The following is a 447291-nucleotide window of genomic DNA, read 5'->3' as shown; positions in this document are numbered from 1 at the left end:
CTCGCTGTAGGAGCGTGTAATGTCGCCGATAATGGCCCCGTTGCCGCCGGTCACGACCATTGCGGATCGGCGGGTGTAATCGGGGTTCTGAGCATTAGCGATGTTCTTCGCCGATACAGCCGACTGCGTGCCGGAGTTGGTGAAGATCGACTGTGCCGTAGACAATGCTGATGCGAGCGACATTTTTTACTAACCTCTTGAGACTTATTCTCTCGATCGTCGGTCCGATTATCTCTTCAGATTGATCAGGACGTCCATCAGGTCGGAACCGGTCTGGAAGACCTTGGAGTTCGCGGTGTAGACACGCTGCGATTCGATCATTTCCGTCAGTTCGCTGGCGATATCGACGTTGGAGCTTTCAAGCGCGCCCGAGTAGATCTGGCCGAAGGCGCCAGCCTGCGGGAAACCGATGGTGACGACGCCCGAGTCGTTGGTCGGCAGGTAGACGTTGCCGTTCTGCGGAAGCAGCTTGTCGATGCTCGGAACCGTTGCCAGCGCGACCTGGTAGATCGGACGGCGACCGCCATCCTGATAGACCGCCGTGACCAGGCCATCGCCGCCGATTTCGACGTCGGTGATCGGGCTCGGCGCATTGCCGTCGATGATGCCCTTGCCCGGGGTAAAGGCGGTCGCGAACTGCGTCATATCCGAGAGGTCGATGGCGATCGCCTGTGCAGGGGTAGCGCCGTCGTTCGGGTCGGTGAAGGTGATCGCCTTCGGCGAGGCCGCCGTCAGCTTGTTGGTGTTCGGGTCAAAAGCAAGCGTTACCGTCTGCTGCACAAGAACCTTAGGCGCCGTCGCAGTGTAAGGAAAACCGCCATTGGTAGCCTGGTCCTGGCGATAGACCGAGACTTCCCAGGTATCAGGGCTGGCAGTTGCCTTGGTATAGTAGAAATCATAGAGCACCTTGGCACCGGCGTGGTCGTAAGCGGTCAACGAGCTCTTGTTGGTGATGACAGCAGTTGCCGCGTTAGCACCCGGACGGTTAGCAAGCGGAACCACAGCCGCTCCCTTGTCCAGGTTGGCCGGGAAGCTGCCTTTGGTCGAAGGCGAGGACACCATGCCGAAGTCGTTGATGTTGATTTCCTCGAGGCCGTTGAAGCCGTTGACGACGGCGGCCGGCGGGTTGGTGCCGTAGGGATAACCCATCAGGTTGAAACCGGCGGTGTTCTTGAGGAAGCCCGTCGCGTCCTTCACGAAGGCACCGGCGCGGGTCAGGTAGGGAGTACCGTTCGGATCGCTGACGATGAAGAAGCCTTCGCCCTGGATGGCAAGGTCCGTCGACGACGTCGTGTACTGGATGCCACCCTGTTCCGCGATGCTGTAGCGGACGTTGGTTTCGACACCGCCGGAAGAATACGAACCCTGGGTCGAGGGCAGAACCAGCGTGGAGAACGCCGTGGAAGAACGCTTGTAACCGACGGTGCTCGAATTCGCGATGTTATCGCCAACGGTGCCGAGACGGTTTGCCTGAGCGTTCATGCCCGAGACGGCCGTTTTCATCGTGCCGAAAATACTCATAGGAAATCTCCGTTTTGTCTGATGGAGAGAGTAAGTGGTGGGCCTTGCGTGAAGCTGTCTGCTTACGTTCCCCGCCGAAAATATGCGGCAAGGCCCTCTTAAAAAAATCAGCTCCAGTCGATGCAATAGCCAAGGAAACGCTTGGAATCGACCGGATCGAAGCCGAGCTTCTTGCGCAGCTTCTTGCGCAGCTTGCTGATGTGGCTTTCGACGACGTTCTCTTCGACTTCCTCGTCGAAGATGCCGTAGATCGCGTTGAAGATCTGGGTCTTAGAAACGCGGCGACCGCGATTGGAGACCAGGTATTCGAGGATGCGGCGCTCGCGGCGCGGCAGGGCAAAGACGTCGCCGTCGATTTCCGGGTCGCGACCGTCGGAGAATACCCGGATCGAACCGATGTCGGTGAAATTCGAGATCGCCTTCAGCCGGCGACGGATCGCAGCGGCACGCGCCAGGATCTCGCGGGGATGGATGGGCTTGCGCACCACGTCGTCCACGCCGCTGTCGAAGAAGGCAAGGGTCGCCTCCAGGGATGGCTGATCGCTGACTGCGATCACCGGTGCCATGGACCGGTCCCGGATGGCCCGCGGCAGTTCGAGCGTACGCTCGCCCTGGCCGATCAGGAAGGCTTCGACCGCGGCAATATCCGAGTCAGCCGCCGTACTCACCCATTCGCCGAATTCTTTTGGATCGAACCCCTGGGAAGGAATTCCTTCACGTCCAAAAAGAGATGTGTAACCGTCTTTCACGAGCTCACGCTCATCAACCACTACGATCATTCGTCCGCCTCCGAATCACTTGTGGTGTTTCAATATGTCTATGGGTACGAATCGGCGGAATCCGAGACAAGCTGTGTGAAGTTAACCAAACAAATTAATAGTTGATTAATAACTGCACCGCGATTTGCACTAGATGTAGTGGGTGCACCAAATTCGGACACAAACTTTCAGTGGAAAAATTAACGCATCGTAAAAGAAGACTTGCGTGGCCATTTTCGCCATAAACGCAAATCGCTGCAATTTTGCGATTCTTTATTTCAGTGATTCAACTGGGGATTGTCTAACTGGCGCAGAACTGGGAAGCGTTGGAGGTCCACTCTCCGTAGCCTGTGGCAACGAGATTGCTGATCACCCGGCAGACATATTGCTTCTGAGCGGGATTATTGTTCGGTCCGGCGTGGTATCGTGCCACCGCCATCGTCCAGGTCTCGTGTTTGTCGTGCAGGTTCCGGAGGAACTTTGCCGCGTATTCCACATTGCGTTTCGGGTCGAACATCTCTTCCGGCGAAGAGAAATTTTCGCCGTGAAAATGGTGATTGATCTGCATGCAGCCTATATCGATGAGCTTCCTGCCCTGCCGTTTGGCGTCGTAAAAGGTCGTCATCGCCGCCTGCTGCGAGGAAGCGAAATAAGCCTTGCCCTCGACATTCATGGCATAGGCGCTGAGGCTGCCCTTGCGGCCGGTCTCGGTGAGACCGACCGAATAGAGAATGCCTTCCGGTACGCCGTATTTCGCCGCAGCAGCCTGTATTTCCCGCTCGCAGACGCCTGAACTCAAAGGCGCACTGGTATTCGGTGCGCTGTAGGCGGGCGCTCTGACAGGCGTGCGCGGTGTCGCTGGAGCCCTGCTGGGCGGCGTGGCGGGCGCAGCTGCGCCCTCCTGCCCTCCCCAACCTCCGGAACTGAAGAGCGATCCGGCGTCGGCGTCAGAGGTAGAGCTGACCAGGACGAGCGCCACCAGGAGCGGTACCAGCCACATTGTCCGATGCCGCGTCATTTGCGTTCCTCGTTCCCTGATCTGCGGCCTGGCGCTCCCCATTCTGCTGCTGGCCGCGGCCGGCAGCCTGGCCCTGACGATCGCCTTCAGCCATGGCCTGCTGGCCGCTCTGGCCGGGCTGCCCCGGCTGGCTGCTGGTACCATCGGAATCCGCCGTCGGCGCGATGCTGATGGTCACCTGGTCGACCGCGAAGCCCTGGGCACGCAGCGCATCCAGGATGCCGCCGCTGTCTTCGCTGAGCTGGCGATAGGCCGCTCGGGTCTCGACGGTCAGATGAACATTGAGTTCTTCGCCATGAAGCCGCAGCGTGGCTGTCACCGCGCCGAGATCGTGCGGGTTCAACTGCAGCTTCAGCGTATTCACCACAGTGCCGGTGCTGCTCTGTGCCGCTGCATTCGAAAGCGCCGAACTCGGGCTCATGGCGCCCGCCCAATCGGCATCTCCCGACAGCATCGCGCTGAGATTGGCGCCGTTCGAATTCGGTGCGAGCCCGAGGAAGCGGCGTGCGTCGAGCACGGTGATGTTTTCGGCGGCACCGCCCGACGGCGATCTGAATTCCGCCGTGCTGCGCTCGCCCCGGCCACCGACAGCCATATCGACATGCTGGTCGGTACGCGCATTGCTGAAACGGAAGACACGCGTGCCGGGAACACTCCGGTCCGCATCCACCGGCGTCGAAAGCGGGTCCCCTTCCGCGCCGCCGGCGCCTGCGTGCTTGGCATCCTTCAGGTCGAGGGCATCGACTTCGCGTCCACCGTCATCCTGACCCCTGGTCCGCTTGTTCTGCTGCCCGGACGCATTTTTGGATACCATCGCATTGATAGCGCCGGTCGCCTCACCGCTCGTCAAAAGCGACAGCATGTCGGTGATCTTAGCATCGTCTGCGGCCAGCATGGAGACATCGAGCTCTTCGCTGCCCTCCGTCTCGGCCTGCGCGTCCTTTTCGGATCTGCCGGGACGCTTGCCTTGAACCTCGTCCGATTTCCGCGCGACAGCTTTTGCGGCCTCCAGGGCTTCGCGAAGCTTCCTTTCGGCGGTGGTCATCTGCTTTTCTTTGGGCTCGTTCACCGGCGCCTGCTTCAGGGCGCCGGCGGAATCTTCCGCCTCCTCGATCGGGCGGCGGAGGGATTGCGGCTTGATGTCGATGATCGGCTTAGGCTTGCCCTGCTTCACGTCGCCAGCCATGCGTTCTTCCGCAGAAGACGCACGGGCGTCCTCGTCCGGCACGTCGCCGGCACTCGAAGGCGCATCGCGGTCAAAATCGGAAAGAGCATCGGAGAAGCCGCCGGCTGAACCGTCGGCACCTTTGCGACCGGCAACGCCCTGCTTCGTGGACGAAGCCGCGTCGGCTGGGCCAGTCTTACCACCACCAAGAATGTCAGTAATCATTTGGAAGGGTTCTCCTCCTTCAGCATTTCGTCGATAGCACTCAATTTCGAACGACCGCTATCGACGAATGTCTGGAAGGCCGGATCGAATTTGGCAGCGGTGCCGGCCATCGGACTTTCCGTGGCGGAGGCAGGCCCAGCGATCTCATTCCTGGGCAACGCGACTGGAGATTTCGCGTCTTCTGTATTGGTCACTTTGATAGCTTTATCTTGTGCGAGGCTGTCGACCGTAGGCCGGGTAACAACTTGCTCCGCCACCACTTTTGCGGCCTGCCGCAAAGCACGGTCACGCGGTGAAAGCGCTTCCTCGGGAACGTCGGCTATCGCCTGAATGGCCTGCCCGATGTCCTTCGTCGGGATATTGGCGAACCCGCCATAAAGCTTCGCGAGCGCCTCGGGCGTCGGAGTTTTGGCAAGCGATTCGGCCTTTGCGGAGGCGAGACGCGCAAGATCGTTCTTGCCGGCGATCGCAGCCGAACGCGCAATGCGCAGGAAAATCTCACGGCGCCGGTCGGCGTCCATGAATTCCAGCGCTCCGTCGATATCGTCCTCCGTGATCTCGCCGAAATGGCCGACGGCCAGCTGCACGAAGAAATCGGCGAACTGGCTGGCGTAGGGCGAATGGATGAAACGCCGCGCGTATTTCCGCGAATAGGAGAGCGCCGGCGCCACCATATTGGCATCGACGGTAATCGCCACCGATCGACGCAGCGCGGCCTCCTCGATGATCGTGCCGGGCGCCGTCAAGCGTGCCCAGTCGTAAAAAACCAAGGCGCCCTTCGTATCCTTGGCGACCATCACGTTTCCGCTGACGAGCGAAAGGTAGGGACCGATCTTCTCGTCCCGATATTCCTTGGCCATTTCGCTGAGGCTTTTTTCGATCAAAGTCCCGCGGCCGCCGAGGTATTTTCTCAACCCGTCGGCAACGCGGTTATCGAAATTGCCCGCGACGTCGCGCGAGGCCAGGTATTCGAGCGTAGCGGGATTGCCGCCGCTCATGGCGTAGATCAGCGCCGCGTCGACATTGCGCGGATCCTCGAAGATAGACGGGGGCGCCGTCCGCAGGCGCTGGTCGATCGTCCCCAGCATGAAGCGCTGCATTTCCGCGGCCGAGTGATCGCCGAGCACGACGGAATCCTGCACGAATTGCAAGGACCGAAGCATCGCATAGGGCGCAAGGTCCGTACGATCCTGAGCCGATGCCGCAGGCGCGAATGCGACCCCGAAAACGAGGCCGGCCGCAACCAAGGACTTTATGCCCACAGCCATCACTATCCCTCGTCCGCCTCGAGCAGGATTTCGATACGCCTGTTTGCGGCGGCAAGCGGATCGGCCGGCACCTGGAGGCGCCTGTCGGCGAAGCCGGAAACCTGTTTGATGCGATCTTCCGCCAAGCCGCCATGCACCAGCATGTAATAGGCGCTGTGAGCACGGGACATGGAAAGGCGCCAATTGTCGTTCTCGGTACCCTTGAACTGACGACCGTCCGTATGTCCGCGCAGGACGATGCTGCCCTTTCGATCCTTGAGGATCTGGCCGATCTTCTCCATCGCCAGCACCATTTCGCGGCGCGGCACAGCCGAACCGATGTTGAACATCGGATCATCCGCCTGGTCGGAGATCGACACCAGCAGGCCGCCTTCGGCAGGCGTAACGACAAGACCTTCCGCGAGCTTGCCGGCGATACCGGAAATCTGCTGCTGGATTTCCTTCTTAAGCTCGTCCGCAGCCTTCAGTTCCGCCTGCTCTTCCGCTTTCGCGCCGTCTTCCGGCTTTTGTCCGTTGAGGTTGGCAGGCTTGGCCGCGTGCGCCCCCGGGGCCGTCTGCGGCTTATCCATCTGCGTCGGGTCGGGACGCGGGGTGGGAATGGCAACAGCCATTTGGGTCTGTTGCAGTTGTGTGTTGGCTTCAGTGGATTGCGGCGCCTGCTGGTATTGCGGCGCCTGCCCCATCTGGGCGAGCGGATCGTCACTCGCCGTGGTCTTCACAGCCTGCTCGGGCCCTTCGGCGCGCGACATCTGCATCTGCTTGGTCCAGAAGTCCGGATCGAAGGGGTCGCGGTAGGCCTGGCCGCCATCGGCACCGGTCGCGGGGCCTGAATCACTGGCACCGCCCTCGCCCTTGGCGCTGACATTCGCCTGCTGGCCCACTTGCTGAGCGATCTCGGCAAGAACGGAATAGGGGTTTTCGAAGAAGTCCGCCTCGGAATAATTGGGTTCATCACCTGACGTCGAGGTCATGTCCTCCCCGGTCGCCGCCGCGGAGCCCTGAACGTTGCCCTCGGCCTTGACCTTCGACTTCTCGCCGTTTTCCTGGCCCTCGGCCGCATCGACCGGCTTTTCCAACCCCTTCGAGGCCGGAGTCTCGTCGGAAAGCTTGATCGGGTTGAAATAACTCGCCATCGAGGCTTTCGTCTCCTCGTTGGCGGCATTGACCAGCCACATGACGAGGAAGAACGCCATCATCGCGGTCATGAAGTCGGCATAAGCGATCTTCCAGGCGCCGCCATGGGCGCCGTCGTCGTGTCCGCCGCCATGTCGCTTGACGATGACGACCTCGTTCTTGCCGTGGTGATGGTTTTCGCCTTCGCTCATCCCAATACCTTCTTCAGACTCGCCAGCCATGCGGACATCCGGGTCACAAGGGCGCTCTCGCCGATGTCGACCGCAATATCGAGGTCAGGCGCTTCGATGTGGCGCAGGAGTGGGGTGGGCTCTCCAAGCGCAGTTTTCAGTTTTTCGAACAGATGCAGCGGACCGCGGACGGTCAACGTGCCGACGTCGCCCTCGAGTATTGCGCTGCGGATGATATCCGCCATGTCGGATATCGCCTTGGCGACGAGCGCTTCGTCGAGGAGAGGTGACAGGATCCTTGCCGTCTGATCGCTGACCACCTGCGCCGTCAATCCGGCAATGCCCTGAAGTCCGGTCGCGATCATCGCAGCCGCTTCGGTTTCATATTTTTCGCGCAGCGCCGCCATCTCTTCGGCATGCGCGGTCAGAAGCGCCTGCCGCTCCTCATCAAAACGTTGTTGAAGCTCCCCGGACGCCGCGTCATGGCCCTTCGCATAGGCTTCGGCGCGTTCGGCTTCGATATCGACAGGCTCCTCAACGACAGTGGGAAAAGCCGAATCGTCTTCGAAGCCATCGCCGAAACCATCGGCCAGCAAGGGCAACGGTGGGGCCTGCGGCTCGCTGAAATCCTTCAGGTAGCGGGCGAGCGAAGCACTCATCGAGCGCCCCCCTGCCCTGCCGTCGGCTTTCGTTCGAGGCTCGTCATGAGCCTCCCGAAAGCGCAAATCGTCACCGCTGCAATCATCGTATCATCCCGACAAGGTTGCCATTCGTTTGTCCCCGGCGACACAAGACACTTCGCCGGACCTTAGCGGAACGGTAGGAAGTTAAACTTGCGCGAGGATGAAGATACCGCATTGCATCGAACCTCGCGGACAGGTTCGACCGAGCATCAGGCGGCGGCCGGGTGACCGGCGCCGCGCAGTCTTAACCCTGCCGGAACAACTGCAGGATGTTTTCGGCGTTGGTGTTGGCGATCTGGAGCGACTGGATGCCGAGCTGCTGCTGAGTCTGCAACGCCTTCAACCGCGTCGATTCTTCGTTCATGTCCGCATCGACCAGTCGGCCGACACCCTTGTCGATCACGTCGGTCAGGGAGGCGACGAAGCTTTCCTGCAGATCGATGCGCTTCTGGATCGAGCCCAGGCTCGAAGCGGCGCTCGTCATCGCCAGAAGCTGTTTGTCGAGGAAACGCTCCATCATATCAAGCACAGCGTCAGTGTTCGGCGCCGAGCCCGGGACCATCGTGTTCATCTTTACGACGAGGTCGTTCAGCTTGTTGATGTCGACCGTGGTGACCGACATCCCAAGTTTTCGGTTGTTGAGATTGTTCGCAGCAGTCACAACGAAATAATATTTTGTCGTGCCGTCGTCGTGAGCCGGGGTCGTTACCGCCGGTGCCGTAGCCGGATCGGTCGTCGTCACCTGAGCCCACTTGCCTTCCGCGACCTTCAGATAAAAATTGCCGCCGACTGCGTAGATGCTCGTGTCGATTGTATTCGTATCCGCGCCCAGCGCCATCAATTGGCTTTCGGCGAGAACCGAGACGGCGTAGGACGCGTTCGTCGAACCCATCGTGCCGTTGGAAGTGGTCATGTCCACGGCGACTTCGGTCTCGGCAACGAACTTCACGGACGAGTCCAAGATGCCGAGATTGCCGCCGTTGAGGTCGAAAAGGACCGTCTTGGAATCAAGCGTATAGTCGACGGTCTTGACCGCGACGTCACCGGAGGCGGTGCGGGTGAACGACGCAACCACCTGTTTGACGACCGGCTTTTCCTGAGCGTTGGTACCGCCGTCGCTGATATAGTCCTGAAGCCAGTTCTCGCCGGAGAAGGTCGCCGAGTCCGAGATGCTCCTCAGCTGTTCCTGGAGCTGGGCGATTTCTTCCTGGATCTTGCCGCGATTGGAGCCGACGCCGTAAGCCGCAACGATCTTGGATTTGATTTCGACGACGGTGTCGATCGCACTTTCCATCGCCGTGTAGGCGGTGTCCACCTTGGCGGCGCCGAGGCCCAGCGCGTCCTGGATGGTCGAGAGCGCATGATTGTCGGAACGCATCGTGGTTGCGATCGACCAGTAGGCGGCATTGTCCGCGGCCGTCTGGACACGCATGCCCGAGGAAACCCGCGCCTGAGTAATTTCCATGTTGCGGTCGATCGAGCGCAACGTCTGCAGGGCAGCCATAGCGGCGGGATTGGTCAGGATACTGGTCATCGGCCGTGCCTCGGTCAAATGGTCTGGAAATCCGGAGTACTTCACCGGAAACGACGAGAGGCATCATGCGTACCGCTACTCAGCATCACAGATGCGGGCGGTCTGTCGTTCTTAACAAATCGTTAAATCGACAGTTATCAAACCCGGTTGAGGATTGGCAAGAAGTTAATGAAGTCTTAACGGCCTATCCGACAACCGTGCAGGTTTCGCGCAAGCCACGCGCCAAACGCGAAAAACCGCGCCTCTTTCGAGACGCGGTCTTCTTTCCGGAATATTTGCTATCACGCCAGCAGAGCAGGACGAAACCGCTCCTAGCCTAGAGCGCCGCTTACTGACGGAAGAGCGACAGAATATTCTCGGAACTGGTATTGGCGATCGAGAGCGACTGGATCGCAAGTTGCTGCTGGGTCTGCAGGGCCTTGAGCCTGGTCGACTCTTCGCTCATGTCCGCATCCACCAGTCGGCCGATGCCGCTGTCGATGGAGTCGGTCAGCTTGGAGACGAAAGCTTCCTGCATGTCGATGCGCTTGTTGATCGACCCGAGTTTTGCCGTTGCGCTGATGAGCTTTTCGAGCTGACCATCGACGAACGAGTTGAGAGCGGCCATGAGATCGGCGTCATTGGCCTTGGTTCCCATCCCGAGATAGCTGACACCGTTCGAATTGCGATAGTCGTCGAGCTTGGTGATATCCAGTTCGGAGATGGAGATGTTGGCGGCGTACTTGATGCCTGCGGTTGCCGTTGCACCGGCCGAGAAATCGTATCCCTTGGTGGTGTAGACAGCGTCGATGTAGGCGCCGCCGACCTTGATGAGATAGGTGCCGCTGGTGCCGGACGTATAGATGCCGGTGGTGTCGCCCTTCATGTAGACGCCGCCGCCGACATCCTTCCAGAGCGCGTCCGTTGCGTAAAACGCGGCAGTGTTGATCTTGCCGAAGTAGTCCTTGTGGTTGGTCGTGCCATCGTCAAAGTTGATCGCCCGGAAGCCATTGAAGGAATTGCCGTCGAGCAGGCCGCCGTGACCGCCGCTCAAGTCGAACAGGACGTTCGTTTCGTTCAGAATGACATCCACCGATTTGACAGCGACGTTGCCATCGGGATCGCGGATGAACGAGCTCACAACCTGCTTGACGACCGGGCTGGCCGCGTAGATCACGCCCGTGGTGGGGTTGGAGGCACCGCCGACTTCGGCCTGCAGCCAGTTTTCACCGGAGAACGAAGCAGAAGAAGTGATGCTCTTCAACTGATCCTGCAGCTGCGAGATTTCTGCCTGGATCTTCGCCTTGTCGACGCCGGCTTCCGAGGCGGTAACGAGCTTGTTCTTGATTTCCTTTACGACGTCGACAACGCTTTCCATTGCGGAATAGGCGGTATCAACCTTTGCGGCGCCGAGACCGAGGGCGTCTTGAACCGCGGAGAGAGCGCCGTTGTCGGAGCGCATGGTGGTCGCGATCGACCAGTAGGCGGCGTTGTCGGAAGCAGTACCGACGCGCAGACCGGAGGAAACCCGGTCCTGAGTGGTCTGCATCTGGCTATCGATGTTACGGAGAGTCTGGAGAGCAGACATAGCTGCAATGTTGGTAAGAATGCTGGTCATTTTGGTTTGCCCCTTGATTGGCTAGATGGAAGGGACATTTCCGGGATTACACCGGTGAACGTTGGCTTGGCCTGATGCCTGTTAACCTTTTCTTCGTCTTGGTTAACCCATCGTTTCGATGAGCCCATTTAGGGAGGAAATGGTTAACAAAGGTTAAATGGAATTTAGGAAAGTTAACAAAAACTACCGGGACATAAAAAAAGCCGCGCCCCAAAAGGGCGCGGCTTCTTTGTGCGGAATGACGCGTCTTGTTAACGGAAGAGCGACAGGATGTTCTGCGAGTCGGAGTTGGCAATCGAGAGCGACTGGATCGCCAGCTGCTGCTGGGTCTGCAGTGCCTTGAGCCTGGTCGACTCCTCGTTCATGTCCGCATCCACCAGTCGGCCGACACCCTTGTCGATCGAGTCGGTGAGCTTGGAGACGAAGTCCGACTGCATCTCGAGCCGCTTCGCAACGGCGCCGAGCTTGGCCGCCCCACTGTTCATCGCTTCCAGCTGACCGTCGACGAACGAGGTCAATGCCGCCATGATATCTTCATCGCTGGCTCTGGTGCCGAGGCCGAGATAGCTGACACCGCTGGAGTCGCGATAGTCTTCGAGCTTGGTGATGTCGAGGTCGGAAACCGAGATGTCCGTCCCGTACTTGATGCCGCCCGTCGCCGTCGCGCCGGCCGAGAAGTCGTAACCCTTGGTCGTGTAGATCGCGTCGATGTAGGCGCCGCCAACCTTGATCATGTAGGTGCCGTTGGAGCCCGAAGAGTAGACGCCGTTGGTATCGCCCTTCATGAACACGCCGCCACCGATGTCCTTCCAGACAGCGTTGGTCGCATAATACGCCGACGTGTTGATCTTGCCGAAGTATTCCTTCTGGTTCGTCGTGCCGTCGTCGTACTTGATGGCGCGGAAACCGTTGAGGGCGTTGCTGTCGAGAAGACCGCCGCGGCCGCCGCTCAAGTCGAACAGGACGTTGGTTTCGTCGAGGACGACGTTGATGGACTTGACCGTGACATTGCCCTCGGCATCACGGATGAACGAACCGACGAGCTGCTTGGTGAGTTCGCTGGAGGCGTAGATGATGCCGGTGGTCGCGCTCTGCGAGCCGCCGATTTCGGCCTGGAGCCAGTTTTCGCCGGAGAACGAAGCGGAGGAAGCGATGCTCTTCAGCTGGCTCTGCAGCTGGGTGATTTCTTCCTGGACCTTGGACTTATCGACGCCCGGTTCGGAAGCGGCAACCAGCTTGTTCTTGATTTCGGTGACGACGTCGATAGCCGATTCCATGGCGGAATAGGCAGTGTCGACCTTGGCGGCGCCGAGGCCGAGAGCGTCCTGAACTGCGGAAAGAGCGCCGTTGTCGGAACGCATGGTGGTCGCGATCGACCAGTAGGCAGCGTTGTCGGAAGCAGTCCCGACGCGCAGACCCGACGAAACTCGGCTCTGCGTGGATTCCATATCGGTTGCGATGCCGCGCAGCGTCTGCAGAGCAGACATAGCTGCAATGTTGGTAAGAATGCTTGTCATTTTAGGTGCCCCTTGAGTGGCTGATTACGAAAAGGGACATTCCGGATTTCACCGGGAACAGCGGGCAGCATCATGCTTGTTAACCATTTAATTTTCTTGGTTAACTCACTGTTTCGATGCTGTTAGGTAACCGCAATATGGTTAATGAATATTGAAGCTGATCGGGAAATTGAGAAAAGCGATTAGGAAATTGAAAAAGCCGCGCCCGAATTCGGACGCGGCCCTTTTTTAAGTCCATGGCGTGGTCAGCCTCCGCGCCATTTTCCCTGTGTCGATTAACGGAACAGCGACAGGATGTTCTGCGAGTCGGAGTTGGCAATCGAGAGCGACTGGATCGCCAGCTGCTGCTGGGTCTGCAGTGCCTTGAGCCTGGTCGACTCCTCGTTCATGTCCGCATCCACCAGTCGGCCGACACCCTTGTCGAAGGAGTCCGTCAGCTTGGAGATGAAGTCCGTCTGCATGTCGAGGCGCTTCGATACGGCGCCGAGCTTGGAGGCAGCGCTGTTCATCGATTCCAGCTGACCGTCGACGAACGAGGTCAGTGCCGCCATGAGGTCTTCGTCACTGGCCTTGGTGCCTAGGCCGAGATAGCTGACACCGCTGGAGTCGCGGTAGTCTTCGAGCTTGGTGATGTCGAGGTCGGAAACCGAGACGTCCGTGCCGTACTTGATACCGGTCGTTGCGGTCGCACCAGCCGAGAAGTCGTAACCCTTGGTGGTGTAGACAGCGTCGATGTAGGCGCCGCCAACCTTGATCATGTAGGTACCGTTGGAGCCCGAAGAGTAGACGCCGTTGGTATCGCCCTTCATGAACACGCCGCCGCCGATGTCCTTCCACTGGGCAGTGGTCGAGTAGATCGCCGACGTGTTGATCTTGCCGAAATATTCCTTGTGGTTGGTCGTGCCGTCGTCGAAGCTGATGGCGCGGAAACCGTTGAGGGCGTTGCTGTCGAGAAGACCGCCGTGGCCACCGCTCAGGTCGAACAGGACGTTCTGTTCGTCGAGGAGGACGTTGATGGTCTTGACAGCTACATTGCCGTCGCTATCGCGGATGAACGAACCGACGAGCTGCTTGGTGATCTCAGTGCCGGCCTGGATGATGCCGGTGGTGGCGTTCTGAGTGCCGCCGATTTCGGCCTGGAGCCAGTTTTCGCCGGAGAACGAAGCAGAAGAAGCGATGCTCTTCAGCTGGCTCTGCAGCTGGGTGATTTCTTCCTGGACCTTGGACTTGTCGACGCCCGGTTCGGAAGCTGCAACCAGCTTGTTCTTGATTTCGGTGACGACGTCGATAGCCGATTCCATGGCGGAATAGGCAGTGTCGACCTTGGCGGCGCCGAGGCCGAGAGCGTCCTGAACCGTCGAGAGCGAACCCTTGTCGGAACGCATGGTGGTCGCGATCGACCAATAGGCAGCGTTGTCGGAAGCAGAACCGACGCGCAGACCGGAAGAAACGCGGCTCTGCGTGGATTCCATGTCGTTGCTGATGCCGCGCAGCGTCTGCAGAGCAGACATAGCTGCAACGTTGGTGAGAATGCTAGTCATATTGATTGCCCCTTGAATGGCTAATTGTAGGAAGGGACATTCCGGACATCACCGGGAACAGCGGTCAGCATCATGCTTGTTAACCATTTAATTTTCTTGATTAACTCACCGTTTCGATGGTCCAAGAATGCAGCAATATGATTAAGGAACATTGAAGTGATCCAGAGAATAAAAAAGGCCGCGTCCGAATTCGGACGCGGCCTTTTTTGAAGGTCGATGGCGCGGTCAGCCGCCGCGCCATTTTCCCTGTGTCGATTAACGGAACAGCGACAGGATGTTCTGCGAGTCGGAGTTGGCAATCGAGAGCGACTGGATCGCCAGCTGCTGCTGGGTCTGCAGTGCCTTGAGCTTGGTCGACTCCTCGTTCATGTCCGCATCCACCAGTCGGCCGACACCCTTGTCGATCGAGTCGGTGAGCTTGGAGACGAAGTCGGACTGCATGTCGATGCGCTTCGAGACCGCACCGAGCTTGGCCGCAGCACTGCCCATCGCTTCCAGCTGACCGTCGACGAACGAGGTCAGTGCCTGCATGAGATCCTCATCGCTGGCTTTGGTACCCAGACCGAGGTAGCTGACACCGCTGGAGTCGCGATAGTCTTCAAGCTTGGTGATGTCGAGGTCGGAAACCGAGATATCCGCTCCGTACTTGACGCCGGACGTTGCAGTCGCACCAGCCGAGAAGTCGTAACCCTTGGTCGTGTAGACTGCGTCGATGTAGGCGCCGCCGACCTTGATCATGTAGGTACCGTTGGAGCCCGAAGAGTAGACGCCGTTGGTGTCGCCCTTCATGAACACGCCGCCGCCGATGTCCTTCCACTGGGCAGTGGTCGAGTAGATCGCCGAGGTGTTGATCTTGCCGAAGTATTCCTTCTGGTTCGTCGTGCCGTCGTCGTACTTGATGGCGCGGAAACCGTTGAGGGCGTTCTGGTCGAGAAGGCCGCCGCGGCCACCGCTCAAGTCGAACAGGACGTTGGTTTCGTCGAGGACAACGTTGATGGACTTGACCGAGACGTTGCCGTCGCTATCACGAACGAACGAACCGATGAGCTGTTTGGTGATCTCAGTGCCGGCCTGCATGATGCCGGTGGTGGCGTTCTGAGTGCCGCCGACTTCGGCCTGGAGCCAGTTTTCGCCGGAGAACGAAGCAGAAGAAGCGATGCTCTTCAGCTGGCTCTGCAGCTGGGTGATTTCTTCCTGGACCTTGGACTTGTCGACGCCCGGTTCGGAAGCGGCAACCAGCTTGTTCTTGATTTCGGTGACGACGTCGATAGCCGATTCCATGGCGGAATAGGCAGTGTCGACCTTGGCGGCGCCGAGGCCGAGAGCGTCCTGAACCGTCGAGAGCGAGCCCTTGTCGGAACGCATGGTGGTCGCGATCGACCAATAGGCAGCGTTGTCGGAAGCAGAACCGACGCGCAGACCGGAAGAAACGCGGCTCTGCGTGGATTCCATGTCGTTGCTGATGCCGCGCAGCGTCTGGAGCGCGGCCATCGCCGACACGTTGGTGAGAATGCTAGCCATAGTTGATTGTCCCTTTGAACGAAATACATGGAGGGGGACATACCGGACTGTATATTTTACCGGCACTTCGGTCCGGCATCATGCCAACTCGGTCTCTTCAATCTGAAGGAACACCAAACCCGTCGTGTGAGTCAAATCTCGCAGCAAATCCTTGCTAAGTTCTTTAAACAGCACGAGGACCTGAAAGCCGTTCGACCAGCATAATTAACGAAAGGTGTACGACGTGCCCGGCTTCCGGGAAGTCGGCTTCATGCAAGGTTGGCTTGTCACGATGCGCGGTGAAGCCGATTTGCCGGGACGCCGGCACAACTTTACTGGAGCGGGAAGCCTTGAAACCCCTGAAGATACAACGGCAATACGTCGCAGCACAAAATCACTTCGACAAAAAAGAATATCACGATGTATTGGGCATCCTGAACAAGCTGCTGGATGTTCACAAGGATCCGAGGCACTACGCACTCCTGGGCGCAACTCTGTTGAAGCTCAAGATGAAGACCGAAGCCGCCCAGGCGTTCCAGCTTGCGGGGGGCATGGAATCTCCCCACAAGATCAAATACATGCGCGAAGCCATGCGGCTTCACTTCTCCAACAACGACGATATCAACGTCCTTCGTCTCGGTGCGCGCATCCTCAAGGAGGCAATCGCCGATCCGGATATGGCCGTTCTGATGTCGGGCGCCCTGATGCGCCAGGAACTGGACGGCGCCGAGGCCTTTCGCAACACCCTGGCCAGAAGCGACGAGCCGACACACCGCCAGCTTGCAGCGCGTTCGATCCGGCTCCAGGATCGAAGCGACGAAGAGAACAAATGCATCCTCGAGATCTTTGAGAAAGACCCCGAGGATCGGATCGTGCGCAATTTCTATCTCTCAGCCATGAGAGACGCCCTCGATTACGATATCATCCGCAAATACGAGCCTATCCAATTCGAGGAAATCGCCAGGGGTGAATTCGAAGCGATCGCCGACGAGGTGTCGCTCTTCAATCTACGCTGGTGCGACGACGAAAAGACGAACGCCATCGCGGGCTCCAGAATGGGCGAGAGAAAGCCCAAAAACGCCGCCTCGAAAAGGCACAACATGCCGCATCGCTGGGGCAGCAAGCTGCGCATAGGCTATCTCTCTGCCGACCTTTGGACGGAACACGCCGTCATGAAGGCGCTTCGCGGCATATTGGAATCGCACGACAAGAGCCGTTTCGACATCACGCTCTTCTGCAACGCTCCTGCCGAACGGCTGCGCAACGACAACAACGCCATCCGCGAGGAATGGGGTAGGGTTGTCCGGATCCGGGGCATGACGGATGACGAGGCGGCCGAAGCCATCAAGGCCGAGAATATCGACATCCTGGTCGACCTGCAGGGGCATACTGCGGAAAACCGGGTATTCGTGATGAACCGGCAGACCGCGCCCGTGCATGCGACCTGGCTCGGTTACCCGGGCACTGTGGTCAACGTCGACATCGACTACCTCATCGCGGACAAAACGGTGGTGCCGGAAAGCTCCTTCCCGAACTATTACGAGAAGATCTGCTGGATGCCCGAGACGTTCTTCCCGAACGAAGCGGTTCACCGCCCGATGCCGCAGCCGATCGATCGGGCGCTCTGCGACATGCCGCAGGACGCCTTCATCTTCTCGTGCTTCCACAGCCACTGGAAATTCACGCCTGCAACCATCGACCTCTGGGTCCGCGTCCTCAAGGAAACGCCGGAAAGCTATCTGTTCCTGATCTGCCGCGAACGGTTCGGTGCTCGAAAGAACCTGATCAAGGCCTTTGCGGAAGCGGGAATCCCCGAGAGCCGCCTGATGTTCGGCGATCGCGTCAACAACTATGCAGCCTATATCAACCGTATCGGCCTGACGGATCTCGGTCTCGACACCTATCCATATAACGGCCACACGACGACTTCCGAAAAGCTGTGGGCCGGACTTCCGATGCTGACCCACAAGGGCAAGAACTTTGCCTCCCGGGTCAGCGAAAGCCTGCTGAACGCGCTCGGCCTGCCGGAAATGGTCGCCGAGGATCAGGATGATTTCGTTCGCCGGGCGGTCCATTACTACAACAACCGCGAGGAGCTCAAAGAGGTCCGCAAACGGCTCGAGGCAAACCGCTTCACGCACCCGCTGTTCGACGCCGAACGGTATTGCCGGCATCTTGAAACCGCCTACACGATGATGGCCGACAAGGCCAAGGCCAAGATCAAGCCCGACCACTTCAGCGTTCCGGCCCTCCCGCCGCGGGAAGGCCCCTTCAGCTCACGCAATAGCTGATATGCGAATGGAAACGGCGGGAATCCCCCGCCGTTTCCATTTCAGCAGCTCTGCTGCCAGTTAATTGAAAGAACGAACCAGGCTCCCGACCAGCAGGTTCCAGCCGTCGATCAGGACAAAGAAAAGGATCTTGAAGGGCAGCGAGATCGATGTCGGCGGCAGCATCATCATACCCATTGCCATGGTGATTGCAGCGACGATCATGTCGATGACCAGGAACGGCAGGATGATCAGGAAGCCGATTTCGAAACCGCGCCGTATTTCCGAAAGCATGAAGGCGGGGACCAGGACGCGGTAGTCTACGGCCTGCGGCGTGCCGACGGACTGGTTTCGCTCCCGGGCGATTTCGACGAAGAGTTCAAGATCCTTGTCGCGCGTATTGGCTGACATGAACACCCTGAACGGCTCCGCGATCCGTTGAACCGCCTCCGCCTCGGTGACCCGGTTCTGAAGAAGCGGCTGGACGCCCTCGTTCCACGCCCTGTCGAAGGTGGGCGACATGACATAAAACGTCATGAACAGCGCCATCGAGACCAATATCATGTTCGACGGCGCGGTCGACAGGCCCATGCCCGAGCGCAGGATCGAGAAGGCGATCACGATCCGTGGAAAGCTCGTGACCATGATCAGGATGCCGGGGGCGACGGAGAGAACCGTCAACAGCCCGAAAGTCCGGATGATCCACGCAGCTGCGGAACCATCGACCGGCAGATTGAGAAGATCCGCCGGCGATTGCTGGGCGAGCGCGAGCCCGGGTGCCGCCATCAGAGCGACGAACAGGTAGATCAGCCGAATCATGCGATCACGAAGGTCCTTTGCGTCATCTTCGATAGTCACCCTGACCAATGCAGGTCAACACCTGCGGGCCGGATGCGGGGGCTCGTACACAGAAAGCACGCTGCCCTGATCAAACCACAATGGCTGGGCTGCCGACGCGATCTTCATTCAGCTTGGCGCAAGTCTGGTCGAATAGCCTCAATCCAGGAATAGCTAATGGACGTACAGAGCCTGGAAAAGCCCCGTGCTGGCTCTCACGTCGATCGGAAGCGCCTCGGAACCCTGCCGCTGAGCGTCCCTTGCTTGCGGCGAACCCGCTGCGCTTTCGAACAAATCAGATCGAGGAAATTCGGTGTCTTCCATCAAACTCAGCATATGCATCCCCACTTACAACCGTGAGAAACACCTGCACGATTGCCTGGAACGGTGCCATCGCGATTTCCGCTTCGATTTCCCCTATGAAATCGTCATTTCCGACAACGCCTCGACGGACAATACCGGCGCGGTCGCCAAGGAATTCATCGAACGGGGAATGCCGATCCGGTACGTCAGGGGCGCGGAGAATGTGGGGATGATCCCCAACATGAGCAGCTCCCTGCGGCTGGGACGCGGCGAATACCTCCTCTACCTCGCCGACGACGATCGCCTGATCCCGCAGGAAGTCGCCAATATCGTTGCCTACCTCGATGAGAATCCGAACATCACGGTCTGCCATGCGCCGTGGGCAATGTATGACGGCATCAACGAAGTTGAGGGCGGACTGTTCTACACGGTCAACGAAGACAAGGTTTTTCCGCAAAAAAGCTTCGCCGAAGTTTTCAACTATATGTTCCGGGGCCACATCTTCCCTGAAATCGGCATCTATCGCGCCAGCGCTTTCCGGTCCTCATGGGTTCCCAGGGATATCTGCTTCTACCCCTTCCCCATGCTTGCCCACTTCCTGGACCAGGGCGACATCGCCTTCCGCAAGACGCCCTTCTATCGCCAGGTCATCGCATCCAACGTCGAACGCGATCGTGTTCAGGGGGGCGCTCAGATCGCGGCAACCGGATGGGACCAGTACCGCGGCGGCCTGGAATACTTCCTCTACTTCGCATCCAAACGCGGCAAGGTCGGTACCTCGCCCGACGAACGCGCGACCCAGGAGCATCTCTGCAGAAACTTCACGCTGCAGCGGATGGCCGTCTCGATGCGACTGCTCGTCGGCATGCGCGAATACGTGAAGGCGTACGAGGTCTATACCAGAATGGTCTTCGGAGGCTTCGACGAGCATCCGGAAGTCATGTCCTTCAAGGAAGGCGGATTGCTCGCAACGGCACTGCAGACCCTTTCCTGGCAGCTGGGGGTGACCGCGGGTATCGACAATCTCGTCATCTCCGGATACCCGGACATGGTAACCCTCAAGGAACGGCTCCAAAGGGTGAGGCTCCCTTCGCGACTGGAGATCATCGACGAGCCGGCGGAACCTACGCCCGCGCAACTCGAGAACACGGCGATCCTGGTGCATCTGCCGGAAGAGCGGGCCCGTTTCGTTGAGATGGGTTATCTGCCCAACCTCGTGTTCGCCCAGGACGATCTGATCAGGACTATTTTGCTTTAGCCCACGAAGGCGTTTAGCCTGATCGCCGGAGAAGCCCCATTCACATGGTTTGCTGACGGTCGTCGTTCAATGGATAGGCCGTCAGTTACGGAGAGACGGAATTGAAAGCTGTAATTCTCGCCGGTGGGTTGGGAACCCGCATCTCTGAGGAGACGCATCTCAAGCCCAAGCCGATGATCGAAATCGGCGGACGGCCGATCCTCTGGCACATCATGAAGCTCTACTCCGCCCATGGCGTGAACGAGTTCATCATCTGCTGCGGATACAAGGGCTACGTCATCAAGGAGTATTTCGCGAACTACTTCCTGCACATGTCGGACGTCACCTTCGACATGGCCTATAACGAAAAGCAGGTCCATCGCCGCAGCGCCGAGCCTTGGAAAGTCACGCTGATCGATACCGGCGAAGCGACGATGACCGGCGGTCGCCTGAAGCGGGTTGCCGAATATCTGCGCAACGAGGAAAGCTTCTGCTTCACCTATGGCGACGGCTTGAGCGACGTGAACATCACCGAGCTCGTCAAGTTCCATCGTTCGCACGGCAGGAATGCGACGGTTACCGCCGTGCATCCGCCTGGTCGTTACGGCGCGCTCGAACGCTCCGGCAACCAGGTCACCGGCTTCGTGGAAAAGCCGCGCGGCGACGGCGGGATGATCAATGGCGGTTTCTTCGTGCTTTCGCCGAAATGCATCGACCTCATCGAGGGCGACAACATTCCGTGGGAGTCTGCGCCGATGGCGGACCTTGCCACGATGGGCGAACTGATGGCTTACGAGCATGAAGGTTTCTGGCAGCCGATGGACACGCTGCGGGAAAAGAACCTTCTCGAAGATCTCTGGGCCTCCGGAAAAGCGCCATGGAAAATCTGGCCGTGACCGGCGGGGCTCGTCCGGACCGCGGTTTCTGGGCGGGTAAACGCGTTGTTCTGACAGGGCATACCGGCTTCAAGGGAGCGTGGCTTTCCATCTGGCTCGGACGTCTCGGCGCCGAGGTCACCGGCATTGCCCTGCCACCCGAAACGCAGCCCAGTCTCTTTGCACTTGCGCGGCCTGACCTCAAGGAAAGTCATTTCCAGGATATCCGCGACGCCGCCAAGCTTGCCGAACTGGTACGTTCCGCCTCGCCCGAGATCGTGATGCATCTCGGCGCCCAGGCCCTGGTGCGCCCGAGCTACCAGGATCCGCTCGGCACCTTTGCGACCAACGTGCTCGGAACGGCCAACCTGCTCGAGGCGGTCCGTTCGGTCCCGCCGGCGCGCGTGATCGTCGCGATCACCACCGACAAGGTCTACCGCAACCTCGAACATGCCTTCCCTTACCGGGAGACGGACCATCTCGGCGGGCACGATCCCTACAGTGCCAGCAAGGCCGCGTCCGAGATCGTCATTGCGAGCTATCGCGATTCGTTTCTGCGCGAAAAAGGCGTGGCGGTCGCCAGCGCCCGGGCCGGCAATGTGATCGGCGGCGGCGACTGGTCGGCCGACCGTCTGCTGCCGGATGCGGTCCGCGCCTGGCAGTCCGGCAATACGCTCAGCGTCCGGCGGCCGGAGGCGAAGCGCCCCTGGCAGCACGTGCTCGAACCGCTCTCTGCCTATCTCGTGCTTGCCGAACGGCTGTGGAGCGACCCTTCGATTGGGGATGCCTTCAATTTCGGCCCGATCAGCCACGAGGCCGCGCCGGTGCGCCAGGTGATCGAGATCGCCCGCACATCCTTCGGCCGCGGCGAGGTCCAATATGGCGATGGCACCGAGGGACCGCACGAAGCGGGCTGGCTTGCCTTGGAAACTGCCAAGGCGCGGCATATGCTGGGTATCGAGCCGCGCTGGTGGCTGACGGAAGCTGTCGACCGGACGATGAAATGGTATCGTGCGCAGAACGACGGCGCTGACGTCCGTGCGCTTTGCGAGGCTGAAATCGCCGAATACGAGGCATGCCCTTGAGCCGCTTCACCGTCACCGATCTGCCGCTTGCCGGCCTGAAACTCGTCGAACGCCAGAACCTCGGTGATTCGCGGGGCTTCCTGTCGCGCATGTTCTGCGCCGAGGAACTCGCGTCAGCGGGCTGGGCAAAGCCGGTTGCCCAGATCAACCTGACGATGACGGCGCGGCAAGGCACCGTGCGCGGCATGCATTTCCAGCATCCGCCGCATGCCGAGATGAAACTGGTCAACTGCCTGCGCGGCGCGGTCCTCGACGTCGCGGTGGATCTGAGACGAGATTCTCCGACCTTCCTGAAATGGCATGCCCAGGAACTCTCCGCTGAGAACCGCCGCTCGCTGCTGATCCCGGAAGGGTTCGCGCATGGCTTCCAGGCGCTGACCGACGACTGCGAACTCCTCTATTTCCATTCGATGCCCTACGCATCCGGTTCGGAAGGTGCGCTGAACGCGCAGGATCCGGTTCTCAACCTAAGCTGGCCGCTGGAGATTACCGAAATGTCGGATCGGGATCGTGGCCACTCCACCCTGACATCACAATTCACGGGACTGACGCCATGAACTGCCGCCACTGCGGTACCGCACTTCGCTGCGATTTCCTGGACCTCGGCTTCGCGCCGCCGTCCAACGCCTATCTTACCGCCGAGGATCTCTCCAAGCCGGAAGTCTATTTTCCCTTGAGGCTGCAGGTCTGCGAGGAATGCTGGCTGGTTCAGACCGAGGACTATGCCTCGGCCGAATCACTCTTCAGCGCCGAATACGCCTATTTCTCCAGCGCCTCGACGAGCTGGCTCGCGCATGCCGCCCGTTATGTCGAAATGATCACCTCCCGCCTCGGCCTCGGCAAGGACAGCATGGTCATCGAGGTCGCCTCGAACGACGGTTATCTCCTGAAGAACTTCGTCAAGGCCGGCATTCCCTGCCTCGGCGTCGAGCCGACGGCGAGCACCGCCGAAGCCGCCGAGACGCTCGGCATCCCGGTCCGCCGGGAGTTCTTCGGTGAGGCACTCGGCAAGCAGCTGGCCGGTGACGGCAAGAGTGCCGATCTCATCCTCGGCAACAACGTCTATGCGCACGTGCCTGACATCAACGATTTCACGCGCGGCATCAAGGCGGCGTTGAAGGCCGGCGGCACCGTCACGCTCGAATTTCCGCATGTGATGCGGCTCATCGAGCACAACCAGTTCGATACGGTCTATCACGAGCACTTCTCCTATCTCTCCCTCTTCACGGTCGGAAAGATCTTCGAAGCGGCGGGCCTGCGCATCTTCGACGTCGAGGAATTGACTACCCATGGCGGCAGCCTGCGCGTCTATGGTTGCCATCAAGGTGATTCGCGCCAGACGACCGATGCCGTCACCGCACTGCTCGGCGAAGAACAGCGCCGCGGCCTTCAGACGCCGGCGATCTATGCCGACTTCCAGGCCAAGGCCGAAAAGGTCAAGAACGATGCCCTGGCCTTTCTGCTGGACGCAAAGCGCGAGGGCAAGACGGTCGCAGCCTATGGCGCCGCAGCCAAGGGCAACACGCTTCTGAATTTTGCCGGCGTCAAACCGGACCTGCTGCCCTATGTCTGCGATGCCGCAGCGGCCAAGCAGAACAAGTTCATGCCGGGCAGCCATATCCCCATCCTGCATCCGGACGAGATCGTCGCGCGCCGGCCGGACTATGTGATGATCCTGCCCTGGAATATCGCGACCGAAGTCCGTCAGCAGCTTGCTTCACTTGCCGATCAGGGCACCAGGTTCGTAACGGCCGTGCCGGAATTGAAGATCATATGACGCCACTCGTCCTGCTCACCGGGGGAACAGGTTTTGTCGGCCGGCAGGTGCTGCGGGCGCTGACCGAATCCGGTGCGCGCGTGCGGGTGATCTTACGTGAAGGATCGGCGGAAAGCCGGCTTGGCGATCTTTCTGCTGTCGAGACCATCGTGCGGACGCCGGACCTGTTCCGCGAGCCGGTCGAATGGTGGGCGAAGGCGCTGGAAGGTGTCGATACGGTCGCGCATGTCGCGTGGTATGCCGAACCCGGCAAATATCTGCAGTCGCCGGAAAACATCGTCTGCCTCGAAGGCACGTTGCGGATGGCGCAGGGCGCAGCGCTTGCCGGCGTCAAACGGTTCGTCGGCGTCGGCACGTGTTTCGAATACGACGTCTCGGTCGGCATGCTGGCCACCGATACCCCGCTACGTCCGATCAGCCCCTACGCCGGCGCAAAAGCCGCGGTGTTTCTGGCCCTGTCGCAATGGCTGCCGCTGCACCGGATCAGCTTTGCCTGGTGCAGGCTCTTTTATCTTTTCGGCGAAGGCGAGGATGAGCGACGGCTGTTTCCCTATCTTCGGACACAGCTTGCCGCCGGCAAACCGGTGGATTTGACCAGCGGCAACCAGATCCGTGACTTCCTGGACGTTCGGGAAGCAGGAAGGCAGATCGCTGATATCGGACTTGGCGACAAAACGGGAGCAGCCAACATCTGTTCCGGAATTCCGGTCACGGTGCGGCAGATAGCCGAGCGGTTGGCTGACGAGTATGGTCGACGCGATCTCCTGCGATTCGGCGCTCGTCCCGACAATCTGGTGGATCCTCCCTGCGTTGTAGGATTAACGAGGTGATGACATGACGACGAAAGATACCCTGCTGCTTTACGAACAGCCGCAGTTGCCGACCTTCCAGAACCGCGTTTATCCCACGGCGGCGGAAGCTAGAAGCTGCGCCAAGGGCGATATTCGGCTGGTGCAGGACATGAAGACGGGCCTCGTCTACAACGATGCGTTCGACCCCAAGCTGATGGATTACGACGGCAACTACAATAACGAACAGGGTGTCAGCCGGCACTTCCACCAGCATCTGGAAATGGTGGCTGGCATCGTCGAGCGGACGATGGGCCGTGAGAACCTGGTCGAGGTCGGCTGCGGCAAGGGCCTCTTCCTCGAAATGCTGCTTGAAAAGGGTTTCGACCTAACGGGCTTCGACCCCACATATGAGGGCACGAATCCGCGCGTAAAACGGCATTATTTCGAGGCCGGCGTCGATGTTCAGGGCGAGGGGCTGATCCTTCGCCACGTGCTGGAGCATATCCAGAACCCGTATGACTTCCTCGTCGAGCTCTGCAAGGCGAACGGCGGCAAGGGCCGCATCTATATCGAAGTGCCCTGCTTCGACTGGATCATGGAACACCGCGCCTGGTTCGACGTGTTCTACGAGCACGTCAATTATTTCCGCCTGTCCGACTTTCATCGGATCTTCGGCAATGTCATCGAAAGCGGTCGCGTTTTCGGCGGGCAGTACCTTTATGTGGTGGCCGAGCTGGACTCGCTGCGGTCACCAGTGCGCGAAGAAACCGATCGCGTCGCGTTTCCGGCCGATTTCACCCGCACGCTGGGCGACCGAATCGCCGCCGGCGACAGTTCGGCGATCTGGGGCGGCGCATCGAAGGGCGTGACTTTCTCCTTGCTGAAATCCCGTCAGGGGCAGCCGGTCGACATGGTCATCGACATCAATCCCGCCAAGCAGGGCAAGTTCCTGCCGGCAACCGGCCTGATGGTGCAATCGCCGGAACATGCACTGGCGAAGCTTCCCCACGGCTCGACCATCTACGTCATGAACTCCAATTATCTCGAGGAAATTCGAATGCTGTCTCACAACGCTTACACCTATGTGGGGATCGACAATGAGTGATTTCACCAAGGAAGTTGAAGCCCGCGTCGCGGCCGTCCCTGGAAACAAGGAGCTGAACGACAGCGCCGCGCAGTTCATGCGCACGTCGATCGCCTCGCAATATTCCTACAACTATTTCTGGCTCGGCCGGCCGATCATCCAGTATCCGCAGGATATGGTCGCCATGCAGGAGTTGATCTGGACGGTAAAACCCGACCTGATCATCGAGACCGGCATCGCCCATGGCGGCTCCCTCATCCTCAGCGCCTCGATGCTGGCGTTGTTGGAACTCTCAGAAGCCGCGGAAAAGGGCGACGTCGTCGATCCGGCCAAGCCGAAGCGCAAGGTTCTCGGCATCGACATCGACATCCGACCGCATAACAAGGAGGCGATCGAGGCTCACCCGATGGCGTCCCGGATCGAAATGATTCAGGGCTCCAGCATCGCGCCCGAGATCATGGACCAGGTCCGCAAGATCGCTGCCGGCTATTCGCGCATCCTGATCAGCCTCGACAGCAACCACACGCACGAGCACGTTCTCGAGGAACTCAAGCTCTATGCCCCGCTCACCAGCGTCGGCAGCTATTGCGTCGTGTTCGACACCGTCGTCGAGGATCTGCCGAAGGAACTGGCGGGCGATCGTCCGTGGGGACCAGGTGACAATCCGAAAACGGCCGTCTTCGAATATCTGAAGACGCATCCGGAATTCGAGATCGACAAGTCGGTCGAGAACAAGCTGCTGATCACTGTTGCACCGGACGGCTTCCTGAAGCGGCTGCGCTGAACGAACGGATGCTCCTTCCGGCAAAACCGGAAGGAGCGCCCCGGCTGGATAGAGATTCAATCAAACAAAAAAAGCGGCCATTTGCGGCCGCTTTTTTTGTGCGTTGTCTTCGAAACCCGCCTCTATTCGATCACGAAGGTCCGGAACATCACTTTGGCGACCTTGCCCTGCGAGCGAAGATCGACGCGTTCCTTGATGTCGTCCTTGAGATACTGGAAGCCCCGCGGGCCTTCGATCTGCTGCAGCGAGACGGTGCGCATATAGGCGAGGATATCCTGGTGGATATTTTCCGCGAGGGCCAGTTCCGGCGGCCCCTTGAACGCAAGCGCGACTTCGAGCCTGATCCAGTTCTCGGACGGATAGGCGAGATTGGTGGTGATCGGCTCGAGGAGAACGACGCCGTTGGCCTCGGTGGAAATATGGGGAAGCCCCTCTTCCTTCTTGCCGGCCTCGCCGTGTTCGCCGCCGGCTGCCGCCGTCTCGTGATTCTGCGCCGCGTTCGGATCCTTCGGCGCGATCATGCCGCCGACGACCCAGCCGCCACCGGCACCGATCACGGTCAGGATCGCAACGCCCGCGATGACCATGATGGTGCCGTTCTTCTTTTTCTTAGCGGCGTCGGCCGCCTGTGCTTCATCCGCCATGGTCTTCAAACCTTCACATCAAGAGACCTTCGCCCAGGTCCGTCAGAAGGGCGAGAACATATCGACGACCTGCTGACCGACCGGCGGCTGCTGGACTTCCGTCAGGCGGCCGCGGCCGCCGTAGGAGATGCGGGCCTCGGCGATCTTGTCATAGGAAATCATATTGGTGGAATCGACATCCTGCGGCCGGACGATACCGGCAACGTTCAGAATGCGGATTTCGTGGTTGACGCGCACTTCCTGCGAGCCGCTGATCAGGAGATTGCCGTTTTCGAGAATACCGGTCACGACGGCAGCCACGAGCAGCTTGAGGCTTTCGGCACGCTTGGTCGTTCCCTTGCCCTGCGAATCCGTGCTCGAATCCGTACCGAGATCGCCGGTCGTGCCCGCCTTCGGAGTCCAGCCGAACAGGTTGCTGAGGTTGGCACCCCAGGTCAGGCTGGTCGAGTTCGTGCGGTTGCGTTCCGTCTCGTTGTCGAACGACGCCTTGTCGTTGATCTTGATATCGACCGTCAGGATGTCGCCGACATTCAAAGCACGCGAATCCTTGAAAAGCGCAGCCTGATTATCGCTCCAGAGCGAATAGCCGCTGGCCATCTGCCGCGGCTGCTTCGGATAGGACGACATCTGCGGCGCCTGCGCATATTGCAGACCGCTGCCGATCGGGCTCATCGCCGGCGCATTGCCGATCTCCTTGATCGTCTGGCTCGAACAACCAGCCAGGAACAGAACGGCCATGATGGCGGGAATGCGTTTCGTCATGAGGGCACTTTCGGAACATTGGGAGCGCGTGCTTTCGACGTGTTGGGGTCGGAAGCGCTTGAGATGATCGTCGAGATCATGCCGGCCTTCTGCGGGTCCATTTCCGCGAGGAAAAGGGCCGACTGGCGGGCCGGAAGCTGCATGATGATCGCGGCTGCGACCTCCATGTTCATTTCTCCGAGCTGCGGTGCTGCCGCATCCGGTTTCATGGTCTTGAAGATGTCGACCAGGCCGGCCTGAGCCCGCGCCAGGAAGTCGTTGCGGCGCTTCAGCCAGTCCTGGTATTCGGCGGTACGGTCCTGAAGGGCCTTGATGCGGTCGTCGACATCGGCCTGCAGCTTTTCAAGCTCCTGCTTCTGCAGGAGATAACGCTGATCGCGCGCGGCGTCGGCGATATTGGTGCAGAATTTCTGGATCTCGTCGCTGGTCGACGCTTCGGTGACCGGCGGCGGCTGCTGTGCTCCCACCTGGGAAACCAGCGTCAGGACAGCGGCAGCGGTGAGGACGCGGCGCGCCAGCGTTTTGGATACGGAAATGGTGAATAGCGTCTCGGTCATTGCAGGACGAGCTCCGCTTGAAGGGCGCCGGCGGACTTGATGCCTTGCAGGATGGCGATGATGCCGTCCGGCTTGACGCCGATGCTGTTGAGACCGGCGACCAGGGTCCTGAGATCCGGACCGTTGAGGAGCGCGACCTGGCCGCCGTCCTTCATCGCCATGATATCCGTCTGGGGCTGAACCGCCGTCTCGCCACGCGAGAAAGGTTTGGGCTGGATCACCTGCGGGGTCTCCGTGACCTGCACCGTCAGCGTCCCGTAGCTCACGGCAACGCGCGAGATCTTCACATCCGCGCCGATGACGATCGTGCCGGTCCGCTCATTGACGACGACCTTGGCCGGCGTATCGGTTTCGACCACAAGGTTCTCGATCTCGGCCATCAGGCGCGTCAGATCGGCGGACTTCGGCTTTTGAACGATCACTTCCTGGCTGTCGCGGGGTTCTGCGATCGGACCGCCGTACCGGCGGGCCGCGAAGCTGTTGACGATGTCGGAGACGCGCACCGCGGTCGAGAAGTCCGGATTGCGGAGCTGCAGGACGAGGTTTACCGAGTCCTTGAATTTCGACGGCAATTCACGCTCGACGATCGCGCCGTTGGGAACGCGGGCCGCCGTCGTCACACCCTCGGTCAATGTGGCCGCCTGGCCCTGGGCCGAGAAGCCGGACACGACCAGCGCCCCCTGGGCGACGGCGTAGATCTGGCCGTCGGCGCCGGAAAGCGAGGTCATGACCAGCGTGCCGCCGCGCAACGAAGTTGCGTCGCCGAGCGAACTGACCGTGACGTCGATGCGGCTGCCGGGGCTGGCGAAGGGAGGAAGGTTGGCCGTGACCATGACGGCCGCGACGTTCTTGGCATTGGACTGGCTGCCCTGGGTCGAAATGCCGAGGTTCTGCAGCATCGCCTTCATCGACTGGTCGGTGAAGGGAGACGAACGCAGGCTGTCGCCGGAGCCCTGAAGACCGACGACAAGGCCGTAGCCGATCAGCTGGTTGTCGCGGCCGGCCTGCAGGGACGCGATGTCCTTGATGCGGGCGGTGACGACATAGGGACCGTCTGCGGACGCCGGTGCGCTGCCCAGGAGGGAACCGATCACGGCAAGAGTGAGGAAGAGACGGGTTCTCATTTCGCCATCACCTGGATCGTCCCATCAGCCATGACGGTACCGCTGACCGTGACACCCGAATCGATGTTGCGCACACGAATGACATCCCCGACAGCCGCATTCTCAAGCGGCGCGCCGGAGGCCGAAATCGTCATGGCACCGATGGTGAAGGTCAGGCGAACCGACTTGCCGCGAGTGACCGCGAAGGCTTCGCGAAGCGCCGAAACCGGAACGGTGCGCCCGGCCAACAGCGTGCGCTTTGCCACCATGCCCACGACTTCCTCGGTCCTGCGGGCATAGTCGCCGCCCAGATTCGGATTGGTGACCTGCACCTCCTCGACCCTGCCCTCGGTGATCTCTTCGCCGGGATAAATGGTCTGGACCGGCACAACGGCCGTTCCCATACCGGCGAGGACCGGCGAGCCCGTTGCGGCAAGAAGAGCTGCCAGGAGCCGCAAGGCCAGCCTGGCGTCAATCGCATTTTTCCGGCGAAACTTCATGTCTGCCCGTCTCCTGGTTATTATTTCAGGTTCTTGCTGACGATCGTAGCCATCTCATCGGCGGTGGTGATGACCTTGGAGTTCATTTCGTAGGCGCGCTGCGCGGAGATCAGGTCGGTGATCTCTCTGACGGCGTCGACGTTCGAACTCTCCAGATAACCCTGCTTCAGATAACCGAAGCCTGGATCCTCCGGGGCTGCCACGATCGGTTCGCCGGATGCGGCGGTCTGCGCAAACAGGTTGTCGCCGAGCGGCTGCAGGCCGGCCTCGTTGACGAAGTTAGCGGTGGTGAGCTGGCCGATCTCGGTGAAATCCGGGGAATTGCCGATGCGGACCATGACCTGACCCGTGCGGCTGATCTTGGTTTCGCTGACGTCTGCCGGGAAAGTGATGTTCGGCACGACCGCATAACCGTCGATCGTGACCAGCTGGCCATCGGCGTTCTTGTTGAAGGCACCGGCGCGGCTGTAGAGCGTCTGGCCATCCGGGGTCTGGATCTGATACCAGCCTCGGCCGACGATCGCCACGTCGAGGTCGTTCTCTGTGTGGGTCAGTTCACCCTGGGTGTGGATGTTGCGGACAGCCGAGGTCTGCACGCCGAGACCGATGTTCGCACCTTCCGGCACGATCGCCTGGTTGGCGCGGTTCGGCACGCCCTGGGCACGCTCGCTTTGATAGAGAAGATCGGAAAACTCGGCGCGGGCGCGCTTGTAACCGGTCGTGTTGATGTTCGCGATATTGTTCGCGATGACTTCGAGATTGGTCTGTTGGGCATCCATGCCCGTTGCTGCGACGGAAAGCGCTCTCATGTCTTCGTCCTCAAACTCTAGATCTGCATTTTCGTGACTTCGAGATAGGCGGACACGATCTTGTCGCGCAGCGCCATGGCGGTCTGGAGCGACTGCTGCGCTTCAAGAACCGCATCGACGACTTCACGGGTATTCGCCTTGCCCTGGATGGCCTTGAAGGACATCGATTCCGCGCCCTTCAGGCTGTTCATCGTGTCCGTCGCCATGTTGGCCATGATGCTGCCGAAATCCATGCCGGTGTTCTGGCCGGGCGTCGTCGCGATGCCGCCGGCGAGCGTGGAGCTGCTTGCGGAACCGACCTCGTCGAGGCCGTTGGTCAGCGAGAGAGAGCTAAGGTTTTGAATCTTGTCGATCATTGTCCGGCCTTCAGAAGGTCAATCGTCGCTGCGATCAGTTCGCGCGTCTGCTTGATGGTCTGGATGTTTGCGTCATAGGAACGATTGGCTTCGCGCATGTCGCCCATCTCGATCAGCATGTTGACGTTGGGCATCTTGACCATGCCCTTCGCATCGGCGGCCGGGTGGTCCGGATCATATTCCTCGATGAACTTGGAGCTGTCGTTGCCGAGCTTCTTGATCTCGACCACGTCCACGCCGCTTGCCTTGTCCAACTCGGAGCCGAAGGTGATCGTCTTGCGGCGGTAGGGGTCGGCACCGGGCGTGTCGCCGGTGGAGCGGGCGTTGGCGATGTTTTCGGAAACGATGCGCAGACGTGTCGACTGCGCCTCCATTCCCGATCCAGCGATCTTCAGGGAGGCTGAAAGCGGATCCATTTGCTTACCTCTTAACTAACGTCAGCATCATGCTGTGAAACGATTTCACTAGTCCTGTGCTCAATTCGTATTGGCGTTTGATTTCACCCGTCTTCGTCAGCTCATCGGCCAGCGAGACGGTATTTCCGGATTCCTGGACGCCGATTTCGTCGTTCAGCTCCGATGCCTTGATGTCGATCTCATCGCTGAGGTCGTTGCTGGCGAAATGGCCCGGATTGGTGCGGGCCATCGGAACATGCGTGCGGTCCAGCACCGAATCAAAAGGCGTGATGTCTTTCGCCTTGAACTTCGGCGTGTTGGCATTCGCGATGTTGCCCGCAACAACTTCCTGGCGCACCGAAAGCCAATCGGCCTGACGGGATGCCATTTCGAACAATTGAATCGGTTGCATAGGCTTGTCTCCATCTTCTGTCCGGAAACTATGCCAGTAACCTTGCGTCGGACTTACGGGCGAGCACTCCCGCCCGTGTCCTGATAAACTTCTCCGCTGGAAGTAATGATCACCCACTTGCCGCCACGTTGTTCGAGCGTGGCGAGCTTGCTGTTGTCGGGCAGAACCGAGCCGACCCGGACCATGTACATGCCGGAGCCGTCCTCGATGAGCGCGCGGCCGTTGGCGACGTGAAGCAGCCGGAAATTGCCGCGGCCCGGAAAGGGCTGCTCTTCCTGCAGATTGCCGTCCTTGCGCGTTTCGCCGAGGGACGACGTGGTGGCCGTGGTCAGCGCATCCATCGGCTCGACAGGCTTCGGCCAATCGTCCTTGGAACTGTCGGTCATGGCGAGAGGCGACACGGTCACGACCGAGCGGGCGGCCCCGGGGGGCAGATCGCGCGTGCGGCCGAGCGCTTCCGTCCGGATGCCGAACTTGTCGGCATTGAGGAAGACGTACCATGGAAAGAAGGCGGAGGCTGCGGCCAGGGTGATGCCCGTCGCGACCAGGATCTTGTCGCCCAATCGCGAGCGAGCCTCTTCCGATTGAGCTGCCGCTTCCTGGTTGTTCTTGTCGCTCATCGAATAATCACCTTCTGGCTATGGCCGACTGCGGATTGGCCTGCCCTGCCGCCGCCCGCAGCGCATTGGCCAGATCCGCGTAAGCGTCGAGCGTCGGCTTTTCCCCCGGCGTCTGCTTCAAGACTTCATAGATGACCGGCACCTGCTTGATCGCCATGTCGAGGTCCGGATCGCTGCCGGCGCGATAACCGCCGATCAGGCGCAGGTCACGGGTCTCCTCGTAGCGGTGCACCAGCGATTTCAGGCGCGACACCAGCTTTTCCTGATCCTCGGTCCAGGCCTTGCGGGCAAGACGCGAGATCGAGGAGAGCGGGTTGATCGGCGGGTAGCGGCCTTCCTCGGCAAGCGAACGCTCGAGAACGATGTGACCGTCGAGAATGCCGCGGGTCGAGTCGGCGATCGGGTCGTTGTGGTTGTCGCCATCGACGAGGATCGAGATGATCGCGGTGATCGTGCCCGTTCCTTCGACGCCCGGGCCGGCGCGCTCAAGCAGACGCGGCAGCTCGGTGAAGACCGACGCCGGGTAACCGCGGGCGATCGGCGGTTCGCCGGCCGCAACGGCGACTTCGCGGATCGCATGGGCAAAACGAGTGACGCTGTCGGCGATGAACAGGACGTTGTCGCCCTGGTCGCGGAAATGTTCGGCGATGGTGATCGCCACCAGCGGGGCCATCTTGCGCAGCATCGGGCTTTCGTCGCTGGTCGCGACGACGGCGATCGATTTCGACATGTGCTCGCCAAGCGTATCCTCGATGAATTCGCGCACTTCGCGGCCGCGCTCGCCGACCAGCGCGATCACCACCTTGTCGAAGGAGTCGGCTCTGGCGAGCATCGAGAGAAGCGTCGACTTGCCGACGCCCGAGCCGGCGAAAATGCCGAGGCGCTGGCCGAGGCAGAGCGGCGAGAAGATGTCGATCGCCCGGACCCCTGTCCTGAAACCCTTTTCGACGCGGCTGCGTGTCATCGAAGGCGGAGCGGTATTGGCGATCGAACGCGGATGAAGGCCGCGCCCGACCGGACCCTTGCCGTCGATCGGTTCTCCGAGCGAATTGATCGTGCGTCCACACCAGCTATTGTCCGGCGCGACACGGAAGGCGCCCTTGCGGATCACCGTATCGCCGATGCCGATCGGCTCGCCGGGTTCGATGGGGCAGACGTAGATGATGTCCGGCTCGACGCGGACCACTTCGCCGAGATGGATGCCGGTCGCGCTGCGATGGGCGACGAATTCGCCAAGCCGCACGTGTTTCGACAAGCCCGCGACGGTATAATGTCCTGCAGCGATGGTCCTGACATGACCACCGTGGGCGACCGAGAAGGCCGGGTCGGAATAACGTGCCGAAAGGCCGGCAAGCTGGGCCAGCTTGCCGCCGTTGACTGCATCGAGGATAGCCGCTTCCATCATGGTGGGCCCTCTTTCCTATCGTTTAAGCGTTGGAGCCGCCGAGTGTCTTGATCGCATCGTCCAGCGAGGTCTCGCTGTCGCGCATCAGCGACGAGATGCTTTCGAAAGCGCGATTGACCTGGATCAGCTGGGTCATTTCGCGGATGCCGTTGACGTTCGCCCCTTCGAGGTAACCCTGAACGACGGAGTTCTCGATGCCCTCGAGCACCGGCTGCGGGTTATCGACGGTGATGACGCCGGAGTTGTCGTGGCGGACGAAGCCCTTCGTGACGTCAGCCGTGAACAGACCGAGGCTGGCGACCGGCTGCTCGTTCTGCCGGATGATACCGTCGGAGCCGACAGTCGGAGGGCCGCCGTCGCGGTTGAGCTGGATCGGAGCACCACCGGCATCGAGAACCGCATAACCGCGGATCGAACGGAGCTGGCCGAGCTCGTCCATCGTGAAACGGCCGTCGCGGGTCAGCACCTGGCCGGCCGGCGTATCGATCGCGAACCAGGCATTGCCCTTGATTGCGAAGTCCAGCGGGTTGCCCGTGCGCTGCATTTCGCCGGTACGGGTCGACAGATAGTCGTTGCCCTGGGTGACGAACGCGACCTTCGCACCGATATCGTTCTGGGTCTTGCTCAAGACCTCGTCGAACTTGACCTCCGTGGAACGGAAGCCGACGGTGTTCATGTTGGCCATATTGTCGGCGATCGTGTTCAAGCGGCGCTCGAGCGCGATCTGGGAAGAGATGCCGACGTAAAGTCCGGACTGCATATCATTTGCCTCCGAGTTTCAGGTTATTGATCGAGATCAGAAGATCCGTGGAAATTCCGCTCGACGATGGGGAATTGAAGACGGCGAGCGGATCGTAGCTCTCGGTGGGATTGCTGATCTCCCACATCGCCGTGAACCGCTCGAGAAATTTGTTGACCTTGGCCGGGTCCTGGAAATCCGCGATCTTGACCGTGTCTTCGATGTATTTGGCCTGGCGGTCGAGGTCGGCCCCGATCATGTCGGCCGACATTCCAAGCGCGGTGCGCATGACTTCCGAAAGCGCGTCGTCGGCAAGAACTTCCATGCCGGATTTGATCGTTGGGGCGGTGCGCTCGAAATAGAGCGCCAGCCGGACACCCATGTTGTCGACGCCCGCATCCTCTTCCAGCGTCTGGCGCTGGAACTTGTCAACGACGCCCTTCTGGGCCTTGTCGAAGGAGGTGGCGGTGGTGCCAAAGGCGGCAAAATTCAGGGATTCCGCGAGCTGCGAATAGCGACTGTCGGAGAGCTGGTTGGCGAAATCCGCCTTGTTGTCGGTACCCTCGGTCAGGACCTTGCGGATGAACGCCTTGGCATACGCCATATCCTCGAGACCGTGAGCCTTCAGCGCGTAATTATAGATGCGCGTATCGGCCATGAAGTCGTCGATGGTTTTGATGCTGCCGATCTTGGAGAGGTAATATTCGCTCTCGCGCGCAACTTCCGGCTTTTCGGCGACGCGTTCCAGCGACTTCGACATGTCGCGGCTGATCATTGCGTAGCTGGTATAGGTCGTGATCACGATATCTCTACCTAAGTCCGCGGAAGCGGCGGACGTCGCTGCGGAGCGGGCAATCCGGTCCGATCGTCGGCAGAACTAGGCTCGAAGACTTGTGCGAGGCTGTTCCGGACCTGCTTTCAATGGCGTCTCCACAGCCAGCCTCACGCAAGCCAGACGCCTTATCCCCAAGACAAACGAAAACAATCGGGCACAGGTACGCGATGAATATTATTATCGGCTTTGTCATCACCGTTGGCTGTATTCTCGGTGGCTTCATGGCCATGGGTGGCCACATCGACGTCCTCATCCAGCCTTACGAGCTTCTGATCATCGGTGGCGCCGGTCTCGGCGGCTTCATCATGGCCAACCCGATGAAAGTCGTGAAGGATAGCGGCAAGGCGCTCGGAGAGGCCTTCAAGAACGCCGTACCGAAAGAGCGGAACTATCTAGACGTTCTCGGCGTGCTTTATTCGCTGATGCGCGACCTTAGAACCAAGTCGCGCAACGAAATCGAGGCGCATATCGACAATCCGGAGGAATCGCCGATCTTCCAGACCGCTCCGACGGTCCTGAAGAACAAGGAACTGACTGCCTTCATCTGCGACTACGTGCGCCTCATCATCATCGGCAATGCCCGCTCCCATGAGATCGAGGCCCTGATGGATGAAGAAATCAGCACCATGTTCTCCGACAAGATGAAGCCCTATCACGCGATCACCGCGATGGGTGACTCGTTCCCGGCCATCGGTATCGTCGCCGCCGTTCTCGGGGTTATCAAGGCGATGGGCAAGATCAACGAATCGCCGGAAGTTCTCGGCGGTCTCATCGGTGCAGCTCTCGTCGGCACCATGCTCGGCATCTTCCTGTCCTATTCGGTCTGCAACCCGCTGACCTCCCAGATCAAGATCGTCCGCACCAAGCAGCATCGCCTGTACATCATCGTCAAGCAGACCCTGCTTGCCTACATGAACGGCTCCGTGCCGCAGGTCGCGCTCGAATACGGACGCAAGACGATTTCCAACAAAGAACGGCCCTCGATCGACTCGGTCGAGCAGGAAATGATGAATCCTGGTGGAGAAAAGGCGGCATGATGACGTCGAACCAAGCAAACCAATCACCGGCGTCGGGCATGGACCTGGCGCTCCTGGCAAAACTGACCGGAGGCCTCGGCGACAAGAAGACCGTCGAGAAGATCAGCAGCGAATTCGCCCAACTCTACGCGGAATTCCTGCCGGACGTCTTTCACAGCGAAACCGGCATCCGGATCGGCGTCTCCTATGTGAGCTGCACGTCCGGCCTGATGACCGATCTCATCGCCGACCTCGGCGATGGGTTTGCCCTTTCCGACGGAGCCCTGCGCAACTGGTCCCCGAATTTCGTGCTCGGTTGCGGCAACAGCTTCGTGATTGCACTCATGGAACTGATGCTGGGCTCCGCCCCCAACACGATCGAACAGCCGATCGAACGTCCGCTTTCTGATATCGAACTCGACCTCGCCGTGATGGTTTTCGAGCGGATCGCCGACGTGCTGCGCTCCGGCGTCAACGCGCAGGGGAGCTTCGAAGCAAGCCTTGAACGGCCTCATAACGCCGAAGACCGCCCAAAGTCGGACGATCTGGCGCGCCCGGAATTCGGCGTCTCCATCCGCATGGCGTTCGAGCTCGGTTCGGTGATCTCCGAATTCGCTCTCGTCATCCCTCAACGTGCCTTCCTGAAGACCAAGGTCACCGCGCCGAAGTCGAAGGCTCAGGCTTCCAAGGCCAAGCAGGAATGGACGGACCGCATGAAAGACCAGGTCCGCCGCTCGCATGTCACCCTGGAGGCCCGTATTCGCCTGCAGAAGCTGACGCTCGGTACGATCTCGCGGCTCGCAGCCGGCGACGTGATCGCTTTCCAGGACAAGCGCGATGTCCAGGTTCAGGTCAGTGCAAACGGCCGGGATATGTATTCGTGCGAATTCGGGCGGTCCGGCGAGCGGTATACAGTCCGCGTAAAGGATAACATCAGCACGGACGACGAGATTCTCCAACACCTGATAGGCTAGACCCGCGGCCAGCCTGTTATCGGCTTTTTCGCCAAGGCAGGCTGACGCAAGTTTCAACAGGAATAATCACCGCATGGCTACGAAGAAGACACCTCTCACCGACGACGACTCGCTGATGCCGATCGGCAATGATGCCGATCTGGATCAGGCCATCGACGATTTGCGCGGCGTCTTGAAGACGGATGCCGATGGCGGCGCGCCTGATTTCGATGCCGATTTCGGTTCGTCCGCAACCTCGGATTTTTCGGCCGACGCTCCGTCCTTCGGCGGCGGCTTCGAAGCACAGGCTGATACATTCGGTGGCGCTGCCTCGGGTCTCGGCGGAGCAAAAAGCTTCGGCGGCAACGATTTCGGCAGCTCGACATCCAGCAGCGCCGCCTACCAGGAACCGGGCAGCGCGCTCAACGCCAATCTCGACCTGATCATGGATATCCCGATCGACGTCGAGATCGTGCTCGGTACGAGCCGCATGCAGGTGTCGGGCCTGATGACCCTCGAGGAGGGTGCGACGATCGCACTCGACAAGAAGATCGGCGAGCCGGTTGAAATCGTGGTCAACGGACGCCGCATCGGCAAGGGTGAAATCACCGTGCTGGAAAATGACGACACGCGTTTCGGTGTGCGACTGACGGAAGTACTGAGCACGAGAAGAACCTGATCCCTGTTTGGGACAGAGAAGGAAGACCATGATGGACTTTGAGGATTTCGGTGGCAGCGCCCTCTCTACGAAACCGTTGTCCAAGGCCGAAAAGGCCGCGGCAGTGCTCCTGGCTATGGGCAAGGGCGTCGCTGGCAAGCTTCTCAAGTATTTCACCCAGGCCGAGCTGCAGAATATCATAGCCTGTGCCCAGAGCCTGCGCGCCATCCCCCCGGACGAACTCCTCGAACTCGTCAACGAGTTTGAGGACCTGTTCACCGAGGGCACCGGTCTCATGGACAATGCCGCAGCGATCGAGGGCATTCTCGAAGCGGGCCTCACGCCGGAAGAGGTCGACGGGCTGCTCGGCCGCCGCGCCGCGTTCGACGACTACCAGGCCAATATCTGGGACCGCCTGCAGGATGCCGATCCGGCATTCGTGGGCAAATTCCTGTCGCGCGAACATCCTCAGACGGTCGCCTACATTCTTTCGCAGATGCCGTCGATCTTTGGCGCCAAGGTCCTTCTCCAGCTTCCCGACAGCCGCCGCGCCGATATCATGAACCGCGCCGTCAACATGAAGGAAGTCAGTCCCAAGGCCGCGCAGATCATCGAGAACCGGGTGATGGAACTGATCGCGGCAATCGAAGCCGAACGCAACTCGAATGGCTCGAACAAGGTCGCCGAGCTAATGAACGAGCTCGAAAAGAGCCAGGTCGATACCCTGCTCAGCTCACTCGAGACGATCAGCAAAGACTCCGTCAACAAGGTCCGCCCGAAGATCTTCCTCTTCGAAGACCTGCTCTACATGCCGCAGCGCAGCCGCGTCATGCTGCTCAACGACGTCGCAGGGGACATTCTCACGATGGCGCTGCGCGGCGCGACCAACGAGATCAAGGAATGTGTTCTCGCGGCGATCAGCCCGCGCCAACGCCGCATGATCGAAAGCGATCTCGCGGTTCAGAACATGAACCTCAATCCGCGCGAAGTGGCGATTGCCCGTCGCGCGATCGCACAGGAAGCGATCCGGCTCGCCAATTCGGGCCAGATCATGCTCAAGGAAGAAAAGAAGGAAGGCGACAAGCCGGCCGAAGCCGCCTGACCTGCCGATTAAGGCGCCACGAAGGAAGCGGAGCGGGAAATTTCCCGCTCCGTTTTCGTTTCGGCCAGCCTTTCGCCGATATTTTCCGGCCACCCACAGTCTTTTTCTTGACTCGATTAGCGGCTAGCAGGCGATGCGGTAACATCGCGGGCGGCGGCGGCCGATTCGTTTGAGCCACGTCCTCGCAACCGGAAGACCGATTGGTTCAAAGCCGTGTCCGACGACGATAAAGACAGTAAAACAGAAAACCCGACCGCCAAACGAATGTCGGAAGCGGCAGACAAGGGTAACGTCCCGGTCTCCCGAGAGGTACCGCTTTTCGCCTCCATGCTGGCATTCTATGTCTTTCTCGTCTTCTTCCTGCCCTCGAACATCGCAAAAATGGCCGAGACGCTGAAGGACCTTTTCGAACAGCCGGATCAGTGGCGGCTCGAAAATTCGACGGACGTCGTTTCGCTGAGCGTCCATCTCGGCTGGGCGATCGCTGCGTTCCTCGTTCCGGTGATGCTGCTCTTCATCATTTTCGGGCTTGGCTCGTCGTTCGCGCAGAACATGCCGTCACTGGTCCTCGAGCGCGTGCGGCCGCAGATTTCCCGCGTTTCACCCACCAAGGGTTTCGGGCGGATCTACAGCGTTCCGGGTTTCGTCGAATTCGGAAAGTCGATCTTCAAGATCCTGATCGTGGCAGTGATCATGTATTTCGCATTGCGCGGCGAATATCTCTCCTCGCTGGACGCGATGTTCTCGGATCCGCAGGTCATCCTCGTGAAACTGGATGCAATTATCCGCCGAATGGTGGTCGTTGTTGTCCTGTCGGCGGGGATACTTGCCGTGGTCGACGTCCTGTGGACGCGCTACCACTGGTACAACGAACTCAAGATGACCAAGCAGGAGGTCAAGGACGAATACAAGCAGGCGCAGGGCGACCCAATCGTCAAGCAGCGCCAGAAATCGGTCGCGCGCGACCGTGCCCGCCGGCGGATGATCAACAACGTGCCGCGCGCCACCCTGGTGATCGCCAACCCGACTCACTTTGCGGTAGCGCTGCGTTACGTGCGCGAGGAGAACGACGCGCCGGTCGTCGTCGCCAAGGGCCAGGACCTGATTGCCCTCAAGATTCGCGAAATCGCCAAGCAAAACGATATCCCCATTTTCGAGGATCCGCCCCTGGCGCGCTCCATGTTTGCGCAAGTCTCGGCGGATAGTGTCATTCCGCCAGTCTTCTACAAGGCTGTGGCAGAACTCGTGCACCGGGTCTACGCTTCCCGGTCGCAAAAAAAACGGACACGCTGAGCGTCATGAAGAAATGCACCTACTCCACCGAACGGGAAGAAATCGTTGCACAAGCAATCAGCCCGGTGGCTTCGGAACTTCGCCTGCTCGATGCCGGTGATCTCATCTCACTTCTACGTCTAGAGTGCCACGGCAGCCTTGCCGATCTCGTGTCTTCAGCAGCCGAGCTCTATTTCCATCCCGGGACCGTCAGTTTCGGCTCCGGCGGCGACTACAAGCTCGAATGGAACGGCAAGCCGGAAGTCGTCCTCGACCTCGAAATCAAGCCGCGCGGTGTTTCGGTTTATGCGCGTCTGACGCTGGCTGACCAGCTGGCAGCCCTCGAGATCGACCACATTGCGTTCCAGGCGCCCTTCGAGGATCCCCACGACAACACAGCTTTCCTGGCAAAGAGCCTCCAGGAAGCCAAGTTCGTGAAGACCAGCAACTCGCAGATGTGAGCCGCCCTACCCCGAGACGAAAAAAGACGGGCTCTTATCCGAACGGATCAGTGGATATAACCGAGCCTGATCGCCTTGGCGATCGCCTGGATACGGTTGACCGAATCGAGCTTGATGGTGGCCGAGCCAAGATAGGCGTTGACGGTGTGGACGGAGAGGCCGAGCTTTTCGGCAATCTCTTCGCTGATGCGACCGTCGCCGGCCAGTTGAAGGCAGGCAATCTCACGTTCGCTCAGCGATTCCGCCGGAACGCTGCGACGTTCGTCCAGTGCCAGAAGGTCCATGACCACCTGGCAGCTCCTGACATGCTGATCGATGATGACATCGCTCACCAAATCCATCGATGTCCCGAAGAAAGCGACGTAGCCGTTGCCGAGGGCGCCGAGGCGCACGGGAAAGGCGATACCCGAAAAGGGAACGACGCCGGAATCCAGGCGATGCGTCAATGGCGAAAACTCGCCCGCATCGGCAAAACTGGTATTCTCCGATCCGTTCCAGATCAGCGGCAGGAGCGACGTTTCGATATGGTCCAGCAACGCCTCGCCATAAACACCGATGAGCTGGTTGCTGCTCTCGAGCGCGCCGGCTCCCCAGTTTTCGAGCTCGCATACAAGCTTACGCTTGTTGGGCAGCCCGGCGCCGGCAATCCGGAAAACCGCAAAATTCCGCGCCTTCAGGTTCTTCTGCATGGCGACGAGCTTCGGAAAGATGTCTGACCGGCTCGATGCGCGCTGGAGGCGCAGATACTGGATGCTTCCAGGTCCGTCTGCCGTGCCGCTGCGCGAATAACCCATTGAAATTATTTTCCTAAACTAAATTGTTGCGAACCGCGTAGGCAATCGCCTCGGAGCGGGTCTTGGTTGCCGTCTTGCGCATCACGCTGGTAATGTAATTGTTGATCGTATTACGGGATATGCCGAGGATCACGGCGATCTCGTCACTGGTCTTGCCCTCCGCAATCCAGAAGAGACATTCCAGCTCGCGTTCCGTCAGTTCGAAATCACGCTCCGTCCTGGCATCGGCGTTCTCTCCAAAACTGGCGCCGTAGGCGGCGAACAAGCCCACCTCCCTCAGTCGTTCCTGCGACAGGATGATGCCGTCCAGGAACAGCAGCATCAGGGAGAAACGCGTCCTGCCGACGCAAAAGGTCAGCGCGCAATACTGCCGGCTGATGTCGTCAGGCGGCACGATGTCGTCAGGCAACAAGGCAAAGCTGGGTGTCAGCAGCGAAAGGCATTTTTCCAGTTCGGTGGAACGCGCGTAACCGCTTGCGAGCTCCGAGCCCAAGCGCCGGACGAGATCAAAGGGCCAGTTGGAGGTAACGATGAAATCGAGGCCCTGTTCCTGGATGAGGTCGTAGCGGGCCAGCAGAAAATGAGAAGCGCCGACGTAATCTGCGAGCAGGCGCATGACCGCCTGAATGTTGTTGGAGCCCGCCAAAACCGAAAGACGGCGAACCAATTGCTCACGCGAGAGTCCTCTGGAGCCGGCAGACTCCGCATAGGAGCGCCCCTCCGTCATCATTTCTACCCCCGACAACTCCATTCGGTACCTGCTCCCCGCCTCGTGGCGCATTCATCATGAATGCCCGCATCGCGGCATGTTGTGATTTCCATACAACCCCTCCAGCGCCGAAACGATCCCGGATTAAGCAAATACATCAAGAATATTGGCGGTAGCCGCTTTCCCTCGTCGTAGACACCGGGAGTTTCAGTAGTTCCACCTCTTTGGGACCTCTGGAAGTGATTGTACGAATCAAGGTCATTGTAGGAGACGCGTTACGAATTACCATCGCCTCGACATCGGATTTCCCCAGTTGCGCCATATTCATGCTGATTCGCCATATAGATAAATTAGCCAAGTGTGCGGCGGGGCTGAAAAGAAATGGGCCGGACAAGGTCCGGCCCATAGCGATCATATTTTCGTGATACCCCGTCAGGCTGCCTTCTCGAGCGCCCACTTGCGAAGAATCTTGGCGGCGCGCTCTTCGGAGATTTCGACCATGCGGGCCAGGCGCTTTTCGGGACCTTCCTTGACGCGGCGGTTGAAGCCCTCGTCGTCGCCACCGCCCAGCATGTCGTTCGAGCTGTCGAAACCGAAGTCGGAGCCAAACCCGTCCATGAGTGCCGGGCTGCCGGTCGTCGGCGAGAAATCCGGAAGTTCGAGACCCGCACCGTCCGCTGCGTCGCCGGCGACGCTGTTGCCGCTGACGGTGCGGATGAGCGGGCGAAGACCGAGCCAGACCACCAGGAAAGCAACCAGGACGAAGGCGAGCGAGTTGATGATGCCCGCGACGTTCCGGCTCAGCATGTCCATCACGCCCGGGCCGCTGGAGGCTTCGCTGAGCAGCTGGTTCTCCAGGAAGTCCATGGCCGTCAACGTGACTATGTCGCCGCGGTTGGCATTAATGCCGGCTGCGGATGCCACGATCTTCTGCATCTCAGCGAGATAGGCATCGACCTTGGCCTGGTCAGCCGGCTCGCCGACCATTTTCGCGATACGACCCTTGTTGACGACGACTGCGACCGAAACCTTCTCGATCTGGTAGCTGTTGCGCGTCGTGGCGACGGTCTTCTGGTTGATTTCGTAGTTGGTCTGCTCTTCCTTTTTGTCGGACTGATCAGACGATTTCGGACCGTTCGCCCCACCCGGAGGCGGAGCGGCCTGCGGCACGTTCTGCTCCACGGTCGTGGCGTTGTCGTCCTGGGTCTGCTGCGATTTCGACGCTTCCTTGGTGGTGCGGACCGAACGTTCGACGCGGGAATTCGGATCGAACACCGTCTCGTTGATCTGCTGGCTATCCGTGTTAAGGGCCGCCGTGACGCTGGAACGGAAATTGTCCATGCCGAGGAAAGGCGCCAGCGCCTTGTCGATATTGTTTTCGATTTCCTGCTGAACGTTCTGGACGATGCTCAGCGACTTGTTCATTTCGCTGCCGCCGTATTCGTCGCCTGATGCGAGCAGCTGACCGGCGGAATCCAGAATGGTCACGTCGTCCACGTCGAGGCCGGGGACTGCGGAGGCGACAAGGTGGCGAATGGACGAAGCAGCCTTGCGCCCGGTCGTCGAACTGGCCCGGATCATCACCGATGCCGTCGGTTTCTGCTCACCCCTACGGAAGTTGCCGACATCCGGCATGACGATATGAACGCGGGCGGCGTTGACGCCGTTAATCTGCTGGATCGACCGGCCGATCTCACCTTCAAGGGCGCGAACGCGGGTGACTTCCTGCATGAAGGAGGTCAGCCCGAGCGAACCGACATTGTCGAAGAGTTCGTAACCGGCGTTGGTGCTGTTCGGCAGGCCCCGCTCGGCCAGCAGAAGCCGGGCCTTGCTCGTCGTACCGGCCGGAACCTGAAGGCTCGTGCCGTCCGTACCGACCTGGAAGGACATGTTGGCCTCGGCCAGCGCGATGCTTACCTGGTTGAGGTCGGCCGTATCAAGACCGACATAGAGCGTCTCGTAAGCCGGCTTGTTAACGAAGAGGGCCGCCGCAATAACGATCGCAATTGAAACGACGCCGACAGCGCCTAAAGCAATAAGTCGCGTCTGGCCTAAACCGGCCAGATTTTTAAAGACTTGTGAAAATTGAGCCAACAGATTCATTCTGTTCCCACATCGCCAACTAGGTATTCGAGCCTATGCTCAATCGCACCTTAGGAAGCGAAGCTTGTGCGAGCGTTTCGCGGGCGCATGGTTTTGGCGATTGTGGATGGGATCGTGAGACTGGCGAGTGTCCCGGCCGTCATGGCCGAAGCATGCATGTCAGGGCTGGCGATCAGAAAAAATCGAAATCGCCGGCTGCCTTGCTCAAAGGCTGGGAATGGCCGTGGCGCATGCCGTTGGTGAGCGCCTTCTGCATGTCGGCGAGCTTGACGAGATTGAGGGCGGTCGAGACATCGACCATCCATTCGCTGGGAATGCCACCGGTGATCGTATCGACGAATTCCGCAAGGCCGCGCGTCTTCTGGACGGCAAGGTCGATGCCCTGCAGGACTTTCAAGCTGTCCGGCGACTGCAGGATCGTTTCGCCGCCGAGCTCCAGAAGCTGCGGCTCGACCCGTTCGATCAGGTAGGCGACGTCATGAAGCTCCGAGACCAGACGCATCAGGACTTCTGGAAGAGATTCCTCAAAGGGAGCGATTGGCGTCTTGACGATGTCGTTCATGGCTTCTTTCGCCCCGAGAAATGACTTCTTTAAAAGAACTCGATTGAGCTCTCGACCGGCTTCGGCGGCGTGCGTACCGGACGCTCCTCCATAGCCACCGTCCGTTGAGTTTCGGCACCGGTCAGCGGATACTGACGAGCCCGGCCGCTCACCGGCCAGAACTCGAGCTTGCGCCCGTGTTCCCCGCCCGTTGAGGAACCGACCACCGGAATGCCTTCGTCCTTTAGAAATTGCATCGCGAATGCGGCATTCTGTTCGCCGACATTCGAAAAGCTGGCAATCGTCTTGGCGCCGCCGAAAATCTTCGCTTCCAACCGGTCTCGCCGGGCACCCTGCTTCAAAAGTCCGTTGATCAGCAACTCCATCAGATGCACGCCATAACGCGTTGCATCGCCGCCCGAGGTCATGGAGCCGCCGGATCCCGGAAGCAGGAAGTGGTTCATACCGCCGATACCGGCGACAGGATCGCGAAGACAAGCAGCCACGCATGAGCCCAGAATCGTCGAGAGAACGGCATTCGGGTCGTTCAGGACCTTAAATTCCCCCTGGATGATATGGACACGCCTGACTGCAGCGGCGTCATTCATTTCAATGCTCCAAACACCGCTTCGATAGCGGCCTTCATCTTTTCGATCGTGAACGGCTTGGCGAGTACGTTGTTGGCGCCGAGCGACGCAGCCTTTTGAACCAGGGCACGGTCGCCCTGCGCCGTCAGGATGATGAATGCGGCTTTCTTCGTGTTCGGATTGGCGCGAACGGCCTGAAGGAAACCGATACCGTCCATTTTCGGCATGTTGAAATCCGAAATGACGAGATGGTGCGGCTGCTCGGCCATGATCTTCATGCCCTGCTCGCCATCGCCGGCAGACGTGATCTGTTTGAAGCCGAGCTGTGTCAGGGCGTCGCTGAGCAGCAGGCGGCTGGTGACCTGATCATCAACGATCAGAACTTTGATTTTTTCAGCGATAGACATTTATTCGGTACCTTCTTTTCGGGCGGCAGTTAACTTCAACACTTCTTCTCCAATGGAGCCTAGCGGCAGCTGCTGCTCGACGGCTCCCATTTCATGGGCAACCCTCGGCATGCCGTAGACCACACACGTCTTTTCGTTCTGCCCGATCGTGCGTGCGCCCGCGCTACGCATTCTGAGCAAACCTGCAGCTCCGTCGCGGCCCATGCCCGTCAGGATGACCCCGACCGCATTACGACCCGCCAGATCGGCGACCGAGTCGAAAAGGACGTCCACCGAGGGCCTGTGGCCGTTTACCGGCTCCCTTTCGATCAGCCGGCAACATGGCGCCGACGGATTGACCACCTGCAAGTGCCGTTCGCCACCAGGCGCGAGGTAGATCTTGCCGATCTCCAGCCGCGCGCCGTCGGTAGCTTCCTGCACCACAGGAGCGCAGATACGATTAAGCCGTTCAGCAAAACTTTTGGTAAACGTGGAAGGCATATGTTGAGTAATTACAGTCGGCGGGCAGTTTTGCGGGAACTTTTGCAGCACCGCGATAAGGGCTTCGACACCGCCGGTTGACGACCCTATGGCCACAACCTTCCTGCCCACCCGGTACTCCGCAGCAGGAGAGGCGGCGACGAACGGAGCCGGTCCGTTGCGGCGGGGTCCCGACCGGGCTGCAGCCTTCACCTTTTCGGCAAGATCCATGAAGGGGCGAATATCGCCGGGGGCTGGCTTGCCGACGCAATCGAAGGCGCCGATCTCCAGAGCGGCCAGCGTCGCATTGGCACCCTGATGGGTCATGGCCGAGACCATGATTACCGGCATAGGACGCAGGCGCATGATCTTTTCGAGGAATTCCAGCCCGTTCATATTGGGCATCTCGATATCGAGGGTAACGACATCGGGGTTGAGTTGCTTGATCGCGACGCGCGCTTCCAGCGCATCGCCGGCCTGGCCGACGACATTCACCTCCGGATCGGAATTCAGGATGGCCGTGATCAGGCCGCGCATGGTCGGGGAATCATCGACGACCAGGACCCGTGCCGGAGCGCTCATGCCTTCCTCCCTGCATTCTTACCGGTATGACGATAGGTCGTGATGCCGATGTTATCGAACAGGTTCTTCGCGTCGCCGGAGACACGTTCGGAATGGCCGATATAAAGATGTCCGCCTTCAGGCAGGAGCGAGGCAAAGCGGGACCAGATTTTCATCTGCGTCGGCTCGTCGAAATAAATGACGACGTTGCGACAGAAGATGACATCGAAATTGCCCTTGAAGGGCCATTGCGCCATCAGGTTCAACTCGTTGAAGGTGATCAGCTTCTTGACGCGTTCATCGATCTGGAACCTGCGGCGTCCGCCGGCATCGACCTCCCGGAACCACTGCTTGCGCATGGCGGGCGTCATGGTCTCGAGCGCGTTTTCGTCGTAGACGCCGGCGCGGGCCGCGGCCAGGATCTTCGGATCGATATCGGTCGCCAGGATGCGGAAGTCGAGATCGGCCGCATTGGGAAGCAGCGACAGTACGGTCAGCGCAATCGAATACGGCTCCTGCCCGTCCGAACAGGCGGCCGACCAGATGCGCACGCGACCGCCGCTCTTGGCGCGGTTGATCAGACCCGGCAGAACCTCGTCGCGCAGGTGCTCGAAGTGATGGTTCTCGCGGAAGAAACGGGTGAAGTTGGTCGTCAGATGCGACAGCATCTCCCGGCGGGCGGCGGCACCTTCGGGCGACGCCACCAGAACGCAATAATCCTTGAACCCGCGCAACCCCAAAGCCCGGATATGCTTGGAAAGGCGGGAATAGACGAGCGAGGCCTTGGAATCGTTGAGATAGATCCCGGCATCCGCGTAGATCATCGCCGAAATGTCGGTGAGGTCACGACGCGTCAGCGGATATTCGCCGCTTGCGAGGACTTCATCCGGTGACTGCCGGCTTTCGATGGCGCCCAAGGGCTTCATGCAACTTCGCTTTCCGTGTCGGGGAAGAGGGCATCCAACTCGATCATGCAGATCATCCGCTTATCGATGGCGAGAATCCCCCGGGCGTATTGTCTCTCCAGATCGGAAGAGACTTCCGGTACTGGCTGGATATTCTCGTCGGTAATCGTAAGGATATCGGAAACGGCTTCGACGAGGAGACCAACAACTTTGGTCTTCATCTGCGCCACGATGATCACATGGCGCGCCGTCGGCTCGGCATCCTTCATGCCAAGCCGGGCCGAAAGGTCGACGATCGGCAGAACCGCGCCGCGCAGATTGATGAGACCCATGACATAGGCGGGCGCATGCGGTAGCGGCGTTGCCTGGGTCCATCCGCGAATTTCGCGGACGGACATGATGTTCACGCAAAATTCCTGATCGCTGATGCGAAAAGCGATCAGCTCCTTGCTTCCCGGGACCAGATTTTTCACGGCATACGACATATTAAACTCAACCCGTGGCGGCTAACGACATTTCAGGTTTCATGGACTGGCCTCGCGACGCCGCGACAACCGCATCGACGTCGAGGATGAGAGCGACGCGGCCGTCACCGAGAATGGTGGCTGCGGCGATGCCCGGGACGTGGGTGTAGTTCGCCTCGAGCGACTTGATGACGACCTGGCGCTGGCCCTGGATGGCATCGACCATCAGAGCACGCTGTCCGCCGCCTTCCGATTCCACCAGCAGCGCGACACCTTCGACCGGATTGGCCTGGGTTGCGCGGTAGTTGAGGACCCTACCGACATCGACCAGCGGGCAGAACGAGTTGCGGATCGAGATCAGCCGCTGATTGGCGCCGAAGGAATGGATGGCGGAAGCCTCCGGCTGCAGCGTCTCGACGATCGCGGTGAGCGGCACCACCAGCGTCTGGCCGGCAACCGTGACCACCATGCCGTCGAGAACGGCAAGCGTCAGCGGCAGGCTCATGGTGAAGGTCGAGCCGTAACCCGGCCGCGACGAGATCGAGATACGGCCGCCGAGCGCCTGGATCGACCGCTTGACCACGTCCATGCCGACGCCGCGGCCGGAAATGTCGGAGATCTTGTCGGCGGTGGAGAAGCCGGCCATGAAGATCAGGTTGTCGATCTCGTCGTCCGACAGGTTGGCGTCGGCCGCGATGATGTCGTTGTCGATCGCCTTCTGGCGGACGCGCTCGCGGTTGATGCCGGCGCCGTCGTCGGCAAGCTCGATCAGGATGCGGCCCGAACGATGTTTCGCGGTCAGCTTGATCGTGCCTTCCGGGTCCTTGCCGGCGGCTTCGCGCTTTTCGGGCGATTCGATGCCGTGGTCGACGGCATTGCGGATCATGTGGGTCAGCGGTTCGGCGATCTTGTCGATGACCGTCTTGTCGACTTCGGTGTTTTCACCTTCGGTGACCAGGCGGATCGACTTGCCGACCATGTCGGCCACTTCGCGAACGATACGCGACATGCGCTGGAAGACCGGCTTCACCGGCTGCGCGCGGATCGCCATGACCGAGTCCTGGATCTCGCGGGTGAGCTGCTGCAGCTCTTCGAGACCCATGTTGACGGCCGATGTACCGGTCGCGTCGTTCTCGACGACGCTCTGGGATAGCATCGCCTGGTTGATGACAAGCTCGCCCACGAGGTTGATGAGACGGTCGACGCGGTCGAGATCAACGCGGATCGTCTGGCCCGCGCCAGCAGCTGCGGCTGCGGCATTGTTCTGGGCGGCGGCACTGGCGGCGGCCGACTCCTTCTTCTCGGCGACACGGGCGGCCCTGGAGACGTTGCTCGCGGTCTCGGCAGCGGATAGGGCCGCGGCGACGGTTTCTTCCGAAGCGCCCCGTTCGCTGGTCCTTTCGTCTTCGCCGGCCGAAGAGTCATCGAGGATCGAGAGATCGAACGGAACCGGGACCATCGGCAGTTCCTCGTTGGAAGAAGCCTCTTCGGCAAACTTCACTTCGAGGTCGCAATCCCATTCAGCGAATTCGAAGACGGCGCGGATGTCGTCTTCGCTCCGGGTGGTCCGGATCGAGATCTTCCAGCTGAAGTAGGATGCTTCCGGATCCATCTTGTCGAGGGTCGGCAGAGCATCCGTATCGCAATTGATGCTCATCTCTCCCAGACGGGACAGGTCGCGCAGCAGGAGCGCCGCCTCGTTGCCCTTGGAATAGAGTTCGCGGCGCGGCTTGAAGGTCACCTCGTAGAGCGAACCTTCGACTGCCGGCTCATCGTCCTCGCCAAAACCGTCGAACGAGAAGGGGATCGGCTGGAAACCGCTGTCGTCGCTCGGCTTGAGAAGCTCCGCTTTCGCCGCAGGAGCCGCGGCGGGAGCAGCCTTTGCGGCCGGTTTCGGGGCGTCGTGGCCGGAGGAAGACGGCAACTCGCCATGGGCAAGCGCCTCGAGTTCCTTGACGAGGCCGCGGCTTCTCGACGCATCGACGCCGCCGCCGTCACGCGACGCGGTGACGAGGTCGGCGAGCACGTCGGCCGATTTCAGCATGACCTTCAGGACGTCCTGCGTCGGCTCCAGCTTGTTGGAGCGCACGCAATCGAGCGTCGTCTCGAAGACGTGGGCGAAGGAGACCAGGTCGTCCAGACCGAAGGCACCGGCGCCCCCCTTGATGGAATGAACGGCACGGAAAACGGCGTTCACCGTTTCGGGGTCGCGATCCCCGTCGTTCAGCTTGAGAAGACCCGACTCCAGTTCAGCGAGCTGCTCTTCGCATTCCTGAAAGAAGATCTCTTTGATTTCGTTCATATCCATCGGGGGAATTCCTGGCTCAGGCGGTTACACGCTCGATCGCATCAATCAGTTTGGCAGGATCGAAAGGCTTGACGATCCAGCCCGTCGCGCCGGCCTGCCGGGCCCGGTTCTTCTTCTCGGCATCGCTTTCCGTCGTCAGGACGAGGATCGGGACGGCGCGAAATTTTTCGTTGCGGCGAACGCCTTCGATGAAACCGAAGCCGTCGAGGCGCGGCATGTTGATATCCGTGACGATGACGTCCGGATTGCAGCCCTCGAGGACTTCGAGGCCTTCAACGCCGTCTTCCGCCTGAATTGTTTCAAAACCTGCGTTATTCAGGGTCACCAGAAGCATGTTCCGGATCGTCCGTGAGTCATCCACGGTCAGTACTTTTTTCTTCATTGCTAGATCTCCTTAGCAACCAAATTCTGGTTATTGATGCCGATGAGTTGCATCGTCTTCTGAAATGCATCCGAAGCCTTCTCCACGAGGAGGGACTTCTTGTCTTCTTCCCAAGCCTTGACGCCGGCGAGCAGAACCTGGGCGCACTGGACACCAACGCGCTCGACGCCCGACGCATCGATCCTGAGATCGCTGCCGCGCATGGAGACCAGCTTGCCATGCAGGTTCGAGGCCTCGTTGAGGTCCAGCACCGCGGGCAGCTTCAAACTTGCAGGTCCGGCCTTCTTTGCTGCCATCAGCTTATTCCTTGTCGTTTCTGAAAGATGTATTCGCCGTCATCCGCACGCTCGGAAGCCATCGGCGCGATCGGGACGAGAGTCGGCTGGGGTCTTGGCGCAGCCGGACGGCGCGCATCCGCATAACGGTTCTGTCGTTCGATCCGGAACTCGCGGACCGTCCGTCCGAGTTCCAGGATGACGGTATGGAGTTCGTCGGCGCCTTCGCCCGCGCGGGACGCAAGGCCTGCATTCGAGGCGACGTGTTCGCTGACCGAACCGATCTCGACGGTCAACCGGTCGAGACCCACGGCCTGCTCGCCGGTGTCGCGGGCGATGCCGGCGATCGCGTCATTGATATCGGAAACCTGGCGGACGATGCCGCCGATCGCCTCCTGGGTGCGGTGAACCATCTCGACACCCGCATCCACCTGGGACTTGGTGCCGTTGACGAGCGTCTTGATCTCGCGGGCCGCATCGGCGGAGCGCTGGGCAAGCGCGCGCACTTCCTGGGCGACGACCGCAAACCCGCGGCCCGTCTCGCCGGCGCGAGCCGCCTCGATGCCGGCGTTCAGCGCCAGCAGATTCGTCTGAAACGCGATATCGTCGATAACGCCGATGATCTCGCCGATCTTTTCGGCCGAAGATTCGATATCCGCCATGGCGTTGATCGCCCGGCCGACGACCTCGCCGCTTGCCTCGACCGAACGGCGGGTCTCGGCGGCGGCTTTTTCGGCAGCGGCAGTCTCGGCGGCACTTCCCTTGACCCTGGCGGTGACGTCGAGCAGCACGCGTGCCGCCTCCCTGAGGCGGGCCGACTGTTCTTCGGAAGCGGAGGCGAACGAGCGGGCACCTTCGGCAAGCGATTGAGTGAGCGCGCCAGCCTTCCGGCCGTGTCCATCGGCTGTCTCGACCGAGGAGCGCATGCCGGCGACCGCCTGGTTGAGAAGATCGGCGAGCTCGCGATAGACATCCGGCACATCGGCGGGCAGAGAGGCCGTCAGGTCGCGGTCGGCAAGCGCTGCGATGACGTCGGTAAAGGTTTCGATCGCCTGGGCGTGATCGGCTTCGCGCTGTTCGGCGAGCGCACGCTGGTGCTTCTGGCGCTGTTCGTTGAAGCGGAGCGAGACGGCAATCTCGACATCGACCATCACCAGACGGGTAATCGCGCCGACGAGGTCGAGCAGTTCCTGCTCACGCTTGCGGCCGCCCGGCAGCAGCGATTTCGGAGCGAGATCGACGATTGCACCGGCGATCAGATGTTCGAGCATCACGGCGTGACCGGCGACGTGCCAGCGCGGATCGAGGCCCATGCGGCTCTCGGCGTCGGAGAGAACCTTCACCCGCTCGGCGTAGAGCGCATCGAAGCGGGCATCGGTCAACACGCCCCAATGGGAGGCCTGCAGGTCGTGCAGCCGTTCGATCTGCTGCTCGCTTTCGAAATTGCGGGCGGCTTCCGGAAAGGATTGAAAGCGGTGGAAGAGGTCGCGCAGGCCGGTCTTCAGATGCCGGTCGAGCTGTGGGCGGCAGCGGCGCAGCAGATCACGCAGTTCGCCGTCGAGGCCGGCAAATGCCAGTCTCTCGCCTAGGCTGCCTGCCTGGCCACGTCGCGCCTGATCCGATGGCATTTCCTGCACCAAAACCGTCCCCAAAATTAATTAAGCCAATCCCCGGAGAGGATCAGCGGCATGCAAGCTGCTGTCAGCCAGCGCCTGGATGAACGGGGGATGCTCGCCAGACCGGATCAATATCCGTCAGGCATGGGCAACGCGGTCACCACGGGCTTTCCTGGATTTTCATGAGCGGATACCGGATTGGACCGGTACGGCTTTGCGGCTTCATGCCTGGTGGGAGACCGCAGTCATCCCATTTCGCCGTGGTCTCTAATATGTATGGTTAATTCCTTGCCCGAAGGTTAATGGAAGGTGCAAGGATGCCTGTTTTGCTTCAATCGGGCGCATATTACCCGCTATGGGCGCATTTGTTTCGGCACTACGCGGAGCTGCGGTTTTCTCAGTTCATCGCCTGAACGTCGGCGAGCCCGCGCAAGCCCGCCTTGTCGCCCATATCGGCGAGTGCCTGGAAGATGCGGGTGGCATCGGCAAGCCGGCCGAGGTTGAGATGGGCATAACCGCGCAACGACATGAGATCGGACTGTTCGGGCGCGATCTGCGCCCGCTGGTCGAGCGCCAGCAACGTCTCGCGATAGCGTCCGGCCTTGAAGGCATTGACCGCGCGGTCGGAGAGGATGGCGGTCTGCAGCTCGACCGCACGCTGGTTGGTCTGCGCCGAGTCGGCCGCAGCGACAGAGGCCTTGTCGGTCAAACCGGCGCGCAGATAGGCGAGGCTCTTGCCGTAAGCTGCATCGGAGCGAGCAGCGACCGAGCTGCTCGCATAGGCGGCGTCGAATGATTGTGCTGCCTCCAAGGGGCGGTTGAGATCCATCAGGCACCAGCCCCTGGCCAGCGCCGCTTCCGGCGGAATCCGGCGAGGATCGAGCGTAGTCGAGCATTGCCCGCGTCGGACAGCAGCTTGGCCGGGTATCCTCACGGTCCTGTGGATCGGCTGGGGCGCAGCCCGCGTCACGTCGGTCCGGGCGACCGGCCTGGCCTCTTCCGCAGGCGGCCCGGCAGCCGGCGCATTCGCTCTCGAGCCATCGGCGTTCGGTCTGGAAGCGACCGCGGGCTGCCGGCGCGGCACCTCCCGCTCGATCACCGGTTCACCCAGCCGTGTGATGCGTTCGGACCGGTCATTCCAGGCTCTCTGGATCTGGGCGACGCCCGCCTTGTCGCCGAGGTCGTTGCGCGTCAAGGCGAGGCCATAGGCGGACGGTTCGTCGTCCGGCTTCCAGGCGAGCGCCGCCTGAAACCATTCGGCCGCCGTTTGCGGCTGCTGCATGGCGCGGGCGTACCAGCCGAATTGCTGGGCCGCATCCGCGTTGCGGGCGGTTATCACCATCGGTGCCATGCGGCGCAGGACATCGTCCTGCAGCACCGGCGGGGGATCGAGCGCCAGCAGATTGGCGACGGCGGCCAGATAGGCTTCCTTGGCACTGTCGGAGGTTTCGCGCCAACGATAGAGCACGGTTTCCGCTTCCACCGGCGATTTCTGCGCGACCAGCGTCAGTGCCAGCCCTTCGGCGGCCGAAGCGGTCTCCTCCTTGTTGAAGGCGCGGCGGAACCAGCGCTCGGCCCCACCGAGATTGTCGCGGCGATAAAAATACCAGCCGAGCATCAGTGCATCGGAAGCTTTCCCGTCCGCCTCGGCGAGCCGCTCCAACCGGGTCAGGTATTTTTCAGGCACCACGAGCTTCGCATCGATATTGCCAGCTGCTACCAGCCGTCGCGCGATGTCGTCGCGCAGTGGCTCGAATTCCGGTTGGCTGCCCGCCGGCGTCCGCTCCTTGGCAAGCAGGTCCTCCAGCATATCGGGCGGCAACAGCCCGCTCGCCTTCTGTGCGGTAGCGAAACGCTCCGAGGAATCGTCGCAGTTGTCGAGGATATAGGTGTAGGCGTCGCGGGCGCGGCCCTGTCTGTCGGTCAGGGCGAAGGCTTCCGCCACCCGCCACAGGATATCGACTTCGCTGCAGGTGAGCAGGCTGGGATTGTCGGCCGCCATACGGATCACGGCGTCATGATTTTCAGCGTCGGAAGCCGTGACCAGACCCGCGCGCGCTTCGGCAAGCTTCAGACGGTCGAGAAGATCCGCCGGCGGCTGCCAGCCGGGTTCCGTCGCCTGGCGGTCGGCGACCGCCTTGCGGACATCCGCATAACGGGATTGGGCATAGAGGGCCCACATGTTTTCGAGCTGGCGGTCGGTATTGATCTGGACCGCCAAAGGATCGGCCGGCGGGGTCCAGTTCGGATAGAGCGCCCTGAGACGGGAAATCTCCGCCTGCAGGCGGGCGGTATCGCCCCTCGCCGCGAAATAGCGCAACGCGCTTTCGTCGACCGGCGGCTGCTGGCCCGGCGGCACGGCGGCGGCTGAAATGACCTGCTGCGGGTTGGCAGGCGGGACCGGTGGGACGGGCTGGGCTACTGCCGGCGCCTGAGCGATCACCAGCGACGAAGAGCCGGGTCTGGCAGGCGTCGCGGTATTCTGGTTCGGATAGAGGAGTTGAGCGACGACGCGTTCGGTCTTTTCGGCGGGCGGTGCCGGCGGACGCGGTCCCTTGGGCGGAGAAGGAAGCGAATTGACGGAGCTCGTCAGCAGGCCAAGATCCACCGTCGGCTGACGGCTCAAACCATACAACCCCACGGCGCCAATGCCCAGAACCGTCAATGAGATCAGCGAGAACCGCATACTCACTCCGCTATCGTCCTTACTCCCCGTCTACGCCTCATGCTGCGGGCTTCTGCTCTTTAAGCTTTCTATTTCTAAAGAATGAACTGATATGGTTAACGAACAATTTAGACTTACCTCATCAAATGGCCGAGTCGGTCCAGGCAATCGGTTCTGCTGCAGCTCGCTCTGCAACGAACGGTCGCCAGGGACCTCCGACGGACATGAATGTCCGCGACCTATCGGTATTGCTCGGCATGGCGGAAAAGCATCTGGTTCGTAAACAGGAAATGAGCGGCCTCGGCCTTCTGGGTGCAGCGGTTCTGTTTTGCGGGCTGCCTCTTCTGGCTGCCGGCTGTGCCGGTCAGCCCGTGCAGATGGGTACCTTTGCCAAGAACGTACCCGCCGAACAGGCCATGGTCCTGCCGCCGCCGGCCGGCCCCGGGATCGTCAGCGTCATTGAACGGCGCTACGACAACGCCGTCGATCAGGACATCTTTCTCTATACCTCAGCCCTGACCCCAGGGCAGAACCTGCTGAAAGCCCAGTTCTTCGGCACCGTCAGCCCTTTCAAGCTCAGCGACAACAAGCTTACCTCGACACCGGTCACGGAAGCCGGGATCGCCTCCGAGATGCGGCGGGCGCTGCCGGGCGTCCGGATGGTGCGTTCGTCCTTCTTCGTCCAGAACAATTACGGTCCGTTCGGCTACGCCTTCGGGCGCGGCGCCGGCAACGACCTTTGCATGTATGGCTGGCAGCAGGTCCGTAGCCCGTCCGGGACGATCTCGCCGCTCGCGAACCACGGCTCGATCCAGATCCGCGCAAGAATCTGCGAGGCGAACGCCACGGAACAGAAGCTGCTGGCTTTCATGTACAATTACACGATCACCGGTGCGGTGGATAACGGCAGCTGGAACCCCTATGGGGAACCACAGCCGGTCTCCCCGAGCCTCGGCGGCGTCGGTGCACCGATCTATCCGCGACCGACTTCAGCCGAGCCGATCGTCCCGGTATTGCCGCAACGAGCCAGTGCGGTTTATACGCGTTCCGCGCCGGCCCCTGTCGTCCAGTCGACGCCGCCGGCTGCCGCTGCTACGGCAGCAAGCGTGTCCTCGGCGGCGGTGCCCGTGGTTTCGGTGCCGAGGCCGGTCATGACGCAGAGCGCAACGGGCACGTCACCGGTCACGGCAGAACCGTCCGTCTCGCGCGCGCCGCTCGTTCCCTCGCCGTCGGGCCTTGCGCAACAAACCCGGCGCATGAGTGTTCCCTCGCCTTCCTGCACGGATGTGACCAGCGGGGCCGCCAATGCGTGCCGATAAGCCGAACAATTCCGATCGATCGATGCCCGGATCTTCCGGCTGCTGGAGATAGCCCAGGATGCGGACATTCCTTGCTGCGGTCATCTGGGCACTCGCGAGCGCGTTGATCGTCGCGCTCGTGACGCTGCCGATCAACACCCGCACCCAGCTCATCGCCAGCATTCTCGTCGTCAGCGTGATGGGCGTCATCCGGCTGCTCAAGGCAGGAGGAAAATGGCGTCTCGTGGCGCTCGCCTTCGGCACCGCCATGGTGATGCGCTACGTCTACTGGCGCACGACAAGCACGCTGCCGCCAGTCAACCAGCTCGAGAACTTCATTCCGGGGCTGCTGGTCTATCTCGCGGAAATGTACAGCGTGCTGATGTTGGCGCTCAGCCTGTTCGTGGTTTCCATGCCCCTGCCGTCGCGCGCTCCCTATGGACGACGCGATCGGGAGCTGCCGACCGTCGACGTCTTCGTGCCGAGCTACAACGAGGACGAGGTACTGCTTGCCAATACGCTCGCCGCCGCCCGCAACATGGATTACCCGCCGGAAAAGCTGACCGTCTGGCTGCTCGACGACGGCAGCACGCTTCAGAAGCGCAAATCCGCCAACGTCGCCGACGCCCGCGCTGCAGAAAGCCGGCACAAATTGCTGCAGCAACTTTGCGACGATCTTGGCGTGCGTTACCTCACTCGCGAGCGCAACGAGCATGCCAAGGCCGGCAACCTCAACAACGGGCTCAAGCATTCGACCGGATCGCTGATCGCGGTCTTCGACGCGGACCATGCGCCGGCCCGGGATTTCCTGCTGGAGACCGTCGGTTATTTCGACGAGGACCCGAAACTCTTTCTCGTCCAGACGCCGCATTTCTTCCTGAACCCGGACCCGGTCGAGCGTAACCTGCGCACCTTCGAAAAGATGCCGAGCGAGAACGAGATGTTCTACGGCATCATCCAGCGCGGCCTCGACAAGTGGGACGCCGCCTTCTTCTGCGGATCGGCGGCTGTTCTGAACCGCAAGGCGCTCGAAGTGTCGAACGGCTTCTCGGGCGTCAGCATCACCGAGGACTGCGAGACCGCGCTCGACCTGCACAGCCGCGGCTGGCACAGCCTCTATCTCGACCGGCCGCTGATCGCCGGTCTGCAGCCTGCCACCTTCGCAAGCTTCATCGGCCAACGCAGCCGCTGGGCCCAGGGCATGATGCAGATTCTGCGCTTCCGCTTTCCGCCGCTCAAGCGAGGCCTCTCCCTGCCGCAGCGGTTCTGCTACATGTCGTCGACGCTGTTCTGGCTGTTTCCCTTCCCGCGCACGATCTTTCTCTTCGCGCCGCTCTTCTACCTGTTTTTCGATCTGGAGATTTTCACCTCGTCCGGCGGCGAGTTCATGGTCTATTCGTTGACCTATATGGTCGTGAACCTGATGATGCAGAACTATCTCTACGGGGCGTTCCGTTGGCCCTGGATTTCCGAACTCTACGAATATGTGCAGACGGTTCACCTCCTGCCTGCCGTCGTCTCGGTAATGCTCAACCCGCGCAAGCCGACCTTCAAGGTGACCGCCAAGGACGAATCCGTCTCCGTCAGCCGACTTTCGGAAATCAGCCGGCCATTCTTCGTGATCTTCTTCGTGCTGCTCGTCGCATTTGCGATCAGCGTCTACCGGGTCTACGCCGAGCCCTACAAGGCCGACGTGACCCTGGTGGTCGGCGGCTGGAACCTGCTCAACATCATCCTCGCCGGTTGCGCGCTTGGGGTCGTGTCTGAACGGGGCGAACGGCAGGCTTCGCGGCGCGTCAAGGTCAGCCGCCGCTGCGAGTTCGGCGTCGGCGACCGCTGGTTCACCGCCACGATCGAGGACGTCTCCGTGCATGGCGCCGGCGTGCAGGTCTATACGGAAGGGTTCAAGGATATCGCGGTCGGAAAGAGATGCATTCTCCGATTCCAGCCCTATAGCGACCTGCCCATCAGCGACCTGCCGATCGAGGTGCGCAACGTGGAGACGATCGGTGACGTCTCCACGATCGGCTGCCGCTACCTGCCGGAACGGGCGACCGACCACCGGCTGATCGCCGACCTGATCTTTGCCAATTCCGCTCAATGGAGCCAGTTCCAGGTCTCGCGCCGGCACAATCCCGGCCTGGTTGCCGGTACATTGTGGTTTCTCGGCCTCGCGATCTACCAGACGGCCCGCGGGCTTTCCTATCTCGTCCGCAACACCGGACGTGATAACACTGCCGGCGGACAGAAATAGGAGGGCATGATGAAAAAGGCTCTCGCAATCGCAGTTCTTCTTTTCTCCGCAGGCATCGCGCCGGCCCAGACGCCCGCGCCGTTCAACATGGGCCCGGAGCGGCCCCAGGCCATGCCGCCCACGGCTCCTCCGGGCCAGCAGGCGCCCGTATCCCGGCCGGCACCGCCCGCTCCCGGCCCGGTGCAGACGCAGATCCCGCTGCCGCCGCCTCGCGCTTCCGGCCAGACCGCGCCGACCCCTGCTCCGCCAAGGGCAACGGCACCCTCTCCGGCGACGCCCGCGCCAGCCGCACAGCCAGCAACGCCGGCGCGGCAGCCCGCAGCCCTTCCCGCGGAGCTTGCCGGGCGGCATTATCTGGTGCCCGAGAAGAGCCTGCGGCTGAACGGTGAGGCCGATCAGCGTTCATGGTCGATTTACCTGACACCCGAACAGGCGGCAGCTCCGGCAAAGCTCAATCTCGGCTACCAGAATTCCATCGTTGTCGCGCCGGAGGCCTCCGAACTGGCGGTCACCATCAACGACGTGCCGGTCTATGCCAATCCGATCGCCTCGCCCGATCAGATCAGCGACCGCATCCTCGACATTCCGGCGGGCGTTCTGAAAGCCGGCATCAATCTCATCCGCTTTCGCGCCGACCAGCGGCACCGCACCGACTGCACGATCGAATCGACCTTCGAACTGTGGACGGATATCGACCCGCAGCGGACGTTCCTGACGTTCGGCGCCAGCGGAACGAACCGGCTTTCGCGGCTCGACGACATCCGCGCCGTCGGCGTCAATGACAAGGGGGGCACCCGCTTCCGGCTGATCGTGCCGGCTCTCGACCAGCTCGGCGCAACCGACATGCTGATGCGGCTGACCCAAGGGTTGGCGCTTATGGGCGGCATGCCCAACCAGTCCTTTGCGTTCGAGAAAACCCCGAGCGCATTGCCGAAATCCGGCGAGCTCGCGATCTTCGTCGGTACCCGCGACGAACTGCGGCCACTGCTGCCGGCTCTGCCGCCCGCCGCCGCCAACGCCGCCGTAGCGAGTTTTCTCGACTATCCCGGCGCCCACGGCGCCTCGGCCCTCGTCCTATCCGGTCCAAGCTGGCCGGCATTGGAAGGACTGATCGAAAGTTTCGTCGCTGCCACCGACGGTTCGGCCACGCAACGGCGTGAGACGTTGTCTACTCAAGCCTGGCACGGCCTCGATACGCCGTTCCTGTTTTCGAATGCGGCGATCGATTTCGCGCAGCTCGGGATCGAAAGCCAGGAATTTGCCGGCCGGCTGTTCCGCACCCGCTTCACGATCGGCGTACCGGCCGACTTTTATGCCAACGCCTACGGGGAAGCGCGCATCCTGCTCGATGCCGCCTATACGGCAGACGTTCAACCCGGCAGCCACATCGACATCTTCGTCAACGGCGATATAGCCTCGACCGTGCCGATCACCTCCTCAGGCGGCGCGATCCTGCGCCATCTGCCGATCAAGCTCACGCTGCAGCATTTCAAGCCGGGCGTGAACACGATCACCGTGGAAGCAGCGCTCCTGACGCGCCAGGATATCGCCTGCGCTCCGGGCAGCACCGCCGACAGCAAGGCAAGGTTCGCGCTCTTCGGCAGCTCCCAGTTCCAGATGCCCGATTTCGCCCGCATCGCCCAGGTGCCCAATCTCGCCGCCACGGCGGGAACCGGTTTTCCATACCGGATAGGCACCGAGCCCGTTTCACTGTTCCTCGGCCGGATCGACGAACAAACCCTGTCAGCGGCGGCGACTTTTCTCGGAAAGATGTCGATCGCCTCGCACCACGTGATACCGGTCGATGTCACCATATCGGCGGCGCGGGTCGCCGGAGCGAACGCGCTCTTCATCGGCTCCATCTCGGAATTCCCGGCTAATATCCTCACGCAGCTGAAGATCGACCATGAGAGCCGCAACAGCTGGAACCCGGCGGGCGTGTCATCGAACACGTCGGCCAGAAGCTCGCTGACCCTGCAGGACTGGCAGCAGCGCGCCGGCAACAACTTCTTTTCGCAGCAGTTCAGGGCGCTCGGCGACTGGGCGAAGGAGAATTTCGACCTCAGCATGGCGATGCTGCGTTTTGCCCCGGCCACCGACGAACTCTACAAGCCGCCGCAAACGGCGAAGCTGATCATCGCCCAGGAAAGTGACCCGACCGAGCTCGGCACCTGGACCGCGATCATCTCCCCCGATTCCGCGTCGCTTGCAGAAGGCATGCAGGCTTTTTCAGCGCGGGAGGAATGGGACCGGCTGAAGGGCCGCATCATCGTTTATGAAAGCGGTGACAAGGAACCGCACGACGTGCCGGTGAGCTGGTTCCGGTTCATGCCGACGCAGCCCTTCTCGCCCGGAAACGCGCGGCTGATCGCGGCAAACTGGCTGTCGGACAATATCATGTCCTATGCCCTGCTGCTGGCCGCGGGCGGCGTGCTGCTCGGGCTCGCGACCGGCGGACTGCTGTCGCTGCTCGGCCGCAACAGATAATCCTTCGCTCAGGGCGCAAGACCGCCCTTGCCGGTGAATTTCCTGCTGATATGCAGCGAGCCGGAAAGACCGAAACGCCAGGGCAGATCGACAGCCTGGGAGATGCCGATCCGCCGACCGGCGACGATCAATGGCGGTGTTTGCGGCAAAGTGAGCTCGAACGGAGGCGCGAACAGCGGCAGGCCGTTGTGCTCAATGGTGATGCCGAGCGCCTGGCAGAGGCGGCCCGGACCGGAACACAGGAGCAGCGGATCGGCAAGGCGGCGCCTCTTCTCCATCTCCTCAAGGCCTCTGACCGGCTGCAGCGCCCTGATCAGCACGGCGCTGCCGGGCCGGCAGACGAAATTCAGGCACCAGTGAATGCCGTAGGAACGATAGACATAGGCATGCCCGGGTGGGCCGAACATCACCGCGTTCCTCTGCGTGGGCCCGCGAAAACTGTGGGATGCCGGCTCGTCCGGCTCATAGGCTTCCGTCTCGACGATCACGCCGCCCGCGCCGGAGACATCGAGCTCGACGCCGATCAGATCACGCGCCACCTCCACGGAGCCTCTATCGAAAAACTGCTGGTCCATAAGAAACGCCGTCTCGCTGCCGGTTGCATCCATAGACGGCGAAGCACGGCTTGTCTTCCCCGCCGACGACGCGACATCCTGGATGGCCCGAAGCGCTACGCTGACGTTGTGGCGGGGATGCAACAGGCCCTCACTTGCTGTTTGCCAAGTCAGCACGGATTTGTGGACGCACATTTTTGTGCATTGCCATGAAAACGCTCCGGGTGTCGTATTAGGTTTAGAAACATCTTGATTCTCAATAGATTGCCGCAGGGTTTTCAATCTTTGCGGCAGTCGAGCAGTAGCGCAACCCTGACTGGAGTAGCCTATGCCGAGTGAATCCTTGTTCGATGCCTTCACCAGGAACTACGAAGCGCGGCGCGAGACAGACATGTCGATCGCCGACTATCTGGCGCTTTGTAAAAAAGATCCGATGGCCTATGCCAACGCCGCCGAGCGGCTGCTGGCGGCGATCGGCGAACCGCAGATGGTCGATACATCGCGGGATGCCCGGCTCGGCCGGATCTTCATGAACCGCACCATCCGGGCCTATCCGGCCTTTGCCGGTTTCTACGGCATGGAAGAGACGATCGAGCGAATCGTCTCCTTCTTCCGGCATGCCGCCCAGGGCCTCGAGGAGCGCAAGCAGATTCTTTATCTGCTCGGCCCGGTCGGGGGCGGCAAGTCTTCGCTTGCCGAGCGGCTCAAACTGTTGATGGAGGCCAATCCGGTCTATGTGCTGAAGGCCGGCGACGAGGTGAGCCCCGTCTTCGAAAGTCCGCTCAATCTCTTCGACCCGGTCACCATGGGGGCCATGCTGCTGCAACAGTACGGCGTCCCGACACGACGGCTCAGCGGGTTGATGAGCCCGTGGTGCCTGAAGCGGCTCGATGAATTCGGAGGCGACATATCCCGCTTTCGGGTGGTGAGGCTGCAGCCCTCGCGCCTTCGCCAGATCGCAGTCGCCAAGACCGAGCCGGGCGACGAGAACAATCAGGACGTCTCCTCGCTGGTCGGCAAGGTCGATATCCGCAAGCTCGAAAACTATTCCCAGAACGACTCGGATGCCTACAGCTATTCCGGCGGGCTCAACCGGGCCAACCAGGGCGTGCTCGAATTCGTCGAGATGTTCAAGGCGCCGATCAAGATGCTGCATCCGCTGCTCACGGCGACGCAGGAAGGCAATTACATGGGCACCGAGAATATCGGCGCCATCCCCTTCTCCGGCGTCATCCTCGCCCATTCGAACGAGGCGGAATGGCAGAGCTTCAAGGCGAACAAGAACAACGAGGCCTTCATCGACCGCATCTGCGTCATCAAAGTTCCTTATTGCCTGCGGGTGGACGAAGAGCAGAAGATCTATGAGAAGCTGATCGAGGGTTCGGAGCTGGCGGACGCCTCCTGCGCGCCGGCGACGCTTGAAATGCTGGCCCGGTTTTCGGTGCTCTCGCGGCTGCGCAAGCACGAGAACTCGACGTTTTTCTCCAAGATGCGCGCCTATAACGGCGAAAGCCTCAAGGAAACCGATCCTCGCGCCCGAAGCGTTCTGGAATACCGGGATGCGGCCGGCGTCGATGAAGGCATGGACGGAATATCGACACGTTTTGCCTTCAAGGTGCTCGCCTCGACCTTCAACCACGACACGACGGATATCGGTGCCGATCCGGTCCATCTGATGTACGTGCTGGAGCAGGCCATCCGCCGCGAGCAGTTTCAGGAGGAAACCGAAAAGCGGTATATCGAGTTCATCAAGGCAGACCTTGCCCCGCGTTATGCGGAGTTCATCGGCAACGAGATCCAGAAGGCCTATCTGGAATCCTATTCGGATTACGGACAGAACCTCTTCGATCGTTACGTCGATTATGCCGACGCCTGGATCGAGGACGTCGATTTCAAGGATCCGGACACCGGGCAGCTTCTCGATCGCGAACTCCTGAACCAGGAACTGACCAAGATCGAAAAACCGGCGGGGATCGCCAATCCCAAGGATTTCCGCAACGAGATCGTCAAATTCTGCCTGCGCTCTCGCGCCAACAATGGCGGCAAGAACCCGTCATGGGGGAGCTACGAGAAGATCAGGGAAGTGATCGAGAAACGGATGTTCTCGCAGGTGGAGGATCTTCTGCCGGTGATTTCCTTCGGATCGAAGAAGGACGGCGAAACAGAGAAGAAACACAGCGAGTTCGTGTCGCGCATGACGGCGCGCGGCTACACCGAAAGACAGGTTCGCCGTCTGGTGGAGTGGTACATGCGGGTCAAACAGGCAGGTTAGTGTCTGTACTCAATTAGGATTTGGAACGCAGCATGCAAGAAAACCGTTCAGTTCCTTAAACACACAAAGGTGGATTTGATCTCCATCATTGTGTGTGACGACAGGACGTAGAATTGTGGCATACTGGGTTGTGCGGCGTCCGAAACCTAGTTGAGTACAGACCCTAATGCTCATGCAGGAGCCAACATGCACATCATCGACCGGCGGCTGAACCCGCGCGGTAAAAGTTTGGAAAATCGGCAGCGGTTTCTGCGGCGCGCAAAGGACGCCGTGCAGCAAGCAGTCAGGCGATCCCTGCAAAGCCGCAGTATCCGTGATGTACTGGATGGCGGCGAAGTCAGCCTCCCGATCGGCGGCATGGGCGAGCCGAGCTTTCGCCGGGCCGAAGGCGGGATTACGGATCATGTCCTGCCCGGCAACCGGGCCTTCGTCGAAGGCGACATCATTCCCCGCCCCCCGGCCAGGGTGCCGGCAGGCCCAAGGAGGCCGGACAGGGCGATGGTGAAGACGGCTTCCGCTTCGTGCTGACCCGCGAGGAATTCCTCTCGGTGTTTCTGGATGACCTCGAACTGCCGGAACTCGCCAAGCGGCGGCTCAGCGAGACCGAGGAGATGAGCCCGGTTCGCGCCGGCTACTCCATTTCCGGCTCTCCTTCCAATCTCTCCATCGACCGGACGACGCGGCTCGCCATGATGCGGCGCATCGCCCTCAAGCGCCCCAAGCCCGCCGAGATCGAGGCGCTGCAACGCCAGATCGACGAATGCGAGAACGAAGAGGCCCGCCTGTTGCTGGAGGCGGAACTCAAGTCGCTGACCCACCGGATCCGGCGCGTCCCCTATATCGATCCGCTCGACGTGCGCTACCGCCGCTTCGACAACGAACCAAAACCGGTGGCGAAGGCCGTGATGTTCTGCCTGATGGACGTGTCCGGATCGATGTCGGAGCATATGAAGGATCTGGCCAAGCGCTTCTATCTGCTGCTCTATCTGTTTCTTTCGCAGCGTTACGAGAAGGTGGAAATCGTCTTCATCCGCCACACCGAGAAGGCCGAGGAGGTCGACGAGGAGACCTTCTTCTACGGCCAGGCGACCGGCGGTACGCTGGTATCGAGCGCACTTGCGGCCATGCGCGCCATCATCGCCGCACGCTTCGACCCGACGGAATGGAACATCTATGCGGCGCAGGCCTCGGACGGCGACAATTCCTACCGGGACGAGGGTCCGGCCGGCCATCTGTTGAAACACGATATCCTGCCGCTCTGCCAGTATTTCGCCTATATCGAAGTCGATGAGGAAGGCGGCGATTCCTCGATCTCCAACTCGCCTCTCTGGCGCCTCTATGAAGGCATCCGGTCCGGCTCGGCCACCCTTGCGATGCGCAAGGTCTGCCGCAAGAACGAGATTTTCCCGGTCTTCCACGATCTCTTCCAGAAGCGTTCGACACAGACGAAGGCGGTGCCATGACCCAAGCGGCTATGCAGAAGGATCGATTGCTCTTCGAGGGCGCCGACTGGGATTTTTCGACCCTTCAGCGCATCCACGACGCGTGCGAGGAGATCGCGATCGGCGAACTGGGGCTCGACGTCTACCCGAACCAGATCGAGGTGATCACCGCCGAACAGATGCTGGATGCCTATTCATCGACGGGCATGCCGCTGTTCTATCGCCACTGGTCGTTCGGCAAACATTTCGCCCATCACGAAGCCTTCTATCGCCGTGGCATGCGGGATCTCGCCTACGAGATCGTCATCAACAGTTCGCCCTGCATCTCCTACCTGATGGAGGAGAACACGGCGACGATGCAGACCCTGGTCATCGCCCATGCGGCCTTCGGCCATAACCATTTCTTCAAGAACAACTATCTGTTCAAGCTGTGGACCGATGCCGAGGGTATTCTCGACTATCTCGATTTCGCCAAGGGTTATATTGCCCGCTGCGAGGAGCGTTACGGCGAAACAGCCGTCGAGCGGACCCTCGACGCCGCCCATGCGCTGATGTCGCATGGCGTGCACCGTTATGCCGGCAAGACGAGACTCGACCTGCGCCAGGAAGAAAAACGCCTGCAGGAACGGCGCGCCCACGAAGAGCAGATGTTTAACGATCTCTGGCGCACGGTGCCGGCGGGCCGCAAGCGCGACGCGGCCGACGTCGATCTCGAAAGGCGGCGCGCCGCCCTCGGCCTGCCGCAGGACAATCTGCTCTATTTCCTCGAAAAGTCCTCACCCCGGCTGCAACCGTGGCAACGGGAAATCCTGCGCATCGTCCGCCACGTGGCGCAATACTTCCACCCGCAGCGCCAGACCAAGGTGATGAACGAGGGGACCGCGACCTATGTCCATTACCAGATCATGGAAAGGCTCCACGACCGTGGGCAGATCAGCGACGGAAACTATTTCGAATTCCTGAAATCCCATACCAATGTCGTGTTCCAGCCAACCTTCGACGACCGGCGCTTCTCCGGCTTCAACCCCTATGCGCTCGGCTTTGCGATGATGCAGGATATCGAGCGGATCGTCACCGAGCCAACCGACGAGGATCGCGAGTGGTTCCCGGATATTGCCGGCCGCGGAGACCCGATGCAGGTTCTGCGCGGCATCTGGGCCGACTACCGCGACGAGAGCTTCATCAGCCAGTTCCTGAGCCCGCACCTGATCCGCAAATGGCGCCTTTTCCAACTCTACGACGATCCGCAGATGAGCGAAGGGATTCTGGTCTCGGCGATCCACGACGAGCGGGGCTACAAGCGGGTCCGCCGCCAGCTGGCGCGCGAATACGATATCGGCTGGACCGATCCGAGGATCGACATCATCGATGTCGACCTCGCCGGCGACCGCCGCCTTCTTCTGCAGCATCGGGCGCCGAACGACTGGGTTCTCGAGGACAGCGAGACCCGGCAGGTTCTGCAACATCTGGCGGATCTATGGGGATACGATGTCATGCTGCAGGAAATAGACAGCGCCGAGAAGGTGGTGAAGGAACATGCCGCGCATCCCCGCGAGATCCTGCAAAAGGGTGACCTCTTCTCCTGACGACGGTGCATAAGCAAGTCTCTGTCGATCCCGCGGCCCTGGCCCGGCAACACGCTATCGGCGTCGCCCTACCCGCTTATCAATTTTGATTGAAGGAAAGGCTGGAGCTCCTGCCGGGGCCAATCGTGATTGGACATCAAAAGCGGTCTGGATCAAATTGCAGATTGGGCGACGGGCATCTATTTTGTTCAAATAGGAGGCCGTAATGGAGCAACGTGCAGTCGATCAGCTGAGGACTATCGCCAGGATAAACCGCAGCTATCCCGACTTCCAGATGTCCAGCAGCGAACGGCTCGAACGGTGGGCCGAGATTCTTGAGCTCAACCCCGACCGATCCCTTTCGACATTTCGGGAAACCGAATACCAGCCGGATGAAATAAGGGCCGCCATGCGCGGCGACGGGACGGCGATTGCCGTCGCCTTCGGTGATCCGGTCCTGCGCGCAGCGGGGATGCGGGACGACACCTATGGGGAAGCCAGACGGTTTTTTGAATTGTCCAACCGACAGCTCCACAAACTGGTCTGCTTCTGCCACTTCGGAGCCCATGTGAGCGCAGGTACAGTCGCCCATCAGGTGCGTTCGATAGCCACCCGCAGATCCAGTGGCACCCTTGCATACCTGGCTTCCTTCCTCAGAAGGTAGCCCGTATCGGTTGGTGGAACGCAATCAGCGTGTCCCCTGCCGGAGCAGTTGCCCGATGTCTCGGCGTTGCCGCTTGCCATTGCGGGAGGCGGTCGTGAACTGAGCCGCGTTCTGAAGGTCGAGGCGGGGCCAGGCCCCTCCTTCGGCGGAGTGCGCATGCCGTCGATTTCGGATGGCTCCGATCCAAGGGTCTTTATGCACGGTCACGGGACAGCATGTCTCAACGCCGGTGGTGACCTTGTGGGCACTATGGTATCTGGACGAAAGGATCTCTATACGGAGTTCCGGGTTTTCCGGAGATATGCCGCGTGGCGAATTTTAGTATGGATCTGTGTATAGTTGCCGGCAGAAGGCCGGGCTTGCTTGAGCAGACATTGGAAAGTTTCTCAAAGCGCTGCTTTGCTCATTTTTCCTTCTCGAACGTTCTCGTCAACATAGATCCGATCTTCGGCACGGAAGAGGATGAAGCCGAGTGCCTGCGCGTGGTCGGCAACTATCTGCCGTCAGCCTCCTTCTTCAGACCGAGCGAGCCGGGTTTTGGCGCTGCGGTCAAGCGTCTCTGGGCCAATACGCGTTCCGACTATGTGTTCCACCTCGAGGATGACTGGATCGCGCTCACCGACCTCGGCGAAGAGATTCTCGGCCCGTTTTCAGATCCGGGCGTGATGCAGGTATCCTTTCACACGGCCGATCAGAACTGGAATATCGCAAAGGACGGCCATCTTCACGAGAGGAACGAATATGCGCGGTTCCTCGGCATAAAAATCCCGCTGTTCAAGACTTTTCCGAAATTCACCACCTCCCCCTCCATTCTTCGGGGCTCGTTCGCCCGACAGGCTTCAAGCCTGATGGACCCTTCTCGAGATCCGGAAAAACAATTCTATTCGGGCGTCAACGCAGAGCTTGAACAGTTGGCGGCGCCTCACAGGAACTACATTTTCTCTCCCCAACAGAAACCGGTCATCCGTGACACCGGACGAGAGTGGAGAGACAATCGCAAAATCAAAAAGGTGATCGAGAATACGACCTCCTATTGGGTCGAGGAATAGCCGCCCGGCGTGTCCACAGCGGTCACCGGGCATGCGTTGAATAGCAGTGCATACCGTGATGCGGCCTCGAAATTTCCGTCAGGCGCGCTGGAGAAATGGCCCTCGCTGGCCTGCTGATAAAAGCGCCTTGCCGCGTAAGGCAGCGCCGTCCGGTTTCAGCATTCGGTAACGCTCTGAATGTATATTAGGCATCGATCAATTTGCGCGAGCACACTGGACGCCTGCCAATGAACCACTGCTCCGCCATCGGACCTGATCTGCAAACACCTCACCGCGAACTTCTGGAAGACCTGTTCGAGGACGCTCCAGGACCTACGATCATCAAGGACGGAGAGTCGCGTTTCCTGTTCCTCAACAGCAAAGCATGCGAGATGTTCGGCGTGAACCTCGATGACGTGCTTGGCCGCACAGACCACGACTTCTTGCCTGCGGACGAAGCCGATCGAATCCAGAAGGTGGATGCGGGAGTGTTGGCCACCGGCGAGGAACGGCGGTGCGAGGAGGAGGTCACCGGGCCGGATGGTTCGACCCGGACGCTTTTCACGCACAAACGGCGGTCTTTCGTACCAGTGCCCGGCGGAAAGAAACCGGTCGTCGTTGTCGTCATTTCCGACATCACCAAACTCCGTCACGCTGAGCAGGTCCTGCGGGCCAGCGAGGAACGCTATCGCTCCCTTGTCGAACTGCATCCCCAAACACCGTGGTTGGCCGACGCAGAAGGGAACGTCATCGAAGTCGGCCCGGGGTGGCAGAATGCTTCCGGACGGGAGGTCGGCGAAGCGCTGGGACGCGGGTGGGAGAAGACCCTGCACCCGGCGGACCTGCCTGAAGTGATTGCCAAATGGGAAACCGCGGTCCACACCGGCGTGCCGTTCGACATGATCTACAGGATCGGGACAACGAAAGGGCGGTATCGGTGGTATAGGAACCGTGCTGCACCCCGGCTCGACGGCAACGGCAGGGTCGTCCGCTGGTATGGCCTCCTCGAGGACGTGCACGACCGCCAGCTTGCCCTCAAAGCCCTGCAGTCCAGCGAGCGAAGATTGCGCGAGCATCGGGACGAGCTCGAAAAGATCGTTCTGGAGAGGACGGCGGAAGTGCAGGAGAAGAACGTCGAGCTGGATCGCCTTCTCCAGCATGAACGGGGTATCAATGCGCTGCAGCGCCGCTTTGTCGGGATGATCTCGCACGAGTTCAGGACACCTCTGGCCGTGATCGACGGAGCGGCTCAGCGGCTCACGCGCACGAAGACGGCTGCGACCCCCCAGTTCCTGGAGGGCAAGGCTCTGCAGATCAAGGGCGCAGTCGCCCGCATGGTCGAGTTGATGGAAAGCATCCTTGCCGCCGGGCGGCTGGAGACAGGGACCATTGCAATCAACAAGGAAGCCGGTTCGCTCAGCTCGATTCTCCGCCATTGCATCGCAAGCCGGGCGGAGATCAGCAAGAGCCACACGATCAGCCATGATCTGGAAGCGCTTCCAGCCCTGCAGATGATCGATGGGGCCGCAATAGAGCGGGTCTTTTCCAATCTGTTGTCAAACGCAGTGAAATATTCGCCCGCCGGTTCCAAGATCCGTGTCAACGGATGGAAGGACGGTCGACGGGTTCTGGTCAGCGTCAGCGATTCCGGCATCGGCATGGATGCAGACGACCTGCCGAAGCTGTTCGAGCCCTACTTTCGCGCCCGCAGCGCCACCGGCATCGCGGGAACGGGGATCGGTCTCAATATCGTCAAGGAAATTGTGGAGTTGCATGGCGGCTCGATCTCGGTCCAGAGCCTCCTGGGCCAGGGCACGACCTTCACGGTGGAGCTGCCGTTCGACGAGGTCAGACAACAGCATTCGGCTTAGCCCGACGCTGTCACAAGAAGAACCCTCACGCTGCGATCGATGAAGCCAGCCAGGACGCAAGCTCATCCCGCCCCATGGGTCTGCCCACCAGAAAGCCTTGCAGCTGATCGCAACCGGCAATTCGGAGGACGTCCGCTTGATCGGCGGATTCAATGCCTTCGGCCGTGACTGGGATCCCGAGGGCTTGAGCCAAGGAGATCGTGGCCGTCAGGACGTTCCGGCCGGTGCTGCCGTCATTTATGGCTTGAACCAGGGAGCGATCGATCTTCATCCGGTCGAAGCCGAACTCACGAAGCGTGCCGATACTGGCATAACCGGCGCCAAAATCATCAAGAGCAAAACGGATGCCTGCCAATTTCAGGGCGGTGATGGAGCGCCTCGCCTGTTCAGGGTTCGACATCAGCGCCGCTTCGGTGATCTCCAGTGTCAGCCGCGAAGGATCAAAACCGTCCTCTTTCAGGACAGCGAGCACATCCCCGGCGAAATTGGGGTTGCATAGCTGGATCGGAGAAACATTGACCGACAAAGAGAGCGGAGACCATGCCCGGGACGCCACGATGGACTTCCGAAGCATCTGAAGGCCCAGGATATCGATCAATCCACATTTCTCGGCCAGAGGTATGAAGGCGTCCGGGCCGATTGCTTCTTCGGCGCGTCTCCACCTTGCCAGTGCCTCCACGCCCATGATGTCGCCCGAGACCGCCGAAGCCAGAGGCTGGAAGACCGGCTGGATCTCGTCATTCTGGAGGGCGCGCCGAAGGTCGCTTTCCAAGGCCGCAATCTTCTCGCGCCGGCGGTCAAGATCCGGATGATAGGTGACGGCGCATCCCCGGCCCATTTCCTTCGCTTCATAAAGGGCCATATCCGCCCGACGGAGAAGCTCGTGCGCATTCCCTGCGTCGTCACGGCAGGCAACGCCGATGCTTGCGCCAATTTCGATCGTGCGGCCTTCGATGAGAAACGGCCTTTTGAGACGTTCGAGAACCTGATTGTCAAATTCGGCGAGGTCCGCGGAGCCGCGCTGAACCAGAGCGAATTCATCACCGCCCAACCGGGCGACACCGAATACCTCTCCATCGATCTCGCGCAGGGCTTCCGCCACCAGCCTGATCAGATGATCCCCAATCGCATGCCCCCAGGCATCGTTGACTGCCTTGAACCCGTCGAGATCGATAAGGTGCAAAACCAGCACCTGGCTCTTGTCGGCCTGCATCAACCGGTCCAGTCCTTCGATCAGGCCGAGCCTGTTCAAGAGACCGCTGAGGCTGTCATGCGTGGCTTCGTGTTGGGCGCGATCCGCCAGGCTCTTCAAGCGCCGCGTTTCTGACCAGCCTGCAAACAGCACACCAACCAGATAAACGCCGAGGATTGCGATCGCCGCGGCGATAAATGGACGCGCCTCGTCAAAAATCGTGTTTCCCGGAGCGGCACTCGGCCAAGCCAAACGCGCGACTTCAAGTCCATACACATCCATGAGCGGCGAATTCAGAAGATCGCCCGCCGGTCGGTCGGTTATGTGGAGTTCCGGGAGTTGATGTTCCTTGGCCATCTGGGCCACGACCTCAGACGTCAGGGTCTTGAAGAAGCTGAGGACATAGTAGGTCGGATCCGGCACCTGTGACCCAAACGGCTGGACCGCTTCCGACGCCACCGCAATGATGTCATCGCCGTTTTTGAAAAAATTGACGATGGGGTCGATGCCAGGCCGAGCGGCGGCTTCCGTTTGTACGGGAAATTTCTCACCGAGATATTCGACCGGGTCTATCATATCGGATTTGAGATAGGCGATGCTCTTGCCGCCTTCCGGGGCGGTCAGCACGATCCCGTCATAGAGCGCGTAGTCCTCGCTGGTCTTGCCCCAATTCTCATAGACCCAACCCTCGCGATCCCCTTGCGTAATCGCCGCGTGGGCCTCATCCCAGACGGCATTGTCGCGCACGGTCGCTGCAAGTTTCTCCTTGAACGAGGAGACGGCCGCCTCTGCCGCCAGAGTGGCTCTGTTGTCGTCGAGCGCATTCGCGGAACTGCGCATGCGGCCGACCACATGAGCACCTATCCCACCCAGGATCATGGCAACAAGAAGGAGCAGCGAGGTGGCGATGAAAACGGAGTAGCCTTCACGGCTTTCCTTTGGTCGGCGTGCGAGCATGACAGATCCCAGCGTTATTGTTTTGCCCCAAGGCTGCAGAAGACGTCATGTCCGCATTGCGCTGCTCGCATCCACTAGCATGTGCGAATATTAAAAATCGCTAAAACACGTAGTCAACGACTCGTTAATATGTCGACGGGGACCTCGAAACCCGGAGCAGCAAAATGGAGCAGGGGCGTGCGGAGTGCGTTATTTCGCAACGTCAAACCGGGCTTTTAACCCGGAAATCGGGCGGGCCGATGGATCCGCCGAGCGGGCGGGCTTTCTAGAGTCTTCGCAGGAATTCTTCGGTAGTTGCGAGGCGGAGCTGAACCGAGAAGCGGTCTCCCAGAAGTTCGAGCGACGCGTCATGCGTGTCATCGGCTCCGCTGCATGTCGATGCAAAGATGAATCCGGTTGCCAGCCATGTCATTCTCCGCGCTGCTCCTGAGCGGCCCCATCCGGAACGTGGTTCCGGTCGGGACCGGCGGAAGGCCGGCTGCACTATCGGACATCCGACATGGAGGGACGCTCCTCGATCGAACACAAGACCGGCGTCACGCTTTCACGACTGGTTGGACGCCTTGACGAAATCGATGAAGGCCCGCAGCGGCGCCGGCACGAGCCGCCGGCCGGGATAATAGAGAAATGGGCCGGAAAATTGCTGCCACCACGGCTCGAGCACAGGTTCGAGAGAGCCATTGTCGAGATGGGGCCGCAACCAGTCCTCGAACAGCAACATGATGCCGGTGCCGGCAATCGCTGCATCGACGGCAAGATCGGTTGCTGCACCTATCTGTACGATCAGCGGACCGGTCGGATCGATCCGCACCACCTCGCCGTCCCGTTCGAATTCCCAGAGCATCATCGCGCCGCTTGTGAAACGCCCGCGAATGCAGGCGTGGCCAAGCAGGTCGCGCGGATGATCGGGGCGGCCATGGCGATCGAGGTATGCGGGGGATGCCGCGGCCGCGAAGCGCTGCAGGCGCGGACCGATCGGAACCGCGATCATGTCCTGTTCCAGCCGCTCGTCATAGCGGATGCCGGCATCGCATCCCGCAGCCAGCACGTCGACGAAGCTGTCATCGGCGACGATTTCGAGCCGGATGTCGGGATAGGTCGCGAGGAACGGCGGGACGATCGCCGGGAGCACCAGCCGCGCGGCGCTGACCGGTACATTGAGACGGAGAACGCCCGCAGGTTTGTCGCGAAACCTGTTGACCACGTCGAGGGCCGCGTCGACCTCGGTGAGCGCAGGGGTCAACCGAGCCAGCAGACCGGCGCCTGCTTCCGTCGGCACCACGCTGCGTGTCGTACGATTGAGAAGCCTGACCCCGAGTTGCGCCTCGACACGCCGTACCGCCTCGCTCAGTCCCGATGCGCTGCCGCCCGTGCTCCGCGCACCCTCGCGGAACCCGCCGGCGCGCGCCACTGCCACAAAGGCATTCAGATCACCCAGATCGATCTTCATTGTTCGAAATTCCGCACAGCCCGTGCCGACTGTACCCGATTTTCGTGCGGCCTCTCAAGTTCTATATCCACGTCATCTTGAAAAGGAGATATCCATGTCGAACATAGACCAGGCCGGTACATTTATCCTCGGCGACCGCAACGTCAAACGGCTCGGTTACGGCGCCATGCAGCTTGCGGGCAAGGGTGTCTTCGGCCCGCCGAAAGACCGCGATGCGGCAATCGCGGTGCTGCGCGAGGCGGTTGAGGCTGGCGTCAATCATATCGACACCAGCGATTTTTACGGTCCGCACGTGACCAACCAGATCATCCGCGAAGCGCTTCACCCGTACCCTGACGACCTGGTGATCGTGACCAAGATCGGCGCCATGCGCGGGACCGACGGTTCATGGAACCCGGCGTTCTCCGCCGAGCAGCTGACACAGGCCGTCCACGACAACCTGCGCAATCTTGGTCTCGACACCATGGACGTCGTCAATCTGCGCATCATGTTCGATGTCCACGGCCCGGCCGAAGGCTCGATCGAAGAGCCCCTGACCGTTCTGGCGGAGCTGCAGCGCAAGGGCCTAGTCCGCCACATCGGGCTCAGCAACGTCACGCCGGCACAGGTTGCCGAGGGTCAGGACATCGCCAAGATCGCCTGCGTGCAGAACCAGTACAATCTCGCTCACCGGCAAGACGACGCCATGATCGACGATCTCGCCCGCGATGGCATAGCCTATGTGCCGTTCTTCCCGCTCGGCGGCTTCAGTCCACTGCAGTCGTCGACCCTGTCGGACGTTGCCCAGCGCCTGGACGCCACGCCGATGCAGGTTGCACTTGCCTGGCTGCTGCGTCGCGCGCCGAACATTCTCCTCATTCCGGGAACCTCGTCCGTGGGCCACCTGCGTGAAAACCTCGCCGCAGCGGAACTGCAGCTGTCGGACGCGGTGATGGCCGAACTGGAGGGTGTTGCCGGCATCCGCCCCGCCTGAGCACTCCGAACTTGATCGCCACCGTGCGTCGAAAAATCGACGCACGGCATTTGCCTTTACGCGCGCTTTCGCTAAAAGTGAAAGAAAAGCGAACGGAGGGGTGAGGTGTTCATCACAGACCGCCAGACGAAGATCGTCGAACTTGCGAAGTCGGCGGGGCGAGTGCTCGTCGACGACCTGGCGGCGAAGTTCTCGGTAACCTCGCAAACGATCCGCAAGGATCTGAATGATCTGTGCGACAAGCAAATTCTCACGCGGATCCATGGCGGCGCCACTCTTCCCCGCAGCAACGAGAATGTCCGGTATGATGCGCGCAGGCAGATCGCCGCCGCGGAAAAACAGGCGATCGGCGTCGCCGCTGCCAACCTCATTCCGGACAACGCCTCGCTTCTCATCAACATCGGCACCACCACCGAAGCCGTCAGCGAGGCGCTGGTCAATCACCGAGAACTCATGGTGATTACCAATAATATCAACGTTGCCAATAGGTTGCGTCTTCTCGACGAAATCGAGGTGGTCATTGCCGGTGGCGTCGTTCGCCAATCGGACGGTGGTATTGTCGGTGAAGCCGCGGTCGATTTCATCCGCCAGTTCAAGGTCGACTACGCGATCATCGGCGTTTCGGCGATCGACCCGGATGGGGCTCTTCTCGATTATGACTTTCGCGAAGTGAAAGTTGCCCAGGCGATCATCGCCAATGCCAGGCACGTGATCCTGGTTGCCGACTCGACGAAATTCGAGCGCACCGCCCCCGTGCGTATCGGCCAGATCTCCCAGGTCCAGACCTTTATCACCGACCACTGCACGTCTCCTTCGATCCGGGAAATCTGTCTGCAGAACGGCGTTGCGCTGGTGGAGACTTCGGAGACGAACGCTGAGTTTCATTAGCCCTTCAGTTTCGTTTGACATTCGGAATATTTTCGATTTAATCCATTTTAAGTTCACAATGCCTAGGGGCTTGCTGCCGTTTCGGATCAGCGAGGGAAATGATGGGTCAAAAAAATCCACGATATCTTCGTGATCGGCGGCGGCATCAACGGCTGCGGCATCGCACGCGATGCGGCCGGCCGGGGTTATTCGGTCGCACTCGCGGAGATGGACGATTTTGCCTCGGGCACCTCCTCCGGCGCCACGAAACTCATCCACGGCGGCCTGCGCTATCTCGAGCATTACGAATTCAGGCTCGTGCGGGAATCGCTGATGGAGCGCGAAACCCTCTGGGCCATGGCGCCGCACATCATCTGGCCGATGCGTTTCGTCCTGCCCTACCACAAGGGAGGCGTTCGCCCCGCATGGCTGATCCGCCTCGGCCTGTTTCTCTACGATCATCTCGGTGGTCGAAAACTGCTTCCGCCGACCGCGGTGCTCGACATGCGCACCGACCCGGCAGGAAAGCCTCTGAAGCCTCTTTTTACCAAGGCATTCGAATATTCCGACGGCTGGGTCGACGACGCGCGGATGGTCGTGCTGAACGCTCGGGATGCCGCCGATCGCGGCGCCCTGATCCTGCCGCGTACCCGGGTGGTTGCCGCTCGTCGGGAAGGCGGTCTCTGGACTATCGAGACCGTCGGCGCCAGCACCGGCAGGACCGAGACCTATCAGGCCCGCATGCTTGTGAATGCCGCCGGCCCCTGGGTGGATCAGGTGATCCGCGAGGCGCTCGGCAACAATGACGCCCGCCATGTGCGCCTCGTCCAGGGCAGCCATATCGTCGTGAAGAGGAAATTCGAAGGATCCCGCGCCTATTTCTTTCAGAACCGGGACAATCGCATCATTTTCGCAATTCCTTACGAGAACGACTTCACGCTTATCGGCACGACCGACCGGGATTATTCCGGCAATCCGAAGGATGTGAAAATCTCCGAAGAGGAGACGACCTATCTCTGCAATGCAGCAAGTGAGTATTTTCGCGAGCCGGTGCGACCGGCCGACATCGTCTGGACCTATTCGGCAGTTCGCCCGCTTTTTGACGACGGCGCTTCAAAGGCGCAGGAAGCAACGCGCGATTATGTGCTGAAGGTCGACGTCACTCAGGGCGCACCTCTGCTCAACGTCTTCGGCGGCAAGCTGACTACCTATCGCCGTCTTTCGGAACATGCGCTGGAGAAGATCGCCGAAGCGATCGGAGCAAAAGGACATTCGTGGACGGCGAAAAGCCATCTGCCCGGCGGTGATTTTCCTGCCCAGGGTTACGAGGAAGAAGTGGTAAAGCTGAAAGTCCGCTATCCGTTTCTGGAGGAAAGGCATGCGCGGCGCCTGGTGCGCCGGTACGGAACCCGCGCAGCGATGATCCTGGACGGCGCGACCAAGACGCAGGACCTTGGCCACCATTTCGGCGGCGATCTCTATGAGGTTGAAGTGAAATATCTTGTCGACCGTGAATGGGCCATGAGCGCGGAGGACGTGTTGTGGCGGAGAACCAAGGACGGTCTGCGGTTGAGTGAGACGGAAAAACAATATCTGGAGGAGTACATGGCCGCTATACCGGCAAAAATGGCCGGATAAGCGACATGTGTTCCCGATGTGAGGAGGCACGGGAACTCGAATGCTGGAAATGCGCAACGTCGCCAAGATGGTGGGGGGTGAGTATCATATTCATCCGACCAATCTTGCACTGGATCGCGGCTCGCTGAACGTATTGCTCGGCCCGACGCTCTCGGGCAAGACTTCGTTCATGCGACTGATGGCCGGACTTGACCGTCCCACCAGCGGCTCCGTGTATTTCGACGGCGCCGACGTCACCGGCGTCGCGGTGCAAAAACGCAACGTCGCGATGGTCTACCAGCAGTTCATCAACTATCCGGCCCTGACCGTCTACGAAAACATCGCTTCGCCGATGCGGATCGCCGGCAAGGACGCAAAGACAATTGATCGAGAAGTCCGCAAGGCTGCGGAACTGTTGAGATTGACGCCTTATCTCGATCGGACGCCTCTCAACCTTTCCGGCGGGCAGCAGCAGCGTACGGCGCTCGCCCGCGCACTCGTGAAGAATGCGAGCCTGGTGCTGATGGACGAGCCGCTCGCCAATCTCGACTACAAGCTTCGCGAGGAACTGCGCGAGGAATTGCCGAAGATCTTCGCGCAATCCGGCGCCATCTTCGTTTATGCGACGACCGAACCATCCGAGGCCTTGTTGCTCGGCGGCAATACTGCAACGCTCTCGGAAGGGCGGATCACGCAATTCGGGCCGACGATCGAGGTCTACCGTCGCCCGGCGGATCTAGTGACGGCCAAGACATTTGCCGATCCCCCACTCAACTTCATCGATGTGGTCAAGTCCGGCGACTCGTTCCGATACCGGGAAGCAGACAGTCTCGCGGTGCCGCCGCATCTGTCCGGCGTGCCGGACGGCCCGGTGACCATCGCCTTCCACCCCCATCACCTGGGGCTCGCGGCACAGACCGGTAGTGCTGCGAGGGTGAAGGCCCAGACGCAGATTTCGGAAATCACGGGCTCCGAAAGCTTCGTGCATATGCACTACAACGGTGTGCGCTGGGTCATGCTGGCACCCGGCATCCACGACATCGATCCGGATACCGAAATCGAGCTCTTCCTGGATACCCGCCATCTGATGGCTTTTGGAACAGACGGCCGCGCTATCGCGGCGGCGGCTTGAGGACGGCGAACATGGCACGCATCACGCTCGATCACATCCGCCACGCCTACGGCCCCAACCCGAAATCCGACGCCGCCTATGCGCTGCGTGAGGTGGACCACGAATGGGCCGATGGCGGCGCCTATGCCCTGCTCGGCCCTTCCGGCTGCGGCAAGACCACGTTGCTGAACATCATTTCCGGCCTGCTGCAGCCGTCCCACGGGCGTATCCTCTTCGATGGAAAAGACGTCACCAATCTTTCCACGCAGGAACGCAACATTGCCCAGGTTTTCCAGTTTCCGGTCATCTACGACACGATGACGGTCTACGACAATCTGGCATTTCCCTTGCGCAACAGAGGCATCGCGGAACCGGATGTGGATCGCCGCGTCCGCGAGATGCTGGAGATCATCGACCTCTCCGACTGGTCGAACCGCAAGGCCCAGCGCCTCACGGCCGATCAGAAGCAGAAAATCTCGCTCGGGAGAGGTCTCGTCCGCAACGACGTCAACGCGATCCTCTTCGATGAGCCTCTGACGGTCATCGATCCGCATATGAAATGGGTGCTCCGCTCCCAGCTGAAGCGCTTCCACAAGCAATTCGGCTTCACCATGGTCTACGTGACCCATGACCAGACGGAGGCGCTCACCTTCGCCGACAAGGTGGTCGTCATGTACGATGGGGAGATCGTCCAGATCGGAACGCCGGCCGAACTCTTCGAGAGGCCCAGCCATACATTCGTCGGTTATTTCATCGGCTCCCCCGGCATGAACGTGATACCCGCCGAAATTCATGGGAGTACGATCAAGCTCGGAGCCGAGACGATCGCCCTCGATTATGCGCCGAAGCTCGATGCGGGTGGCAGGATCGAACTGGGCATCCGGCCGGAATTCATCCGCATCGGCCGGGAGGGCATGCCTGTCACGGTGACGCGCATCGAGGACATCGGCCGGCGCAGGATCGTTCGCGCAAGCCTTGGAGGGCAATCGATTGCGATTGTCGTTTCCGAGGATGCGGAGGTTCCGGCAGAGCCTCGCGTCACCTTCGATCCCGTTGCGCTGAATATCTATGCCAATTCATGGCGCGTTGGCAGGGAGGCCTGAACCATGGAAAAGACGTGGAACAACAAAGCCTGGTTTCTGGTGCTTCCCGTGCTCCTGCTGGTGGCCTTCTCGGCGGCCATTCCGCTGATGACCGTGGTGAACTATTCGGTCCAGGATACGTTCGGCAACAACGCCTTCTTCTGGGCCGGCACCGACTGGTTCGACGATATCCTGCATTCTGCCCGCTTCTGGGAAGCCCTGCAGCGCAATCTGCTTTTCTCCTTCATCATCCTTGCGCTCGAGATTCCGCTCGGCATCTTCATCGCGCTGAACATGCCGAAGAAGGGGATCGGCGTGCCGGTCTGCCTGGTGCTGATGGCCCTTCCGCTTCTTATCCCGTGGAATGTCGTCGGCACGATCTGGCAGGTCTTCGGGCGGGTCGATATCGGCCTGCTCGGCCACACGCTGGCGGCGCTCGGCATCGACTACAACTATGTGCGCGATCCTCTGGACGCCTGGATCACAGTCGTCGTCATGGATGTGTGGCACTGGACGAGCCTCGTCGTGCTGCTGTGCTACGCCGGCCTCGTCTCCATTCCGGACGCCTATTATCAGGCGGCGAAGATCGACGGGGCATCAAGGTGGTCGGTGTTCCGCTACATCCAGCTACCGAAGATGAAGCGGGTGCTGCTTATCGCCGTCCTGCTGCGCTTCATGGATAGTTTCATGATCTATACGGAGCCCTTCGTGGTCACGGGTGGGGGGCCGGGAAACTCCACGACCTTCCTGTCGATCGACCTCGTCAAGACGGCGGTCGGCCAGTTCGACCTCGGTCCGGCCGCCGCCATGTCGATCGTCTACTTCCTGATCATCCTGCTGCTGTCATGGATCTTCTACACCGTGATGACCAGCAGCGATGCAGACAATTGAAGGAGGGAGAAGAACAATGGCGCGCGCAATCAAATACAAGCCCGCAGGCAATTTCTCCTGGCTGGTCTCGACGATCTACATCATCTTCCTGCTGCTTCCGATCTACTGGCTGGTCAACATGAGCTTCAAGGAGAACGCCGAGATCACCGGAGCCTTCTCGCTCTGGCCGCAGAACCCGACGCTCAGGAACTACATGGTCATCTTCACCGACCCTTCCTGGTACAACGGCTATATCAATTCGATCATCTATGTGGCCCTGAACACCGCGATCTCGGTTCTGGCGGCATTACCGGCTGCCTATGCCTTTTCGCGCTATCGGTTCCTCGGCGATAAACATCTGTTCTTCTGGCTGCTCACCAACCGCATGGCGCCGCCCGCCGTCTTCGCCCTGCCCTTCTTCCAGCTCTATTCCGCCTTCGGTCTCATCGACACCCATATCGCGGTCGCCCTCGCCCATTGCCTGTTCAACGTGCCGCTTGCTGTCTGGATCCTGGAAGGCTTCATGTCGGGCGTACCGAAGGAAATCGACGAGACCGCCTATATCGACGGCTATTCCTTCCCGCGGTTCTTCGTGAAGATCTTCATGCCGCTGATCGCCTCGGGCATCGGGGTCGCGGCCTTCTTCTGCTTCATGTTTTCCTGGGTGGAACTGCTGCTCGCCCGGACGCTGACGACTACGGCCGCCAAGCCCATTTCCGCCATCATGACGCGCACCGTTTCGGCGTCGGGCATGGACTGGGGCGTGCTGGCAGCCGCCGGCGTGCTGACCATCGTTCCCGGCGCACTCGTCATCTATTTCGTTCGAAACTACATCGCCAAGGGCTTTGCCCTCGGTCGGGTCTGACAAGGAGGAACCACGCATGAGCTTTTCATGGATGGCCTGGACACTGCCGACGGCCCTGTTCTTTCTGACGATCCTCGCCCTGCTCATCGGCATGAGCATCTGGGAATATTTCGTGCCGGGCGGTTCGCCCAGGGTCGGCATCCTGCGTTTCGAGACGACGCGGGGAGATCGGCTCTTCATCTCGCTGCTCGGCGCGGCATTCATTCATCTCGCATGGCTGGGGCTTATCGGCCCCAACCTGTGGTGGGCTCTTGCCCTGGCAGTGGTCTACGCAATCGGCGTCTTCCGCTTCGTCTGAAAGGCAAGCTGAAAAGGTGGCGGGAGAACCGCCACTCGGTACGAAATGGCAATCGCAAAACTCTGGGAGGATAAAATGCGACGGCATCTTATGACAACGACGGCAGCGGTGCTGCTGGCTCTGACCGGTTCCGCCTATGCCGGCATGGATGAGGCAAAGCAATTCCTGGACAAGGAAGTCGGCGAACTCTCGACGCTTTCCCGTGCCGAGCAGGAAAAGGAGATGCAATGGTTCATCGATGCGGCAAAACCGCTTGCCGGCCTGGATATCAAGGTCGTCTCCGAAACAATCACCACGCATGAATACGAATCGAAGGTCCTGGCGCCGGCCTTTGCCGCCATCACCGGCATCAAGGTCAGCCATGACCTGATCGGCGAAGGCGACGTGGTTGAAAAGCTGCAGACCCAGATGCAATCCGGCGAGAACATCTATGACGGTTACGTCAACGATTCCGACCTGATCGGCACGCATTGGCGTTACCAGCAGGCCCGCTCGCTCACCGACTGGATGGCGGGCGAAGGCAAGGACGTGACGAACCCCGGCCTCGACCTCCAGGACTTCATCGGCCTGAAGTTCACGACCGCACCGGACAAGAAGCTCTACCAGCTGCCGGACCAGCAGTTCGCCAACCTCTACTGGTTCCGCTACGACTGGTTCAACGACGCCAAGAACAAGGCCGACTTCAAGGCCAAGTATGGCTACGAGCTTGGCGTGCCGGTCAACTGGTCGGCCTATGAGGATATTGCCGAGTTCTTCACCGGCCGCGACGTGGGCGGCAAGAAGGTCTATGGCCACATGGATTACGGCAAGAAGGACCCGTCGCTGGGCTGGCGCTTCACCGACGCCTGGCTCTCCATGGCCGGCAACGGCGACAAGGGCCTTCCGAACGGCCTGCCGGTCGACGAATGGGGCATCAAGGTCAACGAAAAATCGCAGCCGGTCGGCTCCTGCGTCGCACGCGGCGGCGACACGAACGGCCCGGCGGCCGTCTACTCCATCCAGAAATATCTCGACTGGATGAAGGCCTATGCGCCGGCCGCCGCCCAGGGCATGACCTTCTCGGAATCCGGGCCGGTACCGGCCCAGGGCGAAATCGCCCAGCAGATGTTCATGTACACGGCTTTCACCGCCGACATGGTGAAGGCAGGCCTGCCTGTCATGAACCAGGACGGCACGCCGAAATGGCGTTTCGCTCCGTCTCCGCATGGGGTCTACTGGAAGGACGGCATGAAGCTCGGCTATCAGGACGTCGGCTCCTGGACGCTGATGAAATCCACGCCCACCAACCGCGCCAAGGCGGCCTGGCTCTATGCCCAGTTCGTCACCTCGAAGACGGTGGACGTCAAGAAGAGCCATGTCGGTCTCACCTTGATCCGCGAGAGCACCATCCGGCACAAGAGCTTCACGGACCGCGCGCCGAAACTCGGCGGCCTGATCGAGTTCTATCGTTCACCGGCCCGCGTCCAGTGGTCGCCGACCGGCACCAACGTGCCTGACTATCCGAAGCTTGCACAGCTGTGGTGGCAGGCGATCGGTGATGCGTCCTCGGGTGCCAAGACTGCCCAGGCGGCCATGGACTCGCTTTGCTCAGAGCAGGAAAAGGTCCTGCAGCGCCTGGAGCGTGCCAAGGTCCAGGGTGACATGGGACCGGCGCTCGCCGAGGAACGCGATCTTGCATACTGGAACAAGGATGCCGTCGCGAAAGGCAACCTCGCTCCCCAGCTCAAGGTCGCCAACGAGAAGGAAAAGCCCGTCACCATCAACTACGACGAGCTCGTGAAGAGCTGGGCTGACGCCAAGAAGTAAAGCCGGTTCGCCGGGCGCTCAACGCGCCCGGCGGCCACCGACTGCAAAAGTCTCCATTCGCCAGCGCTCCTGGGGCCAAGGCGGGGTGCCTGCCGCAGCTTAGTTGCCCAACCGCTCCTTCCGGAACGCTGCCGACACAGCCTTCGCGGCCAGCATCGCCGTATTCGCGTCAGTCTGATAGTTGCATACAGAAATCCGCATAACGTCGAGCCCTCTCCACCTCGCTCCAGTCACGAAGATCGTTCCTTCGCGCTGCAGCCGAGTAATGGTTCGTCTCGTGACGTCGTCGGCGTCGGTTGTCGGGAGATCCGAGCCGAAGCGACAGATCAGCTGATTGAGGTCAACCTCGTTCAGGATTTCGACGCCTGGCTCGCGTGACAGATGCTCGGCAATGATCCGCGCGGAGGAGCAGCAGCCTTCCACGAGACCGGCAATGCCGTTTCGGCCGAGATGCTTCATCATTGCCCAGGTTGCAAAACCACGCGCTCGCCGCGAAAGCTCCGGCACATAATGTGACGGGTCTCGCTCCCCCTCTGCCGCAATGGGGAGGTAACTGGCAGCGATCGTCATGGCGCGACGGTGGGCCACTTCGTCCCTCACAATCGCGTAGCCGCTGTCATAGGGTGTCTGGAGCCACTTGTGGCCGTCGGTGGCCCAACTATCCGCCAGCTCCACTCCGGGACAAAGGTGCCGCGTCGACGGTGAAGCCTTTGCCCACAGGCCAAATGCACCATCCACATGCACCCAGGCATCCCTGCTCCTGGCGACCGGGACAAGCTCGGTGAACGGATCGAAGGCCCCTGTATTGAGTTGCCCAGCCTGAAGGATAGCGATCATGGGCCCATCGGCTTTGTTGACCGCTTCTTCGAAATGCCTGGCAAGAATACGCCCCTGCGGATCGGTCGCCACCCTGACGACGCGGTCATGCCCAAGCCCCAGGAACTGCAAGGCTGAGAAAACGGTGGTGTGGGCATCGTCACCAATGACAACCGTAATCGGCGGCGCACCGAAAAGCCCGTCTGCGTCGACATTCCAGTCGGCCCGGCGAAGCACTTCGCCTCTCGCGGCGGCCAGACAGCTGAAGTTGGCGACAGTCGCCCCTGTCACAAAGCCCACGGAAGATTGCGCAGGCAGGCCGAGAACGTCCAGAAGCCACGTGGCTGCGACCTTCTCGAAGGACGCCGCGGCGGGAGACGCGGTATGATTGCCGGCATTCTGCCCCCAGGAGCTCGTGAGGAAATCGGCCGCCACTCCCATCGGATGTGAGCCGCCGATCACCCAGCCGAAGAAACTCGGCCCGGTCATTCGGTGGAGCCCCGGCTCTGCCTTTTCCACGAGATGCCGAAGGACGTCCTCCATCGCGAGAGTTTCCGCCTGGAGATCTTCGGCGAGTGTGGCCAGGCATTCCTGGTACTGCAATTGCGGGCGGTGGAGCCGAGGCTCGGTCTGGCGGAAGCCGGCGGCCAGGCGTGCAGCCTCTGCAAAAAGCGTGTCTATGCCCTCAGCCATGGACGGTGCCTCCCTGTCATCGCGACTGCGATGGCGGCTCGTGGTGCATGCCGGTTCTAATTATTGGAATTCTCAGCGGCAGCTTACCATAATATGGGCAGTTCCCTAACCCCACGCTCCATCATCAAGTGATGGAGGCGATGACTGTCGCATTCCGGCAGACGGGGCAGCTGGAGCGGGTGAAGGGAATCGAACCCTCGTATTCAGCTTGGGAAGCTGCTGCTCTACCATTGAGCTACACCCGCGTCGGTTCGCAGATTTCCAACAGACGGCATCGGCTGTCAAGCCGGAGGTGGCGTCAGACGCGAAAATGCTTGGACAGCTTCAGGCCCTGGGCCTGGTAGTTGGAGCCGAGGCCGGCGCCGTACATGCCTTCGGGTTTTTCCATCATGTGTTCGTAGACCAGGCGGCCGACGATCTGGCCGTCTTCGAGGATGAAGGGGACCTCGTGACTGCGCACTTCGAGCACGGCACGGCTGCCACGTCCGCCGGCCGCCTCGTGGCCGAAGCCCGGATCGAAGAAACCGGCATAATGGACGCGGAATTCGCCGACCAGCGGATCGAAGGGTGTCATCTCAGCCGCATAGAGCGGCGGCACGTGCACCGCCTCGCGCGAGACGAGGATATAGAATTCGTCCGGATCGAGGATCAGTTCGTTGCGGCCGCGGCTGTAAAGCGGTTCCCAGAAATCGAAGATGTCGTGCTGGGCCTTCTTGTCGACATCGACGACGGCCGTGTGGTGTTTGCCGCGATAACCGATCAGGCCGACGCTGTCGCCGGAAAGATCGATCGACAGGGCGATGCCGCCACCGGAGACATTCGGCCTGGCGGACGCCACCAGGGTTTCGTCGTTGTGGAGCCGCAGGAGATCCGGCTCGCCAAGCAGCGCGTTGCCGACACGGAAACGGATCTGCGACAGGCGCGAACCGCGGCGCACCACGATCGGGAAAGTACGCGGCGAGATTTCAAGATAGAGCGGACCGGAATATCCGGCGGGGATCTTGTCGAATTCCTGTGCGTAATCGGTGATGACCCGGGTAAAAATATCGAGCCGGCCGGTAGAGCTTTTCGGATTGGCGGAGGCGGACATGTTGGCCGGCAGGTCGAGCCGTTCCATCAGCGGCACGATGTAGACGCAGCCGGTCTCGAGCACAGCGGCTTCGGAGAGGTCGATCACGTGCAGCTTGAGGCGATCGAGCTTGTCGGAGACGAGGCTCGTCGGGCCCGGCATGAAGCTCGCGCGGACGCGAAACGCCTTGGCGCCGAGGCGCAGGTCGAGGCTTGCAGGCTGGATCTGGTCCAGATCGAGCTCGCGCTCGGAGATCAGCCGTCCACTGTCGAAAAGCGCCGCGATTGCGCGGTCCGCCAAAATTCCTGTTTCGCGAGCCATCATGTCTCTCTCAAGTTTTCGAGGCGACAAAACCAAATGCGAGCCATTGACGCAAGCGGGGCGCGGCGCTATGCCACTCTTATCCCGTGGTGATTTGGCCGGTCGGCTTGCAGCCACGTTAAATAAGTGGCTAAAAAGACCGGGTGCGAAACCGGTCTGCTTATGCGACCGGTTTTTTTGTTCTGAATGGGGAACACGCATGACTAACAAATGGCGCCCGGCAACTCAGCTCGTACACGGCGGCACGTTGCGCTCGCAATATGGCGAAACCTCGGAAGCGATCTTCCTGACGCAAGGGTTCGTCTATGACACGTCGGAAGCGGCGGAAGCGCGCTTCAAGGGCGAGACAGACGGCTTCATCTACGCGCGTTACGGCAGCCCGACCAACGACATGTTCGAAAAGCGCATGTGCATGCTGGAAGGCGCCGAAGATGCGCGCGCCACCGCCTCGGGCATGGCTGCCGTCACCGCCGCGATCCTCTGCCAGCTGAAGGCCGGCGACCATATCGTCGCCGCACGCGCCCTGTTCGGCTCCTGCCGCTGGGTGGTCGAGACGCTCGCTCCGAAATACGGCATCGAATGCACGCTGGTCGACGGGCGCTTCCTGGAAAACTGGGAAAAGGCGATCACCCCGAAGACCAAGGTGTTCTTCCTGGAAAGCCCGACCAACCCGACGCTCGAAGTGGTCGACATTGCCGGCGTTGCCAAGCTCGCCAACCAGATCGGCGCCAAGGTCGTCGTCGACAACGTGTTTGCGACCCCGCTCTTCCAGAAGCCGCTGGAACTCGGCGCCCATATCGTCGTCTACTCCGCGACCAAGCACATCGACGGCCAGGGCCGCTGCCTCGGTGGCGTCGTGCTTTCCGACAAAGCCTGGATCGACGAGAACCTGCACGACTATTTCCGCCACACCGGCCCGGCCATGTCGCCGTTCAATGCCTGGACGCTGCTGAAGGGCATCGAGACCTTGCCGCTGCGCGTCAAGCAGCAGACGGAGAGCGCCTCGAAGATCGCCGACTTCCTCGCCGACCAGAACCAGGTCGCAAAGGTCATCTATCCGGGCCGCAAGGACCATCCGCAGGCGGATATCATCGCCCGGCAGATGACGGGCGGCTCCACGCTTGTGTGCTTCGAGCTGAAGGGCGGCAAGGACGCGGCCTTCAAGCTGCAGAACGCGCTGGAGATCGTGCAGATTTCCAACAATCTCGGCGACGCCAAGAGCCTGATCACCCATCCGGCGACAACGACGCACAAGAACCTGACGGATGAGGCCCGTGCCGAACTCGGCATTTCGCCCGGCACCGTGCGCCTGTCTGCCGGCATCGAGGATACTGATGACCTGATCGAGGATTTCGCCCAGGCGCTGTCCAAGGCCGGCATGTAAGTCTTCGCTTTCCGGGATGGTGGATCGACCACGAGATTCACCATCCCGGTTATCCTTAACTTCAACAAATGCTCACACTCGGTTGTTCGAACCGCGAGAATTCTTGACCTTGCGGCCCCCCTGTACAATATCGAACCAGTAAGAGTTGTTGAGGTGTCGCATGTATCGCGCCCGGACACGAGATATCGATGTCGCCGTTGAGCCATACTATCTGGAGGAGCAATCCAATCCGGAAGAGAGCCGCTATGTCTGGGGATATCGCATCGTCATAGAGAACCATTCGACGCTTACCGTGCAGCTCGTGCATCGCTACTGGCACATTACCGACCAGAACGGTATCGTCGATGAAGTGGACGGGCCGGGGGTCGTCGGCGAGCAGCCGCGGCTGAAGCCCGGCGACAGTTACGAATATTCCTCGGGCTGTCCTCTCGACACGCCATCCGGGCTGATGTTCGGTCATTACGATATGCAGACCGATGAAGGCGAGACCTTCGAGGTGACGATTCCGGCCTTCTCGCTGGATTCACCGGGCCTGATGCGCGTCCTCAACTAGACCGCGCCCCCGACGACAACCTACAGGTTATGGGTGGCGGCGGTTTTTCTATTTGTTGCCCCCTCCCTCCTGCGGCATCCTGTCGTCGTCAAACAGTCTTTGGGAGGAGAACTTGATGACACGACCCGTTCTGCTGGCGCCCTGCGCGTTAGTGACGCTTGCGGCCTTCACTCCGGCGCTCGCGCAAAACAGAAGCAGTTTCATCGACCAGAAGGACAGGCCGGATTTCGCATCCGCCACCGTCTCGCCGCAGATCGCCTGCGGCATGCTGAACAGCCAATCCTTCGCCGACGTCACCACCCTGAAAGCCACGCACGTCGCCGGCGTGGGAACGGTCCCCGGCCATTGCCAGGTGACCGGCTATATCCGGCCGCAGGTGCGCTTCGAGATCACCCTGCCCGACAATTGGAACCGGCGGCTGTACATGTTCGGCAATGGCGGTTTTGCCGGGGAGGATCTTGCCGCGGCGTCGCGGATCGCGACTCGCAACGCGGCGCTTTCGAAGGGTTTCCTCACCGTCCAGCAGAATACCGGCCATGATGCGGTCAGCTACAAGCTCGGGGATTTCGCGCAGGATCTCGGCCTCTTGATCGACTACGGCTCGCGCGCCGTGCATGTCACCGTCGATACGGCCAAGGCGATCGCCGCACGCTATTACGACCGGCATCCGTCGTTCTCCTACTGGGATGGCTGCTCGACGGGTGGGCGCCAGGGGCTGATGGCGGCACAGCGCTACCCCGGCGACTTCGACGGCATTCTCGCCGGAGCGCCTGTCCTCGATCTCACCAATACGCAGATCTGGGGTGTCTGGAATGCGCGGGCGCTGCTCAAGGCGCCGATCAGCCGGGCGCAGCTTCCAGTTCTCGCCAAGGCGGTGATGGACAAGTGCGATGCGATCGACGGCGCCAAGGACGGGCTGATTGCCGATCCGCGCCAGTGCAATTTCGATCCGGCCAAGGACCTGAAGATCTGCGAGGCGGGCGGTTCCGACTGCTTCACGCCGGCGCAGGCGGACACGCTGAAGACGCTGGCGGGCGGCGTGAAGATCAAGGGCGAGACTATTTTCCCCGGTGTGCAGTTGGGGACCGAAGGCGTTGATCCGACCGGCGTGAGCGGCTGGGACATGTGGATGGTGTCCGATCCGGGGCCAAGCCGGCAACTCGCTTATGGCGAGACCTTCGTCAAGAACATGGCGATGCTGCCCGCCTCCGGAAAAGCGATCGACTGGAAGACATTCGACTTCGACACGGAATATCCGAAGATCGGGGCGATCCGCGAGATCGTCGACGCGACCAATCCGGACCTCAGCGAATTCCAGAAGCGCGGCGGTCGGATGATCACCTATTTCGGCTGGTCCGACCCGGCGCTCAACCCGATGATGGGCGTCAACTATTATGAAGCCGTCCGCAAACAGATGGGCGCAGAGCGGACGGCGGAGTTCTATCGCCTGTTCATGGTGCCCGGCATGTTCCACTGCACCGCGGGTTACGGCACGGATGTCTTCGATGCCTTCACGCCACTGATGGACTGGGTGGAAAACGGCAAGGCGCCGACGGTGATCCAGGCAAGCCAGATCAAGGACGGCAAGCCGGCGATGACCCGGCCGCTCTGCCCCTACCCGCAATCGGCCAAATATTCCGGCAACGGCGATGTGAAGGATGGTGCGAACTTCGAATGCAAGATGCCTTGAAACGAAACCGGCGGGAGGAAACTCCCGCCGTTCGATAATCAGGCTGCGGCGAATTCGTCGGCCGTGTAGCGATAGGTGGTCGAGCAGAACTCGCAGGTGACGGCGATCTCGCCGTCTTCCTCGCTCGCCTCGATCTCCTCGGCGGAAAACCCCGAGAGAACGCCCTTGATCTTGTCGCGCGAGCAGCTGCAGCGGTCGAACACCGGGTGCGGCGCGTAGACCCGCACCCCGCGCTCATGGAACAGGCGAAACAGCAGCCGTTCGATTGCGACCCGTGGGTCTGTCAGTTCGTCGGTGTCGATGGTTTCCACCAGCGTGCGGGCTTCGGCCCAGGAATCGTCCTCGGTGAACTCGAAATCGCGCTCGTCACCATCGCCGCCATGCAGGTCCGGCTGGCGCATGCGCTCAGGCGCGTGCGGCAGGAACTGCGCGACAAGCCCGCCTGCCCGCCAGTTGTGACGCGGCTTGCCATCGGCATCGCGGTCGAAGAGCTCGGCGACGCCCAGGCGGACCTTGGTCGGGATCTGCTCCGACTGACGGAAATAGACGCCGGCGATCTCCTCGAGTGATGAGCCGTCCATCGGCACGATGCCTTGATACGGCTGCATGCCGCGGCCCTGGTCGATGGTGAAGGCAAGTACTCCGTGTCCGAGGAGATCGGGCGGCGAGGTTTTGCCTTCCTCGACGGCAGCGGCCAAGGCTTCTTCATCGTAACGGGCATAGGCACGAAGGCTGTCGGGCGTCGAGAAATCCGCGACCAGCAGATCGACCGGGCCGTCGCCCTTGGTCTGCACCGTGAACTTGCCATCGAATTTCAGCGAGGTGCCGAGCAGGGCCGTCAGCACGATCGCCTCGGCAAGCAGCCGCGCGACCGGGCCTGGATATTCGTGACGGCTGAGGATGGTGTTCAAAAGCGGTCCGAGCTGGACCGCACGGCCGCGCACGTCGAGACCCTCCACCTGGAAGGGAACGACCCGATCGTCTCCGGCAAAGTCGAGTTCGTTGAGTTCCACAGTCGCTTCCGCCATGACATCACTCCTTCGCGCCGACCCAAACCTTTACACAAGCGCCAGCCCGAGCGGAACCGCTGGCCGGAGGAAAAGACGTCGACGATGTGTGTTGAAACGCCAGTCCAGAAGACGGCGTATTGTTGAAAGCCGACAAATGGGGGATTGCGGGGCGAAAATCAAGGTTGATTGCCGCCGCCAGCTCTCCGCGTCCTCCATCCGGGACGTTGAACTCAGACGGCGCCGAAGCACCAGGCGAGAATGGACTTCTGTGCGTGCAGGCGGTTTTCAGCCTCGTCGAAGACGACCGACTGCGGACCGTCGATCACCTCGTCGGTGACTTCCTCGCCGCGGTGGGCCGGCAGGCAGTGCATGAACAGCGCATCCTTGTCGGCACGCTTCATCAGCTCGGCATTGACCTGGAACGGCTGAAAGACGTTGTGGCCGCGTGCCTTGTGCTCCTGGTTCATCGACACCCAGGTGTCGGTGACGATGCAATCAGCGCCGGCGACCGCCTTTTCGGCATCATGGCAAAGCATGATGTTGCCGCCGTTGTTGCGCGCCCAGTTGAGGAACTTGTCGGCGGGTTCCGAGCCCATCGGCACAGCCATGTTCATGCGGTAGCCGAAACGGGCGGCACCTTCCACGAAGGAATGCAGCACGTTGTTGCCGTCGCCGGTCCAGGCGACCGTCTTGCCGGCGATCGGCCCGCGATGCTCCTCGAAGGTCATGATATCGGCCATGATCTGGCAGGGATGCGTATCGTCGGTCAGGGCGTTAATGACCGGCACGGTCGCGTGTTCGGCAAGCTCCAGCATACGGGCGTGATCCGTGGTGCGGATCATGATCGCATCGACGTAACGCGACAGGACCTTGGCCGTGTCGCCGATCGTCTCGGCGCGACCGAGCTGCATCTCGGTACCCGACAGAAACAGCGTTTCGCCGCCGAGCTGGCGCATGCCGACATCGAAGGAGACGCGGGTGCGGGTGGAGGGCTTTTCGAAGATCATCGCCAGCATCTTGCCGGCGAGCGGCTTTTCCGCCGTACCGGCCTTGGTCGCCTGTTTGCGGACCTTCGCGTCGTCGAGGATAGCCCTGAGATCAGCCGGGGAAACGGCAGAAAGATCGAGGAAATGCTTGGGAGATGCCATGTGATGTTCCCTGTGAAGCGGGAAACCAGCAACGGCGTCCCGCTTTTGCCCGCTCAGGCCGTTTTTTTCATCTCGGAGGTGGAAAGCTTTTCCGCCGCCCTCTCGATGCGGGCAAGCCCCTCTCGGGCCTCTTCCGCTGTGACTGTGAGCGGTGGCAGGAGACGCACCACATTGTCGCCGGCCGGAATGGTCAGCATGTATTCGCCGCGTATGGCGGCAACCAGATCACCCGCGGGCACCTTCGCCTTCACGCCGAGCAGCAGGCCTTCACCACGAATGTCCTCGATGACGTCGGGGAAGCGGTCCTTGAGGCTCGCGAGCCCCTGCCGCAACACCAAGGCGACATCGCGGACGTTTTCCAGGAAGCCGTCGCCCAGGATCACGTCGAGCACGGCATTGCCGACCGCCGTGGCGAGCGGATTGCCCCCGTAGGTCGTGCCATGGGTGCCAGCGGTCATGCCGGACGCGGCGTCCGCCGTGGCAAGGCAGGCGCCGAGCGGGAAGCCGCCGCCGATGCCCTTGGCAAGCGCCATGATGTCGGGCGCGACGCCCGCCCATTCATAGGCGAACAGCCTGCCGGAACGGCCGACGCCGGTCTGCACTTCGTCGAAGATCAGCAGCAGACCGTTGTCGTCGCAGACCTGGCGCAACGCCTGGAGGAATTCCTTCGGGACCGGCCGGACACCGCCCTCTCCCTGGATCGGCTCGATCAGAATAGCCGCGGTTGCATCGGTGATCGCAGCCTTCAGGGCGTCCATGTCGCCAAACGGCACCTGATCGAAGCCTTCGACCTTCGGGCCGAAACCTTCGAGATACTTTGCCTGGCCGCCGGCGGCGATGGTCGCCAGCGTGCGGCCGTGGAAGGCGCCTTCGAAGGTAATGATATGGAAGCGCTCCGGATGGCCCTTCACGAACTGATAGCGGCGCGCGGTCTTGATGGCACATTCCAGCGCCTCGGCGCCGGAATTGGTGAAGAACACCTTGTCCGCGAAAGAATTGTCGGCGAGACGACGCGACAGCGTCTCCTGGCCCGGCTGTTCGAAGATGTTGGACGTGTGCCAGACCTTGTCGGCCTGCGCCTTCAGCGCGCCGACGAGGTGCGGATGGCCGTGACCAAGCGAATTGACGGCGACGCCGGAGCCGAAATCGAGATATCGCTCCCCACTTTCCGTCACAAGCCATACGCCCTCGCCGCGCTCGAAACGCAGCGGAGCCCGGGCAAACGTGTCGAAAAGCGCGGCTTCAGCCATGGCGACATCACTCCTCTAGGCAGTCCAGAAAGGCCCATGGAAGGGGCCGAAAAAATCAAAAATGCCGCCCACTGGGCGGCGGGGGCACTATCGGGGTTTAGGCCATCAATGTCAACAAAGCTCGGCGTTTTGGGCAGGCCCGGGCCGGAAAGCGCCAGGCGCCAGCCAATGTGACAAAAATGACTCTCCCCGACAGCAAGTTGGGGAAAACCACGAAATCGATTCCCGCAGATTCCCCCGACTCTTGCCACGGAGTCAGCCTCACACTAGGTTAAAGATCAATTACTAGACTGCATGCGGCGGAACTAGTCACCTCAAGCATAGATATAGTGGGTGCTGCGAAATGATTTTCGCAGTAAAGGTGGAAGGATTCTGCATGCCAGCGGCGTTCAAAGGCGGAGAACGGGCATGAACTGGACAGACGAGCGTGTCGAGAAGCTCAAAAGATTGTGGTCGGAGGGCCTGAGTGCCAGCCAGATCGCAGCACAACTCGGAGGCGTAAGCCGAAATGCCGTGATCGGCAAGGTGCATCGTCTCTGCCTGCCGGGCCGGGCGAAAGCCGGCGGCACGGTCGCGACGGGCCGCTCATCGGCTGCCAAGCGTACGACATCGGCGCCGAGGGCTCCGAACTATGCATCGCGCGTCACCACCCGGACCGTTACTCGCGCCGTCGGCGCGACGATGGTCAAGGAAGAGATTGAAATCGAACCCTATCAGGAGATGGAATATCGTCCCGCCTCCAACGTGGTGGTGCCGATCTCCCGTCGCCTCGCATTGACCGAACTCACCGAGCGCACCTGCAAGTGGCCGGTCGGCGATCCGCTCAAGGACGACTTCCACTTCTGTGGCTGCGAATCCCCGGATGCCTCGCCCTATTGCGGCTATCACGCAAAGCTCGCCTACCAGCCGGTCAACGAGCGCCGCAAGGTTGCTGCTCGGGTCTGAGCGGCGGCGCGACACGAGGGCAAGATCGAAAGCGGGCTCCGGCCCGCTTTTTTGTTGCGCATGGCAGATATGCCGGCCAAGCCTTGCTCCGGAGCCATGACCCGCCTATTTTAAAGACAGTGAGGACGACCTCCCCCATTCGGGCAGAAACTCCGGGACGGCCCGGAAAGCACCCAGGAGGTCATCATGCGTTCGACACGCGACCGTATCCGCCATGCCATCAGCTTCGAGCTGATCGGGCTCGCTCTCATCATACCGCTCGGCTCCTTCGCCTTCGGCGTGCCGCCCACCGATATCGGCGTGGTGGGCATCGGCAGCGCGACGATCGCCACCGGCTGGAACTATCTCTACAATCTCGGCTTCGACCATCTGATGCAGCGCTTTACCGGCGGCACGCAGAAGAACACCGCAATACGCGTGGCGCATGCGGTGCTGTTCGAACTTGGTCTGCTGATCGCGCTTCTGCCGCTGATCGCCTGGTATCTCGGTGTCAGCCTCATGCATGCGCTGACGATGGACGTGTCGTTCGCGGTCTTCTACGTGGTCTATGCCTTCGTGTTCAACTGGGCCTATGACCGCATCTTTCCGTTGCCGGAATGGCAACGGCAGACCGAGGCGGCCTGACGCCGCCTCCTCGAGGTTTCTATCGAATAATCCGCGCCGCGGACGGTGCGGATGTCATCCTGCCTGCTTCAGAACCTGACGGTGAACTCGCTTCCCTTGCCGACTTCCGATTTCACGATCAGGCGGGCTCTGTGGCGGGTCAGGATGTGCTTGACGATTGCAAGGCCGAGGCCCGTCCCTTTCTTGGAACGGCTGTCGGCCACGCTGACCCGGTAGAAGCGCTCCGTCAGCCTCGGAACGTGCTCGGCCGGAATGCCCGGTCCCTGGTCGACAACGGTCACTTCCACCGGATCGGAAGCGCCGTTGCGCAGATAAACGTCCACGAATTTGCCTTCTTGGCCATATTTGCAGGCATTCTCGATCAGGTTCTCGAAAACCTGAACAAGCTCGTCGCGGTCGCCCAGCACCTCCACCTTGCCTTCCGGCAGATGCGTGCGGATTTCCACCCCGAGGTCGTCGGCGAGCGGCACCAGCGCATCCCGCACATGGCCGATCAGCGGCTTCAGGTCGATCGTCTGATCCGGAGCGATATGGGATTTGAGCTCCAGGCGCGACAGCGACATGAGGTCGTCGACGAGACGGCTCATGCGCGTTGCCTGGTCGAACATGATGGCCAGGAACCGCTCGTGCGCGGCGGGATCGGAGCGCGCCGGCCCCTGCAGGGTCTCGATGAAGCCTCTCAGCGACGCAAGCGGGGTGCGCAGCTCATGGCTGGCATTGGCGACGAAATCCGAGCGCATCCGGTCGATGCGGCGCAGTTCCGAAATGTCCCGGAAGGAAAGGAGATAGAGCTTCTGCGCTACGCCTTCCGAGCTTTGCTGGATCGGCTGGCCCAGATCGATGGGGGCGATGCGCAGGGTATAGACGCGCTCCGAGGGCAGCCGCTCGGAGTGCTCGATCTGGTTCGGCTCGTCGGTCGCGATGGTTTCCCGCACCATGTCGAGAATGCCGGGGGACCGCAGTCGGGCCGAAAGGTGCGAACCGGGAGAAAGAATTCCAAAGGCCCTTTCGGCAGCCTTGTTCTGATAGAGGACCGTGACGTCCTCGCCGAGCACGAAAGCCGGAATATCCAAGGCACCGAGCGTTGCCGCCACCTTGGGTAACGGCTGAAAGCCCGGCTGCTCTTTCTCGGCGACCTCGAGCACCGGCGGCGGAAGAGCGGCAGGCTTGCGGCCGACGACGACCAGCACCAGGAGCAGCCAACCCACCAGGACGCCCACCCAGTCCATGCCGATCAGGAATGCTATCATCGCCAAGAGGGTCAGAAGCAGCAACAGGGCTCGTTCCTGGCGGCCCCTCGCAACGAGCGTGCCCAGACCCCGACGCCATTTCTCCAGTACCGACTCCACAGACAGACTCGCAGCTTTCACAGGTTGAACACGCGCTCATATATCCCTTGCATGACAGATATACATCGCTTCCGTTGGGATATTGGAAAATTGGCGCCATCCGGAGAGTAGCGGAATTTCGAACTTGCGTTACATATCGGCTACCGCCTCGTACGGCGGATCGATCGGAGGAAGCACCATCATGGCGGATAAAACCGAAAGCCGGGCAGTCAGCATCGACATCAACGGCAAGCTCAAGCAGTTCGATATCGACGATCCGGTACTGCCGGCCTGGATCGAGGAACATGCGCTTAGCTCCGGCGGATATCCCCATGACGACAAGCTGGACAAGGACAAATACGCAAAGCAGCTCGAAAAGCTGCAGGTCGAACTCGTCAAGGTGCAGTTCTGGCTGAAGGCGACCGGCAAGCGGATGATGGCGCTTTTCGAGGGCCGCGATGCGGCCGGCAAGGGCGGCACGATCTTTTCGATCAATGCCTATCTCAATCCGCGTTCGGCCCGCGTGGTGGCGCTCAACAAACCGACGGAGACCGAGGCCGGTCAGTGGTATTTCCAGCGCTACATCTCACATTTCCCGACCTCGGGGGAGATCGTACTGTTCGACCGCTCCTGGTACAACCGGGCCGGGGTCGAGCCGGTGATGGGTTTCTGCACGCCGGAACAGTACAAGGACTTCATGAAGGCAGTTCCTCGCTTCGAGGACACGATTTCCGACGAAGGCATCATCTTCTTCAAGTTCTGGCTGGATATCGGCCGCGAGATGCAGCTCAAGCGTTTCCATGACCGGCGGCACGATCCGCTCAAGATCTGGAAACTGTCGCCGATGGATATCGCCGCGTTCAACAAATGGGACGACTACACCGAGAAACGCGACGCGATGCTTGAAAAGACCCACAACAAGGAGACGCCCTGGGCGGTCGTGCGGGCCAACGACAAGCGCCGCGCCCGCCTCAACGTCATTCGCCACATCCTGTCGCTCGACTATGAGGGGAAGGACAAGGACGCTATCGGCGAGATCGACGACAAGATCTTCGGTTTCGGCCCGAAGTTCCTCAGATAAAGGTCATTGGCCGGGCAGGATGCGCACCGAATAGAGCAGCACCGCCCGGTCGGCGCCGTCGATGCCGCTGTTGAAGATCAGGCGGCCGGGCCGGTTGGGGGCAAGCGACCGCTCGAAGGTCACCCGGAAGAGCGCCTCCAGCTTCTCCTGCGTTGCCGTGAAGCGATGACGGCTGCAGTTGCCGAGGCTTCCGAAATCGCAGCGGACCGACAGCTGCACGGAACTGTTCTGCCCCGACTGCAGGGTCAGGGCTACCGTCGAGCTCTTGCCGGCCATTTCGCGCAGCACTTCCGGCGGCACTTCGACCGAGACATCGCCGCCGTCGCCTGACGTCGCCGATGCGATGCGGACGGCCTGCCCTTCCGATGCGGCCACCGCCTCGACTTTCGCCTGGCCGCCGGCTTTCATTTCCGCCGCCTTGGAGGGCACGAAGATTTCCACCCACTCGTCGGAAAAACCGCGGCGCGGATCGAAGGCGACCGGGCCTCCCGCCCCCTGACCGGCGACCGAGCGGTCGGCCGACTTCATCGCCTCTTCGACGATCGACTGCACCAGGCCGGATTGATAGAACCACCAGCAGGCGCCGCCGACCACGCCGAGGGTGATGACCCAGGTCAGGAGATGCGACAGGAAACCCCGACGCTTTCGCGGTTTGGCGGCCCGTTCCGGGGGAACGTCCAGTCCACTATCGGAGGACCGGCGGGCGTTCCTGTTCGGCTTGCCCGGCTTTGCCGCTTTCGCCGGCGGTTCCGGCTGGAATGGCTCGGCTTCGATCCGCGCGCCGCGCGCGGGGCTGACGCCGCCGAGATCGCCGGAGGACATCGCAGTAGCGGATGGAGCGCGCGTCTCTCCCGAAACGGTATCGATGGATGGCGCGACAGGCGAAGGTGCCGCCGGCCGTTGCGGCGCATCCGGTCGCGGGCGAGCCTCCATGACCGGAGACTCCACGGCCATAGATTCCGCGGCATATGGCAGCTCCGGGTCGAGCTCAACGACGGGTTCCTGCGCCGGTTCGGCCAAGCGCTGCACTTCCGCCATTTCGATTTCGTGGATCTTCCGCTCCAGGAGTTCATGCTGCTGCATGATGATCAGCCGGTCGCTGACGCCCTGCTTGCGAAGGCCGGCATCCAGTGCCTGGCGCGCCGACTGATAAATACGCGCCCTGATCTCCCGGTCCGCCCGGTTCGAGCGATCCAGTGCGTTTCTGATGGCCGTTTCCAAACCGCTCACTGCCGGTCCTTCTTCATACTCAATCCCACTGCGCGGGAGTTTACGTTTCGGTAACCTCTCCGCCGCGGAACTGCAAGCACCGCCTTCGACTGCACCATGGCCAAAAATAAGGACAGGATATGTCGGGGCCTTTGCCGGACGTCGCGGAGATCTGCTGCGAAAATCTTTCCACCGGCTTTTCGAGGCTGCCGCGATCTGGTAGACGGATTTACGTTTGCGTAAAGGTCAATCGGGAGGTTTTTGATCCATGCTTCCAGCAGTCCTCAAGGACAGGCTCCGCCTGCCCGTGGTCGCGTCGCCGCTGTTCATCATTTCCCATCCGGAGCTGACGCTGGCGCAATGCAAGGCCGGCGTCGTCGGCGCCTTCCCGGCGCTCAATGCGCGGCCGGAAAGCCAGCTCGACGAATGGCTGGCCATGATCACGGAGGATCTCGCCACCTATAACGCCGCCAATCCCGACAGGCCTGCCGCTCCCTTTGCCGTCAACCAGATCGTCCATACCTCCAACAAGCGCCTGGAGCACGACCTGATGATGTGCGTGAAATACAAGGTGCCGATCGTCATTTCCTCGCTCGGCGCCGTGCCGGAGGTGAATGCCGCCGTGCATTCCTATGGCGGCATCGTGTTGCACGACATCATCAACAACCGCCACGCCAATTCGGCGATCCGCAAGGGCGCCGACGGGCTGATCGCGGTCGCTGCCGGCGCCGGCGGGCATGCCGGCACGCTGTCGCCTTTCGCGCTGGTGCAGGAAATCCGGGAATGGTTCGACGGGCCGTTGCTGCTCGCCGGGGCGATCGCCACCGGCGGCGGCATCCTTGCCGCCCAAGCCATGGGCGCCGACATGGCCTATATCGGCTCGCCCTTCATCGCCACGAAGGAGGCGCGCGCCGTCGAGGGCTACAAGCAGATGATCGTCGATTCGAACGCCGCCGACGTCGTCTATTCCAACTATTTCACCGGCATCCACGGCAACTACCTCAAGGGATCGATCACCGCTACCGGCATGGACCCGGATGCGCTTCCGGTCGCAGATCCGTCCAAGATGGATTTCGATCAGGCAGTCAGCGGGCCGAAGGCCTGGAAGGAGATCTGGGGCGCGGGTCAGGGGGTCGGCGCGGTCAAGGCGGTGGTTCCGGTCGCCGAACTCGTCGACCGGCTGGAAAACGAATACCGGGCGGCGCGCGAGCGCCTCGCGGTTTGAACTAGCGGCCGGATAATAACCGTCTTTCCAGGAAAATCGTCGAGAAGCCCAAAACCCGGCTTGAAATCGCAGGTCATTGCCTGTATCAGCCGCATCACTCGCAGCCCCGGCTAAGCCGGTCGCTGCCCGTGCCGCTTTAGCTCAGGTGGTAGAGCACATCATTCGTAATGATGGGGTCGCAGGTTCGAGTCCTGCAAGCGGCACCACTTATCATCAGCATTTGAACAGGTCATGCGCCGCCGACATTCGCTGGGTCAGCGGCCGGAGCAGGATCAACCTGCCACCGCGCTCGTCCCGTCGTCGATGCAAATGCCCTGCAGCTGCATCTGGACTGCATGCATGAACAGACCTGCCTGACGGGAGATTTCATCCTCCGCTACGCCCTGGGCTCTGAGAGCCTGCGCAAAGCCAGCCATCTCCGATCGCCAGAAGTGGTTCGCTTGTTCGCCGTGAAGCCGCAGAAGCGCCTCGGCGCAGCGTTTAACGTCAGCGGTGCGCCGATCGGCGGGGAATTGCAGCAGCGTCATGCCATCTCCATATTGTCGGGCGAATCGCCCAGGGATCGCAGCACATTGGCCGCCAGTCCTTCACAAAGGCTGAACGACTGGAGGTATCTGGTGCAGGGAAGGTGGATGTCGAGGCCATCGTTGCGAAGGCGACTGCCTTGACGACAGCCGTTTGCAGTTTTTCAACTGGCAAAATTCTGGAGTTGGCGCTCGCCAATCCTTGCCGGCGGGGCTTTGCCCGCCTAACTAGAGTTCACACTGCGAGTGCCACAAGGCTTCGCACGTAAGCGTTAACGTCACTCAACGCGCTGATCGACCGGGCATTGCCGGTTTCGGTCTGCGCGGCTGTGTCCGGCAGGTCGATATCCCGTGAAAGGACACAGATGAACGACCTTGCCACCCAGGACCAGACTTCCTCCGCCCCCAAGATCGAGCGCATCCGTCACGAACTCAAGCGTCGTGTGCTGACGGTCGAAACCGTCGAACGTATCACGCCGCAGATGCTGCGCATCACGCTCGGCGGCGGGGATCTTTCGGATTTCGTCAGCGCTGCGCCGGACGACCACATCAAGATATTCCTGCCGACCGAAGCCGGTGAACCCGAGCGCCGTGATTATACGCCCCGGCGGTACGATCAGAACGCCCGATCCCTGGCGCTCGATTTCGCCGTCCATGACGCCGGTCCCGCCACGCGATGGGCGCTGGATGCCGTGCCGGGCAGCACGCTATCGATCGGCGGCCCGCGAGGTTCGGCCGTCATCTCGGGCGTGAAGCGTTGGCTGCTTATCGGCGACGAGACTGCGCTTCCTGCCATAGGCCGCCGTATCGAAGAAGCCGGCGGCGATGCCGTCATCACGAGTATCGGGCTGGTAGCCGGGCCTGAAGAGGAACAGGTCTTCGAGACGCGGGCTTCGCTCAAGACACTCTGGGTGCACCGCCCTCTTTCCCGCGCCACGGACGCCTCCGGGGTGATCTCCCTACTCGATGCGATTGCGCTTGAGCCCGAGACCTTCATCTGGGTCGCCGCCGAAGCCTCGGTCGCCCGGGCCATTCGCGCCTATCTGGTCGAAAAACGCGGATATCCGCTCGCCTGGGTCAAGGCTGCCGGATATTGGGCCCAGGGCAAGGCGGATGCCCACGAAACGATCGGGGACTGAACCAGATGACAAAAGGCCGCGCCATCCCCGGCTTGGATGGCGCAGCCTATTTCAATGCCCGAAATGGAATCAGCTGTTCTTTCGCGGGGTCATCGGATCGCTGATCCGGGCTGCCTGGAATGTGTCCGGCAGCTGCGTCAGTTCGATCGCCGCGACGATGCCGGCGCGATTGAAGGGATCGCCTTCGGCAAAGGCCTGCGCCTCCACAAGGCTCGTGGCCTCGAGAATACCGAAATTGCCGATCGACGAACCGCTTTCGTCAACCAGGGCGGAGCCGATCAGGACGGCGGCAAGGCCCTCTCCGCCCGACTGGACCCAGGCCCGGTGTGACGGGCGGTGGGTATCGCGGGCGGCGTCCTGGCCTTCATGGTGCAGGCAGCGCATCAGGAAGAACATCGGATCAGGCCGCATTTTCCAGCACGACCATGCCGGCGCCGGTCATCGAAGCCGGGGCATGGTAGTGTTTGTGGATGAGGTTGACGTCGCTGTTCATCGCGGCACGCATGACGAGCCACATGATCAGTTCGGCGCCTTCGGAGCCGAACTGTTCGACATAGTCCTCGCGGCTCATGGTGCGATAGGGTTCCGGATTGCTGGCGATGCCGTCCAGCCAGGCGCGGTCGGCCGGCTGGTTGATAAAGCCGGCACGGGCGCCCTGCAGCTGGTGCGACAGGCCGCCGGTGCCGAGAATGACGACGCGCTCGTCGCCCGGCCAGCTTTCGATCGCTTCGCGCAGGACCGTGCCCATATCCCAGCAGCGCTGCGGCGTCGGGATCGGATACTGGATGGTATTGACCCAGATCGGCAGGACCTTCACCGGCCAGGCGTCCGGCCGGCCGAAGAACAGTTCCATCGGCACCTGCAGGCCGTGATCCACCTCGATCTCACGGCAGACCATCGGGTCGAAATGGCGCTCGACCAGCTTGTCGACGAAATGCCAGGAGAAATCCACAGCGCCTTCGAACGCCGGGATAGCGCGCGGCCCCCAGCCTTCGTCGACCGGATTGTAGGTTTCGGCGACGCCGACGGCAAAGGTCGGCACGCGGTCGAGGAAGAAGGTATTGCCGTGATCGTTGAAGACGACGACGGCGATATCGGGCTTGGCGTCCCGCATCCACTGCTTACCGACTTCATATCCGTCGAAGAACGGCTTCCAGTCCGGCGTGTCGCGCAGCCCCTTGTCGAGCGCAGCACCTATCGAGGGAACGTGGCTCGTTCCAAGCCCACCGATGATCTTAGCCATTGCGCTTTTTTCCCAGTCTCAGATGCAGGAAGTCTTCGTGTTCCATGCTGGCCTGGGCCGCGCCGATCCTGGTGATCGGGGTCGGATCCACCGCGGAGATCTTGAGGATGAAGAAGAGATTGCCGCCGAGGCGCACCATCTCGTGCCAGTCACGGGCCATGACCGCCGACTTTTCGTGGGCGCTCAGGCCGAAACCGTCGAGATAGGCCTCTTCATCGGCTTTGAAGGCGGCGCGGTTGGCGGGCTGGCCGAGCGCCATCGCCATCTTGTTGATCCGGTAGCCGCGGATCGAGCCCGCCCGGTCGAAGAGCGGGGTATCCGGTATCGTAGCTGCTGCTTCACTCATAGGGATTCTCCAAATCTGCGCGCCAGCCATTCGGTGATGGCAGCGGTGGTTTCCGCGGGTCGCTCGAGGGGAGCGAAATGCCCGGCATTTTCGATGATGACGAGCTCCGTATCCGGCGCTGCGTCGGCGATTTCCTGATGCTGGGCGATCGGGCTCCAGCCATCCTGGCGAGCGGCGACAAGCAGGATGGGACAACGAAGATCGGCGATATAGGCGCTGGCGTCCGGCCGGCCGATGAGGGCGTGAATATGGCGCTCATGGACCTGCGAGCCTGCCCTGAGGACCATTGCGTGGAGGCGTCCGATCAGATCCTTGTCACCAACCCGGGCTGGGTCGAGCATCGGCGGCAGCCATTGCTGCGCCAGTTCATCGATGCTGCGGTTGCCGAGATCTATCATCTGCTGACGCTTGATTTCCTCGCCTTCGCGCTTGGGATGATGCCCGGTGTTGGCCAGCACGAGACCGCGAACCCGGTCCGGCGCCATGCGAGCCATTTCCAGAGCGACGCGTCCGCCCATCGAGTGGCCGACAGCAACGATATCGCCAGCCGTCTCGTCGAGAAGCGTTCGGGCCATTCCGGTGATCGATGTGCCGTCGGAGAGATCGGCGTGATGAACCGGCATGAAGCCACACGCCGCTTCGGCCAAGGGCGCCCAGACGATCACGTCCGATACAAGCCCGGGTATGAGAACAAGGGTCGTCATGATCTTCCTATCGGACCAGCATTGCCGTGTGGAGCAGATCGCCCGAACCGCAAGCCGAAAATCCTCTGGCGCAATGTATACATCGATTTCGGTTAGGATACAATAGTCCGATTTGTAAGCTATTTATCGTCGTAATATACATATTTGGGATACAAATATTCGAATCGTGCGGCCGCCGACCGCAAAACAAAAGGGCGATTGCCGCAGCAATCGCCCCTGTTATCCAGGCACTCGAATGGAAGTCAGGCAGCCTCGCCGAATTCCCGGCGCATGATCTTGGCACCCTCGACCATCGCCTTCATCTTGCCGAAGGCGACGTCACGCGGCAGATATTTCATGCCGCAATCCGGCGCGACGATGATGTTCTTCGCCTCCACATAGGGCAGCGCCCGGCGGATGCGGTCGGCGACGGTTTCCGGAGTCTCGATAGTCATGTCCGACAGGTCGATGACGCCGAGCATCAGCGTCTTGCCGGAAAGGCCGGTCAGCGTCGAGCAATCGAGGCTCGATTGCGCGGTTTCGAGCGACACCTGATGGCAGGAGCAGCCCGAAAGCTGGGTCAGGAAGGAATAGCCTGACGGCCGCTCGTGGATGATGGCCGCGTAACCGAAGCAGATATGCACGGCGGTCGTGCCCTGGACGCCGTCGAGCGCGCGGTTGAGCGCCGCGAGACCATACTGTTCCGCCTTCTGCGGCCGGGCCTGCATGTAGGGTTCGTCGATCTGCACCACGTCGGCCCCGGCGGCGAAGAGATCTCGAATCTCGGCGTTTACCGCGTCGGCATAGTCGTAGGCGGCCTCTTCTTCCGACTTGTAGAAATCGTTCTGGGCCTGCTGCGACATGGTGAAGGGGCCGGGAACGGTGATCTTGATCTTGCGGTCCGTATGGCTGCGCAGGAATTTCACGTCCTCGGCCTCGACCGCGTGCTTGCGGCGAATCTTGCCGGTAATGCGCGGAACGGGGTTCGGGTGGCCGGAACGATCGAGCGCCGAGCCCGGATTGTCGAGATCGACGCCTTCGAGCGCGGTCGCAAAGCGGTTCGAATAGCTCTCGCGGCGGATTTCGCCATCGGTGATGATGTCGAGGCCGGCTTCCTCCTGCGCCTTGATCGCCATGATCGTCGCGTCGTTCTGGGCTTCGGCGAGGTATTCCTGAGGGATGCGCCAGAGCTCTCTGGCGCGGACGCGCGGCGGGAAACGACCCGCAAGCTTGGCCCGGTCGATCAGCCATTCCGGCTGCGGATAACTGCCGACGAGTGTCGTTGGAAAAAGCACTGTCTCATCCTCCCATGTGTCAGTGTTGAAAGACGTTATACCTCGACAGACGGCTGTCGTGTCAATAACGACAGGGGCGTTAGTTCCTTGACGAACGAGAAGTCGCGAACGAATATCGCGCGCCGCCCGCCAAGGCGGCACTTCAGATTCCCAAGGAGAATTCATGCCGCTGGACCCCAAGATCATCGAGACGCTGAAGGGTGTCTCCACCGCCACGCTGACCACGGTGCTTTTGAAGAAGGGCCTGCGCAATGTCTGGATGCGCGGCACCAGGCCGCTGAAGCCGGGCCAGGGCCGCGTCGTCGGGCCGGCCTTCACGCTGCGTTTCGTGCCTGCCCGCGAGGATCTCGCGACACCGGAAAGCTGGGCCTCGCCGATCTCCACCCGCGCCGCGATCGAGGCGATGCCTGAAGGCTGCGTGGCGGTGGCTGACGCGCTCGGCGTCACCGATGCCGGCATTTTTGGCGATATTCTCTGCTCGCGGATGGCGAAGCGTGGCGTGGCAGGGCTTGTGACCGATGGCGTGATGCGTGATGCCGAAGGCGTGCTCGGCAGCGGCATGAAGGTCTGGTGCGACGGCATCGCCGCCCCGCCTTCCGTCGCCGGCCTCACCTTCGTCGGCTGGCAGGAGCCGATCTCCTGCGGTGGCGTTGCCGTTTTCCCGGATGATATCGTCGTCGTGGATGATGATGGCGCGGTGCTGATCCCTGCCAAGCTGCTCGACGCGGTCGTCGCCGAAGCGCCGGAACAGGAACGCATGGAGGGCTGGATCATGACCGAAGTGGACCGCGGCGTGCCGTTGCCCGGCCTCTACCCGATGAATGCAGAAACGAAAGCCCGCTACCAGGCCTGGAAGGACGCCCAATAATGACGTTCGGAATCGAATCCAAAGGCGTCTACGCCATCGCCACTACGCCATTCTTCGAAGACGGCTCGATCGATTTTGCCTCGATCGACCGGCTGACGGATTTTTATGAAGAGAGCGGCTGCACCGGCATCACCATTCTCGGGATCATGGGCGAAGCGCCGAAGATGGAGCCGGACGAGAGCCGCGCCATCATCAAGCGCGTGGTCTCTCGCGCCAAAGTTCCGATCATCGTCGGCGTCTCGGCGCCAGGCTTTGCCGGCATGCGTTCACTGGCTCGCGACGCGATGGACATGGGGGCGGGCGGCGTGATGATTGCGCCGACGCCGGCGCTGCGCACCGACGACCAGATCGTCAGCTATTTCGCCGGCGCCGTCGAAGCGGTCGGCGAGGATGTGCCGTGGGTGCTGCAGGACTATCCGCTGACGCTGACCGTCGTCATGTCGCCGGGCGTGATCGCCAGGATCATCACCAACCACCCGTCCTGCCTGATGCTGAAGCATGAGGACTGGCCGGGGCTGGAAAAGGTCTCGAAGCTGCGTGCCATGCAGAAGGCCGGCGAACTGCGTCCCTTCTCGATCCTCTGCGGCAATGGCGGCATGTTCCTCGATTTCGAACCGGAACGCGGCGCGGACGGCGCGATGACCGGTTACGGCTTCCCGGACATGCTGACGGAACTGGTCGGCCTCTTCGCTGCCGGCAAGCGCGACGAGGCGCATGACCTGTTCGACGCGCATCTGCCGCTGATCCGTTACGAGCAGCAGGCCGGCGTGGGCCTCGCGATCCGCAAGCACGTGCTGAAACGGCGTGGCGTCATCACCTCGGATGCGCAGCGCAAGCCGGCGCAGATGCTGAGCCCCGCCGCCAAGGCGGAAGTTGACTATCTGCTCACTCGTCTCGCAAAGCACGACAAGCGCGCGGCGTTTTGAGAAGCCCTCATCAGTGAGGTCGAGCCCGTGGCTCCCCCTCACCCCGCCTCCGCTTCGCTCGGCGACCCTCTCCCCGCTGGGGAGAGGAGGAACGGAGCCGGCGCGGCATACCTCTTCTCCCCAGCGGGGAGAAGGTGCCGGCAGGCGGATGAGGGGGGCTTCCGACTCCGGCCTCAACCCAAGCTCAAGCTCTTAACTCTCTCCGCGATCGCCATGGAGGCGGTCAAGCCAGGGCTTTCGATACCGTAAAGCGCGGCATAGGCCGGATGGCCGGTCGTTTCAGGCCCCTGAATGATGAAGTCGCCGGCCCCTCCGCCGTTCGGACCGGCTACCTTCGGCCGCATGCCGGCATAAGCCGGCTGCAGGGCGCCATCCGGCAGGTCTGGCCAGTAGCGGCGGATGGCTCCGTAAAACTTGTCGGCGCGACGCGGGTCGATATCGTAGTCGATCCTCTCCACCCATTCGACATCCGGGCCGAAACGGGCCTGGCCGGCGAGATCGAGTGTCAGGTGGACGCCAAGCCCGCCGGGCTCCGGTACCGGGTAGATCAGCCGCTCTGCCGGCGCGCGGCCGGCCAGAGAAAAATAGCAGCCTTTCGCATAGTGACGATGGGGCAGGGTTTTCCGGTCGAGGCCGATCATGCCCTCGGAGATCGTCCAGGCACTCAACCCGGCTGCATTCACCACCAGTTTCGCCTCGATCTCCACGGGATCGCGGCCGCCGATCGAAAGCCGCACGGCATCGGCCAGAAGCTCTCCGCCAAGGACGGGCGAATTCAGCACGACGCCGCCGCCATGGGCCTCGATATCGGCAATATAGGCTTCCATGAGCCGGTGGCTGTCGATGATGCCGGTCGAAGGGGAGACGAGCGCGGTAAAGCCTACGACCCGTGGTTCGAGGCGGGCAAGTTCGGCGCTGTCGATCAGCCGGCAATCGTCGACACCGTTGGCTTCCGCCTGTTTCAGCAATTTTTCGAGATAGGCGACTTCGGCCTCGTTCGAGGCAACGACCAGCTTGCCGCATCGCTTGTGCGGGATGTGCCGCTCGCGGCAGTAGTCGTAAAGCTTCCGCTTGCCGGAAACGCAGAGTTCCGCCTTGAGGCTGCCGGTCGGGTAATAAAGCCCGGCATGGATGACCTCGCTGTTGCGGGAAGACGTGATGCTGCCGGTCAGCGGCTCGGCTTCCAGGAGCACGACCTCGCGGCCGGCAATCGCCAGTTCGCGGGCGACCGCAAGCCCTACCACGCCGCCGCCGATGACGACGCAGTCGAGCGCCAGCACCTCACTCATGACATTCTCCGCACTTTGGCCTTCCGGATGACAGGCGGGATGATATACGAGAAATCCATCGCGGCCAGAGCTTCGGCCGCCTTGGATTCGATTGGGGAGGATTTGAATCATGCAGGAATTTTCGCGATGAAGATCGTATTTCTGGACCGCGACACGATCGGCCCTTCGGTGACGATCACCCGGCCCGCGTTCGCTCATGAATGGGTAGAGTACGGCAAGACGGCGCTGGAGGACGTGGCTTCCCGTATCGCGGATGCTGATATCGTCCTCACCAACAAGGCGCCGGTGCGCGAGCAATCGATCGCCCTTGCGCCGAAGCTGAAGATGATCGCAGTCGCCGCAACCGGTTACGACGTGATCGATCTCGCCTTTGCCAAGGAGCGCGGCATCACGGTCTCCAACGTGCGCGGTTATGCGGTCAATACCGTGCCGGAGCATACGTTCGGCCTGATCTTCGCGCTGCGCCGTTCGATCGTCGGCTTCCGCCAGGACGTGATCGCCGGCGAATGGCAGCGCGCCAACCAGTTCTGCTTCTTCAACCACCCGATCAAGGATCTGGCCGGTTCGACGCTCGGCATTTTCGGGCGCGGTACACTCGGCAAGTCGGTGGCGAAGATCGCCGAAACTTTCGGCATGAAGGTCATCTTCGCGGCCCGGAAAGATGCGGAAAAGGTCGAGCCCGGCTACACCGCCTTCGACGAGGTGCTGGAAACGTCGGACATCATCACCTTCCACATGCCGCTGACGCCAGCCACCCGCAACCTCATCGGCCTGCCCGAGTTCCGAAAGATGAAGCGACATCCGCTGATCATCAACACCGCCCGCGGCGGGCTGGTGAACGAGGCGGATCTGGTGACCGCGCTTGACGAAGGCCTGATCGGCGGCGCCGGTTTCGACGTGCTGACCAAGGAACCGCCGGCACCGGACAATCCGCTGCTGACGATCCTGGAACGGCCGAACTTCATCCTCACCCCGCATGTGGCCTGGGCCAGCGACGAGGCAATGCAGACGCTCTGGGCGCAGGTCATCACCCATGTCGAGAACTTCGAAAAAGGCTCGCCGTCCAACGTGCTCTGAAAGAGCAAACTCGGGAGACAGGTCATGACATCCGCCATTTCCCATCGCCGCCTGTCGGAATGCAGCCTGGAAGATGCGGCCGAAGGCTTCACCACCGGCTTTTCCGGCTATGTGGTGCCCATGAACGTGACGGTCCCCTCGCTGCAGTTGCGCATCGAGCGAGATCATGTCGACCTGGATGAGAGTCTTGTCTATTTCGACGGCGAAAAGCCGGCAGGCATTCTGCTGATCGGCCGGCGGGGTGATCTTTCGCGGGTCGGCGCGATCGGCATGGGGCCGACGATCCGCGGCCGCGGTTTCGGGCGCAGCGTGATGCTCAATGCCATCGAGGCGGCGAAGGCGCGCGGCGACCGGAAACTCATCCTCGAGGTGATCAACACCAATGAGCGGGCGCGCGATCTCTATCTGTCGCTCGGCTTTGTCATCACGCGAAAACTGGTCGGCTTCGGGCGCAGCCGCAAGCTTGCCGCGCCGGATGTGGCGCCGGCCGAGAATGCGACCTCGGGACGGCTGCCGGGATGCTCGCACGGTTCGCCGATGCCGATCTCACCTGGCAGACGGATCCCCGCAGTTTCCAGAGGGCCGGGCCTCCGCTGAAAGGGTTCGCGCTCGACGGCAAGGCTGCCGTGCTTCTGGACGATACGGGCAGGCATGTCCGGCTTTACGGTCTCGCCGTCGATCCCGCCCATCGCCGGCAGGGGCTTGGCCGGGCCCTGACCGATGCGCTTGCCGCTCGTTATCAGGGCCGCAGGCTTTTCATCATCGAGAATGTGCCGGATGGCCTGATCGACCGCTTCATGCGGCGGATCGGCTGGCGGAAAAGCGCGCTGACCCAGTCCGAAATGGTGATCGATCTGGCCTAGTCGCCGAGTTCTATCCAGGCCGGAGCATGATCGCTGGTATGTTCGCGGCCGCGGACGTGGCGGTCGACGCCGGTCGCCTGCAACCGGTCCGCGATCGAGGGGCTGAGAAACAGGTGGTCGAGCCGCAGGCCGGCGTCTCGGCCCCAGGCATTCCTGAAATAATCCCAGAACGTATAGATGCGCTCGCCCGGGTGCAGTTTGCGGATCGCGTCGGTCCAGCCTTGTTCCTGCAGCCGGGAAAAAGACTCTCGTACCTCCGGCCGGAACAGCGCGTCATCCCGCCAGCGTTCCGGTTTGTAGACATCGAGATCGGTCGGCATGACGTTGTAGTCTCCGGCAAGGACGACGGGCGCACCGGTATCCAGAAGAGCCTCGGCATGGGTCAGAAACCGCTCGTACCAAGCAAGCTTGTAGGAGAATTTCGGGCCGGGGGCAGGATTGCCGTTCGGGGCATAGAGGCATGCAATGAGTACTCCCCGCACCGCGGCTTCTATATAGCGGCTGTGAATATCGTCCGGATCGCCCGGCAGGCCGCGGCGTGTTTCGATCGGGTCGGCACCGCGGGCAAGGATGGCGACGCCGTTCCAGCTTTTCTGGCCGTGCCAGACTGCGCCGTAACCCGCCTTCTCGATCGCCTTGGCCGGAAACTTCTCCTGCGGCGCCTTCAACTCCTGCAGACAGACCACGTCCGGCGTCGCCTCCTCAAGCCATTCGAGGAGCAGGCCCAGGCGACCGTTGACGCCGTTCACATTGAAGGTCGCGATCTTCATGGATGCATCAACGTCGAGGCCGGAATTTGGATGCAGTTAAGCTTGTGAACAAAAGCGTTTTACAAATTAGCAAAACGTTCAGGGATAGTCTGGAAGATGCCTTTCAACCGACCGCGCCTCATCCGCGCGGCAAATCTGTTTGTGGAGAGGGCCGGCGATGGCGGGAGCATTCGAAAATAGCGTGCGCGAGTTTATTGCGGAGAATTTCCTGTTCCGCGCCGACGCAGAGGTTTCGAACAACCAGTCGCTGCTCGAAAGCGGCGTGATCGATTCCACCGGCGTGCTCGAACTGATCGCCTTCCTGGAACAGACCTACGGCATCACCGTCGCCGACGAGGAAATCGTTCCGGAAAACCTCGATAGCATCGACAACATGACCAGCTACCTCACGACCAAGCTGGCAGCGGCCTGAGGCTGCGCCGATGCGCATAGAGGCCAGGCTCCGCGACAGTGCCAGACGTTTCGGGACGAAGCTCGCGCTCATCGCGGGCGACGTCCGGCTGACCTATGCAGAACTCGATGCGTTGTCCGATCGCCTCGCCGCAAGCCTTGCCCACAGAGGCATCAAGCCCGGTGACCGGGTGCTGATGGTGCTGGACAACGGCCATGAGGCGGTGGTCAGCTTCTTTGGCCTCTGGAAGGCGGGCGCCGTGCCCTGCCCGCTTTATTCGTCGATCAGGGCCGAAAAGCTTTCTCTCATTCTAAACAGTACCGAGGCTTCGGCGATCATTACCCAGGCCCGCCAATGGGCAACCGTGAATACGGCCATTTCCATGACGAAGATGCAGCCGATGACAATCGCTGCGCAGGCGGATGCCGGCGAAGGTCTCGGGCATGGATTACGGTTCGAAGATCTGGTCAGCGGTGAGGTTTCCGTTCCGCTGAGGGAATTCGAAAACACCGAGGCGCTGGCGCTGCTGCTCCACACCTCGGGCTCCACCGGCCAGCCGAAGGGCGTGATGCTCACCCATGCCAATGTCGAGGCGGCCTGCGAAGCAATCGTTACCTATCTGGGCAACACGGCCGAGGACGTCGTGCTCAGCGTCCTGCCACTGTCCTTCGGCTACGGCATCACCCAGGTGGTGACGATGGTGATGGCCGGGGGTACGCTGGTTCTCGAGAAGAGTTTCGCCTTTCCGCGGAAGATCCTCGAACGGCTGGCGGAGGTGAAGGCGACGGGTTTCCCGCTCGTGCCGCCGATGGCCGCCCTGATTACCGGCATGAAGGATCTGGAACCAGGTTTCCTGCCGCACCTGCGTACCATCACCAGCGCCGCCGCGGCCATGCCGCCGGCTCTTGCCGAGCGGTTGCAGCAGCTTTTCCCGGATATCCGGCTTTTCCTGATGTACGGCCAGACGGAATGCCTGCGCGCAACCTACCTGCCGCCTGAAGAGGTTTCCCGAAGGCCGCTTTCGGTCGGCCGCGCCATTCCCGGCACCAGCGCTTTCGTGATCGACGAGGACGGACGCCCGGCACCTGCGGGCACGATCGGTGAACTTGTCGTCGAGGGACCGCACGTGATGTCCGGTTACTGGGGCAACGGCCTGACCTCTGTGCGTGCGCTTTCGCCCGTCGCAGACGGCAGGCGCCTGCACACCGGCGACCTCTTTCGCGCCGATGCGGACGGTTTTCTCTATTTCATCAGCCGGCGCGACGACATCATCAAGACACGCGGCGAAAAGGTCAGCCCGCAGGAAGTCGAGCGTGCGCTCTATGCGCTGCCTGGCATCAAGGAAGCGGCAGTCGGCGGCATCGACGACCCGATCTTCGGCCAGGTCGTCCGCGCCTACGTGGCGGTGGAGGACGGCGCGGCGCTTACCGAGCGGGAAATCATCCGCCACTGCGCCCGGTTGCTTGAAGATTACATGGTGCCGAAAAGCATCGAGTTCCGCGACGCGCTGCCGCGCACGACGACCGGCAAGATCCGGCTCGGAGCGGACGAAACAAACACAGTCACACGGGGGAATGTCGCATGATCCAGAGCCTGAAGCAGGCCCAAAGGGCGGGGAAATTCTCGGCCGAGACGCTGAAGCTCGATGCGGAGGCCGAGATCGAGCGCATCGGCGGCTGGCTGCGCGAGACGGTGCTGAAGGACTTGCGCAAGCGTGGCGCGGTACTGGGCTTGTCCGGTGGCATCGATTCCAGCGTCACCGCGGCCCTCTGCGCCCGCGCGCTAGGTCCGGGCAAGGTGACGGGCATCTTCATGCCGGAACATGATTCCGACCCGGACAGCCTGAAGCTCGGCAAAGCGCTTGCAGAAGCGGTCGGCGTCGAGACCGTGCTCGAAGATATCGGGCCGGCGCTTGCCGCGGCCGGCTGCTATACCCGCCGCGACGGCTTCATCCGCCAGATCGTGCCGGAGTTTTCCGACGGCTGGGGCTGCAAGGTGGTGCTGGAAAATGCGCTGACCGGCCGCGGCTACAACATTTCCTGGCTGGTGGTCGCCAATCCGGCCGGCGAGCAGAGCCGCCACCGCATGCCCCTCGAAGTCTATCTCGGCATGATCGCGGCCGCCAACATGAAGCAGCGCACCCGCAAGCAGATCGAATATTACCACGCCGACCGGCTGAACTTTGCTGTCGCCGGCACACCGAACCGGCTCGAATACGATCAGGGCTTCTTCGTCAAGAACGGCGACGGCGCCGCGGACTTCAAGCCGATCGCGCATCTCTACAAGAGCCAGGTCTACCAGCTTGCCGAAGCGCTCGGCGTGCCCGCCGATATTCGTCGACGCCCCCCAACGACGGACACATGGTCGCTGCCGCAGGGCCAGGACGAGTATTATTTCTCGCTGCCCTATGACCGGATGGATCTCTGCCTCTACGGTCTCGACAACGGCATAGCGCGGGAAGAGGTCGGCGACGCCGCCGGGCTGACGCCGGACGAGATCGATGCCGTCTGGCGCAATATCGCCTCGAAGCGCAAGGTGGCGGAATATCTGCATGCCGAGCCGGTGACGATGCTCGGCTGAGAAGTCTCAATCGAACCGGTCGCCGATCAGGCGCGTCCAGCTTTCTCCGGCAAGGCCGCTGATCAGCGCCTGGCCGGACCTGATCGGCTCCAGCCGGCTCTTGTCGCGCGCCTGCGCAACAAAGAACGAGCGGCCGTAAAATATCGTCTTGCGGCTCATCAGCGCCGGGACCAGCCATGGATGCGCGCCGCCACGTATGCCGGAACATCCCATCTCGTAAGCGTGGGCAAACAGGTCGTCGACCATTTCCGCTGCCGCGGTCGGCGCCGATAATGCCTGCAGCAGCCAGCCGATCTCGCCGGGACCGGCGAAATAGACGTAGGCCGCAACCGGTCGCCCGTCGGGAGCAAAGCCGACGCGCCATTCCGGATAGCCGAAACTCCGCTTGCTTTCCGCCTGATCCAGGAACCACCCCAACGAACGATCATCCCAGCGCGGGCGAAGGGGATAGTGCGCGGCAAGCGTCAGAAGCGCCGTGCCGAACTGCTCGCGGGTGACATCACGGAACGTGATCTTCGACGCGCTGCGTTCGGCCGGCCGAAGAGGCGTCATACGGACCAGAGCCGAGCCACGGTCGGCGATCCGGCCGAAGGGACGCAGGAGGGCCGCGGGACGCAACCGCCTGGCCAGGACCTCGACCGCCGCGGAAGCCGGACGCAGGATGCGCAGCCAGTTCATGCTGTAGCCGGGATCGAGCGGATGGCCGGCCTTCTGCCACATGCCGAGCGCCGTGGAATTGGCGGTCTCTGTCAGCGAGATATCTTGCGGGCCGGCGAGGAAGGAGCGCAGCAGCCGTGCGCCGGCGAGTGGATTTTCCTTCGGGTTCTGGACCATCATCGAGCCGGCAAAGGCGGCGCGGAGCGGGCGGCCATCCAGTTCCAGCCGCGACGGAAAGACGCCGATGAAACCGGAGACCCTTCCATCAGCCTTCGCAAAGACCTTGGACCGGATATCCGGCTCAGCCCAGGGATGATCGAAAAAGGCTTCTTCCAGATAGGCGATCAATGAGGGCGACGGCGCATTCGATTTGCGGAACGTCTCCTGGAAAAGCTGCGCTACAGCCTCGATATCATCGCGCTCGAAATCGCGGATCGTACCCGCTTCCGTCTTTCCGGTCATCGCCGTCCCCTTGTCGCGAGGACCTTGCATCAGGAGAATTAAATAAACGAAAAGAGGCCCCGCAACGCGGAGCCTCCGAAATCCTTTTGGCGGAATGCTTACATCCAGTACGGCGGAATGCCATAATAGTCGTAGATCGTCCGGCCCTTGTCGTTGTACCAGGTATCGTCATCCAGATCGCGGTAACGCGGGGCGCCGGTGATCTGGTCCTTGGTCAGGTCGATACGGTAGCCATCGAGCTGTTCGTCGTAACGAAGCTTTTCCCAGGGCAGCGGGTAATAATCGTCGCCGATACCCAGAAAGCCGCCGAAGCTGAGGACCGCATAACCGACGCGGCCGCCGCGCTTTTCGAGAAGCACGCGGACGATGGAGCCGATATGCTTGCCGTCGGCGCCATAAACCTTTGTCCCTTCGACCTTGTCGCTGGCGATCAGCGATGGGCTGTCCTTGACATAGGGGTCCTGTCCGGCTCGTGGTTCTTGATGCAACATTGCGCACCTCCTTTTCGTGATTCCTCGTGCATTTTGCAACGCATGGAAAACGCCCGATCCTTTAGGATGTTCCGCTGTGGTTCAATTACATCTCGATAGGAATGTCAGGCCTCGTTGACGTTTACGTCAAAGGCGGATAGCTGTTTAAATCTGTGCGGATGGCTTGATGCTGTCGCGGCATGGCATAATCTGTTGTTCGCGGGAAGGTGGAGGACCTGACCTGCACGCGCCGGGAAAGCGCGGGACAACAACAAGAACGATAGAGGAGGTCGGCATGAACGAAGTCACCGCACGTACCGGTGCCAATCCACCTAAGATCTGGCTCGCCTCCTATCCGCCCACGGTGCCGGCCGAGATCCCGCCGCTGCAACATCATTCACTCGGAGACCTCTTCGAGGACAGCTGCGCTCGGTATGCGGACCGCCCCGCCTTTTCGAGCATGGGCAAGTCGCTGACATTCCGTCAGCTCGAAGCGGAAAGCCGCAAGATCGGCGCCTGGCTGCAGGCCCAGGGCCTGGTCAAGGGCGACCGCGTGGCGGTGATGCTGCCCAACATTCTCCAGAACCCGGTGATCGTATACGGCATCCTTCGCGTCGGCATGGTGGTGGTCAACGTCAACCCGCTCTACACCCCGCGCGAACTGGCCTACCAGCTGAAAGATGCCGGCGCCAAGGCGATCTTCGTTCTCGAAAATTTTGCCCATACCGTGCAGCAGGCTTTGCCCCAGACGGAGATCAAGCAGGTGGTCGTCGCCACGATGGGCGACATGCTCGGCCTGAAGGGCCATATCGTCAATCTGGTCGTGCGCAAGGTCAAGAAGCTGGTGCCGGAATGGTCTCTGCCATCGACCCGAAGCTTCAAGCAGGTGATTGCCGAAGGCGCCCGGCAGACGATGAATACGGTCGAGGTCTCGCCTCGCGATATCGCCTTCCTGCAATATACCGGCGGCACGACCGGCGTTTCCAAGGGCGCGATCCTCACCCATGCCAACCTGCTCGCCAACAAGGAGCAGATGGGCCTGTGGCTGGAAACCGCCTTCCTCGACAAACCGCGCCCGGAGCAGATCCAGTTCGTCTGTGCCCTGCCGCTCTATCATATCTTTGCGCTGACGGTGAATTCGCTGATGGGGGTTGCGACCGGCAGCCACAATATCCTGATCGCCAACCCGCGCGACATTCCGGCCTTCGTCAAGGAACTGCAGAAATACAAGATCCACGTCTTCCCCGGGCTCAACACGCTGTTCAATGCGCTGATGAACAATCCGGACTTCCAGAAGCTGGACTTCTCCTCGATGATCCTCGTTTTCGGCGGCGGCATGTCGGTGCAGCGGCCGGTCGCCGAGCGCTGGCTGAAGATGACCCATTGCCAGATCACCGAGGGTTACGGCCTGTCGGAGACCTCGCCGGTCGCCACCGCCAACCGGCTCGACGCCACCGAATTCAGCGGCATGATCGGGCTTCCCATCTCATCGACGGAAATCTCGATCCGTAACGACGACGATTCCGAGGTGGAACTCGGCGATGTCGGCGAGATCTGCATCCGCGGCCCGCAGGTGATGGCCGGTTACTGGAACCGGCCGGACGAAACCGCCAAGGTGATGACGACAGACGGTTATTTCCGGACCGGCGACATGGGCTACATGGACCGCCAGGGCTACACGAAGATCGTCGACCGCAAGAAGGACATGATCCTCGTCTCCGGCTTCAACGTCTATCCGAACGAGGTCGAGGAGGTCGTCGCAACCCATCCCGGCGTGCTCGAATGCGCGGCGATCGGCGTGCCGGACGAACATTCCGGCGAGGCGGTGAAGCTTTTCGTGGTCAAGAAGGATCCCAACCTGACGGAGGCGGACGTCAAGGCCCATTGCGTGACCAACCTGACCGGCTACAAACGACCGCGTTTCATCGAATTCCGCACCGAACTGCCGAAATCCAATGTCGGCAAGATCCTGCGGCGGGAGCTGCGCGGCTAACCTACCGTTGCAACGCTGCGACAGATGACGACCAAGCGTGTGTCGTAAAGCCGAAATCCTTCCGTTAACGGTGGACGATGCGGCAGTCCTTGATTAGCCCTCTCTGCGGGGGCTGGTCAAAGCATGTTGGAGTTCGCTTGGAAAGCCGCGCCGGATTTTCGTTTCGTGTAATTGCCGTCGTCACGGTGCTGAGCGTCCTTGCAGGCTGTGCGGGGCGCCCCGAAGGCGTGCTCATTCCGACCCAGACGCAGGCAGCCGGGACCTCGAAGGTCGACGTGCTGGTGGCAACCACGCGACGCCCGACCGAGACACCCGGCGTGCTGTTTTCCGGCGAGCGCGGCAAGGAACCCGTGGTTACCGAGATTGCCGTCTCCATCCCGCCGGACAAGGCCCGCGAAATCGGGCAGGTGCAGTGGCCGTCGAAGCTGCCCGCCAATCCTGCAAAGGAGTTCGCGACGGTTTCTGTGACGCCGCTTGCCACCCCAGCGGCTGAATCCTGGCTCAAGGGCCACCTGGGCAAGAGCAGGCGGGTGTTTGTCTTTGTGCACGGGTTCAACAACCGCTACGAGGACGCCGTCTATCGCTTTGCCCAGATCGTCCATGACTCCAACGCCGACGTGGCTCCGGTCCTGTTCACCTGGCCGTCGCGCGGCAGCGTCTTCGCCTATAACTATGACAAGGAAAGCACCAACTATTCCCGCGATGCGCTGGAGGAGATGCTGCGCCGGCTGGCGAAAGAGCCGAACGTCGGGGAAATCACCGTCATGGCCCATTCGATGGGATCATGGCTGACCGTCGAGGCGCTCCGCCAGATGGCAATCCGCGACGGCCGCGTGGCGCCGAAGATCCAGAACGTCATCCTCGCCTCCCCCGACCTCGATGTCGACGTGTTCGGCCAGCAGCTTGCCGAGATCGGCGAGAAGCGGCCGCATTTCACGCTGTTCGTCTCCCGCGACGACCGGGCGCTCAGCCTGTCGCGACGGATTTCCGGCAATATCGACCGGCTCGGCCAGGTGGATCCGACCGTCGAGCCCTATCGCAGCGAATTCGAGAAGGCCGGCATCGTCGTGCTCGACCTCACCGCGCTCAAGACCGGCGACCGGCTGAACCACGGCAAGTTCGCCGAAAGCCCGGAAGTGGTGAAGCTGATCGGCAACCGGCTGATCGCCGGCCAGGCGGTGACCGACTCGGACGTCGGGCTCGGCGAGACGCTCGGCGCCGTGGCCCTCGGGACGGCTCAGACCGTCGGCAGCGCCGCGAGCGTAGCGGTCAGCACGCCGATCGCGATCTTCGATCCAACCACCCGCCGGAACTACAAGGACCAGGTCGACCGCTTTGGCAACTCGATCGGCAACGCCGTCGAAACGGCGGTTGGACAATAAACGCATCGTCGGCACGGCCGTGCTTGATTTGACATGGAAACGGAATAGGTTCCCGATCATCCCATTTCGAGTGCCGAGGAATCACCCATGCAGGCCATCGTCCAAGACCTGAAGTCCACCGTTGCAAAAGCCAATGCCACGGATATCCGCGCCGCCTTCGCAGCCGATTCCGGCCGCTTCGCAAAGTTCAGCGCCACTTTCGACGACCTTCTCATGGACTATTCCAAGACGGCGGTGAACGACGAGATCATGGTGCTGCTCGAAAAGCTGGCGGATGCCGGCGGCGTGGCGGCCAAGCGCGAGGAGATGTTCTCGGGCGTTGCGATCAACTTCACGGAAGGCCGCGCTGTCCTGCATACGGCACTGCGCAACCGCTCCAATACGCCTGTGCTGGTCGACGGCAAGGACGTGATGCCGGATGTGAACGGCGTGCTCGCCGCAATGGGCAAGTTCGCCGACGGCATCCGCTCGGGCGCGCTGAAGGGCGCGACCGGCAAGAAGATCACCGATATCGTCAATATCGGCATCGGCGGCTCCGACCTCGGCCCGGTCATGGTCACCCTGGCGCTGGCGCCCTTCCATGACGGTCCGCGGGCGCATTTCGTCTCCAATGTCGACGGCGCGCATATCGCCGACACGCTGAAGCTGCTCGACGCGGAAACGACGCTGTTCATCGTCGCTTCCAAGACTTTCACTACCATCGAGACAATGACCAATGCGGCCTCCGCGCGTGCCTTCATCGCGGACAAGCTCGGGGAAGCAGCGGTCGGGCATCACTTCTGCGCCGTCTCCACCGCGCTCGACAAGGTCGCCGCCTTCGGCATCGAGAGCGACCGCATCTTCGGTTTCTGGGATTGGGTCGGCGGACGCTATTCCATCTGGTCGGCGATCGGCCTGCCTTTGATGATCGCTGTCGGGCGTGAGAATTTCGGCAAGTTCCTGGATGGCGCGCATGCGATGGACACCCATTTCCGCACCGCGCCGGTGCGCCAGAACCTGCCGATGCTGCTCGGCCTGATCGGCTTCTATCACCGCAACGTTCTCGGATATCCGTCGCGCGCCATCCTGCCCTACGACCAGCGGCTGCTGCGCTTCCCGGCCTATCTGCAGCAACTCGACATGGAATCGAACGGCAAGGGCGTGACGATCGATGGCACGCCGGTCGAGGGCAATTCCGGCCCGGTGGTCTGGGGCGAACCCGGCACCAACGGCCAGCACGCCTTCTATCAGCTCATCCACCAGGGCACGACCGTCATCCCGGCCGAGTTCATGATCGCTGCCAACAGTTTCGAGCCGCATCTGCGCCACCAGCACGAGTTGCTGATCGCCAATTGCCTGGCTCAGTCGGAAGCGCTGATGAAGGGCCGTACGTTGGCTGAGGCTAAGACCCAGCTGACCTCGAAGGGAATGGACGACAAACAGGCCGACTTCATCGCGCCGCACCGCGTCTTCACCGGCAACCGCCCCTCGATCACCTTCGTCTACGACAAGCTGACGCCATTTGCGCTCGGCCGGCTGATCGCGCTCTACGAACATCGGGTGTTTGTCGAAGGCGTGCTCTTCCGCATCAATTCTTTCGACCAGTGGGGTGTCGAGCTCGGCAAGGAACTGGCGACCGGCCTGCTGCCCGTCGTGGAAGGCAAGGAAAGCGCCGGCGGCCACGATGCCTCGACGCAAGGGCTGGTGAAGGCTCTGCTCGCTGCCCGGAAATAACGCTTCGGCCCTCATCAGGGGGCCGAACTATTTCCCTTTGCAGACCGAGGATAGGACCTCAGAGACCGATCTCATGGGCGAAAGGCGGGTTGGCGCCCGCCCGCGACACCGTGACGGCAGCGGCCTTTGCGCCGAGTGCGAGAGCCTTGCTCACGGCATCCTCGGTCAAGCCCGCGACCTTTTCCTTGGTCAGCAGGTCCTGCATCTTCAGCGAGGCCAGAATGCCGGCATCGAACGTATCGCCGGCGCCGACTGTATCGACCACCGTCACGCGCTCGCTCGGCACCGAAACCTTGAAGTTTTTGGTATAGCCGGTGGCGCCATCCGCACCACGAGTGAGGACCACCAGCCTGGCGCCCTGCTCCAGCCAATGCCCGGCCAGCGTATCATGGTCGCCCTGCATGCCGAACCAATCAAGATCTTCGTCTGAGAACTTGATGATGTCGGACATGGCGGCCATCCGGCGGACGCGGTCCACGTGTTTCGGCTTGTCCTTGATGAAGCCGGGGCGAATGTTCGGATCGAAGGAGATCACCCGCTTGCGGTATTCGCGAGCCATCAGCGCCTCGTAGGTCGCGCCGCAGGGTTCCGGGATCAGGCTGATCGCGCCGAAATGCATGGCCTCGCAGTCATCGCCGAGCGCCGGCAAGTCGGCCTCGGTGATCATCCGGCCGGCGGTGCCTTCGTCGTAGAAAGCATAGGTCGCCTGGCCGTTGACGAGTTTCACGAAGGCAATCGTGGTCGGACGGGAAGAGACAGCCGCAAGGCTGTAATCCACCCCGCTCTTTGCCAGCGTGTCCCGCAGGACGTCACCCATCAGGTCATCGGAAATGCCGGTGAAAAACGCGGTCGGCTGCCCGAGCCGGCCAAGCGCGATTGCGGTGTTGAAGATCGCGCCGCCGGCGTAAGGCGCAAAGCCTTTTTCACCGAGCGTGGTGTCACGCGGAAGCATATCGATCAGGGCTTCGCCGCAGCACAAAATCATAAAAATCCTCCCGCGCGCTTTCTCAGCAGTTTTTCAATCGATTAAGCGAGCTTTTGCCAAAAGGCCAGAACAAAAAATCAGAGCGCGATCTCGCTGACGCCGCCATTGCGTCCCGACCAGGCCAACGGTGCATCGAGAAAGGCCTCGACTTCCGAGAGCGTGTTTTCATCGAAAAGCTTGCCGTCCCTGGCTGCCGCCAGAACGTTACGCCAGGTGGCGATGTGATGAAGCTTCACCTGGCCGTTCGAGAAACGCTCATAGGCTTCCGGAAAGATATCATAGAAGAAGAGCGCGATGCCGTGATCGACAGTAGCCCCGGCTGCGCGGATCGCATCGATGAACTTGAACATGCTGCCGCCGGCAGTCGTCAGGTCCTCGATGACCAGGACGCGCGCGCCTTCCGGCAGATGGCCCTCGATCTGCGCATTGCGCCCGTGGCCCTTCGGCGCCTTGCGTACGTAGATCATCGGCAGGCCCAAACGTTCGGCGAGGAAAGCCGCGAAGGGGATGCCTGCGGTCTCGCCGCCGGCAACGCAGTCGAACTTCTCGAAACCGGCGTCGCGCATGACGGTCGCGGCCGCGAAATCCATGATCGCCGAGCGGATGCGCGGATAGGAAATCAGCTTGCGGCAGTCGATATAGACCGGGCTCATCAGGCCGGAGGCAAATTTGTAGGGCTTGTCGGCGCTGAAATGGACCGCTCCGATCTCCCAGAGCATCTTCGCCATCAGTTCGGCCATTACGCCGCGGTCCGGAAATGTGGTTTGAATCATGCGCCCGCTCCTTTTGTCAAAACCACGCGCCGCAATAGCAGCATGCGGCGGAGTATGCCAGACGATGCGAAAAATAAGGAGGGATCAGGCGGTGGTACGCGTCTCGTTCAAGTCCACCGGGCGAAGATAGCCTGATACATGCACGCGATCGCGACCGGCCCTCTTTGCTTCGTAGAGCGCGTTATCGGCGAGGCTGAGCACGGTCTCGAAAGGTTGGCCGGTCGGGGCACCGACCGCGACTCCGGCGCTGACCGTGCACTTGAGCACCGCGTCGCCAATGATGATCTCGCGGGCGGCGAAGCGACGGGAGATGTCATTGGCGATCCGTTCGGCCCGTCCGGGAAGGGCATTGACGAGGATCATCACGAACTCCTCGCCGCCGAGCCGAGCCACGGTGTAGCGAGTCTTAGTGCCGCTTCTGAGATCGTCGGCAAACAGCCTCAGCACTTCATCGCCGGCAGCATGGCCGTGCTGGTCGTTGATGGCCTTGAACCGATCGATATCGAAAACGACGACGGCGGTCGACGGACCGAGAGTGCGATGGCCATGCTGCTCGAAGAGAGCACGGCGGTTGAGAAGCCCCGTCAGCGCATCGGTGATCGCCTCGTGGCGATGGTGGGCCGCCATGCGCCACTGATGCAGCGCCAGCGACAGTGCACCGATGCCGGTCATGCCGGCGATGCAGACAGCGATATTGAGGTTTTCGGCCCAGTTGTCGGGTGCGTGGCCCAGCACCCATTGTTGCCCGTCGATCAGGACGACAGCACATAGGGCGAAAGATACCGCGGTGGCGGCGTAGAGCACCGCCATTCCGATGAGCGGTCCCGGTGCCTCCCGGCGTGCGCGCCAATATTGCCTGGCGGTTTCAAGGAGCAGCCCGGCCGTGGCAAGGTTCATGACGATGAACCCGAGGCCGTCGAGGCCGGCAATCATCAGCGGCAGGCCGAAAGTCACGGAAGCGGCGGTAATGGCACCGGCCATTACCCAGGGCCGCGTCCCGCTGCGAAACTGCACCGATGCCGCATAGATCGTGCCGAACCCCGCCATCAGGAACGTATAGGCGATCGAGGCACCCACAACGTCGGCTTCGACGGTATAGGAACTATAGGCGAAAATGCCTGAAACCGTGAGGCAGAGCGCTATGACAAGGGTGAGAAGGAAGGAATCGGTGCGGCGCGAATACCATGTCCCGAACAGCGTCACCATCAGGCACGCCGCTGAGACGCCCAGCGCGAGCAGAAGAGATTGGTAGTCGAGCATCATGCCTAGCTTTCTCTTCGGGTACATCCCCGCCGGAAAATCTTGGGCGCCAAGCTAAGCCCGGATTCTATCCAAAAGGTTACCGGATCGATCTGAACACCATCAATCCGGATATCATTAGTATTTACTTATCAAGCACATGCCAGTGCAGCGGGAACATCGGATCGAAGACCGTGATCGGCCCGGCGCCGCTAGCGCGCTTGTCCGGAAACTTCACCGCATCGTCGCGCTTTTCAAGCGTGATCGTTTCTTCGTTCGGCTTCAGCCCATACCAGGCAGGGCCGTTCAGCGAGGTGAAAGCCTCCAGCCTGTCGAGCGCATTGTCGTCCTCGAACACATGCGCAAGGCAGCTCATGGTGTTGACCGACGTGTAGATGCCGGCGCAACCGCAGCCGCATTCCTTCAGCGGGTCGACATGGGGTGCGGAATCGGTGCCGAGGAAGAAGCGCGGATCGCCGGATGTCGCCGCCGCGCGTAGCGCGAGGCGATGGTTCTCGCGCTTGGCGACCGGCAGGCAGTAATAATGGGGGCGAATGCCGCCGACCAGGATGGCGTTGCGATTGATGATCAGGTGGTGGGTGGTGATCGAGCCGGCGAGATTGCCCTTCGACGACTTGATGTAGTCGATGCCGTCGGCGGTCGTCACGTGCTCCATCGTGACTTTCAGTTCCGGCAGGCGCTGGCGCAGCGGATCGAGCACCGTTTCGATGAAGACGGCTTCGCGGTCGAAGATGTCCACTTCCGGGGTGGTCACCTCGCCGTGCACGCAGAGCGGCAGGCCGATCTTCGCCATTCGCTCCAGAACCGGCATCGCCTTGTTGAAGTCGCGCACGCCGCCATGGGAATTGGTCGTGGCTCCGGCGGGATAAAGCTTCACGGCGGAGATCAGGCCGCTCCTCTTGCCCTCTTCCACATCGTCCGGATCGGTATGCTCCGTCAGGTAGAGCGTCATCAGCGGCTCGAAGCGGTCGCCTGCCGGAAGGGCGGCGAGAATGCGCTCGCGGTAGGCCTTGGCGTCCGTCGTTGTCACCACCGGCGGTACAAGGTTGGGCATGATGATGGCGCGAGCGAAATGCCGGCTCGTATCGCCGATCACCGCTTGCAGGACGTCGCCGTCGCGAAGGTGCAGGTGCCAGTCGTCAGGGCGGCGGAGCGTGAGCGTTTTCATGGGAGAACTTCCGGAGGTGGTCGATCAGTCCGCCATAACATCAATGGTTCGGACAAAACAATCCGATGATGCGAGGAACCTGCAATCCAGCAGGCCAGATGCAGGTTACTTCTCACGCGAAAGTGCGGGATGCAAAGGCTTCTCACGCACGAAACCTGAAAGGCACACGGAACCGGTGCCTGCTTCCGGCGTTCGTTAAGCAATCTGAATGATAAGTTAAATCGGAGCGCAAGATGAAATCCCGCCTCTCGAAAGTCAACAGGGGTTTTGCAATTGCCACAGGTACCGCCGTCGCGCTCTGCGCCCTGACGGTTTCGCCGGGCGCAGAGGAACGCGCCAGCCTGCAGCTCACCTCTGCGGTGCAGACGGAATGTGACCGGCTGGCCGGCAGCCCCTACGATCAGCAGCGCAACGGAGAATTTGCGCCTGTCGGCATTTCGGATATCGACGGCACCGCGGTAGACGCCTGCCGCATGGCCTATGACGCGACCGGCAACCCGCGCTTCGCCTATCAGCTCGGCCGGGCTTTCAACAAGACCCAGCAGGCCGACCAGGCCATGAACGCCTACGATGTTGCAGTCCAGGCGGGATATGCCGCCGCCAAGGTGAATTTCGGCATGCTGATGGGCCGGCTCGGCGACGAACGATCGGAGTTCCAGCTCTATACCGAGGCTGCCAATGGCGGCAACGTGCTGGCCGCCTACAATCTCGGCGTCGCCTACCGCGATGGCCTCGGCACCCAGCCGGATGTCAAGCGGGCGCTTACGTGGTTCGAAAAGGCGGCGGCGGAAGGCGACGACACGGCTGCCTTCAATATCGGCGCGATCTATGACGAAGGCCACCTCGTGGAGCAGGACGACCAGACGGCGATCGCCTGGTACGACCTTGCGGCCCAGCGCGGCAATGCCGATGCGATGATCAATCTCGGGCTGATGTACGAAGCCGGCGAAGGCATCCAAGCGAATGCTCTCAAGGCTGCCGAAATGTACGGCAAAGCTGCCGAGAAAGGCGATGTCTTCGGCGCCTACAAATTTATGCAGATGCAGGAACTGGGCATTGTCCCGGGGCCGAGCGACCCCGCGACGACCGAAGGCGTCAATTCGCTGGTGCTGAAGCCGGGCGACATGGAACAGTCGGCCGGCAACGGCAAGGAAATCTGAAACTCAGATTTCCCCAGCGGATGGTCCCCATACGTCGGTCATCGCAAATCCGTCCGACAGCGGGTCGAACGGATCAAGGGCAATCTGATGCAGACCGAAGGTAAACCCCCGGCCGGTGATCGTCGGAATGATCGCCGGCTTTCCGGCGACCTCAGTTTCGGCCGCCAGTCCCACCTCGAACTCAGAACCGATGATCGAGCGCGACTTGAAGACGTCCCCCACCTTTACCCTGCCGCGCGCATGGAGCGCTGCCAGATTGGCGGAATTGCCGGTGCCGCAGGGCGAACGGTCCGCCCTCCCCGGCCACATCGTCGTGCAGGTCCGCACCGTGCCGTTGGCTTCCGTGTCCCGGAACATCACGTAAGCGACGCCGGAGATCGCGGGGATTTCCGGGTGTACGACCTCGATCTGCCTGTTGATCAGGTCCTTCAGCACCATGCCTGCCTGGACGAGTGCTGCCGCATTGCCCTTCTCGATGGTCAGGCCGATCTGGCCGACATCCACCAGCCCGTAAAAGATCCCGCCATAACAAAGGTCGAGCGTGATCTCGCCCCATGACGGGGTCTGAACCGTGACATCAAGCTGATGCACGAAAGACGGCACCATGGTGAGCTTCACCTTTTCGCAGCGCCCATCGCGGCAGGTGGCGGTCGCGCGCACGAGGCCGGCTGCGGTTTCCAGAACAACGACGGTTTCAGGCTCCTGCATTTCGACAATGCCTGATTCCAGAAGCGCCGTTGTCACGCAGATCGAGTTCGAACCGGAACTCGCATGCGCCTGGTCCGGCTGCAGGATGATGAAGGCGGCGTCCGCATCGGGATGTTTCGCCGGCAGCAGCAGGTTGACCGAGCCGATCGGCGCTCCGCGCGGTTCGAGGCAGAGGAAGCGGCGAAGCTCGTTGCCCTTCGGATCGGTGTTCAGCCAGTGAAGCTGGGCGGCAACCGTTTCGCCCGGGATCTTCGGCACGCCGCCGATTGCGACCTTGCCGATCTCACCCTCGCAATGAACGTCCAGCAGCTGGATCGTGCGCTTCCATCTCATCTCAGGTACTCCGATCAGACGTGACGGGTGATGCCGCCATCGACACGGATGTTCTGGCCGGTGATGTAGCCGGCACCATCCGACAAGAGGAAGGAGGCCGTCTTTGCGATTTCTTCTACCTGGCCGACACGCTTCATCGGTACCTTTTCCGCCGTTCCGGGCTTGTGATCGAGACTGTCGATGAACCCCGGCAGGATGCAGTTCATGCGGATATTGTCGGCCGCATAGCGATCCGAGTAGAGCTTTGTGAAGGCACCTGCCGCTGCACGATAGGTGCACGAAACCGGGAAGACGAGCGAGGGCTCGTAGGCGGCGAAGGTGGTGATGTTGACGTAGGCGCCCTTGCCTTGTTTCAGCATGACCGGCGTCACCAGGCGCGCCATGCGCACCAGCGACAGGATCATCATGTCCGAACCGAGTGTCCAGTCCTCATCGCTGATGTCGAGCAGGTCGCCCTTCGGCGGATGGCCGGTATGATTGACCACGGCATCGATGCGGCCGTAGGTCTTCATGGTGAGGTCGAAAATCGCCTGGATGTCCTCGGCCTTTTCCGCGACGCCTCGCGAGGCGACGCCGCCGAGTTCGGCTGCCAGCTTCTCGCAGCTTTCCGAGGGCGACATCAGCGCGAGCTTGTAACCCTGGGCGTACAATTCGCGGGCGATCGCCTCGCCCATGCCACGTCCACCGCCGGTAATCAGCGCGACCTTTTCCGTCTCAGCCATCGGAATCTCCTTGGGGGTCTTTATCCGCCTGCGAGCAGGCTTCCCGAACAGATATATCAGCCTCGCCGGTTTGCCTACCGTCTTCAGCGAAGCCAGAGATAACCGAGGTTGAGCTGCATTTTGCCGTCGCCGTAATAGTAGGGCAGCGAGAGAGATTTTGCAGGCGATGCGGTTAATCCGAGGGTATCGACGGAAGAAAGATCGATCGGCAGCGGGCCCGCCGCGCGCCCGCTATCCGCCCAGATCGCCAGAACCGGCCCCTTCATGGCGTTTGGAGCCGGGAAGCCGGCGATCGGCTGCTCGGAATTGACGACCGGCACATCGGGGAACTGCAGCCGCATGTTGCCGGCAAGATGCATACCGGCCGCAACGATCACCGCCGGCCGGCCTTCCGCTTTCAGCGCTTCCGCGACGGAGGCGAGCGGATAGTTGATCCGGGTATAGGCGCCGGTGAGCCCACCCGTGAAAGTCTTGCCCGCCAGCGGGACCGATGTCACAGCCATGATGACGATGAAGACGGGGACGAGGCGCTTGAGATGGAGCGTGGTATCGATGCCCGCTCGTTCCAGCTTCAGCAGCAGATAGAGTGGCAGAGGCAGCAGATAGGGATCCAGCCAGCGCTCGGTGATCTTGGTCGTGCCCGTGAAAAGGATCACCAATAAGACACCCAACAGGCACACCGCCATCATCAGGCCCAGCAGGCGCGTCCAGCGGTCGCCGGCGGTCAGCGATCGCCTGAAGTCCTTTTTGAAGGCGACTGCGAAGATGATGACGGTCAGGGCGCCGAACGCCAGGCAGGCGAGCACCAGCGAGCCTAGGGCGCGTGCGATACGGGCAACGCCATGCGGCGCGTTCGCCTCGACCATCTTGCCGATCGTGCCGGATGTCGCGAGATCGAGATTGCCGAGAAGCCAAAGCGCATGCGGGAGGACGATTGCCAGGCTGATGATGGCAGTCAGCAGGGCCCGCAGGTCAAAAAGCCGGGCACGCCATTCCCTGTCGCAGCATACGGCAATGAGGGCGGAGGCAGGCAGCAGCCCGAAATTGTATTTCGAGATCATGCCGATGCCGATCGCTACTCCGATGATCAGGTAGCCCTGCCAATCCGCCCTGACAAGGGTTCGCAAGAGCCCGTAGAGGAACAGCGACGTCGCCATCAGCACCGCGACGGTGTGCGTCAGATCCTGCTGCGGCATGTAGGAAAGCTGCGGCAGGGTGAGCAGGCTCAGCATCGCCATTGCCGCAAAGGCGGGTCGGGCGTCGACCTCACGCGCCGCCATGCCAAAGAATACGTAGCACAACAGCAGCATCAGGAATTTCGGCAAGGTCAGCGAAAAGAGCGAGATGCCGATCACGCTGACAAAGGCATTCTGAACCCAGTTGTAGAAAGGCGGCTGCGGCCCGTACCCGGCAAACCAGTATTGTGAAAACAGCGCCTGCTCGGCCTCGTCCAGCGTCAGTGCGTTGGGCAGCATCAGGCGGACAGCGATGCTCAGCAGGAAATAAGCGCCCAGAAAAAGCGCCGCGGGCCGAAGGCCGCCAGCCAGAAACCCTGCCAGCCGACCGGGTTTGTTCAACTCTTCGGAACGCACCGCGCCCACGCTCTCGCGATTCATTTTTGCCTTATGAGAAAGTTATCATTCGAAGCGGATGGCACAGCCTGCGACGCGGATCAATAGAAACCGCGCTCGCTGATTTGATAACTTGCCCGAAATTGAACGCGTGAGGATTTCCTCCCAGTGCCCTTACAGGTCAAAAGCCGATAGCGCTGAGGCTTGGATGATCGTCGGGCCTCCGTCCGAGCGGCCAATGAAAACGCCGCTCCGCCTCGCGAATGGGCGCGTCGTTGACGGAAGCGAGCCTTCGGCGCATCAGGCCGTGTTCGTCAAACTCCCAATTCTCGTTGCCGTAGGAGCGGAACCAGTTGCCGCCATCGTCGTGCCATTCATAAGCGAAGCGGACCGCTATGCGGTTCTCCCGGAAACTCCACAGCTCCTTGACGAGACGGTAATCCAGCTCGCGCTGCCATTTGCGGGTGAGGAAGCCGACGATCGCTTCACGCCCTTCGACGAATTCGGCCCGGTTGCGCCAGTAGCTATCGACCGTGTAGGCGAGCGCCACGCGGGCCGGGTCCCGGCTGTTCCAGCCATCCTCCGCAAGACGAACTTTCTCGACTGCCATTTCCGGTGTGAACGGCGGCAGGGGTGGACGTTGATTGCTCATTGGGCATCTCCCTGGATGGCAAGGCGGGCGCGCAGTTCAGCGTTTTCGGATTCGAGCTCGGCTAGTCGGGCCCGAAGGGGACGGACCGCCTCCCCGACTTGTTCCTCGCTGAAGCGGGGAGTGATGTGCTGCGGACAGTTCCAGTCGAAGCTCTCAAGCCGCAGCCGGAAAATGCGTTCGAGCTTCGCCCGATAGCCCGCATCGATGACAAGCGCGGCCAGGGCAGGATCCGCGTCGAGCGCCACCTCCTCCACATGCACATAGATCTTCAGTCGGGCACGACGGGCGTAGTCCATCAGGAAGAGGCATGCCCTGTCGTTCGCCGCAACATTGCCGGTGCTGATATACTGGCGATTGCCGCGATAATCCGCGAGGGCCAATGTCCGGTCGTCGATCACCTTCAGAAAGCCGCGCGGGCCGCCCCGGTGCTGGACATAGGGCCAACCCGTCTCCGAGACCGTCGCCATGTAGAAGCTGTCCCGGTCGGCGATGAAGGCCGCTTCATTTTCCGTCAGGCGATCGAAGTCACGATCACCAGCAAAATTCTGCCAGATGTGATCGGCGCCCATAGCCTTCTGCGCGGCCCGAACGCTGGGTGTGATGGCGATGTCTAGAAAGCCATAGGACATGAGGGAGCTCCTTCCCGGCAGAGCCGCTATCGGCGCCGTTGAAGAGGATGCATAGCTCTTTCCATAATCCGGCATAATATAGTATTGTTGTAACTCATCCTTTCAAAAAATGGAAAAACGGATGGATCGCTTCGAAGCCATGTCGATGCTGCTGGAGGTGGTGGACAAGGGTAGTCTGTCTGCCGCGGGTCGGGCCCTCCGGGTGCCCGTACCGACGCTCAGCCGGAAAATCTCGGAGCTCGAGGCATCGCTCGGCACGCGTCTGTTGATCCGCACGACCCGCAAACTCACCCTGACCGATGTCGGCGCCACCTATGTAGCGGCGGCGCGACGCATTCTCGAACAGGTCGAGGATGCGGAACGGGAGGCCGCCGGTGAGTTCACAACGCCAAAGGGTGAATTGGTCATCACAGCGCCGATCATGTTCGGCCGGCTCCATGTCCTGCCCATCGTCATCGATTTCCTGGCCCTGTTTCGCGAAATCAACATCCGCTTGCAGTTGGCCGACCGCAACGTTCATCTCGTGGACGATCATGTCGATATGGCAGTCCGGATCGGACAATTGCCGGACAGCGCGATGGTTGCGACGCGGGTCGGATCGATGCGGATGGTGACCTGCGCCAGCCCGGCCCTGCTTACGGCTCATGGTGTTCCGCAGATACCGGAGGATCTTCGAAGAATGCCGTGGGTGACGTTCGAAGGGCCGGCTCCATCATCAATTCGGCAAATGCTGCCGGCAGGATTGAGTGCGACCGCGGCTGCATCGCGCCTTTCCGTCTCGACCGCCGAGGCCGCTGCGGAGGCCGCGATCTGCAATGTCGGGGTCACGCGGCTGCTCCATTACCAGGCGGCGGAGGCCATCAAAACCGGAGCGCTCCGGATCATCCTGGAATCCTTCGAGCCGGAGCCCGCACCCATCCATCTCGTTCACGCCGCGCGTGGCCAGATGCCGCTCAAGATGCGCAGCTTCCTGGATTTTGCCGCGCCGAGGCTGCGGCAGGCACTCGGCAGGATCGGCTCCGCCGCCTGACTTCGCCGCGGCACGCCAGATGAGATGGACCCGGGAACTGCTTGTTATTGTGACATCCACCCTATCTTAGAATGGATGTTCGGCCGCAGCACATTTGCACGGGAGCTTCAAAATGACAGTTATTCAGGAAGAACCTCCGACCGCACTCCCCTCACATCCTGAGGAAATCAAATCCACTTTTGATCTGCGCGTGGGGAAGAACATTACCTTGCAAGGCAGCGCCAGAATAACGCCTGTGGGCGTGATCAGCACCGGAATCGCGGTTGCCGCAATGACGTTTGCACTGGGGTACCTCATATCATCAATGCGGCGTCGCGGGAGTTAGGCGGGCGCCAGTTGCCACCGGCAGCCGATCAGCTCGCAACAATGTTCAGAGATGATTGGAGAAAATGGCGCACCCGAAGAGATTCGAACTCCTGACCCCCAGATTCGTAGTCTGGTGCTCTATCCAGCTGAGCTACGGGTGCGTCTGCAAGCAGTGCGTCACCGCTTGCGTGGCGATCCTCTAAAACGTCCGCATTCCGATTGCAAGCGATTTTACCGAAGGCAACGTCATTTTGCTGTCACTTCTCGCTCAAACCGTTGAGAAGCAACATTTATTTGCGTCAAGCCCGAACCCGGTAGTCCTCCAGAGAGACCGGACGGTCGGGAATTTCAATTCTAAACTGGGTGCCGGGGCCTGGTTTTTCCACAAGCGCGATGGTTCCGCCATGGGCCAGGACAAGCTCACGGGCGATGACCAGGCCGAGGCCGGTGCCGCCCGACCGCGCTGAGCCGCGGAAAGCGGAGAACAGGTTCTCACGGGCCTTTCGCGGCATGCCGGGGCCGGTGTCGTCGATGGTGATGCTGACGACGCTGCCCACCCGGTGCGCGGAGACCGTGACCCGGCGAACCATGGACGCATCCTGCGGATCGAAATTCAGCAGCGCCTGGACGGCATTCCGGCAGAGATTGTGGATGACACGGAAAATCTGCTCGCTGTCGCAATCCACTTCGAGATCGACGGCGATCTGATCCAGGAATTCGATGCCGATCTCCGGATCGATCGCCAACATGTCGCGCACCTCCTGGGCGAGCGCTGCAAAGCGGATGCGGCGGCGCCGGGGCGCTGCCTCGGAGGCCTGACCGTAAGCCAGCACCTCGTTGGTGTAACCCACCGCGCGGTCGATCGTGCGCAACAGTTTCGGTGCGAAACTCCTCACCATCGGATCGTCGACATCCGTCAGGCGGTCCGACATCAGCTGCGCTGACGCGAGGATGTTGCGCATGTCGTGGTTGATCTTCGAAACGGCGAGGCCAAGATCGACCAAGTTCTTCTGCTGCTTCAGCGTTCGCTGCAATTGCGCCTGCATGGCTGTGAGGTGCCGGCCGGCGACTGCAAGTTCGCCCCGGGAACGATCGGCGCTAAAGACGCGGGCGGGGTCGTCCGGCTGCTCCGAGAAAAACTGCATGCTATGGGTGAGCCGCCGGATCGGCATGATCATCATCCGGTTGATGGCGAGGAAGATCAGTACGGCGGTGATCAGGGAGATCAGCAGCGACAGGAGAAACATCGTCTTCGAATATTTCAGCATGTCCTTGCGCAATGCGTCGTCGGTCATGACCAGTTCGATGACCATGTCGCTGTCGCCGATCGGGCCATAGACGCGCATCACGCGGCCGCCGCCAAAGACGAGCGTGTCGAGTGCGTCGCGCATCGAAGATGCTATCGGGACATTGGCAAGATCGAACACTTCGTCGATCTGCGGCTGCGTGTCCGTTGCAGCCAGCAGCCGCGAGGTGCCGTCCTTGCGCAGGGCGATCACCTTGGTGCCGGTCGCAAGCAGCGTATCGTCCTGCACGGCGCGGGGAAGCTCGGCGGGCTGCAGCCCGTCGATGACGATGCCGGCGGCGGCGGCCGTATCCAGCCGATCGCGCAGCCAGTTCATCCGCATGGTGGCGACGGAGGGGACGAAGATCAGCACTTCGGCCATCATCACGAAAATGACGGTAAGCCAGAGAAGCCTGCCGGAAAGGCCGCGGAAAAGGCGCGGCATGGTTTCCGGGCCTACGCCTTCCGGCGAGGACCCCGAGCGCCCCGAGGTATGAACCTCGTCGTCCATGCGGATCTCCATTTCCGAATACCCGGCCCGCCGGATTGATGCGAGCCCACGGATGATCGCTTATTTTAGAGGTTCGGCGTTTTTTTACCAGTCCCCTTTGCCGCAGTGCAAAAAAGAAAGCGGAAAGGGTTGCCCCTCTCCGCTTCCTTATTCGACTGACATGCGAACTTGGATCAGAATTCTTCCCATTCTCCGGCAACCGCTGTCGTTGCGACGGCAGCTCCGCCGAAAGCCCGCGAGAGCGCACCCGTCATCGCCTTTACCGGAGAGACGCGCGGCCGATGGACGGCAGCTGCCGCAACCGGCCGCGAAGTCTTGACCGGCTCGGCAACGCGCTCGCCCTCCTGACCGATGTCGAAATTGGAGACGAGTGCAAACAGGCTGTCGGCCTCGGAAGACAATGTCTGCGTCGCCGCGGACGTCTCCTCGACCATGGCGGCATTCTGCTGCGTCACCTGGTCCATCTGGTTGACGGCGGTATTGACCTCGGCGAGCCCCGTCGCCTGCTCGCGGGAAGCGACGGCGATCGAATGGATATGATCGTTGATGCGCAGCACGCGGGTTTCGATTTCCGACAGTGCCTCGCCGGTCTTCTGAACCAGCATCACGCCTCCGGCGACTTCCTCGCCGGACTTGCTGATCAACGCCTTGATGCCCTTTGCCGCACTTGCCGAGCGCTGGGCGAGTTCGCGCACTTCCTGAGCGACGACGGCAAAACCCTTGCCGGCTTCGCCTGCACGGGCGGCCTCGACGCCGGCATTGAGAGCCAGAAGATTGGTCTGGAAGGCGATTTCGTCGATGACATTGGTGATCTGGGCGATCTCGCGGGAGGCCTGCTCTATCCGGCCCATCGCATCGACGGCGCTACGCACCACCTCGCCCGACTGGACCGCGCTCTGCTTGGCCTCGCCGACCATCACGGTTGCTTCATGCGCCCGCTCGGTCGACGTCTTGACGACGGCGGTGATCTCTTCGAGCGCAGCGGACGTTTCTTCCAGCGCGGCAGCCTGCTGTTCGGTGCGGCGGGACAGATCATTGGTCGCCCGGCTCAGCTCGGCGGCGCTACCGTTGATAGAGCCGGTGGCGGTACGGACATTCCGCATCGTGCCGCGCAGCGTGTCCATGGTCCCGTTGACATTGTGTTGCAGCTCGGCGAAGGCGCCCTTGAAATTGCCCTGCATGCTGTCGGTGAGGTCACCCTCGGCAAGGCTCTTCACGACGCGGCGCGTTTCGGAAATGCCAGCATCGACGCTGGCGACGAGCAGATCCACCTCGCGGGCAAAACGGTCGAGGCTTTCCTCGCCCCACTGCTTGTCGATGCGGCGATTGAAGTCGCCTTCCGAAGCGGCGGCGACCACGACCGCCATGCGGGCCTGGAGATCGTCGCTCTTGGCACGCAGTGCCGCTTCGGACGCATTCATGCGGGCGACTTCGATACCGTTCTTCTTGAAGACTTCGACGGCGGCAGCCATGTCGCCGATCTCGTCCCGGCGTCCGGCGAAAGATACGGCGGCATCATAGTCGCCGTCGGCAATCAGCTTCATCGAGGACGTCAGGCCAAGGATGGGCTGGCTCAGTTCCTTGCGGCCGAGATAAAGGCCGAAGGCCATGCCGCCGGCAACACCGATCAGCGTTGCGGCCAAGACGGAATAGAAGACCATGTTGCCGAACGCGTCCATGCCGGCACTCAGCTTGTCGAGTTCGGTCTGGTCCATCTTGACGACCGAGTCGATTTCCGCCTGATAGGCCTTGCGGTTGGCGCGGTTCGCCTCGTTATTGCCCTGAACGTTGGCTGCCTGAGGGCCTTCCGTCTGGCTGAGGCGGACAGTCTCGGCGCGGAATGTCTTGAATTCAGCGGACCGCGCGATCAGCTTGTCGAACGCCTCCCTCTGCGCGGCGGGAACCATCGGCCGCCAGGTGGCGATCAGTTTTTCCATGTCACCGAGGGACTTCAGAACCCCATCGCCGAACTGCTTGGCCGTTGCGCTGTCCTTCGACGCGTAGATGCCCCGCGCGTCCATCACCACAGCGGTGACCAGGCGGTTGAGATGTTCGCCCTTGTAGGCACGATCCGCGACGTCGGCATATTGCTGCGTCTGGGCGCGATACTCTTCGACCGCGAAGAGCGACAGGCCGCCGATAATGCAGGCAACGAGGCTCATGAGGCCGACGAGGAGGTTGATTTTCCCTCGAATTTTCATTTCATTCCCTTCCAGACGGGACTTATCGTGCGAGGAAGGCAGGCCCGTAACCCAGATGCTCTTCCATTCGGTGCTAAAATTAGCCATTAGAAATTAAAGAAAAGCTTAGAGAAAAACGGGGCTCGCAGCCTCGGCGGGCGCGCTCTTTCTAGCTGCTCGCCTCGGTTGAGATATTTGACGTTTGGCAGGGGGAGAGGCCTCGCACCTACTATTTCTTACCCCTCAATTTAGGGGGATATATCGATACGACCGCGCCTGCCGGCCTCGCCAGAGGCGCCAGTGATCAAGATTGGCCGGCGCTCGGCCTACAGCCCAAAAATCCCGGCAGCGATTGACTTTTGCGGCGGAGTCCTCTTATAAGCCGCCCACGTTCAGCTCCGGCGGGCTTGCACGCATGCAGCCGCTTGCGCAGATCGTTTTTCCGAAGCGCTCTTGCCGTCGTGATGACGGCAAACTCCAAGAAGGGCCGCACACCGCGGTATTAAAATAAATGAAGCGTACCTATCAACCGTCCAAGCTTGTTCGCAAGCGCCGCCACGGATTCCGTACCCGTATGGCCACCAAAGGTGGTCGTCTGGTTCTCTCCGCACGTCGCGCCCGTGGCCGCAAGCGTCTCTCGGCCTAAGGCCTGAGATGCCCGAGACGACCGGGCGATGACGACTGAGACAAAGAACGAGAAAACTGTCGGGCGGCTTAAAAGCCGGCCGCAGTTCCTTGCCGTCCGGGGAGGCGAATCCCGCCGAGGCCGGAACTTCCTTCTGGAAGTCCTTGATCGAAACCAACCGGACGAAGCGCCGCGCGTCGGTTTCACCGTTACCAAGAAACATGGCAACGCGGTCGAACGCAACCGCATGCGCCGCCGTCTCCGCGAGGCGGTGAGGCAATCTGCCGGATTTGCAATGAAGAACGGACACGACTATGTGATTGTCGCGCGGCGGGAGGTGCTTACGGCCCCCTTTGCGGATATGACGGCCCAGCTTATCGAGCGTATCGAAAGCAAGCCGAGACCAAAGCGGTCCGAGGAGACCCGTTCCAGGAAAGCATGATGGAAAAGAACCGCAATTACTTCATCGCGATCGCGCTCTCGGTGCTGATCGTTCTTGCCTGGCAATTCCTCTATATGAACCCGAGGATGGAAGCCCAGCAGCGTGCCGAAGAAGCCAGCCGTGCGCTTCAGGGCGAAAGCGCTCAGCCTGTTTCCCCCGAGAGCCCCGGCGCTCAGAGCGGCTCCGGCGTACTCGGCAACCTGCCCGGCGCCAACCCGGCAGCTGCCGCGCTCTCCCGCGACCAGGCGCTCGCACGGTCGCGGCGCGTGCAGATCGAGACGCCGGCCCTGATCGGCTCCATCAACCTGACCGGCGCCCGTTTCGACGACCTGAAGCTGCGCGAATATCACGAGACCGTGGACGACAAGAGCCCGATCATCACGCTGTTCTCGCCGTCCGATACGACAGACGGCTATTTCACGGAAATCGGCTATATCCCCAATGAATCGATCGGCGCCGCCCCCGGCACCGGCACGCAATGGACGCTCGCAGGCGGCGACAAGCTGACCCAGCAGACGCCGGTGACGCTGACCTTCACCAACGAGAAGGGCGTGACCTTCACGCGCACGATTTCGATCGACGACCACTACATGCTGACCGTCGCCGACAAGATCGACAACAAGACGGCCGCCCCGGTGACGCTGACGCCCTATGGCCGCGTGCTGCGCAACAACAAGCCGGCGACGCCGTCCGTCTGGGTCATCCACGAAGGCTTCATCGGCGTGATGGGCGAGAGCGGCAGCCTCGACGAACACACCTACGCCAATATTGAAAAAGAGCAGTTCACCAACGAGAAATCCACGACCGGCTGGATGGGCATCACCGACAAGTACTGGGCTGCCACCATCGTGCCGCCGCAGACGCTGCCCTATGTTGCACGTTTCTCGCATTTCGCCGGTGCTCAGGCGAGCTACCAGGCGGACTACAAGGGCGACGACCTGACGGTTCAGCCGGGTCAATCCACCGAACTCAAGAACCTCGTCTTCGCCGGCGCCAAGGAAGTGCCGTTGATCTCGCGCTACGAGACGGAATTCGGCGTCCCGCAGTTCAACCGTCTGATCGACTGGGGATGGTTCTACTTCATCACCAAGCCGATGTTCCAGCTGATGGACTTCTTCTTCCGTCACGTGGGCAATTTCGGCGTCGCGATCCTGCTCACCACCATCGTCGTCAAGGCGCTGTTCTTCCCGCTCGCCAGCAAGCAATACGCTTCCATGGCCAACATGAAGCGCATGCAGCCGAAGATGGAAGAGCTGAAGGCCAAGTTCGGCGACGACCGGATGGGCCTGCAGCAGGCAATGATGGCGCTCTACAAGGAAGAAAAGATCAATCCGATCGCCGGCTGCTGGCCGGTCCTGTTGCAGATCCCGGTCTTCTTCGCGCTCTACAAGGTCATCTATGTCACCATCGAAATGCGGCATGCGCCGTTCTTCGGCTGGATCCAGGATCTGTCCGCTCCCGACCCGACGTCGCTCTTCAACCTCTTCGGCCTGCTGCCCTTCGACGTGCCGCACGCGCTGATGATCGGCGTCTGGCCGCTGGTGATGGGCGTCACCATGTTCGTGCAGATGCGCATGAACCCGACGCCGCCGGATCCGACCCAGGCGATGATCTTCACCTGGATGCCGCTGGTGTTCACCTTCATGCTGGCGTCCTTCCCGGCCGGCCTCGTCATCTACTGGGCCTGGAACAACACCCTGTCGGTGACGCAGCAGGCGATCATCATGAAGCGTCATGGCGCCAAGATCGAACTCTTCGACAATCTGAAGGGCTTCTTCCGACGAAAAGAGGCGCCGACAAAATAGCGTCTGCCAAGACACCGATGAGGAACCCCGGCTGGTCCGGGGTTTTTCTTTTGGAATAGGGCTGTAACGCCCGAAAGCTTGACATTGCCGGCCAAAACCTTGAAGCCGTGCCCTTCGACAGAACAGGACGACCAGAACCGATGCCCGCAGACATGAGCACGGACGACAAGCCGCTTTTCGGCCGCCCCTGGATTTTCATCCGCGGCGTGCCCTCGATGAAGTTCCTGCCACCGGAAGGTCCGCTCGAAGTCGCCTTTGCCGGCCGCTCAAACGTCGGCAAGTCGTCGCTGATCAACGCGATCGTCGGCCAGAAGGGATTGGCGCGCACCTCCAATACGCCCGGCCGCACCCAGGAGCTCAACTATTTCGTGCCGGACGGCTATTCGGGCGCAGGTACCGACCTGCCGCCGATGGCGCTGGTCGACATGCCGGGCTACGGTTACGCCAAGGCGCCGAAGGAAACCGTCGATGCCTGGACCAGGCTGGTCTTCGACTACCTGCGCGGCCGCGCGACGCTGAAACGCGTCTATGTGCTGATCGACAGCCGCCACGGCATCAAGAAGAATGACGAGGAGGTACTGGACCTGCTCGACAAAGCCGCCGTCTCCTACCAGATCGTGCTGACCAAGACCGACAAGATCAAGGAACCGGCCGTGGTGAAGCTGCTGGCCGAGACGCAGGAAAAGATCCGCAAGCACCCCGCGGCCTTTCCGTTCGTGCTCTCCACCTCGTCCGAAAAAGGCAAGGGGATCGAGGAACTGCGCCAGGCGATCGCCGAAACCGTAGGCCGGGCGCTCTGACGCTGCCCTAACAGAAACGGCAGATCCGGCCGCCCCGAGAGAGGCGACCGGATCCTGATGTAAAAGCCCCAGCGGGTGCGACCAGCGTTTACATTTTCGGCAGCAGAACCTTGTCGACCACGTGGATGACGCCGTTCGACTGCTTGACGTCGGCGATCGTGACATGCGACACGCCGCCCATTTCGTCGGTCAGCGTGATCTTGCCCATGCTTTCCTTGGCTTTCAGGATGCAGCCGCCGACGGTCTTGACGTCATGCGTGCCCTTGTCGTCCTTGATCATCTTATCGATGGCCGTGGACAGGGCGTTGGCCGCGACCACGTGGCAGGTCAGCACCTTGGTGAGCTGAGCCTTGTTTTCCGGCTTCAGCAGCGTTTCGACGGTGCCCTTGGGCAGGGCGGCGAAGGCTTCGTTGGTCGGGGCAAAAACCGTGAACGGACCCTTGCCCTGGAGCGTCTCCACCAGGCCGGCAGCCTTGACGGCCGCGACGAGCGTCGTGTGGTCCTTGGAGTTCACGGCATTTTCGATGATGTTCTTCTCTTCGTACATCGCGGCGCCGCCGACCTTCGGATTTGCGGCAAAAACGGTCACGGCGGTGGCGGACAGAACGGTGGCGACAGCGAGCGTGCGGAATGCGGTCTTGAACATGATGGCTTCCTCTCAACGAAACAAATTGCCCCGGCGCGGATGCGCGCCTCCCAAGGCATGGCGTCCCGACATCGGCGGAGACATCGCAAGAGACGGAAGGCGTGGGAGAAGAGTTTCAAGGCTGGCGACGAAACCGCCGTTAAACTTTTAAGCTGCTGTTTTTATTGATTTATATCTTTCGCACCGTTTGCAAACTGTCATGTCTGGAGCTTCCCGCGAAGGGTATTTGCCGGAATACGGCCACCATTTATCCGGCGTCAACACGTCGATTGGGCGACAATCTCGCGGACTGATTATTTCCTATGTCAAAAACATGCGCTAAAAGGCCCCACTTAATATTCAGGGGTATCCGATGACGGCTTCCGAAAGCGAACTTCAGGCCAAGCTTCTGGCACAGGCGCTGCCCTATATGCAGCGTTACGAAAACAAGACGATCGTCGTGAAATACGGCGGCCATGCCATGGGCGATACGGAACTCGGCAAGGCGTTCGCGGCGGATATCGCGCTTCTCAAGCAGTCGGGCGTCAACCCGATCGTCGTTCATGGCGGCGGCCCACAGATCGGCGCGATGCTGACGAAGATGGGCATCGAATCCAAGTTCGAAGCCGGCCTGCGCGTCACCGACCAGAAGACGGTCGAGATCGTCGAAATGGTCCTCGCCGGCTCGATCAACAAGGAGATCGTCGCGCTGATCAACCAGACCGGCGAATGGGCGATCGGCCTTTGCGGCAAGGACGGCAACATGGTCTTCGCCGAAAAGGCAAAGAAGACCATCATCGATCCCGACAGCAATATCGAGCGGGTCCTCGACCTCGGCTTCGTCGGCGAAGTGGTGGAAGTCGACCGCACGCTGCTCGACCTGCTCGCCAAGTCGGAAATGATCCCTGTCATCGCCCCGGTCGCGCCTGGCCGCGACGGTGCGACCTATAACATCAATGCCGATACGTTCGCGGGCGCCATCGCCGGCGCGCTCAGCGCCACCCGCCTGCTCTTCCTCACCGACGTTCCGGGCGTTCTGGACAAGGACAAGCAGCTGATCAAGGAACTCACGGTCGCCCAGGCCCAGGCCCTCATCAAGGACGGCACGATCTCCGGCGGCATGATACCCAAGGTCGAGACCTGCATCGAGGCGATCAAGGCGGGCGTGCAGGGCGTCGTCATCCTGAACGGCAAGACGGCCCATTCGGTGCTACTCGAAATCTTCACCGAGCACGGCGCCGGCACGCTGATCGTTCCCTGATCGCGAACGGCCTCAAGGCTCAGCCAGCGGCGGTGAAAACCGCCGCGGCGTCTTCCTTCAGCTTCGCCATCATCGCCCGATACGGCCCCGGCCCGTAACTGACCCGGGCAACCCCGAGTTCACCGAGGCGTTTTGGCGACGGTACGCCACCGAACATCATGATGTTGACCGGAAGCGGCGAGGCCTTGCATAACGTCTCGATCAACCCCTCATCAGCTAGTCCCGGTGCGAAGAACCCGTTGCCTCCAGCCTCGGCATAGGCTTTGGCACGTTCGATCGCCTGATCGAGAAGCGCAGCATGCTTCGTCCGGTCGCCTTCCTGCAGGAAGAGATCGGTACGGGCGTTGATGAACAAGGCCATGTCCCGAGTGTCTGCCAAAGCCCGGATGGCACGGATGCGCTCGGCCTGCTGCTCCACCGGATAGATGCCGCTGCCGCCAACAACCTGATCCTCGAAATTGACGCCTATAGCGCCGGCGTCGATGACCTTAGCGACATTTGCCGCCAATTCGGCCAGATCTTCGGCATAACCACCCTCGAAATCCACCGACAACGGCAGGTCGATCGCTGCGGTGATCGATTTCGCCGTGGCGAGCAATGCATCGAGCGGCAGGTTCTCACCGTCGGCATAGCCTTGCGCTGCAGCGACCGACCAGCTTCCGGTGCCGAGCGCTTTCGCCCCCGCATCCGCAACCGCCTTGGCGGTGCCTGCATCCCAGATGTTATAGATGATGACCGGATTGCCCTTCCGGTGAAGCGCGGCGAACGCGACGGCCTTGTCGCTCTGAGACATCAATGATCCTCCCGTTGATGGACTACCCTAACCGGTTTCGGTAACAGATGCCGCCGCGAATCGGGCGTCGATCAGGAAAAGATCAATCCCAGGATGCCGCAGACGATCAAGAGGCAGCCGAACACTTCCATGCGGTTCACCCGTTCATGGAAAAGGAAATAGGACGCCATGAAGGTGAAGACGAGTTCGATCTGCCCGAGTGCGCGGACATAGGCCACCTGCTGCAGGGTCATGGCGGTGAACCAGCCGGCCGAGCCGACAACGCCTGCCAGGCCCACGAGAGAGGATGAACGCCACGAGAGAACGACCTGGACGATCTCGCGCTTGTCCTTCCAGAACATCCAGATCAGCATGAAGGCCGTCTGGAAGGTCGTGACGCAGGCGAGCGTCATGGCCGCTTCCATGACCGGCCCTGGGCCGCCGAGCGACAACGAAGCCGTGCGATAGGAAACGGCCGAAATACCAAAGACGGCGCCTGACGCGATACCGATCATGGCGGTGCGGCTGGTCATGGCGACGAGCATGTTGCGCCAGGAAAGCGGCATGCGCGCCATCGAGATCGTCATCACGCCGATGACGCCGACAATGATCGCCGCGACCGAGCCGGGCGTCAGCTTTTCGCCGAGCAGGATGAAGCCGAATATCGCAGCCTGCACCGGCTCGGTCTTGGAATAGGCCGTCCCGACCGCAAAGTTCCTGAGCGAAAAGAGATGCACCAGCATCATGGTCGCAAAGATCTGCGCCAGGCCGCCGATCACGGCCCATAAAGCGAAGGTCCAGTTCAATGCCGGGAACGGATAACCGACGAAATAGTGGAGGCTCAGGACATAAAGGATCGCGATCGGAAAACCGTAGCCGAAGCGCACGAAGCTCGCTCCGCGCGTGCCAAGCGAACCCTGCAGATGCTTCTGCAGGGCAGAGCGCAGGTTCTGCAGAAAGGCAGCGGCGATGGTGATGGGGATCCAGAGTTCCATATGCTGGCGGTATCACGCGTTCCGGCAGATCGCCAAGGCTGGCCCTGGTCGAAAGCGTTCGTCTTTTTCGTTTTCTTTGCCGCCGAGCCGGTGCATAAAGCGGCCATGGAAAAAAAGCCGCAGACCTCGCCCGATCCCGCCGATTTCGCCCATGTCCGCGACTGGGTGTTCGATCTCGACAACACGCTTTATCCGCATCACATCAATCTGTTCGCGCAGATCGACAAGAACATGACGGCCTATGTGCAGGAACTGCTGCAGCTCGAGCCGGCGGAAGCGAAAGCGCTGCAGAAGCAATATTACCATGAGCACGGCACGACGCTGCAGGGCCTGATGCTGAACCATGGCATCGATCCGGACGGGTTTCTCGAACAGGCGCATGCGATCGACTATTCGGCACTCCTGCCGCACCCGGAGCTCGGCGAGGCGATCAAGGCGCTTCCCGGCCGCAAGTTCATCTTTACCAATGGCAGCGTGCCGCATGCGGAGGCCGCAGCCCGGGCGCTCGGCATCCTCGATAATTTCGACGACATATTCGACATCGTCGCGGCCGACTACGTGCCGAAGCCGGCAGGCGCGACTTACGACAAGTTCGCCAGTCTTCATCGGGTCGATACGAAAAGCGCCGCGATGTTCGAGGACCTGCCGCGCAATCTGCAGGTGCCGAAGGCACTCGGCATGCGCACGATCCTCCTCGTGCCGCGCAACCTCGACACGGTGCTGATGGAACGGTGGGAAAAGCTCGGCGACGAAGACGATCACATCGACTACGTGACCGACGATCTGACGGGTTTCCTCGCCGGCCTCAATATCGGCTAAGGTTTTATCGGCATTACTAAAAGTTCATCCACATTACGGATGTTTAAGTGGTTTTGACGGGTTGCGAGCCCTACCTTCAGGCTATCGAAACAACCTGAAGGACCACCACAATGACCGCAAAAAAGATCGTTCTGGCGACCCTTGGAGCCGCGCTGATCGCCGGCGCAGCCGTTCCTGCCTTTGCAGCCCCGGGGCGTGATGGTCCAGGTCGCCATGATGGTCCCGGCCGCGCCATGATGCAGGACGTGATGTTCGTCCGCCTTCTGAAGAACGCCGATGCCGACAAGGACGGCAAGGTCTCCAAGGACGAGACGACCGCCTTCCAGGACAAGCTCTTCACCGCAGTCGACGCCAACAAGGATGGTTCGCTGACGCGCGGCGAAATGTTCGACTATCGCCAGGCGAAGATGGAAGAGTTCCGCAAGAACAACCCGCCGGAAGTCGCCGATACCGCGGACAAGAAGGACGACCAGTCCGACCACATGGCAGATCGGCGCGACGACCATCGCCGCGACCGCGATCATTCCGCCTGGAACCGTGATGGCCAGGGCCGCCATGGCCAGGGCCGCGAGGATGCCCGCTGGGAACGCCCGCATGGCCGCCAGATGATGGGCCAGGGCATGTTCCGCATGGTCGATGAAGACAAGGACGGCAAGGTCACCAAGGCGGAAGCCTCCGCCGCATCCGACAAGCTGTTCGCCCGCATGGACACCAACAAGGATGGAACCATTTCCATCGACGACCTGCCGGACCGCCCCCTCTAGTTCTCCGCCCCCTTGGAACTAGCTCCGACAGTCGTCCAAAGGACCCGCCCCTTCCCCCAAGGGGCGGGTTCTTTTATTTTTCGATATCGTAGAAATCCGAGATGATCTTCCACGCCTCTTCCGCGGTCTCCACGAAATTGATGAGATTGAGGTCGTCCGGAGCGATCGTCCCGAATTCCGCGAGCGCGCCAAAATTGATGATGCCGCGCCAGAAGGCCTCGCTGAACAGGATCAGCGGCATGCGCTCCATGCGCTTGGTCTGAATGAGGGTCAGCGCCTCGAACATTTCGTCCAGCGTGCCGAACCCGCCGGGGAAAACGACGACCGCCTTGGCCCGCATCATGAAATGCATCTTGCGGATGGCGAAATAATGGAAGTTGAAGCTGAGTTCCGGCGTTACGTAGCGGTTCGGGGCCTGCTCGTGGGGCAGCATGATGTTGAGGCCGATGCTCGGCGCGCCGGCGTCAGCCGCACCACGGTTGCCGGCCTCCATGACGCCCGGCCCGCCGCCGGTCACGACAACATATTCCTGATGATTGTAGCTTGCGGAATGTCTTCCGCAGAGGGCGGCGAACCTGCGCGCTTCCTCGTAATAGACGGAAGCCGCTTCGAGGTTCTGGCGCTGCGTATCGTTGCGGGCGGCCCAGGCGCTCTGGCCGGGCGCCGGGATGCGCGCGCCGCCGAACAGGACCACGGTCGATCTGATGCCGCGCTCGGCGAGCGCCATTTCCGTCTTCATCAGCTCGAGTTGGAGACGGACAGGGCGGAGCTCTTCGCGGCTGAGAAACTCGTCATCCGCATAGGCGAGGCGATAGGAGTGCGATTCCGTCTGCGGCGTCCTCGGCTGGACTGCGGCGTCGTTTTTGTCCGCCTTGTTGTCCTTGAGCGGATCCCAGGCCCCGTCCTTGCCTCGCGGGCCATCCTTCTTCGCCTTTGCCATTCGCATGATCCTTCCGGCGTCAAATGCATTGACGCCAATTCACATTGACGCTTGAGTGGCGGTCGCTTAGATCAAAAGACACCAAATGGCCACCTCTCCCACCATCACGATACAGAGTGACGTTTAAGGATTTCCCATGAGCAGCCCCGACTACTCTTCCCTCGAAAAGACCATCGAGACCGCCTTCGACAACCGCGACACCGTAACGGTTTCGACCAAGGGAGAGATTCGCGGCGCGGTCGAAGAGGCGCTCAACCTGCTGGACAGCGGTAAGGCGCGGGTTGCAAGCCGGGGCGAAGACGGAACCTGGACCGTGCACCAGTGGCTGAAGAAGGCCGTTCTGCTGTCCTTCCGCCTCAACGACATGGAAGTAGTCAAGAACGGTCCCGGCGCCTCCACCTGGTGGGACAAGGTGCCCTCCAAGTTCGAGAACTGGGGGGAGAGCGAGTTCCGTGCTGCCGGATTCCGTGCCGTGCCGAACGCGGTCGCGCGTCGCTCGGCCTATATCGCCAAAAACGTCGTCCTGATGCCCTCCTTCGTCAACCTCGGCGCCTATGTCGATGAAGGCACCATGGTCGACACCTGGGCGACTGTCGGTTCCTGCGCCCAGATCGGCAAGCACGTGCATCTTTCCGGCGGCGTCGGCATCGGCGGCGTGCTTGAGCCGATGCAGGCCGGCCCGACCATCATCGAAGACAATTGCTTCATCGGCGCCCGCTCGGAAGTGGTCGAAGGCTGCATCGTCCGCCAGGGTTCAGTGCTCGGCATGGGCGTGTTCATCGGCAAATCGACCAAGATCGTCGACCGCGCGACAGGTGAGATCAGCTATGGCGAAGTGCCGCCCTACTCGGTGGTCGTCGCCGGCACGCTGCCGGGCAAACCGTTCCCGAACGGCGAGCCGGGCCCCGGCCTCTATTGCGCCGTGATCGTCAAGCGCGTCGATGAAAAGACCCGTTCCAAGACCGGCATCAACGAACTGCTGCGCGACTGATCCCATCCAATGTCCAGTGCCGATCCCATCGCCAATCTCCAGACGCTCATCCGCTGCCCTTCGGTGACACCCGCCGAGGGCGGCGCGCTGGCAGCGCTGGAGGCCATGCTGCTTCCGCTCGGTTTCAAGGTCGAGCGCATGGTGGCGACGGAGCCCGGCATGCCGGACATCGAGAACCTCTATGCCCGGCTTGGCACCGATGCGCCGCATCTGATGTTCGCCGGCCATACGGACGTGGTGCCGCCGGGAGATGAAACGTCATGGAGCCGGCCGCCGTTTGCCGGCGAGATTGTCGGCAATGAATTGTTCGGCCGCGGCGCGGTGGACATGAAGGGCGGTATCGCCTGTTTCGTCGCCGCCGTCGCCCGCCACATCGAGCAACACGGCGCGCCAAAAGGTTCTATTTCGTTCCTGATCACAGGCGACGAGGAAGGCCCTGCCGTCAACGGGACCGAGAAGCTGCTGAAATGGGCCGCTGAACGGGGCGAGGCCTGGGATGCCTGCCTGGTCGGCGAGCCGACCAATCCCGATGTGCTCGGCGACATGATTAAGATCGGCCGTCGCGGTTCGGTCTCCGGCAAGGTCACTGTCTTCGGCGTCCAGGGCCACGCGGCCTATCCGCATCTGGCCGACAATCCGGTGCGCGGCCTGCTGCCGCTCGCGTCAGTGCTGATGAACCCATCCTTCGACGGCGGCACGGCGGAATTCCCGGCCTCCAACCTGGAAGTGACGTCCATCGATGTCGGCAATCCGGCGACCAACGTCATTCCGGCAAAAGCTACCTTCGCTTTCAACATCCGTTTCAACGACACCTGGACGGCCGATACCGTCAAGGCTGAGATCGTCCGACGGCTGGATGCGGCGGCGATCGGCAGCCCGCTTCGCCCGGATCGGGAACCGGCGCGTTACGAGATCATCTGGGCGGAACGCCCAAGCCACGTGTTCCTGACACGCAACAACGCTCTGATCGCGTCGCTTTCCGGCGCAGTCGAGAGCGTGACCGGCAAGGTGCCGAAGCTTTCCACCACCGGCGGCACGTCGGATGCCCGATTCATCAAGGATTATTGCCCCGTCGTCGAATTCGGTCTGGTCGGCCAGACCATGCACATGATCGACGAGCGCGTGGCCCTTGCCGATCTGGAAACGCTTACCCAAATCTATGGGACCTTCATCTCCCGCTGGTTCGATAATGCCCTCCTATCATGAAGTCAGGCTCTACCTCGGCGGCCTCTGGCTGCTGATCCGCGGCGATGCGCGCGGTTTGCGGCCGTTCGACATTTCGGACGAGGGCGTGTTGCGTTCGTTCTGGGCAGTCGCCTGGTGCGCGCCGGCACTCGTTGTCGGCTGGATCTTCCAGCGGATGGAGTACCTTCGCCATTTCCCTCAACGAGAGGACTATTCCTTTATCTTTTTCCTGAAGATGCTGGTCCTCGAAGCGGCCCAATGGATCGTGCCGACCGTGGCGCTCATCGTCCTCGGCTTCATTCTGCGCTTCATGCCGCTCGTGCGGATTCTGATCGTGGTGCGCAACTGGTTTACCGTTCCGCTCGCCTATGCGACCTATGTCGTTCTGGCGCCTGTCGCCTTCCTTTCCGATCAGCATGGCGCCCTTGCCAGCTATGGCGTGATCGCGCTGGCAGCAACCCTTCTGATCGCCGCCCTTCTTCTTATGTGGTGCATTCTGAGAACCGTCATGGGTGGCCCGGTGATAATTCGAATTGCGACCCTGGGGCTCGTGGCTCTGGCGGAGGTCATTGTCGTGCGCGAACTGGAGAATATCATGGGGGTTTCGTTAACCTGATGCGTGATTTCGCCGTTTTGCGGGGAGGCAACCTTGCCCTCCTATCCTGAAGTCCGACTTTACCTGAGCGGTCTCTGGCTGCTGATCCGCGGCGATGCGCAAGGTTTTCGCCTGCTCGACATTTCCGATCGCGGCATGATGCGCTCGTTCTGGGCGTTCGTCTGGTGCCTGCCGGGTGCGTTCATCTCGTGGCTGTGGTGGCGCGACTATCTGCTCGAAGGCATGCCGCCGGGCGCCCGGATCGGCGGGATTTTCTTCGTTCGCATGGCGATGCTGGAAATCTTCAACTGGCTGGTGCCGCTGATCCTTGCCGGCGTGCTCTGCTCGCTTCTCGGCATTGCCCGAAAGTTTCCGGCGGTCGTCGTCAGCGTCAACTGGCTCTCGGTTCCGTTTGCCTATCTCTACGGCCTGCTGAGCCTGCGCTTCCTGTTGCCATCCAGCCTCGACACCATCCTTGCGCTTGTCCATTTCGCACTGCTGATCGTCATGATCGTCGCTGTATCGCGGGTGATGCGGATGATCTGCGGGCCGCAGCCGCTGATGATCACCACGCTGGTGCTGGTGCTGATCGTGCCGAGCATGCTGCTGACCGAAGCTCTGCAGCGCTTCCTCGGCATTTACCCGCTCTGACGAAGCCAGCCCTTCAGGGCTCTACGGGGTCGCCTGGATAATCGACACGCATGAAATAAAGTCCCTCCGGCGGCGCCACCGGCCCGCAGGCTTTGCGGTCCCGGGCGTCCAGTGCTGCGCGGACATCCGCCGGCGTCATGCGGCCTTCGCCGGCGAGTTTCAGCGTGCCGGCGAGCGAACGTATCTGATTGTGCAGGAAACTCTGTGCCGTCGCGCGGATTTCGATCAGATCGCCGCTGCGCGTGACATCCAGCATGTCCAGCGTGCGGACGGGGCTTTTCGCCTGGCAATGAACCGAACGAAAGGTCGTGAAATCGTGCTTCCCGACCAGCGTCTGGGCGGCGGCATGCATGACCTCATGATCCAGATCCTTGGTGACCCACCAGGCGCGCTTCGCATCCAGCGCCAGCGGGCCGGCCCGTGAAATGATACGGTAGAGATAATATCGCCGGACAGCCGAAAAGCGGGCGTCGAACGTATCATCGACGAGCTGCACGCTCACGATGGCGACTTTCTCCCTGGCCATGCCCAGATAGGCGTTCAGCGCGTCGCGCAGCCGGTGTGGCTGCCACGACCGCGTGAGATCGACATGCACCACCTGCCCGCGCGCATGAACGCCGGAATCGGTGCGGCCGGCGCCCTTGACCACGACGCTCTCCTTGGTCAACGACAGGATGGCATTTTCAAGCGCCGACTGTACCGAGTGGCCATTCTTCTGCTTCTGCCAGCCGACATAGGGCGTGCCGTCATATTCGACGGCCATGCGGAATCGCGGCATCAGGAGAGCCTCATGCCAGGCCCAAGCGGCGTGCCGCGCAGGAACTCTGCCGCCGCCAGAGGCTTCGCCCCGGCCTTCTGCAGTTTGAGGAGCCGCACCGCACCCGCGCCGCAGGCAATGGTCAGTGCGTCGTCCAGAACCGTTCCGGGTTCGCCCTGCCCTTCGCCGATTTCCGACAGAAGAACCTTCACACGCTCCAGCCTGCCGTTGATTTCCGCCTCGAACCATGCGCCCGGGAAAGGCGACAGACCGCGGATGTGGTTATGCACATCATCTGCGGGTTTTGAAAAATCGATGCGCGTCTCGCCCTTGTCGATCTTGGCGGCATAAAGCACGCCTTCCGGCGATTGCGGCGTCAGCGGCAGGTCATTGGCTTCGAGTTTTTCCATCGCCTCGACCATGGCACGGGCACCGACCAGCATCAGCTTGTCGTGCAGTTCGCCCGCCGTCATGTCCTCGCCGATTTCCACTTCTCTCGTCAGCGCAACGGGGCCGGTATCGAGGCCCTTTTCCATCTGCATGACCATCATGCCGGTCTTCTTGTCCCCTGCCATGATCGCTCGCTGGATAGGCGCGGCACCGCGCCAGCGCGGGAGGAGCGAGGCGTGGCCGTTGTAGCAGCCGAGATGCGTTCCGGTCAGGATCGCTTCCGGCAGCAGCAGGCCGTAGGCGACGACGACGGCAACATCCGCCTTGAGCTCGCGGAATTTTTCGCGCTCCTCGGGATCCTTGAAATTCACCGGCGTCAAAACGGGAATGCCCAGCAGTTCGGCGGCCTGATGCACCGGCGACTTCACCAGATCGAGCCCGCGGCGGCCACCCGGGCGCGGCGGCTGGGTGTAGACCGCGACGATCTCGTGGCCCCCATGCTTAAGGCTCTGGAGCGTCGGCACGGAAAATTCCGGGGTTCCCATGAAGATGATGCGAAGAGACATGGACGTTCCGCGTCTCAAGAGACCGCGCCTTCTTAACCCGGATCGCCTGAGCGACGGTTCAGACCACCTTGGACTTGGCAGCCTTGGTGAATTTCTTGATCACCATCTCACGCTTCAGGCGGGAGATATGGTCGATGAAAAGCACGCCATTCAGGTGATCGATCTCATGCTGCAGGCAGGTGGCCAGCAGACCATCGGCCTCTACCACATATTCCTTGCCGTCGCGGCCGAGATGCTTGACGCTGACGGTCGCCGGCCGTTCCACCTCGGCATAATATTCCGGAATGGAAAGGCAGCCCTCTTCGTATAGGGAGCTCTCGTCGGAGGATTTGACGATCTCCGGATTGATGAAGACCTGCGGCTGCTTTTCCTCACCCTCACGTGCGATGTCGACGACGAGCAAGCGGCGCGGCACGCCGATCTGGATCGCAGCAAGGCCGATGCCCGGCGCGTCATACATGGTCTCCAGCATGTCGTCGGCGAGCGTCAGAAGCTCGGCGTCAACACGCTCTATCGGCTTGGAAAGCTGACGCAGGATCGGGTCAGGCAGAATAATCAGAGGCTTGATCGTCATGGCTTCCCATAACCCATCTTTTTTTCCGAAGGAATAGAAATTACGACCGGAGGAAGCGAAATGTTCACGTTTTGATCTTTTCAAGCGGCAAAATTCTGTTAGTTTCCCGCCATGAATAATCTCGTTGCCAGCCTTTCCCGTTTCTTCGACGATCCGCGCCCTGTCGTGTTGGCGGGAATGTGTGGAGCGGCATTGCTGCTGTTATGGCTGTTTCTGGTCCGCCGGGCATCGCTTCGGCGGCAGGAAGATGCGACGTTGCGGGCGATGGAAGGCGAGGCCCGGCTTTCCGAACTTCTGAGAGCGCAAAGCGAGATGCAGGGACGGCTGTCAGCAATGGCGGAGACTCTTTCGACGCGGCAATCGGAACTGAACCAGTCGGTCAGCCAGCGGCTCGACGGCATGACGCACCGGATCGGCGCGACGATCACCGAACAGACCAAGTCGACGCACGAGAACCTGCAGCGGCTGCAGGAACGGCTGGCAGTGATCGACGCCGCCCAGAACAATATTCAAACCCTGGCAAAGGACGTCGTCGGCCTGCAGGCGATCCTGTCGAACAAGCAGACACGCGGCGCCTTCGGCCAGGGCCGAATGGAAGCGATCATTGCCGACGGATTGCCGATGGGGGCCTACGGCTTCCAGACCACGCTTTCGAACGGGACCCGGCCGGACTGCACGATCAGGATGCCGAACGGCGCTCCGCCTTTGGTGATCGATGCCAAATTTCCGCTGGAAGCCTGGAACGCATTTCGCGAGGCCGCGGCACCCGAGGCCAGACGGGCCGCCGCCCAGGCCTTCAAGCGCGACCTCGAGGTTCACATCCGCGCTGTCTCGGAAAAGTACCTGATCCCGGGCGAAACGCAGGAAATGGCTTTCCTTTTCGTGCCGTCGGAATCGATCTTCGCGGAGATCCACGAGCATTTCGAAAGCACTGTCCAGAAAGCGCAACGTTCCCGGATCGTCATTGTCTCGCCTTCTCTCCTGATGCTGTCCATCCAGGTCATCCAGGCCGTGCTGAAGGACCAGCGCATGCGCGAGCAGGCACATCTCATCCAGGGCGAAGTGGCTCTGCTGATCGAGGATCTTTCCCGCCTCGACGACCGCACCCGCAAACTTCAAGCGCATTTCTTCGCGGCGCAGAAGGATGTCGAACAGATCCTCACCTCCACCGACAAACTCAACCGCCGCGGCGCCAAGATAGAGGCTCTCGAGCTGGAGGCGCCCCACGCAGCCGAGGTGGCTCGTGATCCGCCCCAGGCCAAGGCGGTCGAAAGCCGCACCGGCCTTCTCAAACTGCGGGTGGTTGACGAGGAGTGATCCTCTCGGGCAGTGTCGCGCGACTTTAATTTACGCAAGCAGGCCTGCCCATGATCACCGTCCTCGGCTCCATCAACATGGACCTCATCGCCACGACCGAACGTCTGCCCCAGCCGGGCGAGACGGTTGCGGGATCAAGCTTTGCGACGGCCGCCGGCGGCAAGGGCGCCAACCAGGCGCTTGCAGCACGCCGTGCCGGAAGCGCCGTGCATATGGTCGGAGCCGTTGGGGAAGATGGTTTTGCTGCGCCGGCACTGGCACTTCTCGATGACGCCAATGTCGACCTCTCAGCGGTCGCGCGCGTAACCGATCCAACCGGCACGGCCTTGATCCTGGTGGGCGGCACGGGCGAAAACATGATCGCGGTGGTGGCCGGCGCCAACGGTACAGTGAGCGCGGCGCAGGCCGAGGCGGCGGTCGACGCCATGAAGACCGGCGATATCCTGATGCTGCAGCTCGAAATCCCGGCCGAGGCGGTAGAAGCAGCGCTCAACGCGGCGCGTGCCAAAAGCGTGCTGACGGTGATCAACACGGCGCCGCTGACCGGCGATGCGGCCCGGCTTGCCCGCCTCGGGGATATCGTCGTCGCCAATGAAACGGAATTCGAACTGCTGGCCGGAAGCCCTATCCCGGACGCTGCGGCGCGCCAGGAGATGTTGAAAAAACTGCACGCGGAAACCGGCCAGATATTTGTCGTCACGCTCGGTGGCGACGGCGTGGTCGCGATCCGCGACGGAGAGATCGTGACGGCCGAGGGATTGAAGATCGAACCGGTCGACACGGTCGGCGCCGGCGACACGCTTTGCGGTTACCTGGCCGCAAGCCTCGAACAGGGGCTCGATTTTGCGAAAGCGCTCCGCCGCGCCGCGGTGGCCGGTTCGCTCGCCTGCCTCCTCAGCCGCGGCGCCCAGCCGTCGATACCGCCTGCCGAGGCGGTCGACGCCAGGGTCTAAGCTGCTCCGATCGAGTACCCCCGCTACTTTCGCTGCGCCGCGAGAGAACGTATTTACAATGAAGCGGAAACGCTGACGTCGCTGGTCGCCCGGTTCCGCGTTTCGGCACATGCGGCAGGCCACATCCAAAGCGCACCGCAGGCGCTGCGTCAGGTCGCCCAGACCATGCGGGAAACGCGGCCAGGCCAGCCCGTACCGGCACCACGTGCCAAGCCGGCGCCAAAGGCTGCGATCTCACGCGGTTCGGCCGCCGTCGCATCGGACGACTGGCAGGAATTTTGATCGCAGGCTCAGTTGAAAACGCGGAAAAGCCGCCGTGCGACTGGCGGCCTTTTCTTTGCCGGCTTGTTCCGTTTCTTTGCCGGCTTGTTCCGTCTCAGAGCCGGGCGACCCGTTCCGTCAGCAATTCAAAAAAGCCGCCGGCATCGACATCACGCATCACCTTGGCATTCGGCTTGCGGCCGGAGACGTGCCACCAGTCTACTACAGTCATGCCGACCGTCAGTTCCGATTGCGTTTCGATCTCGACATTGCAGTCCCGGCCCGAAAAGAGTTCGGGCTTGATGAGGTAGGCGATGACCGTCGGATCATGCAGCGGGCCGCCATCAGAGCCGTATTTTTCAATGTCGAATCGCTCGAAAAAGGCGAGCCACGCGACCAGGACCTCCGCCGGATGGGTGCCGAGCGCGGCGATCTTTTCGACACGGGCCTTGGTCGTCAGCAATTGGTGGGTGACGTCGAGTGGCATCATGACGATCGGCATGCCCGAGGCGAACACGGTCTTTGCCGCTTCGGGATCGACATAGATGTTGAATTCGGCAGCCGGCGTGATGTTGCCGCCCTCGAAAAAGCCGCCGCCCATCATCACCAGTTCCTTCGCGCGCGCCGCGATGTCCGGCGCTTTCTCAAGAGCGAGCGCAACATTGGTGAGTGGCCCGAGCGTGCAGAGCGTTACCGTTCCGGCAGGCTCAGTACGCAACGTGTCGATGATGAAATCGACCGCATGGATATCTTTCACCGGCATTGTCGGTTCGGGCAGTTCGATACCGTCGAGGCCGGTCCTGCCGTGCACGTGCTCGGCGGTCACCTGCGGGCGCATGGTTGGCTTCAGCGCGCCCTCGTAAACCGGCGCATCCGGCCTGCCGCAGAGCTCGCAGACGATCCGGAGGTTGCGGCTGGTGTAGGAAAGCGGCACGTTTCCGGCGACCGCGCAGAGGCCAAGCACATCGATCTCGTCCGGACTCGCAAACGCAAGCATGATCGCTGCGGCGTCGTCCTGACCCGGGTCGGTATCGATGATAATCTTCCTGCGCTGCATGAATGCTCCCTTTTTCCGGGGGTAGTCGTCCACAACCCGACATTCTGTCAAGTGCCGCATGATCGGCATCGGGCAGCCGTGGCCATCGGCCCCGGCGCTCATCCTTGCGGTCGCTGCCGTAACCTCCCATATAACGGACGAGTTGGCGGGCCGCCCGGCGGGCGCCAACGTGGTCGCTTGTTGCAAGGACTGTACGATGAGCCGAATGACGCCGTTTGCGAGCCCCCTGCTTCTGGGCTTCGACGCCATGGAAAAGACACTCGAACGCCTTGCGAAGGCGAACGACGGTTATCCTCCCTATAATATCGAACGCGTCCGCGCCGATGCTTCCGGTGCCCCAGAGCGGCTGCGAATCACGCTGGCCGTCGCAGGCTTTTCCGAAGCCGAGCTCGAGGTGACGACGGAAGAAAACCACCTCGTCATCCGCGGACGCCAGACGGAGCAGGGTGAGCGCGACTATCTTTACCGCGGCATTGCCGCCCGCCAGTTCCAGCGTATGTTCGTGCTGGCCGACGGAATGCAGGTCTCCAGCGCTTCGCTCAAGAACGGTTTGCTCTCTGTCGACCTTATCCGCCCCGAGCCCGCACGCATGGTGCGAAAAATTAACATTTCCGTCTCAGAGTAGGTCAATGGCGCTAATGCCGTTGCCCCTCAATGCTGGAGGCTGGAATGCTCCTGAAAGAAGCGAATACGCGTTTGACGCAATCCGAACTTGCTCATCTAGGTGCTGGAGAGGTCGGATATATTCGCAAGATGCGGTCGGACGAAGTGTCCCGCTGCTTCCCTGAAGCCCCGGATATCGATCCCAGTCTCGATCTTTGGGCCCTGTTCGGCGCAGATGGCACGCCGATTCTTCTGACCGACAATCGCTCCAGCACCTTCTTCAAGGCCGCTGAAGACGACCTGAAGACCGTCAGCCTGCACTGACCTTTCAGGCTTTCCTGAACGTCAGATAGGCCGAGGAACGACCTTCTCGGCGGGCCTTGTTCTCGTATCGCGTACCTGGCCAGCCGGCGAAGGGCGTCAGCCAATCGGAAGATTGCTCCGCCTGCCATTGAAAACCGCCATGGTCGCGGCAATGGATCAGCGTCCAGTTGACATAGGTGTCGATGTCGGATGCGAACAGGAACAGACCGCCCGGCTTCAGCACGCGGTGGAATCGGTCGAGATTGACCGCAGATACAAACCGCCTTTTCCAATGTTTCCGCTTCGGCCATGGGTCCGGATAGAGCAGGTCGATGCGATCGAGCGAGGCATCCGGCAGCCAGTCCAGCACCTGCGTGGCGTCGTCGTCATAGACCCGGATATTCTTGAGCCCCAGTTCGTCGACGCGCGACAAAAGCTTCGCCATGGAATTGACGAAAGGCTCGACGCCGATGAACCCGGTTTTCAAATTCTCCTGCGCGCGGTGGACCAGGTGTTCGCCGCCGCCGAAGCCGATCTCCAGCCGCAACTCCTCCACCGGAATGGGAAACATCTCTGAAAGCACGGCGGGCGCTGGCGCCGCAAGATCGAGCTTCAGCGCAGGCAGCAATGTCGCAATCCCCTCCGCCTGGCGTTCGCGGAGTTGCTTGCCCTTGCGGCGCCCGAAGAAGGCTTCGGTGCTGCGGCTTGGGTGCTGCGGTTCGGTCATGGGCTGGTCTCTCACGATAAAAGCGGGCGTCTCCGTCAGGAGGCACCCGCTTTACAGTTTTATGGAGCTATCCGTAAAGGCCGATCAGGCAGCCTTGAGGGTCTCTTCCTTCAGCGCATCCTTGAGCGGCTTTGCCAGATCGGTCTTCTCCCAGGAGAAGGAACCGTCGCGGCCGGCCTTGCGGCCGAAGTGGCCGTAAGCGGAAGTCTTGGCATAGATCGGCTTGTTGAGGTCGAGATGGCGGCGGATGCCGGTCGGCGAGAGGTCCATGACCTTGCGGATGGCGGCTTCCACCTGGTCTTCCGTCACACCCTTGCCCGTGCCGTGCAGGTCGACATAGATCGACAGCGGCTGGGCAATGCCGATGGCGTATGCGATTTGAATCGTGCAACGATCGGCAATACCGGCAGCAACGACGTTCTTTGCCAGATAGCGAGCTGCGTAAGCGGCCGAACGGTCGACCTTGGTCGTGTCCTTGCCGGAAAATGCGCCGCCGCCGTGGGGGGCTGCGCCACCGTAGGTGTCGACGATGATCTTGCGGCCGGTAAGGCCTGCGTCGCCATCCGGGCCGCCGATGACGAACTTGCCGGTCGGATTGATGTACCACTTGCAATCCTTGGCGATCGGCAGATCGCCGAGCGCTTCGCGGATATAAGGTTCGACGACCTCGCGAACCTTCTTGGAATCCCAGCTCTCGTCGAGGTGCTGGGTGGAAAGAACGATCGAGTCGACCGCGGCCGGCTTGCCGTTTTCGTAACGCACGGTCACCTGGCTCTTGGCGTCCGGGCCGAGCTTGCCGGCATCGCCTTCGCCCTTCTTGCGGGCGGTGGCGAGCAGCTGCAGGATCTTGTGGGAATAATAGATCGGCGCCGGCATGAGGTCCGGCGTTTCCTTGCAGGCGTAACCGAACATGATGCCCTGGTCGCCGGCACCTTCATCGCCCTGCTTGTCGGCAGCGCTGTCAACACCCTGCGCGATATCAGCAGACTGGGAATGCAGCAGCACGTCGATCTTGGCGGTCTTCCAATGGAAGCCTTCCTGCTCGTAACCGATGTCGCGGATCGCCTTGCGGGCGGCGGACTTGAACTTCGAGGGATTGATGACGTCCTTGCCGTCCTTGTCCTTCTTCATCAGGCTCGGCGGCAGGCGGACTTCGCCGGCAATGACGACACGGTTCGTGGTCGCCAGCGTTTCGCAGGCAATGCGCACGGTCCAGGGATCGACGCCGGTCTTGGCCGCCTCGCGGTACACAAGATCTACAATTTCATCGGAGATACGATCACAAACCTTGTCCGGATGGCCCTCGGCAACGGACTCGCTGGTGAACAGATAACTTGCGCGCATTACGGGATTCCCCTCAAAGAAACGAACGCACCTGTGTTAGTGATTTCCATCGACAAACACAAGCGTACAACGACATAAATATATCTTTATGTGTACAAGTTAGACATTCCCGCAACACCCCGACGTTCCGGAGCGGGCAACAAAAAAGCGGCCCGGAAGCCGCTTCTGTGTTGATATCAATGAGCCTTATTCGACCTCGGCATCCGCAGCCAGTGCCTTTACGAGATCTACCACACGCCGGCGAACTTTCGGGTCCGAAATCTTCACGAAAGCCCGGTTCAGTTGCAGACCTTCGGAGGAGGAGAGGAAATCGACCACGTAGTTGGAGCTTGAGGCTTCCGCCATGCCGCCCTGACCGCCTTGATCGCCCGGCGCATCTTCGAAGAAGAAGGAAACCGGCACGTTGAGAATGCTGGAGATGTTCTGCAGGCGGCTCGCGCCGACGCGATTCGTGCCTTTTTCGTATTTCTGAATCTGCTGGAACGTAATGCCAAGGCTTTCACCGAGCTTTTCCTGGCTCATTCCGAGCATGGTCCGGCGAAGGCGAATTCGGCTCCCGACGTGAATATCGATCGGGTTCGGCTTCTTTTTGTTTTCAATCATAACGATGTCCTGACGACGTTAGTTGTTCAATCCTCACAACCCGGTCTGCGTGTGGAGATACACTTCGTGCGGCTGGTCACAACAGGCTCAACGTTTGAAGCATATGGCGAGACGAAAGGCTGCGACCACTATGCAATTTTAGGGGTTTTTGGTCAATTCGTCCGAAAATTAAAACCAGCGCGCGAGATAGCTGCAATCAATAACATCAGTGCAAGAACCAACCAGAAGTGCTGTTCCCGAGCACTCACACCCCAATGCGGGATTGAAATACTGCCCAAGGTTGCGTCCATCACGCCTTTTTGATTATAGTCCAAACCCCGGATCAGCCTTCCGAACGGGTCGACAACCGCCGAAACGCCGGTATTCGCCCCGCGAATCAGCGGCAGGCCGTTTTCGACTGCGCGGATTCGAGCCTGTTGGAAGTGCTGATATGGACCCGGCGTCGCTCCAAACCAGCCGTCATTGGTGACATTCAGAAGCGCGCTCGCCCGCTCTACACCCGGCCCAATCTCGTCCGGGAAGATCGCCTCGTAACAGATCAGCGGATAGAAGGTCCTGCCCCCCGGCAAGGTCAGCATGGCCCGTACCGGCGCGGCACTGAAGCCGCCCGGCATGGCGATGGCATCGGGGATGCCGAGGTTGCGCAGCAGATCCTCGTAAGGGACATATTCCCCGAACGGGACGAGATGCACCTTGTCGGACGCCGAAACGATCTGGCCTTCGCTGTCGATCACATAGATGGAATTGTAGAAACGCGGCGCAATGCCCGCGCCTGCATCTTCCGAACGGACCGCGCCGGTGATGAGGACCTGGCCATCCTGCAGCACCTCGGCGATGCGGGTCAGCGCATCCGGGTTCTGGGTCAGAATGAAGGGCACGGATGTCTCCGGCCAGACGATGATGTCCGCCCGCTTGCCGCCGTTCTCGGGCGGCAAGGCCGACAACGCAAGATGCTCCTCGAAGATCGCCGCTCGTTCGGCATCGTCCAGTTTTCGTGCCTGGTCGATTACCGGCTGAACGATGCGGACGACAGGCTGGTTGTCGGCGGCCGGAACCGGCGCGGCGTCAGCGATGTGCAGACGATAGGCGCCGTAACCGAGATGGGCGGCAAACAGCAGGACGGCGAGCGTCAGTCCGGTCCGCATGCCCTTTTTGGTGCCGATCAGGGCAGGTGCCGAAAACACGAAGACGGCGAGCACCGTCACGCCGAAAATGCCGAGCACGGCTGCGGACTGCATCATCAGCGGCATGGGCATCGCGCCATATCCGACCGCATTCCAGGGGAAGCCCGTGGCGACGAAGCCGCGAAGCCATTCGGCAAGACCGAAGCCGAAGGCGAGCGAGGCCATCCGCCCGAAACCATCCGACCAGAAGATGCGGGCGATCGCCGTCGCAAGACCGTAAAAGAGGGCGAGATAAGCCGGCAGGCCAAGAACCGCGAGCGGCAGCGCCCAGGCAAATTCATCCGCCTCCACCAGCAGCGCATTGCCAAGCCACCAGAGGCCGGCGACAAAATAGCCGAAGCCAAAAACCCAGCCGATCCAGAAGGCCGAACGAAACCGCGCGAACCATCCGCCATCTGGATTGCCGGTGGAACCGTCCATCAGCCAGACGAGCAGCGTGAAGGAGATGAAGAACGCCGCGAAGAAGCCGAAGGGCGGCAGCGCGAGCGCACCGATCGCTCCTGCGAGAAAAGCGACGACGACGCGCGGGAAGCCCCAGAGAAGCATGATCCTGCCCGCCAGCCGCTCCATCTATGTTCCCTTCCGCCCCCGAATCAGCGGCTGCAGTCTTTCAAAAAATGGCGGGCTTGTCGTGAGCTCAAAGAGGCGCGGACACTTCAGGGATCACTCAGGCCTGTTGGTTGCGTCCGTCGGCGTCCTGAGCGGATGGCGCCGGCAGCAGCGCAGTCGGCGTCTGATCGGTGAGCAGCATCTCGCCCTCGCCTTTCTGCCGGCGGCGCGCGAGCGTGCGCCTGCGCAGGATCCGTACGCGCTTGATGCGGCGAGGATCGGCCTCCAGGATCTGGAATTCGAAGCCGGGCACCGCCTGCACCACCTCGCCGCGCACGGGAATGCGGCCAAGCGCGGAGAAGATCAGGCCGCCCAGCGTATCGACGTCTTCAAGGCGGTCACGAATGTCGAAATCGGAACCGATCGCCTTGGCTATCTCTTCCAGTTCGATACGCGCATCAGCGACGAAGACATCTTCGCTGGTGCGGGAGAACATGACCTCTTCATTGTCATGTTCGTCCTCGACATCGCCGATCACCATTTCGACGATATCCTCATGGGTGACGAGACCGTCGGTGCCGCCGTATTCGTCGATGACGAGCGCCAACTGGGTGCGGGCCGCCTGCATGCTCTGCATCAGGTCGGAAGCGAGCATCGAGGGTGGCACGAACAGGATCTTGCGGATCAGCCCGGCTTCGGCAACCGTCTGCTCGAGATCGACACGGCCGAGGTCGAAGGCAGGCCGCGGGGTGCGCACCGTCTTTTCAGCCTTTTCCGGCTTGTCGGTGGCAAGCGGCATCGGCTGGGTGGGTGCAGCACGCGCACTGGTGCGGCGTTTGTTGCGAGCCTGCTTGGCGAGATAGGAGAGGAGGTCGCGGATATGGACCATGCCGCGCGGGTCGTCGAGCGTGTCGTTGTAGACCGGCATGCGCGAGCGGCCGGTTTCCTCGAAATGGATCATCAGTTCGCCGATGGTCATGGTCATGTCGACCGCCTCGATATCGGCACGCGGAACCATGATGTCTTCGACGCGTATCTCGCGGAACCGAAGAATATTGTGCAGCATCGCCCGTTCCTCGGGCGAGAAGGCATTGCTGATATTGGTGTCGGTCATCAGCGCGTCGGCGAGGTCCTCGCGGAGCTTCTCGCCCTGCGACGGCCTGAGTAGCCTCACGGCGCGCGACCAGAAAGAGCTTTGGTGTTTTTGGGCTTCCGCTCGAGACGGACTACTGCCCTCTTCCGAGGAACTGGAGTCGGCGTCCTTGCCCTCACGGGTCGGGTTTGTCGAAAAGTCGTTCATTGGTCCAGACTATACTATCGGGTCTTGCCCCGCATAGGGGTCAGATAGGCCAAGAGTGGCCAAAATGCGAGTCTCCAACGCTTCCATTCTTTCCGCTTCGTCCGTCTGCAGATGGTCGTAGCCGAACAGATGCAGGAAACCGTGGACGAGCAGATGGGTCAGATGATCCTCGAAACTTTTGTCAAGATCAACCGCTTCCCGCTCAACCGTCTCGCGAGCGATGACGATATCGCCCAGCATCGGACCCGGCATCTTGCCTGGTTCGAGCGGAAAAGCCGGGAAAGACAACACGTTGGTCGGCTTGTCCTTGCCGCGCCATTCGGCGTTAATCTCCTTGATCGCCGCGTCGTCGGTAAAGACCAGCGACAGTTCGGGGGCGATTTTCGGGAATGGCTGCTTTTCCAGCTTCGCTAGGAATTCGGCAGCGGCGCCGAGCGTCTTTTCGCTCAAGGCCAAAAGGGCCGGCTCTTCGGGCCAGCCCTCGTCTTCAATGCTGATCTGTATGTCGAGTTGGGGCATGAGGTTTGGAGCCGACGTTACCGGTCGACTTCCTCGCTCTCCTCGTGGACCGCATATTGCGCGTCATAGGCCCGGACGATGCGGCCGACCAGCGGATGGCGGACCACGTCCGTATCCTTGAAGCGGATCACCGAAATGCCTTCGACGCCCTTCAGGATCTGTAGCGCCTCCACCAAACCGGATTTCACGCCGCGCGGAAGATCGACCTGACTCGGGTCGCCGGTGATGATCATCCGGGCATTTTCGCCGAGACGGGTCAGGAACATCTTCATCTGCATCGACGTGGTGTTCTGCGCCTCGTCGAGGATGACGGCGGCATTAGCGAGCGTGCGGCCGCGCATGAAAGCGAGCGGCGCGATTTCGATGACGCCGGCGGTGATCGCCCGTTCCACCTTGTCGCCCGGCATCATGTCGTAGAGAGCGTCATAGAGCGGCCGCAGATAGGGATCGACCTTGTCCTTCATGTCGCCCGGCAAAAAGCCCAGGCGCTCGCCGGCTTCGACGGCCGGACGCGACAGGATGATGCGATCGACAGCCCCGCGCTCCAGAAGCTGGGCGGCATGGGCGACGGCGAGATAGGTCTTGCCGGTACCGGCCGGTCCGACGCCGAACACGAGTTCCGACCGGTCCAGCGCCCGCATATAGGCGTCCTGGGTCGGGGTGCGCGCGACGACCGTCTTCTTCTTGGTGGAAATCTGGCTCATGGAGAGCTTGGCTTTTTTCTCCAGCGTCGGCAGCTGCAGCTGATCGTCGGCCGCCTGCGCCATGCGGATCGCGCCGTCGACGTCGGAGGTATCGACCGAGCCACCCTTCTGGATGCGTTCATAGAGGAAATCGAGCGCCCGGCGCGCCTGGTTGGTGGCGATCAGATCGCCGGAGATGGCCACCGAATTGCCGCGTGCCCTGGCATCGATGTGAAGCCGTTCTTCGAGAAGTTTGAGATTCTGATCGAACTGACCGAAAAGCTCGCTGGCGAACCTATTGTTCTCGAACGTCAGGACAAAGTGATTGGCGTCGGTAGCGGCGGTGCGGGGGTGGCGCGCGGATGAAGAAACCAATTCATGTCCGTTCAAGTAGGCAAGCTCCTCGATATTAGCTCAGGCTCCTATTAAACTCCCTGCCGGGTCGGCAAACAAGCTGTTCGGGCCGGTTCCACTGATTCGTACCTGGATAATGTCACCGATTTGCGATGTTTTTGCATCAACATTCACAGATTGAAGCCAGGGAGAGCGTCCGATTATCTGTCCCGGCATACGACCGGGCTTTTCGAGCAACAGGTCGATGACTTTTCCAACACAGGATTTGGCGAATTCGGCCTGCTGTTTCAAGAGCAGGGCCTGCAATCTTTCCAACCGCTCCGCCTTCACCTCCTCCGGCACCTGATCGCCGAGGTCGGCGCCGGGCGTGCCCGGACGGGTCGAATATTTGAAGGAATAGGCCTGGGCGTAGTTCACGTCCTCGACGAGGCGCAGCGTATCTTCGAAGTCCCGATCCGTCTCGCCGGGGAAACCGACGATGAAATCGCCGGCGATGGCGATGTCTGGCCGGGCATCGCGGATGCGCTCGATCAGGCGCAGATATTCTGCACCCGTGTGGCGACGATTCATGGCTTTCAGGATACGGTCCGAACCGGCCTGGACCGGCAGATGCAGGTAGGGCATCAGGGTGCGCAGGTTGCGATGGGCCTCGATCAGCCGGTCATCCATGTCGCGCGGGTGGCTGGTCGTGTAACGCAGACGCGCGAGACCCGGAATTTCCGCCAGGCGATAAAGCAGGTCACCGAGGCTCCATTCGCCGCCTTTCGGGCCTTCCGCACGCCAGGCGTTGACGTTCTGGCCGAGCAGGGTGATCTCGCGCACGCCGCCGTCGACGAGCCGCCAGGCTTCGTCAACGATTTGCTGAACGGGGCGGGAGACTTCCGAACCGCGCGTATAGGGCACGACGCAGAAGGTGCAGAACTTGTCGCAGCCTTCCTGGACGGTGAGAAAGGCTGTGACGCCGCGAGCGCGGATCTTCGCCTTCTCGGTAACCGGCAGGTGCTCGAACTTGTCCTCGACCGCATATTCGGTATCGACGACAGGCTTTCCGCCGCGAGCGCGCCTCAGCGCTTCCGGCAGACGGTGATAGGTCTGCGGGCCGATCACCACGTCGACGGCCGGCGCCCGGCGGATGATTTCCTCGCCTTCGGCCTGGGCGACGCAGCCGGCGACGCCGATCATCAACTCCCGGCCTTCGGCAGCGCGTGCCTTCTTCATGTCGCGAAGACGCCCGAGCGCCGAATAGACCTTGTCGGCCGCCTTCTCGCGGATATGACAGGTATTGAGGAGGATGAGGTCGGCCTCGCCCATCTCTTCGGTCTGCACGTAACCTTCGCCCGCCAGCGCATCGCTCATGCGGCCTGAATCATAGACATTCATCTGGCAGCCATAGGTCTTGATGAAGACCTTGCGGGAATTCGAGCGCTGGACCGGCTCGTCGGCGGGCGCGGAAAGGGAGACGTGTTCGTTCATGGCTCGCTCCATACCGCAAGAAGACCCGGAAATGAAGCGTTTCCTAAAGCGCTTCGTAGTCACGACCCCGCAGATGGCGGATCAGCATGCGCCGAAGCCGGCTCGTCACGGCCATGCTCAGATGCTTGCGGTTGTCACCGGCGCGGAATTCGATCGTCTCGCCGAAAGCCACGTCCACGTCGAGCGCCCCTTCCTTCAGGACGCCGAGCAGATGCGGCACGAGTTCGATATCGCCGGGCCACGCCGCGATCGGCCGATGATAACGGCCCATGGCCATGCCGTGGACGCGGGTATAGGCGATCGCTACCGGCTGGACGTGCACGACCCCCTCCGGCGTGTGCTGGATCGCGGCGGCGGCGGCCCCGAACAGCGACGACTTGACCTCCAGAAGCCGGTTTCCGTCGGAGGTGGTGCCCTCGGGAAAGAGCACGACGATTTCGCCGGCTGCCATGCGCTCGGCAATTTCGTTCACCTGATCACCGGTGCGGCGCTTCTGTTCACGGACGACGAAGATGCTCTTCTGCAGCTTGGCGAGCGTGCCGAAGACCGGCCATTCCGACACTTCCATCTTGGCAATGAAGACCACGTCGGCGATTGCGCCGAGCACCAGGATATCCTTCCACGACGCATGATTGCAGGCAAGCATCAGCGGCCGGCGGCGATCCAGCGTTCCGTGAACATGAATGCGGATGCCAAGCAGAAAACAGGCGGTCTTATGCCAGTAGCGCGGGATATAGCGGCGGATCTTGAGGTCGAAGGCGAGGCCGAGGAGCTGAAACGGCAACAGGGCCAGCGTAACTGCGAAAAGAGCGACGAAAACGAAGCCGATCCGCGCCCAAGTAATCACTTATCGTCCTTGTCCAGCGGAATGCCGTAAAGCTCCAGCCGGTGGCCGACGAGACGGAACCCGTGCTCCCGGGCGATGCGTTCCTGCAGCGCCTCGATTTCCGCCGAGCGGAACTCGATGACATTGCCGGTGTTGAGATCGATCATATGGTCGTGATGTTCCTCAGGCACGGTCTCGTAACGCGAGCGGCCGTCGCGGAAATCGTGACGCTCGATGATCCCTTCGTCCTCGAACAATTTTACCGTGCGGTAGACTGTGGAGATGGAGATACGCGGATCGACCTTGGAGGACCGGCGATAGAGTTCCTCGACATCCGGATGGTCAACGGACTCCTGCAGGATACGCGCGATCACGCGGCGTTGATCCGTCATTCGCATGCCTTTCTCGGCACACAGCTCCTCCAGGGTCTTGGAAAGGTCTGTCATGTCGTTTTGGCCTTCGAAACGTTCCCGTAGAAACTAACGGACTAACGAAGAACGCGGCTCATGACAAGCGCCGTGGATCGCCTCCCGTCCGGCCCGGCATAATAGGCGGGGCGCTCGCCCACTTTCTGGAAACCGAGCTTGCGATAAAGCTCGACGGCAGGGCGATTCGCCGCCTCCACTTCGAGGAACATGCTCTCTCCGCCGCGCGCCGCCGCCTCGCGCAGGGCGGCCTGCATCAGACGCCAGCCGAGCCCCACCCGGCCGAATTTCTCGTTGACGGCGACCGTCAGGATCTCCGCCTCGCCGGCCGCTTCCCGCGACAGAACGAACCCACCGAGCGGCTTGGAGAAAAACGCATTGGTCTGACGGGCGATAAAACCGAAGACATTATGCTGCAGGAGCAGGTTCTGGAATTCGCCGTCACTCCACTGACGCGGAAATCGTTGGCCATGCAGCTCGGAGATCTCCAGGCAGTCGCTCGCCTCCATCGGCACGACTTCGAAATACGGCTTCCAGGTCAGGTAATCGTCGAGCATCGGCGCAGTCTGTACATTCACGAACGGGCAAGGGCAAAACCGGTCTGCGGTTTCGCATCTGGTCCACGAAGATACAATGGTTTGGGACGTTGCGCATCCACAGGTTTTTCGGCGGCGATCCGGGCGACCACGGCAATATCGAAACGATCCCGTCCGTCATGTTCTGCAACTCCCTTGCCAAGGGAGTGTTCGGCCCAGGAGCCGGTCATTGGTGCCGAAAGAGACCTGGCGAGTTCCGAAGCATCCTCTGGCGAAAGTGCTGCGGGTTGGCTCAACGCCTCCCCATTGGCGGAAAACGCTTGGGTGTAGACCTCGTTGCGCTTGGCATCCATGGCAACAACGACCGGCTGGCCTTTATGTTCGCCAAGAAACTTGGCTGCGAGGGCCTCAAGCGTGGTCACTCCGACCGTTTCCAAGCCGAGGGCAAGCCCCAGGCCACGGGCGGCGGCAACCCCGACGCGAATGCCGGTGAAAGAGCCGGGGCCTATAACGACCGCGACGCGTTCGACGGCTTTGAGAGGAAGACCGGCTGCAGCGAGCGCTTCGTCGATGACCGACATCAGCCTTTCGGCATGGCCCTTGCCGATCGTCTCGGTGACCTCAGACAGCACTTTGCCCGCGGCGCTGTCATAGAGCGCTGCGGAGCAATCCACCCCGGCGGTATCGATGGCGAGAACAATCATTCAACGGTGCCGGCGGGCTCAGAGCGCTTCGACGGCCTGCACTTCCGGAACGAAATGCTTGAGCAGGTTCTGCACGCCGTGCTTCAGCGTCGCCGTGGAAGACGGGCAGCCGGAGCATGCACCCTTCATGTTGAGGTAGACCGTGCCGTCTCGGAAACCCTTGAAGGTAATGTCGCCGCCATCCTGGGCGACGGCCGGGCGGACGCGGGTTTCGAGCAGTTCCTTGATCGTCGCGACGATGGTTTCGTCGTCCTCGTCGAAGAACTCACCTTCCTCGTCAGAAGCTTCCGCAAGCGTGGACGTACCACCCATGACCGGCGCGCCGGACATGAAATGCTCCATGATCGAGCCGAGGATCGCCGGCTTCAGGTGCTGCCATTCGGCGCTTTCCTTGGTGACGGTGATGAAGTCGTAACCGAAATAGACGCCGGTGACGCCGGAGATGCCGAACAGGCGCTCGGCCAACGGAGATGCTTCCGCCTCGCCGGCGTTGCGGAAATCGGCGGTGCCTTTATCCATGACGACTTTGCCAGGCAGGAACTTCAGGGTCGCCGGATTGGGGGTGGCTTCCGTCTGAATGAACATCTCGTCTCTCCTGGGGCACGGCGCCCCTCGCAAATTTAGAACTCTTCAAAAGAAGATAAGCCGTATCAGCTTTTCGTTCAAGTGCTCCTTTGCCTGCGCAAGATCAAGTCCGCAATCATGCCAGCGCGTCAATTTCCTCGGCCGTCAGCGTGTCGGGCAGCACGGTGACGGGAATCGGGAAGGCGGCAACGGCGGACACCAGGGGTCCCGGCCCTTCCTTAGTGGAGCCGGCCGCCAGGACGAGGACCGCGATATCGCGGTCTTCCTCGACCAGCTGGATGATCTGTTCGCTGGCGTTACCTTCGCGGATGACGATTTCCGGATCGATACCGATCGTCTCGCGCACCTTCTGGGCGGCCTTGGCCATCACCGCATCCGCCTCTTCGCGGGCCTCAGCACGCATGATCTGCTCGACGCCCAGCCATTGCTGGAAATCGCCCTCGGGAATGACGAAAAGCAGGACGAGACCGCCGTTGGAGTTCTTGGCGCGGCGCCCCGCGTAATGAACCGCCTTTTCACATTCCGGCGTGCCGTCGATGACCGCCATGAACTTGCGCCGGTGCCCTTCAAGTCGCGAAAGCCGTTTCGATACCATGCCGCCCCTCCTTCGCACGTAGACGACCCAAGCAGTCGTGATGCGGAACTTATACCAACCGAAAAAAATGAAAACCCGCCACGAATGTCGTGACGGGTATGCAATCTTTGCGTGACTCGAAAGGCGCCGATGATCTCAGCGCAGGAAACCGACGATGTCGAAGACGTCTCCCATGACCTTTTGAGCACGGGCGCGGGCGCGCTCGCCACCATCCTTGAGGATGGCATCGATATGGGTCGTGTCGTCCATCAGGCGGCGCATTTCGGACGTGATCGGCGAAAGCACGTGCACGGCGAGGTCGGCGAGAGCGGGTTTGAAGACCGAGAACTGCTGGCCGCCATATTCGGCGAGAACGTCGGCCTTGCTCCTGTCGGCAAGGGCTGCATAGATGCCGACCAGGTTGTCGGCTTCCGGACGGCCCTTGAGGCCTTCGAGTTCGCTCGGCAGGCCCTCCGGATCGGTCTTGGCCTTGCGGATCTTCTTGGCGATCTCTTCCGGCTCGTCCATCAGGTTGATGCGCGACAGATCCGACGGGTCGGATTTCGACATCTTCTTGGTGCCGTCACGCAACGACATGACGCGCGGCGCCGGCCCCTCGATCAGCGGCTCGACCAGCGGGAAGAAGCCATGGATCGGCTCCTCTCCGACGACCATATCGACGCCGGTGCCGGCGGCGCGGATCTTCTCCTGGAAGTCGATGTTGAACTTCTGGGCGATATCGCGGGCGAGTTCCAGGTGCTGCTTCTGGTCGTCGCCGACCGGCACGTGGGTGGCGCGATAGACGAGAATGTCGGCAGCCATCAGGCTCGGATAGGCGAGCAGGCCGAGCGAGGCGTTCTCGCGGTCCTTGCCGGCCTTGTCCTTGAACTGGGTCATGCGGTTCATCCAGCCGATGCGGGCGACGCAATTGAAGATCCAGGCGAGTTCCGCATGCTGCGGCACGGCCGACTGGTTGAAAACGATATGTTTCTTCGGATCGATACCCGAAGCGATGAAGGCGGCGGCGATCGAGCGGATCTGCCCCTGCAGGTCGTCATGGACAAGCTGGGCGGTGATCGCATGCAGGTCGACGACGCAATAGATGCAGTCGTTGTTTTCCTGCAGCGCCACGAATTTGCGGATCGCGCCGAGGTAGTTGCCGAGATGGAGATTGCCGGTCGGCTGGACGCCGGAAAAGACAAGCGGCTTGAAGGTGTTCATATCGTCCTCAATTAGGCTGGTGGAGGGCCCCAGACCCGAAGGGTCATGTTGCTAACGCGCGGGCTTATGCACGGCGAAGCGCGGAGGATCAAGAGGCCGCGGAAACCGCGTGTTCAATCAGATCCCAGGTGTTGCCGTAAGGATCGGCAAACACCGCCACCGAGCCGTAAACTTCGTGCCGCGGCTCTTCGAGGAACCGGACGCCCTTGGCGCTCATGGCGGCGTGGTCGCGGGCAAAATCGTCCGTCTTCAGGAAAAAGCCAACCCGGCCGCCGGTCTGGTTGCCGATCGCAGCCTTCTGCGTGTCGGTGGCGGCCGTAGCCAGCAACAGGGCCGCGCCCTCGCCGCCCTTCGGCTTCACAACGACCCAGCGCTTGCCCTCCGGCTGCACGCTGTCCTCCAGGCATTCGAAGCCGAGCACGCCGCAATAAAAATCCTTCGCTCGATCGTAGTCGTCGACGATCAGGGCCACGAGAAACAGCGATTGGACGGGCATGCGGAAACTCCGGATTCGAGTGATTTAGCCGTCCGCAGATTGTCGGCCGGGGTGGTTTTGGCGGAGCGAGGAGCTCCATTTCAAGAGGCCTCGCGAAGCACTACAGCGACAAAAGAGCGGTCCACATATCATTCGAGGTAGGGCCACGAAACGCCTACCTCATTAGGCGTACAAGTCCTAAGTCAATACGCCTAAAGGCAAAATTTTTCTCTATGCCTCTCCGAATAGATTAATGAATGTTAGTCTTTTAGGCAGCTATAATCCCATTTCCGAGCAAAAATCTCCTTATTCATGCCCTTTTTGAAAAGGAAATACCCAGGCGTACCACGGTTAACCGGTCATGAACGACACGGTCTGTCCTCGGGGGATATCATGCGCAACATATTTCGCATCGCGCTTACCTGCCTTCTGACGCTGGGGCTCAATGTCACCGCCGAAGCCGGCGAAAACCACAAACGCCGAAGCACGTCCTTCAAGCACGATTACTCGGCCTTCTTCACCGTGCAGCGGATCAGCGTTCGTACGAGCTGTTTCCCAGAAAAGCTGGGAGCCATCCTTGCGCATATCGCGCAGAAGACCGGCCACAAGCCGATGGTCACGTCAGGGCACCGGCCGCATTCCGGAAGATCGCAGCACAGTCATTGTTATGCGGCGGATATCCGGGTGCCGGGCGTGTCGGAGCGAACCATCCTCGCAGCAGCAGCCAGCGCGCCGGGCATTGGCGGCATCGGCCGGTATTGCAACGGCATCGTGCATGTGGATGTCGGGCCAAAACGCCAATGGGCCTATTGCGGGCGACGCAAGCGAGGCTAGGCCTTCGGTTTCCGCTTGATGTTCCGGCGTATCATGCCGATGTCGGCGCCGCCGATCAGGAAGGCGCAGGCGAAATAGATGGCCATCGCCAGGACGAGCAGGCAGGCGAGCGCTGCGACCTGATGGATCAGCAAGGCATCCGGGGTCAGCCACGGCCCAGCATACCGGAGCGCATAGATGAGCGCTGCGGACATGATGCCGGTCGAGACGAGCAGCAGAGCCGTGCGTTTCGCAAGCGCCCATTCCCAGGTCAGATGACCGCGCCAGACCAGCGTCGTGAACAACAGCACCGTATTGGTCCAGCCGGCCGCAGCTTCCGCCGTCGCGATGCCACGCTCGGCGATCAGCGGGAAAAGCGAGATCGCCAGGCCCGAATTGATGACGACCGAGAGCATGGTGAAGCGCATCGGCGTCTTGGTGTCCTCGCGGGCGTAGAAACCGGGTTGCAGCGCCTTGATCAACACGAAGCCCGGCAGGCCGATGCCGTAGATCGCGAGGATGGCGGCGACGATCGAGGTATTTTCAGCCGAGAAGGCGCCACGCTCATAGAGCACGCGGATGATCGCGTCGGACAGGATCCAGAGACCGGCGGCGGCCGGCAGGGTCAGGAACAGCACGAATTCGATCGAGCGGTTCTGGGTATTGGCGGCTTCCTTGAGGTGCCCACCTTTCAAGGCGCGGGCAAGCTCCGGCAGGAGCACGACGCCGACGGCGACGCCGACCACCCCAAGGGGAAGCTGGTAGATGCGGTCGGCATATTGGAGGGCGGCGATCGCGCCTTCCTTGCCGGACGCGATCGCCTGGCCGATGATCTGGTTGATCTGGGTGATGCCGCCGGTGACGGCCGCAGGCACTGCAAGCACGAGGAGGCGCTTGACGTTCGGCGTCATCCTGGGGCGGCGGAAGCCGATGTTGATGCCGGCATGGCGCACACCGGCATAGACCACCGCAAGCTGCAGGATGCCGGCGGCTAGAACGCTCCAGGAGAGATACCAGGCGATGGTCAACGGATCGGCATGGATCCAGAGGCCATAGAGCAGCGCCCCGATCATCACCACGTTCAGGAAGACCGGGGCGATTGCGGCCGCGAAGAAGTGATGCAGCGAGTTGAGCATGCCGCTCATCATCGCCGTCAGCGACATGCACATCAGATAGGGGAACATCACCACTGCCAAACGGACGGTGATGGAGGTCTTTTCGGGATCGTCGGCGAAACCCGGTGCGATGATCCATTCCACCAGCCATGGCATCATCAGTTCCATTATGATGGTGATGATCATCAAGGCAGAGAAGAGAACGCCGAAAACCTCTTCCGAAAAGCGCTTGGCGCCCTCGACGCCGTTCGCCTCGATCTCTTTCGAAAACAATGGCACGAAGGCGGCGTTGAAGGCGCCCTCGGCAAACAGCCGACGAAACAGGTTCGGAAAGCGGAAGGCTGCGTAAAAGACGTCGGCCATCGGGCCGGTGCCGAGTGCCGCGGCCATGAAGGTCTCGCGCGCAAAACCGAAAATCCGGCTGCCGAGGGTCGCTCCGCCGACTGTCGCGAATTTCCGGACTAGGCTCATCGGGAAAGGCTCATCAGACGCGCCTCATACGCTGGCCTTGGACTTGCGCGGCTGGGACGCCTGGTCCGGGTTGGGGGCCGGCGCGATCATGCCCATCGGCATGCCGCTCCTCAGTTCGTCCTCCTGCTCGGACATCACAGCCTTCAGCCGCGCCGCGATATTACCCTGGCGGTTCTCGTTCACGACCTTCTGGCCGACGAGATCGGTGACATAGAAGGTATCGATGACCTTTTCGCCGAAGGTGGTGATGCGCGCCGAATGAATGTCGAGCGAGAGATCGGCGAGCACGGCGGTGATGTCCGCAAGCAGGCCGGTGCGGTCGAGGCATTCCACCTCGATGACCGTGAACTTGTTCGACAGGCCGTTCGAGAGAATGACCGACGGCGGAATGGTGAAAGTCTTGTTACGCTTGCGAGACTTGGCGCGCGTCGCAATGACTTCCGGCAGGCGCTTCTTGCCCGACAGCACGTCCTCGATCATCCGGCTGATCGTGCCGGCGCGGCGCAATTCGTCCTCGTCCACCGGGAATTCCCGGTTGATCAGAATGGTGTCGAGCGCCCGGCCGTCGGAGGTCGTGAAGATCTGGGCATCGGCAATGTTGGCGCCCGCTGCGGCGCAGGCGCCGGCGATGATCGACAACAGGCGCGGATGGTCCGGCGCGAGGACCGTGATCTCGGTAATGGCGTGAAAACTGTCCGTCCGCACCATCGTGGCGAGCGCCTGGCCTGCCTTATCGGTATCGCGGATGAACTTCGTGTGACGGACCTGATCTTCCAGCGAGACCGACAGGAGGTAAGGCTGGTAGTGCAGTTTCGAATAGGTACGGCGGTCCTTGGCGCTCCACTCGGCCAATGCCTTGAAGAGCTCCTCTTCGGCGACCTTGGCGCGCTCCTTGCGCGATACCTCGGAGAAACCGCCCGAGAGCAGCAGTTCGGTCTCGTAATAGAGCGTGCGCAGCAGCTGGCCCTTCCAACCGTTCCACACACCCGGGCCGACGGCGCGGATATCGCATATCGTCAGGATCAGCAGCATCTTCAGCCGGTCCATCGACTGCACCTTCTCGGCGAAATCGGTGATCGTCTTGCGGTCGTGCAGGTCGCGGGTCTGGGCGGTCATCGACATCAGGAGATGCACTTCGATCAACCAGACGACGAGTTCGGTCTGCTTGGCGTTGAGGCCGAGACGCGGGCAGAGCTTGCGGGCGATGCGGGCGCCGGCGATCGAATGATCCTCCTGGCGACCCTTGGCAACATCGTGCAGGAGCACGGCGACGTAAAGCGCCTCGCGCTCTTCGACGCTCGGCATCACCTTGTTGGCGAGCGGGTGGATGTCGGCGGCCTTGCCCTTGTCCACTTCCGACAGCGCGTCGACCGAGCGGATCAGATGCTCGTCGACGGTATAATGATGATACATGTTGAACTGCATCATCGCGACGACCTTGCCGAATTCCGGAATGAAGCGGCCGAGCACGCCCGCCTCGTTCATCCGGCGCAGCATCAGCGCAGGGTCACGCCTCGAGGTCAGCATGGAGAGGAAAAGCCGGTTGGCCTCCTCGTTCTCGCGCACATCGTTGTCGATCAGCGCAAGCGAGCGGGTCATGCGCTTCAGCGCATCGGGATGGAGCTCCAGCCCGTTGATATCGGCCACGTGGAAGAAGCGGATGATATTGACCGGATCGCGCTTGAAGACGTTCGGATCGGCAAGCGTGATGCGGCCGCGGTCCACGACGAATTCCACGGTGCCGGGGATCTTGTGGAGACGCTTGGTGAAGCGCGAGATGACGCGGTTGGTGAGGCCGGGGGCGGCCTTCGCCTGCTGCTCCTCCAGCGCGGCGCAGAGAATGCGGGTCAGATCGCCGACATTCTTCGAGACGAGAAAGTAGTGCTTCATGAAGCGTTCGACGGCGGAAAGGCCGGGGCGCGAGTGGTAACCGAGGCTTTCGGCAATCTCGCGCTGGATGTCGAAGGACAGACGCTCCTCGGCCTTGCCGGTGAGGAAATGCATCTGGCAGCGCACCGCCCAGAGGAAATCATCGGCCTTCTCGAACGAGCGTGCTTCCTCGCGGGAGAGAACGCCGAGCTTCACCAGTTCGGTCGTCTCGCGGACCCGGTAGTAATATTTGGCGATCCAGAAGAGCGTATGGAGGTCGCGCAGGCCGCCCTTGCCTTCCTTGACGTTCGGCTCGACCAGATAGCGCGTATCGCCGGCCTTCTCGTGGCGGTTGTCGCGCTCCGCAAGCTTGGCGGCGATGAATTCCGGCCCGGTATCGGCGACGATTTCCTTGTCGAAACGGCTCTCGAGGTCGTTCACCAGCGCCTCGCTGCCGCAGATGTAGCGGCTTTCGAGAATGGCGGTGCGGATCGTCATGTCCGTCTTGGAGAGACGGATGCATTCTTCAACGGTACGGGTCGCATGGCCGACCTTGAAACCCATGTCCCACAGCACATAGAGCAGGAACTCGACGGCCTTGCGCATGGTCTCGGTATTTCGGGGGGGCAGCAGGAACAGGAGATCGATGTCCGAACCGGGCGCCAGCGTATCGCGGCCGTAACCGCCGACGGCCGCCACGGCGATATCCGTGCCCTCGCTATAGAGACCTTCGGCAATCGTCTCGTAGAGAACGCGGATCAGCTGGTCCTGGAGCCAGGAGATGCGGCGGGCGCAATTCAGCCCGCTACCGTCTTTGGAGAGAAGCTGGCGGGCCTTTTCGCGGCCCTCGACGCTTGCACGGCGCAGCAGCGGCAGAAGCGCCGCCCGCAATTCCAGCTGGGGGCGATCCTTGTCCTTGACGATCGTCCGGCAATCGGCCCGAAGACGGGCCACGTCGAGAAGTTCAGAAAAATCGATGTCGTGTCTGGCCATGTTATCCTGCCGGTGCCCGGCCTGCGGAGGGAGGCTATAATCTTTTTGAGGCACCTTGACCAACGATTATCATCATCGGACGTTTCAAAGTTGTTGCTTCCCGCTTTGAAGTTCAAGGCCGTGTTTTTATCGCACCGCCGTCTTGTGCGGCCCTTGCCCCGGCTCTCCATTGCTTGGGGCTCATGCCCGTCACGCGGCGGAATTCACGGTTGAAGTTCGACTTCGTCGAGAAGCCGACATCCAGCATGACCTGGATCACCGTCCGTTCGGTCTCCCCCAGAAGACGGCAGGCTTCGGCGATACGGCGATCGTTGACGAATTGCGAGACATTCAGCCCCGTCGCGCGATTGATGAGGACAGAGACATCGCGAACAGGCAATCTTGCTCTGCGCGCAAGCTTTGCGAGGCTCAGATCCTCGCTCCTGTAAAGCTCGCCGTCTTCCAGAGCCGCCTCGATACGGGATAGCGTGGCCTTGTCCTCTTCCGTTGGCTCGAGGGAAGGCGAAGCCGCAGTCGGTTTGGCCGACGAAAAATCCGGTGAGAAATAGTAGGCGATCACCGCGGCGATCACCGCCAGGTTCATGATCGCGACGGCCAACGGCACATCACCTGGGCCGTAGATATCGGTGTAGACCGACAGTGCAGCGTCGCTGACGGCGAAGAACAGCATCAGGCCCGCAGTCAATCGGGCCGCGCGCAACGCCGGTCTCATTTGCGGAAGCGAAGCTTCCGCCATCGCGTCGGCGCCACCTAAGAGCGTCAGGCGCCAGAGTGCGATGCCGTAGCCGAAGAAGATCACCAGCAATAAGGGGTCGACGAGAACGCGCAGGAAGCCGACTGCGGCGGCAACGGCCAGAGGCGGCAGGATGTGCAGCCAGGACTGACCGAGGCGCTCGTCCATCAACGCTCGGAAGGCCAGGAAGGCAAGCGGCGGCATGATTGCGGCGGTGATCGGCTGGACCGGTGCGAGCGCCTTGATGCCGTAGCCAAAATGCAGGCCGACGATCACGCCCTGCAGGGCATAGAGAATAAGGAAAGCGAAAAAATAACGACGCGAGCCGGGCGCGTCGACACCCTTCAGGCTGCGGTAGAGCGTCAGCGCGAAAACAAGGCCGGCAAGAAAAGGCAGGGGAACGGACAGCACTGGGAGCCCCGGTGAAAACGGCCTGAATGATGACCTGAAGGCATTAACATGTTCCGGGCCGAAATGGCCATGCGGATCAAGGGTTCCCAAAGGGTGATCCGGCACGATCCCTCACCGGTGGATAACGCAGGATCGCGTACCTTCAGATGGTTGCCGGAAGGTTAGGCCTTGAGCTGCTTTTTCAGCGCATAAAGCGCGTCCAGAGCCTCGCGGGGGGTCATGTCGTCCGGGTTGATGGCCCTCAGTGCGTCCTCGACCTTGGACGGCCCGGCGCGCTTGGATTCTTCACGCCGGACGGCGACCTGGAAGAGCGGCAGGTCGTCGATCAGCTGGCTTGCCGGGTTCTTGCGGTCGGAATCCTCAAGCTTGGTCAGCACGTCGCGGGCACGGGCGACCACCGAGTCGGGCAGGCCTGCAAGCCGCGCGACCTGGATGCCGTAGGAGCGATCGGCAGCACCGGGGCCGACTTCATGCAGGAAGATCACCTCGCCATCCCATTCCTTCACCCGCATCGTGGCGTTGGAAAGCCGGTTCAGTTTTTCCGAAAGCACGGTCAGCTCATGGAAATGGGTGGCGAAGAGGCCGCGGCATCTGTTCGCCTCGTGCAGGTGCTCGACCGCCGCCCAGGCGATCGACAGGCCGTCGAAGGTCGCGGTGCCGCGGCCGATCTCATCGAGGATGACCAGCGAACGATCACTCGCCTGGTTAAGGATCGCGGCCGTTTCGACCATCTCCACCATGAAAGTGGAGCGGCCACGGGCCAGATCGTCCGAAGCGCCGACGCGCGAAAAAAGGCGGTCTACGATACCGATATGGGCGGTAGTCGCCGGCACGAAGGAGCCCATCTGCGCAAGGATGGCGATCAGCGCGTTCTGGCGCAGGAAGGTCGACTTACCGCCCATGTTCGGGCCGGTGAGCAGCCAGAGCGCGCCGAACTCGCCGCCATTATGCGGCGAGAGATCGCAATCATTGGCGATGAACGGGCCGACGGACTGTCTGCGCAGCGCCTGCTCGACCACGGGGTGGCGGCCGCCCTCGATCGCGAACATGCGGGAGGCATCCACTGTCGGACGGCGATAACTCCACTCATCGGCGAGCATGGCAAGGCCTGCCGCGACGTCGACCACCGCCAGCGCCCGGGCGCCGGCCTTGATCGCCTCTGCCTCGGAGGTCACGGCTGCAACCATCTTGTCGAAGGCTTCGAGCTCGATGGTCAGGGCCTTGTCGGCGGCGTTGGCGATGCGGCTTTCGAGATCGGCAAGTTCCGTCGTCGTGAACCGCATGGCGCTCGCCATGGTCTGGCGGTGGATGAAGCGCGCCTTGCCTTCCGGCGTATCGGTCATCGTGCCGGAATTTCCGGCCGTCACCTCGATGAAATAACCGAGCACATTGTTGTGCTTGATCTTCAGCGACTTGATCCCGGTCTCCTCGGCATATTGGAGCTGGAGCGCGGCGATGACCCGGCGCGACTGGTCGCGCAACGCCCGCACCTCGTCCAGTTCCGAATGAGCGCCATCGGCGAGGAACCCACCATCACGCTTCAGGAGCGGCAGTTCCTGCGCCAGCATGTTGCCGAGCATGGATTCCAGATGAAGCGGCAAGGCCTTCAGGTCGTCGAGCGCCTGCCCCAATTCCTCGGGCAGCATGGCCCTGTCGAGAAAGGCCGCGACACCGCGGGCCGCTTCCAGCCCCTGCAGGATACTGCCGAGATCACGCGGGCCGCCGCGGTCGAGCACCAGGCGCGACAGGGCGCGCGGCATGTCCGGCACGTGCTTCAGCCCGGAGCGCAGCTCGCTGCAGAGCGAGGGTTCTTCCAGCAGGAAGGAGATGGAATCGAGACGCCGGTTGATGCGGTCGGGATCCGTCAACGGCGACATCAGCCGTTCAGCGAGCAAACGAGCACCGCCGCCGGTCACCGTGCGGTCGATCGCCTTCAGGAGCGTGCCTTCACGCTCTCCGGACAAGGTCTTGGTCAGTTCCAGGTTGCCGCGGGTCGCCGGGTCGATGAACAGCGTCGAAGCGCCGCTTTCGCGTTCGGGGCGTCCGAGCGGCGGCCGTTCGGCGATCTGGGTCTTTTCCACATAGGCGACGGCGGCCGCGGCGGCAGCCAGCTCAGCGCGGGAAAAATTGCCGAAACCTTCGAGCGTGCCGACACCGAAATAACGGGTAATGCGGCCCTCGGCGCTGGCGCTGTCGAAGAGTACGGACGGCTGCGGCACCGCGACCTTGCCGAGTACGTCGAAGACCGGCTTCAGCTCGGCGTCGTGAAACATCGTATCCGGCAGGATCAGTTCGCGCGGCTCGATGCGCAGGATATCGGCGAGCAGCCGCGACTGATCGGTCTCGGCGAGCCGGAAGACGCCGGTCGAGATATCGATCCAGGCGAGCGCCAGAAGCGGTTCGGCGGCACCCTTGATGCGGGCAAGCGCCATCAGGTAGTTCGACTCGGAGGGCGAGAGGAGTTTTTCCTCGGTAATCGTGCCCGGCGTCACCAGCCGCACGACATCGCGTTTCACCACCGATTTCGAGCCGCGCTTCTTGGCCTCCGCCGGGTCTTCCAGCTGTTCGCAGACGGCGACGCGGAAACCGAGCGAGATCAGCTTCTGCAGATAGTCGTCGGCAGCGTGCACAGGCACGCCGCACATCGGGATTTCGCGGCCGAGATGCTGGCCACGCTTGGTGAGCGTGATGCCGAGCGCGCGGGACGCATCGACCGCATCCTCGAAGAACAGTTCGTAGAAATCGCCCATGCGGTAGAAGAGCAGCGAACCGGGATTGTTCGCCTTGATCTCGATATATTGCTCCATCATCGGCGTTGCCGACGCGCGACTTTCCTCCGAGGCAAGCTCGGCAGTATTCAGGGCTTCGATGGGGAATCTTTCAAACTGGGTCACGGAACCGATTTTTTGTTGCGCGCTGGAACTTGCGACACTATCGATGAAGACACCTGAAAGACAACATCTGCCGCGGCCTAGAGGACGGCTGCCCACAAAAAGCTGGAGGAGACATGCCTGCTAAGGACAAGGCCACGGAGAAGGCCGCACGTTCGCGCGCTTCCGTAACCGAACAGGAAGCACTCGATTTCCACTCGGAAGGCCGCCCCGGTAAACTCGAAGTGGTTCCCACCAAGCCGATGGCGACCCAGCGCGACCTGTCGCTCGCCTATTCGCCGGGCGTCGCGGTGCCGGTCTTGGCAATCGCCGCAAACCCGGCAACCGCCTATGACTACACGACGCGCGGCAACATGGTGGCCGTCATCTCCAACGGTACGGCGATCCTCGGCCTCGGCAATCTCGGCGCGCTCGCCTCGAAACCGGTGATGGAAGGCAAGGCCGTCCTGTTCAAGCGCTTCGCCGACGTCGACTCGATCGACCTCGAGGTCGATACCGAAAACGTCGACGAATTCATCAACTGCGTGCGCTTCCTCGGCCCCTCCTTTGGCGGCATCAATCTCGAGGATATCAAGGCGCCGGAATGCTTTATCATCGAGAGTCGCCTGCGCGAGCTGATGGATATCCCGGTCTTTCATGACGACCAGCACGGCACTGCGATCATCGCCGCCGCCGGCCTGATCAATGCGTTGGAGCTGACCGGCCGGGACCTCAAGACCACCAAGCTGGTCTGCAACGGCGCCGGTGCCGCGGCGATCGCCTGCGTCGAACTCATCAAGGCGATGGGCTTCAATTCGGAAAATGTCATTCTCTGCGACACCAAGGGCGTCATCTATCAGGGCCGTAGCGAAGGCATGAACCAGTGGAAGTCCGCCCACGCGGTGAAAACCACCAAGCGGACCCTGGAAGAGGCCATGAAGGACGCGGATGTCGTGTTCGGTCTCTCCCAGAAGGGCGCCTTTACCGAAGAGATGATCCGCTCCATGGCCGACAGGCCGATCATTTTCGCGATGGCCAACCCCGATCCGGAAATCACGCCGGAAGAGGTCGCCCGCATCCGCGACGACGCAATCATGGCGACCGGCCGTTCGGACTATCCGAATCAGGTCAACAACGTGCTCGGCTTCCCCTATATCTTCCGTGGCGCACTCGACGTGCGGGCCAGCCAGATCAACGACGCGATGAAGATCGCCGCCGTCAACGCGCTCGCCAATCTCGCCCGCGAAGACGTGCCTGACGATGTCGCCGCCGCCTACCAGGGCAACCGCCCCCGCTTCGGCGCGCAATACATCATCCCGGTCCCGTTCGATCCGCGCCTCATCTCGGCGATCCCGGTCGCCGTTGCCGAAGCGGCAATGGAAAGCGGCGTCGCCCGCAAGAACATCACCGATCTTGCCGCCTACGCCTCGGAACTCTCCGCCCGCCGCGATCCGATCGCCGCGACGACACAAGGCATCTACGAGCGTGTCCGCCGCTTTCCGAAACGGGTCGTCTTTGCCGAGGCCGAAGAAGAACAGGTCATGCGCGCGGCGATTTCCTTCACCAGCCAGAAGCTCGGCACTGCCATCCTTCTCGGCCGTGACGATGTCATCCGCGCGACGGCGGAAAAGGCCGGCATCGATCTTGACCGCCCAGGCATCGAGGTCGTCAACGCACGCCTCTCCAATCGTGTCGATGCCTATATCGACCACCTCTATGCGCGGCTGCAGCGCGAGGGGCTCCTCTATCGCGACGTCCAGCGCCTGATCCATAACGACCGTAACCATTTCGCGGCCACCATGGTGGCGATCGGCGATGCGGATGCGATGGTGACGGGCACGACCCGAAACTATGCGACGGCCTTGCAGGACGTCCGCCGCTGCATCGATCCAAAGCCGGGACACAAGGTGATCGGCGTATCGCTGGTGATCTCGCGCGGCCGGACGATCTTCGTCGCCGACACCGCCGTCCACGACATGCCGAATGCGGAAGATCTTGCGGATATCGCCGTAGAAGCCGCCCGCGTCGCAAAGCGGATGGGTTACGAACCACGTGTCGCACTCGTTGCCTATTCGACGTTCGGGCAGCCGATCGGCGAACGGTCGGAACGGGTTCGCGAAGCCGTCAAGATCCTCGACCAGCGTCGCGTGGATTTCGAATACGACGGCGAAATGGGCGCAGACGTGGCGCTCAATTCGCACCGGATGGAGCAATATCCGTTCTGCCGGCTCTCGGGCACAGCCAACGTGCTGGTCATGCCGGCGATCCATTCCGCCTCGATCTCGACCCGCATGCTGCAGGAACTCGGCGCTTCGACGGTGATCGGCCCGCTGCTTGTCGGTCTCGACAAGTCGGTGCAGATCACTTCGATGGGTGCGAAGGACAGCGACATCGTCAACATGGCGGCGATCGCGGCCTACAACGCCGGGACGTGAGTTTCTTGTAAATGAAGCCCAAGTGGACTAAGTTCAGTGAACTAAGTCCACTTGGAGACTTGCTCCGTGAAAACCGTCAACATCCATGAAGCCAAGACGCATTTGTCGCGCCTCGTCGAAGAGGCGGCAAACGGCGAGGCGTTCGTCATCGCCAAGGCCGGCAAGCCGATGGTGAAGGTCGTGCCGTTGGAGGAAGCGCCGAAGAAGAAGCGAAAAATCGGCGTTCTCGATGGTCAATTTTTCATTCCCGACGATCTGGACAAGGGAATGGACAAAGAGATCGAGGACCTGTTTTACGGCAACCACGAATGAAAATACTGCTGGATTCGCATCTTCTGGTGTGGCTTGTCGGGGCATCCCATCGGTTGCCTTTGATAGCGCGGGAAATCATTGAGAACCCCGATCACGAAATTTTCTTCAGTTCGGCCAGTATCTGGGAACTTTCGATCAAATACTCATCCGGAAAAATCGGGCTCGAGCTTCCGCCCCGCATGCTCTATCGGGTCCTAATCGAAAGTGGTTTCGGTGAATTGGCGGTGACAGCCTCCCATGCGCTGGAGGTTGACTCGCTTCAACAGATTCATAAGGACCCGTTCGACCGCATCCTTATCGCGCAAAGCATGAGCGAAGGCATGTTATTGCTGACTTCGGACGAAACCATAGCCAAATACAGCGGCCCGATCCGGTTCGTCCGCTAGACTAGGAGCGTTTCGAGAAACGCCGCCTAGCTCGCAAACCGCCCAGCATCAGCGCCGAAATGGGTGATGTAGCGGTCCGAGATCGAGGCGATCGGCAGGACGATCAGCACGTCGGTGGTATTGAAGGCGTGGTCGATGACCGCACCGTCGCCCACCATGGCACCGAGGCGCAGGTAACCCTTGATCAGCGGCGGCAACAGGGAGAGTGCCTTGCGGGCGTTGACCCCTTCCATCGGCATCAGGTCCATCGAGCGATAGAGTTCCGGCAGTGCCGAAACCGCCCAATCGCCCTTGGTCGAGACCGTATGGTGCAGGAAGGACAGCGCCATGGCGTGCTCTTCGGGCGAAACGCCCGGGAAGGATGCGCAGCCGAACATCGCGTTCATGCCGTGCTTCAGCGAATAGGCCCAATTGCCCTGCCAGAGCAGTTCGACGGTGCGCTTGGTGCGGTAGTCCGGCAGCACGCAGGAGCGGCCGAGCTCCATGAACTGTTTGTCGGGATGACGCGCAAGCAGCGGTTCGATGTCGAATTCCGACGCCGAATAGAAGCCGTTATTGGCCAGTGCCACTTCCTGGCGCAGCAGGCGGTAGGTGCCGACGATCTGATCTTCGATATCACCTTCGATTGCGTTGTCGACGACCAGAAGATGGTCGCAGATCGCATCAAAGGCATCGACGTCGCGTCGGCGGCGCATGGCCTCCGGGCTCAAGGTCGCGTGCATTTCTTCGACGAAGACGCGGTAGCGAACCGCCTGCGCGGCATCGATTTCACGCTCGCTGCGGGCCAGCCGCGTTTCGAGCGTGCCAATGCGGCCGAAGACATCGCCGCTTACCGGAGCAGAGGCCGGCGCCTGGGTTGTTTCAGGTATCACTTCACGGTTCAGGAGTTCGATTGCCAAGGTGATTCTCCCCGTCCCGGTTTGATCACCGCCTTAAATCACTTCTCTGCGACAAGAACGTGACATTCGCTGTCACAATAGGTTCCAGCGATGGTCGCGTCAACGCGCCTGCTGGCGCTCGGTAGAGAGAACTCCCAAAATTCGAACCTCCTCCAGAAGCGTCAGCGGATCGACCGGCTTTGCGAAGACGCGGCTGGCCCCATTCAGAAGCACCTCGCGATGCGTCGCTTCGCGGCTCTCGCCTGTCAGCACGATCACCGGGACCAGAGGCCGAACGCCCTCCTGCTCCTCGGCACGCAGCGCCGCCAGGAGATTGAAAACATCTCCTCCAGGCATGTACATGTCGGAAATGATGAGATCGAGCGGCGTGACCCGGTTGAGTACCGTCTCGATCAGCGTGGGGAAATCGTCGACCAGACGGACCCGATGACCGGCCTTTGTAAGAACCGAGCGGATGATCAGCGCGTTGACAGGATCGTCCTCACCGAGCAGCACGTCGAGCCCTTCGCCATGTTTTTCGATGACGGGCGGTGGCGGCATAGCCTGATTGTCATTCAGCGCGTCGCGTGTGCCGAAGCCGCGCAGGCGGCCGCTTAAGACATCGATCAGGGATTTTTCCCGGAGCGGCCGGATAAGCCAGGCGTCGAAGAAATCCTGCGGCTGGGAGGCGCGTTCCTCGGGGTTGACGAGCAAGATGCGGTGGAGCGGCGCATGCGCCTTTTCATTGGCATAATCGGAGGCCAGCCGGTGATCGACGATCAGGTCGGTATAGGGCAGCGGCCCCGTCTCGGCGCGGTCGATCAGCATCTGAGCGTCGGCCGTGTTGGCGGCGTGCCGGCAGCGGCCGCCAAGCGTTTCGATCGTCGCGACCGTCGCCTTGGCGGCAGGTCCTTCCGGCGCCAGAAGCAGAACCCGGGAAATGGCCAGCAACTGGTTGCGTTCGCCGGTACCCGATTGCGCCGTTTCCGCAAAATGCAAGGGGAAGCGGATGGTGAACGTGCTGCCGGCCCCCTTCTCGCTGGCGACGGAAAGCGACCCGCCGAACTCCGTCAGAATGCGAGAGGCGATGCCGAGACCGAGACCAGTGCCGCCGCTGCGCGCCTCGGCGGAACCCGCCTGCTCGAATTCACCGAAAACCTGGGTCAGTTCATCGGCCGCCATTCCGGGACCGGTATCGATGACGGCAATGGCGACGTTGCCTTCTTCGACCGCCGCCCGCACCAGCACGCCGCCATGGGCGGTGAATTTCACCGCATTGCCGATAACATTGAAAAGCACTTGCCGGATGCGGCCCGGATCGAGATCGAGAAGATCGGGGAGATCGGCAGTCATCGTCGCGGCGATCTCGATGCGTTTCTCGTGGGCGCGCGGCGCCAGCATCTCGACGACGTTTTCGATGAGGTGGCGGAGATTTTCCGCCCGGTTGTTGAGCCGGAAGCGGCCGGCTTCCAGCGTCGAATAATCGAGCAGGTCTTCGACCAGTTGTGCCAGCGCATAACCGGACTGGCGAATGCCGCTCAGATAGTTCTGCTGTTCCGCCGTCAGCTTGGTCTGACCGAGAAGATGCGTCATCCCGAGAATGCCGTTGAGCGGCGTGCGGATTTCATGGACGACGGTGGCGATCTGCCGGGATTTCGCAGCGCTGGCCGCCTCGGCATTCTTCAATGCATGCCGGAGCCGGGGAACCGTGCGCTGGCGGCGCCACTCGGATATCCGGGAAAAGAGCGCGGCAAAGACGCTGCGCGGCGCCCTCTTTTCTTCATCCTGCCGCAATCCCAATGCGGGCACGATCTTTTCCGGCACCGGTTCGGCCATATCGGCCGCGGCGGGAGACGCGAACGCCTTCGAGATCCGTTCATGTATGTCGGCGATATCTCGCATTGGGAAAGACTAACCGGGTTTCTTTCCCAATCCTTAGAGCAATCAGGTAAAATTTTACTGATCGGCCTTTTTCGGGCCGAACAGCTCGTCGAGGATGACCAGGCCCGCCCCGATGGTGATGAAACTGTCCGCCAGATTGAAGACCGCGAAGGACCACGTCTCGGTGTGGAACAGGATGTAGTCGATCACATGGCCATAGGCGAAACCGTCGATCAGGTTGCCGATCGCGCCGGCGATGATCAACGCGAAGCCGCTGTGGGCGAAAGGACGATCCTTCGGCGTACGGCGCCAGAGCCAGAGCACGAAGGCGACGATCAGCACCCGCATGCCGACAATGAATTCCCGCTCCATGCCGGACAGCAGCGAGAAGGCGACGCCGAGGTTATAGGTGCGGTAGAGCGCCAGCACCGGCAGAAGCGGCACCGCCTCCTGCATCGGAAGATAATTCTCGACGGCGATCTTCACCACCTGATCGAGGGCGACCGCGATGACGATGACGATCAGAGCCATCAGAGGCCGAGAAAGCAGGGCTATGCGTCCGGTCATTTCTTGTCGTCCAGGGTCAGCAGATGGCGGCGGGCTTCGAAGAGCATCACGGCGGACGCGACGGCGAGGTTGAGCGAATCTGCCCTGCCCTGCTGAGGAATGCGAACGGTGCGATCGGCAGCCCTGGCGAGATTATCCGGCAGCCCGGACTGCTCGTTGCCCATCAGCAGCACGACCGGCTTTTTCGAATAATCCACGGTGCGATAGTCGACGGCGCCGGCGAGATGGGTCGCCACGACCTGGGTGCCGGAGCGCTTCTGCCAGATCAGAAATTCTTCCGCCGAGCATTTGACGACCGGTACCGCGAAGACCGAGCCCATGGTGGCGCGCACGGTTTCCAGCGAAAACGGGTCGGTGCATTCGCCGACCAGGATTACCCCGGTAGCGCCTGCCGCATCGGCGGTGCGGATGATGGTGCCGAGATTGCCGGGGTCGCGCACCCGGTCGAGCGCCACCAGCGTCTCGTCCCTGCCCGGCCGCAGATCATCGAGCCTTTTCCAACGCTGCTCGAAAATGCCGACGACCATCTGCGGATTGTCGCGGCGGGTGACCGACGAGAGCACCTTCTCGCTGACCTCCAGCACCAGCCCGCCATGAGCGACGGTCCTTGCCGCCACCTGCTCGACAAGCGCCTTGCCCTTGGCCGCCTTCGCATAGACCAGCGTGCGGATTTCCCAGCCGAGCTCCAGTGCATCGATGACGAGCTTCAGGCCTTCGGCCATGAAGGTGCCGCTCTCTTCGCGGTCCCTCTTGTTGGTGAGCGCCTTGATGTCCTTGATGATCGGATTGGAAAGCGAGGTGACTTCCTTCACCTGGCCGACCCGCCGTGGTCCGGACTTCTGAAAATCGTCGTTCATGCCGGCACCCAGCGACTGAAAAGGGAAGTGGAAAGCGCGCGACCCGGCGTCTTGCCGTCCAGCCCCGCCTCACGGATGACGAGCTCGCCCGATTCCACGGCGCCGCCAGCGCCGCGCATCGTCTCGCGCATCAGCTCATGGATCGAATAGAAGCTGGCGCGGATGGAATAGGCGGTCAGCACCAGCCCTATCGCCTTCGGCGACAGCAGTTCGCGGCAGATATCGAGCATCAGCGGCAGGTGATCGAAAAGCTGCCAGACTTCGCCGTTCGGACCACGGCCGAATTTCGGCGGGTCGGTGAGGATGATGTCGTAGCGGTTGCCGCGACGCTCCTCGCGCAGGATGAACTTCATCGCATCCTCGCAGATCCAGCGGATCGGCGCCTTGTCGAGACGGGCGAGCGACTGGTTTTCACGAGCCCAGCCGATCGCTTTCTTGGAAGCGTCGACATGGGTAACTTCCGCCCCGGCGGCCGCCGCGACCAGCGATGCGACGCCTGTGTAGCCGAACAGGTTCAGCACCTTCACCGGCCGCTTCGCCTCCTCGATGCGGTTCTTCATCCACTCCCAGTGAACGATCTGCTCCGGGAAGACGCCGACATGGCGGAAGGACGTGAAGCGGCCGAGAAAGTCGGTGCCGAGCAGCGACAGCGGCCAGGTTTCGCCAAGTGCTTCCTTGGTGAAGCGCCAGCGGCCCATGCCGTCCTCGTCCGTGTCTCCGGTGAAGAGCGCGTCCGCCTTTTCCCATAGATGGGCGGGAAGAGACGGTTGCCAGAGCGCCTGAGCTTCCGGCCGGACGATGCGATAAGGGCCGTATTGCTCGAATTTGAGCCCGTTGCCGCTATCGATCAGGTGAAAATCCCCGGCACCGGACGATTCGAGAATGATCGGCACGCGCTCTGGCGGCCGCTCGCCGCTGCGCGGCAAAAGCGGACGGGTTTCCGCCGGCGCTGCGGCCGGCGCGGGTTTGGCGGCCCTTTCCTGCGGCCGCGGGGCCTGTCTGACTGCCGCTGGTTTTGCGGTGGCGTGCCCGCGGGAGGACCGGTTACCCGCCTCGCTCCGGTTTTTTTCACCCGGCCGCCTTTCCTTGTTCTTCAATACGTTTATCCGCTTGGATTTTGAGACTTGCGGCAGCAGATAGCATTTGCTCGTCATTCTTCAAAGCCGGGGAGCCGACGGCTGCGTGTTTTATTGATGACCCGGCCTGTCCGCCTTTTGTCCCCCTTGGCAAAGATCACCACCCTTGCAATAAGGCTAGCAACGGTGGATGGAGGATCATCACATGGATATGGGCGGCGAAGAACGTATTGCAGCACCTCGCGAAGTGGTCTGGGCGGCGTTGAACGATCCGGAAATCCTTCGCCAGTGCATCCCCGGTTGCCAGACGCTCGAACAGAAGTCTCCGACCGAACTCTCTGCGACCGTCAAACTGAAGGTCGGTCCGGTTTCCGCGAACTTTTCCGGCGAAGTGACGCTCTCCGACATCAACCCGCCGGAAAGCTACACGATATCGGGCGAGGGCAAGGGCGGTATCGCAGGTTTTGCCAAGGGCTCCGCGACCGTTACGCTGGTCGAAGACGGCAGCGATACGCTGCTGCGCTACTCCACCAAGGCTCAGGTGGGAGGCAAGATCGCGCAGCTCGGCTCGCGGCTGATCGATTCCACGTCGCAGAAACTCGCGGGCCAGTTCTTCTCGGATTTCAACAAGGCCGTGGTCGCCAAGGCCGCGCAAGCCTAATTTACTTCGCCTGAATTTACTTCGAAGGAAGTTGCGCCGAGGCCGGCCGTCCAGCGACGGCCGACTTGTGTTCGTTCTGCCATCGGACCGCTTCGCGTGCTTCGACGCGGGCCTGCTTGCGGTGCTTGCCCTGGCTCCACCAGGTCACGAACGAGCCGATGAACATCCCGATCAGCAAGGCCAGGAACAGGAACAGGAAGAAGGGTGCGCTAACCGCCAGCATGCCGTCTTCCGGCCGGAAGGGATTGAGCGCCAGGGTCACCATCTGGCGGTTCGCGACGGCGAGCACGATCAACACGATGCCGAGCGGTACGAAGACCACGAGCGAGACGATCTTTTTGAACTTATCCATGTGAATCTCCGGCAGCAGACTGTCCGCTGTTTTACCAGCGTCTGTTGCAGAATAGGCGCGCTTTGTGGGGTTTCAAGGGCGACGGAAAGCCGCGCCGAAGGGATCAATCTTCTTCGTCATCGAGGCCCGGGTTCAGGCGCTCACGCAGTTCCTTGCCTGTCTTGAAGAAAGGAACCCATTTCTCCTCGACGAAAACGCTCTCGCCGGTGCGCGGGTTGCGGCCCGACCGGGAGGGGCGATTCTTCACCGAAAACGCGCCGAAGCCGCGCAGTTCGACACGATTTCCGCCTGCCAGGGCATCTGTGATCTCGTCGAGCACGGCATTGACAATGTTCTCGACGTCGCGGTGGTAGAGATGCGGGTTGCGAGCCGCAACGATCTGCACCAGTTCTGACTTGATCACGGTTGCCCCCTGAAAAGTTTAGATATTTAACCGCGCCCAACCTGCCAAACGGAGACAAGACCGTCAAGAAACAACTTGTCTGCGCCGAAGGTGCGAAGGGCGTCGGGAGTGATTGTCTGGCCGAAACCGGAGAGCTTGAACAACTCGCTGACGGCGCTCGCGAACCAGAAGGACGAGGAGGAATTATGCTCCTTCCAATCAACGACCGGCAGGTCCTTGGAAACGCCACGCGATTCAAAGTAGGCGCGGATGTCCTCCTCGCCGCCCAGCTTGTCGACAAGCTTGGCGTTGAGCGCCTGGCGGCCGGTGAAGATCGTGCCGTCCGCGAGCTTCAGAACCTCGTCGCGCGGCAGCTTGCGGCGATCGGCAACGAGATCGACGAACCAGGCGTAGCTGTCCATGACCATGTTGCGGATCATCGTCTTGGCTTCCTCGCTTGCCGGATGGAAGGGCGACGGCTCGGCCTTCAGCGGCGCGGACTTGATCTCCTGCAGCGAGACGCCGATCTTCTTCATCACCTCGTCGATCTGCGGGTATTGGAAGATCACCCCGATCGATCCGGTGATCGAGCTTTCGCCCGCGACGATCTGATCGCCGGCCGTGGCGATCATGTAGCCGGCAGAGGCGGCCAATGTGCGGATATCGGAAACGACGGGCTTCTTTTCGGAAACCTTTCGGATCGCCTTGAAGATGCGCTCGCCGCCATAGGTCGTCCCGCCCGGCGAAGAGATCGAGACGATCAGCGCCTTGGCCTGGCTGCTTTGGGCGATCTTGTCGAGGCGCTCCAGTAGGTCCTTGTCATCCGTGATCATACCGGAGATTTCGATGCGGGCGACATGCGGCACCGCAGATCCGACGCCCTCGCCGGCAACGACACGGTAAAGCGCGAATCCGATGCCGACGAGGAAAACAAGTGCGACGACCCGCCAGAAACTCAGCTTGCGGCGCAGGGAACGCCGGTCCGCAATTGCCATTTGATCCATAAAAACCACCTTCGAGATGAACCGCCGTTGCTAAATAGGCTCTCTAGCGTGTTTTGCAGCGGGCCACATCACGTTTTTATGTTGTCCATTATTGTTTGTTGATTGAATCAAAACCATATTGGCGGACAAAGCAAAGCTCGCAACCGCTCCATCCGGCACAACCGGGATGAGAACGGAGACGGGCTAAAAAGGAACTGTCCGGCACTCATGCTGCAGCATATTCGAAAAACGGCAGGCTTTGCGGCGGCGCTGGAGCCGCGCGCGGATGCCTATCAGGCGGCGCTGGCGCATTCCGCGATCGTGCGCAGGCTCAAGATACTGCTGCCGATCCTGGCCGGCGTGATTTCGGCCGCCTTCATCGGGGTCTCGATCATCCGCGCCTATCTGCCGGAGAACCTCTCGATTGAAAACGCCCGGATCGAAAACGGCAAGATCGTCATGGAGCGGCCGGCGATCTCTGGCCGCAACAAGGACGGCATCAGCTATTCGATGACCGCCAACCGCGCGCTGCAGGATATCCAGAACTCGAACATGATCACGCTCGAGGACGTCAAGGCCGCCGTACCGGTCAACGACGACGTGATCGCCCGGGTGACCGCGACAGCCGCCGACTTCGACCGCGGCACCGACATGCTCGATCTCAACTCCCCGTTCGACGTCAATCTGAGCAACGGGATCACCGCCCGCTTCAAGTCCGCGCATCTCGATATCAACGCAGGTGTGATGGAATCACCCGAGCACGTCGATATCTCCATGAAAGAAGGCTCTATTGTTGCAGAGTCTTTAAAGATAACGGATAAGGGGCGTACCATCACCTTCAAGGGCCAGGTTCGCGTCCATCTCGATCCAGCCACCATCCGCAACCAAGGCAAGTAGAGCCCGGCCGTCATGATCAATCGCCGCCTTCTTACACGCAATACCGCAGTTCTGATCGCGGCAGGATTCATCTCCTGTCTGGCAGCGACCGCACATGCCCAGACCACCACCAGCCAGATGGAAGGCCTGAAGCTTTCCGGCGACCAGCCGATCCAGATCCAGAGCGACCAGCTCGAGATCAAGGAGCAGGAAAAGAAGGCCTATTTTACCGGCAACGTCCAGGTCGTGCAGGGCACGACCACGATGAAGGCCGGCAAGATGACGGTCCTTTATACCGGTGAAGGTGGCTCGGTGACCTCAGGCAGCGCCGATATCGACAAGATCTTTCTTGACGATACGGTATTCCTGACCTCGGGAACGCAGCAGGCGACCGCCGAGAAGGGCGAGTTCGACATGAAATCCCAGACCTTCGTGCTTTCTGGCAAGCAGGTCGTGCTCTCCGAGGGGCCCAACGTCTTCAAGGGTTGCAAACTCACCGTACTGATGGAAACCGGCCAGGCCAAGCTCGACGCCTGTGGCGGGCGCGTCGAAATCCTGCTCGACCCGAAATCGCGACCAAAGCAATAATAGACATTTGACGTGAAAATACCGTTCCTCCCCAGTCTGTCGGCAAGGAAGCCGTCCGCGCCCGAACCCTTCGTCGTACGCGATAAAGCGCGCTACGAGGGTACGCTGGTCGCGCATGGTCTTTCGAAGACCTACGATACCCGTCGCGTCGTCAACGGCGTGTCACTGGTCGTGCGCCGTGGCGAGGCCGTCGGGCTGCTCGGGCCGAACGGTGCGGGCAAGACGACCTGTTTCTACATGATCACCGGCCTGGTGCCGGTGGACGAAGGCATGATCGCGATCAACGGCAACGAAGTCACCCACATGCCGATGTATCGCCGCGCCCGCCTGGGCGTGGGTTATCTGCCGCAGGAAGCCTCGATCTTCCGCGGCCTGACCGTCGAGGAGAACATCCGCGCGGTGCTGGAAGTGCACGAGCGGGACAGGGACAAGCGGGAGACCAAGCTCGACGAGCTGCTGGAAGAGTTCCATATCAGCCAGCTGCGGAAATCGGCGGCCGTGGCGCTTTCCGGCGGCGAACGCCGGCGCCTCGAAATTGCCCGGGCGCTTGCGACCGACCCGGCCTTCATGCTGCTCGACGAACCTTTTGCCGGCGTCGATCCCATTTCGGTCTCCGACATTCAGAACCTCGTACGCCACTTGACGGCGCGCGGGATCGGCGTTCTGATAACGGATCACAACGTCCGCGAGACGCTGGGCCTGATCGACCGGGCCTACATCATCCACGCGGGCGAAGTGCTGACGCATGGCCGGGCAGACGATATCGTCAACAACCCGGATGTTCGCCGTCTTTATCTCGGTGACAAATTCAGCCTCTAGGCGCGAATTGGTCGTTGCAGCGCGACAAAGAAATTTACTTTCCCGCACTGCAGCGCTTGACCAAATCTTTCAAAAAAGCAATTCTTGTGCCAGATGCAAATTTGGCCTTGTGGGGCTCGGCGAAGTCGAGCGTCCACCACTCCATGACCGGGTGGTTCAAGGGGATTGCAGGGGAGTTTCGCGTCCGCCATGGGTTTATCCGCTAATCTTTTCCTACGCCAAACCCAATCGCTGGTGATGACGCCGCAGCTGATGCAATCCATCCAGCTGCTGCAGATGACGCATTTCGAACTCAACCAGTTCATCGCCCAGGAAGTCGAAAAGAACCCGCTGCTTGAAATTACGTCAAGCGAGAGCGAAAACGACGCGGAAACAGGCTTCGAAACCGCCGACGACTTTGCCCCGATCGAAGACCGCGAGAGTTCGGCGGCCGCCGAAGTCGATAGCGACTGGTATGAGGGCTCCTCCTCCATCAGCGCCGAAAGGCTCGGCGAAGGGCTCGATACGGGCTTCGAAAACGTCTTCCCGGACGACGGCCCGGTGCGGCGCGCCGATGCGCCGGAACTGCTCAGCCAATGGAAATCGATGCCGGGCGGCGAGTCCGGCGAAGACTACGACCTGGATGATTTCGTCGCCGGCCAGGTGACGCTGCGCGACCACCTGAACCAGCAGATCCCCTTCCTGATCGTCGATGCGGCCAGCCGCCTGATTGCTCAGCATCTCGTCGATCAGCTCGACGAGGCCGGTTACATGCTGGGCGACATCGAGGAGATCGCCGCCCGCCTCGGCAGAAGCTCCGAGAATGTGGAGGCCATCCTGCACTCGCTGCAGACGCTCGATCCGCCGGGCGTCTTTGCCCGATCACTCAGCGAGTGTCTGGCAATCCAGCTTCGGGAAAAGGACCGGCTCGACCCGGCCATGGAAGCACTGATCAGACATCTGGATCTGCTCGGCAAACGCGATTTCGCCTCGCTTCGAAAGATCTGCGGTGTCGACGACGAAGACCTGATCGACATGCTGGCGGAAATCCGCGGCCTCAACCCGAAGCCCGGCGCGGGTTTCGAGCGCGGCATGTCAGAGACGATTTCGCCGGATATCGTCGTGCGCGCAGCGCCCGACGGCGGCTGGATGGTGGAACTCAATCCGGACACCCTGCCGCGCGTTCTGGTCAACCATACCTATTTCCAGACGGTGTCGAAGAATTGCCCGAAGAACGGCGACGATCATAATTTCCTGTCCGACTGCATGCAGAACGCCAACTGGCTGACGCGCAGCCTCGACCAGCGGGCCAAGACGATCATGAAGGTGACGACCGAAATCGTCCGCCAGCAGGATGCCTTCCTGATGCACGGCGTCGATCACCTGCGGCCGCTCAACCTCAAGACCGTTGCCGAAGCGATCAAGATGCATGAATCCACGGTCAGCCGCGTCACCTCCAACAAATACATGCTGACACCGCGGGGCCTGTTCGAACTCAAATATTTCTTCACGGTGTCGATCGGCTCGGCAGAAGAAGGTGGCGACAGCCATTCGGCCGAGGCCGTGCGCCACCGGATTCGCCTGCTCATCGCGCAGGAGACGCCGGATGCGGTGCTTTCGGACGACGATATCGTGATCAGCCTGAAACGCGGCGGCGTCGAACTTGCGCGCCGGACCGTCGCTAAATACCGCGAGGCGATGAACATCCCCTCCTCCGTTCAGCGCCGCCGCGAAAAGCGTGCGATCGCCGGGGTCGCGGCATACTGAAACGCGGCCGAAACAGGCGGTTTTCCACAGGCCTACGTAGAAATCCCGAGACCGGCCACCGTTGACATTTAAAACATCGGGCGCTAGAAGCCCGCCGCAACTGCACGGGACATGGCACGAAACGTATCCCATCATCCAGACAGACACCGATTGCAGCAATTTAGCGCGGTGACGTGTGAACGACTTGGATGAGGGGACGGCTTGGCGTAGACTGGAACACGCAAGTCACGACAAGAAGGAAGAACTCCATGAGTGTGCGTGTATCCGGTAAGCATATGGAAATTGGCGATTCGTTCCGTCAAAGGATCGAGGACCAAATCGGAGAAGCGGTTACAAAATACTTCGACGGAGGCTATTCGAGCCAAGTCATCGTGGAAAAGGCTGGTTCGCGCTTTTCTGCCGACTGCAAGGTGCATCTCGATACCGGGATCGTCCTGCATGCGGCCGGCGAGGCGAATGATCCACAGATCAGTTTCGACGCCGCAGCACAGCGGATCGAAAAGCGTCTGCGCCGCTACAAACGGCGGCTCAAGGATCATCATGCCGGCAACCATGTGAATGGTTATGCGGAAGTTGCCTACACTGTTATGGACAGCGTACCGGATGAAGGGGAGGAAGTGCCCGAGGATTTCGCGCCGACCATTGTCGCGGAAAGTTCGAAGCAGTTGAAGACGATGACGGTCGCAAGCGCCGTCATGGCACTTGATATGACAGACGAGCCTGTTCTTCTGTTCCGCAGTCCCGGCAAGGAACATCTGAACATTGTGTACCGCCGCAATGACGGTAATATTGGCTGGATCGATTCCACCAATATCAAGAACTGACACCTGGGGAGAGCGTCGGAGACGGCGCTCCCCTTCGCCTAGGGCACAAGCTCTTGCGGCACGAAGGATGACGAGAATGGCATTGGCAGATTTGCTGCAGCAAGATGCGATTATTCCTGCCCTAAAGGTAAATTCCAAAAAACAGCTATTGCAGGAGCTGGCGGCCAAGGCTTCCAAGCTGACGGGCGTGAGCGAACGAGAAATCTTCGACATCATCCTGCAGCGCGAAAGGCTCGGCTCCACCGGCGTCGGCCACGGCATCGCCATCCCGCACGGCAAGCTCAACAGCATCTCGTCGATCAAGGGTATTTTCGCGCGCCTTGAAGCGCCGGTCGATTTCGAAGCGCTCGATGACGAGCCGGTCGATCTGGTGTTCCTGCTGCTCGCACCCGAAGGCGCCGGCGCCGACCATTTGAAGGCCCTGTCGCGCATCGCCCGCGTCCTGCGCGACCAGGAACTTGTCGCCAAGCTGCGCAAGACCGATTCCGCTTCGGCGATCTATGCCTTCCTCAACGAGCAGCAGGCAAACCACGCCGCCTGACCGCATACACATTCGTGGGGACGAAACGAACCGCCCGGCCGCTGACAAAGCGCCGGGCGGTTTTGTTCTTGAGCCGCCGTTTTAAGGGGAAGATCTACGTGGACTTGGCGGAGCGGGCGCTTGCCGTCAGGATTGCGAAACGCCGACTGAAGGTCCGGCGCAAAGCGAAAAGCGGGCTTGCGCCCGCTTTTCAAAGCTTTCAGGCATTTTTCTCGCCGGCGGCTTCCGCGGAGACTTCCGCCTTCGGGCCGCCCTTTGCAACACCGACCATGGCGGGGCGCAGCACGCGTTCGCCGATCGTGAAGCCCGCCTGGACGACCTGAACGACGGTATTGTTCGGGACAGCAGGGTTCGGGATCTCGAACATGGCCTGATGGAAGTTCGGGTCGAACTTCTGACCTTCCGCATCGATCTTCTTCACACCGTGGCGTTCCAGCGCCGACAGCATGGAGCGTTCGGTCAGCTCGACCCCCTCCAGAAGCGTGGTCAGCGATGCATCGGCTCCGGCGCGCATCTCGGCCGGCACGGCGTCCAGCGCCCGGCGCAGGTTGTCCGAAACGGCGAGCATGTCGCGCGCAAAGCCAGCCGCCGCATAGGACTTTGCGTCCTTGATTTCGCGTTCGGTGCGGCGGCGCAGGTTATCCATTTCGGCCGCCAGCCGCAGGAAGCGGTCGCGCAGCTCGTTATTTTCGGCTTTCAGCAATTCCAGCGGATCCGGTTCGGCGGCAGGCGCCTCGGCATTCTTCTGGTTGGCCGCGTCCTCAAGAGCAGATGCAACAGCTTCAACCGTGTTCTCCGCGGCAGTTGCGTCAGGTCCGTTCTTGTTGGTTTCGTCGGTCATGACGGTCTCCGGTTATTCTTGGCTTGGATTTACGGGCTTGGATTTGTGCCCGATATCGAGGTTTAAAGTGAAAAAATCAAGGCTTGATGGGAAAATTGGGCGGCTCCGTCGTGAATTCAGCGCGACAGCCTGGCAAGCAGCTGCGCGGTGTAATCCACCATCGGCACGATGCGCGAATAGTTGAGCCGCGTCGGCCCGATGACCCCGACGGCGCCGACGATCCGGTCTTCGCCGTCACGATAGGGCGCCACGATGAGCGAGGAGCCCGACAGGGAGAACAGTTTGTTTTCCGAGCCGATGAAGATTCGCACGCCCGGTCCCTTCTCAGCGAGATCGAGGATTTCGATCAGGCTGTCCTTCTTTTCGAGATCGTCGAAAAGCAACCGCAGGCGATCGAGATCGGCGACATCCGCCAGGCCTTCGAGCAGATTGGCCCGGCCGCGGACGATGAGCTGGGTCGGCTTGCCTTCCTCGCTATCGCCGGACCAGACCGCAAGACCGCGCTCAACCAGTTCCTGCGAGAGCGCATGGAGCTCTCCCTGTACCTGATCCTTGAGCGTCTTCAGCTGGCCGCGCAATTCCGGCAGCGTCTGGCCGCTCAGGTGGGCGTTGAGGAAATTAGCCGCCTCGGTCAGCTGCGACGATGTCACGCCGGCCGGAAGTTCGATAATACGGTTTTCCACCTGGTTATGATCGCCAACCAGCACCGCAAGCGCCTTGGTCGGCTCGAGACGAATGAACTCGACGTGCTTTAGGACCGGGTCGCTCTTGGTGGTAATGACGATCCCGGCGCCGCGCGAGACGCCCGACAACATGCGGCTCGCCTCCGCCATCAGGCTTTCCATCGGCTGATCGCGATCCGCGGGCCGGATCTGCCGGTCGATATTGGCACGCTCCTCGGCGGAGAGATCTCCGACCTGCATGAAAGCGTCGACGAAAAAGCGAAGCCCTGACTGGGTCGGCAGGCGGCCGGCGCTGATATGCGGGGAGTAGATGAGCCCGAGCTCCTCGAGATCGCTCATCACATTGCGCACCGACGCCGGCGACAGCGATATGGGCAGCAGGCGGGAAAGATTTCGGGAGCCGAGCGGTTCGCCGGTCTCCAGATAGCTTTCCACGATGCGGCGGAAAATTTCGCGCGAACGGTCATCGAGCACAGAGCCGCTGTCCCTACCCGTCGATGCCGAAAATCCCATCTAGACCTTCACCGTTCCGTTGATGTTTTCACAAAATATAGTCATTCGCCGCCCCTTCTCCAAAGGGAAAATCACCGCAGCCACAATCGGCTACTGTACACGCATTAGGCCTTTTTCTTTGCAAAAGCTTGACCGGAGCCGTAGAAGGCGAAAACAGAAATCCAGGGAGTGAAGCATGCGGCCTTCAGGCAGACAGTTGAACCAGATGCGCAAGGTCTCGTTCGAGCGCAATTTCTCCAAACATGCGGAAGGCTCCTGCCTCGTGAAATTCGGCGACACGCATGTGCTGTGTACCGCGAGTCTCGAAGAAAAGACGCCGCCGTGGCTGCGAAACAGCGGCAAGGGCTGGGTGACGGCCGAGTACGGCATGCTGCCGCGCGCCACCGGCGACCGCATGAAGCGCGAAGCCGCCGCCGGCAAGCAAGGCGGCCGCACCCAGGAAATCCAGCGTCTGATCGGCCGCTCCTTGCGCGCCGTGATCGATCTCGAAGCGCTCGGCGAAAAGCAGATCACCATCGACTGCGACGTCATCCAGGCGGATGGCGGCACGCGCACGGCCTCGATCACCGGTGGCTGGATTGCGCTCTACGACTGCCTGAAGTGGATGGAAGCCCGCTCGATGACCAAGGTCGACAAGGTGCTGAAGGATCATGTCGCGGCGATCTCCTGCGGCATCTTTGCCGGCCAGCCGGTTATCGACCTCGACTATATCGAGGATTCGGCTGCGGAGACGGATGCGAATTTCGTGATGACCGGCACCGGCGGCATTGTCGAGGTGCAGGGCACGGCCGAGGGCAAGCCTTTCAGCCAGGAGGAATTCCTGAAGCTTTTGGCACTGGCTCAGGACGGCACGCAGGAACTGGTGGCGATGCAGAAGCAGGCGATTGCCTAAAACTCGCTGAAAGAGGTGCTGTTTGATCGAAGGCATTCTCGAAACCGCACTTTATGCTAACGATCTCGATGCCGCCGAGGCCTTCTATGGCGGCATTCTCGGCCTCGAAAAGGTTCTGCGCGCCGGCAACAGGCATGTGTTCTTCCGTTGCGGGCCGGGCATCCTGCTGATCTTCAATCCTGCCGAGACGGTGAAGCCACCACCGGCCGGTGCATTGCCGGTTCCACCCCATGGCGCGACAGGCCCGGGGCATATCTGTTTTCGCATGACAGGCGAGGCAATTGACTTGATCAAGGAAAAGCTCAACAAGGCAGGTATTGCCATCGAAAGCGATTTCCGCTGGCCGAACGGTGCCCGCTCAATCTATTTCCGCGATCCGGCCGGCAACAGCCTGGAATGCGCTGAGCCCAGGCTCTGGGATATCAAATAGGAATTGTAATGCGCAAGCTCGAGACCAAGACGATCGTCGTTGCCAGCCACAATGCCGGGAAAATCCGCGAAATCGCCGAACTGATCGGTCCCTTCTGGCTTCTCGGCGAAATCCGCCGCCGAACTGAAATTCGAAGAGCCCGACGAAACGGGCACGACATTCGAAGAAAATGCCGCAATCAAGGCGCTCGCATCTGCCAAGGCCTCCGGACTGCCGGCGCTGTCGGATGATTCCGGTATCGTCATCGACGCGCTCGACGGCGCACCGGGCGTCTATACCGCCAACTGGGCGGAGCGCGAGGACGGCAGCCGTGACTTTCAGATGGCGATGGAGAAGGTCGAGAAGGCGCTGGAGGAGCGCGGTGCAACAAGGCCGGAGCAGCGTAGCTGCCGCTTTGTGAGCGTGCTTTGTCTCGCCTGGCCGGACGGGCACACGGAAATGTTCCGCGGCGAGGTGGAAGGCACGGTGGCGTGGCCGCCGCGCGGCACCCAGGGTTTTGGTTATGACCCGGTCTTCCAACCGGAGGGCTATGATATTACGTTCGGCGAAATGAGCAGTGATCAGAAACATGGCTGGAAACCCGGCGAACCGGAAGCGCTCTCGCATCGCGCCCGTGCCTTCAAGCGTTTCGTCGAAACCTGCCTGGAGGCTTGAGGCGCTTTGAATTCAGCCGCTCCTCTTTTGCGCGATACCCTTCTGCCTGATACGGGCGAGCCGGGCTTTGGCGTTTATGTGCATTGGCCGTTCTGTGCGGCCAAGTGCCCCTATTGCGACTTCAACAGCCATGTGCGCCACCAGCCGGTGGACCAGCCGCGCTTCACCGCCGCCTTCCTGAAGGAAATGGAAGTGATGCGGCGCATGAGCGGTCCGAAGACCGTTACCAGCATCTTCCTCGGCGGTGGCACGCCGTCGCTGATGGATCCTGCCACGGTCTCGGCGATACTCGACGGCATCGCCAGACATTGGCATGTTCCTGACGGTATCGAGATCACCATGGAGGCCAATCCCTCCAGCGTCGAAGCGACCCGCTTCCGCGGCTATCGCGCTGCCGGCGTCAACCGCGTCTCGCTCGGCGTGCAGGCACTCAACGATCCGGACCTCAAATTCCTCGGTCGGCTGCATGACGTTGCCGATGCCCTGAAGGCGATCAGGCTGGCGCGGGAGATCTTTCCGCGCATGTCCTTCGACCTCATCTATGCGCGGCCGAAACAGACGGTCGAGGCCTGGGAAGCGGAGCTGAAGGAAGCGATATCCTACGCGGTCGACCATTTGTCGCTCTACCAGCTCACCATCGAGGAAGGCACGCCCTTCTATGGCCTGCACAAGGCCGGCAAGCTGATCGTGCCGGACGACGACCAGTCGGCGGCACTCTACGAGGCGACGCAGGAGATTACCGAGCGGTTCGGCATGCCGGCCTACGAGGTTTCCAATCACGCCCGGCCCGGCGCGGAAAGCCGCCACAACCTGACCTATTGGCGCTACGGCGACTATGCCGGCATTGGTCCTGGCGCCCATGGGCGTCTGATGCGCGGCAGAAACAAGATTGCGACCTCCACCGAGCGGCGTCCGGAAACCTGGCTGGAACAGGTGGAACGCATCGGCCATGGCATGCTGGATGAGGAAATCCTCGGCTACGACGAACAGGCCGACGAATTGTTGCTGATGGGCCTGCGTCTGCGGGAAGGCGTCGATCTCGCCCGCTGGCAGCAGCTTTCCGGCCGCGACCCGGACCCGATCCGTGAGGAACGGCTGCTGGAATACGGCTTCATCGAGCGCCTCGGCAATTCGCGGCTGCGCTGCACGCCATCCGGCATGTTGATCCTCGATGCGGTGGTTGCCGATCTGGCTTGCTAAAATCCTGCGTTTAGACTTTTACCGCCAGCACATGCAGCCAGTCGGTCGGCTTTTTGTCGTAACCGCTGCCGTGCACCTCATCGATATCGACAGAAGTCCAGGCGACCCCCCCATAGGCCGCGCTTAGCCAGGCCTTGGACGGATAGTTATAATAACGTCCGAGGCCATCATAACCTTCGGCTTCGCCAGCCTTGAAGCTCGCGTAGAAGACGCCGCCCGGGCGCAAGGCCTTGTGAATGCGGCCGAGGATGCCCCCGAGCTCCGCCCGCGGCGCATGCAGGAGGCATGCATTGGCCCATATGCCGTCAAACGCCGAGACCGCGTCGATCTCCCCGAAACGGAGCACGCCAACCGGCCTGCCCAGATGTCTGGCGGCCTCCTCCGCCATCTCCGGCGTGCCATCCGTGGGCGTGGCGTCGAAACCCCGCGCGATCATGACCGCGCTATCCCTCCCGCTGCCGCAGCCGAGTTCGAGGATGGCGGCACCGGGCGCGAGTTTTGACAGGAAACTATCGAGGTGGCGCGTGCTCGGTGCGGAACTCGCCGCGTAGGTTGCCGCGTTTTGGCTATAGAAACGGGTCGTCGAATCCTTTTCGATAGCCATTCATGATCCTCAACGCTGCGACATCAGCAGCTTGGTGCCAAAGCCCACGAAGACCATGCCGACACCGAGATCGATCTTCTTCTTGGCCTTGAGATAGGCCGCCGCCACCGATCGGTGGGTGATCAGCGCGACCAGGAAGGTATAATAGACCGTCGATACGGCGACCATGACGGCAATCGCCGCAAGTCCATACAGGAAGGGCGTGCCGGCCGGCATGGTTGCGGCGAAAAGACTGGCGACGAAGAGCGCCGATTTCGGATTGGCAAGATTGGTTGCCAGCCCCATCCGGTAGGCGGTCTTGAGCGGCACCTCGATACGAGCCGCCACGATATCAGCCGACCGACGCGACTTTCGCGCATCCAGGAATATCTTCAATCCAAGCCAGACGAGATAAAGCCCGCCGACGATCTTAAGCGCCACATAGGCAAAGGGAGCCGCCTGAAAGAGGGCATTGATCCCCAGCCAGCCGGCAAAACCCCAGCAGAGCGTGCCGGTGATAGTGCCCATCGCCGCCAGGATCGGCACACGGCGCGGCGCCGTCAGCGCATAACGCATGACCAGAAGCGTATTGGGCCCTGGCGTAATACACGCCACGGCCCAGATTGTTGCGACAGAAAGCAGAAACATGGATTTTAAGCGTTGTTCTCGTTGATCAGCCGTTTCAAGAGTTCTACCTCGTGGCTGAGCTTCGTGTCACCCGAAATCAGGTCCTCGATCTTTCGGACGGCATGAAGGACGGTCGTATGATCCCTGCCGCCGAAACGGCGACCGATCTCCGGGAAGGAACGCGGCGTCAGCGTCTTCGACAGATACATGGCGATCTGGCGCGGCTTGACGATGACGCGGGTGCGGCGGTTCGAGACCAGTTCCTGTCGCGACACATTATAGTGACGCGCGACGATGCGCTGGATGTCCTCGATGCGGACGCGCTTGGCTTCGCCTGCGCCCACCAGATGCGCGAGCAGCTCATCGACACGCTCGATCGACAGAGAGGGCTCGAAGGAGCGGCGGAACAGAAGCTGGTTGAACGCGCCTTCCAGCTCGCGACCGCTGGCGGTCACATTGCGAGCGACGTGGCTCAGGATTTCCGCCGGGATATCGAGCGACGGATCGTCCTGGCGGGCAGTCGCCAAACGGCCCTTGATCATCTCGAGACGCATTTCGTAGTCCGGCGCTTCGACTTCGATCGCCACCCCACCCTGCAAGCGCGAACGGACGCGCGGATCGAGCGATTCCAGTTCCCAGGGCGCCCGGTCGGCAGCAACCACCACCTGCTTGGCGCTGTCGAGCAGCATGTTGAGGAGATGGCAGAACTCGTTCTGGATCATCTTGCCCTGCAGGAACTGCATGTCGTCGATGATCAGCAGGTCGATATTGCGCAGCGAGTCCTTCAGCGTCAGCGCGTCGTTGTCGCGGATCGCGGTCGCGAAACGCCACATGAAATATTCCGCCGTCAGGTAGACGACCCGCGGCATGCGCTCGCTGCCGACGGCCGCATTGGCAATCGCCTGCAGAAGGTGGGTCTTGCCGAGGCCGACGCCCGAATGAATGAAGAGTGGATTGAAACGGACCGCGCTGGCGCCGGCTTCAGCGATGGTCTTGGCGGCAGCAAGCGCTACCCGGTTCGACGGGCCCTCTACGAAAGTGTCGAAGGTAAAGCGGCTGTCGAGCGGGGAGCCGAACAGCGGTCCGGGAGCCTGGGTAGAACGCGCCGACGCAGCAGACGGCGACGGGAAAGTTGCGATCTTGCCAATCTCGCGGGGGCCCTGAGAACGTGGAAACGAAGCAACAACAGCAGGTTCCGGGGCCAGACTACGCTCTTCACCTGCCACAGGCGCCTTGATGCTGCGGCTTGCGCTGCGCACCAGGATTTCCACCTTCAGGATCTCGGCGTCTTCCGCCTGGAATATGGTGGTGATGAGATCCAGGTAACGATTGTTGATCCAGGACTTCAGAAAAGTGGTCGGTACCGTGAGCCGAACAACGCTCTTTGAGACGGAATGCAGCTTCAAACGCCCGAACCAGCTTGCATAAACATCCTGACCGACCTGTGCCTTCAGACGCGCACTAAACCGCTCAAAAAGAGCATTATGCTTCATTTCCGTCGTTTCCCCTGCCGCCTGGGAGCAACTAGAATCAAATGCCTGCCGCGCGTGGTCCCCATTACCTGCACGGGCTGATATAGTATTCATATGCATAATTCGCCGCCTTCCAAATCTCGTAGCCTGGCGGTTCTCGTTAACGCCGCCAGAACAAACTTTGTTTCAAGGCATAGCAAACCATTCCCAATCATTGAGAACCGTCGCCGCCCGTCCCCTTGTGTTTCAAAACCTTCTCTCGTCCTCGCAGCCGATCGAAAGTTACGCCCAGCCCGCCTCGTGAACGGTCTGCGCTTGCGGAAGCCACCCCACATATACGAACGCCCTCATCCTCATCATGAGCCGTCCGAACCTCTTCCACCTCCTTCATCCGGACACCGGACCGGATCGCGTTGACAAAAACCGGCCGTTTCCGGAAATGCCAATTTCCGGATCGCAACCGATGGTTATCAGGAAAACGGGAGAGTTTATCCCGTTGCAAAGGGTAAAAGTCTGCCTGCCGTCCACCATGTGACGGTAACCGGCAGCCCTCTGAAGTAATCCCCGCGCCCCTTGCTGAAGGCCATTTAGGCAGGATCAAATGCCAAGATCAATGATGAATTTTACGCAAAATTAAGAGGCGGGCGTTGACTCCACGAGCGTGATTTGAATGTCACAGAGGCATTCATGGAGAATCGCTGTTGAATCAATGGGATTCAAAAATGACATACATTCTGAACGATCGTTCACAGAAAAAATAAAAATCTTCTTGACTCCACCTGGGGGCTTTTGGCCATCGCCAAAGTCACCCACAGACTCATAGACCTCCAGTAAGTCATTGATTAAAATAACTATTTTCTGTCACGCCGGTGACACGAAATTGTTAATGAGCCGGATAAATATAAGGAGGCCTGAGAGAATCACAAAAAGCCCGGTCGAGAGGACCAGGCTTCATTATGATACAGTTTGTGAAATGATCAGGCCGAAAGAGCCTTCACACGTGCAGCAAGACGGGACACCTTGCGGGATGCCGTGTTGCTGTGAAGCACGCCCTTGGTGGCGGCACGCTGGATTTCCGGCTGGGCAGCCTTGAGGGCTTCGGCAGCAACGGTCATATCGCCGGAAGCGATGGCTTCCTCGACTTTACGGATGAAGCCACGAACGCGCGAGCGGCGGGACTTGTTGACTGCGGTACGGCGAGCGATCTTGCGGGTCGCTTTTTTCGCCGAAGTTGTATTGGCCATTTCATGCCTCTCTACGAATTCGAACCAAACTCCGCCGTTGCCGCGCCGGTCCTTGCGACCATCAATCCAGCAATTCGGGAGCAATAGAGGAAGCCGTGATCAGGCTTTCCCAACTGTGGGCGGGCATATAACCGGAATACCCGCCCCAGTCAACGCGCATTTTGGCGGATGACCATCCGCTTTTGCGCGATTTACCGGTTGGAGAACTGCGGCTTGCGCTTTTCCACGAAGGCGACCATGCCTTCCTTCTGGTCGGCAGTCGCAAACAAAGAATGGAAAAGCCGCCGTTCGAAGCGCAGGCCTTCGGCAAGCGTCGTCTCAAAGGAACGGCTGACGGCCTCCTTGGCCATCAGCACCGCAGCGCGCGGGAAGGAGGCGATCTTCACTGCCGCCTCGACCGCCTCGTCGATCAGCCGTTCCGGCGAAACGATGCGCGACACCAGCCCTGCCCGCTCGGCTTCCGCGACATCCATCATCCGGCCGGTCATCACCATGTCCATCGCCTTCGCCTTGCCGACCGCTCGCGTCAGCCGCTGCGAGCCGCCCATGCCGGGAATGACGCCGAGGGTGATCTCCGGCTGGCCGAACTTCGCGGTTTCCGAGGCGATGATGAAATCGCACATCATGGCGAGCTCGCAGCCACCGCCGAGCGCGAAGCCGGAGACGGCGGCGATCATCGGCTTGCGGGTGGCGGCAATCGCCTCCCATCCGGAGATGAAGTCGTTGACATAGGCCTCGACGAAATCGATGCCCTGCATTTCCTTGATGTCGGCGCCGGCGGCAAAGGCCTTTTCCGAGCCGGTCAGCACGATCGCACCGATCGCCTCGTCCTTGTCGAAGGCGGCAAGCACTTCAGTCAGTTCGGCCATCACGGTCGAGTTGAGCGCATTCAGCGCCTTCGGGCGATTGAGGGTGATGAGCGCGACGGCGCCCCGGGTTTCGGTCAGCAGGGTTTCGTAGCTCATCTGGTGTCTCCTCTTTATGCTTCTGGCAGCGGTTATTTCTGACAGACGGGGCAATAGAATGTGGAGCGGCCCGCCTGGGTGATGCGTGCGACGGTACCGCCGCAGCCCGGCGTGCGGCAAGCGCCGCCTTCCCGATCGTAGACGGAGAAGGAGTGCTGGAAATAACCAAGCGAGCCATCCGTCTGGATATGGTCTCTCAGCGACGAGCCTCCGGCGGCGATCGCATCGGCGATGACATCGCGGATCGACTGGTTGAGGAGGACCAGCTCCTTGTTCGGCCTGCCGGTCTTGGTCACGACACTGCCGGCGGCGCGTTTCGGCGAAAGATGCGAGCGCCACAGCGCCTCGCAGACATAGATATTGCCGAGGCCGGCGATCACCGTCTGGTCGAGCAGCGCGCCCTTGAGCGGCTGGCTCTTGCCTGCCAACCTCGCGGCCAGATAATCCGCATCGAGCGCATTGCCAGTCGGCTCCGGCCCGAGCTCGGCAAAGGCCGGATAGAGATCGAGCTCGCTGCGCTTCCACAGCTGCATGAAGCCGAAGCGGCGCGGGTCATTATAGATGACGCGCAGCAGGCCTTCCTTCTGTCTCAGATGGAAGACGACATGATCGTGTTTCTGATCCTTCGAACGCGGATGGTGGAACTCGCCGAGCGCATCGTTCTCGATCCGAAACGATCCCGACATGCCGAGATGGCTAATCACGGTCAGATCATCCTCCAGGTCGATCAGCAGGTATTTGGCGCGCCTGCCGAGCGAGACGATGCGGCGTTCGTTGACGGCACCGGCGAAATTCTCCGGCAGCGGAAAGCGCAAGTCCGGACGGTTGAGCTCCAGCCTGGCGATCACCGCACCTTCCATTGCCGGGGCGAGACCGCGCCGGACGGTTTCCACCTCTGGCAATTCGGGCATGATTGACTAACTTCCTGTTTCAACGACATCGCGCCTGGTCTATAGACCGGACCGGATGTCGCACCCATCTTATGAATACGCGCCACAGATAGCGCGGGATGCGCGACTTCGCTATGGTCGCCGACCAGAAGAGAGACGTTAGGAGTTCACCGATGACCGAAGCCCGTACCAGCGCCGACGGCGGGATGGAAACATCCTATGGCTTCCGCAAGGTCGCGGATGGCGAGAAGCAGGGCCTCGTCAACGACGTCTTCCACAAGGTCGCCAAACGCTACGACGTGATGAACGACGTGATGTCGGCCGGCATGCACCGCGTCTGGAAGGATGCGCTGATTGCCTCGCTCAATCCGAGAAAGGACGTCGGCTACAAAACCCTGGACGTGGCCGGCGGCACCGGTGACGTCGCTTTCCGGATCGTCGAGGCTTCCGACCGTAAGGCGCACGTGACCGTGCTCGACATCAACGGCTCGATGCTGGGCGTCGGGGCCGAGCGCGCCGAGAAGAAACGTCTTTCCGAAAACCTCGCCTTCGTCGAGGCCAATGCCGAGTCGCTGCCTTTCGAGGCGAATTCCTTCGACGCCTATACGATCGCCTTCGGCATCCGCAACGTGCCGCATATCGACGTGGCGCTGAAGGAGGCCTATCGCGTGCTGAAGCGCGGCGGACGGCTGCTGGTGCTGGAATTTTCCGAAGTCGAGATGCCTCTTCTCGAGCGCTTCTACGAGGAATGGTCGTTCAAGGCGATCCCTCGCTTCGGAAAGATGATCACCGGCGAGGCAGAGCCCTATCAATATCTGGTGGAATCGATCCGGAAATTTCCGAACCAGGAGAATTTCGCGGCGATGATCCGCAATGCGGGTTTTTCGCGCGTCACCTACACCAATTATACCGGCGGCATCGCGGCGCTGCATTCCGGCTGGAAGCTCTGAACGCATGAGCACGATCGGCGCTTATTTCCGGCTTGCCCGCGTCGGCTGGGTTCTTGTGCGCGAGGGCGTGGTATCGGCACTGCCGACCCAGGACATGCCGCCTTCCGTCGGCCTTATCAAGGCACTGGTCGAACCCTTGGCGCGGTTCCGCTCCAAGACGCAGGCGCGCAGCGAGCGGCTGACCCGTGCCGTCGACCGGCTGGGGCCTTCCTATGTCAAGATCGGCCAGTTCCTTGCGACCCGCCCGGATGTGGTCGGCGTCGACTGGGCCGTCGATCTCGCCATGCTGCAGGACCAGATGGCCTTCTTCCCGACCGAGACCGCGAAATCAGCGGTCGAGGCATCGCTCGGCCGGACGATCGGCGACCTCTATTCCTCCTTCGGCGAGCCGATTGCGGCCGCCTCGATTGCCCAGGTCCATCCTGGCGTCGTCAATGACAGGAAAGTGGCGATCAAGGTGGTGCGCCCGGGCGTGCGCCAGCGTTTCGCCCATGACATCGAAAGCATGTATCTCCTGGCGCGCATGCAGGAACGCTTCATGCGCTCCAGCCGCCGGCTGCGACCGGTCGAGGTGACGCGGACGCTCGAACAGACCACCAAGGTGGAGATGGACCTGCGCCTGGAAGCGGCAGCACTCTCCGAGATTGCCGAAAATACCAAGGACGATCCGGGCTTCAGGGTGCCGCTGGTCGATTGGGAACGCACCGGCCGCGACGTGATCACCATGGAGTGGATCGACGGCGTCAAGATGTCGGACCTGGCGGGGCTTCGCGCGGCCGGCCACAATCTCGAAAAGCTCGCCGAAGTGCTGATCCAATCCTTCCTGCGCCATACGCTGCGGGACGGCTTTTTCCATGCGGACATGCATCCCGGCAATCTGTTCGTCGATTCCGCCGGCACGATCGTCGCGGTCGACATGGGCATCGTCGGGCGGCTCGGCAAGAAGGAGCGCCGTTTCCTCGCCGAAATCCTCTACGGCTTCATCACCCGCGACTACATGCGCGTCGCGGAAGTGCATTTCGAGGCGGGTTACGTGCCGGCCCATCACGACGTGGCGAGCTTCGCCCAGGCGATCCGCGCGATCGGCGAGCCGATCCACGGCCAGCCGGCCGAAACGATCTCCATGGCGCGGCTCTTGGCGCTGCTCTTCGAGGTCACCGACCTGTTCGAGATGCAGACCCGTACCGAACTCATTCTCCTGCAGAAGACGATGGTCGTGGTCGAAGGCGTGTCGCGCATGCTCGATCCGCGCTTCAACATGTGGAAGGCCTCAGAACCGGTCGTCGGCCAATGGATCCGCGACAATCTCGGACCGAAACGCATCGTCTCGGACCTGCGCGACGGGGTGAAAGCCGCCGTCAAGCTTGCCGAGGCTCTTCCGGAAATCGCCGCCAAGACGGAGACGCTACACCAGGAACTCGTCTATATGAGCGAGCACGGCCTGCGCTTCGATCCTGAGACGACAGAGGCCATAGGCAGGTCGGAGGCGCGACACAATCGTTCGGGGCGCGTCGCGCTCTGGATCATCGCGCTGTCGCTGCTGTATCTCGCCTTCACGCTCAGCTGAGGTTTGTCCGGTCGCCTGATGATGCGGAAACCCTGCTCCGCAAGGGCTTTCGCCATATTGCAACTCCAAAGCGGCCTTTATTCCGCCGAGTTCTCATTCTCTGTTAAGGAATACATTCCTTTGGGGACTTGGCCTTCCGGAGACGTTTCATGGCGCTAGGCGCAACTCAACGCTTGCATGACGGCGTCGCCGCCGTCGAGACGATGACCCGTTTCGCGCTTGCCGTGCTGGCGCTGGCATCCGGCGTCTACACCTATCTCGGCGCGCGCAGCATTCTCGACGGGTCGCCGACGGCCGTGTTTTTTGCGGCGGTCATCTACTCCGCTTCGGTTTCGGTCGGCATCTATGCCTTCTGGTCCTATATGGCCCGGTTCTATCCGCATGTGACGAGCCGTGGCGGCCGCACCGCCATGCTTGGCGTCATGGCGGTCGGCGCTGCGATGATCCTTGCCATGTCGAGCTGGCTGAACGCGGCGGCGCTTGCCGGTTCCGCGGCCGTCGAGCAGCATCTTTCCGAAACGGTCGAGGACTATACCGCCGATCTCGATCGCGCCCACCAGAACGCACTCGCGGCCCAAAACCTGCTGCCGGATATCCAGCGTGCGTCCGAACGTTTCGCCCAGCTCGCGGGCGTCGAGCGGCAATCCGGTTCGCTCACCGGCACGACCGGTTCGGGGAGCGTCGTGCAGCTTCTCAGCCAGATGTCGGCGCAGATGAAGTCGCTTTCAGCCAACATCAATGCCTCACGCGAGCAGGTGGACGGCCTCTTCGCCCAAGGGCAGAAACGGCTTGAGACGATGCGTTCGCTGGTCTCGGCACCGGGCACGATCGAGCCGCGTGCCGACCAGTTTTCCACCGAAGCCGTGGCGCTGACCGGTGTCATCACCTCGCTGGCGCAAACCTCGATCGCGCCGTCGATCCGCCGCGCGGCGGACGACCTGTCGGTCGGGTTCATCGCGCCGGTACCGGATGGCGGTGCGGCCGATCTCGTCAACCGCCAGAACCAGGTGATGGACACCGTCCGCACCTCGGTCACCGCGCAATCCAAGGCGCTCGCCAAGGCCGCCGACGAAATCCTCGCCCGCCCGCCGGTTCAGGAGCGCCGTTTCGTGCCGCTCTCCTCCGCCGAAGCCGTGCTGCATTATGCGCAGGATTTCATTCCCGCCTGGGCCGGCGCTATTTCCATCGACCTCCTGCCCGGCGTGATGGTGTTCATTCTCGCCACCGTGCATGGTGCGATCCGCCGCCAGGAGGAAGATCTGCCCTTCGCCGAACGGATCACCGCGGCCAAGCTTCTCAGGGCGCTGGAAGTTCAGCGTGCCGTCACGGCGAGCGGGGTGAACATCGAGCAGACGATCGCCAAGGCGGAAGCCGACGACAAGACATTCGCGCCAAGGCCGCAACCGACACCTGAATCAACGCCGGAACCAGCGTCCGAAGCCGAGCCGAACAATATCACCGCCATCGACCTCAAGTCGCGCAGCCGGGACCGGACGCATGAGGATCGGTGAGGCGATCAGCAAACTCGATGAAGGCGTGCTGATGCGCGGCGCCTTCTATATTCTTCTCTCGGCCGCAGCGGTTTTCCTCGTCGTCGATATTCGTGACATGACGGCAATGAACGCCGCCCTGCCTGGCTTCGATCCGATGCACGAGGACCAGCCCGTGCTACCGCCAGCCCTGACCGAAGGCGTCCCCGCAGCGCCGCCGGTACAGCCGGCCAGCCCCAGGGAAGTGCTGCGCAAGCCGATTACCTTCGAGCTCACCACGGGCGGCGTGCTGCTCGCCGAAGGGACGATCGACCCGGGCGCCGCCGCCCGCTTCTCCAAGGAGATCGAAACGCGCGGGGAATATGTGAAGACGGTGACGCTTAACTCCCCCGGCGGCTCGGTGGACGATGCGCTCGCCATGTCGAAGCTGATCCGCGACAGGAAGCTCGATACGAAGGTGGCGTCGAAGGCGCTCTGCGCCTCTTCCTGCCCGATCGTATTTGCCGGCGGCGTCGGGCGTTTGGCGGAGAAGGATGCGGTGATCGGCGTGCACCAGGTGTTCAACGGAGCCAAGGACCGGCCGTCGGCGGAACAGGCGATGTCTGCCGCGCAGGCGACCACCGCACGGGTCGCTCGCCATCTCGACCAGATGGGCATCGGCGCGGGCCTCTGGATCCATGCGCTCGAAACACCGCCGGACCGGCTCTATTACCTGACGCCGAAGGAAATGACGGATTTCAAGCTGACGACCGAGCCGCTCGCGACCGCCAGGAAGAAGATCTAGCGTATCATTGGGCTTGAACGCCGCGAGCAGACCGGCCCCGGGTCAGGCTTACGGCTTGATCTCCCGCTCGCAGAAGGTGATGCGGTTGCTGAACGGGTCGGTGACAGTCACTTCCAGTCCCCAATCCGCCTGTTCGAGCCCTGGCTTCATGTACTGGTAGTTCCTGCCGATCAGCTCCTGCTGAAAGGCGCGGGCGCCCGTCATCGGCACAAAGACCCTTGCGCCCGGCGACGCATCGCCTGCATGTTCGGAGAGGTGCATCAGCATGCCGCTTCGCGAGATCTGGCAATAGAGCGGGAAGTTTTCGCCGAAGCGGTGTTCCCAGTCTACGGTGAAGCCTAAGAAATCGCGGTAGAATTCCATCGCCTTGTCGACGGAGAATATCCGGAAGATCGGGATCGCCGGCTGGATCGACACCGCATCCCGTTTACTTTGCTGCGGCTCTGCCGCATCGATCCTTGCAGCAAGAATATTCCAGTTGTCGTAGCCGAACTGTGTCGCAACCAGCTCCAGGACCTGGCTATGCGTCAGCTCGACCTTACGCTCGGCAAGCGCCTGGCGCAGGCTTTTCGCCATCAGTTTTGCATCGCGGAAATCGCGCATCTCATCATCCTTTCAACAGACGAACAAAGACCGCTCAGGTCCCATCAATCAGCGCCCGCATTGCTGATCCGTTCGTCATCGCTGGCCGGATCGGCAAAGGATGAGAGGCGGTGGATGCATTCACTTTGGCGCTTGAAGGCGCCGCGGGCGGCTGGCCGCATCCGGCCGCAAACAGGAGTAATGCAGTCCAGAAATTCGCGCAAGATGTTCGGATTGCTTTCGCGTCAGTGCGTGACCGGTTCCGGGAAAATCCGGCCCTGCTTCGCCTTGGCACTTGCCTTGAAGAGCGGGCGCGTCGGGCCGGTGACGACATCGATGGCTGCGGCGGTCGCGCTATCGATCGCCTCGCCTGCCACGCTTGCGGCAAGGGCGCGTCTGCGGCCGCTTGCCTTGCCGGGTTTACGGATGTCGGCCCGCTCGTCGGTCAGGACGGTGGCGGCAGCATTGGCACCGGCAACGAGGGCTCTTGCCAGCATCTGCCGACCGGTGCCGCTCGCCAGCATGTTGCGCAGCAATGACGACCTGCGCACGGATTTCGGCACCTTGAATCCGGCTATCTTCTTCGGGATGAAATTCTTTTTCATGGCGGTTCTCCTTTGCAGCCGAACTCCCGTCAGCTGCAACTGTTCCGCGGCGCCATCCGTGGGGAAGGCAATTGCAACTCGGCGGCCAAAGGCTTAGCTTCCCGCCATTCTGGCATCGGGTAATGGCATGGAACTCTCCGGCAAGCGCATCCTTCTGATCATCTCCGGCGGCATTGCCGCCTATAAGAGCCTCGATCTCATTCGCCGGCTTCGCGAGCGGGGGGCATCGGTTCGTCCGATCATGACCAAGGCGTCCCAGGAATTCATCACACCGCTGGCGGTCGGCGCGCTATCCGCCAGCCATGTCTATATCGATCTGTTTTCCCGCGAGGACGAGCAGGATGTCGGCCATATCAGGCTCGCCCGCGACAACGATCTTGTGATCGTCGCACCTGCCAGCGCCGACCTGATGGCCAAGATGGCGCATGGGCTGGCGGACGATCTCGCGAGTGCGGTGCTGCTTGCCACCGACCAGCCGGTCCTGGTCGCGCCTGCCATGAACCCAAAGATGTGGGCCGCACCCGCGACCAAGCGCAATGTCGCGACGCTGAAGAGCGACGGCATCCATTTCATCGGTCCGATGGCGGGCGAGATGGCCGAAAGCAACGAGGCCGGCACCGGCCGCATGGCCGAGCCGCTGGAGATCGTCGCGGCAGCGATCAGCCTGCTGGACGGCACGCCAAAGCCGCTTGCCGGCAAAAAGGTGATCGTCACATCAGGCCCGACGCATGAGCCGATCGACCCGGTGCGTTATATCGCCAACCGCTCCTCCGGCCGGCAAGGCCATGCGATTGCCGCGGCGCTCGCAAAGCTCGGCGCGGATGTGACGCTCGTCTCCGGACCGGTGACCATACCCGATCCGGTCGGCGTAAAGACCATACATGTGGAACGCGCCGAGGAAATGCTGGAAGCGGTGACCTCCCGGCTGCCGGCCGATATCGCCGTCATGGTGGCAGCGGTCGCCGACTGGCGCGTCGCCTCGTCGGCCGGCCAGAAGATCAAGAAGCAGCCGGGCGAGGCCCCGCCTCCCCTGCTACTGACCGAAAACCCGGACATCCTGAAGACCGTGGGTCATCACCAAAAGCGGCCCAAGATAGTGGTCGGCTTTGCCGCAGAGACCCAGGATATCGAAAAGAACGGCCGCGCGAAACTGGAACGCAAGGGCGCCGACCTGATCGTTGCCAACGACGTCTCACCGGAAACCGGCATCATGGGTGGCACCCGCAACCGGGTGAAGATCATCAGCGCCAAAAGCGTCGATGAATGGCCTGATCTCGACAAGGACGAGGTGGCAGAGCGCCTTGCCGCACTGATCGCCTCGAAGCTCGGATAGATCTCAAGCCGCTTCGGACAGCGCCTTCGGCCGGAAGAGCGTAGCCTGGAGGCCATCGGCCCCAACCACGACGGCGCTGCCGTCAGGGATTTCCACCCAGGTATCGACTTCATCGTTGAGCGGCTCGGAAACAAGGCAATAGCCCGTCTTGCCGCCCATCGGGGCCGCGTAGAGCGTCGGCGGTTTATGGTCGGTGGCATAGCGCACCGCATAGAGTTCGCGGCCGTTGGAATAGGCGGCGGTGAAGCGCACCAACGCCTCGCCCGATTTTTCGAGAGACAGGTCCTCGACCGCGGCGATCGCCTTTTCCATGGCCTGGAACGGGTCGGTATCCAGGCCGAATTGCAAGGCGAGCAGGAAGAGAAGTTCGGAATCCGTCGTGCCGTTGCGGGCATCGAAAAGCGCGTCGGAGAGCATGCCCTCCATATGCCGGCGGATGCGCTCGAAGCCGGAAATCTGGCCATTGTGCATGAACGACCAATGGCCCTGGACGAAAGGATGACAATTGTCGCGCCGCGTCGCGCCATGGGTTGCCGCCCGTACATGGGCGAGGAAGAGCGGCGAACGGATCTGCCGCGCCAGGCTCTTCAGATTGCAGTCCGACCAGGCGGGCAGGATGTCGCGGTAACGGCCGGGCTCCGGCCGGTCGCCATACCAGGCGATGCCGAAACCATCACCATTCGTCGCGGTCTTGGCGCGGGTGGCGCAATGAGACTGCTCGATCAGGGAATGGGCCGGCGAGGAGACGAGTTCTTCGAGATAAAGAGGTTCGCCACGATAGGCTGCCCAACGACACATGGGTCTTTCTGCTCCGACGTTGCCGCCCGTCCGCGGCCTGAAAATCCAGGAACTTCAGGGTCACTACAAAGGCTTAATGAAACATGAATTCGATGGCTACATGCCAGTTTCTTGCCAAGGAATGTATCACTTTTTGCGACAGGGCGTGATCTTTCGAGGTTGCCGCCGGAATTTGGCGGCCTAGATAGAGGCTCATGTCGCGTAAAGAACAGCCGAGCCCAGCTACAGCAGAAGCGCTCCTTCCGGGGGATTCCGTTCTTGCCAGGCTCATGCTCGAGCCGGAGCGATGGGCGCTGTTTCTCGATATCGACGGCACGCTGATCGAGCTTGCCGAGACCCCGGACGGGATCGTCGTACCGCCGGAGCTGCCTGAAAACCTGCATCGTCTTTCCATGAGCCTCGGCGGCGCGCTGGCGCTGGTCACAGGCCGGGCACTTCCCTATGCCGACCAGCTTTTCACCCCGTATAAATTCCCGATCGCAGGCCTGCACGGCTCCGAGCGCCGCGATCCCTCCGGGGCAATCAGCCGGGTGGAGGTCGATGCCGCGTTCGAAGACCTGAAAGCGGCTCTTGTCCGCGAAGCCGGCCAATGGCCGGGCGTTCTGGTGGAGGACAAGGGTGCCGCGGTCGCCGCTCATTATCGCCAGGCGCCGGAGCAACGCGAGGCGGTCGAGGCTGCCATGCCCCGCTACCTCGATATGGCGGGGCCGGACTTCACGCTCCAGCACGGCAAGATGGTGATGGAAATCAGGCCGGCCCAGGCGAGCAAGGGTCACGCCTTGCAGGCCTTTCTCGATCAACCGCCCTTCAAGGGCCGCAAGCCGATCGCGATCGGCGACGACGTGACCGACGAGGCGATGTTCCGCACCGCCAACGAACTCGGCGGCCATTCCATCCGTATCACCGAGACACCGGGTGACACGCAAGCCAAATCCACCCTCCCCTCGGCCGCTGCCTTGCGCGCGGCAATCAAAGCGCTTGCGAGTGGCGTCAAGCCCGACGCCGCGTGAGCTGAAAGGACAATATCTTGAGCCGACTTGTCGTCGTTTCGAACCGTGTCTCCCTGCCGCAAAAGAGCGGCGATGCTCCAGCCGGCGGGCTGGCTGTCGCGCTACAGGCCGCCCTGGAAGAGCACGGCGGCATCTGGATGGGATGGTCCGGCAAATCCAGCGGCGCGAAGGAGCCGGCGCCGCTCGACATGCAGCAGCATGGCAACATCACCTATGCGCTCACCGATCTCACCAAGACGGACGTCGAGGAATATTACCACGGGTTTGCCAACCGCGTGCTCTGGCCGATCTGTCATTACCGGATGGATCTGGCGGAATATGGACGCAAGGAGATGGCCGGTTACTTCCGCGTCAACCGCTTCTTCGCCCACAAGCTGGCGCCGCTCATCCAGGAAGACGACGTCATCTGGATACACGACTACCACCTGATCCCGCTTGCCGCGGAACTGCGCCAGATGGGCCTCAAGAACAAGATCGGCTTCTTCCTGCACATTCCCTGGCCGCCGGCGGACGTGCTGTTCACCATGCCCGTGCATGAGGAGATCATGAAGAACCTCTCCTACTACGACCTGGTGGGGTTTCAGACCGATCATGACCTCGCCAATTTCGTCGGAGGACTGGTACGAGAAGGCATCGGGGACGCGCTCGAGGGCGGGAAGCTGACCTCTTACGGACGCACCTTCAAGGGCGGCTTTTATCCGATCAGCATCGAGACGGCGATGTTTGCCGAATACGCGAAGAAAGCGGCCAGCAATGTCATCGTGCGCAAGGCCAAGCAGAGTGTCGAAGGACGCGACCTGATCATCGGCGTCGACCGGCTGGATTATTCCAAGGGCATCACCCAGCGGATCGATGCCTTCGAGCACTTCGTCAAATCCAACCCCGCCCATCACAACCGCGTCACCTACCTGCAGATCACCCCGAAATCCCGATCCGAAGTACCGGAATACGAGCAGATGCAGCGGATGGTGGCCGAGCAGGCCGGCCGCGTGAACGGTGCGATCGGCACGGTCGACTGGGTGCCGATCCGCTATATCAACCGCTCGATCGGACGGCCCGTCCTCGCCGGTCTCTATCGGCTCGCCAGGATAGGGCTCGTCACACCACTTCGCGATGGCATGAACCTCGTCGCCAAGGAATATGTCGCGGCGCAGGACCCAGAAAATCCGGGCGTTCTGGTATTATCCCGGTTTGCCGGCGCGGCACGGGAGCTTCGCGGCGCGCTGCTGGTCAATCCCTACGATATCGAAGGCACGGCGAACGCGATCGCGCGCGGCATCAACATGCCGATTGAAGAGCGCAAGGAGCGCTGGGGCCGGATGATGGAGCATCTCCTCGAATACGACGTGACACGCTGGTGCGACGACTTCCTCAAGGATCTCACCGCGGCGTAAGCTCGTTGAACCTCCAAGGATCAAATCCGAGTATCATTTCAGGCAAGCGCCTCAGGTCGCGGCGCCCACCAAGGACGCCACGACTGCGCATGGATATGGCAATCACGCCGCCTGCTTCAAAGATCCGAGTGCTTCATCGAGGCTCACATGGCCGAGGAACTGGCCGCTCGTCTGCGCCTCTTCCTGATGCTCGATGGCCCAGGCGAACTGCACCGCGGGGTCCTGCTGCAAACGCTCATAGAGCGCATTGAGCGCCGGAAACTGCCTCCGGTCGACGACCTGGTGGAAATCGTTCCATCGGGCAATGCCGGCGAAATAGGCATCCGCAAAGCTCTTCTCGTCGCCGAGCAGCCACTCGCGGCCACCAAGAAGCGTTTCGAGCTGCGCATGCGCCTTCTCGACCTTGGCGATGCCGTAAGCGCGAAGCGCCTGCTTGGCCTGCGGGTCGAGTTCGTGCTCCACCGTGTGCCAGAGCGGGCCGAAGGCGTTGAAGAAAGCGGTATTGAGGAAGGCCAGCATCTGGTTCAGCCGGTAGAACTTTTTCGATTTCGGATCGAAACCCCAGCCCTTATCCACCGTACGCGCGGCGATGTGGTTGAGGATCGCCATGCTTTCGCTCATAACCCGGCCATCCGGCAGCATCAGCGACGGTGTTTCGCCGATCGGATTCACCGGCTTGTAGGCCTCGCTCGAAACCACGGCCGGCATTTCGACGCGGCATAGTCGATATGGCGCGCCGGTCCATTCGAGCGCGACGATCGAGCCGAAGGAACATCCTTCCGGAACGCCGTAAAACAGGATCGGTGTCATTTCATACTCCCTGGATTGAAATTTTGAGGCACCGGCAATATGAATTTGTGGACGCCGGTGCGGTAGGCGCCCATTTTTCGCCTTTAAGTCTAGAGGTATGGAAGCTGCAATGACTTTGCCCAACCTCAATGATCTCTATCTCTTCGTGCAGGCAGTGGAGCATGGCGGCTTTTCCGCGGCAGGCCGCCGGCTCGGCATGCCGAAATCCACCATCAGCAAACGCGTGGCGGAACTCGAGGACCGGCTCGGCGTGCGGCTGATCCAGCGGACATCCCGCAGTTTCTCGCTGACCGATCTCGGCCGGGATTTCTTCCGGCACGCGCAGGCATCGGTGATCGAGGCGGAGATGGCGGAAACCATCGTTCGCACCCATCTCGGCGAGCCGAGCGGCATCGTGCGGATGACGGCCGCGGTGCCGACCGCGCAATTCCTGCTCGCCGACCAGCTCGCCGAGCTTTCGGCGCGTTATCCCAAGCTGCATCTTTCGCTGCATGTCAGCGACCGGTTCGTCGATATCGTTCAGGAGGGTTTCGACATCGCGGTACGCAGCCACCAGGCGCCGCTGCCGGATTCGACGCTTCTGCAGAAGAAGCTCGGCGTGCACTCTTTCTTCGTCGTCGCCTCACCGGATTATGTTCGCACCCATGGCAAACCCTCGCGGCCGGAAGATCTCGCCGGACACAGGGCGGTCACTGCCGGCCCGACGGATACGGTCTGGAAACTGGCTTCCGAGGATGGCGAAGCGGTCGTCGTGACACCCAGATCCGTGCTTTCCGCCGACGAGCCGATGGTGATCATGAAGGCAACGATGGCAGGCCTTGGCCTGACCTGCCTGCCGACTTCCGTCTGCCGCGGGGCGCTTGCCGAGGGCAGGTTGATCCGCCTGTTGCCCGATTGGACCGCCGGCAGCATCACCACGACGATCCTGATGCCGCATCGACGCGGGCAGCTTCCGGCCGTGCGCGCCGTCGTCGACTTTCTCAGCGAACGGATCGGCGCCTAAAAGGACTTTCATTTCGGGGGCCTGGGGGCTACCCATGGCCGTCCCATCCCCAAGAGGCCATCATGTCGATCGAACCCACCGTCACGCCCGAACGCATCGCGGAAACCGAAACGCTCATCCGCCCGCATATCCGCCGCACGCCGGTGATGCGCGTCGACATGCGGGATTTCGGCGGGACACCGCTGCCGGTCGACCTGAAGCTCGAACTGCTGCAGCATTCCGGTTCGTTCAAGGCGCGCGGCGCCTTCACCAACCTTTTGACCCGCAATGTCCCGGCGGCCGGCGTCGTCGCCGCGTCCGGAGGCAATCATGGGGCGGCCGTCGCCTACGCCGCGATGCGGCTCGGCGTTCCGGCGCATATCTTCGTGCCGAGCGTGGCCTCGCAGGCGAAGATCGACCTCATTCGCTCCTATGGCGCGGAACTGGTGGTCGGCGGCGATCGCTATAACGATGCGCTGGCGGCAAGCCAGACCTATGTGGCGACGAGCGGTGCCATCGCGGCCCATGCTTATGACCAGGTAGAAACCCTGCTTGGCCAGGGCACGCTCGGCAAGGAGATCGAAGACGACCTGCCGGAGATGACGACGCTGCTCGTTGCGGTCGGCGGCGGCGGGCTGATCGGCGGCATCGCCTCCTGGTTCCGCGGCCGGGTGAAGATCGTCGCAGTGGAATCCGACGGTGCGCCGACCCTTCACGAAGCCTTCAAGGCTGGCCGCCCGGTTGAAGCGCCGGCCGGCGGTATCGCCGCGGATTCGCTGGCGCCAAAGCAGGTTGGCGAACTGATGTTCCCTGTTGCCCAGAAATATGTCCAGCCGCCGGTACTGGTGACGGACGACGAAATCCTCGGCGCTCAGAAAGCGCTCTGGGCCGGCGCGCGGATCGTGGCCGAACCCGGCGGTGCTGCCGCCTTCGCCGCCCTGCTATCGGGCAAATACGTTCCAGGCCCCAATGAGCGCGTCTGCGTGCTCGTCTGCGGTTCCAACACGACGGCGGTCAAGTTCGCCTAAGACGACCGAATGATATCACGCCGCCTTGGCCACCTGATATTCCTTGATCGCTACCATCTTGATGGCCGGATAACGCTCCGATTCGTAGCGCAGCGAGAAGCTGTCCTGCGCCAGGAAAACCGGGTCTCCATCGAGATCGCGGGCGATATCGCCGCGCTTTACCGTCAGGAACTTGTCGAGATCGGCCTGATTTTCGGCCGAGATCCAGCGGCAGATCGAGAACCGTGACATTTCGAAGGAGACCGGCAGGCCGTATTCGCCCTGCAGCCGTTCCTTCAACACGTCGAGCTGCAGCGCGCCGACGACGCCGACGATGGCCGGCGAGCCGTCTTCCGGCGAGAAGAGCTGCACGACGCCCTCTTCCGCCATCTGCTGCAGCGCTTCCTTGAGCTTCTTCGCCTTCATGGCATCCTCCAGCCGCACGCGGCGGAGGATTTCCGGCGAGAAGTTCGGTACGCCCTGGAACACCAGTTGTTCGCCTTCGGTCAGCGTATCGCCGATGCGCAGCGTGCCGTGGTTCGGGATGCCGACCACATCGCCGGCATAAGCGGTATCGGCCAACTGGCGCTGGGACGCGAAGAAGAACTGCGGCGCCGTCAGCCCGAGCTGCTTGCCCGTGCGCGACAGCCGCGCCTTCATGCCGCGTTCCAGCTTGCCCGAGCAGATGCGCGCAAACGCGATACGGTCGCGGTGGTTCGGGTCCATGTTCGCCTGGATCTTGAAGACGAAGGCCGTCATCTTGTCGTCGGTCGCGTGCACGGTGCGGATGTCCGCCACCTGGTCTCGCGGCGGCGGGGCGAAATCGCCCAGCGCATCGATGAGATCGCGCACGCCGAAATTCCGCAAAGCCGAACCGAAGAAGACCGGCGTCATGTGGCCTTCTAGGAAAGCCTTGCGGTCGAACGGCCGGCAGGCCTCGATCGCCAGTTCGGTTTCCTCGACGAAGGCCGCGCGTTCGTTTTCCGGCAGGCGGTCGGCAACGCTCTGGGGTCCGTTGACCGGGGTTGCCTTGACGTCCGTATCCGAGCCGCGAACGGTATTGTCCGCCAGGTTATAGGATCCGCAAAAACTCTTCGAACGGCCGATCGGCCAGGTGACCGGAGCGGTGTCGAGCGCCAGCTTCTCCTCGACTTCATCGAGGATCTCGAACGGATCGCGGCTTTCACGGTCCATCTTGTTGACGAAGGTGATGATCGGGATATCGCGCATGCGGCAGACTTCGAACAGTTTCAGCGTCCGCGGCTCGATGCCTTTTGCGGCGTCGAGGACCATGACCGCGGCATCCACCGCCGTCAGCGTGCGATACGTGTCGTCCGCGAAGTCTTCATGGCCGGGCGTATCGAGAATGTTGAAGACGTTGCCGTTATATTCGAAAGTCATCACCGAGGTGACGACCGAGATGCCGCGCTCGCGCTCGATCTTCATCCAGTCGGACCGCGTCTGGATACGGTCCTTCTTGGCTTTCACTTCGCCGGCGAGCTGGATCGCGCCGCCGAACAGCAGCAGTTTTTCGGTCAGCGTCGTCTTGCCCGCGTCCGGATGGGCAATAATTGCGAATGTGCGGCGGCGGGAAACCGCCTCGGCAATCGTTTCGGGCATTTTTTCTAGATCCTTTACGTTGCCGCGTATCTAACGACTCCGTGGATAACTTTCAATTCGTGTTTGACCGGAGCGACCGTGGGTCGACAAATGACACGATGAACATTCACGCCCCCTCCTCGCCGAAGCTGAACCTCATCCGTCTCGCGCATGGCGTCGGCCTCGATCTGCCGGCCTATGAAACCGCGGGCGCCGCCGGCATGGATCTGCGCGCTGCCGTCGAAGACGGCACGACGCTGACGATCGCCCCCGGCAAGCGGGCGCTGGTGCCGACCGGCTTCATCTTCGAAATTCCGGAAGGTTTCGAGGCGCAGATTCGGCCGCGTTCAGGACTTGCCTTCAAGAACGGCATCACCTGCCTCAACACGCCCGGCACGATCGACAGCGATTATCGCGGCGAAGTGAAGGTGCTGTTGATCAATTTCGGCGACGAGGATTTCGTCATCACCCGCGGCATGCGGATCGCGCAGATGGTGATCGCGCCCGTTACCCAGGTTCGGGTTGCCGAAATTACGGAAGCGACTGCAACTGCCCGTGGCGCCGGTGGTTTCGGCTCGACCGGCCTCTGAACGCAACGGCGTTTTCGTCGCCGGCCTCTTCCGGGAACAAAATTTCCATTTCGCCTGTTGTCGGGTTCGGCCTTGCTGGCATTCATCGGGAACACGCCCTACGTTCTCTCCAAACTCAGGGAGGGCACCATGCCAGAGACCAGAAAGCCGGGACGCGGCCGCATCTATTCCTCGATCACCGAAACCATCGGCGACACCCCGATCGTGCGCCTCGACAAGCTGGCCAAGGAAAAGGGCGTGAAGGCCAATCTTCTGGCCAAGCTCGAATTCTTCAATCCGATCGCCTCGGTGAAGGACCGTATCGGCGTGGCGATGATCGAGAGCCTTGAGGCCCAGGGCAAGATCACGCCCGGCAAGACGACGCTGGTCGAGCCTACATCCGGCAATACCGGTATCGCGCTCGCCTTCGCCGCGGCCGCCAAGGGATACAAGCTGATCCTCACCATGCCGGAGACGATGTCGATCGAGCGGCGCAAGATGCTCGCCCTCCTCGGCGCCGAACTGGTGCTGACCGAAGGTCCGAAAGGCATGAAGGGCGCGATCGCCAAGGCGGAAGAACTCGCCGCCTCGCTGCCCGACGCGATCATTCCGCAACAGTTCGAAAACCCGGCCAATCCGGACATCCACCGCAAGACGACCGCCGAGGAAATCTGGAACGATACCGACGGCAAGATCGACATCTTCGTCTCCGGCATCGGCACCGGCGGCACGATCACCGGCGCCGGCCAGGTGCTGAAGGAGCGCAACCCGGCACTCAAGATCATCGCCGTCGAGCCCGAAGAATCGCCCGTATTGTCCGGCGGCCAGCCCGGCCCGCACAAGATCCAGGGCATCGGCGCCGGCTTCGCGCCAAAGATCCTCGACACGCACATCTATGACGAGATCGTCACCGTCAACAGCGCCGAGGCCATGGAGATGGCCCGTCTGGTGGCCAGGCTCGAAGGCGTACCGGTCGGCATCTCCTCCGGTGCGGCGCTGCAGGCCGCTATCGAAGTCGGCAGCCGCGCGGAAAATGCCGGCAAGACAATCGTCGTCATCATTCCCTCCTTCGCCGAGCGCTATCTGTCGACGGCGCTGTTTGAGGGATTGGGGAATTAGTGGGTAGTGGGTAGTGGGTAGTGGGTAGTGTCGGGGCAAAACCGGCGGCATGCAAGCTGCCGGAAGTTTCCCTACCCTACTCGCTACCGCTCATCCCAACCATTGGCTACCAACTACTCACTACCGACCAACCACTACCCACTCCCCTCACGCCGCGGCCGTCGCCAGCCGTTCGCCGACCATGCGATAGGAAATCGCCTCAGCGAGATGAATGCGGCCGACCGTATCCTTGCCGTCGAGATCGGCGAGCGTGCGGGCGACTTTCAATATCCGATGGTATCCGCGGGCCGAGAACTTGAGCTTCTCGGCCGCATCCCTGAGCAACTGGAGACCACCGGGATCGGGTTCCGCGATCTTCTCGATCAGCGCCGTCGAGCAGCGGGCATTGGTGAGCACCCGCGGATAACCGGCCTGTTCGAACCGCTCCCGCTGTCTGTCACGCGCAGCCGCTACGCGCCTGGCGACATCCGCGCTGCTTTCCGCAGGCATCGGGCGAATGAGATCGGCGGCCGAGACTGCCGGCACGTCGATGCGGATATCGATACGGTCCATCAGCGGCCCCGAAATGCGCCCCTGGTAGTCCGACATGCATTTTGGCCCCCGCGCGCAGGAATGGCCCGGTTCGCCCGCCATGCCGCAACGGCATGGGTTCATGGCGGCGACGAGCTGGATACTGGCGGGATAGGAAACCCGATGATTGGCGCGGGCGATAATGCATTCACCGGTCTCCAACGGCTGGCGGAGCGCATCCAATGCCTGCGGCGAGAATTCCGGAAATTCGTCGAGGAACAGCACGCCGTGATGGGCGAGCGATGCTTCCCCGGGCCTGGCGCGCAGGCCGCCGCCCACCAGCGCTGCCATGGTGGCCGAATGATGCGGCGTGCGGTAAGGCCGGCGGTCGGAGAGCTTGCCACCGGAAAGCTGGCCAGCAATCGAATGGATCATCGACACTTCCAGCAGTTCGGGGGCTGAAAGCGGCGGCAGGATGGACGGCAGCCGGGCGGCAAGCATGGATTTGCCGGAGCCGGGAGGGCCGACCATCAGAAGATTATGCCCACCGGCGGCGGCGACTTCCAGCGCCCGCTTGGCCGATTCCTGACCCTTGATGTCGACCAGATCCGGCAAATTGGCAGGCAAGGCGCGAATTGCCGGCTGCGGACGGGAGATGACCTGGGTGCCGCGGAAATGGTTTGCGAGCGCGATCAGGCTGCGTGGCGCGACGATATCGATCTCGGCGCCTGCCCAGGCGGCTTCCGCGCCGCTGTCAGCCGGGCAGATCAGGCCCTTTCCCAAGGCGTTGGCGGCGATTGCCGCCGGAAGTGCTCCGGCCACAGGCGCAAGCGTTCCGTCGAGGTTCAGTTCCCCGAGCACGACATAGCCGGTAAGTGCATCGCCGGGAACGGCGCCCAGCGCCGCCATCAATGCCAGCGCGATCGGCAGGTCGAAATGAGAGCCTTCCTTCGGAAGGTCGGCCGGCGCCAGATTGACGGTGATCTTCTTCGGCGGCATGGCAAGGCCCGAGGCGTGCAGTGCCGCCTGCACCCGCTCGCGGCTCTCGGCCACCGCCTTGTCCGGCAGGCCGACGATATGCATGTTGATCTTGCCCGGCCCGACCATGACCTGCACGTCGACCGGAACGCCCTCTATGCCCTGGAATGCGACTGTGCTGACGCGCGAAACCATATCCACCCCGCCCCTAACTTCATGTCCAGGACGCCAGCGATACACGCTTTCCGTGCCAGGAATTGCAATCTGACATAGAAAACGGAATGAAACAAGAACGTTAGTCGAACAATTTCACGCATCCGCTGCAAATGGGTTGCAGGCGGTTGCATCGCGAGAACAAAGGCGACCCGTTTCCGAAACGCCTCGGCTTCATCAGGCGCGTTTTGCCTCGATTGCATCCCAGAGGAGGCCTGCGACGTCGGCACCGCCGAACTTCTTGACTTCGCGGATGCCCGTCGGGGATGTGACGTTGATCTCGGTCATGTAATCGCCGATGACATCGATGCCGACGAAGATGAAGCCGCGCTCGCGCAGGGCGGGTCCGATACGGGAGCAGATTTCCTTCTCGCGCGGCGTGATCTCGGTTGCCTCGGCACGGCCGCCGACATGCATGTTGGAGCGGCTGTCGTGTTCGGCGGGAACCCGGTTGATCGCGCCGACCGGCTCGCCGTCCACCAGCAGGATGCGCTTGTCGCCCTTGCGCACGGCCGGCAGATAGGCCTGGGCGATATAGGGTTCGCCGCGATACATCTGGCCGAACATTTCGAGCAGCGACGTGAAATTGCGGTCGTCACGGGCGGAATGGAAAACCCCGGCGCCGCCATTGCCGTAGAGCGGCTTCAGGATGATATCGCCCATCTCTTCCCGGAAGCGGGCGATTTCGCCCGGATCGCGGCTGATCAGCGTTGCCGGCATGAGGTCGGCGAATTCGGTGACGAAAATCTTTTCCGGCGAGTTGCGCACCCAGGCCGGGTCATTGACGACAAGCGTCTTCGGGTGGATGCGCTCGAGCAGATGCGTCGAGGTGATATAACCCATGTCGAAGGGCGGATCCTGGCGGAGATGGACGACGTCCATCACCGACAGGTCGACGCGTTCCTTCTCCCCGAGCGTGAAGTGATCGCCTTTGACGTCGCGCACCTGCAACGGTTCGACAGCGGCGAAGATCTTGCCGTCACGCATGGTCAGGCGGTCGGGAGTGTAGTGAAACAGTTCGAAGCCACGCGCCTGCGCTTCGAGCGCCATGGCAAAAGTGGAGTCGCCGGCAATGCTGATGCCGGAGATATGGTCCATCTGGAACGCGACCTTGCGGATTTTCGCCATGACTTCAGCCCCCTAGGATTGGCCCGCCTGATGTAGGATGGCGGGCCGTCAAAGGCAACTGCAATCGGCCGATATCACGCGGAGATGCCGACCTGCGTCTTTGCCCGCAACATGTTGCGCAGGCGGAAAAGCATGGCGATCGGCTTCGGGAAAGGCCGGCGGATGAAGGCGACCTTCTTCAGATATTTGTCGATGCGCCAGGTGGCCCAGGTCCGGCCCTTGAAATAGGCGACATCGCCTGCCTGGAGAACGCGCTGCGTGCCGTCTTCGGCAGTCACATGCACTTCGCCCTCAAGGATCACCACTGTTTCGTCCCAATGGAAGTACCAGCGGAACTCGCCCGCCGTACATTCCCATACACCGGTCGTCGCGCAATCGTCCTCGGCGGTGGAATGAGAACCGGCACGCGCCTGCGGATCGCCGGCGATGACCCAGGTGGGCTCGATCGGCATCGGCTTCATTTCGAGAGAATGCGGACAGGCGCCGATAAACGGCTTCACCTTCGGCTTCTCGGGTGCATAGGACTTTGACCGAAATGCAATTGCCGCTGCGGTCGCGGCGAGGACGTGCCAACTCATCTTTCCCCCGGAAGCTGTCAATTCCGGGAGATGCTAACGGCAAAGAGTAAGCCCGCTCTTCAGGCCGATGTTAGAATTTTAACGATCGGCCTCAATTTCGGATTGGGCCCTCAGATAACCGGTTCGACCGGCGCGAGCTTTGCCTCGGCCGGAACGTGGCCCGGCAGGCGCTTGCCCGTTTCGATCGAGAAGAAATGCAGGCGCCTGGCGTCGACGGCGACGCGCATTTCCGGGGAAAGCGCAATCTCCGGCGAAACGGCCGCGGTGATCTGCTGATCGCCGACGGTGCCGTGGATCAGGCGCTGGGCACCCAGTTCCTCGGTATATTCGAGTCGGAAGGGCAGAGCCTCCTCGTCGTCGCGGGCGATGCGCAGATCCTCGGCGCGGACGCCGACGGTGACGGCACCGGAGGTCGGCGCGAAACCGTTGAGGGCGACCATCGCCGGGCCGATCGCCAGCTTGTCGCCATGCAGCTCGCCCTTGACGAGGTTCATGGCCGGCGAGCCGATGAAGCTTGCAACGAAGGTGGAGGCCGGCGCGTGGTAGACTTCCAGCGGTGCACCGATCTGCTCGATCTGGCCGCCGTTCAGAACGACCAAGCGGTCGGCCAGCGTCATGGCTTCGAGCTGGTCGTGGGTGACGTAGATCGACGTGGTACCAAGGCGGCGCTGCAGACGCTTGATCTCGCCGCGCATGGAAACGCGCAGCTTGGCGTCGAGATTGGAGAGCGGCTCGTCGAACAGGAAGGCTGCCGGCTTGCGGACAATGGCGCGGCCCATGGCAACACGCTGGCGCTGGCCGCCGGAAAGTGCGCGGGGCTTGCGCTCCAGATACTGGGTGATCTCCAACATGCGGGCGGCTTCGGCGACGCGCGCGTCGATCTCGGCCTTCGGCGTACCACGGTTCTTCAGACCGTAGGCCAGGTTGTTATACACCGTCATATGCGGATAGAGCGCATAATTCTGGAACACCATGGCGATATCGCGCTCGGCCGGCTCGATCTCGTTGACGACCCGGCCGGCGATTTTCACCTCGCCCGCGGAAATGGCTTCCAGCCCCGCAACCATGCGCAACAGCGTGGACTTTCCGCAGCCAGACGGACCGACAAGGACGATGAACTCGCCGTCGGCTATGTCGATGGAGACGGAGCTTACCGCCTTTACGCCGCCGGTATAGATCTTCGAAACTTCCGAAATGTGAATTCCAGCCATGTTATTTCTCCGTTTCAGTGAGCCCGCGGATGAACAACCGCTGCATGAAAACCACGACGAGGATGGGGGGAAGCATGGCGAGAACGGAACCTGCCATGACCAGTTGCCACTCGATGACGCCGTCCTGCACGGTGACCATGCGCTTCATCCCCATCATCAGCGTGTAATAGCCGGGGTCGGTGGTCACCAGGAGCGGCCAGAGGTACTGAACCCAGCCATAGATGAAGAGGATGACGCATAGAGCGCCGATATTGGTGCGTGAGAGCGGCAGCAGAATGTCCCGGAAGAACTTCATTGGGCCTGCTCCGTCCACACGGGCCGCTTCCAGAAGCTCGTCGGGGACCGTCATGAAGAACTGGCGGAACAGGAACGTCGCCGTGGCCGATGCGATCAGGGGGACAGTCAGGCCGGCCCACGAATTCAGCATGCCGAGGTCGGCGACGATCTTGTATGTCGGCATGATGCGCACCTCGACCGGCAGCATCAGGGTCACGAAGATGATCCAGAAGGCCAGCAGCCGGAAAGGAAACCGGAAATAGACGATGGCGAAGGCGGAAAGGATCGAGATGGCAATTTTTCCGGCCGTAATCGCCAACGCCATGATCAGAGAGTTCAGCGCCATATGCGAATAATTGGGCAGGCCGTGAGCCGCAGAGGCGCTCGTCAGAATGGTCGAATAGTTCTCGATGAGATGCGAGCCCGGCAGAAGTGGGACAGGCCCGCTCATCAGCGTCGAGATGTCGTGGGTCGATGCCACGATCGCGACATAGACCGGCAGCGCGACCATCAGAAATCCCAGGATCAGGAAAGCGTGGGTGAGGAAGGTCAGGAAGGGGCGATTTTCAACCATGATCGTTCCTCAATACTGGACGCGGCGTTCGACGAAGCGGAACTGGACGAAGGTCAGCAGCATCACGATCAACATCAGCAATACCGACTGCGCCGAGGACGAACCGATGTTGAGACCAACGTAACCGTCCTGATAGACCTTGTAGACGAGCGTGGTCGTCGCCTGGGCGGGCCCGCCGCCCGTCGTGGCATCCACGATCGGGAAGGTATCGAACATCGTGTAGTTCACGTTGATGATGAACAGGAAAAACGTCGTCGGAGACAGAAGCGGCAGAGAGATGGTGAAGAAGCGCCTCACCGGGCCTGAACCGTCGATGGCGGCTGCCTCGATCAGCGACTGCGGCACCGACTGCAACCCGGCCAGAAAGAAAAGGAAGTTGTAGGAGATCTGCTTCCAGGCTGCCGCGATGATGATCAGGATCATGGCATGCGTGCCGTTGAGATCATGGTCCCAGCGAATGCCGATGCGCTCCAGGAAAAAGGGCAACAGGCCCGTGGATGTATTGAAGAGAAACCACCACAGGACGCCCGCCACAACGGGTGCGACGGCATAAGGCCAGACAAGCAGGGTGGTATAGATTTTCGCGGACCGCGCCAGGCGGTCGACCGCAGCCGCGAATGCAAGGCCGAGCATCATCGAAAGGATGGTTACGGATACCGCGAATACGGCGGTGCGCCAGAGAGCATCCAGATAGTTCGGGTCCTCAAACAGCCGCCGATAATGGGTCAATCCGACGAAAACGGTCGAGAAGCCAAAAGGATCTTCCCGCTCGAAGGAGGATTTCACTGCCTGCGCGGCAGGCCAGATGAAGAAGACGAGCGTGATAGCGAGCTGGGGCGCGAGCAGCAGATAGGGCAGCAGGCGGTTGTTGAAGGTTGTTCTCTTGGTATCCACCGGTCCCTCACTACAACGTAACAAGCAAGCAAGGGAGGGCCGGCGGCAGCCGGTCCTCCCTGCAGCAATCGGAACAATCAGTTCGAGTTGGCAGCCTCGAATTCACGCAGAAGCGCATTGCCGCGCTGCACCGCGCTGTCGAGCGACTGCTTGGCGTCCTTCTTGTTGGCGAGGAGCGCCTGGAACTCTTCGTCGACAATGGTGCGGACCTGGGTGAAGTTGCCGAACCGCACGCCCTTCGAATTTTCCGAGGGAGTACCGCGGGTGATCTGCTTGATGGCGATGTCGGAGCCCGGGTTCTTTGCGTAATAACCCTGCTTCTGGCCGAGATCATATGCGGCATTGGTGATCGGCAGGTAGCCGGTGAACTGGTGCCAATCGGCCTGGACTTCCGGCTTGGAGAGATAGCTGAAGAACTTGGCTACACCCTTGTAGGTCGCCTTTTCCTTGCCGTTCAGCACCCAGAGGGTGGCACCGCCGATGATGGAGTTCTTCGGCTCCTTGATCTCGTCGTCGTAATAAGGCAGCGGAGCGAAGCCCGGCGTGAAGGTCTTGGCGTTGTTGATGACCCCGGCGCGGCCTGCGGAGGAGTTCATCGTGATGGCGCATTCCTGGGAATAGAACATGGTCGCCGCCTGGTCGCCGCCGACGGGACCGCCATACTTGAACAGGCCTTCGTCCTGCCACTTCTTCAGGTTTGCCCAGTGCTTGACCTGCAGAGGACCGTTGAAGGTGAATTCGGACTTCACACCGCCGAAACCGTTCTCCAGGGTGCCGAAAGGCTTGTCATGCAGCGCCGAAAGGTTTTCGGTCTGGACCCAGGTGATCCAGGCCGAGGTGAGGCCGCACTTGGCAGCGCCGGAGGAAACGATCTTCCTCGAGAATTCCTCGACTTCCTTCCAGGTCTTCGGGGCAACCTCCGGATCAAGGCCAGCCTTTTTGAAGACGTCCTTGTTATAGTACATGATCGGCGTGGAGGAATTGAAGGGCAGCGACAGGATGTTGCCCTTCGTATCGGAATAGTAGCCGGTGACCGGAGACAGGAATGTCTTGGTGTCGAAGGGTTCGCCTTCGTCGGCCATCAGCTTGTAGACCGGGTAGACGGCGCCCTTGGCGGCCATCATCGTGCCGGTACCGACTTCGAAGACCTGGACGATGGCCGGCTGCTGGCCGGCACGGAACGCGGCGATGGCGGCGGTCAACGTTTCCGGATAGCTTCCCTTGTAGACTGGAACGACCTTGTAGTCGCTCTGGCTCTCGTTGAACTTCTGAGCGATCTCTTCGAGCTTCTTACCGAGCTCGCCGCCCATGGCATGCCACCAGGTGACTTCGGTCGCAGCAAGCGACGAGGTCGCGGACAGAGCGACCGCGATCGCGGCCATCGAAAGCTTTTTGAACATTTTAAGGTCCTCTCCACCTTTGTTGGGGTGAGGACCGCAATAGGGCCAGGCTGTGACAGGCCCTTAACAGTTTTATGTCAGAAATGTTACATTGCACACCTATGCAACAATTTCACATCAGCGTCAGAAAGCGTTCGCAAAATGCCGCGGCAGACGGCCCGGAAGCACCGCGACCACGTCGTAACGTTGTGATAGCCTTGCGGCATCCTGCCGCTTCGAAAGCCAGAGATCGCTTGCGGCCCGAATGCGCCTCTGTGTCGAAAAACCGACGGCGTCGATCGCCTCCTGCTCGCCGATCCGCGCCTTCACCTCGACAAAGGCCACCAGATCACCCTTGCGGACGATGAGATCGATCTCGCCGAGCCTAGTACGGTAGCGGATCGCCAGAACCTTGTAGCCTTTGGCAAAGAGATAAAGCGCGGCGAGATATTCCGAGACATGGCCCCATCGCTGAGCCTTCTGCCGCTCGGCTTTGCGGCGTTTCAAGCCTGGGTCACTCTCCGCCACCTGCCTCGCCTTTCAGGTCCAGAAGCCGCTGATAGAGGTCCTTGCGCGGAAGTCCCGTCACGCGGGCAGCTTCGGCGGCGGCCTTGGCGGCCGGCATTGCAGAGGCCAACTGGCGCAACAGCGCGTCAACCTCGATCTCGCCGGGAGGCTCCTCGGCCTCCGGCGGCGCCACGAGCAGCACGATCTCCCCCTTAACGACGCGATCGCCATTATAGTAGGCGGCAAGCTCCTCCAGCGTGCCGCGGCGGAACTCCTCGAACGTCTTCGTCAATTCGCGGCAGACCGCCGCACGCCGGCCGGTCCCGAGCACTTCGGCGGCGGCGCCAAGCGTTGCGCCGATGCGATGCGGCGATTCAAAGAAGATCAATGTCGCCGGCACTTTCGAAAGCTCGGCCAGCCGGTCCCGCCGACCCTTGTCCTTGACCGGGAGGAAGCCAGCGAACAGGAACGCATCGGACGGCATGCCGGAACCGACAAGGGCCGCGAGCGGCGCCGAGGCGCCGGGGATCGGCACGACCTTGTGGCCGGCCTCGATCGCCATCTGGCCGAGCCGGTAGCCGGGATCGGAAACCAAGGGGGTGCCGGCATCGGAGACCAGCGCCACCGATTTCCCCTCTTCCAGCGCCGCGATGAGCTTCGGCCCGACCTCGTCGGAATTGTGCTCGTGATAGGCGTAGGGTCGGTTGACGATGCCGTAGCGGTCGAGCAGCACGCGGGTTACGCGAGTATCCTCGCAGGCCAGCACATCGGCGCCGGAGAGCGTTTCGAGCGCCCGCAGCGTGATGTCGCCGAGATTGCCGATCGGGGTTGCGACCAGATAAAGCGCCGGCTCCAGCGGCCGCGCAGGCACGAAAGTGTTGGCGACGCGATAGCCGCGTTGGCTGCTCTTCAGGTCATCGGTCAAGGAATGTCACGCGCAAAAGGATGGTCATGTGCCTTTATGGGCAAGCCGGCGGGCTTCGGCAAGTAAAGCGCAAGCCGTTGAGAACGCATATTTTCTGTGTGCAGTGCGTGAGACAGATGTGAAATGACTTGCTAACGCCTTGTTCACCTCTTGCTTTTCGAAGGCGTTGTCTGCCATTTTGCCGGTCCACATCATCCGGCTGGCCCAAAGCCGGCAGAATATCAGGGTCCGGCCCTGCCGGATCGTCACGGTCGAAAGCGATTGCGTCCATGCGTATTACTCTTGAGCGGTCCAACCTTCTGAAGTCGCTGAACCACGTGCATCGCGTGGTGGAGCGGCGGAACACGATCCCGATCCTTTCCAACGTGCTGATGCGCGCGTCCGGCGCCAGTCTCGATCTGAAGGCGACCGACCTCGATCTCGAAATCACCGAGGTCCTGCCGGCTATGGTCGAGACTGCCGGAGCCACGACGGTTCCGGCGCACCTGCTTTATGAAATCGTCCGCAAGCTGCCGGACGGTTCCGAGGTGCTGCTCGCCACCAACCCGGACGGCGGCTCGATGACAGTGCAATCCGGCCGGTCGAAATTCTCTCTGCAGTGCCTGCCGGAATCGGACTTCCCGGATCTCACCGCCGGCAGCTTCACGCATACGTTCAAGCTGAAGGCGACCGATCTGAAAATGCTGATCGACCGCACCCAGTTCGCGATCTCCACCGAGGAGACCCGCTACTACCTGAACGGCATCTTCTTCCACACGATCGAAGCCGACGGGGACCTGAAGCTTCGCGCGGTCGCGACCGATGGTCACCGTCTGGCGCGCGCCGATGTGCAGGCACCGTCGGGCTCGGAAGGAATGCCGGGCATCATCATTCCCCGCAAGACGGTCGGCGAGCTGCAGAAACTGGTCGACGATCCGGAAGCGGCTGTCACGGTCGAGGTTTCCGATGCCAAGATCCGCGTCACAATCGGCTCGGTCGTGATGACATCGAAGCTGATCGACGGCACTTTCCCGGATTACCAGCGGGTCATCCCGACCGGCAACGACAAGGAAATGCGCGTCGATTGCCAGAGCTTTACCAGGGCCGTCGACCGCGTCTCGACCATTTCCTCCGAACGCGGCCGAGCCGTAAAACTGTCGCTGACCGACGGCCAGCTGATGCTGACCGTCAATAATCCGGATTCGGGCAGCGCCACGGAAGAGGTTGCGGTCGGTTACGACAACGATCCGATGGAAATCGGCTTCAATGCCAAATACCTGCTCGACATTACCGCCCAGCTTTCGGGTGACGACGCAATCTTCATGCTGGCGGATGCCGGTTCTCCGACATTGGTGCGCGACACGGCGGGCGACGATGCGCTCTATGTGTTGATGCCGATGCGGGTTTAAATCATTGAGGCGGCTGGAAAACTCCAGCCGCCTTTTTCATGCGGTTTCCCAGGTGCGACATTTTTCCTTGCTTTTGCGGCATTGGGGTTCCACATGGGGCAAAAGGGAGAGGCTAAAAAATGGAACTGCGCTTGAAGGAACGGCTCGGCCGCAAGTTCGATGATGAGATCCGGTTCTTCAAGGGTTGGATCGACGGCCCGAAACGGGTCGGCGCGATCTGCCCCACCTCCTCCGTCACCGCCAAACGCATGGCAAGCGTCATCGACACGGCCTCGGGCCTGCCTGTGCTCGAACTCGGACCCGGCACCGGCATCATCACCAAGGCGATCCTGAAGCACGGCGTCTCGCCGGAAAACCTGGTCTCGGTCGAATATTCGACCGATTTCTTTCAGCATCTCCTCCGCACCTATCCGGGTGTGAACTTCATCAACGGCGACGCCTTCGACCTGAAGCGCACGCTCGGCGCCTGGAAGGACAAGACCTTCGACAGCGTCGTTTCGGCGATCCCGCTTTTGAGTTTCCCGATGGAGCGCCGTATCGCGATGCTCGAAGACCTGCTCGACCGCATCCCGGCCGGCCGGCCGGTGATGCAGATCACCTACGGTCCCGTCTCGCCGATCATCGCCCAGCCCGACCGTTACCGGATCAAGCATTACGACTTCGTGGTCCGCAATATTCCGCCTGCGCAGCTCTGGACCTATAGCCGCGGCTGACCATGACGTTCGGTCTCTACATCACCCATCCCCAGGTTCGTATCGATCCGGACGTTCCGGTGCCTCAATGGGGGCTTTCGGATGTCGGCGCTGCCCGCGCCCATGAGGCCGCACAGTCCGACTGGGCAAAAAAGCTCGGCCGGATCATCTCCAGCGACGAAGTGAAAGCGATAGAGACCGCCGGAATCATCGCTGCCGCCTCGGGGATTTCGATCGAGATCGCGCACGACACCCATGAGAACGACCGCTCGGCGACCGGTTTCCTGCCGCCGCCGCTGTTCGAGGACGCTGCGAACTGGTTTTTTGCCCATCCGGAAGAGAGCTTCAAAGGCTGGGAGCGCGCCGTGGACGCGCAGAGCCGCATCGTTTCGGCGGTCACCAGAATTCTCGCCGATCACGATCCACACATGCCGATCGCCTTCGTCGGGCATGGCGGCGTTGGAACGCTGTTGAAATGCCACCTCACCGGCTCGCCGATCGCCCGCGACCGGGACCAGCCGGGTGGCGGCGGAAATCTCTTCTGCTTCACCCTTGCGGATCGGACTGTCTCATGCGACTGGACGCCCATCGAAAAATGGGAAGGGTTCCAGGCATGAACGCTCGTGATCGCCTCATCGTAGGCCTCGATATTCCGACCATCGGCGAAGCCGAAAAGATGGTCGCCACGCTCGGTGACACTGTTTCCTTCTACAAGATCGGCTATCAGCTCGTGTTTGCCGGCGGTCTCGAATTTGCTCGCGATCTCGCGAAGGATGGCAAAAAAGTCTTCCTCGACATGAAGCTGCTCGACATCGACAACACGGTAGCCAAGGGCGTCGAGAACATCGTCAAGATGGGCATGACTATGCTCACCCTGCACGCCTATCCGAAGGCGATGCGCGCCGCGGTCGAGGCAGCCAGGGGTTCCGACCTCTGCCTGCTCGCGGTTACGGTCCTGACCTCGATGGACGAGACGGACCTCGTCGACGCCGGTTACGAATACGACCCGCACACCTTGGTTCTGCGCCGCTCGGAACAAGCCCTGGCGGCCGGCATGGGCGGCATCGTCTGCTCGGCCGAGGAATCGGCTGCGGTGCGCAAGATCGTCGGTCCTGACATGGCGATCGTCACGCCCGGCATCCGCCCTGCGGGTTCGGACGCAGGCGACCAGAAGCGGGTCATGACGCCTTCGGACGCATTGCGGGCCGGATCGAGCCATCTCGTCGTCGGCCGTCCGATCGTCAAGGCGCCGGATCCGAAGGCTGCGGCACAAGCCATCCTCGCCGAGATGCAGGGCGCGCTCTGACGACTACTCGTTACCGGAGACGATTTCTCCCGGCCGCCGTCCGGGAAGAGTTCCCGGGGACCGCAGGATAGGGCGCAAAGCCTGTCATATTGACTCACCCCGGAATTTGCCTGAAGTCATCGCAACCGAAAACACGTTGGAGGAAATACCATGGCCAAGGGATATTGGGTCGCTCGCGTCGATGTCCGCGATCCGGAACGCTACAAGGACTATATCGCAGCCGCCACGCCCGCCTTCGAGAAATACGGCGCCAATTTCCTCGCCCGCGGCGGCGCGATGGCGGCGATGGAGGGCAAGTCCCGCGCCCGCAACGTCATCATCGAATTCCCTTCGATGCAGGCCGCCATCGACTGCTACAATTCGCCCGAATATGCGATCGCCATCAAGATCCGCCAGGAAGTGGCGGATGGCGAAATCGTCGTCCTCGACGGCCTTTAAGAATCGGTTGTCGCGGTCGGTGCGGCAGTGGAGACACTTCCACCCGTGCCGCGATTCGGTTAAACAGCACTCATCTCGTCCCACAGGCTCCCGGAGCACGCCATGACCATCAACAACCTTCCGCCGCTCGTCACCGTTTTCGGAGGATCGGGCTTCGTCGGCAGGCATGTGGTTCGTACGCTCGCCAAGCGCGGTTATCGCGTCCGGGTTGCCGTCCGCCGTCCGGATCTCGCAGGCTTCCTGCTGCCGGCCGGCTATGTCGGGCAGATCTCGCTGGTCCAGGCGAATCTTCGCTACCGCCAGTCGGTCATCAAGGCCGTCGAAGGCGCTTCGCATGTGGTCAACTGCGTCGGCATCATGTTCGAGAGCGGCCGCAACACGTTCGACGCCGTCCAGGATTTTGGTGCTCGCGCGGTTGTCGATGCGGCACGTGCGGCCGGTGCCAAGCTTACCCATATTTCCGCGATCGGCGCCGATGTCGATTCGGAATCGTCCTATGCACGCAGCAAGGGCCGCGCCGAGGCGACGATCCTTTCGACGCTGCCGGATGCCGTGATCCTGCGGCCGTCGATCGTCTTCGGCCCGGAAGACAGCTTCTTCAACAAGTTCGCCTCCATGGCCCGCACTTTCCCTGCCCTGCCGCTGATCGGCGGCGGCAAGACGAAGTTCCAGCCGGTCTATGTGGAGGACGTTGCCGAAACCGTCGCACGCTCGGTCGACGGCACGATTGCATCCGGCAAGATCTATGAGCTGGGCGGCGGCGAGGTCATGACCTTCCGCCAGTGTCTCGAGACGATGTTGCGCGTCACCAATCGCAGCAATGCGCTCGTCTCTCTGCCCTTCGGCTTCGCATCGCTGATCGGCAGCATCGCGTCTCTGATCCCCTTCGTCCAGCCGCCGATCACCAGCGACCAGGTGAAGCTGCTGAAGATCGACACCGTGGTTTCCGATGCCGCCGTCACGGAAGGCCGCACGCTGCAGGGGATAGGCATCCGCCCGACGCTCGCGTCCTCTATCCTGCCATCCTACCTTGTGCAGTATCGCCCGCAGGGCCAGTACACGGGCTCCGGCCGCGCGGCCTGATATCATTAACCATATCCAGCGATTTGTTTCGCTTCGATATACCGGTCGTGCCCGATGAAAAATCGGGCACCCCTTTGTTGTCGCTCATGTTTCGGGCAAGGATTGTGGCACAAAGGTCGCAGTGGCTGAAGCGTTCGCGTTAACGGCCGGTTCAGCAAAATCCTTTATTGAATTCTTCTAATCCAACCCATAGATCCTCCCTCACCAAACAAGCGGCGCAACCGTGACGATAAAATCTTCCATCGAAAGGCATTCCTCCATGGGCAAGCCCATCGCCCTCTTTTTTGCATGCGCAGCGCTGATCATCCTCGCGGGCTCCTTCATGGCCCCGACGACGGGCGCAGCCGGCAAGAGCGAATGCACGCCCGCATACGGCGTCGACCCGTGCAGCACGGCATCCATCCATCATTGATGTGATCGGGAAGTCGGCGGCCTTTTGAGCCGCCTTCTTTTTACGCTCCCAGCAGCAGGGCGATCAGGCCCGCGGCGCCGATGACGATTCGCCAGTAGGCGAACGGCGCATAGCCGCGGCTCGACACGAAATCGAGCAGCGAGCGCACTACCAGGATGGCAGTGACGAAAGCGGCGATAAAACCGACCGCAATCAACGCGCTGTCGTCGAGACTCAAGGCATTGCGGTTTTTGTAAAGATCGAGCGCGAAGGCGCCGAGCATGGTCGGCATGGCGAGGAAGAACGAAAATTCCGCCGCCGAGCGCTTATCCGCGCCGAGCAGCAGTGCACCGACGATCGTCGCGCCGGATCGCGACGTGCCGGGGATCATCGCCAGGCATTGGAAGAGCCCGATCTTGAAGGCGAGCGACAGCGGATAATCCATCACGTCGTGGTATTTGGGCTGAAACTTGATCCTGTCGACCACAAGCAGCACGAAGCCGCCGAGGATCAGCATGACACAGATCAGCATCGGCGTCTCGAACAGCACGGCCTTGATGAAGCTGTGGGCCAAAGCGCCGATCACCGCCGCGGGCAGGAATGCGGTCAGCACCGTTGCCACGAACCTGCGCGCCTTGGGACTGGTCGGCAGGTCGGCCGCGATCTGCAGCAGCTTGCGGGCATAAACGAGCAGGATGGCGAGGATCGCACCGAGCTGGATCAGGACCGCGAAAGTGTTGCCGGGGGACTGGAAACCGAGGAAATGACCAGCCAAGAGAACGTGGGCGGTCGAGGAAACAGGAAGAAATTCAGTGAGCCCCTCGATCAAACCGAGGATGAGCGCGCTGATGATGGACTGATCCGCCATTCTTAATCCTTTATTGAGCAGATAAGGGCAGTTTTAAGCAGTTTATGAGCCGTTGCTTGTCTTGGGACTACCAAATCCATATAGCTGCCATATGTCAGGCGGGCGCGCGAGGCGCCCCTGCCCCTCCTATACGAAGTTCGTGAAGTTCAAGTATCCATGCCCACGCTCTATCATCATTCCATGTCTTCGGCCTCCCGGTTCGTCCGGCTGATTCTCGCCGAATATGGCTTCCAGGCGGATCTGGTCGAGGAACAGCCATGGGAAAAGCGGCGGGAATTCCTGACGCTCAATCCTGCGGGCACGCTCCCGGTCTATGTCGACGACAGCATGAGAGTGCTTTGTGGCCCTTCCGTGCTCCTGGAATTCCTCGACGAAACCCACGGCGTGCTGAAGCGCGACCGCCGGCTGCTTGCGGAAGACCCGTGGCAGCGCGCCGAGATCCGGCGCCTGACGGAATGGTTCCTGCAGAAGATGGAGCAGGATGTCACCCGGCCGCTGACCCGGGAGCGGGTCTACAAGCTGCAGATGACGACGGCTCAAGGCGGAGGCGCGCCGGATTCGAAGGTGCTGCGCACATCCCGCGCCAATATCCGCCAGCACATGAAATATCTCTCCTGGCTTGCCGGTTCACGGCCCTGGCTTGCGGGCGACCGGCTGAGCTATGCCGACCTTGCCGCCGCCGCTTCGATTTCGATTCTCGATTATCTTGGCGAGATCGACTGGTCGGAGACGCCGGTCGCCAAGGACTGGTATCAGCGGCTGAAATCGCGACCCTCCTTCCGGCCGATGCTTGCCGAACGCATCCGCGGCCTCACCCCGGTATCCCATTATGCGGACCTTGATTTCTGACGCGACCTCGCGGGAGGAAGAAAAGGCGCTCCCGCGGCGGGAGAAGCTGACCGCCTTCATCCGCGAGGAGGCGAAGGCGCAGGGCTTCGATCTCTGCCATGTTACCGGCCCGGACAGCATCCCGCGGGCGCCGGAGCGGCTGGAGATTTTCCTGGCCGACGGCCACCACGGCAGCATGGACTGGATGGCAGAGACGAGGCTACGCCGCGCCGACCCGAAGGTATTGTGGGATCAGGTGCGTTCGATAGTCATGTTCGGGCTGAACTACGGGCCGGACGAGGACCCGCGCGGCGTACTCGAAAAGCACGACAAGGCGGCGATCTCGGTCTATGCGCGCAACCGCGACTATCACGACGTCATCAAGGGCCGGCTGAAAGAGATCGCCACGCGCTTTGCCGCGCGCGCCGGCGAGGACGTGAAGGTCTTCGTCGATACCGCACCGGTGATGGAAAAGCCGCTGGCGGAGGCGGCTGGGCTCGGCTGGCAGGGCAAGCATACCAATCTCGTTAGCCGCACCCATGGCTCCTGGCTTTTCCTCGGCAGCCTGTTCACCACGGCCGACCTTGTTATAGACGCGCCCGAGACCGACCATTGCGGCTCCTGCCGGGCCTGTCTCGACGCCTGTCCGACGGCTGCCTTTCCGGCTCCCTATCGGCTCGACGCGCGCCGCTGCATTTCATACCTGACGATCGAACACAAAGGCCCGATCGATCCGGAATTCCGGCCATTGATCGGCAACCGCATCTATGGCTGCGACGACTGTCTTGCTGCCTGCCCCTGGAACAAGTTCGCGGCAAGCGCCTCGGAAATGAAGCTGCAGGCGCGCGAAGACCTGAAGGAACCGTCGATCGGGTTTCTGCTGACCCTGGACGATGCGACCTTTCGAACCTTCTTCAGCGGCTCGCCGGTCAAGCGCATCGGCCGCGACCGGTTCATCCGCAACGTGCTGATCGCTGCCGGCAATTCCGGTGACGCCAGGCTCGCTGGGCAATGTCTCGAACTTGCGAGCGACCCCTCGCCCGTGGTGCGCGGCATGGCTATATGGGCCCTGAAGCGGCTGATGACAGAAGACGACTTCTCGCGGTTTGCCGAGGCACGCGGTGTGGAAGACGATCCGGAAGTGCGGGAAGAATGGCGATTGGCGGGAGCGGCCTGATGAATGTGATGATCTTCGGATGCGGCTATTCGGGGCGGGCAATCGCCGAGGCCTTCAAATCCGAAGGCCATCGGGTCTCCGGCACCGTCAGAACGGCCCACAAGGCACTGGAGCTTGCGGCCCATGACATCAAGGCCTTCGTGTTCGACGGCAGCCCGTTCAGCGGCGAACTGCTGGCCGAGCTTCGGGAGACGACGCACCTGGTGCAGTCGATCCCGCCCGGCACCGAGGGCGATCCGCTGCTCAAGCTCGTCTCGGGGCAGCTGCGCGCGCTTTGCCCGAAGCTCGAATGGGTGGGTTATCTCTCGACCGTCGGCGTTTATGGCGATCATGGCGGCGGCTGGGTCACCGAGGAGACCCCGGGCAGCCCGATCCAGGGCCGGTCGGTCGAGCGGGTCGATACGGAAGAGGCCTGGGCCACGGAAGGGCGGGCCGCCGGTCTGCCGGTGGCGAGCCTGCGCCTCTCCGGTATCTACGGCCCCGGCCGCAACGCCTTCGTCAACCTTGCCCGCGGCACTGCGCGGCGCATTATAAAGAGAGGCCAAGTCTTCAACCGGATCCGCGTCGAGGATATCGCCGGCGCGGCGCTCTTCCTCGCGAAGGGCAATATGGGCGGCCTATATAATGTCACCGACGATGAGCCCGGTCCGCCGCAGGATGTCATCGTCGAAGCGGCACGCCTGATGGGTGTCGAGCCGCCGCCGGAACAGGATTTCGAGACTGCCGACATGACGCCAATGGCGCGCTCCTTCTATGGCGCCAACAAGCGCGTTTCCAACGCCAGGATCCGCGCCGCGGGCTTCGAATTCCGCTTCCCGAACTACCGGATGTCGCTCGCCGAAATGTGGACCTCGCGCCGCTGGCGAGGTTGAAATTCCCATTTTGAAACGGTTGAAATTTTCATCCTGATCGGTTGATCTAGTTATTATTTCTTAATACTTACGGCTGAGCGCCACAAAATTTGCCCAAATGAGGCCATAGGCCTCGCATCACGATAAATTTTTTTCTGCAATTTTCGTGATCGCAGACTTCTTGCGAGTCTCGCTGAAACTACATTCCGCTTTCTGACTGTTTTTAAAGGTTTTCTTCCGAAGAAGCTTAGCTGGCTTCTTAAAAAGATCGACGGCAATCTAATCACAAATGTTACAGACTGTAACGTTCCGTGATCGAAAGTCCCACTTTTTTGCCACTTTTCGCCCCGCTTAGCCGTTTTGCACGCAACGTGCAGGGACAAAACGAACGGGGACGACCGACTTGACAACAATTCGACGCTCGACTTTCGCCGCGGCCTCCATTGCTGCTTTTGCAACTCTCGGCGCCGCGCAGGCCAATGCTGCGCCCGGATGCGGTCACGCATCCTGGTATGCCCTCGGATCGAAGACCGCATCCGGGGAAAGAATGAACCCCTCTCTGATGACGGCGGCCCACCGGACGCTGCCATTCGGCACCAAGGTTGTCGTGACGAACAAGCGCAACGGCAAAAGCGTCGTCGTTCGCATCAACGACCGCGGGCCATTCATCCGCGGCCGGGTGATCGACGTTTCCAAGGCCGCAGCCAAGAACATCGGCATGATCAGCTCCGGCACCGCCCAGGTCTGTTACCAGATCGTCGACGCCAGCGATCAGAAGGTCCCGGGCAAGGGCCTGAAAGCGATCGAAGGCTGAGGCTGGCCAGAGGGACGGTTTAGACCGGCCTATTGCCCTATCGCGCGATCACGGTTACGACCCGTGCCACACGGGTGCAACCGACACGGAGAGCGACATGCGATTGGGCGGACGAATTGCCGGGGCCATTGAGGTGCTGGCCGATATCGAGACGCGCAGGCGCCCTGTCGCCGATGCCCTCAAGGACTGGGGCCTCGCCCATCGTTTCGCCGGTTCCGGCGATCGTGCCGCAATCGGCAACATCGTCTACGACGCGTTGCGCATGCGTCTGTCGCATGCCTGGCTCATGGACGACGAAAGCCCGGCGGCCCTCGCCTACGCGGTCCTGATCCGGCAATGGGGCTTCACACCCGAGGCACTCCAGGCCGAGTTTACCGACGACCGTTTCGCGCCACCGGCCCTGACCGAGGCGAACCTCTCGTCGCTCGCCTCCCGCAACCTTGAGGATGCGCCCCTGCACGTGCAGGGCGACATACCCGACTGGATCCAGCCGTCCTTCGAAGCCAATTTCGGCGAGGACTGGCTCGTTGAGGCCAAGGCACTGGCCGACCGCCCGACCCTCGATCTGCGCGCCAACACGCTGAAGGCGTCTCGCGAGAAGGTCGTCAAGGCGTTGGAACGCTCGAACGCAAAGGCTTCGCGCATCGCCCGCAACGGCATCCGGATTGCCGCCGGCGAGGGAGCATCCCGCCTGCCCAACGTTACCGCCGAGCTTTCGTTCCAGAAAGGCTGGTTCGAAGTTCAGGACGAAGGCTCGCAGATCGTCGCCGAACTCGTGCAGCCGGGCGAACACGACCAGGTTCTCGATTACTGCGCCGGCGGCGGCGGCAAGACGCTCGCTATGGCGGCCGCCATGCACAACAAGGGCCAGATCCACGCCTATGACGCCGACCGCAAGCGGCTGGCGCCGATCATCGAGCGGCTGCGCCGCGCCGGCACCCGCAATGTGCAGGTGCATGACGACGCGCGCCAGCTCAACACGCTGAAGGGCAAGCTGGACGCGGTCCTGGTCGATGCCCCCTGCACCGGCACCGGCACATGGCGCCGCCGGCCGGACACCAAATGGCGACTGACCCCGAAGAACCTGGACGAGCGCCTCGCCCAGCAGCAGGAAGCGCTCTCCGAAGCCGCCGCCTTCGTGAAGCCGAACGGCGCGCTTCTTTACGTCACCTGTTCCGTTCTGCCGGAGGAGAACGACGCGCAGGTTTCCCGCTTCTGCGCTGAAAATCCCGAATTCTCGATCACGTCGGCGGCAGCCCGCTGGGATCAGATTTTTGGAAAAGACACGCCCCATCCACGATCGCAGGATGCGCTGACAGTGACGCTGACGCCCGCAAGTACCGATACGGACGGATTCTTTTTCTGCCGTATGCAACGCAAAGTTTGAGTGCGTCAGGGTCAAAGTCAAAGTCGAGTTCTACTTTCAAATTGTTCTAAACTAGATAGTTTGACACCAGTTTCCAATTGCGCGATGAACCCTTGACGGCCGGGGAGAGATCCGGGCCGGAAGGAGAGGGACATGATCCGCAAGACCGTTCTCGGCGCCGCCCTGGCGCTTTTCGCCGCCTCCGCGGCGTTCGTCGTGACAGAGGCGCAGGCCGCCACCACATCCGCCGCCGTCCTAAAACACTATGCCGAACTGGCACATGCGAAGTACGAAGATTCGCTGACGACCGCGCAGGCGCTCGACAAGGCTGTCAGCGCGCTGATCGCCAAGCCCGGCGAAGAGACGCTGAAGGCTGCCAAGGACGCATGGATCGCTGCCCGCGTTCCCTACCAGCAGACGGAAGTCTATCGTTTCGGCAACCCGATCGTCGACGATTGGGAAGGCAAGGTGAATGCCTGGCCGCTCGATGAAGGCCTGATCGACTATGTCGACGCCTCCTACGGCAAGGAGAGCGACGAGAACGCACTCTATACCGCTAACGTCATTGCCAACCCGAAGATCAAGGTCAACGGCAAGACGCTCAACCTTTCGAAGTTCGACGCCAAGACGCTGCGCAGCCTGAACGAGGCCGGCGAGATCGAGGCGAACGTCGCGACCGGCTACCATGTCATCGAATTCCTGCTCTGGGGCCAGGATCTGAACGGCACCGGACCGGGCGCCGGCAAGCGCTCCTATACCGACTACGACAAGGCCAATTGCACCAACGGCCATTGCGATCGCCGCGCCGATTACCTGATGGCCGCGTCCGCCCTGCTCGTCTCCGATCTCAAGGACATGGTCACCGCCTGGGGCCCGAAGGGCAAGGCCACCAGGAATGTCGAGGCCAATTCCAAGAAGGGCCTGACCGCCATCCTGACCGGCATGGGCTCGCTCTCCTATGGCGAGCTTGCCGGCGAACGCATGAAGCTCGGCCTGCTGTTGCACGATCCGGAAGAGGAGCACGATTGCTTCTCCGACAACACCTACAACTCGCATCTCAACGACGCGATCGGCATCAAGTCGGCCTATACGGGTGACTATACCCGCGTCGACGGCACCAAGATGACCGGGCCTTCGCTCTCCGAACTGGTTGCGGCAACCGACAAGTCGCTCGACACCGAAATGCTCGGCAAGCTCGACGCGACGCTCGCCGCCATGAACGCCATGGCCGACCGGGCAAAGAAGGTCGAGGCCTACGACCAGATGATCGGCGAGGGCAATAAAGAGGGCAATGCGGTCGTCCAGAAGGCGATCGACGGCCTGATCGACCAGAGCAAGAGCGTCGAGCGCGTCATTGCGTCGCTGAAGCTTGGCAAAGTAGAGCTTGAAGGTTCCGACAGCCTCGATAATCCTGACGCTGTCTTCAAATAAGCAATGAAAAGGCGGGCCGCGGCTGACCTTCAGCCTGCGGCCCGATTTCCCATGAGAACGCCCAAGTCTTTCGTCTTCCTGTTGCCGATTTTGTCGGGCACTCTCCTTCTCACGCCGCTGATCGCGACCGGTGGCGATGCTCTTTTCCCGACCATCCGCACGGATCTCAATCCGAAGGACCAGAAACGCGTCGAGAGCGTCACGCGCCCGACGACGGATTTCTCCAAGCCCGAGCCGTTCGAGACCATGTCCGGCGGGGCCGCGACCAGCCGCGCCGATGTCAATGGCGACGCCTTCTCGCATTTCTCCGCCAACATCACCTTCGAGGAAGAAGGGACGTTCAAGCTCGGCAATGCGCTGTTCACCAAGCTCTGGGTCTCGGCGCCTTCCTCGACACAGGCCTCCGACGGGCTGGGGCCGCTGTTCAACGCCCGTGCCTGCCAGAGCTGCCACCTGAAGGACGGCCGCGGCCATCCCCCGGAAGGCGGTGCCGACGCAACCTCGATGTTCCTCCGGCTCGCGCGTCCGGCGCGCACCGACGAGGAACGCGAGGCAGTCTCCGACTACCGGAAACTCAATTTCCCCGACGCGATCTATGGCGAGCAGTTGCAGGACCTCGCCGTGTCTGGCCTCGCCTCCGAAGGCCGGATGCAGATTTCCTACGAGGAAATCCCGGTCAAACTTGACGACGGCGAAGTCGTCAACCTGCGCAAGCCGACCTATGCGGTTGCCGACCTCGGTTACGGCGCGATGGAAGGCGACGTGACGCTGTCGCCGCGCATGGCGCCGCCGATGATCGGCATGGGGCTTATTCAGGCTATCCACGATGCCGACATTCTCGGCCTGGCCGATCCGGACGACAAGGACGGCGACGGGATCTCCGGCAGGACGGCCATGGTGCGCGACCACAAGACCGGCGAGCTGAAGCTCGGCCGGTTCGGCTTCAAGGGGCAGAATGCCTCGGTCCGCGACCAGAGTTCGGCCGCCTTTGCCGGCGACCTCGGCATCTCCACGCCCGACAACCCGTTCGACCACGGCGACTGCACCAAGGCCGAAGCTGCGTGCCTCGCCCTGCCGACCGGTGTACAGCAGCGGCTCGGGCCGGTCGAAGCGCCCGATCCGGTCCTGCCGCTCGTGACCTTCTATTCCGAAAACCTCGCCGTGCCGGCCCGCCGCGATATCGGCGACAAGACGGTGCTGAAGGGCAAGGAACTGTTCTACCAGGCCGGCTGCACCGCCTGCCACACGCCGAAATTCGTGACCAGCCGCGATGCCGGCAACAAGGCGCAGGCTTTCCAGCTGATCTGGCCCTATTCGGATTTCCTGCTGCACGACATGGGCGAAGGCCTCGCCGACGGCCAGCCGGTGGGCGTTGCCACAGGCAACGAGTGGCGCACACAACCGCTCTGGGGCATTGGCCTCACCGAAACCGTCAATGCCCACACGTTCTTCCTGCATGACGGCCGGGCGCGAAACCTGACCGAAGCCGTTCTCTGGCATGGCGGGGAAGCGCAGAAGGCCCGCGATGCCTTCGCCGCACTCTCGAGACAAGACCGTGCTGCCCTCCTCAAATTCCTGGAGTCTCTCTGATGCGCAAGATCCTCTTTGCCGGACTGGTCTCGCTCCTCCCCACCGCTGCTGTCGCGCAGGAAGGTGAACCCGCGCCCTCGGTGGATCTGCCGATGGCTGACGTCACCAAGGTGATGACGGCTGCGGTCGACGGGTTCATCCGGCCAGGGTACGACGCATTCCACGAATCCGCGGGCAAGATGACGACCGCGATGAAGGCGCTCTGTGAAGCGCCCTCCAAGACGAACTACGATGCCGCGAAAGGCGCCTTCCGCGATGCGGCGGTGAGCTGGGCGCATATCGAAGTGGTTCGCGTCGGTCCCGTCATCGAGAAGAACCGCTTCGAACGCATCCTCTTTTACCCGGATCGGAAGAGTACGGGACTGAAGCAGGTTCAGTCGGTCCTGTCCAAGGTCGATGAAACTGCCACAGACCCCGCCACGCTCGGCACCAAGAGCGTCGCCATGCAAGGTTTTGGCGCATTGGAATATGTTCTTGCCGGCACCGGTTCCGACGAACTTCTCAAGGCGAAGAACAGTTACCGCTGCCGCTATGGCGCGGCCGTCGCTGGCAATATCACCAATGTCGCCAGGGAACTTTCCGATATCTGGGATGCGCCCGACGGCATCCAGAAGGCCTGGGAGCAGCCGGGGCCGGACAATCCGGATTTCCGCACCGGCGGCGAGGCGATCACGGCGCTGCTCGGCATTCTCGTGCATGGCGCGGAAGCGGTGCGCGACCAGCGGATCGAAACTTTTTACAAGGGCGCCGACAAGGCGAAATTCCCCAAGCAGGCGCTGTTCTGGCGCTCGAAGAACACCTGGCCGGCTATCAAGGGCAATCTCGAAGGCCTTTCGACCCTGCTCGAAAAATCCGGCATGGTGGAACTGCTGAAGGAGAAGGACAGACCGATCGTTGCCGCCACGCAGGCGCAGCTGAAGTCGATGATCGAACTTTCTGCCAAGATCACGCCGGATCTCGAAAAGGCGGTCGAGAATGCTGCCGAGCGCAAGAAGCTCGATACGCTGCTGGCGGACGGCAAGGACGTCATCGCCAAGCTGAACGACGGTTATGGCGGTGCGATCGGCCTCAGCTCTGGCTTCTCGTTTGCCGACGGCGACTAAGACCATGTGGCGCGGCGAGGCCATCGACCGGCGAGGCTTCCTGAAGGCGGCGGGGATTACCTTCACCGCCGCCCTTTCGCCGCGCTCGCTGATGGCGCTCGAACGCTCTGATGCGGTCTATGCCTCGGGTTTTCGTGCGCCGGACGGTTCTTTCGGCGTCGCCACCGTTTCGGAACGCGGCGAGATTATCGACCGTGTTGCCCTGCCCGCCCGCGCCCATGGCATGGCTTATAGCGCTGCTACCGGCCGCACCGTCGCATTCGCCCGCCGCCCCGGCACGTTTGCCATGGTGTTCGACCCGTCGCGGCAGGCCGAACCGGTGATGGTCACCTCTCCGGAAGGCCGGCATTTCTACGGGCATGGCCATTTCTCGCCGGATGGGACCAGGCTCTATGCCAGCGAGAACGATTTCGACGGCAATCGCGGCATGATCGGCGTCTACGATGCGCGAGACAGGTTCCGCCGCATCGGTGAATTCGACGCCCATGGCATCGGCACCCACGACATGACCGTTTCCGACGACGGCAAGCTGCTGGTCATCGCCAATGGCGGCATCGAGACCAACCCTGATTTCGGTCGCACCAAGCTCAATGTCGACCGCATGGAACCATCGCTGGTTCTGCTCGACGCGAAGACCGGCGCCCTCATCCAGCGGCACCGCCTACCCGCCTCGTTGAAACAGCTCTCCACGCGCCATCTCGACCTCGCGGAAAACGACCGCATCTGGTTCGCCTGCCAATGGGAAGGCGCACGCAATGCCCTACCGCCGCTCGCCGGCTGGTTTTCCAGGGGCGAGGACCTGTCCTTCGTCTCGTTGCCGGAGGAGACGACCCTCCGCCTCGGCAACTATGTCGGCGCCATCGCCGTCAACCGCCGTGACGGCGTCGTCGGCCTCACCTCGCCCGTCGGCGGCGCTGCGGTCACGCTCGACGCGAAAACTGGCGCGGTGGTGAAGGAAGAGGCCATCCGCGATGCCGCCGGCGTCGCGCCGGCCGCGCATGGTATCGCCGTTTCGTCCTACGATGGGAAGTTCAACGAGACACGCAGCCAAGTTGCCTGGGACCAGCATATCGCTCGGCTCGGCTGATCTGGCCAGCGGCGGCGTCCGCACTATCTCTGGCCGGCATGAACAGAACCCTTGCCACCATCCTCTTCATCGTCGCCTGCGTCGCACTCGGCGCCTTGAGCGGCGCAAGCAATGTCCCTGGCGAATGGTATCAATCGCTCAACAAACCCTTCTTCAATCCGCCGGGCTGGATCTTTGCGCCGGTCTGGACGGTCCTCTACGTCCTGATCGGCGTCGTACTTTCCGAGACCTGGTATGACGAGAACAACGGCCGCCGCCTCGTTCTCTTTGCCATACAGGCCGCGCTCAACCTTCTTTGGTCGCCGGCTTTCTTCGCCATGCAGAGCCCGGTTCTCGGCCTCGTCGTCATCGTGCCGCTGCTGGTCTCGATCCTGTTGTTCATCGCCGCCAGCTGGCAGGAAAATCGCAGGGCTGCGTGGCTTTTCGTGCCCTATGCACTCTGGGTCGCGTTCGCGACGCTCCTCAACCTGTCGATCGTCCTCATGAATTAAGCACGCTCCATCGTACGGCTTGCCGAACATCGCCCGCCATGCCAATTTCGCAACTGCGAAAGGGATGGGACATGAACGGGAAAGATACGGGCGACTTCCGCGAGCGGGTACGCCAGAGCTTCGCCCGGCAGGGCGCGATGGGGATGCTCGGCGCAGAGCTGACACGCATCGAACAGGCGATAGTCGAGATCGAGCTGCCTTTCGACATCAAGCTCACCCAGCAGCACGGTTTCCTGCATGCCGGCGTGATTTCCGCGGCGCTTGATGCCGCCTGCGGTTATGCCGCCTATACCGTCATTGAACCGGAAGCCTCTATCCTCACCATCGAATTCAAGGTGAACCTGATGTCGCCCGGCCGCGGCGATCGCTTCCTGTTCCGCGGCGAAATCACCAAGCCGGGCTCGACGATAATAGTCGCGGACGGCCGCGCCTATGCGATCGGCGACGGCCCCGCCAAACTCATTGCTTCCATGACCGGCACCATGATGGTGATCCGCGGCCGAGAGGACATAACCGGATGACGTCTTCACTTCCGCTCGGCGAACCTAGCCTCGCCGGCGGCAAATCCATTCTCTTCGTGATGGCCGTCGATGCCGAATACGGCCCGGCGCTCAAATCCCGCATCAAGCCGCTGATGACCGGCGTGGGGCCGGTGGAGGCCGCTGTCGTGCTTTCCCATGCGCTGACCCGGCTCGAAGCAACGGACGATCTGCCCGATCTCGTCGTCTCGCTCGGTTCCGCCGGTTCCCGCAATCTCGAGCAGACGGAAATCTATCAGGCCTCGTCGGTCGCCTATCGCGACATGGACGCCTCGCCGCTCGGGTTCGAGAAGGGCCGCACGCCCTTCCTCGACCATCCGGCGATCATGCCCCTCCCCTTGCGCATCCCCGGCGTCAGGGAAGCTTCGCTATCGACCGGCGGCAACATCGTCTCCGGTGCCGCCTATGATCTCGTCGGGGCCGACATGGTCGACATGGAGACATTCGCGGTGCTGCGCTGCTGCCAGCTTTTCGAGATTCCGCTGATTGGCCTGCGAGGCATTTCCGACGGCAAGGAAGAGCTGAAGCATGTCGGCGACTGGACCGAATACCTGCATGTGATCGACAAAAAGCTGGCGGATGCGGTCGACAGCCTGTTCGAGGGATTGGAGGATGGCGCCATCGCGCTCTGAGCGGGCGATTTTCGCCTGAATCCCGGTTGCCAGAATAGGGAACTTTCTTTAAAGGCTCGGCATGACCCAGATAGCTCATCCCGACAGCATTCTCATCATCGATTTCGGCAGCCAGGTGACGCAGCTCATCGCGCGTCGCGTCCGTGAAGCCGGCGTCTACTGCGAAATCCATCCCTTTCAGCACGCAAGTGCCGCGTTCGAGAAACTCCAGCCCAAGGGCGTGATCTTCTCCGGCGGCCCGGCATCGGTCACCACCGAAGGCAGCCCCCGCGCACCGCAGGCGGTGTTCGACAGCGGCGTTCCGATCCTCGGCATCTGTTACGGCCAGCAGACGCTCGCGACCCAGCTCGGCGGTGTCGTCGAAGGCGGGCACGCAGCGGAATTCGGCCGCGCCGACGTGGAGATCAAGGCCAAGAGCCCGCTGTTCGAAGGGTTTTGGGAGGTCGGGGGCCGGTATCCGGTCTGGATGAGCCATGGCGACCGCGTCACCCAGCTTCCGGAAGGCTTCGAGGTCATCGCGACCTCCGAGAACGCGCCCTTCGCGATCGCGGCTGACGAGAGCCGACACTACTACACCACCATGTTCCACCCGGAAGTGGTGCACACGCCCGATGGCGCCAAGCTGCTCTCCAATTTCGTGCACAAGATCGTCGGCCTGAAGTCCGACTGGACGATGGCTGCCTATCGCGCCGAGATGATCCGCAAGATCCGCGAACAGGTCGGCAAGGAGCGGGTGATCTGCGGCCTCTCCGGCGGCGTCGATTCCTCCGTCGCGGCCGTGCTGATCCATGAGGCGGTCGGCGACCAGCTGACCTGCATCTATGTCGATCACGGCCTGATGCGGATGGGCGAGACCGAGCAGGTCGTCGGCATGTTCCGCGACCACTACAACATTCCGCTCGTCCATGTGGACGCTTCCGAGCTGTTCCTGACCCAGCTTGAGGGCGCAACCGACCCGGAAGTGAAACGCAAGACGATCGGCCGGCTGTTCATCGAGGTCTTCGAGGCGGAAGCCGCAAAGATCGCCGCCGACGGCAAGGGCTCTCCAGCCTTCCTCGCCCAGGGCACGCTCTATCCGGACGTGATCGAAAGCGTCTCCTTCTCCGGCGGACCTTCGGTTACCATCAAGAGCCACCACAATGTCGGCGGCCTTCCCGAGCGCATGAACATGAAGCTGGTCGAGCCGCTGCGCGAGCTCTTCAAGGACGAAGTTCGCGCACTCGGCCGCGAGCTCGGCCTGCCGGAAAGCTTCATCGGCCGCCATCCCTTCCCGGGTCCGGGCCTCGCGATCCGCTGCCCCGGCGGCGTCACCCGCGAAAAGCTCGACATCCTGCGCAAGGCGGATGCGATCTATCTCGACGAAATCCGCAAGGCCGGTCTCTACGATACGATCTGGCAGGCATTCGCCGTGCTTCTGCCGGTACAGACGGTTGGCGTCATGGGCGACTACCGCACCTACGACTTCGTCTGCGCGCTACGCGCCGTCACGTCGGTCGACGGCATGACCGCGGATTTCTATCCCTACGACATGAACTTCCTCGGCCGCACCGCCACCCGCATCATCAACGAAGTCCGCGGCATCAACCGCGTCGTTTATGACGTGACCAGCAAGCCCCCCGGCACGATCGAATGGGAGTGATTCAGACCCATCCGAAGGTATCCGAAACTACGCCATGATACGATCTAAGCCATTGAAATAAAAAATATATCAGTCGTCAGCTATCGGCATCTACCCCGCTTGGCGATCGATGAAGGGCGTCGGATGGAAACCTTCTTCGACAACATCGTCGGTGTCGTGATCTATCGTGATGAACGCATCGGGTAGTCCAGCCAATCGCACGGCTTGCAGATCTGCCGCTGGGCGGAAGGCCGGATGAGGAACCGCGCCTGCCAATCGCCGAATATATCGGATGGCGGCCTGTTGGCGACTGGTGCCGCACCGCCGGCCGCCACGAAGATGCCGCTGCGCTCCTTCGAGACCAGAAACCTTCATCGGTGAGCAACTGATAGGCAGTGGTCACGGTATTGCGGGCGATGCCCAGAAGAGCCGCGAGCTGACGGGTCGACATGCGGCGGATCTGCAGGTTGGGAGCCTGCCGTCCTTGTTCAGCGCCCCGAACAGGCGCCGCCAGGTGACATCCGTGACCGATTGCAGGCGCTGGGGTTTTGAAGCCTTAATGGCATCTGCAAAGCGAGGAATGGGCCAGTTGGTGCAATGACGGCCAAGGAGTGCCTGTGGTTGTTACGCTGCCGGCCATCCGCCAGCCTCGCCACAATGCCAAGATGATTTTCTCGGAAAGGCCCGGACGCAGTTTGAGGCCTCGATTGGATGATCGAGTCCGGTCGACACGCCGTCATGATGACAAAAGGGAAGCCGTTTTTCGGCCCGCGCAACCGCCATTTCAAAAAAAATTGTTTGTCAGCCAAAAGCTTGCCATCGCTTTTAGCTCGTCGAGCCATCCCTCATGACTACGATTTGTGCATATAAATCAATCGATGAATTTAAAGGCAGGCCCCATCACTCCATTGGCCGGCAAAGAAATCTATATTCCATCAAAATATTTTCGATTGGACAGCTGACGGCAAGGAAGCTGGACTGATGGAACAGACCGAAGCCGCACTTTCCCTCCCAACACATTCGAGGTCGCTGTGACACCTTCCGATTGCCTGAACCCCACCAGACGCAGCGTATTGATCAGCCTCGGCACAGGTGTTGTCGCGCTCACCTTGCCGCAGGTCACCTTCGCCCAGGCGCCCGCCTCGGTGCTGAAATTCGGCCTGTCCACCTTCCCGCCGACGATCAAACCTTTCGACAATACCGGCGGTGCCGCCAATACCGTCAAGCTGATGCTGTATCGCGGCCTGATGGGTTACGACGCGACCGGCAAGCTGGTCACGGAACTCGCCGAAAGCGTCGAGTGGAGCGACCCGACGACCGCCGTCTTCAAACTGCGTCAGAACGCCGTCTTCCATGACGGCAGCCCGGTCACCGCCGCCGACGTCGCCTACTCGCTCAACGAAATCACTAAGGATGGCTCCACGGCCTACCTGAAGAGCGACCTGAAGATCATCGCCGCCGTCGAGGCCGTCGATGACAAGACGGTGCGTATCAAGCTGAAAGCGCCGAGCGCGGTTTTCCTCGACCTGATGGCCAGCTATTGCTGCCCGGTCATTTCGAAGAAGAGCACCGACAGCGAGATCATCGGCGCCGGTCCGTTCACGCTGAAGGGCAGCGAAAAGAACGTCTATATCGAGGTTGCCCGCTTCAAGGACTTCTATCTGGCGGATCAGCCGAAGGTCGGCGGCATCCGCTTCGTCGCCTATGCCGACGAAAACCTGCGTTATGCGGCGCTCGAAGCAGGCGATGTCGACCTCATCGAATATCTTCCCTGGACCCAGTTCGACACGGTCGAAGCTTCCAAGGCGCTGAAGATGAAGACCACGCTGGGACCGTTCATGTTCCTGCTGTTCAACGTCACCAGCGGCCCGTTCGCCAATCCAAAGGTACGCCAGGCAGTCGGTTACGCGATCGAACGGCAGGACATCGTCGATGCCGCCTTTGCCGGCCGTGGCGAGCCGCTTTACGGTTTCCCCAACCCGCGAGGTTCCAAATTCGATCTGGCCGATCCGGCCCATGAATGGAAATACGACGTCGAGAAAGCCAAGGCACTGCTCGCCGAGGCCGGTTATGCCAACGGCTTCGAATGCCGCCTGCTGGCCACCGCAACCTACGGCATGCATCAGGACACTGCCTCCGTTGTTCAGGCCTATCTTGGCGCCATCGGTATCAATGCGACGCTCCATCTTCCTGACTGGGGCACACGCGTCACGGCGGGCAAGGAAGGCAAATACGACATCGCCGTCCACGGCACATCGGGCAACTACAATGATCCGGATGCGCTCTGGTCGCTGCTCTATTCCGGCAATCCGTCCTACCTACAGTCCTTCGGTTTCAAGAGCGCCCGCATCGACGGCCTGCTCGAACAGGGCCGCAACGCGGTCGATCCGGACAAGCGCAAGGCGATCTACCAGCAACTGGTCGTCGCCTATTACGAGGAAGTGCCGCAGGTTCCGCTCAACTGGCGCATCCAGGCCTATGCGATGAAGCAGTCGGTCGAAGGGTTCGAACAGTTGCCCGGTTTCCTCAGCGGTTCATCAGGCTACGCGCTCGACGAGACCAAATTCGCATAAGGAGCGATGCATGCTGGCCTTCATCTCTCGTCGCATGGCAGCTGCTGCTGCCATGCTGCTGGTTATCGGCACGATCATCTTCTCGCTTCTCATCATTGTACCGGGCGACCCGGCCGAACTCCTGCTGTCGACGGGCGGCGGCTCCGCTTCCGCAGAAGCCATTGCCAATCTGCGGGCCAATATGGGGCTCGACCAGCCCATCCTTACTCAATACGTAACCTTCCTCTACAACACGGCACGGCTGGATTTCGGCACATCGATCGTCGACAACGGCTCGATCTCGTCCGTCATCGCCCTGCGCCTGCCGCGCACGCTGGAAATCATCGTCGCCGGGACGATTTTTGCGCTGCTGCTGGCAATTCCGGCAGGCACGGCGGCAGGATTGCGGGCCGGCGGCAAGTTCGACATTGCTACGTCTGCCATCAACGCGCTCTTGACCTCCGTGCCGGGTTTCGTGCTCGGCACCCTGTTCATCTACTTCTTCGCGCAGATCCTGGGCTGGCTGCCGGCCGGCGGTTATGTCGCCTTCGCGACCAATCCCGCTCAACATCTGCAGATGCTGATCCTGCCCTCGCTGACCGTCGGCCTGCACTTGGCCACGATGGTGTTTCGCATGACGCGTGCCAGCGTCCTGGAAATGCGCGGCCACGACTGGGTGCGCACTGCCGTCGCCAAGGGCCTTCGCCGCAAGCGCGTGGTCCGCCGGCACATCCTCTATAACGCGCTCGGCCCGATCATCACCGTGGTTGGCCTGCAGCTCGGCATCCTTCTCGGCTCCACCGTTCTCGTCGAGTTCATCTACAACTGGCCGGGCCTCAGTGGCCTGCTGGTCTCGGCGGTCGAACAGCGCGATTACCCGACGGTTCGCGCCGTCATCCTGACCGTCGCCGCCATCTTCATCGGCATCAATCTGGTGATCGATATCCTGTCCTCGCTGCTAGATCCGAGGATTCGCCTGCAATGATGTCAGCCCGTGACTTTCCCAAGCGCATGATCCTGCCAAGCGTCCTGCTGGCAGCACTGATCATCATCCCCTTTGCCGCCCCGCTGATCACCGCTGAAGACCCGATCAAGATCGCCGTCCGCTACCGGCTGGCGGCGCCAGACATGCAACACTGGCTGGGACGTGACGAATTCGGTCGCGACCGGCTGGCCCGGGTACTTTATGGCGGACAGGTATCGCTGACCGTAGCCTTCGTCGCGACCACCGTCGCCTGCATCATCGGCACGTTTTTCGGGCTGATCGGCGCCTATTTCCGCGGCCCCTCGGAATTCGTAACGAGCCGGCTATCCGACATCGTCCTCTGTTTTCCGCCCATCCTGCTGGCGCTGCTGGTCGTCACCCTGTTCGGACCGGGGGCAGGCACGCTGGTGGCCGTGCTTTCCGTCCTCTATTTCCCGACCTTTGCGCGCATCACCTTTTCCGAAGCGTTGCGCGTCACCTCGCTCGATTTCGTCGAAGCGTCCCGCGCGCTCGGCACGCCGTCGCGCCGCATCGTGCTCGGCACCATCCTGCCGAATATCGCCGGCCCGTTGTCGGTGCAGTATTCGCTGACGGCCGCGGCGGCGATCACCATCGAAAGCGGTCTGTCCTTCCTCGGCCTCGGCGTCGTACCGCCGGCACCCTCCTGGGGACAGATGATCCGCGGTGCGCGGCAGTTCATGAACCAGGACCCGCTCGGCATCATGATCCCGTGCGCCGCCCTGGTGCTGACGATCTACGCGATCAACTTCTTCTGCGACCGCCTGCGCGACACGCTGGACCCGAAGGGCGCTTCCGGCAGCAGCATGGATGAGGTTTCCAAGCCGCTGGCCTTGGCCGACGCACCGGCCATCAGGGACCCGGACGTGGTTGCCGTCATCAACAAGCTGCGGCTCGAGACCGCCCGCTTCGGAACACCTGCCGCCGTTATCGAAGACGTGTCGCTTACCCTGCGCGCCAACCAGTGCACGGCACTTGTCGGCGAAAGCGGATCGGGTAAATCGCTCTCGTCGCTGGCGCTGATGGGCCTCCTGCCCGGTGCGATCCGGCAGGTCTCCGGCACCCTGCAATTGCGGCGCAAGACCGGGGAAGTCGTCGATCTCGGCTTTCTGGATGCGCGTACGCTCGAAGATATCCGCGGCAACGACATCGCCATGATCTTCCAGGAACCGATGACCTCGCTCAATCCGATCCACAAGATCAGCGACCAGATGATCGAGGCCATTCAGGCGCATCGGCCGATGTCGAAATCCGACGCCCGCGCCCTTGCCATCCAGCTGTTGAAACGCGTCGGCATGAATGACGCCGAGCGGCGGATCGACAGCTATCCGGACCAGATGTCGGGCGGCATGCGCCAGCGCGTCATGATTGGCATGGCGCTCACCTGCGAACCGCGCCTGCTGATCGCCGACGAACCGACCACCGCGCTCGACGTGACGATCCAGGCCGAGATCATAGAACTGCTGCAAACCCTGCGCCAGGACCAGGGAAACGGCCTCAGCCTGCTGTTCGTCAGCCACAATCTCGGCGTCGTCGCCGATATCGCCGACCGCGTGGCAGTGATGTATTCGGGCCAGATCGTCGAGGAAGGTCCCGCCGACCAGATCCTGCGCGATCCGCATCATCCCTATACACGCGCGCTCATCGAAAGCATGCCGTCCTCGCATGAAGGGCTGCACTCCACCCGCGGTGACCGGCTTCCGGCAATTTCCGGCACGCCGCCGCTGACGTCGGCCCGCCCTTCCGGCTGCACCTTCCGTGACCGCTGTCCGATCGCGATGCCCGCCTGCGCCGAAATCCGGCCGGCACTCTATCCAAGCGCCGATGGGGAGCGCGCCGTGCGCTGTCTGCGGGCGCCGGAAGCCCCGGCCGGCCTGATGAACTATCAGACGGAGGCCGCATGACAGCCGCACCCCTTCTCGACGTCCAGAATCTCAAGAAAAGCTATTCGATCGGACGAACCGGTCTTTTCTCCAAGCGGTCGCTGAAAGTGCTGCACGATGTCAGCTTCAGCGTCGCACCAGGCGAAGTGCTTGGCCTCGTCGGCGAAAGCGGCTCCGGAAAAAGCACGATCGGCCGCGCCATCCTGCGCCTGATCGACTCCCAGAGCGACGTGATGCGTTTTGGCGGGCAGGATCTGAACAGCATCTCGCCGGTTCGGATGCGCAGCCTGCGCAAGGAGATGCAGATCATCTTCCAGGACCCCTATGCCAGCCTCGACCCGCGCAAGACCATCCGCGCGGTGCTGTCGGAAGCGCTCGATGCCCATGGGCTGCACAAGGGTGCTGCCCGCGGACCGCGCCTGATCGAACTCGTCACCCTCGTCGGGCTAGACCCGAGCTTTCTCGACCGGCGCCCACACGAATTTTCCGGCGGCCAGCGACAGCGCATCGGCATCGCCCGGGCGCTTGCCGTCGAGCCGAGCTTCATCGTTTGCGATGAGGCCGTGTCGGCGCTGGACGTCTCCATCCAGGCGCAGGTTCTGAACCTTCTGGCCGACCTGCGCGCCAAGACCGGCGTCTCGCTGCTGTTCATCAGCCACGACCTTTCGGTGGTACGCTACATTTCCGACCGGGTGATGGTTCTCTATCTCGGCCGCGTCATGGAGGTCGGCCCGGCCGATCAGGTGCATTTCTCACCCAAACATCCCTATACGGCGGCGCTCGTCTCGGCCGAGCCCAGCCTGCACCGCGAAAGCCGCCGTATCCGCCTGACCGGCGAGATCCCTTCGCCACTCGCCCTGCCCTCCGGCTGTATCTTCCGCAGCCGCTGCCCCTATGCCCAGCCCGCCTGTGCCGAAACCGTCCCGCCGCTGCAAACGGTCGGCGATCAGCATCAGGCGGCCTGTCTTAGAACTGACATCCTGTAAGGAAATCAACATGCTGACTGAAAAGATCAAGATCGCCGAACTGACCAGCGAAGAAGCCCGCCAGTTCCTCAACGACGACGCCGTCATCCTTTTGCCGATGGGCTCGCTGGAAGACCAAGGCACTCATGCGCCGATGGGCGACTATCTCGCGGCCGAAGCCGTGGCGCTCGACATTGCCCGCGCCGCGCGTGCCGAAGGCGTTCCCACCTTCATCGCCCCGGTGATCCCCTTCGGCGGCGCCGACTATTTCGGCTCCTCGCATGGCGGCATCGCGCTCAGCCAGTCGACGCTCGTCGCCCTCCTGAACGACATGTTTGCCAGCCTGGCCCGCCACGGCCTGACCAAGGTTCTGGTCATCAACGGCCATGGCGGCAATGTCGGCGCCATCAACGAGGTTTCCCTGAAATGGCGCCAGGCCAACGGCATGTTCGTGGCTTCGATGTATCTGTGGCAGATCAGCTATGAACTGCTGAAGGAGATCCTTGGGCCGGAAGCAGCTGCAAAGTCCTCCGGCCACGGCGGCGATCCGCTGACATCGGTCGGCCTGCATTATTACCCCGAAATCCTGCGCATGGATCTCGCCAAGGCGCCACCGAAGGGCCAGAAGGCGATGGGCGTGGATGTCGCGGGTTTTGCCGCGCTGAAATATGCCGGTGCCCGCCTGCAGGCACCGATCGAGGCCATGGAAGCTGCGCCACATGGCGTATGGGGCGGTGACCCGGTCTATTGCTCGGCCGAAACCGGCGCGGCGCTCACCGAGCGTCTGGTCAAGATCGGCGCCGGCTTCATCCGCGACCACGTCTCCACGCGCTTTGCCGCCTGATGACTTACCGTCTGGAATGCGGTGCCGTTCGGTGCCGCATTCCGGAAAGACATCCGTGGCATGACCCGGGGGTTCTTGAAGCGATCCGTTGGGAATTCAGGTCTTGCGAAAGCTGACATAACGCGGATGGGCTGCCACCCATTCCTCGGCAGCCTGTCGGGCCAGCTGAAATATTTGCTCGGTCTGCGCCTTGCGCGCCCTGTTCTGGTGGACGCAGCGGATATCGAGAGGGGCAAGCTGGACCGTGGTCGGGATCTCGACCAGCATTCCGGTGGCGATTTCCGGCTCCAGCGACACCAGAGGCATTGCCGAGGCGCCATAGCCGGCCTTGACCATCTCGCAGATGGTGGCCAGCGAATTGCCGGTGTGGCGCGAATTGGGGCGGCGTTTCGTCTCTTCGATCAGGTCGGCAACAGGCCCGAACAGCGGCGATGTATGCGGGTAGAGTACCAGCGGCAACTCGCGCAGTTCATCCGGTGTCAGAGGGCGGTTGATCTCGCCGACCACATCCGGCCGAGCCACCCAGCCGACATGATACTGGACCGAAAAGCTGTCCTCGATCTGCGGTAGCCCGGCTTCTCCGGTGACGAACGCCATGTCCAGCGCTCCGGACTTTACCATGGGTCGCAGATCGAGATTGGAGCCGGAATAGAAATCGACCAGCGGCGGGTCCGGCAGGGCGGCAATCTTGTGGCGCAAGGTGACCGCCCAGGTCTGGGTGACCATGGAAACCACGCCGATCGTATAACGTCTTTTTTGTTTCGACTTCAGACGGCTGGTCAGCGTCTCACTGAGATTGAGAAAGGTCTCGGCATATTCGGCGACTTCATACCCCTGTTCAGTCAGAGTGAAGTCGGATTGGGCACGATCGACAAGCGGGATGCCCAGACTGTCTTCCAGCCCGGATATCCGCGCTGAAACAGCTGGTTGCGTTAAACCGATATGATCGGCAACGCGCTGATAGCTCTTGAGACGAGTGAGCCAGTAGAAGGCTTCCAGCTGTTTGAAATTCATGATCAGAGCCTAGATCAAAGCGATCAAAAATCCACATAAAAATTTTCTATGAAAGAGACAGGAATTTTTGCTTTGACCTGCGCGCCTGTCCTGCGGTGAATGGTGGCACACCGTGACGCATGAGCCAATGAGGATGCTCCATGAACATTGTCGTTTCGCTACCCGCCGCAGACAAGACCGAGTGGTGGTGCCAGATGCTGCGCGATCTGATGCCGGACTGGAACGTCTACCCGATCGACAAGGTGCCGGATCCTGATGCGGTCACCTATTCCGTGCTCTGGCGGCCAGCAACCGGCTCCATGAGGCCATTCCGGAACCTGAAGGCCATCGTCTCGCTGGGGGCAGGCATCGACCACGTCCTGGCCGACGAGCAGTTGCCGACACATGTGCCGATCATCCGCACCGTCGGCACAGACCTGACGCAGCGGATGAAGGAATACGTGGCCCTGCATGTCCTGCGCCACCACCGCGAACTTCCGGCCATCCAGGCGAACCAGGCGCGCCAGCTCTGGGAGCAGATCGTCGTGCCACCCGCCACCCAGCGCCGCGTCGGCGTGATGGGGCTGGGCAATCTCGGCGCCGTCGCAGCGGATCTCCTGAAGCAGATCGGCTTCGAGGTCCGCGGCTGGTCGCGATCTCCGAAGGACCTGCCGGGCATACAATGCTTTTCCGGCGCCGAGGGTTTCGGAGCCTTCCTCGAGGGCACGGAAATCCTGGTCTGCCTGCTGCCCTTGACCGAAAGCACGCGCGGCATTCTCAATGCCGACACCTTCAACCGGCTGAAGCGTGGCGCCAGTATCGTCAACGCGGCGCGCGGTCCGCACTTGGTCGACAGCGATCTCGTCGAGGCGCTGAATTCGGGCCAGATCAGCAGCGCGACGCTCGATGTCTTCCATGTCGAACCGTTGCCTAAGACGCATCCGTTCTGGACCAACCCGAAGATCACGGTCACGCCGCACGTGGCGTCACTGATCGACGCACCAACGGGCAGCAAGATCGTCGCTAAGAACATCAGGACCTTCCAGGAGACCGGAACCGTCGCCGATCTCGCGGATGCCAAACGCGGCTACTAACCCCATAGATTTCATTTTCAGATCCCCCCTGACCCTCTGGCCGCCATCGTGGCGGCTGGAGGGCTCTGTTTAAAAAATCATCACAATTCAGTCCCTTAGTTCGGCAATCGGCTAAAAAATCAGGCAATTTTTTCCAAAATTTTTCTGATGTTGGACTTAAGAAAATTCGATTGGACAATGCCGGCCGCAGATCGTTGCATCGTGGGGCAGTGGATCGTTTGAAACGCCCACCAGCTTCGCCAAGATGGACAAGCCGGGCGAAGAAGGCTCTGGCCGATCCACGGCTCACCGTGCCGCCTGCCATCCTGGCAGCCACCTCGACAACCGGGCCGCTTCACCCGACAGGAGAATGTGCTGATGATTACCCGTCTTCTTGCCCCCGTCATCTTTGCCGCGCTGATCTCCACCACCGCGCATGCCCAGTCCGCCGCTGTTTCGGGTGAGATCACTCTCGCCGCCTATTCGGGGGTCTTTCAGGACAAATACAACGATGCGGTGATCAAGCCATTCCTGGCGAAATATCCCAATGTGAAGGTGAACTATTTCGCCTCCAATGCCTCCTCGGCCATGCTCGGCAACCTGCGCTCGCAGGCCGGCGACCCGCAAACCGACGTGGTGATCTTCGACGTTTCCACCTCGCTGATCGGCGACAAGGAAGGCCTGCTGGCACCGCTGACAAAAACCGACGTTCCAAACCTCGTAGACCTGGTACCGCAGGCCATCGTCAAGGAAGGTTATGGCCCGGCCGTCACCTTCGACAACCTCGTGGTGATCTACAACAAGGAAGCCTTCCCGACCGCCCCCACCTCGCTCGAGGTTCTCTGGGACAAGGCCTATGCCGGCAAGATGGCCGTCACCTCGATGCCGTCCATTCTCGGCTCCGGCCTGATGGTGATGACCTCGGCCATGCTGGGCGAGGACTACACGAAGTCGGTCAAGCAGTCCGCGGCCAAGCTCGCCGAGATGGCGCCGGGCGTACAGACCTTCGACCCCAAGCCCGATGCCTACACGCTGGTCATCAACGGCACCGATGTGCTGGGCACCGGCTGGAACGCCCGCGGCCAGTATTATGCCGACGAATCCAAGGGCAAGCTTGGCGTGATGCTGCCGAAGGAAGGCACCATTCTGCAGATCAACACGATCAACCTCGTGCAGGGCTCCAAGAACCCGGCCGCGGCCAAAGCCTTCATCGACTATGCGCTGTCGCCCGAGGCACAGGCCGCCTTCACGGAAGCGATGTTCTACGCACCGGTCAATGCCAAGGCCAAGGTCAGCGACGCCGCCTCCGCGCGCACCGTTTCAGGCCAGATCGACAAAACGCTGCCGCTCGACTGGGGCTGGGCTGCCACGAAGTCGGATGAGTGGAACCAGATCTGGAAGCGCCAGATCATCTCAGCCGGCAAGTGAAACAGCAGGACGGACCCATGAAGCTCGCCTCATCGCCCGCCCATATCACCATCGACAAGCTGACCTTCGACTATGGCGGCGAACGCCCGGCCGTCGACTCCTTGTCCTTCGATATCGCCAAGGGCGAATTCATCGGGCTTCTAGGTCCCTCCGGCTGCGGGAAATCCACCACGCTGCGGATGTTCGCGGGGCTTCTCGCCCCGACATCCGGACAGATCATCATGGGCGGCGAGAACATCGTGTCTCGCCCCCCTGGGAGCGCAATCTCGGCCTGGTCTTCCAGTCCTATGCGCTGTTTCCACACATGACGGTGGCCCAGAACGTCGCCTTCGGCCTGCGCCTGCGCAAGGTCGGCAAGGAAGAGAGTGCTTCACGGGTTGCCGAGGCATTGCGGGCGGTTCGGCTCGAAGGGTTTGGCGACCGCCGTCCCGCCGAGCTTTCGGGCGGCCAGCAGCAGCGCGTCGCGATTGCCCGCGCCATCGTCATCGAGCCGGAAATCCTGCTGCTCGACGAACCCCTGTCGAACCTCGATGCCCGCCTGCGCGACGAGATGCGTTTCGAGATCCGCGATATCCAATCCCGCACCGGCATCACCACCTTGTTCGTCACCCATGACCAGCAGGAAGCGCTGACCATGTGCGACCGGATCGCCGTGATGAACGGCGGCCGGCTCGAACAGATCGGAACGCCGGTCGAGGTCTATGACAAGGCCGCGACGCCATTCGTTGCCGGCTTCATCGGCCGAGCCAACAGCGTGCCGGCGACGCTCAGTCTCGGAACCGGCGCGCCGCAGCTCGATCACGAAGGCCAGGCGCTGCCCGCGCCAGGCGTCGACGAACTGCCGAAAGACGCCGGTGAAGGTGCAAAAATGTCCGCCATGGTGCGACCGCATGCCATCCAGCTTTCCAGGCCGGATGCCGGCGGGCTGACGGCACGCGTCACCCGCAGCGTCTTCGTCGGCAGCGTGATCGAGGTAGAGCTGGAACTGGGCGGCGGCCAGAAGCTGGTGGCCGAACTTCGCCCCGGCAGCGAGGAAGCGCAGCTTGCGCAACCGGGCGCCGATGTGGCACTGAGCTGGCGCTCCACAGACATGCGGATCTTTGCCGCATGAACCGCTTCACCGTTCCCGGAACCAGCACGAGACTGACGCCCTGGCTGCTTCTCGCCCCGGTCCTGAGCGTGCTGGCGATCTCCTTCATCGCGCCGATCCTGTGGCTGTTCCGCATGTCGCTGAACATTTCGGATTATGGAGCAATCACCAAGGCGATCAGCCTGCAGACCTATCTCGGCATCCTCCAGGACAGCTATTACCTGGACCTTCTGGGCCGGACGCTACGCGTATCGATCACATGTTCCGTGGTAGCATTGTTGCTGGCCTATCCGATGGCGCTGTCGCTGTCGCGGATGACGTCGCGCTGGCGCACGCCGCTGACCGTGCTCGCCGCATCGCCGCTGCTGATCTCGGCCGTGGTACGGTCCTTCGGCTGGCTGGTGACGCTCGGCGACGCCGGCCCGGTCAACCACCTGCTGCGCATATTGGGGCTGACGAACGCGCCGCTGCAGATGGTCAACAACTTTTCGGGCGTGATTATCGGCCTGTCGGAAAGCATCATGCCCTACATGTTCCTCACCATCGCGGCTGGGCTCGGCAAGCTCGACAGGCGGCTGGATGATGCCGCCATGTCGCTCGGCGCGCCGCCACAGAAAGTCTTCTGGCATGTCACCCTGCCGCTCAGCCTGCCGGCCATCCTTGCCGGGTTGACGATCGGCTTCGTGCTCTGCGTCTCATCCTTCATCACGCCATCCCTGCTGGGCGGTGGCCGGGTGTTCCTGCTGGCGACCGAAGTTTATGACCTTGCGCTTGTCTCGCTCGACTGGCCGACGGCAGCGGCATTGGCCTTCCTCATGCTGGCATTTTTCGTCATCGCGATGGGGCTGGCCGGCCTTGTGCTTCGACTGCTGACCCGGAGGGCCTAAGACATGACAAAGTTCCTGTCCTTTATCTCCCGCACCTATGTCACGTTGGTCTTCTGCATCGTGTTCATGCCGATGGTGATCATTCTCGTCATCTCCTTCAGCGCCGACAGCTACCTGTCCTTTCCGCCTTCTGGCTGGAGCCTGAAATGGTATGGCGCGGTGCTCGGCAATACCAGCTTCATACAGGGCTTCCGCAACAGTGCGCTGATCGCGGTGATCGTCGCAGCTCTCAGCCTGGTGCTCGGCCTTCCGGCCGCCTATGCGCTGGTGCGGCTGGAGTTTCCGGGGCGCGCGCTGATCCGCAGTCTGGTGATCGCGCCGCTTGTCTTGCCGGCGATGATGCTGGGCCTGGGCATTTTGATGGTGTTCACGCCGGCCGGCCTTGTCGCCACCTATCCCGGTCTGGTTCTGGCGCATCTGGTGATGACGCTGCCCTTCAGCATCCGCATCCTGCAGACGGCGCTCAGCAATCTCGGCACCGATGTCGACGAGGCGGCGATGACGCTCGGCGCCCGGCCGCTGCAGGTGTTCATGCAGATCACCCTGCCGCGGCTGACGCCCGGCGTGATCGCGTCCAGCGCCATCGCCCTCATCCTGTCCTTCGACGAGATCGTGCTGTCGCTGTTCATTGTTGGACCGCGGCTGCAGACGCTGCCGGTCGCCCTCTACCGTTATGTCGACGAGCGGACCGATCCGATGGTGGCCGTTCTGGCCGTTCTGATGATCGCGCTTTCGCTTGCCATCGTCCTCGTCGTCGAACGCAGCGTCGGTTTCGCCAAGGCCTTTGGCCGCTAACTTTCACGTCACAGATTGGATCCGAACATGACCTACAAAATCAATCCGATGCCGGCACAGATCGCCCAGCCGGACCTCGACCTGCTGGCCAAAGTCGAAACCGCAACACTTGGCCACTGGCGGCATTTCGGCTTCCTGCACCGGCAGATCCAGCCGCTGATCCCGGGCCGCCGCGTCGTCGGCACTGCCGTCACCATCGCCATTCCCGGCCCGGACTCCACCCTGCTACACCATCTGCTCAGCCTTATCCGCCCGGGCGACTTCGTCATCGTCGACCGGTTGCATGATGACCGTTATGCCTGCTGGGGCGGCGGCGTGACGGTCGGCGCCAAGGCAGCCGGTGCCGTCGGCGCCGTGGTCGACGGCCCTTGCACCGACCTTGAGGAAATCGTCCAGTCGGATTTCCCGATGTGGTGCCGCGGCATCTCGCCGATCACCACCCGCATCTATGACCTCGGCGGCGCAATCAACGTACCGGTTTCTGTCGGCAATACCGTGGTCATGCCGGGCGACGCCGTGCTGGCCGATGAGAGCGGCGTCATCGTCCTGCCGCCGGAAGAAGTGGCATCGGAGGCACAGAAAGCCATCGACATCCAGATCCGCGGCAAGGCGCGCGAGGCAAGCGTGCGCGAAACCGGCGTCAAGCTCGGCGATCTGTCGGGTGCGACCGCCAAAGTTCTGGCAAAGCTCGGCTGATCCATGCTCTCTAGCCGGAGTGTTTGCTCCGGCTCGTTTCCGACGACTGCCATACCCATCGAATTGAGAACGCCATGACCGCTTCCCGTCTACCATTTACCTGCGAAAAATCCCCGGCCAGTGGTGCTGGCGGCATGGTGGTCACCAACCATCCGCTGGGCTCGGCAGCTGGTTTCGAGATGCTGGCGGCAGGCGGCAATGCGGTGGATGCCGCGGTCGCTTCGCTTCTGGCGCTGACCGTGGTCGAACCGATGATGGTCGGCATTGCCGGCGGCGGCCTGTCACATATCCGCATGGCCGGCGGGCCGCATGTGGTGATCGACGCGCTTTCTTCGGCGGCAGCGACCATGCACCCGGAAATCTACGAGCCGGTTTCGGACGAGCCGGCGCGCTACATGGACGCCAAGGGACGGCGCAACATCATCGGCGCATCCTCCGTTGCCGTTCCCGGCAACCTTGCGGGCTGGTGCGACATGCAGTCGCGTTACGGCAAGCTACCCTTCGCCGATGTCGTCGAACCGGCGATCCGCCTGGCCGCGCGCGGTTTCGCAGTCACCCATTACCTGTCCGGCGCGATTGGCGAGGCGGCCGGCGAACTGTCGCAGGATGCGGAAATCGCCAAAATTCTCATGCCGGGCGGGGCGGCGCCGGCACCCGGTGAGCGCCTTGTCATGGGCGATTATGCCGAGAGCCTGCGGCTGATCCAGCGCGAAGGCGCCGCGGCGCTGCATGGCGGTGCGCTTGGCGCGGCGCTGGCCGCGCGAATGTCGACCGGCGGTGATGATGCAGGCTGGGTCACCGAAGTCGACCTGCGCGCCTATCGCCCGATCGAGCGCAAGCCGATCATCGGCAGCTATCGCGGCTTCGACATTGCCGGCCCGCCGCCACCGGCCTCTTCCGGCGTGCATGTCACCCAGATGCTCAACATGCTGGAAGCCTATGACGTGGCCGGCATGGGTTTTGGCAGTCCTCAATCCCTGCATCTTCTCGTCGAGGTGATCCGCATCGCCTTTGCCGACCGGCGGGCCTATTCGGGCGATCCGGCCTTTGTCGACGTGCCGGTCGAACGGCTGACCTCGAAGGCCTATGCCGCCGAATGCCGCGCCCAGATCCGCCGGGCGGCAAGCCTGCCCGCCCCCTATGCGCAGGGCTATGAGAGCCACGACACCACCCATATCACCGTCGCCGACCGCGACGGCAACATCGTCAGCGCCACGCATACGATCAACGGGCTGTTCGGGGCGCGGCTGGCGGTGCCGGGCACCGGCATCATTCCCAACAACTACATGAGCAATTTCGATCCGCATCCCGGCAATGCACTGTCTGTGGTTCCGGGCAAGCGCGTGCCGACCTCGATGGCGCCGATGATCCTGATGAAGGATGGCGCGCCGGTGTTTGCCCTCGGCCTTCCGGGCGGCCTCAGGATTTTCCCCTCGGCCATGCAGGCCATCGTCAACCTGATCGACCACAAGATGAGCCTTCAGGAAGCCGTGGAAGCGCCACGGATTTGGACGCAAGGCCAGGAAGTGGAAATCGAGCAGGCTTATGCGCCGCAACAGGAAAAACTCGAGGAACTCGGGCACGAGGTGCGGGTGATGCCGCATATCGGCGGCGGCATGAACGCCATCGCCTTTGGCGACACGATGACCGGTGCCGCCTGCTGGCGTGCCGACGGCACCGTGGCTGCACTCGGCGGCGGGCTGGCGCGTCCGGGCGTACGTTTCTGGCCGGACAAGGCGCCTGCCAAGCCCGCATAAAACCGATGACGTTCGATCCCATAAAAGCGCATTGATTGCGCGAGACTGCTGGCAGCCGGCAAATTCAGCACGATATCTCCATGGATTGCTATCGAAAAACGACGTTCAGACATTTGATGCCTCTGGCATCCGGAGAAGGCCACCAATGACACAACGTTACATGCTCTTGACGGGTGCCAGCCGGGGTATCGGCCACGCCACGGTCAAACTGTTTTTGGAAAAGGGCTGGCGCGTTCTGACCGTTTCAAGGCAACCTTTCTCCGAGGAGTGCCGCTGGCCCTCAGCCCGCGAAAGCCATATCCAGGCCGATCTGGCCGATCTCACGCAAATCGACAAACTGGCAGCAGACGTGCGCGAGCGGTTGGACGGGGCAGCCCTGGATGCGCTGGTCAACAATGCCGGCATTTCTCCGAAAGGTCCCGGTGGCACGCGCCTGGGTGTCATCGCTTCCGACGCGTTGACGTGGACGACGGTCCTCAACGTCAATCTCGTCTCGATCGCCCTGCTTGCCCGAGCATTGCTGCCCGAACTGGAGGCGGCGAAGGGATCGATCGTAAACGTGACATCGATTGCCGGATCGCGCGTACACCCCTTTGCCGGCGTCGCCTATGCTGCCTCCAAGGCTGGCCTGGGAGCTCTGACGCGCGAGATCGCCCACGAGTTCGGCCCGCATGGCGTTCGCGCTAATGCCATTGCACCAGGTGAAATCGCAACCTCGATCCTGTCTCTCGGTACCGATCAGCTGGTGGAAGCAACCGTTCCCATGAAAAGGCTCGGTACGCCGCGGGAAGTCGCCGAAACCATCCACTTCCTGTGCAGCGAGACATCAGCCTACATCAATGGCGCGGAAATCCACATCAATGGCGGACAGCACGTCTGATCCCGCAAGAACTCCCTGCGATCCCACCGCTTGCTGGCCTCAACGTGCGAGTGCGTTACCGTCGACGACGCCCGCGGCTAGCTGACGGGGCCTAAATGCCAACCCTTGGCCCTGTCCACGGCCTGGGAAAATCGCGATAGCCGCGCGGGCGCGTCACACGGGTTCGGCTCGATAATCTGCGATGGTGCCGGCGTCGAGAGCATTTCGCCAAGCGCACAGGCCGCCAGTTGGGCCGTGCCGTAGGCAGTCAGTTCGTCGACACTCGGAATGACCACCGTGCAACCCGTCGTGTCGGCGAGAAACTGGCATAGGTAACGCGAGCGGCTGACGCCACCATCCACCGAGATCCGGGTCACCGGCGCATCCGACGCCATGGCCGCCACGATTTCGCTGGCACGCAAGGCGATGCCTTCGATCAGCGCCTGTTGCATGTCCTGTCGCGTCGTTGCGCCGGTCATGCCGATGAAAAGCCCGGCTGCACTGCCATCCCAATGCGGGCTGCCAAGCCCCGCCAGGGCCGGCACGAAAGCCAGGCCGCGGTCGATGGCCGGTCCCGCCTCGAAAGCATTGAGTTCCGAAGGGTCATTCAGCAGCCCGATCCTTTGCGCCCAGTTGATCGCCGCGCCGGCTGCGTGGACACCGCCATCCGTGGCATAACTTGTCTCGCCGCCGATCGACCAGGCGACGGTCGGCAGCAGGCCGTTTTGGCGATCCAGGCGCAGGTGCGGGCCGGTCAGCGACAGCGCGAACGCACCGGTACCGAAGGTGATCTTGGTATCGCCGGCAACCCGGCAACCATGGCCGTAAAGGGCAGCCTGCTGGTCGACCACAGAGGCCGTCAGCGGCGTGCCATCGATGCCACCGAAATCGCCGACGGTCGGCAGAATGGGCGGCAGGCACTCGATCGGCACGCCAAAAAGCTGGCAGAGCGTACTGTCCCACTGGCCGGTCGCGATATTCATCAAGGCGGTGCGCGAAGCGGTGGTGATGTCGGTCGCCGCGCGTCCGGTCAGGCGCTGCAGGAAGAACGCATCCGTGGTGCCGAGCATCAATCTGCCGGCACGCCGGGCAGCCTTGACCTCGTCATTGTTCTCCAGCAGCCAGGCCAGTTTGCCGGCTGAGAAATAAGGGCTGAGCGGCAGGCCGGACAGCGCCTTGATCTCGGTTTCCGCGTGGGAAAGAGCGGCAACCTGCGCGGCGGTGCGACGATCCTGCCAGACGATGACGGGAGAGAGCGGCCTGCCATCAATCGCGTCCCAGGCAAGACAGCTTTCACCCTGATTGGACAGACCGATCGCCGTGGCTTCGCCGGCGGCAGAAAGCGCTGCGCAAAGATTGGCGAGCAGTTCCTCCGGATCATGTTCGACCCGATCCGTGCCGGAAAAATGCTGCTTGTGCGTGGCGGAAAAAACGATACTGGCGTCGCCATCGGCCGTGACCCGCAGGGCGCGTGTCGATGTGGTGCCCTGATCGAGGGCGAGGAAAATGCTCATGGACGTGGCTCCAGTCGCAGCTGAAGATCGCTGCTATCGACGGCAAGGTTCAGCCCCGCCAGAGAAAAGCGGATCGGCTTCTGCGGCGCGGTATTGATGCTTTGGGTGCGCAGGACCGTACCGCTGCCGTCCGAGAGGATCAATCGGCCGCGCGCGGCCCCGATAGCGCGTATGTTCAGAGCCGGCACAGTGCCCCTGCCTTCGAGCGTCAGTCGCTGCGGAACCACATATTTCAGCCCTGCGCCAGCGATGATGCGGCGGCCGGGCGTCCTACCGGGTTCGGCATTTCTCGCGTTCGCTAGTTCTGCCGCAATCACGCGGGCCACGCGGCGCCCCTCGGCCCAGCAATGGCCGGCCGTCTCGATCGGGTGAATCATGTTGCCGGCGACAAAGATGTTGGGGTCGGAGCTACGGCCGTACTGGTCGATCACCGGGCCTCCGGTTCCGAGATCGAGCGCAAGGGCGCTTGCCTCAGCCAGCGCCGCCTCCGGGATGAAGCGGCCGGAAAAGATCAGCCCGTCGCAATCCAGCACCGTTTCCTTGCCGTCAGCCAAGCGCAAACGCACGGATGTCACCCGCGGGCTGCCTTCGATGGCGAGCACCTGCGCACCGGTCATGACCGGCACGCCGAGCACTCGCGGCAGTGCAAAAAATGCCGGACGAGCCTGCACCTGGTGCTCCGTCTCCACCATCGCGACGGGCCGGATGCCGTGGCTTCGACAGGTGAGGATCGCCGACAGCGACACCAGTTCGCTGCCGACGATGACCGGGCGGCGAAACGGAACACGCCCCTCCTGGTAGACGAAAGCCTGAAGCGCTGCTGTATTCATCACGCCAAGCGGCCGCACGCCCGGCACCAGCAACTGCGCGCGGGTCGTCTCGCGGGCGCCCGTGGCGATCAGGATGCGGGCGGCCTGGATGGTCTGGATGCCGGCGGGGCTGGCGACCGTCAGCAGGCCGTCTGGACCCGTATGGACGACCGTATATTTTGTCAGGATCGTCACACCGGCCGCCACGGCCGCGCCCGCCAGGCGACGGGCATAGGCCTGGCCCGTGAGGATGCGGCCGAACTCGCGCATGCCGAAGGGTGGATGGCCACAATGGCGGGGGATGCCACCGACCTCGGCACCACGCTCGAGGAGTGCGACTTTGGCCACGCCCCGGCGTTTCAGCTCGATGGCGGCAGACAAGCCGGCAGGGCCACCGCCGACGATTGCGACGTCATACGTTTCCGCGCTCATGGGTCGACCTCCGGTGCGATCGGCACGGACAACCGGCCCTCCGTCAGGCTCGTCAGACGGGCCAGGCAGTTGAACCCCTGACATCGCCCCATGGCGCAACGCGTACGCCGACGCAGCCCGCCAAAATCTCCGGGCGGCAAGGGGCTGCCAAGCGCAGCCTCAATCTCGCGACCGGTCACCATTTCGCAATGACAGACGATGCCGTCATGCCCGGGCGTCTGCCAGTCACGCGGCAGGTGCTCGGCCAGATTGGGCAGCAGGAAGGTCGGCGGCGCTGCGGACCGTTCGCCGCCGGCCGTCCGGCTTTGTGCCCATAGCCCATGGACATGACGGGCAATACCCAGCGCGGCGGTCAGGCCGGTGGAGCGTATGCCTCCGGCGCAGAAATAGCCCTTTTCCGGAAGGCTGTGGACCCGGTAAGGCTTTTCCTCGGAGGCCGGTCGCAAGCCGGCATAAACGGCCGTCACTTGGGCCTGCGCCAGCGCCGGCACAAGCTCAACGGCCTTGGCGATCAGCATGTCGAGTTCCGGCCGGGTGACGTCCGGGCGCTCGCGCTCTTCCTGTTCCTCCGCCGTCGGTCCGACCAGCAGGTTGCCGAAGATCGTTCGCGTCAGCACCACACCCTTGGTGCGGGCCGTCGGCACCGGCAGCAGGATCGTTCGCAGATGCTTGGCGGCAGCTTTGTCGAACACCACGAACTGCCCCTTTCGCGGACGAATCTCGAACTGCGCCTCGCCGAGCAACATCCGCTCGACGCTATCGCCCTGAATACCCGCAGAGTTGATGACGCTACGCGCCGTCAGCGTGCCGGTGGGCGTCTCCAGGTGCCACAGGTCGCCATCGAAACGGGCCGACAACAGCCCGGCGTTGAACTGAAACCGGGCACCCATTGCCTTGGCCTGGGTCGCATAGGCAAGTGGTGCCGACCAGGGATCGATGATGACCTCGCGCGGCACCAGCAGCGCGGCCCGCACATGGGAGCCGAGTGCCGGCTCCCGGGCAAGCACTTCCGCACGACTGAGAAGCAGGGCATCGGCAACGCCGTTCAAGAGCGCCTGATCCAGCAGTTCGGGAAGCCGGGCCTCTTCGCTGTCGTCCCATGCGACAACCATCGCACCGGTCTCAAGGATCGGCAGGTTGAAACCGTTGCGGATCTGCATGTACTCGTCGTAACCCGCCTGCATGCATTGCAGCTCGACGCTGCCGGGCGGCGCATCGAAACCGGTATGGAGGATGGCGCTGTTGGCTTTCGATGCGCCGGACAGGATGTCGGGCGCCCGCTCGAGAACAACGACACTGGCCCCCTCCAGCGAAAAGCGGCGCGCCAGGGCACAGCCGACGACGCCGGCACCGATGATGACCGCATCCACAGGATCGCCGAAAGCCGTCAAAAGCGTACTCCGTTGCCTGCGAAAGCCGCCATATCGACGACCAGGTGAATAGATCTCTTATGCTTACCGCTGCAGAGATCTTTTGACGAGCCAAAATTGTATGTTCGGGCATCTTAATGACTGAATACGTTATTTTACACCCCAAACAATCATGCTAGTGAAGAGCAAGGCGGCTTGATTTTGAGACTGGTGCGGGAGGCGCTGCATCGTCGCGGTCCGCATAAAGAATGGCATGCGGTCCATGGCCGCCAATTTTCTGCGCTGAGGTAACGAACGTGGAGTCTCCAGCCCCCCTGCAAGCCGCGGACTACAGCGCATTTGTGAAAACCTTGAAATCGAAGGGCTTCCGTGGCGAGGCGACCATCGCCGCATCGGACCGCGTGGTGCTGGCGACCGACAATTCCATCTACCAGGTTCTGCCGGATGCTGTGGCCTTGCCGATGGACGAGGAGGATCTCGTGCTGATCGCTCAGCTGCTCGAAGAGCCGCGTTTCCACGGCATTGTTCTTCGCCCACGTGGTGGCGGCACGGGCACCAACGGTCAGTCGCTCGGCAACGGCCTGGTGGTCGACTGTTCGCGCCACATGACCGGGATCCTCGAGATCAATGCCGAGGAGGGCTGGGTGCGTGTCCAGCCCGGGGTGATCAAGGACCAGTTGAACGCGGCACTGAAACCGCTCGGCCTGTTTTTTGCCCCGGAATTATCGACGTCGTCGCGCGCGACACTGGGCGGCATGATCTCCACCGATGCCTGCGGACAGGGATCCTGCGTCTATGGCAAGACCTCCAACCATGTCCTCAACCTGCGTGCGGTGCTGGTTGGCGGCGAGATCCTGGAAACCCGCCGGGCGCCGCTCGATCGGACGATCAGGGGCCGTGCCGGTGAGGTTCTCGCCTGTCTCGACGACATCTCGGCCAGCCAGGCGGACTTGATCGCGGCGCGTTTCCCAAAACTCAACCGATCGCTGACGGGGTACGATCTCGCCCATATCCGTGAAGGCGACACGATCGATCCGGCGGCAGTGCTGTGCGGTTCGGAAGGTACGCTCGCGCTGATTGCCGAGGCGAGGTTGAATGTCCTGCCGATTCCCAAGGCTGCGGCGCTGATTCTCATTTTCTATCCCGATTTCCAGTCGGCGCTGCGGGACGCCCGCGAAATGGCCGTGCTCGGCGCCACTTCGGTCGAAACCATCGACAGCCGCGTGCTCGGCCTGGCACGCGAGGAGCCTACCTTTTCCGCCGTCGCACACCTCTTCCCGCAGGCGGGTGCACAAGGGGTCAACATCGTCGAATTCACCGACGACGACCCGGCAACGCTTGCTGAACGGGTCACAACGCTGGTGGCACAGCTCGCAAGCATGCCCGCGCGGCTCTCGATGACGGTTGCCAACGGCCGCGAGGTAGAGCTGGTCTGGGTGCTGCGCAAGACGGCCGTCGGGCTGCTCGGACGTGCGATCGGCGACAAGCGGCCGATCCCCTTCGTCGAGGACTGCGCCGTTCCCCCTGAGAATCTCGAGCCCTTCATTGCCGGTTTCCGGGCAATCCTCGATCGCGAGGGACTGGCCTACGGCATGTTCGGCCATGTCGATGCCGGCGTCCTGCATGTGCGGCCGGCGATCGACCTTACCGATCCCGCCCAGGAACCGCTCATCCGCCGCATTACCGAAGCGGTCGAGGCGCTGGCGCGCAGCCATGGCGGCCTTCTCTGGGGCGAGCATGGCAAGGGCGTGCGTTCCGAATTCGTGCCAGAGGTTTTTGGGCCGCTCTACCCGTCACTGCAGCGGATCAAGGCGGCCTTCGATCCGCGCAGCCAGATGAACCCCGGCAAGATCGCCACGCCCGACAATGGCCCCTTGTGGAAGATCGACGAGGTACCCCTGCGCGGCCAGAACGACCGCACCGTCCCGGCCGCCCTACGCACTGAATACGCCTCCGCCTTCGGCTGCAACGGCAATGGCGCCTGCTTCAACCGCACGCTCGACGACGTCATGTGTCCCTCGTACAAGGTCACCGGCGACCGGCGTCACTCGCCAAAAGGGCGCGTCGGGCTGGTGCGCGAATGGCTGCGGCAGGGCGGGCCGGACGGTCGCGCCGATCCGCAGTTCGAGATCGAAGTCAAGCAGGCGATCGACGGCTGTCTCAGCTGCGGCGCCTGCACCAGCCAATGTCCGGTGCGTGTCGACGTTCCCTCGATCCGGTCGCTGTTTCTCGACAGCTATTATCGCCGCCATCGCCGGTCCTTACGCGATACCGCACTCGCGCATCTGGAAGGCTTGCTGCCGCTTGCCGCAAAATTCCGCAGGAGTTTCAATTTGATGACCGAAGGGCCGGGCGCATCCTTGATGTCCGCCATTGGCCTGACGGCGCTACCAAGCATGCCGAAACAGGCGCACGGCCTTCGCTGGCTGAAGCAAACCGATATCGCCCGGCTCGACCCGAAGGTCGACGTGGTTCTGGTGCCCGATGCTTTCACGCAGTTTTTCGAGCCGCAGGTCGTCGCGGATCTCGACGTCGTCTTGGCACGCCTGCAGAAAAAACTGTGGGTGGCGCCCTATCGACCTTCCGGCAAGGCTCGCAAGGTTCTCGGGCGGCTGGCAGGGTTTTCCCGTCAGGCGCAAAGGCAGAAGGACAGCCTCAAGGTGATCGCCGCGACCGGCGTGCCGCTGATGGGGCTCGAACCGCCAGTGACGCTCTCCTATCGCACCGACTATCCGGACGACATGCCGGCAGTGGCGCTGCCGCAGCAGATGCTCGCGCCCCTGATTGCCGCATTGCCGGCCCGGACGTCAGAGATGGCGGTGCGGCTTTTGCCGCATTGCAGCGAACGGGTTCTGGGTGCCGGAGCCACCGCAGAATGGCGCATTATTTTCGATCGCCTCGGCATCAAGCTCGACATGCCCGCCACCGGCTGCTGTGGCATGGCGGGGATGTGGGGGCATGAGTCCACCAATCGAACCAAGTCCAATGAAATCTTCGGACACAGCTGGAAGGCTGCGACGGCACCCGGCCCCGAAGCCATTCTCGCAACGGGCTTTTCGTGCCGATGTCAGACCAAACATATGACCGGCACCGAGTTGCAGCACCCGGTCTCGCTGCTGCGGCAGCTGCTGGAAGCACCTGCACGATGAAGGAATAGACGATGAAACCGGCAGCCAGGCGGGAGGAAATTCTCCGGCTTCTCGATGAGACCGGCGAAGTCACGGTCGAGGATCTGGCAGAACGTTTTGATGCGTCCCGCGAGACCATCAGGCGTGATCTCTCGGATCTGGACACCGGAGGTCACATTCGCAAGTTCCATGGCGGCGCGCGCGCCCTGAAGCTGAAGGATGCCTCGCCTCACGAAAGCGAATTCGACACGCGCATGAAGGAGCGAAAGGCGGAGAAGACCGCCATCGCCCGCAAGGCCGCAACCTTGTTCCCTGAGGGCTCCGTGCTGTTCATCGACACGGGCTCGACGACGATCGCCTTTGCGCAGGCGCTGGCCAAGCGGCGCAACATGACGGTGATCACCAATTCTCCGCAGATCGCCAGGATCATGGCTCAGGCGGAGATGCGCCATCATGTCTATCTGGTCGGCGGCGAAATCGCGGCCGAGGGCCGCGAAACATTGGGGGCGATGGCCACCGCACAGATCGCCCAGTTCAAGGCCGAGCATGTCGTACTGACTGTCGGCGCGATCACCGCGACCGCTGTTATGGACTACGACCTGCGGGAAACCGAGATGGCCCGCGCCATGATCGCCCAGGCGCAGAGCATCACGGTTCTGGCCGATCATGCAAAACTCGGACGTCCGGCCGTTTTCCAGGTGGCGGGACTGAGCCAGATCGCAAGCCTGATAACCGACCGCATGCCTGACCCGGAGATGGCGGCGGCCCTTGCCGCGGCCGGTGTCGATATCGTCGTGGCCGATCCCGATCCTTCGTAAAGCGCGCATCAGCCCGATCGGCCAGGCGCCGAAGCGCCCGGCCGACACGTCATCAGTTCTTCACGGTGTCTTCGAGGAAGAAACGACCAAGCGGGTTCTGGTAGAAATTCTCGACATTCTTGCGCGCGACGTTGATGTAAGGGCTGTAGTACAGGTCGATCCAGTGCACGTCGTCCTTTGCCGTCTTCTGGATCTCGACATAAATCGCTTCACGCTTCGTCGGATCGAGTTCCAGGCGCGCCGCGGCCACGAGGTCCTTCACCTTGTCGCTCTTGTAGCGGGTCATGTAGTTCATATTGGTGTCATGGCCGAGGACGAAGGTCGTCTTCTGGTCGGGATCGAGGATATCGTTCGTCCAGTACATCACCGAGATGTCGTAATCACCGGCGATCAGCATATCCCAGCTCTGGCTCGGATCGACCTTCTGCAGGTTGACCGTGACACCCGCCTTGGAAAGCTGCTGCTGCAACAGCACGGCGATCTGCTCGTCGACCTCGTTGCCGGCATTGACAACGTAGTTCAGCGACAAATCTGAGGCGCCGGCCTTAGCAAGCATCGCCTTGGCCTTTTCGGGATCATAGGGATACTGGAAATTGGCGTCGTAATGATAGAGCGAGCCCTTGGGAATATAGGAATTTGCGACCGTTCCGATGCCAAAGGTGACGGTATCGACGATCGCCTTCTTGTCGATCGCCATGTCGAGGGCCTGTCGCACTTCCTTCTTGGCGAGCGCCCCATGCTCATGGTTGATCAGCAGATGGTCCTCGCGGGTCGAGGTGTCGATCAGGACGTTGAGATTGGCGTCCTTCTTCAGCTCCTCGACACGCGAGAACGGCACGAAGATCGCCGTGTCGAGCTGGCCGGCCTGCACGTTCAACATGCGGGTATTGTCGTCCGGCACGGAAATCCACTCGACGCCATCGAGTTTTACCCGGTCCGCCTGCCAGAATTTCGGGTTCTTTTCGAGGATCACGCGGTCGCCGCGCCTCCATTCCTTGACTGTGAAAGCGCCGGAGGACGCGGTCGGCAATTCGGCAAAGGCGTCTTCGCCGGCCTCAACCGCCTTCTTCGACAGGACCGAGACGTTCGGCAGTGCCAGCGTCGACAGGAAGGGCGCAGAAGGCGTCTTCAGCTTGACGGTCAGAGTTTTCGGATCGGTCGCTTTGGCGGTATCGACGATCTTGTAGCTGTCGCTCCATAACGAGCCATCGTTGTCGCGGATGCGCAGCAGGCTGAACGCCGCGTCGTCGGCCGTGATCGGCGAGCCGTCGGAAAATTTCGCGTCGCGGATCTTGAACGTGTAGGTCAGGCCGTCATCGGACACTTTCCAGCTTTCGGCAAGGCCCGGCTCCAGCTTGGTGCCGGTCTTGTCCACCCGGATCAGCACGTCGAAGACGTTGGAGAAGACCCAGTTGTCAACGTTCTGCGCCGATTTGATCGGGTCGAACGTGGTCGAATCCTCGCGGCGGCCGATGGTGAGAACGCCGGCTGCTTCTGCAAAACTTGCGCTGAGGCTGAGGGCGGCGGCAAATGCCGCGAAGCCGACTGATTTCCACTTCCTGTGCATGATGTTGTTCCCTTCTTTGTTATGGCATGCGTTTGATTGATGGGAGAATGTCTGCTGTTGGCTCGGGAATGGCGCCGAGCAGCGGCTTGTCCGGGTCAATATCGGGGATCGCGGCGACGAGTGCTGCCGTATAGGCATGTTTCGGGTGAGAGAAGACCTGTTCCGAAGGCCCTTCCTCAACGACTGCGCCGCGATACATCACCACGGTGCGGGTGCACAGATTGCGGACGATCGCCAGATCATGGGCGATGAAGACGAGCGTCAGGTTCATCCTTGCTGCCAGATCCCGGAAAAGCGCGATGATCTGCGCCTGGATGGTGACGTCGAGCGCGGCAACACATTCGTCGGCGATGATCAACTTCGGATCGACGGCCAGGGCGCGGGCGATGCCTGCACGCTGGCATTGGCCGCCACTCATCGAGCGCGGCTTGCGATTGGCGAACTCGCGCTCCAGCCCGACGAGGTCAAGCAATTCGCCAATGCGGGCAGGAATATCGGCCTTCTCGACCTTCCCCTGAACGGCCAAAACCTCACCGATCGTCTGGCCGATGGTGAGGCGCGGGTTTAAGGCATTGAATGGATCCTGGAAGACCATCGCCGTCTCGCGCCGCAGTTTCGCCAGCGCAGCATTGCGCTGCAGGGCAAGGTCGACGCCCTCGAAGCTTACATGGCCGGAGGAGATCGGCGTAAGGCCCAGTATCGCGCGTGCAAGCGTGCTCTTGCCGCTACCGGATTCGCCGACGATGCCGACCGTCTCGCCAGGCATGATCTGCAGGCTGACGCCGGAGACGGCGGAGACCGTTTTCGTAGCACTCCCTCTGAAAAGGCCGCCCCCGACAGGGAACCGCACATGCAGGTCGTCGATCTCCAGAATAGGCTTCACGGATGCGGCGGCCGGCAGGGCCGCAACTGCAGCAAGGGGCTTCGTGTCCGGCATCGACGGATGACTTTGGATCAGCCTGATTGTGTAGGGGTCCTGCGGTTGCGAGAGGATCTGCCGCTTCGGTCCCTGTTCCAGCAACCGGCCGCCCCGCATGACGGCGATGCGATCGCATGTCTGCGCCACGATTCCGAGATCATGGGTGATGAGGATGATCGACAGGCCGCGACGGTCGCGCAGATCCATCAGCAGCGCCAGGATCTGGGCCTGGATGGTGACGTCAAGGGCGGTGGTGGGTTCGTCGGCAATCAGGATCTTCGGATTGCAGGACAGAGCCACACCGATCATTGCCCGCTGGCGCATACCGCCGGAAAATTCGTGTGGATAGCTGTCGTACTGCCGGAGCGGATCGGGGAAACCGACCTGCGACAGGATCTCCGTCGCCGCCGCGCGCGCCGCCCTGGCATCGAGACCCTGATGATAGCGGATACCTTCGGCTATCTGGTCGCCGATCCGCATCACCGGATCGAGATGGCTTGTCGGGTTCTGAAAGATCATGCCGATCTCGCCGCCGCGAACCTTCAGCATCTCGCTATCGCTCAAGGTCGTCAGTTCGCGTCCCTCGAGCAGGGCGGAACCACCCTCGATCCGCAATCGCGAAGAAGGAAGCAGCCGCACCAGCGATCGGCAGAACAAGCTTTTGCCGGAGCCGCTTTCACCGACCAGCCCGAGAATTTCGCCTCGCGCCAGATCGAGCGATACGGCGTCGAGCAGCATGCGCGTCTCGTCGTCGAGATGCGCCTTGACGGTGAGATTGCGGACGGAAAGAACCGGAGCGCTCATTCGTGCACTCCCAGCAATTCGCCGAGCGCATCGCCGAGCATGCTGAATCCGAAGGCGAGGAAGACGATGGAGAGGCCGGGAAACAGCGTGATCCACCAGGCCGTGGTGATGAAGCTCTGGCCTTCGGCAACCATCACGCCCCATTCCGCTACCGGCGGCTGCACGCCGAGTCCCAGATAGCTGACGGCAGCGCCGCTTAGCAGAACCAGCACTGCATCCGACATGGAAAAAACGATCGAACCGGCAATCGCGTTCGGCAGCAGGTGGCGAAACATGATCCGCATCCGGCCGAAGCCGAGGCTGACCGCTGCGACGGCATAGTCATTGTTCTTGAGGACCAGGATCTGCGCCCGGATCAAGCGAGCGTAGGAAACCCAGCCGACCAGGGCCATGGCAATATAGAAGCTGCCGAGCCCCGGCCCAAGGATGGTGATGATCGACAGCATCAGCACCAGAAACGGAAAAGCGAGGATGATATCGACGATCCGCATGAAAAGCGCATCGACTATGCCGCCGAAGAAGCCCGCGACAGTACCGAGGATGGTCCCGATGACGAACGGAAACGCGACGCCGATCAGTGCGATCTGCAGGTCCACCCGTGCGCCCCAGATGATGCGGGAGAGGATGTCGCGACCGAAATTATCCGTGCCGAAGGGATGCAGCAAGGATGGCGGCTGCAGGCGGGCACCGCCGTCCTGCAGGATCGGGTCATAAGGCGCGATCAATGGCGCCGCGACGGCGAGCAGTACGAAGAACAGGAGGAAGCCGGCCCCGGCCATCAGCATCGTGCGCCGGCCGAGGAAAGTTCTCCAGCCAGAAGCCGTGATGGATATGGCACCGGCGCTCATATCTTTACCCTCGGGTCGGCCGCGACGGTGGCGATATCCGCCAGAAAGTTCACGAGCACGGTGGCGCAGGCAAACACCATGGCAACACCCTGCACGACCATGTAGTCGCGCGAAAAGATGGCGCGCACGAGAAGCTGGCCCATGCCGGGAAGCGCAAAGACACTTTCGATGACCACCGTGCCGCCGATCAGCCAGCCGGTGTTGACGGCGAGAAGATTGATCGTCGGCACCAGCGAATTGGGCAGCACATGGCGCCAGAAAACAACACGTTCCGGCATGCCGCGGGCGCGCGCCGCTGTAGACACATCCGATTTGAGTTGCTCGATCATCGCCGCCCGCAGGCTTCGGGTCAGCACGGTCGACAGGGACAACGCGATCGTCAGGCTCGGCAGGACCAGATGCGACAGCTTTTCGCCCAGGGTCGATCCATAACCGGAGACCGGCAGCAGGTCGAGCTTCACGCTGAACAGGATGATAAGCATCAGCCCGAGCCAGAACGGCGGAAAGCCTATGCCGAAGGTGGAAATGATGCGGACCGCGTGATCCAGGCTCCGTCCGGCATTGCGCGCCGCGATCGATGCCATCGGCACGGCAATCAGGATCGACAGGACCACGCTCGAAATGACAAGTGCGAGCGTCGGCTCGATACGCGTTGCGATCAGCTGGAGCACGTCGATCTTGTAGAGGATCGACTTGCCCATCTCGCCATGGGCAAGGTTTCGGAGGAAATAGAGATATTGCAGCCAGATCGGCTCGTCGAGGCCGAACTGGGCGCGGATATTGGCGATCGCCGACGGCGTTGCACGGGTACCGAGAAGAACGCGCGCCGGATCGCCGGGGATCAGCCGCACCAGAATGAAGGTGATGATGCTGATGCCGAAAATGACCGGCAGGAATTGCAGCGGCCTTGAGAGAACGAACCTATAACGATGCATGGCGACGCCCGCGCCTCCGTCTTCCGATGTTGTCGTTCACCGGTCTATGCATCAGTTCGCTCTGTTTCTGGCGAGGAAATCGACAAGCGCCGGGTAATAATCCATCGGGTTTTCGTAAAAGGGCATGTGGCTGGCATTGGCGAAGACCTTGATCTCGGCATTCGGGATGGCGAGCTTCATTTTCATCGCGCAGGCCGGCGTCAGCTCGTCATGTTCGCCGCAGGTGATCAGCGTCGGCACTGTCATGCGCGGCAAGTCGGGAATGCGGTTCCAGTCCTTCAGGTTGCCGATATAGAGGAACTCGTTCGGCCCCTGCATCGTGCCGTAAGGCCCCATGTTCCAGTCTCCCAGGGACCGGTTGACCGGGGAAGGCCATTCAGACAGTCGGCAGACGTGGCGGTAGTTCAGAATGGTGACGGCTGCCAGATATTCAGGGTGGTCGTAAGTGCCCTGCGCCTCGTGTTTCTGCATCATCGCAACCGTTTCAGGCCCGAGGGCCGCGCGCAGCCGTTCCAGCTCCGAGATCAGATGCGGCATGTCGGCGACGGTATCTTCAAGGATCAGCGTCTGCAGGTTTTCCGGATAGGTCAGTGCATAATCGATCGCCAGCCAGCCACCCCACGAATGGCCGAGCATATGCACCCTGCCAAGCCCAAGCGCCTTGCGAACCGTCTCGGTTTCCTCGACATAACGGCCGATGGTCCAGAGCGAGGTGTCTGTCGGACGATCGGAGGCGCCGGTGCCGAGCTGATCGAAGGCAACGACGCGGTAACCCTTGTCGGCCAGGCAGGAATGAGACTCCCGCAGATAGTCGCAGGGCAGGCCCGGTCCGCCATTGAGGCAGAAGATCGTCTCGGGCCCATCGCCAAAACTGTAGGCAACCACCTTGTGGCCATCGACTTCGATCTCATGTCGAGCATCGGGCTCGATCTCACGCCACATTGCACACTCCTGCAAAGATTTCACTTGCTCAATATTTGAGCACTGCTAATTTTTACCGCAAACGTTATTGGGCGCCAGCTATAAGAAGTGATAGGATCGGAGGCTCAAGGGGCTGTGGAGCCGGGAATGATTGACGAAATCGGCACGATCAGAAGCCAGTTCACGGCGCATGAGACGCTGGATGGACGCATTGACCAGATCTTCGAGGCGATGAAGGCGATCGGCTTCGAGGCGCTGATCTATGATTACACTCCGGTGCCCTACGATCTCGATGGCGCGATCATGATCCCTTCGCTGCTCAAGCTGCGCAACATTTCAGACGACATGCACGATTACTGGTTCAATCGCGGTTATTTCCGCATCGATCCGGTCCAGCAGGTCGCTCTGCGCACCTCCACCCCGTTTTTCTGGAACTATGATACCAGTGCGGACACACTGATCCGCCGCTTCATGACCGAGGACACGGCGCCGGTGGCGCGTTATCTGAGCGAACGGGACATGTCGACCGGCGTCACCGTGCCGGTCCATATGCCGCGCGGCGACTATGCGACCATTACCGGCGTGCGTTTCGGCGGAAACCGGGAATTCGAACAGCACGCGCTGCGCTACATCGCCGATTTCAACCTTCTCGCTCATGTCTTTCACGAGACAGCCTATTCGCTGTTCGACGCACAGGTGTTTCGCTGCGGCCATGCGCGACTGACGGAACGCGAGCGCGAATGCCTGCGCTTCTCCGCCGAAGGGCTTTCGGCCAAAGAAATCTCCCGCATCATCGAGCGGTCGGTCCCGACGGTCGTCATGCATCTCAACGCTGCCGCGAAGAAGCTTGGCGCCAGGAACCGCACGCAGGCCGTTGTGCGAGCAACCCATTACCGCATGCTGGAAGAGTGGCCATCCTATAACTTGTAATAGCTGCCGAACCGTTTTTTGCCGGGCTATGCTTCACCATCGCTCGTCACGACATGGAGATGCACGTGCTCGCAATTGCGTCCAAGGAAGGCTTTCTACCCTTTCGCGACTACCGGACCTGGTATCGCATCACGGGCTCGCTCGATAGCGGCAAGCTGCCGCTGGTCGTTGCCCATGGCGGCCCTGGCTGCACGCATGACTATGTCGACAGCTTCAAGGGCATCACTGAAATCGACGGGCGAGCCGTCATCCATTACGACCAGATCGGCAACGGAAACTCCACCCGCCTGCCGGAAAAGGGCCCGGATTTCTGGACCCCTTCCCTCTTCCTCGAAGAGCTAGACGCGCTTCTCGCCCATCTCGGCATCCAGGATCGTTACGCCTTTCTCGGCCAGTCCTGGGGTGGCATGCTCGGTGCCGAACATGCCGTGCGCCAGCCAAAGGGCCTGAAGGCGCTTGTCATCGCCAATTCGCCAGCCAACATGCACACCTGGGTCTCGGAAGCCAACCGCCTGCGCGAGGAACTGCCGGAGGATGTGCAGGATACGCTGCTGAAGCACGAGAAGGCCGGCACCATCACCGACCCCGAATATGTCGCGGCATCGCGTATCTTCTATGATCGCCATGTCTGCCGAGTGACCCCGTGGCCGCCGGAAGTCGCACGCACCTTCGCAATCATGGACGAGGACAACACCGTCTATCGCAACATGAACGGCCCGACCGAATTCCATGTTGTCGGCACGATGAAGGACTGGACGATCGAGGATCGCCTGCATCTCATCGATGCGCCAACCCTGCTGATTTCCGGAAGATATGACGAGGCGACACCGCTCGTGGTCAAGCCCTATGTCGACAGGGTCAAGGGCTGCGAATGGGTGTTGTTCGAGAACTCGAGCCACATGCCGCATGTCGAGGAGAAGACTCTTTGCCTTGGAAAGGTGTCCGAGTTCCTGTCGCGCCACGCCTGACATGCGAAAGCGCGGATCAGAATGCCAAGATCACAGGTTTCCTATCTCCATATCGATCGCTACGCCGACCATTTCGCTGATCAGCGCTTCACGCGCCGCCAGAAGGTCGTCGAGTACAACCGGCAGCCGCGTCATGCCGACGAAGCCGCGCTCAAAGCTCGAATCGTCTGAAGCAAGAAACAGCGTGGCCGCCGCAATTTCCTCAGGACGACCCATCTTTTCCCGCGGGATGAGGGATTCGAACATCCGCTTCGCCTCCTCGGTGAGAACTTGGTCCTGCATCGGCGTGGCGATCGGCCCCGGTGCAGCACGTTCACCCGGATATTCCTGCCCTTGAGTTCGTTGAGCCACCCGCGTGCGAACGCGTGCAGCGCCGCCTTGCCCGCCGCATACACATGCGGGTCACCGAAGCATCATGTTGGCCAGCCGGCAAGCATGTGGCACAGACCCAGCAGATCAAGTTCGCAGGAACATAGCAATCGCCATTCCTTGGACCTTCATGGTACCCGCCGCGATAGAGGGCCTGGAAGGATGTTTCAGAACCCCAGGGATTGCTGTGCCGGCTCCGGCGGCGTCAGGCGCACGCCTTCGAGTTCAAGCATGCGGGTCTTCGAAGTCGAACCGCCCGGAGCCGAGAACCCGCCGATCTTGCCGCCGGCTGCAAGCACGCGGTGGCATGGGATGATCAGCGCCACGGGGTTTTTCGCCATTGCCTGGCCGACGTCGCGAGCGGCCTCAGGACCGGCACCGAGTTCCTTGGCGATCGCGCCATAGGTCGTGGTGTGCCCCCAGCCGATCCGGCGGGCGGCGGCATAAATCTGCTTGAAGAAATCGTCCTGACCTTCGAGATCCAGCCTGACCTTCGAGAAATCGACTTCTTCGCCCGCAAAATAACGCTTCACGGCGTCGACAGCTTCCAGAACCTCGGCCGGCGGCGTGCCCGGCTCGGCTTCAGGCAGCCGGCGCAGCAACAGCTTCTCGGTCGAATCCGCGCTTTTGGTGGGCAGTTGGAAACGAGTGATACCGACCTCATTCCAGGCGATGCCGCAGAAGCCGGCTGCGGTTTGAAAAATCAGGTATTGATGCGTTGTCATGAGGAAACCTCCGCATTGCGATTGACCTTAAAATCGTGCCTCAGGCCCGGGGATGCAACCCGTTTCTTGCCTGCAAGGGCGAAGTTCTCACAGAACTGTTGGTTGAACTTCTCCAGCCGCTCCTTAAATTTTCCCCATGAGCGGATCAAAAGCTTTGGCTGGAAAAGCGCGATTGACGGCGGAGAGGCTGCATACGCCTCCCGGCGGCGGACGCTTTGTGATATCGCGCCTGGCGCTCGGGCTTTTTCTCGTCGATCAGGAGCGCCACCGGATCGCCATCGGCTCTGACAAACGGCTACATGTGCCGCTGAAAGCCGGCGAAGGCTGGATCCTGCCGGCCGGTGCGACGGGCATCTGCGAATACGACGAGGCGCTGTCTTTCCTGAAGCTCGAAGTGCCCGAAAACCTGCTCACCGATGTGGGCTTCGAACATCATTCGGACTTCCGGCCTGTCGTTGGCGCCTTCGACCCGTTGCTGGCGCAGCTTGCGCATCAGACGGTCTCGATCGCCGGTCATGCGTCGGCGCTCTATCGCGAAACGATGCAATTGGCGCTCGCGGCACACCTCGCCCAGATCCTGGCTCCGGCCCAGCCGAGGCTTGTCGGCATCGACGACCGACGCCTGCACCGCGCACTCGACTACATTCACGACAACCTCGCGGCCAATCTGTCGCTGCAAGACATGGCAGCCGAAGCGGCGATGAGCCGTTTTCATTTCGTGCGGGCATTTACCAAGGCGCTCGGCCGATCGCCGCTTCAATATGTCATTCATGAACGGATGGAGCTGGCGAAACTGTTCCTGAAGGCCACCCGCCTGCCGATCTCCTCCGTGGCCGCCCGCGTCGGTTATGAAGACGTCTCGCGGTTCGGCCAGCATTTCCGTCGCCAGACGGGCACGACGCCCGCTGCCTTCAGAGCCAATTGAAGCAATAATCGCATAACGAACGCCAAGAACCGCGCCTGTGCCGCCGCGGCAAAGCTGCGAACCTCCCGTCGTTCGACACGAGACAGGAGAACGCAATGAAAGCCACAGCTGTTTCAACCTTCTGCATCGCGGTGATGACCTCCGCCGCCCTCGCGGAGGATATTCAGACCCGTAAAATTTCCTTCGAGAACCGAGGCGCAACGCTCGCCGTGCCGGGCGAGAAGTCGGAGCTCTGGCTCGACGGTATCAGCCAGTTCGATCTTTCGCGCGGAACTCATCGCACTGATGGCCGACGAAAACTGGGTGATCGACATGCATCGGGGCTGGTCGAACCGTGACGGCGCCAATGTCGATACGGTGTGGGTGCTCGCCTTCCGCATCGAGGACGGCAAGATCAAGGAAGCCCGCAACTTCTCCTAGGATCAGGCTGCCGCCGACAGCTTTTTCTGGCAGGCCTATCAACTAAAGCCGTTGCCGGACCGGCTCGCGAATTAACCATGATTGCAATTGTTCCGCATTTGTTCTTTACTCATCCAGGGAGCCCCGCTAGATTTCGTTCAACGGCATGAGGTCGCATTACTATGACGGTAGCAAGATGAGCTTGCGCAAGCACGCTGGCCAGCCTTCGCTCCCCTTTGGCGAAGGCTGGCTTTCGAAACCGACCCCGCCTGCCCGGCGCAAGAGCAAGCTCATGTTCGTGCTCAAGCCGTCGGCTCCCCTCGGTCTCGTCATGCATGGCGACGCAATGATCCACGCCGCGAACGAGAATACCCGCGATGCCCATCCCGCCGATCTTCTCCATATGAGCCTGCTCTGCGTGGAACAGTTCGAAGAACCACCCATGCCGCTTATCGAGGCAACCAAAATGGTCGCAGCCAGCCTCAAGGCGAGACCTGTCCCGGTCACGCTCGACAGCAGCGCCCTGTTCGGAGGCAAGCGTCATCTCGCCCTCTATCGCGCCAGGGGCAATCCGGTGGTCGTCCAGTTCGCGCAGATGCTGCGCCGCGCTCTCGCCCGTCACAACCTTCCGAACTACTGGATGGCGGACACTGCTCCGCATGTAACGCTGATCTATGGCTGCGGGCGCATAGAACCCATGCCCATCGAGCGGAATTATGCCTGGATCGCCGGCGAGTTCATGCTGGTCTACAGCCATTACGGCGAGACGCGGCACGAGGAATTCGGAAGATGGAGCTTCGATCCGAATGCTCCTGCCTATCCGACACGGCCGGAACAGCTCCGCATGATGATCTGAAAGAATTTTGCCAGGCGAGTCGGATCGGCGGGCGCCTGAGCGTCCTATGGAAGGTCGCCCATTTGAGGAGAGAACAATGGCCATCCAGAAGCATAAGATCGTTCCGCATCTCTGGTTCGATAACAACGCGGAAGAAGCCGTCAATTTCTACATCTCGGTATTCGAGGATTCGAGGATCACCGATGTCTCGCGTTTTGGCGATGCCGGTCCCGGGCTCAAGGGTTCGGTGATGGCGATGGGCTTCGAGCTCGAGGGGCAGAATTTCGCGGCGATCAACGGCGGACCTTGGGCGAAGTTCAACGGCGCGGTTTCCTTCCTTGTCCATTGCGAGACGCAGGACGAGATCGACCACTATTACGATAAGCTCGTCGAGGGCGGCCAGCAACAGCCTTGCGGCTGGCTGACGGATCGTTTCGGGCTGGTCTGGCAGGTCAATTACACCAGGATGCCGAAAATGCTGACGGACAGCGATAGCGCCCGCGCCTATCGCGTCATGCAGGCCATGTTCTCGATGAAGAAGATCGATATTGCAGCGCTGGACGCGGCCTACGCGGGATGACCGACGCCGCCTCCCGATATCAAACCTTGATAGCGAGACGCAGACCGCCCCAATGGCGCCCGTTGATGGTGATCGGGGCGGAAATGTCCTTCATCAGCACAAATTCACCGCCGCCCATGTCGCGGCGGTAGGTCTGCAGCAGAAAAGGCTCCTTGTTGCGGCCCGCCGCCAAGCCCACGCGGTCGTTGAAGATGCGTCGATTGCGGCAGTTGGCGGTATTCCAGGTCACGTCGCCCGGACGCTGGCGCTGCGAGAATTTTCGGTTGTGGGTCGGCAGGTAACCGTTTTCATCTATGGCGGCGCAGAACGCGACCTGCGCGTCGCTTTCGGCCGCCCGTTCCTGGATAGGCGGCAGCACGGTATCGGTGAACTCCGTAAAGCGCGTCATGTACTGGACAGGATCGCTACCGGGGATCGCAACATATTGCCGGTCGAACAATGCGCCAAGATCGATGCGGCCGGATTTTATACCTGCCTCGAAGGCGGAGGAAACCTCGGCGGCATAGGCCATGACGGCGCGGATATGGGGAGTGTCCGGGGTCTCGATGCCGGCGCTCGCCGTCGTCTGGATCATCCGCTCGGAAATCGTCACCACCTCTCCGACGCGGGACGAGGTCTGCTGCAACTGGTCATTGGATTTCAGGATCGCGCTTGCCGCGGAAGCAATCGACGAGGCAAATTCGCCGCATTGCCGGTCCACCGTTTCGGTCGTTCCGGCGAGCGAGGACGCCTTGTCGAGGATCTGAGTCATGACGCCTTCGACGCCCTTGAATGACCCCTGAACCTTCATCGCGGTCGTCTTGACGCCCTCGGCCGACTGGCTGGCGCCTTCGCCGGCCGTTACCAGCTTGTCGATGCGGCTGTTCAACTGGTCGAGCGTGGCCTGGATCGAACTCGTGGTCTGGGAGGTTTGCAGCGACAGCGCGCGTACCTCCGCGGCGACCACAGCAAAACCCTTGCCGGCTTCGCCCGCACGCGCCGCTTCGATCGCGGCATTCAATGCCAGAAGGTTCGTCTGCCGGGCGATCATGCCGATCGCATCTGCCAAACGCCCAACGTCTCCGAGCGCCGTGGAAAACAGCTTGATCTCGGCGCCGATTTCCTGGGACGCATGCACCATGTGATCGATCGCAGTGATCGAGCCGGAAAGCTGTTCAGCCTGCTCGCCGAGCACCTTGCGCGCGTTCGCAGTCAGCTTGTCGGATTCCTGAAGGGAGCGGGCAACGTGGCCGTTGGCGTCCGCGATCGATTGAGCGGACTGCGTCAGGCGGCCAAGCAATGTTGCATGTGCGGAGGATTGCGCAGCCGTATCCTGGATAGCACCGGCAATATCGACCAGATGGAGGCCGAGCGCGGAAGCCTCGTTCGCCAGTTTGGCGACGGACCGCTTCAACACCTCGCCGTCGACAGACACAGGGCCCGACGGCGCTTCTTCCCTGACAACCTGCCCGACCAAATCCACACCTCCCGGAATATTAGGAGAATATAGGATGGCATGGTTAACGGACAGTTTCCGCGAGTGCTCCGCAAAGCTTTATACTTAAGGCTGAGATGCAAAGCCCCTCCCCAGCCAGGCAAGGCCGGGAAAGACTGATCAGCCGAGACGATCGAAAGCCTTCGGGTCGATGCCGAGGGTGGTCAGGTCGCGGTTGCTCGGGCGGCGATGGTTTTCCACGGCAGCCGAAACCGAGATTGCGGCGCTCATAACTGCAAAGGCGCGGCCAATGGCGCTGCCACGAATTTTTTTCTGTACGGACATGTGAAACTCTCCTTTTTCGTTCTGCTAAAATATGATGCCTGTGCTGTTTTTGTGCAATGCACAACGGAACAGGGGAGCCATGCAACTGTCACATAACAACCGTTAACCACGCCGAAAGGCTTGCACGGCAAGGGGTGCCCTTGGTATCGGTCGAGCCCGAATGAAGAGGCTTCGATGGCAATCACGATCTACGGCATCAAGAACTGCGACACGATGAAAAAGGCGCGCGACTGGCTCGCCCGCAAGGGCATCACCTACACCTTTCACGACTACAAGGCCGAGGGCATCGACCGTGCTCATCTCGATAGCTGGACGGACCGCGCCGGCTGGGAGATCGTGCTCAACCGGGCCGGCACCACGTTCAAGAAAATCGATGACGCCGACAAGACAGACCTCGATCGCGAGAAGGCGGTCACCCTGATGCTTGCCCAGCCTTCGATGATCAAGCGGCCGGTGCTGGAAGCGGACGGAAAGCTGATCGTCGGTTTCAAGCCGGAGGTTTATGAAGAGGCTTTTGCCGGTATCTGAAACCAGGATTCATCCATGTCCAAGACAACCCGTGCTACCCAGATGCTCGAAAAGGCAGGCATCGCCTTTGCCTCAGTCACCTACGAATACGATCCGAATGCGGACCGGATCGGGATGCAGGCGGCGGAGGCGATCGGCGAGGAGCCGCGTCGTGTCTTGAAGACGCTGATGGCGGAGGTAGACGGCAAGGCGGTCTGCGTCGTGGTGCCGTCGGACCACGAGGTTTCGATGAAGAAGCTCGCGGCCGCATTCGGCGGCAAGTCGGCAAGCATGATGAAGCCCGCCGATGCGGAGCGGGCGACCGGCTATCATGTCGGCGGCATCAGCCCCTTCGGTCAGAAAAAGCTCGTGCCGACCGCGATCGAGATCACCGCGCTCGACGAACCGCATGTCTTCATCAATGGCGGCCAGCGCGGATTGCAGCTGCGGCTGGACCCGAAGGCGGCCCGCGATGCACTGAAGGCGGTCGCCGCGCCGCTGGTGGCGTGAATGCGATCATGAGTGAAATGACCTCGACCCTTCGAATTCTCGAGCCCTATCCGGGCATCTTTGCCTATTACGATGGGCGGGTGCCTGGCAAACGGCTGCATGCGAAAACCGCGAACTGGCTGGACGACGGTGCCTATTCGCTCGGCGTCGCCTCCTATGCGATCGTTGATCACGGCGAGGCGCTGGTCTATGACACGCATATCTCGCTCGACCACGCCAAGGCGATCCGCACCCATCTGGAGCGGCTCGGCGTTACGACGATCCGCGTCGTGCTCAGTCACTGGCACAAGGATCACATTGCCGGAAACGCGATCTTTTCCGATTGCGAAATCATCGCGCTAACGCTGACGGCCGAGACGCTGAAAGAAAACCGAGAGAAGATCGAGAGCGCCAACCCGCCGATCTCACCGCTCGTCATGCCGACCACCCTGTTCGACGGCCGGCTGGAGCTGACGGTCGGCACCCGCCGGATCGAACTCCACCATTTCGCAATCCACAGCGCCGACGGCAACGTGGTCTGGATGCCGGACGAACGGCTTCTGCTCGCCGGCGACACCCTGGAAGACACCGTCACCTATATTTCGGAAGCCGCCGAGATCGGCACGCATATCGCCGAACTCGCCCGGATGGCCTCCTGGCCGATCGCAAAAATCCTGCCGGCCCATGGCGATGCGGAGCGGATTGCGTCAGGCGGTTATGGGCCGGACCTCATCGATGCCAACCGCGCCTATCTGCGCCACATGGCGGGCGCAATCGCCGCAGGTCAGGATATCGATCCCTCCTTAGAATCCTTCGTGGAGGAGGAAGTCGCCTCGGGCGCCGTGCTCTATTTCGCGCCTTACGAGGAGGTTCATGCCAGCAACATCGCGGCAGTCAGAGCGGCGCTGCAGCGCTGAACGGGCATTGTCCCACCGTCACGGCCACTTTGCCGACCATTGCTTGAGAGCGGCAAGCGCCGGTGCCGGCCATCTGCGGACCGCTGGACGCAGGATGATCTTCTTACCCGCGGGCTTCCAGGCGAGATAAAGCTTTCTCGCCGAATTATCGGCGGCGATCAATGCCTCGGCCTCGGTACACATATGCGGCGTGCAGGCTTCGCCGATGTAGAAGCCGTTCTTGAACGCACCGCTGCCGGGCCCGGTGATGGAACTCTCGAACTCCTGCCTATGCTCGCCAAGCATCGCGTTTGCCGCCTCGGCAATCGGCCCGATGCCGAGGAGGTCGGACGGATGCTCCGCCTTTTTCATGTCATCCCACCCCATCGCCGCGTTCGGCTGGAAGGCGACCTTGTCGGCCTCGGCGAAGCCTTTTTCGGGCGTCCACGTCCAGCGCAGGCTCGGCTGGCCGGCAACCGCCTGCGTCGCAAGGAGAAGATGGTCGTCGTCCTCCGCGGTGATCGAGGCGGCGCCGCGGCAATCGTCTATCGGCTCATCGACGCGCGGCTCCCCGCCCTGCGGGAACGAGACGATCAGAGGCGAACCCGGGCAGGCGTTGCCGCCGTCCGAACTTACCACCACGACGAACGGCACACCTGCGACCAGACCGACATTGTCGATCAGCAGGAACCGGTTGGAATGGACTTGCCTGCCGTCGATCGTCAGTTTCTCCTCATCGTCATCGGATGCGATGGCCACCTGATGATCGAACATGGTCGCCGCAAAGTCGGCGGAGAGACTGGGAGCGGCCGAAACGCCGAAGAGAACGGCGCACAGCAAGGCGGTTTTCATGAACATGGTTCCCTCAGCTTCAATTTTGCCCCAAACCTCTTTAAGTCTCGTCGATCACAGAAATCAGGTGAGGTCTAACATGACAATCGTGCCGAATTTTCAAACCGTCGTCGATCCTCAAAAGCTCGAAAAGCTGGCGGAAGTCGCCATCAAGGTCGGCTTGCGCCTCGAGAAGGGCCAGGATCTGGTGATCACGGCACCGCTCGCCGCCCTGCCGCTCGTGCGGCTCCTCACCAAACACGCATATATCGCCGGCGCCGGCATCGTCTCGACCTTCTATTCCGACGAAGAGACGACGCTCGCGCGCTATGAATACGCGCCCGATGCAAGCTTCGACAAGGCGTCGGACTGGCTCTACGAGGGCATGGCCAAGGCCTATGCCAACGGCGCCGCGCGGCTTGCCATCTCCGGCGACAACCCGATGATGCTCTCCGGCCAGGACCCCGCCAAAGTGGCGCGCGCCAACAAGGCCAATTCGATCGCCTACAAGCCCGCGCTCGAAAAGATCGCCAATTTCGACATCAACTGGAACATCGTGTCCTATCCCAACCCCTCCTGGGCCCGCCAGGTATTCCCGGAGGTTCCGGAAGATGTCGCAGTCGGCAAGCTGGCGGACGCGATCTTCGCCGCCTCGCGCGTCGATCTCGCCGATCCGATCGCGGCCTGGGCCGAACACAACGGCAATCTCAAGAAGCGCTCGACATGGCTCAATGGCGAGCGCTTTTCCGCACTTCACTTTACCGGCCCGGGCACCGACCTGACCGTCGGGCTTGCCGACGGCCACGAATGGCATGGCGGCGCCTCGACAGCCAAGAACGGCATTACCTGCAACCCGAACATCCCGACCGAAGAGGTCTTCACCACGCCGCATGCGCTGAAGGTGGAAGGCCATGTCTCCAGCACCAAGCCGCTCTCCCACCAGGGCACGCTGATCGACAATATCCAGGTGAAGTTCGAAGGCGGCCGGATCGTCGAGGCCAAGGCTTCGAAGGGCGAGGAAGTGCTGAACAAGGTGCTCGATACCGACGAAGGCGCCCGCCGGCTGGGCGAAGTGGCGCTGGTGCCGCATTCCTCGCCGATTTCCAAAAGCGGCATCCTGTTCTACAACACCCTGTTCGACGAAAACGCCTCCTGCCACATCGCACTCGGCCAGTGCTACTCGAAGTGCTTCCTCGACGGTGCATCGCTCAGCCAGGACCAGATCAAGGCCCAGGGCGGCAATTCGAGCCTGATCCACATCGACTGGATGATCGGCTCCGACAAGGTCGACATCGACGGCCTGCGCGCCGACGGCTCGAAGGTGCCGGTAATGCGTAAGGGCGAGTGGGCCTGATTTCGCCAATTGGTTGACTTTCCCTCTTTTACGGCAGGAAACTGAACGCGCCGGCACGCTCGATGTGTCGGCTCACCCTGATCAGGACAATCCGAAAAGAGGGAAACAGCATGCCCATTTCTCTTATGCGTCTGGCTGCACCGCTCGGCGCGGCGCTTCTCGCCATTGCGCCCGTCACCAGCGTCTTCGCCCAGGAGCCCGGCCTCTGGAGGGTCTATAACGAGACCCTGAAGGGCGCCAAATATGTGGACCTCACCCACACGATCACACCGAATATCCCCGTATGGGCGGGCTTCGGCAAATCGGCCTTCGGTCAGGCCGCGGCCGGTGTCGATCTGGAAGGTTATGCCAAGAAGGGCGACACCTTCACCTATGAGAAGCATGGTTTCGCCGCATCCACCTACAATCTCGCCACCGACCAGCTCGGTACGCAGCTCGATCCGCCGGCCCACTGGGCGCCGGAATATGCGGCGATCGACGAACTTCCAGCCACCTATGCCGTGCGGCCGCTCGTCGTCGTCAATATCGAGGACAAGGTGAAGACCGATGCCGGCTACCACCTGCAGGTCTCCGACATTGCCGATTTCGAGAAGAAGAACGGCAGGATCCCGGAAGGCTCGGTCGTGTTCGTGCGCTCCGGCTGGTACAAGAAATGGCCGGATCCCTCGCTTTCCACGACGAAGCCGTTTCCCGGCGTCAGCCTCGATGCATTGAAATTCCTGCATCTGGAGCGAAAGATCCTGTTTCACGGCCACGAGCCGCTCGATACCGACACGACGCCCAACCTCGAAGGCGAATACTGGCTGATGCACAACGGGTTCGCGCAGGCGGAAGGCGTAGCGAACCTCGACAAGGTGCCGGAAACGGGTGCGCTGGTGGCAATCGGCTATCCGAAATTCGGCGGCGGTGTCGGCGGGTATGCCCGCTATATCGCCATATGCCCGCCGGACTGGCAGTTCGGCGTGACGATCGGCTCGGTGCCGGAGGCGCCACTTCAGAAATTCGACAAGCCGCTGCATTTCGACGAGAAGGCCGGCATGCGGGTGCGCTGACTACCGCAAGGATCGGAGCGCGGCCTTGACGCGCTCCAGATGCCGCCCGCGCTTGTCTGCCGTGGCGCGGTCCATGTCGTGCAGGGCCAGCATGCGGAATTCGGCTTTTCTATTGCAGAAGACAGCGATGCCGCGCTTGAGTTGGCGGCGCACGGGATCGCCCATGTAGAACTTCACCACCCACCACGGCGAACCTGTGGTCGTGAAGACCCAGAAATGGCGGATGTTGGTGAGCAGCGGGACGATCCTCCCACCCGCCTTGTCGTGACGGAAGGCGACGCCTGGCGCAAAGACCCGGTCGAAGAAACCCTTCAGCACCGCCGGCAGGTTGAACCACCACTGCGGAAAGACAAATATCAGTGCCTCGGCCTTCTGCAGCCGTGCCACGAGATCCGCCACCTCCGATGTGTCGTAGGGCACATCGAAATAACCGCGCCGTTCTCGTTCCGTCAGCCGCGGATCGAAACTCTCCGCATAAAGATCGAGCAGATCGACCGTGTGGCCGTTCGCCTCCAGGGTCTCACGCGCCAAACGGGCAACCGAATGCGCAAAACTGTCCGGCAGAGGATGGGCAAGCACCAGGAGAACATGCATCAGAAGAGCGTGCCCTGTTTCGGCGCGCCTCCGGGCGGCTCCGGTTTCGCCGGTCGCTTCTTGGGCTGAGGCGGCACGGCGGACGGAACCGCAGGATCGCCACCCTCGCCCGTCACCGCCGTAATCCGCCCATCGGCGAATTCCACGGAGATACCCTGCCCCTCGCCGATGCCGGCGGCGCGCGTCAGCGGCCGGTCGTCCTCACCCCGCACGACGGCAAAGCCGCGTTTCAGCACGTTCTTGTAGGAGAGCGATTGCAGAACGCGATCCTGCGCGGTGATTGCCGCACGGCTGCGTATCAGCGTGTGCGAAATCGCCGTATCCGCATGACGGGCCATCGACGTGAGGTGCTGGCGCTCGCGCTGCAACTGGCCGAGCAATCTTGCCGGGAGCGCCGAAAGCGAAGCGCCGGCCTTGGCAACGCGGTTGTTCTCCTTCAGCAATTGCCGTTCCAGGCAACGGTCGCCGCGCGTCAGCCGGTCGGCCAGCAACTGCCGCTGCTGGGCAAGGCGGTTGGTCAGCAGTTCCAGCCGCAGCCCCGAAGAGGCTCGTTCAAAACTGCGGCGTTTGACCACCGTGGTGCGCTCAAGCCCGCGGCCGAGACCGGCCGCCGCTTCGTCAAAACGACGGCGCGGCAGGGCAAGCAGCTGGTCGAGCGAGGGAAGCGCGCGGACCAGCGCCCGCACGGACTGACGGCTCTGGTCCATCTGGCGGCTGGCGGCGCCGCGCAAGCGGGCGGTTAGATTGGCGGCCTGCGCTTCCAGATCCGCCTTGACCGGCACCGCCATTTCGGCGGCACCTGTCGGCGTGGGCGCACGGATGTCGGCGGCGTGGTCGATCAGCGTCCAGTCGGTCTCATGACCGACGGCCGAGATCAGCGGGATCTCGCTGTCCGCCGCGGCACGCACGACCGCCTCGTCGTTGAAACTCCAGAGGTCCTCGAGACTGCCTCCGCCGCGCGCGACGATCAGCACGTCCGGCCGCTTGATCGGCCCGCCGGGCGCCATCGCATTGAAACCGCGGATCGCGGCCGCCACCTCGTCGCCCGATCCTTCGCCTTGCACCTTGACCGGCCAGACTATGACATGCATCGGAAAACGGTCGGCGATGCGATGCAGGATATCACGGATGACAGCGCCGGTCGGCGAGGTCACGACGCCGATGACCCGCGGCAGGAAGGGCAGAGGCCGCTTCCGGCTCTGGTCGAACAGGCCCTCAGCCCCAAGCCGGCGCCGACGTTCTTCGAGCAGCGCCATCAGCGCGCCGGCACCTGCCGGCTCCAGGTTCTCGATGACGATCTGGTATTTCGAGGAGCCCGGGAAAGTCGTGATCTTGCCCGTCGCAATCACTTCCATCCCTTCTTCGGGGCGGAACTTGATCCGCGGGAAGCTGCCCTTCCAGATCACGGCGTCGATCCGGGCGCGATCGTCCTTCAGCGAAAAATAGGCGTGGCCCGAGGAATGCTGACCGCGATAACCGGAAATCTCGCCGCGCACGCGCACATGGTCGAACGCGTTCTCTACCGTGCGCTTGATCGAGCCGGACAGTTCCGACACCGAAAACTCGGTGAGGTTCGTGGGCGAATCGTTGTCGAGCAAACTGGTCATCCTTTTCTTCTAAAGGAAGAGCGCGGCGATTTCACCAGTTCCAGGCAGCGGAAACGGGGATGATGTGCCCGCAAAAAGAACGTTTCGAATGGCTATTTCGATGATGCATTAAGGGACGGTCCCGCGGGCGGTTCGTGCCCAAGCATTTGGCGTTGCACCTTTTCTTTTGCCGGAGAAGCCACATTTCTTTCTCTGGAGAGGCCGGAAACTTCCGGCACAGCACTTTTTTAGAGCCTCGCATTTTCCCCACCGGAGAGAGGAAAGCGACAATGACGGCAAGCGATATTCAAGGAGATCTCGTCCATGCCAGACCGTTTCGCCAATACTCAAGCCTCGCTCTCCGGCCCCGCCGCCTCCGGATTTGCGATCACGCCCAGCGACAGCGCCGACCTGCCGGAGACAACGCGCGCGCTCTATGTGGGGACCGGGGGCCATCTGTCCGTCCGCATGCTGTCCGGCGAGACACTGACACTTTCGAACGTACCGGCTGGCGGCCTGCTTCCGTTGCGGGTAACCCGCGTGTTTGCGACCGGCACGACGGCGGTGGCGATCGCCGGACTCGTCTGAGGGAAACGGTGGGCAGCGATGCGGCCTAAACCCTTGCTGCTGCGTTTCGAGGACAGGCAGCAGGCCATGTCCGTGCTCGGCGAGATCGGCATTGCGTTCGATGCCGTCTCTGGTGACGGCATCATCCGCAAGCCGACAGGCGAAACGGCCGAATTCGAAGGCGAGGTCGTCGCCCTCACCTGTCCGGTCTCGGGCTACCATGTCCGGCTTATCTGGCGAGGAGACCTGCCACGCTCATTGATGCCATATCTTGTGGATCGTGGCGCTTCAGGCGAATGCCAGAGCCACTGAACATGGCTTAACCGCACCGAATCAGATCGTATCGAAGTCGTCGCGTGCCTTGACGCCCGTCATGCGTTGGAACGAAAGCGTTTATTAGCACGTTGCTAATAGGCTCGTTCCCTTGAGGTGGATGAGGAGATATCCGAGTGCTTTTCCTGACCGCTGCATCGATTGGCATTTGCGTCGGCATGATGCGGTCCGCATTCTCGATCGCTTTTATCGGCGTCATGATCACCGCGACATTCGCGCTCGCGACCGCCGTATCACCCGGCCCGGCGTCCTATTTCAATCTGCTGATTGCCATCCTCGGCTACAATGCCGGCCTGATCGGGTTCCTCACCGGCCTTTTCGCTCTGAATATCCGCCGCGCGGCGTGAGCGCATTTCATCCCCGCAATCAATTCTTGTCCGGCAGTACCTTGTAGAGGCGAAAACCGCTTTTGCTCGGTTGTCCGAACGGCTGCAGATAATCGGGCACCTGGCCGCGGGCGAGATTGGCATAGAGCCCGTCCGGCTTGCGCCTGATCAGGGCGTCCGTCTGCGGATCGGTCTTGCAGAAGGCCAGCGCCGTCACGCCGGCCCCTCTCATAAAGGCCTTTGCCTCGCCCGGCTGAGCGAGACCGATATAAAGTTCGGTCAGCATGCCTTTCTGGTTGCGGTGATAGGGTGCCGTCAGAACCCTGTGGGGGGTCCAGCGCAGGATATCCGCCCCGCTGTTCGAGGGCGCGACTATGACGCCCGCAGGCAATGTGTTCAACGCGACCATATCCGCCGGATCGCCGCACTCACCGACTTCGCCATCGGATATGCCGGCACTCGAAAGTGCCCGCATGTCGGCCGCCTGTTTCCAGCCATGCACCGCAAGGACGCCGCCCAGGGCCCAGACGACCGGCACGGACATCAGCACCGTGCTGATATAGGCAAAGGCGGCGCTGGGATTTTTCGGATCGGCCGCGGAGGCGCGCCGCAGATCGGCGATCAGAAGCGACAACGGCAGGATGGCCAGCATGTTGGAAAAGAAAGCGCCACGCACCTGCAGCAGCGCGATCCCCCATGACGCCCCGATCAGCGCCAGAAGCACGAGATGGAGCTCCGTCTTCTCCCGCCTCAGGCTGCGGACAAGGCAGACCATGATCGCAAAAAGCCCGACCGCGTAGAATCCGCCCACCATTTCCGGCTCGGCCCGGGCCTCCGCCAGAAACGAACGCGCCTCCGTCACGCCGTTCAGCCAAAGCTCGACCAACAGCGGATCGAGCGTGCTCAACGGATCGGCGAGGCATTGCGGCGCGATGATGCGGGTAGTCAGAAGAAGGAGACCGCCGGTGCCGCCGGCCAGCGCGATGCGGACGATACGACCTGGTTGTCTCGGCAGGCTCGCGAGGAGAAACAGCGCCGCCCCTCCGAGAGCGGAAAGGGCATAGAAACCGAGCGAAAAGTTGTCGCAGGTGACGACCGCATAGGCACGCGGCGGGATCGTCAGGAAGAAGGCCGCCGAGACGGACAGCGCCAGCGACAGGCCGAAGAAACGGGCCGATCGGGAAAATGCCCGGCCGTGCCAAACCCACGGAAACGCGACGCAGACACAGACGACGGCAACAAAAGGCGTCGTTTCGACGCCGATCGCCAATGCCAGCGCACAGGCGATGGCAGCGACGATATAGCTCGACGCCCGCCTCTGCGGATCGACCAGCATGGCGGCGATCCACATGACGAGCATGAGCTGGACATTGTGATGGTCGATGGAACCAGGCTTGAAGCGGACGCAGCCGAGGGCGAAGAGCGCACCGAGACCGAGTGCGATATGCATGGCCGCGACGCCCGCCAGCCGGCGGACAGCCAGGCCGAGCGGCAGAAGCATAAGCGGCACCAGAAGAAGAGGCCAGATCGTGACGACGACGACTTCGGCCTTATCCGGCGTGAGGAAGAGCGAAAACAACCGGATCAGCAGCGCAATCGGCAGATCGATCAACCGCGACCAGTGCATCAGCGTGCCGCCCTCGAGGCCGAGCCGGTACTGGGTTAGATCGAACCAGTTCTGGCCACCGAGAAAATCCCTGACCTCGACGAGCCGCATGACGTCGTCATTGTCGGCTCCGACGTAATCCTTAGTAGCGTCCGAGAGAAGAAACGAGAGAGCTATTGCGGCAGCGATGAGCGCATAAAGAGCCACCGCAGGCAGAAGCCGCGACAATAGCGGCACAACGGGCTGGCCTGGCGCCCTCGATAAGGATCTGTCTGCCATGTTTTCCGTCATCCTGGTGCGGACTTTTCGCCTGTTTCGGGGGTCGAGGAAACCTAGCCTTAACCTTCCCAAGAAATAGTAAAGCCTGCGGCACGGGAGACTCCCGCGTTCGGTTTTCAGTGTATCGAGTGAACAACATGACCGACGCCCTGACCGGCCATTTCGACATCGCAATCCTGCTGCCCTGTTATAACGAAGCGATGACTATCGCCGGCGTGGTGCGTGGCTTTCGCGAGGCTCTGCCGGGCGCCCGGATCTTTGTCTACGACAACAATTCCACGGACGGCACAGCCCTCCAGGCCATGCTTGCAGGGGCGCTGGTGATGCGCGAGCGGCGGCAGGGCAAGGGCCATGTGGTGCGTCGCATGTTCGCCGACATCGATGCGGACATCTACATCATGGCCGACGGAGACGGCACTTATGCGCCGCAGGATGCGGAAGAATTGGTCCGCACGCTCTTGACCGAGCGCGCCGACATGGTGGTCGGCACTCGGCGCGGCGTACATGCGGATGCCGGGCGGCAGGGTCATGCGGCGGGCAACCGGCTGTTCAACTTCCTCTACCGGACGATGTTCGCGCCTGACTTCACCGACATCTTCTCCGGTTACCGGGCCTTCTCGCGCCGGTTCGTAAAGAGCTTTCCGGCGGTCTCAGGCGGGTTCGAGATCGAGACCGAAATGTCGGTGCATGCCTCGCTGCTCAAGCTGCCGGTCTGCGAGATCGAGCTCCACTACGGAAGGCGCCCGGAAGGCTCGCATTCCAAGCTCTCGACCTTCAAGGACGGCGCCAAGATCCTCTGGATGTTTGCGATGCTGATGAAGGAAACGCGGCCCTTCGCGTTTTTCGGCCTGATCAGCGGCGCCTTCATGGCGGCGAGCCTGATCTTCATGGCGCCGGTGTTGGTCGCCTATTTCCAGACCGGCCTGGTGGAGCGCATGCCCACCTGGGTTTTCTCACTGGTGCTGATGCTGGTTTCGCTGCTGATCTTCACCGCCGGGCTGATTCTCGATTCCGTGTCGCGCGCGCGGGCCGAACAGCTCCGTATCCATTATATGAGCCTGCCGGCCAGCGCCCATGCCGCCGATCCTGCGCCGATCACGGCCCAGCCCGCCAAGCCCGAGCGGCGCAGGACCAAAGCGGCATGAACCGGGAAACCACCAACCGCATCCGCTTCGTCATCGAGGATTTGCTGCCGCCGATCCTGCGGGATTCGCCGCTTTTCCTCTGGCTCGCCAAGCGCGTCTGGGGCGACCATATCAGCCATCTCGCCAGCTTTCGGGAGCGGGCGCCTTTCCTGACCGCGGAGGAATATGCGGACCTCTACCGCAACCATCCGCGCGTCCATGAAGGCACGGACAATTCGGCGGCCTGCATCCGGCGCATCAATTCCATGCTCACCGGGACCAGCGTCTGCGATGTCGGCTGTGGCACCGGCGCCCTGCTCACCCATATCCGCGCCGCCCATCCCGAACTCACGCGTCTGGTCGGCGTCGATTTCGTCGTCGAGGACGCGGCTGCCATCGAAGGCGTCGAATATGTCGCCGCCAAGATCGAGGACCTGCCGTTTGCCGATGGCGAGTTCGACACGGTGGTCTGTACCCATGTGATCGAACATGTTCTGGAATATCAAAAGGCGATTGCGGAACTGCGGCGGATCGCCAAAAAGCGGCTGATCATCGTCGTGCCGCGCGAACGGGAATCCCGCTACACGTTCAATCCGCATTTCAACTTCTTCGCCTACACCCATTCCTTCCTGCGCGCCGCCCATCCGGTGCCGGAAGTCTATGTCTGCGAGGATATCGGCCGCGATATCTTCTACAGCGAAGACCGGCCGGGCTGAGGATATTCGATGTTCGCCTCGCTTTCCCCCATCACCTGGCTCGGGCTTCTCGGAACGCCGCTGCTGATCGCCATGGGGCAGGTTCTCTTCAAGATGACCAGCTCCACTGTCGGAGACTTCTCGCTGCGGGGGCTGTTGGCACTTGCCGCCAATCCGGTGCTGATCGCAGCATTGGCGCTTTACGGTTTCGGCACGATCGTCTGGATCTACGTGCTGAAATCCGTGCCGTTGACGCTCGCCTATTCCTTCATGGGGCTGACATTCTGCTTCGTGCCGCTGCTGGCGCAATTGTTCTTCGGCGAGCCGCTGACGTTTCGATATGCGCTCGGAACCGTGCTGATCTTCGCCGGTCTGCTGGCGATCAACGGCTGACCGCAGGATGACCAACCGCGTCCGGTTTGCCATTCTCCTCGCGCTGCTGATCATCGTCGATGCGCTGCTCCTGCAGCTGCTGACTACGGCGACCGAGGCCGGCACGCTGATAGACCGGCTGATATCGCTCGGTGCGGGCCTGGTTGCCGCGCTGATCCTGCACAGGATCGCTCCTATGGCTCGGGATCAAGCACGCCAGCCGGGTTTCTGGCCGCTCGTTGCGGTCGGCCTTGTCCTTAACTACGGAGTTTTTTCAGCGCTGGCTTCGCGCGCGCCGCATGTGCAGCCGCTCGTGCATCTCGGCTTTTCCTGGGCCTGCACACTCATCTTCGGCGGCTTCGGGCTATATCGCATCCGCCGCTGACGGAACTAGACCGCTTCCCAGCCGTCGTGCCCGCCGGCGCGATAGATCGCGTCGATGAACTTCTGGTTCGCCAGCGAATTCTCGAGCGTCACGACTTCGACCGGCTCGCCCCTGGCGGCCTTCGCGAAGGCCTCCGCCTGGCGCTTGTATTGCCGGCTGTCCGGGAAGCGGAAGATCTGCGACACCGCGTGGTTCTGGTTGGTGAGTTCGATTTCCTCGGCGCCCCAGCGGCCGGCATTGAAGGGTGACTTGACCTCGATATACCCCTCGGTACCGTGGAAGACCATCAGCTGGCGGGCGGCCATCTGGGTTGCGATGTAGAAGGTCATTTCGAACGAACCGAAATCCGCCTTGACGCTGGAATAGATATCCGTGCCGAAACCGGGATCGCGGTCCACGCACGCCTGGACCCGCTGCGGTTCCTGGCCGGTGACGAAACGGGTCGTGATCGTCGGGTAGACGCCGATATCCGGCAGGGCGCCGCCGCCGAGTTCCGGGATGTTGCGCATGTTGGACGGGTCGCGGTTGAAATAGCTGAACGAGCCCTGCACGTGTTTCAGCTCGCCGATCGCCTTTTGGCTCAGGAGTTCGCGCACCTTCAGCCAGACCGGCGCGTAAGTGACCATGAACGCTTCACAGATCAGCTTGCCGGTGCGATCGCGCACCTTGATCAGATCTTCGATCTCGCTCGCCTTGATCGCAATCGGCTTTTCGGAGAGCACATGCTTGCCGGCTTCGGCGGCCTTGATCGACCATTCGACATGCTGGCTGGACGGCAGCGGGATATAGACGGCGTCGATGACCTCGGACGCCAGCATCTCGTCGTAGGAACCGAAGGCATGCGGGGCGCCGAAACGGTCGGCGAGCGCCCGCGCCTTGGCGAGATCGCGGCTGGCAAAGGCGGTGACGACGCAGTTCTCCGCATCCTGGATCGCCGGCACCACCTGTTCATGACCGATCTTGGCAGTCGACAGGATTCCGAAACGCAGCATGTGAGCCTCCCTATGGCATTGTTGCCGCACCTTATTGGCCTGCTGGGAACAGCGCAACGGCACGCCGGATGCGGCGCTTGAAAAAGTGATCGTCCGCCCAAAATAGGGGCTGGTCGGCGGCGGAACATCGGCTAATCTCAGGCTCCTTTCCCAGGCTCAACCACTCACTTAAAAAATTTTGGAGGAATATCATGGAGCTGCGCGCACTCGGCCGAACCGGCCTTTCCATTGCGCCCGTCGTTCTCGGCGGCAACGTCTTCGGCTGGACCGCCGACGAGAGGACGTCGTTCGACATCCTCGACCGTTTCTTCGATGCCGGCTTCAACACGATCGACACTGCCGACAGCTACAATCGCTGGGTGCCCGGCCATGTCGGCGGCGAGTCCGAGGCGATCATCGGCAAGTGGCTGAAGAGCGGCGGCGTCTCCCGCGACAAGGCGGTCATCGTCACCAAGGTGGGTTCCGACATGGGCCAGGGCAGGAAGGACCTGTCCGCCAAGTGGATCCTCGAAGAGGTCGAAAACTCCCTGCGCCGCCTGCAGAGCGACTATATCGACCTCTACCTCGCTCACTGGCCGGACGAAGCCGTACCTTACGAGGAAACGCTCGGCGCCTTCGCCAAGCTGAAGGAACAGGGCAAGATCCGCGCGATCGGCTGCTCCAACCTCGACGCCAAGATGCTGCAGGACTCTTTCGACGCAGCCAAGAAGGCCGGCCTGCCGCGCTACGACGTGCTGCAGCCGCAATACAATCTCTATGACCGCGACACGTTCGAAGGCCCGCTTGCGGATCTCTGCGTCAAGGAAGAGATCGGCGTCATCAACTATTACGGCCTCGCCTCCGGCTTCCTGACCGGCAAATACCGTGAAAAGGCCGATACCGAAGGCAAGGCACGCGGCGGCCGGGCGCTCGGTTATCTGAACGACAAGGGCCTGCGCATCCTCGCAGCCCTCGACGAAATCTCGGTCGAGACCAATGCGGAGCCTGCCTCGATCGCGCTCGCGTGGCTCGTCCAGACCCGCGGCGTCACCGCGCCGATCGCCAGCGCCACCAGCGTCGGCCAGCTCGACGCGATCATCGCCGCCGGCAATCTGACGCTTTCGGCTGACCAGATGAAACTACTCAACGAGGCCGGTGCCTGATCAATCCAACGGGCGCCACGAGACGCCCGTCAGTTTTCTGCCATCACAAAAGGAGGCTCTCATGAAAATGAGAAAGCTCGGAAAAGAACTAACCGTTTCCGCCGTCGGCCTCGGCTGCATGGGCATGAGCCACGGTTACGGCGGCCAGGACGAACAGGAAGCGATCAGGACGCTGCACCGCGCCGTGGATCTCGGCGTCAATTTCTTCGACACGGCCGAAGTCTACGGTCCTTTCAAGAACGAGGAACTGGTCGGCAAGGGCCTGAAACCGTTCCGCGACAAAGTGGTCATCGCCACCAAGTTCGGTTTCAAGATCGATCCGAATGCGTCCGACGCCCGGGCCATGTCCGGCCTCGACAGCCGGCCGGAACATGTACGCGAAGTGGCTGAGGCCTCGCTGAAACGCCTCGGCGTCGAGGTGATCGACCTCTTCTACCAGCACCGTGTCGATCCGAACGTGCCGATCGAAGATACGGTGGGCGCGATGGCCGAACTGGTGAAGGAAGGCAAGGTGCGTGCACTCGGCCTTTCCGAAGCAGGTGCGGACGCCATCCGCCGCGCCCATGCGGTTCACCCGATCACCGCCCTGCAGAGCGAATATTCGCTCTGGACCCGCGAGCCGGAAGGCGAGATCCTCGAAACCTGCCGCGAACTCGATATCGGTTTCGTGCCGTTCAGCCCGCTCGGCCGCGGTTTCCTCACAGGCAAGATCCAGAAGCCGGAGGATTTCGGCCCCGACGACTTCCGCAACACGCTGCCGCGCTTCAGCGCCGAGAACATGGCCGCCAATGCCGCCCTGGTGAAGATGCTGGAGGACATGGCTGCCCAGAAGGGCGTCACCGCCGCGCAGCTGGCGCTTGCCTGGGTTCTCGCCCAGGGCGATTTCATCGTGCCCATCCCCGGTGCCCGAAAAATCCCGCATCTGGAACAAAACGTCGCCGCCACCGAAATTTCGCTGTCGGCAGACGAGCTCAAGACCCTCGGCGACCTGCTGGCGCCGGAGAAATTCTCCGGCACCCGCTATGCGGCGCAGGCGATGGCCTGGACCAATCGTTAAGTTTGCTCTTGCTAACGCAACCTTGGATTTCCATCTTCCCGTGTTAGCATGCTGGAGCTAACACGGGAGAAAATCGATGTCCGAAGAGCGGGCCGTTCAGGCGGTGATCCATCTCTATGTGGACGGAATGACGTTTGCGCATGAGGCAGCGCTTCGGAAGGCGTTTCATCCGAAGGCGTGCATCATCGGCAACTACGATGGAGCGGTCGAGTGGCTGTCGCTCGAGGACTTCATCGGGGCGGTCACCTCGGAAGGTCCCGCCCCTGCCGGCACGCAGCCGCTGATCCAGATCGAAACGCTCGACGTTACCGGCGACGCCGCGACGGTCAAGGTGGTGGACCAGTTCGCCGGCATGCGGTTTTCGGATTATCTCTCGCTTCTGAAGATCGACGGCCGATGGATGATCGTCAACAAGCTCTATCACCTGCATTCCTGAACGGTCCGCTATCGCTTACCGTTCAAGCGCCGGAAACCCGATGTAGTGCTCGGAATGATCGCCTTCGTTGTTGGGCAGTCCGATCTTGGTGAGGACGCCCCGCGGCTCGGCGAAGCTTCGGATCCGCCGGGCAGGTTTTTCGTGCCACTGGATGTTCATCGCCCAGAGTTTCGGAAAGACCATGATCGACGAGTAAGGCAGGTGGTCGTGGATCCACCAAGCCATCTTCTGCCAATCGCCGTCGTCGTGATAGTTGTCGATCAGCCAGGGGAAGACGACACAGGCCGTGGCACCCATGAAGCCCTTGGCATCGCGCCGATCCCAGATATGGTCGGCCGCCGTGTTGGCATTGGAGGAGCAATTGAGATTGTTCTTGTTGCCGAATTCGTTGACCTTGGCACAGCGATAACCGGAGCGCAGATGCAGCCGCCCGAACGTCGCCTGCAGCGGTTCCAGCAGTTCCTCACAGAGGTGCCGGCCAGCTTCGATAGCCAGGTCCGGATCTTCCGGCATGTTCGGGATGGCGTAGAAATTGGCTATCTCCGAAAACAGGAAATCGCGGAAGAAGAAGTTTTTCGACAGCCGCACCCGGCCGAGTTCTTCGAGCCCCTTCATCGATCCCGGTGTGCGCATCCGTTCCTCCAAAACAAAAAGCCTGCCCGGCTTCGTCAGCGGGGCAGGCTATCTTTCGTAAGTGATTCAGGCCACCCGTTTCAGGCGCGCAAGGTTCCGCCCGTGGTCTTTTCGACATTGGCGACGATCTTGGCCGTCAGCGCGTCGAAATCCTCGTCGGTGAGCGTGCGCTCGGCCGGCTGGATCAGCACTTCGACCGCAATCGACTTCCGGCCCTCGCCGAGCGACGCACCTTCGAACACGTCGAAGACGTTGACGCCGGTGATCAGCTTGCGGTCGGCGGTCACCGCCGCCTTGACGATCGCGCCGGCTTCCACATCGCTCGAAACCACGAAAGCGAAGTCGCGTTTGACCACCTGGAAGGGTGAAAGCTCAAGCGGCGGCTTGGTGCGCGTCGCCTTCTTCTTCGGCTCGGGCATGGCATCGAGGAATACTTCGAAACCGCAGAGCGCGCCGGAAACGTCCAGGGCACCCAGCGTCTTCGGATGGAATTCACCGAAATAACCGAGCACGACTTTCGGACCCATCTTGATGGTGCCGGAGCGGCCCGGATGATACCATTCCGGCGCGCCCTTCTCGATCTGCACATTGCCCATCGGCAGGCCGCAGGCTTCGAGCACCGCCAGCGCATCGGCCTTGGCGTCGAACACATCGACCAGCTTGCCGCCGCCCTTGGCAGTGTTCGACCAGAGACGGCCGCTGCCGTTGATGGTAGCCGTGCCGCGACGAATGCCGCCGGCAACGCGGCGCTGGCCTTCCGGCCTGTCGCTCTCGTAAGTGCCGGACACCTCGAAGATCGCCACGTCACCAAAGCCCTTGTCAGCATTTCGCTGTGCCGCAGCCAGCAGGCCCGGAAGCAGCGACGGCCGCATGTCGGACATGTCGGCGGCGATCGGGTTCGCCAGCTTCAGCGCCCGGGCGCCGCCACCGAAGAGCTTTGCCTGATCTTCCGGAATGAACGACCAGGTGACCGCTTCCAGCATGCCGCGCGAGGCAAGCGCCCGCTTGGCGGTGCGGGTGCGGATCTGCAGGGTTGTCAGGATCTTGGCATTGACGCTCGAGAGTTTTTCGATCGGCTCAGGCTTGATCTGGTCGACGCCATGAATGCGCATGACTTCTTCGACGAGGTCGGCCTTGCCGTCGACGTCAGGACGCCAGGACGGCACGGTGACGGAAACGCGTTCTCCGGAACCTTCGACCGCGAAACCAAGTCGCGTCAGGATATGACGGCTTTCCTCGGTCGAGACTTCAAGGCCCGTCAGGCGTTTCACTTCCGCATAAGGGAAGTCGACGATCTTCGGCTGATGGCCCTTGTAACCCACGACTTTCGCTTGCGCGGCCACGCCGCCGCAGAGTTCCAGCACCAGCTGGGTGGTGCGGTCAAGGCCGGGAACCATGTATTCCGGATCGACGCCACGTTCGAACCGGTAGCGCGCATCGGTGATGATGCCGAGCGAACGGCCGGACTTGGCGATGTTGATCGGGTCCCAGAGAGCCGATTCGATCAGAACATCGACGGTGTTTTCGTCGCAGCCCGAATGTTCGCCACCCATGATGCCGCCGATCGATTCCACGCCGTTGTCGTCGGCGATGACGACGTTGCCGGGGTTCAGCTTGTATTCGCGCGTATCGAGCGCCAGCACCGTCTCGCCTTCCAACGCACGGCGCACCGTCAGGTCGCCCTTCACCTTGGCGGCATCGAAGACGTGCATCGGCCGGCCATGGTCGAAGGTCATGAAGTTGGTGATATCGACCAGCGCGTTGATCGGGCGAAGGCCGATCGCCTTCAGCCGCTGCTGCATCCACAATGGGCTCGGGCCGTTTTTGACGCCGCGCACGAGGCGCAGGCCGAAACCGGGGCAGAGCCGCCCGTCGTCGAGAACGATCTTGAGGCCGATCGAGGTCTGGCCTTCGGTCTTGAAGTCCGGCTTTGCCTGAGGTTTCAGCGTGCCGAGGCCCGACGCCGCCAGATCGCGGGCGATGCCGTGGATCGACGTGCAGTCCGGACGGTTCGGCGTCAGGTTGATCTCGATGACCGGATCGTCGAGGCCCGCATAGGAGGCGAACGGCGTGCCGACCGGAGCATCCTCGGGCAGATCGATGATGCCATCGTGATTGTCCGACATGTCGAGCTCTTTTTCCGAGCACATCATGCCATGGCTTTCGACGCCGCGGATATTGCCGACGGCCAGCGTCACGTCGATGCCCGGAACGTAAGTGCCAGGTTTCGCAAACGCGCCGACCAGACCGGCGCGTGCGTTCGGCGCACCGCAGACGACCTGCACCGGCTTGCCGTCACCGGCATCGACCATCAGCACCTTGAGGCGATCCGCGGACGGGTGCTTTTCGGCAGAGAGAACCCTGGCGATGACGAACGGCTTGTAGGCCGCCTTGTCATCGACATCCTCGACCTCAAGCCCGATCGCCGTGAGGCGCTCGCAGATCTCATTGAGGGTCGCATCCGTTTCCAGATGATCCTTCAGCCAGGAGAGTGTGAATTTCATTGTCTTTGTTCTCGTCTCAAAATCATCAGGAAAATCGGATCAGGCGGCCTTCTCCGGTGCCTTGGCACCGGGTGCCTTTATGCCCAGGAACATGCTTTTCACCGAAATGCCCTCATCGACAGCGGTCCACCAGATTCCTTCGTACATCAATTCGATGTCGTTCAGCTGGTTGTCGGTCAGCTTCGACAGGAACGGATACCACCAGAGAGGCGTCGCGATGACGCGACCGTCGGCGAGCGCCACATGAACTTCGCCGTCGGCACACCAGGCCCGAACAGGCCGCATCTCGTCAGTTTCAAAGGCCAAAGAAGTCATGCCAAACGCCCAGCCATTCATCACGATGTTCCGAGGCTACCTTCAGCAGCCTCGCAATTTCCTGGTCACTATACCCTTTATTCTGCGCGACTTCCAAATTCCTCAGCCAGACCTTCAGGGATTTTGAATCCTTGACGATATGGACATGCGGCGGTTCGCCCACATCCAAAGCGTAGAACCGGAACTTGTATCCATGCCAGATCAGCAGGGTCGGCATTCGTCAGGCTCTCTGGCTCAGGCGCTCAACCCACCGAACAGCGTCGGCATGTCGAGCGGGCGGAAACCGTAGTGGTTCATCCAGCGGACGTCGGCGTTGAAGAAGTCGCGCAGGTCCGGCATGCCGTATTTCAGCATGGCGATGCGGTCCAGCCCCATGCCCCAGGCAAAGCCCTGGAATTCGTCCGGATCGAGCCCGCCGGCGCGCAGCACGTTCGGGTGCACCATGCCGCAGCCCAAAATTTCCATCCAGTCGGTGCCCTCGCCGAACTTGACGATCGGGCCGGAGCGGTCGCACTGGATGTCCACTTCGAAGCTCGGTTCGGTGAACGGGAAGAAGGACGGGCGGAAGCGCATGGTGACGCTGTCGACCTCGAAGAAGGACTTGCAGAACTCTTCGAGAATCCAGCGCATGTTGCCGACATGCGACTTGCGGTCGACGACCAGTCCTTCGACCTGATGGAACATCGGCGAGTGGGTGGCGTCGCTATCCTGGCGATAGGTCTTGCCGGGGATGATGATGCGGATCGGCGGCTTCTGTGATTCCATCGTGCGGATCTGCACCGGCGAGGTGTGGGTGCGCAGGACCTTGCGCTCGCCATTCTCGTCGGGCTGGAAGAAGAAGGTGTCGTGCATCTCGCGGGCCGGATGGCCTTCGGGGAAGTTGAGCGCCGTGAAGTTGTAGTAGTCGGTCTCGACGTCCGGACCTTCGGCGATCGAGAAGCCCATGTCGCCGAAGATGGCCGTGATCTCGTCGACGATCTGACTGATAGGATGGATGCGGCCGCGCTCGGCGGGCGAGGAGCGCACCGGCAGCGAGATGTCGACCGTCTCGGCCTTGAGGCGGGCCTCGATCGCAGCGTCCCTCAGCACCGTCTTGCGCTCGGCAATGGCCTCGGTGATCTCGTTCTTCAGCGCGTTGATCGCCGCCCCACGGGTCTGGCGCTCTTCCGCCGACATCGAGCCCAGCGTCTTCAGGAGTTCGGAGACGGAGCCCTTCTTGCCGAGAGCGCCGACGCGCACGGCCTCGATCGCCGCCTCGTCACTGGCGGCGGCGATTTCCGCCAGAAGCGAAGTTTTCAGGTTTTCCAGATCGGACATGGTTTCTTCCGTTTGATGCTCGGCGAGATCTATTGCGAGGTCGTGACGGCTGTTTGTCGGAATGACGTGCGCAGTGCAAAAGAAAAACCCGCGCCAGCCGTAACCAGCGCGGGTTTCCCAAAATCAGTAAAGCTAATTAGCTTGGGAAGCGCTGGTTACCGAACCGCGCTTTCAAACTCGTTGGTGGTGCCGGCTTCCTTGAGGTAATCAAGCGCCTTCTTGGCAGCAGCAACCAGAGCACCGAATGCTTCCGGCTCATGGATTGCCATGTCGGAGAGAACCTTGCGGTCGACTTCGATGCCGGCCTTGTTGAGGCCGTCGATGAAGCGGCCGTAGGTCAGGCCGGATTCGCGGACGGCAGCGTTGATACGCTGAATCCACAGGGCGCGGAAATTGCGCTTCTTGACGCGACGGTCGCGCGTGGCGAACTGACGCGAACGATCGACGGCAGCCTTGGCTGCACGGATCGTATTCTTGCGGCGGCCGTAGAAGCCCTTGGCTGCCTTCAAAGTCTTGGTGTGCTTGGCGCGGGAAGTGACGCCCCGTTTTACGCGTGCCATGTCATGATCTCCTTAACTGATCCAAAAGTGACGAGGGGTCTCAGAGACCGTTCGGCAGGTAGTTCTTGATAACCTTCTTGCCATCGGGTTCGGCAAGGACCATCGTTCCGCGTGCATCGCGGATGAACTTGTTGGACCGCTTGATCATGCCGTGGCGCTTGCCAGCGGCGGCTGCAACGACTTTGCCGGTCGCGGTGATCTTGAACCGCTTCTTGGCAGCCGATTTCGTCTTCATCTTGGGCATTTTGCTACTCCAGTTTTGTATCGAAACCGCAGACGAGGCTGGTTTCAAGCATTTTAGAACAGCCACGGCATGCCCTGCCGGACCGTTCGGAACGCGCGCTTATAACCGCAGTCGGTCGAAAGCGCAATGGGAAAGAAAAACGCGGCAAAAGCCCGGCCGAAATGCCGGTTGATCCGCGAAAGGCCGACGGTGGGCGCTTATTTCGGCGCCAGCACCATCATCATCTGGCGGCCTTCAAGCTTCGGCTCGGCTTCCACCTTGGCGATTTCCGTGGTGTCGTCCTTGACCTGAAGCAGGAGCTTCATGCCGAGTTCCTGGTGGGCCATTTCGCGGCCGCGGAACTTCAGCGTCACCTTGACCTTGTCGCCTTCTTCAAAGAAGCGGTTCATCGCCTTCATCTTCACGTCATAGTCATGCGTGTCGATGTTTGGACGCATCTTGATTTCTTTGATTTCGACGATCTTCTGCTTCTTGCGGGCTTCTGCCGCTTTCTTCTGGTTCGCATATTTCAGCTTGCCCAGGTCGAGGATCTTGCACACTGGCGGCTCGGTGTTCGGCGAGATCTCGACGAGATCGAGGCCGGCGTCCTCAGCCATCTTGAGAGCCTGCTCGGTCGGAACGATACCAAGGTTCAAGCCTTCGGCATCGATAAGCTGGACCTTGGGAATGCGAATTTCCCGGTTGGAGCGTGGCCCGTCCTTAACAGGGGCATCGGTTTTGAATGGTCTGCGGATGGTCGTATTCTCCTAGATTGTTTCGGCACCGCAGCGACACATCGAGAGCGCCCGGCTTGCGGCCGACGGCAATGTCGTGATCGCTACGGCGAAGTCAATAGCATAGCCGCGCGAAAAAATCACCTGCTGTCCGCATGTCGCGAATCTGTTTTATAAGCGCGGCAAAACCTCAGGATTCCACCATGACCGACGCTGCCAACCTTACCCGCAAAACGATCACCGTCGGCTCCGGAACGCTTGCGCGGGAGATCGCAATCATCCACCGGGCCGCGCGCAGGAAAAAGGCGGGGCCTGCCTTCGTCTGGCTCGGCGGCTACCGGTCGGACATGACGGGCACCAAAGCCGTCGAACTCGACGCGCTTGCCGGCGAACTCGGGCTCGCGGCAATCCGGTTCGACTATTCGGGCCACGGCACTTCCGGCGGCGCCTTCCGTGACGGGACGATCTCGCGCTGGTTGGAAGAGGCAATCGCCGTCCTTGACGACATCAAGCCGAAACGCGTCATCCTGGTCGGCTCGTCGATGGGTGGGTGGATCGCGCTGCGCCTCGTGCAGGAATTGAAGAGACGCAGGAAGGCCGCGAAGGTCGACGGCATCGTGCTGATCGCGCCGGCGCCGGATTTCACCGCGGAACTGATCGAGCCCAATCTCACCGAAGCCGAACGGCAGTCGCTTGCCGAGCGCGGTTATCTCGAGGAGCGATCCGAATACAGCCCGGAGCCCAACATCTACACGCGCGCCCTGATAGAGGACGGCCGCAGCAATCTGGTCATGACGGGCATTATAGAGACCGGCTGTCCGGTTCACATCCTGCAGGGCATGAAGGATCCGGACGTGCCTTACGCCCACGCATTGAAGCTCGTCGAATTCCTGCCGGCCGACGACGTCGTCCTGACGCTGATCCGCGACGGAGATCACCGGCTCTCCAGGCCCCAGGACATCGAAAAATTGCGCGCTGCGGTCTCGGCCCTAATATTTAATGATTAAATTTTGGGCTGATACAAAAATGTTGCAGCCTTAACCATAATGCGAGCGATGACCCGTTAACAAAACTCGCTGATTGACTCTTTCGCCCGTCCGCCCTTAACGTTTCATTAGGATTTGAAGGGACGGGTCCATGATGATAGCCTTGCAGGCGCGGCGCATAGCCGTGATCCTAGTTAGCGTACTTGTACCAGTGAGTGCTGCAGTTCCGGCTCCAAGGCCAATGGCCGCAATGGTCACCGGTGCCGTCACCTCCCAGCCGATCGGCCATTACGAATTCTGTCATAAATATGCGGCGGAATGTTCCATCAAGAGCCGCTCCGCTCCTTCCCCCAAAGTCAGCGCCAAAGGCTGGGCTGCGGTCCGTCAGATCAACCGGGCTGTCAACGCTCGTTACATCGCCAAGACGGACAAGGAAGTCTACGGCCGCGAAGAGGTCTGGAGCTATCCGAGCAATTTCGCCGATTGCGAGGACTTTGCGCTCGAGAAGCGCAAGGAACTCGCGGCGCAGGGCTTCGCCCTATCCGATCTCCTGATGACCGTCGTCCGCAAACCGGACGGCGAAGGCCATGCGGTCCTGACGTTGCGCACGTCCGACGGGGATTTCATCCTCGACAACCTCGATAACGAGGTGAAGCCCTGGTTTGCGACGCCCTACACCTTCCTGAAGCGCCAGGCCTCGTTCAATACGGGCCGCTGGGTCACCATCGAAAACGGCCGCGACCTGCTGGTCGGCGCGTTGAAATAACCCGCATCTTTAAGTAACGATTGACATTCGCCCGCAACCGATGAGATTGCGGGCGAATGTTTTGGTATCGCCATATCGGAAGACATTTCCTCAGTGCGCCCAACCTGCTAGGAGGGAATCTCTGAAACCGGAGCGGGTTGTGCGTGACGAGGTGATAACAGGTTTGCCCCGCGCGGTCCGTGCGATGAGGCCCACCCTCCCGATCCTGTTGACCGGTGTATTCCTCGTTGTCCTGTTGGCGGTCGCCGGGCTCATCGTCCTCGAAAACTACCGAAATGCCCTGAAGGAAGGCGAAGCTCGCGCGCTCTCGTCCGCGCATGTGGTCGCCGCCCATCTGGAGTGGATGATCGAGGCAAGCGACCAGGCTCTGCGGCGCATCGAAACAGAGGTGGCCAGCCGGCCGATCGATGCCTCGCCTGTTCTTGCAGCCGATCTGTCGCGGGCTGTCGGCCAGCTGCCGGCCGGTTTTCAATATTCGCTTCTGGATGACGCCGGCGTCGTGCGCTTTTCCAGCGCCGATGGAAGTGCCGCTGGCAATGCATCCGACAATCACAGCGAACGCGCCTATTTCAAGAGGCTGAGGCAAGGCCAGGAGCTGACTTTCACCCGGTTGCTCGACAACGAACGTGCCGGCAAGCCATCCTTCACCATCGCACGGCGGATCGACCGAGACGGGATTTTCCGAGGCGCCGCCAGCATTACCATCCCGAACGAGAGCCTGGACAGCTTCTGGGCCTCGTTGGGGCTCGGGCCGAACTCTACGATTTTGATCATCAGGGACGACGGCTGGCTGATGGCCCGACGGCCGGCGACAACGCGCCCGATCGATCTCAGTACGACCGCGTGGTACCCGATGACGCGCCAAATGCCCTCCGGCTTCTACCACAGTCCGGTCTCGCCGATCGACGGCCATGCCCGCATCGTCGCCTTCTGGAAGGTCTCCGGCTGGCCGCTCATCGCCCTTGCGGCCATCGCACGGCAGGAAATTCTCGACCAGTTCTGGCGCAATCTCCTGTCGGACGCGCTGATCATGCTGCCGTTGATGGCGCTGCTGGTCCTCGGCGCCTTCTGGATCAACCGCCTTCTCTATCGCACCGCCGTCCGCAACGAAGAACTGGAGCAGGCGGTGGAGCGCAACCGCTTCCTGCTGCGGGAAATTCATCACCGGGTGAAGAACAATCTCCAGGCGGTGCTGGCGCTCGTGCGGCTGCAAGCCTTGCCGGTCGATGCTCGTGACGACATGACGAGGCGCATTGCCGCGATGATCGCCGTGCACGAACAGATCTACCAGAACGATCAGTTCGAAGAGGTCGAGGTGGCGCCCTATGCCACCAAGCTGATCACCGACATCGCCTCGGGCTATGAGACGCCCGTCGTGCTCGATCTCAGGCTGCAGCCGTTGACCGTCGATCGGGAGCAGGCTTTGCCGCTCGGGATGATCATCAACGAAGTCGTTTCCAACTCGTTCAAATATGCCTTTGCCGGTCGGCAAAGCGGCAGGCTTTCCGTCGAACTCCGCGAAGACGGCGACAATCTGAGCCTCGTCATCCGCGACGATGGGCCGGGCATCGAGGCCTTCAGCCGGGCCGGCGGCATGGGCAGCAAGCTGATCGCCAATTTCGTCAAGCAGCTCGGCGGGCATTTCACCACCCACAATGACGGCGGCGCGGTGTTTTCGCTCGAGGTACCCCGGACGCGGGCGCCACAAGCGGCTGCGTGAGCGGACGGTACAGGCAACACCAGCAGCCTACCGACCGCGCGTTTGAGCTCCGGGAGTGTGCCGCGCCGGATCCCGGCCCTTCGCTTTGGCTCAGGGCGTTCAGCGCTCAAAACACTCCACCGGAGCGTTTTGACGGCTTGCAGCCGTCGCGCTTCACCCATTCCCGATCAAGATACCTGCGGCGAGCACCAGCGATCCGCCAAACACCACCTGTACGACTGCCCGCAGAAACGGCGTTTCCATGTAGCGGTTCTGGATAAAGGCGATCGCCCAGAGTTCGAAGAAGACGATGATCGCGGCAACGATGGTCGCGGTCCAGAAATGCGGGATCAGGTAAGGCAGCGTGTGGCCGAGGCCGCCGAGCGCCGTCATGATGCCGGAGGCAAACCCACGCTTGATCGGCGAACCGCGTCCGGAAATCTTGCCGTCGTCGTGGGCGGCTTCCGTAAAACCCATGGAAATGCCGGCACCGACCGAGGCCGAGAGGCCGATCAGGAATGTCGACCAGGTGTCGCCGGTCGCAAAGGCCGCAGCAAAGATCGGCGCCAATGTCGAAACCGAACCGTCCATCAGACCTGCGAGACCCGGCTGCACGTAGGTGAGGATGAACTGGCGGCGGGCGGTCTCGTCTTCCTCGGTCTTCACGTCGTCGGTCACATGCTTGTCGCCGAGCATGCGGGCGATATCCTCATGCCCCTGTTCGGCAATCGCCAGATCACCCAGCAACTGCCGCGTCGAGGCGTCGGAAACCTGCTTTGCCGCTTCGGTATAAAACCGGAAAGCCTGTTGCTCCATGGCTTCCGCCTGTTCCCGGATGGTGTCGAGCGACAGGTTGCGGGTCAGCCAATCCGGCTTGCGTTCGTAGAAACCGCGTACATGTTCGCGGCGGATCAGCGGGATGCGCTCACCGAAGCGTGAGCGGAACATCTCGATCAGCATGTTCTTGTGGGTCTGCTCGACTTCCGCCATGTCTTCGAACACCTTCGCGGATGCGGGAAACTGATCCTTGAGATTGTCCGCATAGGCGAGATAGATCCGCGCATCCTCTTCTTCCGAAGCGATGGCGAGCGCCAGGATTTCCTTCTCGTCGAGGGAGGCGAATGAGCGCTTGGAACTGGAAAGAAGGCGGGCGAGCATGGAAAAACCTCTTATTAGAATAATTCTAAACTAAAGCCTCGCCTGAAAACTTCAAGGGATTTCTGCCTTCCCGCGATCGAAAGATGGCGGGAAGGCGTGGCGCAATATCCGGAAAGATTGCTGCGATGCAGCGTAATTTTCCGGATTTTTTTCTTGCTGTTCCCGAAACGAAAGGACTATGAGCTGCGCCGCGCGGCCAAAATCCGGGCACCTCCCAAAGTTTAGAAGGCATAGATCCCATGAACCGCAGAAACTTCTTCCGGCAGGCCGCGACCGCCGGCGTGGGCGCCGCTGCAGCGACCGCGCTCGCAGCGCCTGCCATTGCCCAGGAATCCCCGAAGATCACTTGGCGGATGACCTCGTCGTTCACCAAGAACACCGACATCCTCTGGTCCGCCGCCACCGACATCGCGGAAAGCGTCAAGGAAGCCTCGGACGGCAACTTTACGATCCACACCTTCTCCGCTGGTGAAATCGTGCCGGCTCTGCAGGCCGCCGATGCCGTTTCCAACGGCACCGTCGAAATGGCGCATACCTGCGCCTATTATTATATCGGCAAGGACCCGACGTTTGCGCTCGGTACCGCCGTTCCGTTCGGTCTCAACGCCCGCCAGACCAATGCATGGTTCTCGGTCGGCGGCGGTAACGAACTGCTCAACGACTTCCTTGGCGGCTACAATCTCTTCGCGCTGCCGGCCGGCAATACCGGTGCCCAGATGGGTGGTTGGTACCGCAAGGAAATCAACACGATCGAAGACCTGAAGGGCCTGAAGATGCGCATTGCCGGCCTCGCAGGCCAGGTGATGCAGAAACTCGGCGTCACGCCGCAGCAGATCGCCGGCGGCGACGTCTATGCGGCGCTTGAAAAGGGCACGATCGACGCCACGGAATTCGTCGGTCCCTATGACGACCAGAAACTCGGCTTCGTGAAGGTCGCCAAGTACTACTACTACCCGGCATGGTGGGAAGGCGGCCCGGCCGTCCACGCCTTCATGAACAAGGACAAGTTCAACGCCCTTCCGAAGAGCTACCAGCGCATGATCAAGGATGCATGCGCCAATGCCAACCAGAACATGCTTTCCCGCTACGACACCAGCAATGCCAAGGCGCTGCGTCAGCTCGTTTCGGAAGGCGCCGTCCTGAAGCCGTTCAGCCCGGAAATCCTCGAAGCCAGCTACAAGGCTGCGCTCGAAGTCTATGCCGAACTCAACGCCAAGAACGCCGCCTTCAAGAAGATCTACGACAGCCAGCAGGCCTTCAAGAAGGAAGGCTATCTCTGGAACCAGATCGCCGAATACAGCTATGACACCTTCATGATGGTGCAGCAGCGCAAGGGCACGCTGTAATCCATCCCTGCCAGATCAGGTTCGAAAAGCCCGGAGCGATCCTCCGGGCTTTTTTCGTCCGGAATTTGCTTGCCGTCCCCGAAACGATGGGATTAAGACCGGCATAACGCGAGGCCCGCGCATCCGAAGCCCAGGAGCATTCTCATGAACCGCAGACGTTTCTTCAAGCAGGCCGCCACGGCCGGGGTCGGCGCAGCTGCCGCTACCGCGCTCGCCGCCCCGGCGATTGCCCAGGAAAGCCCCAGGGTGAACTGGCGGCTGACCTCGTCCTTCCCGAAAAGCCTCGACATCATCTTCAATGCCGCCAACCAGATCGCCGACAGCGTCAGGAACGCCACTGACGGCAAGTTCACCATCCAGACATTCGGGGCCGGCGAAATCGTGCCGCCGCTGCAGGCGGCAGACGCGGTTGCCAACGGTACGGTCGAGATGGCCCATACCTGCTCCTACTATTACATCGGCCAGGACCCGGCATTTGCGCTCGGCACCGCCATTCCCTTCGGCCTCAATGCCCGCATGACCAATGCATGGTTCACGGCAGGCGGCGGCAACGACCTGATCAACGAATTCCTCGCCCCGCGCAATCTCTATGCCCTGCCGGCCGGCAATAGCGGCACCCAGATGGGCGGCTGGTTCCGCAAGGAAATCAACACCATCGATGACCTCAAGGGCCTGAAGATGCGGATCGCCGGCCTGGCGGGCCAGGTCATGCAGAAGGTCGGCGTCACCCCGCAGCAGATCGCCGGCGGCGACGTCTATGCGGCGCTCGAAAAGGGCACGATCGACGCCACCGAATTCGTCGGCCCCTATGACGACCAGAAACTCGGCTTCGTGAAGGTCGCCAAGTACTACTACTACCCGGCATGGTGGGAAGGCGGCCCGGCCATGCATGCCTTCTTCAATCTCGAAAAATTCAAGAGCCTGCCGAAAAGCTACCAGCAGATCGTCACCGACGCCTGCGCTGCGGCTAACATGAGCATGCTCGCCAATTACGATGCCCACAACGCCACGGCGCTGAAGAAGCTCGTCGCCGAAGGCGCGATCCTGAAGCCTTTCAGCCGCGAGATCATGGATGTCTGCTTCAAGGCGGCTATGGAGACCTATGCCGAGCTCTCGGCCAAGAGCCCGGCCTTCAAGAAGATCTATGACAGCCAGCAGGCCTTCAAGAAGGACGCCTATCTCTGGGCCCAGATTGCCGAATATTCCTACGACACCTACATGATGACGCAGCAGCGCGCCGGCACGCTCTGACCGTCCCACCGCAATGACATACACCAAGCCCGGAGCAACCCTCCGGGCTTGGTGTTTGAAAAAACGGTCGTCAATGCGTCAGCATCGGCTTCCGAAACTGCCAAAGCGGTTGCTAATTTCAATATTGTATCGTAAAATCATATCGTTGATTGAGAAAATCGGCATCGCCGTTGAGCTCCCGGAAAATTAAATCTCCGTGGCAGCATTGATTATCAACGGATAAAGCTTATATTGACGCTATCGAAAATTGCTTGCGACCTTTGTTCACGGGCCTGGTGCTCAGTCAGATTTCCTCTCAAATATCGATCAAAGCGGACGGAATACTGTCCGCAATCTCTAACGATTGAAAGGAAATCGTTATGAATACTGGCACCGTGAAGTGGTTCAATAGCACCAAGGGTTTCGGCTTCATTCAGCCTGATGACGGCGCGACGGACGTTTTCGTTCACGTTTCGGCTGTTGAACGTGCCGGCATGTCTTCCCTGACGGAAGGTCAGAAGATCTCCTACGAGATCGTTCGCGACCGCAAGTCCGGCAAAAGCTCGGCCGACAACCTCCGGGCCGCATAAGGATGTCATTCGCCTCGGCTGACCACGGATGTACTGGCAGCGACGGCTTGAATGACGGGAAGAGGTCGGGGTAACGCCCGGCCTTTTTGTTTTGCCCCGGCTTTCGGCCGGTCCAAGGAGAACACGATGAGCGCAAATGTCTATGCCATAGGCGATAACATCGTCCTCAAGGCAGGCCTTACCCGGACCGCCACTGGCGACCGGACATGCCGCGTCGTGGGCCTTCTGCCGGCAGCCGATCGTGGTGAAAACCAGTATCGGGTACGTTTCGGCAGCGAAAATTTCGAGCGCCGGATCGTCGAAAGCGATATCGACACTTCGGAGACCGCATCGTCGGCCAAGACGGACGAGGCTTCCGCCGACGCTCCGAGCGGGCCTTGGCTGAAGCCGTCGAGCATTCGCATTGGCAAGTGATTCAACACTTCGATCGAACGCGGGATCTGCCCGCAATGGAAAGGATTTAGTTTGCAGGTTCTAGTCAGAGACAACAACGTCGAGCAGGCACTCCGGGTGCTGAAGAAGAAGATGCAGCGCGAAGGCGTCTTCCGCGAGATGAAGGCGCGCAGCGCCTACGAGAAGCCCTCCGAAAAGCGGGTACGCGAAAAGGCTGAAGCCGTTCGCCGCTACCGCAAGCTGGCGCGCAAGAAGATGCAGCGCGAAGGCCTCCTGCCGGCACCTAAGAAAGTGATCCGTCCGGCGCGCGGATAACTTGTCAACCGCACGGACATCCCATCAGGAAGGAGGATAGTATGGCCGCCACCAAGGACGAATTCTTCAATCCCACCAAGCTTTCCGCGCGTGACAAAGCCGCTGCGACAGATCACACCGCGCGCTCGATCATTAGTGCGGAAGCGACCCAGCGGGAAAAGAAAACCGAGAAATTGAGGCAGCTTCGTCTCGAACGCGAAGCTGCGGAGCCTGTTCCGGCCCCTGCTCGAGCCAAGGGCCGCAAGGCCCCGGCCGATCACTGAATTTCAAAAAGCCCGGAATTTTCCGGGCTTTTTGCTGTGTGGCTCACAGTCGCAGAGCTGCTCAGGCCGCCTGAAGCTGCGCCGGCTGGCGCGGCAGCGGCGGGAAGGCGAGAGCGATCGCCACGGCTCCGAGGCCGACCAGCGCCGATCCGAAGAACAGCCAGTCATAGTTGGCGAAGTGGTCGAAGGCCCAGCCGCCCGCAAGCGGCCCGAAGGCCATGCCGATGCTCGACAGCATGGTCGCGGCGCCGAACACGGTGCCCATGATCTTCGGCCCGAAATAGTCCCGCGCCAGCACCGCATAAAGCGGCATCACGCCGCCATAGGTGCCGCCGAAGATCACCGCCAGCATGTAGAACTGGCTGAGATCGCTCACCATCGTGTAGGCCGCAATGACCACGGCCTGGATCATCAGTCCGCCGATCAGCACCGGCTTGACGCCCAGCCTGTCGGCCAGAAGCCCAAACAGAATGCGGCCGCCAAGGCCCGCCGCCCCCTCGACGCTGTAGATGCTGACGGCCGACATCGGCGCCACGCCGCAGAACATCGCATAGCTGACCATATGGAAGATCGGTCCGGAATGGGCCGCGCAGCAGGCGAAGAAGGTAAACCCGAGCACCAGGAACTGCGGCGAGCGGAACACCCGCGACAACGGCATGCCGGCACCTTCGGCCTGAGGTTCGGAGGCTCCGCCGCCCAAAGCCGCCACGACCGGCGGATTGCGGACCAAAAAGGCCGTCGGGAGGAGCAGTATCCAGGCGCCAATGCCGATAAAGAGCATCGCTATGCGCCAGTCGTCATAGGCGGTGATCAGCCAGCGGGCAAAGGGCGAGATGGTCATCGGCGCCATGCCCATGCCGGCGGAAACCAGCGAGACCGCAAGGCTGCGATGCTCGTCGAACCAGGACATGGTGACGGCGATCATCGGTGCGAAGAAGGCGCTCGCGGCAAGTCCGATCAGACAGCCATAGATCAGCTGGAAGGCAAGGAGGCTCTGCGCCTGGCTGGCAAGCACCAGCGCCAGGCCGAGAAGCGCGGCCCCGATCAGCACGACGATACGCGCTCCGAAACGGTCGCTCAACGTGCCCCACATGAAGCCGCCGAGACCCATGACGACGAAATTCAGCGTCATCGCGCTCGAAATGCCGGCATGCGACCAGCCGGTCGCCTTGGCGATCGGCTCCAGAAAGATGGCCAGCGAAAACGTCGTGCCGACGGCGACGCAGCCCATCAGGGCGCCGGCTGCGACGATGACCCAACGATAATTGCTACTCATGTCTACTCCCCATATGTCACAGGTTCCGAGATCCGGACGGATCGCGCGACATCGCAATGCCATCCTTGAACCCAGGACGTGTGAGGCCCCCTCCCTGCCGACACACCAACCGATTTTTTTCGCAACCGGATTTTTGGATCATATAACAAAAAGCCCCGCACGCGGCGGGGCTTTCCAAATCTCTTGATCGTGGTGACGTCCTAGCTACTGCCGGTGTTGGGACGGTTCTTGCCGACATTGGTATTCGTCGATGCCGTTTTGCCGTCCGGGTTCTGGCCGTAATAGGTACCGCCGAGGTGGCCACCGGCACTGGTGTTCTCCACCTGGCGCTCGGCGCGTTTTACGGCCTCCTTCACGTCACTCTTGCTCATGTCTGCCTCCAGCTTTGGGGTTGGTGACAGAGGTGTAACCGCCCGGCGCGCCAAGTGTTCCCCGCTCATTTGCCGACCGGGCGCTACAACTGACACCCAAGCTTCACACGCCGCGGATAGGCTTTGCGCTTGACGAAGCGCAAACATGCCTCTATTTGGGAACGATCGTTTCCAAATTAAGCCGATATCATGAACATCAACACTGCGCCGCGCCCGCCGGGTCGCCCCCGCGAATTCGAGATCGAAGAAGCGCTCGACAAGGCGATCATCGTCTTTTCCGAGAGGGGTTATCACGCGGCCTCGATCTCGGAGCTGAAGGACGCCATGGGGCTTGCCGCCGGCAGCCTCTACAAGGCGTTCAAGGACAAGAAGGCGATCTTTCTCGCGAGCTTCGACCGCTACAAGCAGGTCCGTAACGCCCTTCTCGAACAGGAACTGGCCGAGGGCGAGAACGGCCGCGACAAGGTTTCCCGCCTGCTGCGCTTTTATGCCGAGGCATCGCATGGCGAAAGCGGCCGGCGCGGCTGCCTTGTCGTCGGAACGGCGATCGAGCTTGCCGTCTACGATGCCGAAGCCGCCGAACGGGTCGACCGCTCCATGACCCGTACCGAAGCCATGATCGACGGGCTCATCCGCGAGGGCCAGGCGGATGGCTCCATTCCGCCGGCGATCGACCCGCTCACCACCGCCCACGTCCTGCTCTCGGTGACGCAAGGCCTGAGAGTACTCGGCAAGACCGGTCCGAACCGGGACCGTGCCTTTTCCGTGGTCGATACGGCCATGAAACTTCTCGACTGATTTTTATCCGACCCTTCCTCCCAAGGAGCTTCTCATGACCACCAATAGCGCAACGATGGCCACGCCGGCGGCCGCTTCCGGACTGTCCGCCGCCATGACCTTCGTAATGGCCGCTGCCTGCGGGCTCATCGCCGCCAATCTCTACTATTCCCAGCCGCTCGCGGGCCCGATCGCCGCTTCGATCGGCCTGCCGGCGCATGCAACCGGCCTTATCGTCACCCTCACCCAGATCGGCTATGGCCTCGGCCTGCTGCTGGTCGTGCCGCTCGGCGACCTTCTCGAAAACCGCCGGCTGATCCTCACCATGATCGGCGTCGTCACCGTGGCACTGCTCGGCGCCGGCCTGTCGACCGCGTCGGTGCCGTTCCTTGCCGCATCGCTCGCGATCGGCGTCGGCTCCACCGCGGTCCAGATGATCGTGCCGTTCGCCGCCAGCCTGACCAACGACGCCAATCGCGGCCGCGTGGTCGGCAATGTCATGAGCGGACTGATGATCGGCATCATGATGGCGCGGCCGGTCTCGAGCTTCATTGCCGAGTTTTCTTCCTGGCACATCGTCTTCTACCTGTCGGCGGCTGTCATGATCGTGCTCGGCTTCGTGCTCGCGGCCCGGCTGCCGAAGCGCATGCCGCAAACCAAGCTCTCCTATGTCGCCCTGCTCGCATCGATGGGCAGCCTTTACGCCACCCAGCCGGTTCTGCGCCGCCGGGCATTCTACCAGGCCTGCCAGTTCGCCACCTTCAGCCTGTTCTGGACGGTGACACCGCTGGTTCTGGCCGGCCCCGCCTTCCAACTCAGCCAGGCCGGCATCGCGCTGTTCGCCTTGGCAGGTGTTGCCGGCGCCATCGCCTCGCCGATCGCCGGACGCCTGGCCGACCGGGATCTCGGCAAGCCCGCAACGGTCTTCGGCATCGCCGCCGTCGCCGTCGCCTTCGTGATCACCCATATCGCGCCGGAGGGCTCGATTATTGCGCTCGCGCTGCTGACCGTTGCTGCCATCCTGCTCGATTTCGGGGTGACGATGACGCTCGTGATCGGCCAGCGGTCGATCTACAATCTCGGCGCGGACCTGAGAAGCCGGCTGAACGGCCTCTACATGGCGACCTTCTTCTGCGGCGGCGCAATCGGCTCGGCCGTCGGCGCCTGGGCCTTTGCCGAAGGCGGCTGGCTGCTTGCCTCCTCGCTCGGCCTTGCCCTGCCGGTCATCGCCTTCCTCTATTTCCTGACGGAAAAACGCGCCAAGGTTTAAGGCGATAGGACAAGATCACGTTCGAGGACGACCTCGAACGTGATCGAGGTCGCCAACGTGCCACCCTCCTGCCAGGGGTCAGCCTTCGTTTCTCAGATCAACGAGGCTTCCATGCGACCCATCCTTCGCTTTTTTGCTCTTCTGCTGGCGGGCATCAGCAGTTCACCCGTGCTTGCCGCCGATCCCGTCGGCGTCCGGAAAATCAGTGTGGTTTCGCCCGAACACGATCGGGCACTTGCGGTAACCGTCTGGTATCCGTCAAAGGGTGACGGCGAAACGACGTCCATCGGCGACAACCGGATTTTCGAGGGATCGCCTGCATCGAAGAACGCGTCCCTCGAAAGCGGTCGCTATCCGCTCGTGCTCCTGTCCCATGGCTCCGGCTCCCGCGCCGAAGGCATGGCCTGGATTGCCACCAGGCTCGCCGAGGCGGGCTTCATCGTCGCCGGTCCCAACCATCCCGGCACCACGAGCGGCGATTCCACGCCAGCCGCGACGCCGAAGATCTGGGAACGCACTCAGGACCTTTCCGACATCATCACCGCATTGACCGGCGAAGCCCCCTGGAAGGCGGCAATCGACACAGAGCATATCGGCGTTCTCGGCTTCTCGCTCGGCGGCAGTACGGCGATGGAACTTGCCGGCGCACGTGCCGATCTCGGCGCCTACAAACGGTATTGCGACGACTATCCGGCCATGATGGATTGCATCTGGTTCCGAGGCGGGCGCGGTTTTGCCGATGGCGAACAGGTCACGGTCAAAAAATTCGATCTCGAAAGCATCGACAGGACACGCTTCGAACGATCGAACCGCGATCCGCGCATCGCTGCGGCCGTCATGGTCGATCCCGGCCTTGCGACGGCTTTCACGGCCGGCAGCGTGAGAGCCATCGATATCCCGGTGGCCTTCATCAATCTCGGCAGCGTCGGGCAAATCCCGGTCGCGGTGCTTTCGGACGCGCTGGCGAAACAGGCCCCGAATGCCACTTACGCGCAGGTGAAGGGCGCCAACCATTTCAGCTTCCTGCCGGTCTGCAAACCGGGTGCAGCCGAGTTCCTGAAATCCGTCGAAGAGCCCGATCCGATCTGCGATGAAACCACCAGCCGATCGCGGGCCGATATGCACCGGGAACTCACCGGCCTCATCGTGTTAGCCTTCGAGCGTAGCCTCAAACCCGCCCGCTGAGCGAAAAGCGTGCTCTTCGGGTTTTCGTTGTTCAGCGGATCGGGCAATGCTATCCGCTGAACGTCATCATCCGGATATCATCCACCGGTAGGAAGCGGCGTCCAAAACTATGCCGTTTTCAGATCTGGAAATAAGCAATGAAAATTTTGATGGTCGATGTCGACGGCGTGCTCGTTGACGGGCGTCCTAGCGACGGATTGCCGTTCGCAACCGATCTCGAACGGGATCTCGGCCTGCCGGTTGACGTGTGGCAGCGGGAGTTCTTCAAGCCTTTCTGGCCGGACGTCGTCACCGGCCGGGAGCCGATCGAGCCTCGCCTGACCGCGGTGCTTCGGGAAATCGCTCCGCATCTCGAAGCGGAAACGCTGCTCCAATACTGGTTCGAAAACGATTCCCGGCTGGATCAGACACTGCTCGACGATCTTGCCGTGGTTCGGAAAACCGGCATCGCACTTTATCTCGCCACCAACCAGGAACATCGGCGCGCAGCCTATCTGATGGATGGGCTCGGCCTCGCCCGCCATTTCGACGGTATTTTCTATTCCGCCAAATTCGGCCACCGCAAACCGGCGCAGGATTTCTTCCGCCTTGCCACGGCGGAAGTGGGTGCGTCGCCCGAAGACATCGTCTTCCTCGACGACACGTTGGAGAATGTCGAGGCGGCCCGCCTTTTTGGCTGGAATGCGGTTTATTGGACAACCGGTATGACGCTGGAAACGGCCATCGCCCCGTTTACGGCTGTTGAAGAAAACCGCTGAGCCGAAGGGATCGGCCGGCCAATCAGCCGATCCCGTTTCAGACCTGCTTACTCGACCAGGTTGATTTCCTCAGTCTCGCCGCCTTCGCAGACGTAGCAGCAATCTTCGCAGCTCTCTTTGTTGTTCGGGCCGGTGCCCCAATAGGTCTGCTTGTCGCCGGAGACCCAGGCACCGTAGCAGATGTTCTCGCCCTGCTTGCACGAGAGGTGGATCTGCTTTGATTCGCCGTCATCCAGATAATAGACTTGGTTGCCGCCCGGCCAGACATGCTTGCGGTCCTGGCTGTAAAGCTCGACCTCGACGGCGTTCGGATGCTCGTTGCGCATCACGAAGCTCACGTCCGCGGACAGCGCCTGTCCGGCCGTGGAGCAGATGATTGCAGTCAAAACCACCAGAGCTGCGCGGCGCATTGCCGGCAGCGAATTAAAAGTCAACATGAAGCCCCCTATGAAAGCGCCTGATCAACGACGCCCATTCATATGTCCTGATTTGCAAGAATAAATCGAGATGGAGGGGGCCGTGTTGCTGGATTTTTATTCCGTCCTCAAGCAACCCGCTTGTAGAACAGCGTGGTGGCGCAGAAACCGCCTTCCGGCCACAGGGCATAGTCCGGGATGACGCCGACCCGCTCCCAGCCGAAGCGCGGATAGATCTTTTCCGCATCGCTGCCGGTCGCGGTGTCGAGCACCAGAAGCGTGCGGCCGCGCCGGGCGGCTTCCGCTTCCACGGCCTCCATCAGCTTGCGCGACAGGCCGAGCCCGCGAGCGGAGCGATGCACGAGGAGTTTCATCAGGTCGCCGCGATGCGGCTGGTTCGGTTTCGAGGCAAGGCCCACCTGCACCGTGCCGACGACCTTGCCCTCTACTTCGGCCACAGCGAGGATGATGCTGCCTTTTTCGACCGCATCGACAATCTCCTGCCAGTAGCCGACCGCGTCCTCCGGCTCGAAGGGCAGCATGAAGCCGAGCGAAGCTCCGCCGTTGACGCAGTCGGACAGGGTCTCGGAGAGATCGGCGATCGCCGTGCGGGTTTCACCGGCATTGAGGATGCGGATGGTGACGGTCATCTTATGAAGGCTCCTGGCATCTTGAAAAGGTTTAGCGGCCGCGGTCGAGGATGACGGCATAACGAGCCGGCTGGTCGGATGGATTGTGGAAGTCGAAGGCATCGCCGATATCCATATAGAGGCAGTCGCCGGGCTGCAGCCTATGGACGGTCTCGCCGATGATCATCTCCAGCACGCCCTCGAAGAGCCAGACATGCTGGGTCATCACCCGACTTTCCTCGCGCGGCGGAAAGCTGACCCGCGCATGGGCGGGGAAATCCACCTCGACGATATCGACCTTGCTCGGCGTTCCCGGCGGTGAAACCGAGCGGCGCAGATAACCCGTATGCGGATCGCGCCACAGCTTCTGCTCCGCCCTGCGGCTGAGCGGCGAGCTCTGCGGTTCGTCATCGGCGAAGAAGGCGGAGAGCGAGAGGCCGAGCGCTTCCGACAGCCTTGCCAACAGCGCAGCGGTCGGGCTCGCCTCCCCCCGCTCCACCCGCGAAATCATCGCGCGGCTGACGCCGGAGCGGCTCGCCAGCTCGTCCAGCGTCAATCCGGCGCGGGCCCGCAGGCTCTTCAGCCGCTCGCTGATGGCGTTCTCGATGTCATGATCCGTCGTTTCCATAATTTGAGAATTGCATTCTCTTATCATGGAATCAAGCGGTGCGATGCTGGAACCGTCGAATTTTACAAGCGATGGCGCTTCCGCGATAGCTCCTGTCACGGTCCATCGGTTATGGAGCAGTATCGGGCTTCAAGTCGGCGGAAACCGCCGACGCCCGCGCTTGCGGAGGGACGAGATGAACGGCCAGACAATCGAGACGGCGTCGCCCCTGTCGATCGCCAGCATCGTCGTCTCGATGACGATCGCCGCCATCGGCAGCGGCATCATGTCCGCCTATGTTCCTTTCGTGCTGACGCAGACGGGCGACACCTGGGCCGCCAGCGCCGCGGTCCCGACGCTCGCCTTCGGCGGCCTGGTCGGCTGCCTCGTCGGCGGCCCGCTGATCCGCCGGGTCGGCCACGCGCGCCTGTTCTCCTGCTCGATGGCCATGGTGATCATCGCCGCCGTGCTAATCGCCACCAATCCGCCGCCGATCTGGTGGGTGCTGGCGCGCGGCGTTTACGGTGCGGCCTCCAACGTCAATTTCATCATCGCCCAGAGCTGGCTCAACCACGCCGCCTCGAACGAATGGCGCGGCCGGGCGATGTCCTTCTTCTACATGGCCTTCGTGCTGGGCCTCGGCGCCGGCGCCTGGTTGTTCGGACGCATTCCGACGGATGGCAATCTCGCGCCGCTTGCCGTCGTTTTCGTCACCGCGCTCGCCATCCTGCCGATCGGGCTCACCCGCCTGCCGAACCCGCCGGCGCCGGCCAATGTCAATGTCGACATCAGGATGGCCTGGCGCATCTCGCCGGTCGGGCTGATCGGCGTGCTCGCGTCGGGCGGCCTTTCGATGGTGATCCAGGGCTTCGTGCCCATCTATGCGACCACCAATCACGTGGCGCAGACGGATGTGGCGCTGCTGATGCTGGTGATGCAGACCGGCCTGCTGTTCGTGCAATACCCGCTCGGCATGCTGTCGGACCGCATCGACCGCCGTTTCGTGCTGCTGATCACCTGTGCGCTGATCGTCGCGGCGGGTTTTGCGGCGCTGTTCGTGTCTTTCTCGATGATGATCATCCTGATGCTGGTCTTCCTCGTCTTCGGCGGCGCGGTAGAGACCGTCTATTCGGTCGCCAACGCGCATGCCAACGACCGGGCCGACCCCGGCGATTTCGTGCCGCTCTCCTCGACGCTGCTGGTGGCCTGGTCGACGGCAGCCACTATCGTGCCCCTCGGCGTCACGCTGCTCACCCCGGCTTTCGGCCAGCATACCTTCATCTATGCGGTGATCCTGGTGGCGATCGCCTACGGGGCTTACGTGATCTGGCGCCTCACAGAACGCGAGGGCGTGCCTGCCGACGAGCGGGAGAATGTCGGGCTGCGCAGCGCCCAGCTTCCGAACGCCTCGGTGATGACCGGCCCGGAGGCGGAAAAGCCCGCCGAATAGCCTGCGGCCGCGGGCTTTATCCTCAACGAAAGGTTATCTTTCCGCTTTGCGACAGGGATTCGCGCTGCTATATGCGCGAGCCATGAGCACCAATTCCACCCGCACTCCGCTTGACCATATCCGCAACTTCTCGATCGTGGCGCATATCGACCACGGCAAGTCGACGCTGGCCGACCGACTGATCCAGACGACCGGCGGTCTTGCCGAGCGCGACATGTCGGAACAGGTGCTGGACTCGATGGATATCGAGCGCGAGCGCGGCATCACCATCAAGGCCCAGACCGTGCGCCTGCACTACCAGGCGAACAACGGCGAAAAATACATTCTGAACCTGATCGACACGCCCGGCCATGTCGACTTCGCCTATGAAGTGTCGCGTTCGCTGTCGGCCTGCGAAGGGTCGCTTCTCGTCGTTGACGCATCCCAGGGCGTCGAGGCCCAGACGCTCGCCAACGTCTACCAGGCGATCGACAACAACCACGAGATCGTCACCGTCCTCAACAAGATCGACCTGCCGGCCGCCGAACCCGACCGCATCCGCGAACAGATCGAGGAAGTGATCGGCATCGACGCGTCGCACGCCGTACTGATCTCGGCCAAGACTGGCCTCGGCATTCCCGACGTGCTGGAAGCGATCGTCCACCAGCTGCCGCCGCCGAAGAGCGAACTCGGCGAAAAAGGCCCGCTGAAGGCGCTGCTGGTCGACAGCTGGTACGATACCTATCTCGGCGTCATGGTTTTGGTGCGCATTCTCGACGGCGTGCTGACCAAGGGCCAGACCATCCGCATGATGGGCACCGACGCCAAATACCAGGTGGAGCGCGTCGGCGTTCTGACCCCGAAAATGCTGGCCGTCGACAGCCTCGGCCCGGGCGAGATCGGTTTCTTCACCGGCTCGATCAAGGAAGTGGCCGATACCCGCGTCGGCGATACGATCACCGAGGACAAGCGCCCGACCGCCAAGGCGCTTCCCGGCTTTAAACCTGCTCAGCCGGTGGTGTTCTGCGGCCTCTTCCCGGTCGATGCGGCCGATTTCGAGGACCTGCGCGCCGCGATGGGCAAGCTGCGCCTCAACGACGCCTCGTTCTCCTTCGAAATGGAGTCGTCCGCAGCGCTCGGCTTCGGCTTCCGCTGCGGTTTCCTCGGCCTCCTGCATCTGGAAATCATTCAGGAACGCCTGGAGCGCGAATTCGACCTCGACCTGATCGCCACGGCGCCTTCGGTCGTCTACAAGCTGACGATGACCGACGGTTCCGAGCGCGAGCTGCACAATCCGGCGGACATGCCGGACGTGGTCAAGATTTCGGAAATCCAGGAGCCCTGGATCAAGGCGACCATCCTCACCCCCGACGACTATCTCGGTGGCATCCTGAAGCTCTGCCAGGACCGCCGCGGCATCCAGACCGAACTCACCTATGTCGGCAAGCGCGCCATGCTCACCTACGAGCTGCCGCTTAACGAAGTGGTGTTCGACTTCTACGACCGCCTGAAGTCGATCTCCAAGGGTTACGCCTCGTTCGACTACCATCTGCACGGCTATCGCGAGGGCAACCTCGTGAAGATGTCGATCATGGTCAACGGCGAGCCGGTCGACGCGCTCTCCATGCTGGTCCACCGCTCGGCTGCCGAAAAGCGCGGCCGCGACATGTGCGAGAAGCTCAAGGACCTGATCCCGCGGCACATGTTCAAGATCCCGATCCAGGCGGCGATCGGCGGCAACGTGATCGCCCGCGAAACGATCTCCGCCATGCGCAAGGACGTGACCGCAAAATGCTACGGCGGCGACGCCACCCGCAAGCGCAAGCTGCTCGACAAGCAGAAGGAAGGCAAGAAGCGCATGCGGCAGTTCGGCAAGGTCGACATCCCGCAGGAAGCGTTCATTGCCGCGCTGAAGATGAAGGACGACTGATCTTTCCAATGACAGTTCATGCGCATATATTTTGCGCATGAACTTGGAGGTTGGAATGTCCCAGCCCGCCCGCAAATCGACTAGGCTTTTGTTAGACGGCAACCTTGTTGCCGAGGCTCGCGCGCTGAAGATTGACCTCTCGCAGGCCGCCGAGGAAGGCATCGCCAAGGCCCTCAAAGCCGAGCGGGAGCGCCTTTGGCGGCTGGAGAGTGCCGAGGCAATCCGGTTTCACAATGAGTATGTCGAGAAACACGGCCTGCCGCTGGCAAAGTATCGCCAGTTCTGACGATGCGGTTTGATCTTATCGCCGCCCCCACCCCTCAAAAAATCCGCCAATCACTAAAACCTTAATAAATCCTGCAAATGCTTTGAAAGCTCGCTCGTGCAGGGTGATTGCAGGTGATGGGTTCGTGCGCCAACACGGCGACAGCTCAAGGGCATGACGCCGATCTTCACTGCCTGAGCCCGTAACGTGCCCTTCCCACCTGCGAGACGCTTCATGAGCAGCATTTCTTATAATCCGTCGGCCGCATCGGCGCTGCTGTTGCTGACCGGCTCGACCAAGGCGCTGGAGCGTAACACGGTCCAGGTGGCAACCGGTCGCGAGGTCAATACGGCGTCCGACAACGCCGCCTATTGGTCGATCGCCACGTCCATGCGTTCCACGGGCATGTCGCTCTCGGCGGTCGGGGACGCATCGGGGCTTGCCGCCGCGATGACGGATACGGCGTCGCTCGGCATGGAAGCTGCAACCAGCCTCGTTTCCGAGATCAAGTCGAAGCTTATCCTTGCCCGCTCGTCCGGCGTGGACAGGGATGCGATCAATGCCGAGATCACGCAGCTGAAAGAACAGCTGGGCACGGTAACGGAGTCCTCGTCCTTCAACGGCGAGAACTGGCTGAGTTCCGCCGGCGCACCGGGCGTCAAGTCGCTGCTTGCGTCCGCATCGACCAACCCAGACGGCACCACGGCCCTCAACACGATCGATTTCGATACCGCCTCGACGACGCTGACCAGCAGCGGCGATGCTGCCAATGGCCTTCTGACCAAGGCCTATTCGGGCACGACGGAGAATGGCACTCCTTACGAATACTATCTTCTCGATACGGGATCGCAGGGATCGGCAACCGCCAGCGAAATCAAGATCTCGAACGCAACGACCGAAGACGAACTGGACGGCATGATCTCCGCCACCGACAGCATGCTTTCGAGCCTCACTTCCGCCGGTGCCAAGCTCGGCTCCACGTCGAGCCGCATCAGCGCCAATACGGAATTCCTCTCCAAGCTGCAGGATGCGATCGACCGCGGCGTCGGGCGCCTCGTCGATGCCAATATGGAGGAGAGTGCCGTCAAGCTTGCCGCCACGAAGGTGCAGCAGCAGCTCCAGACGATCGGCCTCAGCATCGTCAACGAACAGTCGAAGCGCATTCTCGACCTCTTCCGCTGATACCTCCCCGATATCCGGCCCTCGAGCTTGCTCGGAGGCCGGATATGGCTTTCTCCTTACGCACCCTTCCAGGCGCAACGCCCGGGAAAAGGGGTGTCGCCGTGCGCCGCACAGCGACTGGATCCTCGGGTCAAGCCCGAGGATGACGGAGAGGGCGGCGGATGACGGAGGAGAGGCGCACGACATCCAAGGGTCGTCATCCTCGAGATCCAAGGTCGTCATCCTCGGGCTTGACCCGAGGATCCACCCTCCAGGCGCCAACCATCCGGGCACAATCGATACCTCCCCGTCAGCCCCATCAAACACTTAGCCTCCCCCTCATCCCCGCCCTCCCAACCCGTGCCTACAATCCCCCGTTCCGTCACGGATACACCGGCAGGCGTGCCGGCGAGGCGGGACCGGCGCGGACGTCAAGGGCAAGACGCAAAACCTTGGCGTCCGGGTTCGCGGAAAATGGTCTCCCTCCGGCGACGTGGGACGGGTGAGAAGCTGTCGGACCGACTTCTCGTTTCGTTTTCCATCATGGAGCGCCGGGCGTGCCTGTGAGGCACGCAGGGTGATCGGGGCCGCGCCGTGCGGCGTCCGAGGGTTTTTTCAAAAACCCGGATTGTGCGGCGCAGGTGGAAGACGATGCCGGGCGGCAGTCATGGCCTGCGGCAGCGTGGTCTGAGAGCGTGCATGACGCCCTCTTTCGGAGGGGCACGCAACCGTTCCCACAACCCCCGTCATCGCAGAGGGACCGAAGTCGCGGATATTAACCGCCGAACGGGGCGCTGAGAGGTGTCACTTATTACTTACCTTACGAGGCAGCTTTCAGCGCCCCGTCCGATCCTCGAGTCGCCCTCGGGTTAAACCCGAGGGTCGCCCGAGGATGACGAAAAGAAACCGGGGATCGCCAAGGGATTGTCATGTCTTCTCGCCAGCTCAGGTCTTTGTCAGTGGCGGCGGTCCGCGTGCAGCGGGCGCGGCATGTCGGAATGAGTAATCCAGACGCGCCCGTCGAAGGCCACTTCGCCGTGATCAAGCTTTCTGTTGGCGATCGTTTCGATGAGACCCAGTTTCGAGCGCACGTCGCCGATCCTGCCGTCGTTGACCACGCAGACGGCCTGGCATGTGCCGCCGTCGCGCATGACCAGAAGCGTGTGATGGCTGTTTCGCATGATCTTGTTTGGCAATGTCACGAGCGTCATGCTCTTCTCCTTGCTGTAACCGGACCGAACGCGTGATGCGTGGATGGCAAGGCTCGGGGAATATGGTCAACAAAAGGTTAACGAAACGGGATTGGATGTGCGGCTTGCCCGGCAGCCGGGCGGCCTTGCCCGCAGCGGCGTCGATAGCAGGTCACTTGACCGGCCTGCTCCGGCCGGCCTCGGGAACATCGCGCAGCGGCGCCCGGCTCAGTTCGTTGCCGGCGGCGATCGCCTTGCGCAGAAGCCGCAGCAGTTCGTCGGCTTCCGCTGCCGTCAGGCCGCGCAGCATCAGTTCCTGCGCCGCCTCCACCGCCGGCGCTATTCCGTCGAGGGTCTTGCGACCCTCGTCGGTGATCTGCAGTTCGCGGGCGCGCCGGTCCTTGGTGCTGGCATTGCGCACCAGCAGGCCCTTCTGCACCAGCCGGTCGACGACCCCGGTAATCGTCGTCCGGTCGTAGGCGATCAGCCCGGCGAGCGTGACCTGATCGATCCCGGGATTGATGCTGATCGCGGCGAGCGCCGCGTATTGGACGGGTGTCAGGTCGTACCCGGCTTGCTCCACCTCGGCATGGAAGACCGCCACCGCGATCTGCTGGAACCGGCGGGCCAGATGCCCCGGCATGTCATCGTTGTCTTTCACCAAACTCTCCAAAACCATCGCAAGCTTGACACGTATACTGATAATCAGCATACTGATCAATATTGGATCCGCCGAATCCATTTCCGCGGATGCCCTCAAGAAACATGCGGAGGAAACTGGTTCCATGCAATTCCATCTGAATGGGTTCGAGCCCGGCGACCCGGAAATCTTTCACCCGGAGGATCGATACGCAGCACCTGTCGAGGCAGGGCCGCTTCCTGAGGAAGTCGATGTGCTGATCGTCGGCTGCGGGCCGGCGGGCCTGACGCTTGCCGCACAGCTCTCCACCTTTCCCGGCATCAGGACCTGCATCGTCGACCAGAGATCCGGCCCGCTGCTGCGCGGCCAGGCCGACGGCATTGCCTGCCGCACGATGGAAATGTTCAATGCCTTTGGCTTTGCGGAACGGGTGCTCCAGGAATCCTACTGGGTCAACGAGACCTCGTTCTGGAAACCCGACGACGCAAAGCGCGAGAACATCGTCCGCAGCGGCAGGATCGACGACACGGAAGACGGGCTTTCCGAATTTCCGCATGTCATCCTCAACCAGGCGCGGGTGCAGGATTTCTTCCTCGACGTGATGCGCAAATCGCCGACCAGGCTCGAACCGCATTATTCGCGGCGCCTGATCGATCTGGAGACCGACCCCGCCGCCTCCGACTATCCGGTGACCGCGAGGCTGGAGCGGCTCGACCCCTCCCACGAAGGTGAGATCGAGATCATCAAGGCCCGGTACGTCGTCGGCTGCGACGGGGCGCGCAGCACGGTGCGCAAGTCGATCGGCCGGGCGCTGCACGGCGATTCCGCCAATCACGCCTGGGGCGTCATGGACGTGCTCGCCGTCACCGATTTTCCCGACATCCGCCTCAAGGCGCTGATCCAGTCCGCCGGCGAAGGCAGCATCGTGCTGATCCCGCGCGAAGGCGGCTATATGGTCCGCATCTATGTCGAGATGGACAAGCTCAACGAAAACGAGCGCGTCGCGAGCCGCAACATCACTGTCGACAAGCTGATCGCGGCCGTACAGCGTGTCCTGCATCCCCACACGTTCGAGGTGAAGGAGGTCGCCTGGTGGTCGGTCTACGAGATCGGCCAGCGCCTCACCGACAAGTTCGACGACGTGGCCGAAGACGCGATCGGGGAGCGCTTGCCTCACGTGTTCATCGCCGGTGATGCCTGCCATACGCATAGCCCGAAAGCCGGCCAGGGCATGAACGTCTCGATGCAGGACGGCTTCAACCTCGGCTGGAAACTGGCGGCCGTCCTGCAGGGGCGGAGCGGGCCGGAACTACTGCACAGCTATTCCGCCGAACGCCAGACCATCGCCAAGGAACTGATAGACTTCGATCGCGAATGGTCGGCAATGCTGAGTGCGCCGCTGAAATCCCCGGACGATCCGGACGGCGAAGGCGTCGAGCCGGCAGAGGTGCAGAAGTATTTCGTCCGGTCGGGGCGTTATACCGCGGGTACAGCGACCCGCTACACGCCGTCGGTGCTGACCGGCGAAGCCACCCATCAGCATCTCGCCAAGGGGCTGACGATCGGCACGCGGTTCCATTCGGCGCCGGCGATCCGCCTGGCCGATGCCAAGCCTACGCAACTCGGCCATGCCGCCAAGGCGGACGGCCGCTGGCGCATCTATGCCTTTGCAGGCGCGGAAGATCGCGCGGCCCCCTCTTCTCGGCTGCGGGCGCTTTGCGATTTCCTGGCGGACTCCCCCGCCTCGCCGGTGAAGAGACATACGCCGGCCGGCCAGGACATCGACTCGGTGATCGATTTCCGCGCTGTCTTCCAGCAGGCTCACCGGACGCTCGCCGTAGACACCATGCCAGCCTTCCTCCTGCCCCGGAAGGGCCGCTACGGGCTCTGCGATTACGAGAAGATGTTCTGCCCCGACTTCAAGAACGGGCAGGATATCTTCGACATGCGCGGCATCGATCGGGAACAGGGCTGCATGGTCCTGGTGCGGCCGGACCAGTATGTCGCGCATGTGCTGCCGCTCGATGCCTACGCGGAGCTCGCCGCTTTTTTCGGCGGCTTCATGCTTCTACAACGCTAGCTCGTTTCCTCGGCAGGATCGGTTCCCGGAACTGGCGCCTGCCGCAAAATCGTCTCACCCCTCGGCGCGCAATTTCGATTGACGCCCAATTTGTACAACTGTACAAATTGGGCGTACAGTTGATAATGGATCTTCGATGCGACCGAACCTGAGGGAAGCCTTGCTCAGAAACGCCGTGACCCTGTTTTCCCGCAGCGGCTACAATGCCGTGTCGCTACGGGATATCGCCAAGGCGTCCGGCGCCAATGTCGGCAGCCTCACCTATCATTTCGGCTCGAAGGCGAAATTGCTGCGGGAGGTTTACGAGCGCCACACGGTGCCGATGAACGCCCGCCGCCGCGAGCTTCTGGGCGAAGCCCTGCGGATCAGCGATGCGGATCAGCGGCTCATGGCCATCCTGCGCGCCTATGTCGTGCCGGCCTTCGTCTCCTCCTCGGAGGGCGATGGCGGCGGTGCCGAATTCACCCGGATGCGGGCAGTGCTGTCGGCGGAAGGAAATCCCGACGCGCAGGCGATCATCGCAGACGCATTCGACGAAACGAGCCGCGCCTTCATCAAGGCTCTGGCCGATTGCGTGCCCGGCGCGCCGTTGAGCGGGCTGGTCTGGCGCAGCCAGTTCCTGCTCGGCTCGCTCTATTACGCCCTGATCAATCCGGACCGCGTCACGCGTCTTTCGGGCGGCACGGTCGACGGAAACGATCGGGAAGCCGCCGTCAACCAAATCGTCGAGGCGAGCTATGCGAGCTTTCGAAGCCTCGGCGTCGAAACCAGGCAATCCGAGCGTGCCTGACTTACATGAGGGAAGAAAAATGAACGAAGATCGGCAGGAGAGCGGTCACGGGGCTGGCATTGCACGGCGGAAGCCGGACTTCCTGTTGCCCGACGGCAGCTGCGATGCCCATTGCCACGTTTTCGGTCCGGGAGCCGTTTTTCCCTATGCGCCCGACCGCAGCTATACGCCGGATGACGCACCGAAAGAGGCGCTGGCAAAGCTTCATGACAGGCTTGGCATCGACCGCGCCGTCATCGTTCAGGCGAGCTGCCACGGGACCGACAACCGCGCCATGCTCGACGCGATCGCCTGGCGCCCGGATCGTTACCGCGGCGTCGCGATCGTCGACGACAGTTTTGACGACCGCGCCTACCAGACGCTCGACGACGGCGGCGTGCGCAGCGTGCGGTTCAATTTCGTCCGCCATCTCGGCGGTGCACCGGACCTGGACGTCTTCAACCGGGTGATCGACCGCATCAAGGGACGCGGCTGGCACGTGGTGCTGCATCTCGACGCCGCCGACATCGTGCCGCTTTCCGACATGATCGCCCGGCTGCCGGTCCCCTTCGTCATCGACCACATGGGCCGCGTCGACACCAACCTTGGGACCGACCAGCCGGCGTTTCAGACGCTGCTGGAACTGGTGCGGCGGGAAAACTGCTGGATCAAGGTCTGCGGGTCGGAGCGAATCTCCCGCTTTCCGTTCGATACGGCCGTGCCTTTCGCAAAAGCGCTGGTGGAGGCCAGCCCCGAGCGGAGCCTCTGGGGCACCGATTTCCCGCATCCGAACCTCAAGGAGCCGGTCGACGAGGCCGACCTCGTGGATCTCGTGCCGAAGTTCGCGCTCACGGAAGAGGATCGGCGGCGGCTGCTCGTCGACAATCCCGCACGTTTATACGGTTTCGCCGCCTGAGCGGCCTTTGGAGGAGGAGGAAAGAATGGATTGCACAACTACGGAGAGGTCAGCGGGACGATTCGGACGGCCGGTGCGATGGATGAAATCTCTGGCCGTCGCCCTGACCCTGATGCTGCCGACCGGCGCCATGGCGCAGGACGCCTATCCGTCGAGGGACATTACCCTGGTGTTGCCTTTCGGTCCCGGTGGGATTGCCGACATTACGGCACGCCTGGTGGCCGAGTCGCTCGGCAAGAAACTCGGCCGTCAGATCGTGATCATGAACCAGCCGGGTGCCGGCGGTTCCGTCGCGGCACGGGCGGCGCTGAACGCCCCGGCGGACGGTTACACGCTCGCGCTTCTCTCGAACGGAACCGCGATCAGCGTACCGCTCTTCAAGAACCTGCAATTCGATCCGGTCGCCGATTTCGTGCCGGTGTCGAGCCTTGCCTATTTCGATTTCGTGTTCGTCACCAAGTCAGGCGGTAAATTCAAATCCCTCAAGGATGTTCTGGAAGCGGCCAAAGCCAAGCCGGGCGCGCTCAACGTTGGGACGATCAATGTCGGCAGCAGCCAGAACCTGGCGGCGGAACTCTTCAAGTCGACCTCCGGGATAGATTTCACCATCGTGCCCTACAAGGCCACGCCGGATCTTCAGGTCGCCCTGCTCGGTGGTGAACTCGACGTGATCGTCGACAGCCAGACGGCGCTGAAGGCTGCCCTGCAGCAGAACCAGGCGACCGCTATCGCCTCATCCGGCCCGGCGCGTTCCAGCCTCTCGCCGAACGTCCCGACCGCCGCGGAAGAAGGTGTCAAGGGCTTCGACGTCACTTCCTGGAACGCCATCTTCGCGCCGAAGGGCACTCCGCCGGAAGCGGTGAAGAAGCTGAACGCCGCGCTGGTCGAAGTCCTGGCCGACCCTGCCCTCAAGAAGCGGTTCGCGGATTTGGGCGTCGAAGCCCGATCCAGCACGCCGGAGGAGATCGGCGGCCGCCTGAAGGCCGACATCCAGAAATGGTCGGACGTGATCCAGAAGGCGGGTATTCCGAAACAATGACGCTCGATTGGTCCCGGAGCCTATCCGGGACTAATCCCCGCCTGACTTGGGGGCCACCCAGGGCATCTGCCGACGATTGAGGAAGGCGTCGATGCCGTCGCGGCCTTCGGCGCTTTCCCAACGGTCGGCGAGCAGGCCGGTGCTGTAGCCGACCGGATCTTCGATCGTCTGGCGGGCGAGATTTTGCACAAGGCTCTTGGCGCTGGCGACAGCGCCGGGAGCGCAATCGAGGAAAGCCGAGGCCTCCTCTTCAACTGCCGCATCGAGTTCGTCAGCGGTGCGAACGACGGACACGAGACCGATCTCGCGGGCCGTGACCGCATCGAAGCGGCGGGCGTTGAGGAACAGGCGACGGGCATGGCCTTCACCGATCCGGCGCACGACGTAGGGTGCGATGGTAGCGGGGATCAGGCCGAGCCGTGTTTCAGTGAGCGCAAACCAGGCGCTTTCAGCCGCGATGACGATATCGCAGACGGCCATCAGGCCGATGCCGCCACCGAAGGCATTGCCCTGCACCCGGCCGATCAGCGGTTTCGGCAAGTCATCCAGCGCTTTCAGCATCAGCGCGAGTTCCGTGGCGCCCTCGATCTTGCCGGCGCGATCCCTTGCCGCCTGGTCGCGCATCCATTGCAGGTCGCCGCCGGCGCAGAAGGTGGGGCCGGCGGATGCGAGAACCACGACCCGCACCGCCTCGTCGGCTGCGAGCTTGCCGGCCGCGTCCGTCAGATCGGCAATCATCCGCGCATTCATGGCGTTGTGCTTTTCGGGCCGGGCGAGCGTCAGCTTCACGACGCCGCGGTCATCCCGTTCCAATGTCAGCGTTTCGTAAGCGCCCATCAGCGCGCTCCCCTCAGGCTGCGGGCAAAAGCCTCCGCCTCGGTCAGCCGGTCGCGGTCGATGCGGGTTTCAAAACCCAGCGCATGTAGATGATCGACAGTCTTGCCGGTCGCGACATTGCCCTCCGCACCCGGAGCATAGGGGCAGCCACCAAGCCCGCCCGCCGCAGCGTCGAAAACGCGCAGACCTTTTTCGAGCGAGACGGTGATGTTGTCGAGCGCCCGGCCGTTGGTGTCGTGAAAATGCCCAGCGAGATGGGCCGCCGGCATGCGCTCCAGGACCGCATCCAGCATGGCGGCGACCCGATCCGGGGTGCCGGTGCCGATCGTATCGGCCAGCGCCACCTCACCGCAGCCCAGCGCATGAAGCTCCGTTGCCACCCGCGCCACCTGCGCCGGCGGCGTCGGACCATCGAAGGGACAGTCGACGGCGCAGGAGACATAGGCGCGGACCGGGATGCCGTCGCGACGGGCACTGTCGATCAGCGGCGCGAACCGCTGAAAACTCTCCGCGATGCTGCAATTGATGTTGCGGTGGCTGAAACCTTCGGACGCCGAGGCGAAGACGGCGACTTCATCCGCTTTGGCCGAGACGGCCCCCGCATATCCCCGCACGTTCGGTGTCAGCACCGTGTACAGCGTCCCCGGACGGCGGGTAATGCCTGCCATGACCTCGGCAGCATCGGCCATCTGCGGCACCCAGTCGGCGCGCACGAAGCTCGTCACCTCGATCTTTTCGAAACCGCAGGCCGAAAGCAGGTCAACCAGCCGGATCTTGTCGGCGGTGGAAATGAGCCCCTTCTCGTTCTGAAGCCCGTCGCGCGGGCCCATTTCGTGGATGCGGACGAAATCAGCCATCCTGCGGCTCCCCGGCTTCCGGCTCAGGCTCAAGGGAGAGCAGCACCGCGCCTTCGATCACCTGTTCGCCCTGCGACACCAGGACATCGGCAATCGTTCCATCGCGCGGGGCGGCAAGCGTCAATTCCATCTTCATGGCTTCCATGACGACAAGGGCCTCACCTTTCGCGACGGAGGCTCCCGGCGTGGCACGGAGGAGCTTTACGAGGCCCGGCATGGGCGCGGCGATGCGATCGCCGCCGGCGGTAATCTCATCCTCACCGGCAAGGGGATCGATAAGGCCGAAGTGCCAGTTCTCGCCATCGCCGAAGATCGTCACGTCACGTTCGCCGGAGACCAGATGGACGCGATGTTTCCGGCCGTCGGCCTCCAGAAGACAAGCCTCGGCGCTCAGGCGAGAGAGGCGGAAATCCACCGGCTTGCCGTCGACCGTGGCCGCATAGACGCCCTCTCCGATCGATCCGAACGAGACCGGCACGTGCTGACCGCGGTAGTCCAGTTCGACGAAATCGGAAGCTTCGGACCATAACCGGAATCCGGATAAGCGATCCCAGGGATCACTTCCGCTCTTCGGCTCCAGGGCACCGGAAAGTTTCAACGCGGCCAAGGCCATGGCCTCGCGAGACGGGGCCTGACCGATCGTCAATTCCGCCAGATGCCTGTCGATCAGGCCGGTATCGGGCAGCCCCTCAACGAAATCCGGCTGGATCGTTAGCCGGCGAATAAATGCGGCGTTGGTGGTCACGCCGGTGGTACGAACTTCGGCAAGGGCGGCCGACAGCAGCGAGAGCGCTGTCTGGCGATCCGGGCCTCGGGTGATGATTTTCGCGATCATCGGATCGTAGAAGGGCGAGATGCGGTCGCCGGCGCGCACGCCGCTGTCCACGCGCGCCAGCTCCTCCGGCAGGTCGAGATGGGCAAGCCTGCCGGTGGCGGGCAGAAAACCCCGCTCGGCATCCTCCGCATAAAGCCGAGCCTCGAAGGCCCAGCCGCTGATGAACAGTTCGTCCTGCCGGCGCGGCAGGGACTCGCCGGACGCGACGCGAAGCTGCCATTCGACGAGATCGACGCCGGTGATCGCCTCGGTCACCGGATGCTCCACCTGCAGGCGAGTGTTCATCTCCATGAACCAGAAACGGTCGGCCTTCAGCCCATCGGAGGCATCGGCGATAAACTCGATCGTGCCGGCACCGGAATAGGAGATCGCCATCGCGGCCTTGACGGCCGCCTCGCCCATGGCAAGGCGCATCTCCTCCGGCATGCCGGGGGCCGGCGCTTCCTCGATGACCTTCTGGTGGCGGCGCTGCAGCGAGCAGTCTCGTTCGAAGAGGTGCACGACATTGCCGTGGTCGTCGCCAAAAACCTGGATTTCGATATGGCGTGGATGGGCGATGTATTTCTCGATCAGGCAGGCGGCATCGCCGAAGGCGGCCAGAGCCTCCCGCTGCGCCGAGGCGAGTGCTTCCCCGAAGTCGGCTGCGCTTTCGACCCGCCGCATGCCCTTGCCGCCGCCGCCGGCGCGCGCCTTGATCAAGACCGGGAAGCCGATGCGCTCCGCCTCATCCAGCAGGAAATCCGGATCCTGTTCGGCGCCGTGATAGCCCGGGACGACAGGCACGCCCGCCTTTTCCATCAGCGCCTTGGCGGCGTCCTTGAGGCCCATGGCGCGAATTGCATCCGACGATGGGCCAATGAACCGGATGCCGGCGGATGTCACCGCATCGGCGAAGTCGGGATTTTCCGAGAGGAAGCCGTAACCGGGATGGATGGCGTCGGCGCCGGTGCGCAGCGCCGCCTGGATGATCGTCTCGCCGCGCAGATAACTTTCGGCGGCGGGGGACGGACCGATATGGACGGCCTCGCCGGCAAGCGACACATGCAGCGCGTCACGGTCGGCGTCGGAATAGACGGCGACCGTGGCGACACCCAACCGGTGGCAGGTGCGGATGATGCGGCAGGCGATCTCGCCGCGATTGGCTATGAGGACTTTTCTCAGCATGAGGCCGCACCGAGATACCAGGAAGAGTAAACCCCTCCCCAACCCCTCCCCACAAGGGGGAGGGGCTTACCCCGCCGCACCGGCCGTGGACTTGAAGCGAGGCCTTGCCGCGAGTCTTCTCCCCCCTTGTGGGGGAGATGGCCGGCAGGCCAGAAGGGGTCTTTGGATGTGCTCTGCTGCATCAAACCAACCTCACATCCGGAACACGCCGAAGCGTGTATCCTCGATTGGGGCATTGAGCGCGGCAGAGAGGCTCAAGCCCAGGACCTGCCGTGTCCTGCCGGGGTGGATGATGCCGTCGTCCCAGAGGCGGGCGGAGGCATAAAGCGGGTGGCTCTGTTCCTCGAACTGGTCGAGCACCGGCTGCTTGAAGGCCGCCTCCTCTTGCGCTTCCCAAGCCTTGCCGCCGCGTTCGATCGCGTCGCGCCGGACGGTGGCAAGCACGCCGGCCGCCTGCGGGCCGCCCATCACCGAGATGCGGCTGCTCGGCCAGGTCCAGAGGAACCGCGGCGAATAGGCCCGGCCGGCCATGCCGTAATTGCCGGCGCCGAAGGAGCCGCCGACCAATATCGTGACCTTGGGCACCGAGGTGGTCGCTACCGCGGTCACCAGCTTGGCGCCGTGCTTGGCGATGCCTTCCGCCTCGTATTTGCGGCCGACCATGAAGCCGCTGATGTTCTGCAGGAAAACGAGCGGGATTTTCCGCTGCGAGCAGAGTTCGATGAAATGCGCGCCCTTCTGGGCGCTTTCGGAAAACAGCACGCCGTTGTTGGCGATGATGCCGACGGGAATGCCGAAGACATGCGCGAAACCGCAGACCAGCGTCATGCCGAAGCGCGCCTTGAACTCTTCGAAACGCGAGCCATCCACCACCCGCGCGATCACTTCGCGGATATCGTAGGGCGTGCTCAGCGACGACGGGACGATCGCGGCGATTTCTTCCGGATCGTAAAGCGGCTCCTCCGGCGTCGCCAATACCACGGTATCCGGTTTGCGGGTGTTCAAGCCAGCGACGGCGCGGCGAACCAGCGCCAAAGCGTGGGCGTCGTCGCGGGCGAGATGATCCGCCACCCCGGAGAGCCTTGTGTGGACATCGCCGCCGCCAAGGTCCTCGGCCGAGACCTCCTCGCCTGTCGCGGCCTTCACCAGTGGCGGGCCGGCGAGGAAGATCGTGCCCTGGTCCTTGACGATAATCGCCTCGTCGGACATGGCCGGCACATAGGCGCCGCCCGCCGTGCAGGAACCCATGACGGCGGCGATCTGGGCTATGCCCTTCGCCGACATGCGCGCCTGATTGAAAAAGATGCGGCCGAAATGATCGCGGTCGGGAAACACCTCGTCCTGGTTCGGCAGATTGGCGCCGCCGGAATCGACCAGATAGACGCAAGGCAGCCGGTTCTCCTCGGCGATCTCCTGGGCGCGGAGATGTTTCTTGACCGTCATCGGATAATAGGTGCCGCCCTTCACCGTGGCATCGTTGGCGACGATCATCACCTCGCGGCCTTCGACCCGGCCGATACCGGTGACGATGCCGGCCGCCGGGCTCGCGCCGCCGTAAAGCCCGTGGGCCGCGGTAGCGCCAACCTCCAGGAAAGGCGAGCCGTGATCGAGCAGCCGGGCGATACGTTCGCGGGGAAGCAGCTTACCGCGCTTGACATGCCGCGCCCGCGCTTCCTCGCCACCACCGGCTTCGGCGAGCGCCACCGCCGCCTCGACCTCGGCAAGCTTTGCCTGCATCGCGGCGCGGTTCGCTTCGGCGGCTTCGCTCCTCAGGTTGACCGCAGACCGGATGACAGCCATCAGGCGGTTTCCTTGAAGAGTTCTCGGCCAATCAGCATGCGGCGGATTTCCGACGTGCCGGCGCCGATTTCCATCAGCTTGGCGTCGCGCAGCAGCCGGCCGGTCGGGTTTTCGTTGATATAACCGTTGCCGCCGAGGATCTGGATTGCCTGCAGTGCCTGCTGGGTCGCCTGTTCGGAGGCATAGAGGCAGCAGGCGGCGGCATCCTGGCGCGTCACGGCGCCACGATCGCAGGCGGCGGCCACCGCATAGACATAGGCACGGGCGGAGTTCATCGCCGTGTACATGTCGGCGACCTTGGCCTGGATCAGCTGGAATTCGCCGATCGACTGGCCGAACTGCTTTCGCTCATGGACATAGGGCATGACCACGTCGAGGCAGGCATGCATGATGCCGATGCCGATGGCCGAAAGCACGACGCGCTCGTAGTCGAGCCCGGACATCAGCACGCGCACGCCGCCACCCTCGGCGCCCATGACGTTTTCGGCCGGCACTTCGCAATCCCTGAACACCAGTTCGCAGGTATTGGAGCCGCGCATGCCGAGCTTGTCGAGCTTCTGGGCGGTCGTAAAACCCTTGAAACCCTTTTCGACGAGGAAGGCGGTGATGCCTTTGGAGGCGGCGGCCGGATCGGTCTTGGCATAGACCACCAGCACATCTGCATCCGGGCCGTTGGTGATCCACATCTTGGTTCCGTTCAGGACATAGCGATCGCCGCGCTTCTCGGCGCGGAGCTTCATCGAGACGACGTCGGAACCGGCGCCGGGCTCCGACATGGCAAGCGCACCGACATGCTCTCCCGAGCAGAGTTTCGGCAGGTAACGCGCCTTCTGATCGGCATTGCCGTTGCGGTTGATCTGGTTGACGCAGAGATTGGAATGGGCGCCGTAGCTGAGCGACGTCGAGGCCGAGGCGCGGGCCAGTTCCTCGACGGCGACCACATGAGAGAGATAACCGAGGCCCGTGCCGCCGAAATCCGGGTCGGCGGTAATGCCGAGCAGGCCGAGTGCACCTAGTTCAGGCCAGAGATCTCGGGCGAATTCGTTGCTGCGGTCGATTTCGTCGGCGCGAGGCTTGAGTTTTTCCTGCGCGAAACGGTGGACCGTCTCACGAACAGCGTCGACCTCCTCGCCGAGCGCAAAATTCATGCTTGCGTGGAACACCCTGCATCCTCCCGGTGTACCAAGTTTAGTATGTCAGAAAGTAGTGGGGCAGCAGCGGCAGGTCGTCAATGGCTGGGCGGCGCTCTGGCGCGACATCGCAAGATACGGTCTTCCCGTTCGCCGCGTTTGAACGAAGATTGCCCTATTCGGGCAGATGATAGGGGTGAATGCCGGGAGCCCATTCATTGTTCGGCATGCGCGTACCGGTATAGGTTACGCCGCTCGGCGTCTTGCAGCGATAGATCCGGGTCGGCATCACGTCGCCATAGAGAATGTCGAAACTGCCACGACTGCGGTAGACGTTCTCGATATCGCTGGTGCATTCATAGGCCTGTTTCTTCGCGTGTTCTTCCTCGGGCACGACGCCTGGCAGGTTACGGAAGTAGGTCTGCACATCCTTGGGGAAGGCCTGGGGCTCGGCCGCGAATACCTCAGCCGGAACCAGCGCGGCGACAAGCAGCGCCACGAGCATCACGGCCGGCAGTATCCATGCACCTTTGAGCATCAATCGACTCCTCATCCACGAAAGCCGCGGACGAATCAGAGATATGGACGGCAGGATGTCCAATCCATGGGCCAGGGACCACGTTTGCGTGATCATCGGCGGTTATCCAGGCGGCGATAGCCGGTGGGCTGTTGGTAGAGCCAGCCGATCCGCTGAACGGCCGCCTCGAAATTCTCGCGGGCGACGCTCATCGTGTGGCCGTTGGCGTGGAGAAGCGTCTCGACATTCTCCATGATGCCGACATGACCCTTCCATAGAACGAGGTCGCCGCGGCGAAGTTCCCCGCGGGTGATCTCTTTGCCGATCGAGGCCTGCATATCGGAGTCGCGCGGGGCAAATTGGCCGGTCATCATCAGGGCGAGTTGCACGAGCGACGAGCAATCAAGACCGAAACCGGAACGGCCACCCCAGAGATAGGGCGTCTCGATGAATTTTTCGGCGATGGCGACGTAATCGTCACCCAAGGTTTCGGCGATGGGGAGGCAATGGCGGGCGATCACCGCCTCGCCGCTCGCCAGGACGAAATAACGGGTACCACGGGTTTCCGCCTCGCCGGCGACGGTGACGCGGCTGCCCATGGACAGGGCGCCGATCGGCGGCTTGCGGAGCTCCGGTTTCGGATACAGGAAGGTGCGGGGCACGGCGATGCGGTGGGTGGGTTCATCCAGGCTTCCGAGCATCGCCTCCGGCAGGTAGCCGACATAACCGTCCTGATCGGCCTGCACCCAGGCAAAACCATCGGCGCGGTCGAAGACGCGGACGGTTTCGCCCCACAAAAGTTCGGTATCGATGCCGCAGGCAAGGTCCGGTGCCTGGCGGAGCTGGGCCACCGGCACGGCGATGCGTGCCGGTTCGCCGCGGACGAACTGGCCTGCCTCGACGCTGCCCTTCAGCGTCTCGTCTGCGAGGTCGGGGCGGAAGGCGTGCAGGCGTCTGTCGAGCAGCTCGGTCATCTCAAAATCCCTTCGGGCGCTTCACGGCAAACCCATCACTGGCGGCCTTCCCGGATGATCAGGTCGCCCAGCTTTTCCAGATAGAGCGCACCCGCCACCGTGCGCTTGATCACCACGTTGCGGCGGTCCCGCTCGTCGCGCTGGCGGTCCACCAGTCCCATCTCGCCCATCGTGTCGAGCGCGCGGGTGATGACCGGCTTGGTGACGCCAAGCGTCGCCGCCAGCCCGCGCACCGTGTGCGGCGGCGGCACGAGGTAAATATGCAGCAGAATGGACATCTGGCGCAATGTCAGATCGCGGCCGTCGTGGCGCACCTGCTCCAGCGATACCCGGTGCCAGAGGCCCAGCGCTTCCGTGGCGGTCAGTTCAACCGGCATCACCACCTCGGTTCGAAATCCGGCCTCGGTTTACAATCCGACGGATTTTAGGCCGAAAATCTTACCGGTTTGTTTCGGAGCCGGTTTATTTCGCGGCCATGTCGCGGATCGTTCGGTAGAGCGCACGGATCGCAAACGCCTCGCCGCCGACCGGTGCCTGCGGCTTTTCGGCCGCCACCCAGCCGTAGATGTCGAAATGCACCCAGCTTTTGGTCGCCGTGACAAAGCGCTTGAGGAAGAGCGCTGCGGTGATCGCGCCGGCCATGCCGCCCGAGGGCGAATTGGTGATATCGGCGGCGCGGGAGCGGATATCCTTGTCGTAGCCCATCCACAGCGGCAGGCGCCACATCGGATCGGCTTCAGCGCGGCCCGCGTCCATCAGCTTGCCGGCAAGCGCTTCGTCGTCGGTGAAATAGGGAGCAAGCTCGACGCCGAGCGCGACGCGGGCGGCACCCGTGAGCGTCGACATGTCGACCATCAGGTCCGGCGGGTTTTCGTCCGCGTAAGCCAGCGCATCGGCAAGGACCAGCCGGCCCTCCGCATCGGTATTGTCGATCTGGACGGTGATGCCCTTGCGGCTCCTGTAGATATCGCCGGGGCGGAAGGCATTGCCGGAAATGGAGTTCTCGACCGCCGGCACCAGAACCTGCAGATCGACCTCGAGACCGGCATCCATGATCATCAGGGCAAGTCCCATGACGTTCGCGGCACCGCCCATGTCCTTCTTCATCAGCGCCATGTTGGCGGCACCCTTGATGTCGAGGCCGCCGGTATCGAAGCAGACGCCCTTGCCGACCAGGGTGACGCGCGGATGACCCTTCTGGCCCCAACGCATTTCGAGCAGGCGCGGGGCTGAGACGCTGGCGCGGCCGACCGTATGGACGAGCGGGAAATTCTGGGCGAGCAGGTCTTCGCCGACGATCGAGGTCACTGTGGCGCCATAATGTTCGCCGAGCGCCCGGAAGGCTGCTTCCAGCTCGATCGGCCCCATCTCGTTGGTCGGGATATTGATGAGGTCGCGGGCGAGGAAGACGCCGGCAAGCTGGCGCTCGACATCGGCGGCATCGGCCGTGGCCGGGATCGCAAGCCGGACGTCCTTCGGTTTTTCGGACTTGTAGCGGCTGAAGCCATAGGTACCGAGGCCGTAACCGAGAGCAAGATGCGTATCGCCAAGCGTCGAGGTCTCGACATGCCAGTCACCCGCGGGCAGGAGCTTCGAGAGTTTTCCGGTGATGAAAGGCGCCTCGGCGGGATCGCTGCCAAGGCCGAACAGGGCGCTGCCTATCTCGCCGCCGGCCGCCGGCACCAGAAGCAGCGCGCTGGCTTCCGCCTTGAACCCTGCCGCCTTCGCCCAGGCGAGTGCCCCCGCGTCGAACTTCCCCGGTTCGATGTCGGCAGGCGTTACGGCATGGACCGGCCTGGTCGCCGCTCCTTTCGCGCTGAAGGGAGAGGGACGTTCGATATATTGATAGGGTGCCATGGAGGGAGCCTTCGGAAGCTGCTGGAATCGCTCGTCTTAACGATCTGTTAGGGTTAACAGTTTATTGCTGGAGTGGAAATGCGCTATCTGCCCGCTCCCTATTCGGAGGACGCGGCACCGGACCGAACGAGACCGCACCCCATGACCGCTTCCGCAGCCGTGACGCTTCGCAAGACCCGCCTCGCCCAGACCGCCGCCCTCGCAATTCTCGCCGTTCTCTCGGTCACCGGCTGCGCGACAAAGCGGGATGTGGAAACGACGGGCTCTATCCCGAGGGCCTCGGCCGCCTCTATGGACGGCATGAACGCGAACGATCTTGCCAGCACCGAGAAGTCTGTCGGTGCGAGCTATGCCCGCGATCCCAAGAACAAGCAGATCGGGCTGCAATACGCGACAGTGCTCGGAATGACGGGCAAGAATGCGCAGGCGCTCGCCGTGATGCAGCAGGTGGTGATCGCCCATCCGGCCGACCGCGACGTGCTGGCGGCCTATGGCAAGGCGCAGGCCGGCGCCGGCCAGCTCGAACAGGCACTCGCGACCATCAACCGCGCCCAGACCCCCGATCATCCGGACTGGCGGCTCTATTCGGCCGAAGGCGCCGTGCTCGACCAGCTTGGCCGCTCGGCGGAGGCCCGCCAGAAATACCGGATGGCGCTCGATACCCAGCCGAACGAACCGAGCGTGATGTCCAATCTGGGAATGTCCTACGTGCTTTCCGGCGACCTGAAGACCGCGGAAACCTACATGCGCAATGCCGCCGGCCAGCCCGCCGCCGACAGCCGCGTCCGCCAGAACCTGGCGCTGGTGGTCGGCCTGCAGGGCCGTTTCGCGGAAGCCGAACAGATCGCCCGCCGGGAACTCTCGCAGCAGCAAGCCGACGCCAACGTCACCTATCTCCGCTCGATGTTATCCCAGCAGAATGCCTGGGCAAAGCTCGCCGACAAGGATGGCAAGAGCAAGCCCAATACGAATTGATCGGGCTCCCGCATTCCCGACAAAAAACCGGCCTCGCGCCGGTTTTCTTGCTTTCGGGATCGACGCGCCTTTCAGATAAGGCGTGAAATGACGGTAATGATTCCGCCGATCAGGACGAGGTTCACGCAAAGTCTTGTCAGCATCGGGTATCCTCCAAAATCACGTAGCTCTGGACCCGCGTTGCGTCAGCAGGCGGATCTTCGTGCGATAAGGGGATATTCATCGATCGCCGCTGAATGCGGTCTGAAGCCGCAATTCAGGTGGCGTTCACCGTCGGCTCGGCGCCGCGGCCGGTTTCATCAAAACTTGTCGGCGACCTGGATGCCGGCCGGGCCGAGAATGACGGCGATCAGCACCGGCAGGAAGAACAGGATCATCGGCACGGTCAGCTTCGGCGGCAGGGCCGCGGCCTTCTTTTCCGCCTCGTTCATCCGCTCGTCGCGGCCTTCCTGGGCAAGCACGCGCAGCGCCGAGGCGATTGGCGTACCGTAGCGTTCCGCCTGGATCAGCGCCTGTGTAACCGCCTTGACGATATCGAGCTGGGTGCGGATGCCGAGATTTTCGAGCGCGGTGCGGCGGTCCTGCAGGAAGGAGAGCTCGGCCGTCGTCAGCACCATTTCCTCGGCCAGAGGCGGCGACGCCTGCGCCATCTCCTCGGCCACGCGGCGCATCGCCGCCTCCATGGAGATCCCCGATTCGACGCAGATCAGCATCAGGTCGAGCGCATCGGGCCAGGCCCGCTTGATGGAAAGCTGGCGTTTCTTCACCCGGTTGGAAATGTAGATGTTCGGTGCATAAAAACCGATATAGGCGACGACGATCGCCGCCAGCATCCGGATCGGGAGCGGCCGGGTGGCGAGGTTGCCGAGCACGAAAATCCAGACGATGGCGCCTGCGAGGAAAACGAAGGGCAGCAGGAAACGGGCCAGCAGGAACATGTTGAGGGCGTTCTGCGACCTCAGGCCGGCGGCACGAAGCCTGTTGACGGTGTTGTCGTCCACCAGCGCCTTGCGCAGATTGAAGCGCTCGACGATCTGCCGGACGGACTGATTATTCTGCGCGCGCAGCGACGTCTTCGACTGTTCGGAATTCATGCGGGCGCGTTCGCGGGCGCGGATCTGTTCGCGCTCGGTGGAGACCGCCTTCATGCGCTTGTCGAGGTCTCCCTTTTCGAGGAACGGGCTCGCCAGCGTGTAGAGGGTCGCGAAAACCGCCACGGCCACCAGGATGGCGAGCAGTGTGGTCGGGTCGGTGAGCGTCGTTGCCAGTCCCATCGCTGCATCCCCTCAGATGTCGAAGTTGATCATGTTGCGCATGACGAAAATGCCGATCGACATCCAGACGCCGGAAAGCAAAAGGATCAGGTGGCCGCGCGGATCGGTGAAGATGATCGAGATGTACTGAGGCGAGGTGAGATAGACGAGCAGCGAGACGATGAACGGCAAGGCGCCGATGATTACCGCCGAAGCCTTGGCTTCCATCGACAACGCCTGCACCTTGGCCTTCATCTTCCTGCGCTCGCGCAGCACCTTGGAAAGATTGCCGATCGCTTCGGAAAGATTGCCGCCGGCCTGGCCCTGGAGGGTGATGACGATCGAGAAGAAATTCACTTCCGGCAGCGGCATGGTCATCATCATGCGCGTGCAGGCTTCCGGAATGCTCAAGCCCACTTGCTGGGATTCGATCACGCGGCGGAATTCCGTCTTCACCGGTTCCTGGCCGTCGGAAGCGATCAGCCGCATTGCATCGTTGAGCGGCAGGCCGGATTTGATCGATCGCACCATGACGTCGAGCGCATTCGGAAATTCCTGGAGAAACTTGTTCTGGCGACGCTTGACCAGGAAACCGATGATCCAGCGCGGCAGCCCGACCGAGCTGACGAAGGCGGCACCGACGGCGGCGAGCAGCGGCAGGCCAGCGATCAGGGCCACGAGGAAAACGAAGACGCCGAAAAGGACGCTGAAAATATAGAAGCGGCCCATCGTCAGGGACAGGCCGGTCTGGGGCAGCTTGGCCTTCAAGCTGCCGTCGGCCATCTTCTTGTTCTTCTCTTCCTGCTTCTTCTCCAGGTCCTTGATCGAATCCTGCATGGACTTGCGGCGCTTGGAAAGCTCCTGCACGCGGTCGCGCGCGGCCTTGACCTTGTTGAGATCGGTTTCCGCCGATTTCACCCGGTTGAGCCGGCTGTCGGCCTTCTTTTCCACTTCCATGCGGGAGAACAACAGCGCGTAACAGACCGCCGCCGCGGCGACCGCCACGAGGGCGATGATCGCCACGACATTGATATCCAGCCCGAACATGGAACCCTGCTCCTCAGCTCTTGGTTTTTTCCATCGCGTCAAGCGCGGCAGAAAGGCGCTTTTCCTCGTTGTAATAACGGGCGCGGTCCCAGAAATGCGGCTTAACGATACCGGTCGACATATGCTTGCCGATCAGGCGGCCATTGGCGTCCTCGCCGTCGATCTCGTAACGCATCAGGTCCTGGGTGATGATCACGTCGCCTTCCATGCCGACCACCTCGGTGATCTGGGTGATGCGGCGCGAACCGTCGCGAAGGCGGGCCGCCTGGATGATGACGTCGATCGAACCGGTGATGATCTCGCGCACGGTCTTGGCCGGCAGCGAATAGCCGCCCATGGCAATCATCGATTCCATACGGCTCAGGCATTCGCGCGGCGTGTTGGCGTGGATCGTGCCCATCGACCCGTCGTGACCGGTGTTCATCGCCTGAAGCAGGTCGAAGACTTCGGGTCCGCGCACTTCGCCGACGATGATGCGCTCAGGGCGCATGCGCAGGCAGTTCTTGACGAGGTCACGCATGGTAATCTCGCCCTCGCCTTCGATGTTCGGCGGGCGGGTTTCCAGGCGAACCACATGCGGCTGCTGCAGCTGCAGTTCGGCGGTGTCCTCGCAGGTAATGACCCGCTCTTCCTTGTCGATGTAGTTGGTCAGGCAGTTCAGCAGCGTCGTCTTGCCCGAACCGGTACCGCCGGAAATCACGATGTTGCAGCGGACGCGGCCGATGACCTGCAGAAGCACGGCGCCTTCCGGGGTGATCGCGCCGAACTTGACGAGCTGGTCGAGGTTCAGCTTGTCCTTCTTGAACTTACGAATGGTGAGCGCCGGTCCGTCGATGGCGAGCGGCGGCGCGATGACGTTGACACGCGATCCATCCGGCAGGCGCGCGTCGCAGATCGGCGAGGATTCGTCGACGCGGCGGCCGACCTGACTGACAATGCGCTGGCAGATCGACAGGAGCTGGGAATTGTCGCGGAAGCGGATTTCGGATTCGATCGTCTTGCCGGCGACTTCGATGAAGGTCTGCCCGGCGCCGTTGACCATGATGTCGGAGATGTCGTCGCGGGCGAGCAGCGGCTCCAGCGGGCCGTAACCCAGAACGTCGTTGCAGATGTCCTCAAGCAGTTCCTCCTGCTCGGAGATCGACATCGCGAAGTTCTTGATGGTGATGATATCGTTGACGATATCGCGGATTTCCTCGCGCGCGCTTTCCGCATCGAGCTTGGCAAGCTGGGAGAGGTCGATCGTATCGATCAGCGCCGAGAAGACCTGGCTTTTGGTGTCGTAATAGAGTTCCGTGCGCGCCGGGCGCTTGCGGGCCGTGGATTGCGGCGCGAGCGGCGGCGGCGAAGAGATCTGCTGCCGCTGGGCAACCGGATCGCGCACCGGCTCGGCAAGGACTTCCGGAGCGGCGGACCGCGCCGCGGCAGGCGCAGGTGCAGCCGGCAGCGGCGGCGCTACGCTGCCGCTCTTCCCAAATCCCTCGTTTCCGCGTTTTCCAAACATACCGGTTTCCTGGTGTTAGGCCTTCTTGCGCCCGAGCATGCCGAGCATCTTGCCGAGGCCACCCTTCTTCACCTTCTTCATGGCGATGCGACCCGTGACGATGTGGGCGATCTGGGAGAAGGTTTCGGCGATAGGCGACTTGGCGTCGATTTCGGAGATCATGCGGCCGCTATTGGCGGCATTGCCGAACAACAGCACGTCGAACGGCAGGATGGCGATCGGCTCGATCTCCAATGGTTCGATGAAATCGTTCGGAGCGATCTCCGGACGTTTCGGCATGCCGACCTGGTTGAGGATCAGATGCGGCGCACGGTCGTTCGGGCGAAGCTTCTTCAACGCATCGATCATGTTCTTGGTGTTGCGCAGGTTGGCGAGATCGGGGACCGCGCAGATCACCACCTCGTCGACCTCCGACAGAACCGCCCGCGTCCATTCCGTCCAACCATGCGGGACATCCAGAACGGCCATCGGCGCGCTGCGCTGCAGAAGCTCGATGATCGGCGTGAAGGCGTTGCGATCGAAATCATAGGCGCGATCGAGCAGCGAGGGAGCCGCCAGCAGCGAGAGATGCTCGGAGCACTTGGTCAGAAGGCGATCGAGGAAGACCTCATCCAGGCGTTCCGGCGCGAAGACGGCTTCCGCGATGCCCTGGGCCGGGTCCTGATCGAAGTCGATATTGGCGGTGCCGAAGGGAAGATCGAGATCGGCCAGGATGGTTTCGGTCGAGAACAGGTTCGAAATGCCGAAGGCGCAGTTATGCGCGATGGTCGAGGCACCGACGCCGCCCTTGGCACCGATGAAGGCGATCGATTTGCCGAGCGGTTCGGCTTCGGGATCCACGAAGATCGCCGAGATCGAAGCCAGCATGTCAGGCATCTGTACAGGGCCGACGAGGTATTCGGAAATGCCGTTACGGATCAGTTCGCGATAGAGCGAAATATCGTTGTAGCGGCCGACGACGATGACCCTGGTCGAGGGGTCGCACACTTCCGCAAGCGGCGTGAGCTCGTGGAGCAGGTTCTTCGGCTCGGCGTCGGTTTCCAGGATGATGAGGTTGGGGGTCGGGGTGGACGAAAACATGTTGGCGGCAGCACTGGTGCCGCCGATCGTCACTCGGAGATTGACCTTGGCCATGCGGCGATCGCGGGCCATGCGGTCCATCATGCGCTGCATCCCTTCGCTTTCGCAGAAGGAATGGATAGAGATGCGCGGCAGCGGGCGCAGCGCGTCGAAATCGCCCGGACGATCGGCGTCCTCGGCAAACCCCTCACCCTGGCCGGGAGTGCGGATTTCGTAGTTGATCGCGCTCATCGTGTTCTCCGGTTCACTGGCTTACGGCGTCGTCGTGGCGGTGCCGCCGGTGCGGTAGTCGCTGATGACCTTGGCGCGTTGGGTGGCGTCGATCGGTGTTATGGCGCGCGGGGCGATGAGGTCGGTGGGATTGGCCACCTGAGCTGCAAGGTTGTTCTGGCTGGCGCAGCCGAAATTGTACCAGTTCTTGTTGCCGAACGTGTTGTCCGACAGGTCTGCCGGCCACTCGCCGCACTGGCCGGTCATCGCCTTGGTCGTCACGTAGGAAAGCCGGATCGGCGCTGCATCGCCATTCGGCGAGGCAGCATAGCTGCTCATCAGGATCCGTTGCGGCTTGATGCCGGAACGCGTCAGCTCGCGGCGGATATCGCCCGCCAGATGCTGGGCTGCACCGGAATTATACGAGCCGGATGGCACCTGGATCTGCATCACGCCGGCCGGCGACGCCATGAAATTCTGCGCAAATCCCTTCACTGTATCCCTCATTCCCGTCGTCAGGCGGACATCGCCCGAGGCGATCGGAATATCGAGGGTCGACTGGCCTTCCGCCAACACGATCGGATGGCGGGTGCGATAATCGTCGGGGATGGAGCCTGTGGTGAGCTGGCTGTTGCCGCAGGCCGACAGGAGCAGGCCGGATACGGCAAGCGCCAAGGCTGCGGCGACCCCGCTGCGACGGGACCTGGTTACACCCTTGGTCATGGCATCCTGTCCTTCGGCCGAGATTTTCTGGGTTTCAATGTCCATGACCGCTCACTTGTAGATAAAGCCTACGGCGCCGTGATACTGGCCCGCCGCGACGGGTTCCTTACGGCCGTAGATCTTGTTGACGCGGTTCAGGAAGAAGGTCGCGGCATCGTTTTCCGGATTGAAGTTGTCGTCCGGCCGAGCGATCTCGTTGCGCGCAACGGGACGGACCAGATAAGGCGTCGCGATGATCACGAGTTCGGTTTCGTTGCGGATGAAGTCCTTGCTGCGGAAAAGCGTCCCGAACACCGGAACCTTGGAAATACCAGGAAGGCCGGACATTGCCTGTCGGACATTGTCCTGCACCAGGCCGGCGATCACAATGGAGCCGCCGGATGGCAATTCGACCGTGGTCGAAGCCTCGCGCTTGCGGATCGACATATAGGTATTGCCCGGAACCCGCAGCGAAGCGCCGTTGCCCGTCACGGCGGAGCCTTCATAAGTCGGCTCCGACACGTTGGTTTCGATCACCAGGCTGATGCGCCCGGGCGACAGAACGACGGGCTTGAAGTTCAGTTCAATGCCATAATCGACCGTATCGACCGTCTGCGTGACAGTACCCTCTTGCCCATCGACTTCCTGCTGGCCGGGCAGGCGGTATTCACCGCCGACATAAAACTTCGCTTGCTGGCCGGAAATGGCGGTCAGGCTGGGTTCGGCAAGCGTGCGCATGACGCCCGCCTGTTCCATGGCGTTCATGTAAGTCGAAAGGCCGACATTGCCTATGTTGCCGGACAAGACGCCTTGAGCAGCCAGGCCGACGGCATTTCCAAGATTGGCGGGGTTGGCAAAGGAAATCGAGCCTTTGGGGCCGGTCACAGAACCATTGAAACCGAGCTGCTTCAGCACCTGCCGGCTGACTTCCGCAACCGTCACCTTCAGCGTGACCTGGTCCTCGCCTTCGATCGTCAGAAGGTTGACGATCTGGGACTGCTGTCGGTTTTCGGCGAAGATATCCGCGTCGCCGTTATTGCCCTGAGCCGTAATATTCCGGGTGGTCGCCTCACCGCCCTTGAGGAAGGCGGTGGTCAGCTTTTCCGCCTGCGCCGAATCCTGCGGTGTCCGGACGCTGCCTGACAGAACGATGTTGTCCGAGATGATCTCGACCTTGATGTTCGATTCCGGCAGGAACCGGCGAAGGTTCTGCTCGAGACCGGAAATATCGCGCTCGATTGCCACGTCCAGGCTGACGATTTCCTCGCCGTTGGGTCCGAAGACGAAGATGTTGGTCTGGCCAACGGTCTTGCCGAACAGATAGATCCGGCGGGAGGTGCGCGTCACCGCGTCAGCCATGCTCGGGTCGGCCACCAGAATGTCGTGGGCGTCGGATGGCAGGTCGACGACCAGGGCCTTGTTGAGGCCGAGTTGAAGCCGTTTGCGTATTCCAGGCCCGCCTTCGGTGATGCGGACGACGCTGTTTTCGGCCGCCAGGGCTTGCGCCGGCTGAAGGCTGATCGGGACGATATTCAGCGAAACGCCGGAAAAGGCGAGGCAAAAAGCCATGCCTGCCGCTACCGAGCTACGAATCTTGTGTTTCAGACTGTTCACTTGAGCGCTCCGTTCATTTCGCCTGCACCGCCGTCGCCGTGCTCTTGACGATCGCCCCCGATTTGATGACCTGGATATCCGCCTTGCCATCACCCCCATGCAGCAAATAGTCCGGGGCTACCGTGTCGCTTTCCTGCGAGTCCGCGACCGAGCGCAGCGCGAGCGTCAGCCGCTGAGCCATCTGCTGGGCAACGGCGATGACCTTTGCCTGATCCGGCGTCAGTTCCAGCGTCGCTGTCGTGCCGACGACGGATTTCTTGCCGTCTTCGCTCTCCTGGACCTGCTGATCGATTGCGAGGACGCGGACGTTGCTCAGGATGTTTTCGGTAATGTAGTTGCCGTTGTCCTTGTTCTCTCGCACCATGATGATGTCGACGCGATCATTCGGCAGCACAAAGCCGCCGGCGCCAGTCGCAACCGAGATCTCGGTTGCGACCGCCCGTTTTCCGGATGGCAGCAACGAGGACATGATTCGGCTGGAGGAATCGGCGATCTTCTCGGCGCGCATCGGCTCGCCCTTGAACATCGGCATGCGGACCACGACGCCCTGAAGCTCGGTCATGGCGTTCGGGCGCGTCGAATCGGTAATGAACCCGTCGACGATGCCGCTCGACGGCCAGGACATCCACTGCATCGACTTGTCGTTCAGGCGGCTGCCCACGGGCAGGTTCTCAGCCGAAACGAGTACCTTGACCGTCGGCTCCTTCTGGATGACGGTTTCCACCAGTTCGGGTGCCTTGGTGCCGGAAAGGCGCATGGCAATCATGCCGGCGAGGCCCGCCGCCACCACGGCAACCGCTAGAATAATGATACGGGTGGGCTTCATGGCCATTCCTTGAGGGAACACTAACTTCCCGGAGAATGGCCTCCAATGGTGTAATTATAGTTAATGAGAAGCTTACAATTCTGGTTAACGCGATCTTTCAATCGCTGAAACCTTTATTGAAACGCCTTCATGGCCAGGAGATAGATCGGTGCCTGCTCGAAGGTCAGGAAGCCCGCGATCGCGATGGCGATCCCGTAGGGGATCTTCTTGGCGTTGACGAGGGATGGCGGAAGGGGAATACCCATGGCCATGACCGACCCCGCCTGCGAGCGCAAAAGCAGGAAAACGAGGGTCACCGCACCGCCGACATAACCGACGGTGACCAGGAAGACGAGAAGCGAGTGATTGAAGCCGAACCAGATGGCAGCCGCGGTCAGCAGCTTGGCGTCGCCGCCACCCATGACGTTCAAGGCGAATAGCCCGAAGCAGACGCCGAATACAGCGAGGCCGGCAACGAGGCTCATGCCGATCTCCGGCCATGCGACGCCTGAAAATGGCGCGAGGATGAGAAAGGAAGCGAGAAGGGCTACCGATACCCGGTTTGGGATCGTCATCGTGACGAGATCAGAGATAGCGGCAAGCGCCAGTCCGAGCGGCAGGATCGACAGAACCAGAAATGCAACAATCATGCTTGCCATTCGTTCTCCATCCCGGTGATTTGCATGCCGAAGGCTGCCAAGGCGTAGAGTTTCAAATAGGCAAAGCCGCCCCTGCGGGCGGCTTCGCGTAGATACATATCGAACCGATGTGTCGAATTATCGGGTAGCCGCAGTGGTCTCAGCGGCGGTCATCTTCGACGAGATGGTATTGAAGGTGGTGCTCAGCGAGTTGCCGAGGGTCGTTGCGCCGGCGATCAGGGCAACGGAGATGAGCGCTGCGATAAGGCCATACTCGATGGCGGTCGCACCAGACTCATCTTTCATGAAACGAGCGAAAATCTTGGTCATGGAACTCTCCTACTCCACATTTGTTGTTCAGCACTTCCCGACAACTGTTTTCCGTTGTTCGGATGACTGCAACCTACAGAGGGACGATTGCCATCGGCTTAAGGAACATCGTTACCTTCCGGTTAACGGAGGATTGCCGGTTGCGTGGTAAACGAAGGGGAAAGAAAAAAACTTGCATTCGAACGACCACCCACCCATGCTCATAATTTGCTAATGTACATTTTTTTACAGTGTCTTAATTTGCATGCAGAAAGCCTGAAATTCGCCTCCATGGGTTGCAATCCAAGCCAATCGGCAATGGTTAAGACGAGACCAAGAGCCGCCTTCTGTGCCACTTAACCCTTCATTCACCAATCGCAGCCATCCTTGGGCAGATAACAATCTCACCTGAAGGCCCCTCCAATGCTGTTCCGTAGCGTCATGGTCCGACTCCTCGCCATATGCGGTGTCGTCTTCGCGGGCGCGGGGCAGTCGGCGGCGCAGGACCAGGGGGACCTTCTGCGCGTATTCATGAATCACGCGCGCGTGCTGAAACTTGATAGGCCCGTCAGCAAGGTCATCGTCGGCAACTCGAACGTGGCCGATGCCACCGTTGCCGATTCCACCACGATCGTCCTTACCGGCCGCAGCTTCGGCACGACCAATCTCGTGCTGCTGGACGCCGAGGGAAATGCGATTGCCGACGAACGCGTCCTCGTTTCGATCGACGAGGGAAACACCGTGCGCGTCTTCCGGCAAACGGAACGTTCCATCCTTTCCTGCACACCCAATTGCGAGCAGCACGCCGAGTTCAAGAACACCGCTACGCCCTGATCGGGGACAGGTGGTTAAACTGCGGGCGATCGCTGCAACGGAATCTCAACAATCCAGCCATAGGATCGGCACGCTCAAGCCGGGCTGTCGGACGGGAACCATGTGCCAGGATTATGACGATACCAGAAGCAAGGCGCCTATGCCGGTGAGAGGCAAGGGCACGTGGCGGCGGATTGTCCGCTCCAAGGACGGTGCGGCCGCAATCGAATTCGCGTTGCTGGCCATTCCCTATTTCCTGATCGTCTTCGCGATCGTCGAAACCTTCATCGCCTATACGGGAGAACAGCTAGTCGCCAATGCCGTCGACACGATGGCGCGCAAGCTCAGGACCGGCAACATTACCTATGGGCTCAATCGCGGCACAGACAAGACCCGAACAGAATTTCGCCGCGCCTTCTGCGGCGAAATATCGATCATGATCAAGTGCAGCGAGGAAGAAATCGCGACGCCCGATAAACTTCACCTCGATGTCCGTTCGTTCGCCACCTTTGCACTGATTCCGACCACAATTCCGCGTTCCACCTCCGGCAGCGCTTTCGGCGAGCTCGACACGTCTTCCTTCGCCTATGCGCCAGGCCCCGCGAAAAGCATCAACATGCTGCGCGCCTATTACCGCTGGGACGTCATCACCGATCTGATCCGGCCTTACATCACCAATGTGCGGCCTGAGGGCGGCGGGCGTCCGAACTATTTCCTGATTGTCGAAACATCCGCCTTCCGAGCCGAGGATTATCCGTGATGGAAGAGCAGCCGATCCAGTCCCAGAAGCGATATCCGGGCGTGTTGACCCGCCTCAAGCAGCTGGTGGCTGACCGGCGCGGCGTCGGAGCAGTGGAGTTCGCCCTGATCGCGCCGCTCCTTCTCAGCCTCTATATCACGTCCTTCGAGATCACCATCGGACTGAGCGTCTCCAAGCGGGTGACGCATAGCGCGAGCACCATCGCCGATCTCGTGACCCGGGAAACGAACGTCGACAAGACGATCCTCATGACGATGAAGGATGTGACCGCAAGTCTTTTTGCGCCCTATACGCCCAGAACGCTCAGCATCAAAGTCACGGGGGTGGCGCTCGATGCCACTGGCAATCCGACCGTCGCCTGGTCATGGGATCAGGAGAATGGCAGGCCGTATGTGATCGGTTCTGCGGTCCAGGTGCCGGCCGATATGCACATAGCCAATTCCTTCCTTGTCCGGGCGGAAGTCTCTGTCCATCATGAACTGTTGATGTTCATGTCGGGTCTTTTGCCGAGCGAGGTGCGCGACCTCACCATTTCGCGCGAGTATTTCTACCGTCAGCGCCTCGGAGACAGTGTCAACTGCACCAATTGCTGAAGTGCATCGGACGTTATCCCCTTTGCCAATACGTCACCACGGCTATATGAATCCCGATTCGAGCCGGCCAGCAGAACCGTCGGCTGACGATATTCAAACTTCCGGGTGACCGATGGCGCGTGCCTTCCTGTTCGTTCTTGATTCATTCGGCGTGGGCGGTGCCCCGGATGCGGACGAGTATGGCGATCTGGGCTCCAACACGCTGGGGCATATCGCGGAGTTCTGCGCCGCCGGCGTCGGCGACCGGGCGGGCCTCCGGGAAGGCCCGCTGCATCTGCCGAACATGTCGTCGCTCGGGCTTCTGGAAATCGCCAAGCTTGCCAGCGGCGACTATCCCGCCGGCATGCCGATGCCGGAGCGGATCTTCGGCCTGCACGGTGCGGCCAACGAAATTTCCCGCGGCAAGGACACGCCGTCCGGCCATTGGGAAATCGCCGGGACGCCCGTGATGTTCGATTGGGGTTATTTCCCGACCGAAGGCGAGGCTTTCTCTCCCGAACTGGTGGATGCCATCTGCCGCGAAGGCGACATTGCGGGCATTCTGGGCAATTGCCATGCCTCCGGCACCGAAATCATCGCCCGGCTCGGGGAAGAGCATATCCGCACCGGAAAGCCTATCTGCTACACGTCGACGGATTCCGTATTCCAGATTGCCGCCCACGAGACCTATTTCGGCCTCGACCGGCTGCTCAGGCTCTGCGAAACCGTTCGAGTGCTGCTCGATCCGCTGAATATCGGCCGGGTGATCGCGCGGCCCTTCCTCGGCGAAACGGCGACTACGTTCCAGCGCACCGGCAATCGCCGCGACTTCTCCGTGCCGCCGCCGGAGCCGACATTGCTCGACCGGCTGATCCGGGGCGGCCGGTCGGTGCATGCCATCGGCAAGATCGGCGACATCTTCGCACATCAGGGCGTTTCGCGCGTCATCAAGGCGGACGGCAATGCGGCGCTGATGGAGGCGACGCTTGCCGCGATGGACGAGGCGACCGTCGGCGATCTGGTCTTCACGAATTTCGTCGATTTCGACATGCTTTACGGCCATCGCCGTGACGTGCCGGGTTATGCCGCGGCGCTCGAAGCCTTCGATCGCGCCCTGCCGGACGTCCACCGGCGGCTGAAGCCCGGCGATCTGGTTATCCTCACCGCCGACCATGGCTGCGATCCGACCTGGCGCGGCACCGACCACACTCGCGAGCGGGTGCCGGTCATGGCGTTCGGGCCGGGCATCCGCTCCCGCTCGATCGGGATCAGGTCGACCTACTCGGACATTGCCGAAACAATCGCCGCGCATCTCTCGATCCCGCTTGGGCCCAACGGATGGAGCTTCCTTTGACCAGACACCTCCTCAAGGCCGAGATTCACTGCCATATCGAGGGCGCCACGCCACCGGCACTGGCAGCAACCCAAGCCAGGAAATATGGCGTCGATGCGAGCAAGGTGTTGCGTGACGGCGCCTATGTCTGGTCGGACTTTTCCGAATTTCTCGTCTGCTACGATTCAGTGGCCAGCCTGTTCAGAACGGCCGACGACTACGCGCTGCTGACCGAGACCTATCTTCTGGAACTCGCCGCCGCCAACACGATCTACAGCGAGATCATCGTATCGCCCGACCACGGAGACCGGATCGGGCTCGGGGCGGACGCCTATCTCGCCGGCATCTGCGACGGCATCCATGCGGCACGCGAAAAGACTGGCATCGAAGCGCGGATCATCGTGACCGGCGAACGGCATTTCGGCCCGGACCGGGTGATCTCGGCCGCGGAATATGCGGCGCGGGCGAAAAACCCGCTGGTGACCGGTTTCAACATGGCCGGCGAGGAACGCATGGGCCGCGTCGCCGACTATGCCCGCGCCTTCGATATCGCCCGCGATGCCGGATTGGGGCTCACTATTCACGCCGGCGAGGTCTGCGGTGCCTTCAGCGTTTCCGACGCGCTCGATCTGGTGAAGCCTTCCCGGATCGGCCATGGCGTCCGGGCGATCGAGGATCCGGCACTCGTGGAACGGCTTGCCGAACTCGGCACCGTGCTGGAGGTCTGCCCGGGCTCGAACATCGCGCTGAATGTGTTTCCGGATTTCGACAGCCACCCGCTGAAACGCCTCAAGGCCGCCGGGGTTCGGGTCTGCATCAATTCCGACGACCCGCCGTTCTTCCACACCTCGCTCGCCCGCGAATACGACATCGCCTCGGGGATCATGAGGATGCCGGATGACGAGATCGATGAGATGACGCGCACGGCGATCGAAGCTGCCTTTGTGGACGAAGAGACAAGGGCGAAGCTGATCGCCCGGTTCGACGCGCAGAGCGGGCCAGAGGCTGGGGATGAGGCGGCCATGCGCGCCTGACGGCTTGCGGAACCGGCCTTTTTCCTGAAAGAAGAGACAGGCAAACAACAAGGGGAAGCTCATGGACGGCGTCACTGTCATCGATCATCCGCTGGTGCAGCACAAGCTGACGATCATGCGCAAGAAGGAAACCTCGACAGCGGGTTTCCGGCGGCTGCTCCGGGAAATCTCGATGCTGCTCTGCTACGAGGTAACCCGCGACCTCGAACTGACCATGGAAACGATCGAGACGCCGCTCGTTGAAATGCAGGCGCCGGTCGTCGAGGGCAAGAAGCTGGTCTTCGCTTCGATCCTGCGTGCCGGCAACGGGCTTCTGGAAGGCATGCTGGAACTGGTGCCTTCGGCCCGCGTCTCGCATATCGGCGTCTATCGCGACCACGAGACGCTGCAGCCGGTCGAATATTACTTCAAGGCGCCGGAGGATATCGCCGAACGGCTGATCATCGTCGTCGATCCGATGCTGGCGACCGGCAATTCCTCGATCGCCGCGGTGGACAAGCTCAAGGAACGCGGAGCGCACAATATCCGCTTCCTCTGCCTGCTTGCAGCCCCCGAAGGCATCGCAAACTTCCACGCAGCCCATCCGGATGTGAGGATCTACACGGCCTCGATCGACAGCCATCTCAACGAGAAAGGCTATATCGTGCCTGGCCTCGGTGACGCCGGCGACCGTATGTACGGCACCAAGTAAGTAGTTTAGAATTCACTTACCAAGCTTTGAAATGAACGGCCTGCGGAGATTTCGCGGGCCGTTTTCTTATGATTTCTCCGCTATGCAGGAAGCGGATATCCGGTTCATGCCGAGAGGTTGTTCATGCTCCTGCGCACCGTTATTTTCGCAGCCGTTGCGGCGCTGCTGGCGACACAGATCCCGGCGATGATCCAGCGTGCCGATCATCCGCCGGAGGCGATGGCCGCTGTCGAAGCGCCCGCGAAGGTGACCCCTGTCTCGGTGACGTCCGGCAGCGTGACGCTGGAAGCGGATGGACGCGGACATTTCAACGGCACGTTCCGGATGAACGGCAAATCCGTCGAGGGCCTCGTCGATACCGGGGCGTCCCTGGTGGCAATCAACGAGAGCACTGCGCGCAAGCTGGGCTACAGCGCCAACGGCCTGGATTTCCGCTACACGGTCAATACCGCCAATGGCGGCACCGAGGCTGCGCATGTGGTCCTCGACCGGATCGAGATCGGCGGCGTGCGCGTCAAGGACGTCGATGCCTTCGTGCTGCGCGACAAGGCGCTGACCGGCACCCTGGTCGGCATGAGCTTTCTCAAGAAGCTGAAATCCTTCCAGGTGGAAGGCGGGAACCTGAAGCTGATCCAGTGATCAGCCGATGCGCTTGAGGATCACCGGCGTGGCTGCGGGCGGAGCGTCTGAGATCGTATAGAAACGGGCGATATCCTCGGCGATCCGCTCGGCATCTTCACGGCTTGCCGCATGCACCATGGCGATCGGCTCGCCTTCCGACACCTGCGTCCCGAGCGGCAGAAGCTCATTGATGCCGACACGATGATCGATCGGATCCGCCGCGCGCTTGCGGCCCCCGCCGAGTTCGACCACGGCCAGGCCGAGGGCGCGGGTCTCGCAGGCGGCAAGGTATCCATCCCGCGGTGCCGGCACACGCAACCGCACCGGCGCGCTCTGCAGATAGGCATCCGGCCGCTCGCAGAAATCCACTGGTCCGCCGAGCGCATGGACCATGCGGGCGAAACGCTCCATCGCTTCGCCGGAGCTCAGGGCCAGTCGCGCATTCTCCTCGGCTTCCGACAGGTCACGCGCCACACCTGCCTGAACCAGCATTTCCGCTGCCTCCGCCAGGACGACGGCTTCGAGCCGCGTGCCGGCCTTCAGGCCAGCCAAGAAATCGAGACAGTTGACGATTTCGAGCGCATTGCCGGCCGCATCGGCGAGCGGCTGATTCATGTCGGTCAGCAGCGCAGCCGTCTTCACGCCCGCTCCATTCGCCACCTCGACCAGCGAGCGGGCGAGCGTCTCCGCCTCACCTAAGCTCTCCATGAAGGCGCCGTTGCCGACCTTGACGTCCAGCACGAGGCTGCCAAGCCCGGCCGCGAGTTTCTTGGAGAGGATGGAGGCGGTAATCAGCGGCACGGATTCGACGGTGGCCGTCACATCGCGGATACCGTAGAGCCGGCGGTCGGCGGGGGCGAGGTCGCTCGTCTGTCCGATAATGGCACAGCCAACCTCGTCTACCACTTTGCGGAACAAAACCTCGTCCGGCATGACGCTGTAACCCGGGATCGACTGCAGCTTGTCGAGCGTGCCGCCGGTATGGCCAAGCCCGCGGCCGGAAATCATCGGAACAGCAAGGCCGCAAGCCGCCGCGATCGGGGCAAGCATCAGCGAGACATTGTCGCCGACGCCGCCGGTCGAGTGTTTGTCCGCCACCGGCCGACCAAGACTGTCCCAATTCAGCACTGTCCCGGAATCACGCATCGCGAGAGTGAGCGCCACTGTCTCATCGCGGGACATGCCCCGAAAGAAGACAGCCATGGCGAAGGCAGCCGCCTGTCCCTCGGAGATTTCCTCGCTTGTCAGGGCCGCAATGAAGGCCGCGATCTCGTCGCCGGCGAGGACTTTTCCGTCGCGTTTGCGACGGATGATCTCCTGCGGGATCATCCTGTCAGTAGCCGCTTGATGCGCGGACAGTGGTGCCGCCACTCAGCACGCCGAGAATATCGTCAAGCAGGCTGGATGCGCCGAAGCGGAAAGTGGACGGCATGATCCAGTTCGGAGCCATGATCGTTTCGGCAAGCCGGAAGTAGAGATCGGCGTCGACGACAGTCGATATCCCGCCGGCAGGCTTGAAGCCGACCCGCTTTTTCGAATCCCGGATCGCCTGCAGCATGATATCGGCCGCTTCGAGCGTCGCGTTGACGGCGACCTTACCGGTCGATGTCTTGATGAAATCGGCGCCGGCGGCAATCGCCAGTTCGGAACCGCGGCGGATCAGCGCGCTGTCCTTGAGTTCGCCCGTCTCCAGGATCACCTTCAGGCACGCATCGGGGCAGGCTGCGCGGACCGCCTCGACCATTTCGGTCACCGCGGCCTCGTGGCCCGCGAGCAGCTTGCGATAGGGAATGACCACGTCGATCTCGTCGGCACCGTCCTCGATCGCCAGCCGCGTCTCTTCGATCACGGTCGCGACGGCCAGATCACCCGACGGAAAATTCACGACGGTCGCGATGCGGACCGGATGTTCGGGGCCTAAGATCTGGCGGGCATGGGCGACGAAACGCGGCCAGATGCAGATTGCCGCCGTATTGCCATAGGGCGTCTGCGACCGCAGGCACAGTTTCTCGATCGCGGCGTTGTCGCAGTCGTCGCGCAGGTTCGTCAGGTCGAGAAGCGATAGCGCGAAGGCTGCCGCCTCACGCGGGCTCAGGAGTTCCATGTCGAAGTGCCTCCCCGGCTTGCTTACCGCACCGTGCGCCGATGGCGCGCCGGGGACGCGGTAAATTCAAAAGCGACGCAGGTCCGGTCAAAATCTGTTCGATTTCTGGGTCATGCGGCTCGCCCATATTTATCGTTCAAACGATTAGATGCAAGCCACACCCGGGCAACGCATAACCCCACGGGACGTATCCGCTTGAAATACATCGTGTAATCAGGCCAACATTTCTTTCAGAATAGCCGCCAGTCGCTGCCCTCCGACGGGGGCCATGTCCTTGGTTTCCGCGTGGCTGAGCTCCGCACCGGTCATGCCTGCGCCGAAATTGGTGATGACCGACGCGGCTGCGACCTTGAGCCCGAAATAGCGCGCGAGGATGACTTCCGGTACCGTCGACATACCGACCGCGTCGGCGCCAAGCGTGCGCGCCATGCGGATTTCCGCCGGCGTCTCGAAGCTCGGTCCGGAGAACCACATATAGACCCCGGAAAACAGCGGCACGCCGCAACGGATCGCCGCATTGCGCATGTCGAGCGCGAGGTCCGCATCATAGGCGGTGGTCATGCCGACAAAACGCCCGTCGCCTTCCTCGCCGATCAGCGGGTTCATGCCGGAATAGTTGATGTGGTCGGAAATCTGCATCACCGAGCCTGGCGGCATATCTTCCCTGAGAGAGCCTGCCGAGTTGGTGAGGATCAGCGACTGGACTCCGAGGCCCTTCATCACCTCGATCGGAAAGCGCATCACCTTGGCGTCGCCGTGTTCGTAATAATGGGCGCGGCCGGACAGCATGATGACCGGCTCCGCTCCGAGATGACCGGCGACGATCTCGCCCGCATGGCCCGTGACGCCGCTCACAGGAAAGCCCTCCAGCGCGCCATAAGGGATGCGGACAGCCTCCGTTACCTGGTCCACCAGCGAACCGAGGCCGGAGCCGAGCACGATCGCGTGGCGCGGCATCAGGCCGTTCAGGCGATTGACGAGCAGGTCGATGACTTGCCTCATGTCCATCGCCTCAGCCGATCACGTCGGTTTCGAAAGCAAAAGGCAGGAGCTCCGTCATGGTGACGGTCTTCTGCACGCCGAGATCGTCGCAGAGATAGATGCGGGTATCGGCGGAGGCGAACTCGGCGATCTTTTGCCGGCAGCCGCCGCAGGGCGAGCAGAGCGCCAGCTTTTCGGCGATCACCGCCAGTTCGACGATCTTCTTTCCCCCGCCCATGATCATTGCGCCGATCGCCGTCGGCTCGGCGCACCACCCCTGAGGGAAGGAGATGTTCTCGATATTCGCGCCAAGATAGACCTTGCCGTCATCGGCGCGGATCGCCACGCCCACCGGAAATTTCGAGTAGGGGGCGTGAGCCTTGGCCATCGCGTCGCGGGCGGCTTCGAAAAGGTCGTGGGACATCTTATCAACGCTCCTTGGTATAGGGCACGCCGCCGGCCTTGGGCGGACGAGCGGCGCCGATGAAACCGGCGAGCAATACGCAGGTGAGGATATAGGGCAGCGCCTGGAAAATCTGTACCGGCACTTCGCCGATCAGCGGCAGTGACTTGCCCTGCATGAAATTGGCGAACGCATCGAGGAAACCGAAGAGCAGGCAGGCGAGCATGACCGGCACCGGCTTCCACTTGGCGAAGATCAGCGCCGCGAGCGCGATATACCCCTTGCCGGCCGACATGTTGTTGATGAAGGCGGCCGATTGGGCGATCGACAGGTAGGTGCCTGCGAAACCGCAGAGGAATCCGGCGACGATCAGCGAGCGATAGCGCATCCACGCAACCGAAATGCCGGCGGTATCCACCGCACCCGGATTTTCACCCACGGCGCGCAGACGCAAGCCGAAACGGGTGCGGTAGAGAACCCACCAGGAGATCGGCACCATCAGGAAGGCGATATAGGTGAGGATGTTGTTGCCGGAGATCACGTTGACATAAAGCGGGCCGATGATCGGCACATCGCGCATCATGTCGGCGCCCGGCAGGACGATGGAAGAGAAGCGGCCCTCGGGCGGCACCTGCCCCGTGCGCCCGCCCTGCCTGAACCAGGCCTGGCCGAGCACGATCGTCAGACCGGCGGCAACGAAGTTCAGCGCCACGCCGGAGACGATCTGGTTACCGCGGTTGGTGATCGAGGCAAAGCCGTGCACGAAGGAAAATACGATCGACACACCGATGCCGCCGAGCAGGCCGAACCAGGCATTGCCGGTCCAGTAGGCGACGCAGGCTGCCGCGAAGGCGGAGGCCAGCATCTTGCCTTCCAGGCCGATATCGAAAATGCCGGCGCGTTCCGAAAAGAGGCCGGCAAGCGCCGTGAACAGAAGCGGGATCGAAAGGCGAACCGCCGAGCCGAGAATGCTGATGAAAATATCGAAATAATCCATGAGCCTACTTCCCGGTGAGCTGCTGGTAGAGCCGGACGATGGACGGGCGCAGCATGTATTCCAGCGCACCGGCGAACAGGATCACCATGCCCTGGATGACGACGATCATGTCGCGGGTGATGCCCGGCATGTCGAAGGAGAGTTCGGCCCCGCCCTGATAGAGAATGCCGAAGAGGAGCGCCGCCAGGATGATGCCTGCCGGATGATTACGGCCCATCAGCGAGACGGCGATGCCGACGAAGCCGGCGCCCCCGACGAATTCGATCTGCAGGCGGGCGGAAGCGCCCATCACCGGGTTCAGCGCCATCATGCCGGCAAGGCCGCCGGAGATCAGCATGGTGATCATGACGATCTTGGAATAGCGGACGCCGGCGTAACTCGCAGCCGTCGGGCTAATGCCGAGCGTGCGCATTTCATAACCGAGTTTCGTGCGCCAGATCAGTACCCAGACCAGGAAGCACATGATCAGCGCGATCAGGAAGGAGAAATTGAGCGGGGCTGCGCCGATCTTGCCACCGAACGCGGCGATCAGCCAGTCGAGCTTGGGAAGCTGGCCGCCGGGCAGGAAGGTGCGGGTTTCCGGCGCCATCTTGCCAGGCACGATCAGCAGGCGCACCAGCATGTAGTTCATCAGCGACGAGACGATGAAATTGAACATGATGGTGGTGATGACGATATGGCTGCCGCGCTTGGCCTGCAGCCAGGCGGGAATGGCGGCACAGGCCGCACCGAACAGCGCAGCGCCGATCACCGCGAAAGGCATGGTGACATACCAGGGCACATAGCGGTCCATGGCGAGCGCCACCAGCGCGGCGCCAAGACCGCCGAGATAGGCCTGGCCTTCCGAACCGATGTTGAACAGGCCGGCATGGATCGCGACCGCCACCGAAAGGCCGGTGAAGATGAAGCTCGTCGTGTAGAACAGCGTGAAACCGATGCCCTCGCCACGGCCGAGCGCGCCGATCAACAGCAGCTGCAGCGCCTCGAACGGGCTTTCGCCGATCGCCCAGACGACCAGGCCGGAAAAGAAGAAGGCCAGGACGAGATTGAGCAGCGGAATGAGGCCGTAATTGATCCAGGCGGGAAGCGGAACGGATGCGGTGCTCATGCCCCTGCCCTCGTCCGCCGTGCTGCCGCCGAAAATTCAATCATTCCATGCTCCGGATGGGTCATTGCTTCAAGCGTCATTGCTCCAGGCATCATGCGGCGATCCCGGCCATCATCAGGCCCAGCGTCTGTTCGCCCGCCTCGCTCGACTTTTCGCCGACGATCTTGCCAGCGAACATCACCAGGATGCGGTCGGAGAGCGAGCGGATCTCATCGAGCTCCACCGAGACCAGCAGCACCGCCTTGCCGGCATCGCGCATCTCGATAATCCGCTTGTGGATGAATTCGATGGCGCCGATATCGACGCCGCGGGTCGGCTGACCGATGATCAGCATTTTCGGATCGCGCTCTATCTCGCGCGCCACGACGATCTTCTGCTGGTTGCCGCCCGAGAAATTGGCGGTCCGCAACCGCGGGTTCGGCGGGCGGATGTCGTATTTGACGATCTTCTCCTCGGCATCCTTCCTCATCGCGTCGATATCCAGCAACGGGCCGCGGCCGTATCTGGGATCGCGGTGATAACCGAGGATCGAGTTTTCGTATTCCTCGAATTTCAGGACCAGGCCCATGTGGTGGCGGTCTTCGGGGATATGCGCAAGCCCGAGATCGCGCAGGCCCGCCGGATCGACACCGGCGACGGGCTTGCCATCGATGAAGATCTCGCCGGACGACGGCTTGCGGATGCCGGCGATCGCTTCGAGGAGCTCCGACTGGCCATTGCCGGCGACGCCCGCGATGCCGACGATCTCGCCGGCGCGCACGTCGAAGGAGACGTTATCGACCATGGTGACGCCGCGGCTGTCCTTGACCGTCAGGTTCCTGACCGACATCAGGACCGCTCCCGGATGGGCCGTGCCCTTTTCGACGTGCAGCAGGACGCGACGGCCGACCATCAGCTCGGCGAGCTCTTCGACGGTCGTTTCGGCGGTCTTGCGGGTCGCGACCATTTCGCCGCGGCGCATGACGGACACCGTGTCGGTGATCGCCATGATCTCGCGCAGCTTGTGGGTGATGAGGATGATCGTCTTGCCCTGATCGCGCAGCACGCGCAGGACCTTGAAAAGATGATCGGCCTCCGGCGGGGTCAGCACTCCGGTCGGCTCGTCAAGAATGAGGATGTCGGCGCCGCGATAAAGCGCCTTCAAGATTTCGACGCGCTGCTGGCTGCCGACCGGCAGTTCCTCGATGACCGCATCCGGATCGACCTCGAGGCCGTAATCATCCTCCAGCCGCTTCAGTTCCTTGCGGGCGCTGGCAACGCCCTTGGCGAGGAGCTGGCCGCCTTCGGCGCCGAGCATGACGTTTTCCAGCACGGTGAAATTCTCGACCAGCATGAAGTGCTGATGCACCATGCCGATGCCCACAGCGATCGCTGCCTGGCTATCCCGGATCGTCACCGGCTTTCCCGAAATGCGGATTTCCCCATGGTCGGCCTGGTAGAAGCCATAAAGGATCGACATCAGGGTCGATTTGCCGGCACCATTCTCCCCGATGATACCGTGGATCGAACCTTTGGCGACCGTCAGATTGATGTTCTTGTTCGCGTGTACCGTACCGAATTTCTTGTCGATGCCGACAAGCTCGATCGCGGGCTCCTTCGGAGAATCGAGGCTCAATGGTTCGCCCTTCCGCCTGATATGCAAAAAGGGCGCGTGGCGATCATCACCGCCCTGCGCCCCTCAAAACCCGACCTTACTTGTTGCAGGCTTTGTTCGACATGTAGTCGTGCACCTTGATGGTGCCGGCGATGATGTCGGCCTTGGCCTTTTCAACAGCGGTCTTCATTTCAGGCGTGATCAGTGCCTTGTTGTTGTCGTCGAGCGCGTAGGCAACGCCGTCCTCCTTGACGCCGAGAGCCTGGATGCCGGCCGTGAACTTGTCTTCCTTGGTGTCCTTGAAGGCATTGTAGACGGCGAGATCGACGCGCTTGACCATCGACGTCAGAACCGAACCCGGATGCAGGTGGTTCTGGTTGGAATCGACGCCGATCGACAGCTTCTTGTTGTCAGCAGCGGTCTGCAGCACGCCGAGGCCGGTTGCGCCGGCAGCCGCGTAAACGACGTCGGCGCCCTGATCGATCTGGTTCTTGGTGAGTTCGCCGCCACGGACCGGATCGTTCCAGGCAGCACCGGTCGTGCCGGTCATGTTCTGGAAGACCTGCGCATCGGGCTTGGCCGCCTTGACGCCCTGGACATAACCGCAGCCGAACTTGCGGATCAGCGGGATATCCATGCCGCCAACGAAACCGACCTTGCCGGTCTTCGACGCCATGCCGGCGAGAAGGCCGACGAGGTAGGAACCTTCTTCCTCCTTATAGAGGATAGAGCGGACGTTCTTCAGGTTGACGACGGAATCGACGATCGCGAACTTGGTGTCCGGGAACTCGGCCGCGACCTTTTCCATGGCCGAGGTCCAGGCGAACGATACGGCGACCACCGGGTTGAAGCCGCGGCTTGCGAAGTTGCGGATAGCCTGCTCGCCCTGGGTGTCGCTAGTCGGTTCGAAATCCCGGAAGTCGATCCCCGTTTCCTTCTTGAACCTTTCGGCGCCGACGGAAGCGGCTTCGTTGAAGGATTTGTCGAACTTGCCGCCCGTGCCATAGACCAGCGCCGGCTTGATATCCGCGGCAAGCGCGGTTGCCGACATGGCAGCCATGGCAATGAGGCTCAAAAGGGTTTTCTTCATCGTGCAGCCCTGTTTTTTAGCTGTTAGGTCCCCCCGCAATCCCGTTCTCCGGGCATGTCTGCGGCCACCGGCCCTTTTTCTTCAAGGGTCTGGCTTCGGTCACTCTTGCACGGGTTTCGGAAAAATTCACGAGATTTTTTTCAACTGGTAAAAAACAACGAACCTGCTGAAAACTTCGACAATGCTGTGGAAAAACTGCACAAACACGCGGCTTTAGGCGCGACCTCGGGGGAATTGACACGACCAGCCTCTTCAGGCGGAAAACCGCCCCGCAAAATGCGGCCTGCTGTATCCGGCCATCCAGAAGATCAGGGCGATTGCCAGAAACACCACGAATGCCGGCTGCGCCAGCAACGGTGTCACGAAGGGCCGCCAGATATCCTGACTGAGGTATGTGCTCACGACGAATTCCGCGAGCGTCAGGCTTTCGGGATCAAGATTGAGCCAGGCGTTGCCAAGGCTGGTCAGCACCACCGACGAGGATGACACGGACTGGATCGAATCCAGCGTGCCGGCAACGATCGCAGCAACCAGCGCAAGCCCGCTGAGCAGATGGAAAACGAACCGTATGACTGCCATTCCGAACAAGCCCGCGTCGTTGATCACGGTCGCGCCGCCTGCAGCACGACGGCGTTTATGGCAGAAGAAATAGTCCGCGCGCCGAAGCTTGGCAACGCGGCCAACCGAGTTTTCCCGCCCACTGTCAAAAAACGTTCAGATTCGGGTTGATCCCGGGGAATTGATCGGTATATATCGCGGCCGTTCCAACGCTTTGCTTCTCAGACGACGCAAAGCAACCAAGGACAGGTGGCCGAGTGGTTTAAGGCGCACGCCTGGAACGCGTGTGTGCGTGAAAGCGTACCGTGGGTTCGAATCCCACCTTGTCCGCCATTGGCTTCTTAAATAGCTTTTTCTGCTGAATATTTTCTGGCAGGGCTAATCCCTCGATTGCCCCGCATCCCCGCTCAGATGGTGTTCGGGCCGAACAGCGGCCTCATTCCTCGGAACCATCGCGAAATTTCCAGGAATCATTCGATCCCGCCGGCATCGGTTGTGTGCCTGCAGCCGTATCGCCATTCGGAGATGGAGGACAAAGACGCAAGAACGCGCATCGCGCGATGCCGTCGAACCAAGGCATGTCAGGCTCTTCAACGACCCGCCCGACACGAACGCGGTGTTGAAGCCGCTTCTTATCATTTGCCAATTTTTCAATAATAGGTTGAGTTAGAAATTCGTTATGCAAATATTTTACTCTTTCTGGTTACTTTCCTTCCAGACGACAACCGGATGACTCAACCCAAGCTAGTCCGGTCTTCGAGCGCTAAGTTCACCTTCTGGATAATTCAGCCATGCGCCTTTCGGTTCTCTGCATCGCCCTCTTCGCAGCCGTGTCATTCCAAGGCGCGACAGCTGGCAATCTTGCCGATTTCAAGCGGCCTCTCGCGATTCCCTTCGACAAGGTGACGCCCTATTCGTTGCAGTTGGCGACGCTCGGAAAGATGTTGTTTTTCGATCCGCGGCTGTCGGGCGCGAAAAACATGAACTGCGCCAGCTGCCACAATCCGTCCTTCGGGTTCGAGGTGCCCGTCAAGACGCCGGTGGGTGCAGCCAACACACATCTGTCCCGGCAGGCACCGACAATTCTGAACGTTGCGTGGACCACTTCCCTGTTCTGGGATGGTCGTGCGCCAACGCTCGAGGCGCAAGCCGCAGGACCAATCACGGCACCCGCGGAGATGAACGGCAAGCTTGACCAGATTGTCGCCGATCTGCGAGACATTTCCGACTACGACAACTGGTTCAAGCAGATATTCCCGGACAAGGGCGCGACGCAGGAGACCCTGTTGGCGGCGATCGCGACCTATGAACGCACCGTTGTCTCCGCGTGGTCGCCGTTCGATCGCTGGGTGGACGGCGACCAGGCCGCGGTCTCGGACAGCGCCAAGCGCGGGTTTGAACTTTTCACCGGCAAAGCAAATTGCTCGGTTTGTCACACAGGTTGGAATTTCACCGACCACAAGTTTCACAATACGGGACTGGTCACAAGCGACATAGGGCGCGGCAAGCTGGAACCGAACAATCCCAAGGCCCTGTACGCTTTCAAGACGCCCAGTCTTCGCAACACTCTTTATCGAGGGCCCTATATGCATAACGGCAGCCTGGCGACCATGGAGGACGTGATTGCCCACTACGAAAGCGGCGGTGCCGAAAGTCCGTCACGCTCGGATCACATATCCCCATTTTTCGTGACCGATCACGAGCGGGAAGACCTGATCGCTTTCCTGAAGACCCTCACTCCCGAGCAGCAGGATTTGCTCCTGCCGACCTTACCAAACTGAGTAGCACACCATGGCACTTTCAGTCCGATTCCAAATCCTTCTTCCCCTCATTCTCTCCATTCTCGCGGGCCTGGGTGCTGCCGCTCTCGTCGGATCGCAGGCGATCGACGGCCAGGCGCAGGTGGAACGCGTCGTGCAAGACGCAATCGCCGCCAAGACGCTGGCTGCAAGGACCGGAGCACAGTTCGAGAACGTGTCAGGCGTGGTCGCAAATCTCCTGGCGATGACGACGTTTGTTTCGGTCGAAGAGGTCAAAAAGCGGTTTGACACGACAAATGGCGCCTTGGAGACGACGCTTGCCGAGTTCAACCGCAATTCGCTGTCGCCTGCCGTTTCCGACAACGTCAAAAATCTCACCGAACTGCATGCTGCATGGCGCAGCAATGTGCGTATCATGCTCGGACTCGATCACTCGAACGCTATTCCGACGGCCGAGCAGCTTACCCGCTCGCGCACGGCCATATTGGCAAAGATCCTCGACATCAACACGGTTGTGGACAAGGCAGCATCCGACAGGGTTGCGTCAGCCGGCGACACGCTTGAGACCGAGATACGCAACGAACTGACGACCGCCGCCGCACTCGCGGTGGTGGGCATCGTCATTCTGCTGTTCGTCGCCCAGCGGATTGCCGGTCCGATCGTGCGGATCACCGCGTCTATGAAGCTGCTTGCGGGCGGCAACATCGAGGTCGTCGTGCCAAAACGTCGGGGCGCCAAGGAAATTCGCGCCATGATCGATGCCCTGGCCGTATTCCGTGAAAATGCCCGAATGCGTGATACCTTGGAGAAGGACGCGCAATCCCAGACCGCCAGTCTCGCAAATGTCTCGGCGGAAGCCAGGCTGCTGCAGAGCCAGGTGCGCGGCGTTGTCAACAAGGCCACCGAGGGCGATTTCTCCGGTCGCGTCAACGGTCCATTCGACCGTCCCGAACATCACGAGCTGGCTCAGAGCCTCAATACGCTGATATCGAGCTTCGAAGGCGGGCTCAACGAAACCAGCCGCGTCCTGGATGCACTTGCCAATGCCGACCTGACGATCCGGTTCGAAGGTGTCCACAAAGGCGCATTTGCCGAGCTTCAGAACAATGCGAACGCCGTAACGAGCCGCCTCTCGGCGGTCGTGTCACGCCTGGCCGACGCTTGCGCGTCCGTCTCGGCATCCAGCGACGAGATTCTGCGTGGAACCACCGAATTGAACGGGCGGTCTACACGTCAGTCGTCGATGCTTCAGACAACGGCTGTGACAACAAACGCTGTTGCCGAAACCGTCGGCCAGAACTCCAAGCGTGCGGGTGAGGCCACCAGCGTGATTTCGGATACCAGCCACATGGCTGAAAACGGCAGCCAGGTCATGAACGGCGCGGAAAGCGCCATGGCGCAGATCACCGTCTCCTCCGGCAAGATCTCCGAAATCATCGGGGTCATCGAGGATGTCGCATTCCAAACAAACCTGCTGGCGCTCAACGCAGGTGTCGAAGCTGCGCGTGCCGGCGAAAGCGGGAGAGGATTCGCGGTCGTCGCAACCGAGGTGCGCTCTCTCGCCCAGTCGACTGCCAATGCTTCCAACGAAGTAAAAGCGCTCATTCAGAAAAGCCAGGCGGAGGTGAAGGCAGGCGCAGAACTGGTCCGCCAGGCGAGCGAGCAGTTTTCCCAGATCGTCTCGTCCATCGCATTCGTCTCTTCGCTTTCCAGCCAGATAACCAGCGAGAGCAACAATCAAAGTGCCAACCTTCGGCAATTGTCGAGCGCGATGAAAGATCTCGATGAGCTCAATGCCCATAGCAACCGGCTCGTTGGTGACCTTTCAGCCTCCACCGAGAGGACGAGCCGGGAAATGGAGGCACTGGCCGAGATCGTCAATCTGTTCCGCATCGACAATCGGGGGCAATCCCGCGCCAGATCGGAGCGGGCTGCTTGAGACAGGCGGCGCCGTAGGGCCTTGCGCTGTCGATAGGGGCGGGGTTTTCACCGGAAAACTCTGCCGCGGCCGGCAACTCTCACGGAACATGAACGCAGCCGTCAGCCTTCGTTCATTTTCCGCGGCCTACCTTCCCGGAAACCGCCAATCCAGCGGCCAATCCGAAGGAGGAGAAAATGAAAAAGTTCATTGCCGCCTGCATCATCGGGCTAGGATGTCTTACCACGACCGCGGCCCCGACCCTCGCCGATAGTTTCAGCATAACGATTGGCGATCGAGGATATCGGCCCGGACACCACTATCGGCCGGGCTACCATCGCTACCATCGCCCGTACTACCGGCAGTATTCCAGGCACCATTACCGACCGCACTGCAGGGTCCGGAGCGTCGAATACCGCCATCACGGGCGGTGGGTCACCAAGACGACGCGCGTCTGCAGATAAATCGATTCCGAGCCGCCAGACCCCGCAAGCCATGTCGGGGTCGGCTGGTTCGCGGCGCACTCTGCATTATTGGGAGATCGAAAAGCTGACCTGCTGCCAACGGCGCAGTTGCGGATCGAAAGCGACCACGAGTTCAAAATCCCTGCGGTCCAGGCCCTTGTCGGTGTTGATGTCGGCATAGCCGCCCATGGAGAACCGGCAATCGGCGATCCAGCGGAAATTGCCCCAGGCAACATCGACGATATCGGGGCGTTGTTGGACGAGCTGGCGCGACTTCTCGAACGCGAGGCTTCCCGGGCACCTCTGGTCTTCGGTCGTCTCGCCCACGGCCATGAGAAACGCGAGGCCGGCAATCGGTACCACGAAGGCGACGCTCTTTACGATATTCGCTTCCATGACGGCTCTCCCAAGCTTCGAACCCGAAGCAGCCGAACTCAAGAACAGGGCCTAAACATCCGGAACAAGGCCTGATCATGCCGTAAAGGATAACATCATTTCGGCTGGCCCGCCAAGCTTTGTGGAAAGAGCTTATGGCACTACACCGCCGATTTGGGGTATTGCCAATTTCAACTTTATCTTCATAGGAAATGAACTAGGACGATCATCCTTGGAGTCTCCTTGATGGATATCGCATGAAGTTCGGAACGAGCGGCCTTCGGGGCCTTGTGAGTGACCTGGAGGGCCGAGCATCATCCCTCTACACCCAGGCCTTTGCCCGGCATCTCCTGGAAACGGGTGCTGCCCGGCCGGGTGATGCGGTGCTGGTCGGCCGCGATTCCCGCCCGTCTAGCCCCGACATTGCCGCCACCTGCATCGGAGCGCTGAAGCGCGCCGGCCTTTCGCCGATCGACTGCGGCGCGGTGCCGACGCCGGCGCTGGCGCTCTACGGACTTCAGCTCAAGGCCGCATCGCTGATGATCACCGGCTCGCACATCCCCGCGGACCGCAACGGCATCAAGTTCTACCGACCGGATGGGGAGATCGACAAACAGGACGAGATGCGGATCACCGCGATCGCCGCCGAACTGGACAGAAGCGAGATCGATTCGACGCCCGGCGAAGCGCCGGATCATTCGGCGCAAGCCGAGGCGCTGTTCCTCGCCCGCAATGCGACCATGCTCCCGGAGAGAGCGCTCGCCGGTCTCAAGGTCGGCGTCTACCAGCATTCGACGGTCGCCCGGGATCTTATGGTCCAGGTTCTCGAAGGTTATGGCGCAGACGCCGTACCGCTCGGCCGCTCCGAAGAATTCATTCCGGTCGACACGGAAGCGGTCTCGATCGAGACGATCGACCTCCTCAAGGGCTGGGCGCGCGAACATGGGCTCGACGCGATCGTCTCTGCCGATGGCGACGGCGACCGGCCGCTGGTTTCCGACGAAACGGGAGAACCGCTTCGCGGCGACCTTCTAGGCCTGATCGCGGCAAAGTTCCTGAAAGCGCGGGTCGTCGTGACCCCCGTCACCTCCAATTCGGGCATCGAGGCCGCTGGTGATTTCGAAGTGGTTCGCACCAAGGTCGGATCGCCGTTCGTCATCTCCGGCATGCTCGCAGCACTCGAAGCCGGCAAGACGGGCGTCATGGGTTTCGAGGCGAATGGCGGGCTTCTGACCGCGTCACCTTTCGAAACCAGCACGGGCACGCTCTTATCGCTTCCGACCCGCGACAGTTTCCTGCCGGTGCTGGCGACGCTTGTCCTCGCTGCCCGTGAAAAGAAGCCCCTGTCGCAAGTGGCCGCCGGTTTCCGCCTCCCGTTTGCGGCGGCCGATCGGCTCGAAAATTTCCCGGTCGAGACCAGTGCCGCGCTGATGGCCTATCTCAGGCAATCCGACGACAATCTTGCAGCCTTCCTTGCGCCGATTTCGACAGTCGCCGCCAAAAGCGATATCGATGGCCTGCGGGTGACGCTCGCAGACGGGCGCATCGTGCATTTCCGGCCATCGGGCAACGCACCGGAAATGCGCTGTTACGTGGAAGCCGGGACGGAAGACAAGGCGAAGGCCTTGTTGCATGAGGGGTTGAACCTCATCCGCGCCTGGGCTTCAAAGCTAGAACGATAATTTTGGACGAGAATTGCCGGAGATATTGGAATGAATAGCAAGATCATCCCCGTCATCATGGCCGGCGGCAAGGGCACGCGGCTCTGGCCGCTGTCGCGCGCCAGTGCGCCGAAGCAGTTCATCCAGTTCATCGGCGACCAGACGCTGTTCCAGGCGACGCTGTCGCGCGTTTCGGACCAGAAGCTCTATGAGGCTCCCGTCGTCATCACCAACGAGGATTTCCGGTTCCTTGTCGCCGAACAGGCGCGCGAACTCGGCATCAAGCTTTCCGGCATCCTGCTCGAGCCCGTCGCCCGCAACACGGCCCCGGCCGTCGCAGCCGCTGCCGCCTTCGTCGAGAGCCGGTTCGGCGAGGACGCCGTCCTGCAGGTGCTGGCCTCGGATCACGAGATCACCGCGGATGCCGGTTATTTCGAGGCGATCCGCATCGCCAAAGAGACGGCCCTTTCCGGCAAGCTCGTGACCTTCGGCATCGCGCCGACGGAGCCCGCCACCGGTTATGGTTACATCGAGATTGGCGAGGCGCTGCCAGCCGGCGCCTGCAAGGTCAAGCGTTTCGTCGAAAAGCCGGTATTGGCCGAGGCGGAGAAGATGCTGTCGGCCGGTGGCTTTGCCTGGAACTCCGGCATCTTCATGTTCAAGGCCGGGCAGGTGCTGAGCGAACTTTCCACCTTCGCGCCCGAGGTCGAGGCGGCCGCGCGCGCCGCACTTGCCAAGGCTTCGAACGATCTCGATTTCACCCGCCTCGACACGCAGGAATTTGCCGCAAGCCCGGATATCTCCGTCGACTACGCGCTGATGGAGAAGACCTCCAACGCGGCGGTCGTGCCCTCATCGTTCACCTGGTCCGATCTCGGAAGCTGGGACGCCGTCTGGAAGCTCGGCGCCCGCGACGAGGCCGGCAACGTCACCTCCGGCAAGACGACGCTGATCAACACCAGGAACTCGCTCGTCATGTCTCGCACCAGCCATCTCGCCGTTCAGGGCCTGGATGGCGTCGCCGTCATCGCCAGCGAGGACGCCGTCTATATCGGCCGGCTGGAAGACAGCCAGGATGTCGGCAAGATCGTCAAGCAGCTCGCCGCGGCCAAAGCGACCGCAGCACTGACCGAAACCCATCCGACCTCCTATCGTCCCTGGGGTGGCTATACGTCGGTGCTCAACGGCGATCGTTTCCAGGTGAAGCGGCTGTTCGTGACGCCCGGCAAGAAGCTCTCGCTGCAGAAACATCACCACCGCTCGGAGCACTGGATCTGCGTCAAGGGCACAGCGGAAGTGACGATCGGCGAGGAAACCCGGATCGTCAGGGAAAACGAGTCCATCTATATTCCGCAGGGCGAAGTGCACCGGCTCGCCAATCCGGGCAAGATCATGCTCGAAGTGATCGAGGTGCAGACCGGTTCCTATCTCGGCGAGGACGACATCATCCGCATCGTCGACGAGTTCGGGCGCGGCTGAGGCTTTCGTAAGTTAAAGGCAGCCTGTCAGGCTACTTTCTGTGCAGCTCTGAGACTGGCGGATTATCCGCCGATAGTGGAAAGGGTATCGCATGCGCCCCCGGAATATCCTGTTGTCTGCATCAGCGCGAAGCATCGGATCGCTGCTGCACAACCCTTCCCTTCAAAGTAAAATATTCAACGCCGTGCGGCTAAACCGCCCCGAGGTGACGGGTTGGCTGCAATCCGAGGACTTGTCGTTCATGGCATACTCGATTGCGAGGCGCCGGAAATCCAAGGCGCAAATATTGCAGGATCTGTGGGTTTGTTATGAGCTCGGGGAAAAGAGCGGTGGGTTCTTTGTCGAGTTCGGCGCGACAAATGGACTGATCAACAGCAATACGTGGTTGCTTGAGAACGAACTCAATTGGCGCGGAATCCTGGCGGAGCCAAATCCCGTCTGGCATGCCGCACTTGCGAGAAACCGGATGGTTCATATCGAACATCTATGCGTGTCTTCCAAGTCGGAAGAAGTCGTGAGGTTTCTGGCCATGGACGGCGTCGATCCTGAGCTCAGTGCGATCGCGTCTTTCGCTGACGGCGATCACTTCGCCGACGTTCGCAAGGGCGGAACCGCTCTCGACATCAGGACGATCTCTCTGAACGATCTGCTCGACAAATATGACGCTCCGCGAGAGATCGACTATATTTCCATCGATACGGAAGGCAGCGAACTCGATATCCTCTCCGCTTTCGATTTTTCCCGACGACGTTTCAGTCTCATTTCGGTCGAGCAAAATTCCAAGACCGAGAAGGGTATCGAAGAACTATTGCGGCGAAACGGCTACACCCGCGTTTTTCCGCAGTTCTCGCAGTGGGATGGATGGTATGTTTCCTCGGAACTGAGGTCGGGAGCATCCTTCGAGATCGCCGCGCCATTGGTTTAAGGCATGAAGCGCCGAGTAGCCGAGTCGTCAGGACCGCTACAGTGTTTTCCGGCGCCGGTTCTCGGCATGCACCTTTTGGCAGGAAGCGGCTCAGTCGATCTCGTGGCGGTGGTCGAGATACCATTGAACGAAGGCCTTGACGCCTTCCTCCAGACCGATCTCCGGCTTGCGGCCCGTAAGTGCGACGAGAAGATCGGGGCTGGCGAAGGTTCTCGGCACATCGCCCTTCTGCATCGGCAGCATCTTGCGCTTGGCCGGTTTCCCCATGATCCGTTCGATGGTTTCAACGAAATCGAGGAGCCCCGATGGCTGGCCGCCGCCGATATTGACGACGCGGAACGGTGCCTGATGGGAGAGCGTATCGATGTCCGCGACGCGATTGTCCTCGCCGGGATAGACCTTGGACAGGTCGATGATCGAATTCACCAGGTCGTCGATATAGGTGAAGTCCCGGCTCATCTTGCCTTCGCCGTAGATCTCGATCTCGCGATCCTCGATCATCGCCTTGACGAACTTGAAGAGCGCCATGTCCGGCCGGCCCCAGGGACCGTAGACCGTGAAGAAGCGGAAGGCGGTTATCGGCACCTTGTAGAGATGGGCGTAGCTGTGCGCCATCAACTCCGAGGCCTTCTTGGTCGCCGCATAGAAGGTCAAGGGTTCGTCGGCGCGGTCGCTTTCGCGGAAAGGAACGTCCGGGTTGGCACCGTAGACCGACGACGTCGAAGCAAGCATCAGATGGCCGACGCCGTAATTGCGGGCAATCTCCAGGATATTCCAGGAGCCGATGAGATTGGAATCGAGATAGGCCTTGGGATTTTCAAGACTGTAGCGAACACCGGCCTGGGCGGCGAGGTGGATCATCACATCCGGCTTGAAGTCCTCGACCGACTTGTCGAGCAGCGATTTGTCTTCCAGCATGCCTATGACCGGGCGGAAGGCAGGGAATTGCGCGAGCCCGGCATTGCGGGCTTCCTTGAGGCGCAGGCTGTAATAGGGCGTCATCCCGTCGAAGCCTAGAACCTCGTGCCCATCCTCCAGCAGGCGTCGCGCCAAGTGGAAACCAATGAAGCCTGCCGTCCCGGTGATGAAGTAACGCATGTATGACCCGCTGTCGCTCTGGGGCGATCCCATAGCGCGGATATCCGGCCCTGTCATCTGGGGCAGAAGTTATTTAAACCGCCGGATAGTCAGGCCGCCCTCAGTGAAAGAGCCGCAGCCGCGCCGGCGGCACGCCCGGCCGGCCATTCTTGCGATCGACGGCGAACTGGATGAGGTCCATCGAAGCCTGGTCGGTCATCGGTTTTGCCATTACGCCGAGGACCCCGGAGACGCCCGCCGCCACCAGCCCCGGATTGCCGGTGATCATGATCACCACGATGCCGTATTCCGCCAGCGCCTTGGCGATCTCGGGGCCGGTCTCGCCGTCGGCAAGGCGCACATCTACAAAGGCTATATCCGTGTCACGGGTATAGTTCAGCGCCACCGTCATGTCGGGTGCTATTCCGACGACGTCATGGCCGCTTCGATGGATGGCGTCTTCGATATCCATCGCGACCAGCAAACTGTCTTCGACGATCAGGAAACGATATTCCAACGGCAGATCCTCCCAGACTGAAGGAGGCAAATGAACTCCGATCGCTGCTTGGCAATAGGAGCAGGGTCCCGATATCGATTTTTTGATCTAGATCCCTGGCGTCGAACCGCCGCGCCGGCTGCCAGGCCGATAGATTTGCCGGAACGGAGGTCGTGAAGGCTAACGTTGCCGGCTCAGTTTTGGCGAGCGGAACATGGCTACATCCCGAATACCTCCTCGCTCAAGATTTCAGACCCTTACGAAAGGTGACCGGCAGGCAGGAACCACTCAAAAACTGGCGGGTTAGCTCTTCGGAAGTTCAAGAAAAGGAGAAGACCCATGAAGAAGATCATTCTCGCATCCTGCGCCATTCTCGCCGCTTCCTTCGCGACACAGGCCGGAGCCCAGCAGGGCACCGTCAACGGTGCAGCCGGCGGAGCCGTTACCGGTGCCATCGTCGGCGGTCCAGTCGGCGCCGCGGTGGGTGGGGTCGTCGGCGCCGTAGCCGGTACCGCGATCGATCCGCCACCGCGCGAAGTCGTCACCTATGTGCAGGAGCAGCCTGCCCCGACCACATCCGTGGTGGTCGAACAGCCGATCGCTGTGGGCAAGCCGATCCCGCAGAGCGTCGTCGTGACCCCGGTGCCCAGCAATCCGAAATATGCCTATACGGTCGTCAACAACCAGCGCGTGATCGTCGATCCGCAGACCCATACAGTGGTTCAGGTCATCCGGTAAGCGAAGGCTCCGAATTCCTCTTAAGCCAGCCAACGCAGACAGGCTCCGCCCATTTCCGGCGGGGCCTGTTCCCGTTTTCGAGCAGTGGATTAGACCAGCACAACCTGATCGACGCGATCTTCCTGGCCGAAGAACTTCAGATAGCGTTCCACCTCGGCCGGATCTCCGGTCGCCTTGCGCGGATTGTCGGAGAGTTTCACCGCCGGGCGGCCATTCGCCTCGCTTACCTTGCAGACGATGGAGATCGGCATCAGACCGGCAATCTCGTGCGGCGCGCAGCCGGCGAAATCGTTGGTCAGGTTGGTGCCCCAGCCGAAGCTCATGCGCACGCGGCCTTCGAAATGCCGGTAGGTATCGACGATCGCCTCGACATCCAGCCCGTCGGAAAAGATCAGCAGCTTGTCCTTGGGATTGCGGCCCATCTTCTTCCACCAGGCGATGATCTTTTCGCCGCCCTCGACCGGTGGCGCGCTGTCGGGGCGGAAGCCGGTCCAGTCGGCCACCCAGTCCGGCGCATCGCGCAGGAACGCCGCCGTGCCGAAGGCATCCGGCAGGACGATCAGCAGGTTGCCGCCGTAGAGCCGGTTCCAGTCCTTCAGGACCTGATAGGGCGAGGCGCGCAGCTGCTCGTCGGTCTCCGCGAGAGCAGCAGCCACCATGGGCAGCTCGTGCGCATTGGTGCCCACGGCTTCGAGATCGGAGTCCATCGCCAGCAGAACGTTGCTGGTGCCGGTGAAGGCCGGGCCGATGCCTTCCTTGAGCGCCTCGACGCACCAGCGCTGCCACAGGAAGCTGTGACGGCGGCGCGTTCCGAAATCGGAGATGCGCAGGCCCGGCAATGCCTGCAGGCGTTCGACCTTTTCCCACATCTTGGCCTTGGCCCGCGCGTAGAGCACGTCGAGCGTGAAGAAGCCCAGCGAGCGCATGGCAGAACGGGAACGCAGTTCGTTGATGATCGCGAGTGCCGGAATTTCCCAGAGCGTCGTCTCCATCCACTTGCCGTGGAAGGTCAGCTCGTACTGGCCGTCGCGCTTCGAAAGCTCGTATTCCGGCAGCTTGTAGGTGGACAGCCAGTTCAAGAATTCCGGCTCGAAGATCTGCTTGCGGCCATAAAACGTGTTACCCGCAAGCCAGATCATCTCCTTCTTGGACAGGCCGACGGTGCGGGCATGGTCGAGCTGTTCGCGCAGCGCGCCCTCGTCGATCTCCTCCGCCAGCTTGACGCTGGTCGTGCGGTTGATCAGCGAGAAGGTGGCGTCGACATCCGGATAGAGCTTCCAGATCATCTGCAGCATCAGGAGCTTGTAGAAATCCGTATCGATCAGACTGCGGATGATCGGGTCGAGCTTCCAGGTGTGGTTATACACCCTGCTGGCGATATCGGTCTTTGTCATGCCTGCCCCTGCCCCGGCCCTCCCGGGCCGGCTCCGCCGATTCGATGCATAGGGAGGCAGCGGCTGATCAACCTCCGGGCATTTTTATCGAAAAAAATGCAGACTAAGTCCAGACGCAATTCGGCCGCGAAAGGTCGCGGCCGAATAAATCAGGATGATGCCGGTCAGTTGCCGGTCTGGGAATTGGTTGCCGGCGGCGTGGCAGCCGGCGGGGTGGAGGGACTGGCGGTCGGCGGCGCATTCGGGTTCTGGGGCGTCGTGCTGCCAGCCGGCGGCGTTGCGGTCTGCTCTGCCGGCGGTGCGGTGCTTCGACCGTACCACTCGGCGCCGGCCCAGGCGACCATTGCCAGGATGAGGCCGGCAATCAGTACCTTCAGCACCGGTGCACCCCAGCTTCCCTGCCGCGCTTCCGTAGCGGTCTCAACAACCGGCGGCGAACCGATCGGGTTCGGATGACGGGTTTCGGCTTCCTGGGGATCGAAACGAGTGTTCATGATTTCGCTCCTTGTTCGGCCGGAATGCCCGGCTCATGCACAAGAAACGGTCGGCGGAAACGAATGTTCCGGCAGCAAGGCTCAGTAGCCTGCCCGGCGATCCACGACGTGCTGCAAGGGGTCGCCCGCCTCGTAGCGTTCCATCTGGGCCTCCGCATTGCGAAACAGCGCCCTCACATCGGAGGCGGAAGCCGCATGGGGCGTAATGATGACGTTGTCCGTCGCCCAGAGCGGGCTATCTGCGCCGAGCGGTTCCTTCTCGAAGACATCCAGCGATGCGCCGCCGAGAATGCCGTTATCGAGCGCTGCAACAAGATCGCTCTCCACCTGGCTGCCGCCGCGTCCGGCATTGATGAAGACCGGCTTGCCCAAGGCCCCGCCCTGGCGAAGTTTTGCAAACAGGGAGGCATTGAAGATGCCGCGCGTATCCGGCGTCAGCGGCAGGAGGCCGACCAGAATGTCCGTGCGGGCGAGGAAAGCATCGAGCTCGCCGCCGTCGAAGGTTTCGACACCCTCGATGGTCTTTTTGCTGCGCGACCAGCCGACGACATCAAAACCCATGATCTTCAGTTTCCGGACCGCGTCCTGGCCGAGCACGCCAAGGCCCATGACGCCGACGGTCAGATCCTTCGCTTCCGGTTGGGAGAGTTCGCGCCACCGGCGTTCGCGCTGCTGTCCGAGATAGGCCGGCACCTGCCGCAGGTGGCTCAGGGCCTGCAGCACGACCCATTCGCTCATCCGCGTCGTCAGGCTTTCGTCGACGAAACGGACGATCGGGACGTCAGGCAGGCCGGGCATGGTCAGGATATAATCGACGCCGGCGCCGCCGGAAAACAACACCTCCAGCTTCGGCGCCCGCTGGAAGAGGTCCGGGTCCGGCTTCCAGATCACCGCGTAGCGCGCCTCGGACATGTCTACTCCCGGATCGGAGGCGTGCAGCACAGTGCGACCGGCAAAAGCGTCGGCGAGTGCGGCATCGACCTCGCGGCGTTCGAACTTGAGATCGACGACGACCGGATGTTTGGCGGGCATGGACAGATTGACCTTGATTGCTGTGATTACTGGTTGATGGCTTCGATTTCGACGGCTTCCAGATTGAAGGCCGCCGCCATCAGGGCGCGGGTATAGTCCTGCTTCGGCGCCTGGAAAATCTGGTCCGCGGGGCCTTCTTCCACCACCTTGCCGAGGCGCATGACGATGACGTGGTTGGCGAGCGCCTTCACGACCTTCAGATCGTGGCTGATGAAGAGATAGGCGAGATCGTGCTTCTTCTGCAGGTCGCGCAAGAGATCGACGACCTGCGCCTGGACGGTCATGTCGAGCGCCGAAGTGGGCTCGTCGAGCATCACGAAACGCGGTTTCAGCACCATGGCGCGGGCAATCGCGATACGCTGGCGCTGGCCGCCGGAAAACTCGTGCGGATAACGCCAGCGGGTCGCCGGATCCAGGCCGACTTCGCTCAAGGCCCAGGCGACACGCTCGTCGCGGCCATCGGCGGAAAGCGACCGTTCATGCACCTTCAGCCCCTCGGCGACAATATCGCCGACCGACATGCGGGGGCTCAGCGATCCATAGGGATCCTGGAAGACCACCTGCAGACGGTCGCGGAACGGGCGCATCTCCTTGAAGGAGAACTTGTCGATGTCCGTTCCGACGAAGGCGATGCGGCCCTGCGAGGAGATGAGCCTTGCGAGCGCGAGACCGAGCGTCGTCTTGCCCGAGCCGGATTCGCCGACGACGCCGAGCGTCTCGCCGGCGCGCAGTTGGAGATCGACGCCATCGACGGCCTTCACATGATCGACCACTTTGCGCAGGAAGCCCGCCTTGATCGGGAACCAGACACGGATATCCTTGCCTTCCATCACCACCGGCTTGGAAGGATCGGCCGGTGGTGGCTCACCGCGGGGCTCGGAGGCGAGCAGATGGCGCGTATAGGTGTGCTGCGGATTGGCGAAGACATCCTCCACCGTGCCGGTCTCGACGATCTTGCCCTTGGTCATGACGCAGACGCGATCGGCGAACTTGCGGACGATGCCGAGGTCGTGGGTGATGAACAGCATGGACATGCCGTGCTCGCCCTTTAGGCCACGCAGAAGGTCAAGAATCTGCGCCTGCACGGTGACGTCGAGCGCCGTGGTCGGTTCGTCGGCGATCAGCAGTTTCGGGCGGTTGGCGAGCGCCATGGCGATCATCACACGCTGGCGCTGGCCGCCGGACAGCTCGTGCGGATAGGCTTTCAGCCGCTTTTCCGCTTCGCGGATGCCGACCTGGTTCAGGAGTTCGAGCGTGCGGATACGCACTGCCTGGCCGTTGGTTCCGTGGTGAAGCTCAAGGATCTCGCCGATCTGCTTTTCGATCGAATGAAGCGGATTGAGCGAGGTCATCGGCTCCTGGAAGATCATCGTGACGTCGTTGCCGCGCACACGGCGCAGTTCCGGCTCGGACGCCTTCAGCATATCCTTGCCGTCGAACAGGATCTCGCCGGACGGATGGCTTGCGGACGGATAAGGCAACAGCTTGAGGATGGAATTGGCCGTTACCGACTTGCCGGAACCGGATTCCCCCACCAGCGCCAGCACCTCGCCGGGGTGGATGTCGAAAGAGACCCCGTCGACGGCGATCGAGGTATCGCCACCCTGGTGGAAGGCCACGGAGAGATCGCGGATGGAAAGAAGCGGCTCTGTCATCGGCTCACCCGAACGTCTTTCTCGGATCGAAGGCATCGCGCACGGCCTCGCCGATGAAGATCAGCAGCGACAGCATGATCGACATGGTGAAGAAGGCGGAGAAGCCGAGCCATGGCGCCTGCAGGTTGTTCTTGCCCTGCGAAATCATCTCGCCGAGCGACGGAGAGCCCGCCGGCAGGCCGAAGCCCAGGAAGTCGAGCGAGGTCAGCGTCGCGATCGAGCCCGACAGGATGAAGGGCAGGAAGGTCAGCGTCGCGACCATGGCGTTCGGCAGAAGGTGCCGGGACATGATCGTCCAGTTGCCGACGCCGAGCGCACGGGCGGCACGGACATATTCGAAATTGCGGGCCCGCAGGAATTCGGCGCGCACCACGCCGACGAACCCGACCCAGGAGAAAAGCAAGAGGATGCCGAGCAGGACGAAGAAGCCAGGCGGCAGGATCGAGGCGATGATCAGCAGGATGTAGAGAACCGGCATGGAAGACCAGATCTCGATGAACCGCTGCATCAGAAGATCGGTCCATCCACCGAAATAACCCTGCACCGCGCCGGCCGTCACGCCGATTACTGCCGAGCAGATCGTCAGCACCAGGCCGAACAGGACGGAGATGCGGAAGCCGTAGATCATGCGGGCGGTTACGTCGCGTGCCTGGTCGTCGGTGCCGAGCCAGTTCAGATTGCCGAGGATGCAGTTCGGGTCCTGATCCTTTTGCGGATAGGCGGCGCAGCGATCCGCCTTCTCCATCAGCCAGAAGGGTTCTGTCGGCGCCGAATGGGGGATGTTGGAATTGACCGTCTGGTAGGAATAGCGGATCGGCGGCCAGACCATCCAGCCGTTCGCCTCGATTTCCTGCTGGATGTAATCGGAGCGGTAATCGGTCGTTGCCAGGAAGCCGCCGAACTTCTCCTCCGGGTAATCGACGACGACCGGGTAGAGGATTTCGCCCTTGTAGGAGGCGACGATCGGCCGGTCGTTGGCGATGAATTCCGCAAACAGGCTGAGCACGAAAAGGACCATGAACAGCCAGAACGACCAGTAACCGCGCTTGTTGGCACGGAAATTGGCGAGCCGCCGCCGGTTGGTCGGCGAAATCCAGGGCCGCTTCTGCGGCGGTGCCGCCTGCCCGGTGGTCTTTGCGGCGGTCGCCTCCATCAGACATCCCTCCGCTCGAAATCGATGCGCGGATCGATCCAGGTATAGATCAGGTCCGAAATCAGGCTGACGAACAGGCCCATCAGAGAGAAGATGTAGAGCGTGCCGAAAACGATCGGATAGTCGCGATTGACGATCGCGAGATAACCGAGGCGCCCCAGCCCATCCAGCGAGAAGATGTTCTCGATCAGCAGCGAACCGGTGAAGAAGGCGGAGATGAAGGCGCCCGGGAAGCCAGCAATGACGATCAGCATGGCGTTGCGGAAGACGTGGCCATAGAGCACCTGCCGCTCGTTGAGGCCTTTGGCGCGCGCCGTCGTCACATACTGCTTCTTGATCTCGTCGATGAACGAGTTCTTGGTCAAAAGCGTGGTGGTGGCGAAGGCCGAAAGCGACATGGCGATCAACGGCAGTGTCAGGTGCCAGAAATAGTCGATGACCTTTTCCCACCAGGAAAGTTCTGAAAAATTGTCCGAAACCAGGCCGCGCAGCGGGAACCAGTCGAAGAAGGAACCGCCTGCGAAGAGCACGATCAGCAGGATGCCGAACAGGAAGCTCGGCACCGCATAACCGATGATGATCACGCCGGAGGTCCAGACGTCGAAGGTCGAGCCGTCCTTGACCGCCTTGCGGATGCCCAATGGAATCGAGATCAGGTAGGAGACGATCAGGATCCAGAAGCCGAGCGAGATCGACACCGGCATCTTGTCGATGATCAGATCGAGCACCGAGGTATTGCGGAAGAAGCTCTCGCCAAAGTCGAAGCGGATGTAGTTCCACATCATTTCGAGGAACCGCGTCGCGGGCGGTTTGTCGAAACCGAACTGCTTCTCGAGCTTGGCGATGAATTCCGGGTCGAGGCCCTGGGCGCCGCGATAGCGGCTTTCCTCGCCTCCGCTCTGTTGCTGGAGCAGTTCGCCGCCACCGCCGGAAAGCCGGTCGCCGGTATCCTGGCCCTGTATCTGGGCGATCACCTGCTCGACCGGGCCGCCCGGCGCGAACTGCACGACGAGGAAGGAAATCGCCATGATACCGACGATCGTCGGTATCATCAGCAGAACACGGCGGAGAATATAGGCGCCCATCAGAGCTCCCTGCCTGGCGGGCGGGCTTTCGTCTCAGCGCATATTCCAATGCCGATCAAATGGCTCTTTCCTCTTTTTGCGGTGCGAATCATGTGGGCTCATTTGGAACAGGTGCCGGTCGGCGGCGCAAGTCCGTGCCCAATCTTCACTTCGCGGCGCTTCTGGCCGACCAGGTCTCGGGGAAACCTATGCTGTATTCCGGCAGTCTCTGCGGATGCGTGATGCGGTTCCAGTAGGCGATCCTCGCTTCGCCGGAATAGAACATCGGGACCACATAGTGGTTGGCGAGCAGCACCCGGTCCATCGCCTTGACGGCTGCCACCTGATCTTCCCGGTTCGGCGCGAAGGTGATCATGGTGATCAGCTGATCCACCGCTGGATCGGCGATGCCTGCATAGTTGCGTGATCCCGGCCGGCTAACGGACGCCGATCCCCAGTAGTCCGCCTGTTCGTTGCCGGGGTTCATGGTCTGGGCCCAAACCCCGTACATCATGTCGTAGTCAAAGCTGCGGATTCGATTGATGTATTGCGATGCGTCGACTATCCGGAGCCGGACATCGATGCCGATTTTCTTGAGACTTGTCACATAGGGCATCACGGTGCGCTCCTGCGACTGGCTGTTCAGGAGAATTTCGAAACCCAGGGGCTGCCCGGTCTTGGCATTGACCATCCGATTGCCCTTCAACTCCCAGCCGGCCCCCTTCAGCAGGCTGATGGCCGTGCGCAGGTTATCGCGCACCTTGTTGGGGTCGCCACCGACGGGGTTGGTATAGGGGGTCGTAAACACCCGCGCCGGAACCTTGTCCTTCAACCCGTTGAGAATCTCCAGTTCCTTTCCCTGGGGCAGGCCGGAGGACGCAAGCTCGGTGCCCCAGAAGAAGCTGTCGACCCGCTTCAAGCCGCCATAGGCGAGGTTCTTGTTGAGATCCTCGAAGTCATAGGCGTAGTTCAGCGCTTCGCGGACCCGCGCGTCCTTGAAGATGTCGCGCCGCATGTTCGGCACGAAAGCCTGCATGACGCCGACGGCCTTGAACGGATTGGTCAGCGCTTCCTTGATCACCCGCCCGTCCTTCACCGCGTCGAAATCGTAACGCGTGATCCAACGGCTCGAACTGTTTTCCTGGCGGTAGTCGATCGTACCGGCCCGGAAGGCCTCGAATTCCACGTCGGCATCCGAAAAATAGGTATAGCTGATCGTCCGGAAGTTATACTGGCCGAGATTGATCGGCAGGCTCTTGCCCCAGTAATCGTCGCGCAGCTCGTAGCGAATGGTGGAGCCCGGCTGAACGGCCCCGATCTTGTAGGGTCCGGACCCGATCGGCGGCTCCAGCGTGGTGCGGGAAATGTCGCGCTGGTTGCCCTGTGCGTCCTTGCCTTCCCACCAGTGCTTGGGCAGGATCGGGAAGTCGCCGACGATCGAAGGCAGTTCGCGATTGTTCTTTTCGTCGAAGCGGAAGGTCACTTCGCGGTCGCCGGTCTTTTCAGCACCGGTGACATGCCGATAGTAGCCGGAATAGAGGGCGCTGTGCTCCTTCAGCTTCTCCAGGCTGAAGATCACGTCTTCCGGAGTGACCGGCTGGCCGTCCGGCCATTTCGCCTCCTGCCTCAAGCGGAACGTCACCGAAGACACGTCGTCCGGATAGGACACGGCCTCGGCCAAAAGGCCGTAGGTGCCGAAAACCTCGTCCTCCGACCGCTTCATGAGCGTGTCGTAGATCAGGCTCAAACCCGAAGCCGCGGCACCCCGGTCGATCACCAGGTTGAGGTTGTCGAACGTGCCTTCGTCGCCGAGGCGCAGCTCGCCGGCCTTCGGCGCGTTTACATCGACATAGGGGAGCTGCTTGAAGCCTTCCGGCAGCTTGAGGTCCCCGACAACGGCCATGCCATGCCGCCATTTCGGTTCCTGGGCCGGCACGCTCGACGCTGCGAAAACCGTCGCCAGGGCGATCGCGAAACCTACCTTCAGCCGAGCCAGAACCATTCGTTACCTCTTCCGAGTTTCTCTGTTGCAGTGAAGCATAGGACAAAAGGCGGCGAAAAACAGGAGTTCGGCGCTCACATCCGTTTTATCCGGCGTTTATCTTCCGGAAATCGGCAAGGCTTCCACCATCTCCATTTCACCAAAATCCTGTTTCACGGTAGATTCGAGGCGATCAGGTGATTTGCGGCGGATGGGCATGAGATCGATTTCGGGTACTATTTTGCGGCTGACGGTGACCGCTTTCCTTTGCGGCGCGTTCGCGGGATCGGTGGCAGCGCAGGAAGGCACGCCGGCGAAACAGCTTTTTGGCACCTTGAAGCTCCCGAGCATGGCGGAGGCGGAACCGCTCGGTTTCTATGCGAAGGGTTGCATGTCCGGCGCCGTGGCGTTGCCGACCGATGGGCCGACCTGGCAGGCGATGCGCCTCTCGCGCAACCGCCGCTGGGGCAATCCGGCGATGATCGCACTGCTCGAACGGTTCTCTGGCGATGCCGCAAGGCTCGGCTGGGGTTCTGGCATTCTCGTCGGCGACATTTCGCAGCCCCGCGGCGGCCCGATGATCACAGGCCATGCCTCACACCAGATCGGCCTCGACGCCGATATCTGGTTCACGCCGAAGCCCGCCCAGCCTCTGAGCGCCCAGCAACGCGAAAGTCTGCCGTTCACCTCCATGCTCGACAAGAGCAAATTCCTGACCGTCGATCCCAGTCGCTGGACCAGCACTCACGCCAAGGTCGTCATGCAGGCGGCGAGCTATCCGCAGGTGGAGCGGGTCTTCGTTAACCCGGCCATCAAGAAGAAGCTTTGCGAAACCTGGACCGGCGATCGAAGCCTGCTCGGCAAGGTCCGGCCGATCTACGGCCATGACGAACATTTCCATATCCGCATCCACTGCCCGGCCGGCGCTACGGCCTGCCAGAGCCAGGCGCCGGTCGCCAAGGGCGACGGCTGCGACAATTCCCTCGCCTGGTGGTTCAGCAAGGAGCCGTGGGCGCCGCCGCCGAAGCCGGACCCGAACAAGAAGCCGGTCAAGCCTCGCCAGGTCATGCTCTCGGATCTCCCGAAAGCCTGTGCAGCCGTGCTTGCCGCCCCCTCGCGCTCCGAAGACGACGCGACCTTCGGCGGCAGCGCCGTGGCCTACACGGCTCAGCCTGCCGCGTCGGCACCGGCAAAGACTATCGAGGCGATCGTCAACGATCCGCCGCCCGCTTCCGATGACATGCCGATCCCGACACCGCGTCCGCTGCAATAGTTCCGGATGAGGCCGGCAATCGAAACCGCCGGTCTCGACGCCACCTTTCCAAGAACGAAGCGGCACGCTAGAACGCGTCACAAATCGATTGAATATCGTTCTGGTGAGGATACCCAATCATGTCGGCCAAGCCCTGCATCGCGCTGATCGCGCACGACCAGAAGAAGAACGATATGGCGGATTTCGCCCGCCATCACCAGGTGGCGCTTTCGCGCTTCCGCATCGTCGCCACCGGCACGACCGGCGGCCGGGTTCAGGATGCCTGTCCGGGCCTCGAAGTGACGCGGTTGAAGAGCGGCCCGCTCGGTGGCGACCAGCAGATCGGCGCGATGATCGCCACCGGCGAGGTCCAGATGCTGGTGTTCTTCATCGACCCCTTGAGCGCCCTTCCCCACGACGTCGACGTCAAGGCGCTAACGCGGCTTGCGACCGTCTACGACATTCCCATGGCGCTCAACCGCGCCACAGCCGAAAAACTCATCGACTTTCAGAAGGACTAAGCTTCCCGATGGCCGATAACATGAAGACCGACAAGCTGCCCTTTCCGATCCTGATCGGCGATATCGGCGGCACCAATGCCCGCTTCTCGATCCTCCTCGACGCCGATGCGGAACCGAAGCCGTTCCCGAACGTGCGCACCGCCGACTACCCGACGATCGATGACGCGATCCAGAAAATCGTGCTCGACAGGAGTTCGGTACAGCCCCGTTCGGCGATCCTTGCCATCGCGGGGCCGATCGATGGCGACGAGATCGATCTGACCAATTGCGACTGGGTGGTGCGGCCGAAAGGCATGATCGCCGATCTCGGTTTCGAGGACGTGCTGGTCGTCAACGATTTCGAAGCCCAGGCGCTTGCCGTCGCGACCATGCCCGACGAATACCGCGAGACGCTTGGGCCCAACAACGAGCCGCATATGGCGTCGCGCGTGGTGCTCGGCCCGGGTACCGGCCTCGGCGTCGCAGGCCTCGTCTATGCGCGGCACATGTGGTTCCCGGTTCCCGGCGAAGGCGGACATGTAGATGTCGGCCCGCGCTCGGAACGGGATTTCGAGATTTTTCCGCACCTCAAGCGCATCGAGGGCCGCGTCTCTGCGGAAGAAATCCTGAGCGGACGCGGCGTCGTCAACATTTATCAGGCCGTCTGCGCGGCCGACGGGCTGCAGCCAGCGTTTTCCGATCCGGCGGACGTCACGGCCCACGGTCTGAACGGCACGAATTCCCAGGCCGTCGAAACGCTTTCGCTATTTGCCACCTATCTCGGCCGGGTCGCGGGCGACATGGCGCTGATCTTCATGGCACGCGGCGGCGTCTATCTCGCCGGCGGCATCTCGCAGAAGATCGTTCCGGCGCTGAAAGGCCCACAGTTCCGCGCCGCCTTCGAGGATAAAGCGCCGCATACGGAGCTGATGGGCACTATCCCCACCTTCGTGGTGACCCATCCGCAGGCGGCGCTGGCCGGCCTGGCAAGCTTCGCCCAGGCCCCCTCGGCCTACGGAATTTCAACGGACGGCCGCCGCTGGCGCTGTTAGGCTCTTGCGCTTTTTCAATTCCTGATGGAAATATGGCGCCCATTGAGTGAGGGACATATTTTCATGTTTTCTAATATTTTCCGTGGCTTAGCAATTTCTGTGCTCTGCGTTGGCCTGACAGGCTGCCTGACGGAGGACAAGTATGAAGCGGCAGCCGAAGCATTAAAGGGAAGTGCGTCTCTCCGTGAGAAGTTTGTCGTGAAATGCGTCGGAGAAGGTCACGACTGGAACGCTCGATCGCGTGAAGCCTACTCTTGGTATGTCAGCGTAGCGGATTCCAAAAATCCTCGCCTGCTTTGCCAGCGTATCGTCAATTCAATCGCTTCCGGCAAGATGAAGTACAAGGATTGGCAGTCTTTCAATGAAGACGAACCCACCAAGGGTGCCATCGCATCCTTGCAAGGTAAGTAGCCTTGGCCCGCCGCATATCAATTGGGATTGAACCATGCTGATCCGTTCTTATCGGATGATGGCGGTTGCCATCGTCACGTCGGCGCTTGCAAGCTGTGCGACGCAGGCGACGCCTGAGAAATACCAGGCGGCTTCCAGCGCACTCGAAGGCAGTGCCGCTTTGCGTACCAAGACGATTGCCCAGTGCGTCCAGCAGAATTGGCGCAAGGAGACAATCGAAAATCTGGCACTTCTGCTGGACGTATCCGAAAGCAAGGCCACGGCTCTTGGCTGCCAGCGCGTGATCAATGGAATGGCGTCCGGCAAATTGACCTATGAAGACTTCGAAAAAGCGCGACGGGGCGATATGACCGCGAAAGTCGTCAAGGTTCTGCAGGGCCGCTGATACGAAACTGGGAAGCATCTCCTTGCATCAAGCGGCAAACCGGGAAGGCGTGGCTCTGCATTGGAGGCCATACTCCGGGCTAGTGGTTCGACAAAAAAGCGTCTCATTCTCGGCACTTGCACTGGATCGTGACGGGCTCTAGGTTCGTCGCGAAATTCGCAATCGCCGACAAACATTCCAAACAGCCAAGGACTGCGCCGCGCATGACCGCAAATGACATGAAACTCGTGGTGGTTGGTGCTGCAGGCCGGATGGGCCAGGCCATGATCCGGGTCATCCATGAAACAGCAGGCGTGACGCTGCACGCGGCCGTTCAGCGCGAAGGTTCGCCGTTCATCGGCAAGGACGCCGGCGAGCTTGCGGGTGTCGGAACTCTCGACGTTCCAATAACCTCCGATCCGCTGAAGGCTTTTCTCGATGCCGACGGCGTGCTCGATTTCACCACGCCGGCGACCAGCGTCGCCTTCTCTGTCCTCGCCGCACAGGCACGGATCGTCCATGTGATCGGTACGACCGGCTGCTCGGTCGAGGACGAGGAAAAATTCAGGGCGGCCGGCCGTCATGCGCGCGTCGTCAAGTCCGGCAATATGAGCCTCGGCGTCAACCTGCTCGGTGTGCTCGTCGCGCAGGCGGCGAAGGCCTTGCCCGCCGCCGGGTGGGATATCGAGATCGTCGAAATGCATCACAAGCACAAGGTCGATGCGCCATCCGGAACGGCACTGCTGCTCGGCGAAGCGGCAGCGCAAGGCCGCGGCATCGATCTCGCAAGCCAATCCGTCAGGGTGCGCGACGGTCATACGGGCGCCCGCCCGACCGGCACGATCGGATTTGCGACGCTGCGCGGCGGCTCGGTCGTCGGCGACCATTCCGTCGTACTTGCCGGCGAAGGCGAACTGGTGACGCTCTCGCACAGCGCGCGCGACCGCTCGATCTTCGCCCGCGGCGCGGTTGCCGCGGCGCTCTGGGCGCGCGACAAGAAGCCCGGCCACTATTCCATGCTCGACGTGCTCGGGCTTTCCTGAAAATCTTCCCGGAGGAATTCATCCCATGAGCGGAACTCTCGTCCTCGTTCGTCACGGCCAGAGCGACTGGAATCTCAAGAACCTTTTCACAGGCTGGCGCGATCCGGATCTGACGCCGCTCGGCATCCAGGAAGCCGAGGCCGGCGGCGAAGCGCTGGCGGCAACGGGCATCAAGTTCGACATTGCCTTCACCTCGGTGCTGAAGCGCGCCCAGGACACATTGAAGATCGTCCTCGACAAGGTCGGCCAACCGGATCTCGAGACGATCCGCGACCAGGCGCTTAACGAGCGCGACTACGGCGATCTTTCCGGCCTCAACAAGGACGATGCGCGCGCCAAGTGGGGTGAGGAGCAGGTGCATATCTGGCGCCGTTCCTACGACATTCCGCCGCCGGGCGGCGAAAGCCTGCGCGATACCGGCGCCCGGGTCTGGCCCTACTACATGACGGAAATCCTGCCGCGCGTGCTGCGCGGCGAAAAGGTCCTCGTCGCCGCGCACGGCAATTCGCTTCGCTCGCTGGTGATGGTTCTCGACCGACTCAGCAAGGAAGAAATCCTCAAGCTCAACCTCGCGACCGGCGTGCCGATGGTCTACACGCTCAAGGCAGACTCGACCGTCGCTTCGAAGGACGTTCTCGGCGACATGTCCGGCGCGCACTGAGCTTCTGCTTCTGCCGAATCCACCCCTTCCTAGGGAAGGGGTGGGCTCAGTAGAATCTCACCGTCTCCTTGCGGCCCATTGTGGATTTCCACGGGGAGTGCGGCGCTTCCGCTGAGTATGCGAACAATTCCTTCGCGGATAATTTGCTGATGCGCCTCAAGCTCTTCGTGAGCTTTTGGAGAGTATATTTCCCTACTAATTTCAACTTTGGAAAACTCGTAACCTACAGTTGGTGCCATTTTATGAAGAAGATCTATAAATAGATCGACACGCTTTTGACCCCAGATTGCCAAATTAGCATTATCTTGAGACAAGTGATCGAGGTAATGCTTCCAAGCCTCGACTACTGCTTTAGAAGATTTTTTTCTGCCGTAAAATTCCAAAGCTATTGAATTCAGAGCTTCAACATGGGCTGGAGAGACGGATGCCGCTCTAGTAGCCATTAACGTCCGAAATATCTGAAGACGCCGATTACGATTTTCACGGCCCCGCTCCAAAAACTTTTGGACCTGTATTGCTAAAATCGGGCCTGCAAGCGTTGCGAGGATAATCATCCAATCAGAGGTCGACATCGGGAATCACCAGTTTCGAGCTTTAAGATCGTACCACTGAAACGAGTGCCAGCGAGAAATCTCGGATTTTGCTCCACATGATTGTTGACGTCTGGTTTATAGCTCAATTCTCGATCGTGAACTGCACCATGTCGGCGGGAAAGCGGCTGACGGCATATTGCACCGGCACGCCTTCCGTATCGGTGTTGAGCGCCCGGGCGACGAGGATGATGGCACCCGGCGATAGCTGCAGATCGGCGAGATCCGCGCCATCCGCATGGGTCGCGGTCACTTCCGTCGAGACACGCAGATAGTCCGAAAGGCCGAGCATCCGGAACGCAACCGTGATCGAGCCGCTTTTGCTATAAGCCTCCTCGATGCCGCCGAAACGGTCGGCCGGAAACCAGGTCGTCGAGCGGGAAACCGGGCGGTGATCCGCTTTCCTCAGCGTTTCCAGCCGGATCACCTGCGCACCTTCAGGAATGCGCAGCCGGGTCGACAGGTCGACTGAGGCCGGTTCCTGGGCCGAATGCAGCAGCAGGCCTTCCTTTTCCCGCGCCTGGTCGCCGATGCCCTCGCTGAACCTCGTGCGCCGCGTGATCGGGAAGTTCAGCCGTTCCTTGCGCTCGATCAGCGTACCGCGCCCCTGTACCGAACGTACGATGCCCTCCTGAGCGAGGGCGGCAAGCGCGCTCCTGACCGTATGGCGATTGACGCCGAATTGCGCGGCCAGCGTGAATTCCGGCGGCACCTTGCCGGTCGCGTCGTAGTCGCCATCGGCGATCGAGGCGCGAATGCGGTCGGCGATCTGCCGCCATAGCGCTACGCCGTTTTGACGGTGAACGTTTGTCTGCCCCGTATCCATGTCACACGCTTGTTATATCCCGAAGTTAGTAGTACATATAACTTGTATGGTTGTCTATATCAATAGACATTTAGGAGCTTGGCAATGGACCTGGCGAAACAAATCGAGCCGAATGCAGAAATCGCCGCGCGCCGTCGCGCCGTTGGGCTTCTTGCACGCGCGACGACGGACGAACTGCATGCCGCCTGGGAAAAGCTTCCAGCCAAACCGGAGGTCAAGCCGGTGCGCGGCCCCGAGACCGGACTGGTGATGGTCCGCGGTCGCATCGGCGGCGGCGGCGCACCCTTCAATCTCGGCGAGGCGACGGTGACGCGTGCGACCGTGCTTCTGGCATCCGGAACTGCCGGCCATGCGCAGGCGCTCGGCACCGCGAAGCCGAATGTCCGGCTCGCAGCCATTTTCGACGCGCTCTGGCAGGAGGACGGCACGCGCGATTTCGTGGAGGCCACGTTGCTCGGTCCGATTGAGGCCCGCGTCGCCACGGAAGATAAACAGAAGGCGGAGGAGACGGCCGCGACCCGCGTCGATTTCTTCACCATGGTACGGGGGGACGACTGATGAACATCAAGACACAAGCGCTTTCCGGCGGGTTTAGAGAACCGGTCTTCGAATCCCAGGACGTGTTCCGCATGCTGATGGACAGCATGGCCCGTCCGGGAACGATCCGTACCGTCGGACCGGATGTCGGCCAGCCGGAGCCGCTGGGAGGAGCGGCCGGGGCGATCGCCGTGACGCTCTGCGACCATGAAACGTCCGTGTGGCTGAGCGCCGGGCTTTTCAAATCGGCCGTCGGCGAGTGGATCGGCTTCCACACCGGTGCGCCGATCACCCGCGAGAAGGCCGAGGCCCGCTTCGCCTTCGTAGAGGCCGGCGCGACGCTTGCCTCGTTCGGCCTCTTCTCGGCCGGCACCCAGGAATATCCGGACCGTTCCACGACGCTGGTGATCGAGGTCGCAGCACTTGGCGAAGGCCTGCCGCTGACGCTGACCGGCCCCGGCATTCCGCACGCGACCACCGTCATGGTGAAGGGCCTTCCGGAAGTTTTTTTGCGGCTGTGGGCCGACAACCGGGCGCTCTTCCCGCGTGGCGTCGATGTCATCCTGACGGCCGGCAAAAATCTGTTGTGCCTGCCGCGGACAGTACGCATCGCCACCCAGTAAACGGTCGACTGACTTTTTAACCTTGGGGCCGCCGCTCGGGGCCAAATGACCAAACCTTCCCGCATCTTGATGGGATGCCGGCAATGGCCAGGAGAATGAACCATGTATGTTGCCGTCAAGGGTGGCGAGGCCGCCATCAACAACGCTCACAGGCTGCTGGCCGACCGGCGTCGGGGTGATCGCTCGCTTCCTTCCGTCACCATCGGGCAGATCGTCGAGCAACTGGGCCTCGCCGTGGACCGTGTGATGGCCGAGGCCTCGCTTTATGACCGGGCGCTCGCAGCGCTTGCCATCCGCCAGTCGCGCGGCGACATGATCGAGGCGATCTTCCTGCTGCGCGCCTATCGCACCACGCTGCCTCGCTTCGGCTCTTCCGTTCCGGTCGATACCGCTGCCATGAAGGTCGAGCGACGCGTTTCGGCGACCTACAAGGACCTGCCGGGCGGCCAGCTTCTCGGGCCGACATTCGACTACACCCACCGTCTGCTCGATCCTTCGCTGCTCACCGACGAACCGGTCGATGAGCCGGAACGCCGCGACACGCCGCAAGAGCACATCATGCGGGTCTCCGACATTCTCGCCCATGAAGGCCTGATCGAAGCGGATGGCGAGTTTTCCGAGGACCATCAGGCCGGCGACCTCACCCGCGAGCCGATGGAGTTTCCGATGAGCCGGGATCTGCGCCTGCAGGCGCTCGCCCGCGGCGACGAGGGTTTCCTGCTGGCGCTCGGCTACTCCACCCAGCGCGGGTACGGCCGCAACCATCCGTTCGTCGGCGAAGTCCGCATCGGGGAAGTGGAAGTCGAGATCGAAGTTGCAGAACTCGGTTTTGCCGTCTCGCTCGGCCGCATCCGGATCACCGAATGTCAGATGGTCAATCAGTTCAAGGGTTCGTCGAAGGCGCCGCCGCAGTTCACCCGCGGTTACGGCCTGGTGTTCGGCCAGAGCGAGCGCAAGGCGATGTCGATGTCGCTGGTGGATCGCGCCCTGCGGGCCGAAGAACTCGGCGAGGACATCACCGCGCCGGCGCAGGACGAGGAATTCGTGATCTCGCATTCGGACAATGTGCAGGCGACCGGTTTCGTCGAGCATCTGAAGCTGCCGCACTACGTCGATTTCCAGGCCGAGCTTGCGCTGGTGCGCAGGATGCGCGCCGATATCGAAGCCACCAGAAATGGCGGAAAAGACATACGGGAGGCGGCGGAATGACCGAAATCGCCGCACATTCTTCAGTCGCCGCCGTCTCCTCCATCGCCGCCATCCGCGTCAAAACTGCTGCTGCCCTTTCCCGGTCCAAAGATGGCGCGATAGAGCAGCGCGAGCGCGATAAGGCCGAAGAGCACGATACTCGAAAGCGTCTCGGCACTGAGTTCCATGAACTGCCCTCCCAATTGCTCAAAGGTAACCGTAAATGACGGACCTCGCCACTTACAACTTCGCCTATCTCGACGAGCAGACGAAGCGGATGATCCGCCGCGCGATTCTCAAAGCGATCGCCATCCCCGGTTACCAGGTGCCGTTCGCGTCGCGCGAAATGCCGATGCCCTATGGCTGGGGAACCGGCGGCGTGCAGGTGACGGCCGCGATCATCGGCCCGGAAGACGTGCTGAAGGTGATCGACCAGGGCGCCGACGACACGACCAACGCGGTCTCCATCCGCGCCTTCTTCCAGAAGGTCGCCAATGTTGCGGTCACCACCCACACCAAGGACGCGACGATCATCCAGACCCGCCACCGCATTCCCGAGCACAAGCTCGCCGAGGGCCAGATCCTCGTCTACCAGGTGCCGATCCCGGAACCCTTGCGCTTCCTCGAGCCGCGCGAGACCGAGACCCGCAAGATGCATGCGCTGGAAGAATACGGCCTCATGCATGTGAAGCTCTACGAGGATATCGCCCATAACGGCCGCATCTCGAAGACCTATGCCTATCCGGTGAAGGTCGCGGGCCGCTACGTGATGGACCCGTCGCCGACGCCGAAGTTCGATAATCCGAAGATGCACCGGTCGGAGGCGCTGCAGCTGTTCGGCGCCGGCCGCGAGAAGCGCATCTACGCGGTGCCGCCTTATACGGACGTCGTCAGCCTCGATTTCGAGGATCATCCGTTCGAGATCCAGACCTTCGACAAGCCCTGCGCGCTCTGCGGCGCCGAGAATGTCTATCTCGACGAAGTGGTACTCGACGACAAGGGCGGCCGCATGTTCGTCTGTTCGGACACCGACAATTGCGAGGACCGCCGCGAACACGGCCATGTCGGCGCCATGCTGGCGCCAGCCAAGGAGGCAGCGGAATGACCGACACCCCTCTTCTCAAAGTCAGCGGCGTCTCGAAATTCTACGGCAGCCGGATCGGCTGCAAGGACGTGTCCTTCGACCTGTGGCCGGGCGAAGTGCTCGCCATCGTCGGCGAATCCGGCTCGGGCAAGACGACGCTGCTCAACTGCCTGTCGACCCGGCTGATGCCGACGACCGGCAGTGTCGAATACCGGATGCGCGACGGCAATTTCCGCGACCTCTACCACATGAGCGAGGCCGAACGGCGCTTCCTGATGCGCACCGACTGGGGCTTCGTGCACCAGAACCCGGCGGACGGCCTGCGCATGACGGTCTCGGCCGGCGCCAATGTCGGCGAGCGGCTGATGGCGGTCGGCGACCGGCATTACGGCAAGATCCGCGAGACGGCGAGCGACTGGCTGACCCGCGTCGAAATCGGCACCGACCGCATCGACGACCAGCCGCGCGCCTTTTCCGGCGGCATGCGCCAGCGCCTGCAGATCGCCCGCAATCTGGTGACCGGCCCGCGCCTCGTGTTCATGGACGAGCCGACCGGCGGCCTCGACGTCTCGGTCCAGGCCCGCCTGCTCGACCTCGTGCGCGGCCTCGTCAACGATCTCGGCCTGTCGGCGATCGTCGTCACCCACGACCTCGCGGTCGCGCGTCTCCTGTCACATCGGATGATGGTGATGAAGGACGGCCATGTGATCGAGCATGGGCTGACCGACCGGGTGCTCGACGATCCGCGCGAGCCTTATACCCAGCTTCTCGTCTCTTCCATTCTTCAGGTCTGAGGAGAATACCGATGGCCACACCTCTCGTCGTTTCCGAGGTCTTCAAGAGCTTCACCATGCATCTGCGCGACGGCATCAAGCTGCCGGTCGTCAAGGACGTGAACTTTTCCGTTGCAAGCGGCGAATGCGTCGTGCTCGGCGGCCCGTCAGGCATCGGCAAGAGCTCGATCCTGAAGATGCTCTACGGCAACTACGCCGTCGATGCCGGGCAGATCCTCGTCGATCACAACGACCGGATCGTCGATATCGCCCGCGCCGATCCGCGCACCGTGCTCGACGTGCGCCGCCATACGCTCGGTTATGTCAGCCAGTTCCTGCGCACCGTTCCGCGCGTCTCCGCGCTCGACGTGGTCACCGAACCGCTCGTCGCCCGCGGTATCGCAGCGCCGGAAGCGCGTGACAAGGCGGCCGAGCTTCTGGCCAAGCTCAATCTGCCGCGGGAGCTCTGGAGCCTGCCGCCCGCGACGTTTTCGGGTGGCGAGCAGCAGCGGGTCAACATCGCCCGCGGTTTCATCACCAGCCACCGCATCCTGCTCCTCGACGAGCCGACCGCGTCGCTCGACGCGGTCAACCGGCGCGTCGTCGTGGAGATGATCGCGGACAAGAAGCGCGAGGGCGTTGCGCTTCTCGGCATCTTCCACGACGAGGAAGTACGCGAGGCCGTGGCTGACCGCGTTCTCGACGTCTCCCAATTTTCTCCGCGAAAGGCAGTTGCCGCATGAGCGTCAAAGTAGGGCTCGAGCCCGCGATCCACGAAACGGCAAATGTCAGCAATTCCACGCTCGGCCCGTATACGGAAGTTTCCGAGCGCTGCCGCATCAGCGAGGCCGAGATCGGCGCCTATTCCTACATCATGCAGGACGGCTCGATCTGGTGTGCGACGATCGGCAAGTTCGTCAACATGGCGGCCTCGGTGCGCATCAACGCCACCAACCACCCGACCTGGCGGGCGACGCTGCACCACTTCACCTATCGCGCCGCCAGCTACTGGGACGATGCCGAGGACGAGAAGAGTTTCTTCGAATGGCGGCGCGACCACCGCGTCACGATCGGCCATGACGTGTGGATCGGGCATGGCGCCACCGTGCTGCCGGGCGTCACCGTCGGCAACGGTGCAGTGATCGGCGCCGGCGCGGTCGTCTCCAAGGACGTGGCGCCCTATACGATCGTCGGCGGCGTACCGGCAAAACTCATCCGCGAGCGTTTCACGAAAGCGGTCGGCGAAGCGATGGACCGGCTTGCCTGGTGGGACTGGGATCACTTGAAACTGAGGGCTGCTCTCGATGATTTCCGGGCACTTTCGGCAGAGGAATTCGTGTCGCGTCATGCCAGGTAACGGAAGCGCGGCAGGCGCTTCCGGAATATAATAAAACCGACATAAATCCGACATTCAGACTTCATCAACCATCGCTATCGAGCTCTCAGAAAAAAAGCTGAATTGGCGAGAGAGCATGAAGTTCGAATTGAGGGATATCACCCGCCGTTTCGGCGACCGTATCGCGGTGAGCGCCGTGAACGTCGAGATTCCCCAGGGCCAGATGGTTGGCATCATCGGCCGCTCCGGCGCCGGCAAGTCGACCCTGCTGCGCATGATCAACCGCCTGCAGGAGCCGAGCTCCGGCTCCATCTACTTCAACGGCACCGAGGTCTCTTCCCTCAAGGGCCGGGCGTTGCGCAACTGGCAGCGCGACTGCGCGATGATCTTCCAGCAGTTCAACCTGGTCCCGCGTCTCGACGTGATGACCAACGTGCTGCTCGGCCGTCTCAACCACCGTTCGACGACGATGAGCCTCCTGAAAATCTTCAGCCGCGACGAGCGCGTCATGGCGATGGCGGCGCTTGAGCGGCTCGGCATCGAACAGACTGCGCTGCAGGCTGCAGGAACACTCTCCGGCGGCCAGCAGCAGCGCGTGGCGATCGCCCGGGCGCTGGTGCAGGCACCGAAAATGATGCTGGCCGACGAGCCTATCGCCTCGCTCGATCCGCTCAACGCCAAGATCGTCATGGATGCGCTGCGCGACATCAACGAGCGCGAAGGCATCACGGTCATCACCAATCTGCACACGCTCGATACGGCCCGCAGCTATTGCGAGCGTATCATCGGCATGGCGGGCGGCCGCGTCGTCTTCGACGGCCCGCCGCAGGAGCTCAACGCCGGTGCGGTGCGCGAAATCTACGGCTCCGACAGGGATGGCGCCGGGATCGACGAGACCATGACATCGACCAGCCTTGCCCCTGCCCGCCGCGGCGAGGCTGCGGTCGCGATCGACACATCCGGCATGGTGGCCGAAACCGCCGCCATGCGCTGACCCGTTTCCGGCTGCGACCCGCGGCCGGAAGACTGACGCCCTTTCCGGGTTGACCACCCCAATCACCAAAGGAGACTTCCATGTCTGCATTCCGCAAGATCCTGATGGCGACGATCGCCATCGCAGCCGTTGCCGGCCAGGCCCACGCCCAGAGCGCACCGGTTCTGCGCATCGGCCTCGACGGCGGCGAAAACGAAGCCGACCAGGTCCGCCGCACCGAATGCGTCAAGCCGGGCCTGATCGCCGCGACCGGCGCTTCGGACGTCAAGCTCTTCCCGTCGCCGAACTACAACGGCGTCATCCAGGGCCTGCTCGGCGGCACGATCGACCTGGCCGTCATGGGCGCGTCCTCTTACGCTTCGATCTACATCAAGGACCCGAACGCCGTTACCCCGGTCCTGACCACCAAGCAGGCTGACGGTTCGACCGGCTACTACTCGATCATGGTCGCCCGCAAGGATTCGGGCATCAAGACGCTCGCCGACGCCAAGGGCAAGAAGATCGGCTTCGCCGATCCGGACTCGACCTCCGGCTATCTCGTGCCGAACGTCGCCCTGCCGAAGGACGTCGGCATGCCGGTCAAGCAGTACTTCTCCGAAACCGGCTTCGGCGGCGGCCACGAGAACCTCGTTCTCGGCATCCTCGACAAGAAGTTCGACGTCGGCACCACCTTCGGTTCGGCCGTCGGCGACTGGGCACAGGGCTATTCGTCCGGCAACCTGCACATCATGGTCTCCAAGGGCCTGCTCGACATGGACGACATCGTCCAGGTCTGGAAGTCGCCGCTCATCCCCAACGGCCCGCTGATGGTTTCCAACAAGCTTTCGGACGACATGAAGAAGAAGGTGACCGCCTTCTTCGCCGAGCTGCCGAAGAAGGACAAGTCTTGCTTCGAGAGCTTCACGGGCGGCGGTTACGTCGACTGGTCGCCGGTCGACCAGAAGTTCTACCAGACAATCATCGACGCTCGTAAGGCTGTCATCGGCGGCTGATCCAACGTCTGATCAATATCCTGCGGCGGCATCATGACGATGCCGCCGCTCGTTCAACAAGGATACCCAGAATGGCGCACGCGGCCGGACCCGCCCAGTTCAGCGGGCTGCAGGAAAGCTCCCGCACCATCCTCGACCATTATCAGCAACAGGTGCGGACCCGGCGGATCTATACCGTCGTTTCCATCGTCGTTTTCCTGATCGTGCTCGGCGCGTCGCTGGATTTCGCCAACGAGGCCAATTCCGGCAAGTTCTTCGAACGCCTTCCCTATTTCTTCGATTTCTTGAAAAGCTTCGTGCCGAACAGCCCGCTGGAAATCTTCCGCGCCATGTTCGACCTGCCGTCGCCCTATGCGGACGGATCGATCAAGTTCGACTATACGAGCGACCGTGTCTGGATCACCGACAGTTTCTATATTCCAAACTTCTTCTACCAGCTGGCGATCACCATCAACATCGCCATCGTTTCGACCATCCTCGGCGCCACGGGCGCCTTCCTTCTCTGCTTCTTCGCCTCCACCAATCTCGTCGGCGCCGGTCTCACGCGCTGGGTGGTGCGGCGCATCATGGAAATCCTGCGCGCCTTTCCGGAGATCGTCGTCGCCGGCCTGCTGGCCGCGATCCTGTCGATCGGTCCGATCGCGGCGATCATCGCCGTGTCGATCCACACAATAGGCGCGCTCGGAAAGCTGTTCTTCGAAGTGGTCGAGAATGCCGACATGAAGCCGGACGAGGGCCTGCGCGCGTCCGGCGCCAGCTGGCTGGAGCGCGTCCGCTTCGCGATCCTGCCGCAGGTCCTGCCGAATTTCGTCTCCTACACGCTGCTGCGCACCGAGATCAACGTGCGCGCCTCGACCATTATCGGCGCCGTCGGCGGCGGCGGCATCGGGGAGGTGTTCAGCCTGTCGATCGGCCGCGACCACGCCGCCAAGACCTATGCGATCATCATCCTCCTGCTGGTCACCGTCATCTGCGTCGACCAATTCTCGGCCTGGCTGCGCCGCCGGCTGATCGGCAAGCAATCGTTCGAATTCGGCCGGGGAGCTGCCTGATGTCCAATCTCGCCGTCAATGCAGCCGATCGCGAACGCCTGCTCGCCGCCTATCCGGAAGTCTTTCACCGCAGCCTCATGCAGCGCTGGGGCCTGGCGATCGCGGCCGTCGCGGTCTTCGTCTATCTCGCTTTCTGCTTTTCCTTCTTCAACGTCATCCCGACCTTCGCCAACGGCAACTGGGATCGCGCGGCGATCTACCTCCAGGACTGGTATTCATGGCGCGCGCAGCCGCGCCTGCGCTTCCAGAATGGCCAGGTCGTGCCGCAATGGACGAGCCGCCGCCAATATCCGGACGGCGCGGCGATCGACTGGCTGAAGCCCACCTCCAACGGCGGTTACACGGTGATCTTCGGTAGCGACGACCGGCTCGACGTGACCCCGAGCCAAGTCGACGTCTATATCGACGGCAAGCTCTATCCCGTAGCGATCAGAGGGGACCGAGCGGTTCTGCCGGCCGGTGCGCCGGCGCGGATGGTGCAGGACGACAACAAGGTCAATGTCCGTTTCGGCTTTGCCGGCCAGGCGGAAATCCGCAACAACCAAGTCTATGTGCAGCGGCGTTTCCTCGGCTGGGCGAATTTCTTCTTCGACACCCAATCGCCGTTCTGGGGCCGCAGCGTCACCAGCGTGGCCGGGCTGATGCTCTTCGGCGAGCGGCTCGATCCGGCCCAATCCAATCCCTCGCTGGCGCTCGACAATTTCTTGAACAATGGCAGCTGGCAGCACGGCGATATTCTCTCCAAGCTGATGCAGACGCTGGTCATGGCCTTCGTCGGCACGCTGTTTGCCACCCTCATCGCCTTCCCGCTCGCCTTCGTCGCGGCGCGCAACATCACCACGAGCCGGCCAGTCAACTGGGGCATGAAGCGCTTCTTCGACTTCCTGCGCTCCATCGACATGCTGATCTGGGCCCTGTTCTTCACCCGCGCCTTCGGGCCGGGGCCGCTCCCGGGGATCGCCGCCATATTCTTCACGGATACCGGTGCGCTCGGCAAAGTCTATTCGGAAGCGCTGGAGAATGTCGACGACAAGCAGCGCGAGGGCGTCAAGTCGGTAGGTGCCGCGCCGGTCATCGTGCAGCGTTACGGCGTGGTGCCGCAGGTCCTGCCGATCTTCATCTCGCAATCGCTGTATTTCTGGGAGTCCAACACCCGTTCGGCAACCGCGATCGGCGCTGTCGGCGCGGGCGGTATCGGCCTCAAGCTGCTCGAATCCATGAAGACCAATGCCGATTGGGACAAGGTTGCCTACATGGTTCTGCTGATCCTCCTGGTGGTCTTTGTCTTCGACAATCTCTCCAACGCGCTGCGTTCGCGCGTCATGGGCAAAAAGGGCTCCTGACAGGCCGGATTATCATCATTCTGTCATGGAAATCTTTTAGCCGGGGGTCCTGTTTCGCGGGCCGGCGCGCAGGTAAGGTCGGCCGGCCTTCTCCTGATTCCGGAATCCCGTTTTGCGCTACGCTCTCTATTTTTCGCCCGCCGAAAACCATCCGCTGACGAAAGCGGCAGTGCATTGGCTCGGCCGTGACGCGTTTACCGGCGAGACGTTTCCGACGCCCGATGTCGAAGGCCTGTCCCCCGATACCGTCCATGAACTGACCGCCGATCCGCGGCGCTACGCCTTTCACGCGACGCTCAAGGCGCCCTTCGAACTGCATCCCGAGCGGACGGAAGCGGAGCTGATCAAAGCCGCCGAACGCTTTGCCGCAGAGACCGCGGCGTTCGACATCCCGAACGTCATCGTCGGCCAGCTGGGGCGGTTCTTCGCGCTGGTTCCCGATACCATCTATCCGGAGCTCCAGCATTTTGCCGGACGCGTCGTCGAAGAGTTCGGACATTTTCGCGCGCCGCTGTCGGAGGCCGACATCGCGCGGCGTAAACCTGATATGTTAAGCTCCGCCCAACGCGCCAATCTCGACCGCTGGGGTTATCCTTATGTCATGGACGAGTTCCGCTTCCACATGACATTGACCGGGCAGGTTCCGCCCGAGCAGGCGCCCATCATGCGCCGCGAGCTCGACCGCCGCTTCGCCGATTTCGCCAACGCGCCGCTGACCATCGATGGGCTCTCCATCTTCGTGGAGCCCGAGCGCGGCGCACCCTTCATCGCCTATCGCTGGCTGCCGCTGGCGTCCGCCTTCGAAAACAGAAAGACCGCATCATGACCGTCGAACTCGTGCTCACCAATGCCCGCATCGTGCTCGAGGACAGCGTGATCTCCGGCTCCGTCCAGATCCGGGACGGCAAGATCACCGACGTTTCGGAAGGCAATGTCCATACCGGCGAGGATTTCGAGGGCGACTATCTGATCCCGGGCCTGGTCGAACTTCATACCGACCATCTGGAACAGCATTATTCGCCGCGGCCGGGCGTGCGCTGGAACACTACGGCGGCGATCCAGGCCCATGACGCGCAGATTGCCACCTCCGGCATCACCACCGTCTTCGACTGCCTGCGGATGGGCGCCGACGAGGACGGCGGCTTTGCCCACGGCGAAATGCGTGCCATGGCGGACGCGATTGCCGCCGCCGGCGCCCATGGCCGCCTGCGCTCCGAACACTTCCTGCACCTGCGCTGCGAAGTCTCCGCTGACAATTGCATGGAGCATTTCGTCGACTTCGAGAACGATTCGCATGTGCGGCTCGTCTCGCTGATGGATCACGCGCCGGGCCAGCGGCAGTTCCAGACCATGGATCAGTACACCCTGTATTACCAGAAGAAGCGCGGCCTCAGCGACGAGGCGTTCGCTGCCTTCGTGGCCAAGCGCCAGGGAGAATCGGCACGCAACGCGACGCCGCACCGCGTTGCGATCTCCAAGGTCTGCGCCGAGCGCGGCATCACCGTCGCAAGCCATGACGACGCGACGCTCTCCCATGTGGACGAGGCGATCGACAACGGCGTCCGGCTGGCGGAATTCCCGACCAGTTTCGATGCGGCAAAGGCTTCGCACGAAGCGGGCATGAGCGTGCTGATGGGCGCGCCGAATATCGTTCGCGGCAAGTCGCATTCCGGCAATATCGCCGCCCGGGATCTCGCCGAACGCGGCGTGCTCGACGTGCTCTCCTCCGATTACGTGCCGCTCAGCCTGCTGCATGCGCCCTTCGTGCTCGCCTCGGAGGTCGAGAGCATCTCGCTGCCGAAGGCGCTCGCCATGGTCACCTCGACCCCTGCCCGCACCGTCAGCCTCGACGACCGGGGCCGGATCGCGACCGGGCTGCGTGCCGATATCGTCCGCGTCCATCACGAGGAGGGGGTTCCCGTCTCCCGCGCCGTCTGGCGGGAAGGCCGGCGGGTCGCCTGATGGACGCCAGGCCGACAGCGACGGAACCGGAGCGAAGCGGCTGCATGGTCGCGGTCGTCGGCCCGAGCGGGGCCGGCAAGGACACGCTGATGGCCTATGCCGCCCGGTTCTTCGAGGGCCGCGATGACGTCGTCTTCGTACGGCGCGTCATCACCCGCAACGCCGCCGCCGGCGGTGAAGACCATGATGGCGTTTCCGAAGCAGAATTCGAGGCTCTGGAACGGGCCGGCCGTTTTGCGGTTTCCTGGGCCGCCCACGGCCTGCGATACGGCATTCCCGTGGAGACGAAAGAGGCCATGGCCAAAGGCCAGCTGGTCGTCGCCAACGGCTCGCGTTCCGCGCTTGCCCGGTTCAAGGATACCTATCCGTCGCTGGTGGTCATCAACATCACCGCAAGCCTGGACGTGCTCGCGGCCCGGCTCGAGGCGCGCGGACGGGAAACGCGCGAGGAGATACTTCGGCGTCTCGAACGTAGCTCGCTTACCGTGACCGGCGACTACCAGGTGGTGACGATCGACAATAGCGGATCGCTTGAGGATGCCGGCAGGGCCTTGGTCGACGCCCTCAACGGTTGCTTTACGAGCCGTCCGATTGGTTAGCGAAAAACGCTCGATCGTCCTTTAAAGCCCCTGACCCGGCTCTATGTGCCTTTTCTTATATTAAGAAAGGAAAAATCATGGGCCAGAGCAAGCCGCGCGAAGGGCAACGACCCGATGGGGCGACCGCCATCGATCTGGAAGCGCGCGTCGTTGTTCTGGAAATCGTCTCCATGACGGCGTTGGCGCTTGCCATGGACACGTCCGAAAACGCAGATATCGAGCACGCCCGCGGGATCAGCAACCTCGTTCTCGAAGCCGTGCACCAACGCTGTCACGAGATGAACATGCCGGAGGATGCGCGGCTCACCGCCTGCACCTATGCAGACGAGCTGCTTTCGACCGCGCTCCTGTCTCTCTATCCGCAGGAACACTGAGCCTCAAGCTCAATGCGCTTCGTCCCAATTGCTGGCGGCGCGAGCATCGACCTTCAGCGGCACCCGCATCGAGATCGCCGGCATGGCCGCGTGCTCCATGGTCGAGATGATCACCGGCAAGGTCTTGTCGATCTCTTCGTCTTCGACCTCGAAGATCAGTTCGTCGTGCACCTGCAGCAGCATACGGGCCTTTCCGTCCAGTCCGGCCGTTTCCAGCGCCGATTCCATCTTCGCCATCGCGCGGCGGATGATGTCGGCGGCCGAACCCTGGATCGGCGCATTGATCGACGCACGTTCGTTGAAAGCGCGCACCGAAGGGTTGGAGGACTTGATCTCCGGATAATGCGCCCGGCGGCCGAAGATCGTCTCGACGTAGCCGTTCTCGCGCGCGAAGGTCTTGGTGCTTTCCATGTAATCGCGGATGCCCGGGAAACGCTCGAAATACTTCTTGATGTAGTCGCCCGCTTCCGAGCGTTCGATCGACAGCTGGTTGGCCAGCCCGAAAGCGGAAATGCCGTAGATGATGCCGAAGTTGATCGCCTTGGCGCGGCGGCGCACTTCGCTTGGCATGCCTTCGACCGGCACGCCGAACATTTCCGAGGCAGTCATCGCGTGAATGTCGATCCCGTCGGCAAAGGCCTGGCGCAGCTGCGGAATGTCGGCCACATGCGCAAGCACCCGCAGCTCGATCTGGCTGTAGTCGGCGGAAACCAGTTTGTGGCCGGGCGCCGAGATGAAGGCGGTGCGGATCTTGCGGCCTTCCCCCGTGCGCACCGGAATGTTCTGCAGGTTAGGCTCGGAGGAGGACAGGCGGCCGGTCGTTGTCGAGGCCAGCGCATAGGAGGTGTGCACCCGCCTGGTCTCGGGATGGACGTAACCCGGCAACGCATCGGTATAGGTGGATTTCAGTTTGGTGAGCTGGCGCCAATCGACGATCTTGCGCGGCAGGGGATGACCTTCGGCGGCCAAGTCTTCCAACACGCTGGCCGAGGTCGACCACTGGCCGGTCTTGGTCTTGGCGCCGCCCGGCAGGCCCATCTTGCCGAACAGGATGTCGCCGAGCTGTTTCGGCGAACCGATGGTGAACTTTTCTCCCGCCAACTCGTAGATCTCGTCTTCGAAGGCGGCGGCCCGCTGGGCAAGCTCTCCCGAAAGCCTGGACAGGATCTGCCGGTCGATGGTGATGCCGCGCTCTTCCATGCAGGCGAGCACGGAAACCAGCGGCCGCTCGAGCCGTTCATAGATGCGCGTCAGGCCCGCGGCCGCCAGCTGCGGCTTCAGCACCATCCACAGGCGCAGCGTCACGTCGGCGTCTTCCGCCGCATAGGCGGTTGCCTTGTCGATATCGACGAAATCGAAGGTGACGCCCGCCTTGCCGCTGCCGGCAACTTCCTTGAAGGTGATCGGCTTGTGGTTCAGCCAGCGTTCCGACAGCGCGTCCATGCCGTGGCTCGCCTTGCCGGCTTCCAGCACATAGGACATCAGCATCGTGTCGTCGTAACCCTCGACGGTGATGCCGTGGCGCCTCATCACGAGGTAGTCGAATTTCAGGTTCTGCGCCACTTTCAGGACCGACGGGTCCTCCAGCAGCGGCTTCAGGCGCGCCAGCGCTTCCCTGGTCGGGATCTGGTTTTCGGCAAGCCCGCCGCCGAGCAGATCGCCGACGCCGGTCTTGTGGATCAGCGGCACATAGGCCGCGCGGATTTCAAGGCCGGACGGGTTGGCGATATTGTCGGCAAGCGCGAGCGAAAACCCGACCAGCTCCGCCTGCATCGGATCGAGCGATGTGGTTTCCGTATCGAAGGCGACGAGACCGGTTTCCTGTGCCGCGCGGATCCAGTCGTCCAGCACCGTCAGGTCGCGGATGGTCACGTAGCAGCTCGGATCGAGTTTGGCCTTGGCAAAGGCTTCAATGCGTGTCTCAGCGAGTGCGGCCGGCGTTGCCGCCTCCATGCCCTTGGCGACCGGCGCCTTGACGGGATTGGCGGGCGCTTCGGCCGCTGCCTCGCCGGTATCGACCGCTGCCGCGCCGCCGGCATCGAGATCCGGGCCGCGGGCGGCCTGACCCCATTCGACGTTGACGACGGCGGGCTCGATGGCATCGGCATCGCAGTTGCAGGCGGCGGCGACGCGGCGCGTCAGCGTGCCGAATTCCATGGTCTTCAGGAAACCGACCAGTTTCGGGCCGTCCTGCGGCTCCAGCACCAGCGCATCGAGATCAAGGTCCAGAGGCACATCGAGCCGCAGCGAGACGAGCCGGCGCGAAAGGCGGGCGAGATCCGCATTGGCGACGATGTTCTCGCGGCGCTTCACCTGCTTGATTTCGCCGGCGCGGGCAAGCAGCGTGTCGAGATCGCCGAATTCTTCAAGAAGCTGGGCTGCCGTCTTCGGGCCGATACCCGGAATGCCCGGCACGTTGTCGACCGAATCGCCGACCATAGCCTGCAGGTCGATCATCTTCTCCGGCGGCACGCCCCATTTCTCGATGACGTCCGGAATGCCGATCTGCTTGTCCTTCATGCTGTCGTACATATGGACGTTCGGCGTCACGAGCTGCATCAGGTCCTTGTCCGACGAGACGATGGTCACATCGGCGCCGGTCGCCTCCGCCTGGCGGGCGTAGGTCGCGATGATGTCGTCCGCCTCGAAACCTTCGGTCTCGATACAGGGCAGGTTGAATGCGCGGGTCGCCTGGCGGATCAGGCCGAATTGCGGGATCAGCTCTTCCGGCGGCGCCGAGCGGTTCGCCTTATAGGCGTCGTAGAGATCCTTGCGGAAGGTCTTGGAGGAATAGTCGAAGATGACCGCGAAATGGCTGGGCGTCACGCCGACCGAGGTGTCGCGCGCATCGGTCAGCAGCTTCCACAGCATGTTGCAGAAGCCCGATACGGCGCCGACCGGCAGGCCGTCGGATTTGCGGGTGAGCGGCGGCAACGCGTGGAAGGCGCGGAAAATGAAGCCGGAACCGTCGATAAGGAAAAGATGATCGCCTTTTTTCATGGCGCAAGGAATAGCGTGGGGCATTTGATCCGTCCACGAAAACTTCGCTGCCGCGAAGCCTCCCGCCCTCACCGGAACGTTACCGATTTGTAATATGCCTTTCTCTTGAAAAGCCCGGTTCGGCCCCACATTTCCTACTCACCGGCGATTGATCACGCCGCAGTCTGGCAGCCGGCATGTCCCCCGCCGAACCAGACCGGACAAAGGCCTATCCCCCTCTCCGGGCCTTTGTCCTTCCATCAGAAACCGCCACGGCTGTCCCCCTCCCTGCCGTGGCGGTTTTTTATTGCCCTTTCGCAGGAAAGACTTGTCATTTCCCCCATCTTCGCACAGGCTTGGCGAAAGCATGGCGTGCGATATATCTGGCAGATATTGCTCGCAAACGGGCTCGTTCAGGGAGGGATGAAGACCAGCCATGGGATTCGACCGCTCGCATTCGGCGACATACCTGGCGGGCCAACTCGCCAAAGGCTTTGCGCGCTCCTTGCAGAAGCGGGCAATGGTGCTTGGCTTTTCTCCCGGCCAGTTTCCCGTCCTGCTCGAACTCTGGCAGGAAGACGGGCTGACGCAGAAGCAGCTCCTCGACAAGCTGGAGGTCGAGCAGGCGACGCTCGCCAACACGCTCGCCCGCATGGAGCGGGACGGCCTCATCCAGCGCACCCCCCATCCGAACGACCGCCGGGCACAGATCATCACGCTGACCTCGCTCGGCCGCGAGCTGGAAGTCCAGGCCGTGGAAGCTGCCTCCGAAGCGGATGCGGCCCTGTTCTCAGGCTTTCGTCGCTTCGAGCGCGAACTGATGATCGAATACATGCGGATGATCGTCGAGAACGCACGCAAAATCTAAACCAACGGCGTTGGCGCTTTGCCATTGTCTCCTCTGCCCCTGACTTGCTAACAAGGCCGGGCATTCGAAACGATGGGCCGCTTCTTGCCTCCTGGGCTCGAGGTCTCGCATTTCAAAGACAGGATTTCCCATGACCGATCTTTCCGCCGTCCTCGACCGCGCCGACCAGAACCTTCCCGCAAGCCTCGAGCGCCTGTTCGGCCTCGTCCGCATCAAGTCGATCTCCACGGACCCCGCCTTCAAATCCGATTGCCACGAGGCTGCCGAGTGGCTGGTGGCCGAACTGAAGGACCTCGGTTTCGAGGCGTCGATTCGCGATACGACCGGTCATCCGATGGTCGTCGGCCACCACCCGGGCGCCAGTACTGATGCGCCGCATCTGCTGTTCTATGGCCACTACGACGTCCAGCCGGTCGATCCGATCGAGCTCTGGGAGGACGATCCCTTCGACCCCAAGGTCAAGGATCTCGGTGCCGGCCGCAAAGTGGTGACAGGCCGCGGCGTTGCCGACGACAAGGGACAGCTGATGACCTTCGTCGAAGCCTGCCGGGCCTACAAGGATGTCCATGGCTCGCTGCCCGTGCGCGTCACCATCCTCTTCGAAGGCGAGGAAGAATCCGGCTCGCCGTCGCTCAAACCCTTCCTCGACGCCAATGCCGCCGAGCTGAAGGCCGATTACGCGCTCGTCTGCGATACCGGCATGTGGGATGCGGATACGCCGGCGATCACTGCGTCGCTGCGCGGCCTGGTCGGCGAGGAAATCATCGTCACCGCCGCCAACCGCGACCTTCATTCCGGCATGTATGGCGGCGCTGCGGCAAACCCGATCCAGATCCTGTCGAAAATCCTCGCCGGACTGCATGACGATACCGGCCGCGTGACGCTCGAAGGCTTTTACGATGGCGTCGAGGAGACACCGTCCAACATCAAGGCGGCCTGGGAAGGCCTGGTCAGCGGTCGCGACGACTTTCTCGGAGAGGTGGGCTTGTCGGAACTGGCCGGCGAAAAAGGCCGCTCGCTGCTCGAACTGCTCTGGGCGCGGCCGACCTGCGAGTTCAACGGCATCAGCGGCGGCTACGAAGGCCAGGGCTTCAAGACCGTCATCGCGTCGAAGGCCTCGGCCAAAGTGTCCTGCCGTCTCGTCGGAGGCCAGGATCCAGAAAAGATCCGCGAGAGTTTTCGCGCTTATGTGCGCTCGAAGATCCCGGCTGATTGCTCGGTGGAGTTCCTGAAGCACGGCGGCTCGCCGGCGATCCAGCTCGGTTATGATTCCCCGGTGCTCACCAAGGCGAAGACGGCGCTTTCCGAGGAGTGGCCGAAGCAGGCTTTGGTTGTCGGCGTCGGAGGATCAATCCCGATCGTCGGCGATTTCCAGAAGACGCTCGGCATGGAATCGCTGCTCGTCGGCTTCGGCCTCAGCGACGACCGCATCCACTCGCCGAATGAAAAATACGACCTGCGCTCCTTCCACAAGGGTATCCGCTCGTGGGCGCGCATCATCGCGGCGCTGGCGGACTGACCTCCGAAGGCCTGAAACGGAGAAGGGCCTGACGCGTCTCCGCGTCAGGCCCTTAAAAACAAAAAGGCCGGGGCAAGCCCGACCTTTCCACTCCCATTCACTGGTGCCAGTACATCCGTGGTCACTCGAAATGGGACAAGCATTTCCGACGCGGCCGCTCTTCGACCTTTTCAGATCACTGCGGCTCTAGCGGTCATCATCCCTCGGTTGAGTAAACATCCCGTTAACGCGGATATGAAAACTGCCTGAGGACGGCACGGTCGCCCGTATTTGCCGTAACACACATGCTCGCTGAAGCTTTTGGGCCCCGACCATGCGGTGCGTCGGAAACGCTATTGTATCCAAGATGGGAGCTGCAGTTTCCGTTTACAAGGGGTTAAATTTAGAATCACTCTAAACATCGGAGCTGCCCGCTCCCGAAAAGCAGAAAGGCCGGACGAGCCGGCCTTTCGCGAGTTCGACACTCAGGTCTTCAGCAGATCATGCGCCCTGAAGGCGGTCTGCGGAAACCTTGCCAGAACGCTTGTCGCTGACGAGTTCGTAGGAGATCTTCTGACCGTCCTTGAGCTGGCCGAGGCCAGCGCGCTCAACGGCGGAGATGTGAACGAAAACGTCCTGCGAACCGTCGTCAGGCTGAATGAAGCCGTAGCCCTTGGTTGCGTTGAACCACTTTACAGTACCGGTAGCCATAACGATGCCTTTCCCTTGCAAATATGACCGACTATTCCACGCTGAAGCGCTTGGAACGTTGAAGTTTCGTATTTGAAGAGAGATCGTCGCAAACGCCGCGAGGCGCATAGTGCTGGCTATCAAACAAATATCGATGGCGAACCAGATAATGGCTCCGGTCAAAAAGGTCAAGATCGGGAAAATTAAGCCGTGCTTTCAAAGGCGAAATAGCCAGCGATTTCAAGGCGCGTAAAACAGAAAACCCGGCGCGGGAGGAGGTGCGCCGGGTTTCCGAAACTGACCAACAACTGGGAGGAGGAGGTGTTGTCGGTCCCATCGGGGGCGCTGGGAGGAGGAGTGCGCCCGTCGATGAATTGAATATACAGGAGCGAAGCTTAAAAAACAGTCACGATATCGCAGTGCAGCATTGCAATTATCGCATGGCTTTATTGCCCCCTTGCGGCGCGCTGTATCCTGCGTCAATTTCCAAACATGAGCCTCGAATCCGTCCGCGCCTTTTTTGCCGTCCATGCCCCCGACATCGACGTCATCATCACCGAACAAAGTTCGGCGACCGTGCCGCTCGCCGCAGCCGCCCACAGGGTGGCTCCCGAGCAGATTGCCAAGACAATCTGCGTGCGTTCCGGCGAAATGACGGCGCTGGTGGTGATGTCCGGAACCAGCCGTCTGGACAACCGTAAGTTCCGGGATCATTTCGGTGCCAAGCCGCGCATGCTGGGCGGCGACGAGGTGGCTGATATCACCAGCCATCCGGTGGGTGGCGTATGTCCGTTTGGACTGCCTTCGCCGATCCCGATCTATTGCGACGTGTCGCTGAGGAAATTCCCGGAAGTGGTCCCCGCGGCCGGCGCCATCAATGCCGCGGTGCGCATCAGCCCTGAACGTATGGCGGACCTGACCGCAGCGACCTGGGTCGATGTCGGTCAGGATCCGGTTTCGGGCGGCGACGTCGCTTAGAGGCGGCCGCTCAGATAACGGTCATACCAGGCATGCTTGCTTTCCGCGGAAGCGGTCGCAACCACGTAGCCAATCGCAAAACCGATTGCGCCGATCAGGGTGAACAGCGTCGTGGTGGCTGCGGGATGTTCGCGGATGGTACCGGCGACCGAGCTTGCCTCGTGCTGGACATAGCTCGCAGCACTGCCGGCCCGCTCGGCGACCTTGTCATAGGCAGCGCCGGTCTTTTCGGCGAGCATCTCGCGCAGATTGGCAATCTCGGAACGAAGCGTCGCGATCTCGATCCTGACGTTTTCGCTGGGTTCGTGATCGAAAGAGGGCGTATCCGATTTCATGGGGGTGTTCAGGTTTCTGACGGGTTCTGCCATTACGGCCTCCTTGCGTTTTTCAAGAGACCGTTCAACTGCCGAAGGGCTGATAGGTTCCTCGTTTAAAGCAAGAACCTATCGGCTTTTCGCCAGCGCCTCGGCCAGCGCCGAGAGCTTTTGCTTGTCGTCCGAGCCTTTTTGAAGGGAGTTCACCAGGATCAGTGCGAGCGCCTCGGCATCGGGGCTCGCCTTGTCGATCTGGTGTTCGGCGCAAGCCTGGTCAAAGACCTGCTGCAGCAAGCTGAGCTGGTCGGGATTGACAGGATTTCTAACCATCTGTGTAGGCATATAACCCTCCCGATCATACGGCGCCCGACCGGCGGACCATTCCCCTCGCCCTGCTCTACAACGGCGGCCGGAGAAAATTACCAGCGGCCTTCTATTGCGACAGACTTGCGCCGGCCTTGTCGGCGCCCGAGGAACAAAAAGGTCTACAAGCCACAGGAGGTAGGATTTTGAGCCTTGGCTAATAAATTGACAATAACAATAATAGACGGGTGCAATATAAGGGTAGACCCGTACGGGTTACTACCTATACGGGTCCAGCGAGTGTCCACAGACGAGGCATGAAGGTCCAACGGCGCCTTATGCCATGCCCGCCGGATCGCCGGTCGGCATCAGAGCGGGATTGAGCGTCGGATCCTGCGGGTTCTTGCTGTCGCCCGGATCCTGTGCAGGCGTCAATGGCGGTTTTTCCTGGATGCGATCTGGAACTCCGCCTGCCGGTGTCGGCCCGCGCGGCTGCGGGCTCGGAGTCGGGATAGGGTCTCGATTGGGCATGATGGCCTCCTTTTTCTGTCAGGAAACCAACGACTGAGGCCAGCCACGGTTCCGGGGGCGGCAGTATTCCCGAAGAAACCTCACTCGCCTTCAGCGATACCAGCGACGGTCGCGGGAGGCGGATGACACACCGAGCATGTAGCCTATCGCCAGACCGAGCAGACCGACGGCAGCAATTGCCGAGCCGGTAGCGGCCGGATGATCGACGGCGTGGGCTGCGACCATGCCCGCCTCGTCCTTGACATGATGAACGGCAGATTTCGCACGAGCACGAACGCTCGTCTCTTCGGCGACATCACCGGTAAAGCCGGCAGCGAGAGGTTTTTTGGCCATTGGAAGTCTCCTTTTCGGAAACAACACTCAAACGGAACGCGAGGTTCCGTCTCCAGCTTCTTATCTGAAAGGGCAGGCCTTTATCTGAAAGGGAATGAAAACCCGCGCCGACAGGGCCGGCGCGGGCAAAACCATCATTCGGTGACTTTAGCCTGTCCTTCGGACTGCTTCAGCACCACGGCTTCCTCGCGCGGATCCATTTTCGGAGCCGCAATGCTTGCCGTGGTGATTTCCTTGTCCACCTTGGCGGAAGCCGTGACGTGGCCGGCGCATTCCGCAAGGGCTGCGGTGGACGACAGGCCGAGCACGGCGGCGATTACGAGAACTGTCTTCATGCCATTCTCCTTCGCTGTGGTTGCAGTCGGCAAGGTAACCCGCAACGCAATGAACCCGAAATCACGAATTCGCGTTTCGAGCCGCCATCATGCTGCCTGTTTTTCGTCGCCTGCCGCGATCACATCAGCTTTGAAAGGGTTTCGCGGTTGACGAAGATATCGGTCTTTCCGGCCTCATAGGCGGGATGACTGAACTCCAGCACCCCCTTTCAGGCATTTCAAGCGCCTGCTTGACGGTGACCAGCCCGACCGGGACACGCTGGTCGCCATTTCGGACGACTGCCTCGACGATTTTCTGCATATCCTCCCCTCCTCCAAGGTCGAATCCGTCGTAACGCGGATCTTGCCTCATTGTTCCACCAGGAATCGGATTTTTTTAAGGTCGGATACGGTATCGGGCAGCTTTTGTGACAGAGGCCAACGCCCGGCATTGCAGGGCGTTGCGGCATTTCAATGAAGGTCCAGGGGCAGCTGGATGCCTTTGGGAATATTCGGGCGTCGCTGGTTGGCGATCTGTATCTTCTGAAACGTCTCTTGCCGACGCTGCGCTTCAGCCTCGCGAAGAGCCCTCGACGCCGCGACTGCGGCCATTGCACGTTCGATCACATGTTCGGTTCTGCTCATCAGCACCTCCAGATGTTCTCTATTTGTTCTCATAAATGGAGATGAAAGTCAAGCGGTTCAATAAGTATCGTCCGATAAACCATTCCTTTACGCCTCCTTAAATCGCCGCATTTAGAGTCCAGCCAAAGCTTGGGCGATCAGACATTCGAGTAACAGCCTGTTTTGACAGGCGCGTAACGGGGGTATGCCGGCTCACCATGGCAGCCAGAGGCAGATCAGACAAACGTGTTGAACCGTCCTTCGAGGGTTCGCGACCGAGCGACGATTTCCGCCTCGACGCGGACGAACGGGTCGTGGGCAACGGCCGGCCTGGCAAACGTCCATCGAGAGCCGAAAGCGAAGACCGCGACCAGCGTCCGGAACGTGCCAGTCCTTCCCGCAACAAAAAGGCTCCTCAACGCGGCCAGGGCGGCGGGTTTTTCGCGCCGCTCAGGAGGCTCGTCTACTGGTGTTTCGTGCTCGGCATCTGGGGCGGCATCGCCGTCGGCGGGCTGCTGCTCTACTACGGCGCCAAAATGCCGGCTGCCAGCACGTGGGCGATCCCGGATCGTCCGCCGAACATGAAGATCACCGCGGTCGACGGCTCGGTCGTCGCCAATCGCGGCTCGACCGGCGGCGAGGCACTGGCGCTCGAGGAAATGTCGCCTTACCTGCCGCAGGCGGTGATCGCCATCGAGGACCGGCGTTTCTATTCCCATTTCGGCGTCGACCCGTTCGGCCTGGCGCGCGCCTTGGTCAACAACCTGACCGGCCAGCCGATCCAGGGCGGTTCGACCATTACCCAGCAGCTTGCCAAGAACCTGTTCCTGTCGCCGGACCGCACGTTCGAGCGCAAGATCCAGGAAGTGCTGCTGTCCTTCTGGCTGGAGCACAAGTTCACCAAGGACCAGATCCTCGCCATGTATCTGAACCGGGTGTTCTTCGGTTCGAACGCCTATGGCGTGGAGGCCGCCTCGCGGCGGTATTTCAACAAGTCCGCCCGCGACGTGAACCTCGGCGAGGCGGCGACGCTTGCTGGCCTCCTCAAGGCCCCATCCCGCCTGTCGCCCGCCCGTGATCCGAAGGCGGCGGAGGCCCGCGCCCAGGTCGTGCTCGGCACGATGCGCGAGGAAGGGTATGTCACCGACAGCGACCTCAAGAGTGCCATGTCGCAGCCGCCGGCCAAGGCGAAGCGCTACTGGACCGGAGCCCAGCATTATGCAGCCGACATGGTCGTCGACGAGGTGAAGAGCCTGATCGGCGAACCGAAGGTCGACGTGACTATTGAGACCACGCTCGACATGCGCCTCGAAGCCGCCGCCGAAAAGTCGCTGAACGACGTCCTCAAGAAAGAGGGCGGCAAGCTCAACGCCTCGCAGGCAGCCCTCGTCTCGGTCGATGCGACCGGCGCGATCCGGGCTCTGGTCGGCGGCCGCGATTATGCGACGAGCCAGTTCAACCGCGCCGTCAAGGCGAAGCGCCAGCCGGGTTCGGCTTTCAAGCCATTCGTCTATGCCGCCGCACTCGAAGCCGGTGCCCGGCCGGACTCGATGGTCAACGACGCGCCGGTCAAGATCGGCAACTGGTCGCCGGAAAATTTCGACGAAAAATACCGCGGCCCGGTGACGCTCGCCTCGGCCTTCGCGCAATCGCTGAATACGGTTGCCGCACAGCTCGTCATGCAGGTCGGCCCGGACAAGGTGGTGAGCCTCGCCCACCGGCTCGGCATCGATTCCGACATCCAGGCAAATGCCTCGATCGCGCTCGGCACCTCGGAAGTCTCGCTGGTCGAGCTGACGTCTGCCTACGCATCCTTCATGAACGGCGGCTACAAGGCGACGCCGCATATCGTCAAGCGCATCATCGATCCGGACGGCAAGGTGCTTTACGAGGCCGATTACGCCAACCCGCCGCGCGTGCTCAGCGAGCCGGTGGCCGCGACGATGAACGGCATGATGAACCGCGTCATCAACGAGGGCACCGGCAAGGCCGCCAGGATCGACGGCTGGCAGGCAGCCGGCAAGTCGGGTACCACCCAGTCGTTCCGCGACGCACTGTTCGTCGGTTATACCAGCATCATGACGACCGGCATCTGGTTCGGCAACGACGACGGCGCCTTCATGAAAAAGGTGACCGGCGGCGGGCTGCCGGCAAAGGCCTGGAAGGAATACATGACGTCGGCGATGAAGGGCTATACGCCGACACCGCTGTTCGGCACCGGCCGCGGCCTCGATCTGCCGCCACCTGCCGCAGTCCAGCCGGACTCGCCATCGACGACGATCGGCGATATCATTTCCGGCATCCTGCCCGGTGGCCGCCGAACCCAGGACGAACTCCCCGCCGACTACCCGCCGGCGCCGCGCCCTCCTGCCCAGGATTCCGCCTCGATCGAACGGGAACCCGCCCGCGTGCGGCCCGTCTATGGCGACAACCAGGGATACGACAACAGGGACAACAGACAGACTTACGACAACAGGCCAGTCTATGGCGACCGCGGCCGCCGTGGCGACGTGATACCGCCGGGCGACGTTCCGGTCCGCGATTATCGCCAGTATCGCGGCCCGTATGATTCGCCCGCTCCGGTACCGCCGGGAGCGATCGGCGGCGGCCCCGTTCCGCCCGGCGACGTAGGCGTTGCGGGCTCCAGAGACCAGCCGCGGCAGACCACGCTTTTCGACCTGATCATGGGGCAGTGAAGCGTATTGACAGTATTGCTCGGCAAACTGTTCTTTTTGCTAGGATCCGGGCGATTTCTCGCCTTGCAGTCCTAAAAACCCGTCCTTATATACGCCGCATGACCGCAGCCGATGCTGCGCACCATCCCAGTCGAGGAACTGTCAGTGGAATGCCTTTGAGGGGTTCCGATGGTTCGCTTAAAGGAGAGAGAAGAAAATGGCAAAAGTAATTGGCATCGACCTCGGAACCACCAACTCCTGCGTCGCCATCATGGACGGCAAAGATGCGAAGGTGATCGAGAACGCCGAAGGCGCGCGTACCACGCCCTCCATGGTCGCATTTTCCGATGACGGCGAACGCCTCGTCGGCCAGCCGGCCAAGCGCCAGGCGGTGACCAACCCCACCAATACCCTCTTCGCCGTGAAGCGCCTGATCGGCCGCCGCCACGAAGATCCGACCGTTGAAAAGGACAGGAGCCTCGTTCCTTTCGACATCGTCAAGGGCGACAATGGCGACGCCTGGGTCAAGGCTCAGGGCAAGGCCTATTCCCCCGCACAGATTTCCGCGATGATCCTTCAGAAGATGAAGGAAACTGCCGAATCCTATCTCGGTGAGAAGGTCGAAAAGGCCGTCATCACCGTTCCGGCATACTTCAACGACGCCCAGCGCCAGGCTACCAAGGATGCAGGCCGCATCGCCGGTCTCGAAGTCCTGCGCATCATCAACGAGCCGACCGCTGCCGCTCTCGCCTACGGCCTCGACAAGAAGGACGGCAAGACGATCGCCGTCTACGACCTTGGCGGCGGCACTTTCGATATCTCGGTCCTCGAAATCGGCGACGGCGTCTTCGAAGTGAAGTCCACCAACGGCGACACCTTCCTCGGCGGTGAAGACTTCGACATGCGTCTCGTCGAATATCTCGCAGCCGAGTTCAAGAAGGACAACGGCATCGACCTGAAGAACGACAAGCTCGCCCTGCAGCGCCTCAAGGAAGCTGCCGAAAAGGCCAAGATTGAGCTCTCGTCCTCGCAGCAGACCGAAATCAACCTGCCGTTCATCACGGCTGACGCTTCCGGTCCGAAGCACCTGACGCTGAAGCTGACCCGTGCCAAGTTCGAAAGCCTGGTCGACGATCTGGTCCAGCGCACCATCGCACCGTGCAAGGCAGCCCTGAAGGATGCCGGCGTCACCGCAGCCGAGATCGATGAAGTGGTTCTCGTCGGCGGCATGAGCCGCATGCCCAAGGTCCAGGAAGTCGTCAAGCAGCTGTTCGGCAAGGAGCCGCACAAGGGCGTCAACCCGGATGAAGTCGTCGCTCTCGGCGCCGCCATCCAGGCCGGCGTTCTGCAGGGCGACGTCAAGGACGTTCTGCTTCTCGACGTGACCCCGCTGTCGCTCGGCATCGAAACGCTCGGTGGCGTCTTCACCCGCCTGATCGACCGCAACACGACGATCCCGACCAAGAAGAGCCAGACCTTCTCGACCGCCGAAGACAACCAGCAGGCCGTGACGATCCGCGTATCGCAGGGCGAACGCGAAATGGCCCAGGACAACAAGCTGCTCGGCCAGTTCGACCTCGTCGGCCTGCCACCGTCGCCGCGCGGCATGCCGCAGATCGAGGTCACGTTCGACATCGACGCCAACGGCATCGTCCAGGTTTCGGCCAAGGACAAGGGCACCGGCAAGGAACAGCAAATCCGCATCCAGGCTTCCGGCGGTCTTTCCGACGCCGAGATCGAAAAGATGGTCAAGGACGCCGAGGCCAATGCCGAAGCCGACAAGAAGCGCCGCGCCGGCGTCGAAGCCAAGAACCAGGCCGAAAGCCTCGTTCACTCCAGCGAGAAGTCGCTGAAGGAATATGGCGACAAGGTTTCCGAGACCGACCGCAAGGCGATCGAGGATGCTATCGCTTCGCTGAAGACCGCCATCGAAGCTCCCGAACCGGATGCCGATGACATCCAGGCGAAGACGCAGGTCCTGATGGAAGTCTCCATGAAGCTTGGTCAGGCCATCTACGAGGCCCAGCAGGCCGAAGGTGGCGAAGGCTCCGAGGGCGGCAAGGACGATATCGTCGATGCCGACTACGAGGAAGTCAAGGACGACAAGAAGTCCGCCTAATCCGCCGGTTGCCTGATGGCCAGACCTCGACCATAGTTGACTAGAGTATCCGGCTGCCTTCGTGCAGCCGGAATCCTTTCCGGAGCCGGTTACCTCCATGGCAAAAGCAGACTTTTACGAAACGCTGGGTGTCGGCAAGACGGCCGACGAGAAGGAGCTGAAAAGCGCCTTCCGCAAGCTCGCGATGAAATATCATCCCGACAAGAATCCGGGCGACGCAGAAGCCGAAAAGAAGTTCAAGGAACTCGGCGAGGCCTACGAGACCTTGAAGGATCCGCAGAAGCGCGCGGCCTATGACCGCTTCGGCCATGCCGCCTTCGAACAGGGCGGAATGGGCGGCGGTGGCGGCGGCTTCTCGGGCGCAGGCGCCGGCGGCTTCTCCGACATCTTCGAAGACATTTTTGGCGAAATGATGGGCGGCGGACGCGCCCGCCGGTCCTCCGGCGGTCGCGAACGCGGCGCCGACCTTCGCTACAATATGGAAATCACGCTGGAAGAAGCGTTTGCCGGCAAGACGGCGCAGATCCGGGTTCCGACCTCGATCACCTGCGACGTCTGTTCCGGTTCGGGCGCCAAGCCCGGCACGCAGCCGAAGACCTGCGGCACCTGCCAGGGTTCCGGTCGCGTGCGCGCAAGCCAGGGCTTCTTCTCGGTCGAGCGCACCTGCCCGACCTGCCACGGCCGCGGCCAGACGATCACCGATCCCTGCGGCAAGTGCCACGGCCAGGGCCGCGTCACCGAAGAACGTTCGCTGTCGGTCAACATCCCGGCCGGCATCGAGGACGGCACGCGCATCCGCCTGCAGGGCGAAGGCGAAGCCGGTACGCGCGGCGGACCTGCGGGAGATCTCTACATCTTCCTGTCGGTGAAACCGCACCAGTTCTTCCAGCGCGACGGCGCCGACCTTTATTGCGCCGTGCCGATCTCCATGACGACGGCCGCCCTCGGCGGCACGTTCGACGTGGCGACGCTCGACGGAACCAAGTCCCGCGTGACGGTGCCGGAAGGCACCCAGCCCGGCAAACAGTTCCGCCTGAAGAGCAAGGGCATGCCGGTGCTGCGATCCTCGCAGACGGGCGATCTCTACATCCAGATCCAGATCGAGACGCCGCAGAAGCTCACCAAGCGGCAGCGCGAACTGCTGCAGGAATTCGAGGAACTGTCCTCGAAGGAGAACAATCCGGAATCGACGGGCTTCTTCGCCCGGATGAAGGAATTCTTCGAGAACTGAGTTTTTATAGCCCAAGCTTCAAAGCCGCCCGCAACAGATCGTTGCGGGCGGCTTTTTCATTGAGGCCTAAAACGTGTCGCGGCCGCCGCTGCGCGGGTCGTTCACCATATGCGGCTCATAGATGCCGGCCCGCGCCATTCGCCTCCAGGGTCGGGCGATCTCTCCCGGATTGTGGTCGATATCGACGATCGCAAGCGAGGGCGTCGCATCCGCCCGGCATTGGGCCACCCATTCGCCGCTCGGAGCGGCGATCCCGGAAGGCGGCATGAAGCCGGGATAGGCGAGGACCGAGAAACTCACCCAGTATCTGTTGCTCGCCGCATGTCCCAGCGCCTCGGCCGCGAAGGCAGGCGTTGCGCCGGTGGTCGAGAACAGGACGCAATCGACGTCGAGCTGCTCGTATTCCCTGAAGATTTCGGGAAAGTGCGTTTCCATGCCGAGCGAGCAGCCGAAGCGGACGCCATCGACCTCGAAGGTTACCGGCATCGAGCCCGGCGTGTACATGAAGGAGATCTTGGTGTTCGACAGCAGGCGCTCGTCATAGCGCGTCACCAGCTCTCCCTTGTCGGAGACGATATAGAGGCTGTTATGCGGCCGATGCGGCTCGGTGAGCTGGTGCACGGAACCGATCACCGCAAAGAGCCCGAGCTCGCGCGCCAACGCCCGCGTGGCATCCAGTTCTTCGCGCAGGACGGTCCATTCGAACCGGCTCCAGTCGGACGGCCCGACCGGATCGCGGCCGGTCGAGGACATGATGCGCTTGTTGGGAGAGCAGGTCGCACCTTCGGGGAAGTGGACCACCCTCACGCCCGCCTTTTGCGCCTCACGCATCAGGCGCCGCATCTCCTCCCCGCTTGCACGAAGCTCGGCGGCGCTCCGGGGATCGTCACGCGGCGTGGTCTGTGCCACCGCCAGGCGCACCGATCTGGTCTGCGGCCCAGGATCGCTCGGGGCACTCTCGCGGATGTGGCTGAGGGCTGCGGTATAGGCTTCGCCCGTCTTTGCGGCACGGGCACGGACACGGCGTTTGAAATTTCCGTTCTGGGTCATCTTGAGCCTTTCACGTCCCGGACGGAGTTCCCCAGCAACCACATCCGAAACGGTCGGACCAAGATTAGCGACCCGAGACTGAAGTCCCTTTGCCTCCGTTTCAGGACCATGCTGGGGAAGATCCGGGGAGGTTCGGCGTAGGCCACGCAAAACGAAAGATGCCGATCCGGCCTTGATTCGTCAACTCGGGTCGAGGTCGTCTATGTCAGGCCAGCGACTGGATCGACGCGCTGGCGAGGATCATGGCGAAGAGCACGAGGCAGGCGGCAGCGACGCGGCGCACGACGATCGGTTTCACCTCGAAACGCTCGGTCCGCCGCATCAGGCTGCCGAAGGCGATCCAGCCATTGGCGGCCAGGAGCACGAGCCCGGCAAACAGCGCGAGCCGGGGGGCGAGTGTCGGCAGGCCGCCATGCGGCATGATGACGAGCGCGATGATCAGTGCCTTGGGGTTCAGCACCGTGGTGACGAAGACCTGGCGGATGGAAATTTCCACCGCGTCCTTCGCCTGCTTTTCGGACATCCACAGGCTATAGCCGAGATAAAGAACCCAGACGCCCGCCGCGAGCTTCGCCCAGACCGAAGCCTGCGGATAGGCGTCGAAGAAAGGCGCGGCAAGCGTCGCCACCGGCACGATCACCAGCAGATAGCCGCCGAGTTCACCGGCGATCAGCGGCAGGCCCTTCAGCCAGCCGCGCGAGTATCCGCCAAGCGCCATCAGCGTATTGGTCGGCCCCGGCGTGCAGAGAAGCAGAAGGATGGCGAGGGTGAATTCCGGAAGGGTCATGCAACTGCCTGTCGAAGTGGCCGGCATGGTCCGGCCCCTTCCTCTCTATCAGCATTTTCAGCATGCGGTTTGACGCCCGTCAAACCACCTTATTTCGTCGGCGAAGGCATCCGGGCCACGAACCAGCCGAAATATCTCTGGATTGCTGGCGAGACGACAAATACGATCGACAGCACCATGATCGGCGCGATCAGGATCGTTCGATGCCACACGGCCCAACCTTCGGTGAGTGGCGCGAGGATATAGAGAAGTACCGTGATCAACGGATATACGGCGAGGATCATTACGAGCGCGAGACGCGCCTTCGAAGGGTTGACGCGAGCGGGTGCGGTCTGCAATTGCGCCTCCGTGGCTTGATTTCTGCTATCGGAACTGAGGGTTAAAGCGGCTGTGGTCATCATGGGCTCCATAGAAACGAACCGTTTCCATGGAGCCCATATAACGAAACGGGCCGTTTCGTTCAAGTAGGACTCTTGTGATGTCGAATAAAATTTTGCCTGGGGGATCCGCATGACGGCGAAAAAGGCTGCGGAGGCGCGTCGCACGTCGATCGGCGCCCAGCGCAATCCCGCCAGCCAGGACGCCATTCTCCAGGCTGCGGAGGAAATTCTTGTCGAGGGCGGGCTAGGATCGTTTTCGATTGAGGCCGTCGCCCGGCGAGCCCATGCGGGCAAGCCGACGATTTATCGGTGGTGGCCCACGCGTACGATCCTGCTTCTGGATGTCTACCATCGCCAGAAATTCGTCGATATCGCACCCGATACCGGCGCGATCGAGACCGATATCTTCCAGCTCCTGAGCGACTTGCTCGAGTTTTGGAACACCGGCCATGGAGGCGCGGTTTTCCGCTCCGTCATCGCCGAGGCCCAGACCGACCCGGCGGCCAGCAAGGCGCTCGCAGCCTATATGGCCGAGCGATACCAGCAGGGCGGCGAGATATTCCGCCGGGCAAAGGCCCGAGACGAAGTGGCCGATTGGGTCGTACCCGAGCTTGCTATGGAGATCATAACGAGCTTCGTGTGGAAACGGCTGCTGACCGACCGGTTGGAGATTGCGCCGGAACAGCTGCGCCTCGTGGTTCGGCACCTGGTGCACGGCCTCAAGGTCACATAAGTCTCCGGCACATCGTGCGACCACACCTCGGCTTTGGCGGGCAGCGCCCTAAATAGCAGCGCGGGCCGCAATCACGTCCCGCAGCGACCTGAGGAACCGGATGAGCGAGACCGAGCACCACTGGCTTCGAAAGGACGACGCCCGATCGACCAAGGCGAGCTTTCCGGAACTGTTCTTCGATCTCGTCTTCGTCTTCGCGCTGATCCAGCTTTCCGAGACGCTTGCCTCGGATTTCAGCTTCGGCATCGCCGCCGAGGCCATCCTGTTCATCTTCGCACTCTGGTGGGTGTGGATCCACACGACCTGGGTCACCAATCTCCTCGATACCGAAATCGAACCGGTCAGGCTGCTGCTCTTCGCGCTGATGTTCTGCGGCATCGTGCTGGCCATCGCGCTGCCCAAGGCCTTCACGGACATGGGCCTCGTCTTCGCGCTCGCCTATTCGGCGATGCAGCTCATCCGCTCACTGTTTGCGCTTTATGCGTTCTGGGGAACCGATGCCGCCTCCTTCATGACCTTCTTCCGGATCACCGCCTGGCTGGCCGTATCGAGCGCTCTGTGGATCGCCGGGGGGCTTGCCGAGCCGCAGATGCGGGCAACCCTTTGGATCGCGGCCCTTGCCATCGAATATGCCGGGCCGGCGATGCGCTACTGGGTGCCGTCGATCGGCGCCTCACCGCCCGAAACGCTCGACATCAACGGCGAACATCTGGCCGAACGCTGCGCTCTCTTCGTCATCATCGCGCTCGGCGAGACCATTATTACCACCGGCAAGAACGCCTCCAGCCACATGGACAATGCCGGCACGCCACTGGTGCTCTGCTGCGCGTTTCTCTCGACCGTCGCCATGTGGTGGATCTACTTTCACGACGGGCAGGAAAAGGCCGCCGACAAGGCGGAAGAAACCGCGGAGCCGCAGGCGACCGCCCAGCATCTCTTCACCTACGGCCACCTGCCGATCGTCGCCGGCATCATCCTCACCGCCGTGGGCGAGGATTTCAGCCTTTCGCATCCCGATGAAAGAGGCTCCTACGCCCACGCCTTGGCGTTGCTCGGCGGGCCGATCCTGTTCCTCGCCGGCACTGCCTGGATGAAGACGGTCTCGTCGCGCTTCATCCCCTATTCGCATGCCGCCGGCGTCATCCTCCTCGCCGCCTGCTTCCTGCTGGTGCCCTTCATCGCCAATTTCGCGATGGAGGTCCTCGCCACCGCGGTCCTGCTTTTCGTCGCCACCTGGGAATATGTCGCGCTCAAACGGCGCATGCCCCGCGCCGCCTGAGCGGCAACCGCACGGTCAATAATGCGGCGGTCTGGTGACGGCCGGCGCTTCCAGTGAGGACTCCTCCAGCGACAGGAACCGCTCTGTCAGCCGGTCGAGCTTGGCGCGCGTCTGTTCCATCACCTTCCATTGCTCGGCGAGCTGATCGGACAATTCCTCGATCATCTTGGTTTGGTAGGCGGCAAGTTCCTCGAGCCTGATCAGTCTTTCCTCGTCACTCACCTGTCGTTTCCTTCGCTGCTTTCTGACCGGCTTTCCAGACCCGTACCTTGTCCGGCATACCGTCATGGTCCCCGAGCGGGCGCTCCGGTGCGTCGTCCCACCAGTCGCGGCGGATCGCTTTCAGGTCGAGATTCTTCGGATAGAACAGCCGGTTTTCGTCCTTGTTGGCCTCCCCGATCACCAAAAGGCGCACTTCCGCATCCGTGTTGTTGATGAAGGTATGAGCAATTCCCGTGCCGGCCGGGAAACCGACCGAGTCGCCCGGTTTCAGCGGATAGACCCCGCCATCCAGCCAGACCTCTGGATTGCCTTCGATCACGTAGATGAATTCTTCCTCGAGTTCCTCCGCGTGCGGAAAGGAGGTGCGGCGGCCGGGTGGCAGGCGATGATGGTGAATGCCGAGCCGCGTGAGGCCGAACTGCCGGGCAAGCGCGGCGCCGAAGCCCATCAGCTCGTCATCACCGCGATAGTGTTTCTCCTGGGGCTTTTCCACCTCGGTCCAGTGGCGGATATAGGAAGGGCGGTCCCCGTCACGGGTCGGATCGGTCATGTGCTGCTCCTCTGAAAGCGGAGCAACACTAGCCGACCGGAACCGCCCGGTCCATGTTTCAGGTCGAAGATCAGGCGCGCAGGCGCGGGCGTTCGGTGCGGGTCTCGCGCACGGCCCTTGTCTTGAAGCGGCCGAGCAGCGACGCCAGCCGGCTGCTGATGCCGACCAGGCTCTGGGTCGAGGCATTGGTCTCTTCCATCAGCGCCGCGTTCTGCTGGGTGATCTGGTCCATGCTGCGGATCGCGGAATTGATCTCCTCGATGCCGGAAGCCTGTTCCTGAGCCGAACGGGCGATCGACGAGATATGTTCGTCGATCGACTTCACCCGCCCGCCGATACCGACCAGCGCCTGTCCCGTCTTGTTGACGAGTTCGACACCGCGATGGACGTCGGTCGACGACTGGTCGATCAGTTCCTTGATTTCCTTGGCCGCTGCGGCGGATCGCTGAGCCAGTTCGCGGACTTCCTGCGCGACGACGGCAAAGCCCTTGCCCTGTTCGCCGGCGCGGGCCGCTTCGACACCGGCGTTCAGCGCCAGGAGGTTGGTCTGGAAGGCGATCTCGTCGATCGCGCCGATGATCTGGGTCATCTTCTGCGAGGACTGCTCGATGTCGCCCATCGCGGCAATGGCCTCCTCGACCACCTTGCCGGAGCGAACCGTCTCGGAAGCCGATTCGCGCACGATCTCCTGCACTTCGCGGGTCCGCTGTGCGGCCTGGCCGGATATCGTGGTGATCTCTTCGAGTGCTGCCGCCGTCTGCTCGATCGCCGAAGCCTGCTGTTCAGCGCGCCTGGCCATGTTTTCGGAAGCCGACGAAATGCCGCCGGCTTCGGCGCGCACCTGCTCAACCGAGGTGCTGATCTCGCGCATCGCCACGTCAAGCTCGGAGATCGACGAATTGTAGTTCTGCTGCAGCTTGGCGAAGCTCGGCGCCAGTTCCTGCCAGAGTTCGGATGTCAGATCGCCATCGGAAAGGCTCTTCAGGGCGCCATCGAGCGCGCCAAGCGCTGCATCCTGCTCGGACTTGGCCTTTTCCTGTTTGGCTTCGACCTCTCTGCGCTCGTCGCCCAGCACCTCAAGATAGACCGAGATGGCGTAATCCATGTCCAGCAGGGCCGCCTTGACGACCGAGGAGAGATGTTCAGAAAGCACCTTCGCCTTCTTCTCCTGGAAAAAACCGGTCATCTCCCGGCTGACTACGGCGCGGATGATGCCATCGAGGACCAGCGCGTAACCGCCGATATACCAGCGCGGCTCGAGACCAAGCCGGGCATGGGTGCGGCCGATCGTGGAAACCGCCTCGACATAATTGTCATCATATTTGCCGGATGCGATGCCTTCCCAATGGGCAGCCTGTCGGCTCTTGGCATGGGCGATATGAGCATCGTTGGAGAAAAACTTGGCCGTGTGCGGGTTGCTCTTCACCTTGCGGTAAAAAGCATCGAGCGCGCCGCCGACCGTGTCCTTGATGACTGGCCGGACCTCGGCAAGAGACCGGCGCTGCTCTTGGCCCAGGCCGATGAATTCAAGGCGCTCGGCGAGATCGGCTTTGTGGTTTGGCTCTTTCATGGGGGCTCCGGAGATTGAAGGGGTCAACACGGCCATCCGGATATGAGATGCGTATGCGTGCATGGTAACTTTTAGGATTAAAGCTTTAACGTCCTGTTAGCCATGGCCACTAAGTTTTGAGTAATTATAAATTAGAGCTCCATTGAAAACCATAGTCGTCGAAGCGCGCCGGGTCGGCCTGGGCTGAGGAATCGGCGGCCCCAAGCAAAGGCTTGCCATCCGGGCCTGGAGCCCTTAGCTCCTGTTCGACGACGAACCCCAAGATTCCCGATGGCTCAGAAGACCTCCCTTTCCCGGCTGAAGCTCACCGATTTCCGCAATTACGCGGAAGCAGCCCTGCCGCTCGACGGGCGGCATGTGGTGCTGACGGGCGAGAACGGCGCGGGCAAGACCAATCTGCTCGAAGCCGTCTCCTTCCTGTCGCCGGGTCGCGGGCTGCGCCGGGCCGTGCTGTCCGACGTGACGCGCGTCGGTGCCGCCGGCGGGTTCACCATCTTCGCGGATATCGACGGCATGGACGGCGAGGTTTCGATCGGCACCGGCATCGAGCCTGGCGAAGGCGAAAGCGTTACCCGCAAGCTCAGGATCAACGGCACACCGGCCAAATCGACCGAGGAGCTTTCCGATCACTTAAGCGTTCTCTGGCTGACGCCGGCGATGGACGGGTTGTTCACCGGTGCCTCGTCCGACCGGCGCCGTTTCCTCGATCGCCTCGTCCTGTCGCTCGATCCCGCCCATGGCCGGCGGGCGAGCGATTTCGAGCGCGCCATGAGAAGCCGCAACCGGCTATTGTCGGAGGGCCGCTTCGATCCGTCCTGGCTTTCCGCCATCGAGGCGCAGATGGCAGGCCTCGGCATCGCCATGGCCGCCGCGCGTCAGGAAATGCTCGGGCTGCTGCGGACTCTGTCGGCCAATTCGGGCGAAACCCCATTCCCATCGCCGGTGCTGACGCTCGAAGGGTTCATGGATGGCGCGATGGACCGCCCGGCAGCCGATCTCGAGGACGACTATCTCGGCATGCTGCGCAACGGCCGCGGCCGCGATGCCGCCGCCGGCCGGACGCTCGACGGGCCGCACCGCTCCGACCTTTTGGTGCGCCACCGCGAAAAGGACATGGAGGCCGCGCGCTGCTCGACCGGCGAGCAGAAGGCGCTGCTGATCGGGCTGGTGCTCGCCCATGCACGCCTCACGGCAGACATGACCGGTTACGCGCCGATCCTGCTGCTCGACGAGATCGCTGCCCATCTCGATCAAGGCCGGCGGGCCGCTCTCTTCGATCTCGTTCACGGTCTCGGCGGCCAGTCCTTCATGACCGGTACCGACCGGAGCATGTTTTCCGCGCTGGCCGACCGGGCGCAGTTCTTTACCGTCGCGCATGGCGGCATCGGCGATTGAAATCCATCTTACACGGCCCGACGGCCGGTGATATGGTTGCGCCATGGAAAGCCTGACACCGGAAAAACTGAGCCAAGACGAGATCGAGCGCTACCGCCGCCATATCCTGCTGCCGGAAATCGGCGGCACGGGGCAGCAGAAGATGAAGAACGCCCGCGTCCTGGTGATCGGCGCCGGCGGGCTCGGCGCGCCGATCCTCGAATATCTGGCGGCCGCCGGCATCGGCACGCTCGGGATCATCGACGACGACCTGGTTTCCCTTTCCAACCTGCAACGGCAGGTCATCCACGATACCGGCACGATCGGCGAGATGAAGACCCGGAGCGCCCGCGAGGCGATCGCCCGGCTCAATCCGCATGTCCGGGTGGTCGATTTCGAGGAGCGTTTTTCGGCCGAATGGGCGGCCCGCAAGCTCGCCCTGTTCGACCTGCTGATCGACGGTTCCGACAATTTCGACACCCGTTATGCGGCGGCCGATGCCGCGGAAGCCACCCGGATCCCGCTGGTTACCGGCGCAGTCGGCCGGTTCGACGGTTCGGTGACAGTGATGAAGCCCTACGAGACGGGACCGGACGGCGTTCTCAATCCCGGCTATCGCGATCTCTTTCCGGAAAAGCCGCCAGCGGGATTGATCCCGTCCTGCGCCGAGACCGGCGTCGTCGGTGCTCTGACCGGCGTCATCGGCACCCTCATGGCGATGGAGGCGATCAAGCTCGTCACCGGCATCGGCGAACCGCTGGTCGGACGGCTGATGCTCTACGATTCGCTGTCGGCCCGTTTCGACGCGATCAAATACAAGCGCCGCACGGCCAAGGCTGCCGCCGAGTGAGCGAGCCGATTGAGATTGTCCGGATCCGCGAGGACTTTCGCCGGTGGGACGAACTTCTGGCGCTCATCCTCTCCTCGTTCGCCTATATGGACGGCATCATCGACCCGCCCTCCTCGGCGCATCGGCTGACGCTCGCCTCGCTCGCTCAGAAAGCCCGCGACGAGATCGCGTTTGCGGCGATCGAAAACGGCAGGATTGCCGGCTGCATCTTCTGCAGGCCGGAGCCGGGCTTCCTTTATATCGGCAAGCTCGCGATCGCCCCGGCCAGCCAGGGCAAGGGCATAGGCCGCAGGCTGCTGTCGGTCGCGGAAGGCATCGCCCGGGAAAAAGGGCTGCCTGCGCTGCGGCTCGAAACCCGCATCGAACTGACCACCAATCATGCGACCTTCGCCAGATGGGGTTTCGCCAGGACGGCGGAAAATTCCCATCCGGGCTTTACCCGCATCACCTCGATCGAAATGCAGAAGCGGCTGATCTGAGATCAGTTGCGGCCGGGCAGAACCCGGTTCGGCGGGCGGTGGCCGTCGAAGAAGGCGCGGATGTTGATGATCACCTTGTCGCCCATGTCGATCCGACCCTCGATCGTCGCTGAGCCCATATGCGGCAGCAGCACGACCCGGCCCTGATGGGCGAGCTTGACGAGTTTCGGGTTTACCGCCGGCTCGTTCTGGTAGACGTCGAGGCCGGCGCCGGCGATCTTGTTGTCGCGCAAAAGCTGGATCATCGCCGCCTCGTCGATGATGTCGCCGCGGGCGGTGTTGACGATGATCGAGCCCGGCTGCATCAGCGCCAGGCGCCGCGCCGACAGGAGATGGAACGTCGCCGGCGTCGAGGGACAATTGACCGAAACGATATCGACGCGGGCGAGCATCTGGTCGAGGCTGTCCCAATAGGTCGCCTCGAGCTCCTCTTCCGTCGCCGGGCTGACGCGCTTGCGGTTGTGGTAGTGGATCGACAGACCGAAAGCCTTGGCGCGGCGCGCGACGGCTGTGCCGATGCGGCCCATGCCAACGATGCCGATACGTTTGCCCCAGATCCGCCGGCCGAGCATCCAGGTGGGGCTCCAGCCACTCCACTCGCCCGGCTTGTCGGTGAGGATGCGCGCTCCCTCCACAAGCCGCCGGTTGATGGCCAGGATCAGCGCCACGGTCATGTCGGCGGTGTCTTCGGTCAGCACGTTCGGCGTGTTGGTGACGGTGATGCCTTTTTTCGCGGCGGCATCGACGTCGATATGGTCGAAGCCGTTGGAGAAGCTGGCGATCAGCTTCAGCTGCGGGCCCGCCTGCTCGATCAGCGCCTCGTCGATACGGTCGGTCACCGTCGGCACCAGCACGTCGGCCGACTTCATTGCGGCCGCCAGCTCTTCGCGCGAACGTGGCGTGTCGTCGATATTGAGTTCGGCCTCGAACAGCTCGCGCATGCGGGTTTCCACCGCATCCGGCAGCTTACGGGTGATATAGACCTTGGGTTTCTTCTTCGCCGTCATGAAACTCTCTGCCTGACGCCTTGAAGCACGAAGCCTGAACGTATTCGGGGGCCATGCTTCAAGCTTTGTTCGACATATGTCGTTATCCCGAAACCGGTACCCGCTTTCGGGCGACCTGCTTTAGGAGGTCCTTAACCAAGTCGCGCGATATTCAGTTCATCCAGGGCGTTTTCTACCAGACCCGTCAGCGAAGACAAACAAAACCTCGCGAGGTTCCCGAAAGCCCGAGATCGCTCAGCCGGAACCAAACACATGCGTCGCGCCATTCTTTCCTCCTTCATCGCTCTTTCCTTCGGGCTTGTCGCCTCCCTGTCCGCACCCGCCCCGAGCTATGCTCAGGGCGCCGCCAAGGGTCCGAGCGGCCTGCCGCTGCCGCGTTTCGTCAGCCTCAAGTCGAGGAAGGTCAATATCCGCATCGGCCCGAGCACGGACTATGCGGTTTCCTGGATGTATATGAAGTCCGGCACGCCGATGGAAATCATCCAGGAATACGAAAACTGGCGGCGGGTTCGCGACGCCGAGGGCACCGAGGGCTGGGTGAACCAGGCCCTGCTCTCGGGCGACCGGACTGCGGTGGCCGCCCCGTGGATGCGCGGCAAGGGCAAGGATATCTACGTCAACATGCGCCGCGACCCGCAGGCGACGGCCGCCATCCTCGCCAAGCTGGAGCCGGGCGTCGTGCTGCAGATCAAGGAATGCAACGGCGATTGGTGCCGCGCCGAAACCAACGGCGCCGAGGGCTGGATCGCCCAGGCCGAAATCTGGGGCGCCTATCCCGGCGAGGCCTTCAAGTAAGCGTTTCCCCGCAGGGCCTCAAATGAGGCCTTGCTTCTTCGCAGCTTCAGTGAGCGACGCCATCGGGCGCGGGCCGATCTGCTGGATGCAGATCGCGGCGGCGAGGCAGCCGAGCTTGCCGCAATCCTCGAGCGAGCGATCCTGGGTATAACCGAACAGGAAACCGGCCGCGAAGAGGTCGCCTGCGCCGGTCGTATCGACCAGTTCCCTGATCGGATAGGCGTCGATCTTCACGCGTTCGGCGCCGCGAACAATGATCGCGCCTTCCTCGCTGAGCGTCACGGCCGCCAGCTTGCAGTCTTCAGAAATCTTCTTCAGCGCCAGTTCGAAATCCTCTGTCTCGTAGAGCGACAACGCTTCCTGTTTGTTGGCGAACACGATGTCGACCGTGCCGGAACGCATCAGGTCGAGGAATTCGGCACGGTAGCGTCCGACGCAGAAGGGGTCGGACAGCGTCATCGACACTTCGCGGCCATGCTCATGGGCGATGCGGGCCGATTCGCGGATCGCTTCCTTGGCGCGCGGCGGATCCCAGAGGTAACCTTCGAAATAGGTGACCTTGGCCTCGGCGACGACATCCTCTTCAACATGTTCCGGGCCGAGATCGACGCAGGCGCCGAGATAGGTGTTCATCGAACGCTCGCCATCCGGCGTCACGAAGATCATCGAACGGGCGGTCGGCGGGTGGGTGCCTTCCGGCTTGGTCTGATAGTGCACGCCCTGGGCGCGGATGTCGTGCTGGAAGATGTTGCCGAGCTGGTCTTCCGCAACCTTGCCGAAATAGGCGGCCTTGCCGCCGAAACCGGCAATGCCGGCTGCCGTGTTTCCGGCCGAACCGCCGGACGCTTCCACCGCCGGGCCCATCTTCGAATAGAGGAGTTCGGCGCGCTCGGCATCGATCAGGTTCATCGCACCCTTGGTGATCGCATTGTCGCTCAGGAAATCGTCGTCGCAGCGGGCGAGAATATCCACGATGGCATTGCCGATGGTGAGCACGTCGAACTTGGGCATCCGGTCTTGATCCTCTTGGGAAGCAGTTTGTCGCGAAAACCGGTATTCGGGTTTTGGACCGATTGGAAGGGAAAATAACCGCGACGCCCGCAATCCGGGGCGTTTTGCCCCAACTCTGACTAGGCCGACACTGGGTCGTCACTCTGCTGTCACGATCACAGGTTAGACATTCGGCGATCCGGTTGTGTTGCCGACCACGGATGAACTGGCGGCCGACCACCGGATGTCCTGGACGAGACCAGGAGGGAAAGCGGGGATTGCCCCGCTTTTTTGTTGGGCGCCCGTCGCCGCGCCTCCCCGCCAAACAGCTTCTCTGCACCAAACGCATTTGTCGCGAGCCGCGACATGCGTTAGACGCATAAAAACGTCTCCACAGAAAGCCTGCGCCTTGTCCTCCGTCTTCCTGAATGTCGTGCCCCTCTTCATCCTGATCCTGATCGGCTGGATGACGGCGAAAACCGGGATATTGAAGGAGGAGACCGGCGACGCGCTCGGCGAATTCGTGTTCAAGATCGCGGTGCCTATGCTGATCTTCCGGACGCTGGCGGATGCGCATTTCGAAGGAGCCTCGCCGTTCCGGCTGTGGACCGTCTATTTCCTCGGGGTCGCCATGACCTGGGGGATCGGTCACATCCTCACCACCCGCGTTTTTGGCCGGGATGCGAAGATCGGCGTGATCGCCGGCATGTCCGGCTCCTTCGCCAACAACGTCTTCATCGGACTGCCGCTGGTCGCCCATGTCGTCGGCAAGGATGGGCTGGTGGCGATCTCCATCCTGCTCGCGATCCACCTGCCGCTGATGATGGTAGCCGGCACGATCCTGATGGAGGGCGCGGCCGCCAAGGTCGACGGCGGCGAAAAGCGCGGCATCGCAGCGGTCCTCGGGCAGGTGGGCTCCAACCTTGCCCGCAACCCCCTGGTGATCGCGCTAATCGTCGGCGTCGCCTTCAATTTCCTCGGCCTGCATCTCCCGTCGGCGATCGCCATCGTCGTCGATCAGATTTCCGCCGCGGCAAGCCCGGTCGCGCTGATATCGATCGGCATGGCGCTGACCAGATATCCGATCCGGGGCGATATCGGTCTTTCGGGGGCTGCTGCTGTGCTGAAGCTGCTGGTGCTGCCGGCGCTCGTCTTCCTGATGAGCACTCTGTTTGCCCTGCCGAAGGACTGGACCGCGGCGCTGGTGCTGACCGCCTCGGTGCCGACCGGCATCAATGCCTGGCTGATCGCCCAGCGCTTCCGCTCCGGCCATAGCCTTGCGGCCTCGGTGATCAGCATGACCACCGCATTCGGCGTCTTCACCGTCGGCTTCTGGGCATGGCTGCTCGGCTGAGCCGGCCGCATCTCGATCACGAAAGCCCAAAACAAAAATGCCCGACTGACGCCGGGCATTTCAATTGGAATTCCTGGAATTGCCGATCAGTTGGTGGCGGGCGCCGGAGCGGCTGCATTCGGGTCCGGAAGCGGAACCGGCGAATCAGCCAGCGTGCGCAGGTAGGCAATCAGGTTGGCGCGCTCGGCATCGTTCTTCAGACCGGCGAAACCCATCGCCGTGCCCTTCACGAAAGCCTTCGGAGCGGTGAGGAAATGGTTGAGGTTGTCGAAGGTCCAGTGCTCGGCACCGCCCTTGGAAAACTCCTTCATGCCGGCCGAATAGGAAAAGCCTTCATGCCCGGCGACCGGACGGTCGACAATGCTCCAGAGATCGGGGCCGACCTTGTTCGGTCCGCCCTTCTCCCCGGAATGACAGCTCTGACACTTCTTGAATGCGGCTTCCCCGGCCTTGGCGTCGGCCTTCGTCAGCAGCTGCGCGATCGGAACGGCGGCGGCAGCGGGTGCCGCGGCTTCACCGGCTGCGGGCTCTTCGGCGGCGACGATGGCAAAACCTGCCTTCTCGGGTACCTCCGAGTGGAAAATGCCTTCCGAGGCAATGGACACCGACATCAAGACGAAAACAGTAGCAAGCAGGGCGCCTGCCGCCATGTTGACATTGGGGTTCATCCGCAAAAGCTCCTTAGCAACCGCCTCATGAGAAAGCGGACCATCTTGAAATCGCGCGGAACCTATGTCTTTTGCATGGTTGTTGCAACACGATTATCGTCCCGCGCGTGAGACTTTTTGACACTGTTTACGCGGGAATAGAAGGGTCTCTCATGAAGAATTCGGCTTTTGACCGGACGCTGGTGTTGATCCCGGCGCGAATGGCATCGACCCGCCTGCCGGGGAAACCTCTGGCTGATATTGCCGGCCTGCCGATGATCGTGCAGGTAGCAAAACGGGCTGAGGAAGCGCAGGTCGGGCGAATCATCGTCGCCGTCGACCACCAGGACGTCTACGACGCCGTGGCCGCCGCGGGCTTCGACGTGGTGATGACCCGGCAGGACCATCAAAGCGGTTCGGACCGGATTTTCGAGGCCGTACAGAAGGCCGATCCGGAAGCGAGAATGGACTTCGTGATCAACGTTCAGGGCGACCTGCCGACGATCGAGCCGGAAGCGGTGCGCGCCTCGCTTCGCCCGCTCGACAATCCCTCGACCGACATCGCCACCCTCACGGTCGAGATCACCGACGAACACGAAAAGACCAATCCGAACGTGGTGAAAATCGTCGGCTCGCCGATTTCCGCCACCCGGCTGAAGGCGCTCTATTTTACCCGCGCCACCGCGCCCTACGGCAACGGGCCGCTCTACCACCATATCGGGCTCTACGCCTATCGCCGCGCTGCGCTGGAAAAGTTCGTGTCGCTCGGGCCGTCCGTGCTCGAAAAGCGCGAATCGCTCGAACAGCTGAGGGCGCTCGAAGCCGGCATGCGCATCGATGCCGAGATCGTTGACTCGGTTCCATTAGGCGTCGATACTCCCGCCGACCTTGAAAAGGCCCGTGCGGTCCTGTTTGCCCGTGCCTCCTCGTAACGGATAACCCCATGAACGCACTCACAAATCGCATCGCCTTCCAGGGCGATTTCGGCGCCAATTCCGACATGGCCTGCCGCGACATGTTCCCGACCATGGAACCGCTTCCATGCCCGACTTTCGAGGACGCCTTCCAGGCGCTCGAAAACGGCGATGCGGACCTGGCGATGATCCCGATCGAGAACACCATCGCCGGACGCGTCGCCGATATCCATCACCTGCTGCCGGAATCGCGGCTGCATATCATCGGCGAATATTTCATGCCGATCCGCTTCCAGCTGATGGTGCTGCCCGGCGTGACACGCGAGGAAATCCGCACCATCCACAGCCATATCCATGCGCTCGGCCAGTGCCGCAAGATCATCCGCTCGAACGGCTGGAAGGCCGTCGTCGCCGGCGACACGGCGGGTTCCGCCAAGATGGTGGCCGAAAAGGGCGACCGGACCATGGCGGCACTCGCGCCGCGGCTTGCGGCCGATCTCTATGGTCTCGAGATCCTGGCGGAGAATGTCGAGGACCGGGACGACAACGTCACCCGCTTCGTCGTGCTCTCCCGCGACGAAAAATGGGTGCAGCGGAACAATCCCGACGAGGTGCTGGTGACCACCTTCGTGTTCAACGTCCGCAACATTCCTGCCGCGCTCTACAAGGCGATGGGCGGCTTTGCGACCAACGGCATCAACATGACGAAGCTCGAGAGCTACCAGCTCGGCGGCAAGTTCGTGGCGACCCAGTTTTATGCGGATATCGAGGGCCATCCGGACGATGCCCCCGTGCGCCGGGCTCTGGAAGAACTGCGGTTCTTCTCCGAGAAGGTGCGGGTTCTCGGCACGTATAAGGGCCACCCGATGCGGGGGACGCTTTAGGCGTCGCTTGCATCCATCGCCCCTGCGATGATCTCCAGATCCTCGGCATCGACCTCGATCAGCCCGAAGCGCAGCTGGTAACCCCAGTTGCGCTTGCCGGCCGTGAATGCGAGTTCATTCAGCAATGGCTGGATCGGCGCGGGATGCGCTACCGACCACCTGACATCGCGGCGGAACGGGAGAAAGCCGTTTCCCGTATCCGCCTGGTAGGCGCTCCCTTCCTCGACAGTTCCGATGGCGGTGAAAGCCTTCAACGGCGCGCCTCCATCCAGCGTTTCGGTCGGTGAATAGTAGGCTATTCGGTCACCCGGCCGGACACGCCGCAAAGGCCCGCCCTTGCCGTG

Annotated in this window: 443 protein-coding genes, 4 tRNA genes, 5 pseudogenes and 1 riboswitch (2 of these 453 only partly in view); of the genes and pseudogenes, 227 read left to right on the top strand and 225 right to left on the bottom strand. The window is 61.7% G+C overall.

The window, feature by feature from the left end:
- The 13 genes from flgK to LZK81_RS29305 all read right to left on the bottom strand — a co-directional run.
- Nucleotides 1-183 carry the start of a flagellar hook-associated protein FlgK gene (gene flgK / locus LZK81_RS03640; RefSeq protein WP_233955221.1) on the bottom strand. Its footprint begins 1287 nt before the window's first position, so the window shows 183 of its 1470 coding nt (coding positions 1-183); the start codon lies at nt 181-183; its stop codon lies off the left edge, out of view.
- Nucleotides 184-228: 45 nt separating this feature from the next.
- Complete coding sequence (locus LZK81_RS03635; protein WP_233955220.1) at nt 229-1521, bottom strand: flagellar hook protein FlgE; 1293 nt, start codon at nt 1519-1521, stop codon at nt 229-231.
- Between the two features lie 107 nt (nt 1522-1628).
- The gene (gene rem, locus LZK81_RS03630) at nt 1629-2300 is read right to left on the bottom strand and encodes a transcriptional activator Rem (RefSeq protein WP_038539784.1); all 672 of its coding nucleotides are present in this window, start codon (nt 2298-2300) and stop codon (nt 1629-1631) included.
- Between the two features lie 280 nt (nt 2301-2580).
- On the bottom strand, nt 2581-3078 hold the full coding sequence (locus tag LZK81_RS03625; RefSeq protein WP_233955219.1) for a transglycosylase SLT domain-containing protein: 498 nt from the start codon (nt 3076-3078) through the stop codon (nt 2581-2583).
- Nucleotides 3079-3226: 148 nt separating this feature from the next.
- Nucleotides 3227-4687, bottom strand: coding sequence for a flagellar hook-length control protein FliK (locus LZK81_RS03620; RefSeq protein WP_233955218.1), 1461 nt, complete (start codon nt 4685-4687; stop codon nt 3227-3229).
- Nucleotides 4684-5955, bottom strand: coding sequence for a chemotaxis protein MotC (gene motC / locus LZK81_RS03615; protein WP_233955217.1), 1272 nt, complete (start codon nt 5953-5955; stop codon nt 4684-4686). The genes LZK81_RS03620 and motC overlap by 4 nt, the downstream gene beginning before the upstream one ends.
- A 2-nt stretch (nt 5956-5957) precedes the next feature.
- Nucleotides 5958-7280: a MotB family protein gene (locus LZK81_RS03610; protein ID WP_233955216.1), complete on the bottom strand. Its 1323-nt coding sequence runs from the start codon at nt 7278-7280 to the stop codon at nt 5958-5960.
- Nucleotides 7277-7918: a hypothetical protein gene (locus tag LZK81_RS03605; protein ID WP_046624916.1), complete on the bottom strand. Its 642-nt coding sequence runs from the start codon at nt 7916-7918 to the stop codon at nt 7277-7279. Before LZK81_RS03605 ends, LZK81_RS03610 begins: the two co-directional genes overlap by 4 nt.
- Nucleotides 7919-8186: 268 nt before the next feature.
- On the bottom strand, nt 8187-9476 hold the full coding sequence (locus LZK81_RS03600) for a flagellin (RefSeq protein WP_046603252.1): 1290 nt from the start codon (nt 9474-9476) through the stop codon (nt 8187-8189).
- Between the two features lie 328 nt (nt 9477-9804).
- Complete coding sequence (locus tag LZK81_RS03595; protein WP_046603251.1) at nt 9805-11073, bottom strand: flagellin; 1269 nt, start codon at nt 11071-11073, stop codon at nt 9805-9807.
- Between the two features lie 251 nt (nt 11074-11324).
- The gene (locus LZK81_RS29315; protein WP_046624915.1) at nt 11325-12590 is read right to left on the bottom strand and encodes a flagellin; all 1266 of its coding nucleotides are present in this window, start codon (nt 12588-12590) and stop codon (nt 11325-11327) included.
- Between the two features lie 275 nt (nt 12591-12865).
- Nucleotides 12866-14131: a flagellin gene (locus LZK81_RS29310; RefSeq protein ID WP_046603249.1), complete on the bottom strand. Its 1266-nt coding sequence runs from the start codon at nt 14129-14131 to the stop codon at nt 12866-12868.
- A gap of 255 nt (nt 14132-14386) precedes the next feature.
- Entirely contained in the window at nt 14387-15652 is a 1266-nt protein-coding gene (locus tag LZK81_RS29305; protein ID WP_046611712.1) for a flagellin, read from the bottom strand.
- A gap of 488 nt (nt 15653-16140) precedes the next feature.
- On the opposite strand from LZK81_RS29305, the gene LZK81_RS03560 reads away from it, so the two are divergent.
- Nucleotides 16141-17922 carry a glycosyl transferase gene (locus LZK81_RS03560; protein WP_233955215.1) on the top strand — a complete coding sequence of 594 codons (1782 nt, stop codon included), beginning with the start codon at nt 16141-16143 and terminating at the stop codon, nt 17920-17922.
- A 60-nt stretch (nt 17923-17982) separates the two neighbouring features.
- On the opposite strand, the gene fliP is transcribed toward LZK81_RS03560, so the two are convergent.
- Nucleotides 17983-18720, bottom strand: a complete 738-nt coding sequence (gene fliP / locus LZK81_RS03555) for a flagellar type III secretion system pore protein FliP (protein ID WP_046603247.1) — start codon at nt 18718-18720, stop codon at nt 17983-17985.
- Between the two features lie 331 nt (nt 18721-19051).
- Here fliP and LZK81_RS03550 point away from each other — a divergent pair, with 331 nt between their 5' ends.
- From LZK81_RS03550 to LZK81_RS03515, 8 genes are all read left to right on the top strand, one after another.
- The gene (locus tag LZK81_RS03550; protein ID WP_046611713.1) at nt 19052-20299 is read left to right on the top strand and encodes a glycosyltransferase family 2 protein; all 1248 of its coding nucleotides are present in this window, start codon (nt 19052-19054) and stop codon (nt 20297-20299) included.
- A 101-nt stretch (nt 20300-20400) separates the two neighbouring features.
- A complete protein-coding gene (gene rfbF, locus LZK81_RS03545) occupies nt 20401-21174 on the top strand; it encodes a glucose-1-phosphate cytidylyltransferase (protein WP_046624913.1) in 774 nt (257 codons plus the stop codon).
- The gene (rfbG, locus tag LZK81_RS03540) at nt 21156-22238 is read left to right on the top strand and encodes a CDP-glucose 4,6-dehydratase (protein ID WP_233955214.1); all 1083 of its coding nucleotides are present in this window, start codon (nt 21156-21158) and stop codon (nt 22236-22238) included. The genes rfbF and rfbG overlap by 19 nt, the downstream gene beginning before the upstream one ends.
- Entirely contained in the window at nt 22235-22795 is a 561-nt protein-coding gene (locus LZK81_RS03535; RefSeq protein WP_233956445.1) for a dTDP-4-dehydrorhamnose 3,5-epimerase family protein, read from the top strand. Before rfbG ends, LZK81_RS03535 begins: the two co-directional genes overlap by 4 nt.
- The gene (locus LZK81_RS03530) at nt 22792-24015 is read left to right on the top strand and encodes a class I SAM-dependent methyltransferase (RefSeq protein ID WP_233955213.1); all 1224 of its coding nucleotides are present in this window, start codon (nt 22792-22794) and stop codon (nt 24013-24015) included. The genes LZK81_RS03535 and LZK81_RS03530 overlap by 4 nt, the downstream gene beginning before the upstream one ends.
- Nucleotides 24012-24845, top strand: a complete 834-nt coding sequence (locus LZK81_RS03525) for an NAD-dependent epimerase/dehydratase family protein (protein WP_233955212.1) — start codon at nt 24012-24014, stop codon at nt 24843-24845. The genes LZK81_RS03530 and LZK81_RS03525 overlap by 4 nt, the downstream gene beginning before the upstream one ends.
- Before the next feature lie 4 nt (nt 24846-24849).
- Nucleotides 24850-25911 carry a class I SAM-dependent methyltransferase gene (locus LZK81_RS03520; protein ID WP_233955210.1) on the top strand — a complete coding sequence of 354 codons (1062 nt, stop codon included), beginning with the start codon at nt 24850-24852 and terminating at the stop codon, nt 25909-25911.
- Complete coding sequence (locus tag LZK81_RS03515) at nt 25904-26674, top strand: cephalosporin hydroxylase family protein (RefSeq protein WP_046624909.1); 771 nt, start codon at nt 25904-25906, stop codon at nt 26672-26674. The genes LZK81_RS03520 and LZK81_RS03515 overlap by 8 nt, the downstream gene beginning before the upstream one ends.
- A 122-nt stretch (nt 26675-26796) precedes the next feature.
- On the opposite strand, the gene LZK81_RS03510 is transcribed toward LZK81_RS03515, so the two are convergent.
- Genes LZK81_RS03510 through LZK81_RS03450 form a run of 13 tightly spaced genes read right to left on the bottom strand, consistent with a single transcriptional unit; the run spans nt 26797 to nt 35778 of the window.
- Nucleotides 26797-27318: a flagellar basal body-associated FliL family protein gene (locus LZK81_RS03510; protein ID WP_046603524.1), complete on the bottom strand. Its 522-nt coding sequence runs from the start codon at nt 27316-27318 to the stop codon at nt 26797-26799.
- Nucleotides 27319-27360: 42 nt separating this feature from the next.
- Nucleotides 27361-28080 carry a flagellar basal body L-ring protein FlgH gene (flgH, locus tag LZK81_RS03505; protein WP_037087079.1) on the bottom strand — a complete coding sequence of 240 codons (720 nt, stop codon included), beginning with the start codon at nt 28078-28080 and terminating at the stop codon, nt 27361-27363.
- Nucleotides 28077-28637 (bottom strand): MotE family protein, encoded by a 561-nt coding sequence (locus tag LZK81_RS03500; protein ID WP_233955209.1) that lies wholly within the window; start codon nt 28635-28637, stop codon nt 28077-28079. The genes flgH and LZK81_RS03500 overlap by 4 nt, the downstream gene beginning before the upstream one ends.
- Nucleotides 28634-29761, bottom strand: coding sequence for a flagellar basal body P-ring protein FlgI (locus tag LZK81_RS03495; RefSeq protein WP_233955208.1), 1128 nt, complete (start codon nt 29759-29761; stop codon nt 28634-28636). Before LZK81_RS03495 ends, LZK81_RS03500 begins: the two co-directional genes overlap by 4 nt.
- Nucleotides 29758-30240 carry a flagellar basal body P-ring formation chaperone FlgA gene (gene flgA, locus LZK81_RS03490; RefSeq protein ID WP_233955207.1) on the bottom strand — a complete coding sequence of 161 codons (483 nt, stop codon included), beginning with the start codon at nt 30238-30240 and terminating at the stop codon, nt 29758-29760. Before flgA ends, LZK81_RS03495 begins: the two co-directional genes overlap by 4 nt.
- 20 nt (nt 30241-30260) lie before the next feature.
- Nucleotides 30261-31049 carry a flagellar basal-body rod protein FlgG gene (flgG, locus tag LZK81_RS03485; protein WP_046611721.1) on the bottom strand — a complete coding sequence of 263 codons (789 nt, stop codon included), beginning with the start codon at nt 31047-31049 and terminating at the stop codon, nt 30261-30263.
- 17 nt (nt 31050-31066) lie between these two features.
- A complete protein-coding gene (locus tag LZK81_RS03480) occupies nt 31067-31405 on the bottom strand; it encodes a flagellar hook-basal body complex protein FliE (RefSeq protein ID WP_037087084.1) in 339 nt (112 codons plus the stop codon).
- The gene (gene flgC / locus LZK81_RS03475) at nt 31402-31821 is read right to left on the bottom strand and encodes a flagellar basal body rod protein FlgC (RefSeq protein WP_046664764.1); all 420 of its coding nucleotides are present in this window, start codon (nt 31819-31821) and stop codon (nt 31402-31404) included. The genes LZK81_RS03480 and flgC overlap by 4 nt, the downstream gene beginning before the upstream one ends.
- Nucleotides 31822-31825: 4 nt before the next feature.
- Complete coding sequence (gene flgB, locus LZK81_RS03470) at nt 31826-32212, bottom strand: flagellar basal body rod protein FlgB (RefSeq protein WP_046603237.1); 387 nt, start codon at nt 32210-32212, stop codon at nt 31826-31828.
- A 53-nt stretch (nt 32213-32265) separates the two neighbouring features.
- The gene (locus LZK81_RS03465; protein ID WP_046603236.1) at nt 32266-32832 is read right to left on the bottom strand and encodes a hypothetical protein; all 567 of its coding nucleotides are present in this window, start codon (nt 32830-32832) and stop codon (nt 32266-32268) included.
- A gap of 7 nt (nt 32833-32839) precedes the next feature.
- Complete coding sequence (fliI, locus tag LZK81_RS03460; RefSeq protein ID WP_046603235.1) at nt 32840-34237, bottom strand: flagellar protein export ATPase FliI; 1398 nt, start codon at nt 34235-34237, stop codon at nt 32840-32842.
- A gap of 22 nt (nt 34238-34259) precedes the next feature.
- Nucleotides 34260-34997, bottom strand: coding sequence for a flagellar basal-body rod protein FlgF (gene flgF, locus LZK81_RS03455; RefSeq protein ID WP_046624907.1), 738 nt, complete (start codon nt 34995-34997; stop codon nt 34260-34262).
- Between the two features lies 1 nt (nt 34998).
- Complete coding sequence (locus tag LZK81_RS03450; RefSeq protein WP_046603233.1) at nt 34999-35778, bottom strand: DUF1217 domain-containing protein; 780 nt, start codon at nt 35776-35778, stop codon at nt 34999-35001.
- A gap of 200 nt (nt 35779-35978) precedes the next feature.
- Here LZK81_RS03450 and motA point away from each other — a divergent pair, with 200 nt between their 5' ends.
- The 6 genes from motA to LZK81_RS03420 all read left to right on the top strand — a co-directional run bounded on the left by motA (nt 35979) and on the right by LZK81_RS03420 (nt 41273).
- Nucleotides 35979-36848 (top strand): flagellar motor stator protein MotA, encoded by an 870-nt coding sequence (motA, locus tag LZK81_RS03445; protein ID WP_046603232.1) that lies wholly within the window; start codon nt 35979-35981, stop codon nt 36846-36848.
- Nucleotides 36848-37801: a FliM/FliN family flagellar motor switch protein gene (locus LZK81_RS03440; RefSeq protein WP_046603522.1), complete on the top strand. Its 954-nt coding sequence runs from the start codon at nt 36848-36850 to the stop codon at nt 37799-37801. Before motA ends, LZK81_RS03440 begins: the two co-directional genes overlap by 1 nt.
- A gap of 73 nt (nt 37802-37874) precedes the next feature.
- Nucleotides 37875-38459, top strand: a complete 585-nt coding sequence (gene fliN, locus LZK81_RS03435; RefSeq protein ID WP_233955206.1) for a flagellar motor switch protein FliN — start codon at nt 37875-37877, stop codon at nt 38457-38459.
- A 28-nt stretch (nt 38460-38487) separates the two neighbouring features.
- Nucleotides 38488-39540 carry a flagellar motor switch protein FliG gene (gene fliG / locus LZK81_RS03430; protein ID WP_046603230.1) on the top strand — a complete coding sequence of 351 codons (1053 nt, stop codon included), beginning with the start codon at nt 38488-38490 and terminating at the stop codon, nt 39538-39540.
- 213 nt (nt 39541-39753) lie between these two features.
- The gene (flhB, locus tag LZK81_RS03425; protein ID WP_046603229.1) at nt 39754-40833 is read left to right on the top strand and encodes a flagellar biosynthesis protein FlhB; all 1080 of its coding nucleotides are present in this window, start codon (nt 39754-39756) and stop codon (nt 40831-40833) included.
- Nucleotides 40834-40838: 5 nt separating this feature from the next.
- Entirely contained in the window at nt 40839-41273 is a 435-nt protein-coding gene (locus LZK81_RS03420) for a hypothetical protein (RefSeq protein ID WP_046611723.1), read from the top strand.
- Between the two features lie 47 nt (nt 41274-41320).
- Here LZK81_RS03420 and visR read toward each other — a convergent pair whose 3' ends face one another.
- The 14 genes from visR to LZK81_RS03350 all read right to left on the bottom strand — a co-directional run bounded on the left by visR (nt 41321) and on the right by LZK81_RS03350 (nt 56070).
- The gene (gene visR, locus LZK81_RS03415) at nt 41321-42067 is read right to left on the bottom strand and encodes a transcriptional regulator VisR (protein WP_046603227.1); all 747 of its coding nucleotides are present in this window, start codon (nt 42065-42067) and stop codon (nt 41321-41323) included.
- A 13-nt stretch (nt 42068-42080) separates the two neighbouring features.
- Complete coding sequence (gene visN, locus LZK81_RS03410; protein ID WP_233956443.1) at nt 42081-42797, bottom strand: transcriptional regulator VisN; 717 nt, start codon at nt 42795-42797, stop codon at nt 42081-42083.
- A gap of 411 nt (nt 42798-43208) precedes the next feature.
- A complete protein-coding gene (gene fliF / locus LZK81_RS03405) occupies nt 43209-44879 on the bottom strand; it encodes a flagellar basal-body MS-ring/collar protein FliF (RefSeq protein WP_046603225.1) in 1671 nt (556 codons plus the stop codon).
- Between the two features lie 172 nt (nt 44880-45051).
- On the bottom strand, nt 45052-45441 hold the full coding sequence (cheT, locus tag LZK81_RS03400; protein WP_038539684.1) for a chemotaxis protein CheT: 390 nt from the start codon (nt 45439-45441) through the stop codon (nt 45052-45054).
- A gap of 29 nt (nt 45442-45470) precedes the next feature.
- The gene (gene cheD, locus LZK81_RS03395) at nt 45471-46028 is read right to left on the bottom strand and encodes a chemoreceptor glutamine deamidase CheD (RefSeq protein WP_046603224.1); all 558 of its coding nucleotides are present in this window, start codon (nt 46026-46028) and stop codon (nt 45471-45473) included.
- Nucleotides 46025-46414 carry a response regulator gene (locus LZK81_RS03390; protein WP_007759259.1) on the bottom strand — a complete coding sequence of 130 codons (390 nt, stop codon included), beginning with the start codon at nt 46412-46414 and terminating at the stop codon, nt 46025-46027. The genes cheD and LZK81_RS03390 overlap by 4 nt, the downstream gene beginning before the upstream one ends.
- Nucleotides 46415-47455 (bottom strand): protein-glutamate O-methylesterase CheB, encoded by a 1041-nt coding sequence (gene cheB / locus LZK81_RS03385; protein WP_046603223.1) that lies wholly within the window; start codon nt 47453-47455, stop codon nt 46415-46417.
- Nucleotides 47452-48360, bottom strand: a complete 909-nt coding sequence (cheR, locus tag LZK81_RS03380; RefSeq protein ID WP_046603222.1) for a protein-glutamate O-methyltransferase CheR — start codon at nt 48358-48360, stop codon at nt 47452-47454. The genes cheB and cheR overlap by 4 nt, the downstream gene beginning before the upstream one ends.
- On the bottom strand, nt 48357-48824 hold the full coding sequence (locus LZK81_RS03375; RefSeq protein ID WP_046603221.1) for a chemotaxis protein CheW: 468 nt from the start codon (nt 48822-48824) through the stop codon (nt 48357-48359). Before LZK81_RS03375 ends, cheR begins: the two co-directional genes overlap by 4 nt.
- A gap of 7 nt (nt 48825-48831) precedes the next feature.
- A complete protein-coding gene (locus LZK81_RS03370) occupies nt 48832-51111 on the bottom strand; it encodes a chemotaxis protein CheA (protein ID WP_233955205.1) in 2280 nt (759 codons plus the stop codon).
- Between the two features lie 16 nt (nt 51112-51127).
- Complete coding sequence (cheY1, locus tag LZK81_RS03365; protein WP_037087114.1) at nt 51128-51493, bottom strand: chemotaxis response regulator CheY1; 366 nt, start codon at nt 51491-51493, stop codon at nt 51128-51130.
- Between the two features lie 2 nt (nt 51494-51495).
- Entirely contained in the window at nt 51496-51789 is a 294-nt protein-coding gene (locus LZK81_RS03360) for an STAS domain-containing protein (RefSeq protein ID WP_046603219.1), read from the bottom strand.
- Nucleotides 51789-53396 carry a globin-coupled sensor protein gene (locus LZK81_RS03355; protein WP_233955204.1) on the bottom strand — a complete coding sequence of 536 codons (1608 nt, stop codon included), beginning with the start codon at nt 53394-53396 and terminating at the stop codon, nt 51789-51791. Before LZK81_RS03355 ends, LZK81_RS03360 begins: the two co-directional genes overlap by 1 nt.
- A gap of 385 nt (nt 53397-53781) precedes the next feature.
- Nucleotides 53782-56070 carry a cellulose synthase gene (locus LZK81_RS03350; RefSeq protein WP_233956441.1) on the bottom strand — a complete coding sequence of 763 codons (2289 nt, stop codon included), beginning with the start codon at nt 56068-56070 and terminating at the stop codon, nt 53782-53784.
- 203 nt (nt 56071-56273) lie between these two features.
- On the opposite strand from LZK81_RS03350, the gene bcsN reads away from it, so the two are divergent.
- Genes bcsN through LZK81_RS03335 form a run of 3 tightly spaced genes read left to right on the top strand, consistent with a single transcriptional unit; the run spans nt 56274 to nt 62088 of the window.
- Nucleotides 56274-57368 (top strand): cellulose biosynthesis protein BcsN, encoded by a 1095-nt coding sequence (bcsN, locus tag LZK81_RS03345; protein WP_233955203.1) that lies wholly within the window; start codon nt 56274-56276, stop codon nt 57366-57368.
- A gap of 58 nt (nt 57369-57426) precedes the next feature.
- Nucleotides 57427-59601: a UDP-forming cellulose synthase catalytic subunit gene (gene bcsA / locus LZK81_RS03340; RefSeq protein WP_233955201.1), complete on the top strand. Its 2175-nt coding sequence runs from the start codon at nt 57427-57429 to the stop codon at nt 59599-59601.
- Nucleotides 59602-59610: 9 nt separating this feature from the next.
- A complete protein-coding gene (locus LZK81_RS03335; RefSeq protein ID WP_233955200.1) occupies nt 59611-62088 on the top strand; it encodes a cellulose biosynthesis cyclic di-GMP-binding regulatory protein BcsB in 2478 nt (825 codons plus the stop codon).
- Between the two features lie 8 nt (nt 62089-62096).
- Here LZK81_RS03335 and LZK81_RS03330 read toward each other — a convergent pair whose 3' ends face one another.
- The gene (locus tag LZK81_RS03330; RefSeq protein ID WP_233955199.1) at nt 62097-62663 is read right to left on the bottom strand and encodes a DNA-3-methyladenine glycosylase; all 567 of its coding nucleotides are present in this window, start codon (nt 62661-62663) and stop codon (nt 62097-62099) included.
- Nucleotides 62664-62970: 307 nt separating this feature from the next.
- Here LZK81_RS03330 and LZK81_RS03325 point away from each other — a divergent pair, with 307 nt between their 5' ends.
- The 6 genes and pseudogenes from LZK81_RS03325 to LZK81_RS03300 all read left to right on the top strand — a co-directional run bounded on the left by LZK81_RS03325 (nt 62971) and on the right by LZK81_RS03300 (nt 71484).
- Nucleotides 62971-64914 carry a PrkA family serine protein kinase gene (locus tag LZK81_RS03325; protein ID WP_046603214.1) on the top strand — a complete coding sequence of 648 codons (1944 nt, stop codon included), beginning with the start codon at nt 62971-62973 and terminating at the stop codon, nt 64912-64914.
- Nucleotides 64915-65100: 186 nt separating this feature from the next.
- Nucleotides 65101-66377 (top strand): annotated as a pseudogene (locus LZK81_RS03320) (YeaH/YhbH family protein).
- Entirely contained in the window at nt 66374-67942 is a 1569-nt protein-coding gene (locus LZK81_RS03315; RefSeq protein WP_233955198.1) for a SpoVR family protein, read from the top strand. Before LZK81_RS03320 ends, LZK81_RS03315 begins: the two are co-directional and overlap by 4 nt.
- Nucleotides 67943-68147: 205 nt before the next feature.
- Nucleotides 68148-68585 (top strand): hypothetical protein, encoded by a 438-nt coding sequence (locus LZK81_RS03310; RefSeq protein WP_046610954.1) that lies wholly within the window; start codon nt 68148-68150, stop codon nt 68583-68585.
- Between the two features lie 359 nt (nt 68586-68944).
- On the top strand, nt 68945-69634 hold the full coding sequence (locus tag LZK81_RS03305) for a hypothetical protein (protein ID WP_233955197.1): 690 nt from the start codon (nt 68945-68947) through the stop codon (nt 69632-69634).
- A 227-nt stretch (nt 69635-69861) separates the two neighbouring features.
- Complete coding sequence (locus LZK81_RS03300; protein ID WP_233955196.1) at nt 69862-71484, top strand: sensor histidine kinase; 1623 nt, start codon at nt 69862-69864, stop codon at nt 71482-71484.
- Between the two features lie 25 nt (nt 71485-71509).
- On the opposite strand, the gene LZK81_RS03295 is transcribed toward LZK81_RS03300, so the two are convergent.
- From LZK81_RS03295 to LZK81_RS03285, 3 genes and pseudogenes are all read right to left on the bottom strand, one after another.
- Entirely contained in the window at nt 71510-73633 is a 2124-nt protein-coding gene (locus LZK81_RS03295; protein ID WP_233955195.1) for an EAL domain-containing protein, read from the bottom strand.
- A gap of 265 nt (nt 73634-73898) precedes the next feature.
- Nucleotides 73899-74012: pseudogene (locus LZK81_RS03290) on the bottom strand (cysteine hydrolase); the annotation flags it as partial.
- 165 nt (nt 74013-74177) lie between these two features.
- Entirely contained in the window at nt 74178-75083 is a 906-nt protein-coding gene (locus LZK81_RS03285; RefSeq protein WP_233955194.1) for a LysR family transcriptional regulator, read from the bottom strand.
- Between the two features lie 94 nt (nt 75084-75177).
- On the opposite strand from LZK81_RS03285, the gene LZK81_RS03280 reads away from it, so the two are divergent.
- The 9 genes from LZK81_RS03280 (at nt 75178) to LZK81_RS03240 (ending at nt 84572) form a co-directional block, all read left to right on the top strand.
- Nucleotides 75178-76056 (top strand): aldo/keto reductase family oxidoreductase, encoded by an 879-nt coding sequence (locus tag LZK81_RS03280; RefSeq protein WP_233955193.1) that lies wholly within the window; start codon nt 75178-75180, stop codon nt 76054-76056.
- Between the two features lie 105 nt (nt 76057-76161).
- Nucleotides 76162-76944, top strand: coding sequence for a DeoR/GlpR family DNA-binding transcription regulator (locus tag LZK81_RS03275; protein ID WP_233955191.1), 783 nt, complete (start codon nt 76162-76164; stop codon nt 76942-76944).
- A 129-nt stretch (nt 76945-77073) separates the two neighbouring features.
- Entirely contained in the window at nt 77074-78561 is a 1488-nt protein-coding gene (glpD, locus tag LZK81_RS03270) for a glycerol-3-phosphate dehydrogenase (protein WP_418936464.1), read from the top strand.
- 40 nt (nt 78562-78601) lie between these two features.
- The gene (locus tag LZK81_RS03265) at nt 78602-79672 is read left to right on the top strand and encodes an ABC transporter ATP-binding protein (RefSeq protein ID WP_233955189.1); all 1071 of its coding nucleotides are present in this window, start codon (nt 78602-78604) and stop codon (nt 79670-79672) included.
- 11 nt (nt 79673-79683) lie between these two features.
- Nucleotides 79684-80754 carry an ABC transporter ATP-binding protein gene (locus LZK81_RS03260; RefSeq protein ID WP_037087140.1) on the top strand — a complete coding sequence of 357 codons (1071 nt, stop codon included), beginning with the start codon at nt 79684-79686 and terminating at the stop codon, nt 80752-80754.
- 3 nt (nt 80755-80757) lie between these two features.
- A complete protein-coding gene (locus tag LZK81_RS03255) occupies nt 80758-81624 on the top strand; it encodes a carbohydrate ABC transporter permease (RefSeq protein WP_037087143.1) in 867 nt (288 codons plus the stop codon).
- A 16-nt stretch (nt 81625-81640) separates the two neighbouring features.
- Nucleotides 81641-82468 carry a carbohydrate ABC transporter permease gene (locus tag LZK81_RS03250; RefSeq protein WP_046603203.1) on the top strand — a complete coding sequence of 276 codons (828 nt, stop codon included), beginning with the start codon at nt 81641-81643 and terminating at the stop codon, nt 82466-82468.
- Nucleotides 82469-82484: 16 nt separating this feature from the next.
- Nucleotides 82485-82766 carry a DUF2160 domain-containing protein gene (locus tag LZK81_RS03245; protein WP_233955188.1) on the top strand — a complete coding sequence of 94 codons (282 nt, stop codon included), beginning with the start codon at nt 82485-82487 and terminating at the stop codon, nt 82764-82766.
- Nucleotides 82767-82841: 75 nt separating this feature from the next.
- Nucleotides 82842-84572 carry an ABC transporter substrate-binding protein gene (locus tag LZK81_RS03240; RefSeq protein WP_233955186.1) on the top strand — a complete coding sequence of 577 codons (1731 nt, stop codon included), beginning with the start codon at nt 82842-82844 and terminating at the stop codon, nt 84570-84572.
- Between the two features lie 99 nt (nt 84573-84671).
- On the opposite strand, the gene LZK81_RS03235 is transcribed toward LZK81_RS03240, so the two are convergent.
- From LZK81_RS03235 to LZK81_RS03225, 3 genes are all read right to left on the bottom strand, one after another.
- Complete coding sequence (locus LZK81_RS03235) at nt 84672-86081, bottom strand: pyridoxal phosphate-dependent decarboxylase family protein (RefSeq protein WP_233955185.1); 1410 nt, start codon at nt 86079-86081, stop codon at nt 84672-84674.
- Between the two features lie 171 nt (nt 86082-86252).
- Nucleotides 86253-86326, bottom strand: a tRNA-Gly gene (locus LZK81_RS03230).
- Between the two features lie 53 nt (nt 86327-86379).
- Complete coding sequence (locus LZK81_RS03225) at nt 86380-87474, bottom strand: 2'-deoxycytidine 5'-triphosphate deaminase (RefSeq protein WP_233955184.1); 1095 nt, start codon at nt 87472-87474, stop codon at nt 86380-86382.
- A gap of 73 nt (nt 87475-87547) precedes the next feature.
- A riboswitch (SAM riboswitch) is annotated at nt 87548-87626 on the top strand.
- A gap of 44 nt (nt 87627-87670) precedes the next feature.
- Here LZK81_RS03225 and LZK81_RS03220 point away from each other — a divergent pair.
- The 3 genes from LZK81_RS03220 (at nt 87671) to LZK81_RS03210 (ending at nt 91098) form a co-directional block, all read left to right on the top strand.
- The gene (locus LZK81_RS03220; protein ID WP_046603198.1) at nt 87671-88855 is read left to right on the top strand and encodes an O-succinylhomoserine sulfhydrylase; all 1185 of its coding nucleotides are present in this window, start codon (nt 87671-87673) and stop codon (nt 88853-88855) included.
- 160 nt (nt 88856-89015) lie between these two features.
- Nucleotides 89016-89408 (top strand): Co2+/Mg2+ efflux protein ApaG, encoded by a 393-nt coding sequence (gene apaG / locus LZK81_RS03215; RefSeq protein ID WP_046603197.1) that lies wholly within the window; start codon nt 89016-89018, stop codon nt 89406-89408.
- A 115-nt stretch (nt 89409-89523) separates the two neighbouring features.
- Nucleotides 89524-91098 (top strand): tannase/feruloyl esterase family alpha/beta hydrolase, encoded by a 1575-nt coding sequence (locus LZK81_RS03210; protein WP_233955183.1) that lies wholly within the window; start codon nt 89524-89526, stop codon nt 91096-91098.
- Nucleotides 91099-91136: 38 nt separating this feature from the next.
- Here the strand turns inward: LZK81_RS03210 and LZK81_RS03205 are convergent, their stop codons facing one another.
- From LZK81_RS03205 to LZK81_RS03195, 3 genes are all read right to left on the bottom strand, one after another.
- Entirely contained in the window at nt 91137-92126 is a 990-nt protein-coding gene (locus tag LZK81_RS03205; protein WP_046603196.1) for an Hsp33 family molecular chaperone, read from the bottom strand.
- A gap of 212 nt (nt 92127-92338) precedes the next feature.
- The gene (gene argF / locus LZK81_RS03200; protein WP_046610918.1) at nt 92339-93256 is read right to left on the bottom strand and encodes an ornithine carbamoyltransferase; all 918 of its coding nucleotides are present in this window, start codon (nt 93254-93256) and stop codon (nt 92339-92341) included.
- Between the two features lie 53 nt (nt 93257-93309).
- Entirely contained in the window at nt 93310-94506 is a 1197-nt protein-coding gene (locus tag LZK81_RS03195) for an aspartate aminotransferase family protein (RefSeq protein ID WP_233955182.1), read from the bottom strand.
- A gap of 408 nt (nt 94507-94914) precedes the next feature.
- Here LZK81_RS03195 and LZK81_RS03190 point away from each other — a divergent pair, with 408 nt between their 5' ends.
- Together LZK81_RS03190 and LZK81_RS03185 are read left to right on the top strand one after the other, a co-directional pair.
- Nucleotides 94915-95451: a GcrA family cell cycle regulator gene (locus tag LZK81_RS03190; protein WP_046603193.1), complete on the top strand. Its 537-nt coding sequence runs from the start codon at nt 94915-94917 to the stop codon at nt 95449-95451.
- A 186-nt stretch (nt 95452-95637) separates the two neighbouring features.
- A complete protein-coding gene (locus LZK81_RS03185) occupies nt 95638-96075 on the top strand; it encodes a PACE efflux transporter (RefSeq protein WP_046628143.1) in 438 nt (145 codons plus the stop codon).
- A 68-nt stretch (nt 96076-96143) separates the two neighbouring features.
- Here the strand turns inward: LZK81_RS03185 and phoR are convergent, their stop codons facing one another.
- The gene (gene phoR / locus LZK81_RS03180) at nt 96144-97325 is read right to left on the bottom strand and encodes a phosphate regulon sensor histidine kinase PhoR (RefSeq protein WP_046628190.1); all 1182 of its coding nucleotides are present in this window, start codon (nt 97323-97325) and stop codon (nt 96144-96146) included.
- A 280-nt stretch (nt 97326-97605) separates the two neighbouring features.
- Between phoR and ppk2 the strand changes: the two genes are divergently transcribed.
- Nucleotides 97606-98484, top strand: a complete 879-nt coding sequence (gene ppk2, locus LZK81_RS03175) for a polyphosphate kinase 2 (protein WP_233955181.1) — start codon at nt 97606-97608, stop codon at nt 98482-98484.
- A gap of 3 nt (nt 98485-98487) precedes the next feature.
- Here the strand turns inward: ppk2 and LZK81_RS03170 are convergent, their stop codons facing one another.
- Nucleotides 98488-99714, bottom strand: coding sequence for a hypothetical protein (locus LZK81_RS03170; RefSeq protein WP_233955180.1), 1227 nt, complete (start codon nt 99712-99714; stop codon nt 98488-98490).
- 247 nt (nt 99715-99961) lie between these two features.
- Between LZK81_RS03170 and LZK81_RS03165 the strand changes: the two genes are divergently transcribed.
- The gene (locus LZK81_RS03165) at nt 99962-100918 is read left to right on the top strand and encodes an NAD(P)H-dependent flavin oxidoreductase (protein ID WP_046628140.1); all 957 of its coding nucleotides are present in this window, start codon (nt 99962-99964) and stop codon (nt 100916-100918) included.
- 130 nt (nt 100919-101048) lie between these two features.
- Nucleotides 101049-101124, top strand: a tRNA-Thr gene (locus LZK81_RS03160).
- A gap of 66 nt (nt 101125-101190) precedes the next feature.
- On the opposite strand, the gene LZK81_RS03155 is transcribed toward LZK81_RS03160, so the two are convergent.
- The gene (locus tag LZK81_RS03155) at nt 101191-101445 is read right to left on the bottom strand and encodes a DUF6074 family protein (protein ID WP_046610913.1); all 255 of its coding nucleotides are present in this window, start codon (nt 101443-101445) and stop codon (nt 101191-101193) included.
- 362 nt (nt 101446-101807) lie between these two features.
- Between LZK81_RS03155 and LZK81_RS03150 the strand changes: the two genes are divergently transcribed.
- Nucleotides 101808-102581, top strand: coding sequence for a siderophore-interacting protein (locus LZK81_RS03150; RefSeq protein ID WP_233955179.1), 774 nt, complete (start codon nt 101808-101810; stop codon nt 102579-102581).
- A 69-nt stretch (nt 102582-102650) separates the two neighbouring features.
- Here LZK81_RS03150 and LZK81_RS03145 read toward each other — a convergent pair whose 3' ends face one another.
- From LZK81_RS03145 to LZK81_RS03125, 5 genes are all read right to left on the bottom strand, one after another.
- Nucleotides 102651-102992, bottom strand: coding sequence for a YciI family protein (locus LZK81_RS03145; protein ID WP_233955178.1), 342 nt, complete (start codon nt 102990-102992; stop codon nt 102651-102653).
- Entirely contained in the window at nt 102982-103824 is an 843-nt protein-coding gene (locus tag LZK81_RS03140; RefSeq protein ID WP_233955176.1) for a class III extradiol dioxygenase family protein, read from the bottom strand. Before LZK81_RS03140 ends, LZK81_RS03145 begins: the two co-directional genes overlap by 11 nt.
- Nucleotides 103817-104170: an extradiol ring-cleavage dioxygenase gene (locus LZK81_RS03135; protein WP_233955175.1), complete on the bottom strand. Its 354-nt coding sequence runs from the start codon at nt 104168-104170 to the stop codon at nt 103817-103819. The genes LZK81_RS03140 and LZK81_RS03135 overlap by 8 nt, the downstream gene beginning before the upstream one ends.
- The gene (locus LZK81_RS03130) at nt 104167-104874 is read right to left on the bottom strand and encodes an alpha/beta fold hydrolase (protein ID WP_233955173.1); all 708 of its coding nucleotides are present in this window, start codon (nt 104872-104874) and stop codon (nt 104167-104169) included. The genes LZK81_RS03135 and LZK81_RS03130 overlap by 4 nt, the downstream gene beginning before the upstream one ends.
- 242 nt (nt 104875-105116) lie before the next feature.
- A complete protein-coding gene (locus tag LZK81_RS03125) occupies nt 105117-106148 on the bottom strand; it encodes a uroporphyrinogen decarboxylase family protein (RefSeq protein ID WP_233955171.1) in 1032 nt (343 codons plus the stop codon).
- A 163-nt stretch (nt 106149-106311) separates the two neighbouring features.
- Here LZK81_RS03125 and LZK81_RS03120 point away from each other — a divergent pair, with 163 nt between their 5' ends.
- Both LZK81_RS03120 and LZK81_RS03115 read left to right on the top strand, forming a co-directional pair.
- Entirely contained in the window at nt 106312-107016 is a 705-nt protein-coding gene (locus tag LZK81_RS03120; RefSeq protein WP_233955170.1) for a ribonuclease activity regulator RraA, read from the top strand.
- Nucleotides 107016-107942, top strand: coding sequence for a dihydrodipicolinate synthase family protein (locus tag LZK81_RS03115; RefSeq protein ID WP_046610906.1), 927 nt, complete (start codon nt 107016-107018; stop codon nt 107940-107942). The genes LZK81_RS03120 and LZK81_RS03115 overlap by 1 nt, the downstream gene beginning before the upstream one ends.
- 173 nt (nt 107943-108115) lie before the next feature.
- On the opposite strand, the gene LZK81_RS03110 is transcribed toward LZK81_RS03115, so the two are convergent.
- Entirely contained in the window at nt 108116-109231 is a 1116-nt protein-coding gene (locus tag LZK81_RS03110; protein ID WP_233955169.1) for an NAD(P)/FAD-dependent oxidoreductase, read from the bottom strand.
- A gap of 126 nt (nt 109232-109357) precedes the next feature.
- On the opposite strand from LZK81_RS03110, the gene LZK81_RS03105 reads away from it, so the two are divergent.
- The 3 genes from LZK81_RS03105 to LZK81_RS03095 are packed head-to-tail and all read left to right on the top strand — an operon-like array spanning nt 109358 to nt 111171.
- On the top strand, nt 109358-110308 hold the full coding sequence (locus LZK81_RS03105; RefSeq protein WP_233955167.1) for a D-2-hydroxyacid dehydrogenase: 951 nt from the start codon (nt 109358-109360) through the stop codon (nt 110306-110308).
- A 24-nt stretch (nt 110309-110332) separates the two neighbouring features.
- Nucleotides 110333-110905 (top strand): GNAT family N-acetyltransferase, encoded by a 573-nt coding sequence (locus LZK81_RS03100; RefSeq protein WP_233955165.1) that lies wholly within the window; start codon nt 110333-110335, stop codon nt 110903-110905.
- Nucleotides 110827-111171: a GNAT family N-acetyltransferase gene (locus LZK81_RS03095; protein ID WP_233955164.1), complete on the top strand. Its 345-nt coding sequence runs from the start codon at nt 110827-110829 to the stop codon at nt 111169-111171. Before LZK81_RS03100 ends, LZK81_RS03095 begins: the two co-directional genes overlap by 79 nt.
- Here LZK81_RS03095 and xth read toward each other — a convergent pair.
- Complete coding sequence (gene xth / locus LZK81_RS03090) at nt 111168-111941, bottom strand: exodeoxyribonuclease III (protein ID WP_233955163.1); 774 nt, start codon at nt 111939-111941, stop codon at nt 111168-111170. The two genes, LZK81_RS03095 and xth, sit on opposite strands and share 4 nt — an antisense overlap.
- A gap of 157 nt (nt 111942-112098) precedes the next feature.
- Between xth and LZK81_RS03085 the strand changes: the two genes are divergently transcribed.
- Genes LZK81_RS03085 through nadE form a run of 3 tightly spaced genes read left to right on the top strand, consistent with a single transcriptional unit; the run spans nt 112099 to nt 114912 of the window.
- Nucleotides 112099-112353 carry an acyl carrier protein gene (locus LZK81_RS03085; protein WP_046603176.1) on the top strand — a complete coding sequence of 85 codons (255 nt, stop codon included), beginning with the start codon at nt 112099-112101 and terminating at the stop codon, nt 112351-112353.
- Between the two features lie 10 nt (nt 112354-112363).
- Nucleotides 112364-113917 carry a class I adenylate-forming enzyme family protein gene (locus LZK81_RS03080; RefSeq protein WP_233955162.1) on the top strand — a complete coding sequence of 518 codons (1554 nt, stop codon included), beginning with the start codon at nt 112364-112366 and terminating at the stop codon, nt 113915-113917.
- Complete coding sequence (gene nadE / locus LZK81_RS03075; RefSeq protein WP_233955161.1) at nt 113914-114912, top strand: NAD(+) synthase; 999 nt, start codon at nt 113914-113916, stop codon at nt 114910-114912. The genes LZK81_RS03080 and nadE overlap by 4 nt, the downstream gene beginning before the upstream one ends.
- A 6-nt stretch (nt 114913-114918) precedes the next feature.
- Here nadE and LZK81_RS03070 read toward each other — a convergent pair whose 3' ends face one another.
- Both LZK81_RS03070 and LZK81_RS03065 read right to left on the bottom strand, forming a co-directional pair.
- Nucleotides 114919-116031 (bottom strand): hypothetical protein, encoded by a 1113-nt coding sequence (locus tag LZK81_RS03070; RefSeq protein ID WP_233955160.1) that lies wholly within the window; start codon nt 116029-116031, stop codon nt 114919-114921.
- A 98-nt stretch (nt 116032-116129) separates the two neighbouring features.
- Nucleotides 116130-116522 (bottom strand): PRC-barrel domain-containing protein, encoded by a 393-nt coding sequence (locus LZK81_RS03065; protein WP_046603173.1) that lies wholly within the window; start codon nt 116520-116522, stop codon nt 116130-116132.
- A gap of 274 nt (nt 116523-116796) precedes the next feature.
- On the opposite strand from LZK81_RS03065, the gene LZK81_RS03060 reads away from it, so the two are divergent.
- The 3 genes from LZK81_RS03060 (at nt 116797) to pgi (ending at nt 121589) form a co-directional block, all read left to right on the top strand.
- A complete protein-coding gene (locus tag LZK81_RS03060; RefSeq protein ID WP_233955159.1) occupies nt 116797-118494 on the top strand; it encodes a long-chain fatty acid--CoA ligase in 1698 nt (565 codons plus the stop codon).
- A gap of 137 nt (nt 118495-118631) precedes the next feature.
- Nucleotides 118632-119876, top strand: coding sequence for an alpha/beta hydrolase (locus tag LZK81_RS03055; protein WP_233955158.1), 1245 nt, complete (start codon nt 118632-118634; stop codon nt 119874-119876).
- A gap of 87 nt (nt 119877-119963) precedes the next feature.
- Nucleotides 119964-121589, top strand: a complete 1626-nt coding sequence (gene pgi / locus LZK81_RS03050) for a glucose-6-phosphate isomerase (RefSeq protein ID WP_233955157.1) — start codon at nt 119964-119966, stop codon at nt 121587-121589.
- A 58-nt stretch (nt 121590-121647) separates the two neighbouring features.
- On the opposite strand, the gene LZK81_RS03045 is transcribed toward pgi, so the two are convergent.
- The 4 genes from LZK81_RS03045 to pyrC form a co-directional block, all read right to left on the bottom strand.
- Nucleotides 121648-122574, bottom strand: a complete 927-nt coding sequence (locus LZK81_RS03045; protein ID WP_233955156.1) for a carbohydrate kinase family protein — start codon at nt 122572-122574, stop codon at nt 121648-121650.
- A 77-nt stretch (nt 122575-122651) separates the two neighbouring features.
- Nucleotides 122652-123347 carry an orotate phosphoribosyltransferase gene (locus tag LZK81_RS03040; protein ID WP_046603168.1) on the bottom strand — a complete coding sequence of 232 codons (696 nt, stop codon included), beginning with the start codon at nt 123345-123347 and terminating at the stop codon, nt 122652-122654.
- A gap of 84 nt (nt 123348-123431) precedes the next feature.
- Entirely contained in the window at nt 123432-124610 is a 1179-nt protein-coding gene (locus tag LZK81_RS03035) for a GGDEF domain-containing protein (protein ID WP_233955155.1), read from the bottom strand.
- Nucleotides 124611-124731: 121 nt separating this feature from the next.
- Nucleotides 124732-125775: a dihydroorotase gene (gene pyrC, locus LZK81_RS03030; RefSeq protein ID WP_046603166.1), complete on the bottom strand. Its 1044-nt coding sequence runs from the start codon at nt 125773-125775 to the stop codon at nt 124732-124734.
- Between the two features lie 233 nt (nt 125776-126008).
- Between pyrC and LZK81_RS03025 the strand changes: the two genes are divergently transcribed.
- A complete protein-coding gene (locus tag LZK81_RS03025) occupies nt 126009-126935 on the top strand; it encodes a tetratricopeptide repeat protein (RefSeq protein WP_052753452.1) in 927 nt (308 codons plus the stop codon).
- A gap of 3 nt (nt 126936-126938) precedes the next feature.
- Here the strand turns inward: LZK81_RS03025 and LZK81_RS03020 are convergent, their stop codons facing one another.
- The 5 genes from LZK81_RS03020 to LZK81_RS03000 all read right to left on the bottom strand — a co-directional run bounded on the left by LZK81_RS03020 (nt 126939) and on the right by LZK81_RS03000 (nt 131550).
- Nucleotides 126939-127976 (bottom strand): 4-hydroxyproline epimerase, encoded by a 1038-nt coding sequence (locus LZK81_RS03020; protein ID WP_233955154.1) that lies wholly within the window; start codon nt 127974-127976, stop codon nt 126939-126941.
- Between the two features lie 14 nt (nt 127977-127990).
- Nucleotides 127991-128698 carry an SDR family oxidoreductase gene (locus tag LZK81_RS03015; RefSeq protein ID WP_233955153.1) on the bottom strand — a complete coding sequence of 236 codons (708 nt, stop codon included), beginning with the start codon at nt 128696-128698 and terminating at the stop codon, nt 127991-127993.
- An 83-nt stretch (nt 128699-128781) separates the two neighbouring features.
- Nucleotides 128782-130314: a glycosyltransferase family 39 protein gene (locus tag LZK81_RS03010; protein ID WP_233955152.1), complete on the bottom strand. Its 1533-nt coding sequence runs from the start codon at nt 130312-130314 to the stop codon at nt 128782-128784.
- A 136-nt stretch (nt 130315-130450) separates the two neighbouring features.
- On the bottom strand, nt 130451-130921 hold the full coding sequence (locus tag LZK81_RS03005) for a DUF1348 family protein (protein WP_233955151.1): 471 nt from the start codon (nt 130919-130921) through the stop codon (nt 130451-130453).
- The gene (locus tag LZK81_RS03000; RefSeq protein WP_233955150.1) at nt 130918-131550 is read right to left on the bottom strand and encodes a pyridoxamine 5'-phosphate oxidase family protein; all 633 of its coding nucleotides are present in this window, start codon (nt 131548-131550) and stop codon (nt 130918-130920) included. Before LZK81_RS03000 ends, LZK81_RS03005 begins: the two co-directional genes overlap by 4 nt.
- A gap of 121 nt (nt 131551-131671) precedes the next feature.
- On the opposite strand from LZK81_RS03000, the gene LZK81_RS02995 reads away from it, so the two are divergent.
- Together LZK81_RS02995 and LZK81_RS02990 are read left to right on the top strand one after the other, a co-directional pair.
- Nucleotides 131672-132580, top strand: a complete 909-nt coding sequence (locus LZK81_RS02995) for a LysR family transcriptional regulator (RefSeq protein WP_233955149.1) — start codon at nt 131672-131674, stop codon at nt 132578-132580.
- A 112-nt stretch (nt 132581-132692) separates the two neighbouring features.
- A complete protein-coding gene (locus tag LZK81_RS02990; protein ID WP_080952601.1) occupies nt 132693-132905 on the top strand; it encodes a hypothetical protein in 213 nt (70 codons plus the stop codon).
- 65 nt (nt 132906-132970) lie between these two features.
- Here the strand turns inward: LZK81_RS02990 and LZK81_RS02985 are convergent.
- The 3 genes from LZK81_RS02985 to LZK81_RS02975 form a co-directional block, all read right to left on the bottom strand.
- Nucleotides 132971-133047: transfer RNA gene (locus tag LZK81_RS02985), tRNA-Arg, on the bottom strand.
- A 138-nt stretch (nt 133048-133185) separates the two neighbouring features.
- Nucleotides 133186-134616: a sensor histidine kinase gene (locus LZK81_RS02980; RefSeq protein WP_233956436.1), complete on the bottom strand. Its 1431-nt coding sequence runs from the start codon at nt 134614-134616 to the stop codon at nt 133186-133188.
- A 239-nt stretch (nt 134617-134855) separates the two neighbouring features.
- Nucleotides 134856-136883 carry a methyl-accepting chemotaxis protein gene (locus tag LZK81_RS02975; RefSeq protein ID WP_233955148.1) on the bottom strand — a complete coding sequence of 676 codons (2028 nt, stop codon included), beginning with the start codon at nt 136881-136883 and terminating at the stop codon, nt 134856-134858.
- Between the two features lie 490 nt (nt 136884-137373).
- Here LZK81_RS02975 and rpmH point away from each other — a divergent pair, with 490 nt between their 5' ends.
- The 4 genes from rpmH (at nt 137374) to yihA (ending at nt 140534) form a co-directional block, all read left to right on the top strand.
- Entirely contained in the window at nt 137374-137508 is a 135-nt protein-coding gene (gene rpmH / locus LZK81_RS02970; RefSeq protein ID WP_080719113.1) for a 50S ribosomal protein L34, read from the top strand.
- Nucleotides 137509-137536: 28 nt separating this feature from the next.
- Nucleotides 137537-137929, top strand: a complete 393-nt coding sequence (rnpA, locus tag LZK81_RS02965; protein WP_037079357.1) for a ribonuclease P protein component — start codon at nt 137537-137539, stop codon at nt 137927-137929.
- Complete coding sequence (yidC, locus tag LZK81_RS02960) at nt 137929-139734, top strand: membrane protein insertase YidC (RefSeq protein ID WP_046628090.1); 1806 nt, start codon at nt 137929-137931, stop codon at nt 139732-139734. The genes rnpA and yidC overlap by 1 nt, the downstream gene beginning before the upstream one ends.
- Nucleotides 139735-139886: 152 nt before the next feature.
- Nucleotides 139887-140534 (top strand): ribosome biogenesis GTP-binding protein YihA/YsxC, encoded by a 648-nt coding sequence (yihA, locus tag LZK81_RS02955; RefSeq protein WP_046628182.1) that lies wholly within the window; start codon nt 139887-139889, stop codon nt 140532-140534.
- Nucleotides 140535-140622: 88 nt separating this feature from the next.
- Here yihA and LZK81_RS02950 read toward each other — a convergent pair whose 3' ends face one another.
- Nucleotides 140623-141180: a fasciclin domain-containing protein gene (locus tag LZK81_RS02950; protein ID WP_046603157.1), complete on the bottom strand. Its 558-nt coding sequence runs from the start codon at nt 141178-141180 to the stop codon at nt 140623-140625.
- Between the two features lie 352 nt (nt 141181-141532).
- Between LZK81_RS02950 and argB the strand changes: the two genes are divergently transcribed.
- Entirely contained in the window at nt 141533-142420 is an 888-nt protein-coding gene (argB, locus tag LZK81_RS02945) for an acetylglutamate kinase (protein WP_007771514.1), read from the top strand.
- A gap of 19 nt (nt 142421-142439) precedes the next feature.
- Here the strand turns inward: argB and LZK81_RS02940 are convergent, their stop codons facing one another.
- On the bottom strand, nt 142440-143213 hold the full coding sequence (locus tag LZK81_RS02940; RefSeq protein WP_233955147.1) for an isocitrate lyase/PEP mutase family protein: 774 nt from the start codon (nt 143211-143213) through the stop codon (nt 142440-142442).
- A gap of 71 nt (nt 143214-143284) precedes the next feature.
- A complete protein-coding gene (locus tag LZK81_RS02935; RefSeq protein ID WP_233955146.1) occupies nt 143285-144187 on the bottom strand; it encodes a DMT family transporter in 903 nt (300 codons plus the stop codon).
- A 105-nt stretch (nt 144188-144292) separates the two neighbouring features.
- On the opposite strand from LZK81_RS02935, the gene LZK81_RS02930 reads away from it, so the two are divergent.
- Both LZK81_RS02930 and LZK81_RS02925 read left to right on the top strand, forming a co-directional pair.
- Complete coding sequence (locus LZK81_RS02930) at nt 144293-145006, top strand: pyrimidine 5'-nucleotidase (RefSeq protein ID WP_046603510.1); 714 nt, start codon at nt 144293-144295, stop codon at nt 145004-145006.
- 110 nt (nt 145007-145116) lie between these two features.
- Nucleotides 145117-145770: a hypothetical protein gene (locus LZK81_RS02925; protein ID WP_046628081.1), complete on the top strand. Its 654-nt coding sequence runs from the start codon at nt 145117-145119 to the stop codon at nt 145768-145770.
- A 73-nt stretch (nt 145771-145843) separates the two neighbouring features.
- Here LZK81_RS02925 and LZK81_RS02920 read toward each other — a convergent pair whose 3' ends face one another.
- Nucleotides 145844-146710: an LOG family protein gene (locus LZK81_RS02920; protein WP_046603152.1), complete on the bottom strand. Its 867-nt coding sequence runs from the start codon at nt 146708-146710 to the stop codon at nt 145844-145846.
- 136 nt (nt 146711-146846) lie between these two features.
- On the opposite strand from LZK81_RS02920, the gene dapD reads away from it, so the two are divergent.
- Genes dapD through LZK81_RS02900 form a run of 4 tightly spaced genes read left to right on the top strand, consistent with a single transcriptional unit; the run spans nt 146847 to nt 150132 of the window.
- Nucleotides 146847-147701 carry a 2,3,4,5-tetrahydropyridine-2,6-dicarboxylate N-succinyltransferase gene (gene dapD, locus LZK81_RS02915; protein ID WP_046610878.1) on the top strand — a complete coding sequence of 285 codons (855 nt, stop codon included), beginning with the start codon at nt 146847-146849 and terminating at the stop codon, nt 147699-147701.
- A gap of 9 nt (nt 147702-147710) precedes the next feature.
- The gene (gene dapE / locus LZK81_RS02910; protein ID WP_233955145.1) at nt 147711-148907 is read left to right on the top strand and encodes a succinyl-diaminopimelate desuccinylase; all 1197 of its coding nucleotides are present in this window, start codon (nt 147711-147713) and stop codon (nt 148905-148907) included.
- Entirely contained in the window at nt 148891-149502 is a 612-nt protein-coding gene (locus LZK81_RS02905; RefSeq protein WP_233955144.1) for a hypothetical protein, read from the top strand. Before dapE ends, LZK81_RS02905 begins: the two co-directional genes overlap by 17 nt.
- Before the next feature lie 33 nt (nt 149503-149535).
- Nucleotides 149536-150132 carry a hypothetical protein gene (locus LZK81_RS02900; protein ID WP_046610876.1) on the top strand — a complete coding sequence of 199 codons (597 nt, stop codon included), beginning with the start codon at nt 149536-149538 and terminating at the stop codon, nt 150130-150132.
- A 13-nt stretch (nt 150133-150145) separates the two neighbouring features.
- Here the strand turns inward: LZK81_RS02900 and truA are convergent, their stop codons facing one another.
- Genes truA through def form a run of 3 tightly spaced genes read right to left on the bottom strand, consistent with a single transcriptional unit; the run spans nt 150146 to nt 152419 of the window.
- A complete protein-coding gene (gene truA, locus LZK81_RS02895) occupies nt 150146-150910 on the bottom strand; it encodes a tRNA pseudouridine(38-40) synthase TruA (RefSeq protein ID WP_233955143.1) in 765 nt (254 codons plus the stop codon).
- Entirely contained in the window at nt 150910-151845 is a 936-nt protein-coding gene (gene fmt / locus LZK81_RS02890; protein WP_046603146.1) for a methionyl-tRNA formyltransferase, read from the bottom strand. The genes truA and fmt overlap by 1 nt, the downstream gene beginning before the upstream one ends.
- Nucleotides 151846-151903: 58 nt before the next feature.
- The gene (gene def, locus LZK81_RS02885; RefSeq protein WP_233955141.1) at nt 151904-152419 is read right to left on the bottom strand and encodes a peptide deformylase; all 516 of its coding nucleotides are present in this window, start codon (nt 152417-152419) and stop codon (nt 151904-151906) included.
- 111 nt (nt 152420-152530) lie between these two features.
- Between def and LZK81_RS02880 the strand changes: the two genes are divergently transcribed.
- A complete protein-coding gene (locus LZK81_RS02880) occupies nt 152531-153736 on the top strand; it encodes a DNA recombination protein RmuC (protein WP_233955140.1) in 1206 nt (401 codons plus the stop codon).
- 50 nt (nt 153737-153786) lie between these two features.
- Nucleotides 153787-154689, top strand: coding sequence for a ribokinase (locus LZK81_RS02875; protein ID WP_233955139.1), 903 nt, complete (start codon nt 153787-153789; stop codon nt 154687-154689).
- A 376-nt stretch (nt 154690-155065) separates the two neighbouring features.
- Here the strand turns inward: LZK81_RS02875 and LZK81_RS02870 are convergent, their stop codons facing one another.
- Complete coding sequence (locus LZK81_RS02870; protein ID WP_233955138.1) at nt 155066-156007, bottom strand: nucleoside hydrolase; 942 nt, start codon at nt 156005-156007, stop codon at nt 155066-155068.
- A gap of 196 nt (nt 156008-156203) precedes the next feature.
- On the opposite strand from LZK81_RS02870, the gene LZK81_RS02865 reads away from it, so the two are divergent.
- On the top strand, nt 156204-156632 hold the full coding sequence (locus LZK81_RS02865; protein ID WP_046603509.1) for an Hsp20 family protein: 429 nt from the start codon (nt 156204-156206) through the stop codon (nt 156630-156632).
- Nucleotides 156633-156676: 44 nt separating this feature from the next.
- Entirely contained in the window at nt 156677-156934 is a 258-nt protein-coding gene (locus LZK81_RS02860) for a DUF1150 family protein (RefSeq protein WP_037079396.1), read from the top strand.
- Nucleotides 156935-156938: 4 nt separating this feature from the next.
- Here LZK81_RS02860 and trmB read toward each other — a convergent pair whose 3' ends face one another.
- The 16 genes from trmB to LZK81_RS02780 all read right to left on the bottom strand — a co-directional run bounded on the left by trmB (nt 156939) and on the right by LZK81_RS02780 (nt 171016).
- On the bottom strand, nt 156939-157640 hold the full coding sequence (gene trmB, locus LZK81_RS02855; RefSeq protein ID WP_046603141.1) for a tRNA (guanosine(46)-N7)-methyltransferase TrmB: 702 nt from the start codon (nt 157638-157640) through the stop codon (nt 156939-156941).
- Between the two features lie 84 nt (nt 157641-157724).
- A complete protein-coding gene (metK, locus tag LZK81_RS02850; protein ID WP_046603140.1) occupies nt 157725-158984 on the bottom strand; it encodes a methionine adenosyltransferase in 1260 nt (419 codons plus the stop codon).
- Nucleotides 158985-159170: 186 nt separating this feature from the next.
- Nucleotides 159171-159587, bottom strand: coding sequence for a helix-turn-helix domain-containing protein (locus tag LZK81_RS02845; protein ID WP_037079404.1), 417 nt, complete (start codon nt 159585-159587; stop codon nt 159171-159173).
- 152 nt (nt 159588-159739) lie between these two features.
- Nucleotides 159740-161341 carry an apolipoprotein N-acyltransferase gene (lnt, locus tag LZK81_RS02840; RefSeq protein WP_233955137.1) on the bottom strand — a complete coding sequence of 534 codons (1602 nt, stop codon included), beginning with the start codon at nt 161339-161341 and terminating at the stop codon, nt 159740-159742.
- Nucleotides 161342-161438: 97 nt separating this feature from the next.
- On the bottom strand, nt 161439-162620 hold the full coding sequence (locus LZK81_RS02835) for a hemolysin family protein (protein ID WP_046610868.1): 1182 nt from the start codon (nt 162618-162620) through the stop codon (nt 161439-161441).
- 9 nt (nt 162621-162629) lie between these two features.
- Nucleotides 162630-163139, bottom strand: a complete 510-nt coding sequence (gene ybeY / locus LZK81_RS02830) for an rRNA maturation RNase YbeY (RefSeq protein WP_046603137.1) — start codon at nt 163137-163139, stop codon at nt 162630-162632.
- A gap of 17 nt (nt 163140-163156) precedes the next feature.
- Nucleotides 163157-164212, bottom strand: a complete 1056-nt coding sequence (locus LZK81_RS02825; protein ID WP_046603136.1) for a PhoH family protein — start codon at nt 164210-164212, stop codon at nt 163157-163159.
- Nucleotides 164213-164236: 24 nt separating this feature from the next.
- Nucleotides 164237-165649, bottom strand: a complete 1413-nt coding sequence (gene miaB / locus LZK81_RS02820; protein ID WP_233955136.1) for a tRNA (N6-isopentenyl adenosine(37)-C2)-methylthiotransferase MiaB — start codon at nt 165647-165649, stop codon at nt 164237-164239.
- A 43-nt stretch (nt 165650-165692) separates the two neighbouring features.
- Nucleotides 165693-166496, bottom strand: coding sequence for a lysophospholipid acyltransferase family protein (locus LZK81_RS02815; protein WP_233955134.1), 804 nt, complete (start codon nt 166494-166496; stop codon nt 165693-165695).
- The gene (locus LZK81_RS02810) at nt 166493-166921 is read right to left on the bottom strand and encodes a Fur family transcriptional regulator (RefSeq protein ID WP_046603134.1); all 429 of its coding nucleotides are present in this window, start codon (nt 166919-166921) and stop codon (nt 166493-166495) included. The genes LZK81_RS02815 and LZK81_RS02810 overlap by 4 nt, the downstream gene beginning before the upstream one ends.
- 41 nt (nt 166922-166962) lie before the next feature.
- Entirely contained in the window at nt 166963-167457 is a 495-nt protein-coding gene (locus LZK81_RS02805) for a GNAT family N-acetyltransferase (protein WP_046610959.1), read from the bottom strand.
- 17 nt (nt 167458-167474) lie between these two features.
- Nucleotides 167475-168140 (bottom strand): tRNA (adenosine(37)-N6)-threonylcarbamoyltransferase complex dimerization subunit type 1 TsaB, encoded by a 666-nt coding sequence (gene tsaB, locus LZK81_RS02800; RefSeq protein ID WP_233955132.1) that lies wholly within the window; start codon nt 168138-168140, stop codon nt 167475-167477.
- 18 nt (nt 168141-168158) lie between these two features.
- Entirely contained in the window at nt 168159-168725 is a 567-nt protein-coding gene (locus tag LZK81_RS02795; protein WP_037079424.1) for a NifU family protein, read from the bottom strand.
- 115 nt (nt 168726-168840) lie between these two features.
- The gene (locus LZK81_RS02790) at nt 168841-169320 is read right to left on the bottom strand and encodes a universal stress protein (protein ID WP_007756068.1); all 480 of its coding nucleotides are present in this window, start codon (nt 169318-169320) and stop codon (nt 168841-168843) included.
- A gap of 135 nt (nt 169321-169455) precedes the next feature.
- Nucleotides 169456-170520, bottom strand: a complete 1065-nt coding sequence (trpS, locus tag LZK81_RS02785) for a tryptophan--tRNA ligase (protein ID WP_233955131.1) — start codon at nt 170518-170520, stop codon at nt 169456-169458.
- An 88-nt stretch (nt 170521-170608) separates the two neighbouring features.
- Entirely contained in the window at nt 170609-171016 is a 408-nt protein-coding gene (locus LZK81_RS02780; protein WP_046610862.1) for a VOC family protein, read from the bottom strand.
- 372 nt (nt 171017-171388) lie between these two features.
- Between LZK81_RS02780 and LZK81_RS02775 the strand changes: the two genes are divergently transcribed.
- The gene (locus LZK81_RS02775; protein ID WP_233955130.1) at nt 171389-171829 is read left to right on the top strand and encodes a YcbK family protein; all 441 of its coding nucleotides are present in this window, start codon (nt 171389-171391) and stop codon (nt 171827-171829) included.
- On the opposite strand, the gene murJ is transcribed toward LZK81_RS02775, so the two are convergent.
- From murJ to mutS, 4 genes are all read right to left on the bottom strand, one after another.
- On the bottom strand, nt 171826-173394 hold the full coding sequence (murJ, locus tag LZK81_RS02770; protein ID WP_233955129.1) for a murein biosynthesis integral membrane protein MurJ: 1569 nt from the start codon (nt 173392-173394) through the stop codon (nt 171826-171828). The two genes, LZK81_RS02775 and murJ, sit on opposite strands and share 4 nt — an antisense overlap.
- 24 nt (nt 173395-173418) lie before the next feature.
- Nucleotides 173419-176256, bottom strand: coding sequence for a [protein-PII] uridylyltransferase (locus LZK81_RS02765; RefSeq protein WP_233955128.1), 2838 nt, complete (start codon nt 176254-176256; stop codon nt 173419-173421).
- A 112-nt stretch (nt 176257-176368) separates the two neighbouring features.
- Nucleotides 176369-177400: a helix-turn-helix domain-containing protein gene (locus tag LZK81_RS02760; protein WP_233955127.1), complete on the bottom strand. Its 1032-nt coding sequence runs from the start codon at nt 177398-177400 to the stop codon at nt 176369-176371.
- 161 nt (nt 177401-177561) lie between these two features.
- Entirely contained in the window at nt 177562-180210 is a 2649-nt protein-coding gene (gene mutS / locus LZK81_RS02755) for a DNA mismatch repair protein MutS (protein WP_233956434.1), read from the bottom strand.
- A 197-nt stretch (nt 180211-180407) separates the two neighbouring features.
- On the opposite strand from mutS, the gene LZK81_RS02750 reads away from it, so the two are divergent.
- From LZK81_RS02750 to LZK81_RS02740, 3 genes are all read left to right on the top strand, one after another.
- Nucleotides 180408-182705, top strand: a complete 2298-nt coding sequence (locus tag LZK81_RS02750) for an NADP-dependent malic enzyme (protein ID WP_233955126.1) — start codon at nt 180408-180410, stop codon at nt 182703-182705.
- Nucleotides 182706-182771: 66 nt separating this feature from the next.
- Nucleotides 182772-183017, top strand: coding sequence for a type II toxin-antitoxin system Phd/YefM family antitoxin (locus tag LZK81_RS02745; RefSeq protein WP_046603123.1), 246 nt, complete (start codon nt 182772-182774; stop codon nt 183015-183017).
- On the top strand, nt 183014-183403 hold the full coding sequence (locus tag LZK81_RS02740) for a type II toxin-antitoxin system VapC family toxin (RefSeq protein ID WP_046628048.1): 390 nt from the start codon (nt 183014-183016) through the stop codon (nt 183401-183403). The genes LZK81_RS02745 and LZK81_RS02740 overlap by 4 nt, the downstream gene beginning before the upstream one ends.
- 26 nt (nt 183404-183429) lie before the next feature.
- Here LZK81_RS02740 and LZK81_RS02735 read toward each other — a convergent pair whose 3' ends face one another.
- The 5 genes from LZK81_RS02735 to LZK81_RS02715 all read right to left on the bottom strand — a co-directional run bounded on the left by LZK81_RS02735 (nt 183430) and on the right by LZK81_RS02715 (nt 188683).
- Nucleotides 183430-184302, bottom strand: a complete 873-nt coding sequence (locus LZK81_RS02735; protein WP_046603121.1) for a GNAT family N-acetyltransferase — start codon at nt 184300-184302, stop codon at nt 183430-183432.
- A 99-nt stretch (nt 184303-184401) separates the two neighbouring features.
- A complete protein-coding gene (locus tag LZK81_RS02730) occupies nt 184402-186183 on the bottom strand; it encodes a hybrid sensor histidine kinase/response regulator (RefSeq protein WP_233955125.1) in 1782 nt (593 codons plus the stop codon).
- A gap of 54 nt (nt 186184-186237) precedes the next feature.
- The gene (lspA, locus tag LZK81_RS02725; RefSeq protein WP_046603120.1) at nt 186238-186729 is read right to left on the bottom strand and encodes a signal peptidase II; all 492 of its coding nucleotides are present in this window, start codon (nt 186727-186729) and stop codon (nt 186238-186240) included.
- A complete protein-coding gene (locus LZK81_RS02720; RefSeq protein ID WP_046603119.1) occupies nt 186726-187586 on the bottom strand; it encodes a TrmH family RNA methyltransferase in 861 nt (286 codons plus the stop codon). The genes lspA and LZK81_RS02720 overlap by 4 nt, the downstream gene beginning before the upstream one ends.
- Nucleotides 187583-188683, bottom strand: a complete 1101-nt coding sequence (locus tag LZK81_RS02715; protein WP_418936463.1) for a class I SAM-dependent methyltransferase — start codon at nt 188681-188683, stop codon at nt 187583-187585. The genes LZK81_RS02720 and LZK81_RS02715 overlap by 4 nt, the downstream gene beginning before the upstream one ends.
- Nucleotides 188684-188867: 184 nt before the next feature.
- Here LZK81_RS02715 and LZK81_RS02710 point away from each other — a divergent pair, with 184 nt between their 5' ends.
- On the top strand, nt 188868-189323 hold the full coding sequence (locus LZK81_RS02710; protein WP_046603118.1) for an SRPBCC family protein: 456 nt from the start codon (nt 188868-188870) through the stop codon (nt 189321-189323).
- Between the two features lie 16 nt (nt 189324-189339).
- On the opposite strand, the gene LZK81_RS02705 is transcribed toward LZK81_RS02710, so the two are convergent.
- The 3 genes from LZK81_RS02705 to sppA form a co-directional block, all read right to left on the bottom strand.
- Nucleotides 189340-189675, bottom strand: coding sequence for a lipopolysaccharide assembly protein LapA domain-containing protein (locus LZK81_RS02705; RefSeq protein WP_046603117.1), 336 nt, complete (start codon nt 189673-189675; stop codon nt 189340-189342).
- A 103-nt stretch (nt 189676-189778) separates the two neighbouring features.
- Nucleotides 189779-190078, bottom strand: coding sequence for an integration host factor subunit beta (locus tag LZK81_RS02700; RefSeq protein WP_007759833.1), 300 nt, complete (start codon nt 190076-190078; stop codon nt 189779-189781).
- 26 nt (nt 190079-190104) lie between these two features.
- A complete protein-coding gene (sppA, locus tag LZK81_RS02695) occupies nt 190105-191061 on the bottom strand; it encodes a signal peptide peptidase SppA (protein ID WP_233955123.1) in 957 nt (318 codons plus the stop codon).
- Nucleotides 191062-191268: 207 nt separating this feature from the next.
- Here sppA and lptC point away from each other — a divergent pair, with 207 nt between their 5' ends.
- From lptC to ptsN, 6 genes are all read left to right on the top strand, one after another.
- Nucleotides 191269-191937, top strand: coding sequence for an LPS export ABC transporter periplasmic protein LptC (gene lptC, locus LZK81_RS02690; protein WP_046603115.1), 669 nt, complete (start codon nt 191269-191271; stop codon nt 191935-191937).
- Nucleotides 191938-191949: 12 nt separating this feature from the next.
- Nucleotides 191950-192504, top strand: a complete 555-nt coding sequence (locus tag LZK81_RS02685; protein ID WP_046603114.1) for an LptA/OstA family protein — start codon at nt 191950-191952, stop codon at nt 192502-192504.
- A gap of 12 nt (nt 192505-192516) precedes the next feature.
- Nucleotides 192517-193323 carry an LPS export ABC transporter ATP-binding protein gene (lptB, locus tag LZK81_RS02680; RefSeq protein WP_370649287.1) on the top strand — a complete coding sequence of 269 codons (807 nt, stop codon included), beginning with the start codon at nt 192517-192519 and terminating at the stop codon, nt 193321-193323.
- 189 nt (nt 193324-193512) lie between these two features.
- Nucleotides 193513-195069: an RNA polymerase factor sigma-54 gene (gene rpoN, locus LZK81_RS02675; RefSeq protein ID WP_233955121.1), complete on the top strand. Its 1557-nt coding sequence runs from the start codon at nt 193513-193515 to the stop codon at nt 195067-195069.
- Between the two features lie 248 nt (nt 195070-195317).
- Nucleotides 195318-195893 (top strand): ribosome hibernation-promoting factor, HPF/YfiA family, encoded by a 576-nt coding sequence (hpf, locus tag LZK81_RS02670; RefSeq protein ID WP_037079483.1) that lies wholly within the window; start codon nt 195318-195320, stop codon nt 195891-195893.
- Between the two features lie 76 nt (nt 195894-195969).
- Nucleotides 195970-196434 carry a PTS IIA-like nitrogen regulatory protein PtsN gene (ptsN, locus tag LZK81_RS02665; protein WP_046603112.1) on the top strand — a complete coding sequence of 155 codons (465 nt, stop codon included), beginning with the start codon at nt 195970-195972 and terminating at the stop codon, nt 196432-196434.
- 199 nt (nt 196435-196633) lie between these two features.
- On the opposite strand, the gene grpE is transcribed toward ptsN, so the two are convergent.
- Both grpE and hrcA read right to left on the bottom strand, forming a co-directional pair.
- Nucleotides 196634-197275: a nucleotide exchange factor GrpE gene (gene grpE, locus LZK81_RS02660; protein WP_046603111.1), complete on the bottom strand. Its 642-nt coding sequence runs from the start codon at nt 197273-197275 to the stop codon at nt 196634-196636.
- 116 nt (nt 197276-197391) lie between these two features.
- Entirely contained in the window at nt 197392-198471 is a 1080-nt protein-coding gene (gene hrcA / locus LZK81_RS02655; protein ID WP_037079489.1) for a heat-inducible transcriptional repressor HrcA, read from the bottom strand.
- A gap of 175 nt (nt 198472-198646) precedes the next feature.
- Between hrcA and rph the strand changes: the two genes are divergently transcribed.
- The 4 genes and pseudogenes from rph (at nt 198647) to hemW (ending at nt 201647) form a co-directional block, all read left to right on the top strand.
- Nucleotides 198647-199363, top strand: coding sequence for a ribonuclease PH (gene rph / locus LZK81_RS02650; RefSeq protein ID WP_046603110.1), 717 nt, complete (start codon nt 198647-198649; stop codon nt 199361-199363).
- Between the two features lie 22 nt (nt 199364-199385).
- Nucleotides 199386-199793, top strand: coding sequence for a VOC family protein (locus tag LZK81_RS02645; protein ID WP_233955119.1), 408 nt, complete (start codon nt 199386-199388; stop codon nt 199791-199793).
- A gap of 8 nt (nt 199794-199801) precedes the next feature.
- Nucleotides 199802-200447, top strand: a pseudogene (gene rdgB / locus LZK81_RS02640) (RdgB/HAM1 family non-canonical purine NTP pyrophosphatase).
- A 6-nt stretch (nt 200448-200453) separates the two neighbouring features.
- Entirely contained in the window at nt 200454-201647 is a 1194-nt protein-coding gene (gene hemW, locus LZK81_RS02635) for a radical SAM family heme chaperone HemW (RefSeq protein ID WP_233955118.1), read from the top strand.
- 10 nt (nt 201648-201657) lie between these two features.
- Here the strand turns inward: hemW and LZK81_RS02630 are convergent, their stop codons facing one another.
- From LZK81_RS02630 to mutM, 6 genes are all read right to left on the bottom strand, one after another.
- Nucleotides 201658-202251, bottom strand: a complete 594-nt coding sequence (locus tag LZK81_RS02630) for a class I SAM-dependent methyltransferase (protein WP_233955117.1) — start codon at nt 202249-202251, stop codon at nt 201658-201660.
- Nucleotides 202252-202260: 9 nt separating this feature from the next.
- Nucleotides 202261-202878 (bottom strand): LysE family translocator, encoded by a 618-nt coding sequence (locus LZK81_RS02625; protein ID WP_233955116.1) that lies wholly within the window; start codon nt 202876-202878, stop codon nt 202261-202263.
- Between the two features lie 5 nt (nt 202879-202883).
- Nucleotides 202884-204449 carry a chromosomal replication initiator protein DnaA gene (gene dnaA / locus LZK81_RS02620; protein ID WP_046603104.1) on the bottom strand — a complete coding sequence of 522 codons (1566 nt, stop codon included), beginning with the start codon at nt 204447-204449 and terminating at the stop codon, nt 202884-202886.
- Nucleotides 204450-205306: 857 nt separating this feature from the next.
- Complete coding sequence (gene rpsT, locus LZK81_RS02615) at nt 205307-205573, bottom strand: 30S ribosomal protein S20 (RefSeq protein ID WP_038594489.1); 267 nt, start codon at nt 205571-205573, stop codon at nt 205307-205309.
- A 191-nt stretch (nt 205574-205764) separates the two neighbouring features.
- Nucleotides 205765-206538 carry an enoyl-CoA hydratase gene (locus LZK81_RS02610; protein ID WP_233955115.1) on the bottom strand — a complete coding sequence of 258 codons (774 nt, stop codon included), beginning with the start codon at nt 206536-206538 and terminating at the stop codon, nt 205765-205767.
- Nucleotides 206539-206570: 32 nt separating this feature from the next.
- Entirely contained in the window at nt 206571-207449 is an 879-nt protein-coding gene (gene mutM / locus LZK81_RS02605; RefSeq protein ID WP_046629371.1) for a bifunctional DNA-formamidopyrimidine glycosylase/DNA-(apurinic or apyrimidinic site) lyase, read from the bottom strand.
- A gap of 152 nt (nt 207450-207601) precedes the next feature.
- On the opposite strand from mutM, the gene ubiE reads away from it, so the two are divergent.
- The 4 genes from ubiE (at nt 207602) to LZK81_RS02585 (ending at nt 212219) form a co-directional block, all read left to right on the top strand.
- Nucleotides 207602-208378: a bifunctional demethylmenaquinone methyltransferase/2-methoxy-6-polyprenyl-1,4-benzoquinol methylase UbiE gene (ubiE, locus tag LZK81_RS02600; RefSeq protein WP_233955114.1), complete on the top strand. Its 777-nt coding sequence runs from the start codon at nt 207602-207604 to the stop codon at nt 208376-208378.
- Between the two features lie 4 nt (nt 208379-208382).
- Nucleotides 208383-209945, top strand: a complete 1563-nt coding sequence (gene ubiB / locus LZK81_RS02595) for a 2-polyprenylphenol 6-hydroxylase (protein ID WP_046629370.1) — start codon at nt 208383-208385, stop codon at nt 209943-209945.
- A 149-nt stretch (nt 209946-210094) separates the two neighbouring features.
- Nucleotides 210095-211456, top strand: a complete 1362-nt coding sequence (locus tag LZK81_RS02590) for a hypothetical protein (protein WP_233955113.1) — start codon at nt 210095-210097, stop codon at nt 211454-211456.
- Nucleotides 211443-212219, top strand: coding sequence for a periplasmic protein (locus LZK81_RS02585; protein WP_046603098.1), 777 nt, complete (start codon nt 211443-211445; stop codon nt 212217-212219). Before LZK81_RS02590 ends, LZK81_RS02585 begins: the two co-directional genes overlap by 14 nt.
- 48 nt (nt 212220-212267) lie before the next feature.
- Here the strand turns inward: LZK81_RS02585 and LZK81_RS02580 are convergent, their stop codons facing one another.
- Together LZK81_RS02580 and LZK81_RS02575 are read right to left on the bottom strand one after the other, a co-directional pair.
- Complete coding sequence (locus tag LZK81_RS02580; RefSeq protein WP_233955112.1) at nt 212268-212822, bottom strand: glyoxalase superfamily protein; 555 nt, start codon at nt 212820-212822, stop codon at nt 212268-212270.
- Nucleotides 212823-213046: 224 nt separating this feature from the next.
- Nucleotides 213047-213406 carry a hypothetical protein gene (locus LZK81_RS02575; RefSeq protein ID WP_046603096.1) on the bottom strand — a complete coding sequence of 120 codons (360 nt, stop codon included), beginning with the start codon at nt 213404-213406 and terminating at the stop codon, nt 213047-213049.
- Between the two features lie 127 nt (nt 213407-213533).
- On the opposite strand from LZK81_RS02575, the gene coaBC reads away from it, so the two are divergent.
- Nucleotides 213534-214739, top strand: a complete 1206-nt coding sequence (gene coaBC, locus LZK81_RS02570) for a bifunctional phosphopantothenoylcysteine decarboxylase/phosphopantothenate--cysteine ligase CoaBC (RefSeq protein ID WP_233955111.1) — start codon at nt 213534-213536, stop codon at nt 214737-214739.
- 3 nt (nt 214740-214742) lie between these two features.
- Here coaBC and LZK81_RS02565 read toward each other — a convergent pair whose 3' ends face one another.
- The gene (locus tag LZK81_RS02565; RefSeq protein ID WP_046609569.1) at nt 214743-215537 is read right to left on the bottom strand and encodes a class II glutamine amidotransferase; all 795 of its coding nucleotides are present in this window, start codon (nt 215535-215537) and stop codon (nt 214743-214745) included.
- A gap of 194 nt (nt 215538-215731) precedes the next feature.
- Between LZK81_RS02565 and otsB the strand changes: the two genes are divergently transcribed.
- Together otsB and otsA are read left to right on the top strand one after the other, a co-directional pair.
- A complete protein-coding gene (gene otsB / locus LZK81_RS02560) occupies nt 215732-216547 on the top strand; it encodes a trehalose-phosphatase (protein ID WP_233955110.1) in 816 nt (271 codons plus the stop codon).
- A gap of 17 nt (nt 216548-216564) precedes the next feature.
- On the top strand, nt 216565-217941 hold the full coding sequence (otsA, locus tag LZK81_RS02555) for an alpha,alpha-trehalose-phosphate synthase (UDP-forming) (protein ID WP_046603092.1): 1377 nt from the start codon (nt 216565-216567) through the stop codon (nt 217939-217941).
- Nucleotides 217942-218043: 102 nt separating this feature from the next.
- Here the strand turns inward: otsA and LZK81_RS02550 are convergent, their stop codons facing one another.
- Nucleotides 218044-218751, bottom strand: coding sequence for a glutathione S-transferase family protein (locus LZK81_RS02550; protein ID WP_233955108.1), 708 nt, complete (start codon nt 218749-218751; stop codon nt 218044-218046).
- A 109-nt stretch (nt 218752-218860) separates the two neighbouring features.
- Here LZK81_RS02550 and LZK81_RS02545 point away from each other — a divergent pair, with 109 nt between their 5' ends.
- A complete protein-coding gene (locus LZK81_RS02545; protein ID WP_046603504.1) occupies nt 218861-219754 on the top strand; it encodes a LysR substrate-binding domain-containing protein in 894 nt (297 codons plus the stop codon).
- Nucleotides 219755-219816: 62 nt separating this feature from the next.
- Nucleotides 219817-220761 (top strand): threonine/serine dehydratase, encoded by a 945-nt coding sequence (locus tag LZK81_RS02540; RefSeq protein WP_233955107.1) that lies wholly within the window; start codon nt 219817-219819, stop codon nt 220759-220761.
- A 15-nt stretch (nt 220762-220776) separates the two neighbouring features.
- On the opposite strand, the gene LZK81_RS02535 is transcribed toward LZK81_RS02540, so the two are convergent.
- Nucleotides 220777-222360, bottom strand: coding sequence for a peptide chain release factor 3 (locus tag LZK81_RS02535; protein WP_046667377.1), 1584 nt, complete (start codon nt 222358-222360; stop codon nt 220777-220779).
- A gap of 98 nt (nt 222361-222458) precedes the next feature.
- Between LZK81_RS02535 and dut the strand changes: the two genes are divergently transcribed.
- Complete coding sequence (gene dut, locus LZK81_RS02530; RefSeq protein ID WP_233955106.1) at nt 222459-222929, top strand: dUTP diphosphatase; 471 nt, start codon at nt 222459-222461, stop codon at nt 222927-222929.
- A gap of 129 nt (nt 222930-223058) precedes the next feature.
- Nucleotides 223059-224027 (top strand): cysteine synthase A, encoded by a 969-nt coding sequence (cysK, locus tag LZK81_RS02525; protein WP_233955105.1) that lies wholly within the window; start codon nt 223059-223061, stop codon nt 224025-224027.
- A gap of 147 nt (nt 224028-224174) precedes the next feature.
- On the opposite strand, the gene LZK81_RS02520 is transcribed toward cysK, so the two are convergent.
- From LZK81_RS02520 to rsmI, 9 genes are all read right to left on the bottom strand, one after another.
- Complete coding sequence (locus LZK81_RS02520; protein WP_233955104.1) at nt 224175-225710, bottom strand: YifB family Mg chelatase-like AAA ATPase; 1536 nt, start codon at nt 225708-225710, stop codon at nt 224175-224177.
- Nucleotides 225711-225905: 195 nt separating this feature from the next.
- Nucleotides 225906-226856 (bottom strand): glutathione synthase, encoded by a 951-nt coding sequence (gshB, locus tag LZK81_RS02515; RefSeq protein ID WP_233955103.1) that lies wholly within the window; start codon nt 226854-226856, stop codon nt 225906-225908.
- 74 nt (nt 226857-226930) lie between these two features.
- Complete coding sequence (locus tag LZK81_RS02510) at nt 226931-227434, bottom strand: cupin domain-containing protein (RefSeq protein WP_046609561.1); 504 nt, start codon at nt 227432-227434, stop codon at nt 226931-226933.
- A gap of 110 nt (nt 227435-227544) precedes the next feature.
- On the bottom strand, nt 227545-228645 hold the full coding sequence (locus LZK81_RS02505) for a sn-glycerol-3-phosphate import ATP-binding protein UgpC (RefSeq protein ID WP_233955102.1): 1101 nt from the start codon (nt 228643-228645) through the stop codon (nt 227545-227547).
- A 1-nt stretch (nt 228646) separates the two neighbouring features.
- Nucleotides 228647-229495 carry a sn-glycerol-3-phosphate ABC transporter permease UgpE gene (ugpE, locus tag LZK81_RS02500; RefSeq protein ID WP_046609559.1) on the bottom strand — a complete coding sequence of 283 codons (849 nt, stop codon included), beginning with the start codon at nt 229493-229495 and terminating at the stop codon, nt 228647-228649.
- 9 nt (nt 229496-229504) lie between these two features.
- Nucleotides 229505-230389 (bottom strand): sn-glycerol-3-phosphate ABC transporter permease UgpA, encoded by an 885-nt coding sequence (gene ugpA, locus LZK81_RS02495; RefSeq protein WP_046625654.1) that lies wholly within the window; start codon nt 230387-230389, stop codon nt 229505-229507.
- Nucleotides 230390-230466: 77 nt separating this feature from the next.
- Nucleotides 230467-231789 carry a sn-glycerol-3-phosphate ABC transporter substrate-binding protein UgpB gene (gene ugpB, locus LZK81_RS02490; RefSeq protein ID WP_233955100.1) on the bottom strand — a complete coding sequence of 441 codons (1323 nt, stop codon included), beginning with the start codon at nt 231787-231789 and terminating at the stop codon, nt 230467-230469.
- Between the two features lie 123 nt (nt 231790-231912).
- Nucleotides 231913-232296: a YraN family protein gene (locus LZK81_RS02485; RefSeq protein WP_046603079.1), complete on the bottom strand. Its 384-nt coding sequence runs from the start codon at nt 232294-232296 to the stop codon at nt 231913-231915.
- Complete coding sequence (gene rsmI / locus LZK81_RS02480) at nt 232283-233200, bottom strand: 16S rRNA (cytidine(1402)-2'-O)-methyltransferase (RefSeq protein WP_233955098.1); 918 nt, start codon at nt 233198-233200, stop codon at nt 232283-232285. Before rsmI ends, LZK81_RS02485 begins: the two co-directional genes overlap by 14 nt.
- A gap of 269 nt (nt 233201-233469) precedes the next feature.
- On the opposite strand from rsmI, the gene dnaN reads away from it, so the two are divergent.
- The 7 genes from dnaN to LZK81_RS02445 all read left to right on the top strand — a co-directional run bounded on the left by dnaN (nt 233470) and on the right by LZK81_RS02445 (nt 238519).
- Nucleotides 233470-234588 carry a DNA polymerase III subunit beta gene (gene dnaN / locus LZK81_RS02475; RefSeq protein WP_046603077.1) on the top strand — a complete coding sequence of 373 codons (1119 nt, stop codon included), beginning with the start codon at nt 233470-233472 and terminating at the stop codon, nt 234586-234588.
- Between the two features lie 119 nt (nt 234589-234707).
- Nucleotides 234708-235301, top strand: a complete 594-nt coding sequence (gene pmtA / locus LZK81_RS02470) for a phospholipid N-methyltransferase PmtA (protein WP_046603076.1) — start codon at nt 234708-234710, stop codon at nt 235299-235301.
- A 2-nt stretch (nt 235302-235303) separates the two neighbouring features.
- Nucleotides 235304-235897: a histidine phosphatase family protein gene (locus tag LZK81_RS02465; protein ID WP_233955097.1), complete on the top strand. Its 594-nt coding sequence runs from the start codon at nt 235304-235306 to the stop codon at nt 235895-235897.
- Nucleotides 235894-236586 (top strand): orotidine-5'-phosphate decarboxylase, encoded by a 693-nt coding sequence (gene pyrF, locus LZK81_RS02460; protein WP_233955096.1) that lies wholly within the window; start codon nt 235894-235896, stop codon nt 236584-236586. Before LZK81_RS02465 ends, pyrF begins: the two co-directional genes overlap by 4 nt.
- A gap of 150 nt (nt 236587-236736) precedes the next feature.
- Nucleotides 236737-237024: a DUF1330 domain-containing protein gene (locus LZK81_RS02455; RefSeq protein WP_037079589.1), complete on the top strand. Its 288-nt coding sequence runs from the start codon at nt 236737-236739 to the stop codon at nt 237022-237024.
- A 102-nt stretch (nt 237025-237126) separates the two neighbouring features.
- A complete protein-coding gene (locus LZK81_RS02450) occupies nt 237127-238107 on the top strand; it encodes a complex I NDUFA9 subunit family protein (RefSeq protein ID WP_233955095.1) in 981 nt (326 codons plus the stop codon).
- Between the two features lie 259 nt (nt 238108-238366).
- A complete protein-coding gene (locus LZK81_RS02445; protein WP_007763306.1) occupies nt 238367-238519 on the top strand; it encodes a hypothetical protein in 153 nt (50 codons plus the stop codon).
- A 40-nt stretch (nt 238520-238559) separates the two neighbouring features.
- Here the strand turns inward: LZK81_RS02445 and LZK81_RS02440 are convergent, their stop codons facing one another.
- Nucleotides 238560-239366: an undecaprenyl-diphosphate phosphatase gene (locus LZK81_RS02440; RefSeq protein WP_233955094.1), complete on the bottom strand. Its 807-nt coding sequence runs from the start codon at nt 239364-239366 to the stop codon at nt 238560-238562.
- 156 nt (nt 239367-239522) lie between these two features.
- Here LZK81_RS02440 and LZK81_RS02435 point away from each other — a divergent pair, with 156 nt between their 5' ends.
- The 18 genes from LZK81_RS02435 (at nt 239523) to LZK81_RS02350 (ending at nt 260140) form a co-directional block, all read left to right on the top strand.
- A complete protein-coding gene (locus LZK81_RS02435; protein ID WP_037079594.1) occupies nt 239523-240215 on the top strand; it encodes a glutathione S-transferase family protein in 693 nt (230 codons plus the stop codon).
- A complete protein-coding gene (gene queG / locus LZK81_RS02430) occupies nt 240196-241371 on the top strand; it encodes a tRNA epoxyqueuosine(34) reductase QueG (RefSeq protein WP_233955093.1) in 1176 nt (391 codons plus the stop codon). The genes LZK81_RS02435 and queG overlap by 20 nt, the downstream gene beginning before the upstream one ends.
- A complete protein-coding gene (locus LZK81_RS02425) occupies nt 241371-242243 on the top strand; it encodes an SDR family oxidoreductase (protein WP_233955092.1) in 873 nt (290 codons plus the stop codon). The genes queG and LZK81_RS02425 overlap by 1 nt, the downstream gene beginning before the upstream one ends.
- 382 nt (nt 242244-242625) lie before the next feature.
- Entirely contained in the window at nt 242626-243036 is a 411-nt protein-coding gene (locus LZK81_RS02420; RefSeq protein WP_046639738.1) for a septal ring lytic transglycosylase RlpA family protein, read from the top strand.
- 97 nt (nt 243037-243133) lie between these two features.
- Entirely contained in the window at nt 243134-244423 is a 1290-nt protein-coding gene (locus LZK81_RS02415) for an RsmB/NOP family class I SAM-dependent RNA methyltransferase (protein ID WP_233955091.1), read from the top strand.
- A gap of 132 nt (nt 244424-244555) precedes the next feature.
- A complete protein-coding gene (locus LZK81_RS02410) occupies nt 244556-245833 on the top strand; it encodes an imelysin family protein (protein WP_233955090.1) in 1278 nt (425 codons plus the stop codon).
- A 51-nt stretch (nt 245834-245884) separates the two neighbouring features.
- Nucleotides 245885-247423, top strand: coding sequence for a di-heme oxidoredictase family protein (locus LZK81_RS02405; RefSeq protein WP_233955089.1), 1539 nt, complete (start codon nt 245885-245887; stop codon nt 247421-247423).
- Nucleotides 247423-248526, top strand: a complete 1104-nt coding sequence (locus LZK81_RS02400) for an imelysin family protein (protein ID WP_233955088.1) — start codon at nt 247423-247425, stop codon at nt 248524-248526. The genes LZK81_RS02405 and LZK81_RS02400 overlap by 1 nt, the downstream gene beginning before the upstream one ends.
- A gap of 4 nt (nt 248527-248530) precedes the next feature.
- Nucleotides 248531-249613, top strand: coding sequence for a DUF1513 domain-containing protein (locus LZK81_RS02395; protein WP_233956432.1), 1083 nt, complete (start codon nt 248531-248533; stop codon nt 249611-249613).
- Between the two features lie 38 nt (nt 249614-249651).
- A complete protein-coding gene (locus LZK81_RS02390; RefSeq protein WP_233955087.1) occupies nt 249652-250104 on the top strand; it encodes a TspO/MBR family protein in 453 nt (150 codons plus the stop codon).
- 71 nt (nt 250105-250175) lie between these two features.
- Nucleotides 250176-250625, top strand: coding sequence for a PaaI family thioesterase (locus LZK81_RS02385; protein WP_233955085.1), 450 nt, complete (start codon nt 250176-250178; stop codon nt 250623-250625).
- Nucleotides 250622-251275 carry a 5'-methylthioadenosine/S-adenosylhomocysteine nucleosidase gene (locus tag LZK81_RS02380; protein ID WP_046603062.1) on the top strand — a complete coding sequence of 218 codons (654 nt, stop codon included), beginning with the start codon at nt 250622-250624 and terminating at the stop codon, nt 251273-251275. The genes LZK81_RS02385 and LZK81_RS02380 overlap by 4 nt, the downstream gene beginning before the upstream one ends.
- A gap of 61 nt (nt 251276-251336) precedes the next feature.
- A complete protein-coding gene (gene guaA, locus LZK81_RS02375) occupies nt 251337-252914 on the top strand; it encodes a glutamine-hydrolyzing GMP synthase (RefSeq protein WP_233955084.1) in 1578 nt (525 codons plus the stop codon).
- A 1010-nt stretch (nt 252915-253924) separates the two neighbouring features.
- Nucleotides 253925-255466, top strand: a complete 1542-nt coding sequence (locus LZK81_RS02370; RefSeq protein WP_052753449.1) for an ABC transporter substrate-binding protein — start codon at nt 253925-253927, stop codon at nt 255464-255466.
- Between the two features lie 10 nt (nt 255467-255476).
- Nucleotides 255477-256430, top strand: a complete 954-nt coding sequence (locus LZK81_RS02365) for an ABC transporter permease (RefSeq protein ID WP_046609541.1) — start codon at nt 255477-255479, stop codon at nt 256428-256430.
- The gene (locus LZK81_RS02360; RefSeq protein ID WP_233955083.1) at nt 256427-258352 is read left to right on the top strand and encodes a dipeptide/oligopeptide/nickel ABC transporter permease/ATP-binding protein; all 1926 of its coding nucleotides are present in this window, start codon (nt 256427-256429) and stop codon (nt 258350-258352) included. Before LZK81_RS02365 ends, LZK81_RS02360 begins: the two co-directional genes overlap by 4 nt.
- The gene (locus LZK81_RS02355; protein ID WP_233955082.1) at nt 258349-259317 is read left to right on the top strand and encodes an ABC transporter ATP-binding protein; all 969 of its coding nucleotides are present in this window, start codon (nt 258349-258351) and stop codon (nt 259315-259317) included. Before LZK81_RS02360 ends, LZK81_RS02355 begins: the two co-directional genes overlap by 4 nt.
- Before the next feature lie 10 nt (nt 259318-259327).
- Nucleotides 259328-260140, top strand: coding sequence for a creatininase family protein (locus LZK81_RS02350; protein WP_046609539.1), 813 nt, complete (start codon nt 259328-259330; stop codon nt 260138-260140).
- 96 nt (nt 260141-260236) lie between these two features.
- Here the strand turns inward: LZK81_RS02350 and LZK81_RS02345 are convergent, their stop codons facing one another.
- Nucleotides 260237-261154 carry a LysR family transcriptional regulator gene (locus LZK81_RS02345; protein WP_046603055.1) on the bottom strand — a complete coding sequence of 306 codons (918 nt, stop codon included), beginning with the start codon at nt 261152-261154 and terminating at the stop codon, nt 260237-260239.
- Between the two features lie 140 nt (nt 261155-261294).
- On the opposite strand from LZK81_RS02345, the gene LZK81_RS02340 reads away from it, so the two are divergent.
- The 8 genes and pseudogenes from LZK81_RS02340 (at nt 261295) to LZK81_RS02305 (ending at nt 269739) form a co-directional block, all read left to right on the top strand.
- Nucleotides 261295-262227 (top strand): 2-hydroxyacid dehydrogenase, encoded by a 933-nt coding sequence (locus LZK81_RS02340; protein WP_046625623.1) that lies wholly within the window; start codon nt 261295-261297, stop codon nt 262225-262227.
- A gap of 357 nt (nt 262228-262584) precedes the next feature.
- Nucleotides 262585-263634, top strand: coding sequence for an ABC transporter substrate-binding protein (locus LZK81_RS02335; RefSeq protein ID WP_046603053.1), 1050 nt, complete (start codon nt 262585-262587; stop codon nt 263632-263634).
- Nucleotides 263635-263651: 17 nt separating this feature from the next.
- Nucleotides 263652-264745: pseudogene (locus LZK81_RS02330) on the top strand (ABC transporter ATP-binding protein).
- Complete coding sequence (locus LZK81_RS02325; RefSeq protein WP_233955081.1) at nt 264742-265611, top strand: ABC transporter permease; 870 nt, start codon at nt 264742-264744, stop codon at nt 265609-265611. The pseudogene LZK81_RS02330 and the gene LZK81_RS02325 overlap by 4 nt, the downstream one beginning before the upstream one ends.
- A 3-nt stretch (nt 265612-265614) precedes the next feature.
- Nucleotides 265615-266406, top strand: a complete 792-nt coding sequence (locus tag LZK81_RS02320; protein WP_046603050.1) for an ABC transporter permease — start codon at nt 265615-265617, stop codon at nt 266404-266406.
- A 27-nt stretch (nt 266407-266433) separates the two neighbouring features.
- Nucleotides 266434-267102 (top strand): RraA family protein, encoded by a 669-nt coding sequence (locus LZK81_RS02315; protein WP_233955080.1) that lies wholly within the window; start codon nt 266434-266436, stop codon nt 267100-267102.
- A 74-nt stretch (nt 267103-267176) separates the two neighbouring features.
- Nucleotides 267177-268859: a gamma-glutamyltransferase gene (gene ggt, locus LZK81_RS02310; RefSeq protein ID WP_233955079.1), complete on the top strand. Its 1683-nt coding sequence runs from the start codon at nt 267177-267179 to the stop codon at nt 268857-268859.
- Between the two features lie 145 nt (nt 268860-269004).
- Nucleotides 269005-269739: an SDR family NAD(P)-dependent oxidoreductase gene (locus LZK81_RS02305; RefSeq protein WP_233955078.1), complete on the top strand. Its 735-nt coding sequence runs from the start codon at nt 269005-269007 to the stop codon at nt 269737-269739.
- A 77-nt stretch (nt 269740-269816) separates the two neighbouring features.
- Here the strand turns inward: LZK81_RS02305 and LZK81_RS02300 are convergent, their stop codons facing one another.
- The 3 genes from LZK81_RS02300 to LZK81_RS02290 are packed head-to-tail and all read right to left on the bottom strand — an operon-like array spanning nt 269817 to nt 273864.
- Nucleotides 269817-271232: an FGGY family carbohydrate kinase gene (locus LZK81_RS02300; RefSeq protein WP_233955077.1), complete on the bottom strand. Its 1416-nt coding sequence runs from the start codon at nt 271230-271232 to the stop codon at nt 269817-269819.
- A complete protein-coding gene (locus tag LZK81_RS02295) occupies nt 271229-272473 on the bottom strand; it encodes an NAD(P)/FAD-dependent oxidoreductase (RefSeq protein ID WP_233955076.1) in 1245 nt (414 codons plus the stop codon). The genes LZK81_RS02300 and LZK81_RS02295 overlap by 4 nt, the downstream gene beginning before the upstream one ends.
- Entirely contained in the window at nt 272470-273864 is a 1395-nt protein-coding gene (locus tag LZK81_RS02290; RefSeq protein WP_233955075.1) for an NAD(P)/FAD-dependent oxidoreductase, read from the bottom strand. Before LZK81_RS02290 ends, LZK81_RS02295 begins: the two co-directional genes overlap by 4 nt.
- Before the next feature lie 320 nt (nt 273865-274184).
- Here LZK81_RS02290 and LZK81_RS02285 point away from each other — a divergent pair, with 320 nt between their 5' ends.
- Both LZK81_RS02285 and LZK81_RS02280 read left to right on the top strand, forming a co-directional pair.
- Nucleotides 274185-276992 carry an FAD-binding and (Fe-S)-binding domain-containing protein gene (locus LZK81_RS02285; RefSeq protein ID WP_233955074.1) on the top strand — a complete coding sequence of 936 codons (2808 nt, stop codon included), beginning with the start codon at nt 274185-274187 and terminating at the stop codon, nt 276990-276992.
- Between the two features lie 11 nt (nt 276993-277003).
- Entirely contained in the window at nt 277004-277789 is a 786-nt protein-coding gene (locus LZK81_RS02280) for a DeoR/GlpR family DNA-binding transcription regulator (RefSeq protein WP_046603042.1), read from the top strand.
- 52 nt (nt 277790-277841) lie between these two features.
- Here the strand turns inward: LZK81_RS02280 and LZK81_RS02275 are convergent, their stop codons facing one another.
- Genes LZK81_RS02275 through LZK81_RS02255 form a run of 5 tightly spaced genes read right to left on the bottom strand, consistent with a single transcriptional unit; the run spans nt 277842 to nt 283804 of the window.
- Complete coding sequence (locus LZK81_RS02275; RefSeq protein ID WP_233955073.1) at nt 277842-279356, bottom strand: ABC transporter substrate-binding protein; 1515 nt, start codon at nt 279354-279356, stop codon at nt 277842-277844.
- A gap of 19 nt (nt 279357-279375) precedes the next feature.
- Nucleotides 279376-281079, bottom strand: coding sequence for a dipeptide ABC transporter ATP-binding protein (locus LZK81_RS02270; protein ID WP_233955072.1), 1704 nt, complete (start codon nt 281077-281079; stop codon nt 279376-279378).
- Nucleotides 281076-281927, bottom strand: coding sequence for an ABC transporter permease (locus LZK81_RS02265; RefSeq protein WP_233955071.1), 852 nt, complete (start codon nt 281925-281927; stop codon nt 281076-281078). The genes LZK81_RS02270 and LZK81_RS02265 overlap by 4 nt, the downstream gene beginning before the upstream one ends.
- Nucleotides 281924-282862: an ABC transporter permease gene (locus tag LZK81_RS02260; protein ID WP_046609524.1), complete on the bottom strand. Its 939-nt coding sequence runs from the start codon at nt 282860-282862 to the stop codon at nt 281924-281926. The genes LZK81_RS02265 and LZK81_RS02260 overlap by 4 nt, the downstream gene beginning before the upstream one ends.
- Before the next feature lie 51 nt (nt 282863-282913).
- Nucleotides 282914-283804, bottom strand: a complete 891-nt coding sequence (locus LZK81_RS02255; RefSeq protein ID WP_046603037.1) for a proline iminopeptidase-family hydrolase — start codon at nt 283802-283804, stop codon at nt 282914-282916.
- Nucleotides 283805-283930: 126 nt separating this feature from the next.
- On the opposite strand from LZK81_RS02255, the gene LZK81_RS02250 reads away from it, so the two are divergent.
- Nucleotides 283931-284713: a LuxR family transcriptional regulator gene (locus LZK81_RS02250; protein ID WP_233955069.1), complete on the top strand. Its 783-nt coding sequence runs from the start codon at nt 283931-283933 to the stop codon at nt 284711-284713.
- 53 nt (nt 284714-284766) lie between these two features.
- The gene (locus LZK81_RS02245) at nt 284767-285681 is read left to right on the top strand and encodes a proline iminopeptidase-family hydrolase (protein WP_046625590.1); all 915 of its coding nucleotides are present in this window, start codon (nt 284767-284769) and stop codon (nt 285679-285681) included.
- Between the two features lie 144 nt (nt 285682-285825).
- On the opposite strand, the pseudogene LZK81_RS02240 reads toward LZK81_RS02245, so the two are convergent.
- Together LZK81_RS02240 and LZK81_RS02235 are read right to left on the bottom strand one after the other, a co-directional pair.
- Nucleotides 285826-286076 (bottom strand): annotated as a pseudogene (locus LZK81_RS02240) (SDR family NAD(P)-dependent oxidoreductase); the annotation flags it as partial.
- 141 nt (nt 286077-286217) lie between these two features.
- Nucleotides 286218-286775: a methylated-DNA--[protein]-cysteine S-methyltransferase gene (locus LZK81_RS02235; protein ID WP_233955068.1), complete on the bottom strand. Its 558-nt coding sequence runs from the start codon at nt 286773-286775 to the stop codon at nt 286218-286220.
- Nucleotides 286776-286947: 172 nt separating this feature from the next.
- Between LZK81_RS02235 and LZK81_RS02230 the strand changes: the two genes are divergently transcribed.
- The 4 genes from LZK81_RS02230 to LZK81_RS02215 all read left to right on the top strand — a co-directional run bounded on the left by LZK81_RS02230 (nt 286948) and on the right by LZK81_RS02215 (nt 289514).
- Complete coding sequence (locus tag LZK81_RS02230) at nt 286948-287700, top strand: AraC family transcriptional regulator (RefSeq protein ID WP_233955067.1); 753 nt, start codon at nt 286948-286950, stop codon at nt 287698-287700.
- 95 nt (nt 287701-287795) lie between these two features.
- Complete coding sequence (locus LZK81_RS02225) at nt 287796-288038, top strand: hypothetical protein (RefSeq protein ID WP_233955066.1); 243 nt, start codon at nt 287796-287798, stop codon at nt 288036-288038.
- Nucleotides 288039-288295: 257 nt separating this feature from the next.
- Nucleotides 288296-288955 carry a 2'-5' RNA ligase family protein gene (locus tag LZK81_RS02220; RefSeq protein ID WP_233955065.1) on the top strand — a complete coding sequence of 220 codons (660 nt, stop codon included), beginning with the start codon at nt 288296-288298 and terminating at the stop codon, nt 288953-288955.
- Nucleotides 288956-289031: 76 nt separating this feature from the next.
- Nucleotides 289032-289514, top strand: a complete 483-nt coding sequence (locus LZK81_RS02215; RefSeq protein ID WP_233955064.1) for a VOC family protein — start codon at nt 289032-289034, stop codon at nt 289512-289514.
- A gap of 19 nt (nt 289515-289533) precedes the next feature.
- Here the strand turns inward: LZK81_RS02215 and LZK81_RS02210 are convergent, their stop codons facing one another.
- Together LZK81_RS02210 and LZK81_RS02205 are read right to left on the bottom strand one after the other, a co-directional pair.
- Nucleotides 289534-290976 (bottom strand): methyl-accepting chemotaxis protein, encoded by a 1443-nt coding sequence (locus tag LZK81_RS02210; RefSeq protein WP_046603031.1) that lies wholly within the window; start codon nt 290974-290976, stop codon nt 289534-289536.
- A 132-nt stretch (nt 290977-291108) separates the two neighbouring features.
- Entirely contained in the window at nt 291109-291273 is a 165-nt protein-coding gene (locus LZK81_RS02205; protein WP_167336294.1) for a hypothetical protein, read from the bottom strand.
- A 174-nt stretch (nt 291274-291447) separates the two neighbouring features.
- Here LZK81_RS02205 and LZK81_RS02200 point away from each other — a divergent pair, with 174 nt between their 5' ends.
- Genes LZK81_RS02200 through LZK81_RS02190 form a run of 3 tightly spaced genes read left to right on the top strand, consistent with a single transcriptional unit; the run spans nt 291448 to nt 293186 of the window.
- Nucleotides 291448-291801 (top strand): ArsC family reductase, encoded by a 354-nt coding sequence (locus LZK81_RS02200; RefSeq protein WP_233955062.1) that lies wholly within the window; start codon nt 291448-291450, stop codon nt 291799-291801.
- 15 nt (nt 291802-291816) lie between these two features.
- Complete coding sequence (gene ybaK / locus LZK81_RS02195; protein ID WP_233955061.1) at nt 291817-292290, top strand: Cys-tRNA(Pro) deacylase; 474 nt, start codon at nt 291817-291819, stop codon at nt 292288-292290.
- An 8-nt stretch (nt 292291-292298) separates the two neighbouring features.
- Nucleotides 292299-293186: an MBL fold metallo-hydrolase gene (locus LZK81_RS02190; RefSeq protein WP_233955060.1), complete on the top strand. Its 888-nt coding sequence runs from the start codon at nt 292299-292301 to the stop codon at nt 293184-293186.
- An 18-nt stretch (nt 293187-293204) separates the two neighbouring features.
- On the opposite strand, the gene LZK81_RS02185 is transcribed toward LZK81_RS02190, so the two are convergent.
- Nucleotides 293205-294017, bottom strand: coding sequence for a hypothetical protein (locus tag LZK81_RS02185; protein ID WP_233955059.1), 813 nt, complete (start codon nt 294015-294017; stop codon nt 293205-293207).
- Between the two features lie 79 nt (nt 294018-294096).
- On the opposite strand from LZK81_RS02185, the gene LZK81_RS02180 reads away from it, so the two are divergent.
- Together LZK81_RS02180 and LZK81_RS02175 are read left to right on the top strand one after the other, a co-directional pair.
- Entirely contained in the window at nt 294097-295350 is a 1254-nt protein-coding gene (locus LZK81_RS02180; RefSeq protein ID WP_233955057.1) for an aminopeptidase, read from the top strand.
- A gap of 110 nt (nt 295351-295460) precedes the next feature.
- On the top strand, nt 295461-296402 hold the full coding sequence (locus LZK81_RS02175; protein WP_233955056.1) for a cyclase family protein: 942 nt from the start codon (nt 295461-295463) through the stop codon (nt 296400-296402).
- Here LZK81_RS02175 and LZK81_RS02170 read toward each other — a convergent pair whose 3' ends face one another.
- Nucleotides 296403-296996, bottom strand: coding sequence for an NAD(P)H-dependent oxidoreductase (locus LZK81_RS02170; protein WP_233955055.1), 594 nt, complete (start codon nt 296994-296996; stop codon nt 296403-296405). It lies immediately after the preceding gene.
- The gene (gene xseA / locus LZK81_RS02165) at nt 296996-298603 is read right to left on the bottom strand and encodes an exodeoxyribonuclease VII large subunit (protein WP_046609509.1); all 1608 of its coding nucleotides are present in this window, start codon (nt 298601-298603) and stop codon (nt 296996-296998) included. The genes LZK81_RS02170 and xseA overlap by 1 nt, the downstream gene beginning before the upstream one ends.
- Before the next feature lie 303 nt (nt 298604-298906).
- On the opposite strand from xseA, the gene LZK81_RS02160 reads away from it, so the two are divergent.
- The 3 genes from LZK81_RS02160 to LZK81_RS02150 all read left to right on the top strand — a co-directional run bounded on the left by LZK81_RS02160 (nt 298907) and on the right by LZK81_RS02150 (nt 299829).
- Nucleotides 298907-299170, top strand: coding sequence for a spike base protein, RCAP_Rcc01079 family (locus tag LZK81_RS02160; protein WP_046603024.1), 264 nt, complete (start codon nt 298907-298909; stop codon nt 299168-299170).
- Nucleotides 299171-299188: 18 nt separating this feature from the next.
- Nucleotides 299189-299461, top strand: coding sequence for a hypothetical protein (locus tag LZK81_RS02155; protein WP_233955054.1), 273 nt, complete (start codon nt 299189-299191; stop codon nt 299459-299461).
- A 137-nt stretch (nt 299462-299598) separates the two neighbouring features.
- Nucleotides 299599-299829, top strand: coding sequence for a hypothetical protein (locus LZK81_RS02150; protein WP_046609508.1), 231 nt, complete (start codon nt 299599-299601; stop codon nt 299827-299829).
- A gap of 19 nt (nt 299830-299848) precedes the next feature.
- Here LZK81_RS02150 and LZK81_RS02145 read toward each other — a convergent pair whose 3' ends face one another.
- Entirely contained in the window at nt 299849-301693 is a 1845-nt protein-coding gene (locus LZK81_RS02145; protein ID WP_233955053.1) for a hypothetical protein, read from the bottom strand.
- A gap of 137 nt (nt 301694-301830) precedes the next feature.
- On the opposite strand from LZK81_RS02145, the gene LZK81_RS02140 reads away from it, so the two are divergent.
- Genes LZK81_RS02140 through LZK81_RS02125 form a run of 4 tightly spaced genes read left to right on the top strand, consistent with a single transcriptional unit; the run spans nt 301831 to nt 304269 of the window.
- Entirely contained in the window at nt 301831-302838 is a 1008-nt protein-coding gene (locus LZK81_RS02140) for a glycosyltransferase (protein WP_046609602.1), read from the top strand.
- Complete coding sequence (locus LZK81_RS02135; protein ID WP_233955052.1) at nt 302835-303533, top strand: class I SAM-dependent methyltransferase; 699 nt, start codon at nt 302835-302837, stop codon at nt 303531-303533. The genes LZK81_RS02140 and LZK81_RS02135 overlap by 4 nt, the downstream gene beginning before the upstream one ends.
- 9 nt (nt 303534-303542) lie before the next feature.
- Nucleotides 303543-303905, top strand: coding sequence for a transporter (locus tag LZK81_RS02130; RefSeq protein ID WP_233955051.1), 363 nt, complete (start codon nt 303543-303545; stop codon nt 303903-303905).
- Nucleotides 303906-303912: 7 nt separating this feature from the next.
- On the top strand, nt 303913-304269 hold the full coding sequence (locus LZK81_RS02125) for a hypothetical protein (RefSeq protein WP_233955050.1): 357 nt from the start codon (nt 303913-303915) through the stop codon (nt 304267-304269).
- A gap of 5 nt (nt 304270-304274) precedes the next feature.
- Here the strand turns inward: LZK81_RS02125 and LZK81_RS02120 are convergent, their stop codons facing one another.
- On the bottom strand, nt 304275-305261 hold the full coding sequence (locus LZK81_RS02120; RefSeq protein WP_233955049.1) for a Gfo/Idh/MocA family protein: 987 nt from the start codon (nt 305259-305261) through the stop codon (nt 304275-304277).
- 191 nt (nt 305262-305452) lie between these two features.
- Here LZK81_RS02120 and LZK81_RS02115 point away from each other — a divergent pair, with 191 nt between their 5' ends.
- From LZK81_RS02115 to LZK81_RS02105, 3 genes are all read left to right on the top strand, one after another.
- Entirely contained in the window at nt 305453-306403 is a 951-nt protein-coding gene (locus tag LZK81_RS02115) for an aldo/keto reductase (RefSeq protein ID WP_233955048.1), read from the top strand.
- 61 nt (nt 306404-306464) lie between these two features.
- Nucleotides 306465-307460: an aldo/keto reductase gene (locus LZK81_RS02110; RefSeq protein ID WP_233955047.1), complete on the top strand. Its 996-nt coding sequence runs from the start codon at nt 306465-306467 to the stop codon at nt 307458-307460.
- A 76-nt stretch (nt 307461-307536) separates the two neighbouring features.
- The gene (locus LZK81_RS02105; RefSeq protein ID WP_046603014.1) at nt 307537-307896 is read left to right on the top strand and encodes a nuclear transport factor 2 family protein; all 360 of its coding nucleotides are present in this window, start codon (nt 307537-307539) and stop codon (nt 307894-307896) included.
- A 15-nt stretch (nt 307897-307911) separates the two neighbouring features.
- On the opposite strand, the gene LZK81_RS02100 is transcribed toward LZK81_RS02105, so the two are convergent.
- The 8 genes from LZK81_RS02100 to infC form a co-directional block, all read right to left on the bottom strand.
- On the bottom strand, nt 307912-308529 hold the full coding sequence (locus LZK81_RS02100; RefSeq protein ID WP_233955046.1) for a hypothetical protein: 618 nt from the start codon (nt 308527-308529) through the stop codon (nt 307912-307914).
- An 80-nt stretch (nt 308530-308609) separates the two neighbouring features.
- Nucleotides 308610-311033, bottom strand: a complete 2424-nt coding sequence (gene pheT, locus LZK81_RS02095; protein WP_233955045.1) for a phenylalanine--tRNA ligase subunit beta — start codon at nt 311031-311033, stop codon at nt 308610-308612.
- A 39-nt stretch (nt 311034-311072) separates the two neighbouring features.
- Entirely contained in the window at nt 311073-311369 is a 297-nt protein-coding gene (locus tag LZK81_RS02090; protein WP_007751839.1) for a DUF2442 domain-containing protein, read from the bottom strand.
- Nucleotides 311329-311565 carry a DUF4160 domain-containing protein gene (locus tag LZK81_RS02085; RefSeq protein ID WP_046603010.1) on the bottom strand — a complete coding sequence of 79 codons (237 nt, stop codon included), beginning with the start codon at nt 311563-311565 and terminating at the stop codon, nt 311329-311331. The genes LZK81_RS02090 and LZK81_RS02085 overlap by 41 nt, the downstream gene beginning before the upstream one ends.
- A 17-nt stretch (nt 311566-311582) precedes the next feature.
- Entirely contained in the window at nt 311583-312665 is a 1083-nt protein-coding gene (gene pheS / locus LZK81_RS02080) for a phenylalanine--tRNA ligase subunit alpha (protein WP_233955044.1), read from the bottom strand.
- A gap of 155 nt (nt 312666-312820) precedes the next feature.
- A complete protein-coding gene (gene rplT / locus LZK81_RS02075; protein WP_037079680.1) occupies nt 312821-313225 on the bottom strand; it encodes a 50S ribosomal protein L20 in 405 nt (134 codons plus the stop codon).
- A 40-nt stretch (nt 313226-313265) separates the two neighbouring features.
- Nucleotides 313266-313469, bottom strand: a complete 204-nt coding sequence (gene rpmI / locus LZK81_RS02070) for a 50S ribosomal protein L35 (RefSeq protein ID WP_037079683.1) — start codon at nt 313467-313469, stop codon at nt 313266-313268.
- Between the two features lie 197 nt (nt 313470-313666).
- The gene (gene infC / locus LZK81_RS02065) at nt 313667-314203 is read right to left on the bottom strand and encodes a translation initiation factor IF-3 (protein ID WP_046603008.1); all 537 of its coding nucleotides are present in this window, start codon (nt 314201-314203) and stop codon (nt 313667-313669) included.
- Between the two features lie 182 nt (nt 314204-314385).
- On the opposite strand from infC, the gene LZK81_RS02060 reads away from it, so the two are divergent.
- The 3 genes from LZK81_RS02060 (at nt 314386) to LZK81_RS02050 (ending at nt 317654) form a co-directional block, all read left to right on the top strand.
- Nucleotides 314386-315189, top strand: coding sequence for an alpha/beta hydrolase (locus tag LZK81_RS02060; protein WP_233955043.1), 804 nt, complete (start codon nt 314386-314388; stop codon nt 315187-315189).
- Between the two features lie 130 nt (nt 315190-315319).
- The gene (locus tag LZK81_RS02055) at nt 315320-315934 is read left to right on the top strand and encodes a transglutaminase-like cysteine peptidase (RefSeq protein WP_046603006.1); all 615 of its coding nucleotides are present in this window, start codon (nt 315320-315322) and stop codon (nt 315932-315934) included.
- A gap of 184 nt (nt 315935-316118) precedes the next feature.
- Complete coding sequence (locus LZK81_RS02050) at nt 316119-317654, top strand: sensor histidine kinase (RefSeq protein ID WP_233955042.1); 1536 nt, start codon at nt 316119-316121, stop codon at nt 317652-317654.
- A gap of 153 nt (nt 317655-317807) precedes the next feature.
- On the opposite strand, the gene mbfA is transcribed toward LZK81_RS02050, so the two are convergent.
- Entirely contained in the window at nt 317808-318791 is a 984-nt protein-coding gene (gene mbfA / locus LZK81_RS02045) for an iron exporter MbfA (protein WP_046603004.1), read from the bottom strand.
- Between the two features lie 239 nt (nt 318792-319030).
- On the opposite strand from mbfA, the gene LZK81_RS02040 reads away from it, so the two are divergent.
- From LZK81_RS02040 to LZK81_RS02015, 6 genes are all read left to right on the top strand, one after another.
- Entirely contained in the window at nt 319031-320137 is a 1107-nt protein-coding gene (locus LZK81_RS02040) for a TRAP transporter substrate-binding protein (protein ID WP_037079698.1), read from the top strand.
- A 144-nt stretch (nt 320138-320281) separates the two neighbouring features.
- Nucleotides 320282-321388: a TRAP transporter substrate-binding protein gene (locus LZK81_RS02035; RefSeq protein ID WP_046625553.1), complete on the top strand. Its 1107-nt coding sequence runs from the start codon at nt 320282-320284 to the stop codon at nt 321386-321388.
- 359 nt (nt 321389-321747) lie between these two features.
- The gene (locus tag LZK81_RS02030) at nt 321748-321957 is read left to right on the top strand and encodes a cold-shock protein (RefSeq protein ID WP_007770461.1); all 210 of its coding nucleotides are present in this window, start codon (nt 321748-321750) and stop codon (nt 321955-321957) included.
- A 126-nt stretch (nt 321958-322083) separates the two neighbouring features.
- Complete coding sequence (locus LZK81_RS02025; RefSeq protein WP_046603002.1) at nt 322084-322371, top strand: hypothetical protein; 288 nt, start codon at nt 322084-322086, stop codon at nt 322369-322371.
- A 51-nt stretch (nt 322372-322422) separates the two neighbouring features.
- The gene (gene rpsU, locus LZK81_RS02020) at nt 322423-322665 is read left to right on the top strand and encodes a 30S ribosomal protein S21 (protein ID WP_037079713.1); all 243 of its coding nucleotides are present in this window, start codon (nt 322423-322425) and stop codon (nt 322663-322665) included.
- Between the two features lie 41 nt (nt 322666-322706).
- Nucleotides 322707-322928 (top strand): hypothetical protein, encoded by a 222-nt coding sequence (locus tag LZK81_RS02015; protein WP_046625551.1) that lies wholly within the window; start codon nt 322707-322709, stop codon nt 322926-322928.
- A 61-nt stretch (nt 322929-322989) separates the two neighbouring features.
- On the opposite strand, the gene LZK81_RS02010 is transcribed toward LZK81_RS02015, so the two are convergent.
- Nucleotides 322990-324204 (bottom strand): MFS transporter, encoded by a 1215-nt coding sequence (locus tag LZK81_RS02010; protein WP_233955041.1) that lies wholly within the window; start codon nt 324202-324204, stop codon nt 322990-322992.
- Nucleotides 324205-324404: 200 nt separating this feature from the next.
- Nucleotides 324405-324575, bottom strand: a complete 171-nt coding sequence (locus tag LZK81_RS02005; protein ID WP_172723891.1) for a hypothetical protein — start codon at nt 324573-324575, stop codon at nt 324405-324407.
- A gap of 189 nt (nt 324576-324764) precedes the next feature.
- Here LZK81_RS02005 and LZK81_RS02000 point away from each other — a divergent pair, with 189 nt between their 5' ends.
- The 4 genes from LZK81_RS02000 to LZK81_RS01985 all read left to right on the top strand — a co-directional run bounded on the left by LZK81_RS02000 (nt 324765) and on the right by LZK81_RS01985 (nt 328565).
- On the top strand, nt 324765-325373 hold the full coding sequence (locus tag LZK81_RS02000; RefSeq protein WP_233955040.1) for a TetR/AcrR family transcriptional regulator: 609 nt from the start codon (nt 324765-324767) through the stop codon (nt 325371-325373).
- 55 nt (nt 325374-325428) lie between these two features.
- Nucleotides 325429-326622 carry an MFS transporter gene (locus LZK81_RS01995; protein WP_418936491.1) on the top strand — a complete coding sequence of 398 codons (1194 nt, stop codon included), beginning with the start codon at nt 325429-325431 and terminating at the stop codon, nt 326620-326622.
- Between the two features lie 111 nt (nt 326623-326733).
- Complete coding sequence (locus LZK81_RS01990) at nt 326734-327807, top strand: alpha/beta hydrolase family protein (protein ID WP_233955038.1); 1074 nt, start codon at nt 326734-326736, stop codon at nt 327805-327807.
- A gap of 137 nt (nt 327808-327944) precedes the next feature.
- A complete protein-coding gene (locus LZK81_RS01985; RefSeq protein WP_233955037.1) occupies nt 327945-328565 on the top strand; it encodes an HAD-IA family hydrolase in 621 nt (206 codons plus the stop codon).
- A gap of 47 nt (nt 328566-328612) precedes the next feature.
- Here the strand turns inward: LZK81_RS01985 and LZK81_RS01980 are convergent, their stop codons facing one another.
- The 3 genes from LZK81_RS01980 to LZK81_RS01970 all read right to left on the bottom strand — a co-directional run bounded on the left by LZK81_RS01980 (nt 328613) and on the right by LZK81_RS01970 (nt 330238).
- On the bottom strand, nt 328613-329002 hold the full coding sequence (locus LZK81_RS01980; protein ID WP_046602996.1) for a hypothetical protein: 390 nt from the start codon (nt 329000-329002) through the stop codon (nt 328613-328615).
- Between the two features lie 107 nt (nt 329003-329109).
- Nucleotides 329110-329631 carry a GNAT family N-acetyltransferase gene (locus LZK81_RS01975; protein ID WP_233955036.1) on the bottom strand — a complete coding sequence of 174 codons (522 nt, stop codon included), beginning with the start codon at nt 329629-329631 and terminating at the stop codon, nt 329110-329112.
- Between the two features lie 31 nt (nt 329632-329662).
- Nucleotides 329663-330238 carry a helix-turn-helix domain-containing protein gene (locus LZK81_RS01970; RefSeq protein ID WP_233955035.1) on the bottom strand — a complete coding sequence of 192 codons (576 nt, stop codon included), beginning with the start codon at nt 330236-330238 and terminating at the stop codon, nt 329663-329665.
- A gap of 175 nt (nt 330239-330413) precedes the next feature.
- Between LZK81_RS01970 and LZK81_RS01965 the strand changes: the two genes are divergently transcribed.
- From LZK81_RS01965 to LZK81_RS01950, 4 genes are all read left to right on the top strand, one after another.
- Entirely contained in the window at nt 330414-331667 is a 1254-nt protein-coding gene (locus LZK81_RS01965) for an MFS transporter (protein ID WP_233955034.1), read from the top strand.
- A gap of 82 nt (nt 331668-331749) precedes the next feature.
- Entirely contained in the window at nt 331750-333576 is a 1827-nt protein-coding gene (gene lepA / locus LZK81_RS01960; protein WP_046602993.1) for a translation elongation factor 4, read from the top strand.
- A 55-nt stretch (nt 333577-333631) separates the two neighbouring features.
- The gene (locus tag LZK81_RS01955) at nt 333632-333862 is read left to right on the top strand and encodes a type II toxin-antitoxin system CcdA family antitoxin (RefSeq protein ID WP_046603493.1); all 231 of its coding nucleotides are present in this window, start codon (nt 333632-333634) and stop codon (nt 333860-333862) included.
- A 213-nt stretch (nt 333863-334075) separates the two neighbouring features.
- Entirely contained in the window at nt 334076-335023 is a 948-nt protein-coding gene (locus tag LZK81_RS01950) for a flagellin (RefSeq protein WP_233955032.1), read from the top strand.
- Nucleotides 335024-335958: 935 nt separating this feature from the next.
- Here the strand turns inward: LZK81_RS01950 and LZK81_RS01945 are convergent.
- Nucleotides 335959-336213 (bottom strand): hypothetical protein, encoded by a 255-nt coding sequence (locus LZK81_RS01945; protein ID WP_233955031.1) that lies wholly within the window; start codon nt 336211-336213, stop codon nt 335959-335961.
- Between the two features lie 151 nt (nt 336214-336364).
- On the bottom strand, nt 336365-336853 hold the full coding sequence (locus tag LZK81_RS01940; RefSeq protein ID WP_233955030.1) for a MarR family winged helix-turn-helix transcriptional regulator: 489 nt from the start codon (nt 336851-336853) through the stop codon (nt 336365-336367).
- Between the two features lie 124 nt (nt 336854-336977).
- On the opposite strand from LZK81_RS01940, the gene LZK81_RS01935 reads away from it, so the two are divergent.
- The 4 genes from LZK81_RS01935 to LZK81_RS01920 all read left to right on the top strand — a co-directional run bounded on the left by LZK81_RS01935 (nt 336978) and on the right by LZK81_RS01920 (nt 341636).
- Nucleotides 336978-338912 carry an FAD-binding monooxygenase gene (locus tag LZK81_RS01935; protein ID WP_233955029.1) on the top strand — a complete coding sequence of 645 codons (1935 nt, stop codon included), beginning with the start codon at nt 336978-336980 and terminating at the stop codon, nt 338910-338912.
- 136 nt (nt 338913-339048) lie between these two features.
- The gene (locus tag LZK81_RS01930) at nt 339049-339702 is read left to right on the top strand and encodes a TetR/AcrR family transcriptional regulator (protein WP_233955028.1); all 654 of its coding nucleotides are present in this window, start codon (nt 339049-339051) and stop codon (nt 339700-339702) included.
- Between the two features lie 19 nt (nt 339703-339721).
- Nucleotides 339722-340597 carry an amidohydrolase family protein gene (locus LZK81_RS01925; protein WP_233955027.1) on the top strand — a complete coding sequence of 292 codons (876 nt, stop codon included), beginning with the start codon at nt 339722-339724 and terminating at the stop codon, nt 340595-340597.
- An 82-nt stretch (nt 340598-340679) separates the two neighbouring features.
- Entirely contained in the window at nt 340680-341636 is a 957-nt protein-coding gene (locus tag LZK81_RS01920) for a Bug family tripartite tricarboxylate transporter substrate binding protein (protein ID WP_233955026.1), read from the top strand.
- A 30-nt stretch (nt 341637-341666) separates the two neighbouring features.
- On the opposite strand, the gene LZK81_RS01915 is transcribed toward LZK81_RS01920, so the two are convergent.
- From LZK81_RS01915 to LZK81_RS01875, 9 genes are all read right to left on the bottom strand, one after another.
- Complete coding sequence (locus tag LZK81_RS01915) at nt 341667-342473, bottom strand: crotonase/enoyl-CoA hydratase family protein (protein ID WP_046625531.1); 807 nt, start codon at nt 342471-342473, stop codon at nt 341667-341669.
- The gene (locus tag LZK81_RS01910) at nt 342473-343330 is read right to left on the bottom strand and encodes a hydroxymethylglutaryl-CoA lyase (protein ID WP_233955025.1); all 858 of its coding nucleotides are present in this window, start codon (nt 343328-343330) and stop codon (nt 342473-342475) included. The genes LZK81_RS01915 and LZK81_RS01910 overlap by 1 nt, the downstream gene beginning before the upstream one ends.
- The gene (locus LZK81_RS01905) at nt 343323-345329 is read right to left on the bottom strand and encodes an acetyl/propionyl/methylcrotonyl-CoA carboxylase subunit alpha (RefSeq protein ID WP_233955024.1); all 2007 of its coding nucleotides are present in this window, start codon (nt 345327-345329) and stop codon (nt 343323-343325) included. The genes LZK81_RS01910 and LZK81_RS01905 overlap by 8 nt, the downstream gene beginning before the upstream one ends.
- Before the next feature lie 192 nt (nt 345330-345521).
- Entirely contained in the window at nt 345522-347129 is a 1608-nt protein-coding gene (locus tag LZK81_RS01900) for a carboxyl transferase domain-containing protein (RefSeq protein ID WP_233955022.1), read from the bottom strand.
- A complete protein-coding gene (locus LZK81_RS01895; RefSeq protein ID WP_233955021.1) occupies nt 347129-348292 on the bottom strand; it encodes an isovaleryl-CoA dehydrogenase in 1164 nt (387 codons plus the stop codon). Before LZK81_RS01895 ends, LZK81_RS01900 begins: the two co-directional genes overlap by 1 nt.
- A gap of 142 nt (nt 348293-348434) precedes the next feature.
- A complete protein-coding gene (locus LZK81_RS01890; protein ID WP_046609476.1) occupies nt 348435-348797 on the bottom strand; it encodes a hypothetical protein in 363 nt (120 codons plus the stop codon).
- 92 nt (nt 348798-348889) lie between these two features.
- Complete coding sequence (locus LZK81_RS01885) at nt 348890-349750, bottom strand: NlpC/P60 family protein (protein WP_233955019.1); 861 nt, start codon at nt 349748-349750, stop codon at nt 348890-348892.
- 35 nt (nt 349751-349785) lie between these two features.
- Nucleotides 349786-350127 carry a MarR family transcriptional regulator gene (locus LZK81_RS01880; RefSeq protein ID WP_037079769.1) on the bottom strand — a complete coding sequence of 114 codons (342 nt, stop codon included), beginning with the start codon at nt 350125-350127 and terminating at the stop codon, nt 349786-349788.
- Between the two features lie 85 nt (nt 350128-350212).
- A complete protein-coding gene (locus LZK81_RS01875) occupies nt 350213-351607 on the bottom strand; it encodes a leucyl aminopeptidase family protein (protein ID WP_233955017.1) in 1395 nt (464 codons plus the stop codon).
- Nucleotides 351608-351748: 141 nt separating this feature from the next.
- Here LZK81_RS01875 and LZK81_RS01870 point away from each other — a divergent pair, with 141 nt between their 5' ends.
- Nucleotides 351749-352582, top strand: a complete 834-nt coding sequence (locus LZK81_RS01870) for a tetratricopeptide repeat protein (protein ID WP_233955016.1) — start codon at nt 351749-351751, stop codon at nt 352580-352582.
- Between the two features lie 299 nt (nt 352583-352881).
- Here LZK81_RS01870 and LZK81_RS01865 read toward each other — a convergent pair whose 3' ends face one another.
- From LZK81_RS01865 to LZK81_RS01825, 9 genes are all read right to left on the bottom strand, one after another.
- Nucleotides 352882-353856, bottom strand: a complete 975-nt coding sequence (locus tag LZK81_RS01865; RefSeq protein WP_233955015.1) for a type II secretion system F family protein — start codon at nt 353854-353856, stop codon at nt 352882-352884.
- A 12-nt stretch (nt 353857-353868) separates the two neighbouring features.
- Nucleotides 353869-354882 carry a type II secretion system F family protein gene (locus LZK81_RS01860; RefSeq protein ID WP_046602976.1) on the bottom strand — a complete coding sequence of 338 codons (1014 nt, stop codon included), beginning with the start codon at nt 354880-354882 and terminating at the stop codon, nt 353869-353871.
- Between the two features lie 13 nt (nt 354883-354895).
- Nucleotides 354896-356386, bottom strand: a complete 1491-nt coding sequence (locus LZK81_RS01855) for a CpaF family protein (RefSeq protein ID WP_046602975.1) — start codon at nt 356384-356386, stop codon at nt 354896-354898.
- A gap of 15 nt (nt 356387-356401) precedes the next feature.
- Nucleotides 356402-357697, bottom strand: coding sequence for an AAA family ATPase (locus LZK81_RS01850; protein WP_046609597.1), 1296 nt, complete (start codon nt 357695-357697; stop codon nt 356402-356404).
- Nucleotides 357698-357718: 21 nt separating this feature from the next.
- A complete protein-coding gene (locus LZK81_RS01845) occupies nt 357719-358444 on the bottom strand; it encodes a CpaD family pilus assembly protein (RefSeq protein WP_233955014.1) in 726 nt (241 codons plus the stop codon).
- A gap of 6 nt (nt 358445-358450) precedes the next feature.
- Nucleotides 358451-359992 carry a type II and III secretion system protein family protein gene (locus tag LZK81_RS01840; protein WP_418936462.1) on the bottom strand — a complete coding sequence of 514 codons (1542 nt, stop codon included), beginning with the start codon at nt 359990-359992 and terminating at the stop codon, nt 358451-358453.
- Between the two features lie 13 nt (nt 359993-360005).
- Nucleotides 360006-360818: a Flp pilus assembly protein CpaB gene (gene cpaB / locus LZK81_RS01835; protein ID WP_046609596.1), complete on the bottom strand. Its 813-nt coding sequence runs from the start codon at nt 360816-360818 to the stop codon at nt 360006-360008.
- Nucleotides 360819-360931: 113 nt separating this feature from the next.
- Nucleotides 360932-361447: an A24 family peptidase gene (locus LZK81_RS01830; RefSeq protein WP_233956428.1), complete on the bottom strand. Its 516-nt coding sequence runs from the start codon at nt 361445-361447 to the stop codon at nt 360932-360934.
- Between the two features lie 126 nt (nt 361448-361573).
- Complete coding sequence (locus LZK81_RS01825) at nt 361574-361765, bottom strand: Flp family type IVb pilin (RefSeq protein WP_233955013.1); 192 nt, start codon at nt 361763-361765, stop codon at nt 361574-361576.
- A gap of 402 nt (nt 361766-362167) precedes the next feature.
- On the opposite strand from LZK81_RS01825, the gene LZK81_RS01820 reads away from it, so the two are divergent.
- The 7 genes from LZK81_RS01820 to LZK81_RS01790 all read left to right on the top strand — a co-directional run bounded on the left by LZK81_RS01820 (nt 362168) and on the right by LZK81_RS01790 (nt 367586).
- Complete coding sequence (locus LZK81_RS01820; protein ID WP_233955012.1) at nt 362168-362578, top strand: pilus assembly protein N-terminal domain-containing protein; 411 nt, start codon at nt 362168-362170, stop codon at nt 362576-362578.
- Nucleotides 362579-362678: 100 nt separating this feature from the next.
- Nucleotides 362679-363317, top strand: a complete 639-nt coding sequence (locus LZK81_RS01815) for a TadE/TadG family type IV pilus assembly protein (RefSeq protein ID WP_233955011.1) — start codon at nt 362679-362681, stop codon at nt 363315-363317.
- Nucleotides 363317-363910: a TadE/TadG family type IV pilus assembly protein gene (locus tag LZK81_RS01810; RefSeq protein ID WP_046602971.1), complete on the top strand. Its 594-nt coding sequence runs from the start codon at nt 363317-363319 to the stop codon at nt 363908-363910. The genes LZK81_RS01815 and LZK81_RS01810 overlap by 1 nt, the downstream gene beginning before the upstream one ends.
- 112 nt (nt 363911-364022) lie before the next feature.
- Nucleotides 364023-365243, top strand: coding sequence for a phosphopentomutase (locus tag LZK81_RS01805; protein WP_233955009.1), 1221 nt, complete (start codon nt 364023-364025; stop codon nt 365241-365243).
- Nucleotides 365240-366256: an adenosine deaminase gene (locus LZK81_RS01800; protein WP_233955008.1), complete on the top strand. Its 1017-nt coding sequence runs from the start codon at nt 365240-365242 to the stop codon at nt 366254-366256. Before LZK81_RS01805 ends, LZK81_RS01800 begins: the two co-directional genes overlap by 4 nt.
- A 61-nt stretch (nt 366257-366317) precedes the next feature.
- The gene (upp, locus tag LZK81_RS01795; protein ID WP_046603487.1) at nt 366318-366947 is read left to right on the top strand and encodes a uracil phosphoribosyltransferase; all 630 of its coding nucleotides are present in this window, start codon (nt 366318-366320) and stop codon (nt 366945-366947) included.
- A 123-nt stretch (nt 366948-367070) separates the two neighbouring features.
- Entirely contained in the window at nt 367071-367586 is a 516-nt protein-coding gene (locus LZK81_RS01790; RefSeq protein ID WP_046609464.1) for a TIGR02281 family clan AA aspartic protease, read from the top strand.
- Here the strand turns inward: LZK81_RS01790 and deoA are convergent, their stop codons facing one another.
- The 9 genes from deoA to LZK81_RS01745 form a co-directional block, all read right to left on the bottom strand.
- Entirely contained in the window at nt 367587-368897 is a 1311-nt protein-coding gene (gene deoA / locus LZK81_RS01785) for a thymidine phosphorylase (protein WP_233956425.1), read from the bottom strand.
- A gap of 4 nt (nt 368898-368901) precedes the next feature.
- Nucleotides 368902-369672: a deoxyribose-phosphate aldolase gene (deoC, locus tag LZK81_RS01780; protein ID WP_233955007.1), complete on the bottom strand. Its 771-nt coding sequence runs from the start codon at nt 369670-369672 to the stop codon at nt 368902-368904.
- Between the two features lie 213 nt (nt 369673-369885).
- Nucleotides 369886-370674, bottom strand: coding sequence for a purine-nucleoside phosphorylase (locus LZK81_RS01775; protein WP_233955006.1), 789 nt, complete (start codon nt 370672-370674; stop codon nt 369886-369888).
- 10 nt (nt 370675-370684) lie between these two features.
- A complete protein-coding gene (locus tag LZK81_RS01770) occupies nt 370685-371077 on the bottom strand; it encodes a cytidine deaminase (RefSeq protein ID WP_046602964.1) in 393 nt (130 codons plus the stop codon).
- Nucleotides 371078-371081: 4 nt separating this feature from the next.
- Nucleotides 371082-372053 (bottom strand): ABC transporter permease, encoded by a 972-nt coding sequence (locus LZK81_RS01765; RefSeq protein ID WP_046602963.1) that lies wholly within the window; start codon nt 372051-372053, stop codon nt 371082-371084.
- A gap of 4 nt (nt 372054-372057) precedes the next feature.
- The gene (locus tag LZK81_RS01760; protein WP_233955005.1) at nt 372058-373161 is read right to left on the bottom strand and encodes an ABC transporter permease; all 1104 of its coding nucleotides are present in this window, start codon (nt 373159-373161) and stop codon (nt 372058-372060) included.
- A gap of 91 nt (nt 373162-373252) precedes the next feature.
- The gene (locus LZK81_RS01755; RefSeq protein WP_233955004.1) at nt 373253-374776 is read right to left on the bottom strand and encodes an ABC transporter ATP-binding protein; all 1524 of its coding nucleotides are present in this window, start codon (nt 374774-374776) and stop codon (nt 373253-373255) included.
- 76 nt (nt 374777-374852) lie between these two features.
- The gene (locus tag LZK81_RS01750) at nt 374853-375845 is read right to left on the bottom strand and encodes a BMP family lipoprotein (protein ID WP_046602960.1); all 993 of its coding nucleotides are present in this window, start codon (nt 375843-375845) and stop codon (nt 374853-374855) included.
- Nucleotides 375846-376097: 252 nt separating this feature from the next.
- Nucleotides 376098-376451: a hypothetical protein gene (locus tag LZK81_RS01745; RefSeq protein WP_233955003.1), complete on the bottom strand. Its 354-nt coding sequence runs from the start codon at nt 376449-376451 to the stop codon at nt 376098-376100.
- A 195-nt stretch (nt 376452-376646) separates the two neighbouring features.
- On the opposite strand from LZK81_RS01745, the gene LZK81_RS01740 reads away from it, so the two are divergent.
- The 3 genes from LZK81_RS01740 to LZK81_RS01730 all read left to right on the top strand — a co-directional run bounded on the left by LZK81_RS01740 (nt 376647) and on the right by LZK81_RS01730 (nt 380102).
- A tRNA-Ser gene (locus tag LZK81_RS01740) sits at nt 376647-376736 on the top strand.
- A gap of 458 nt (nt 376737-377194) precedes the next feature.
- Nucleotides 377195-378184 (top strand): cytochrome-c peroxidase, encoded by a 990-nt coding sequence (locus tag LZK81_RS01735; RefSeq protein ID WP_046625493.1) that lies wholly within the window; start codon nt 377195-377197, stop codon nt 378182-378184.
- A 10-nt stretch (nt 378185-378194) separates the two neighbouring features.
- Nucleotides 378195-380102, top strand: coding sequence for a methyl-accepting chemotaxis protein (locus tag LZK81_RS01730; RefSeq protein WP_233955002.1), 1908 nt, complete (start codon nt 378195-378197; stop codon nt 380100-380102).
- A 509-nt stretch (nt 380103-380611) separates the two neighbouring features.
- Here the strand turns inward: LZK81_RS01730 and LZK81_RS01725 are convergent.
- On the bottom strand, nt 380612-380941 hold the full coding sequence (locus LZK81_RS01725; protein WP_233955001.1) for a hypothetical protein: 330 nt from the start codon (nt 380939-380941) through the stop codon (nt 380612-380614).
- A 236-nt stretch (nt 380942-381177) separates the two neighbouring features.
- Between LZK81_RS01725 and LZK81_RS01720 the strand changes: the two genes are divergently transcribed.
- From LZK81_RS01720 to LZK81_RS01710, 3 genes are all read left to right on the top strand, one after another.
- A complete protein-coding gene (locus LZK81_RS01720; protein ID WP_233954999.1) occupies nt 381178-382602 on the top strand; it encodes a phosphomannomutase in 1425 nt (474 codons plus the stop codon).
- Between the two features lie 30 nt (nt 382603-382632).
- Entirely contained in the window at nt 382633-384060 is a 1428-nt protein-coding gene (locus LZK81_RS01715; RefSeq protein WP_233954998.1) for a mannose-1-phosphate guanylyltransferase/mannose-6-phosphate isomerase, read from the top strand.
- 112 nt (nt 384061-384172) lie between these two features.
- Complete coding sequence (locus tag LZK81_RS01710) at nt 384173-384985, top strand: FkbM family methyltransferase (RefSeq protein WP_326491502.1); 813 nt, start codon at nt 384173-384175, stop codon at nt 384983-384985.
- Between the two features lie 90 nt (nt 384986-385075).
- Here the strand turns inward: LZK81_RS01710 and LZK81_RS01705 are convergent, their stop codons facing one another.
- Both LZK81_RS01705 and LZK81_RS01700 read right to left on the bottom strand, forming a co-directional pair.
- The gene (locus LZK81_RS01705) at nt 385076-386083 is read right to left on the bottom strand and encodes an NAD-dependent epimerase/dehydratase family protein (protein ID WP_233956424.1); all 1008 of its coding nucleotides are present in this window, start codon (nt 386081-386083) and stop codon (nt 385076-385078) included.
- Between the two features lie 100 nt (nt 386084-386183).
- The gene (locus LZK81_RS01700) at nt 386184-386579 is read right to left on the bottom strand and encodes a response regulator (RefSeq protein ID WP_037079848.1); all 396 of its coding nucleotides are present in this window, start codon (nt 386577-386579) and stop codon (nt 386184-386186) included.
- Nucleotides 386580-386897: 318 nt separating this feature from the next.
- Between LZK81_RS01700 and LZK81_RS01695 the strand changes: the two genes are divergently transcribed.
- On the top strand, nt 386898-387296 hold the full coding sequence (locus LZK81_RS01695; RefSeq protein WP_233954995.1) for a DUF1236 domain-containing protein: 399 nt from the start codon (nt 386898-386900) through the stop codon (nt 387294-387296).
- Nucleotides 387297-387385: 89 nt separating this feature from the next.
- Here the strand turns inward: LZK81_RS01695 and pncB are convergent, their stop codons facing one another.
- The 7 genes from pncB to LZK81_RS01660 all read right to left on the bottom strand — a co-directional run bounded on the left by pncB (nt 387386) and on the right by LZK81_RS01660 (nt 396090).
- On the bottom strand, nt 387386-388690 hold the full coding sequence (gene pncB, locus LZK81_RS01690) for a nicotinate phosphoribosyltransferase (RefSeq protein WP_046602952.1): 1305 nt from the start codon (nt 388688-388690) through the stop codon (nt 387386-387388).
- Nucleotides 388691-388854: 164 nt separating this feature from the next.
- Nucleotides 388855-389184 (bottom strand): hypothetical protein, encoded by a 330-nt coding sequence (locus LZK81_RS01685; RefSeq protein WP_052756771.1) that lies wholly within the window; start codon nt 389182-389184, stop codon nt 388855-388857.
- 81 nt (nt 389185-389265) lie between these two features.
- Nucleotides 389266-390216 carry a 2-hydroxyacid dehydrogenase gene (locus LZK81_RS01680; RefSeq protein WP_046609451.1) on the bottom strand — a complete coding sequence of 317 codons (951 nt, stop codon included), beginning with the start codon at nt 390214-390216 and terminating at the stop codon, nt 389266-389268.
- Nucleotides 390217-390242: 26 nt separating this feature from the next.
- Complete coding sequence (locus LZK81_RS01675; RefSeq protein WP_233954994.1) at nt 390243-391871, bottom strand: ABC transporter ATP-binding protein; 1629 nt, start codon at nt 391869-391871, stop codon at nt 390243-390245.
- 4 nt (nt 391872-391875) lie between these two features.
- A complete protein-coding gene (locus tag LZK81_RS01670; protein WP_233954993.1) occupies nt 391876-393024 on the bottom strand; it encodes an ABC transporter permease in 1149 nt (382 codons plus the stop codon).
- Nucleotides 393024-394109, bottom strand: coding sequence for a microcin C ABC transporter permease YejB (locus LZK81_RS01665; RefSeq protein WP_046602947.1), 1086 nt, complete (start codon nt 394107-394109; stop codon nt 393024-393026). The genes LZK81_RS01670 and LZK81_RS01665 overlap by 1 nt, the downstream gene beginning before the upstream one ends.
- Nucleotides 394110-394254: 145 nt before the next feature.
- Complete coding sequence (locus LZK81_RS01660) at nt 394255-396090, bottom strand: extracellular solute-binding protein (RefSeq protein ID WP_233954992.1); 1836 nt, start codon at nt 396088-396090, stop codon at nt 394255-394257.
- 196 nt (nt 396091-396286) lie between these two features.
- Here LZK81_RS01660 and mepA point away from each other — a divergent pair, with 196 nt between their 5' ends.
- The 7 genes from mepA to LZK81_RS01625 all read left to right on the top strand — a co-directional run bounded on the left by mepA (nt 396287) and on the right by LZK81_RS01625 (nt 401352).
- Nucleotides 396287-397342 carry a penicillin-insensitive murein endopeptidase gene (mepA, locus tag LZK81_RS01655; protein ID WP_233954991.1) on the top strand — a complete coding sequence of 352 codons (1056 nt, stop codon included), beginning with the start codon at nt 396287-396289 and terminating at the stop codon, nt 397340-397342.
- Nucleotides 397343-397461: 119 nt separating this feature from the next.
- Nucleotides 397462-397842 (top strand): methylglyoxal synthase, encoded by a 381-nt coding sequence (locus LZK81_RS01650; protein ID WP_046638075.1) that lies wholly within the window; start codon nt 397462-397464, stop codon nt 397840-397842.
- 8 nt (nt 397843-397850) lie between these two features.
- The gene (locus LZK81_RS01645; protein ID WP_233954990.1) at nt 397851-398873 is read left to right on the top strand and encodes a glucokinase; all 1023 of its coding nucleotides are present in this window, start codon (nt 397851-397853) and stop codon (nt 398871-398873) included.
- 63 nt (nt 398874-398936) lie between these two features.
- Nucleotides 398937-399284, top strand: coding sequence for a hypothetical protein (locus LZK81_RS01640; protein WP_046602943.1), 348 nt, complete (start codon nt 398937-398939; stop codon nt 399282-399284).
- A gap of 34 nt (nt 399285-399318) precedes the next feature.
- Entirely contained in the window at nt 399319-399669 is a 351-nt protein-coding gene (locus LZK81_RS01635) for a hypothetical protein (protein WP_046602942.1), read from the top strand.
- 203 nt (nt 399670-399872) lie between these two features.
- Nucleotides 399873-400691, top strand: a complete 819-nt coding sequence (gene dapB, locus LZK81_RS01630) for a 4-hydroxy-tetrahydrodipicolinate reductase (RefSeq protein ID WP_046625462.1) — start codon at nt 399873-399875, stop codon at nt 400689-400691.
- Nucleotides 400692-400716: 25 nt separating this feature from the next.
- On the top strand, nt 400717-401352 hold the full coding sequence (locus tag LZK81_RS01625; RefSeq protein WP_038592256.1) for a 2,3-bisphosphoglycerate-dependent phosphoglycerate mutase: 636 nt from the start codon (nt 400717-400719) through the stop codon (nt 401350-401352).
- Nucleotides 401353-401381: 29 nt separating this feature from the next.
- Here the strand turns inward: LZK81_RS01625 and LZK81_RS01620 are convergent, their stop codons facing one another.
- Entirely contained in the window at nt 401382-401924 is a 543-nt protein-coding gene (locus LZK81_RS01620) for a DUF6680 family protein (RefSeq protein WP_233954989.1), read from the bottom strand.
- Between the two features lie 103 nt (nt 401925-402027).
- Complete coding sequence (gene phnF / locus LZK81_RS01615; protein WP_233954988.1) at nt 402028-402768, bottom strand: phosphonate metabolism transcriptional regulator PhnF; 741 nt, start codon at nt 402766-402768, stop codon at nt 402028-402030.
- 84 nt (nt 402769-402852) lie between these two features.
- Here phnF and phnG point away from each other — a divergent pair, with 84 nt between their 5' ends.
- The 16 genes from phnG (at nt 402853) to LZK81_RS01535 (ending at nt 415625) form a co-directional block, all read left to right on the top strand.
- Nucleotides 402853-403326 (top strand): phosphonate C-P lyase system protein PhnG, encoded by a 474-nt coding sequence (phnG, locus tag LZK81_RS01610; RefSeq protein ID WP_233954987.1) that lies wholly within the window; start codon nt 402853-402855, stop codon nt 403324-403326.
- The gene (phnH, locus tag LZK81_RS01605; protein ID WP_233954985.1) at nt 403326-403928 is read left to right on the top strand and encodes a phosphonate C-P lyase system protein PhnH; all 603 of its coding nucleotides are present in this window, start codon (nt 403326-403328) and stop codon (nt 403926-403928) included. The genes phnG and phnH overlap by 1 nt, the downstream gene beginning before the upstream one ends.
- A gap of 102 nt (nt 403929-404030) precedes the next feature.
- Nucleotides 404031-405137, top strand: coding sequence for a carbon-phosphorus lyase complex subunit PhnI (locus LZK81_RS01600; protein WP_233954984.1), 1107 nt, complete (start codon nt 404031-404033; stop codon nt 405135-405137).
- Nucleotides 405134-405343 carry a hypothetical protein gene (locus LZK81_RS01595; protein ID WP_233954983.1) on the top strand — a complete coding sequence of 70 codons (210 nt, stop codon included), beginning with the start codon at nt 405134-405136 and terminating at the stop codon, nt 405341-405343. The genes LZK81_RS01600 and LZK81_RS01595 overlap by 4 nt, the downstream gene beginning before the upstream one ends.
- A complete protein-coding gene (locus LZK81_RS01590) occupies nt 405340-406221 on the top strand; it encodes an alpha-D-ribose 1-methylphosphonate 5-phosphate C-P-lyase PhnJ (protein WP_046625455.1) in 882 nt (293 codons plus the stop codon). The genes LZK81_RS01595 and LZK81_RS01590 overlap by 4 nt, the downstream gene beginning before the upstream one ends.
- Entirely contained in the window at nt 406218-406994 is a 777-nt protein-coding gene (phnK, locus tag LZK81_RS01585) for a phosphonate C-P lyase system protein PhnK (RefSeq protein WP_038592229.1), read from the top strand. Before LZK81_RS01590 ends, phnK begins: the two co-directional genes overlap by 4 nt.
- 11 nt (nt 406995-407005) lie before the next feature.
- On the top strand, nt 407006-407716 hold the full coding sequence (gene phnL / locus LZK81_RS01580; protein WP_233954982.1) for a phosphonate C-P lyase system protein PhnL: 711 nt from the start codon (nt 407006-407008) through the stop codon (nt 407714-407716).
- Nucleotides 407713-408330, top strand: coding sequence for a DapH/DapD/GlmU-related protein (locus tag LZK81_RS01575; protein ID WP_046602933.1), 618 nt, complete (start codon nt 407713-407715; stop codon nt 408328-408330). Before phnL ends, LZK81_RS01575 begins: the two co-directional genes overlap by 4 nt.
- 115 nt (nt 408331-408445) lie before the next feature.
- Complete coding sequence (gene phnC / locus LZK81_RS01570) at nt 408446-409303, top strand: phosphonate ABC transporter ATP-binding protein (protein WP_233954981.1); 858 nt, start codon at nt 408446-408448, stop codon at nt 409301-409303.
- A gap of 80 nt (nt 409304-409383) precedes the next feature.
- Nucleotides 409384-410295, top strand: a complete 912-nt coding sequence (phnD, locus tag LZK81_RS01565) for a phosphonate ABC transporter substrate-binding protein (protein ID WP_046609437.1) — start codon at nt 409384-409386, stop codon at nt 410293-410295.
- A 71-nt stretch (nt 410296-410366) separates the two neighbouring features.
- Complete coding sequence (gene phnE, locus LZK81_RS01560) at nt 410367-411347, top strand: phosphonate ABC transporter, permease protein PhnE (RefSeq protein WP_233954980.1); 981 nt, start codon at nt 410367-410369, stop codon at nt 411345-411347.
- Nucleotides 411347-412690, top strand: a complete 1344-nt coding sequence (gene phnE, locus LZK81_RS01555; protein WP_233954979.1) for a phosphonate ABC transporter, permease protein PhnE — start codon at nt 411347-411349, stop codon at nt 412688-412690. Before phnE (LZK81_RS01560) ends, phnE (LZK81_RS01555) begins: the two co-directional genes overlap by 1 nt.
- A gap of 112 nt (nt 412691-412802) precedes the next feature.
- Complete coding sequence (locus tag LZK81_RS01550) at nt 412803-413516, top strand: DUF1045 domain-containing protein (protein WP_233954978.1); 714 nt, start codon at nt 412803-412805, stop codon at nt 413514-413516.
- On the top strand, nt 413513-414652 hold the full coding sequence (locus LZK81_RS01545; RefSeq protein ID WP_233954977.1) for an alpha-D-ribose 1-methylphosphonate 5-triphosphate diphosphatase: 1140 nt from the start codon (nt 413513-413515) through the stop codon (nt 414650-414652). The genes LZK81_RS01550 and LZK81_RS01545 overlap by 4 nt, the downstream gene beginning before the upstream one ends.
- Nucleotides 414652-415251, top strand: coding sequence for a phosphonate metabolism protein/1,5-bisphosphokinase (PRPP-forming) PhnN (gene phnN / locus LZK81_RS01540; RefSeq protein ID WP_233954975.1), 600 nt, complete (start codon nt 414652-414654; stop codon nt 415249-415251). Before LZK81_RS01545 ends, phnN begins: the two co-directional genes overlap by 1 nt.
- Nucleotides 415252-415328: 77 nt before the next feature.
- Nucleotides 415329-415625: a hypothetical protein gene (locus LZK81_RS01535; protein ID WP_046602925.1), complete on the top strand. Its 297-nt coding sequence runs from the start codon at nt 415329-415331 to the stop codon at nt 415623-415625.
- A 9-nt stretch (nt 415626-415634) separates the two neighbouring features.
- Here the strand turns inward: LZK81_RS01535 and polA are convergent, their stop codons facing one another.
- Complete coding sequence (gene polA, locus LZK81_RS01530; protein WP_233956422.1) at nt 415635-418625, bottom strand: DNA polymerase I; 2991 nt, start codon at nt 418623-418625, stop codon at nt 415635-415637.
- Between the two features lie 415 nt (nt 418626-419040).
- On the opposite strand from polA, the gene LZK81_RS01525 reads away from it, so the two are divergent.
- Together LZK81_RS01525 and LZK81_RS01520 are read left to right on the top strand one after the other, a co-directional pair.
- Nucleotides 419041-419472, top strand: a complete 432-nt coding sequence (locus tag LZK81_RS01525; RefSeq protein ID WP_046602923.1) for a MarR family winged helix-turn-helix transcriptional regulator — start codon at nt 419041-419043, stop codon at nt 419470-419472.
- Nucleotides 419473-419602: 130 nt separating this feature from the next.
- Nucleotides 419603-420991 carry a M20/M25/M40 family metallo-hydrolase gene (locus LZK81_RS01520; RefSeq protein WP_233954974.1) on the top strand — a complete coding sequence of 463 codons (1389 nt, stop codon included), beginning with the start codon at nt 419603-419605 and terminating at the stop codon, nt 420989-420991.
- A gap of 480 nt (nt 420992-421471) precedes the next feature.
- On the opposite strand, the gene LZK81_RS01515 is transcribed toward LZK81_RS01520, so the two are convergent.
- On the bottom strand, nt 421472-421681 hold the full coding sequence (locus LZK81_RS01515) for a cold-shock protein (RefSeq protein WP_007754264.1): 210 nt from the start codon (nt 421679-421681) through the stop codon (nt 421472-421474).
- 471 nt (nt 421682-422152) lie between these two features.
- Here LZK81_RS01515 and LZK81_RS01510 point away from each other — a divergent pair, with 471 nt between their 5' ends.
- Nucleotides 422153-422638, top strand: coding sequence for a YbaK/EbsC family protein (locus tag LZK81_RS01510; RefSeq protein ID WP_046625445.1), 486 nt, complete (start codon nt 422153-422155; stop codon nt 422636-422638).
- Here the strand turns inward: LZK81_RS01510 and LZK81_RS01505 are convergent.
- The 6 genes from LZK81_RS01505 to LZK81_RS01480 all read right to left on the bottom strand — a co-directional run bounded on the left by LZK81_RS01505 (nt 422635) and on the right by LZK81_RS01480 (nt 425078).
- Entirely contained in the window at nt 422635-423006 is a 372-nt protein-coding gene (locus LZK81_RS01505) for a hypothetical protein (RefSeq protein WP_052753445.1), read from the bottom strand. The genes LZK81_RS01510 and LZK81_RS01505 overlap by 4 nt on opposite strands.
- 75 nt (nt 423007-423081) lie before the next feature.
- Entirely contained in the window at nt 423082-423294 is a 213-nt protein-coding gene (locus tag LZK81_RS01500) for a hypothetical protein (RefSeq protein WP_172716915.1), read from the bottom strand.
- A 297-nt stretch (nt 423295-423591) separates the two neighbouring features.
- Nucleotides 423592-423786, bottom strand: coding sequence for a hypothetical protein (locus LZK81_RS01495; RefSeq protein WP_046602919.1), 195 nt, complete (start codon nt 423784-423786; stop codon nt 423592-423594).
- Nucleotides 423787-423876: 90 nt separating this feature from the next.
- Nucleotides 423877-424119 (bottom strand): hypothetical protein, encoded by a 243-nt coding sequence (locus LZK81_RS01490; RefSeq protein ID WP_046602918.1) that lies wholly within the window; start codon nt 424117-424119, stop codon nt 423877-423879.
- A 134-nt stretch (nt 424120-424253) separates the two neighbouring features.
- Entirely contained in the window at nt 424254-424454 is a 201-nt protein-coding gene (locus tag LZK81_RS01485; RefSeq protein ID WP_046602917.1) for a hypothetical protein, read from the bottom strand.
- Between the two features lie 450 nt (nt 424455-424904).
- Nucleotides 424905-425078, bottom strand: coding sequence for a hypothetical protein (locus LZK81_RS01480; RefSeq protein ID WP_233954973.1), 174 nt, complete (start codon nt 425076-425078; stop codon nt 424905-424907).
- A gap of 197 nt (nt 425079-425275) precedes the next feature.
- On the opposite strand from LZK81_RS01480, the gene LZK81_RS01475 reads away from it, so the two are divergent.
- The 3 genes from LZK81_RS01475 (at nt 425276) to dnaJ (ending at nt 431082) form a co-directional block, all read left to right on the top strand.
- The gene (locus LZK81_RS01475; protein WP_233954972.1) at nt 425276-427753 is read left to right on the top strand and encodes a transglycosylase domain-containing protein; all 2478 of its coding nucleotides are present in this window, start codon (nt 425276-425278) and stop codon (nt 427751-427753) included.
- A gap of 196 nt (nt 427754-427949) precedes the next feature.
- Entirely contained in the window at nt 427950-429851 is a 1902-nt protein-coding gene (gene dnaK, locus LZK81_RS01470; RefSeq protein WP_046609427.1) for a molecular chaperone DnaK, read from the top strand.
- Nucleotides 429852-429948: 97 nt separating this feature from the next.
- The gene (dnaJ, locus tag LZK81_RS01465; protein ID WP_046602914.1) at nt 429949-431082 is read left to right on the top strand and encodes a molecular chaperone DnaJ; all 1134 of its coding nucleotides are present in this window, start codon (nt 429949-429951) and stop codon (nt 431080-431082) included.
- Between the two features lie 66 nt (nt 431083-431148).
- Here the strand turns inward: dnaJ and LZK81_RS01460 are convergent, their stop codons facing one another.
- The 3 genes from LZK81_RS01460 to LZK81_RS01450 all read right to left on the bottom strand — a co-directional run bounded on the left by LZK81_RS01460 (nt 431149) and on the right by LZK81_RS01450 (nt 433317).
- On the bottom strand, nt 431149-432132 hold the full coding sequence (locus LZK81_RS01460; RefSeq protein WP_233954971.1) for a carbon-nitrogen hydrolase family protein: 984 nt from the start codon (nt 432130-432132) through the stop codon (nt 431149-431151).
- 205 nt (nt 432133-432337) lie between these two features.
- Nucleotides 432338-432919 (bottom strand): LysE family translocator, encoded by a 582-nt coding sequence (locus LZK81_RS01455; RefSeq protein WP_233954970.1) that lies wholly within the window; start codon nt 432917-432919, stop codon nt 432338-432340.
- Nucleotides 432920-433008: 89 nt separating this feature from the next.
- The gene (locus tag LZK81_RS01450) at nt 433009-433317 is read right to left on the bottom strand and encodes a hypothetical protein (protein ID WP_233954969.1); all 309 of its coding nucleotides are present in this window, start codon (nt 433315-433317) and stop codon (nt 433009-433011) included.
- Nucleotides 433318-433429: 112 nt separating this feature from the next.
- Between LZK81_RS01450 and LZK81_RS01445 the strand changes: the two genes are divergently transcribed.
- Complete coding sequence (locus LZK81_RS01445; RefSeq protein ID WP_046602910.1) at nt 433430-434032, top strand: TetR/AcrR family transcriptional regulator; 603 nt, start codon at nt 433430-433432, stop codon at nt 434030-434032.
- Nucleotides 434033-434132: 100 nt separating this feature from the next.
- Entirely contained in the window at nt 434133-435311 is a 1179-nt protein-coding gene (locus LZK81_RS01440; protein ID WP_233954968.1) for a low temperature requirement protein A, read from the top strand.
- A 15-nt stretch (nt 435312-435326) separates the two neighbouring features.
- Here the strand turns inward: LZK81_RS01440 and LZK81_RS01435 are convergent, their stop codons facing one another.
- The 3 genes from LZK81_RS01435 to LZK81_RS01425 all read right to left on the bottom strand — a co-directional run bounded on the left by LZK81_RS01435 (nt 435327) and on the right by LZK81_RS01425 (nt 437653).
- On the bottom strand, nt 435327-435533 hold the full coding sequence (locus LZK81_RS01435; protein ID WP_046602908.1) for a SlyX family protein: 207 nt from the start codon (nt 435531-435533) through the stop codon (nt 435327-435329).
- Nucleotides 435526-436083, bottom strand: coding sequence for a cupin domain-containing protein (locus tag LZK81_RS01430; protein WP_233954966.1), 558 nt, complete (start codon nt 436081-436083; stop codon nt 435526-435528). The genes LZK81_RS01435 and LZK81_RS01430 overlap by 8 nt, the downstream gene beginning before the upstream one ends.
- 70 nt (nt 436084-436153) lie before the next feature.
- Nucleotides 436154-437653 (bottom strand): globin-coupled sensor protein, encoded by a 1500-nt coding sequence (locus LZK81_RS01425; RefSeq protein ID WP_046625437.1) that lies wholly within the window; start codon nt 437651-437653, stop codon nt 436154-436156.
- A 270-nt stretch (nt 437654-437923) separates the two neighbouring features.
- Here LZK81_RS01425 and recF point away from each other — a divergent pair, with 270 nt between their 5' ends.
- From recF to LZK81_RS01410, 3 genes are read left to right on the top strand one after another with little or no spacing between them, the layout of a single operon-like run.
- On the top strand, nt 437924-439048 hold the full coding sequence (recF, locus tag LZK81_RS01420) for a DNA replication/repair protein RecF (protein WP_233954965.1): 1125 nt from the start codon (nt 437924-437926) through the stop codon (nt 439046-439048).
- A gap of 43 nt (nt 439049-439091) precedes the next feature.
- A complete protein-coding gene (locus tag LZK81_RS01415) occupies nt 439092-439877 on the top strand; it encodes a molybdopterin-synthase adenylyltransferase MoeB (RefSeq protein ID WP_233954964.1) in 786 nt (261 codons plus the stop codon).
- An 8-nt stretch (nt 439878-439885) separates the two neighbouring features.
- The gene (locus LZK81_RS01410; RefSeq protein ID WP_046603483.1) at nt 439886-440356 is read left to right on the top strand and encodes a GNAT family N-acetyltransferase; all 471 of its coding nucleotides are present in this window, start codon (nt 439886-439888) and stop codon (nt 440354-440356) included.
- 2 nt (nt 440357-440358) lie between these two features.
- Here LZK81_RS01410 and LZK81_RS01405 read toward each other — a convergent pair whose 3' ends face one another.
- Nucleotides 440359-441363, bottom strand: coding sequence for a 2-hydroxyacid dehydrogenase (locus LZK81_RS01405; RefSeq protein WP_046602903.1), 1005 nt, complete (start codon nt 441361-441363; stop codon nt 440359-440361).
- 252 nt (nt 441364-441615) lie between these two features.
- On the opposite strand from LZK81_RS01405, the gene LZK81_RS01400 reads away from it, so the two are divergent.
- Nucleotides 441616-442158 carry an SH3 domain-containing protein gene (locus tag LZK81_RS01400; protein WP_037079998.1) on the top strand — a complete coding sequence of 181 codons (543 nt, stop codon included), beginning with the start codon at nt 441616-441618 and terminating at the stop codon, nt 442156-442158.
- A gap of 18 nt (nt 442159-442176) precedes the next feature.
- Here LZK81_RS01400 and LZK81_RS01395 read toward each other — a convergent pair whose 3' ends face one another.
- On the bottom strand, nt 442177-443169 hold the full coding sequence (locus tag LZK81_RS01395) for an adenosine kinase (RefSeq protein ID WP_046609418.1): 993 nt from the start codon (nt 443167-443169) through the stop codon (nt 442177-442179).
- Nucleotides 443170-443557: 388 nt separating this feature from the next.
- Between LZK81_RS01395 and LZK81_RS01390 the strand changes: the two genes are divergently transcribed.
- Nucleotides 443558-444502: an AEC family transporter gene (locus LZK81_RS01390; RefSeq protein WP_046625434.1), complete on the top strand. Its 945-nt coding sequence runs from the start codon at nt 443558-443560 to the stop codon at nt 444500-444502.
- Nucleotides 444503-444588: 86 nt separating this feature from the next.
- Here the strand turns inward: LZK81_RS01390 and LZK81_RS01385 are convergent, their stop codons facing one another.
- Nucleotides 444589-445170: a c-type cytochrome gene (locus tag LZK81_RS01385; protein WP_233954963.1), complete on the bottom strand. Its 582-nt coding sequence runs from the start codon at nt 445168-445170 to the stop codon at nt 444589-444591.
- 152 nt (nt 445171-445322) lie between these two features.
- Between LZK81_RS01385 and LZK81_RS01380 the strand changes: the two genes are divergently transcribed.
- Both LZK81_RS01380 and LZK81_RS01375 read left to right on the top strand, forming a co-directional pair.
- Nucleotides 445323-446081, top strand: coding sequence for a 3-deoxy-manno-octulosonate cytidylyltransferase (locus tag LZK81_RS01380; RefSeq protein WP_233954962.1), 759 nt, complete (start codon nt 445323-445325; stop codon nt 446079-446081).
- A gap of 11 nt (nt 446082-446092) precedes the next feature.
- Entirely contained in the window at nt 446093-446947 is an 855-nt protein-coding gene (locus LZK81_RS01375; RefSeq protein WP_233954961.1) for a prephenate dehydratase, read from the top strand.
- On the opposite strand, the gene LZK81_RS01370 is transcribed toward LZK81_RS01375, so the two are convergent.
- Nucleotides 446944-447291 carry the 3' portion of an EVE domain-containing protein gene (locus LZK81_RS01370; RefSeq protein WP_233954960.1) on the bottom strand. 87 nt of this gene lie beyond the right edge of the window, so only the last 348 of its 435 coding nucleotides appear in the window; its start codon lies beyond the right edge, outside the window; the stop codon is at nt 446944-446946. The genes LZK81_RS01375 and LZK81_RS01370 overlap by 4 nt on opposite strands.

The sequence above is a fragment of the Neorhizobium galegae genome, from assembly GCF_021391675.1.
Lineage (GTDB): Bacteria > Pseudomonadota > Alphaproteobacteria > Rhizobiales > Rhizobiaceae > Neorhizobium > Neorhizobium galegae_B.
The sequence above is the reverse complement of the archived record's forward strand: the minus strand, read 5'-3'. Positions and strand labels throughout refer to the sequence as shown.

What these genes read in the sequence shown, in the direction of transcription:
- LZK81_RS03635 (WP_233955220.1), bottom strand. Translation starts at nt 1,521, where the DNA reads ATGAGTATTTTCGGCACGATGAAAACGGCCGTCTCGGGCATGAACGCT.
- rem (WP_038539784.1), bottom strand. Translation starts at nt 2,300, where the DNA reads ATGATCGTAGTGGTTGATGAGCGTGAGCTCGTGAAAGACGGTTACACA.
- LZK81_RS03620 (WP_233955218.1), bottom strand. Translation starts at nt 4,687, where the DNA reads ATGATTACTGACATTCTTGGTGGTGGTAAGACTGGCCCAGCCGACGCG.
- motC (WP_233955217.1), bottom strand. Translation starts at nt 5,955, where the DNA reads ATGGCTGTGGGCATAAAGTCCTTGGTTGCGGCCGGCCTCGTTTTCGGG.
- LZK81_RS03610 (WP_233955216.1), bottom strand. Translation starts at nt 7,280, where the DNA reads ATGAGCGAAGGCGAAAACCATCACCACGGCAAGAACGAGGTCGTCATC.
- LZK81_RS03605 (WP_046624916.1), bottom strand. Translation starts at nt 7,918, where the DNA reads ATGAGTGCTTCGCTCGCCCGCTACCTGAAGGATTTCAGCGAGCCGCAG.
- LZK81_RS03600 (WP_046603252.1), bottom strand. Translation starts at nt 9,476, where the DNA reads ATGACCAGTATCCTGACCAATCCCGCCGCTATGGCTGCCCTGCAGACG.
- LZK81_RS03595 (WP_046603251.1), bottom strand. Translation starts at nt 11,073, where the DNA reads ATGACCAGCATTCTTACCAACATTGCAGCTATGTCTGCTCTCCAGACT.
- LZK81_RS29315 (WP_046624915.1), bottom strand. Translation starts at nt 12,590, where the DNA reads ATGACAAGCATTCTTACCAACATTGCAGCTATGTCTGCTCTGCAGACG.
- LZK81_RS29310 (WP_046603249.1), bottom strand. Translation starts at nt 14,131, where the DNA reads ATGACTAGCATTCTCACCAACGTTGCAGCTATGTCTGCTCTGCAGACG.
- LZK81_RS29305 (WP_046611712.1), bottom strand. Translation starts at nt 15,652, where the DNA reads ATGGCTAGCATTCTCACCAACGTGTCGGCGATGGCCGCGCTCCAGACG.
- LZK81_RS03560 (WP_233955215.1), top strand. Translation starts at nt 16,141, where the DNA reads ATGAAGACCGAAGCCGCCCAGGCGTTCCAGCTTGCGGGGGGCATGGAA.
- fliP (WP_046603247.1), bottom strand. Translation starts at nt 18,720, where the DNA reads ATGATTCGGCTGATCTACCTGTTCGTCGCTCTGATGGCGGCACCCGGG.
- rfbG (WP_233955214.1), top strand. Translation starts at nt 21,156, where the DNA reads ATGGAAAATCTGGCCGTGACCGGCGGGGCTCGTCCGGACCGCGGTTTC.
- LZK81_RS03530 (WP_233955213.1), top strand. Translation starts at nt 22,792, where the DNA reads ATGAACTGCCGCCACTGCGGTACCGCACTTCGCTGCGATTTCCTGGAC.
- LZK81_RS03525 (WP_233955212.1), top strand. Translation starts at nt 24,012, where the DNA reads ATGACGCCACTCGTCCTGCTCACCGGGGGAACAGGTTTTGTCGGCCGG.
- LZK81_RS03520 (WP_233955210.1), top strand. Translation starts at nt 24,850, where the DNA reads ATGACGACGAAAGATACCCTGCTGCTTTACGAACAGCCGCAGTTGCCG.
- LZK81_RS03515 (WP_046624909.1), top strand. Translation starts at nt 25,904, where the DNA reads ATGAGTGATTTCACCAAGGAAGTTGAAGCCCGCGTCGCGGCCGTCCCT.
- LZK81_RS03510 (WP_046603524.1), bottom strand. Translation starts at nt 27,318, where the DNA reads ATGGCGGATGAAGCACAGGCGGCCGACGCCGCTAAGAAAAAGAAGAAC.
- flgH (WP_037087079.1), bottom strand. Translation starts at nt 28,080, where the DNA reads ATGACGAAACGCATTCCCGCCATCATGGCCGTTCTGTTCCTGGCTGGT.
- LZK81_RS03500 (WP_233955209.1), bottom strand. Translation starts at nt 28,637, where the DNA reads ATGACCGAGACGCTATTCACCATTTCCGTATCCAAAACGCTGGCGCGC.
- LZK81_RS03495 (WP_233955208.1), bottom strand. Translation starts at nt 29,761, where the DNA reads ATGAGAACCCGTCTCTTCCTCACTCTTGCCGTGATCGGTTCCCTCCTG.
- flgA (WP_233955207.1), bottom strand. Translation starts at nt 30,240, where the DNA reads ATGAAGTTTCGCCGGAAAAATGCGATTGACGCCAGGCTGGCCTTGCGG.
- flgG (WP_046611721.1), bottom strand. Translation starts at nt 31,049, where the DNA reads ATGAGAGCGCTTTCCGTCGCAGCAACGGGCATGGATGCCCAACAGACC.
- LZK81_RS03480 (WP_037087084.1), bottom strand. Translation starts at nt 31,405, where the DNA reads ATGATCGACAAGATTCAAAACCTTAGCTCTCTCTCGCTGACCAACGGC.
- flgC (WP_046664764.1), bottom strand. Translation starts at nt 31,821, where the DNA reads ATGGATCCGCTTTCAGCCTCCCTGAAGATCGCTGGATCGGGAATGGAG.
- flgB (WP_046603237.1), bottom strand. Translation starts at nt 32,212, where the DNA reads ATGCAACCGATTCAATTGTTCGAAATGGCATCCCGTCAGGCCGATTGG.
- LZK81_RS03465 (WP_046603236.1), bottom strand. Translation starts at nt 32,832, where the DNA reads ATGAGCGACAAGAACAACCAGGAAGCGGCAGCTCAATCGGAAGAGGCT.
- fliI (WP_046603235.1), bottom strand. Translation starts at nt 34,237, where the DNA reads ATGATGGAAGCGGCTATCCTCGATGCAGTCAACGGCGGCAAGCTGGCC.
- flgF (WP_046624907.1), bottom strand. Translation starts at nt 34,997, where the DNA reads ATGCAGTCCGGACTTTACGTCGGCATCTCTTCCCAGATCGCGCTCGAG.
- motA (WP_046603232.1), top strand. Translation starts at nt 35,979, where the DNA reads ATGAATATTATTATCGGCTTTGTCATCACCGTTGGCTGTATTCTCGGT.
- LZK81_RS03440 (WP_046603522.1), top strand. Translation starts at nt 36,848, where the DNA reads ATGACGTCGAACCAAGCAAACCAATCACCGGCGTCGGGCATGGACCTG.
- fliN (WP_233955206.1), top strand. Translation starts at nt 37,875, where the DNA reads ATGGCTACGAAGAAGACACCTCTCACCGACGACGACTCGCTGATGCCG.
- fliG (WP_046603230.1), top strand. Translation starts at nt 38,488, where the DNA reads ATGATGGACTTTGAGGATTTCGGTGGCAGCGCCCTCTCTACGAAACCG.
- LZK81_RS03420 (WP_046611723.1), top strand. Translation starts at nt 40,839, where the DNA reads ATGAAGAAATGCACCTACTCCACCGAACGGGAAGAAATCGTTGCACAA.
- visR (WP_046603227.1), bottom strand. Translation starts at nt 42,067, where the DNA reads ATGGGTTATTCGCGCAGCGGCACGGCAGACGGACCTGGAAGCATCCAG.
- visN (WP_233956443.1), bottom strand. Translation starts at nt 42,797, where the DNA reads ATGATGACGGAGGGGCGCTCCTATGCGGAGTCTGCCGGCTCCAGAGGA.
- fliF (WP_046603225.1), bottom strand. Translation starts at nt 44,879, where the DNA reads ATGAATCTGTTGGCTCAATTTTCACAAGTCTTTAAAAATCTGGCCGGT.
- cheT (WP_038539684.1), bottom strand. Translation starts at nt 45,441, where the DNA reads ATGAACGACATCGTCAAGACGCCAATCGCTCCCTTTGAGGAATCTCTT.
- cheD (WP_046603224.1), bottom strand. Translation starts at nt 46,028, where the DNA reads ATGAATGACGCCGCTGCAGTCAGGCGTGTCCATATCATCCAGGGGGAA.
- LZK81_RS03390 (WP_007759259.1), bottom strand. Translation starts at nt 46,414, where the DNA reads ATGTCTATCGCTGAAAAAATCAAAGTTCTGATCGTTGATGATCAGGTC.
- cheB (WP_046603223.1), bottom strand. Translation starts at nt 47,455, where the DNA reads ATGAGCGCTCCGGCACGGGTCCTGGTCGTCGATGATTCCCCGACCATG.
- cheR (WP_046603222.1), bottom strand. Translation starts at nt 48,360, where the DNA reads ATGAAGCCCTTGGGCGCCATCGAAAGCCGGCAGTCACCGGATGAAGTC.
- LZK81_RS03375 (WP_046603221.1), bottom strand. Translation starts at nt 48,824, where the DNA reads ATGTCGTATGCCGTGAAAAATCTGGTCCCGGGAAGCAAGGAGCTGATC.
- LZK81_RS03370 (WP_233955205.1), bottom strand. Translation starts at nt 51,111, where the DNA reads ATGGATATGAACGAAATCAAAGAGATCTTCTTTCAGGAATGCGAAGAG.
- cheY1 (WP_037087114.1), bottom strand. Translation starts at nt 51,493, where the DNA reads ATGAAGAAAAAAGTACTGACCGTGGATGACTCACGGACGATCCGGAAC.
- LZK81_RS03360 (WP_046603219.1), bottom strand. Translation starts at nt 51,789, where the DNA reads ATGGCAGCAAAGAAGGCCGGACCTGCAAGTTTGAAGCTGCCCGCGGTG.
- LZK81_RS03355 (WP_233955204.1), bottom strand. Translation starts at nt 53,396, where the DNA reads ATGCCATCGGATCAGGCGCGACGTGGCCAGGCAGGCAGCCTAGGCGAG.
- LZK81_RS03350 (WP_233956441.1), bottom strand. Translation starts at nt 56,070, where the DNA reads ATGCGGTTCTCGCTGATCTCATTGACGGTTCTGGGCATTGGCGCCGTG.
- bcsN (WP_233955203.1), top strand. Translation starts at nt 56,274, where the DNA reads ATGAATGTCCGCGACCTATCGGTATTGCTCGGCATGGCGGAAAAGCAT.
- bcsA (WP_233955201.1), top strand. Translation starts at nt 57,427, where the DNA reads ATGCGGACATTCCTTGCTGCGGTCATCTGGGCACTCGCGAGCGCGTTG.
- LZK81_RS03335 (WP_233955200.1), top strand. Translation starts at nt 59,611, where the DNA reads ATGAAAAAGGCTCTCGCAATCGCAGTTCTTCTTTTCTCCGCAGGCATC.
- LZK81_RS03330 (WP_233955199.1), bottom strand. Translation starts at nt 62,663, where the DNA reads ATGGACCAGCAGTTTTTCGATAGAGGCTCCGTGGAGGTGGCGCGTGAT.
- LZK81_RS03325 (WP_046603214.1), top strand. Translation starts at nt 62,971, where the DNA reads ATGCCGAGTGAATCCTTGTTCGATGCCTTCACCAGGAACTACGAAGCG.
- LZK81_RS03315 (WP_233955198.1), top strand. Translation starts at nt 66,374, where the DNA reads ATGACCCAAGCGGCTATGCAGAAGGATCGATTGCTCTTCGAGGGCGCC.
- LZK81_RS03310 (WP_046610954.1), top strand. Translation starts at nt 68,148, where the DNA reads ATGGAGCAACGTGCAGTCGATCAGCTGAGGACTATCGCCAGGATAAAC.
- LZK81_RS03300 (WP_233955196.1), top strand. Translation starts at nt 69,862, where the DNA reads ATGAACCACTGCTCCGCCATCGGACCTGATCTGCAAACACCTCACCGC.
- LZK81_RS03295 (WP_233955195.1), bottom strand. Translation starts at nt 73,633, where the DNA reads ATGCTCGCACGCCGACCAAAGGAAAGCCGTGAAGGCTACTCCGTTTTC.
- LZK81_RS03285 (WP_233955194.1), bottom strand. Translation starts at nt 75,083, where the DNA reads ATGAAGATCGATCTGGGTGATCTGAATGCCTTTGTGGCAGTGGCGCGC.
- LZK81_RS03280 (WP_233955193.1), top strand. Translation starts at nt 75,178, where the DNA reads ATGTCGAACATAGACCAGGCCGGTACATTTATCCTCGGCGACCGCAAC.
- LZK81_RS03265 (WP_233955189.1), top strand. Translation starts at nt 78,602, where the DNA reads ATGCTGGAAATGCGCAACGTCGCCAAGATGGTGGGGGGTGAGTATCAT.
- LZK81_RS03260 (WP_037087140.1), top strand. Translation starts at nt 79,684, where the DNA reads ATGGCACGCATCACGCTCGATCACATCCGCCACGCCTACGGCCCCAAC.
- LZK81_RS03255 (WP_037087143.1), top strand. Translation starts at nt 80,758, where the DNA reads ATGGAAAAGACGTGGAACAACAAAGCCTGGTTTCTGGTGCTTCCCGTG.
- LZK81_RS03250 (WP_046603203.1), top strand. Translation starts at nt 81,641, where the DNA reads ATGGCGCGCGCAATCAAATACAAGCCCGCAGGCAATTTCTCCTGGCTG.
- LZK81_RS03245 (WP_233955188.1), top strand. Translation starts at nt 82,485, where the DNA reads ATGAGCTTTTCATGGATGGCCTGGACACTGCCGACGGCCCTGTTCTTT.
- LZK81_RS03240 (WP_233955186.1), top strand. Translation starts at nt 82,842, where the DNA reads ATGCGACGGCATCTTATGACAACGACGGCAGCGGTGCTGCTGGCTCTG.
- LZK81_RS03235 (WP_233955185.1), bottom strand. Translation starts at nt 86,081, where the DNA reads ATGGCTGAGGGCATAGACACGCTTTTTGCAGAGGCTGCACGCCTGGCC.
- LZK81_RS03225 (WP_233955184.1), bottom strand. Translation starts at nt 87,474, where the DNA reads ATGATGGCTCGCGAAACAGGAATTTTGGCGGACCGCGCAATCGCGGCG.
- LZK81_RS03220 (WP_046603198.1), top strand. Translation starts at nt 87,671, where the DNA reads ATGACTAACAAATGGCGCCCGGCAACTCAGCTCGTACACGGCGGCACG.
- apaG (WP_046603197.1), top strand. Translation starts at nt 89,016, where the DNA reads ATGTATCGCGCCCGGACACGAGATATCGATGTCGCCGTTGAGCCATAC.
- LZK81_RS03210 (WP_233955183.1), top strand. Translation starts at nt 89,524, where the DNA reads ATGACACGACCCGTTCTGCTGGCGCCCTGCGCGTTAGTGACGCTTGCG.
- LZK81_RS03205 (WP_046603196.1), bottom strand. Translation starts at nt 92,126, where the DNA reads ATGGCGGAAGCGACTGTGGAACTCAACGAACTCGACTTTGCCGGAGAC.
- argF (WP_046610918.1), bottom strand. Translation starts at nt 93,256, where the DNA reads ATGGCATCTCCCAAGCATTTCCTCGATCTTTCTGCCGTTTCCCCGGCT.
- LZK81_RS03195 (WP_233955182.1), bottom strand. Translation starts at nt 94,506, where the DNA reads ATGGCTGAAGCCGCGCTTTTCGACACGTTTGCCCGGGCTCCGCTGCGT.
- LZK81_RS03190 (WP_046603193.1), top strand. Translation starts at nt 94,915, where the DNA reads ATGAACTGGACAGACGAGCGTGTCGAGAAGCTCAAAAGATTGTGGTCG.
- LZK81_RS03185 (WP_046628143.1), top strand. Translation starts at nt 95,638, where the DNA reads ATGCGTTCGACACGCGACCGTATCCGCCATGCCATCAGCTTCGAGCTG.
- phoR (WP_046628190.1), bottom strand. Translation starts at nt 97,325, where the DNA reads ATGATAGCATTCCTGATCGGCATGGACTGGGTGGGCGTCCTGGTGGGT.
- ppk2 (WP_233955181.1), top strand. Translation starts at nt 97,606, where the DNA reads ATGGCGGATAAAACCGAAAGCCGGGCAGTCAGCATCGACATCAACGGC.
- LZK81_RS03165 (WP_046628140.1), top strand. Translation starts at nt 99,962, where the DNA reads ATGCTTCCAGCAGTCCTCAAGGACAGGCTCCGCCTGCCCGTGGTCGCG.
- LZK81_RS03155 (WP_046610913.1), bottom strand. Translation starts at nt 101,445, where the DNA reads ATGACGCTGCTGCAATTCCCCGCCGATCGGCGCACCGCTGACGTTAAA.
- LZK81_RS03150 (WP_233955179.1), top strand. Translation starts at nt 101,808, where the DNA reads ATGAACGACCTTGCCACCCAGGACCAGACTTCCTCCGCCCCCAAGATC.
- LZK81_RS03145 (WP_233955178.1), bottom strand. Translation starts at nt 102,992, where the DNA reads ATGCGGCCTGATCCGATGTTCTTCCTGATGCGCTGCCTGCACCATGAA.
- LZK81_RS03140 (WP_233955176.1), bottom strand. Translation starts at nt 103,824, where the DNA reads ATGGCTAAGATCATCGGTGGGCTTGGAACGAGCCACGTTCCCTCGATA.
- LZK81_RS03135 (WP_233955175.1), bottom strand. Translation starts at nt 104,170, where the DNA reads ATGAGTGAAGCAGCAGCTACGATACCGGATACCCCGCTCTTCGACCGG.
- LZK81_RS03130 (WP_233955173.1), bottom strand. Translation starts at nt 104,874, where the DNA reads ATGACGACCCTTGTTCTCATACCCGGGCTTGTATCGGACGTGATCGTC.
- LZK81_RS03120 (WP_233955170.1), top strand. Translation starts at nt 106,312, where the DNA reads ATGCCGCTGGACCCCAAGATCATCGAGACGCTGAAGGGTGTCTCCACC.
- LZK81_RS03115 (WP_046610906.1), top strand. Translation starts at nt 107,016, where the DNA reads ATGACGTTCGGAATCGAATCCAAAGGCGTCTACGCCATCGCCACTACG.
- LZK81_RS03110 (WP_233955169.1), bottom strand. Translation starts at nt 109,231, where the DNA reads ATGAGTGAGGTGCTGGCGCTCGACTGCGTCGTCATCGGCGGCGGCGTG.
- LZK81_RS03105 (WP_233955167.1), top strand. Translation starts at nt 109,358, where the DNA reads ATGAAGATCGTATTTCTGGACCGCGACACGATCGGCCCTTCGGTGACG.
- LZK81_RS03100 (WP_233955165.1), top strand. Translation starts at nt 110,333, where the DNA reads ATGACATCCGCCATTTCCCATCGCCGCCTGTCGGAATGCAGCCTGGAA.
- LZK81_RS03095 (WP_233955164.1), top strand. Translation starts at nt 110,827, where the DNA reads ATGCTCGCACGGTTCGCCGATGCCGATCTCACCTGGCAGACGGATCCC.
- xth (WP_233955163.1), bottom strand. Translation starts at nt 111,941, where the DNA reads ATGAAGATCGCGACCTTCAATGTGAACGGCGTCAACGGTCGCCTGGGC.
- LZK81_RS03085 (WP_046603176.1), top strand. Translation starts at nt 112,099, where the DNA reads ATGGCGGGAGCATTCGAAAATAGCGTGCGCGAGTTTATTGCGGAGAAT.
- LZK81_RS03080 (WP_233955162.1), top strand. Translation starts at nt 112,364, where the DNA reads ATGCGCATAGAGGCCAGGCTCCGCGACAGTGCCAGACGTTTCGGGACG.
- nadE (WP_233955161.1), top strand. Translation starts at nt 113,914, where the DNA reads ATGATCCAGAGCCTGAAGCAGGCCCAAAGGGCGGGGAAATTCTCGGCC.
- LZK81_RS03070 (WP_233955160.1), bottom strand. Translation starts at nt 116,031, where the DNA reads ATGACCGGAAAGACGGAAGCGGGTACGATCCGCGATTTCGAGCGCGAT.
- LZK81_RS03065 (WP_046603173.1), bottom strand. Translation starts at nt 116,522, where the DNA reads ATGTTGCATCAAGAACCACGAGCCGGACAGGACCCCTATGTCAAGGAC.
- LZK81_RS03060 (WP_233955159.1), top strand. Translation starts at nt 116,797, where the DNA reads ATGAACGAAGTCACCGCACGTACCGGTGCCAATCCACCTAAGATCTGG.
- pgi (WP_233955157.1), top strand. Translation starts at nt 119,964, where the DNA reads ATGCAGGCCATCGTCCAAGACCTGAAGTCCACCGTTGCAAAAGCCAAT.
- LZK81_RS03045 (WP_233955156.1), bottom strand. Translation starts at nt 122,574, where the DNA reads ATGATTTTGTGCTGCGGCGAAGCCCTGATCGATATGCTTCCGCGTGAC.
- LZK81_RS03040 (WP_046603168.1), bottom strand. Translation starts at nt 123,347, where the DNA reads ATGATTCAAACCACATTTCCGGACCGCGGCGTAATGGCCGAACTGATG.
- LZK81_RS03035 (WP_233955155.1), bottom strand. Translation starts at nt 124,610, where the DNA reads ATGATGCTCGACTACCAATCTCTTCTGCTCGCGCTGGGCGTCTCAGCG.
- pyrC (WP_046603166.1), bottom strand. Translation starts at nt 125,775, where the DNA reads ATGAAAACGCTCACGCTCCGCCGCCCTGACGACTGGCACCTGCACCTT.
- LZK81_RS03025 (WP_052753452.1), top strand. Translation starts at nt 126,009, where the DNA reads ATGAAATCCCGCCTCTCGAAAGTCAACAGGGGTTTTGCAATTGCCACA.
- LZK81_RS03020 (WP_233955154.1), bottom strand. Translation starts at nt 127,976, where the DNA reads ATGAGATGGAAGCGCACGATCCAGCTGCTGGACGTTCATTGCGAGGGT.
- LZK81_RS03015 (WP_233955153.1), bottom strand. Translation starts at nt 128,698, where the DNA reads ATGGCTGAGACGGAAAAGGTCGCGCTGATTACCGGCGGTGGACGTGGC.
- LZK81_RS03010 (WP_233955152.1), bottom strand. Translation starts at nt 130,314, where the DNA reads ATGAATCGCGAGAGCGTGGGCGCGGTGCGTTCCGAAGAGTTGAACAAA.
- LZK81_RS03005 (WP_233955151.1), bottom strand. Translation starts at nt 130,921, where the DNA reads ATGAGCAATCAACGTCCACCCCTGCCGCCGTTCACACCGGAAATGGCA.
- LZK81_RS03000 (WP_233955150.1), bottom strand. Translation starts at nt 131,550, where the DNA reads ATGTCCTATGGCTTTCTAGACATCGCCATCACACCCAGCGTTCGGGCC.
- LZK81_RS02995 (WP_233955149.1), top strand. Translation starts at nt 131,672, where the DNA reads ATGGATCGCTTCGAAGCCATGTCGATGCTGCTGGAGGTGGTGGACAAG.
- LZK81_RS02990 (WP_080952601.1), top strand. Translation starts at nt 132,693, where the DNA reads ATGACAGTTATTCAGGAAGAACCTCCGACCGCACTCCCCTCACATCCT.
- LZK81_RS02980 (WP_233956436.1), bottom strand. Translation starts at nt 134,616, where the DNA reads ATGCCGCGCCTTTTCCGCGGCCTTTCCGGCAGGCTTCTCTGGCTTACC.
- LZK81_RS02975 (WP_233955148.1), bottom strand. Translation starts at nt 136,883, where the DNA reads ATGAAAATTCGAGGGAAAATCAACCTCCTCGTCGGCCTCATGAGCCTC.
- rpmH (WP_080719113.1), top strand. Translation starts at nt 137,374, where the DNA reads ATGAAGCGTACCTATCAACCGTCCAAGCTTGTTCGCAAGCGCCGCCAC.
- rnpA (WP_037079357.1), top strand. Translation starts at nt 137,537, where the DNA reads ATGACGACTGAGACAAAGAACGAGAAAACTGTCGGGCGGCTTAAAAGC.
- yidC (WP_046628090.1), top strand. Translation starts at nt 137,929, where the DNA reads ATGGAAAAGAACCGCAATTACTTCATCGCGATCGCGCTCTCGGTGCTG.
- yihA (WP_046628182.1), top strand. Translation starts at nt 139,887, where the DNA reads ATGAGCACGGACGACAAGCCGCTTTTCGGCCGCCCCTGGATTTTCATC.
- LZK81_RS02950 (WP_046603157.1), bottom strand. Translation starts at nt 141,180, where the DNA reads ATGTTCAAGACCGCATTCCGCACGCTCGCTGTCGCCACCGTTCTGTCC.
- argB (WP_007771514.1), top strand. Translation starts at nt 141,533, where the DNA reads ATGACGGCTTCCGAAAGCGAACTTCAGGCCAAGCTTCTGGCACAGGCG.
- LZK81_RS02940 (WP_233955147.1), bottom strand. Translation starts at nt 143,213, where the DNA reads ATGTCTCAGAGCGACAAGGCCGTCGCGTTCGCCGCGCTTCACCGGAAG.
- LZK81_RS02935 (WP_233955146.1), bottom strand. Translation starts at nt 144,187, where the DNA reads ATGGAACTCTGGATCCCCATCACCATCGCCGCTGCCTTTCTGCAGAAC.
- LZK81_RS02930 (WP_046603510.1), top strand. Translation starts at nt 144,293, where the DNA reads ATGGAAAAAAAGCCGCAGACCTCGCCCGATCCCGCCGATTTCGCCCAT.
- LZK81_RS02925 (WP_046628081.1), top strand. Translation starts at nt 145,117, where the DNA reads ATGACCGCAAAAAAGATCGTTCTGGCGACCCTTGGAGCCGCGCTGATC.
- LZK81_RS02920 (WP_046603152.1), bottom strand. Translation starts at nt 146,710, where the DNA reads ATGGCAAAGGCGAAGAAGGATGGCCCGCGAGGCAAGGACGGGGCCTGG.
- dapD (WP_046610878.1), top strand. Translation starts at nt 146,847, where the DNA reads ATGAGCAGCCCCGACTACTCTTCCCTCGAAAAGACCATCGAGACCGCC.
- dapE (WP_233955145.1), top strand. Translation starts at nt 147,711, where the DNA reads ATGTCCAGTGCCGATCCCATCGCCAATCTCCAGACGCTCATCCGCTGC.
- LZK81_RS02905 (WP_233955144.1), top strand. Translation starts at nt 148,891, where the DNA reads ATGCCCTCCTATCATGAAGTCAGGCTCTACCTCGGCGGCCTCTGGCTG.
- truA (WP_233955143.1), bottom strand. Translation starts at nt 150,910, where the DNA reads ATGCCGCGATTCCGCATGGCCGTCGAATATGACGGCACGCCCTATGTC.
- fmt (WP_046603146.1), bottom strand. Translation starts at nt 151,845, where the DNA reads ATGTCTCTTCGCATCATCTTCATGGGAACCCCGGAATTTTCCGTGCCG.
- def (WP_233955141.1), bottom strand. Translation starts at nt 152,419, where the DNA reads ATGACGATCAAGCCTCTGATTATTCTGCCTGACCCGATCCTGCGTCAG.
- LZK81_RS02880 (WP_233955140.1), top strand. Translation starts at nt 152,531, where the DNA reads ATGAATAATCTCGTTGCCAGCCTTTCCCGTTTCTTCGACGATCCGCGC.
- LZK81_RS02875 (WP_233955139.1), top strand. Translation starts at nt 153,787, where the DNA reads ATGATCACCGTCCTCGGCTCCATCAACATGGACCTCATCGCCACGACC.
- LZK81_RS02870 (WP_233955138.1), bottom strand. Translation starts at nt 156,007, where the DNA reads ATGCAGCGCAGGAAGATTATCATCGATACCGACCCGGGTCAGGACGAC.
- LZK81_RS02865 (WP_046603509.1), top strand. Translation starts at nt 156,204, where the DNA reads ATGAGCCGAATGACGCCGTTTGCGAGCCCCCTGCTTCTGGGCTTCGAC.
- LZK81_RS02860 (WP_037079396.1), top strand. Translation starts at nt 156,677, where the DNA reads ATGCTCCTGAAAGAAGCGAATACGCGTTTGACGCAATCCGAACTTGCT.
- trmB (WP_046603141.1), bottom strand. Translation starts at nt 157,640, where the DNA reads ATGACCGAACCGCAGCACCCAAGCCGCAGCACCGAAGCCTTCTTCGGG.
- metK (WP_046603140.1), bottom strand. Translation starts at nt 158,984, where the DNA reads ATGCGCGCAAGTTATCTGTTCACCAGCGAGTCCGTTGCCGAGGGCCAT.
- LZK81_RS02845 (WP_037079404.1), bottom strand. Translation starts at nt 159,587, where the DNA reads ATGATTGAAAACAAAAAGAAGCCGAACCCGATCGATATTCACGTCGGG.
- lnt (WP_233955137.1), bottom strand. Translation starts at nt 161,341, where the DNA reads ATGGAGCGGCTGGCGGGCAGGATCATGCTTCTCTGGGGCTTCCCGCGC.
- LZK81_RS02835 (WP_046610868.1), bottom strand. Translation starts at nt 162,620, where the DNA reads ATGAACGACTTTTCGACAAACCCGACCCGTGAGGGCAAGGACGCCGAC.
- ybeY (WP_046603137.1), bottom strand. Translation starts at nt 163,139, where the DNA reads ATGCCCCAACTCGACATACAGATCAGCATTGAAGACGAGGGCTGGCCC.
- miaB (WP_233955136.1), bottom strand. Translation starts at nt 165,649, where the DNA reads ATGAACGAACACGTCTCCCTTTCCGCGCCCGCCGACGAGCCGGTCCAG.
- LZK81_RS02810 (WP_046603134.1), bottom strand. Translation starts at nt 166,921, where the DNA reads ATGACAGACCTTTCCAAGACCCTGGAGGAGCTGTGTGCCGAGAAAGGC.
- LZK81_RS02805 (WP_046610959.1), bottom strand. Translation starts at nt 167,457, where the DNA reads ATGCTCGACGATTACCTGACCTGGAAGCCGTATTTCGAAGTCGTGCCG.
- tsaB (WP_233955132.1), bottom strand. Translation starts at nt 168,140, where the DNA reads ATGATTGTTCTCGCCATCGATACCGCCGGGGTGGATTGCTCCGCAGCG.
- LZK81_RS02795 (WP_037079424.1), bottom strand. Translation starts at nt 168,725, where the DNA reads ATGTTCATTCAGACGGAAGCCACCCCCAATCCGGCGACCCTGAAGTTC.
- LZK81_RS02790 (WP_007756068.1), bottom strand. Translation starts at nt 169,320, where the DNA reads ATGGTATCGAAACGGCTTTCGCGACTTGAAGGGCACCGGCGCAAGTTC.
- trpS (WP_233955131.1), bottom strand. Translation starts at nt 170,520, where the DNA reads ATGAACACCTTCAAGCCGCTTGTCTTTTCCGGCGTCCAGCCGACCGGC.
- LZK81_RS02780 (WP_046610862.1), bottom strand. Translation starts at nt 171,016, where the DNA reads ATGCCCGTCCAATCGCTGTTTCTCGTGGCCCTGATCGTCGACGACTAC.
- LZK81_RS02775 (WP_233955130.1), top strand. Translation starts at nt 171,389, where the DNA reads ATGCGCAACATATTTCGCATCGCGCTTACCTGCCTTCTGACGCTGGGG.
- murJ (WP_233955129.1), bottom strand. Translation starts at nt 173,394, where the DNA reads ATGAGCCTAGTCCGGAAATTCGCGACAGTCGGCGGAGCGACCCTCGGC.
- LZK81_RS02765 (WP_233955128.1), bottom strand. Translation starts at nt 176,256, where the DNA reads ATGGCCAGACACGACATCGATTTTTCTGAACTTCTCGACGTGGCCCGT.
- mutS (WP_233956434.1), bottom strand. Translation starts at nt 180,210, where the DNA reads ATGATGGAGCAATATATCGAGATCAAGGCGAACAATCCCGGTTCGCTG.
- LZK81_RS02750 (WP_233955126.1), top strand. Translation starts at nt 180,408, where the DNA reads ATGCCTGCTAAGGACAAGGCCACGGAGAAGGCCGCACGTTCGCGCGCT.
- LZK81_RS02740 (WP_046628048.1), top strand. Translation starts at nt 183,014, where the DNA reads ATGAAAATACTGCTGGATTCGCATCTTCTGGTGTGGCTTGTCGGGGCA.
- LZK81_RS02730 (WP_233955125.1), bottom strand. Translation starts at nt 186,183, where the DNA reads ATGCGAGATATCGCCGACATACATGAACGGATCTCGAAGGCGTTCGCG.
- lspA (WP_046603120.1), bottom strand. Translation starts at nt 186,729, where the DNA reads ATGACCGGACGCATAGCCCTGCTTTCTCGGCCTCTGATGGCTCTGATC.
- LZK81_RS02720 (WP_046603119.1), bottom strand. Translation starts at nt 187,586, where the DNA reads ATGAACGACGATTTTCAGAAGTCCGGACCACGGCGGGTCGGCCAGGTG.
- LZK81_RS02710 (WP_046603118.1), top strand. Translation starts at nt 188,868, where the DNA reads ATGGATATGGGCGGCGAAGAACGTATTGCAGCACCTCGCGAAGTGGTC.
- LZK81_RS02705 (WP_046603117.1), bottom strand. Translation starts at nt 189,675, where the DNA reads ATGGATAAGTTCAAAAAGATCGTCTCGCTCGTGGTCTTCGTACCGCTC.
- sppA (WP_233955123.1), bottom strand. Translation starts at nt 191,061, where the DNA reads ATGGATCAAATGGCAATTGCGGACCGGCGTTCCCTGCGCCGCAAGCTG.
- lptC (WP_046603115.1), top strand. Translation starts at nt 191,269, where the DNA reads ATGCTGCAGCATATTCGAAAAACGGCAGGCTTTGCGGCGGCGCTGGAG.
- LZK81_RS02685 (WP_046603114.1), top strand. Translation starts at nt 191,950, where the DNA reads ATGATCAATCGCCGCCTTCTTACACGCAATACCGCAGTTCTGATCGCG.
- rpoN (WP_233955121.1), top strand. Translation starts at nt 193,513, where the DNA reads ATGGGTTTATCCGCTAATCTTTTCCTACGCCAAACCCAATCGCTGGTG.
- hpf (WP_037079483.1), top strand. Translation starts at nt 195,318, where the DNA reads ATGAGTGTGCGTGTATCCGGTAAGCATATGGAAATTGGCGATTCGTTC.
- ptsN (WP_046603112.1), top strand. Translation starts at nt 195,970, where the DNA reads ATGGCATTGGCAGATTTGCTGCAGCAAGATGCGATTATTCCTGCCCTA.
- grpE (WP_046603111.1), bottom strand. Translation starts at nt 197,275, where the DNA reads ATGACCGACGAAACCAACAAGAACGGACCTGACGCAACTGCCGCGGAG.
- hrcA (WP_037079489.1), bottom strand. Translation starts at nt 198,471, where the DNA reads ATGGGATTTTCGGCATCGACGGGTAGGGACAGCGGCTCTGTGCTCGAT.
- rph (WP_046603110.1), top strand. Translation starts at nt 198,647, where the DNA reads ATGCGGCCTTCAGGCAGACAGTTGAACCAGATGCGCAAGGTCTCGTTC.
- LZK81_RS02630 (WP_233955117.1), bottom strand. Translation starts at nt 202,251, where the DNA reads ATGGCTATCGAAAAGGATTCGACGACCCGTTTCTATAGCCAAAACGCG.
- LZK81_RS02625 (WP_233955116.1), bottom strand. Translation starts at nt 202,878, where the DNA reads ATGTTTCTGCTTTCTGTCGCAACAATCTGGGCCGTGGCGTGTATTACG.
- dnaA (WP_046603104.1), bottom strand. Translation starts at nt 204,449, where the DNA reads ATGCATATGAATACTATATCAGCCCGTGCAGGTAATGGGGACCACGCG.
- rpsT (WP_038594489.1), bottom strand. Translation starts at nt 205,573, where the DNA reads ATGGCCAATACAACTTCGGCGAAAAAAGCGACCCGCAAGATCGCTCGC.
- LZK81_RS02610 (WP_233955115.1), bottom strand. Translation starts at nt 206,538, where the DNA reads ATGAGCTACGAAACCCTGCTGACCGAAACCCGGGGCGCCGTCGCGCTC.
- mutM (WP_046629371.1), bottom strand. Translation starts at nt 207,449, where the DNA reads ATGCCCGAATTGCCAGAGGTGGAAACCGTCCGGCGCGGTCTCGCCCCG.
- ubiE (WP_233955114.1), top strand. Translation starts at nt 207,602, where the DNA reads ATGACCGAAGCCCGTACCAGCGCCGACGGCGGGATGGAAACATCCTAT.
- ubiB (WP_046629370.1), top strand. Translation starts at nt 208,383, where the DNA reads ATGAGCACGATCGGCGCTTATTTCCGGCTTGCCCGCGTCGGCTGGGTT.
- LZK81_RS02590 (WP_233955113.1), top strand. Translation starts at nt 210,095, where the DNA reads ATGGCGCTAGGCGCAACTCAACGCTTGCATGACGGCGTCGCCGCCGTC.
- LZK81_RS02585 (WP_046603098.1), top strand. Translation starts at nt 211,443, where the DNA reads ATGAGGATCGGTGAGGCGATCAGCAAACTCGATGAAGGCGTGCTGATG.
- LZK81_RS02580 (WP_233955112.1), bottom strand. Translation starts at nt 212,822, where the DNA reads ATGCGCGATTTCCGCGATGCAAAACTGATGGCGAAAAGCCTGCGCCAG.
- LZK81_RS02575 (WP_046603096.1), bottom strand. Translation starts at nt 213,406, where the DNA reads ATGAAAAAGAATTTCATCCCGAAGAAGATAGCCGGATTCAAGGTGCCG.
- coaBC (WP_233955111.1), top strand. Translation starts at nt 213,534, where the DNA reads ATGGAACTCTCCGGCAAGCGCATCCTTCTGATCATCTCCGGCGGCATT.
- LZK81_RS02565 (WP_046609569.1), bottom strand. Translation starts at nt 215,537, where the DNA reads ATGTGTCGTTGGGCAGCCTATCGTGGCGAACCTCTTTATCTCGAAGAA.
- otsB (WP_233955110.1), top strand. Translation starts at nt 215,732, where the DNA reads ATGTCGCGTAAAGAACAGCCGAGCCCAGCTACAGCAGAAGCGCTCCTT.
- LZK81_RS02550 (WP_233955108.1), bottom strand. Translation starts at nt 218,751, where the DNA reads ATGACACCGATCCTGTTTTACGGCGTTCCGGAAGGATGTTCCTTCGGC.
- LZK81_RS02545 (WP_046603504.1), top strand. Translation starts at nt 218,861, where the DNA reads ATGACTTTGCCCAACCTCAATGATCTCTATCTCTTCGTGCAGGCAGTG.
- LZK81_RS02540 (WP_233955107.1), top strand. Translation starts at nt 219,817, where the DNA reads ATGTCGATCGAACCCACCGTCACGCCCGAACGCATCGCGGAAACCGAA.
- LZK81_RS02535 (WP_046667377.1), bottom strand. Translation starts at nt 222,360, where the DNA reads ATGCCCGAAACGATTGCCGAGGCGGTTTCCCGCCGCCGCACATTCGCA.
- dut (WP_233955106.1), top strand. Translation starts at nt 222,459, where the DNA reads ATGAACATTCACGCCCCCTCCTCGCCGAAGCTGAACCTCATCCGTCTC.
- cysK (WP_233955105.1), top strand. Translation starts at nt 223,059, where the DNA reads ATGCCAGAGACCAGAAAGCCGGGACGCGGCCGCATCTATTCCTCGATC.
- LZK81_RS02520 (WP_233955104.1), bottom strand. Translation starts at nt 225,710, where the DNA reads ATGGTTTCGCGCGTCAGCACAGTCGCATTCCAGGGCATAGAGGGCGTT.
- gshB (WP_233955103.1), bottom strand. Translation starts at nt 226,856, where the DNA reads ATGGCGAAAATCCGCAAGGTCGCGTTCCAGATGGACCATATCTCCGGC.
- LZK81_RS02510 (WP_046609561.1), bottom strand. Translation starts at nt 227,434, where the DNA reads ATGAGTTGGCACGTCCTCGCCGCGACCGCAGCGGCAATTGCATTTCGG.
- LZK81_RS02505 (WP_233955102.1), bottom strand. Translation starts at nt 228,645, where the DNA reads ATGGCTGGAATTCACATTTCGGAAGTTTCGAAGATCTATACCGGCGGC.
- ugpE (WP_046609559.1), bottom strand. Translation starts at nt 229,495, where the DNA reads ATGGTTGAAAATCGCCCCTTCCTGACCTTCCTCACCCACGCTTTCCTG.
- ugpB (WP_233955100.1), bottom strand. Translation starts at nt 231,789, where the DNA reads ATGTTCAAAAAGCTTTCGATGGCCGCGATCGCGGTCGCTCTGTCCGCG.
- dnaN (WP_046603077.1), top strand. Translation starts at nt 233,470, where the DNA reads ATGCGTATTACTCTTGAGCGGTCCAACCTTCTGAAGTCGCTGAACCAC.
- pmtA (WP_046603076.1), top strand. Translation starts at nt 234,708, where the DNA reads ATGGAACTGCGCTTGAAGGAACGGCTCGGCCGCAAGTTCGATGATGAG.
- LZK81_RS02465 (WP_233955097.1), top strand. Translation starts at nt 235,304, where the DNA reads ATGACGTTCGGTCTCTACATCACCCATCCCCAGGTTCGTATCGATCCG.
- pyrF (WP_233955096.1), top strand. Translation starts at nt 235,894, where the DNA reads ATGAACGCTCGTGATCGCCTCATCGTAGGCCTCGATATTCCGACCATC.
- LZK81_RS02455 (WP_037079589.1), top strand. Translation starts at nt 236,737, where the DNA reads ATGGCCAAGGGATATTGGGTCGCTCGCGTCGATGTCCGCGATCCGGAA.
- LZK81_RS02450 (WP_233955095.1), top strand. Translation starts at nt 237,127, where the DNA reads ATGACCATCAACAACCTTCCGCCGCTCGTCACCGTTTTCGGAGGATCG.
- LZK81_RS02445 (WP_007763306.1), top strand. Translation starts at nt 238,367, where the DNA reads ATGGGCAAGCCCATCGCCCTCTTTTTTGCATGCGCAGCGCTGATCATC.
- LZK81_RS02440 (WP_233955094.1), bottom strand. Translation starts at nt 239,366, where the DNA reads ATGGCGGATCAGTCCATCATCAGCGCGCTCATCCTCGGTTTGATCGAG.
- LZK81_RS02435 (WP_037079594.1), top strand. Translation starts at nt 239,523, where the DNA reads ATGCCCACGCTCTATCATCATTCCATGTCTTCGGCCTCCCGGTTCGTC.
- queG (WP_233955093.1), top strand. Translation starts at nt 240,196, where the DNA reads ATGCGGACCTTGATTTCTGACGCGACCTCGCGGGAGGAAGAAAAGGCG.
- LZK81_RS02425 (WP_233955092.1), top strand. Translation starts at nt 241,371, where the DNA reads ATGAATGTGATGATCTTCGGATGCGGCTATTCGGGGCGGGCAATCGCC.
- LZK81_RS02415 (WP_233955091.1), top strand. Translation starts at nt 243,134, where the DNA reads ATGCGATTGGGCGGACGAATTGCCGGGGCCATTGAGGTGCTGGCCGAT.
- LZK81_RS02410 (WP_233955090.1), top strand. Translation starts at nt 244,556, where the DNA reads ATGATCCGCAAGACCGTTCTCGGCGCCGCCCTGGCGCTTTTCGCCGCC.
- LZK81_RS02405 (WP_233955089.1), top strand. Translation starts at nt 245,885, where the DNA reads ATGAGAACGCCCAAGTCTTTCGTCTTCCTGTTGCCGATTTTGTCGGGC.
- LZK81_RS02400 (WP_233955088.1), top strand. Translation starts at nt 247,423, where the DNA reads ATGCGCAAGATCCTCTTTGCCGGACTGGTCTCGCTCCTCCCCACCGCT.
- LZK81_RS02395 (WP_233956432.1), top strand. Translation starts at nt 248,531, where the DNA reads ATGTGGCGCGGCGAGGCCATCGACCGGCGAGGCTTCCTGAAGGCGGCG.
- LZK81_RS02390 (WP_233955087.1), top strand. Translation starts at nt 249,652, where the DNA reads ATGAACAGAACCCTTGCCACCATCCTCTTCATCGTCGCCTGCGTCGCA.
- LZK81_RS02385 (WP_233955085.1), top strand. Translation starts at nt 250,176, where the DNA reads ATGAACGGGAAAGATACGGGCGACTTCCGCGAGCGGGTACGCCAGAGC.
- LZK81_RS02380 (WP_046603062.1), top strand. Translation starts at nt 250,622, where the DNA reads ATGACGTCTTCACTTCCGCTCGGCGAACCTAGCCTCGCCGGCGGCAAA.
- guaA (WP_233955084.1), top strand. Translation starts at nt 251,337, where the DNA reads ATGACCCAGATAGCTCATCCCGACAGCATTCTCATCATCGATTTCGGC.
- LZK81_RS02365 (WP_046609541.1), top strand. Translation starts at nt 255,477, where the DNA reads ATGCTGGCCTTCATCTCTCGTCGCATGGCAGCTGCTGCTGCCATGCTG.
- LZK81_RS02360 (WP_233955083.1), top strand. Translation starts at nt 256,427, where the DNA reads ATGATGTCAGCCCGTGACTTTCCCAAGCGCATGATCCTGCCAAGCGTC.
- LZK81_RS02355 (WP_233955082.1), top strand. Translation starts at nt 258,349, where the DNA reads ATGACAGCCGCACCCCTTCTCGACGTCCAGAATCTCAAGAAAAGCTAT.
- LZK81_RS02350 (WP_046609539.1), top strand. Translation starts at nt 259,328, where the DNA reads ATGCTGACTGAAAAGATCAAGATCGCCGAACTGACCAGCGAAGAAGCC.
- LZK81_RS02345 (WP_046603055.1), bottom strand. Translation starts at nt 261,154, where the DNA reads ATGAATTTCAAACAGCTGGAAGCCTTCTACTGGCTCACTCGTCTCAAG.
- LZK81_RS02340 (WP_046625623.1), top strand. Translation starts at nt 261,295, where the DNA reads ATGAACATTGTCGTTTCGCTACCCGCCGCAGACAAGACCGAGTGGTGG.
- LZK81_RS02335 (WP_046603053.1), top strand. Translation starts at nt 262,585, where the DNA reads ATGATTACCCGTCTTCTTGCCCCCGTCATCTTTGCCGCGCTGATCTCC.
- LZK81_RS02325 (WP_233955081.1), top strand. Translation starts at nt 264,742, where the DNA reads ATGAACCGCTTCACCGTTCCCGGAACCAGCACGAGACTGACGCCCTGG.
- LZK81_RS02320 (WP_046603050.1), top strand. Translation starts at nt 265,615, where the DNA reads ATGACAAAGTTCCTGTCCTTTATCTCCCGCACCTATGTCACGTTGGTC.
- LZK81_RS02315 (WP_233955080.1), top strand. Translation starts at nt 266,434, where the DNA reads ATGACCTACAAAATCAATCCGATGCCGGCACAGATCGCCCAGCCGGAC.
- ggt (WP_233955079.1), top strand. Translation starts at nt 267,177, where the DNA reads ATGACCGCTTCCCGTCTACCATTTACCTGCGAAAAATCCCCGGCCAGT.
- LZK81_RS02305 (WP_233955078.1), top strand. Translation starts at nt 269,005, where the DNA reads ATGACACAACGTTACATGCTCTTGACGGGTGCCAGCCGGGGTATCGGC.
- LZK81_RS02300 (WP_233955077.1), bottom strand. Translation starts at nt 271,232, where the DNA reads ATGAGCATTTTCCTCGCCCTCGATCAGGGCACCACATCGACACGCGCC.
- LZK81_RS02295 (WP_233955076.1), bottom strand. Translation starts at nt 272,473, where the DNA reads ATGAGCGCGGAAACGTATGACGTCGCAATCGTCGGCGGTGGCCCTGCC.
- LZK81_RS02280 (WP_046603042.1), top strand. Translation starts at nt 277,004, where the DNA reads ATGAAACCGGCAGCCAGGCGGGAGGAAATTCTCCGGCTTCTCGATGAG.
- LZK81_RS02275 (WP_233955073.1), bottom strand. Translation starts at nt 279,356, where the DNA reads ATGCACAGGAAGTGGAAATCAGTCGGCTTCGCGGCATTTGCCGCCGCC.
- LZK81_RS02270 (WP_233955072.1), bottom strand. Translation starts at nt 281,079, where the DNA reads ATGAGCGCTCCGGTTCTTTCCGTCCGCAATCTCACCGTCAAGGCGCAT.
- LZK81_RS02265 (WP_233955071.1), bottom strand. Translation starts at nt 281,927, where the DNA reads ATGAGCGCCGGTGCCATATCCATCACGGCTTCTGGCTGGAGAACTTTC.
- LZK81_RS02260 (WP_046609524.1), bottom strand. Translation starts at nt 282,862, where the DNA reads ATGCATCGTTATAGGTTCGTTCTCTCAAGGCCGCTGCAATTCCTGCCG.
- LZK81_RS02255 (WP_046603037.1), bottom strand. Translation starts at nt 283,804, where the DNA reads ATGTGGCGTGAGATCGAGCCCGATGCTCGACATGAGATCGAAGTCGAT.
- LZK81_RS02250 (WP_233955069.1), top strand. Translation starts at nt 283,931, where the DNA reads ATGATTGACGAAATCGGCACGATCAGAAGCCAGTTCACGGCGCATGAG.
- LZK81_RS02245 (WP_046625590.1), top strand. Translation starts at nt 284,767, where the DNA reads ATGGAGATGCACGTGCTCGCAATTGCGTCCAAGGAAGGCTTTCTACCC.
- LZK81_RS02235 (WP_233955068.1), bottom strand. Translation starts at nt 286,775, where the DNA reads ATGACAACGCATCAATACCTGATTTTTCAAACCGCAGCCGGCTTCTGC.
- LZK81_RS02225 (WP_233955066.1), top strand. Translation starts at nt 287,796, where the DNA reads ATGAAAGCCACAGCTGTTTCAACCTTCTGCATCGCGGTGATGACCTCC.
- LZK81_RS02220 (WP_233955065.1), top strand. Translation starts at nt 288,296, where the DNA reads ATGAGCTTGCGCAAGCACGCTGGCCAGCCTTCGCTCCCCTTTGGCGAA.
- LZK81_RS02215 (WP_233955064.1), top strand. Translation starts at nt 289,032, where the DNA reads ATGGCCATCCAGAAGCATAAGATCGTTCCGCATCTCTGGTTCGATAAC.
- LZK81_RS02205 (WP_167336294.1), bottom strand. Translation starts at nt 291,273, where the DNA reads ATGTCCGTACAGAAAAAAATTCGTGGCAGCGCCATTGGCCGCGCCTTT.
- LZK81_RS02200 (WP_233955062.1), top strand. Translation starts at nt 291,448, where the DNA reads ATGGCAATCACGATCTACGGCATCAAGAACTGCGACACGATGAAAAAG.
- ybaK (WP_233955061.1), top strand. Translation starts at nt 291,817, where the DNA reads ATGTCCAAGACAACCCGTGCTACCCAGATGCTCGAAAAGGCAGGCATC.
- LZK81_RS02190 (WP_233955060.1), top strand. Translation starts at nt 292,299, where the DNA reads ATGAGTGAAATGACCTCGACCCTTCGAATTCTCGAGCCCTATCCGGGC.
- LZK81_RS02185 (WP_233955059.1), bottom strand. Translation starts at nt 294,017, where the DNA reads ATGAAAACCGCCTTGCTGTGCGCCGTTCTCTTCGGCGTTTCGGCCGCT.
- LZK81_RS02180 (WP_233955057.1), top strand. Translation starts at nt 294,097, where the DNA reads ATGACAATCGTGCCGAATTTTCAAACCGTCGTCGATCCTCAAAAGCTC.
- LZK81_RS02175 (WP_233955056.1), top strand. Translation starts at nt 295,461, where the DNA reads ATGCCCATTTCTCTTATGCGTCTGGCTGCACCGCTCGGCGCGGCGCTT.
- LZK81_RS02170 (WP_233955055.1), bottom strand. Translation starts at nt 296,996, where the DNA reads ATGCATGTTCTCCTGGTGCTTGCCCATCCTCTGCCGGACAGTTTTGCG.
- xseA (WP_046609509.1), bottom strand. Translation starts at nt 298,603, where the DNA reads ATGACCAGTTTGCTCGACAACGATTCGCCCACGAACCTCACCGAGTTT.
- LZK81_RS02160 (WP_046603024.1), top strand. Translation starts at nt 298,907, where the DNA reads ATGCCAGACCGTTTCGCCAATACTCAAGCCTCGCTCTCCGGCCCCGCC.
- LZK81_RS02155 (WP_233955054.1), top strand. Translation starts at nt 299,189, where the DNA reads ATGCGGCCTAAACCCTTGCTGCTGCGTTTCGAGGACAGGCAGCAGGCC.
- LZK81_RS02145 (WP_233955053.1), bottom strand. Translation starts at nt 301,693, where the DNA reads ATGGCAGACAGATCCTTATCGAGGGCGCCAGGCCAGCCCGTTGTGCCG.
- LZK81_RS02140 (WP_046609602.1), top strand. Translation starts at nt 301,831, where the DNA reads ATGACCGACGCCCTGACCGGCCATTTCGACATCGCAATCCTGCTGCCC.
- LZK81_RS02135 (WP_233955052.1), top strand. Translation starts at nt 302,835, where the DNA reads ATGAACCGGGAAACCACCAACCGCATCCGCTTCGTCATCGAGGATTTG.
- LZK81_RS02130 (WP_233955051.1), top strand. Translation starts at nt 303,543, where the DNA reads ATGTTCGCCTCGCTTTCCCCCATCACCTGGCTCGGGCTTCTCGGAACG.
- LZK81_RS02125 (WP_233955050.1), top strand. Translation starts at nt 303,913, where the DNA reads ATGACCAACCGCGTCCGGTTTGCCATTCTCCTCGCGCTGCTGATCATC.
- LZK81_RS02120 (WP_233955049.1), bottom strand. Translation starts at nt 305,261, where the DNA reads ATGCTGCGTTTCGGAATCCTGTCGACTGCCAAGATCGGTCATGAACAG.
- LZK81_RS02115 (WP_233955048.1), top strand. Translation starts at nt 305,453, where the DNA reads ATGGAGCTGCGCGCACTCGGCCGAACCGGCCTTTCCATTGCGCCCGTC.
- LZK81_RS02110 (WP_233955047.1), top strand. Translation starts at nt 306,465, where the DNA reads ATGAAAATGAGAAAGCTCGGAAAAGAACTAACCGTTTCCGCCGTCGGC.
- LZK81_RS02105 (WP_046603014.1), top strand. Translation starts at nt 307,537, where the DNA reads ATGTCCGAAGAGCGGGCCGTTCAGGCGGTGATCCATCTCTATGTGGAC.
- LZK81_RS02100 (WP_233955046.1), bottom strand. Translation starts at nt 308,529, where the DNA reads ATGCGCACACCGGGATCGATGAAGGGGCTCGAAGAACTCGGCCGGGTG.
- pheT (WP_233955045.1), bottom strand. Translation starts at nt 311,033, where the DNA reads ATGAAATTCACACTCTCCTGGCTGAAGGATCATCTGGAAACGGATGCG.
- LZK81_RS02090 (WP_007751839.1), bottom strand. Translation starts at nt 311,369, where the DNA reads ATGAATGGCTGGGCGTTTGGCATGACTTCTTTGGCCTTTGAAACTGAC.
- LZK81_RS02085 (WP_046603010.1), bottom strand. Translation starts at nt 311,565, where the DNA reads ATGCCGACCCTGCTGATCTGGCATGGATACAAGTTCCGGTTCTACGCT.
- pheS (WP_233955044.1), bottom strand. Translation starts at nt 312,665, where the DNA reads ATGTCCGATCTGGAAAACCTGAAAACTTCGCTTCTGGCGGAAATCGCC.
- rplT (WP_037079680.1), bottom strand. Translation starts at nt 313,225, where the DNA reads ATGGCACGCGTAAAACGGGGCGTCACTTCCCGCGCCAAGCACACCAAG.
- rpmI (WP_037079683.1), bottom strand. Translation starts at nt 313,469, where the DNA reads ATGCCCAAGATGAAGACGAAATCGGCTGCCAAGAAGCGGTTCAAGATC.
- LZK81_RS02060 (WP_233955043.1), top strand. Translation starts at nt 314,386, where the DNA reads ATGACCGACGCTGCCAACCTTACCCGCAAAACGATCACCGTCGGCTCC.
- LZK81_RS02055 (WP_046603006.1), top strand. Translation starts at nt 315,320, where the DNA reads ATGATGATAGCCTTGCAGGCGCGGCGCATAGCCGTGATCCTAGTTAGC.
- LZK81_RS02050 (WP_233955042.1), top strand. Translation starts at nt 316,119, where the DNA reads ATGAGGCCCACCCTCCCGATCCTGTTGACCGGTGTATTCCTCGTTGTC.
- mbfA (WP_046603004.1), bottom strand. Translation starts at nt 318,791, where the DNA reads ATGCTCGCCCGCCTTCTTTCCAGTTCCAAGCGCTCATTCGCCTCCCTC.
- LZK81_RS02040 (WP_037079698.1), top strand. Translation starts at nt 319,031, where the DNA reads ATGAACCGCAGAAACTTCTTCCGGCAGGCCGCGACCGCCGGCGTGGGC.
- LZK81_RS02035 (WP_046625553.1), top strand. Translation starts at nt 320,282, where the DNA reads ATGAACCGCAGACGTTTCTTCAAGCAGGCCGCCACGGCCGGGGTCGGC.
- LZK81_RS02030 (WP_007770461.1), top strand. Translation starts at nt 321,748, where the DNA reads ATGAATACTGGCACCGTGAAGTGGTTCAATAGCACCAAGGGTTTCGGC.
- LZK81_RS02025 (WP_046603002.1), top strand. Translation starts at nt 322,084, where the DNA reads ATGAGCGCAAATGTCTATGCCATAGGCGATAACATCGTCCTCAAGGCA.
- LZK81_RS02015 (WP_046625551.1), top strand. Translation starts at nt 322,707, where the DNA reads ATGGCCGCCACCAAGGACGAATTCTTCAATCCCACCAAGCTTTCCGCG.
- LZK81_RS02010 (WP_233955041.1), bottom strand. Translation starts at nt 324,204, where the DNA reads ATGAGTAGCAATTATCGTTGGGTCATCGTCGCAGCCGGCGCCCTGATG.
- LZK81_RS02005 (WP_172723891.1), bottom strand. Translation starts at nt 324,575, where the DNA reads ATGAGCAAGAGTGACGTGAAGGAGGCCGTAAAACGCGCCGAGCGCCAG.
- LZK81_RS02000 (WP_233955040.1), top strand. Translation starts at nt 324,765, where the DNA reads ATGAACATCAACACTGCGCCGCGCCCGCCGGGTCGCCCCCGCGAATTC.
- LZK81_RS01995 (WP_418936491.1), top strand. Translation starts at nt 325,429, where the DNA reads ATGGCCACGCCGGCGGCCGCTTCCGGACTGTCCGCCGCCATGACCTTC.
- LZK81_RS01990 (WP_233955038.1), top strand. Translation starts at nt 326,734, where the DNA reads ATGCGACCCATCCTTCGCTTTTTTGCTCTTCTGCTGGCGGGCATCAGC.
- LZK81_RS01985 (WP_233955037.1), top strand. Translation starts at nt 327,945, where the DNA reads ATGAAAATTTTGATGGTCGATGTCGACGGCGTGCTCGTTGACGGGCGT.
- LZK81_RS01980 (WP_046602996.1), bottom strand. Translation starts at nt 329,002, where the DNA reads ATGTTGACTTTTAATTCGCTGCCGGCAATGCGCCGCGCAGCTCTGGTG.
- LZK81_RS01975 (WP_233955036.1), bottom strand. Translation starts at nt 329,631, where the DNA reads ATGACCGTCACCATCCGCATCCTCAATGCCGGTGAAACCCGCACGGCG.
- LZK81_RS01970 (WP_233955035.1), bottom strand. Translation starts at nt 330,238, where the DNA reads ATGGAAACGACGGATCATGACATCGAGAACGCCATCAGCGAGCGGCTG.
- LZK81_RS01965 (WP_233955034.1), top strand. Translation starts at nt 330,414, where the DNA reads ATGAACGGCCAGACAATCGAGACGGCGTCGCCCCTGTCGATCGCCAGC.
- lepA (WP_046602993.1), top strand. Translation starts at nt 331,750, where the DNA reads ATGAGCACCAATTCCACCCGCACTCCGCTTGACCATATCCGCAACTTC.
- LZK81_RS01955 (WP_046603493.1), top strand. Translation starts at nt 333,632, where the DNA reads ATGTCCCAGCCCGCCCGCAAATCGACTAGGCTTTTGTTAGACGGCAAC.
- LZK81_RS01950 (WP_233955032.1), top strand. Translation starts at nt 334,076, where the DNA reads ATGAGCAGCATTTCTTATAATCCGTCGGCCGCATCGGCGCTGCTGTTG.
- LZK81_RS01945 (WP_233955031.1), bottom strand. Translation starts at nt 336,213, where the DNA reads ATGACGCTCGTGACATTGCCAAACAAGATCATGCGAAACAGCCATCAC.
- LZK81_RS01935 (WP_233955029.1), top strand. Translation starts at nt 336,978, where the DNA reads ATGCAATTCCATCTGAATGGGTTCGAGCCCGGCGACCCGGAAATCTTT.
- LZK81_RS01930 (WP_233955028.1), top strand. Translation starts at nt 339,049, where the DNA reads ATGCGACCGAACCTGAGGGAAGCCTTGCTCAGAAACGCCGTGACCCTG.
- LZK81_RS01925 (WP_233955027.1), top strand. Translation starts at nt 339,722, where the DNA reads ATGAACGAAGATCGGCAGGAGAGCGGTCACGGGGCTGGCATTGCACGG.
- LZK81_RS01920 (WP_233955026.1), top strand. Translation starts at nt 340,680, where the DNA reads ATGAAATCTCTGGCCGTCGCCCTGACCCTGATGCTGCCGACCGGCGCC.
- LZK81_RS01915 (WP_046625531.1), bottom strand. Translation starts at nt 342,473, where the DNA reads ATGGGCGCTTACGAAACGCTGACATTGGAACGGGATGACCGCGGCGTC.
- LZK81_RS01910 (WP_233955025.1), bottom strand. Translation starts at nt 343,330, where the DNA reads ATGGCTGATTTCGTCCGCATCCACGAAATGGGCCCGCGCGACGGGCTT.
- LZK81_RS01905 (WP_233955024.1), bottom strand. Translation starts at nt 345,329, where the DNA reads ATGCTGAGAAAAGTCCTCATAGCCAATCGCGGCGAGATCGCCTGCCGC.
- LZK81_RS01900 (WP_233955022.1), bottom strand. Translation starts at nt 347,129, where the DNA reads ATGGCTGTCATCCGGTCTGCGGTCAACCTGAGGAGCGAAGCCGCCGAA.
- LZK81_RS01890 (WP_046609476.1), bottom strand. Translation starts at nt 348,797, where the DNA reads ATGCTCAAAGGTGCATGGATACTGCCGGCCGTGATGCTCGTGGCGCTG.
- LZK81_RS01885 (WP_233955019.1), bottom strand. Translation starts at nt 349,750, where the DNA reads ATGACCGAGCTGCTCGACAGACGCCTGCACGCCTTCCGCCCCGACCTC.
- LZK81_RS01880 (WP_037079769.1), bottom strand. Translation starts at nt 350,127, where the DNA reads ATGCCGGTTGAACTGACCGCCACGGAAGCGCTGGGCCTCTGGCACCGG.
- LZK81_RS01875 (WP_233955017.1), bottom strand. Translation starts at nt 351,607, where the DNA reads ATGGCACCCTATCAATATATCGAACGTCCCTCTCCCTTCAGCGCGAAA.
- LZK81_RS01870 (WP_233955016.1), top strand. Translation starts at nt 351,749, where the DNA reads ATGACCGCTTCCGCAGCCGTGACGCTTCGCAAGACCCGCCTCGCCCAG.
- LZK81_RS01865 (WP_233955015.1), bottom strand. Translation starts at nt 353,856, where the DNA reads ATGGGACTGGCAACGACGCTCACCGACCCGACCACACTGCTCGCCATC.
- LZK81_RS01860 (WP_046602976.1), bottom strand. Translation starts at nt 354,882, where the DNA reads ATGTTCGGGCTGGATATCAATGTCGTGGCGATCATCGCCCTCGTGGCG.
- LZK81_RS01855 (WP_046602975.1), bottom strand. Translation starts at nt 356,386, where the DNA reads ATGTTTGGAAAACGCGGAAACGAGGGATTTGGGAAGAGCGGCAGCGTA.
- LZK81_RS01850 (WP_046609597.1), bottom strand. Translation starts at nt 357,697, where the DNA reads ATGAGCGCGATCAACTACGAAATCCGCACTCCCGGCCAGGGTGAGGGG.
- LZK81_RS01845 (WP_233955014.1), bottom strand. Translation starts at nt 358,444, where the DNA reads ATGGACATTGAAACCCAGAAAATCTCGGCCGAAGGACAGGATGCCATG.
- cpaB (WP_046609596.1), bottom strand. Translation starts at nt 360,818, where the DNA reads ATGAAGCCCACCCGTATCATTATTCTAGCGGTTGCCGTGGTGGCGGCG.
- LZK81_RS01830 (WP_233956428.1), bottom strand. Translation starts at nt 361,447, where the DNA reads ATGATTGTTGCATTTCTGGTTCTGTCGATCCTGCCGCTCGGACTGGCG.
- LZK81_RS01825 (WP_233955013.1), bottom strand. Translation starts at nt 361,765, where the DNA reads ATGACCAAGATTTTCGCTCGTTTCATGAAAGATGAGTCTGGTGCGACC.
- LZK81_RS01820 (WP_233955012.1), top strand. Translation starts at nt 362,168, where the DNA reads ATGCTGTTCCGTAGCGTCATGGTCCGACTCCTCGCCATATGCGGTGTC.
- LZK81_RS01815 (WP_233955011.1), top strand. Translation starts at nt 362,679, where the DNA reads ATGTGCCAGGATTATGACGATACCAGAAGCAAGGCGCCTATGCCGGTG.
- LZK81_RS01810 (WP_046602971.1), top strand. Translation starts at nt 363,317, where the DNA reads ATGGAAGAGCAGCCGATCCAGTCCCAGAAGCGATATCCGGGCGTGTTG.
- LZK81_RS01805 (WP_233955009.1), top strand. Translation starts at nt 364,023, where the DNA reads ATGGCGCGTGCCTTCCTGTTCGTTCTTGATTCATTCGGCGTGGGCGGT.
- upp (WP_046603487.1), top strand. Translation starts at nt 366,318, where the DNA reads ATGGACGGCGTCACTGTCATCGATCATCCGCTGGTGCAGCACAAGCTG.
- LZK81_RS01790 (WP_046609464.1), top strand. Translation starts at nt 367,071, where the DNA reads ATGCTCCTGCGCACCGTTATTTTCGCAGCCGTTGCGGCGCTGCTGGCG.
- deoA (WP_233956425.1), bottom strand. Translation starts at nt 368,897, where the DNA reads ATGATCCCGCAGGAGATCATCCGTCGCAAACGCGACGGAAAAGTCCTC.
- deoC (WP_233955007.1), bottom strand. Translation starts at nt 369,672, where the DNA reads ATGGAACTCCTGAGCCCGCGTGAGGCGGCAGCCTTCGCGCTATCGCTT.
- LZK81_RS01775 (WP_233955006.1), bottom strand. Translation starts at nt 370,674, where the DNA reads ATGAGGCAAGTCATCGACCTGCTCGTCAATCGCCTGAACGGCCTGATG.
- LZK81_RS01770 (WP_046602964.1), bottom strand. Translation starts at nt 371,077, where the DNA reads ATGTCCCACGACCTTTTCGAAGCCGCCCGCGACGCGATGGCCAAGGCT.
- LZK81_RS01765 (WP_046602963.1), bottom strand. Translation starts at nt 372,053, where the DNA reads ATGGATTATTTCGATATTTTCATCAGCATTCTCGGCTCGGCGGTTCGC.
- LZK81_RS01760 (WP_233955005.1), bottom strand. Translation starts at nt 373,161, where the DNA reads ATGAGCACCGCATCCGTTCCGCTTCCCGCCTGGATCAATTACGGCCTC.
- LZK81_RS01750 (WP_046602960.1), bottom strand. Translation starts at nt 375,845, where the DNA reads ATGAAGAAAACCCTTTTGAGCCTCATTGCCATGGCTGCCATGTCGGCA.
- LZK81_RS01735 (WP_046625493.1), top strand. Translation starts at nt 377,195, where the DNA reads ATGCGCCTTTCGGTTCTCTGCATCGCCCTCTTCGCAGCCGTGTCATTC.
- LZK81_RS01730 (WP_233955002.1), top strand. Translation starts at nt 378,195, where the DNA reads ATGGCACTTTCAGTCCGATTCCAAATCCTTCTTCCCCTCATTCTCTCC.
- LZK81_RS01725 (WP_233955001.1), bottom strand. Translation starts at nt 380,941, where the DNA reads ATGGAAGCGAATATCGTAAAGAGCGTCGCCTTCGTGGTACCGATTGCC.
- LZK81_RS01720 (WP_233954999.1), top strand. Translation starts at nt 381,178, where the DNA reads ATGAAGTTCGGAACGAGCGGCCTTCGGGGCCTTGTGAGTGACCTGGAG.
- LZK81_RS01715 (WP_233954998.1), top strand. Translation starts at nt 382,633, where the DNA reads ATGAATAGCAAGATCATCCCCGTCATCATGGCCGGCGGCAAGGGCACG.
- LZK81_RS01705 (WP_233956424.1), bottom strand. Translation starts at nt 386,083, where the DNA reads ATGCGTTACTTCATCACCGGGACGGCAGGCTTCATTGGTTTCCACTTG.
- LZK81_RS01695 (WP_233954995.1), top strand. Translation starts at nt 386,898, where the DNA reads ATGAAGAAGATCATTCTCGCATCCTGCGCCATTCTCGCCGCTTCCTTC.
- pncB (WP_046602952.1), bottom strand. Translation starts at nt 388,690, where the DNA reads ATGACAAAGACCGATATCGCCAGCAGGGTGTATAACCACACCTGGAAG.
- LZK81_RS01685 (WP_052756771.1), bottom strand. Translation starts at nt 389,184, where the DNA reads ATGAACACTCGTTTCGATCCCCAGGAAGCCGAAACCCGTCATCCGAAC.
- LZK81_RS01680 (WP_046609451.1), bottom strand. Translation starts at nt 390,216, where the DNA reads ATGCCCGCCAAACATCCGGTCGTCGTCGATCTCAAGTTCGAACGCCGC.
- LZK81_RS01675 (WP_233954994.1), bottom strand. Translation starts at nt 391,871, where the DNA reads ATGACAGAGCCGCTTCTTTCCATCCGCGATCTCTCCGTGGCCTTCCAC.
- LZK81_RS01670 (WP_233954993.1), bottom strand. Translation starts at nt 393,024, where the DNA reads ATGGAGGCGACCGCCGCAAAGACCACCGGGCAGGCGGCACCGCCGCAG.
- LZK81_RS01665 (WP_046602947.1), bottom strand. Translation starts at nt 394,109, where the DNA reads ATGGGCGCCTATATTCTCCGCCGTGTTCTGCTGATGATACCGACGATC.
- LZK81_RS01660 (WP_233954992.1), bottom strand. Translation starts at nt 396,090, where the DNA reads ATGGTTCTGGCTCGGCTGAAGGTAGGTTTCGCGATCGCCCTGGCGACG.
- mepA (WP_233954991.1), top strand. Translation starts at nt 396,287, where the DNA reads ATGAGATCGATTTCGGGTACTATTTTGCGGCTGACGGTGACCGCTTTC.
- LZK81_RS01650 (WP_046638075.1), top strand. Translation starts at nt 397,462, where the DNA reads ATGTCGGCCAAGCCCTGCATCGCGCTGATCGCGCACGACCAGAAGAAG.
- LZK81_RS01645 (WP_233954990.1), top strand. Translation starts at nt 397,851, where the DNA reads ATGGCCGATAACATGAAGACCGACAAGCTGCCCTTTCCGATCCTGATC.
- LZK81_RS01640 (WP_046602943.1), top strand. Translation starts at nt 398,937, where the DNA reads ATGTTTTCTAATATTTTCCGTGGCTTAGCAATTTCTGTGCTCTGCGTT.
- LZK81_RS01635 (WP_046602942.1), top strand. Translation starts at nt 399,319, where the DNA reads ATGCTGATCCGTTCTTATCGGATGATGGCGGTTGCCATCGTCACGTCG.
- dapB (WP_046625462.1), top strand. Translation starts at nt 399,873, where the DNA reads ATGACCGCAAATGACATGAAACTCGTGGTGGTTGGTGCTGCAGGCCGG.
- LZK81_RS01625 (WP_038592256.1), top strand. Translation starts at nt 400,717, where the DNA reads ATGAGCGGAACTCTCGTCCTCGTTCGTCACGGCCAGAGCGACTGGAAT.
- LZK81_RS01620 (WP_233954989.1), bottom strand. Translation starts at nt 401,924, where the DNA reads ATGTCGACCTCTGATTGGATGATTATCCTCGCAACGCTTGCAGGCCCG.
- phnF (WP_233954988.1), bottom strand. Translation starts at nt 402,768, where the DNA reads ATGGATACGGGGCAGACAAACGTTCACCGTCAAAACGGCGTAGCGCTA.
- phnG (WP_233954987.1), top strand. Translation starts at nt 402,853, where the DNA reads ATGGACCTGGCGAAACAAATCGAGCCGAATGCAGAAATCGCCGCGCGC.
- phnH (WP_233954985.1), top strand. Translation starts at nt 403,326, where the DNA reads ATGAACATCAAGACACAAGCGCTTTCCGGCGGGTTTAGAGAACCGGTC.
- LZK81_RS01600 (WP_233954984.1), top strand. Translation starts at nt 404,031, where the DNA reads ATGTATGTTGCCGTCAAGGGTGGCGAGGCCGCCATCAACAACGCTCAC.
- LZK81_RS01595 (WP_233954983.1), top strand. Translation starts at nt 405,134, where the DNA reads ATGACCGAAATCGCCGCACATTCTTCAGTCGCCGCCGTCTCCTCCATC.
- LZK81_RS01590 (WP_046625455.1), top strand. Translation starts at nt 405,340, where the DNA reads ATGACGGACCTCGCCACTTACAACTTCGCCTATCTCGACGAGCAGACG.
- phnK (WP_038592229.1), top strand. Translation starts at nt 406,218, where the DNA reads ATGACCGACACCCCTCTTCTCAAAGTCAGCGGCGTCTCGAAATTCTAC.
- phnL (WP_233954982.1), top strand. Translation starts at nt 407,006, where the DNA reads ATGGCCACACCTCTCGTCGTTTCCGAGGTCTTCAAGAGCTTCACCATG.
- LZK81_RS01575 (WP_046602933.1), top strand. Translation starts at nt 407,713, where the DNA reads ATGAGCGTCAAAGTAGGGCTCGAGCCCGCGATCCACGAAACGGCAAAT.
- phnC (WP_233954981.1), top strand. Translation starts at nt 408,446, where the DNA reads ATGAAGTTCGAATTGAGGGATATCACCCGCCGTTTCGGCGACCGTATC.
- phnD (WP_046609437.1), top strand. Translation starts at nt 409,384, where the DNA reads ATGTCTGCATTCCGCAAGATCCTGATGGCGACGATCGCCATCGCAGCC.
- phnE (WP_233954980.1), top strand. Translation starts at nt 410,367, where the DNA reads ATGGCGCACGCGGCCGGACCCGCCCAGTTCAGCGGGCTGCAGGAAAGC.
- phnE (WP_233954979.1), top strand. Translation starts at nt 411,347, where the DNA reads ATGTCCAATCTCGCCGTCAATGCAGCCGATCGCGAACGCCTGCTCGCC.
- LZK81_RS01545 (WP_233954977.1), top strand. Translation starts at nt 413,513, where the DNA reads ATGACCGTCGAACTCGTGCTCACCAATGCCCGCATCGTGCTCGAGGAC.
- phnN (WP_233954975.1), top strand. Translation starts at nt 414,652, where the DNA reads ATGGACGCCAGGCCGACAGCGACGGAACCGGAGCGAAGCGGCTGCATG.
- LZK81_RS01535 (WP_046602925.1), top strand. Translation starts at nt 415,329, where the DNA reads ATGGGCCAGAGCAAGCCGCGCGAAGGGCAACGACCCGATGGGGCGACC.
- polA (WP_233956422.1), bottom strand. Translation starts at nt 418,625, where the DNA reads ATGAAAAAAGGCGATCATCTTTTCCTTATCGACGGTTCCGGCTTCATT.
- LZK81_RS01525 (WP_046602923.1), top strand. Translation starts at nt 419,041, where the DNA reads ATGGGATTCGACCGCTCGCATTCGGCGACATACCTGGCGGGCCAACTC.
- LZK81_RS01520 (WP_233954974.1), top strand. Translation starts at nt 419,603, where the DNA reads ATGACCGATCTTTCCGCCGTCCTCGACCGCGCCGACCAGAACCTTCCC.
- LZK81_RS01515 (WP_007754264.1), bottom strand. Translation starts at nt 421,681, where the DNA reads ATGGCTACCGGTACTGTAAAGTGGTTCAACGCAACCAAGGGCTACGGC.
- LZK81_RS01510 (WP_046625445.1), top strand. Translation starts at nt 422,153, where the DNA reads ATGAGCCTCGAATCCGTCCGCGCCTTTTTTGCCGTCCATGCCCCCGAC.
- LZK81_RS01505 (WP_052753445.1), bottom strand. Translation starts at nt 423,006, where the DNA reads ATGGCAGAACCCGTCAGAAACCTGAACACCCCCATGAAATCGGATACG.
- LZK81_RS01500 (WP_172716915.1), bottom strand. Translation starts at nt 423,294, where the DNA reads ATGCCTACACAGATGGTTAGAAATCCTGTCAATCCCGACCAGCTCAGC.
- LZK81_RS01495 (WP_046602919.1), bottom strand. Translation starts at nt 423,786, where the DNA reads ATGCCCAATCGAGACCCTATCCCGACTCCGAGCCCGCAGCCGCGCGGG.
- LZK81_RS01490 (WP_046602918.1), bottom strand. Translation starts at nt 424,119, where the DNA reads ATGGCCAAAAAACCTCTCGCTGCCGGCTTTACCGGTGATGTCGCCGAA.
- LZK81_RS01485 (WP_046602917.1), bottom strand. Translation starts at nt 424,454, where the DNA reads ATGAAGACAGTTCTCGTAATCGCCGCCGTGCTCGGCCTGTCGTCCACC.
- LZK81_RS01480 (WP_233954973.1), bottom strand. Translation starts at nt 425,078, where the DNA reads ATGAGCAGAACCGAACATGTGATCGAACGTGCAATGGCCGCAGTCGCG.
- LZK81_RS01475 (WP_233954972.1), top strand. Translation starts at nt 425,276, where the DNA reads ATGGCAGCCAGAGGCAGATCAGACAAACGTGTTGAACCGTCCTTCGAG.
- dnaK (WP_046609427.1), top strand. Translation starts at nt 427,950, where the DNA reads ATGGCAAAAGTAATTGGCATCGACCTCGGAACCACCAACTCCTGCGTC.
- dnaJ (WP_046602914.1), top strand. Translation starts at nt 429,949, where the DNA reads ATGGCAAAAGCAGACTTTTACGAAACGCTGGGTGTCGGCAAGACGGCC.
- LZK81_RS01460 (WP_233954971.1), bottom strand. Translation starts at nt 432,132, where the DNA reads ATGACCCAGAACGGAAATTTCAAACGCCGTGTCCGTGCCCGTGCCGCA.
- LZK81_RS01455 (WP_233954970.1), bottom strand. Translation starts at nt 432,919, where the DNA reads ATGACCCTTCCGGAATTCACCCTCGCCATCCTTCTGCTTCTCTGCACG.
- LZK81_RS01450 (WP_233954969.1), bottom strand. Translation starts at nt 433,317, where the DNA reads ATGACCACAGCCGCTTTAACCCTCAGTTCCGATAGCAGAAATCAAGCC.
- LZK81_RS01445 (WP_046602910.1), top strand. Translation starts at nt 433,430, where the DNA reads ATGACGGCGAAAAAGGCTGCGGAGGCGCGTCGCACGTCGATCGGCGCC.
- LZK81_RS01440 (WP_233954968.1), top strand. Translation starts at nt 434,133, where the DNA reads ATGAGCGAGACCGAGCACCACTGGCTTCGAAAGGACGACGCCCGATCG.
- LZK81_RS01430 (WP_233954966.1), bottom strand. Translation starts at nt 436,083, where the DNA reads ATGACCGATCCGACCCGTGACGGGGACCGCCCTTCCTATATCCGCCAC.
- LZK81_RS01425 (WP_046625437.1), bottom strand. Translation starts at nt 437,653, where the DNA reads ATGAAAGAGCCAAACCACAAAGCCGATCTCGCCGAGCGCCTTGAATTC.
- recF (WP_233954965.1), top strand. Translation starts at nt 437,924, where the DNA reads ATGGCTCAGAAGACCTCCCTTTCCCGGCTGAAGCTCACCGATTTCCGC.
- LZK81_RS01415 (WP_233954964.1), top strand. Translation starts at nt 439,092, where the DNA reads ATGGAAAGCCTGACACCGGAAAAACTGAGCCAAGACGAGATCGAGCGC.
- LZK81_RS01405 (WP_046602903.1), bottom strand. Translation starts at nt 441,363, where the DNA reads ATGACGGCGAAGAAGAAACCCAAGGTCTATATCACCCGTAAGCTGCCG.
- LZK81_RS01400 (WP_037079998.1), top strand. Translation starts at nt 441,616, where the DNA reads ATGCGTCGCGCCATTCTTTCCTCCTTCATCGCTCTTTCCTTCGGGCTT.
- LZK81_RS01395 (WP_046609418.1), bottom strand. Translation starts at nt 443,169, where the DNA reads ATGCCCAAGTTCGACGTGCTCACCATCGGCAATGCCATCGTGGATATT.
- LZK81_RS01385 (WP_233954963.1), bottom strand. Translation starts at nt 445,170, where the DNA reads ATGAACCCCAATGTCAACATGGCGGCAGGCGCCCTGCTTGCTACTGTT.
- LZK81_RS01380 (WP_233954962.1), top strand. Translation starts at nt 445,323, where the DNA reads ATGAAGAATTCGGCTTTTGACCGGACGCTGGTGTTGATCCCGGCGCGA.
- LZK81_RS01375 (WP_233954961.1), top strand. Translation starts at nt 446,093, where the DNA reads ATGAACGCACTCACAAATCGCATCGCCTTCCAGGGCGATTTCGGCGCC.